This window comes from Desmospora activa DSM 45169, assembly GCF_003046315.1.
Lineage (GTDB): Bacteria > Bacillota > Bacilli > Thermoactinomycetales > DSM-45169 > Desmospora > Desmospora activa.
Genome location: NZ_PZZP01000002.1, coordinates 1 through 461373, shown reverse-complemented (window position 1 = coordinate 461373; position 461373 = coordinate 1). Strand labels below are relative to the sequence as shown.

The following is a 461373-nucleotide window of genomic DNA, read 5'->3' as shown; positions in this document are numbered from 1 at the left end:
TTCTTATCGGACAACTTATCGGCCCGGGACAACCACCTACAGTGTGATTGAAGCAATGGGAGGCACGTCGGAGTTGAAAGTGGAAACGGTGGATTATGTCCGCGAAGACGGTCACATCCGGTTTTCTTTTCATCTGAGCACGGGTGAAGAAGTGATGGGCCTATACCAGTTGGATATCCGTTGGACGGAGGGATCAAAAGAATTATGAACGCATTGGAACATATGCAGGAAATATTGAAACAGGAATTAAAAGAGGCGGCCGTACGGGCCGGATTGGCTGGAGAGGCTGAAGTTCCCCCCGTACATCTGGAAGTGCCGCGGGATAAAACCCACGGGGATTTGGCTACCAATCTGGCGATGCAATTGACCAAAATCGCCAAACAAAACCCGCGCCAGATTGCAGCGGCAATCGTGAAGCACCTTGATCGGCAAAAAGCGTTTATCAAAGAGATTGAGGTGGCTGGACCGGGGTTTATCAACTTTTTTATCGATCGCTCGTTTTTGACAAATGTCCTAACAGAGATGGCGGTGTCGGGAGAGCGTTACGGAACTTCCGACTCCGGAGATGGCAAAAAAGTGCTGGTGGAGTTTGTTAGTGCCAACCCCACCGGTAGCCTTCATCTGGGACATGCTCGCGGGGCGGCGATCGGGGATGTTTTGTGCAATGTGCTGGATGCAGCGGGATATGATGTCACCCGTGAATACTATATCAATGATGCCGGCAACCAGATGAACCTGATGGCAGCATCATTGGAGGCCCGCTATCGGGAAGCGTTGGGCCTGGAGGCGGCATTCCCGGAAGATGGATACCGTGGCCAGGATATCGTGGAACTGGGGCGGAAGCTGGCGGAAGAAGAAGGAGACCGTCTCATCCACATGGATCGGGACGATCGTTTCGCTTTTATCCGGGAATACGGTTTGCGTCACCTGTTGGGTAAAATCAAGCGTGATTTGGAAAATTATCGTGTTCGGTTTGACAGTTGGTTTAGCGAGACAGGGATGTATCAGTCTGGAACTGTACAGGCGGCGGTAGAGGAGTTGACCCGTTTAGGGCAAACCTATGAAAAAGAGGGCGCTGTCTGGTTGAAAGCGTCTGCCTTTGGTGACGATAAGGACCGGGTATTGGTAAAGCAAGATGGTTCCTTCACATATTTTACACCGGATATTGCCTATCACCGCGACAAATACAACCGTGGCTTTGATCGTATCGTCAATATTTTTGGCGCCGATCATCATGGCTATGTTCCTCGAATGAAAGCGGCCATGACCGCACTGGGATTTGACCCAGAGAAGATGACATTTTTGATTACGCAGATGGTGAAGCTATATCAGGGTGGAGAGCTAGTAAAAATGTCAAAACGGACCGGTAAAGCGATCACCCTGGTTGAACTGATGGAGGAAGTAGGGGTGGATGCCACCCGCTATATTTTTGCCATGCGGAGTCCGGACAGCCATCTTGACTTTGATATGGATTTGGCCGTCTCCCACTCCAACGAAAACCCGGTTTTTTATGTACAATACGCCCATGCCCGCATTAACAGCGTTTTTCAGCAGGCGAGGGAACGGGGCATTTCCGTAGAGTTGGATCCAGTTTCTCTGTCCGCGCTGACGGTGGAACAGGAATACGACCTATTACAAAAACTGGCGGAGTTCCCCAGTGAAGTGGCTATTGCCGCAGACCAGCTGACTCCTCATCGGGTGGTGCGCTATCTGTATGAGCTGGCGACCCAATTGCACAGCTATTACAATGCCAACCGGGTAATTCAGGAAGATCAAACCTTGACCCGGGCCCGTCTCTCCCTATTGATCGGAGTAGCCCAAGTGTTGAAAAACGGGCTTTCCATGATCGGTGTACACGCCCCGGAAAAAATGTGAGGAAACTTGATTTTCTACCGCAACGGAAGAATTTTGATGTTGCGGTTACCCAGACAAGAATACTGCTTCACTTCGTGAATATGACAGTATTACTTTTCGCTCGCAGCCCATCCACTCAAGGATAGCGATGGGGCTCCTGGTAGATGTCATTGAGCATTGATGAGAAAGGAGGGGGATGGGACATTCGTTTTGTCCATTTACAATGATGAAACTATACCTTCTCCCTTTGTTGACTGGATTAATCGTCGGCTTCTTGTTTGCCCTGATGAAACTGCCGATTCCAGCGCCACCCGCACTTCCGGGGATCTTGGGAATCGTCGGCATCTATTTGGGCTTTAAGCTTTTTCATTGGATGAGTCAATTATGGGTGGGATGACTACACCCCATGCGAAACGGTGGGGATTATTGGGTAATCCTCGGCAATCCAAGAAAGTGAACCAAGAAGACCATGGGCCCCTCAGCGACCCATTTGTAAACAGGAAGGCAGTTTCTTGAAATGCATATCTGCCCATCGATGCAGCTGCTAGTTTACATTCCGTTGAAATCGGGGTAGAATAAACATAAAAGAAGCACATACTATAAAAGGCACGAACCCGCACCAACGGGTTCGTCCTAACAAACACTTTACGGTTTAGTGTTTAGAAGTCTGGTCCCCGTGGCGGCGGGTATCGGACTTCTTGCGTCTTTGGCGGTTTTGCAGCCAGTGAGCCAGCATTACCGGTCCAAAGACCAGAAATCCTTGCCACAGATGTCTGAAAAGCCGTGACAGCAAGTCCCACATGCGGAATCACCTCCTTCCGCAGTAAACTCACGGAAGGTACACCTCCTTTCCAGGGGCCGTTATTGGCTACCCCTGCCCTGACCGGTGACAAAGGCCAGAGCAGGGGTCCATAGGGCGCCCAAAAAAGAGACTCGCATGGAGAGGAGAAACGTCCGATTCGGATCGTGCCTTGTCCATTCAGTATAACATCGATTAATTGAATATTGGGCCGAATACAAAATGTGTTATACATAAATGATTGTTCACTTTATGTGGGGTTACATCATGCCATGGGGGAAAAGATGCGGATTCCTTTTTAAAAATATTGAAATTTCAAATCTATAACGATATCATGATAAATGATAGGAACAACCCGTTACGTGGAGAGCGGAAAGGGGTTTATGGGATGAGGGGAAAACGATGGTTGTGCGGATTGGTAGCCTTGTTGTTGGCGGTATCGGTCGGACCGTGGGGATGGATGGAGTCACAGGCGCAGTCGATTAAACCGGAGTTTGCTATGGAGGAAGCAAAGTTTCCTTATCAAATCGAGGGCGTAAACACGAGGGAAGAGCGGACGGCTATCGCTCGAACCGGAGTGGCCATCGATGAAGTGGGCGATGATTATGTGGTGATCCATGCTGTTGACAGGGATTTGGAGCGCTTGCGCCAGTTGGGATTCCAACCGCGGAAGCTGATGAAAGCGATGGATTTTCCTCCAGGGGATTCCGATTATCATAATTATGATGAGATGGTAGAGAAAATTCAGCAGACTGCTCGGAAGTATCCGGATATCGTTAAGCTGTTTAGCATTGGTCAATCCCATGAGGGACGCGAGCTGTGGGCCGCCAAAATCAGCGACAACGCCGAGGTGGATGAGGATCAACCGGGTGTTCTATTTGTCTCCTTACACCACGCCCGTGAACATTTAACGGTGGAAATGGCATTAGAGGTATTGGATCTGTTTACCTCTACCTATGGTGAAGATGAGCGGATTACTCAATTGGTCGATTCTCGGGAGATTTTTATTGTGTTTAATCTCAACCCTGACGGGGGCGAATACGATATCAAGGATGACCGTTATCAGTACTGGCGCAAAAACCGACAACCCAACAGCGGTTCAACCGCGATCGGAACCGATCTCAACCGTAACTACGGCTATAAGTGGGGGTGCTGTGGCGGTTCCAGCGGTAATCCGGGAAGTGACACCTATCGTGGAAACGCTGCTTTCTCCGCCCCGGAAACGGCCCGCTTGCGCGATTTTATTGAAAATCGGACGGTGGATGGAGAGCAGCAGATTACCACAGCGATCTCCTTCCATACCTATAGTGAGCTAATTTTGTGGCCGTACGGCTACACCTACACCGATGTACCCGCGGATATGAACCCTGATGATTATCAGGTGTTTAAAACGATGGGTGAAACAATGGCAGAGACAAACGGTTATACCCCGCAGCAATCCAGCGATCTTTATATCACCGATGGGGATTTTTCGGATTGGGCCTATGGTGAACACAACATCTTCGCATACACCTTTGAAATGTATCCCAAAACATCCAATCCCGGCTTTTATCCCCCAGATGATGTGATTGAACGGGAAACCAAGCGCAATCGGGAGGCGGTTCTTTATTTGACGGAACAAGCAGACTGCCCCTACCGCACTATCGGCAAGGAAGGGACCTATTGTTCATCGGCTGCGCAGTAACGAAACGAATAAACGGGGAAAATAGCCGCTGATTTTAAAAGGGATCAGCGGTTTTTTTATGAATTTAAACGGTCTCTGATGGTGATTGACACTCGTTCCTTTTTTGGAAAATTCGTTTATATACAGGGCTCGCTATTGGCAACCTGATTTATTCTCCAGAAAACGCAATCGCTTCTAGACGATCCTAATCGACTCCCCTAAAATGAATATGACGAATATTGGGCATAAGGTGACGAATTGTTGGCACTATGTGGGGAGGGTGTGGGTATGGATCGGTTGCAGCAGGGGATGTTGCTGGAAGTGCTTCGTTCCATCGATGAGGGGATTCATGTGGTTGATGCTGAGGGAATGACGGTTTTCTACAATGAGCGGGCGGCGGCGTTGGATGGCTTATCCATGGAGGAAGTGAAGGGGACACATGTGCTGGAGGTGTTTCCTTCGCTAACGCCGAAGACGAGCACCTTGATGAAGGTGTTGGAAACGGGGAAGCCGATATATGACCAGCAGCAAGCGTATACCAACCGCCATGGTCACCGCATTGTTACCGTCAATACGACCTTGCCCCTGCTGGTGGAGGGACGGCGAGTTGGCGCGCTGGAAGTGGCCAAGGATGTGACGCGGATTCAGGAGTTGTCGGAACGGTTGATCGATTTGGAACAACGGATTGGCGCCGACCAGCGTAAAACGCCGTCGGGGCAGGAACTGTATCACTTTGACCGGATTGTGACCCAGGATCCGGCGATGGAGCGGGAGCTACTGCGTGCCCGTCGGGCATCCGCCACCCGCTCCCCCGTATTAGTAGTGGGTGAGACCGGCACGGGCAAAGAATTGGTGGTACAATCGATCCATTCAGGCTCTTCTCGCAAAGAGCAGCCGTTCATCGCCCAGAACTGCGCGGCTATACCTGCCTCATTGTTGGAGGGGCTCCTCTTTGGCACGGCTAAGGGGGCGTTTACCGGTGCGGAAGATCGACCGGGATTGTTTGAGTTGGCTGCCGGAGGGACACTCTTCCTGGATGAGATCCATGCGATGGCGGTGGATTTGCAAGCTAAACTGTTACGGGTGCTGGAGGATCGGATGGTGCGCCGGGTAGGGGATGTTCGTCTGCGCCCAGTGGATGTCCGCATTATCGCCGCAACCAATGAAGATCCGGCGGTTAGCTTGGCGGAGGGGCGGCTGCGAAAAGACCTTTTTTACCGTCTGCATGTGGTCCGAATCCAACTGCCTCCCTTACGGGAGCGACCAAAGGATATTCCTCTCTTAACCCGTCATTTTATCAAGAAGTTCAATTTTCAATTTGGGACTTTAGTCACAGATATTTCCGCTGAAGTAGAGGCGCTATTTCGTCGTTATCCCTGGCCAGGGAACGTGCGGGAATTGGAACACGCTATCGAAGGAGCGATGAACCAAGTGGAGGGGGATTGGATTGAAGTGGAGCATCTGCCTCCTCATTTGCTGGATGTTACCGTTCCCTTGCCGCAACTGGGGGAGATGGAGGGAGTAACACTTCCTGAGTGGTTGGAATCGATGGAGCGAAAGGCGATTCATCAAGCGCTCACCGCCAACGGCAACAATATCAAACAGACGGCACGACAGCTGGGGATTCCGCGTCAAACCCTGCAATATAAAATCAAGAAATGGAAGCTTCGTTGAAAAAAGCAGAAAAGGGCAAGTGGCTAGGCGGTCATGCGGTGTATGCATATCCGCAGGCCTGTTCAGTGGCGAAGCCAGCTCCTGTGAGTTGCAAACATTCGTCCTTCACCTGGCTTCGCGGCTGTCCCGTATTGGAATTGGATGGGATCAGACACTCAGACTCAAAAAATCCTTCCTTATTTGAAATAACGGTCATCAATAAACTTGATTTACTATCGTTAATAGTGCCGAAAATTCGGCTCTTTTTTATTGGAAAAAAAGGAACAAAAACGAGTCCTGAGGCGCTTTCAACGGTTGGCATAAAAATTGCAATATTAGAACGACAACGGTTTTTAGGAGGTGAAGCAGATGGATGCACGTTCGGAAGAGGTTCATTCATTGGGATTGCATCGGGTGGTTGAGCCACAGGGGATGTTGCCGCAACCGGCATGGAGGTTGGATGCGGAGCCGGTGTGCCATGACAATGAGCTTTTGCTCGATGTCGATTGCCTCAACATCGATTCCGCCTCTTTTAACCAGTTAAAACAATCCTGCGGTCAAGACCTGGAGAAGGTGAAGGAGCGGATTGCCGCGATTGTGGCAGAACGGGGTAAAATGCATAACCCCGCTACCGGTTCCGGCGGAATGCTGATTGGCAACGTCGCAGAAGTGGGACCCCACTTTCTCGCTGCGGATCAGTTACAAAAAGGGGAACGCCTCGCAACATTGGTTTCGCTTACCTTAACACCGCTCTATTTAACAGCGATTCATGATGTTGATATGGAAACGGGCCAGGTACATGTCGAGGGAAAAGCGATTCTCTTTGCCAGTGGGCCGTATGCACGATTACCGGAGGATATACCGGAACAGCTATCTCTGGCGTTGTTGGACGTATGTGGCGCTCCAGCCCAAATCGCCCGTATCGTCAAGCGGGATCAGACAGTGGTGGTGCTGGGGGCAGGCGGAAAATCCGGGTTGTTGTGTTTGGCGCAAGCACGACGGCAGTTGGGTAATAGCGGGCAATTGATTGCGTTGGAATCGAGGCAGGAGGCATGTGCTGAGATTCGCCGTCTGCAACTGGCGGATGATGTGTTGCAGGTAGATGCCCGTAATCCTGTGGCGGTATTAGAGGTAGTAGAGACGGTAACCAACCGGCGGCTGGCGGATTGGACCATTAACTGTGTCAATGTTCCCGATACGGAGTTGTCTTCCATTCTGGCGACGCGGGATGGGGGTGGCGTTTACTTTTTTAGCACGGCGATCCGTTTTACCGCGGCGGCCCTTGGTGCGGAAGGAGTAGGCCGGGATGTACAAATGCTGATCGGCAACGGCTACGCCCCCGGTCATGCGGATTTGGCCTTGGATCTCGTGCGTACACAGCCGCAACTGTTGCAACTGCTTCAAGCCCGGTATACCCGAGTACAGCAGAATTAGCTAAAACACCGGGAGTACAACCTTCCAACCCAAGGTTGGCTTTACCATTAAACCTTCCTTTTGGGTGAGAGCCAACGAATTTTACCTCCCACAGGGGATGACAAACAGAAAAGACAGGGATGTGCGGTGAAGTTCCGCTTAATGTGATTGAATCCATTGTGAAAGGATGGGATCAAATATGCGCGATTGGCGTGAAGTGGAATTGTGGAAAGATGTGACGGAGGAACAGTGGAACGATTGGTTGTGGCAGCTGACCCATACGATTCGTAAGTTGGAGGATCTACAAAAGGTGATCAATCTTACTCCCGCTGAAACGGGTGGAGTCGATATCGCCAACCAGACGATTCCGCTCAATATCACCCCCTACTATGCGCTGCAGATGGATGTGGATGATCCCACCGATCCGATTCGGATGCAGTCGGTACCCATTTCCGCCGAATTGGAACAGACGCGATATGACATGGAAGATCCACTGTTGGAGGATACGGATTCCCCGGTTCCGGGTTTGACCCACCGTTATCCGGATCGGGTGTTGTTTCTGATCACCAACCAGTGTTCCATGTATTGTCGCTACTGTACGCGTCGCCGTTTTTCCGGCCAGATCGGGATGGGTGTTCCCAAAAAACAGATGGATGCCTGTATCGATTATATCCGCAACACACCTGCGGTTAGGGATGTACTGCTCTCCGGCGGTGACGGATTGTTGGTCAATGATCGCATCCTGGAGTATCTCTTAAAAAATCTGCGCGAGATCCCCCATGTGGAGATTATTCGCATCGGGACACGGGCGCCGGTGGTATTTCCCCAGCGCGTCACGGAAGACCTCTGTACCATCCTAAAAAAATATCATCCCGTCTGGCTCAACACCCATTTTAATCATCCAAAGGAAATCACCCCCGAAGCGAAACGGGCTTGTGAAATGTTGGCCGACGCCGGTGTCCCTCTAGGGAATCAGGCGGTGATTTTGGCAGGTATCAACGATTGTCCCCATGTGATGAAGAAGTTGAACTATGAGTTGGTCAAAATTCGGGTTCGTCCTTACTACATTTATCAATGCGATCTGTCGGAAGGGATTGGTCATTTCCGCGCTCCCCTTTCCAAAGGGTTGGAAATCATGGAATACCTGCGCGGCCATTCGTCGGGTTATTCCGTTCCCACCTTTGTCGTTGATGCTCCCGGTGGCGGTGGGAAAATTCCGGTCATGCCCAATTATGTTGTCTCCCAAAGCTCGCAAAAGACGATTTTGCGTAACTTTGAAGGGGTGATCACCTCTTATCCCGAACCGCAAAACTACAAGGAACACGACAAAGAAAACTGTGCACACTGTCAGGCGGCAGCGGGCCACAATATCGGCATTGCCTCCTTGATGGCCGACGATCAGATCAATCTAGAGCCCAAGATGTTGACCCGTGAGGAGCGGCGTGGTGATTTTGAACGACGCAAGCGTAAGATTCCGAAACCGAAGACCACTGTCCAATCGTGATGAAACCGATCCAATCCTGTGCTGTGTTCGGTCTAGCCAAAAATGTAGGCAAAACGACAGTGCTTAACGCGATGGCAAAACAAGCGGAGATGGAAGGAGTCACCCTCGGCCTCCTCAGTGTCGGTGTGGATGGTGAAAAGCGGGATGTGTGGAGCTTACGGGAAAAACCGCCGATCCATGTTCCTACTGACGGCTGGGTCGCCACTGCTGCTTCACTGCTGGAGCCGAATGCGGGGAAGTGGGAATGGGTAGAGGAAACCGGAATCCATTCGCCGCTGGGTCCAGTGGTGATCGCCCGTGCCCGCACAAGGGCAACCGTGAAGTTGGCGGGGGTGAATCGCAGCCGTGGAGTAGCGGAGGTATTACAGCGGATGGAGCAGTTGGGAATCTTGTTGGCTCTGGTGGATGGGGCGTATGATCGCAAAGCTGCCGGTGATCCCTGGTTGACGGATACGGCGGTTGCCGTTGCCGGAGCTGCTCTGGGTCCCTCATTGGATGCGGTGGTAGAACGGGTGGCGGAGTGGTGGTCGATTGCTGCTTTACCAGCGGTCACCTCTCCGTTGCTGCAACAAGCGGGGAAAAACGCCCGTGACCGTGGTCGATTGGCGGGGGTGCGAGGAGGAGAGGTGGTTTCTCTCCCTTTTTCTTCTTTGTTGATGCAGCAATCGCAATGGCAGCAAACATTGGATAAACCAGAATGGACCGCTCTCGCCCTGCCCGGAGCCTTAACGGAATCAGCGTTAGCGCTATTGCTGGGCCGAGGAAGCCCCCTAGATCTAATTTTGTCCGATCCCACCCGCTGCTTCGTCTCCCGCCGTAGCTTACGTCGTTGGTTTCGCATGGGTGGTAAGTTGCTCTATCTACGACCTTTGCGGTTGCGTGCCTGGGGGATCAATCCGGTTTCACCTGACGGGTATACACTGGATTCCCATCGCTTGCAGGAAAGGATTGCCAAAATTGTACACCCTGTGCCGATCGTGGATGTCAAGCAGGAGGGGTGGCCGTTTTCGTTGTTGCCGAGGGAGGGGAAGAACAATGCCATGGATGGATGAGCAATCGCAACAGGCGCTCTTGTGGCCGCAAGTGTGGGCGCGATTTCAGCCGTTAACCCCGATGGGGCAGCGGGCCAAAAAGGAGCTGTCCCCTTTTCAACCTGGTGACGAAGATGCGTGGGAGCGCTGTATCCAGGAGCAGGAGCGCTGCCTGAAGCGGGCGGAACAAGATCCGGACTGGGAGGTAAGACTTGAGGAGAATCTTACCTCTATTCCTGATGCGGAAGCGGTGGTGGCGGAGTTGGAACGAGAGAGTGTTCCGTCGTTGCTCGGCTGGTTTCGGCTCAAGGGATTGATCTGGTATGGACGGCAAGTGATTGCGGCATGGCCGGAAGAAGTTGCCGTTGGGGTTGATAGTGAAATGCAAACCTGGGAAGATGTGCTGCGCATCTTCAATCCGGAGCTGATACGGAAGCCTTCATTTGCCCTCAATGATGCATTTGATCCCCGTTTGGCTGATATAAGGCAAGAAGTGGCAGCTTGTGAACGAAAGCGGGTAGAGGTGCGGGAAGAGCGAGCAGGCGCGATTGAGCAAAAATACGGAGTAAAACGGAATCACGCCGGTGAATGGATAGTAGAGCGAGGAAATGCCGTCTATGAGGGGCTGATGGCAGACCCCCAAGTTGAGAAGGTGCGGGATTCCCCCTTTGAGGGGGTGTTTTCCCTCCTTACGACTGAAGAAGAACGTAATGTCCTTGTTCAGCGGCAACAGGCGGAAGAAGAGTTGGAACAGGTGGAGCAAGAAGTGCTATCCACTCTCGCTCGACGGATACGCCCCTATCTCTCTTGGTTGCAGCGTGTATTGCAGGAAGTGGTTTGGATCGATCTACAATGGGCCCGTGTACGGTTGGCGCGGAAATGGAACGGCGTCCCTCCCCAGCTTGATCGTGACGTTTTTCACTTAAAAGGGGCGGTTCACCCTGCGGTAGTGGCATCTCTGGAGCAAAAAGGGGCAGCATTCACTCCCGTAGATGTTACCGTCAAAAAAGGGACAACCGTCGTGATCGGGCCCAATATGGGGGGCAAGACAATTGCGCTAAAAACAGTGGGAGTGGTAGCGGCACTGGGGCAGTTTGGTTTTTTTGTACCGGCTCGTTCCTGTGGGATGCCTTTGTTTCCCTGGATCCGGACCGTAATCGGGGATGGACAGGATGAGCGGGACGGTCTCAGCACCTTTGGTGCAGAAGTAAAACGGTTGACAGAAGCGATACAACAAGCGGATGCCGGTTTATTGTTGCTGGATGAAGTGGGCCGTGGCACCAATCCGGTAGAGGGGTCTGCTCTGGCAACGGCGGTAACGGAAATGCTTGCGATTTCCTCTATCTGGTCGTTGCAAGCGACACACTTCAGCGAAGTTGTGGAAGTAGGGGGAATTCATATTTATCGTACGGCCGGATTACGGAACCCCCAGGCTTGGAACGCGGAAGATGGCCCGATGGAGGTGGATTATCGTCTGCTGCCAGGGGCGGGAGAGGGAGTGCCCCGACAAGCATTGATCATCGCAGAGGCTTTGGGATTCCCGCGGCCGATATTGGAAAAAGCGCAGCGACGGCTGAAATCCAGAGATAGTGAGCAGGTTGAGCCGTCATCCGACCCTCTTTCGATCGATACTGAGACTGTTGAGACTCCGTACGACTGAAGCCGTGGAATTCTTAGGTAGATAGCATTTTTGCTTTGTGCAACTCCCAACTCAGGGGTGCGCAAACGGAAGTGCCCTTGGGGTATTTTATCAGCCCGTCCCATGCAGCTCTATAGTTAAGGGGATACTGAGCAACGCCGCAATTTTTTACCGATTACCGATTTCGATTCAGTGCTGTGCAATTGTTATCGTAATGTGTTGTCTTCACCAATCACCGTGGAAAGGAGGACGAAAAATTGAAACCCAAGCTGCGTTTAGATGAGAAGGAGATTACAAAAGCACGTCAAGCCGCCAAACGAATTGCGGCGGAGGTGGATGATTTTATCGCGGAACGGACGACGGTGGCGGTTGAGCGGACGGTGTTACGGCTGATGGGAATAGATGGCGTAGATGCGGATGGGGTCCCTCTGCCCAATGTGCTGGTGGATCATGTGCAAGAACGGGAAGGGTTGGACTGCGGTGTGGCCCCCTGGGTGATTAACGCATCGCTACAATTAAGGGTAAGCCCGCAAACCGTGGCGGAACAGGTGGCGACGGCTACGATCGATCTGGCGACGCTGCCATGGGCGGAGGAGGAAGTGATCCGAACACAGGGGAAGAGTCTGGCGACGACCGGTCTGGATCGGATCGAAGTGCGCCGCCGGGAACGGGAGCGCCTGTTGCGAGAGTGGGGGGAGGGGCGGCAGCCGTATCTGTATGTGATTGTGGCCACCGGAGACATTCGCGAGGATGCGATTCAGGGGCGTGCCGCCGCCCGTCAGGGTGCGGATATTGTCGCCGTTATTCGCAGTACCGGGCAATCTCTGATCGATTATGTTCCCTTTGGGGAAACGCGGGAAGGATTTGGGGGTACCTATGCCACTCAGCAAAATTTTCGCATGATGCGGGCGGCGCTGGATGAGGTGGGCCGGGAAGAAGGGCGTTATATCCGCCTCTGCAATTATTGCTCCGGGCTCTGTATGCCGGAGATAGCCGCCATGGGTGCGTTGGAGCGGCTGGATGTGATGTTGAACGATGCTCTCTACGGCATTTTATTTCGGGATATCAATATGCAGCGCACCTTGATCGACCAGTCGTTTTCCCGCATGATCAACGGCTATGCCGGGATTATGATCAACACAGGGGAGGATAATTACCTTACCACAGCCGATGCGGTGGAAGCCGCCCATACGGTGTTAGCTTCCCAGTTTATCAATGAGCAATTTGCCTTATTGGCCGGATTGCCCCCGGCTCAAATGGGATTGGGGCACGCTTTTGAAATGGATCCCGGTCTGGAAGACGGATTTCTGTTGGAGCTTGCTCAGGCACAGATGGCCCGCCAGATTTTCCCTGAGGCACCGTTGAAATATATGCCGCCGACTAAACATATGACGGGCAATATTTTTAAAGGACACATCCAAGATGCGATGTTTAATCTGGCCGGGATTTGGACCGGTCAGGGGGTGCAGCTGTTGGGCATGATGACGGAGGCGATGCACACTCCCCATATTCACGACCGCCAGCTGGCGCTTGAAAACGCCCGCTATATTTTTAACAATGCTCGTCATTTGGGCGATGAGATTCAGTTTCGTCCCGGTGGCAGGGTGGAGAGGCGGGCACAGGAAGTGCTCGCCAAGGCAGTGACCATGTTGGAAGAAGTGGAACGGATCGGCCTGTTCCAGGCATTGGAGCGGGGGATGTTGGCGGATGTAAAAAGAGGATTAACCAGCGGAAAAGGGTTGGGTGGTGTAGTGAAAAAAGGGGATCGCTATTACAATCCCTTTGAAACCGAAATGCGACGACGCCTCGATCTCCCACAACGAAAGGAGGCGTCTGGAAATGAATCCGACACTGGACTTGAAGCGCGTCAAACCCTATGGCGACACTCGTGATGATGGGGTGGTGCAACTTAGTTTCTCACTCCCCGTTCCCTGTGGAGAAGAGGCGCGGGAGGCGGCGCGGCAGCTGGCGGCACAGATGGGACTGGAAGAGCCCCAGGTGTACCATATGGCGGACCTGGAGGAGAACTACACCTACTTCATCCTTTATGGCCGTTGTATCCATACAGTTGACTTTCATTCTATCCGTGTGCCCAAAGTGGATGCAGAGCGGATGGATTTCTATGGTGTCAACCGCTTTATTCGCGAAGAAATCGGGCGCAAGCTAGTGGTGATTGGAGCGTGCACCGGCACGGACGCCCACACGGTCGGCATCGATGCCATTATGAATATGAAGGGATACAACGGAGAATACGGGCTGGAACGCTATCCGGAGATCGATGCCTACAACCTCGGCAGCCAAGTGCCCAATGAGGAGATGCTGGCCCAGGCGATGGGGTTAAAGGCCGATGCAGTGCTGGTATCCCAAGTAGTGACCCAGAAAGGCGTCCATATCCAAAACCTGACCGAGCTGGTGGAACTGGCAGAAGCCGAGGGCATCCGTGAACAGCTCATCCTCATCTGCGGCGGCCCCCGTATCAACCACGAAATGGCGCTGGAACTGGGCTTTGACGCCGGTTTCGGCCCCGGTTCCCTCGCCCCGGATGTGGCCTCTTTTATTGTGCATGAGGTAAAGCGACGGATGGGGTGAGGGATGATGATTATCTTTTTAAACGATCGAGGATGAAAGCACTTACTCCACCCAGGGTAAAGAGAAATAAAAAAATAGCCGCCAAAAATAAAGACGATGCACAAGTCCAACCCGGTGTTGTCAATGCGATTATTCCAAAAGGGACAGCGATACAAAAGGCTAAAAGGGAAGGAATATATTTAAGAAAATGTTTATTAGGAAAGATTTTATAAAGGGTGTAGGTTAGGACGATAATTAGTGGGGCGCCTAGAAGAACGATATTGACAGGGTACGTCCAAATATCCATATTTTACGCTCCTGTGTTTGGGCGAGTTGGGGGTGGATAGAGGGGCCACCATGGTACTGTGGCCGTTAAACAAGTTAACGCTTGTTTAACGGCTTGTAACTTTTTGTCCATGGAAATACAAAAAACGCTTTACTATAGGAATGTCTGTTTTTGTCTTATTACCTAATCCTACTTTCGTGCATATTGTAATAGAGTGGTTATGGTACCAAAGAAGTTGTCTTGGAGCTCTTTTTCAACGTGAAAATTCATAGACTGGTAAAATGTTCGTCCGACTGAATTTTCCTTCTCCACCCAAGCAAACATACGTTGAAGGGGATGAATAGTGTCAATCAATTGATTTAGTAGACGTTTACCCAGCCCCTTGCCTTGAAATTCTGGAAGGATATAGATACGAGTTAATTCGTACTCTGCGGGGGCTCTTTCTGTTAATTGACCATATCCAATAATGCTATCCTTGTCTGCAATAACGTAAAACTGACGTGGAGTTTTTTTAATGTCTTCTTCCCAAGATTTTTTCAAATGGTCTAACGAATACGCGTGTGACAAGAACTTTTGAATGGATTCTTCTGGTAAGATTTTATTATATGTATTAAACCAAGTCGTATGGGCTACTTTCTGAACCCCCAATAAATCAGTCTCCCTAATTGGACGAATTTGTACATTATTACTTAACAATATCTAAACACCTTCTTTAGTATTCGTTTCTATTACTTCGGTAATTCATTTTTTACGATCTTGTTTGCATTTTTATGATTTGTGAAATTGCCTCTACTGTTGCTTGTTGAAATTCCTCCTTACTAACCCCTTCCCAACATTGGGCTAATCGAAATAAAGCGATATACTCCTTTTTCTTCATATTGTGGTTTTGTGCTAACTCCAGACTTTCTTGATAGTAAACGATTGCCTTATCAGGTTCACCTTTTTCTCTGAAATAATCCCCCATATATTGAAGGGCCTGGCCATACCTAGAAATATCATTGTGCTTTTTACCCAAAGATAAGGCATTCTCCAATGCAGGAAGTGCCTGATCCCATTTCTTTTGTAGAACATACAGTTTACCCAACCAAGCATAGGCTGTTATAAGTTTATGCTCTTTTGGTCCATCCAGTGTTAAGGCTTGTTCAAAAGAAAATTCAGCGTCTTCGTATTTTTCCTGATCGACATAGGTACATCCCAACACAACCCACAATTCAAATAACTGATTAAAGTCACTGTTTCTGCGAGCGATATCAATACCCGCAAGCGCATATTTTTCGGATCCCTTCAACTCTCCCATCCTACGCAACAATTCAGTCCGTAACCAATAAAAAATAAGGACAGTATCGCTCTCATCTATTGTTTCAAGCGATTCCCAAACCTCGAGAACAATATTCATACTATCACTTAGTTTACCTAGCCTTTCAAAAAACAAAGCCTTATTCATATTTAGGAGCCAAAATAAAGATCCTTGTTTTCCGTTCGTTTCAAAGGCATCCAGTCCACTTGTAACAAATTGTATCGCTTTGTCCAGGTCATTATGGAAATAGCAGATGATCGCAAGCTCATTAAAGCTGGCCGCCTCAATGTTATCTCTATCTTCTTGTTGGCTTGCTAATTGAATGGCCTTAAAAAGATTCCTTTCTGCCTTCTTCCATTTATCTGCCTTGATAAAGCATTTTCCCTTTAGATAATAGACCTTGGCCGCCAATGAATGACTGTCATCCAGCTCGAATGAGTCAAGGATATCCAGTGCTTTTTCCCACTTTCCGTTACTAAAAAGTGATTCGGCCCCTAGAAGCTTGAAGTTTAGTGCTTTTAATTCTCCCTTTTTTTCCAGCATAAACCTTGGAAGACTGTCTAGGCTCAGATTCAACTTTTCGAGGAGGTACAGAACCTTATCTGTGCTGACGTGGGGAACGTTGCGCTCAATGTTACTTATGGTTGCGACGGAAATATTGTCGTCCGCCAAATCTTCCAAACGGAACCCACGTTGCTTTCTTACCTTTCGAATAATTTCACCTATATCGTGAAGCTGGTATGTTTTCATGTGATACCGCCTTTCCCTTGAGGTTGAATACACCTCTATTCTACTCATTTTTTACGATAATTGGAATAGATGCATAACAATAAAAAGGAAAAAAGTTTATAGGTGGGATACCAAAATGATGTTTTAAAACTTCGACACATATCGACATATTTCGACCTCTAAAATGACCTTTTTACCTCGTTTTTAGGCTGATGTTTTAAAACATGCCAATCCCCAAAAGATGGTTAATCAAAAAAGGCCACTTTAAAGTGGCCAAAGATTTTAGGTTAATCTTTAATTCGATGCTCCATCCATACGTTGGGCTCAATATAAACCCCTTCATTCTTTTCCAAATCAATTTCCACTGGGTTTAAAGCCCCTGGAATCACATAGGGTCCGCTGTCGAGAAAACGTATACCGGTCCAGTCTTCCCATTCACGCACGGTCCCTTGAGCATAAACACCTGCTGTCATGATTCGCAGTGTCTTAGCGCCTAAACGTTCATGAACCCGCATCCACGGATCGAAGAGCAAGCCGTCTTCTCTGCGCCAGTTCATGTATATCTCCATTGGAACCAACGGATAATGGGTTTTGTGATTGGGTCGGACCGGTGCCAATAGAGAGGATAGACTGTTTTTCTCAGCAATGCTTCGCATCGTCAGCAAAACATCCCGACTGAGCCCCTTCCCCTGGTGATCTTCCTCAACCAGGCCCGCTAAAGCACATAGAATATTTGGTTGGCCGCGATCCGTTTGAAATAAGCCTTCACTGTTATCGGGGAGATCATCATCCGTACCGTTCCATCGTAGCGGGACGGTTAGGCCGCCTGCAATCATTTCTTCTCCTTTAATGAAGACAAATTGGTATTCTGGGAATTGTTCTAAAATTCGATTGGTATGTTCTTTAATTGCCTGATCCCCTGCATAAATAAAATCAGGAAATGATTTTCGAGCCAGACGATCCAATTGCGGCAGCATCTTCGGTTTTTCGAGTAATGTAAACACCGTATAATCAGACATTGGTAACCTCCCTTTGCGGGCCGTTGAACCGCTCGTTTATAGTTCCAATTAGAAAATGGATAATCCCGGCAGCTAAAAAGGCATCGAGACTTGCAGCGGTAGTGAGTTGAAACAGTCCAAATCCTCCTTCACCTGGAGGGGTGGTCATCAATCCGATGAGGGCGGCAATGATCCAGGAGGTAAGTGCTGTCCAATAAATCGGTTTTAATTGACTATCTCGAATAAAGGCAAATAAAAACCGTGATCGGTTTAGAAAAAAGTATTCTACCATATACACGGCTGCGATCGGGGCGAGTAATATACCTGAAATATTAATTAAAAAGGCAACCCATTGATGGATTTGAAAATACCCTAAGACACACCCAATTAGGCCCGTAATCATAGTTAGAAGATACTTCGGCGCTCGAATTAGAGAAGACAAACCTAATCCAATAGAATACAGAGCATTATCCATGGTGGTCCACTGCGCGAGGATGATCGTAAAGATAGCTAATATTCCCCAACCGACGGACAAGAAAATGTCGATCACAGTTTCCACTCCAGTAATCCGGATAATGATAACAGATAGACCGATCATCAGGCTGTTTCCAATCAAAAATCCAAAAAAACCGGATAAATAAGCATCTCGTTTGGATTTGGCCCAACGTGCAATATCAGGGGTGATTACAACAACAATCATCCAACTGGCAACGATGAATGAAATCGCCGATCCCATGCTTAAGGAAATTCCATCAGTGGGAACCGCGTGTAACCATTCTCCTTTGTTTTCCGTTCCAATTACTTTCCCGATTAATCCGCCTAATAGAAATAACATTAACGGGACAGCAACCATACTTAGTCGTTCGATTGCAATATAACCAACGGTTGCGGTAATGGTTACCAGTAAACCGCCGAGGACAGCTGCCCAGGAAACCGAGATTGGAATGCCGATGGCTTGGAGTGTATATTGGGCCGATTCACCGAGCAAGCTGACCGATGCTCCATTGATCGTAAACCAGACAAGTACGATTACCCAGGTGACCAGTCGTCCGCCAGTCGTTCCAAAAGCAAAGCGGGTAATCATCCCAGTAGACAATCCCGTTGCACTTCCTATGTAAGCACAGTAGCCACCGATAATTCCTAGAATCACATTTGCTATCAGTAATGCAATAAGGGCCCCTAATACTGTTTGTCCATCGGCCAAATGTAGACCGATTACCGCCGCAAATATATCCGTTCCTACCCCGATCCATACTAAAGTAATGAGAAACCATTTTCTTCGCTCGGCCAAGGGAACCGGTTGACGGGCAAAATCATCCTTTAAGTGAAACGTCATATCCTTCAACCCTAATACCCCCATTTTCTTTATTTTTAGACAATAATATTCTACTAGAGTCATCAAGTAAAAACAATCATAAATTTATTAAAATTGTTTTTTTCTTTACAAGTATAAACAAATTAGGTAAGGTAGTTATTTGAAATTGAATTAAAAATAATTATAGTTTTTGGATGGAAAGCTGTAGGATGATTAATATTCCCGATAAATCCTTCTGCGATTAAATAATAAAATAAAAAAATTATAGGATAAATATAGATTGGACCAATTAAGAGTAATAACCCCAAGCGGAGAACAAACTATTACACCACGTTCCGAATTAAAAAGAAGAAGATGGTAGGAGGGTTATATATGCATTTTTGGACTTTAAATGTCGAGGGTAACACAAAAACTATTAAAAACCCTATTTGGAATCAAGTTTATGATGTTTTATCCAGCGTTGATGGTGGTACTTGTTCACAGGCTGATCTTGAACAAGAGGAGTTGGGGTGCCTCGTGGTATTCGGTGGTGACTATGAGGAAGAACGGGGAGAGCGCGTTTTTGCTGTGAATTTTATCCAGAAGATGATCGTAAAGGAACACTTGAATTGGTTATGCTTAATGTTGAAAAAGAAGATGAATACTTTTTCATCACTGTTGAAAGAGTGGGTGTAGATCACCCGGCGGAGTATTATGTTGATTTTGATCGGATGGTTCAAGCATTTTGATATTTCTATGGAACTGGATACTTAGATCCTAAACTTACCTGGGAGTAACTTAAGCTAAAAGATGGGTACCCTTAAGGGTGTCGAGGTTAATGACAAAGCCTTGTAGCCTCAGGCGGATCGAACGGATAAGAAAGCCGTCGTTTTTTCTCCTTTACAAACTTGCTTGGCTTGCTTTTATTATAGTGAAACTAAACACCAACCGCTCTCCCTTTTTATACGGAAGCACGATAGGGCTAAAATAAAAACCCAGCGAAGGAATCAAGTCTTCGCTGGGTTTTTATTGTACGGATTTATTTCTCGTCCGGCTCATACTTAATAATCTTCCGTATATCGTCAATCTCAAGTGCATCCATTACTCTGGCGAGAATTTCCTTATTGACTGAGGACCCCGCATCTCGGGTTAACAAGCTGATTGTAGATTCCCTAATTTGGGTACGTTGAGCAAGTTCTTTTTGTGTCATACCCAGTTCGTTCAATGTATCCCGCAGGACGACACGTATTTTCCCCACACTTTGATCCCCTTTCATTCATAATTCCTAAAGGGACAGAATTCATTGACTAATGAAATTCTATAGTGTATATTTTTAACTGAAACATAACAGCGTTACAGCGTTATAATGACAAGCGGGCAAAAAGAAAGCCCCCGGCCATTGCCGAGCGCCAGACACAAAACTCTAACAAAACCTAAGTTGCCTTCATGATACCGAAAAAGATTCGGACTTGCAAGGCTTTATACAAATTTTGTGTCTGGTCGGCTTTCTTTCCGCCAATAACGGGGGGAGAAAGGTGAATCAACCGACAAGTGTATACTACGCCGAGATGGCCCAATCTTCACGCTTTGATAGTGTGGAGCAGTTTAACGCATTTATCAGAGGGGTTCGGTACTATTTTGCCGACCAGTTGAACGAGACGGATCGGATTTTGTTGGATTACATGAGCCGCTATTCGGTCAAATATTTTGGGGTGTTTGGGCAGAAGATAGCCACAATTGGACAAGCCTTGGATAAGGGGACGGCGACAGTCCGGCGAAGTCTGGCAAAGATGGAGCGGCTGGGTTTCCTGCAGCGGGTGCCGTATATCCGTCCCAAAAGGGGCGGAAATGGTGCTAATCTGATCGTGTTTACCCCAGATGCGGTTCCGAACCAGGTAGAAGACGCCGATGATGGGGCGACTGATCACCCGGGTGATTGCCCGTCAATGATCGCCCGTACCGATGAGGGAAAAAGGTTGGAGACAAGGGAGAAGCTGTCGAATTTTGGCGTAAAAACTCAGAATCATTCTAATACTAGTCACAAGGCTCCGTTAAAGAAAAAACGTATTACGTATGACGATAGAGACGGTTTGTTCCGAGAATCAACAGAAGAAGAGATGGACTACAGTTATGCGGGATATAATATCCCACCGTCATTTTGTCGAGCGATTGTTCCAATGGGGAGTTCTCCACGGTTTGTTGCTTTTGCCTGGTCAAAAGTACTGCTGGCGTATCGCAAAAGTCAAATAACGGAGTTTTACAGTCTAGAAACCGTATTACAGGATGAGTGGTTTCTCTCCCAGATACTAAGCCGGACAAAATCGGCCGTCGGTGCAGCGAAATTTGGCACGATCCGTAAAGATTTTGGGGCGCTTCTCTATGGGACATTGCTACAAGTGTTCAATGATGACGCCAAGCGTTTGCAAGTAGAGATGAGTATGCTTCCGTTTTGAATAAATGATGCGGTTAACTTTAGCCCATTGGCCTTTCGATCAATTTTAATATTTTCGATACAATCCCAAGCTCATCCCGAATAGATTCAATGGTCGTTATAGTAAAGAGGACTGATCACGACGTTCGATTGAACCATAACTGTTCTCTCGAACAACCGCAAAGAGAAGGATGACGGACTCTTCTGGAAGATACTGATATACAATGCGTAGGTCTGGTTTTAAATTTTCAGCTGGGTGTAGTACTGAAAAAAACTTTTTCTTATATAGTCCCTTTAAAGGTGGTCGTTTCAATGTTGCTTGTGCTGCGGGATACTTTTCAATCTCATTTAAGGCTTTCTCTACGCATGCAATCATCTCATTAACGTTTATCGCTTGATGGAAAAGGGCAGTTAAATCCTTGTCAAAATCCGGATGTCGCTTAATTCCCATTCTTATCCTCTTGTGACTGTTGGGCAATTTTCTGAAGGTAATTTTTAGTGGATTCTTCGATTTGCTGAAATTCCTTTGGTGAAGTGTTGAATCGGTCCTTGTACCTTTCGGCTATTTCTATATCTTCTAGTAGTTCGTTCATGGATTCGGCTGCTTTGACCAATGTTTCAAATAACTCATAGCGAATCATAACAGCTTCCATCCCCTCTTTTTGGAAGAACAATGCTAGCTTGTCATGGGAACGGAGAAGTCTGATCAATTGATCTTGACTGAGTTTGCGAAGGTCTGCGGCACGCAAGATTTCTTCTTTGCTAAACTTGTTGTCCAATTGAACTTTTGAAAGATCTGTCGCCATTTTCCTTTTCCCCTTTGGTATAGACATTTTGCTCACCTCCACGATATCATTTGTGCAATATTATGTGCAAATTATTGCTCTTTATATAGATGGAAATATAGCTGATGATAAAGGACAATTATATGCTGATAATATTTATGCCCTGTAGGTTTCTTTTTTAGACGAGCGAATCAACGTCTCTGAGCTGCTATATCAACGAAATGGTAATCTCGTACGGACTTTATTACAAGTGTTCAATGATGACGCCAAGCGCTTGCAAGTAGAGATGAGCATGCTTATATTTTAAATAAGTGATGCGGTTAATTTTAGCCCATTGACCCCAGTAAAAAGGAAGGGATATGAGTGAGCGATAAAGGAAGTGCCCGAACGGATGATCAGGTAAACAGGCAGCCATGGCCACTCGCAGGTGACCCTTCGGCACAGGAGTTTCGGGTCCGCAACCCTTGGGTAATGATGCTACGGGCTAACCTGGGATTCGTACCGCTGCTGGTGGTTTTCTACGCCATCATGATCGCTCTCGGATCGCTGCCGTTCGGCGGTCGCCTTTTTCCAGGAATGGCGATGGGACTCGTGCCGACCGCCTTCTTGGTGTACCGTCTCTACCTTAAATCACGACATGGTTTCCTCAGCACGGTGCTGCGTATGTCACCGGCGGGCGTCGAATGGTGGGACGATTACGGTTTCCATGTGCGCCTTCGCTGGGAGCGGATCGTCCGTATCGGTGAAGTCCATACAGAGATGACGAAGCCGGGAGCGAGTGTCGGCACGCCGAGCGGTACGCAGCTTACCGTACAACCCTGGCGCAATTCTGGGCTGATCGGCTGGGGCGAACAGCAGCAGATTCCGGAAAACACTCCCAAGTGGGTGAAGGATCTGCTTGCCCGAGCCCCACGTGATCCGGATACGGGCGCACCCGAGGTGGCGATTCCACTGGCCGGATTGGACGATAGATGGATGGAGGGCCCGATGGGCGACTGGGTACGCCGCTACCGGCCGGACCTCTTCTCTACTGTCCGTCCGTAGCACCAGTGAAGGCTCTTTCTCTCCCTTCTTTCCGAAGATTGGACTATCCGGTGTGAGCGCATTGCTGACAACGATGAGGTGTGGGGCACGGATCTTATAGATCACACAAAAAAGCGGTTTCATTGATAGTACTACCCCCTTTAGGTATACAAGAAAAAGCAAACCCCTTATCGTATACTTGGAGGGGATTTTGTTATGGGGAAAATTCGAAGAGCGTATTCAAAAGAGCTGAAGCTGTAAGCGATTCAGTTGTACCTTAAAGGGTAACATGGAAATGGATGCCGGGACGACAGGTGCAGGAAGCCGGTACTGGGATGCGCATGGACTGGAACCAGCCGGATGTAAGGCAATCCAGTCGGAGTGGGGGTTCCGGTGGTGCGGGGGGAGGAGGATCTAACAACCGAGGTCACGCCTCTTTTGAACGACATGATCCTTTGCCCGGAAGTGTTGGAACAGAGGATACAAGTCGGTTATTTAGAAGTGTCGGTAATACTGCTAGGGGGGAAAATCCTGATCTAAGAGGTGATCTGGGGATACCTGATGACATGGTGATTGAAGATGGTAAGATTACTATTATTGAGGAAGCAAAGATGTGGAGTAGAGATGATTTTAATCGTTATGCTGACCTTGATCCTACTGAAATGATGGATAATGGATTTAGAAAAAATACAGGTCCGAATTCAAGTAGGATGATGCACATCCAAATGATTAAACATCATCGATCTGTGGAGTATTTGCAACAGAATCTAGATTGATTTCCTCTTGCACGGGAGTTGGGTATTACAGATAGTAATGCAGAGATACGATATATGCTTAAAGTTCCCAATCACGCACCACGTGAAGCTATCGACAGTATTCAACGAGGATTTGAGGAGGCTGGATTTCAGATTGAAGTGAGATGGGTTGAATGGGGTAGAAGAAACAATTAATGGGGTGAAAGTCGTATGGAACAGTTGAATGATCTGGCTTCTACTTTTTGGGGATCGTATATTGGTGGCGATTATCAAGAAGTAGGAATTCAGATAACAAAGAAGTTGGTAAATCATTGGGGACCTATTAGAAAGGTATATGGGAGTAAATATTTCCCTATTAATAAACCTTATAGGGGCGAGATTACAGCAGATGAATTTGAACAAATAGTAAGGGAGAACATTGAACAGGGGTATTATCAACTTTTTGAATCTACCTTTTACAACCCCACCGTCACCGACGAAGTATATGTCAATCGGTTGAAGATCAGCAAACGAATTATGGTTATTGAAGAATATGAAGGTTCCCGCCCCTTTCAGACAGAGGATCCCAATATCAATCGACAACGGACGGAACAGTTGCTTGAAGTGATGGTGGATATTGCACACATTCCGGAAGTAAGGGAGCTATGGGTCGGGGATAAATGGAGTGCCTTTATTGGTGAGCCGTGTTTTTTATACCGACCGTGGGAGCTGTATGAAAAAGTACAGGATACATCGGCAAATCTGACGGTAAAGGATGAAGTGTTGGAACTGACGAAGAAGTTTCAACAATATGTTCCGCAGGAAGTGGTAATGAATTATTTGATACGAGAGCTGGGGGAGCAGAATGTTAACGAGATTGGTTCCGGTAAAATCCAGGTTCAGTTTTATGAAGAGGAATTGATGAACCGTACCATTGATGTTGATGCTTTTCTTAAGGAATTTCAAGAATATATTGATGGGTATATGAAGGAAAAAGGCATTCGATTATTGGAGAGTTGATGTGTGTTGAAAAGCTTTATATAGGAAAGAGGCAGAAAATAAAAAAAAGAGATGAAGCGGTACTTTGAAAAGTTGTTTCAAAAGTACCAAGAGAACAATCAGCCCTATTCCTTGTTTGTTTTTTAAGATTCGATGACAGATTCTCAAGTAAGTTAGTGATATCTTGGGGGAAGTGATATTGGCAGAGATCAAACGATGGCTGATGTTTACCACTCAGGGTTAGACTAATCCACTCGTATTTCCGTAAAAAAACAGCCTTGAACTTCATGTCCTAGGCTGTTTTTTGATGAACGTTTTTCAGGGTTCGATCACTCTAATCCGCCAATCATTTACTATACTCAATCGGTGAACCAGGACCGAGGTCGATTCCGAGGAACATCCAGACGATCAACATCAGGGTCCAGGCGATGGTGAAGACGATGGAGTAGGGCAACATGGTGGAGATGAGTGTGCCGATGCCCATCTTTTTATCGTATTTTTGGGCGAAGGCGATAATGATGGCAAAGTAGGTCATCAATGGTGTGATGATGTTGGTGGTGGAATCGGCGACCCGGTAAGCCATCTGTGTCAATTCGGGAGAATAGCCGAGCTGCATCATCATTGGTACAAAGACCGGTGCCATCACGGCCCATTTGGCGGAGGCGCTACCGATGAAGAGGTTGATAAAACCGGTTACCACGATAAAAGCCAATACCAATGGGATACCGGTCAACTGGATGTTCTCCAAAAACTGGGCTCCGTTGACGGCGAGGATCAGCCCCATGTTGGTTTCGTTAAAGTATGCGACAAACTGACCGGCGGTAAAAGCCAGCACAATAAACATCCCCATGGTGGCCATCGTATCAGACAACTGATCCGCTACATCTTTATCGCTGCGAATGGCTTTGGTGATCATTCCGTAAACCAGCCCTGGGATGAAGAACAAAATCAGAATCACTACGGCCAGCGAGTGCATAAAGGGAGAGTCGATAATGGGGCTTTCCCCTTCACCACGCATCGGTCCCCATTCTGGCAAGATTAAAAGCGACATCAGACCGGCGGAGATTAATAGCGCAATCCCTGCACCGACGATCCCTTTTTTCTCTTCCGGCTTTAGCCCTTCGATGCTGCCACTCACTTCACCTTTATATGCGCCTAAGCGCGGTTCCACGATTTTTTCCGTAACAAAGGTACCGACAATCGTAAGAAAGAAGACGGAAGCGGCGATAAAATAATAATTCATGGCAAAGTTGATCGTTTCCGCATAGGCAGGATCAAGGGTGGCGGCTGCTTCCTGGGTAAGGGAGCCCAGCATAGGATCGGTGGCCGATAGAAATAAGTTGGCGCTAAAGCCGGCGGATACACCGGCAAAAGCAGCAGCCAGACCGGCCAAGGGATGTCGACCCATCGCCGCGAAAATGACGGCGCCAAGGGGCGGCAATACGACATAACCGGCATCGGAGGCAACGCTGGACATAATGCCGGCAAAAACCAATCCCAGTGTGATTAAGCGGTTGGGCACAGAGGTGACAAATCCACGCAACAGGGCGCTGATTAAGCCGGTGCGCTCAGCTAGTCCGATGCCGATCATGGTAGCCAGTACCACACCCAATGGAGCAAAATTGATAAAATTGTCCACCATACTGGTGAAGATAAAGGCGACACCTTCACCGCTCAACAGATTTTTTACCGTTACTGTCTCTCCCGGTTCCGCCGGATTATCCACCGATAAATTCATGGCGGAAAATAGGCCGGACGCAAGAATAACCAATAACGCGAGAATGGCGAATAAGGTGATCGGATGGGGAAGTTTGTTTCCGACCCATTCAATCATGTCCAAAAAACGAGTCACAAATCCTTTTCGTTTTGTTTCTTCCATGCTTACACTCCTTTCGTAAGAGAGGGGTCAAAAGGTAGGGTTGTGCATTTGAGGATGATATGAGTAGGGAGTGAGTGCGATGTGGAGGGAGAAGCGCTACTCAGTTCTATCCTTATTATAGGGAAACCATTAGGTTTAAGGATTATTGTTCATCCGCCCCCAGCGATGTCAGTGTAAAGGTGATTAAAAATAGGATAGTGTGATCAAAAAGCGATTGCTTCTATTTTTCTCTGCGCTTCTCGCTTATACCCCCCCTAAGGCACTATATTAAAATCGATATTTTATTGCAAGAGTAATATTCCCGTCGTACTAAATTTATGGCATTTTTTCAGCTGGATCACAGTTTGATTCCTGTGATACCATGATTATGCAGACAAAAAAGAACCGGAGTGCTGCCACACCCCGGTTCCAAACAGCCTGTCACGGTGATCCGTCCGCTGCCGGGCGGGTTTTTTCTACGGATCGCCATAACTGTTCACCTATCCAATTATTTGATATTGGTCAACAGCTCCTGTTTGCTGTCGATGTTGTCCAAACCTTTGCTGACATGTTCAGCGGGTTCCAGCTGATCACCGTTTACCTTAAACCTACCTTGATATGCCCCAGTGATTACGTAAGCATCATTCTCAACGACAGAGCCTTCATATTTCTCCAGGAATAAAATATAGCGGTCAGAGGTGTCCATTACGCGGTTGTGTTCCATCGTCAGATGGTTTTTTCCGTCAAAACCACCTGTTTCCAAAACGGTGATCTCTTCTTGTTGCAGCTCTCCGTTCAAAACTTTTTCCACTTTGATCGTGCTGGCAGTGAAGAGAACCCCTTCATAACGGATGGTTTCCTGAGAAAGAGTGGTACCCTCTACGATGAGTTCCGCATCCTTTTTCATCTCATCTACACTAGCGTAGGCATGATCGACGGAAATACCCAGCTCCATTTCCTTAGGAGCGAGAAATGAGATGTATAAACCCGCCATCAACATCACCACCAACAGGGCAACGACCAATGGGAACGCTTTGGGCTTTATCGCCTTGATCATGGATCAATCCTCCTTTGAATTCATTTTAGTACATGGCGTTGACGCCGTTGACATCGTCCGAAGTGGGGGAATAAACCGTGCGGCCGTCATTGGAGTACATCACAGAGCCGCCGGGTCCTAAACGATCTTCATGGGCCAACCCGAGAGCATGCCCCAGTTCATGGGTGATAACGCCTTTACGCTGAGAAGAGGAATAGCCATCGGTATAACGAGTGTTGATGGAAATTTCCGCCCGTTGGATCGTATTACCGGAAACTTGGGTCAGGGAGCAGAGTCCGCTCCAGGAGGTGTTGCCGTAATCGGCGGCATTGGTACGGATACCGGCACTGGAGCCGCCATAAACCAAGTTTGCCCGGGTGCGGCTGTTCCAGTCATTGCGGCCGTTGTTGCATTGGGTCGTATAATCGCCGTACATGTCGCACTCATAGGAGATGGTGGAACTGGCCCACTTATACCCCCACAATTGATAGGCCATCGCAGGCGTCCAGGATCCAAACACCAACAACCCGAGTGCGATGACAGTCACTTTTTTCAACAAAGCACCTTCCCCCTTCAAAAAATGGATTGGTTGTCATTCAACCGAAATCAATATTCTACAAAAATTTAAAAAACCCTCTTAAATTCATCGGATATTTTTAAAAAAATAATTAACGTTTTAATAAATCAAAATCAGTATGGTTTAACCATTGCTCGATTTGGTATCGATAATTAGTTTTAAATACTTTTTCCGATGTTCGGCGTTTGTAGAGAAGAACCATTACGGTTTTCAGAAAAGGGAAAAAAGCAAAGTGTCTCTCATAATATGAATGAACAACCACTCATTTTGTGCTACAATGACGTTAACAGCAGCAACCCTGGCCCAACCCAGTTAATGAAACCGCTGTCAGATGAACAATACTCAGAAGCCTTTTAATTTTGATACGTCGAAGCTGTTACTTAACGCTTAAAACCAACCTACCTTGGTTAAGGGTGGGAACGGCAATCTATATGGAAGGGTGTGAATGTGGTGTCGATATGGCAAGTGGTCAATCTGATTCTGTTTATCGGTGCAGTCGGTTACGGGTTTTATCTGTTCGCCCGTGTGGTGTATGCCCGCTATACCTATGTCAAGTTGGGAAAAGCGGCTGATTTTTCTACCGATATGAAAGAACGCCTACATGAAGTCTGGGTCAATGTGTTTGGGCAGAAAAAATTGTTAAAAGATAAAAAAAGCGGCCTGATGCATGTGGTGATGTTTTATGGATTTATCATTATTCAGTTTGGCGCCATCGATCTCTTTATTAAAGGGTTTCTTCCGGGGAGTCATTTGCCGCTGCCGGCTTATCCTGTCTTTACTTTTATTCAGGAGTTGACGGTGTTTTCTGTTTTATTGGCTACCCTCTACGCTTTTTATCGTCGCTATGTGGAAAAGTTGACCCGTTTAAAGCGCGGGTGGAAGGCCGGCTTAGTGATTCTTTTCCTTACCTCGCTCATGTTTTCCATCTTGATGAGCACTGCCTTTGAACAATTGTGGCTGGGAATTGAGCCGTCTTGGGCGTTACCGATCTCCTCCGTGCTGGCCCTTCCTTTTGCCTGGATGTCCACTCAGACGGCGGCGGTGATGTTTTATGGTTTCTGGTGGATGCATACGCTGGTGTTGCTGACCTTTTTGGTGTATGTGCCCCAGTCCAAACATTTTCACTTGATTGTGGCACCGCTCAATGTGTTTTTAAAGCGACAAGGGCCTCCATCTAAACTGAAGGCGATCGATTTTGAAGATGAATCACTGACGGAGTACGGTGTAGGCAAAATTGAACACTTCGACCAAAATCAATTGGTTGATCTCTACGCCTGTGTGGAGTGCGGTCGCTGCACCGATGTTTGCCCTGCCGCCGGTACCGGCAAAATGCTTTCACCGATGGATCTGTTGGTCAAGATGCGGGATCATCTCACGGAAAAAGGGGCGGCCATCACCTCCCGCACTCCCTGGATGCCGGCATACGCTTTCAGCGGTGCCAACGCCGCCGCCGAGGTGGCTGTTACCAAAGATGAGGACGGTTACGATTATCCCGTTCAGCTGATCGGCGATGTGATCACCCCCGAGGAACTGTGGGCCTGTACCACTTGCCGCAACTGTGAAGACGCCTGCCCCGTTTCCAATGAGCATGTAGATAAAATCGTCGATATGCGGCGCCACCTGGTGCTGACACAGGGGGAGATGCCGGCGGAGGCGACTCGTACCTTCCAAAACATTGAGCGGCAAGGTAACCCCTGGGGGATTAGCCGCAAGGATCGGGAGAAATGGAAGGACGGGCTGGAAGAAGGGCTGGCTGCTCCCACAGTGAAGGAGCAGAAGGAATTTGATGTTCTGCTGTTTGTCGGCTCCATGGGCTCCTATGACAATCGCAGTCAAAAAATTACCCGCGATTTGGTGAAGCTCTTAAACCATGCCGGTGTTCGCTTTGCCATCCTGGGTAAAAAAGAGAAAAACTCCGGTGATACAGCCCGACGCATGGGAAATGAGTTTTTGTTCCAACAGCTGGCGCTGGATAATATTGCGTTGTTTCAAAAGCACGGGGTGAAAAAAATTGTGACGGCGGATCCTCATGCCTACAATGTCTTTAAAAATGAATATCCCGACTTTGGCATGGATGGAGTAGAGGTGTTCCATCATAGTCAACTGTTGGCCCAACTGATCAAGGAAGGACGATTACAGCCGCATAAAGAGGTGAAGGAGCGCGTCACCTACCACGACTCCTGCTACTTGGGTCGCTACAATGAGGAATATGAAGCCCCTCGCTATATTTTCCGTTCCATCCCCGGGATCGAACTGGTGGAGATGGAGCGCAACCGCGAAAACGGCATGTGTTGCGGTGCGGGTGGTGGGATGATGTGGTTGGAGGAGGACGCCGGTGTCCGCGTCAACACCGCCCGCACGGAGCAAGCCTTAGCAACCAAACCCAGCCTCATCGGCAGCGGATGCCCCTACTGTTTAACAATGATGAGCGACGGCACCAAGGCGAAAGAAGTGGAGGAGCAGGTGAAAACGATGGATGTGGCGGAAGTGCTGGCACTCTCCATTGATTTTGATGAGAAAGCGGATGCGGATGGCTAAGGATGGGGCGGGAAAAGGAAGGTTAGAGTGAAAGGGATGATCAGTGAAAAGGACTCGCGAACGTGTGTTCTGTGATTTATACTAGAATTTGATTATCTTTGAAAACGGACAGCATATGGGGTTGTGCAAGTTGCGACCACTAAAACCTGTAGCATTTTGCCCGCGCTATCGCGGGTTTTGTTTTTTCAACATCAAAAGCTACCAGTACCCATTAAGGTATATGCGCCTTAATGTAAATAAGGATTAAATCAATGCGAATCATGTCGTAATATGCTATATTTTTATATATAATGTCGAAAATTTGGCGTAAAAGTATGATTAATAATAGAGTTATAAATATGCTATATTCATTAAAAAGGAGTGGTTTTGATGAAAGCAATGATCATTAAAGGAGCTCTTAGCTTAGCAGTAGCAGCGGGTTTGCTTACAACCCCTTTTGCATCAGCAGCGAATGCACAGGGTGATCCTACGGTTGAATCAGAAGGTGGAGGCTCGGAGGTTATTAATGAAGATCACGATTTAGTTGAAGGGGAAGTGGGTAATCCCGACGGTATTTCTCCCGATATTGAAAGTGGGAAAATGGGTGGTGGCTATTGGATCCGTGGAAAGAAGTGGGAGGGTATAGCATACGTTTATTCTAGCTATAAGCATTATACGAAGCAAGGGCATACTTCTGTTGTGAATGGGCATGGTGATTATAAATCAGGCGGATGGAAGTCAAAGGACGTATTTAGTACTGCTAAACTACCGTGGATCACCTTTAACGGAACAAACAAAGCCTACTATAATTATAAATAATATGGCTAAAAGATTTTAAACTATTACAAAACAAACAAAGGTTAATATGAATATAAGGAAAATTTTGTGGATTCCGTTGCGGGAATGATGTCATTCCCGCATTTTTGTTATAAAGGAGCATTGGATCAATATGAAGAAAGTGAGTGCCGTTTTGACAGCGTTGTTATTTGTTGTATTCCTTTTTTTGTCTGCTAAAGTTGTTGAACAATATCAATTTCAACAACTTCTCTATGACGGGCGAACTGGAATGATGTTGAATTTTGAGGGCTTTAAACGAAAAGAAAACGCAAACGATTTTATTGAGGAAGTTGCAAAGGATTACGATGTGGGCATTGCAAAGTATTCGTTTAAGGATTCAAAGCATACCCAGATATTTACCACTGATCCGACGTTGGATAACCGGATTCGCTTAGTCGAGGGAACTTACCCTGCAGCAGGTTCGGGTGAATTTATTTCGACAAAGATGACAGATACATCCGCCCAAGTAGGAAGATTTACATCAGGTGAATCACAAATCACGATTAATCTTTTTTTACTGGATCATCAAAAGCAAGCATCTACCAATGGTATTTATTACTTTGATACACAAGATCACGATAAAATCCAACAAATCATCCATCGGTTTGCGGAAGAGCAAGTAACCACCGAAATAATCGATGTCACAATTCAACCGTTGATGTCTTTGGAAACACTGATCCGCACTTCTGCGATTATTATGCTTACGATGCTTGCTTTACTGATCAGTATTATTGGTGCGATGGCATTTGATATCATACATAAGAAGCGCGATATCCTAGTAATGAAAATAGGCGGCTATACGTGGAGGGCAGCAGTATTAATACAATGGCGTAAATGGGTGCCTGCTTTATTAACAGCGGTGATGGTTTCTTATCTCTCGTTTTTCAGCTTCACGCTGATTGCTGGGTACCCGTCCAATTTGCTTGAAATAACGTTCTTGTTTTTGGCGGCCGTCAGTTTGTTTCTATTGTTTTTTGCCACTACCAGCGCTCTTCTTATTGGATGGATGTATCACAGCCGCGATGAATATGAGGGCTTAAAAGGGAAAAAGCCCTATAACCTATTGATGGGTGCTAGTCTTCTATTAACGATCGTCTTTCTCGGGTTTTCAGTTGGTGCACTTTTCTTTTTACAAGATACAAATAAAAAAATCGCCGGCTTAGAAGAAAATCTGTCTGTATGGGAGAAAACGGAGAATCTTTATCAGACCGTGACGACATATATCGGTCAAAATCAGGTTAGTGCACATGTTGCAAATGAACAAAACCAGGCGGTCAAACAAGCATATCAAGATTTGAATAAGAAAGTGAGCGGTTTCCTCATAGATCCGTCTAACTATGATGAGGTCGGGGAGGGTGTGTATGCATATGATTTGAATATAAAAGAAGGGGAAGATGTCCGGACAAACCCTTATGGAAAAGCGATAACGATTAATGAGAATTACTTATCCTATAACACCATTGAGAGCGAACATGGCTCCATTTATGAACAACTGATGAACGATGAAAACGTATTAAATATATTAGTACCGATCTCGTTGCGGGAAAAAGAAGCCGAGATCAAAGAGAACTTTATTTCCCATTTTTATTTTCAAAAGGTTGAAGTAGAAAACATTTATCGTGAAGACAAAGGCGAACCGTTAAACACGATGACGAAAGAAGATCTCGACGTCAATATTATTTATGTAAAAGACAATCAATCGTATTTTACGTTTAATCCAAAGGAAAAGGGTGAGGAGGATTATTTCATTCATGATCCAATTGCGATCATCGATCAAACCAGTTTTGATGCTTCTTATTATATGAGCTATCTCAGCAGTTACTATTATTTTTATTCCGATGAAGATGATCCGCTGCAGCTATTTAGCTCGATTGCTATGGCTAATGATGCTTCCGCCTTACAACGGGTGGAGTCTGTTTATGATACCTATGGGAAAATGATTCAGGAACTGGCTACCACCCGGGTTGCTTTGCTTATGGTGATTGTGGCGTTAAGTATCGCCACCCTCAGCGTCAGCCTTTACTATACCCTTTGTTATTTCCACAAAAACAAATTGAAGCTGTTTGTGCAACATATTCATGGACAAGGTTTTTACTCATTAAAAAAAGGGTTGCTTCTGATGCATGGGGGTATTTTTACCGTGCTGCTGGGCCTGTCATTCCTTCTTCAATTAGGGACATTGACATGGATCACGGTAGCTATGCTCGTGCTGAATATCGGGGCTAGTGTCGGCTTGGTAAAGGTTTTGATGAACCGTGTATACCTGAATTTGAAAAAGGAGCTGTAGAGGATGATTGAAGCAAATGGGATTACAAAAACACTGGATGGACGGAGATTGTTTCAAGATTACGATTTATGTGTGCAGGAAGGTTCGTTTTTAGCCATTACCGGTGAGAGCGGAACAGGCAAAACGACACTATTAAATATGCTTAGCTTGTTAGAAAAACCGGACGATGGTGAAATCTCCATTGCCGGTAAAACGAATCCGAATAAACGGGAGAAAATGTTATTGCGTCGGCACACGATCGGCTATTTGTTTCAAAATTATGCGTTGCTGCCCAATATAACAGTGGAAGAGAATATCCAAATTGCTCTGCGCTATCAAAAGGGGGGCGATCAGCACAAGATCATTGCAGAAGTGTTGGAGCGTGTCGGATTAAAAGGCTACGAGAAGAAAAAAGTGTACACATTGAGCGGAGGCGAGCAGCAACGGGTGGCATTTGCACGGATGATCGCCAAAGATAGCCGTTATATTTTTGCTGATGAGCCGACGGGAAATCTGGACTCCAAAAATGCGGATCATATTTTTTCATTGCTGAAGGAGTTATATGCACAAGGGAAAACGGTACTGCTTGTGACTCATGATTTAAACTTGGCTCGCCGGGCACCGGAGCGGTTGGCGTTGTAGCTATAGTGGCGCAGTGCAGGTGGCGATGATATCCGATTTTCGATTGAGTGTATGAGGCAAACCCTTATTTACCTGTAAGTATCTACACTTCCGATGGCAAGAAACCTCCGCCTCTTAGCGTTAGCGTAGGCGGGGGAGGTTGAGCTCTTTTTATGAATGAATAAACCGGGTTTCCTAGCTGAAAAGTGAGAATGCCGATATAACTATTGTTTTGACCGGTTTTTGCTCTACCGCAGACGGATCTACTTTATTCATTTATTTTATTGTAGAGGTGTCAATCGTTTCGTTCCGTGGTATAAAGAGAGTGAGTTTACATATTGGAGGGGGAATCTTCATGAACCTGCCGCGCAGCTTGACGGATACCGTAACGCTTAACAACGGTGTGGAAATGCCCTGGTTTGGCCTCGGAGTATGGAAGGTAAAAGGGAATGCGGTGGAGGAGTCTGTGACAGCGGCGATCCGCCATGGATACCGCAGCATTGATACCGCTAAGATTTACGGTAATGAAGAAGGGGTTGGCCGCGGCATTCGTGATGCGGGCGTCCCGCGGGAAGAGCTTTTTATCACGACCAAGGTGTGGAACGAAGACCAGGGGTATGACAAAACCTTGAACGCTATCGATGAAAGCTTGGCCCGGCTGGGTTTGGATTATGTGGATTTGTATCTGATTCATTGGCCCGGTAAAGATAAATACGTCGACACCTGGCGCGCACTGGAAAAGATCCAGCAGGACGGTAAAGCACGGGCCATCGGTGTCTGCAATTTTAAAATTCACCACTTGGAAGAACTGCTGCGCCGTTCGGATACCGTTCCCGCCGTCAATCAGGTGGAATATCATCCCCGCTTGACACAACCCGATTTGCTTGCCTATTGCCAGGACAAAGGCATTCAGTTGGAAGCCTGGAGTCCATTGATGCAAGGGGAGATTCTAGATGAACCCATCATTAAAAAAATTGCGGAACAGCACGGTAAAAGCCCGGCCCAAGTCGTCTTGCGTTGGGATCTGCAAAACGGAGTCGTCACCATCCCTAAATCAGTCAAAGAAAGCCGTATTCAATCCAACGCCGATATTTTTGACTTTGAGCTCTTCCCTGATGAAATGAAGCAGATCAACGAACTCAACCAGGATCGTCGCGTCGGTCCCGATCCTGACGAGCTGCTGTTCTGATTGTAATAGGAAGGTGTAAACGAAACCCCATGCTTCAGCCGGGTTATAAAATCCGGTATGAGCATGGGGTTTTATTGGATTTCGCTCTCGCATGGACTGGTTGGTATATTAATCATATATGGAAAAAACAATCCATTAACTTGAAAGATCATGTATGCCTGTGTTAACATATGAATAGAATTAGTGGTAGCCGGTCGTCGAGCAGACGACCCGGTATTACGTCACACGAAAGTGACCTGAGACCTTTGCCGAAGGCGGGTCACTTTCGCTTTAGTGCCTGATACGCTACATAGACAGCAAGTGCTTGTACAACAACACCAGCTACCTCCACGATCAGGGAAGCGAGAGCCATGGCCTCACCCCCTCTCATGATGGAGTGGGGTGGGTCATTCCGCCCTTCGACTAGCTACCTACATAATTATATCAGAAGATTCATCCCTTTTGGATGAATCTTTTTAGTGTTTGAAATATGTGCGTAATCCTAATTTCGACCCATTGGGCTTTTTTCTACAAACAGGAAAAAAGTTTGCTCTAAGCATCCCTTTAGAAGTGGGAGACTTCTGATGCAAAAAGGTTAAATCAACTGGATATTTAGCAGAGTGGCCACTTTTTGGCGTATAGGGTCCAGTGCTTTTACGCCTTTTAAATTGGCGAGCATGCCCTGAAAAAGGAGCGGATCCGGTTCTGTTTTATCCAGCTCTTTTCGCAGGATTTCCAAGGTGTGAAGGTATTCCTGAAGACGCTCAGAGGGTTCTTCGTTTATTTTTGTCTCCATTTGATCCAACAATTGCCGCACTTCTTTCCATGGTAATCCGTTGTTGGAACAGAAATCCCGGAAGGAATGGGGGTAGGTTTTTTCATCGATCAACGGTGTAGCGTTTCGATCCAGCAAACCTTTTGCTAGATCGTCCAATCGCTCCAGTAAGTAGGTGGAAAATACGGAGATATCCTTTTCGCTCCTACCAAAGACCCACATTCTTAACAGTGAATGGAGCATTCCTTCAAAGATGATAGTCATATCCCAGCGATAAGGACGGATGGATTCACCATAGATCTCTTCCAAACTGGTGCCCAACCAGGTGTGGGTTTGAACTTGGAAATCACGAAAAATCCGCTTTAGATCTTGATTGAGGTTCATTCCCTGTTCCCGTATCAACATGATGAAAAATTCTTTGCGGGATTGGAGAATACCCAGATAAACGTTAAGTTTCCGCATCATTTTTTCCCGCGCCGGCAACCCTGTCTGATTCCATGCCTCCATCTGCTCCTGAATCATGCTGAAATTATGTTCCACAATGGATAGAATCAGATCGTTTTTGGAGCGAAAATAGATGTAAACACTTCCTTTAGAAACCCCGCTCTTATCGGCGATTTCTTGGATCGTCGTATGGTGAAATCCTTTTTCGGCAAACAATTTCATAGCACATTCCAGGATATGAGTCCGTTTGTTGTTCATGTCATCACCTCTTTTGTGTGACTGGATGGTCAATATATCGTTTGTATTAATTCGAATTACTTGTTCATAAAGGGTTAACAAAAAATTAATTGCAAATGACTGACTGGTCATTTATGATTAATTCAGATTGTGAATTCCCATCAGAGTAAGAAGGAAATCCAATCCGATTTCTTTTGAACCTTCCAGTTAGCAGTGATTATTGGTTTATCGATCAATGACTGACTGGTCATACCGGGAACATGACTACTTGGTCAATTCTATTATCCACCAGTTATCCTTTTTCATCAACCCTAACAAAAAAAGGAGTGAGAAGAAAGGTGAAAAGCATTATCCGATTTTCGCTCAACAATAAATTCGCCCTGTGGCTGTTAACTTTGATAGTGGCAGCAGCGGGTCTTTATGCGGGGATGACGATGAAGCTGGAGATGATCCCCAATATTACCGCTCCTCAGCTGATGGTCCAGACCAGCTATCCGGGTGCATCCCCCGATGAAGTGGCGGAAAATGTGACCAAGCCGATTGAGCAGCGGGTACAAAACATGGCGGGAGTGGATATGGTCACTTCCACATCCATGCAAAATGTCTCGTCTGTTCAGATTGGGTACAATTTTGATAAGGATATGAAAGAGGCGGAAGACGAATTAAAAGAGACGTTGGCGAAGCTGAATCTGCCGGAAGGGGTACACGATCCGGAAACGTCCCGTCTCAGTCTCAATGAATTTCCGATTCTCGCTTTCAGTATGACGAGCGACCAACTCTCTCCACAAGCGTTGACGGAGAAAGTGGAAAATGAAGTGGTACCCGCCTTGGAAGGGGTGGACGGGGTCGCTTCCGTCGATGTTGCCGGTCAGCAAGTAGTAGAGGGTCAACTGAAGTACAAACCGGATCAATTGAAGAAATACGGATTGGATGAAAATACAGTTAATGATCTCATCCGGGCTTCTGCCGGTAATTATCCCTTGGGACTATATACCTTTGGTGATTCTGAGAAGTTGATGGAAATCAATGGGGAGATTCATTCCCTGAAAGAGTTAAAAGAACTGGAGATTCCCGCTGTCGGTCAAGGTGCGGGAGCGACGGGGTCTGCTCCGATGCAAGGGGCACCGGGATCGGGAGGAGCTTCTCCCGAACAGGGAGCGCCCACCGCGGGATCTGCAATGCAGGGAGCCCCCGCTGATGCAGCGATGGCCGCGCAAGCGGGTATCCCCACAGTGAAACTGAAGCAGATTGCGGATATTGAGGAAGTACAGCAAGCGGAGTCGATTAACCTCACCAACGGCAAGGAGTCGATCGGGGTGCAAGTGGTCAAAGCCCCTGATGCCAATACGGTGGAAGTGGTTAACGGTATCAACCAGGAGCTGGACAAACTGAAAGGGGAGATTGACGGCCTAAATGTGTTTACCGCATTTGATCAGGGTAAACCGATCGAGGATTCGGTAGACACTATGCTGAACAAGGCGTTGATTGGATCGCTGTTTGCCTTCCTGGTGATTCTATTGTTCCTGCGTAATTTCCGCACCACACTGATTGCGGTGGTCTCCATTCCGCTCTCGCTGGTGATGGCGTTGTTGGCATTAAAACAGATGGATATCACCTTAAACGTGATGACACTGGGCGCCATGACAGTGGCGATCGGGCGGGTGGTGGATGACTCCATCGTCGTCATAGAAAACATCTACCGCCGGATGAAGACCAAAGGCGAGGCGCTGCGCGGAAAGGAACTGGTGCTGGCGGCGACACGGGAGATGTTTGTTCCGATCCTGTCTTCCACTTTGGTGACCGTGGCCGTCTTTGTTCCCCTGGGGTTGGTGAAAGGGCCGGTAGGAGAACTGTTTTTACCCTTTGCCCTCACCGTTGCGTTTGCATTGCTCGCCTCCCTGGTAGTGGCGGTCACAGTGGTGCCGGTGATGACCCACTCCCTCTTTCGTAAAGGGTTGGAGCAAGTGAATCTATCCGAAAGCGAGAAAGAAGAGACCGGGCGGCTGGCGAGAGGGTATCGTCGCCTGCTGAATGCCTCCCTTAACCATAAATGGATCTCCGCCGGTGTAGCACTGATTCTGCTGGTGGGCAGCCTGTTCCTGGTACCTTTGATCGGGGTCAGTTTCCTGCCGGGTGATGAAGAAAAAGTGATGTATGTCACCTTTGATCCGGCGCCGGGGCAAACAGAAGAAAATATTATCAACATCGCCGAAGATGCCAACAATTTCCTGCAAAAGCGCGATGGGGTCGAGATGGTGCAAACGACCATTGGCGGAGGAAATCCGATGAACTTCGGCGGAAGTGACCAAGCCCTCTTCTTTGTTCGCTACGATGAAGATTATGAAGGATTTTCACAAGAGAGCGACCAGGTGATAAAAGAACTGGAAAAACGGGAGGACCCGGGTACCTGGGGCTCCCTTGATATGGGGGCTTCCGCTGGTAGCAACCAACTGGAACTGCATGTGTACGGAAACGATCTCGATCAGATCCGTCCCGTGGTTGATGATGTGATGAAGGCGGCGGAAAAGACCGGTGAAGTGGACAATGTTGATTCCAGCCTCGCGGAAGCGTATGAACAGTATACGCTGGTTCCCGACAGAGAAGCATTGGCCCAGCATGGACTGACACCGGCTCAGTTGATGGGCGAATTGGGGCGGATAGGGGAACGCCCCGTCCTGACGACGATCAAACAGGACGGCAAAGATGTGATGGTCTATCTGGAAACGGATCAAATCTCCTATCAAGACAAAGCGGATTTAGAGAAAAAGAAAATCAGCACCCCCATGGGACAGCAAGTGGCCTTGGACCAATTGGTGAAGGTGGAAGAAGGCGAGTCCCCTGATACGGTAACACGGCGGGACGGTAAGCTGAGCGCTTCGGTCACCATGGATATCAAAGGAGACGATGTGTCCAGCGCGACTCGTGCGCTGCAACAAGAAGTGGACAACTTGGATCTTCCCGCTGGGGTAACCGTGGAGTTTGGCGGGGTGAGCGAGCAGATTACGGAAGGCTTCACCCAGCTGGGGCTGGCGATGTTGGCGGCAATCGCCATCGTCTATCTGGTGTTGGTGATCACCTTCGGTGGCGGCCGTGCGCCTTTTGCCATCCTGTTCTCGCTTCCCTTCACCGTGATCGGCGCTTTGGCGGCTCTCTGGATCGCCGGGGAAACGATTAGCATCTCCGCTATGATCGGCGCCTTGATGCTGATCGGGATTGTCGTCACCAATGCGATTGTGCTGATCGACCGGGTGATTCACATGGAAAATGAAGGGCTCTCCACCCGGGATGCCTTGCTGGAGGCGGCAGGTACGCGCTTGCGTCCGATTCTGATGACGGCGATCGCCACCATTGGCGCCCTTCTGCCCCTAGCCTTCGGCTTGGAAGGCGGCGGCTTAATCTCCAAGGGCTTAGGTGTCACCGTGATCGGGGGACTAACCAGCTCTACTCTGCTGACACTGATCATTGTGCCGTTGGTATATGAGGTATTGATGAAAAAACGGAAAAGCAAAAAGGCTTGATGGTTGCTACTAGCCGGATAAAGTGATTGGTTAAAACGAATGGACTTTGTTCGGCGGGAGCTTTAAACAGTGAGGATATGATTACTAAGAGTAAAAGGACTGGAGAAAACAATCACTCTCCAGTCCTTTTTCGTACAATTTATTTCAAACGGCTAGGTATTCCCATCTCTCTTTCGGGTAGGGCATAGCGATTAAAGGGGTGAGGCAGAGCCGAAATCACTTGGGCACGATTGAAAATCCCTGTGATCGGATATGCTGACAACGAAAGATTGTGTTGGGAGGAAACCATATGGAACATCAACATAACGACAAGAAAAGAAACGACAAACAGGGCCGTTTGGTCAATGACGCGGAATCCTTGCGGAGTATTCGCGCGGAGGACTTACGGGACACGGAAGAAAATAGACGGCTGTTTGACCGAACCGAGGAATAACTTTTTAGAGAAGCCGCCTGCCGTTCTCCATTATGAGGAGGATGGCTTTTTATTTTATTCGAGCATGGGAAGGAGAGTGGGAGGGTCCCCTAGAAAGACGATTTCACTATATCCTCAATGAATTTACCTATCTCTTTTGCTCCATTATCACCCTTAAACCGATCCTCAGTTGTAAAGGCAACCATCATATCCACCACATCATTGTTAGACATCTTCAACGGATAACCATTTCTTTTGAGGAATAGCCATAGGCAGGCAAAAGCGGTTCTCTTGTTCCCGTTGTTAAAAACATGATCTTGAATAATGGACTGGGTAAGTGCCCCAGCCTTATCCCATATGGTGGGGAAGAGTTCTTGTCCCAAATACTCTGCCTGGGGCCTTAAAATAGCTGATTTTAACCTTTCAGGATACACCCCAGCCTGGTCTATGTCATCAAACTCTTCCATGACTTTGATGTGGGCGGCAAGTATCTCGTTAAGTGTTAGGTATTTGATCATTTGTCCTTCAATTTCTCCAGGGCTTCACCATACTCGTCAATCAGCTCATCCAAGTCCCTTAACAACTGAGGGTCAACCCCTAACCTTTGGATTGGCCTGGAAGTAATAACCCCTGTTTTGGGATCGGCAGTTATTTCATACTCATCACCTGATTTTACCCCTAACTTATCTACAATCCCTTTAGGGATGCCTAATCCGAGGCTATTTCCCATCCTTCCTGCCTTTCTGTACCCTTTTAGAGCCATTTTCTTAGTCACCATTTCTTTTTTCCCCATTCTGTACATCCTGTACTGTAATAATTTCAGTAATTACAAAAGATAGGGGATTGTGTCCCCGGATTGTGGATGAAGGTTTATCGTAGCTACCTTTTTTGAAGGGTATCGAATTAACGTACAGTTCCTAACATCAGGTCTGTTTTAAAATCCCCCGATCTATCAATAGAAAGGGGGATTTTTGACTTCATCATTCAATTACGCAGCCAATTGAAACACTCTATTTTTCCTCCACCTCTTTCGGCTTTCCACGAATATAGTACTGCCCGTACAGTTGACCACAGGCCGCGTCGATGTCCACTCCGAAGGATTGTCTGACGGTGACGTTGAGGCCTGCTTCCTTCAATCGCTCGTAAAAGGAGTCTAGCTCTCGTTTTTGCGGGCGATTGTATGCTTCCGGGGTTCCGACAGCGGGATTGTAGCGGATCAGGTTGACTTGATACAGATAATCCCAAGAGCCGCGCCCCTGCAGCAGTGAAATCAGCGCCTCGGCGTGATCAGGGGTGTCGTTGACACCAGGAAGCATCACATAGGCGATGTAAACTTTGCGCCGATGTTTTTGAATGTGTTCATCCAGCAGCGCCAATGCTTGCTGTAGCGGGTACTTACGATTAATCGGCATCAATTCGCTCCGTTGCTCGTCAAAGGGAGAGTGGAGGGAAAAAGTGATATTTACCTGTGGAAACTCCTGTGACAAGCGGCGCATCTGAGGGATAATCCCAATCGTGGAAACCGTAATCCGGCGCGGGCTCAGGTTAAACAGCTGCGGGTCGGTCAGCGTTTTTAAGGCGACAAAGGTTTGCGGGTTGGCAAGCGCCTCACCCATTCCCATAAAGGAAATGCTGTCGATGGGATGCTTGTGCAAATAAAAATACAAGATTTGATCGGTGATCTCATCTGCGCTTAAATTTCGCTTCATCCCGATCGTTCCAGTGGCGCAAAATTTGCAACCAAATCCGCAGCCGCACTGAGAGGAAATACAATACGACTCCCAACCGGCGCGATAGATCATGCGCACGGTTTCGATTTTATTGTGGTCAGGCAGTTCAAACAGCACCTTGTCCGCTTGAGCGGATGAGAGGCGGGTGACCGGCTTTAGACTCAATATCGATTCACCGAAGGCTTGTTGCAACTGCTTGCGCAAGGAGAGTGGGAGCGCCTTCATTCGCTCAAATCGATCGATCCTTTCCTTGAATACCGCTTGTAGGATTTGCTTGAAGCGGTAGGGTGACCATCCCTTCTCAACGATAAATGTTTTTAGCTGATCAAATTTTGGTTCCATCTCAATTCCTCCTCGGAGTATGGGCCATCAGACAGCGATGATCCGGCAGACTCCATGAGAAATCGATTTTTTCCACATAAAAAGACGCCGGATCACCGGCGTCGCTCACATGAAACAAGCCGAAAGGATCGGACTTGTACCATGTAAAAAAGGCGCCGGACATACCGGTGCCTTTGCTCACTCCATTTGTGTTGTACCATATCAAGAGAGGGCGATTTTAAGAAGAGTTCCGGTATGTTTTCGCTATGAAGTTCATGATTGGTTCATATGCGAAAACATTTATTACCACTCTTCACAGCCTCCTCTCGTTGGATGTAGCCATTGTACATAAATTTTTGTTGAAATGCAAATATAACTTCTTATTTAGCTGCTTTACCTTCGCTGGATCCATCGATATTGACATGAGTTGTGCCTTCAATTTTAACTCTTGTCGGTTTCTCTTTTTTGCTACTTTGAAGCAAGTTATAAGGGATTAGAACGATTGAAGTCCCAAGAACCAACATCGAGGGGATGCCAATAAAAAAGACGTTGAATTGAAATATGGTGGTAAGTTGATGGGTAAGAGGAAGGCCGATGGTGGTGATCCATTCCAGCACGATCTCCTCAAAGCCGAAAAAGTATAGGAGGGCGAGTATATACCACATCCAAAAAAAGCCGACGAATGTTCGTCCGATCGATTTGGTAAACCACAAATAACCGGGGATATAGTTGTGAACGTTAAATTTGGAAAAGACTTCACTGATAATCCAAGCAACCGTACAGATAAGCGTTAATATGTAGCCCAAGATTCCATATCCGGTAAAGAGAAGCAAAAGGAGATACAGTATGGTGGAGAAGGAATCTGCAAAGTCGCTGACAAGGTTATTTAACATCGCGGATAGTTGTGGTTCAAGCTTACTTGCAAAATAAAGGGCGATAATCAAGACGCTAGCATTTGTCGGCTTTCTTACCTTGTGGAAAAACCGAGTAAGGTTTTGTTGACTATATACAGCCATTCATGTCCCCCTTCCTGTAGGAATAATTTTATGCTATTTCGAAGATGAAAGTGTGTCAATATGTTAAAACAAGAGGGAGCAATCTTTGCGCAATACAGGCTGTCAACCAAAATGAAATCACTTACACAAACATTTTGTTCACATCTAGATAAAACCGTTTATAATGAAAGTATTAAACGAATGAGGAGGCAATTTCCATGGAAAACATGACAAACCAGACCGTCCAAACATATAAGGGTGGAATGCCTTCCTGATGCCCTGTTAGTGTTTGTCGGTGGGGAGTAAATTTTCACCTTCGCTCCATGCACTCCAAAGCACAAGTCTCGCCTTGGTCGCTCGCTTCCCAGGTCTCGCTTTGCACTCCAAAGCACAAGTCTCGCCTTGGTCGCTTCGCTTCCCAGGTCTCGCTTTGCATGGTCGGAGTTGCACAGAAGGAAATCCATCCCTCCCTAAATACCGTCCAGGCTGGATAGGGCATGAAATGGTAACGGTGTACCCCTTATATGTGTTTTTTTGAACAACACAATAAAGGGGTCTATCATGAGCTTTCCAATAAAAAAATTTCTTTCTTATTATAAGCCGTATTTGGGTTTGTTTCTTTCCGTATTGGCGTGTGCGATGATCACGTCTGCGGTGACACTGGTGTTTCCGTTACTCGTTCGGTATATAACCAAGGATGTTTTGGAAGGGGACTTGTCCACTGCGCTAAGTGAAGTGTATTGGGTCGGTGGGCTGATGCTTGTTTTAGTCGCCATCCAAAATATCGGCAACTATTTTGTTGACTACAAAGGGCATGAAATTGGGGCCCGTATGGAAAGTGATCTGCGGCACGAGTTGTTTACCCACATACAGACGCTGTCTTTCAGCTTTTATGATCAAGCAAAAACCGGTCAGCTCATGTCACGCATTACCAACGATTTGTTGCTGCTGTCAGAGTTGTACCATCATGGTCCGGAAGATTATATCAAATATCTGGTCCGCTTTATCGGAGCGTTTGTGATACTCTTCTATATTAACGCACCGTTGACGATTGCCGTATTCTGCTTTTTGCCGTTCTTAGGTGCCTTTGCGCTGTATTTCAATAAGCGTTTGAACTGGGCATTCAGAAGAAACAAAGAGCGCATCGGGGATGTCAACGCCCAGGTAGAAGACAGCCTAGCAGGGATCCGCGTCGTCAAATCATTTGCCAATGAGCGTATCGAAATCGAAAAATTTCAACGCGCCAATCAGCGCTTTCTCGATAGCCGCAAAAAGACGTATCAGGCAGAAGCGTATTTCTACAATGGTGTGGAAACGTTTATCCAACTGATTACGGTTACAGTAATCATCTTCGGCAGTGCCCATATCGTCAACAACACGTTGGATTTAGCGGACTTGATCACGTTTATGCTGTATATCAACTTTATGATTGAGCCGATTCAACGATTGACGCATATGAGTACACAGCTGCAAGAAGGGATCACCGGCTTTCAGCGCTTTATGGAAATGATGAATCGAAAACCGTCCATTAAAAACAAACCCAATGCCGTGACTCTATCTGAAGTACGCGGTGAAATCGAGTTGAAGGGCGTTTCCTTCCGTTACGAAGATCATTTGCCCCCTGTGTTGACCAACATCTCGCTTCATGTACAGTCGGGCGAGTATGTTGCGCTCGTCGGTCCGTCGGGTGCGGGAAAAACGACGTTATGCTCGCTCATTCCCCGCTTCTATGATGTAACGGATGGGGAAGTGCGCTTTGACGGGATCGACGTTCGTGATATCGACCTTGCATCCTTGCGGAATCACATCGGTACGGTACAGCAAGATGTGTATCTATTCGCCGGAACGGTGATGGAAAATATTCGCTACGGAAATCCGACGGCAAGCGACGAAGAAATTGTCGCGGCGGCGATCCATGCCAATGCCCATGACTTTATTATGAGCTTGCCACAGGGCTATCACTCCGAGATCGGCCAACGAGGGGTAAAACTGTCTGGGGGTCAAAAGCAGCGACTCAGTATCGCGCGCGTATTTTTAAAAAATCCGCCGGTTCTTATTTTGGATGAGGCGACCAGTGCACTTGACAACGAGAGTGAAAGCATCATCAAGGAATCACTGGAATCCTTGGCGAAAGGACGGACCACCCTTGTGATTGCTCACCGCTTGTCTACGATCCGCAATGCGGGGCGAATCATCGTACTGACGAAAGACGGTATTGTGGAACAAGGTACCCATGATGCGTTACTTGCACGGGGTGGGGCGTATGCACAGCTGTATTCCAAGCAGTTTGAGCTGGTTTGACCACTCCTCTACGTACGCAGGAGTTTATTGGTTCATTTCCGGTGGCATCGCTTGACTAAGTGAATTCCATCGGAACCGCGGTTCAAGCAGAGTCTCGTTGCTATGTCTTAGGCTGGAATGACAGTTTGGTTTTCGCATTTTATTTGATGCTCGCTTTCAGCCCCATCGCTAAAACTAGGGTGTTTCCCGCTTGTAAAGAATTTAACTGACGTATATAAGCGGCTCTCTCCCCTTGATATAGGGAGAGAGCCGCTCTTTTGTGTCGATGACCTGGAGGAGACCGATGTTATGAAGCAACTGTAGCTGTCATTGATAAGGGAGCCATCTTCTTCACAGCAGCCTCGTGCATGCGGACGCAATCATCCCTTGTCCGCTATCCGCTGTTGCCACTCGGAATAACTCATGGCTGGCCAATCGGGGCGTGGTTGCTCTGGAAGGAAGGATAACAGCTCTAACACATGGCCGTCGGGATCGGGAAAATAGACGGAAACGATGGGCATCCAGGGGTGGACCGAACCTTCCTCTGTCTCGTTGCCGAAGAAATCGGTTATTTGCAAACCATCTTCTTTTAACCGCTGTACAGTCTCATGAAATTGTGGCAGAGGAAGTTGAAACGCCAGGTGTTGGCGTATGATCTGGCTGGTATCCGGCCCACTAGAATCAGGACCATTACCTGCACTTCCTTGTTGCCACAACCCCAACATCGACTGGTGCTCAGGGTCCAACCAGTAAAATAGAATGTTGTTCCCCGTATCATAACCCAATGTAAATCCCAGTTTTTTTTCATAAAAATCAGTTGATCTCTTAAGGTCGGACACGACTAGGTGTTGTTCAACTAGCTGCATGAAACTCACCCCTTCTTAGTAAGTTTGTAGCTTTAAAGCTAATCTTCCATCAGCCAAAGTTGATCATACATTGGTAGAGCGGTCGGAAGAGGATATTCGTCTGTTCCGCCGCAAATATCCCTTCCATCATTTTGATAACCAGACCTAAGCTGACGTTTTTAGATTGAACCTGTTTAAGAAGCTGCATCACTTAACCTCACCTTTATTGTAGTGGGGAGGGTATCTATTTTCCCCGGTCATTGGTCGGGGATTTGCCTCAGACGATCGTCGCACTCCTTTTTGCAAAAACGATTGTCAACTGACAAAAAACGAAGTAATCTAAATGTTGAAGGCGTTTTCATTTGGGATAAAACCGAACGAGCGCTCAGTTGGAATCCCAATTATGCGGAGGTGCATGTAATGACGGAGACGGTGGTTTTGGGAGGGGCTCGCACCCCTTTTGCCAAATTTGGAGGGACGTTAAAGGATGTGCCGGCAGTAGAGTTAGGCGGAATCGCCATTCGTGGAGCCTTGGAGAAAGCAGGTGTGCCTGCCGATCAAGTGGAGCATGTCGTGATGGGGATGGTGCTGCAAGGAGGAGCGGGTCAGGTACCGGCACGGCAGGCGGCACGGCGAGCGGGTCTTTCCTGGGAAGTAGGAGCGGAGACGATCAACAAGGTATGTGCCTCCGGCTTGCGCAGCGCCACTTTGGCGGACCAGATCATTCGTGCACATGATGGTGAAGTGATTGTAGCCGGAGGGATGGAGAGCATGTCCAATGCTCCCTACATTTTGCCCGGCGGCCGCTGGGGACAGCGGATGGGTGACGGGAAAATGGTGGATTTGATGATTCACGACGGGTTGTGGTGTGCCTTTGATGGGGTGCATATGGTGGTGCACGGCAGCAATGTGGCTGCGGAATACGGTGTCTCCCGGGAAGCGCAGGATCGGTGGGCGTTGCGTAGCCATGAGCGAGCTATTACAGCGATCGAAGCGGGCAGGATAGCGGAAGAGGTTGTACCAGTGACGGTAAAAATGCGCAAAAAAGAAACAGTAGTAGAAGTTGATGAGGCGCCGCGCAAGGATACCGCTTATGAGAAGTTGCAGGGGTTAAAGCCGGTTTTCGTCCAGGATGGCACCATTACCGCAGGGAATGCACCGGGTGTCAATGATGGCGCCAGTGCGTTGGTACTCGCTTCTGTGAACAAGGCACAGGAATTGGGTGTAGAGCCGATAGCCCGCATCGTTGGACATACGGCGGTGGCGATGGAGGCACGCTATTTTCCCATTACTCCGGCGTATGCAGTGAAAAAATTATTGCAGCGTCATGGGTTGGAATTATCCCAAATCGACTTATTTGAAGTGAATGAAGCGTTTGCCGCCGTTGCCCTGGCTAACGGAAACATCCTCGGGTGGGATGAGGAAAAAGTAAACGTCAACGGCGGAGCGATCGCTTTTGGCCACCCCATTGGTGCAAGCGGATCCCGCATCTTGCTGACCTTGATTCAGGAGTTGCGCCGTCGCGGTGGTGGCTTAGGCGTCGCCGCCATCTGTAGCGGAGCGGCTCAAGGAGATGCGGTGTTGGTGCGGGTGGATTGAGCATTTTGAAGGAGGGAGCGTATGATGAGCATTCAACAGATGACGGTGATCGGTGCCGGTCAGATGGGAGCGGGCATTGCGCAAGTGGCGGCTCAGGCGGGATTAAGCGTGCGGTTGCACGATTTGTCGGAAAAGCAGGTTGAACAGGGAATCGCTGTGATCGCCAATAACCTAGCCCGCCAGGTGGAAAAAGGCCGCATGGAAGAGCGAGAGTGGGCAGCGGTTTTGGAGCGACTACAAGGGGAGGTAGATCTGGAAAAGGCGGCGGGACAGGCGGATATCGTGGTGGAGGCGGTTGTGGAGAATCTAGCGGTTAAAACGGATCTTTTCCGTCGACTGGATGCGATCTGCCCTGCTCATGCGATTTTGGCCAGTAACACCTCTTCGCTGCCGATCACCGAGATCGCTGCTGTCACCAAACGGCCAGAGCATGTGATTGGGATGCATTTTATGAATCCGGTTCCGGTGATGAAACTGGTAGAAGTGATTCGGGGGCTAGCTACCTCGGAAGCGGTGTTTCAGGCGGTGGAGGCACTGGCGCGGGATTTGGGCAAAACCCCGGTAGAGGTGAATGATTTTCCCGGTTTTATCTCCAACCGCATTCTGATGCCCATGATCAATGAGGCGATCTACGCTTTATATGAGGGGGTCGCCGACAAGGAAGCGATTGATGAAGTGATGAAGCTGGGCATGAATCACCCGATGGGCCCCCTTACCTTGGCGGACTTTATTGGGTTGGATACTTGTCTCTTTATCATGGAGACGTTGCATGAAGGATTTGGGGATTCCAAATACCGCCCCTGCCCCTTGTTGCGCAAATATGTAAAAGCAGGCTGGCTGGGACGGAAAACGGGTCGGGGTTTTTATACCTACGAGTAAGCTGGTTGCTAAAGATGGAGTCTATCTGCTTGCCCGCTCAGTACCCCAATTTCTACACACTGAAGCGCAAACAGCTGCGAGGGAGGGATTACAACATGAATTTGCGGTTCAACCAAGAACAGGACATGATGCGTAAAACGGTGCGGGAGTTTGCCCGAAAGGAGATTCTTCCGCTGGTACAGGAGATGGATGAAACGGACCGCTTTCCCCGGGAATTGGTGGCCAAGATGGGGGAGTTGGGGTTGATGGGGATTCCCGTGCCGGAGAAATGGGGCGGGGCTGGTTTTGATTATACTTCCTACATTTTGGCCTTGGAGGAATTATCCCAGGTGAGCGCCACTGTGGGTGTAATTTTGGCGGTTCACACCTCTGTGGCGACCCTTCCGATTTTGCACCACGGCACCCCAGAACAAAAGCAAAAATATGTCTCCAAGCTGGCGACGGGGGAATATTTGGGCGCTTTCGCTTTGACAGAGGCCCATGCGGGTTCCGATACAAGTAACATCCGTACCCGCGCCAGTAAACATGGGGACTGTTATATCCTGAATGGAAGTAAAATGTTTATCACTAATGCCGGTGAAGCGGATATTTATGTCACGTTTGCTGTAACCGATCCAGACAAGGGCAGCAAAGGAATTACCGCCTTTATTGTTGAGAAAGGGACCCCCGGATTTTCCATTGGCAAAAAAGAGAAGAAGATGGGTCTCCATGGCTCTAACACTTGTGAAGTCATCTTTGAACAAGTGGAAGTGCCGATGGAAAACCGACTGGGAGAGGAAGGGGAAGGGATTGCGATCGCCTTATCCAACCTGGCCGGGGGCCGCATCGGCATTGCCGCGCAAGCGGTGGGTATTGCGATCGCTGCACTGGAGGCAGCTCAATCCTATGCAGGGGAGCGGTACCAATTTGGCCAACCGTTGGCCGCACAGCAAGCGATTCAGTTTAAATTGGCCGATATGGCCACCGCCGTCGAAGCGGCCCACCTGCTAATCTATCGAGCGGCAGAATTGTATCAGCAGGGGTGCGACTGCAAACGGGAAGCAGCCATGGCTAAACTATTTGCCTCCGATACCGCTGTACGTGTAACGACAGAAGCGATCCAGGTGTTTGGCGGTTATGGGTACACCCGCGACTATCCGGTGGAGCGCTTCTTTCGCGATGCTAAGATCACCCAGATATATGAGGGAACTAACGAAATACAGCGCATTGTGATCGCGAAGGAATTGTTGCAGGGATCGTAGGGAGGGATGGGTTTCCTTCTGTACGCCCCTGTGTGCAAAGCGAGACCTAGGAGCGAAGCGAGTAAGGCGAGACTTGTGCTGTGAAGTGCAAAGCGAGACCGACATTCGAGTACAGGCAAGAACGGGGTGGAGGGACGCAGACCAAGGGATTAGTTACTCCACCATCCCAGCCAGTTGGTCTGACATGCCTTAGAGAAGGAAGTGAACGCCATGCAATTTCAGTTGAGTGAAGAGCATCGGATGATGCGGAAAATGGTGCGGGAGTTTGCGCGGAATGAGGTTGCTCCCACCGCGGCACAACGGGATGAAGAGGAGCGGTTTGACCGTTCCATCTTTGATCAGATGGGGCAATTGGGGTTGACCGGAATCCCGTGGCCGGAGGAGGAAGGGGGTGTCGGCTTCGATTATCTCAGTTATGTGATCGCGGTGGAGGAGTTGTCGCGAGTATGTGCCTCCACCGGCGTTACCCTGTCGGCCCACATTTCCCTGGCTAGTTGGCCCTTGCATAAATTTGGCACGCCGGAACAAAAAGAGCGCTTTTTAAATCCGCTGGCCGAAGGCGTCAAATTGGGCGCCTATGGTTTGACGGAGCCCGGCTCCGGTTCTGATGCTGCCGGGATGAAGACGACGGCGGTGCGGGACGGAAATCACTATATTCTCAACGGCAACAAAATTTTTATCACCAATGGAGGGGACGCCGAGATCTATCTCGTCTTTGCCGTTACCGCTCCCGAGGAGAAGCATCACGGTATTACTGCCTTTATCGTGGAGAAGGATACCCCTGGCTTTTCCATCGGGAAAAAGGAGAAAAAGCTAGGCATCCGCTCCTCACCGACGACGGAGATCATTTTTGACGATTGCCGCATTCCGGTGGAAAACCGGTTGGGAGACGAAGGGCAAGGGTTTAAGATTGCGATGATGACACTGGACGGGGGCAGAAACGGCATTGCCGCTCAGGCTGTCGGCATTGCCCAGGGGGCATTGGATGCCGCTTTGGATTATGCCAAGGAGCGGAAGCAGTTTGGTAAGCCAATTGCACAATTGCAGGCGATTCAGTTTAAATTGGCGGATATGGCTACCCAGATTGAAGCGGCCCGTCTGTTGACGTATCAGGCGGCTTGGCTGGAGAGTGAAGGGTTGCCATACGGCAAGGCGTCTGCAATGGCAAAGCTGTATGCCGGTGATATCGCGATGCAGGTGACGACAGAGGCGGTACAGATATTCGGGGGATACGGCTATACCCGCGAATATCCGGTAGAGCGGATGATGCGCGACGCCAAGATCACCCAGATTTATGAAGGAACCAATGAGATACAGCGCATTGTAATCGCCAATTACCTCTTAAAGGAGTCGGGAATCCCCGTCGCGGTGAAAAAGTGAGTAGTTTTGGTACCGGTGGGGTACAAGAAGCGACATCAGAGACAGGCAGACTCAAAATCCCTCTCTCACGTTCAACAAAGTTTAGGCTTGTCGCTAGTCGAATGATGGAGAGGACTTTTGAAAGCGAAGCCTTTCTGCGCCAAGTAGTAGAGGTAGGGAAACAAACGAGGTTGCATCAATATTCGTAAGCGGGGTGGATCCCATGGAGATATCAGCTTGGGCTGAGCGCATCCGCCAAGGACAAAAACGGGCCATCGCTCGCGGCATCAGCTTCATTGAAAATCGGGACCCACGCCGGGAAGCGTTACTACAATCCCTTTATCCCTATACCGGTTCGGCTGCTCTCATCGGGGTGACAGGGGCGCCGGGAGCAGGAAAGAGTTCCTTGGTTGACCGGCTGATCGATGCGATCCGGCGGGAGGGCAAAACTGTCGGCGTGGTTGCGGTTGATCCCAGCAGCCCTTTCACCGGCGGTGCCTTGTTGGGGGATCGGGTGCGTATGACCCGTCATGCCTTGGATGACGGGGTGTTTATTCGCAGCATGGGTAGCCGCGGCCACCTGGGTGGTTTGGCCGTTGCTACACGGGAAGCGGCAGTTGTGCTGGATGCCGCCGGGATCGATGTGATCTTTGTGGAAACCGTGGGTGTGGGGCAGTCGGAGATCGATATCATGCATTTGGTGGACACGGTGGCCTTGGTGCTGCCCCCTGGCAGCGGCGATGCGGTGCAGGTGTTTAAGGCGGGGATCATGGAAGCAGCGGACCTGTTTATCGTCAATAAAGCAGAGCAGCCGGGGACGGAGCGGCTGGTGAAGGATATCGAGGAGTTGTTGGATCTGAGCGGAAGTCATCGTCCGTGGCGTCCGCCGATTGTAAAAACCTCCGTAAAAGATGAGATGGGGACGGATGAAATGTGGCGGCAACTAAAGCGCCATCGTCGCTATTTGATGGAGAGCGGGGAGGGGGAACGACGTCAGCGCGCTCACCTTCGCCGCGAAGTGGAAGCGATGGTGGAAGAGGAGCTACGCCGCCGTTTGCAGGGAAGGTTGGAGGATTCCGCGATAAAAACTGATCTGGACCGACTACAACAGCGGGAATGGACGCCGCAACAAGTGGCACGAAAATGGATGGCTCATCTGGCTGCCGGGAAAGGGGGGGATAGGGAATGACACGGGACTCCAATCGTATTCCTTCAATGGTGAAAAACCGGAAACTGGTGGAAGAGCGACGGGCGCAGATTATTCGTGGGGCTCAGAAGCTGTTTATGCGCAAAGGGTTTCATAAGACTACGACCCGGGAAATTGCGCGTGAGTGCGGCCTTAGTATCGGCACGATGTATGAATATATCCAGTCCAAGGAAGATGTGTTGTATCTGGTGTGCGACCATATCCATTCCGAGTTGGAAACCCGCCTAAAAGAAGCCTTATCCGTGACAGAGACGGGACGGGAAAGTTTGAACCGGGCGATGGCCCAGCATTTTAAGGTGATGGGGGAACTGTCAGATTGGGTGCTGCTGATTTATCAAGAGACCAAATCACTGCCAAAAAAGGCGCGCAGTGTGATTTTACAACGGGAAAAAGAGGTCACCGCACTGTTTGAGGAGATATTGCAGCGGGGAATCCAAGACAACACATTGCGTCTGGATCCTTCCTCCGTCTCTTTGATGGCTCATAATATCATGGTACTGGGAGAGATGTGGACCTTTCGCCGTTGGGCATTGGCGGAACATTACACATTGGAGGAATATACCCGCCAGCAAATGGCGTGGTTGTTGCGTGAATGTACCAACTAGAGGAGGGATGGGTGGTGGAGAGTTATCGGCCTCAGTATCCGGTTCGCTTCGTGACGGCAGCTGGTCTGTTTGATGGGCATGATGCGTCGATTAACCTGTTTCGGAGATTGTTGCAAGCCAGCGGTGTAGAAGTGATTCATCTTGGTCATGATCGCTCTGTCGATCTGATTGTAGAAGCGGCCATTCAGGAAGATGTTCAGGGAATCGCCGTCTCTTCCTACCAGGGCGGACACGTGGAATTTTTTCAATATATGATTGATCGCCTCAAAGCGGAAGGAGCCTCCCATATCAACGTGTTTGCCGGTGGGGGCGGTGTCATCGTTTCCCGGGAAATTGAATGGCTGGAACAATACGGGGTCGCCAAAGTCTTTTCCCCTGAAGATGGGCGCACGATGGGGCTACAGGGTATGATCAATCATATGGTGCAAGCGTGTGATTTTCCGACTGTGACACAATTGACGGATGAATGGGAAGCAGTGGGACGGGGAGAGAGACAGGCGATTGCTCGTTTGATTACATTGGCGGAGCAGAATGTTCTGTCGGAAAAGGCGCAAGCGGCGACAGTGGAAACACCACCGCTCCATGAAGTGCCGGTGGTCGGTTTGACGGGAACGGGAGGGGCGGGAAAAAGCTCTCTGACTGATGAGCTGGTGCGCCGCTTTTTAGAGGATTTCCCGCAAAAACGGGTGGCGGTTCTCTCGATTGACCCTTCCAAACAAAAAACGGGAGGAGCGCTGCTGGGCGATCGTATTCGCATGAATGCGGTTCATCATCCACGGGTGTATATGCGCAGTTTGGCCACGCGTAAAAATCGATCTGAACTTTCCGGCGCTACCCGGGAAGCAATCGGAATTTTAAAGCGGGCCGGGTTTGATCTGATTTTGGTAGAGACCAGCGGTATTGGGCAGGGGGATGCCGATGTGGTGGAAGTGAGCGACTTTGCCGTCTATGTGATGACGGCGGAGTTTGGTGCCCCCTCCCAACTGGAAAAGATCGAGATGTTGGATTACGCCGATTTGGTGGCCATTAATAAATTTGATCGCAAAGGATCAGAAGATGCCTTACGTGATGTGCGCAAACAATACCGCCGCAATCATCAGCTGTTTGAAGTGTCCGATCAGGAAATCTCGGTGTACGGCACCATGGCCAGCCGTTTTAACGATGCGGGCACCGATCGATTTTACCAAGCCTTGATTCAGGGCTTACGAAAAAAAAGCGGCGTCCAGTGGGAATCCCGCTGGCAAGATTCCGGGGAAACACTGAAGGTACGGCATATCATTCCGCCAGAGCGGACGCACTATCTGCGGGAGATCGCCAACACCCTGCGCCAATACCATCACCATGTTGATCAACAATCGGAGTATGCCCGTCGGTGGCAGCAAGTAAAGGAAACGCGCCGCTTATTGCAATCGGAAGCGGGTGGGGAAAATCAAGCCGCAGAGACGTTGGCCCAATTGGAACAACGACTGGAGACGAAGTTGGATCCGGAAGCGAAAGCGCTACTGACGGAATGGCCGCAATTGAAGGAAATGTATCAGCAAGATGAGCTAGTGATTCGCGTACGGGACAAAGAGATCCGCAATCCGCTTTTTACCACTTCCTTATCCGGCAGTCGCATTCCCAAGATCGCCCTTCCACGTTGGCAGGATTGGGGCGAGATATTACGCTGGCAGATGACGGAAAACGTGCCCGGCCGTTTTCCCTTTACTGCTGGTGTCTTTCCACTGAAACGAGGAGATGAAGACCCGAAGCGCATGTTTGCCGGTGAAGGGACACCGGAGCGGACCAACCGCCGTTTTCATTATCTGTCCGAAGGAGAGCCGGCCAAACGCCTTTCCACCGCTTTTGACAGTGTGACCCTCTATGGCCGTGATCCCGACGAACGGCCGGATATCTACGGTAAAGTAGGGGAATCCGGTGTTAGCATCTGCACCTTGGATGATATGAAGAAGCTGTATGCCGGTTTTGATCTGTGTGCTCCCAATACCAGCGTCTCCATGACGATTAACGGTCCTGCCCCTATCATTCTAGCGATGTTCCTCAATACCGCCATCGATCAACAGCTGGACTACTTTCGGGAAAGGGAAGGGCGAGAGCCGTCGGCAGAAGAACAGGAACACATCCGTGCCCAGGCATTGGCAATGGTGCGGGGAACGGTGCAGGCGGATATCTTAAAGGAAGACCAGGGGCAGAATACCTGCATCTTTTCGACGGAATTCGCATTGAAGATGATGGGTGATATCCAGCAGTATTTTATTGATCATCGCATGCGTAACTACTACTCCGTCTCCATCAGCGGCTACCATATCGCGGAAGCGGGAGCCAACCCCATCTCCCAGCTGGCGTTTACCCTGGCCAATGCTTTCACCTATGTAGAGTATTACCGCAGCCGTGGGATGGATGTGAACCGGTTCGCTCCTAATCTCTCGTTCTTTTTCAGCAATGGCCTTGATCCGGAATATAGCGTGATCGGTCGCGTTGCCCGGCGGATTTGGGCGGTGGTAATGAAGCGGTTGTATGGAGCGGATGAACGGAGCCAAAAGTTAAAGTACCACATCCAAACCTCCGGTCGCAGTCTACACGCACAGGAAGTCAACTTTAACGATATCCGCACGACACTACAAGCGCTGATGGCCTTATATGATCAGTGTAACTCCCTCCACACCAACGCTTACGATGAAGCGATCACTACCCCCACCGAGGAGTCGGTCCGGCGGGCAATGGCGATTCAGTTGATTATTACGAAAGAATTGGGATTAGCCAAAAACGAAAACTCGCTTCAGGGGTCTTTTATCATCGAGGAGTTGACGGATCTGGTGGAGGAGACGGTACTGAGAGAGTTTGAACGGATCAGCGATCGCGGTGGTGTATTGGGAGCGATGGAAACCCAGTATCAACGGGGTAAAATCCAGGAGGAATCTCTCTACTATGAAACAAAAAAACACTCCGGGGAGCTTCCGATTATCGGGGTGAATACCTTCCTCAAGGAGGGGGAAACCGAAGCAGAGCCGGATTATCAATTGACCCGTGCCTCCACAGAAGAAAAGGATGCCCAGATTCAAAACCTGCGCGCCTTTCAGAAGCGCCACCGCGAGCAGGCTTCTGCCGCCCTCGCCCGCTTAAAAGAAGTGGCCCGCAACGACGGCAACATCTTCGCTGAACTGATGAACACCGTTCGCGTCGCCAGCCTCGGCCAGATCACGGAGGCTTTGTTTGAAGTGGGTGGGCAATATCGACGAAATATGTAAACGACAACAGTCCAAGCCCCTGAAGATGCCAACTGGTTTGATCATGGCAATAAGGGGGTGGGGCCATGGAACCGATGGTCGTACTAGGGATCATAAGCATAGTCACAGCGTTGATTATCGGGTTAGGCAATCGGGTTATCAATGTTGTACGGCTCGTGATCGAGAAAAAAAGTAATCCGTCCCCCAGGCATCAACCGGTAGACGGATTACTCTGCATTTGGGGCGAAGCCCCGACCTCTGCCGGGAACATCCCACAGGACCGGGGGTTGTGTTGGCGCACAACCCCTGGGGGATACCCCGCATTAGGCCTGCCAACCTTTTCAAGTGGAAAAGATTCTTGATTCTATATTTTCCCTCTAGCGATTACTCCGTTCACCTTCAGGGAAGCTGCAAGGTCCCTGCGATGGTGATCACGGCTGATCCTCCCACTTGAATGACAGGTTCTGTTTCTTTCGATCCTGCAGCAACTGTTATGACAAGGGTGCCGGGTCGGCCAATGGCATGACCCTGGGCAATGTTGAGTCGATGCTCCTGATGGAGCGGGAGAATCCCTTGCAACAGAAGGTATCCGGCAAGTGCTCCGTTTGCCGCACCGGTAACGGGGTCTTCCGCGATACCGACCGCCGGGGCAAAGTCACGGGTGTACAAATCATACCCCCGTTCTTCTGTATCAAACGTAAACAGATGGGTTGTGCTTGCTTGTTGGGCCCGATTCAGTTTTGCCAGTTCCTCTAGCTGCGGTCGGGCGGTATCGATTTCCCGTTGCGACTTAACCGGAACAAGCAAATGCCAATTGCCCGTATAGGCCAATTTTATCGGATAACGCCGATCCAAAGCTTCGGCTGAAATTCCAGTCAACCGAGCGATTTCCTCCGGTTCGGTTTCCACATCCCTGATTTTGGGTGGAACCTGAGTCATGGTGACAGCGGTTAGTGATTGGGCTTCTTTTGAAAATTCCACTGGAACAGTGCCGATATTGGTTTCTAAAACGATTCCCTCAGCTTTTTCCTGCCATCCGTACGTTGCCAACACCCATGCAAGGCCAACTGTCGCGTGACCACAAAAGTCAATTTCGTCCGTTGGTGTAAAATAACGAACACGAAAGTCGATCCCGGTTCGGTTGGTAGAAAAGAGAAAGGCTGTTTCAGACAGGTTAAGCTCTCTGGCGATGTTTTTCATTTCCTCCTCCGTCAACCCGTCCGCTTCCGGTACCACCCCTGCCGGATTTCCTCCAAAAGGCACATCGGTAAAAGCATCTACATGATAAACCGGTATCTTTTTCACGTCGCTCACACCCTTTTTTCCGTTGTTAACTAGCTTACAAAACCATTTAAGATTAGTAAAATGAATCTTACTCATCGGATACATGATTTTTATTTATGACATTTTTGCAGTTGGAGGGATAGATCAAAGTCATTGAAACGGGAAGTTTTAATGCAAAAGCGTTTATCCAAGAAGGGAAAGCACAGTCGGATACCCTGGCTTCAGAATTGGTTACACCTTGATGCGGATCTGGTTTTCCAGCGAAAACAAGGAAGGACCCACGTGTTAGCCGTTAAGTCGCGGGGCCGTGTGATCAATCTGCGATGGTGTGGAGAAATCTGATCGAGTACAAAATCTGCTATTTTTCCAATCAAGCTAAATAAAAAAATACCGCGTAAATAACCCCGCCATTACACCAATGGCCACGGAAGGTAGAAACCAGTTGGTGATCCGAATGATGATCGCTGTGGAAAGGCAGCCGATGAGAACCGGCAAGGAAAGCGTCAGTTGTCCGTCGGTGGGGATGAAGATTTGTTTGATAATCAGTGCCGTAATAATTGCAATGGGAACATATTGAAAATATAAACGTAAAGTTGGACTCATTTTTCGCCCTGCCATGATCTCGACACCGATGATTCGGGATAGATAAGTGATAACGGTTAATAGTCCGATAAGGATCCAATTATGAAACATCGTTGCCCCTCCTCTTGAGATACAGACCCACCAGCGGTGATAAGACTCCTGTAAGGATAATCGTAAATTCATTGCCCGGCGCCAACGATTCCAGTCCGATTGCGATAACGACAGCCGAGAGCGCCGTTGCAATAACGGGCTTATCTTTTAAGCTGGGGATGAGAAGAGCGACAAAGGTAACCGGAAACGCCAAGTCTAATCCCCATTTGAGTGGGTCGACTTGGTTTCCGATTAACGCCCCTATCAGCGTAGAGAAGGCCCAAGCGAAATAGAGAGTTCCAGCAACAGCTGCAAAATAGAGCGGGTCTGGTCCGTATTTTTTAAACCGTTGACTCCCTAACACAAACGATTCATCGGTGACACCAAAAGATAATAACCATCTTTGTTTTCTGGATGAATGAAGACCTTCGGCGAGAGCGGCGCCGTATAACAGATTGCGCAAATTTAATAAGGCGGAGGTAACAAGAATACTGGTAAGAGTCGCTCCCCCCATCAACATGGCGACAGTTACCATCTGCACCGATCCGGAAAAAACGAACAACGACATTGCGATGGTTTCCGCCAAACTAAATTGTGCTTGCGTTGCCAGGACACCGTAAGATATACCATAAGCTGCGACTGCGATTGCGATTGGTAATGTTTCTATCAAACCCGCTTTTATCGTTTTCTTTTTATCCTCCACCTATATCGCAACTCCTTCACTGATGTTCAACAAAGGTGTATCAAAAGTCTTTCAAAAATTGCTAGGTAATCCGCTTGTGGTATACTATAAATTAATTTTGGTTAATTATAATATACTATAAATAAAAAAACAATGATCGTATGGAGTATTGAGGGAGAAATAGAGGCTGCTGGCAAGCCTTAATAAAGAGAAGACGGAAATCGAGGCCCCGGCAAAATCGGCCATCAATCTGGAAAAAAGAAAAACCCTTCATGCAGAGCATCCCCTTTATCTCTGACGAATGACCATCGCAATTGTTCGCTGAGTTTATCAGCAGCCGTTTATTCTTTCAAGTAGGAGGGAGAAGATGGAAAACCCTTTGGAAGAAAAAAATGTGGGAAAACGCATTGGCGCCAATCTGCGGAAATTTCGGGTTAATCAGGGGTTGAGTATCGAAGCATTGGCCAAGCAAATTGGTGTTAGCAAGTTAACTCTTATCAAGATTGAGCATGGAGAAGCCAACCCAACTTTGTCGGTAATCTGGAAGATCGCAAACGGCCTATCCCTTCCGATTACCGCTCTTTTATCCGTTGAGTCTGATGTCGCCATCGCCCGGAAAAAAGAAGGGTTAAAATTAAACAGTGTAAATGATGTGTTTGTGGTTGAACCACTTTTTGGTTCTCATGGATTGATTGAGCTTTATCGAGGGTATCTACAACCGGGGGAGGAATATCACTCCGAGGCGCACCAAGCGGGTGTGGTTGAGTTTGTGACGGTGATGTCTGGAGTACTTGCGTTGGAAATTGACGGTGAGCGCTATGATTTGGAGGAGTTTGAATCGGTCCGTTTTCGTGGAGACCGTCCCCATACTTATATCAACCCCTCCCCGTCTTTAACGGTTTTACACTTTGTAATTTCTTATCGTAATTAAAGTGATAGGGTAAATGCCACCGAAACGGAAACTCGTTACGGTGGCTTCTTCCTTGTCAAAAACAATCCGCCTCGGGATTACACCCCGAAGGACGAATTGCTTGTATGGTCCAGATTATCCCTTCGCGGCTGCTACCAAATCGCGGCTCCATTTTTCAATGGTGGCAAAATCGTCAGCCTCGATCCGTTTTTTGTCGATCAGGGAACCGCCAACTCCTACCGCAGTGGCTCCGTTTTGGAGAAAGCGGCCGATATTTTCGACATTGACGCCGCCGGTGGGAATGAGGGGGATTTGGGATAGCGGTCCTTTGACGTCTTTGATGTAGGAGGGGCCAAGGTTGGCGGCAGGAAACACTTTGACATAATCAGAGCCCGCTTCATAGGCTTGTAGGATCTCTGTCGGTGTCAATGCTCCCGTCATCACCGGCACATTGTATCTCCTACCGGTGGCGATCACATCCAGACGGACACAGGGTGTGATCAGAAACTCGGCGCCGTGAAGGATCGCGAGGCGGGCCGTTTCCGCATCGAGGACGGTTCCTACCCCTACCCGCAGCTGTTGTTCTTTTAGTACCTGAATCCCTTCTAACGCCTTCTCTGAATCCATCGTTATTTCCGCCAGTTTGATGCCGCCGTTGGCCAGCGCTTGACCCAGAGGGGGCAATTTTTCAAAGGAAACCTTTCGAATAATGGCGATAACAGGGTTGGTTTGGATTAGATCGTGTATCATCGGGAAATCCTCCGTTTCCATCCTGGGAATGGGTTTGGTTTCTCTTAGCGTATCCCGCTTGTCCGATTTTGTCCATAATCGTCCGCTCAGGTTCTGATTAATCGATGGTGATACTTCCAGGTCTCCCTTGTTGACTTCACCACTTTTTTGGTTAAAATAGACATACATGCGATGTCACAGAACGAAAAGGAGTATGTGGCATGCTTGGGAGATTGGAACGAAAGGATGGGTGTGCCCACCATGTCCGAACAATTAGCTGAACAATTGTCGCCGGAAGATATCCGCGAAACGGCGATGGTGGATCTGGCGTTTTATATTTTAAAGGAAAAAGAGGAACCGATCTTATATCGGGCCTTGATGCAAGAAGTGGCGCAAATGAAAGGATTCTCGGAAGAGGAGATCAACCAATACATTGCCCAGCTCTACACCGAGATGAACATCGACGGCCGCTTTATTTGTGTGGGAAAAAGCTTGTGGGGTTTGCGCAGCTGGTACCCGACGGAACAAGCGACGGACTCCGCTGTCGCTCAAAATGTGAAGGATGATTATAGCGACGAATTGGAAGAAGAAGAGCTGTTCGACGGGGAAAAGGCTGATTTTGACAATGATGATGACGATGATGAGGCTGATTTTGAGGCCAATTATGATGAAGACGGCGATTTTGACCCGGAAGACGACGATGAGAACGATGACGATGAAGACGATGATGAACAGCCTTGACAATCCTGGTCACAGGGATTAAACTATCCACTGGGCTGATAGTAACTATATCGGAAAAATCGATCCCGCGCTCCCTCATTAGAGTGGATCGCGGGATTGTTGGTGGTAATTTCCAGTCAGGCGCCCCTCCACTTTAGGGGCGCTTTTTCTAATTGTCCCGTTAACGGGGAAGTCTATGCGGAGGAGGTCCAACCATGACCAAATTCATCTTTGTAACCGGCGGTGTGGTGTCGTCCCTGGGGAAGGGGATTACGGCGGCATCGCTGGGTCGGCTGCTGAAAAACCGGGGGCTGACGGTCACCATTCAAAAATTTGATCCGTACATCAATGTGGACCCAGGCACGATGAGTCCCTACCAACACGGGGAAGTATTCGTCACCGATGATGGAGCGGAGACGGATCTAGACTTGGGTCACTATGAGCGCTTTATCGACATCAACCTCTCCAAAAACAGCAATGTGACAACGGGCAAGGTGTATTCTACCGTGATTAACAAAGAGCGGCGCGGGGATTATCTGGGCGGAACGGTACAGGTGATTCCGCACATTACAAACGAAATCAAGGACCGGGTATTTCGTGCCGCCCGTGAAACCCATCCCGATGTGGTGATCACGGAGATCGGTGGTACCGTCGGTGATATTGAGAGCTTACCGTTTTTGGAAGCGATCCGGCAAATCAAGAGCGAAGTGGGTCGGGAAAATGTGATGTATATCCACTGCACCTTAATTCCTGAACTGTCCGCTACTGGTGAGCTAAAGACCAAACCGACCCAACACAGCGTCAAAGAATTGCGCGGAATTGGGATTCAACCCAATCTGATCGTTTGCCGGACCGGCCGTCCCCTGTCGGAAGATATGAAACGGAAGCTGGCTCTGTTCTGCGATATCGACTATGAAGCGGTGATTGAGTGCCGCGATGCGGAAACCCTCTACGAAGTCCCGTTGATGTTGCAAGCGGAAGGGTTGGACGATATCGTTGTCAAACACCTGGGCTTACAGACGGATGAGGCGAATATGAGCGAATGGGTGGCTTTGGTCGATAAGGTGAAAAACTTGTCCCATACCACGCGTATCGCCATTGTCGGCAAATATGTCGCTTTAAAGGATGCCTATATGAGTGTGGTAGAGTCTTTAAACCATGCCGGGTTTGAAAATGATACCGAAGTGGAGATCGTTTGGGTAAACGCCGAAGAAGTGACGGATGCGAATGCCGCCTCACTGCTGGAAGGGGTGGACGGCATTCTGGTGCCGGGCGGATTTGGCGACCGTGGCATCGAAGGTAAAATCGTCGCCGTTCGCTACGCCCGAGAGCAACGGATTCCGATGTTCGGCATCTGTCTCGGGATGCAAGTAGCTTGTATCGAAGGGGCGCGTCATCTGTTGGGATTGGAAAACGCCCATAGCTCCGAAATCGATCCGGAAACACCTCATCCCTTGATCGACTTGTTACCGGAACAAAAAGAGATCGAAGATCTGGGCGGCACCATGCGCTTAGGGTTATATCCCTGTAAGTTGACAGCGGGCTCCAAAGCACAAGCAGCATACGGCAATGGTTTGGTCTACGAACGCCACCGCCATCGTTATGAATTTAACAATGAATACCGGGAACAAATGATACAAGCCGGTTATCTTTTCTCCGGCACCTCCCCTGACGGTCGTCTGGTGGAAATTGTAGAGCTAAAAGATCATCCCTGGTTTGTGGGTTGCCAATTTCACCCTGAATTTACTTCCCGCCCGAATCGTCCGCAACCGTTGTTCCGTGACTTTGTAGCCGCTTCACTCACCGCCCGTCTCAACACCGTAAAAGGTTGATGGTGAGTTTAGCTCTGTTGGTTATCGAAATGAAGGAAGGGATTTTTGAAAGCGAAGTGCCTTTGCTGTGCTACTTAGCGGAAGCCAGCGAGGGTGGAGAAAAAGGGTAACCTGTTTGAGCGACAGCGAGTTTTGCCCGCTCCCGCCCGCGGTGGCTGGAGCGGACAGTTATTACTTCTTTGCAAACAGCAAGAGCCACGCAGACTCAAAAATCCCTCCTCCCACCATCAACAAGCTTTTGGTGAGATAAAAGTCGGCAGCATCGCCGCACCGATCAGGTGCGGCTTTTTACATATCGAAAAAGAGGGCGAGCTTCGTTTTTTACTTGAAGTGCAGGAAATACCGATCCTTGTTCGCGAATTATTTAATTGCGAACAGAATGGTATCGTAATGATTCGAGTGGGTTGAAAAGGAGGGATGACCATCGGGAACAGACTAGTGATCTTGGAAGGAGGAAGCGTAAAATGTCCTTGTCCGATAAGAAACTTTTGATCGTGGACGACCAATACGGCATTCGTGTGCTGCTTAAGGAAGTGTTCAGCCGAGAAGGGCTGGAAGTATTGCAAGCGGCCAACGGGAAAGTGGCGCTGGAGATTATCCAAACGGAGCCGCCGGATCTTATCCTGCTGGATATGAAAATGCCGGGAATGGATGGTCTCGAATTGCTTCGCCATCTAAAAAAAGAGCCGCTAAATATAAAAGTTATCATGATGACGGCTTACGGCGAGCTGGATATGGTGGAGGAAGCAACCAAGTTGGGTGCGCTGGCTCACTTTACCAAGCCCTTTGACATTGAGGAACTACGGTCTGAAGTACTGCGACAGCTGTTGCAACGCGCACACTGAGGAAGGACGGGGAAGCGGATGGACGAGGGAACGATCCGGATTCGGATGAGTGAGGCTGATGTTCACTACGGGGGCGGGTTGGTGGACGGTGCGCGGATATTGGCTTTGTTCGGCGATGTGGCAACGGAGTTGCTAATCCGCCATGATGGTGATGAGGGATTATTTGTCGCTTACGATTCGGTCGAATTTACCGCTCCCGTCTATGCCGGGGACTATATTGAGGCGAGCGGGCGTATCGTCCGGGTGGGGAATACATCGCGATCGATGGAATTTGTCGCCCATAAGGTAATTGAAACCCGTATCGATCCGGCGGTGCCCTCTGCGGCCCAGGTGTTGGCGGAGCCGGTGATGGTGGCGCGGGCCAGTGGAACCTGTGTTGTCCCCAAAGAGCGACAACGGTCGCAGGACTAAACTTTGGCACAGAGGGGGGCCTAACTTGCAAAAGCTTATCATTACCGCGGCCCTAGTGGGAGCAGAGTTAAATCGAGGCGATACCCCCCACCTTCCACTTACACCGCAGGAGATTGGGGAAGCGGCGGCCAAAGCCCGCCAGGCAGGGGCATCGATCGCCCACATCCATGTGCGGGATGCGAAGGGTAAGCCGACGCAAGACCGCATGATTTATCAGGAAGCGATCGCAGAGATCCAAAAGCGAAGTGACATCATTGTACAGGTTTCTACCGGTGGGGCGGTTGGGATGAGTGGCGAGGAGCGCTTGCAGCCGCTGGAATTGTGCCCGGAAATGGCGACACTAACAACGGGAACTGTCAATTTTGGCGATGGTGTCTTTTGGAATCCACCTGATCTGATTCGCCAATTTGCCCTGCGTATGAAAGAGAAAGGGGTTCGCCCAGAGTTTGAGATTTTTGATGCTGGCATGATTCCCACCGCTCTGCGCTTGGTGGAAGAAGGGTTGGTAGAAGGACACCTGCATTTCGATTTTGTGATGGGAGTACCCGGCGGTATTCCAGCTGATCCCAGGCATCTGTTGTTACTGGTGGATCAATTGCCGTCGGGTGCCACATGGACAGTGGCAGGAGTAGGTCGGCATCAATTGCCGCTGTCGGCTTGGGCGATCACTTTGGGCGGGCATGTGCGGGTGGGCCTGGAGGATAATCGCTACTATCGCAAGGGAGAACTGGCGACGAATGAACAGCTGGTAGCGCGGGTTAGTCGTCTGGCGCAGGAATTGCAACGTCCGCTAGCTACTCCGGAGGAAACCAGGCTGATATTGGGGATTCAATAAGAGTTGATACACCAAAGCCCCGGCAGGGGTTTTTGATTACCCATAAAATGGATGTGAATGATCGAAAAAAGTGCGTGAATGACAAAACTCTTGGGAATCCTTCACTTTAGCGATGGAAATTATGAAACTCCATACGAGAGAGCTCTTGCCGGTAGAAAGGTCGAACCATATACTAGACAGAGAAAAGAAAAGATTGCAGAGACTGATTTTATTCCTAGGAGGTTTCATTTATGCCGTTAGTACCAATGACTGATTTCTTACCCCGAGCGAAACGCGAGGGTTTTGCTGTCGGACAATTTAATATGAACAACCTGGAATTTACCCAGGGAATCGCCGCTGCGGCAAAAGAAGAACAATCTCCGTTTATCTATGGTGTCAGTGAAGGCGCCATGCGATATATGGGGATTGACTATGTGGTGGCGATGGCTGAGATTGCAGCTAAGGAGTCCGGGGTGCCTGTCGCTTTACATTTGGATCACGGCAGCAGCTTTGATGTCGTGATGAAATGTATTCAAGCCGGATTTTCGTCGGTGATGTTTGATGGCTCCCATCATCCCTATGAAGAAAACATTCGCCTGACGAAAGAGATTGTAAAAGCGGCTCATGCTGTCGGCGTGTCTGTGGAGGGTGAGCTGGGTACGATCGGTGGAGTGGAAGATGATCTAGAGGTGGATGAAGCCGACGCTGCCTTGGCTAACCCGGAAGAGGCAATCCGCTTCTGGGAGGAGACGCAGGTGGATGCGATGGCGATTGCAGTTGGAACCGCTCACGGCATGTATAAAGGGGAGCCGAAGATCCATTTTGATATTATCGATGCCGTCGCCAAAAAGATCGATGCCCCGATCGTATTACACGGTGGTTCCGGGGTGCCGGATGCCGCTATCCAGGAATCGGTCCGGTTGGGTGTGGGTAAGATCAACGTCAACACCGAAAACCAAGTCGCTTGTACCGGCAAGATCCGGGAGCTGTTGGGAGCCAATCCAGAGATGATCGATCCGCGAAAATACTTAGGCCCGGGACGGGAAGCGATCAAGGAAACCGTCAAAGGGAAAATGCGCCTGTTTGGTAGCAGCGGCAAAGCCTGAGAATCGAGGTGAAGGGGTATGAAATTTTTTATCGATACCGCCGATGTGGAACAAATCCGGAAAGTGCATGAGTGGGGGCTGTTGGCGGGTGTTACCACCAACCCCAGCTTAGTGGCAAAATCCGGACGTGACTTCAATGAGGTATTGCAGGAGATTACCTCTTTTGTAAAGGGCTCCGTCAGTGCGGAAGTGCTTTCTGACGATGCGGAAGGCATGTGGGAAGAAGCGGGTCCCCTCACTGCCATCGCTGACAATATCACCATTAAAGTTCCGATGACCGCTGAAGGACTAAAAGCGGTCCATCGCTTCTCCCAGGCGGGGATTCAAACCAATGTCACATTGGTCTTTTCAGCGAATCAAGCCTTGATGGCGGCTCGTGCCGGTGCCACATACGTCAGTCCGTTCTTGGGGCGATTAGACGATATCGGTCACGACGGGATCCAGCTGATCGAAGAAATCGCTCATCTGTTTGAACTGCATCAACTCGACACACAGATCATTGCCGCCAGTGTTCGTCATCCGCAACATGTCACTCAGGCTGCTGCGGCAGGTGCCCATATCGCAACCTTGCCTGTAAGCGTCTATGAACAAATGTTGTCTCATCCGTTGACCGACGCCGGAATCGAACGGTTTAAAAAGGATTGGGAAGAAGCGCAAACCCGTTCGTGATTATTCGTCTTAGCAGCACAAACAAGCCGAAGCGAAGTACCGGACAGGCGGTGAGTTCCTGTTGATCCGAATCGGCAAAACCAATCCCGCCACGGAGCTGTCCAGCCCTGCTCTGTATCAGGAAGGCCCGTTTACGTGAAGTGAGGATCGGCTCCCGCGGGAACGTTCTTTCACCAGTACTGTCAACCAACAGCCTGCAAGGTGGACTCGACAAGGAGTAGTATCCCATCCCAGTACCAGGACGGAACACTCCGCGTAGAGTGCCACCTCCAGCGGGTGTAGGCGTTCACCGCACATAGAATCCATACGGCAAAAGGTTCGCAACATCGGGCATAACTTCAACGGATCGGAGATATAAATGGACACACCAGGACAATCCGGCGAAGTCCTCAAACACTTAGAACGGCATCTGGGCACAGTGCACAAAGTGGAGTCCGCCAAGTCGTCGAAGGAAAACAGAGGCTATGACCTGATTTTTTTTCACAACGATGAGCCGCCGATCAGCACCGTCGTCACAAACGGATTGCGCTTTCAGTCGATCACTTCGATGCTTCCTGAAGAACTTGTCTGTACGCTGTGGGACGGACAGGAGCACATCGCTCATTATCTCGTGGATTCCACTGCTTCTATGCTTCTCCGAGGTGGGTGCAGCCTCGATTATGGCATGGTTATCGAGAACAAGCAGCCTATCGTCAGCAACACTGAAATCCAGGCTATCCTCGCACATCCGAGCCCGTATTTTGGAAACACTTTTGACCTCTTTCCAAACACCAACGAGCCCACACTGCAAATGATCTCCCTTATCCCGATCACTTTAGCAGAGGCCGCATTCGTCAAGAAGGAAGGCCCCGAAGCATTGTTTGAGCGTTTCCGCGAGAACCGGGCGAACATCCTTGATGTACGTCGTCCCTCAGTGGTTTAAGCTCACCCACCCCAACCGATTGTCACCATTGGAAAGTTGAATCGGGCTCGTCTCCTAGACTGATCATCCCCATGGAGCCTGTAGGAAGTGACCACAGGGTGCTTCAGCCGTGTGGAGTGTAACCATGTGATGGTTTTGCCACAGCTCTTTGAGGGAGGGTTAAGATGGAGACGTTGATAATCAAAGGGGGCCGACCGCTGAAAGGAAATGTTTCCGTAAGCGGGGCCAAAAATAGTGCTGTCGCCCTGATTCCTGCTGCCCTTTTGGCGGAATCGACCACTGTGATTGAAAATCTACCCACGATTCGCGATGTACATGTGTATGAAACGATACTGGCAGAGTTAGGGGCGGTGGTGGAGAGACGCAGGAATGAGATGCACATCGATGCTGCCGCTTTAACTAACATTCCACTTCCAAATGGGAAGATCAAACAATTGCGCGCTTCTTATTACTTGATGGGAGCCCTTTTGGGTCGCTTTGGGAAAGCGATGATTGGATTACCCGGCGGTTGTAGCTTGGGACCACGGCCGATTGACCAACATCTCAAAGGCTTTGTCGCTTTGGGGGCTCAGGTTGAGCAGCGGGAAGGCGCCATTTACCTATCCGCTCCCAACCTGAAAGGCGCGCGTATCTATTTGGATGTGGTTAGTGTCGGTGCCACCATCAATATCATGTTGGCAGCTGCACGGGCGGAAGGAACTACTGTGATTGAAAACGCGGCCAAAGAGCCGGAGATCATCGATGTAGCCACCTTGCTCTCTTCCATGGGCGCCCGTATCAAAGGAGCCGGTACCGATGTGATCCGCATACAGGGAACACAGGAGCTGACGGGATGTCGCCACTCCATCATCCCTGACCGCATTGAGGCAGGTACTTATATGATCGCCGCTGCAGCCACCAAAGGGCATGTAAGGGTGGAGAATGTGATCCCAAAGCATCTGGAACCGGTCACAGCCAAACTGCGGGAAATGGGTGTGCACGTGAAAGAATACGATGAAGCCCTGCAGGTGAGAGGGGTGGATTCAACCCGTAAGCTCGACATCAAAACCTTGCCCTACCCCGGTTTTCCCACTGATCTACAACAACCCTTTACCGCTCTGTTGACCCAGGCGGAGGGTACCAGTCTGGTAACGGATAATATCTATTCATCGCGGTTTAAACATGTGGATGAATTGTGCCGAATGGGAGCCACCATCCGGGTGGAAGGGAGAACTGCCGTCATCCTGGGAAGTACCCCTTTGATCGGTTCGGAGGTTAGGGCCAGCGACCTGCGGGCGGGGGCGGCGCTGGTAGTCGCCGGGTTAATCGCGGAAAAGGTAACCCGGATCACCGGAGTGGAACTGATTGATCGCGGATATGAGAATTTAGAGGAGAAACTATCTCTGCTCGGAGGCCACATTTGGCGGGAGTAAGCAGGGGAGTGGTCAGATATTGTTGAGGGGTGCAATCTTCCTCCTTGCCGTTTTTATGTACGTACCGGTTTGTTGATTTAACATATATCTTTAACAAATAGTAAAAGCCACAGACGCAAAAATCCCATCCTCCCTCCAATATGCGAATCAACAAGCTCCACGCACAACCGCTAAAAATAGTGTAACATATAAACGGAAATATGTTACCTTATTGTTGAGCATCAAACGGAATAAACGGCAGGAGGGGAATGGATCATGGAACGCAGTTTAACGATGGAGTTGGTAAGGGTGACGGAGGCTGCTGCAGTCGCTTCCGGCCGTTGGATGGGATTTGGGAAAAAGGATGAAGCCGATGAAGCGGCCACTTCCGCGATGCGCAAGGTGTTTGACACCATCCCGATGCGAGGAACGGTTGTGATCGGCGAAGGTGAGATGGACGAAGCGCCGATGTTGTATATCGGCGAACGGCTGGGGTTGGGTTATCTGCCGGAAGTGGATGTGGCTGTCGATCCGTTGGAAGGGACCAACATTGTAGCCAAGGGATTATGGAACGCCCTGTCGGTGGTGGCGATTGCCGAGAGGGGAAACTTGTTGCATGCTCCTGATATGTATATGGACAAATTGGCTGTCGGTCCAAAAGCGGTGGGGCATGTGGATATCGAAGCCCCTGTAAAAGATAATCTGCTTGCAGTTGCAAAAGCTTTAGGCAAAGATGTAAACGACCTGGTCGTGGTGGTGCTGGATCGCCCGCGCCATGCAGGCATCATTGAAGAAGTACGCCGTGCAGGTGCCCGCATCAAACTAATCCCTGACGGGGATGTGGCGGCTGCTGTCAATACCGCCTTTCCCGATACGGGTGTCGATTTATTGCTCGGTTCTGGCGGTGCACCAGAAGGGGTGCTGGCTGCGGTTGCACTCAAGTGCTTAGGTGGGGAAATCCAAGGAAAATTGCTACCAGAGGATGAAGAGCAATACCATCGCTGTCAGGATATGGGGATTGGTGATCCTGCTCGCATCCTGACGATGGATGATTTGGTAAAAGGGGATGACGCCATTTTTGCCGCTACCGGCGTCACGGATGGAGAGTTGTTGCGCGGCGTTCGCTATAACGGGACAGTTGCCACGACCCATTCAATTGTGATGCGAGCCAAGACGGGAACGGTTCGCTTTATCGACGGCAAACACCGCTTGGAGAAAAAACCCCACTTGGTATTGGAATAAGGGAGCGCGGTTGCGGGCAGGATGGGTAAAGCCCGCTTTTTAACCGCGATCATCAATTAGGAAAGAACGTGTGGTGAAGACATGGAAATTTCATTGAGTGATCTGGAACACAAGCGTTTAACCGATTTGTATAAGCTGGCAAAAGAATATCACATTCCTTACTACAGCCAATTAAAGAAAAAAGAACTGATCTTTGCCATTTTAAAAGCGAAAGCGGAACAAGCAGGGCTCCTCTTTATGGAGGGAGTGCTGGATATCCTACCGGAAGGATATGGGTTTCTTCGACCCATCAACTTTCTACCTTCCTCAGAAGATATCTATATCTCCGCCTCGCAAATTCGCCGCTTTGATCTGCGTCAAGGGGATTTAGTCTCAGGCAAGGTTCGGCCTCCCAAGGAGAATGAGCGTTATTTCGGCCTTCTCCATGTGGAAGCGGTTAATGGTCAAGATCCCAATTCCGCTGCAGAGCGCCTTCATTTCCCTGCGCTCACTCCTCTGCACCCCCAGGAACGCCTCACGCTGGAGAACGATCCCAAACAGCTTTCGACCCGGATTATGGACTTGGTTGCACCTGTCGGTTTGGGGCAACGCGGATTGATTGTGGCTCAGCCCAAAGCCGGAAAAACCATGCTGTTAAAGGAGATCGCCAACAGTATTACCGCCAACTATCCTCAGATCGAACTATTTGTCCTTTTAATCGATGAACGACCGGAGGAAGTGACGGATATGCAACGATCCGTCAATGGAGAGGTGGTTAGCTCCACTTTTGATGAAATGCCGGAGAACCACATTAAAGTGGCGGAGTTGGTCTTGCAGCGGGCGGAGCGTCTGGTGGAACATAAACGGGATGTGGTGATCCTGCTGGATAGCATTACACGTTTGGCACGGGCATACAACTTGGTGATCCCGCCTAGCGGCCGAACATTGTCCGGTGGTATCGACCCCGCCGCTTTTTATCGACCGAAGCGCTTCTTTGGGGCGGCTCGCAACATCGAGGAGGGGGGCAGCCTTACGATTTTGGCGACAGCGTTGGTAGATACGGGTTCCCGCATGGACGATGTGATCTACGAAGAATTTAAAGGCACTGGTAACCTTGAACTACACCTGGATCGTAAATTGGCCGAGCGCCGCATTTTCCCAGCGATCGATATTCGTCGCTCCGGGACCCGGCGCGAGGAGCTGTTGTTGACACAGGAAGAGTTGGATAAATTATGGGCACTCCGCAAATCTCTAAACGACGGCACCGAATATACTGATGCTTTTTTGCGTAAGCTGTCTCATACCCGTAACAACCAAGAGTTTTTGGCCACTCTGGAAGCCCCCTCGCACCGTTCGTCGACAGCATAATCCACCGCTGTCCCTTATCGGCAGATTCCTCTTTTTCGCATATAATTTTATCCACCCGCATAGAATGGGGCAGGGAAAAGATATCGTCCTCGATCCCAATCTAATTGTGAGGTGGTGTAATGACAAAGAACAGCAATAAATGGGCGCTGACTTCTTTGTCGGTTTGCACAGCATCCGCTTCGTTTGTCGTAGGTGGACCCCATGGAACGGTCCAGGCCGAGGAACCCGCCGTAAAGCCTCGCTCCCCCGATTGGCAAAAAGAACGGGTAGCCCAACAAGTGGTATATCAATACTTAAATCCAATTTCTGCGGTAACGGAAGGCAACCTAGCGGTAGAGAAGGAAGAAAAACCGTTGATGGTGGAAGTGGAGCCAGGGGATACCCTATATGCTATTGGGCAGCAATATGGGGTTTCCGCTGAAACATTGACCACCTATAACAGTGTTGCCGATCCCCATACACTCCAAGTGGGTCAAAAAGTAAAGGTTCCCGTGGTGATGGAGCGGATCCGGGTAAAGGAAGAAGATACGCTTACATCGATTGCAGAGAAGTATGATGTGGAAAAAAACGTGCTCATTGAAGCCAATCCGGATCTGAAGCTGACGGAAGATCTCTATATTGGTCAGGTGCTGGTGGTTCCGCAAGCATTTGAGCCGAAACAGCCAAAACCAGTGCAAGCGGCGACAGCACCGAAAAAAGGACAAACCACTCTTTCCTCAGCTAGCGTAAGCGTAGACAACCAGCAGAGTAGCGGCTTTCAGTGGCCGGCGAGAGGGCAGATTACCAGCGGCTACGGCTGGCGCAACGGTAGCATGCATACCGGAATCGACATTGCGAACCCTCAGGGAGAAAACAACCTGATCAAATCGTCCAAGGGCGGAACTGTAATTCAATCCGGTTATTCCGGCGGTTACGGAAATTTGGTGGTGGTAGACCATGGTGACGGTTGGACCACTTATTATGCCCATTTGAGCCGGATTATCGTCGGCAAAGGACAAAAAGTAGGCCAGGGCGGTGGATTGGGATATATGGGTACTACCGGTAATTCAACCGGTGTGCATCTCCATTTTGAAGTACGCAAAAATGACCAACCGATCAATCCGTTAAATGTTCTTCCTTGAACTGCGGCACTTATTTCGTTCATTTCTGGAAAACAATCCTGTTCCCGCTTCTTGCGCCATATACTCGAGCATGTTATAATGTTCAAGTGTTTGCATGAAGCGAGTCTGGTACGGACCAGATGGAAAAGAGGTGAGGTTTGATGAAAGCGGCGATTCATCCCGAGTACAAAAAAACCACTGTTACCTGCGCATGTGGCAATACGTTTGAGACCGGGTCGACCAAGGAGAACCTGCGCGTGGATATCTGCTCCGCATGCCATCCCTTTTTCACCGGGAAACAAAAATTTGTTAGCGCAGGCGGTCGTGTGGATCGATTTAAGAAAAAATACAACCTGTGATTGAGATAGATCGCGGAAAAAGAAAAAAGCAGGCAAGCGAGGAACGCCATTCGCTTGCCTGTTCGCCTTTTTAAAACCATATCAGGGGGAGGAAAACACCCACATGAATCCGATGCATCGAGACGGGTGGATCGAAGTCATCTGCGGGGGAATGTTTTCTGGAAAGAGCGAAGAGTTGATCCGGCGAATTCGTCGGGCTCGCATCGCCAAACAGGAAGTGATGGTATTTAAACCTCGCATTGATGATCGTTATCGGCAAGGCGCGATCACTTCTCACAACGGGATACATACGGAAGCGACAGCGATTGATCATGCCACTGAAATCATGGATATTGTAAAATCCGGCATCGATGTGGTTGCAGTTGATGAGGTGCAATTTTTAGACGATTCCGTCGTGGAAGTAGCCCAACATTTGGCGAATCGCGGTCTACGGGTGATTTGCGCAGGGCTGGATCAGGACTTCCGCGGGCGTCCCTTTGGTCCGACACCGGTATTGTTGGCTGTCGCCGAATATGTGACCAAATTGCATGCGATTTGCCTGCGATGTGGAGGGGCGGCCAGCCGTACCCAGCGCTTAATCGACGGTCGCGCGGCGGCTGAAGATGAGCCGATCATTCAAGTGGGGGCGCACGAACAATATGAAGCCCGTTGTCGCCATTGTCATGAGGTGCCGCAACGGGAAACATTGCCGCAGAGTTTTTCCCCTTCTTGACACAAACTAAGGCGTGTCTGGTTATTGGAGCTTTTGCTTGAGGAGTGAAGGAGGTCCGGTGAAAGGTTCTTGTTGACGGATGCTCATCGGATCTTACTCCAATTACGGAATTGATCAGACACAGCCTAGTGTCAGGGAGGTGTTTTCTTTTTGTTCCTTCGTTGGCTTAAGGGGGTTGGTGTGGTTGTAGCGGTCTGTTGTCTATCCGTGGCCTGTTCTTCTTCCAACCAAGGGATGGACTATGATCGCACAACTGACCGTACCACCTATCGGTACGAAAAAAACACCTACCGCTATCTTCGGGATGATGGACAATTTGGTGTGCGAAACGCCAATCCCGGCCTGGCAGTGGGAGAATGGGATAATCCTTCCATTCCCCCCAAAGGGAATGATCGACAGCGGATTCGTCAATCGGCGATGACGATTGACGGGGTGCAAGATGCGGACGTTCAGATCTTTGGTGGCCATGTAGCAGTCAAAGTGAGGCCGCAAGCCAGTTTTCCGAGCTCCCGTTATGAAGAGTTGCAGGAAAAAGTACTGCGACGAATCAGTTATGAGATGCCCCGTTATGAAGTCCGCGTTCGCGTCGGTTTAAGCAAATGGAATCCGTTGAATTACTTGACTCCCAACAAAAATGCCGGGTAACAAAAAAGCTGGAGCCCGATCGCGGCTCCAGCTTTTTTGATCTCTGTGAACGGGATAATCCTCGGTTTTCGCTAAAGGAGAGATCGAATATCAGTCAAGAGATCGGGGCGTTTCTTCGAGTATGTCAACCGGCCATCGATGCCAAGACGCCTAAAGTCATATTGTAAGTGGCATGAACGATCATGGCGGTTGAGGTATTGTGACGCATACGAATCAGACCCAATGCCAATCCGACACAAAAGACGACCAGGGTGGAAAGACTTAAACCGTAATTACTGTGAACAAACGCAAATAGAACGGATGTCAGCAACAAACCAAAGCGGGGCTGCATCGCACCGCGAAAGAGGGCTTCTTCACCCAAAGCGGCGGAAAGTCCCAGTGTGAGAATGCCTAAGACAGAGCCAAACAGTGGAGAAAGCAATTGATCGGTCAACTGTTCCACATTGGGATCGAGCGGAAAGCCCAACCATGTAGCCACATAACTGAGCACATTGGCAAAAACGACCAAACCGAATCCCATCACAATACCAAGAACCCACTGGACGCCGCTGGGTCGCACAAGACCTAAGCGTTGACAAACTTCTCGCCAATTTCGGCGCGTCAGCCACCCCACACCGATCAGAGCGATGATGAAAAATGTAATCTGCTGTGTCCACAGCGAGGGAATGATATTTTTTTGAGCTCCATCGGTGTTGGTCAAGGCTTCAAGGCCGATCGCCATCGTGATAAAAAAGTTAATCCAAATAATCATGGTCGCAACCAGTGCAAATGTGTGCACAGCATTGCTGGGGTCAAGGGGTAAGGGCTTCATAAGACCCCGGCGGATAATCGGAATTTGCAACAAGATTCCGATCAGTGCAGGAATCGTTAAGCCGAGCCCGATTGGAACCATACTTTCTATGAAATTGGCCGTTACTCCACTCATACCCGCTAAATCACCGTTGGAAGCGGAACCTGTCAACAAACCGAAGAGGGTTAGGACTGCTCCTACGATAAACAATAAGCTAAAGGAGATAGCTACCAATATATGGGTGGTGATGGTCCATCCGAGACCCCCATTTCCTTCTGGGTTCTGCTCACGGCCCCGCTGTGCCAGGTTAGCGAACAACAGCAACAGCAGCATGGGCAACAACATCATGATGACTGAAATAATTTCCAATAAGGTTTCAATCGGTCCTGATATCATATGATTTCTCCTTATTACAGAGGAATTGTATTTTTTATTATTGGTTGATTCGATTTTACCACTTTGACCCTAAACTGCCTACAGGAATATGTGGCTCTCTTTTCCCGGGAAATTCCTCTGCTTTTTTGACGCTTTTGTCGTGGTCGCCTATAATAGTACTGTTATCCAGTCCATCCTGGTTGTATGTCTGGCGCCGATGGAAAAGAGAGCGGGAGTGAAGCAGTGTGCTGGAGCGTTTGGAATCCATACGGGAACGTTATGAAGAGCTGAATCGATTGTTAAGCGATCCAAACGTAATTGCGAATACGGATCATTTACGAAAATATTCGAAAGAACAAGCGGATCTCGAGCCGAAGTATCAGGCTTATGTCGAATACAAAAGCGTTGTACAGCAGCTCAAGGAAGCGAAGGAGATGCAGGCGGAGGAATCCGATCCGGAGCTGTTGGAGATGGTGAAAGCGGAGCTGGATGAATTAAACGAAAAAAAAGAAGAACTGGAAGAGCAGTTAAAAGTACTGTTGCTGCCGAAAGATCCCAATGACGATAAAAATGTGATTGTCGAAGTGAGGGGAGCCGCCGGTGGTGAAGAAGCGGCTTTGTTTGCGGCTAGTTTGTACCGGATGTATACTCGTTATAGCGAACGGTGTGGGTGGAAAGCGGAAATTATGGAGGTCAACACAACCGGATTAGGCGGGTTTAAGGAAGTAGTGTTTGCGGTAAAAGGGCGGGGGGCTTTTAGTCGCTTAAAGTATGAGAGCGGAGCCCATCGGGTACAACGGGTGCCTACGACAGAGTCCGGTGGCCGTATCCACACCTCGACCGCCACTGTGGCTGTGTTGCCGGAGGCAGAGGAAGTAGAAGTGGAAATCCTGGATAAAGATTTACGCATCGATACGTTTTGCTCCAGCGGGCCCGGCGGGCAAAGTGTAAACACCACTCAATCCGCAGTACGTATCACTCATTTACCCAGCGGAATTGTGGTCTCCTGTCAGGATGAAAAATCCCAGATCAAAAACAAGGAAAAAGCGATGCGGGTTTTGCGGACGCGCTTGCTGGATAAGATAAGACAGGAAGAGAACGCCAAAGTGGCAGACGCACGAAAAAGCCAGGTTGGCACAGGGGATCGAAGCGAACGGATCCGCACCTACAATTTCCCACAAAGTCGTGTAACCGATCACCGCATCGGCTTGACGTTACACAAGTTGGATCTGGTATTGGACGGAGAACTGGATGATATTATCGACGCCTTAACGCTGCAAGAGCAATCTGAGCTGCTGCGAGCGGATGGAATGGAATAAACGAGGGTACACCTGGGGAAAACCCGGGTATTTTTATGAAGCGGGAGGTGGCGAGTTGAACGAGGAGCAGCCAACCCTCAACCAATTATTTCGCCAGTTTAGCCGACGATTGGAGCGGGCGGGAGTGGAAAGCCCCTTATTTGCAGCGGAATTTATTTTACGATCGGTGTTGAAATGGGATCGTACCCGCTTCTTCACAAATATACACTCCTCGATGCCGGATTCCCTTCGGGCACAAGCGGAGGAATGGTTACACGCTCACTGTGACGGTGTTCCGCTACAATATTTGAGCGGGGAGCAGGAGTTTTTCGGTCGTCGGTATCGGGTTAATTCCTCGGTATTGATTCCACGACCGGAAACCGAAGGATTGGTGGAAGCGGTATTGACTGCAGCGGATGCATTCTGGGGGGATCGCCCCCTACAGGTCGCTGATCTCGGTTGCGGAAGTGGGGCCGTCGCGGTTACTTTGGCTGCGGAACGCCCCCATTGGCAAGTGATTGCAGTGGATCTCTCGCCACATGCATTGGCACTGGCTCGCCGTAATGCAGAAATACATGGTGTAGCGGAGCGGATTCAGTTTCGGCGTGGGGATTGGTTGCAACCGCTTTTGCAGACAGAGAGCCAAATTGATATCCTCGTCTCCAACCCTCCCTATATCCCGACGGATGAGATAAAAGGGTTAGAAAAAGGAGTCAAAGAGTATGAGCCGCGTCTGGCGTTGGATGGGGGGATGGACGGATTAAACCCCTACCGATCCATTGCAAAGGGGATGGAACAAGTGCTCACCTCAAGGGCTTTGGTTGCTTTTGAGGTGGGAATGGGACAAGGGGAAGACGTTGTGGCGATTGTTAAGCGTTTGTGGCGTGCCGATATTGATACGCGCATTCTTTTGGATCTGGCGGGAAAGGATCGGATTGTGCTTGCTTCCAACCAGCGCTTACCGGAATCCTTACGAAAAAAGGGTTAAATCGATTGCTGCTTGTCCATACTGGTGGATAGAACCGTTTAGGAGGTTTATCCATGAAGGTTTGGACTTATTTGTCTTTAATGGGGATGGCGCTCTTATCTTTCGTTTGGATGGGGATGACGGATGGTGGAACGCCACAGGAGCAAGCAGTCTTGGCGGTTGAAGCACAGCAGCAAGAAGACGCAATTCCAGAGCGGGCGATTCGGTTGCGGATTTTAGCCAACAGCGATTCTAGCGAGGATCAAGCCCTTAAGCGGAAAGTACGCGACGCTGTCATCCAGGAGATAGACCAATGGTCGCAAAAACCGCGTTCAATCGATAAAGCGCGCAAGGCGATCAAAGAGAAAACCCCTCAACTGAAGCGTTTGGCGGAAGAGACATTACAAGCCAACGGTTCCGATCAAAGTGTTGATGTCACATTTGGTATGGTACCTTTTCCTACCAAATTATACGGCGATCAGATTTATCCCGCTGGAGAGTATGAAGCACTTTTAATTACCTTGGGTGAAGGAAAAGGAGACAACTGGTGGTGTGTGTTGTTTCCACCGTTGTGCTTTGTCGATATGAGCAACGGCGATGCCCTGCCCCGCTCGGAATCCACCCTGTCGGCGCAGGCGGTAGCAGCGGACCAAGCTTTCGCTTCTCCTCGCAAGACGGCTCAATCGGAGCCAAAAGAAGTAGAAGTACGCTGGTTTCTACTGGACTCGCTGGAGGATTTTTTTGGATCCTTGTTTGGTCGATGATCTAATCCCAACCCGTCATGTGGACGGGTTTTTGTTCTTTTTTCCATTCCTCGGACATAGGGTAAGAACAATATGAATCTTGTCCGGGGGTGTTTTTTATGTTTGCAGTACGAAAAGCAACAATAGCGGATGTCGATTGGATTACGGGTGTCTTGCAAAATGCCAATATTAACGATCAAGGAGTGGACAAGCATCTGGATCGATTTTTGGTTGTGGAGGATCCGCTGAAGCCTGGTACACGGGTGGGAACGGTAGGGATGGAGGTATACGGGGATCAAGGGTTATTACGATCTTTTGTTATGGAGAGTCAATCGTGGAACGCCGCCGCAGGGTTAGAATTGATCGGTGTTGTTCTCGCCCATACCCGTCGCTTGGGTTTGCGGAATGTTTATTTGATAACGGGAATTGCCCAGCCGATTTTTGAACATTTTGGTTTCCAATCCGTTGATTGGGATGAGATACCGGAGGAGATACGTCAGTCCGATCACGCCTTTCGCGCGAAGCGGGAGGGTGGAGTAGCGATGGTACATCGGTGTTCTTCCTAAATCGCGGCAGCCCTGTGGTATGATACAGGTGTTGCAGCGGATTAAGGGAAAGGACGAAGACGGATGGACACCAGACGTTGGAGAATTTATTTTGACGGTCGCACGGAAGCATCCTTACGGGATGATCCCATGATCCAAGAAGCGGCTACGATGTTGCGAACAGGAAAACTGGTGGCGTTTCCGACAGAGACGGTTTATGGCTTAGGGGCCAATGCTGCCGATGAAACAGCGGTTCAATCCATTTTTACGGCAAAAGGACGCCCGGCGGATAACCCTTTAATCGTTCATTTTGCGGATGAAGCTGCTGCTATCGGCTGGATACTGGAAATGCCGGAAAACGGGCATCGCTTGGCCTCTGCTTTTTGGCCGGGGCCGCTCACCCTTATCGTGGAACATCTTGGCACATTGGCTCCCGCTGTTACGGCAGGATTGCCGACAGTGGGGGTGCGGGTGCCCGCTCACCCGATAGCGCAAGCGCTGCTGTCACAGGCGAGAGTACCAGTAGCCGCTCCCAGTGCAAACCGTTCCGGTAAGCCCAGTCCTACCCAGGCCGAGCATGTGTGGAAGGATTTAAACGGGCGTATCCATGGCTTGATAGACGGTGGCCACTCCGGTGTGGGGGTAGAGTCCACCGTTGTTGACGTGACGGGGCCGGTTCCACTCCTGTTGCGACCCGGTGGTGTAACCCTGGAGCAAATGCGACAAGTGGTCGGCTCCGTTGCAGTGGATCCGGGGTTACAGGGAGTGGCGATTCCGCGCTCTCCCGGTGTGAAGTATCGCCACTACGCACCTCAAGGGGAGATGTGGGTGGTGATCGGAAACGGAGAGGCCTTGGTGAAAAAAATGCAGTCCATGGCGGATGATGGAAGAGCCAGGGGTTATACAGTGGGAATCCTGACCACAGAAGAACATCGTAATCGCTATCGTGCTGATTACGTTTTGACATGCGGAAGTCGCTCCAACCCCGCCAGCGTAGCCAGATACTTGTTTGATACGCTTCGCCGCTTCGATGAATTGGGAGTGGAGTGGATTATTGCAGAGGGATTTGAGGAGGAAGGCCTCTTTGATTCGGTGATGAACCGTTTAAGCAAGGCAGCGGAGGGACAGGTGATTGATCTGGGGGAAGGTGACATTTAACCTTTTTGCGTCAGCAGTCTCCCACCCTTATGCACATGAAAGTGTCTGGACTCCTGGGGGTATGAAAACCCTGCTTCTTAGCGTTAGTATTGGCGGTCTTCTCCCTTATTCGGAATACGCTAATGAACTAACGGAATATCCTATCCGTTAAAGCCGCCAGAGGTTATTATCCTTGGCGGCTTTATAACGGAGACGGGAATCGGGCCCTGGCTACTTTGTCATCTATCCCGGTTCTTTTTTTGTACAACCCCGCATAGTTTCTAAGACAAGCATCCGGACAGGGGAGGAGTGGGGATGGAGTGGGCGCTGCCGCAGTGGGGGCAACTGATCACCCTGTTTATAATAGCGACTGCGATGGGAATGGATGCTTTCTCCTTAGGTCTGGGAATGGGGATGCGGGGAATTCTTTTGCGGCAGGTGATGCTGACCAGTGTAAGTGTCGGCTTTTTTCACATGTTTATGCCGATGGTGGGCATTGCCATTGGACGGATTTTGGGGGTGTTGGTAGAACAGATTGCCGTGATGATCGGTGGCGGACTTCTCATTTTTCTAGGGATCAATATGGTGTATCAAGCTTGGGGGAAGAGTCGAGCAAACACTTCCAATAACACGGCTAACGTCTCCTCGATATGGGGGGTTCTTCTCTTTTCTCTCAGTGTCAGTCTGGATTCCTTGTCTGCCGGCTTTTCCCTGGGGCTGTTTGAAGTGGATACGATATTGGCGGTGTTGTTGTTTGGTTGGATCAGTATGCTGATGGCGGGTACGGGCTTGTTGTTGGGCCGCCATGTGAGCACATGGATTGGCGGTTATGGGGAAGCGGTGGGGGGGATGATTTTGATCGGACTGGGATTGCGGTTTTTAGTGTAAGCGAAAGAGCGATGCTTACAATCGTCGTTTGCAAGGGAATCCCTGTGGCGCCGGTGGGCGTTTTTTTATTTTTCCAGCGGAAAAAGGAGGAAGGGCTTGCATATTGGCGGCCTGCCTTGAGAAAATGAAAGATATTGAGGAAGCGGATGAGACGGATGGTGGCGACGATGAAAGGAGGGATCGCGTTGAGACGGATTTTGTTTGTATGCACAGGAAATACCTGCCGTAGCCCGATGGCGGAGGCATTGCTCCGAAAAAAGGCAGATGAGCGGGGACTGTTTCTGGAGGTAAAGTCTGCGGGAGTGTCTGCACTCCCTGGTGTCGCCGCATCCTCCCCGGCAGTGGAGGTGTTGGCAGAAAAGGGGATTAACAATCGTGATCATCGATCGCAACCGATGACAAAGGAATTGTTAAAGTGGGCGGATCTGGTACTTACCATGACCCGCAGCCATCATCAGTGGTTGATTCACTCGTATCCGGAGGCGGTGGATAAAGCACACACCCTGAAAGAGTGGGTGTGGAAGCAGGAAGTCGGACAAGAGCAGCGTTGGCAAGAGCGGGACCGCTTGCTGGTGGAACTGGAGACCCGGCGAGCGATGAAAGCACGGGCACAAATGGATGGGGATCAAGAGCGAGTTGTTTTGTTCGATCGGGAATTGCGGAAAATAGCCGAGCGTTTGGAAGAGATTTCAGAAGGGCTCAACGAGCTGCAAGAAGATCCCGATGTGGTGGATCCCTTTGGCGGGGATGTGGATTGTTATCGTCAGACAGCAAAGGAAATGGAGGAATGGATCGAGCGCATGATCCAGTTGCTCCTTTCAGATGGACAGGAACAGCAGGAATAAAGGGAGGCATCAGGGATGCGTGTGATTATTGGATCGGATCATGGCGGATACCGTTTGAAGGAATCCCTTAAAGCGGTGATGGAAAAGCGGGGAATCATCGTCGAGGATATAGGGTGCGATTGCGAGGAATCGGTTGATTATCCCGATTATGCCCTACCGGTGGCCAGTCGGGTCGTATCGGGTGAATTTGACCGGGGTGTGTTGATCTGTGGCACAGGACTTGGGATGTCGATCGCTGCCAATAAAGTGCCGGGTATTCGCTGTGCAGTGGTGAGTGATGAGTTTTCCGCTCGCATGAGCCGCGAACATAATGATGCCAATGTATTAGCCCTAGGCGCACGAGTGGTGGGCCCTGGTTTGGCTGAAACAATCCTGGCCACTTGGCTGGAAGCGGAATTTGACGGCGAGCGTCATCGCCGCCGACTGGACAAGATTGAGAAGTTGGAGGAGACAAAGGCCTGATGTCAGCCGCCATCACAGAAATCTCCAACCGCGTGGCACAACTGACGGAAGAGTTGTTACGCCATATCGGGTTGGATAAACGGCACCTATTGGTGATGGGAGTAAGCACCAGCGAAGTGTCTGGGGCACGGATCGGCACCGCCGGCAGTGATGAAATCGCCCGTGCGGTGTGGGAAGGGGCACGCCGGGTGCAAGATCGTTACGGCTATCATTTGGCCTTTCAGTGTTGTGAACATCTGAATCGGGCGTTGGTGCTGGAGCGGACGACTGCGGAACAGTTTTTGCTCCCGCCTGTGACCGCCGTCCCGGTTCCACGGGCTGGTGGTGCGATGGCCGCTTATGCCTTTCGCCATTTTCAGGAGGCTGTACTGGTGGAATCCATTCAGGCGGATGCGGGGTTCGATATCGGTGATACCTTGATTGGGATGCATTTAAAACCGGTAGCGGTTCCGGTACGTCCGACCGATCCAAGAGTGGGAGCGGCCCATGTCACCATGGCAAAAACCCGCCCCAAACTGATCGGTGGTGCACGGGCGGTATATGTGCTGGAAAATTAAGTTTTTTTGATTATAGCAGCCAAGCGGGATTGGGTTTGATACAATGTGGAATAATCCAAGCAGAAAAAAGGAGGCTTCACTTTGTTGGAACATGTACGCCAGAGAGATCCGGAAGTGACTGCTGCCATCAGTCAGGAGCTGGGGAGACAACAAGGGAACATTGAACTGATCGCTTCGGAAAACTTCGTTAGCCGCGCGGTATTGGAAGCGTTGGGAACCGTTTTGACCAATAAATATGCGGAAGGGTATCCCGATAAGCGCTATTACGGCGGATGTGAATTTGTGGATCAAGTGGAGGAATTGGCACGGGAACGGGCTAAAAAGCTGTTTGGTGCAGACCATGCCAATGTGCAGCCCCACTCCGGTGCCCAGGCTAATATGGCAGTCTATTTCACTGTGTTGGAGCCTGGTGATACGGTATTGGGGATGAACCTCGCCCACGGCGGTCATTTAACCCATGGTAGCCCGGTTAACTTTTCCGGCAAACTGTATAACTTTGTCGCTTACGGGGTGGATGAGGAAAATCATCGCATCGATTATGAAGAAGTACGCCGACTGGCGCTGGAACATAAACCGAAACTGTTGGTGGCCGGTGCCAGCGCTTACCCGCGCATGATTGACTTCGAAAAGTTGAAAGCGATCGCCGATGAAGTGGATTGCCTCCTGATGGTGGATATGGCTCATATCGCCGGATTGGTGGCTACTGGTCATCATCCCAACCCAGTGCCCTATGCCGACTTTGTTACCACCACCACCCATAAAACCCTGCGCGGCCCCCGTGGTGGCATGATTCTGTGTAAAGCGGAATACGCCAAAGCGATTGATAAAGCGATTTTTCCGGGGATTCAGGGCGGTCCGCTCATGCATGTGATCGCCGCCAAAGCGGTCTCCTTTAAAGAAGCGTTGGATGACGATTTTAAACAGTATTCACAGCAGGTGGTGGATAACGCCAACCATTTGGCTGTATCCCTGAAGAAAAACGGCTTCAATCTGATCTCTGACGGTACCGACAACCATCTGATCCTGATTGATGTGCGCAACTTCGGTCTCACCGGCAAAAAGGCGGAAGCCCTCTTGGACGAAGTGGGGATCACCGTTAACAAAAATGCGATTCCTTTTGATCCGGAGAGTCCCTTTGTCACCAGCGGTATCCGCATTGGGACCGCCGCAGTCACCTCCCGCGGAATGGGATTAGAGGCGATGGAAGAGATCGCTTCCATCATGACACAGGTATTAAAAAATCCTGATGATGCCCATACCCAACAGGAAGCACGCCAGCGTGTCGCTTCCCTGACGGCTGCACATCCGCTCTATGCGGAAATGGAAATCTAATCAGGACAAGCTTTGTTGACCGCTCTTCCCTACGGGAGGGCGGTTCAAACTCTATTCGGAGCTGGGGTTAAAGCTAATCCAAGTTGCTCCCGAAGTCAGAGATCGTCGTTTTATCGAGGATCCGCCTGAAATATGGGATAATCGTCCATAAAAAGGAGTCATACCATGAATCCGATTCTTCTGGATTTTCCCCATGAATTTGAAACCGAACGGCTACTGATCCGGTGCCCGTTGCCGGGAGACGGCGCCATGGTCAATGAGGCCATTAGGGAGTCCCATGACGAATTTAAGAAATGGGATGCGTATTTTGTGAACCTGCCACCCGTCGAGGAGTCTGAGGAAAGGGCTCGCCGTGCGCATGCCAAATTTCTGCTCCGAGAAGATTTGCGTCTCTACATGTTCCAGAAGTCATCAGGGCGGTTTGTTGGTAGCACAGGACTTCACCGCATCAATTGGGACGTGGGGCGTTTTGAGATAAACTACTGGATTCGCACTTCGGAATCCGGCCAAGGGTTGGTGACGGAAGCAGTCCATGGCATCGTGCGATGGGCCTCAGACCATTTGAATGCGCGACGCATCGAGATCCGTTGCGATGCTCGAAACTTGCGGAGTCGGAAAGTCGCAGAGCGGGCGGGATTTCACCTCGAAGCGGTGCTCCGCCAAGATGAACCGGACGTCGATGGGCAGCCGAGCGACTCGCCCATTTATGTGAAGTTGCGATTGCCCAATGGGGAGTGGGGATATCCGTCCTGAGCGGGTTTTGGGGCTGGTTTCCCTACAAGTTCGTGCCGCTAATGATGGCGGGGATTCGGGGGCGAATAGGATAAAACCTGTCGCCCTTTTTTATTCTTAAGAGCAACAATCTTTCCGAAAGCAGCCTATTTTTTGTGGAAATTTCCTCTCTGAACTGGTAGAATATTCGCGGGTTTGCATTTATCGCACTTGAGCAAACAATCGGAGTGGGATAAGACCCCTATATTAGGGAGATCGGCCCCAAACCTACTTTGTCAGCATTCTCATCTTACCTTTATTTTTGAAAAGAGGGCATCGTATTGATTACGGAACATTCTCCTTTTCACCGTGAGAAGGAGCTTCCGCATGGGAAACTCCATGTTTTTACCGATGAAGAGAGTTACCACCACTTGGATGAAAATGTGTTTACCATGGCGGACAACAATTTACGCATTCCCCGCAATGTGTATATGAGCTATACTCCCGACGTCCATATGGGGATCGGCACCTGTATCGGGACGACGGCGGTCTGGAACTGGAAAGACGGATTTGTCTCCCCTTCCATTGTCGGTTCGGATATCGGTTGTGGGATGCGGCTTCATCTGACCGGATTACAGGCGGATGATTTAAAAGGGACGGCCGCTAAGCGGGAACTGGTCGCAGTAGTGGAGCGGCATGTTCCCGTCAATGAGCGCTCCACCTCGCGCTATCGCGACATTCGCTTGGAAGAAGTGGTAAAAGAGGGCCTCCATGGATTACCGAAACAATATACTTCCGATTATTCTTCCAAGAAAAAGCGTTCGCTCACACATGTGGAACATGCCCGTTTTCGTTATGATACATCGTTTTTGGAGCGGATTCCCGATAAAATATGGAAGCAAGCCTGGGGGCGGTTGGGAACCCTGGGCGGAGGGAACCATTTTATTGAATTTCAACGGGTGGAAGTGAACGAGGATAAACGGGAAATTGCAACGCGTTGGGGCTTGTTCGACGGACAGATCGTAGTCATGATTCACTCCGGTTCACGGGCTTGGGGTGGAATGATGGGGCCTCGATATGCAAAAGATTGTAAAAAAGCGATGGAGCGATGGGGAGTGGCTACTCCTGATCCCAATCTGGTGTATGCACCGATCGATTCAGAAGAAGGGCAGCAATATATCAACCTGATGTACTCCGCTCTCAATTTTGCCGTAGCCAATCGCCATATGATCGCATATGGTGTGGGACAAGCGTTGACGGACTTCACTGGTTCCAGTGAAAGCATGCCGGTTTTGTACGATCTGATGCATAATTACGCCTTGCAGGAGCTTCACCGTAATCGCTCCATGTTGGTCCATCGCAAAGGGACGACTCGTGCGTTGCCACCAGGTCACCCCCTCAATCCAAATCCTTATCGGGAGACCGGGCACCCGGCATTGATCCCTGGCTCGATGGGGACGTCTTCCTACATCATGATAGGAGAGAAGGAGGGGGAGAAAAACTACTACTCCATCTGCCACGGGGCGGGACGCGTCCGTTCTCGCCGGGCCACAAAAGCACAAGTGTCGGTGGATGCCTTTTCCCAGTCGATGAAGGTAGGAACGGATGAGGAAATTGTGGTGAACCAGCGGACATTGGCTTCCATTCTGGATGAATGCCCACAGGCGTATAAAGATGTGGATGTAGTGATTCGCGCGGTGGAAGGAGCGGGGCTGGCGTCGGTCGTAGCCAAATGCCACCCTGTGGCGGTGATCAAAGGGGTGTAGAGCACGCATACTCAAAAAATCCCTCCCCTCAACCCTTGCCTTTTCAGAGCAGGTAGTACACAATGGGTTGGGACTTTTTGAAGGGAGTGTGAGTGATGGGGAATGTATACGTTTTTGACCATCCGTTGATTCAACACAAATTAACCTATATCCGGGATAAAAACACCGGAACGAAAGAGTTTCGCGAATTGGTAGAAGAGGTATCCGGCCTGATGGCGTATGAAATTACCCGGGAGATGCCGTTGCAAGAGGTAACAGTGGAGACGCCGGTGCAAGAAGCGCGGTGTCAGGTGTTGGCAGGCAAGAAATTGGGGCTGGTCCCGATTCTACGGGCAGGCTTGGGCATGGTGGACGGAATTCTGCGCTTAATTCCAGCGGCCAAGGTGGGACATATTGGACTGTATCGTGATCCTGACACACTGGAGCCGGTTCAATATTATGCCAAGATGCCCTCGGACATCGGGGAGCGAGAGTTGATTGTGATCGACCCTATGTTGGCGACGGGTGGTTCTGCCGCTGCTGCCATCGGGATGATCAAGGAGATGGGGGCCAAAAATATCAAACTGATGTGTCTGATCGCCGCTCCCGAAGGAGTACATCGGGTCCAACAGGATCATCCCGATGTGGATATTTATGTGGCTGCCGTTGACGAGAAACTGGATGAAAAAAGCTATATCGTCCCCGGTCTGGGTGATGCCGGTGATCGCTTGTTCGGCACTCGCTGAACGGATCGAAATGGCTTAACCCCACACCGAAACAAGGGATAGGGGAGTCGTGAAAGATTGGAACGGATTCAAACAACAGCCATCTTCGGCACCCGTCCGGAAGCGATCAAGATGGCCCCGCTCATCCGTCACTTGCAGGAGCGGGATTTGTTTCAAGTGACGGTTTGTGTTACGGGGCAGCACCGGGAGATGCTGGATCAAGTTTTACAATTATTTAAGATCCAGCCGGACGTGGATTTGAATGTGATGACACAGGGACAGGGTTTGACGGCGGTAACTAGCCGTATACTGGAGGGACTGGACGGGCTCTTTAACGAGCAACGACCGGATCTGGTGTTGGTACACGGTGATACGACCACCACTTTTGCCGCTAGTTTAGCGGCTTTTTACCACCGGATTCCGGTGGGGCACGTTGAGGCGGGTTTGCGCACAAAAAAGAAATATGCTCCCTTTCCCGAAGAGGTCAATCGCTGTCTGACTGGTGTGTTGGCGGATTTACATTTTGCTCCGACAAGACAAGCCGCTGATCACTTACTGCAGGAAGGAAAACCGCCAGATTCCATATTTGTCACTGGCAATACCGTTATTGATGCCTTAAAGACGACGGTTCAGGAAAAATTTTTCCATCCGGTATTGGATAGGATAGAGGGGAAGCGGTTAATTTTACTAACCGCCCATCGCCGGGAAAACTGGGGCGATCCGATGGTTCGCATCTTTCGGGCGGTTCGACGCTTGGTGGATCGGCATCCAGATACTGCGGTCATCTTTCCCGTTCATCTCAATCCCACCATTCAGGAAGCGGCCCATCGTCTGCTGGGAGATCATGAACGGATCCATCTGATATCACCCTTGGATGTCGCTCATTTTCATAACTTTATCGCTCGCAGCCATCTGATTTTAACGGACTCCGGCGGTGTGCAGGAGGAAGCGCCGTCCCTGGGGGTACCGGTATTGGTGATGCGTGAGACGACAGAGCGGCCGGAAGGGGTGGAAGCGGGAACACTTAAAGTGGTAGGAACCGATGAGAACCGCTTGTTTACTGCAGGGGATCGGTTACTACGGGGACAGCGGGAACATGAACGAATGGCCCGTGCCGCCAATCCTTATGGAGACGGCTTGGCATCTCGTCGAATTGCGAATGGTATTTTATACTATTTTGGTAAAAGAGAGGAACCGCCAGCTCCTTTTTAAATTGTGACAGATCGTTCATAATCATGGTCACGTAAGCGTTGACAAGGGCGGGAGGGCTTCGGTAGTATGGAACGGGGAAAGATCCAGTGTCATCAACCTTTTAAAAAAACCGCCAGAATTGTATTCCAGCTAATCCTCATCATTCCTGGTCCTGGTTCCTTTTGGGGGTGAGGATTGTGAAGAAAAACACAGACAATCCTTGGCGGATCATGGGTTTGATCGGCACCCTCGGCCTAGAGATCCTATTGTTCGCTTTCCTGGGAATTTGGATCGGAAAGGCATTAGACGAGCGGTGGGGCACCGAGCCAGCGATGCTGCTGATAGGGATCGGAGCCGGGTTGGTACTGGGTTTCCTCAGCGTTATCTATACGATTATCGTCCACTTAAAGGAATGAGCGCATGGACACCTCCCACCCGGTACACCGTCAGATGGTCAGGCTAAACGTTGCACTCCTTTCCACCTTGGCCATCCTCTGGTACCTCACGCCTTTAAAACCCTTTTTTGCGGGGTTGATACTAGGCATTAGCGCCAGTTTCTACTTCACCCTCACATTGTCCCGCCGATTTCGCATGATGCGGTTGCTACTCCAACACCGCTCCAACCGACGCATCGGCACCGGATTTGGTTTTCGGGTGCTGCTGACGGGTGTTCTCGTGATTGTGATCGCCCGCTTTCCTGAACATTTCAGCATTCTCGCATTTTTACTTGGACTCCCGGTAGGCGCGATCATGCTCGCTTGGTTGATGTGGCGGGACGACAGCAAGAATCAATCACAGGTGGAAAGGAGTGAAAGCGATGGAAGAGACACCAAAGGTTGAGCTCTTAGGAATGACATTCGATGTGACGGTTATGATCGCCACCACTTTTACCTGTTGCGTCGTATTCCTGTTAACATTTTTGGCCACCCGCGGTCGCAATGTTCGACGCCCTACCGGTATGCAGAATCTGGTGGAGATGCTGATTCAGTTTTTGCGAAACATGGTTCGTGAAAGCTTTGACAACCGCACAGCGGAAAAGTTTATCGGTTTTGTGGTTACCTTGTTTCTGTTCATTTTCTTTGCCAACCAAATGGGCGTCATCTTGATGGTGACAGCGCATGCACACCATGATTTGCCTACATTGGGGCTGGCGGCGGGGGATCATGTCTCCCTCTTTAAATCACCGACAGCGGACTTTAACGTGCCGGTGGTTATGGCGCTGGCGATTACGTTGTTCGCCCACTTTATCGGGATCGCGCGACATCCGGGAGCCTACTTTAAGGCATATCTCAATCCGATGCACATCATTGAAGAGATCACCAAGCCGCTGACACATGCGATGCGTTTGTGGGCCAACATCTTCGCCGGTGAGATCCTGATCACAATCCTGATCACTTTGGGCGGTCCGCTCATCACCGGGGCTCCTCTGCTGGTGTGGTTAGGCTACTCCGTCTTTATTGGGGCGGTGCAAGCATATGTTTTCACCATTTTGGCTACAATTTACATCTCGCAAAAATACTCCCCGCAACATTGATAAGGAGGAATTGTAAATGGAATTGTTGGGTATCTGCTTAATGTTCGGTTTTGCTGCTCTGGCTGGTGGTCTGGGTAACAGCTTTGTCGTGAGCCGTTTCTTGGACGGTTATGTGCGTCAGCCGGAAGCCGGCGGTCTGTTGGGTCGGATGCTGCTGGGTATCGCATTGGTTGAGGCTGTGCCGATCATCGCTGTCGGTATCGGTCTGTATCTGTTGGTGACGCAAGGATATTTCTAAGAAGATACAGGCAGCAGGGCGGGGAATTTTCCTCCCCGCCTTCCTTGCTGATCGGAACTTTTTATCCATCACAAAGGCCGATTGAAGGGAGTGACCGACCTTGTCGATCGAATTGGGTACCATGCTGTTTCAACTGGGCGCCTTTCTGGTGCTGATGTTGCTGGTGTCCCGCTTTGCCCTCCGTCCCATCATGAGCACGATGGAAGAGCGGCAAAATCACATTGAGAACCAAATCTCGCAAGCGGAGAAAAACCGCGAAGAAGCAGAGAAGCTGGCTGCCGAGCAGCGGGAAGCCTTAAAGCAGGCGCGCCAGGAAGCGCAAGAGATCCTGGAACGGGCTAAGTCGCAGAAAGAGCGGGAAGCGGAAAAAATTCTGCAAGAGGCAAACACTCGCGCACAAAAGATCATTGAAGATGCGACCGCCGAAATCAACCGCGAAAAAGAAAAAGCACTGCATGATCTGCAGGCGCAAGTCGGTGGCCTCTCCGTCGCGCTCGCTTCCAAGATGATTGAAAAAGAGCTGAGCGAAAAAGAGCATTCCCAGCTGGTGGATCGCTATCTCAAACAGGTAGGCGAACTGCAATGAGCATTGTCGCAAACCGATATGCAAAGGCTCTATTTGAAACCGCCTCCGAAAAAGGGGAACTGGAAAGCGTCGAGCGGGAGATTGTCGCGGTGGCCGCCGTCTTTCATGAGAATGCCGATCTGCGTAAATGGTTAGAACATCCCAAGGTGACGGTGGAAGAGAAAAAGAATCTCTTTGCCAAACTGTTTCCGGAGCTGTCGCTATTGACGCGCAATCTCCTCCACCTACTCGTCGAACGGAGACGGGAGTTGGAAGTGGAAGGGATTGCCGCCACTTATCAGCGACTGACAATGGAGCGGCGAGGCGTCGTCGAAGCGGAAGTGGTTTCCGCCGTTCCTTTGGCTGAAGCGGATGAGCAAGAATTGATTGCCGCCTTCCAAAAGCGAATCGGCAAAACGATTCAAATCAAGAATCGCGTGGATTCCGATATTTTGGGCGGTGTCATCGTCAAAATCGGCGACCGTTTGTACGACGGAAGTTTAAAAACCAAGTTGGATCGTTTTCACAAAAACGTCGCCGTCTCCCATGTAGGGAAATAGAAGGATCGGAAAGATAGGGGTGAAATCATGAGCATCAAGCCGGAAGAGATCAGCTCGCTGATCAAGCAGCAGATCGAACAGTACCAAGATGAAATGGAAGTGGCTGATGTCGGTTCCGTCATCCAAGTCGGGGATGGAATCGCCCAGGTCCACGGCCTGGAAAACGCCATGGCGGGTGAGCTCCTCGAGTTCCACAACGGTGTGATGGGCATGGCGCTCAACTTGGAAGAAAACCATGTCGGTGTTGTTATCATGGGTCCCTATGGTGATATTCGTGAAGGGGACGAAGTAAAACGGACCGGCCGCATCATGGAGGTTCCTGTCGGGGAAGCGTTGTTAGGCCGGGTGGTTAATCCCTTGGGACAGCCATTGGACGGTAACGGTCCGATTGAAACCACGGAATACCGTGCGGTTGAATCCTCGGCTCCAGGCGTCATGGATCGGAAATCGGTGCATGAGCCGATGCAGACGGGGATTAAGGCGATCGATTCGATGATTCCGATCGGTCGCGGTCAGCGGGAGCTGATCATCGGTGACCGTCAAACCGGGAAAACGACAATTGCCGTTGATACGATCATCAACCAAAAAGAACAAGATGTGATCTGTATCTATGTGGCTATCGGGCAGAAGCAATCCACCGTTGTCAACGTGGTGGAAAAGCTGCGCAAAGCGGGTGCCCTTGACTACACCATCGTTGTGAGCGCTAACGCCTCCGACCCTGCTCCGCTGTTGTTCCTGGCACCGTATACCGGGTGTGCCATGGGTGAGTACTTTATGTACAACGGCAAGCATGTGTTGGTGGTATACGACGACCTGACTAAACAAGCCGCTGCTTACCGGGAACTTTCCCTGTTGCTGCGCCGTCCACCGGGTCGTGAAGCGTTCCCTGGGGATGTTTTCTATCTGCACTCCCGTCTATTGGAGCGTGCCGCTAAGCTTTCCGATGAAAAAGGCGGCGGCTCCCTAACCGCGCTGCCGTTCATTGAGACCCAGGCCGGAGACGTATCCGCCTATATCCCCACCAACGTGATCTCCATCACGGACGGGCAGATCTTCCTGGAGTCCGACCTCTTCTACGCCGGTGTACGTCCCGCCATTAACGTCGGGATCTCCGTTTCCCGGGTAGGGGGGACCGCTCAGACTGGTGCGATGAAAAAAGCTTCGGGAACGCTAAAATCCGACTTGGCTCAGTATCGGGATCTGCAAGCTTTTGCTCAGTTTGGATCGGATCTGGATAAAGCGACCCAAGCCCGTCTGGCGCGGGGAGAGCGCACGGTGGAAATCCTGAAGCAGGATGAAAACGCACCGCTGCCGGTGGAAAAACAGATCCTCTCGATCTATGCGGTGACCAAAGGCTACCTGGATGACATCGCGGTTGAAGATGTGGGCCGCTTTGAAAAAGAGCTGCACGCATTTGTGGAAAGTGAGCATCCGGAGGCCCTGAAGCGGATTCGCGAACAGAAAAAGATGACCGAAGAAGTGGAAACGGGTCTGAAGGAAGCAATCGCGGACTTCAAAAAAGGGTTTGCTCCTTCTGAAGCCTAATGGAAACGGTTGATTACCGTCGCATCGACGAGGAAAGGCGGTGAAGTAGATGCAGAACATGCGGGATATCAAGCGGCAGATCGGATCCTTTAAAAATATGCGGCAAATTACCAAGGCGATGGAGATGGTTGCTGCCGCCAAATTGCGACGCTCACAAGAAGCGGCGGAATCCTCCCGGCCTTATGTGGAGAAACTGCGTGATGTGATCGCCTCTGTCTCCGGTGCTGCCGAAGATGTCAGTCATCCGATGTTGGTCTCCCGACCCGTCAAGAAGACCGCCTACTTGGTGATCACCTCGGATCGGGGATTGGCGGGTGGCTTTAACGCCAACTTGTTGCGTCAGCTGGTACGCACCTTAAATGAGCGGCATCAGAGTCAGGATGAATATGGGATTTTTATCGTCGGTCGCAAGGGACGGGATTTTCTGCAACGGCGTAATTTCCCGATTATCGCTGAGGTGACCGGGGTACCGGATTCACCGGAATTTAGCGATATTAAGACGATTGCTTCTAAGGCCGTTGAGCAATATGCTGAGGAAACCTTTGACGAATTGTATCTGGTTTACAATGAGTTTATCAACCCGGTTACACAGCGTCCGGTGGAAAAGCGGCTATTGCCTTTGTCCGACTTGAAAGAAGGAGAATCCAGCACGGGAAACTCCTTCTACGAATACGAACCTTCAGCGGAGGAAGTGTTGTCCGTTCTGCTTCCCCGCTATGCAGAAACCTTGGTATACAGTGCGCTCTTGGAATCCAAGGCGAGTGAGTTTGGCGCCCGGATGTCCGCTATGAGCAATGCTACCGACAATGCAAATGATCTGATCGATTCGTTGACGCTACAATACAACCGGGCGCGACAAGCCTCGATCACCCAGGAGCTGTCGGAGATCGTCGCCGGGGCCAACGCTTTGAGTTGATCATCGGCTGTACTTGTGCGCCAGAGCTGCGGATGGCTCTGGGGCGGTATGCATCAGGTTAGAGGAGGGAAAAAGATGAGCACCGGACGCGTCATTCAGGTAACGGGCCCCGTCGTCGATATCCAGTTTGAACGGGGACATATGCCTGAGATCAACAACGCGATCACGATTGAATACAAGGCACAATCCAGCAGCGAGCGCGACATCAACTTGACGGTGGAAGTTGCTTTGCATCTGGGGGATAACACGGTTCGCTGTGTGGCGATGTCCTCCACCGATGGAGTGGTTCGCGGGATGAAAGCTGTCGATACCGGTCAATCGATTTCGGTACCGGTCGGTCGCGCAACCCTGGGACGGGTGTTTAACGTCCTCGGGGAACCCATCGATGAAAAGGGTCCTGTAGAAGTAAAAGAGAGAGATTCGATTCACCGTGCTGCTCCAAGCTTTGAAGATCAATCTACGCAGGATGAAATGTTGGAGACCGGCATTAAAGTAGTGGATCTGTTAGCCCCCTATGCCAAGGGCGGGAAAATCGGTCTGTTCGGTGGTGCCGGTGTCGGTAAAACCGTTTTGATCCAGGAATTGATCCACAACATCGCCCAGGAGCACGGTGGTTTGTCCGTCTTTGCCGGTGTCGGGGAACGAACCCGGGAAGGGAACGACCTCTACCACGAGATGAAAGGCTCCGGCGTTATCGAAAAAACCACGATGGTGTTCGGTCAGATGAACGAACCGCCGGGTGCCCGTCTGCGGGTGGCTTTGTCGGGTCTAACCATGGCTGAGCATTTCCGGGATGAAGAAGGTCAAGACGTGCTTTTCTTCGTCGATAACATCTTCCGCTTTACCCAAGCCGGTTCTGAAGTGTCGGCGCTGTTGGGTCGGATGCCGTCTGCGGTTGGTTATCAGCCGACCTTGGCGACGGAGATGGGTCAATTGCAGGAGCGGATCACCTCTACCAAAAAAGGATCCGTCACCTCGATCCAGGCTATTTACGTTCCTGCCGATGACTATACCGATCCCGCTCCGGCGACCACCTTTGCCCATTTGGACGCCACCACTGAGCTGGACCGGAGCTTAGCCGCTAAGTTTATCTATCCCGCGGTGAACCCGCTTTCTTCCACTTCGCGGATTTTAACACCCGCCGTGGTGGGGCAAGAGCATTACGATGTGGCTCGTGGTGTGCAGCAGGTGCTGCAGCGCTACAAAGAACTACAGGATATTATCGCCATCCTGGGTATGGATGAACTTTCCGATGAGGATAAAGTGATCGTCAACCGTGCACGCCGCATCGAGAAGTTCCTGTCCCAGCCCAACTTTGTGGCAGAAGAGTTTACCAACATCCCAGGGAAGTATGTAACCGTCAAAGAGACGGTACGCAGCTTCAAGGAGATCCTGGAAGGCAAGCACGACGACCTGCCCGAGGATGCCTTCCATATGGTCGGCAACATCGACGAGGCCGTCGAAAAGGCGAAAACCCTCGTCTGATCGAACGGGAAGGAGAGAGTGTCCATGGCAACCATGCAACTGGACATCGTGACCCCCGAACGGAAGGTGTACTCCGAACAAGTCGATATGGTGATCGCTCGTGCCGCCGAAGGAGAGATCGGGATCTTGCCCCGCCACGCTCCTTTTATCAGCCCGCTGCAAGTGTCGGCGGTTAAGATTAAAAAGGATGGCGAAGAGTTTCTCGTGGCTGTCAGCGGCGGTTTTCTGGAGGTTCACGACAACCAGGTCACCCTGCTAGCCGAAACGGCGGAAACGCCGGGAGAGATCGATATCGATCGAGCGAAAGCGGCCAAAGAGCGTGCGGAACAGCGCTTGCAGGAGCAGAAGCGGGATGATATCGACTTTAAGCGGGCGCAATTGTCCCTACAACGGGCGATGGTTCGTATGCAAGTCGGGGGACGGAACGGCGAGTGAGCTGTTAACGTTCCGGGGTTTATCTAATGTCAACCCAACCCATCCACTGTGGATGGGTTGGGTTTTTTATATAGGACCTGCTATTGCTCAGCAGCGTCGTAATGTGGGAATCCTGCTTCGGCTGCTCGATAGTGAAATTGAGACAATCTTAGCTGATGGGGCTAAGTTGAGTTGACTTGGTATAGTTCAAACGCAATGCCTATGGTACAATACGATTAGATGTTATGTTCACCTTATTTTTCCGCTGCAATGGAAGCGTTGTCATTTTTGGTGGGATGTTCCCGAACGATCGCTCGTTTGGCGAAGAAGGTTGGCTTTGCCACTGAATACACCTGCCCTCTAGGGGTACCGGTGGCGACGCTCCCTACCAAATTTGTTGATTAGTCATCATACAGGGAGCGGAAACATTTGGTATAATCAAAACGAGAGAGCCAAGAATCAGATCATCAGCTTTGTGACCTCTAATGGCAGGCGCTCTTCGTGTTTTTATAAGGGTAAAGCGTCAGCCGGGGTGGAGAGGGAGGGACGTCGATGGATTATACAGAAAGTTATGTCACGATCGTCGTTTTTGTCCTGTTGGGATTGGCCTTGCCAGTGGTTGCGCTCACTATGGGCCGACTGCTGCGTCCGTATCAACCATCCGCTGCCAAGACGATCACCTATGAAAGCGGAGTGGACCCCACCGGTGGAGGCTGGGTTCAGTACAATGTGCGCTACTATTTGTTTGCGCTTCTTTTTGTTGTCTTCGATGTGGAGGCGGTCTTTCTTTATCCTTGGGCCGTAGCCTATGATAGCCTGCGCGCCGATGTGGGACTGTTTATCTTGGTGGAGATGTTGATCTTTGTCTTCTTCTTACTGATCGGACTTCTGTACGCTTGGAAAAAGAAGGTGTTGGAATGGTCATGAAATTGGAAGAATGGACACCGGCGGAGCAAGCGGAGCTCAATCGCAATGTATTGACCACTACCCTGGATAACGTCAAAGCCTGGGCCCGCAGCAACTCGATGTGGCCTATGACTTTTGGGTTGGCTTGTTGTGCCATTGAAATGATGGGAACAGGGGCAGCCCACTATGACTTGGACCGGTTTGGTTCGTTTTTTCGCGCCTCCCCTCGTCAGTCAGATGTGATGATCGTCGCCGGGACGGTTACCAAAAAGATGGCTCCCCTGTTGCGACGGCTGTATGACCAGATGCCGGAGCCAAAATGGGTGATCGCCATGGGCTCTTGTGCGACCGCTGGCGGACCTTATGTGAAGTCGTATGCCGTGGTGAAAGGGGTGGATCAGGTGGTTCCCGTCGATGTGTATATCCCCGGCTGTCCGCCCAACCCCGCTGCATTGATCTACGGCATTCACAAATTGCAGGAAAAGATCCGCTATGAGGCCAGAACAGGGGAGAAGGTGACGGACCGGTGAAGGATCAGCCCAAAGATGAAAAGCCTGTGCCAAAGGCGAGCGACAACACAGAGGAAAAGCAACCTCCTAGGCGTGCAGTTGCAAACGAGACACAAGCGGAAAAGGGTAAGGGCGATGAGGAGAAAACTGCGGACTCCGCGGTTGAGCGGACAGCCCAGGCCGCTGCTAAGGCAAAAGCGAAGGCGGTTCATAAGCGTCCTGTCGATAAAAAGAAAGCGAAAGAGCAGGAGCCGCTGGTACCTTCGCCGAAGCAGCCGCAGCTGGATGAAATAATAGAAATCATCGGAGCTGAAGTGGGAGAAGGTGCGTTAAAAGAAGGGTTGATCAACCGGCCCAGCCGCCATATGCCCACTTTGGTAGTGGAAGTAGACCGTTGGTTGGAACTGGCTCGATTATTGCGGCATGATTCCCGCCTTTCCTTTGATTACTTACAAAACCTATCGGGAGTCGATTATGAGACCCATCTGGAGGTGGTGCTTCACCTCTACTCGATGGAACACCGCCGTGAATTGGCCGTCCGGGTCCAGGTGGATCGTGATCGCTCCGAGGCACCGTCGGTCACCGCGATTTGGCCCGCCGCCAATTGGAATGAGCGGGAAGTATATGATCTGTTGGGCATCCGCTTCAGCGGCCACCCCAATCTGGGCCGCATCCTATTGCCTGACGACTGGGTGGGCCATCCGCTGCGAAAAGATTATGAACCCTATGACGGGGAGGTCTGATTCCATTGTGCACCAAGATGATGCTTGATCAGGCCCTAAGGGGGTGGCGTCCATGACCACATGGATGGTATTGGGCCCCGCACTATTAATGGCGGTGGTGCTCGGATTTGTCACTTATGCCATCCTGTTTGAACGGAAAGTGCTCGGCTGGATGCAGGGTCGGATCGGTCCCAATCGCGTAGGACCGTGGGGGATACTACAAACAGTGGCGGATATTTTGAAGCTGCTGTTGAAGGAAGACATCATTCCGGAGCGAGCGGACCGAACGTTGTTCCGAATTGCCCCAGTGATCGCATTTGTCCCCTCCTTTGTCGTATTGGCGGTGATTCCCTTTACCGATCGCTGGTTGTTTGCCGATATCGGAGTGGGATTGCTTTACTATTTGGCGCTTTCAAGCATAACCACCATCGGGATGTTGGCGGGGGGATGGGCTTCCAACAACAAATACGCCTTGCTGGGGTCAATGCGGTCAGCGGCGCAGATGATCAGCTATGAGATTCCGCTGGTGATGTCTGTAGTCGGGGTGATCATGGCGGCGGGTACCTTAAATCTGGTGGAAATTGTACAGGCGCAAGAGCAGGTCTGGTTTATCCTTCCCCAGATCCTTGGCTTTGCCGTCTTCTTCGTCGCTTCTCTGGCTGAATTAAACCGGACACCCTTTGATCTGCCGGAAGCGGAATCGGAGCTGGTGGCGGGATATCATGTGGAATATACCGGGTTTCGTTTCGCCTTCTTTATGCTAGCGGAGTATGTCTATGTTTTTGCCATGGCCGCTTTAACCACCGTCCTCTTTTTAGGCGGATGGAATCCTTTGTTCGATCTTACCTTTATTCCGCCGATCCTCTGGTTTATCCTGAAGTTCCTTTTGATCGTCTTTTTGTTGATCTGGATTCGAGGGACGATGCCGCGGATGCGGGTGGATCAATTGATGGAGATGGGCTGGAAAGTGCTTCTGCCCCTTGCTCTCGTCAATATCTTTTTATCCGCCGTTTTAAAGGAAGTACCTGTGATCGGACAGTTTTATTGATGGACAGCGGCAACTTGAAGGGAAAGGAGGACGATTTCGATGATGGGTCTGATCAAAGGGATGGGTGTCACACTAAAAACGATGACCCGTAAAAAAGTGACCCACCGCTACCCGGATGAGCCGATTCCAATGCCTGATCGCTTTCGGGGAATTCAGCACTTTGATCCGGAAAAATGCGTCGTCTGCAATCAATGTGCACGGGTTTGCCCCACAGATTGCATTACGCTGACAGGTCGAAAGCACCCCGATCCCGGTAAGCGCGGGAAGATTATTGACACCTTTGACATCAACTTTGAAATTTGCATCCTATGTGATCTGTGTACCGAAGTGTGTCCCACCGAAGCGATTGTGATGACGCAAAACTTCGAATTGGCCACCTATAGCCGCGACGACTTGTACAAAAATATGGAGTGGCTGCACGAAAACAATACCAATATTCGGGGGGGACCGCAGTGATGGAGTGGAACGGCGAGTTTATCGCCTTCTTTGTATTGTCTGTTTTGGCCATCGGCGGTGCTGTCTTTATGATCAACTTTACCCGGGTAGTGCATATGGCTTTAGCCCTGGCATGTACCTTTCTCAGCATCGCCGGGATCTATGTCACATTGCATGCGGAGTTTTTGGCCATGGTGCAGGTGTTGATCTACACAGGTGCGGTTACCATCCTGATGCTGTTCGGCATTATGCTGACCAGCCGCCAAGGGCAGGAAAAGGAAGGGAATCCCTGGCGGGAAGCGTTTAGCTTTATCGGTGTGGCGGCCTTTTTTGGGGTGTTGATGTGGGCGATCTACCAGACACCCTTCTCTGGTGAAACCGGCCCGGTGGATTCATACACCGTGGCCCAGTTGGGAGAGACGGTATTTAAAAAGTATGTGATTCCCTTTGAGGTGACATCTGTCCTCCTGCTGGTGGCATTGGTGGGGGCGATCATCTTGGCGAAAAAGGAGTCGAAGTCCTAATGCCGGTCACATCGTATCTCGCTTTGGGAGCGATTCTCTTCTGCCTCGGTTTATACGGGGTGATGACAAAACGAAATGCAGTTATCGTCCTCTTTTCGATTGAATTGATGCTAAATGCCGCTAATATTAATCTGGTGGCGTTCTCCAAGTATGGATTATACGCCAATCAGATGGGGCAGGTTTTCGGTTTGTTTACCATTACGATCGCGGCTGCGGAGGCGGCGGTGGGGATCGCTATTCTGTTTGCGCTCTATCAGCACCGACAGACGGTGAGTGTGGATCGCTACAATACGTTAAAAGGGTAAGTGGATACGTGCTCCATATAAAATTAGAATCGGAGGCTTGTGAATGCCCTTCCAGCAATCTTACGAAAAATGAAATAACCTGAGATGGGTTATTACGGTTACTTTGTTTCCGAGTCTCGCCCTGTACTTTTAAGCTTAAGTCTCGCTACGGTTACTTCACTTGGAAGACTGTGGAGTATCTGATCGCTCAACCTTCCCTCGAGATCGAACAATGACTGGGTGTGCCTGAAAGCTTGATGTACGATCCAAAAAAATGTGAAATCGACACTACAATCAGGACAGAGGACGGGTGATCCCATGATTGCGTATGTGTGGTACATACCCCTCTTTCCCTTGGTGGCATTTTTGTTGCTGTTAGCGGGACGAACGCGCTGGAGCGAAAGCTGGGCCGCTGTGATCGGAAGCCTAGCGGCCTTCGGCTCTCTCGTCGTTTCGCTGTTCATCCTGTGGCGAAGCATAGGAGTGACAGAGACGGCCTTGGCCACCTGGGAATGGTTGCGAGTGGGGGAAGCCGTTATCCCCTTTGGAGTGGAGGTTACCCCGCTCGTCGCCATGATGTTGGTCGTTGTCAGTTTGGTTAGTTTGCTTGTGCAGGTGTACGCCAAAAGCTACATGGCAGGTGACGAACGGGTACCGACCTTTTACGCCTATCTCTCCCTGTTTACCTTTTCCATGTTGGGTTTGGTTCTCTCCCCCAACTTGGTACAGCTGTATATATTTTGGGAGCTGGTCGGTGTCTGCTCATTCCTGTTGATCGGTTTTTGGTACTGGAAGCCGGCGGCAAAAGCGGCGGCCAAAAAGGCGTTTATCGTTACCCGCATCGGTGATGTTGGTCTGTTTGTCGCCATTGTTCTCCTCTTTTGGCAAACGGGCAGCTTTGAACTGGGACCCATCTTTGCAGCGGTCCAATCCGGCGGTGTAGATACGGCTGTGCTGCCGTGGATCGCGATTTTACTCTTTGTGGGAGCGATCGGAAAATCGGGACAATTTCCGTTGCACACATGGTTGCCCGATGCGATGGAGGGACCTACTCCAGTCAGTGCCTTGATTCATGCAGCAACGATGGTAGCGGCTGGGGTGTTTTTAGTGGCACGGACATTTCCATTGTTTGAAGCATCCCCTCTCGCCCTGGACACGGTTGCCTACGTTGGAGCGTTTACCGCTATTTTTGCCGCTTCCATCGCTCTAGTGCAAAACGATATCAAACGGATCTTGGCCTATTCCACCGTCAGTCAGCTGGGTTATATGATGTTGGCGCTAGGGGCGGCAGGATATACAGCCGGTGTCTTTCATCTGATGACCCACGCCTTTTTTAAAGCGTTGCTGTTTTTGGCGGCGGGTGCGGTGATCACGGTATTGCATCACGAACAGGATATCCGGCGGATGGGTGGCTTGTGGCAGACCCATCGCGGGCTGGGGTGGCTGTTTTTGATCGGCTGTCTGGCTTTGGCGGGCATTCCCCCTTTTAGCGGCTTCTTTTCCAAGGAAAAGGTGTTGCTCAGCGCATATGCTGACGGACGGTTCGGAGTATTGGCTTTAGGAATGGTCGCTGCCTTCTTTACCGCCTTTTATCTGTTTCGTCTGTTTTTCCTCGTCTTCTTCGGTGAGCAAAAGGGAGAAGCGGACAAAAAAGTACCGGCGGGAATGGTGTGGCCAATGGCGGTGTTGGCAGTTCTCTCCGTCGGCTCCGGTTTTGTGGAGTTTCCTACTCACGCTTTCTCACAATGGCTGACAACCGGGACAGGATTGGAGGCATCTGCCGTCGCTGCTCCCTGGTGGCTGCCGTTGGTAACGGTTTTGCTCGCTGTGGGCGGCATTGCTCTCGCCTGGGCGATGTACGACCGCGGTCAGATTAATCCGGAGCGAGTGGCTGGAGCGGCTCCCTGGGCACATCGGGTGTTACTGCAAAAATACGGAGTAGATGAAGCTTATGATGCGGCGATTGTTCGTCCTTACCGGGGGCTAGGGGTACTTCTTTCTTGGTTTGATCGGTGGGTGATCCAGGGTCTGGTCGGATTGGCCACCGCCGTGATGCGCGGTCTGGGCCGCTTGGGTGCCGCTCTACAAACAGGTCAATTTCAAACCTATGTGTTGGTTAGTGTGATCGGGTTGGTCATCCTGATGGTTAGCTTGACTGCGGGGAGGTTGTTTGAATGATGGAAGGATTGCTACAAACCTTACCGACGTGGATCATCTTCTCCCCGCTTTTCGGTGTGTTGGTGTTGCTATTTCTCCCGCGCGCACAGACGGCTTGGCTGCGTGGAGTCGGTGTAGCGGCTACTGTTCCGCCGTTGCTGTTGGCCGTCCTGATGGCGATTCGATTTGATGTGACGATAGCCACTGTGCAATTTCAGCAAAAAATCACCTGGTTTTCGATCCCGATTCAGCAGGGAGTAGGGCTGGACTTTCATTATCATCTGGGAGTAGACGGACTCTCGCTGCCGTTGGTGGTCCTAACCGCCATCATTGCCGTCCTAGCTGCTATCGCCTCCGCGTTGTACATACGAGAACGATTAAAGGGATACTTTACCGTCTTTCTACTGCTGGAGGTAGGGATGATGGGGGTTTTCATGGCCCGTGATCTGTTTCTCTTTTTCCTCTTTTTTGAGGTGACATTGGTAACGCTCTTCTTTTTAATCGGAATCTGGGGAGCGGTTTACCGCGAGCGGGCGGCCAATCAGTTTTTGCTCTACAACGGCGTGGGATCGGCTTTGATGTTGCTGGGATTTATCGGGTTGCTGTTTCTGTTTCAGACGCTTGATCTGGAACAATTGCGGCAGATGAGCGCCAATCCCGAGCTGGGCCTGGTGATGGAACAAGACCCGATTATTCGTAATTTAGTGTGGACAGTTTTTCTCGCTTTGGTGATCGCCTTTGGGATTAAGCTGCCGATTTTTCCTTTTCATAGCTGGATGCTACGGGTGCATACGGAGGCACCACCAGCGGTGGTCATGGTTCACTCTGGTGTGTTGCTGAAGATGGGGGCCTACGGGTTAATCCGCTTTGGAGTTGACCTTTTTCCCGCTCAGGTGGTTGCTATCGCCCCATGGCTGGGACTTTTGGGTGTGATCAATATTTTGTACGGAGCGGTGCTCGCCTTTGTCCAGACCGATCTTAAGCGGGTGTTGGCCTTCTCCAGTGTCAGCCATATGGGTATTATCCTGTTGGGGATCGCTGCCCTCAATGATATCGGTTTGCAGGGCGCCGTCTTTCAGGCGGTTTCCCATGGGTTTATCTCTGCGCTGCTGTTCTTCTTTATCGGGGCGTTATACCAGCGCACTCGCACCACTGATATCCGGGAGTTAGGCGGCTTGTCCCGGTCTGTGCCGGTATTGTCCGGGATCTTTTTAGCCGGGGGGCTGGCGCTGTTGGGCTTGCCGGGAATGTCCGGCTTTATTGCTGAGTTTCAGGCCTTTCTCGGCTTCTTTTCACCATTTCCGGTACTGGCTGCTATCGGTGTAATCGGATTGATCTTGACTGCGGTCTATACCTTGCGTGCCGTGATGCAAATCAATTTTGGCCCGATTTCGGAGCGGTGGGCATCTCTATCGGATTTAAAAGCAAAAGAAGCGGCACCCATGTTGGTCATGCTGGGACTGATCATGCTGATCGGCGTCTGGCCGGCGGTGTTGGGAGATCCGATGCAGACCACCATACAAACAATCGTGTCCAAGATAGGAGGGTAGGGAATGGAACGATATCTCTTAGATTATGATTGGACCGTGATGGGGCCAGAGCTGATCGTTCTGGCTGCTGCCGCCCTCCTCTCCATCGTGGATCTGTTTCTAAAAGCGGACAGTGACAGACGTTGGCTGGGTGGGGTGGGTCTGGCTGCCATCATCGCAGCGGGAGTGTTTGCGGCTTTTCAATTAGGAAATCCTCCTTATGAGGTGCTGGCTGATACGTACCGTGTGGATGACTTTGGATTGATACTGAAGTTGATCCTGTTGGCGGGGGCTGCGCTGCTGTTTTTGTCATCGTTGTCAAGTGTCCGCGATGATGGGATTCAGGCTCAGGGAGAATACTACTATCTGTTGTTGGCTGCCCTCTTGGGCGGAATGTTGATGACGGCCTCAGCCGATATGATTACCCTGTTTGTCGGGTTGGAGCTGTTGAGCATCTCTTCCTATATATTGGTGGGGCTGCGGAAGCGGCGTATGGAATCCGCTGAAGCGGCGTGGAAGTATGTGGTGATGGGAGGCGTCTCATCTGCTTTTATCCTGTACGGGATGTCATTTGCCTACGGCTTGACCGGAACCACCAATCTATACGAGATGCAGGCCCGACTGGCGGATGCCTATGGCGGCGGGTATGAGTTATTCGTCTATTTATCGCTGTTCCTGATGCTGTTTGGATTTGGCTTTAAAGTGGCGGCTGCACCCTTTCATATGTGGGCGCCGGATGTGTATCAAGGAGCTGCCACCACGGTGACCGCGTTTTTGTCGGTGGTTTCTAAAACGGCGGCATTTGCGTTGATTTTTCGGGTTGTATTTGGCGGGTATTATTTCCTCTACCAAAGCCAGATGGAAGAGCCGTTGTCAGCCCAGGCGCTGCTGATCTTGGCGGCGGCGTCAATGGTGGTGGGTAATACGATTGCGCTACGGCAAATCAACCTCAAACGGATGCTGGCCTACTCCAGTGTGGCTCATGCCGGTTATATGCTCGTTCCCCTCGCCACACTCGGATTTCTGTTTGAAAGCTTAATCTACTATTTGATCGCTTACCTGTTTATGACCTTGGGTGCATTTGTGGTGCTGATGCTGGTGGAACATCGTACCGGCGCGGAAACGCTCCATGCCTTTGCTGGCCTTTCCCGTAAAAATCCACTGCTGGCTGCGGCAATGGCGCTGTTTATGGTGTCTCTAGCGGGGATTCCCATTACCGCCGGTTTCATCGGCAAGTTTTACATCCTGATGGGGGCGGTGGGAACCGACCATCTGTGGCTTGCCGGTCTAATGTTGGTGACGACCGTCGTTTCCTATTACTATTACTTTGGTGTCATTCGGATGATGTATTTCCGCACCCCACTCACCTCGGAGCGATTTCCGCTTCCAATCGGTGCGGGAATTGTGATCCTGGTCTCGGTTGTCGGTACGCTGGCTTTGGGCTTTATGCCGCAATGGACACTGGATTGGCTGGCGACTCTGGATTGGGGTGCTGCCTTGATCCCGATCCAGAGCGGAGGGGGATAAGAAAAGCCCGATCACTGGCAAAATTGATGAGTCCGGTCGAACTCTGTCAGGATCAACCAAATTGTACTCGTTCACGTCAAGACAACCAAAGCCAAGAGGGATTGGGATATGAAGGCTGCTGACAAAGGTCAGTAGCCTTACGTTCGTTGCGAGCTCCTCTCTTCTCCCCATAGAAGGAGTAGAACAAAATGAAAAAAAGAGCGTGATCGCATTATCCCTTCTCATTCTTTTGGTTGCAGGATCGTTCCTTTGACATGGGAATAAATCGATCGAGAAGTGACTTGTGAGGGTGACTGTGGGAGCCTAAGGGGGATAATTATACCGAAATGTTTTGTGATAGAACGTTCGTATCCTCAACCCGATCATCACTGATCGGGCTATTTGTTTACTCCTGTGTCCGATAACGGGGTTGTCGATAAATTTGACGATGAACCATCCATTCCAGCAAAGCCAGGATGAGGCCAATCGTCAATGCGGCATGATTGGTGAGGGAGTAATCAGAAAAGAGATATTGCAATCCGTACAAAAGGAGCGAAAAAGCCAATAAATCGATCAGAGCGGCTGTCATGACGCTTCGATGCGGCAATAGCAAATAATCGAGCCATGTTCCCACCAGTGCTACCGAGACGGCGGCGACAAGCAAAGGGAGAAAGGGAGCGATGGTGACATCGGTAAAGCCGTAATGAAACAAGGCGATGACAAAAAAAGCCCATATCGCTTTACAGCCAAAATTGATCCACATCGTGGACGACTCCTTCACTCGACAGGATTGAACGGACGGATGTCCGGGGTTTGTTATATTATAACTCAGAAGTGCTTGCCCCTATGAGCGGGTGTGAAGAGGTGAGAGTGTCAAACGATTTTATTGAAACCGGTGAGGCTGCTGACAAACCCTGATAAAAGGAAAACGGAAATCGGACCCGGGTCCATTTTATCATGATTCCTGCGGTTTCTTTGAAACCGTTGCGTTTGTTCAGGTTTTAGGTTAGCATGGGAATATCGTGAACAATGGAACAAAGGGAGTGCGACCTTTTATGGAAGGAACGACGGGTCTTGCTGTCAGTGCCCTCGTCAACATCATGTTATCCCTTTTATGCATCGCTGCCAGTTGGTGGGTGCTTTTAAACGTTCGCCTTGATCTTTTCTTGCGCGATCCTCGAAATGTGCAAGCTAAGGCTTTGCGTGCAGTGCTTGCCATTGTGCTGGGGCATGGTTTAGCCACCTTTTTGATTGATTACTCCGGGTGGTCCCGTATGATTGGCCTGCTTTTCGGCTGATTAGGGTAAAAGCCAGTATATCTTTTCTCCCATCCGTGAACAATGGAGAAAAAAGAACGGTGGGAGAGGATTGGCATGAAGAAAGGGATCGTTTTGGTCGTGGTTGTATGGATAGCAGGCTTATTGGTCGCGTCAGTGCCACAGCCCGACCCGGAGGCAACACTCCTTGAAACATGGCAAAAAACAGGAACCGAAACAGAACGATACAATATTCATCACGGAGGGCGCTCCCGCCAAATCCCGCAGGAAGAGGTTCAACATTTGGCTGAGCGTTTGGCGCAGGCATGGAATTTGGAGCTTGCAGACCCGACGGTATTTGCCGATGGAACCCGTTGGACCGCCGAAGGGAATTGGGGACGAAACATCCGTGTCCAATGTATCGTTATCAACGATAAGCCACACCAATCATTTGTGCAACCATATATCTCCATTCAAGTGACGGGTCGCGGACACCCGGATTCGCACCAGTTGTCCGATGCCCGAAACCGTATCATCCAAACACTTCAACAAAATCAGATTCAACCTCGCATTCATTTTTCGTTACAGGGGCGTCTATCGTCCGCATCCACCTCGATGGATCAATCGGATCGAGACCGGGTGATCGGTTCCGTGCTTCAACATCTAGGAGCAAATGAAGTAGAATCGATGCATACCGAACGTACAACCAGTGTGTCTGCGTATACCCCTCTTTTTTCCAGGGGATTGACCACGAGTGGCGGGAGAATGAACGTTCAAGTGGCAGCAAAATACGACCACAATGACGACGGGATTATCCTTACTGTGGGCACCCCAATTATCACGATCGAATATTAGTTCTGCGCGGAGGGAAGAGATTTGGAAAAAATCATCGTCCGGGGCGGCAACCGGCTAAAAGGTCGTGTCAAAGTTCACGGAGCAAAAAACGCTGTCTTACCGATTATCGCTGCGTCGATTTTGTCGGCGCGAGGCACCAACGTTATTCAGGATGTCCCGATGTTGGAAGATGTGAAGACGATTACGGAATTGTTGCAAAGCTTGGGTATTGCCGCAGAATTGAAGGATGAAACCATCACCGTCAACGCAGAAAAATTGAATGTAACAGAAGCCCCCTATGAATTGGTGAGAAAGATGAGAGCCTCATTTCTTGTGATGGGGCCGCTTTTGGCGCGTAAAAAACACGGTCGCATTCCGTTGCCGGGAGGGTGTGCCATCGGCAGCCGTCCAATCGATCAACACCTGAAAGGCCTGGAAGCGATGGGGGCCCAATTTGAGATTGACCAGGGTGCGATTTATGGACATGTGCCGGATCGGCTGCGGGGTGCTCGTATTTACTTGGATGTAGCCAGCGTAGGAGCCACGGAAAATATTATGATGGCCGCTGCACTGGCGGAAGGGCGGACCATTATCGAAAATGCCGCCTGTGAACCGGAGATCGTCGACTTGGCCAACTTTATCAATGCCATGGGTGGGCGTGTGCGCGGAGCGGGTACGGATACCATTCGCATCGACGGCGTCGATTTTCTGCATGGGACCGAGTATGCGGTTATTCCCGATCGAATTGAAGCGGGTACCTATATGGTGGCAGGCGCCATCACTCGTGGGGAAGTGTTTGTGGAAGGGGCGATTTCCGATCACCTCAACCCCTTGATCGCTAAGATGCGAGAGATGGGCGTGGAAGTGTTGGAAGGGGAAAACGGGATTCACGTCCGGGCCGAGTCGCCTCTAAAACCGGTGGATGTAAAAACCTTACCCTATCCTGGTTTTCCCACCGATATGCAGTCGCAGATTATGGCGCTGCTGCTGACGGCGGAGGGTAACGGCATGTTGACGGAGACGGTTTTTGAAAATCGCTTTATGCATGTGGAAGAGATGAAACGCATGGGCGCCAAAATGAAAATCGACGGCCGTTCCGTCTTGATCGAAGGCGGACATCCCCTCTCTGGTGCACAGGTGAAAGCGACGGATCTGCGTGCCGGTGCTGCGCTTGTATTGGTCGGGTTGGTGGCCGAGGGAGCAACGGAAGTGACGGACCTTCACCACATTGACCGGGGTTATGTCGGCCTGGTTGAAAAATTGTCCGCTCTGGGTGCCGATATTGTGCGTGTCAACGAAGATGAAGAAGAACAGCAACGACTTCAACAGCACTCTTACGCTTAATTTTTCGGATGAAACTCAAACAGGGACAACCGTGACCGACGGTTGTCTCTTTTTTATATAGCACAACATCAAATCTCGTTGATTGCGAAGCTAGACCTGAGACCGAATAGACCAAGGCGAGACGAGTGCTTTGGAGTGTGTAGCGAGATCTGGAGACGGGGTGACGGAGGCGATATAACGCGAGACTCGCCTTTTCGGTTGCTCGTCTGATCGATCGAAGTTCTACCCATTTGTCCCTGCGCATACAGTGATAGGGATGGTTGTCCTAGCACCAGACAGGAGGGCGGGGACGGGATCATGCACAAAGGCATTCTGCTATTTGTTGCGGTGTTGATCGGGTTGATGATTGTCCTGCCCGCATCGTTAGTTTCCATCCAGACCGACGGGGGAAGGGATGCACAGGAGCGGGAGAAGCCGTTATTGTCGGAGGGACCCGATGTCAAAGTATATCTGACAGAGGAGAAAAAAGTGGTGGATGTTCCCTTGGAAGCGTATATCCGCGGCGTCGTAGCGGCGGAAATGCCTGCTGAATTTCATACGGAAGCACTAAAAGCACAAGCGTTGGCGGCACGGACCTATATTGTGGATCGCATGCAGCGCGGAAACTTTTCCGATATGGAAGCGATGGGGGAAGAAGCGGCAGCCGCCCAAGTGTCTGATACCGTACAACATCAAGCTTATCTGCCGGATGAACAGTTGCGGGAAAAGTGGAAAAACCAGTATCAGCAGTATTCCCAAAAAGTGAACGAAGCCGTACAGGCGACTCAGGGTAAAGTGATCATGTATGATGGGAAACCGATTTATGCCGCTTTTTTTTCTACCAGCAACGGCTTAACCGAGAATGCTGAGGATTATTTTGAAGAGAGCTATCCCTATCTGAGAAGTGTCGATTCCTCTTGGGATGAAGAATCACCGAAGTACTTGGATGAAAAGAAAGTTTCTGTGTCGGATTTGTTGCAGAAGTTGCAGGAGAAGACAGGGAAGAAAGTAGCGGTCTCCGCCGCAAGTGGAAGCGGGTGGATGGAAGTGAAGAAGCGGACCGAAGGCGAACGGGTGGCAACGGTTCGGGTTGGGGACCAAGATTTTACCGGCAGGCAAGTGCGTGAGGCGCTGGACTTGGCCTCTTCGGACTTTGAATGGTCCATAGATGAAAACGAGATCACCTTTCGTACTAAGGGGTATGGCCACGGTGTCGGCATGAGTCAATGGGGCGCCAACCTGATGGCACAGCAAGAGAAAACGGCGGAAGAGATCATCGCCCACTATTATCGCGGAGTGGATATCACTGCAGTGGAACAAGATGAGGAATAGATGATTCGTTCGATTTTGTAAGCACGCAGACTCAAAAATCCTTCCCTAATTAGACACTAGATTGATATGGTGTTCAGAGGAAACTCAAAGAACGGTAAGGGGTTCTACCCCTATCAACCCTAGAAAAATGCTGCTTAAAAGGTATAAAACCCCAGGGTCCTGTCCACAATGGATCCTGAGGTGATAACCAAATGAAACCTGAAGACAATAAACCGAACAAAACGGTTGAAAAAATTTCTAGTCTCAAATGGAAGCGTTTATTTTCAAAAAAGTGGTTCTTCCCCGCCGTCTACTTGGCATCTGCAGCACTTATTCTCAGCCTGGTGTGGTGGTATCAGGGCGCCCAAGATCGCGATGTCACCAATCCCAACACGGGCTTGGAACAAGAACTGGGCCAAGAGACGGTCCCAGCCAGCAAACAAGCGCAAAATATGATACACCCCTTCCAAGAAGATTCAGAAGCGGTTGAAACGATGGGCTATTACGATGAAGCCGGTTCTGAAAAAACAAAAGAGGCTGCATTGGTTCAATACGCCAACACATACTGGCCTCACTCCGGGATCAATTATGCCCGCAAAGATGGAAAAACCTTTGATGTCCTGGCAACACTGGACGGAAAGGTGACTCGGGTAGAAGAGCATCCCCTCAATGGTCAGCAAGTGGAAGTGGAACACAGCGATGGTCTGGTAACCGTCTATCAAAGTTTGGATCAAATCCAGGTGAAAAAAGGACAATCGCTTTCCCAAGGTGATATCATCGGCAAAGCAGGCCGCAATAAGTTTGAAAAAGAAGCTGGCATCCATTTGCACTATGAAGTGCGGAAGGACGGCGAATCCGTCAACCCGGCTTCCTATCTGAAATGAACAGTAACCCACCTTTTCCTAAGGTGGGTTTTTTATTGTGTAAAAACGAGTAAATGAGCTTGTCATGGCTTGTTAGATGAGAATAACCGCGAAATGGCCTCATATAATGTACCAGACATTGAGGAGAGGGAGGCGAGGGGAGTGCACGACTACATCAAAGAGCGGACGATCAAAATAGGGCGTTATTTCGTGGAAACCCGAAACACCGTCCGCACAATCGCGAAAGAGTTTGGGGTTTCCAAAAGTACGGTGCATAAAGACTTGACGGAAAGACTGCCCGAAATCAACTCCGATCTGGCCAACCAAGTAAAGGAGATTCTGGAATATCACAAATCCATTCGTCATCTTCGCGGTGGAGAAGCAACAAAAATTAAATATACACGCACCCGATCGAAGTCAGAGAAGAAAGATTTAGAAACCACCGCCCAGGTCTAGGTTAAAAAGAGAGGCACACCCCGCCCGCATACTCCACAGTGATATAAGCCAAATGGTCTTTTGAATTTTACCATCGATATATGGATTAGGCTAAGGGTGGAAATCGTCATACATTCCACCTGGTTTCTTTTTCGTTCATTTGACCGAAAATTGAACTTACCGCTATCAACCGCTGTGATGGAGTGGACTTCAAAAAGCAGTTACGATATATTCTATCTATAGAGTGACAGCAGTTGGTGAGAGATAAAAGAAGATTGTACATAGATGGACGTGGTGGTGTGATGGACGAGCTTCCAGTAAAGTCACGAGAGAAAAATAAGTTGCTCGGAAAGGATAACCAACATGCAGGGGAAAGAGCAAAAACAGCCCCATGAAAGGGAAGCTGACCAAAACAAAAACCGTTTGGAAGATAAAATCAGCCGTCCGCCACAACAACATGAGCCTGCGATTGCAGCGGGTTCAGAGCTGGATACGGAGCTGGAACGGGATGGGGTGGAGGTTGAGCGGGAAGAGATGGACCGTGCGTCGATCACGCGAATGAAATCGGAAGAGTCCTCCGATGATGAGGACACTGTGTCGGAACGAGAACAACAGCAACAGGAACAAGCCATCCTCGACCAGTGGGAGACTATATTGCCCACTTCCGACCGAGCAGAGTTCCCGTCAACGGAAGAAGACCAACGAGCGGAGACAGACAAAGGCGAACCGGAATCAGATCAATGTGCTCCGATTATCGAAGATAAACAGGAGCCCGCGGGCCGATTGATTTGGAAAAAAGGGGAAGGAGCAAGCGCCGGCGAGGGGACCATTCCTGCCGGTTCAGGGCAACTGCAACAAGAGCAAGCGGCTGAGACCTCAGAAGAAGTTAATACTTTCCAAGTTGCGCCAGCCTTATCGCAGGAAATCGCGCCTAAATCCGAAATCGATGAAGAACCTGAAAGAAAGCGAGGCATTCGCACAGGTTGGAAAGTACTGCTCTATCTATTTCTTGGACTTCCGGTATTGGCAGCTGTTGCATTGATTGGAGGATTGTTAATCGGTTATAGTGTTGTTGGGGAAGATTCCGCTGGAGAAATCTTTTCGCGGGATCTCTGGCAACATCTATATGATCTCATCTACGGGTAGAGAAGAACCCGTCCTCACCGAACAGCAGGTGAGACGGGGTCTTTTCACGTGAAAAAGCGTAAGTTAGGGGATACCGGGTATAATACCAAGCGGAGGCTTGGGAGGAGGGACCCGGAATGAATGTACCTAACATGATCACTTTGTGCCGGTTTATTTTGATTCCATTGTATTTGCTCTTATTTTTTTCCGATATTCCAAACCGGATGTATTGGTCATTTGGAGTGCTGTTGTTGGCGGGCTTGACCGATGTGGTTGATGGTTATCTGGCTCGCCGCAGCCGACAAGTGACCCAGCTGGGGAGTATGCTGGATCCCCTGGTTGACAAATTGATGGTGTTAGCTGTTTTTCTCTCCCTCCTTCTGACGCAGCGTGTCGGCTTTGTTGCGACAGCAGCCGTTTTTATACGTGACCTCGGAATGATTGTGACTACCGCTTTTTTTCATTTCCAAAGGAAAGCGACGATATCCGCTAATCTGATGGGGAAAATGACAACGGTATTGTACTATATTGCACTTTTTCTGCTAATATTTGATCAACCCGGTGCTGAGATGTTTTTGTGGGGTGTGATTGTTTTCTCATTTCTCACCTCTTTTGTCTATCTCTTTCAATTTAAGTTGCTGAATCAGAAATGGATGTAAAATCGTCAGGGAGTCGTTGATCAGACGAGCCTTGACGCCTTGTACTCATGACGGAGGTGTCTTCATTGCCGGAAAGAAATATTATACGCTCTCTTTTTGTGGAAACGCCATCGATTCCCGGAAATCTGGGGAAAGTGGCAACAGCGATCGGGATGGCTGGAGGAGATATCGGAGAGGTGGAAACTGTCCAAGTGGGCCCCACTTCCACGATGCGCAATATTACTGTTCATTGTGATGACGACGAACATCTGGAGCAGGTGCTGACAGCTATCAAGAAGCTAGAAGATGGCATTATTCTTCATACGGTATCCGATGATGTGCTTAGAGCCCATGAAGGTGGAAAGATTCAAGTTAAGAGTCGCCTCGATGTGCGTTCTTTGGCTGATTTGCGGCGTGTATATACGCCGGGGGTGGCCAATGTTTGTCGTACGATTGAACAAGAACCGGAAAAAGCCTGGATCTATACGAGCATCGGCAACTCGGTGGCGATTGTAACCGATGGTACGGCCATTCTGGGATTGGGTGACATTGGGCCGTTGGCGGGTATGCCGGTGATGGAAGGAAAGGCGGTTCTATTTGATCGTTTTGCCGGGATCAGCGGGGTTCCCATTTTGCTGAATACAAAAGATCCCGATGAGATTGTAGAGACGGTGAAGCGGATCTCCCCCACCTTTGGTGGCATTTTGTTGGAAGACATCGGCTCCCCCCATTGTTTTGAAGTGGAAGAGCGTCTGAAAAAAGAGTTACCGATCCCAGTTATGCACGATGACCAGCATGGGACAGCGGTGGTTACCCTGGCAGCTGTCATCTCTGCCTGTAAAAGCGCAGGCGTCGAATTGAAAAACGCTGCCGTGGGACAAATCGGATTGGGTGCCGCTGGTTTAGCGATTGTACGCATGTTTCAGGCATATGGGATTGAGAAGCTGTATGGAGCGGATAAATCCGATAAAGCGAAGGAACGGTTACAGGAGATCGGTGGAGAAGCCGTGGCTGATTTAGAAGAAATGATGGAGCGTGCGGATATTATTGTGGCAACGACCGGTGTTCCTGGGTTGATTAAGCCGGAATGGGTCCGCCCGGGTCAAGTGATCCTGGCTTTGTCCAACCCCAAACCGGAAATTGAACCGGAGACGGCGTTGGAAGCAGGAGCGGCTTTTGCTGCTGACGGGCGCTCGGTCAACAATGTATTGGGCTTTCCGGGAATCTTCCGTGGTGTTCTCAATGCCCGTGCACCGGAAATCACCCATCCGATGTTGGTGGCAGCAGCGGAGGCCATCGCCTCCTGTACGAAAAAAGGGGAGTTGGTTCCCCATCCCCTCGACCCACAAGTACACCAGGAAGTGGCCGAGGCAGTGGAAACAGTCGCTCGAAAAGGATAAATTGAAGGGGTTTTTGAAAGCGAAGTGCCTTTGCTGTGCCACTTAGCGTAAGCCGCCGAGAGTGGGAAAAAGCGGGCTATGTGTTTGAGCGATAACGAGTTTTGCCCGCTCCCACCCTCGGGGGCTGAAGCGGACAGTTCTAACTTTATTGCAAACAGCAAGAGCACGCAGATTCAAAAATCTCTTCTCGTAAATAAAGGGCACCAGAGGAAATCCTCTGGTGCCTTTTATTTGAACCCTTCGCCACTAGTAAGCGAGGGACATGGTTATTGTCGGCACTCCTAACCCCCTTCATACATGAAAAGAGAGGAAGTGTACCAATATTATACATTAAGAGTGACATAGCCGCAGCCATACGAGGGGAGTACCCCCGCATTAGGCCTTTTCAGTCGGTGGCTGAAGCGGACAGTTGTCTTCTTCTTTTTAAACAGCAAGAGCACACAGACTTAAAAATTCGCCTCCACAGGGACTTGTGACCGGGTTTTCGCCGGTTTTTTTGGGAGTGTGGTACAATCATAAACGAAAACACTCAGACTTGTTGATGATACATAAAACGCCTAACATCCTAAACGCGGAATCAACAAGTTTGGATATCACTGTTTTATAGTTCGGAAGGAGAGGTCAGCACATTGGAGATCGACGTTACCAAGATTCAGGAAGTGATTCCCCATCGTTACCCTTTTTTGCTGGTAGACCGTATTTTGGAATGTGAAGAAGGAAAAAGAGCGGTCGGCGTCAAAAATGTGACTGTTAACGAGCCGTTTTTTCAAGGGCATTTTCCCGGATATCCGGTGATGCCGGGTGTTCTCATCGTGGAAGCATTGGCTCAGGTTGGATCCTATGCAGTGCTGGGGCTGGAAGAGAATCGGGGTAAAATTGGCTTTTTTGCCGGCATCGATCGCTTTCGCTTCCGCGGTCAGGTTAAACCGGGGGATACCCTTCACCTGGAGGTGGAAATGCTCCGTGTGCGCGCCTCGATGGGAAAAGGAAAAGGTGTGGCTCGTGTAGGGGATCAAGTGGTGGCTGAAGGAGAGTTGATGTTTGCCATTCATGACGCCAAATGATTAAAGAGAAATGAAAACGTATCATATTTTTAAAACAAAATACGAGTTTTACCCGTTTATTATTAAAGCTGGGTTTAAGTGAAAAAGGTACTTCGTACAATAGTGCGCAGTACCTTCGTTTTAGGATGTATCTTTGTATTTTTAACAATAAATTAATAATTAATCAGCAGGAGGGAACCGCATGAAAGTACTTACCATCATAGGCGCAAGGCCCCAATTTATCAAGGCAGCACCGGTTTCCCGTGAATTGCGTCGTCACGCTCACGAAGTATTGGTTCATTCCGGTCAACATTATGATGCCGCGATGTCGGATGTGTTTTTTGAGGAATTGGAAATTCCACGACCCGATTATCATTTGGGGATCGGATCCAAATCCCACGGCGAACAAACAGGAGAAATGCTGGCAAGAGTGGAAAGGGTGTTGATAGAGGAAAAACCGGATTGGGTGATGGTGTATGGGGATACCAACACGACATTGGCGGGAGCGTTGGCTGCGGCCAAACTGGATATCCCTGTCGCTCATGTGGAAGCGGGATTGCGCAGCTTTAACCGGAAAATGCCGGAAGAGATCAATCGCGTGTTGACGGACCATGTTTCGCGGTTGTTGTTTTGCCCGACAGACACCGCCGTATCACATCTGCAACGAGAGGGTATCACCGCGGGGGTTTATCAGGTGGGTGATGTGATGGTGGACGCTCTTTTGCACAATCGGCAATTGGCGCAACAGTCTTCCCGCGTATTGGATCAATTCAATCTCGTTCCGAAGGGATACATACTCGCTACTTGGCACCGAGCGGAAAATACCGATGATCCTGCTCGTTTGGCTTCAATCGCCGCAGCGCTCAACGCCTTGCAGCAACCAACCGTCCTTCCTCTTCACCCGCGCACCCGGCAGCGCTTGGAGCAGGCGAGCTTAAAATTGGATAATCCCCAACTGCACCTGCTCACTCCCGTCGGTTATCTAGACATGTTGCAATTGGAAGCAAACGCATCCCTGATCTTGACCGATTCAGGAGGCGTACAAAAAGAAGCGTTTCTGTTGCAAGTGCCTTGTGTCACCATGCGGGATGAAACCGAATGGACAGAGACGGTAGAGCAAGGAGCAAACCGATTGGTCGGTGCAGACAGTCAGGCCATTCTACAAGCGGTGGAAGAAATAAACGTCGATTTTAATCGTGTTCAGCCCGTGTTTGGCGATGGGCGGGCATCAAAACGAATTATCGAGACATTGACCCAGCAAATCTGACCTCTTCACAATTCCAACCGCTGATAGAAAGGGAGAATAAATGCGCCTATGAGCTTGAATGTGTTGGTCATTTCCCATATGTATCCCAACCCCGCCAATCCGATGTCTGGCATATTTGTTCATAACCAAGTAAAAGCCTTGGCCAAAGAGGGAGTACAAATGCAGGTGGTCTCACCGATCCCACGCTTTCCTCTCTATCCAAAATGGCGGGATTACCGCAAATTTCCCGTTACGGCGACGATGGCCGATATTCCGATTCGATATGTCCCGACCTGGATGTTTCCAGGCGGACTCTTTTTCTCTGTATACGGATATTTGTACTATTCTTCCCTTTATCGCGTTTTGTCCGAATGGCGGCGGACATCCTCATTTGACCTGATCCATTGCCACACCATTTATCCCGACGGCTATGCCGGTACCTTGTTGAAGAAAACTTTTCAAGTACCGATTGTGACGACCATCCACGGATCGGATATCCGCCTTTATCCCTTTAAAAGCGCCGGTGTGTATCGACGAACGGAGAATGCGTTAAACGACAGCGATCATGTGGTGACGGTGAGTGAACGCCTAAAGCGAGATATCCGACAATTAGCCACAGGGGTAGATGTGACCACGATTCATAACGGTTTTGATCCGGAGCGTTTTTTCCCTCAGGCACAGCACCTTGCGCGGGAGCGTTTAGACTTACCGCCCACCGGAAAGATTATTCTATTTGTGGGAAATCTCTATAAAGTAAAAGGGTTGAACGACTTATTGGAAGCGTTCTCGGGGTTGGCCCACCGTTATCCCGATACACAGCTGGTACTGGTAGGTGACGGTCCACTCCGTTCCGAACTGAAGAAACGAGCGCGCGAAAAATCGATCCATGATCGAGTCCGTTTTATGGGGCGCAGACCGTATGATGAAATCCCGTTATGGATCAATGCTAGTGATATGGTTACGTTATCCAGTTTGAGTGAAGGTTTGCCTTCGATCGTATTGGAAGCGATGGGATGTGGCAAGCCGGTGGTGGCCACGAATGTAGGCGGAATCTCAGAAGTGTTGCAGCATCAAAAGACCGGTTTTTTGGTTCCGCCACGTCAACCGGAAGAACTGCAACGGCATATCGAAATTTTGCTGACGGATAACGAGGGGCTCAATCTGGATATGGGGGAACGGGCCTATACACAGGCAGGCTCCTTCACTTGGAAACGAAACGCGGAACGGATGTTAAATCTGTATCAACAGGTGACAGGTAAAGCATGTAAATAGAATGCTGAGTTTTTGTAAAGAATGGTGTTTCGGGATACACAAATAAATTTCATTTGTGTTACATTGAAAATGATATTTGTAATCTGTTTGTAATAAAACAACCGACATCCTGATAGGATGAATGCAGGCTCCAACTTGTCAGTCTGCCGGGAATATAGAAATGAGGGACATCTCGTGGTCCAATACGCCATCGTGGGATGCGGTCACATTGCCAACAAGCATGTGGAGGCGATTGAGGCGGCTGAAGGGGCGAAATTGTCCGCGGTTTGCGATCGGGATCCGAGGCGGTTGGAGCCCTTTGCGGCCAAAGGAATCCATTCTTTTACGGATATGGAAAGAATGATTACATCGGTGACGGTGGATGTCGTCAATATTTGTACTCCCAGCGGATTACACGCTCCTTTGGCCATTCAAGCGGCGAATGCGGGGAAGCATGTGGTGGTTGAGAAGCCAATGGCGTTGACCCTGAAGGATGCTGACGCCATCCTGCAAGCGTGTGAGCGAAACGGAGTTCAGTTGGCAGTGGTTCATCCCAACCGCTTTCGTCCGGTGATGAAAGCATTGCGGCAACGGGTGGATGAAGGAGCTTTTGGCTCCTTTAGCCATGCCAATGCGACGGTTCGCTGGAACCGAAACCAGGAGTATTACAATCAAGCCCCTTGGCGGGGTAGCCGCGCCATGGATGGTGGCGTTTTGATGAACCAAGCGATCCACAACCTGGACTTGATGTTGTGGTTGATGGGGGATGTTGAGGAAGTCTCCGCTTACCAAGCGACCCGTTTTCGCCAGATTGAAGCGGAGGACGTTTCCGTCTCTGTCCTACGTTTTGCCAGTGGTGCCCTCGGTGTAATTGAGGCGGCGGTCACTTTGTATCCGCGCAATTTGGAGGAGTCCCTCGCTTTGTTTGGGGAGACGGGAACGGCTGTGGTAAGCGGCCCCACGGCCAACTGGATCCAAACATGGAAGTTTGCCGATCAGACGGATGAGGATAGTGAGCAAACGATTCATCGTATCCATGAAGATCCACAAGGGTTACCGGGCCATTCTGCCATCATCCGGGATATGACCGCAGCTGTCCGGGAGGGACGGCGTCCCGTCGTTAACGGTGAAGACGGCAGAAAAGCGTTAGAATTGGTAATCGCTTGTCAACGAGCGGCAGAGTTGGGCAGGCCGGTACGCTTAAGCGAACTGCGTAGAGACGTCAATCAGGGAGGAGCCAGTTGATGAACCCGATACCGTTGTTGGACTTAAAAGCACAGTACGAATCCATCAAAGAGGAGTTGGAGCGGGCGGCCATCGGCGTTCTGGAGAGCGGCCGTTATGTATTGGGGCCGGAGGTAAGTGCATTGGAACGGGAAGTGGCCACTTTAAGCGGCACCAAACATGGTATCGGTGTGGCAAACGGCACCGATGCGCTGCTGCTCACCTTGGATGCGATGGGGATCGGAGCGGGTGATGAAGTGATCACCTCCCCTTTTACCTTTTTTGCAACGGCGGAAGTGATCTCCCAGCGAGGCGCGACACCGGTCTTTGTTGATATTGATCCCCATACTTACAATTTGGATGTCACCCAGTTGGAACAAAAGCTGACGGAGCGAACCAAGGCAGTGATTCCCGTCCATATCTTTGGCCAGCCCGCGGATATGGATGAAGTGATCGCTTTTGCTGGTAAGCACGATTTATGGGTGTTGGAAGATGCGGCACAGGCGATTGGATCCCGTTACGGCAGTGCTCCCGTCGGTTCGCTTGGACACGCGGCATCATACTCTTTTTTTCCAACCAAAAACCTGGGCGGGTATGGTGATGGCGGGATGATCGTCACCAATGATGACGAGCTGGCGGCAAAAATTCGCATATTACGGGTTCACGGTAGCAATCCCAAATATTATCACAGCCTAATCGGTTACAATAGCCGCTTGGATGAATTGCAGGCGGCACTGTTGCGCGTCAAGTTAAAGTATCTTTCCCAGTGGAACCAAGCGCGGCGTAAGTGGGCGTCACTATATGATCATCTGTTGACGGATGTACCGCTTGTTCGCCCGCATGCGGCTGTCAATCGGACCCATATTTATCATTTATATGTGATTCAAGCAGAAGATCGGGATGGGATGATGGCGCACCTCCGGGAAAATGGAATCGCTACTGGTGCGTACTACCCGGTGCCGCTCCACCTACAGGATGTATACCAGGGATTAGGGTATCGTGAAGGAGATCTACCGGTTACGGAAGCGGTCTGTAGGCGTTCACTCGCTTTACCACTCTACCCGGAGATGGATGAGGAAAAAGTAAAACGCGTGGTGGCTACGGTTAAGGATTTCTTTGCGTAACCGTTTGGCAACCGATTAGGCTTGTTGATTATGGTAAGCCGGATTTATGTAACGAACTTTGATGATCAGAAAGTTTAAGGAAGGGATTTTTGAATGCAAAAGTGCCTTTGCTGTATAACCCTTTACTTCTTTGTAATCAGCAAGAGCACACAGACTCAAAAATCCTTCCCCTTTATCCCCGGCTGTTAAGCGTAAAGAGTTTCGAGGGAGTGGAGTGGGTTAAAATGGAAGAGACATTGGCGAAAATCGACCAAAAAACAGCGGTGATCGGCGTGGTGGGCTTGGGATATGTCGGTTTACCCCTCGCCTTGGAAAAAGCGAAAGCGGGCTATCGCGTCATCGGTTTTGATATTCAACAAAAACGAGTCGATATGGTCAACCAAGGCATCAATTATATCGGCGATGTGGTCGACGAGGAGCTATCCGACATTGTCGTTCAGGGGCGATTGCAAGCGACGACGGATTACTCTGATATCCAAGATGTGGATGCTGTTTCGATTTGTGTCCCCACACCCTTGGACTCCTATCAGCAGCCGGATACTTCCTATGTGGAAGCTTCCACCCGGGAGATCGCTAAACGGTTGCATCCCGGCATGTTGGTTGTGTTGGAATCCACTACCTACCCCGGCACAACAGAGGAAGTGGTTCGCCCCATTCTGGAAGAGGGAGGGCTAAGAGCGGGAGAAGATTTTTATCTGGCGTTTTCACCGGAACGGGTGGATCCCGGCAATAAAGTATACAACACCAAAAATACCCCCAAAGTAGTAGGGGGGGTAACACCCGCCTGTACAAAGGTAGCCGCTTCCCTGTATCGCCATGTGCTGGAAGGAGAAGTGTTTGAGGTATCCAGTCCTGCAGTGGCGGAAATGGAGAAAATCCTGGAGAATACCTTTCGCCATATCAATATCGCTTTGGCCAACGAAATGGCGATCCTCTGCAACAAGATGGGAATCGATTATTGGGAAGTGGTGGAGGCAGCCAAAACGAAACCCTACGGCTTTATGCCCTTTTATCCGGGGCCGGGGTTGGGAGGGCACTGTATCCCGATCGATCCGTACTATCTCACTTGGAAGGCTCGTGAATATAAATACCACACTCGTTTAATCGAACTTGCTGGTGAAATCAACCACTATATGCCTGATTTTGTAGTGGAACGGGCGATGAAAATCCTCAATCGCGAGGGCAAAGCGATGCGGGACGCAAATATTTTTATCCTCGGTTTGGCCTATAAGCGGGATATCGATGATATGCGCGAGTCCCCGGTGATTCCCATCATCCAGCAACTGGTTCATCACGGAGCGGCGGTTCGGGTGAGCGATCCTCATATTCCATCCTTTCAATTGGACGGTCACACCTATGAGAGTGAACCGGTGACGGCGGAGCGGTTGGCACAAGCGGATTTGGTGCTGATCACCACCGATCATACCGCTTTCGACTATCCGCTGATTGCAGCACGATCGCGAGCAATTTTTGACACCCGCAATGCGTTGAAGGGTGTGGAATCGATTGCCGCCTATTATGAAAAAATTTAGGGGTGGGAATATGAGTCAGGTCGTTCATCCTACTGCCCGTATAGGCAAAGGGGTGGAGTTGGGTTACTTTGTTGTTATTGAAGAAGGGGTGGTTTTGGGCGATAATGTGACCGTCGGCCATCATGCCATCCTGCATGCGGGCACGGTGATCGGTGAGGGAACATGGATTGCCGATCACGCGGTTATCGGTCGGTGGCCTCGGCCGGCCAAAGCCAGCACGGTGCAGGTGGATCCCGATCTTCCGGCGTTACAAATCGGAGAGGGGAGCACAATCGGGGCCAACGCCGTTTTGTACCGCGGCAGTCGCCTGGGACGGGAAGTCCTGGTGGGTGATCAAGCTTTTGTCCGGGAGCGATGCCAGATTGGGGATCGCGTGGTGATCGGACGAGGTGTTGCGGTAGAGAACCAGGTGGAGATCGGATCCGACACTAAAATACAGACCGACGCGTACATTACCGCCTACTCACGCTTGGAAGAGCGCGTTTTTATCGCTCCTGGGGTGATGACCACCAACGACAACTTCATGGGAAGAACCGAAGCACGTTTTCAACACATCCGGGGACCAATCGTCAAACGAGGAGCCCGGGTCGGTGGAGGAGCCGTTTTATTGCCTGGAATCACCATAGCGTCGGAGAGTTTTATCGCTGCAGGTGCTGTGGTGATTCGGGATACGGAACCAGCCACCGTGTATGCGGGAGTTCCCGCCAAGCCGTTACGACCGGTTCCAAAAGAAGAGATGCTGCCTCAGTGACATTTTGGGGAGAGCGGATGTCAACGGCGTTTCGGTTTAAGTGTCTGATCATTCGAGATGAAATCGAAGGTGGGATGGTCGGTGAAATAATCACTGGCTGATTTCACCAGCGAGAGGGGTCAGGCACACCCGAGAGAAAGAGGGTCCCCCTTCTGTACTTAGATTAAGAAGGGGAGAAGGATATCCCTCCGAGACTTCGGATATGGATGCGGTGGTGGCCTCTCCAGGGCTTCGATCAGGAAAGCGGTGGTGGCCCCTCACGGGACTACGATTAAGGAAACGGTAGTGGCGCGAAGGTTTATAGAGGTAAAGGGGAACAGTATGCTCACAAAGATTAAACAACTCTTCTCCGACTCAACGGCCTTTGCCTTGGCCCTGATGGGGAACAAAATCGTGGCTTTTCTGTTGGTACCCGTTTATACACGGGCCTTGGACCCAATCCAATTCGGGGATTGGGATATGACCAACACCATCGCCATGGTGCTGACCTATTTTTGTATGTTGGGAGTAGACACTGCCTTGGCTTTCTATTTTTTCGAAGCCAAGGATGAAAAAGATCGCAATGGTTACTTTACGGCAGCTGTCTTCGTTCCTACATTTATCAGTCTTATCTTTCTTGCCATTGCGTTGATCGTCAGTAAGCCGGTGGCGGATATCATGTACGTCGAACCCGGTGAATATCCCTTTTTGCTGTTCTTGGCGGTGCTGGTTATCGTCTTTAACGTGATAATCCAGCAAATACTGGCCTATGCCCGCTTCGCCCGTCAAGTGAAAACGTTTATGTTCGGCAGTATGGGATATGTAATCGGCTCCTCTCTTGCCAGTGTTTACTTTGTGGTTGTAGAAGAAGCCGGTGTGGTTGGGATCTTTTATGGTCAAATCGTCGCCCAAGCGCTGGTTGCCGCCATCTTGATGTGGGTTTATCGCGATAAGTTTACCCGTTCCGTCGAACAACGGCATGTGCGGGAGCTGTTGAAGTACGGAGCTCCGTTGTTGCCGGCGCTGTTGGCTTTCTGGGTGATGAATGCCATGAGCCGCCCGATGATCTACCATATGGTTTCCCCGGAGGAAGCGGGGGTATTCGGGTTGGCGGTTCGCTTCGCCAGTATTATCGCCTTGTTGACTGCCGCCTTCCAATTGGCTTGGCGCCCGTTTTCCGTCTCCATCAAGGATCAGGAGGATGCACCGCGCATCTACAGTTTGCTGGGACGGGCATTTCTGGTGATCGGCACCTTTTTTATCCTGTTCCTTACCTTCTTCATTGAACCGATTATTAAGATCGTCGCCGGAAATGAAGCTTTCTTCGGCGCTTATCCTTATGTATGGATGTTGGCCTTGGGAACGGTGCTCAATACCATGCACTTAATTGTTGGGGTCGGCCTATTGATCAATAAGGAGACCAAAGCAATCTCCAAAACCTTTATGGCCGCCGCTCCGTTGTACTTTATCGGAAACCTGGTACTGTTGCCCATTATCGGGGCGTGGGGAACGGGGATCATGAATGTGATCACCTATCTGTTTGCCTTCTTGTCGATTTATCGGAAAGGGCAAAAAATCTATCCCGTCGACTTCCGCATGAAATCGATGATCGCTTATCTGGCCCTATATCTGACCACGATGGGAGCCATCACTTGGTTCCAGATGAATGAGTGGGACGGCCTCTGGCTCGTCTATATCGGTGCTACATTGTTTATGATGTTGGCCGTCTTTCTCACCGGTCTGTTTAACAAAGAATCTTTGTCCATGGTTCAACGCTTGTTGCCCAAACTCGTAGGAAAAAGGTGACTTCCCGATGAGTTCGCTTCTGATGCCAAGACAACCCCGGCTTCACCTTCTGTTTCATTTAATGGTGGCTTTTGCTCTATTGGGTCCCACACTAGGGATTCCTCTGCCCGGATTGTTTAATATCACTTTTTTTCGGGTGGCGTTTATCCTGTTGGCGGCAGGATTGCTGGTACACTGGGTAAAAAATCATACACCCGCTTTTGGTCATTTTAGACCGATTCGCTGGTTTACGGCGTTTACCGCCTTTTGGTTTTTCTATGCCGCCATTTCTTTGACTTGGGTGGCCAACCTGCCGTACGGGATCCGCTATATCACTTTTTTGGGAACGATGTTGTTGTTGACCCTGTCGTTTCCGCTGTTCATAAAAGGGACCGATATGCTGAAACAAACCGTCAAAGTGATGTTCGGGGTGTTTGCGGTTATTGTCGTCTTTGGCGTCTTTGAAGCACTCACGTTTTTCCACTTACCCTCTTCCCGTTATTATGGGACAGATGTAAGTGCAGTTACCTCCTTCTTCAATAATCAGAACGATTTGGCCACAGCGGTTAATTTGGCCCTTCCCTTTCTGGCGGCGGCGATGGTGATGTTGCCGTTGACCCGTATAGGAAAGGTGACCGTGTATATAACGGGAATTCTTGCGCTCTCTTGTCTGTTTATCACCGGTTCTCGTAGCAACAGCATGTTTGGATTACCGCTGATTACGGTTTTGTGGTTGGGGCTGATTCCTTTTGTTCTGCCACGGAAACAATGGTGGAACCGAAAAAATCTTTTCCAAGGGGCCCTGTTATTAACGGCGGCGGCGGTTATCGTAAGTGGCCTCACCTCAACGCTGTTGGCTGACCACACGCGGACGAAGCTGAGCACCTCCCTGGGTATTGTCCAGGATCTCAAGGGAAGTTGGACCCCCTTTTCCGGTGAACAGACGGTGGAGCCGGAGATCGATGAGCCACCTTCCGGAGACAAAAGCGTCTCCATTCGCAAATATCTGATCGCCAACGGGCTAAACTTTCTGGTGGAAAGCCACTTTCTCGGTGTGGGAGCCGGCAATGTGGAACACTATATGGCAGGTGCACCGGGAGTGGAGGATAAAACCAACATCCACAATTGGTGGATGGAGGTGTTGGTCAACTTTGGGCTACTGATATTCATCCTATACATGGGTTTTTATCTGTGGATCTTTTGGAAGCTGTGGTGTTTGGCTAGTGTAAGGCGCACTCCTGAACTCTCCCCCTGGATACGCTGGGGTGCTGTTTCCTGCATGATTGCGTTGGCCGGTTACAGTATCGGAGGGATGGCCCCCAGCACGGCCATCCACTTTACCCCGATGTGGGTGGTTCACGGGTTTGCCCTGGCAGTGATCGTCCTCGGAAAAGGAAGCGATCGTACGGCGAGAATCCCAAATAGAGAGGGAGCCCGATGAATGGTAAAGTCGTGATTTTAAGCTCGGTACACCATTGGAATGATTCGCGTATTTTCCACAAGCAGGCGGTTTCGTTGGCACGTGCCGGGTGGTCGGTGGAGCTGCACGCCTTGGCGGAATTTGAAGAGCGCCAGGTTGAGGGAATCCAAGTGAAAGGGTTGCCTGTTCCTACCCGCAAATGGGAGCGGCTCAAAGGGGGACGGGAACTGTTTCGACGGGCACTTGCCAGTGGTGGGGATATTTTCCACATCCATGATCCTGAGCTACTGCCGTGGGCGGTGTGGATTCGGCGGCGCACAGGCAAACCGGTTATCTATGACGCCCATGAAGATCTTCCGCGGCAGATTATGACCAAACCGTGGATTCCCCACCTGCTGCGTCCACCGCTGTCACGGCTGGCACATGTAGCGGAAAAGGGGATGGCCCGCCGTCTGTCGGCGGTGGTGACGGTGACCGAACCGATCGCCGACAGTTTTGCACCGATAAAACGAGTGCGGCTGGTCAAAAACTATCCCTTGCCGATTCCGATTAGGGAACGGCGCGAGCATGTGGGCCCGCCCCGGATTCTATATGTAGGAGGAATCTCCTATCTCCGCGGGTATCGGGAAATGATCGCCATGATGGATCATATCCCCTCCGAGCTGTGTGCGGAATTGCATTTGATCGGACCGCTACAACATATTCGCCTGGAAGATCGGGAAGAAGCGCAATTACAGGCGAAAAATATTTTCCTTCACGGGCGGATTCCCTTTGAACAGGTGCAACAGTGGCTGCTGTCGGGGAGTGTCGGGCTGGTCTGTCTCCATCCGGTGGAAAACTACCGTGAATCCCTGCCGATCAAGCTGTTTGAGTATATGGCGACGGGTTTGCCGGTGGTGGCGACGGATTTTCCACTGTGGCGGGAAATTTTGCAGAAGAGCGGTGCCGGGGTAACGGTGAACCCCCTCGATCCGGTGGCGATGGCGCGGGAAGTGACGGCTCTCTTGCAAGATCCCGACCGGTGTCGCCGGATGGGAGAACAGGGCCAAAAAGCGCATCGCAATGTTTACAACTGGGGTGCCGAGGAGAAAACATTACTGCGACTTTACCAAGAGTTGACTCAAACCAGGGAGTGAGAAGCGTGCGTATTTGGGTCGCCAACCATTATGCCGTACTACCAAACATGGGTGGAATCACTCGCCATTATGAATTGGCGCGGGAATGGGCGGAACAGGAGGATGCGGATGTAACGCTGTGGCTTAGTTCCTTTAACCACTCCCGCCGCCGCTTTATCGATGAAGAGACGAAGCGCGACGTTAAACCGATTCCGGGATTAAAGATGAAATGGCTGTGGTCGTTTCCACATACCCGCAATGATTGGCGGCGGGTGATAAACATGGTCAGCTTTGCTCTGCTCTTTTTCCTGCAGGGGTTATTTCATGCCCGGCCCCACATTTTGTTTGCGTCATCTCCCCATCTATTGACGCCTTTTGCCGGGTGGCTGCTGGCCAAAGTGAAGCGATGCCCCTTTGTGCTGGAGGTACGGGACTTGTGGCCGGATACATTGATTAAAATGGATGGTCTGCGCAATCCACGGATGGTGAAAGCATTGACGTGGATGGAATCTTTTCTGTACCGCCATGCAGATAAAATCGTGGTGCTGACGGAGCATCAACGCCGCTTTATCCAGGAAAAAGGAATTGATGCCGCTAAAATTTCGCTGATCCCCAACGGAATCCTAGTGGATTCCTGGAAACCGAATCCGGCGCGAAGAGAGACGTATCGTAGGCGTATGGGTGTGGCCCCATATCAATTTGTCGCTCTCTATGCTGGGGCTCACGGTCCTGCCAATGCCCTGGAGCATGTGGTCTTGGCCGGTGAACACCTGCCTGAGGGGTACGCGCTGGTCTTGATCGGCGACGGCCCGGAAAAGGAGCGCCTGCTCGCCCTTAAGCGGGAAAAAGGATTACACAATGTCCATCTGTTGGACCCAGTTCCCAAAGGAGAAGTATTTTCCTTTATTGAAGCGGCTGATTGTGGCATTATCTCCTTAAAAGATAATGAAATCTTTCGCGGAGCCCGTCCCAACAAACTGTTTGATTATATGTATGTGGGCAAACCGATTGTAACGACGGTCGACGGGGAAGTGCGGCAAATTGTCGAGGAAAATAGTGTCGGAGTCTTTAGTGGTGCTGAGAATCCGGAAGGGCTGGCGCAAGCCATCATCCGGCTCAAAGAACAGACAGAGGAAGAGCGGAATCAAATTGCCGCCAATGGCCGTCACTATATTCACACCTTTGGCGACCGCCAACAGTTGGCCCGCCGCCTTTATGGAGAATTGAAGGAGTGGTTGACCGGAACAGTAAGCACGGTCAAAGAAGCAAAGCGGATGTGAGTAAACCGCAGGCGCATCTGCCTGCGGTTTCTGTCCATCTGTCGATCATTTTTTTGTACTGGCGGCTGCTTTATTGGTGGACATTTCCAGGTGCTCACGTATCTCCTGTTGAATGCGGGCTTTCTCTTCATCAGGCACCACATAATAATAAATCCCGTCAATGCGTTGATTTTCCCCTTTGATGGCGACTGTTTCCATTTTTTTATTTCCCAGATCCCGATAAATTCCTTGTAAGCGGAAAATGTCTTTTGGTGCGATGTCCGTCGTTAGATTATCGCCGATCTCATCCAGCAAGTCGTCCCATTTGGACCAAGAGGAAGGGGAGGTTCCCTTTTTTAAGATCGCTTTAATCACCTGTTGTTGCCGTACATTCCGTCCGAGGTCGCCTTGGGGATCTTCTTTGCGCATTTGCGTATAACGGATAGCGGCTTCTCCATCCAGATGCATCGGTCCCTTTTTAAAAGCTTGCTCGAGGTACTCAAAATCAAAAGGAACCTGCACTTCGACACCGCCTAGCACATCGATGATCTGGGTAAAACCTTCCATGTTCACCTTGGCATAGTAATCGATCGGGATGTCTAGGAACTCCTCTACACTGGTGATGGCCAGCTCTTCACCGCCAAAAGCGTAAGCGTGGTTAATTTTGTCGTAACCCGATCGTCCCGGTATTACGGTGTATGTATCCCGGGGGATGTTCATCATTTTTAACGTTTGCTGACGGGGATTGATGGTGATGACCATCATGGTATCGGATCGACCGCGATCGTTTTTCTGTTTTCGTTCGTCTACCCCCAACAGCAGGATGGAAACCGGATCTTCCGTAATGTCCACCTTATTCTCCCGTTTTGCTGATTTTTCCCTTGTTGGAGGCTGATACACTTGGTCCATGGTTTGTACCAACTGGTATCCATAATAGCCGACAACAGCGAGGACAAAGAATAGAAGTACCAACAAAATCCGTAGCCATAGACGGCGCTTCGGTTTTATCGCTGGACTCGGATCGCTCATTGCGTTCCCCCCTTACCTAATTTTGTTTATTGATACGATCTAAGAATAGTTTAAGGGGATACCTACACTGGTACAAGCAAAAGTGTGGTGCGAGGGGATGATCGGAAGAATTGAACTTTGCAGTACAAGTCTCGTTATCTGCAACGTCACGCTCCGGCGGGATGGATCATTCGAGATCGGACGAATCAATAGGTTGGGGAGGAAATTTATTTTTGCGGGAACATTGTTTCATGTACAATCGTTTTTTATGATTGAAGGATGGGGTGCTTTTCATTACGGTTTTTAGCGACCCACTGATACCCATAGCTGTAATGTGACGGCGAAAGGGAGTTGTCTAATGAAAGTTTTGGTTACTGGAGGAGCGGGTTTTATCGGCTCCCATATTGTAGATCAATTGTTGGAAACGGGACATGAATCGATTGTGGTGGATAACCTCGCCACCGGTGATGAGCGTTTCCTACCTAAAGAGGTCCCCTTTTATCGGGTCGATATCCGCGATGAGCAATTGTTTGATATCGTTCGGACCGAACGTCCGGATGCGGTGATTCATCAAGCGGCCCAATCCAGTGTTCCCTTTTCAGTCGATCAGCCGCTGGGAGACGCCGATATTAATATCCATGGAACCATCCGCTTGTTGGAGGCTGCTCGTCAGTGTGGAGTTAGCAAGTTTATCTACGCTTCTTCCGCAGCGGTTTATGGAAATCCGCAATATTTGCCGATCGATGAAAACCATCCCGTTAATCCGCTCTCTCCTTACGGGATTTCCAAATTTACACCGGAGTACTATCTAAGAGCGTATCAAGATCTCTATGGAATCCCCTTTACCATTTTGCGCTATGCCAATGTTTACGGGCAACGGCAGATCAGCAAAGGGGAGGGGGCGGTGATTGCCATCTTCCTGGAGCGCATTTTGAAGGGGGAACCACTCCGAATTGACGGGGATGGGGAACAAACCCGGGATTATATTCATGTATCCGATATTGCCGCTGCCAATATCGCGGCACTGTCACGGGCCGAAAACCAAGTGCTCAATATTGGAACGGGTATTTCCACTTCCATTAATGAGTTGGTACAGCTTTTGAAAAAGGTGTCAAATAAACCGATTTCTGTTTCCTATGGTCCTGACAGAGAAGGGGATATTAAACATAGTTATTTTGATATTGACGGAGCGCGACGCCATCTGATGTTTAAGCCTAAGGTCAGCCTGGAAGAAGGCCTTATACAAAGCTTGGATTACCTTTTGCAAAACAGGGTTTTACTCCAGCGTGGAACGGCTGTAACAGAATTGTAAAGATAACGTAAAATACGCCTAATCGCGTATTGCCAACCGGTTAGATCTCCAGTATACTGGTTACCAGTTGGTGAAGTTCTGGTAAGTGATTACTGTTTTCAACTATTTTTATTACGGCAGGAGTGGTTTGCGGATGCGTTCAAAAGCGATGGCTTACGAAAGCGATTCGCAAGCGAGTTCGGTTGATCTTCAACCATCGCATGAGCAAACAGGAATGTATCCTGTGGCAAAGCGAATACTTGAAATCTTATTTTCGATTGCGCTCTTAGTGTTTATTCTTCCTGTCATGGTATTGACGATGATTGCCATTAAACTGGAATCAAGAGGTCCGGTCTTTTATAAGCAAGAACGAGTGGGGTTAAACGGTCGACCATTTCATGTGATTAAATTGCGATCAATGCGGATTGACGCTGAGAAAAATGGACCGCAGTGGGCTGCCAAGGATGATCCGCGCGTCACACGAGTGGGCCGCTTTATTCGTAAGACTCGCATCGATGAAGTGCCACAATTGATCAATGTCTTGCACGGGGATATGAGTCTGATCGGTCCACGTCCGGAACGACGGGTGTTTACGGAGAAGTTCGCCAAAGAGATCCCCAACTTTAAAAAGCGGCTAACCATTAAGCCGGGTTTGACGGGTTGGGCTCAAGTGAACGGTGGTTATGATGCTACTCCCAAAGAAAAATTCTTTATGGATATGTATTACATTCGGCGACAATCGTTTGCCTTGGATCTGCAAATCCTGTACCGCACCGTCTGGGTTGTTCTCTCCGGTAGCGGAGCGCGTTAAAAATGAATCATCAACACACACAAAGGTTGCCAATCAATGGCAACCTTTTTTATTCTTCACCATAATCGGTTCTATTTTCATGTAAACCTCTCGATTAGAAAACCAAACGGAGGGTAAGGTATAACAAAAACCACAGGGGAATACTCATCCATGTTGCATTGAAAATGCCCAACAAGAACGATTTACCAACAACAGGGTAATTCATACAGGGCACCTCCGTGACCTCTTGATTAGTTTTTATTATACGGCATATCCCCCGAAAATAGTGTGGGAACGGCAATTTGTAAAGGAAATGTAATGCTTGGGTAAAACCCTTAACAAACGACGATCAACGGTTCGCAAAAACGAAAATATTGACGGGTTGCGTTTCTCATGCTAAAATCATTCTCGACCAATAGGAATAATTGGATTCTCTTATCCAGAGCGGTGGAGGGACTGGCCCGATGAAACCCGGCAACCGACTGCATAGCGGTAAAGGTGCCAATTCCTGCGGAACTGGTAAAGGTTCTGACAGATGAGAGTGGAGAGTTTGGACACAACCTTTCTGCGTATCTGCCAGAAAGTTTTTTTTATGTTGTAAGGGAGGTGTAGGTTGTGATTCAACTGAAAGAAGTATCCAAACAGTTTCCCGTAAAAAGAGGAAATCAGCCGGTGACAGCGTTATCCGGAGTAAATATCGATGTTCAACAAGGTGAGATCTTTGGCATTATCGGCAGAAGCGGTGCCGGTAAAAGCACGCTCCTGCGAATGGTAAACGGATTGGAAAAACCGACGTCCGGAGAAGTGTATGTGGACGGTCAAGCCATTCACCACTTAAATGAAAAAGAGTTGCGCCAGGCGCGCTTACAGATGGGAATGATTTTTCAACACTTTAACCTGTTATGGTCACGAACGGTATGGGGAAATGTGGCATTCCCCTTGGAAGTGGCAGGAATCCCTAAGGACGAAATTGAGGAGCGGGTGAAGCGGCTGTTGGATCGTGTCGGATTAAAAGAACGGGCAACGGCATATCCCTCACAACTGTCAGGGGGGCAGAAACAGCGTGTCGGCATTGCCCGTGCTTTGGCCAACGATCCCAAGGTGTTGTTGTGTGATGAGGCGACATCCGCCCTCGATCCGGAGACGACAGCCTCCATCCTGCAATTGTTGCGGGAAATCAACCGCGACACGGGAATTACACTGCTGCTGATTACACACGAAATGAGCGTAGTTCGCGCCATCTGTCAGCGGGTGGCAGTGATGGACGGGGGCAGTGTGATTGAGTTGGGGGAAGTGGAAGAGATCTTCCAACGGCCGCGCCATGAAGTAACCGCCCAATTTGTGAAGCAGACATTGCTGGAAGGAGCGGAGCAACCCCAGGCCGACGCAGAAACTAGTGTCTGGCTGCAGTTTTCAGTCGACGACTGGAGGGAGTTGTTACCGCATCTGCAAAAGGAAGCCGCTACAAATGGAGTCCGGATTCACTTAGTAGCAGGGGAACTGACTGTGGATGGAGCGGTGACGGTTTCCTTGGAAGGGGAGCCTTCAACCGTAGAAAAAGTGGCGATACGGTTTCGAGAGCGATCGGAGAAGGAGGTGACGGCAGGTGTTAGCGGAAGTTGATTGGCCGCTGGTTTGGCAGGCAAGCGGTGAGACGGTGTATATGGTCGCGATCTCCACTTTTTTTACCGCCCTCTTCGGTATTCCTCTCGGAATCCTACTGGTGATCACTGATCGTGGACAGATTGCAGCCCAACCGTGGTTACAGCGAATCATTGCCGCTTTTGTCAATTTATTTCGTGCGGTCCCCTTTATCGTGTTGGTTCTGTTTTTGTTTCCAGTTGCACAACTGTTGGTGGGAACCACCTTGGGGCCAACAGCGGCCACAATTCCACTGATCGCAGGTGCGGCCCCGTTTTATGCCCGTATGGTGGAGACGGCCTTACGTGAAGTGGATAAAGGCGTGATTGAGGCGGCACAGGCCATGGGCAGCACCAAGTGGCGCGTGGTGACGCGGGTGCTGCTGCCGGAAGCGACACCGGCTTTGGTTTCAGGTCTCACTGTTACCTGTGTCACTCTGATCAGCTTTTCCGCCATGGCTGGTGTCGTGGGTGGCGGAGGACTGGGGGATGCCGCTTATCGCTTCGGTTTTCAGTCCTTTAACGATGCAATGCTGGTTGTATGCGGTATTTTGCTCGTATTGTTGGTCCAAATCGTCCAATGGGGCGGAGATCGATTAGCCCGCCGCTTGGATAAACGATAAAACGAAAATGGGAAAGGAAATGATCAAATGAAAAAACGGTGGTTAACGCTGCTAATTTTATCGTTGGCTTTGGTTTTGACTGCATGTGGAGGTGGCCAAAGCCAAGGGGAACAAACATTAAAAGTGGGGGCGAGCCAAGTGCCCCATGCGGAAATTTTGGAACATGTGAAGCCGCAGTTGGAAAAAGAGGGAATTAAGTTGGAAGTAAAGGTGTTCCAGGACTATGTTTTGCCCAATAAATCGGTGCAAGAAGGAGAGCTGGACGCCAACTTCTTTCAGCACACCCCCTGGATGGAGGCGACCAACCGAGAGCAAGGTTGGGATCTAACGGCGGTGACAGGGGTTCATATTGAACCGATGGGGGCCTACTCCAACAAACTGGATGATATTGCTGAGCTAAAAGAAGGGGCAACAGTGGCTCTGCCTAATGCTACCAGTGAAATCACCCGGGTACTGTTGCTGTTGGATGACGAGGGTTTGATTAAGCTGGATAATCGCGACGGGGATAAAACCGAAAAGAACATCAAATCCAACCCCAAAAAACTAAAGTTTAAACTGCTGGAAGCGGCCACTCTACCCCGGGTGTTGGATCAGGTGGATTTTGCCGTGATCAACACCAACTACGCCTTACAAGCCAAGTTGGATCCACAAAAGGACGCTCTGTTCCTAGAAGGATCAGAATCCCCTTATGTCAATGTTTTAGCAGTGAAAAAAGGGAACGAGGATGATGAGGCCATTCAAAAATTAGCGGATGCGCTCACTTCCCCTGAAGCAAAATCCTTTATTGAAGAAAAATACGAAGGTGCCGTTGTACCCGCTTTTGACTAAACTGATTAAAACCCCCGCAGCTGTCGTTGTGGGGGTTCATTATTAATGCAAGTGTAGGCCCGGGTCCCGAATTCCGTTTTTGCGCCTTTCCCTTTTAAGGATGTAGGGCTGTGTGTTTATGCGAAAAGCATGTGTGGCCGCTAAACCGTTGAGCTCTACGGAGACTCCGCTGGGTTGTCGGTCAAAGCGAGATCGGGAACGAGTGACCATGGCGAGACTTGTTCTTTCGTGCAAAGGGCCGCTACTCTGGAAATCGTTCCCTCTCCCGGTCATCGATGCCTATTCCTCGTTTCCTGATTCTCGTGGTCGGTATTGGATTTCTTTCAGGTTGAACATCCCTTGACCGCTGGTCTGTTCGGATACCATTTGTTGTAGGGAGGTTTCCTCTCCAACGGGAACCCATAGCGTCCACTGGACGCGATCGGTAAATTGTGGGGATTCCATCTCATAACCGGTCTGATGCAGCTGGTGTTCCACCTTTCCCATCGCGTGGTAATTCACGGTGATCAAGACCCGGTGGTGGGGGATCCACTCATATTCCCCGGCAGTGTCCAGGCCAGCACTGGCCCCTTGCCCATATGCTCGTACCAAGCCTCCAGCGCCCAGCTTAATACCGCCAAAATAGCGAGTCACGACAACGGCGGTATTACACAGTTGGCGCTTTTTTAACACCTCTAAGATGGGGCGGCCGGCCGTACCCGCCGGTTCGCCGTCATCGGAGGAACGCTGAATTTCTTGGGGATCGCGCACAATATATGCATAACAGTTATGAGTCGCGTCCCAATGCTTTTTTGCGATTCCCTGTATAAACCCGATGGCTTCCTCCTCTTTATCGACACGTTCGACATAGCTGATAAAACGGGATTTTTGTATGATGATTTCAGTCTCTCCGTACCCTTTGACGGTGCGGAATCGAGCGGGTATCTGCAATGGAAAGCCCTCCTCCGGATTGTCGAGTTTGCGCGGGTTGTCCATATTTCCTGGGAAAGGAACCATTGTTTTAGAAAGTTTTGTCGAAAGGGTAGCCGCAAAAAAAAGCCCTGGTTTATGCTGTTGACCACAGACAAGCCCAAGCGGCTTGAAAGGATGTGGTTAGCGTGATATGGATCGGCATGTCTTCTCTTTATCGGGATTGTTTGTTGGATCAGGATCGTTCCGGTTTTATCGTACAAGGTCTCGTTTCCCAACATGAGGCGGATGTTGGACTGTATGAATTTTTAGCTCTAACCAGCATACCAGTTCCACGTCTGATTGCCAAAGGGCGATGGCGATGGAGAGGCCGTCTAAAAATCGAGATTAAAAGTGGGGAGAAGCGGAGAGGACCTCCTTGTGGTGAAAGCGGAGGGATCGGTGGATATTTTTTAAGCATGATGGGCAAAGAATGACTTTGTTAATTTGACTCTAATTCTTGTCGCAGGATGTTTTGAATTCGTTTCTGTTCGTTTTGTGGAATCACGAGGTAGTAATGGTTACTCCACTCGTCTACACCTTTCATGTGCAGAACCTGCATCTGATTCGGCGAAAGGGTACGCAGAGTGGAAACCATGCGCCAGATATCCCAAGGAGACAAGTCGGTCTCCACATGGTGGAAAACGGTAGGAATAATATCCCGCAGTTTCAACATTGTTGAAGCTTGGGTGCTTTGTTTCCACAGCTCCCGCAGCACCTGTTGCTGGCGAATATGGCGATCGTAATCACTCCCCCCGGTTCGATCGCGAATATAAGCCAGGGCTTGTATTCCGTTTAAATGCATCGAGCCTTTGTGAAAGTGCTGTCCTTTGTAGGAAAAGGTCTTTGGGACCTGAACATCCACTCCCCCCATTTGGTCAACGATGCGGCGAAAACCGGCCATATCCATTTTAAGATAGTGATGAACGGGGATGTTAAGAAACGATTCTACCGTTTGTACGGTTGATTTAACCCCGTTTCCAAGGGCATACGCATGGTTGATTTTATCCCAGCGTTGGCGGCCACCACCCAAATGCAACTGTGCTTTAGCGTCACGGGGAATGTTGAGGAGCGTAAGCCGTTCATTGCGGGGATTGAGAATGATCAGCATAATGGCGTCGGTGCGCCCCTTGTCGTTTTTGCGGCGATCTACCCCCATCAGAAGCACACTCACCGGTTTCTTGACTGGAGTGGGAAGGATCAATTGAGAGCGAGTGTTTTGGGACGTCGTTTCCTTATCCGATGTTTGCCGATGTTCCGGTTGAGCGGGAGTGATAGGCGGATGAACGTCATCCCGGGTGCCCTGTGACAACAGAACCCCTCCTGTCAGCAGCGCGAGAATGGCAACAAAGAATGATACCCAGCGGTACATGGTGGCAACTCCCTGATTTGAGTGATGAATGCTTGTGAACTGATTATCGGAATGATGAAGGGATTTTTGCAAGCGAAATGACTTCGTTGTGTCATCCCATGCAAACAGAAGAACACAGACTCAAAGATTCCTTCCCTTCGTATGTATGTTAAACTTTCCCGCTGGCTCCATAATCATTCGAACGCCCTTATTCCGGTTGATTCCACTCGCACTCGATTTTCTGGTAAGCTTATGGTGAAAAACCCATAAAGGGACGGAGCGACGTGATGAAAGCGTGGATGAGGGGCGTATGGATCATCGGGTTGAGTGTCTTACTATTGATCGCTTGTCAGCCGGAGAGGGAAGAGGTACCGGATATCCCTGATGAGACGGTGGATGAAGGGAAAACGTCAGTCGAAAAGCAGTGGGTGGTCAAGTGGAAGATGGATCAACCCGATCCCCGTTTTTTGGAGTCGGTTCATGTACTGCACCGATCACAGGAAAATGGCGGATTTACGATGTTGGTGAAGTTAAAGCAGGGGGTGAAAGAAGAGGATTGGTTAAAGCGATGGGCGGCACATGAACAGATTGAGTTTATCCACCCTAACCAAAAATATGAGGTGGAGCAGCGGGAAGGAGCTGCTCAGCGTGGAGAGGATCGCTACTATCTGAGGCAGATCGGTGCGGATCAGGCGTGGAGGGAGTTGGACTGGCCTGTACAATCCCATGTAACCGTGGCGGTAGTAGACACAGGAGTCGATTTTAATCATCCGCTGCTGGAGCCTTACCTGATTTCGGGGATCAACTTGCGGGACCCGGTACAGCCCGCTCAAGATTACATGGGGCACGGGACCCATGTGGCCGGGGTGATGGTTGAGGTTTGGGACGGGTGGGAGCGTGATGCAAATGCTGCCGCTATTGATATTATGCCGGTTAAAGTGATGAATGACGGCAAGGACGGTGACGTTTATTTTACGGCGGAGGGCATGCGGGAAGCGGTTCGTCGCGGGGCGGATGTAATTGTGCTGGCGCAAGGGAGTTGGACTTATTCGGAGACGATGGCTGACGCTGTCCGCTTTGCCGAGGAGGAGGGCGTCCTGGTGGTGGGAGCCACCGGAAATGCCAGTCTCGATGAGAATGGGGATATTCGCTATAATTCTCCCGTTCATTATCCCGCTGCTTTTCCGGAAGTGTTGGGGGTGGGAGCGGTCGGACGCGAGGGGAAAGTGGTTCCTACTTCCAATGGCGGTTCCGGGATTGATGTGGTGGCACCGGGAGAATCGATTGTGGCCGCTGTCCCGGGCGGCGGGCGCAAGGCTGATTCGGGTACCTCTTTTGCTGCTCCACAAGCGGCGGCATTAGCCGCGTTGCTTAAAGGACAGACACCGACGCTAACTCCGGAAGCGATGCGCAATCGCATTCGGCAGTCCGCACGTCCGGTGGGAGAAGAACGGTGGGACGAATGGGGAGGCTATGGGGAGATCGATGTCTTGTCCACGCTTACGCAAAAAGGGAAAGCGGACATCTTTGAGCCCAACGATTCTCCGCAAACGGCGATGCCTTTATCCCGTGATCAACGGGTAAGCGCCGTTTTAGCGGGAAAAGATGATACCGACTGCTTTCAGATTACCACCCCTTATGAAGGGACGCTCACCCTCAAGGTAGAGGGAGAACCACAAGGGATGGGCGCAGTTACATTGCGAGGAACGGCACCGGGAGAGGAGTCGGTGGAGTACAGCGGGGAAGAGCTGGAAGAAGTCCATCTCTCAGTAGAAAAGCACGAATGGATCTTTTGCCTGTCCACCCGAGATGACCAGGAGTGGGCGTATACTTTGAGCAATCAATTTCGCCTGCAACCCGATGCATACGAAAACAACGATCAGCGCTGGAGTGCGTACAGGGTGAAAGTGGAGCCCGGTATTTCCTCCTTTCAAGGAACGTTTCATAAGGAGAGGGATGACGACTGGTTCCGTTTCGATCTGGATGAGCCGGGAAGCTTGCGCTTGTCTGTCAATGTATGGAGCCCACGTGGAGATCCTGTTCTCTATTTGCAGGAAGCAGGCAGCTGGAAAGGAACCAAAGTGGATGAAGCAGCTGAAGGTGTGGCGGAAGAAATCGAGATCGACGTAAAAGCGGGAAGCTTATTTGTGCGTGTGTCAGACTATGGACGAAATGCGATTCCCGACCCTTATCTACTGTTGCTGGAGTTTCAACCGGAAGCCAGGGATGCGTATGAACCCAACGATACCTCCCGGCAAGCAACACCCTTGCCCAACGAGGAAGCGATACGGGGACAGATTGCCGGAGAAGCGGATGTGGACTGGTTTACATTTGTTTTGGAGGAGTCGCAATCGGTTCGCTTTCGGTTTACGTTGGAAAAAGAGCCTTCCCGTCCGCTGACAGTGGTGCTGTTTGACGAGAATTTACGTACACAACAAACTGTAGCGTTACATGCGAAAAAAATGGAAGACGATATCGGAGATTCATTGCAACCGGGCCGTTACTTTATCCGTCTCTCAGGTGAAGGGGAGGAAGAATGGGAATACCGTTTTAGGAAACGGGAGTGAAGTTGCGGAGAAGGAAAACCTCCTCCCTTGTCATGGCTGCTCTTTTCTTGTATCCTGAAAATGATTTTGCAACGAGGAAGCATAAAAGATCCAACATAGATCCATCAAACAGTCAACCAACCCTCTTTCCCTCGGGGAAGGATCTTTTTGTATGGATAAAAAGGAGGAGCAACTGTGTCAGAAAACCTTCGCCGCAGTTTGTTTACATCGGAATCGGTCACAGCGGGACATCCCGATAAAATTTGTGACCAGATCTCCGATGCGGTTTTGGATGAAATTTTGTCCCGGGACCCCAATGCTCGGGTTGCATGTGAAACCTCTGTCACCACCGGATTGGTGTTAGTGGCGGGGGAGATCTCCACCACCTGCTATGTGGATATTCCTAAGATCGTGCGGGATACGATCCGGGATATCGGTTATACCCGTGCCAAATATGGCTTCGATGCGGAGACTTGTGCCGTTCTCACCTCAATTGACGAGCAGTCTGCCGATATTGCCGCTGGGGTGGATGAAGCCCTGGAAAAACGGGAAGGAAGCATGACGGAAGAAGAGATTGAGGCGATCGGTGCTGGTGATCAGGGGTTGATGTTTGGATTCGCCGTCAACGAGACTCCTGAATTGATGCCGTTGCCCATTTCCCTGGCTCATCGCTTGGCACGTCGTCTACATCAGGTGCGGGTGGACGGAACATTGGATTACCTGCGCCCTGACGGTAAAACCCAGGTTTCCGTCGAGTATGAAGGAGACAAACCGGTACGGATCGATACCATTGTCGTCTCCACCCAACACTCCGAGGAGATCTCCTTGGAACAGATTAAACAGGATATCGAGCAACAGGTAATCTTGCCTGAGGTTCCAGCAGAGATGTTGGATGATGAGACTCGATACTTCATCAATCCGACGGGCCGGTTTGTCATCGGTGGCCCCATGGGGGATGCCGGCTTGACCGGTCGTAAGATTATCGTCGATACCTATGGTGGATATGCCCGTCACGGCGGTGGTGCCTTTTCCGGAAAAGATCCTACCAAAGTGGACCGCTCTGGCGCCTATGCTGCCCGCTATGTGGCTAAAAACATTGTTGCCGCCGGATTGGCGGATAAATGTGAGGTGCAGTTGGCGTATGCCATCGGGGTTGCTCAACCGGTGTCAATTCGGGTAGATACCTTTGATACCGGTCGGTTGGAGGAGGATAAACTGGTGGCGTTGGTGCGTAAACATTTTGATCTGCGTCCGGCAGGCATTATCCGTCAATTGGATCTACGCCGCCCGCTTTACCGCCAAACCGCTGCATACGGTCACTTCGGCCGCCGTGATGTCGATCTTCCCTGGGAACGTACCGATAAAGCGGATCAGCTGAAACTGGAAGCGGGACTGTAATTAAGCGGGGAAATTGATTTGCCGTATCTTGTGGATCGGTTTCCTTCATTGTGAGAAATCATTGGAGGGGTTAGAAAGAAGGGAGGGGTGGTTGTCCGTCGAGCGACTCTGCCACGCATGGAGCGGAGACGGATAACCACCCCGACCGCCCCGTAGCCGGTTGTCTATGCCTCGCCCCTCTAGCAGGGGCGTTTTTTTATAAAATTACATCATAAAATTGAACAGATGAAATTGGATTCCATCTATAGCAGCAGTTGACAAACGAATCATTCCACCATAAAGTGAAGGAGAAAACAGCATGAAAAGCTTTACCGAACCCCTTACTTTCTCTCCGCATATAATGGAGGCAAAGGAGGATGACGGCGATGGAATGGTGGTTGCTGTGGGGTGCCCTTCTGATCGTCGGAAGTGGTGGGTTCGTATACTTTTTTTACCGAATTTTTTGTTTTCCACTCCGAACGCGCTCCGGTCGACTGGTATTGGTTACCCGAAACAACCAGGGTACCATCGAATGGATCGTTCGCTCTTTCTTCTTTTGGCGCCGGGTATCGGGGAAATCCGATGATTTGATCTGCCTGGATGCGGGCTCACTGGACGATACGGGGCCGATCTTACTCCGTTTAGAACAACGTTACCCTGGGATGAAGGTATGCCTCTACCCTGAGGATGTTCCGGAGCAGGAGCTAAAACAACATACAGATCGCGTCAAGCAAGATACGGATGTGTGGGACTTACGAAATCTGGAGCGATCAGAATCATCATGAAACAACGAACGGACCCCCTGGTGGCAGGGAGGGTCCTTTTTTATAGAGGAGGTGGGAGTTTGGAATGGATGCAATATGAAGTAGACGGAAAAATCTATGATACCTTTTGCGTTGAGACGGATCGATTATTCTGGTTGGCCAGGGGAAAAGAAGTGCGCATGCGCAAAGGTCGCTGGCAGGGTGGGATGTTGCCCGAGACACCGTCTCCAGAGACGACGATCCCTGCTGGTGAAGGGGTGAAGTCGGCGCAGGAACAATGGGCCCGTGAGGTGGTGGAAGCGGATAAGTGGAGAGAGGCGTTGGGTGGACGGGCATTGTTGGAGAAAGAGATCTTGGCTCTGCTGAAATGGCAGAAAACGCTGCCTCCCCAAGATCGATGGCGTCGAATCAGAACGTTGGTGCTCACAGGTGCGGCGCGTGTATTGCCCGGAGTGGAGACGGCAGGGTCGGCACTTCGGCGTCGGTGCCTGCGGTGTGGTTCCGGTTTTGGTGCCATTCGCAAAACGGTGTGTGCCCGCTGTGAAGATATTTGTTTTTACTGTGACCGTTGTCTGGTGATGGGGAGAAGTCAATCGTGTATGAGCTTATTTTTATTTGAACCGCTTCCATGGAAAGCACGAGCCCCGGTCAATGCCGAGCTCTCTTTTTCCCTGTCAAGCGCTCAACGGGCGGCATCTAGGCGATGTGTGCAATGGTGGGAAGAGGGAAAGGCGGACACTTTGTTGTTGTGGGCGGTTACCGGAGCGGGTAAAACCGAAGTTCTCTTTCAAACATTAGAACAGGCGCTGTCCCGTCGTGCCCCTGTACTATGGGCAGCTCCTCGTCGCGATGTGGTCGTGGAAGTGGCAGATCGGCTGTCTCAAGCATTCCCTACCGTCAATGTCGTAACGTTGCATGGGGAGAGTGGCCAAACTTGGAACCGGGGGGAGCTGTTTGTCGGCACAGTACATCAGGCTATGCGCTTTTATCGCTGTTTTTCCCTGGTGATCATCGATGAAGCGGATGCATTTCCCCTGCAGTCACATCCATCTCTGCAAGCATCGCTGGAGCGGGCACGCCGGGTTGACGGCAAACGGGTTCTGGTGACGGCGACGCCGCCCACCTCTTGGAAAAGAAGCTTTCGGCGCCACAACTGGCCGGTGGTAACATTACGAGCACGCCATCACGGTCAACCGTTGCCAGAGCCTCGTATCATCCGGGCATGGGGTTGGTATCGCCGCATGATGGCGGGAAAGCCGACTGCCCCGTTGGAGGCCTTTGTCGAACGGGTGTTGCAAACCGATGGACAAGCCTTAGTATTTGTTCCGCGGATAGCAGACGGAAGACAGCTGATCAGTTGGCTAGAAAAACAACTCCATCTCCCCGCGGATCGGGTGGCTTTCGTCTCATCGCGGGAAGAAGAACGGAAGCGGTTGGTAAAAGAATTTCGCTTGGGAACGCTGCGCTTACTGGTAACCACTACAATCTTGGAACGCGGGGTAACCGTCCCGCGCTGCCATGTCTTGGTGGCGGGAGCCGATCACCCGGTGTTCGATGCGGCTGCATTGGTGCAAATTGCCGGTCGTGTCGGACGGTCGATGGAATACCAAGAGGGGCAAGTCTGGTTTGTGTCAAAAGTGGTAACCGGGGAAATGGTACGGGCAAGGGAGGTGATTCGTTCTTGGAATAGACGCGCTCATCGAGAGCTGGAGGAGGGAAAAGGGGGTTAGCCATGAAAGGGATAGACTTGTTTTCTCCACCTTCCACTTGTTGTTTTTGTGAGGCGGCGGTTAAGGTTCCCTGGGGACGAGGATGGAGGCGGGTGTGTGACCATTGCCGGGCACGGCTAAAGCCCATCCGGGATTGTTGTTGCCTCCGCTGTGGCCGTTTCATGAAGCGATCGTTTTCATCCCCTTGCAGCGATTGTCAACAGTGGGGGCAGACTTCGTTGGAAGCCAACCGCAGTGTCTGTACATACAATCGTTTTGCGCGGGAACTGGTGTGGATGTTAAAATATCGAGGAAACGAGGAGTGGGCGAAACCATTGGGAGAGATGATGGCTGAACGCTTGTTAGAAACGGGATGGAAAGCAGCAGGAGTTACTTATGTTCCCGTCCATGCGGATCGATTACATGAACGGGGCTTTAATCAGGCGGAGCGGCTGGCGCAAGTAGTAGCAAAGGCGATCGGTTTACCAAAGCGTTCGCTATTGCAACGAATCCACCAAGCCGACTCCCAGAGCCAAAAGGGTCGGGGGCAACGATTGGCGGCGATCAAAGGGGCTTTTCGCCTGTCTGCTTCTGTCGATGAGAGAACACTTTCCGGATCGTGGATTTTAGTGGATGATGTGTATACCACCGGCGCTACTTTAGTGGAATGTGCTCGCACTTTGGCTGATGCCGGTGTTGAGCGTATCCGTTCCCTTACCTTTGCACGGTGAATGAGTGTTGTTGCTAAGGTGACCCGTCAGTTTGCTACTCAGCGAAAAACACCGGGGACATATACGTAAAAATCGTGAGACCCTCTTGAACACCAGCCCAGCTATCATCTATGATTATCCTCTAGCACCTTTTTTGCTCGTTTTATTGGGAGGTTTCAGTGGCAACGGGGGATGGTAGCGATGTTTTATTGGCGAATCGCCCTTCCTTCCATGCCAAATTTGCGAGATTTCTTGTCCTTGATGGTATACAACGCCACAGGATGGGCAACAAAGGGAATGTGGATATCTTCTAAACTCAAAAACTCATAAAAGGAGTGACTTTTGATGAACAAATCACAACTGATTGAACGAGTGGCTGAGACTACCGGAAAAACGAAAAAGGAATCGACTCATTTGGTGGAAACCGTTCTTGGAACGATTTCCGAAGCGCTGCGCAACGGCGAAAAAGTTTCTTTGATCGGTTTTGGCAACTTTGAAGTGAGGGAACGGGCCGCCCGCACCGGCCGCAATCCCCAGACCGGGGAAGAAATCCAGATCGAAGCAAGCCGTGTACCGGCGTTTAAACCAGGGAAACAGCTGAAAGAAGCGGTTAACTGAGACTGACACTCCCACATAATGAACCTCCCCCACTTACGCTAACGGTAAGAAGTGGGGGTTTCTTACCATCAGAACAAAGCTCTCACGTATCGAAGGGTTTGCCTCCCATACTCGAATCAAACCGACTCGGGCTTTCTTCCCTTTAACTGTGGTTTGTCAGTAAACTCGACACTCTCCTCTATCAGAGGGGAGTGTCTGTTTATGAACCTCTCCCGTCTACGCTAACGCTAAGGGGCGGAGGTTACTTGCCATCGGAAGAGCAGAGACAAGTGGGAGACTTCTGACGTATAAAGGTTAAAGAAGCCCTCAGGCAGGAAATCGTTACAACCATATCGAAAAACATAGATCAATCACCATTGAAGGAGGAAAAGAACCAATTGATGGGATTTATTTCATGCCGAATATATATAAATTTTTTTGTATAATGATTTAAGGTAGAAACGGAAAAATCAAGGGGGCTTTGGTGTGAAAATATTACAATGGTTTGTTCCATTAGCAGTGATCGCATTGCTCGCCGGATGCAGTGGGACGGCATCAGATGGTAACGGTGTGATCAAAGTGGGAACGGATGCGGTTTATCCTCCCTTTGAAACACAAAAAGGGAATGGTGAGATCGTTGGCTTCGATATCGATATCATCCAGGCGATCGCGGAGGCGGAAGAGATGGAAATCTCCGTTCATCACACGGGATGGGACCCTCTCTTTGAGGCGATTGATCGCGGTCAAATGGATATGGGAATCTCGGCGGCAACGATTACGGAAGATCGAAAAAAGAAATACGATTTTTCGGAACCTTATTTTGAAGCGAAACAATTGATCCTGGTTCCTGAAAACGCCGATGTTAAATCCCTGGCTGATCTAAAGGGAAAGAAAATCGGTGTTCAGTCGGCTACTACGGGTGAAGCGGTCGTTACCAAAGCTTTTGGCAAAACCTACAAAGGGTTGCGTGGATACGATGATACGCCTGGAGCAATCGATGATTTAGTCGCAGGCCGTGTGGATGCCGTTGTCGCCGATAACGGCGTTGTGCAGGATTACATGAAAAAGAAATTAGAGGGCGGGAAATTTAAGACAATCGAAGATGACAGCTTTGATCCTGAGTTTTATGGCATCATCGTGAAAAAGGGAAATCAGGAAATGCTGGATAAAATCAATTCTGGTTTGGAAAAAATACAAAATGACGGCACATACGATAAAATTTATAATAAGTGGTTTGGTGATAAGAAATAGTCATTTAACCGGAAAAGAAGGTGTATCTGCGCTTCTTTTCCGGTATTTGTGTTGTGGATGATGTGGATAAATATGTGGATAAGTCTAAAAGCATATTGGATATGACTTTTTTCCTAGAGGGGTGCAATCATGGATTGGTCGGTCGTCCTGGAATATCATGAGTTATTTGTACGTGGTTTTTATACCACTATCTTGTTAACAGTGGTCGGTGTAGGCGTGGGATTGGTGATCGGTTTGATCTTAGGTTTGATGCGTCTCTCCGGGAGGTGGTGGCTGGTACGCCCCGCCACCCTGTATGTGGATATTTTTCGAGGGACACCGTTATTGTTACAGATCTTATTTATTCATTTTGGCTTGATTCCCACCATATGGGAAGGGATGGGCTTGATTTCGCCTGGACCCCTTTTCTCCGGTTTTGTTGCCCTTTCACTCAATGCGGGTGCATATATTGCGGAGATTTTTCGCGGAGGCATTCAATCCATTGATAAAGGGCAGATGGAAGCGGCCCGTTCCCTCGGTATGTCATATGGACAAGCAATGCGCCATGTGATCTTGCCGCAGGCGTTTCGCCGGATGTTGCCCCCTTTGGGCAATGAATTTATCGCGTTGTTAAAAGATTCTTCCTTGGTGGCGATGATCGCCGTCAACGACTTAACCTATGCCGCTTGGACTACCGCCAAAAACACCTGGGAACGGTGGGCCCCTTATTTGACAGTGGGTATTATGTATTTTATTTTAACCTTGCTCTTATCCCGACTAGTGTATTGGTTGGAGAAGCGATTCAGTCCTGAAGCGAAGGAAAGAGGGTGAATCCGATGATCCAGGTAGAAAATCTACATAAAAAGTTTGGTAAAACGGAAGTATTGAAGGGAATCGATCTAACAGTTGCGGAAAAAGAAGTGGTTTCCATCATCGGACCCAGTGGATCGGGAAAAAGTACCCTGCTTCGCTGTATGAATTTGTTGGAGGATTGTTCATCCGGCCGTGTGATCGTGGATGGTCACGATTTGACGGACCCGGCGACGGATATCAATCAGGTGCGTACCGATGTGGGCATGGTGTTTCAGCAATTTAACCTTTTCCCCCATATGAGTGTGCTTGACAATATTGCGCTGGCACCTGTGCAGGTACGGGGATGGAGTCGACAACAGGCGGAGGAAAAAGCGACATCGCTGTTGGCCAAGGTGGGATTGGAGGAGAAAGCCACCGCTTATCCACAACAGCTGTCCGGGGGGCAACAACAACGGGTGGCGATTGCCCGGGCTTTAGCAATGGATCCTAAGGTGATGCTGTTTGATGAACCCACATCCGCTCTCGATCCGGAAATGATCGGGGAAGTACTGGCGGTGATGAAGGAATTGGCGCAAGAAGGAATGACGATGGTGGTGGTCACCCATGAAATGGGATTTGCGCGTGAGGTGTGCGATCGCGTGATCTTTATGGATGACGGCGTCATTCAAGAGGAAGGCAATCCGACGGAAGTATTCCAACATCCCCGTCATGAACGTACGCGCGTATTTTTGAGCAAAGTGCTGTAAATGGGAGATAAAGGAATACTGAATCTCCAAAGTCCAGTCAAATATCCTTGACTTTGCCTGATGGGCAGTGATATATTATTTTTGCATGGAAGAGGTCCAGATGGTCATTTTCATGTGCATCACATTATGAAGGGATTGTTCATATGCAAGGCAAAGTCAAGTGGTTCAACGCGGAAAAAGGTTATGGGTTTATCGAGCGTGAAGGTGGCGAAGACGTGTTTGTACACTACTCCGCCATTCAAGAAGAAGGCTTTAAGACCTTGGATGAAGGTCAAAGTGTTGAATTTGAAATCGTGGACGGACCGCGTGGACCGCAGGCTGCTAACGTAACGAAAGCTTACTAATCCAACGATTTCCCACCCCTCCCGACCATTTGGTCGGGAGGGGTTTTACGTTTAGGAATAGAGAACCTTTTTGAAATGGATATAATTTCTGTACCTGAATTATGAATGAAGGCAGGATAATGAGGGTAAAGCGGGAATAGGTACTTATAGATGGCGAAAAGGGGGATTCGCTTCATGAGGTACAATATCCGAGGAAACAACATTGATGTCACCGAGGCGCTCCGAAGTTTTGTGGAAAAGAAGTTGAGCCGTCTGGAAAAGTATTTTGATACAACCCATAAGACGGAAGCTCATGTCGCACTCAGCGTTCTCAACAAAGACAACCACAAGGTTGAGGTAACCGTCCCTTTCCCTGGTATACTGGTACGGGCCGAGGAATCCACCAGCGATATGTATGCTTCTGTCGACAAAGTGGTGGAAAAACTGGAGCGCCAAATTCGGAAGTACAAAACGAAGGTGAATCGCAAGTTCCGCCAGGATGGAACGATCCGTTCCCTTGGAAATGGGACGGCCCCTGCAACCGCACAATTGGAAGTAGATGACAGCGAAGAGGAATTTCAAATTGTCCGCACAAAACGGTTTATCCTGAAACCGATGGATGCTGAGGAAGCAATTTTGCAGATGGATATGTTGGGACACAATTTTTACGTGTTTTCCAATGCATCCACCGATACAGTAAACGTGGTATACAAGCGCAAAGACGGTCGATATGGTCTGATTGAACCCGAATGACGCTGCTTCATCGTTATAAGAAGTATCCCCAGGGCGGCTAAATGCTGCCCTTTCTTATTTTGTACCTTTCCTGAATTCTTTTGTGAAAATGTGAAATATGACGCCGTTTTTTGTTAAACTAATAGATAGTACCTAATGATTGGAATCGATCGGATCGAGCCGGATATGTGAACATCTTGTTTCACGAAAGGAATGAAGGCTGATGCTTAATCTTTTAAAAAAAATGTTGCCCGATGCAAACCAACGGGAGCTAAAACGTTGCTATAAGATTGCGGATCAAATCGACGCGCTGGAACCGACGATATCGGCGCTTTCCGATACACAACTGCGACAAAAGACCGATGAATTCCGGCAAAGGCTGGATGAGGGTGAGGATCTGGACGACCTTCTGCCGGAAGCCTACGCAGTGGTGCGGGAAGCGGCCAAGCGTGTACTGGGGATGCGTCATTATTATGTGCAGTTGGTGGGGGGGATCGCACTTCACAACGGGGATATCGCCGAGATGAAAACCGGGGAAGGGAAAACCTTGGTCTCCACCTTGCCTGCTTATCTAAACGCCCTTCCTGGTGAAGGCGTTCATCTGGTGACGGTGAACGATTATTTGGTCCGGCGGGACCGGGAGTGGATGGGCCAAATCTTTGAATTTTTGGGGCTGACGGTAGGTCTTAACGTTCCGGGGATGAAACCGGAGGAGAAGCGACAGGCATATCAGGCCGATATCACCTTTGGCACCAACAATGAATTCGGCTTTGATTATCTGCGCGACAATATGGTTCTCTATAAAGAACAGATCACTCAACGCCCCCTCAATTTCGCTCTCATCGACGAAGTGGACAGCATCCTGATTGATGAGGCGCGGACGCCTTTGATCATCAGCGGTCAGGCCAATAAAGCGACGGATCTCTACTATGCTGCCGACAAAATGGTGCGGCGGTTAAAACCGGAAGAAGATTACACTGTTGATATTAAGACGAAAAACGTCACCTTGACCGAACAGGGTGTGGATAAAGCGGAAGCGTTTATGGGCATTGATAATCTGTACGATGCCAACAATATCCACATCAACCACCACATCCAACAAGCGTTAAAAGCGCATGTAATTATGAAACGGGATCAGGATTATGTGGTAAACGAAAGCGGCGTTGTCATCGTGGATGACTTCACCGGCCGCTTGATGGAGGGCCGCCGTTACAGTGATGGGCTACATCAGGCGATTGAGGCAAAGGAAGGGTTAAAGGTACAGCGGGAAAGCATGACGTTGGCCACCGTCACGCTACAAAACTACTTCCGCCTGTACAACACCTTGGCCGGTATGACCGGTACCGCTAAAACGGAAGAAGAAGAGTTCCGCAAGATCTACAATATGAACGTCGTTCAGATTCCCACCCATCAGACGATGGTGAGAAATGATCTGACCGATGTGCTTTATAAAACCGAAGCAGGGAAACTGCGGGCGGTAGTGGATGAGATCGTCAAACGGCACGCCACCGGACAGCCAGTCCTCGTTGGGACGGTTTCCATCGAAAAGTCGGAACTGCTGTCCAAAATGCTGAAGAAAAAAGGGGTCCCCCACCAAGTTCTTAATGCGAAAAACCACGCCAAAGAAGCGGAGATTATCGCTCAGGCCGGTCAGCGGGGAGCGGTCACGATCGCAACCAATATGGCGGGTCGTGGGACGGACATCGTTCTCGGCGAGGGTGTGGATGAACTCGGCGGTTTGCATGTCATGGGAACCGAGCGTCACGAAAGCCGCCGCATCGATAACCAGTTGCGCGGACGCTCCGGTCGCCAAGGCGACCCCGGATCAACCCAGTTTTTCCTCTCCTTTGAAGATGAATTGATGCGCCGCTTTGGCGGAGAGCGCATCGAAGGCTGGATGAGCAACCTGGGAATGGATGAAGATACCCCTGTCGAAGGACGGATGTTTAGTAAAGTGGTTGAAAACTCCCAGAAAAAAGTGGAGGGCATGAACTTTGACGCCCGACGGTGGGTATTGCAATACGATGATGTGCTCAATCAACAGCGGGAGATCATCTACAAACAACGGCGTGAAGTGCTGACCGGTGACAACTTTAAAGAGATTGTACTGGAGATGGGGAGAGAGTTGATCCAACGGGTGGTGGAAGTACACACCCAGGATGAGGATATCCCGGAAGAATGGGATCTCGATCCGGTGGTCGACTTTGCCAATACCTCGCTGCTCCCGGACGGAAAGTTAGAACTGGATGAACTGCAGGGGCTGGAACAAGAGGAAATCGTGCAACTCTTGGTTGACAAGCTGGAGCAAGCGTATGACGAGCGGGAGGAAGAGATCGGTTCCGAGCGTCTACAAGAGTTTTCAAAAGTGGTGATCCTGCGTACTGTTGACCGCAAATGGATGGACCATATCGATGCCATGGATCAGTTGCGTCAAGGGATACACCTTCGGGCTTACGGCCAGACAGATCCAGTGCGGGAGTACCAGTTTGAAGGATATGAGATGTTCCAACAGCTGATCCAGGAAATTCAGGAAGAAGTTGTCCGTTATGTGATGAAATCGACGGTGGGCGATGATGAGATCAAACGGGAAGAAGTAGCTACTGAGCAGACCGCATCCAGCGGTGAGTCTACCAATCGTAGCGAGGAGAAAAAGAAGCAACCGCTTCGCAACGTCGACAAAGTGGGACGCAATGATCCTTGCCCTTGCGGCAGCGGCAAAAAATATAAGCAATGCTGCGCTCGTTCGGCGCAGACGGGTTGAATGTTGACGATAATAATGCAGTGTAGGGATTTTACAGCGGAGTGTCTTGTGCTTTTTAGCGGAAGCCGTCAACGGCGGGGAAGCAGCGGATACTTTAAAGCAGACTGAATTGGAAAATCCCATCCTTTGCAGTTCTGCATTGTAGAGATATTACTATTTGCAAGGGCGCGCTAATCCAGAGCGCCCTTTTCTCTCATCTGGATCTTCGCCGTCTTTCAGGCCGGGCGACCTTTGTGTTATCCTGAATAAGATGATTTTGACAAAGGAGCGATTGAGACGATGATCTTAGCAGAGATTCGACAAGAGTTAACCAATACAGCCAAGCGATTGGCGGATATCAGGGGGTCTCTTTGACCTCGCCACCAAAGAGTCCCGCATTGCTGAATTAGAACAGCAGATGAGCGCCCCCGATTTCTGGAACGACCAGAACCAGGCTCAGAAGGTGATCGATGAGAATAACCAACTGAAAGGATTGGTTCAGGGAATCGCGGAGTTGAATGAAGCCTTGGAAGAGCTTCAGGTGATGGCGGAGCTGATCGCCGAGGAGAATGATGAATCCATGCTCCCCGAAGCGACCGAGGGAGTAAAGGAACTAAAGAAAAAGCTGGATCAATTTGAATTAAATCTCCTTTTAAGCGAGCCCTATGACAAAAATAACGCCATCCTGGAGTTGCACCCCGGTGCCGGCGGAACGGAATCCCAGGATTGGGCGGAAATTTTGCTGCGTATGTATACCCGTTGGGCGGAACGGCGCGGCTTTAAAGTGGAAACCCTTGATTATCTCCCAGGGGATGAAGCGGGTGTCAAAAGTGTCACCCTGCTGATCAAAGGGCATAACGCCTACGGTTATCTCAAGGCGGAAAAAGGCGTGCACCGTCTGGTACGCATTTCTCCCTTTGATGCTTCCGGCCGCCGTCACACCTCCTTTGTCTCTGCCAATGTTTTGCCGGAGATTGATAACGATGTCGATGTGGAAATTAAGACGGAAGATCTTAAAATCGACACCTACCGCTCCAGCGGTGCTGGTGGGCAGCATGTGAACACCACGGATTCAGCGGTGCGGATCACACACTTGCCTACCAATGTGGTGGTGACGTGTCAGTCGGAGCGATCCCAGATCAAAAACCGGGATCGGGCCATGAAGATCCTAAAGGCGCGCCTATTGGAAAAGCAGCTGGAGGAAAAACAGAAGCATTTGAACGAGTTAAAAGGGGAACAGACGGAGATCGGATGGGGTAATCAGATCCGCTCCTATGTTTTTCACCCTTATAGCATGGTAAAAGATCACCGCACCAATGTGGAAGTAGGTAATGTGCAGGCAGTGGTGGACGGCGAGCTCGATTCCTTTATTGAAGCGTATCTGCGCAAACAACTAGGTGCATAATTGATTTGCGAACCCCTCGGATTTGTTCCGGGGGTTCTTTTTGGTTCGCATACTTGTTCTCTTTTTCTGAGATTCTAAGACAAAAAACGATGAATCTCAGATTGATGATAAAGTGGGCCCTGGGTCCCGATTTCCGTTATCATGGTTTGTCAGCAGCCTCAATCGATATTGATTTATTCAGGAAGGAGGTTTACGCGAAAATGTTTAGAGTATGGGTGATATTAGCGGTTTTAGGGATGATGATTCTGCCCCTTTCCACTGCCGCTGCCGCTTATGTAACGATAGAGGGTCCGTGCCCAAAACAGGAACGATGTTGGTCATTTGCGGCCAATGTGTGGCATGTGGAGGGAGAGAGCGAAGCGTTAAATCAAGGAGAACCGTTTGTTCTTGACGGAAAGAACGATCGTATTCTTGGAACCGTCGATCCTGATGGTCAACCGGCTGTATTGGTGGTGGAGATATGGGATAAAAAATCCCACATCTTGCGCCAACAGGTGGTACGGGCTACCAAACAGCGTCCCTTTTTGGTGTCACTGCAAGGGTTGGGAATACAACCGGTTCATGTTTTCCTTTACTTCCGCCAAGGTGGACAAAATGGCTCAGTTAAGGGAGAGCTTCACTATTAGTTTGATGGTGTGAAAAACCTCGATTATCGATGGGAATGAAGCGATTGTCGTTCGGTGTTCCCCTGTGGGCATACTTAGAAAGAAGCCCATGGGGAGTGTTAATCTTGTTGCAGGACGACCCATGTCCGATCAAAACGGCCTGCCAACACATCGACTTGCGGGGCGCAAAAGTAGAGGATGCCGTGATTTCCCCACACCATCTCCAGTTCCTCCCCATCGGAATCCACTTGTAGTAGTAGCACCCATTCTTTTTCCTCAATTCCCGACTCTCGCCGGCAGGTTGCAAAAACATCCTCCTCTAACTCCAGCGGGTGTCCTAGCGATTGGTGGTCTCCCCCTTCTTGTTTTTCCAAATCGTATAATCGGTCCATCAGGTCGAAATAGACCTCTTCCATCCCTTCCACCGGTTCTACATCGGGAAGTTGTCGATCGGCGATAGGGGTCATCCGGTATTCGGGGTAGCGTGCCTCCCGTGGCAGCTCTTCCGGAAAAGGTGCCGGTGTCAGATCATTTGCTGTCGGGTGATAAATGACACGCCAGTTGCCGGGGTTTTTTTCTCCCCATAACGCTTCCGTATCACAAAAGAAATACAGCATGCCCATAGGAGGAAGCGGCATATCCGGTACCAATCCGGCCCACTCATCCAATCGAAACTGGGCGATAAAAGGGAGGGGTTTGCCCAAATGGTGCGGGTAATCCATCCCGACAGGGCCATCCGGCATTCCGCCAAAGCGGGACCACCCTAATTCTGGAGCCGTCTCCGTTTCCGGGATCAGTTTGACACAGGGAATCAACGTGGACAACACCTCCTCCTTCATTTCCGACAATCCGTGTTCTTCTAAAATCGCTTCAATCTGTTTGTCAGTGGTCATCAAAATCTCCTCCCTTTTCGCTGAGTTACGCACATCCTATCCTGGAAGTATATCAAAGATAAAGACAAAGGCCTAAATGAACCTCTCCCAATGATTTTAGGGAATTTTTGTAAAAATTATAAGATGGCAAAAGCCATCCCCCGTCTGACGCGTCATTCATGTAGAAGCGGGAGACTTCTGGCGCAAATGAGTTAAAATCCCTCCCTCACCATCTCGAGTTTATACGTTTACTCCCTTTTTCTGTGGTAAAATTCTAACCAGCGAAGAACGATCGAAAAAGAGATGAGATGGAAAGGGGATCATGATGAACATTATTTCGATTGAACCGACACCCAGTCCCAATTCGATGAAGATCAATGTGGATGAAACAGTGGCACAAGCAATCACTTATACCCAGGATAATCGGGAGCAAGCTCCGACGGTTATTCAAGCGGTGTTGGAGATTGACGGGGTGAAGAGTGTTTTCCGAGTGGCAGATTTTCTAGCGGTGGAACGAAATGGACGCATCGACTGGAAGGAAATTTTGCCGCGGGTACGAGAAGTGTTTGGAGAAGAAACCGTTTCCTCCGAAAATGCGACCTATGATGGATCGACAAAAGAAGCGTTTGGTGAGATAAAAGTGTATGTGCAAACCTTCCGCAGTCTGCCGATTCAGGTGAAATTGACAAATGAGGAAGAAGAGCGCCGGTTTGCATTACCGCCCCGTTTTGCTGAAGCGGTGATGAAGGCGCAATCCGCAGCGGAAAATATGGTAATGGAGAGGCGGTGGGAAGAGCGCGGTGTCCGCTACGGTGATTGGGATGAGGTCGGGGAAGAAGTCGTGCAAGAGGTGAGTGCTGCTTATGATGATGAGCGCTTGGCCGGATTGACAGAGTTGGCGCTTAACCTGCAAGCGGGGGAGACACCACAGGAGAAGAGCCGTGGGCGAAAAGTTACCCTTGCGATGATGAAAGAATCGGATTGGAAGAAGCGATATGCGGCCTTAGAACAGATGAATCCAACCTTGGAGGATCTCCCTGTACTCAACCAAGCCCTATCGGATCCCAAATCGTCCATCCGACGGTTGGCGACAGCGTATCTGGGAGCGATTGAAGATAAGGCGGTTTTGCCCGCGCTCTACCATGCATTAAAAGACGCCTCTGTCACCGTTCGCCGTACTGCGGGCGATTGTCTGTCCGATCTCGGAGATCCTGCCGCCATTCCACAAATGATCGAAGCGTTAACGGATAAGAGTAAATTGGTTCGGTGGCGTGCCGCCATGTTTCTATATGAAACAGGGGATGAGTCGGCTGTTCCAGCCCTGAGAGCGGCGGCAGAGGACCCGGAGTTTGAAGTGGCGATGCAAGCCAAAATGGCCCTGGAACGGATTGAGCGCGGGGAAGAAGCGGGCGGATCCGTTTGGCGGCAAATGACGAATCGGCATGAGCACGATAGCACCAAGTGATCGTGCGCAATACAACAAAACATTTTCGGACACGAAAGAGCTTTATGAAAACAGGAGTTACCCCTCTCGCTGTCGAATAGTGCAACGGTCTTTTTGAAAAGGCTTTACTCGATAGTCTCACTGGAGGTGGAAGGGTTGGAATTTAACCAGATTACCCTGGAAATGGGGGATGGTTGGACACTTTTAACCATCAATCGACCCACGGTGATGAATGCGCTCAATCAGGAGACATTGCGGGAGATCGAGCAGGCATTGGATCAAGTGGAAGCGCAGAAGAAGACCGGTGCTCTCATTCTCGCCGGAGCCGGTGAGAAAGCGTTTGTGGCAGGGGCGGACATTTCGGAACTGCGTCAGCTTCAATCGGCAAGTGATGCGGAGCGGTTGGCATCTTGGGGACAGCGATTATTTAGCCGTTTGGAAGAAATGCCGATTCCGGTAATCATGGCTGTCAACGGCTATGCCCTCGGCGGCGGCTTTGAATTAGCCCTGAGTGGGGATATTCTATTGGCTTCCGAGCGGGCACAATTCGGATTGCCGGAAATTCACTTAGGTGTGATGCCCGGCTATGGAGGAACGCAGCGTTTGGTTCGTCTGGTGGGGAAAAACACCGCCAAATATTATGCCATGACAGGTGAGCGGATGGATGCCGATACGGCATTGCAACTGGGCATTGTACAAAAAGTGGTGCCGAGTGCTGACTTGTTGCAGGAAGCAAAAGGATTGGCCGCCCAGCTGACCGCACAAGCCCCGATCGCGCTTCGCTATATTAAACAGACGATCAATCAGGGAATAGAGACGGACCTAAGGACTGGATTGCAGTTGGAGGCTTCTTCCTTTGGGCTGCTGTTTCATACACAAGACCGCATGGAAGGGATGAATGCATTTCTGGAGAAGCGAAAACCTTCTTTTCGCGGCGAATAGGGGCTATTGCTTTGATGCAATGGATAGATAAAAGAGGGTTACTTGGTATACGACGGGATGGGTGAGTGAAGCAAGAAAGCCCTTTTAGTGAAGGGCATTTCAGCAAAGGGTTGCGTTTTCCGGCAGAAGTTCCAAGTTTCAGCTTTGAAAATGAATAGGTGGTAGAATACATATGATAATTGAACGGCTGGAAGAGATGCCGGTTACAGTTTGGGTGGGAGTGGCCGTAGTATTGATTGTGATTATTGTGATCAATATTATAATCAGTAAAAAGCGCAGCCAGGAAGTGGACGAGCTCCAGAAAGCGTTTGGCGATCCCTATGATTATCCGGATGAGGACGAGGGGAAACTGGGGAAAAGAAGACCGGAAAAGAAGGAGACACCCTCCGAACAAGATCCGGAACAACCGGAACAGCAATCAACATTAAATCAACGTTCGGGTTCGGCAGCAGGTCGCAGACTACGGACAGCGGAAAAAACGCAGAATCGTGCACCTCAAACGAACACAAATACGGAAGAAGAATCGACACCGAGATCGGATATTTTGCAAAAACGCTTGCAAAAACAGGAGCAGGAACAAGAACAAGCAGTAGAGGAAACGGCAGCGGGCAAAGAAGCCAATGATGAACAGGGTCAAGCCCCCTTCGCTACCACTTCCATCCCTTCTCGGGGAAGCCGTCGCGGCAGAAAATCGAAGTAACCGTCAGTATCGCCGGATTTGTTCAATGATCCGGCGATTTTCTTTTGTTGGAATCGAGATGGATTCGGTATGATAATAAGAAGAAGGGTAGTCTCAGTCCTCCCTAATGTGTACACGGTAGCCTTACGAGAAATAAAGAGCAGAAAGGATTGATGGAAATGGTAGGATCCCATTGGAAAAGGGTTGCAGTATTGGCTGGTACGGTCTTTTTGCTGGCTGCATGCGTTCAGGAAAACCCACCGGCTGATGAAGGAGCAGACAACAATCAAGATGATTCCGGTGGTGCAGTGGAGCAAACGACCGCGGAAAACATCTATAACAACAACTGCATGAGCTGTCACGGACAAAACTTGGAAGGTGTTTCCGGTCCCGGCTTGAAAGAAGTGGGGGCGAAGTACTCCCAAGAGGAGATCGAAGAGATCATCATGAACGGAAAAGGGCGTATGCCTGCGATCAAACAACTATCGGACGAAAATCGGGCAGTACTGGCTGAGTGGTTAGCTGAGCATAAGTAAGCGGTGTTCCTTCAGGCGGCGGAGGGTTTATCTTTTCCCCGTCTAAAGCTCGCTTCCATTCCTATAGATAGAAAGTAAACGGTCCATCGGTGGGGGTTCCATCGATGGACCGTTCTTTGTGTGGTTATTGTATGGAGAGTGGGGGAGGAGTCTCAAAGCTTTTCTGTTTTTGAAGAAGTTCCGCCTCACAGACCGAACTTGTCGCATAATCTAGAAACGAGTTTCACGACAAAGGGAGATCTGGAAGCCGATGTTCCCTTTTGCAGCAAGGTTAACTGGCACAATCGTAGGTCGGGAAACGAAGCGATAAAGGCAGACTCCGATCGACGCGATCCAGACCAATAACCATGTCGCGATCCATGGATCGCTTCTTTTTTTGGCCTTTTTTACACAAATGGATTGAATAAATATTAGTACCTATGTATAATGATACGAAACCGATACGGAAGAGGGAGGAAGGAAACGATGAACGTCGCCGTGGTGGGAGCTACCGGTTATGGGAGTGGAGAGTTGGTACGGATATTAAATCGTCATCCGCATGTGACCATCCGTTCACTAGTCTCCTCATCGCAGGCCGGGGAGCGGCTGGTAGCGGTGTTTCCCCATTTGGCTCATCTGGATCAAACATTGGAGGAATGGGATGCTGATCGCTTGGCAGAACAGGTGGATGCCGTTTTTTTTGCCGCACCGGCGGGAGTAAGTAGCCGCCAGATGCCGCCATTGGTAGAACGGGGTGTCGTGGCGATCGACTTAGCCGGAGATTTCCGCCTAGAGCCGGAGGAGTATCAGCAATGGTACGGAAAAGAGGCTCCTGCTGCGACGTGGCTGGAGCGGGCGCAATACGGGTTGAGCGAATGGAACGCCGCCGCTATCGCCGAAGCTGATATCATCGCCAATCCTGGTTGTTATCCCACTGCCGCCTTGTTGGCGTTGCTGCCGCTGGTGCAAGCGGGTGCCTTAGATCAATCTTCAATCATGGTCGACGGAAAATCAGGGATCTCTGGTGCTGGTCGCGGGTTGAAGTTGAGCAGCTTGTACAGCGAAGTGGAGGGCAATGTGTTTCCCTATAAGGCAGGCGTTCATCAGCATACACCGGAGATGGAACGGTTTTTACAAATGTGGGGAACGGGTGATGATTGGCGTGTGTTGTTTACACCGCAAATTGTGCCGATGAGCCGCGGTATTCTGATTACTGCTTACAGTCGTCTCCGCGCTGGATGGACGGCACAGGACTTGCGTGACCGTTGGCGTGCCGCCTATGAAGAGGCCCCCTTTGTTCGCCTGTTGGAGGAGGGCCGCTGGCCGCGGACAAAGGAAGTACAGGGGAGTAATTATTGCGATTTACAGCTGCATGTTGATGATCGTACCGGCTATGTGGTGGTGGCTGCGGCGATCGATAATTTGGTCAAGGGTGCTGCGGGGCAAGCGGTACAAAACCTGAACATACGCATGGGTTGGCCGGAGACCGCCGGGCTGGTCGCAGATCCGCTGTTTCCATAAAAAAACGATGATCGGCTAAAAGAGAGGGGAGAAATCGAATTGGAACGGCTAAAAATGAGCACGATCACGGACAGCGATCAATTGGGGGTTGAAGCGATTGCGGCGCCGATGATTACATCCCCCCGCGGGTTTGCGGCTGCGGGCTTACATGCAGGGATTAAACGGAAGCGCAAAGATCTGGGTCTGTTGTATTGTCATGTCCCCGCAGCAGCGGCGGCGGTTTACACCACCAACGCCTTTCAGGCACCTCCGTTAGGCGTCACCCGTGAAGGGCTGGCTGCATCCAACGGACGGATGCAAGCATTATTGGTCAACAGCGGCAATGCCAACGCCTGCACCGGTGAACAGGGCTGGGAAGATGCCCGCGAAATGAGGCGCGCATGCGCACAAGCCCTGGGCATTTCTGAAACTCTCGTCGGCGTTACATCCACCGGCGTAATCGGAGAGCGATTGCCGTTGGAACGGATCGTTGACGCGGTTCCACCGTTGACCGCGTCGCTCTCGCCCCAGGGGGATCAGGATTTTGGCGCTGCCATCTTAACCACCGACACTTTTACAAAGGCAGCGGAAGCCCGTGTAAAAGTGGATGGTCAAGAGGTGCGGATCGCCGGGGCAGCCAAAGGTTCAGGTATGGTTCATCCCAATATGGCGACGATGTTAGCCTTTATCACCACTGATGCCGTCATTGAACCACCGGTGTTACAGCGGCTGTTAAAAGCAACAACGGATGAGAGCTTCAATATGATCACCGTTGACGGTGATTCCAGCACCAACGATATGGTGACAGTGATGGCTAGCGGATTGGCGGGGCATGACACATTGGATGAAGGGCATCCGGATTGGGGAGCGTTTCAATCCGCTTTTACCGATGTGAGTCGACGACTGGCACAAATGATTGCCCGGGACGGTGAGGGAGCGACCAAGTTGGTGGAAGTGACAGTGCAGGGAGCGGAAACCTTGGAAGGAGCCCGGCAGGCGGCGAAAACGGTGGTAGGATCCAGCTTGGTAAAGACAGCGGTATATGGAGAGGATCCCAACTGGGGGCGGCTGTTGTGTGCCCTGGGCTATTGCGGAACCTATGTCGATCCTGAGCGCGTCGATCTGTGGGTGGGTGAGCATCAGTTAGTGCAGCGAGGAATGGCGGTACCCAATGCCGAGGAGGCGGCAAAGGAAGCGTTGGTTGGGGATATGGTTCACTTTTTATTGGACCTCCATCAAGGGACGGCTGCCGCAACCGCTTGGGGCTGTGATCTCACCTATGATTATGTCCGGATTAATGCCAGCTATCGTACATGAGGGCGGTAACGATGGAAGGGATTTTTGAAAGCGAAATCCTTTTCCGTGCCACTCAGCGGAAGCCGCCGAGGGTGGGGAAAAGTGATGCTTTGCTGAGCGACAGTGAGTTTTTCCTCGCTCCTAACCTTTGCGACTGAGGTGGACAGTCTCCCTACATCGAAAAGAGAACGAGTTGATCGGCGTTCGCTGGCCGACGGACAAGCGATTTGCACACAGTAAGATCACGCATATTCAAAAATACCAGGAGTGGATCGATGCGATGAAAGGAGAGGATGGCCTTGCAGAGAAAAACCGTGGTGATCAAAGCGGGAGGAAGTGTGCTGGAGCGTCTCCATCCCACTTTTTTCAGCGGATGTGCGTCTCTCTTGGCAGCAGGCGTTCAGATTGTGATCGTTCACGGCGGTGGCCCGATGATCGGCCGGATGCAACAAAAATTGGGCTTGACCCCCCAGTTTGTGAACGGTTTGCGCGTAACCGACGACAACAGTCTGGAAGTGGTCCAGATGGTGTTGGCAGGATTACTGAACAAACAATTGGTTACCGCCTTGGAGCAAGCGGGGGCGCCCGCCTTTGGCTTGTCCGGGGTAGACCGGCAACTGCTCAAGGTCAAAGCAAAAGATCCCTCCTTGGGTTGGGTAGGGGAAGTGGATTCGGTGCGAGCAGAAGCGCTTCATCCCTTGTTGTCAGCGGGATGGGTTCCGGTCATCGCCTCCATTGGCCGTGATAAAGAGGGGCACCATTACAATGTAAACGCCGATACAGTTGCAGCGGCGATTGCACAATCCTTGCAAGCGGAACAGCTGTGGATGGTGACAGATGTGCCGGGGATCATGGCGGATGCCAATGGCAAAGGAGCGGTGTTGCCGCTTTTGACACCAAGTCAGGTGCGTTCCATGGTGGCGGAAGGACGGATTAGCGGCGGAATGATCCCAAAAGCGGAAGCCGCCTTAAATGGGTTAACGGGATCGGTGCAAGAAGTGGTGATCCTGGATGGCGGGGCCCCATTACCCCGATTTGACGGAGAGAAAGAGCAAGGGACGATCATTCGACGGGAGGAGGCGAAGGTGGATGGCGTTGTTTCCCACCTATAAACGGAATGGAATTCGGCCGATTCAGGCTGAAGGTGTAAAGGTGAAAGATGAACAGGGAAAAGAGTACCTGGACTTTACCTCTGGGCTGGGTGTCTGCAATCTGGGACATGCGCATCCGCAGGTGAAAAAAGCGTTACAGCAACAGATGGATGCGGTGTGGCACGTCTCCAATCTGTTTGAGATTCCGTTGCAGGAGCGCGTGGCGGAGCGTTTGGCACAATTGTCCGGTTTGGATTTTGCCTTTTTTTGCAACAGCGGAGCCGAGGCCAATGAAGCGGCGATCAAATTGGCACGCCGCTATGCCCAGGTGGTACGTGGGATTAAAGCGCCTCAGATTATCAGCTTTCATTCTTCCTTTCATGGACGGACGTTAGCCACCTTAACCGCGACCGGTCAGGAAAAAGTAAAAACCGGTTTTGACCCGTTGCCGCCCGGTTTTCACTATGCCACCTTTAACGATATTGATGATTTACAGGCCAGGATAGGAACCGATACTGCCGCCGTTTTACTGGAGCTGGTGCAGGGCGAAGGCGGCGTGCGCCCGGCGGATATGGCGTTTGTGCAGGCGGTGGAAGCGGAATGCCGCCAGCGTGATATTCTGCTGATCGTCGATGAAGTACAGACCGGAATGGGGCGGACGGGAGATGTATTCGCCTTTCAGCGGTGGGGTATTCAGCCGGATATCGTCACCTTGGCCAAAGGATTGGGAAACGGCTTTCCCATCGGTGCCCTCCTGGGCCGCGGCGGTTTAGAGAAAGTGTTTAGCGCTGGCAGTCATGGCAGCACCTTTGGTGGCAATCCCTTGGCGATGGCGGTGGCTGACGCTGTCCTCGACTGTTTGACGACTCCTGGCTTTTTAACGGAATCTCGTGCGTTAGGGGAGCATCTGGGCCAGCTTCTGCAAACGCGTTTGGAACCACTGCCGGGAATTCGGTCGGTACGGGGCCTGGGCTGGATGTGGGGCGTCGAGTTGGAGCGCCCGGTTGCTCCTTTGCTGCATGCCCTGGCTCAGAAGGGATTATTGGCTACTCCTGCCGGTGAAAAGGTCTTACGTCTGCTGCCGCCGGTAGTGACGACCAAAGCCCAAGTGGAACAGGCTGTGAATTTGATTGAAGAAACATGGTTGGAGTTGGAGGAGGTTGTGACGGATGGAAGCGTATCTGGTGTTTGACGATGGCGAGGCCTTTCCTGGAGAGTGGATTGGCACGCCTAAGGAAAAGGCCGGGGAAGTGGTGTTTACCACCGGTATGACAGGTTATCAAGAGGTGGTGACGGACCCTTCCTATGCTGGTCAGCTGGTAACCTTTAGTTATCCTTTGATCGGCAACTACGGCGTTTGGCCAGGAGAAAGCGAAAGCGCCGCCCCCCGCTGTGCGGGAATAGTGGTGAGTGAATTGTACCGGGAAGGAGACGCCTCCCTGGCGGAGTGGCTGGATCGGTGGGAGATCCCCGGAATCGCTGGAGTGGACACCCGTGCTGTGGTACGCAAAATTCGTGACGGTGGTGCGCGGATGGGCGTAGTAACCAGCGATCCCATCCGTACGCTGCAACAATGGCCTGACCCTCTCTCCCTGGAATGGGTAAAAGCGGTGACGGCAAAAGAACCTGTCGTTTACCCAGGGCAGGAAGGAGCTCCCCATATCGTTTTGGTCGATTTTGGCACCAAACAATCGATTGTGCAACATCTCGTCCAAGCCGGTTGCAAGGTGACGGTGGTCCCCTTTGATTGGCCGGTAGAAGCGATTCAAGCGATAAAACCGGATGGGCTTCTCTTCTCCAATGGACCGGGAGACCCCAAAGCACTCGCCCCGTATCTTTCTTCCTGGGTTTCACTGGTAAAACAAATTCCGACGATGGGCATCTGCCTCGGCCATCAGCTGCTGGCGCTGGCATTAGGGGCGGATACGGAACGGCTGCCCTTTGGTCATCGCGGCAGCAACCATCCCGTGCGGGAAGTGGAGAGCGGACAGGTGTGGATTACCCCGCAAAACCACGGTTACACTGTGCGTCCATCTTCAGTGGATACCACAGAGTGGCGTATCACCCATCAACATGTGAACGATGGATCGATCGAAGGGTTGGCTCATCGGTATTATCCCTTGTTTACCGTTCAATTTCACCCTGAAGCCCACCCGGGCCCTCGGGAGTCCGCCGCTCTGTTTCAACGCTTTTTGGATAGGGTGGAAGCGGCGAAAGGGGTGACGGTCTGATGGGAAAAATGGATGGGATTCAATCCGTGCTGGTGATCGGATCGGGACCGATCGTCATCGGGCAGGCGGCGGAGTTTGACTATAGCGGCACACAAGCGTGTCTGGCCTTAAAGGAAGAGGGGATTCGGGTCATCTTGGTCAACCATAATCCCGCCACCATTATGACCGATCCCGATATAGCCGATGTGATTTATATGGAGCCACAGACATCGGAGGTATTGACGCGGATTATCGAGCGGGAGCGGCCGGATGCACTGTTGGCCAACATGGGCGGTCAGACGGGCCTCAATCTGGCGATGGAGCTGGAGGAGCGAGGTGTATTAGAACGCTTTGGCGTTTGTCTGCTGGGTACCCCGGTGGAAACGATTCGCCGCGGAGAGGATCGGGAAGCTTTTAAACAGATGATGGAAGCATTGGGTGAACCGGTTCCTCAGGGACAGACAGTAACGACGGTGGAAGAAGCGTTGGTCTTTGCAGAAAAAGTGGGCTACCCTGTCGTCGTTCGTCCCGCTTACACCTTAGGCGGTTTTGGCGGAGGTGCGGCGGAAAATCCTGTGAAGCTGGCGCAGGTGGCTCGCAGAGGACTGGCAGCCAGTCCCATCGGTCAGGTGCTGGTGGAGGAGAGCATTCTCGGTTGGAAAGAGCTTGAATATGAAATGATGCGGGATCAGGCGGATACTTGTATCGCCGTCTGCAATATGGAAAATATCGATCCTGTCGGTGTGCATACCGGGGACAGCATGGTGACGGCACCTTCACAAACCTTGACGGATCAACAGTATCACATGCTGCGCACTGTGGCTTGTGATGTGATTCGGGCGCTGGAGGTGGTGGGGGGATGTAACATTCAGTTCGCCCTTCATCCCGAGACGGGAGAGTATCGGATTATCGAAGTTAATCCACGGGTAAGCCGTTCCAGTGCCCTCGCATCCAAAGCGACCGGTTATCCCATCGCCCGTTTGGCGGCCAAGTTGTGTTTGGGCTATCGGCTGGATGAGTGTCTCAATCCGGTTACCGGCCACACCTTTGCCAGCTTTGAACCGGCGTTGGATTATGTGGTGGTGAAGTTGCCGCGTTGGCCCTTTGACCAATTCCCCGGCGGAGAGCGGGATTTGGGCACACGAATGAAAGCGACAGGGGAAGTGATGGCCCTAGGCCGCAACTTGGAGACAGCTCTGTTTAAAGCGATTCGCTCACTGGATCAGGGTTGTGACAGCCTCTTGCGGGAGCAGGATCAAACGTTGTCCGATGATGCATTGGCGACGGCACTACAACACCCCGATGATAAGCGCTTGTTCTTATTGGCGGAAGCCTTCCGGCGCGGTTGGAGTGTAGAACGGGTTCACACTCTCACTGCCATCACCCCGTATTATCTGCATAAGATTGCGGGTATGACGGAGTTGGAACTCACCTTGGCAAAAGAGAGCTGGGAAAGCGTCTCCAATGCACGTTTGCAACAGGCGAAACAGTGGGGAGTCGCGGATTCGCTTCTGGCCCGTCTATGGCAGGTGGAGGAGAAGACGATTCGGAAACGGTTGCTGCAATTGGGTGAGAGCCCCGCTTACAAATGGGTAGATACCTGTGCCGGTGAGTTTGTCGCTGCAACGCCGTACTATTATTCTTCCTGGCAGGGAGCGGATGAAGTGACAGTGGACGAATCTCGGCCACGGGCGTTGGTGGTGGGCTCCGGCCCGATCCGTATCGGCCAGGGCATCGAATTTGACTACTGTTCCGTGCATGCCGCCAAATCGTTGCAACAGCGCAACTGGTGTGCCGTTGTCGTCAATAATAATCCCGAGACCGTCAGCACCGACTTTGCCACGGCGGATCGCCTCTACTTTGAGCCCTTGACGGTGGAAGATGTGGTTCATGTGGCCCGCAAAGAACAGGTGGAGGGTGTGTTGGTTCAGTTTGGCGGCCAGACGGCGATTCAGCTGATCAAAGGCTTGGAAGAAGCGGGCATTCCCGTATGGGGAACGACATCGGATATCATTGATCATGTGGAAGATCGCCATCGTTTTTATCAATTTCTGGAGCGCCTCGATATCCCTCATATCCCGGGAGAAACCGCCACATCTGCGGCAGAAGCCTTGCAAGTGGGAGAAAAACTGGGATATCCCTTGTTGGTGCGCCCCTCCTATGTGATCGGAGGAAGGGGAATGCAGGTGGTGGGTAGCCAGGAAGAGCTGGCGGTGTTACTGGAGGAAACGTGTAATAACGCCGGGTCGGAGCGGTTATTTCCGCTGCTGCTGGATCGCTTTTTAGAAGGGATGGAGGTGGAAGTGGACGCCGTCACCGATGGCCGCGATGTGTCCATCCCCACGCTGGTCCAACACGTGGAACGGGCGGGTGTTCACTCCGGCGATAGCCTCGCGATATTAGGAGCCCCTGATCTTGATGCGAAGACAGCGCAAAAAGTGGTGGAAACCACTACCGCCATTGCGACTGAACTGGGACATGTGGGATTGCTCAATATCCAGTTTGTCGTAACGGAGGGGCGTGTCTATGTGTTGGAGGTAAACCCCCGCGCTTCCCGCACGGTGCCGATTATCTCCAAAGTGACCGGCGTTCCCATGATCGATTGGGCAACACGGGTACAAATGGGTGAAAAGCTGGCTTCCTTTGCGCCTCTGGGCTTGTTGCCGCGACCGCAGGTGTGGGCGGTGAAGGGGTCCGTCTTCTCTACCCCCAAATTGCCGGAAGTCGATCCCGCGTTGGGACCGCGGATGAAATCGACGGGTGAAGTGCTGGGTGTGGGGCACACATTAGAGCAGGCGCTGGCCAAGGCGGTGCCATGGACAGTGTCGGGATCATTGCCACCGGTGGCGCCGGGAAGTGCGCTGCTGCTGGCGGTGGCCGATACCCGTAAAGAAGAGGTCCTGCCGTTGGCACGTCAATTGGCACAAGCTGGGGTTTCATTGACGGCAACAACCGAAACGGCCCAATTTCTTCGGAAGAAAGGCATGGATGCCATCGTGGAATGCCCCCCGGAAAATTGGGAGGAATGGTTTGCTCTTGACTGCCCCAAAGCGGTGTTAAACATTCCTACACGGGGAGAAGATCCGAAGCGTGCTGGTTTTCGCTTACGCCAACTGACGTTGGAATGGCAGGTACCCTGTTTTACCTCGGTGGATACCTTTCAAGCCTGGTTGCGGTCCAATGCTTGGATCGATTCTACCGAGGTGGAACCTTTTCAGGTACCGAGATTGAAGGAGCTGATCACAGGATGAGCGCAACGACGATGACAGCAGTGCCACCGGACTTAGCAGGGAGAGATTGTTTGACGGTTTCCGCTTTTTCGCCGGAGGAAGTACAGGGTTTGATCCGCCATGCCTACTGGCTGAAAGAACAGAAAAAAGCGGGCAAACACTACGCTCCCTTAACCGATAAAACCTTGGCGATGATCTTTGACAAATCCTCCACCCGTACCCGTGTCTCCTTTGAGACGGGCATGGCTCAGCTGGGTGGTCATGCTCTCGCGTTAAACCGGCAGGAATTACAATTGGGACGGGGAGAAAGCGTAGAAGATACCGCCCGCATTTTGTCCGGTTACGTCGATGCTGTCCTGATCCGCACTTTTCAGCATGAGTTGGTGGAGCAGCTGGCGGAGAACGCCTCCATTCCGATTATTAACGGCCTGACGGATCTTCATCATCCCTGTCAAGCTTTTGCCGATGTGATGACCTTGGCTGAACTGAAACCGGGACGAGACGATCTGCGTTTGGCCTATGTAGGAGACGGCAACAATGTGCTTCACTCTTTAGCAGAAGCGGCGGCATTGACGGGGATCGAGCTGGTAGCGGCCACACCGCCGGGGTATGAACCGGATGCGGCCATATGGCAACAGGCACAAGCGCTCGCTTCTACTACCGGTGCTCGCCTCCATCTTACCCATGATCCACGGGAAGCGGTGGCCGATGCCGATGCGGTTTATACCGACGTATGGGCCAGCATGGGTCAGGAAGCGGAAAAAGAGAAACGGCAGCGCGATTTTGACGGCTTTATCGTCGACGCCTCCCTGATGAACTTCGCCCGCTCCGACGCCGTTTTCCTCCATTGCCTCCCAGCCTATCGCGGCTTAGAAGTAGCGGCGGAAGTGATGGACGGACCGCAGTCGGTCGTCTTTCAACAGGCGGAAAACCGCCTTCATGTGCAGAAGGCGTTGTTGGTGTCGTTGTTGGTAGGAAACGGGTGAGGGGTTTGGCTTATTTCATTTGGATATATGTTACAAACTTTGGATAATGGCCATTTGAAGTGTCATTATAGGCGGAGTTGTATAATTGATTCTGGCTAAACGTAGCAACGCAAATCGAAAATAACCACCAAACCGCCGATCTTTAACAGATCGGCGGTTTTGCTTAGGTTGGTCCATTGACGGTGGGCGGGCACTTCAAAAATTACCGCGTTACTGCAACTTTTGCAAAGACTTCAGGCAATAGGTCTTTTTTGGCTTGATTACAATCAAAACAGCAGGCTACCAAGTTCTCCATCTTATTTTTACCCCCTTTTGCACGAGGGATGATATGATCTACCGTATTTCCGTATCGACCGCAGTAACGACAGGTGTATTCATCACGCAGCAATACTTTTTGGCGTATTCGTTGGTAAGAGTTTTGCTTTTTCTTGGGGTTGGGTTTCTTGCGGTTAGATTTGTTGGAGTTGGGTTTAAGTCGAGGACACTTTACCCTATTGACGATCACAGTGGGATACTCGGATACAATTTTAGAGATTCCCTTTTGCACGGCATATATCGCTGTTTCTTTATCGACTTGCTTATAACTGCCCCCGTCTTTGAAGATCATGGTGATTTCATGTTCTTGTGTTAAAAGGTCGATATTGAATGTAAAAGGCAAAGGATACGATGAACGGATGGCTTTCATGATACACTCAATGGGAGTCTGAGGAGAAGAAGAGAGAACCACGCGTTGGGGATGCGGCAGCTTGCGGGATCGTTCTTGCGGTTTGATTCTTATGTGCCACTCCGCTGCAAGAGAGCCTTCTATTTTGGCCACCCAACTTCCGGTCACAGCGGGATAGACGATATCGGTACCTTCCAACTTCCGATCTTCTACTCGTTTATGTACGCTGAATTTACCGATTCCCGGTAACCAATAGAGGCGCTTTTTTTGAGAAAAACCCAACAGTACACCGTGTTTTTGCAGGTTTTTTATCAGAAACTGTTCCGCTTCTGTAATTTTGACGTCTTCTGCGAGTACCTTGATCACGTCCGATTCGGCTCCCAGCAAATGATCCAAAAAATCGGGTTGATGTTTTTTGCAATCCGGACAAAACAAATATAAGTTATCCGCAGTGTAGTCGTTGTTTTTTTGTATACGAGAATAGCAGGAGACAGAGAAACCCATTGGGCGTTTACAATTTTCACAACGCCCATCCTCTTCCCACCACACTTTTCTCGCATCATCTTCTGTTATATGGCTATGGGAAAATAGCATTTGTTTCACCTCCGGAATCTAGTATTTACGAAGAATAGGTGGGAAATACTAGTTAAAGATCGATTGATACTTGTTCAGGTCCAATTTATACATGATTTTAGCCTCTTGATCTCTTTTTCTACTATTTAAACAAAAATCAGGATTTTCCTCTTGGAATTTGTATAATTCTATCATTGTTAGAAGTGTGCCCTGCGTTATTCGATCGAAAAATAAAACTATTCTCTTTACACCTTATAGATGGCACGATATGCTAAAGCAGTGGGGTTTTTCACCTTGAATGGGAAAGGGGGGAGATGGTGGCAACATTGGAGTATCGACTGGATGAACCGGAGCGGGATCATCCCGTTTTGTTGACGTATGAGGATATTGATGAAGATGAAATTTCAACGCGGTTTATCTGTGATTACCTGGTAACAGAGGATCGGGTATATGAGCGAACGGTGACGGCAAGCGGTGATCGGGGTTTTATTATTTTTGTGCGGTTGGCGGATGATGAGCAAGTTTGGGACCCAGATGGAATTCCCCATCCGACATGGACAGGGATCCGTCTTGAAATCCGCCAATTTTCAGAGGATGCTGCGTATTACCCGGTATTGGAAACCCTTCACTGTCAAACGCAGACGGAGTTACGCCTCTATTTGCAGGGAGAAATCTTATATCGCGGCGGAAAAGAGTGGCGCAAAACCTCCGCTGAAGTGGATGAAAACCGCAAAGTGTTTGTGTTGTATGTGGAAGCGGCGGATGATTGATGGTGTACATAAAGGTTGATCTAATCGCTTTGATTGGTTGGGTAGGGACGAATTCTTCTCAAAGCGAAACCCCGGAACAAAGTGATTGAGGAAGACGATCGGTGCTTGGCGTGTGAAAATCGACTACCCATCGTTGTAACGATGGGTATTGATGGGATGTTTGTTACGTAGAAAAAATGGATCGGATGAATTCTAGGGAGGGAATATCAACGACGATGATCAACGGTGAAGGAATGGAGGGCATCGGGCTCAACCGGACGAAAAAAGTGGTGACCCTGTTTGCCGCTGCGGCATTGGTTGCTGTTCCTGGATGCTCCTCTTCCGATTCCGAAGCGTCGGAAGAAAGATGCGTCGATAAAAACAGAGACGGCTATTGTGACGAGGAGTTTTGCATCGATAACGATGAAGATGGCTACTGTGATGATGGCACCGACCGTGCTGGTGGTGCGTCGTATTACAGCGGAGGAAACCGCTATTTTCAAAAAGAATCCGGTATCACGCCAGGTTCAAAAAGCGGATATTCAAAAAGCAAATCGAAAGGTGGCATTGGCAAAAGTTCCTCTAGTGGGTTATTTAGCGGGGGGTGAATGATCCGTGGAACCGTACGATATCCGACGGAAGCGGATCTATGAGCCTCTAAGGGAAGAAGGGGTGTTTACCTGGGATTGGTTTTACGGGGAAGAATATGCCCTGGCTACAGTAGAAAAAATCCCCGCCCAGTGGAAACAGGAGCTAAACATGGCGACGGAAGCCTTGGGAGAGGTTTTCACCCGGGTGATCCCGGTGGTGCAGCGAGCGGATGATGAACTGCTGCGGGAACTGGGAATTCCGGATGCCGCGATAAAGGCTGTGCGCGTTGCTGCCGACGCCATCTTGCCGACGGTGGTGGGGCGGTTTGATTTTGCCCGTACCTCCACCGGGTGGAAAATGTTGGAGTTCAACAGTGACACGCCTACTGGTGTGGTGGAGGCTTTCTATGTAAATGGCCGCGTCGTTCAAGCGCTCAATGCCGGCATCGACCCCAATGAAGGCGCTGAGGCTCATATCCGAGATGCGTTTCAGCGAGCGGTTCAGGCTTATCGAGATGAGGGAAGAGATCTTCGCTCAATCGCCTTTAGCGCCTTGGACTGGCATGAAGAGGATGTGGGTACAACCAAATATCTACTAGAGCGTTCCCAGCTGGACGCCCGCTTTGTCCCTTTGGAGGATTTGCGCGTGGAGGGAGATCGATTGGGATTCCGGATAAATGATCGCTGGGAGTCGATCGACCTCTGGTATCGTCTCCACGCGATTGAGATATTGGCGGGGGAGACAGACGACGACGGTTATCCCACCGGGGCCCATGTTCTCGATTTGATTCAGCGCGGGCGTCTCGCGACGATAAATCCCCCTGCCGCTTTCATCGGCCAGACGAAAGCGCTCCAAGCCTTGATCTGGAATCTGTACGAAACCGGGCAGTTTTTTTCAAAGGAAGAACAGCGCTTGATTGGTCAATATTGTTTGCCCACGTATCTGGAAAACCGGTTTTCCGGGCGAGAGCCTTATGTGGTGAAACCGGTGTTGGGACGGGAAGGTGGGGCAGTGCTGTTGTGCGATGCGGATGGCAATGTCACCCATTGCGATCGGGAAGAAGCTTACTGGGAGCAACCGATGGTCTATCAACGCCGAGTAGAGTTGGATCGGGTAGAAGTGGAGACGATCCAAGGGCGTCAGAGCGGTCACCGGCTGTGGGGCTCTTTTTTGCTGGGGGGAAAAGCTTCCGCTATTTTGTGCCGGGTTGACGGTCCCATCACCGGTAACTTAGCCTATTTTTTGCCGATTGCATTGGAAACACACAACTGAAAGGAGCCCTTTATGTTAGAGCAGTGGCCTTATCTATTAACGTTTCTCATTTATCTGGGTGTCAGCATTCCAATCCTGTTGTTGGGTATTTTCATCTTCCAATTGGTGACCCCTTACAAGGAACATCTCTTGATCAAAGAAGGGGCGGAAACGGACGACCCGCAAAAAATGGCCGCCGCCAAAGCAGCCGCCTATGATTTGGGTGGAAAGCTGTTGGGGCTGACCCTGGTTCTCTCCTCTGCTGTCTACCACTCCATCGATGTGGTCGACCTTCTTATTTGGGGTGTAATCGGTATCATCTTTCAGGTATTGGTCTTTTATCTGTTTGAGCTGATTACTCCATTCAAAGTCGTAGCTGAGATTCCCAAAGGAAATATTGCCGTGGGAACCTTTGCCGCCTTCCTCAGCATTGCTACCGGTTTGTTGCTGGCGAGCTTGATCAGTTACTAAAAAAAGCCTTCTCCGTGAAGGCTTTTTTCATGGTCGCATCGACCAGGGTTCGACAACGCCGACGACGGTGTGCTCGGCTTTGGTTTGAATTGCCTTTCCTCATTTGAATTGTCTAAAATAACCCGTTAAATTTTCAGGATTAAGGGTCCCACAAAAAAGCCAGTACCCATATTCAAAGCAAGGGGATAGGCCAGGATTAAAGCGATCATACATAAAGATTTGGAAAGAAATCTCCGCTTTTGCGAAGAATCTCGGATTAATCCAAACCATACAATAACCATTAACATAGGGTGGATAAATAAAGTGAAAAGGACAATCATCAATGCTCCGATTCTTGGCCCTCTAACGGAGGCAAAAATATGAGTTGCAGCTATTTCGGCAAGTACAATTCCAACGATAAACATGACCGATTTCGTTGAAAATTTCACTCTATCAACCCTCCGCATGATGTGTTTATTTGTGAATAAATAAAGTTGGATGGTCACCTTCCAGCTGAGTGGTTTTTTGTTTGGCTATCTTCGACAGATTCGATTCCAAATACTTAATCGATAATCTTCTCTGCGCTTTACGCCATTCCCTTTAAACCAATCATCCGGTGCAATAAATCATCGTAAAAAAGGGGTAGATTTTTTATGCACGGGTATGTATAATGATACGCAACGATGAATTTTTATAAAGGAGCGGTCAACATGGGTAAGGGGAAAGTGGTGCTGGCTTATTCCGGCGGTTTGGATACCTCGGTTGCCATCCGGTGGCTACAGGAGAAATACGGCTATGAGGTGGTAGCTGTTGCACTGGATGTAGGCGAAGGGAAGGATTTGGACTTCGTCAAACAAAAAGCGTTGGATGTCGGCGCGGTCAAATCGTTGGTGGTGGATACCCGCGCCTGGTTTGCCCAGCATTATTTGCTGCCGGCATTAAAGGCCAATGCGATGTACGAGGGTAAGTATCCGTTGGTGTCGGCGTTGTCCCGTCCCCTGATCTCCCAAGTGCTCGTCAAGGTGGCGGAGGAAGAAGGGGCGGTGGCCGTTGCCCATGGATGTACGGGGAAAGGCAATGATCAGGTCCGGTTTGAGCTGGCGGTAAAAGCGCTCAATCCGGCGCTTGAAGTTGTGGCACCGGTACGGGAGTGGGCGATGTCTAGGGATGAGGAGATCGCATATGCCCGGCGCCACGGTATTCCGGTACCGGTGGATCTGGATAATCCATATAGTATCGACCAAAACTTATGGGGAAGAAGCTGTGAGTGCGGCATTTTGGAAGATCCTTGGGCTGAGCCGCCGACAGGGGCATATGAATGGACCAAAGTGGTGGCGGATACGCCGGATGAGCCCCAGGACGTGCTGATCACATTTGAAAAAGGGGTCCCAGTTGCGCTGGATGGTGAACAGCTTCCCTTCCATCTTCTACTGTCCAAACTAAACCAAATCGCCGGTCAACATGGTGTGGGCCGGATCGACCATGTGGAAAATCGGTTGGTAGGGATTAAATCGCGGGAAGTATACGAATGCCCGGGAGCGATTACCCTGATCACCGCTCACCGCGAATTGGAGTACCTCACTCATACTCGTGAGGTGACCCGCTTTAAGCCGCAGGTGGAAAAACAGTGGGCGGAGCTGGTTTATGACGGGCTGTGGTTCTCCCCCTTGATGAAGGCATTAAACGCCTTTGTGGACCAGACTCAGGAGACGGTGTCGGGAACGGTGCGGGTCCGTCTGTATAAAGGGCAAGCGGTCGTGACAGGGCGTCAATCGGATTACTCCCTCTATAACGAGGAATTGGCGACTTACTCCACCGATGACACCTTTGATCATCAAGCGGCTGTCGGCTTTATCCAGCTGTGGGGACTGCCGACAGAAGTCGATGCCAAGGTGAACCCGAAAAAGGAGGACCCCGATTTCGATGAAACTGTGGGGCGGGCGCTTTACCAAGCCAACCAACCAACTCGTTGAAGAATATACGGCATCCATCGATTTTGATCATATTTTAGTGGAAGAAGATATTCGCGGCAGTCTCGCCCATGTGAAGATGTTGGGGGCATGTGGAATCCTACAAGCGAATGAAGCGGAAACCATTACTGCAGGACTGGAGAAGATCCGTGAGCGAGTACGCGCCGGGGAGGTGCAATTTTCCGTCTCCCTGGAGGATATCCATATGAATATTGAGCATCTGCTGATTGAAGAAGTGGGCCCTGTGGGTGGAAAGTTGCATACCGGCCGTAGCCGTAATGATCAAGTGGCTCTCGATATGCACCTGTATGTGCGTGCCCGTACCGTAGAAATGATTCAAGGGCTGCTTCAGGTACGAAAAGCGTTGTGCAAACAGGCGGAAGCCCATGTGGATACGCTTTTGCCCGGCTATACCCATCTACAGCGGGCGCAGCCGGTCCGTTTGGCACATCAGCTGTTAGCGTATGTGGAGATGTTTGAGCGTGATACGGAACGATTCATCGACAGCTATAAACGGGTGAACACCATGCCACTTGGCGCTGGAGCGATCGCTGGTACTCCCTTTCCGATCGAGCGGGAACAAGTGGCGGCGGAGCTGGGCTTTGACCGTCTCTATGAAAACAGCATGGATGCGGTGAGCGATCGCGATTATCTGGTGGAGTTTTTAGCCAATGCTTCCCTGGTGATGGTTCATCTGTCGCGACTGTCGGAAGAGCTGATTCTCTGGTCCAGTGAGGAGTTCGGCTATGTGGAGCTGGATGACGCTTTCTGCACCGGGAGCAGCATGATGCCGCAAAAGAAAAACCCCGACGTTCCAGAGTTGATCCGGGGGAAGACAGGCCGGGTGATGGGCCACTGGGTGGCGTTGATGACGACGCTAAAAGCGTTGCCGTTAACCTATAACAAGGATATGCAGGAAGATAAAGAAGGCGTGTTTGACACCGTTGCTACCTTGATCGGGGCTTTAGCCTTAACCGCCCCCATGTTGGCGGGAATGACGGTCAAGGCAGAGCGGATGCGGCAACATGCGGAAGAGGGCTTTGCCGCCGCTACTGATGTCGCGGATTACTTGGCGGCAAAAGGGGTCCCCTTCCGTGAGGCCCATGCAGTCGTCGGTCGACTCGTTCTCCATTGCCTGCAGGAAGGGACAACGTTATCGGGACTTTCGTTGCAGGTGTATCGCGACTTTCACCCTTCCTTTTCCGCTGATATCTTTGAGAAAATCGGAGTGGAGGCTGTGGCCGACGCACGGGATGTCAGAGGCGGAACGGCTCGTAATCGCGTACTGGATGCGCTGGAACTAAAAAAGAAACAAATGGTTGAAACCAAAACCTGGCTAGACACCGTTTATTAATTTCGGATCCGGTGTTTATCAAGCCAACACGTTATAAACACTGGAACCCTGCCCGTCAAGTGGATGGCAGGGTTTTGTCCGTCTGTTTCAACAAGATTTATGCTCTCAACTCTGGGAAAATAACTGAAGCATGATATAATAGTTTAAGATTCTCAGTAATGATACCTAATTTTCCCTTCTAGTATGATCCAGCACAACGCAGCCTAGAGACTTTTGATTCTATGGGTGGTTACCCAATTGCATATGAGGGTGATAGCGTGATCGAAATGCATGATGTGTACAAAGTATACGGCAACGGGGTGAAAGCCCTCAACGGGATCGACGTCAAGATCGATCAGGGTGAGTTTGTCTATGTGGTCGGTCCGAGTGGCGCTGGAAAAAGTACTTTTATCAAGTTGATGTATCGGGAGGAAGAGCCGACCCATGGTGTGATCCTGATTAACGGGGTCAACATTAAACGGGTGCGAAATTGGAAGATTCCATACCTCCGCCGAAACATTGGCGTTGTATTCCAGGATTATAAATTGTTGCCCAATATGACGGCTTATGAAAATGTGGCATTTGCGATGGAAGCGGTGGAAGCTCCTCGCCGCAAAATTCGGCGCCGGGTGCAGGAAATGTTGGAGCTGGTCGGTCTTTACGACCGCATGAACGCTCTTCCCTCCCAACTTTCCGGGGGAGAGCAACAGCGGGTTTCCATTGCACGGGCGATGGTTAACAATCCCGGCTTTATCATTGCAGACGAGCCTACCGGTAACTTGGATCCTGAAAACTCCTGGGACATCATGTACTTGTTGGAGGAGATCAATGTCCGTGGAACCACAGTCGTGATGGCCACTCACAACAAAGAGATTGTGAATACCATGCGCAAACGCGTCATCGCTGTTGAACAAGGAATTATTGTCCGCGACGAGCAGCAGGGGGAATACGGATATGAAGATTGATACGATGTGGCGACACATTCGTGAAGCGTTTAAAAGCATCGCCCGCAACGGCTGGATGACATTTGCCGCCGTCAGCGCCGTTAGCGTTACGTTGTTGATTTTCGGCATTTTTCTCGTAGTCGCTTTTAATATCAACTTTATGGCCAACGAATTGGACAAGCAGGTATCGATTCGTGCCGCCCTCAGCGCCTCTGCCTCGGCTGATGATATCGATCAGTTGCAAGAGCAAATCAAGCAGGACTCAATGGTAAAAAGTGTTGAATTTGTATCGAAAGAAGAAGGACTTAAGGTGATGAAGGAGCAGTGGGGGGAGGATGAAAGCAAGTTTTTGGATGGGCTTGAAAAAGATAATCCGCTCCCGGATACGTTGGTAATCCACGCGGTTGATCCCCAGAAGACGGCGGAGTTGAAGGATAAAGTTATTCAATACAATTTAGTCGATGATGCGGATGCCGGTGAAGGTGTAACCGACCGCTTGTTGGATGTATCTGCCTTGGTCCGTAATGTGGTGCTTCTGTTTGGGGTGGGGATCGCTGTTTTGGCGGCTTTTCTGATCTCCAATACGATTAAGCTGACGATCTTTGCCCGCCGCCGCGAAATTGAGATTATGCGTCTCGTCGGTGCCAGCAACTGGTTTATTCGTTGGCCTTTCTTCTTTGAAGGAGGATTGATCGGGATTCTGGGGTCGATTGTCCCGGTGACGGTCACCTTGCTTGTATACCAAGGTTTTATCCAGATTTTAGATGCAGACAGCGCCTACGGGTTGATCCGACTGTCTCCGATGTGGCCACTTTCGATGTGGGTTGCCGGAATAACGACTGCGCTTGGGGCCGTGATTGGTGTGTGGGGAAGCTTAATCTCCATTCGACGATTCTTGAAAGTGTAATAAGCGTTATTTAATCATGACGGGAGGAGATGGCGTGAAACGAAAGTGGCTCGTTGGGCTCACGGCACTGTCGTTAGCGATGACCCTCCTTATGCCCGGTCCGGTATTTGCGGACGAGATCGACAAGAAGAAAGAAGACATCAAAGAGCGGGACAAGGAGATCCAACAGCTTGAAAAAGAAAAGGAAGAGAAAGAACAGGATCTTCAATCAGTACTGACCGACTTAGAGAAACGAAAAAAAGAGCTGACTCGATTAAATCAAGAAGTGTACGATACTGAGCAGCAGCTTAAACAGAAAGAGAAAGACCTGGAAGAAACAGAGAAACAATTGGAGGAACGACAACGGCAGTTTAAGCAGCGGGTTCGAACGATTTATCAACAGGGTGAAATGTTTTACCTGGAAGCCCTGATCCAATCACAAAGCGTCGATGAATTTGTGAGTAAGCTGGATTTTATCCGGCAGGTGGCAAAACAGGATCGCAATCTTATTGACGGCTATGAACAGGATCGTAAAACCTTAACCCAACAAAAAAAAGAGATAGAAGAGTTGTTGGCCGAACAAAAAGAGAAGAGCCGACAAGCACAAAGTCTTCACGACAATCTGACGGCGGAGTATAAAAAGTACGAAAAAGAGCTGAGCAAACTCGCAAAAGAACAGGAAAACCTGGAAGAGATCAATGAAAACGAACGGGAAAAAGTCCGCGAGCTGGTTCGTAAACGGCAACTGGAACGGCAGCGAAAAGAGCCTTCATCAGCCAAATACGACGGTGGCAAGTTTTTGTGGCCGGTTAAGGGAGCTCCTGTAACCTCAACCTACGGCATGCGTTACCACCCCGTTCGCAAGGAAAACCGGATGCATACTGGCATTGATTTGGCGGCTCCGATTGGAACGCCAATCCAGGCGGCGGCTGCAGGGAATGTGATTGAGGCACGCCCCGCACCGGGATATGGGTATATCATTGTTATTGATCACGGTGGTGGTTTATCCACCCTGTATGCCCATATGTATACCCAAGGGGTAAAAGTAAAAGTTGGCCAGCAAGTCTCCAAAGGCGATGTAATCGCTGAGGTGGGAAACAACGGCTGGTCGACTGGCCCCCATTTGCATTTGGAAGTGTTGAAAAACGGGAACCATACCAACCCGATGCCTTATTTTAAAGGGTAGGAGTAAACAGAAGGGGATTGTTATAACGGAGTGCCCTTGTCTGTGGATGGTTAGAGAGAGTAGGGAGGGGTGGTGGTCCGGCGAGCGACTCTGCCACGCATGGAGGAGCGGAGACGGATCACCACTCCGACCGTCCCACCGAGGTTAGAGGATTGGGGTACTTAGTTAAGAGAAATAGATTGGAAGTGGATGGGATGAAAAGGCGCATACTGACTGGTACCGTGGTTTTGTGCCTGAGCGTGAGCCTCTTTCCTTTGGGGAAGGCTCAAGCACAAACGGATGCGGAAAAAGCCCGTGATGAGTTGAAAGAGATTCAGGGAGAAAAAAAAGAGCTAAAAAGTGAGCTGGATGAAATCGCGGAAAAGCTGGACAATTATGAGGAAGAAATGGACAAGGTGGCACAAGAGATCGATAAAGCCAACCGCGAGATCGAAAAGTCCGAAGATCGCCTCAACGAGATCCAGAAGGAGTTGGACCAGAAAGATGCGTTTTTCCGCAAACGCATCCGCGATATGTACATTGCCGGGGAGATGGGCAATATGAACGCGCTGTTGGAATCCCGCTCTCTCGCTGAATTCTTGGCTCGTTTTGAGACGCTGCGCCTGCTGGTCAAGCAAGATTATCGCCTGGTGGATGAAGTAGCCAAGCAGAAAGAGTCGGAACTAAAGCAGAAACGGGAACTGGCGCAGTTGGGGAAAAAGAAGAAGAATAAGGTGGAAGAGGCGGAAAAAGCGTTTGACAAGCTGGTCGCCCTGCGCCAAAAAAATCGAACCCAACTCTCCCAGCTTGAATCAGAAGAGCAGATCAAGGAGTCAGAGGTACGAGAAATGAACTTGATCGCCGCTAAGAACGGCAATTTCAAGTATGAAGGCGGCTCTCTGAGCTGGCCCGGCGACAACCGGCAAATCACTTCTCCCTACGGATATCGTACTCATCCCGTCACAGGCGTATATAAACTTCACACTGGCCTCGACATTCGCGCCAAAATGGGTGATCCCATCTATGCCGCCGCCGATGGTGTAATATTGGAAAGCAAGCCGTCTTCGGGATATGGTTGGATCATTATGATCGATCATGGTAGTGGGTTGACCACCCTGTATGCCCATATGTACCCCAACCAGGTGAAGGTGAACAAAGGCGATTGGGTGGAGAGAGGAGAGCGGATTGCCAGTGTCGGCAGTTACGGCTACTCTACCGGTCCCCATAATCACTTTGAAGTCCGCAAAAACGGTCAGTTGCAAAATCCGATCAACTTCCTAAAATAATCAATCCCCGCCCGGGCGGCCATCGGAGGCAGCGCGGGTTTCTTTTTTTGAAAATGGGGAGAAGAGGACGCGTTCTTGTGTACAAGGGTGAAATTTGCTAGAGTGAAGCTGATAATATCTTTTTTATGCCTGTCATATACTGAAACAATTCCGGATCGTTTGAGAGAGGTCAAAGGGTGGTGTTTGGATGTACATGCGTGGACGTACAGTAGCCCTGCTGCTGGTGTGCGCCGTTCTTTTTAGCAGTCTAACTACGGCGGCGGTGATCGGTGATGGCGGGCTGCTTTCGCAGGTGACAGGCTCTGGCGGTCAAGAAACCCAAGGGCTTGATCGCAATATGGATAAGTTGAGAGAAGCATATGGATTGATCCAATCCCAATACATCGGCGAAGTGAAGGAACAGCAGCTCATTGACGGTGCCATCCGTGGGATGGTTGAGTCCCTGGACGATCCTTACTCCACTTATATGGATAAAAACATGGCCAAACAGTTTCACACTTCCCTTGAATCTTCTTTTCAGGGAATCGGAGCGGAAGTAACCATGAAAAATGGTCGGGTGACGATCGTTTCTCCATTTAAGGATTCACCGGCTGAAAAAGCGGGTTTGCGACCGGAAGATCAGATTCATAAAGTGAACGGGGAAAGCCTGGAAGGGATGGACCTAAACGAGGCTGTGGAGAAAATCAAAGGTCCAAAAGGTTCCGAGGCGAAGTTGGAAGTGGTACGCCCAGGACAGAGTGAAGTGGTTAAGGTGACGGTAATCAGAGACGAAATTCCGATTGAAACCGTTCGTTCTGAACTGATGGACGATAAAGTCGGACATATCGAGATATCCCAGTTTTCCGAGGATACCGCCGAAGAATTTACGAAACAGCTGAAGAAGTTGGAGGAAGACGGGATGAAAGGACTGATCATCGATGTCCGCGGTAATCCCGGCGGTTTATTGCCAGCTGTTCTGGAGATCGGAGAACAACTGATTCCCAATGAAAAAGTGATTATGATGACCGAAGATAAATCGGGTAATCGTGTCTCATACAAGTCGAAGCTAAAAGAGAAAAAAGAATATCCGATCGTGATTCTGACCGATAAAGGCTCCGCCAGCGCCTCAGAAATTTTAGCAGGCGCCTTGCAGGAAGCGGGTGGTTATCCGGTAGTCGGTCAAACCTCCTTCGGCAAGGGGACGGTCCAGACGGCCAAGGACTTTCAGGATGGTAGCAATATTAAGCTAACCATGGCAAAATGGTTAACTCCTGAAGGGAATTGGATCAACGAAAAAGGAATCAAACCGGATGTCGAGGTGGAGATGCCGGATTACTACCAAGCGACACCTCCACAATCGGACCAACCCTTGAAACGGGATATGTCAGATCCACAGGTACGCAATCTGCAATTATTGCTGGAAGGTCTCGGATTCCGTCCGGGTCGCACCGATGGATATTTTAACGAGCAGACGGAAACAGCGGTGAAAGCCTTCCAAAAGACCCACAAACTCTCGATGACGGGAGAGGTGGATGAAAAGACAGCACTCCAATTGCAGGATGCGTTTATTGAGATGATGCGGGATCCAGAAAACGATTTGCAATTGCGAGTGGGTGTAGAAACTGTTAAAAAAGAGATCAAGTAAATCAACGTGGGCCCGAATCCCCGATTCGGGCCTTTTTATATGTCGGAAGGGAAGGTCTTCCGTAATGTGGAATTTATCTGGGAGCGATGAAACAGGGGGTATACTCCATGGAAACCTTCTGGGGAGAATGGAAGGACGCTTGGATACAGATGTTGCTGCATCCATTGTGGTTGGGGGCCGTTTTTTTAGTTGCCTGGCAATTCGTTTGGAAAAGCTTACGGGAAAAGCGCACATTTAGTCGGCGACTTAGTCCACCCACCCCGCAATTTTTGATGAGTTTATTATGGGGCATCGTGGCAGGGGGACTGCTAACACCTGCCTTTTTGTGGTTTCCGTTGTCGATTCATTGGATTGAAGTGTTTTGGATGTGGGGGATGATTTTGATCTTAAGTTGTTTTCGGCTGCGGTTTGCCTGTTTGGCTTATAGTGCAGGCCTGCTTTCCCTGATCAGTCTTTCTTGGCGAACGATCGGAGAGCCTGCGACGTTGGGAACCGACAATGCGATTTGGAATGCGCTCTATTATTTATCTGTAGAGGATTGGATGATGGTCGTGGTGGGTCTCCATCTGTTGGAGTGGTTGTTGGTACGGGTGGACGGCCGCTCGGGAAGTACCCCTATCTATGTAAAAAAAGGAGAGGAAGTGTTGGGGGGGTATCGTTTGCAAAAAATCTGGCCGTTTCCCTTATTGGTCCCTTCACCGGCAGGTATTATCCCTCTACCGGTAGTAGCCGGGTTCTCCCGCATCAATTTGTCCCGCCATCCGGAACAACAAAAACGCCGTTCCTCCACACTTCTTTTGTTGTATGCCCTTATTTTGACGAACTTGATGATCCTCTCGTTGTGGTGGGAACCCTGTTGGTGGTTGACGGCGGTTTTTGCCGTTTTGGGCCATGAAGCCCTCTACTTGATGGGCCTACAGCGGGAAAAAAGACGAAAACTTCGCTATCAAGCGGTTGTAGATGGGGTAAAGATCTGGGTGGTGCTACCTGAAACTCCGGCCGCCTCCATGGGATTAAAACCGGGGGATACGTTGCTCCGGGTCAACAACCAAGTGACACGAAGCGAACCGGAGCTAAAGGCGGCCATCCGTCAGTCGGCGGCTTTTGCCAAATTGGAGCTAAAAGATGAACACGGTGAGATTAAATTGGCTCAAACTCCGGTTTACGAGGGTGCTCCTCCGTTGTTGGGGATTGTGCCGGCACCAGAAACCGATGCCGATGCCTTAGCCGATACCAACAACAAAAATCCCGCTATGCCACCGATACAAGCCAGATTGTGATTCATGCACGCTAAAGGACAATTCTCGCCTCGGTCACTTCGATCCCGGGTCTCGCTACCGCGCGGAACCCCCTTTTCCTGCTTTTAACCATTACGTGTGTTTATCAACAGTCTCGTGCCCCTTTGGGGCTTTTTTATTCCATATAATCCCTCCCTCTTCTTAGAACTAACGTTCCTATGTTAGGTGGTTAATGTGGTATAATGGAAAAGATGATGAATCCGAGGTGATGGGGATGACGACAAAACCGGTTTTTCGAATGGTGTCGGAATTTGAGCCGCGTGGCGATCAACCCGGTGCGATTAAAATGCTGACCGCTGGGGTGAAAACCGGGCAAAAGTACCAAACGCTGTTAGGGGCGACGGGAACAGGGAAAACCTTCACTATCGCACATACCATCGCCCGGGTGGGAAGACCCGCACTGGTGGTTGCTCCCAATAAAACATTAGCGGCGCAATTGTGTGGAGAGCTGAAGGAATTCTTCCCGGAACATGCCGTCGAGTATTTTGTCAGTTATTACGACTATTATCAACCGGAGGCCTATGTGCCGCAGACGGATACCTATATTGAAAAAGATGCATCCATCAACGATGAAATCGATAAACTGCGCCACTCTGCTACCAGTGCCCTGTTTGAGCGGGATGATGTGATTATCGTCGCCAGCGTCTCCTGCATCTATGGCTTGGGTTCTCCGGAGGAGTACCGCGAACAAGTCCTATCTTTGCGTGTTGGCATGGAGCGGGACCGTAATTCGGTCTTGCGCGATTTGGTGGATATCCAATATGAACGCAACGATATGAACTTTATCCGCGGTACCTTTCGCGTTCGTGGAGATGTGTTGGAGATTTTCCCCGCTTCCCACGGTGAACAGGCGGTGCGAGTGGAATTTTTTGGAGATGAAATTGACCGCATCCGCGAGATCGATGTACTTACCGGCGAAATTGTGGGCGATCGCGAGCATATCGCCATTTTTCCCGCTTCTCACTATGTGACGCGAGAAACAGTGCTGCAGCGGGCGTTAAAAGATATTGAAGACGAACTGGAGGAGCGGCTGAAATCACTTCATGAGGCGGGCAAGCTGTTGGAAGCGCAACGTCTGGAGCAACGGACCCGCTACGATATGGAGATGATGCGGGAAATGGGCTTCTGTTCCGGCATTGAAAACTACTCCCGTCACCTGGTTGGCAAAAAGGTGGGCGAGCCACCCTTTACGCTGTTGGACTATTTTCCCGATGATTTTCTGATGATCATCGATGAGTCCCATGTGACCGTTCCTCAGATCGGAGCGATGTACAAAGGAGACCGTGCCCGCAAAGAGATGTTGGTGGAGCACGGGTTTCGCTTGCCCTCGGCCAAGGACAACCGTCCGCTCAAATTTGAGGAGTTTGAACAGCGGATCAATCAACTGATTTTTGTCTCCGCCACTCCCGGCCCCTATGAACTGGAGCATGCGCCGAATGTGGTGGAGCAGATTATTCGTCCGACGGGGTTGATTGACCCCAAAGTCCATGTGAAGCCAATCAAGGGACAGATCGACGATTTGATCGGTCAGATCCATCAACGGCTAAAACGAGACGAACGGGTGTTGGTGACCACCCTTACCAAAAAGATGGCGGAGGATTTAACCGATTATCTGAAGGAAGCGGGTATTAAGGTGCAGTATCTGCACTCGGACATCAAGACGATTGAGCGGATGCAGATCTTGCGCAACCTGCGTTTGGGTGAGTTTGATGTATTGGTGGGAATCAACCTGCTGCGGGAAGGGTTGGACCTGCCTGAAGTTTCGCTGGTCGCCATTTTGGATGCTGATAAAGAAGGATTTTTGCGCGGAGAACGTTCCCTTATCCAGACGATCGGCCGTGCCGCCCGTAATGTGAATGGGGAAGTAATTATGTACGCCGACACGATGACGGACTCCATGAAAAAAGCGATCGAGGAAACCGAGCGGCGTCGGGACATTCAGATTGCCCACAACGAGAAACACGGCATCCAACCGGCAACGGTGAAAAAAGCGGTACGAAGTGTGATTGAAGCGACTAAGGTGGCGGAAGAAACGGAAGAGTATCAGGTTGCCCCCAATATGGCCAAAATGGGAAAGAAGGAACGGGCCAACATGGTTGCACGCCTGGAAAAAGAGATGAAGCAAGCGGCCAAAGACTTGCAGTTTGAGCGAGCGGCTGAACTGCGCGATATGATTATCGAACTAAAAGCGGAGGGAGCATAAACCGTGTCACAAGAACATATCGTGATTCGCGGTGCCCGTGTGCACAATTTAAAAGAAGTGGATGTTACTATTCCTCGCGACCGTTTTGTCGTGTTGACGGGATTGTCCGGTTCCGGCAAATCCTCCCTCGCTTTTGACACCATTTATGCTGAGGGACAGCGACGTTATGTTGAATCCCTCTCTGCCTATGCTCGCCAATTTTTGGGGCAGATGGACAAGCCGGATGTGGACGCGATCGAAGGCCTCTCACCGGCAATCTCCATCGACCAGAAAACGACTAGTCGCAATCCTCGCTCCACCGTTGGTACGGTGACGGAGATTTATGATTATCTGCGTCTTCTATTTGCACGGGTGGGACGTCCCACTTGTCCGGAGCACGGAATCGAGATTTCCTCCCAAACGGTACAGCAGATGACGGATCGGGTGTTGGAGCTGCCGGAGCGAACCCGCATCCAGGTGCTGGCCCCGATGGTGAGCGGACGGAAGGGAGAGCACGTTAAGCTGCTGGAAGAGATCCGTAAGCAAGGCTTTGTCCGTGTGCGGGTGGATGGAGAGATTCGGGATTTATCGGAGCAAATTGAACTGGAGAAAAATAAGAAGCATACGATTGAAGTGGTTGTCGATCGGATTGTGATGAAGCCGGGGATTGAGACGAGGTTGACGGACTCTCTGGAGACAGCCCTAGGGTTGGCAGGGGGGACTGTTTTGGTTGATGTGATGGATGGAGAGGAACTCTTATTTAGCCAAAACTTGGCTTGCCCGGAGTGCGGCTTCAGCTTGGATGATCTTTCGCCGCGCATGTTTTCCTTTAACAACCCTTTTGGCGCCTGTCCCACCTGCGACGGTTTAGGCAGCCGCATGGAATTAGACCCTGACTTGCTTATTCCCGATCCCGGAAAAACCTTGCTAGAAGGCGCGATTGAGCCGTGGGAGGGAAAAACCAGCGCTTATTATCCACAATTGTTAAAATCGGCTTGTCAATACTACGGCATCAAGATGGATGTTCCCTTTAAAAAGTTACCGAAAAAAGAGCGGGATATCATTATGAAGGGAACTCAAGACCGCATTCCCTTTCGCTATGAAAGCGATGGAGAGATGAAAGAAGTAAAGGTACGCTTTGAAGGGGTACTGCGAAACTTGGAGCGCCGCTTTCGTGAAACAGGATCGGATGCAGTGCGGGAGTTTATTGAAAACTATATGAGCCATAAAGCATGCCCCACCTGTGAAGGGACACGCTTGCGCAAGGAAAGCTTGAGCGTGCTTCTCGGCGGGCGCAATGTCGCTTATGTGACCAACCTTTCCGTCCAGGAGGCACGGGAATATATTCAGGGATTGCAACTGAGCGAAAAAGAGATGACCATTGGACGGCAGATTCTCAAGGAGATCGATAGCCGGCTCGGTTTTCTGATCAATGTGGGGCTCAACTATCTCACCCTCAACCGCGCTGCGGGAACGCTCTCCGGCGGAGAGGCGCAACGGATTCGGCTGGCGACCCAGATCGGATCTAAGCTGATGGGTGTTCTCTATATTTTGGATGAGCCCAGCATCGGTCTGCATCAACGGGACAATACCCGTCTGATTGAGACGTTGGAACAGATGCGTGACTTGGGCAATACCTTGATCGTGGTGGAACACGATGAGGATACCATGTTGGCTGCTGACCACATCATTGATGTGGGGCCGGGTGCCGGTTCCCATGGGGGACGCATTGTCGCTGAAGGTTCCCCCACTGCATTGATGGAAATGGAGCACTCCCTCACCGGACAGTATCTATCCGGCCGTAAATTTATCCCCCTGCCGGAGGAGAGAAGGCAACCCAACGGCAAGTGGGTAGAGGTTCGCGGCGCCAAGGAGAACAACCTAAAACAGGTGGATGTTAATATTCCCTTAGGCGCTTTCACTTGTGTTACCGGTGTTTCCGGTTCCGGCAAGAGCACGTTGATCAACGGGATTTTGCACAAGTCGCTGGCGCGGGAGCTGCATAAATCCAAAGTGGTTCCCGGTGCCCATGATGAGATTCGGGGATTGGATCATTTGGATAAGGTGATCGATATCGATCAGTCTCCCATCGGCCGCACCCCGCGCTCCAATCCGGCTACTTACACCAGTCTGTTTGATGATGTGCGGGATGTGTTTGCATCCACCCAAGAATCCAAGGTGCGCGGCTATAAAAAAGGGCGCTTCAGTTTTAACGTCAAAGGTGGCCGCTGTGAAGCCTGCCGTGGGGACGGCATTATCAAGATCGAGATGCACTTTCTACCCGATGTGTATGTCCCCTGCGAGGAATGTGAAGGAAAGCGGTATAATCGTGACACCCTGGATATAAAGTACAAAGGAAAAAACATCGCCGATGTATTGGAAATGCGGGTAGAGGAAGCCCTCGATTTCTTTAAAAATATTCCACGCATCAACCGCAAACTACAAACCTTGTACGATGTGGGTTTAGGTTATGTGAAGCTAGGCCAACCGGCTACCACCCTTTCCGGCGGTGAAGCGCAACGGGTAAAATTGGCATCGGAGCTGTACAAGCGTTCCAATGGACGCACCCTCTATATTTTGGATGAGCCCACCACCGGCCTTCATATCGACGATATCGCCCGTCTGTTGAAGGTACTCCAGCGCTTAGTGGAAAACGGGGATTCGGTCTTAGTGATTGAGCACAATCTGGATGTGATCAAAACAGCGGATTACCTGATCGATCTCGGCCCTGAAGGAGGGGACGCTGGCGGTCAAATTGTGGCTACTGGCACACCGGAAGAAGTGGCCAACGTGAGCGTTTCCCATACCGGTCGCTATCTAAAGCCGATCCTGGAACGGGATCGCGAACGGATGGAGCGCTATTACCGCGAGCTGGAGGAGAAGATTTCTGCTACGTCGTGAAGAGCAGAAACAAAGCTACCTTCTTGAGGCGGCTCAGATGGCTGACACACTAAAGGAGTGGTTATAAGCAGGGAGGAGTAGTTGTCGCGTATAACCTGATAAGTTCAACCTAACCATCGATGGAAAAAACCCATCGATGGAGTTTCATTTTATCTGTCGAGCGACTCTGGCCACACAAAGCGATCGAGGCGAGACTTGTGCTTTGAAGTGCATGGGGCTTCAGACGGATAACCAAGCCGACCGCCTGCAATCGGTTTGCAGTATCCTCTCCGCCTTTTTTAAGGCGGTTTTTTTGTTGGAAGAAGGAATGGGCCAAGGGGTGTTAGCAATACCATCTATGACACCTGTGTTATACTTTATTGTGAGGGTAGATCACGTGTGAACCGCACTCCACTGAAGTAGTAGGGTTCTTTAGTTGAAATGCGTTGAAAGGAGGGTGACACTTGAAAATTAGCCAATTGTCTAAAATCACCGGAGTTAGCCCTCGTTCCATCCGGCATTATGAGAAGAAAAAATTATTGACCGCTAAACGGCTGGATAATGGTTATCGTGAGTTCGATCAATCTGCGATTGATCGCATTAAAACCATCCAAATCTATCTCGGTCTCGGTCTTACCACCGATGAGATCGAACAGGTTTTAAATTGTAAGGAAACTTACCCTGAAATTGAAATCGATGAATATTGTGAGGAAATGATAGAGGTTTATGAAGAGAAATTGGATGAAATCAATACACAAATGAATACATTGGTTGTCGTACAAAAACGGTTGGAAAAGCGAGTGAAGCAAATGAAAGAAAAGAGGGAACGGTCGGGTTTAAAGAGATTGCCCTACGATGATGAAAAATCATAAGTAAAATATAAACCAGTGGGAGATTTTCGTCATCCTCACTGGTTGTTCCATGAAGCGTTAATATGGGTTTTTAACGTTCAGGGAGTCACTGATGACTAAAGATTCTGGTTCAATAAAGGACAGACTTTCTCAGCAGCGAAAAGGATATAAACCATTACGGGGACGGCTTTTGAAATACCTCGGTTAGGTACGAGAAGTCGTCGGTACCGTGGCCTGTGTCAATCGCCCGCTGGGCGACGGCTTTGGCGGCGTTCAAAACACTGGTGTCAATACCGTGGGCTTGGGCGGTTTGGATAATATGTTCCATCCCCGCAGCGGCTGAAATGAGATTGGATTTATCCCCTGGGTAGTGGCCGCTGTCGACCTGATGTGCAAACTCATCCATGATGTCGGGCAGGATGTCTACGATTCCCTTGGCAAATGGAGCGAGATCCTTTGCTTTGATGTTTTCCGTGCGGGCTAAGGTTAAAGCATGGATATAGCCGCTCATGGATGTCCAGAAGAGATCAAGCAGAGCGAGGTCATATGCCGCTGCTCGGCCAGGGTCTGTTCCAAGGTGGGTGGCCGAGCCCCCTGTACTCGCCAGTGTTGGTTGATAAGTTTCGTAGACGGTAGCTGAACCGCTATATAAAACAACAGCAGAAGGGGTTCCGATAGTTGTGGTCGGAGTCATAATCGCCCCGTCGAGGTAATCGACACCGCGCTCAGCCGACCATGTGGCCATTTCCCGTGCCCCCTCGGGTGAGCCGTTGGTCAGGTTTACTAACGTTCGCCCCTTTAAGGTATCACTGACGGGATCAAGGATGGTGTGTACGACGTCGTAGTCTAACACACAGATAATCACCAATCGGCTTGCTTCCACTGCATCGGTAACCGTTTCCGCTTGAACGGCTCCCTTGGCGACGAGGTCATCAGCTTTCCCCGCAGTCCGATTCCAGACGGTCGTCGGATGACCCTGATGCAGGAATGAACCGGCCAACGCTTGACCCATCGGACCTAAGCCGATAATTGTTACTGGTGTACGGTTATTTCCCTTCATGTTAGTCGCGTCTCTAACGGATTGGTTACTCATTTTATATCCTCCCTCATAATTTCCACTACAACAACAATGGTTAAAATATGGCTTTGGTCAAGTTCGATCCCTTATCAAGTCGGCTAGTCGCGAAAGGCCATCATTCCCGTAACCCTCGTCGACTCCTTGAATAAGAAGCGCCTTGTATGGGTGTAAGTAGGTCAACGTTGACGCCCTGCTCCTGGCTGGTCTCAATTAGATTGATGAATCCCACCTTATAATGCTCCTTTCTGCTCGGTTTAAATTTATTATAAAGATTAACACTAGTGTCAATGTCAAGAGGGAAACCTGTTACAACAATCGGGTTAATCAGGAGAGATCTGTCTGACTTAAAATATGGAACACACCGTCCATTACCCAGAAAGGCAGGAGTTTAGTGCATGATTGTCGAACATACAGAAAGAGGGTTAATTCGGGGGAGTAGCGGTTTGGCTGGATTGAAACCAGCTGACAGTGTACCGATGTATAAGTGACACCACACTAGGTACCTAGCTTATTACGCAGCGAAGGAGGAACAAGGTTGTTTGCCTATACTGTGGAAACCAATCAAAGTGTAGACAAAGCGATTCGTGCGTTGGAAGATAATCTGTATCGACGGAAGTTTGAGATTTTGTGGAAATTGGACATTCCGACGAAGTTGATGGAAGAAGGAATTGCCCTGGAACAGGATTTCCGCGTGCTTGAAGTTAGCAACCCTGATGTAGCCAAAAAAGTGCTGACCTGCAATCAGATGGGGGGATACTTTTTGCCCTTTCGCATTGCAGTCTATCGCGGTGCCGATACATTTAAAACCCATATCGGACTGATTCTCCCCACCACCTTGATGAAGTTAGTGGAGGATGAGGAGTTAAATGAGATCGCACAAAACGTAGAAACTACGCTGATCGAAGTAATAAACGCCGCAAAGTAGTTGCTCTCTACAACACAAAAAGCCCACTGTCCTTACAGCGGGCTTTTTGTGTGTTAAATTCAGACTTAAACGAATAGAGGTTTGATGAATAATATTGATTTATATTTCATTCATATTACTTAAATGTTACAATAATTACGGAAGTGTAAAGAGATTTTTAAAGGGGGAAAGCGTGGAATGGTTGAAAAAAAGAGAGAAAATTACACATTAAACGATGTCCGGGAGCAAACGTATAAAAGAAGGGATGCATGGTGGACGGTATGGTTGGTTGATCCGGTGGCTGCTCGGCTGGTCGTACCGCTGGCCAATCACACCCGAATCACTCCGAATCAGATCTCTGTGCTGGCGTTTCTATTTGGATTGTTTGCGGCGGGGTTCTTTTTGCAGGGGGATCCGATGTCGTTGGCGTGGGGAGCGCTCTTCTTTCATCTGAGTTTTGTCCTGGATTGCATGGATGGTAAAATCGCTCGACTCAAAGGGACGGGCAGCGTGTTTGGCATGTGGTTGGATTATATGCTGGATCGGTTCCGGGTGGTAATCTGTAGCGTTGCGCTGATGAGTGGTCAGTGGTTGGCAACGGAGCAAACGAGCTACCTCTTTTTGGCGCTCTTCATTATATTCCTCGACAGTCTGCGGTATATGGATGCGTTGCAACTGTATAAGTTGCGGCGAGAGATGAAGAAGAGAGTTCGTCGTGGACGTATGAAGGAAGAGCCGATTATAGAGGAAGAGGAAAATATACAAGGGGAGATGGCAGCGTCAGCGGAAGAGATCTCCTCTCCATCCGTCGATTTAAATCAAACCTTTAAACGACGATTCCAGTGGTATCTAAATATCCGCGATTGGTTGGAGCAACATCGCATTCGGCCCCATCTTTTTAGCGGGATTGAATTTCAAATGTTTATTTTTATCATTGGACCGTTAACAGGTTTAATCTTGGAGATGGTTGTGGTGAGCGCGGTGTTGTTGCTGACTTTTGAACTGGCCATTATCTACAAGCTGTGGCTTAGTACAAAAGATATGGATCGGGAGCTGACGGTGGAATAACGTTCATACATACCACTTTTCGTAGATAAATCAGCCCCCCTTAGGAGGCTTGATCATGATCCCACCAAACATAGTGGGATCTTCTTTGTGCATAGAAAAAAGAGGGAGAGGAGACCTTATTTTTTGAATTGGATCTGTGCCCACTTTACCATCAATCCGCATGATATGAATTCAAACAAGACCCTGTCTCTTTCATTTGAACAGGGTCTTGTTCCGATTGTTGGGCGGTTGTCACTTGTGTATAAGTCAGATCATCTGCAATAATAAAATGTGAAAAGGAGGAAGGACGATGGGATGGATTATTCGTCTGCTGTTAAATGCACTGGCTGTTCTGATCGCAGCTCAGGTTATTCCACAAATCGACGTATCCGGGTATGGAACGGCGGTGTTGGTGGCGATTGTGCTGGGGATTATCAATACGATTATCCGTCCGGTGTTGGTTTTTTTGACTTTACCCATCTCCGTCGTTACGTTGGGGCTTTTTATCTTTGTGCTAAACGCTGCTCTCTTTGCACTGACGGGGGTTTTAGTGCCCGGATTTGATGTGGAGGGTTTAGCCGGCGCTTTTCTCGGTTCCATCCTGGTCAGCATTATCTCCTGGTTGCTGAACGGCATTTGGAAAGGGCTACGCTCTTGACTACTCCCTGTGCGCAGCGGGGAATTCTTGGGTAATTTCTCATGTTTATAAACGGCTTTTCAAAAATGGTCGTTCTAGACAGCAAGTTGGTAGAGGTGCGGGAACCCGCGCCTCTTTTCTGTGGAGAATTGCGATTAATTGAAAATAATATACTTCCCTCTTTTACATTTACGAAAAGCACCGGCTGATTTCCCTACTTGTTTCCGAAACACCTTATTAAAATAGTTGTCATTGGAAAAACCGACTTTGACTGCGATTTCTTTTATCGGAAGATTGGTATGGAGCAATAGTTCAACCGCATGTTTAATCCGTGTTTGGGTAAGGAATTGCATTGGAGTCGTGTTTAAATGTTCATCGAATTGTTTGATTAAATAGTATTTAGAGCGAGAAGAAACGTTTGCGATATCATCCAGGGTAATCGTTTGATAAAAGTTTGCTTGGATAAAGGTGACAGCTTGGGCTATCGCGGTCGGAATCTCTTTTGTTTTTTCCAACTTATCGGCAAACCGATAAAGCTCCATCATAAACTCATACCCCTTGGCAGAAGCACGGTAGGCATCGGTTATTCGTCTTTCTCGCGTTTCTTGATACGTGGTTAATAACAGCTGAATCAACTTGGAGTCCGGAGGAACCTGAAAAACGGGTCCAACCATTTCATTAGAAAATTCCCAGCATTTTTCCGCTGGTGCTCCTTGCAAAGCGATAAAAACGAAATCCCACTTTTTACTGTGTGCAGGTAAATAATAGCGGTGCTCACTGGGGACTTTCACAATAAATGCTTTTCCGGGGTCGAGTTGATATACGCGTTTGCCCAGTTCTAGCATTCCAAATCCAGAGAGAGTGTATTGAAAGATAATTTTGTTGTCGTCTTCACGCTTTAACCCATCCCAATAATAGTCGGGGGACGTTCTCTTTTCCCGTCCGATGTCTTTGATGCTGACATGGTCTGATGAAAGTTGTTCTTGAAAATAGAAACCATAGCTTCCTTCATATTTCTCCAGTGTATCGAATAATTCGACTAGTCCATCCCCTTTGTGGTTATCTGTTCCGATTGAGTGCAATTTTTTACCCCCCAATCTCATTTTCTTACCGTTGTTACCAAGTAGTAAAGCGCTTACAATAAATATAACAAAAAGTTTAATGCATTGTGAGTAGCAATTATTTATAGTAAAAGGAGAGACAAGAATGACTAAGATCACCTTTATCGGTGCAGGCAGTTCCGTTTTCGCCAAAAACATTCTCGGTGACTGTATGTTTGTGCCTGCTTTGGAGGGAGCAGAGTATGCGTTGTATGATATCAATCCCAAACGGTTACGGGATTCGGAACAGATGTTAAACAATTTGAAACAAAATTATAAGAAAAATATAACAATAAAACCTTACTCTGATCGCAAAGAGGCATTAAAAGGTGCCAAATATGTGATCAATGCCATCCAGGTGGGCGGTTATAAACCAGGGACCGTAATCGATTTTGAGATTCCCAAAAAATATGGGCTTCGTCAGACGATTGGCGACACCGTCGGAATCGGTGGCATTTTTCGGACGCTGCGAACGATTCCGGTGATGTTTGACTTCGCGCGAGATATGGAGGAGGTATGTCCCGATGCCCTTCTTTTAAACTATACCAATCCGATGGCCAGTTTGACCGGGGGGATGTTGCGCTATACCGATGTGAAGACGGTCGGTTTGTGTCATAGTGTTCAGGTTTGTACGGAACATCTGCTGCAATCACTGGGAATGGATGCGGAAGGTGTTGAAGAAAAAATTGCAGGGATCAACCATATGGCGTGGTTGCTGGAAGTGAAACGGGACGGATTTGATCTGTATCCGGAAATTAAAAGACGGGCCAAAGAAAAACAAAAGAGCCCCCACCATGATAAGGTACGGTTTGAGTTGATGGACAAATTTGGTTATTATGTGACGGAATCTTCGGAGCATAACGCCGAGTATCATCCTTATTTTATAAAAAGCCGGTATCCTGAGCTGATCGAAAAATACAATATCCCCCTTGATGAGTACTTATACCGGTGTGAAAGCCAGATCAAGGATTGGGAATCAATGCGGGAAGAGCTGGTTCACAATCAACAATTAACCCATACCCGCTCCCATGAATATGGTTCCCGCATTATCGAAGCGATTGAAACGAATGTTCCGTTTAAATTTGGAGGGAATGTGTTAAATACAGGCGGGATGATCACCAACCTCTCGGAGAAAGCTTGCGTCGAAATTCCCTGTGTCGCTGACCGGAGCGGGATCACTTCCTGTTTTGTCGGAGAATTGCCGGAACAGCTGGCGGCGCTTAATCGTACCAACATCAATACGCAGCTGTTGACGATTGAAGCGGCTGTAACAGGGAAGAAAGAAGCGATTTACCAAGCAGCTATGCTTGATCCTCATACGAGTGCAGAATTGTCGTTAGATGATATCGTCGCCATGTGTGATGACCTGATTGAAGCCCACGGTGACTGGTTGCCACGCTTTGCATGACGGCATCGGCTTCACTTCCGGTGAAGACAACTCTTGAGAAGCGAGTGCACCCTCTCCGTTTACATTCCGGTGGTGCCCTTGCTTCCATCTTCTTGGGGGGGCTTCTGCACTGTTTTGGCTAATCGAGATGGATGCAATATAGTCATGTAAGTTTGCTCTCCCACCACAGACCAAAAATTTTGTGATTCAACGATTTTCTTCACGCACCCTTTTTTGAAATCGTTTTCAAAATAGAGGGGGATTAAACCACATCCCCCGGATCGACTAATCTTAAAGGAGGGAATGATGATGATCAACTGGGGTAAGAAATCGCTATTCCTGTTTGGTTTGGTGTTGTGCATGGTTTTGGTGCAAGCCTGTTCCGGAAGTGCCGATGGCAAAGAGCAGCTGACGATGTCCGCTTGGGGAAATCCGGCGGAACTAAAAGTATACCAACGAGCGATTGATGCTTACATGGAGAAAAATCCGGATGTATCCATTAAATTGGTTCCCATCCCCGTCGACGGCTATGAACAGAAACTGATTACACAGTTAACGGGTGGCGGTGGATCCGACCTCTTCTATGTTGGGGCTGAATATACGTCCCGTTTGGTGGAGGGTAACACGATTGAACCGTTGACGGATTTTCTAAATTCGGAGGAGAGTTATACCAAGCCTGATGATTACGCGGAGGGTCTATGGGGTGCTGCAAAAAAAGAGGATGAAATTTATGGTGTACCGGTAGACAGCAATCCGTTGGTTATGTATTACAATATCGACTTGTTTAAAGAGCTGGGCATTAAGACGCCTCAACAATACTACGATGAAGGTGAATGGAATTGGGACGCATTTAAAAAAGTGACGACGGAGCTGAAAAAGGGCGGTAAAAAAGGGTATGTGCAGGAAAAAACGTTGCATATGATTGAAAGCTGGATCTGGTCAAACGGTGGCTCCATTTATGATGAAGACGGGAACTTGGTGCTGGATAACGATAAAAAAGCGCAGGAAGCGATCGCCTTTATAGACAGCCTGATCCAAGATGGAAATGCAGTGTATGCCGGGGCGTTGCCGGAAGGGCAAGGGCTGGACGCGATGTTTTTGTCACAGCAAGTGGGAATGATTTCCGCAGGACATTGGTTAACACCGATGTTTGAGGAAGCGGGGGTAAACTATGATTATATTCCGTGGCCGACCAATACCGGCAACGAGAGAGAACCAGTGGTGATTCCAACCGCCTATCTGTCTGTAAATGCCAATACAGACAAAAAAGAAGAAGCGATGAAATTCCTCTCGTTCTACGTTTCAAAGGAAGGGCAGACTGCAAGGCTTTCCGGCGTCGGCAATGCGATCCCTTCCGTTTCGGGCATCGATGAGATTGTGGAAGATCAGCCAAAGCATGTTCATTATGTGACCGAAGCTAGGGAGACGGGCTATGCTCATGGAAGCCCCAAAAGTAAAAGTGCGTTGACACCCGGATTAGTGAATGATATGGAAGATTTGTTTGATGTGATGTTATTAGGGAAAGCCACTCCGGAAGAGACCGTGGAAAAAGTGGTCAAAACGATTGAGGAAAAGACCGACCAATAGCATATCAATAACCAGGTCTGTTGATGAGATGATGGAAGGGATTTTTGAAAGCGAAGTGACTTTGCTGTGCTACTTAACGGAAGGAACCGAGGGCTGGAAAAGCGGGTTACATGTTTGAGCGGCAGCGAGTTTTGCCCGCTCCCACCCTCGGGGGCTGAGCGGACAGTTTTAACTTCTTTGCAAACAGTAGGAACACGTGCGTTCAAAAATCCCTCCTCCCGCCTCGACAGGGTTGAAATGGTCTGAACGGACGATACCATCGGCATCGTCCGTTTGCCATCATCTTACACCACGGTATTTTCGAAGGAGTGGAAACGATGCATCACAAATACCGAAAATGGTGGGCTTATGCCTTTATCGCTCCAACCATGATCACATTGTTGATGTTCTGGCTGATTCCGCTGGGTTTTGCATTGATACTCAGTTTGATGCACTGGGACGGTTTTGGTGAAAAAACCTTTGTCGGCTTGGATAATTTTATCTATCTGTTTCAGGACCCCGTTTTTCAGAGAGCGGTTGTCAATACCGTCTACTATACCGTTTTAACGATTCCCACCAACATTATTATCGCGCTGTTATTGGCGTTAGCGTTAAACAAAATCCCTGGAAAAGACGTTTATCGCGTGTTTTATTTTATGCCGGTGGTGACAAGTGCGGTCTCCGTCGGGGTGATCTGGATATGGATTTTAAACGGTGATTTCGGCATTCTCAACTCCGTGCTCAGTACCGTTGGGATTGCAGGGCCCAATTGGTTGGCGGACGACCGCTGGGTGATTCCTGCCATCGCTATCGTGGGGGTATGGTGGGGGTTGGGTTTTAATGTCGTTATTTTTTTGGCCGGATTACAGGGGATATCTCGCTCCTATTATGAGGCGGCGGAGATGGACGGTGCGACTACGATGCAGAAGTTTTTCCACATCACGTTGCCGTTACTTTCCCCCACTACTTTCTTTGTGGCGGTAATGGCGGTCATCAGCTCTTTCCAAGTGTTTGACCAGGTTTTTGTGATGACCCAGGGAGGGCCTGGTAAAGCCAGCCATGTGGTCGTTCTCCATATGTATGAAATGGCTTTTCAAAAAGGGCAATTTGGCGTCAGTACGGCGACGGCAGTGGTTCTGTTTATGTCGATCTTACTCTTCACCATCATCCAATTTAAGTTGTCAAAAAGGTGGGTTCATTATGAAGGGTAGCAAAGCAGTTCAAGTGAAACCGACGCAGTTGCTGCTGCATATTGTCTTAAGTCTTGGTGCAGTGGTAATGGTCGCTCCATTCTTGTGGGCGATTAGCAGCTCGTTAAAAACGACGGCCCAAATTTACCAACTGCCTCCCGCTTGGATTCCCACTCCGGTTGAATGGCACAATTATATGCGCTCGTTGGAAGCGATGCCCTTTGATTTGGCCTATTTTAATAGCTTTTACATTACCGTGCTTGTGGTGCTTTCACAGGTGATCGGATGTTCGTTGGCCGCTTATGCCTTTGCCAAATTTCGGTTTCCTGGGGATAAGGTCTTATTTTTGCTGGTGATTTCGATGATGATGGTGCCGAAACAAGTGATTATCATCCCCCAATATTTGATGCTGCAGCAGTTTGGTTGGATTGATACCCATCTGCCGTTGATTATGCCGGAGCTGTTGTTTAATGCATTTGGGATTTTTCTGTTGCGCCAATTTATCATGGGAATCCCACGGGATTTAGAGGAAGCGGCGATTATCGATGGGGCCAATCCGTTGCGGGTATGGTGGAGCATTGTCTTACCGTTGATTCGTCCGGCGTTGGCGGCTTTCATCATTTTTGCCTTTAAAGATAAATGGAATCAGTTTTTGGAACCGTTGATCTATCTGGACACGCCCGATCTGTTTACAGTGCCGATGCTTCTCAATTCCTTCAAAGGGCTGTATACCGCCGACTGGGCCTTGATGATGGCGGGTGCGGTGATTTCGATTTTGCCGATCCTAATCGTTTATGTTATTCTGCAAAGGCAGATTATCGAGGGGATTACATTGACTGGAATTAAGGGATAGGGGAATCGATCAACCATCAACGCTTAGCTTCCGAGGTGTAAAGATGAACGAATGGCAACGGGTTCGTAGGAGATTGGAGCGGATGTTGGAAGTATCGGTGGATCGGGTTCCTGCCGATAACGCTGCGGTGGAGCGCTTGGAAACGACTTTTTTCCCGGTGCGCATGGAGGGGATGGATTGGCTGGTAGTGGTGGAAGCACCCCTTTCCGGACGGGAGCGCTCGCTTGTGCAAGCGTGGTTGGATGAGGTGTTGTCGGCAGAACGAGAAACGGCGTCTCCTTTTTCTGAGCGCCTCTCCCAGTGGTTGCGTCATCCGGAGGACTTTCTCCATCACCCGACACCAAAACCGGGGGAGTGGAGAAGTCGTGTTCCGTTTTTAATCATGGTAAAGAATGAACGCCAGATAGGCAGTGACGATGTGATCACCAGCTTTTTTGAGGGGGATCCATGGTTGCTGTCGTTACACAAGGGAGAACGACTCTTATTGGTACCGCCGGATTGGATGGAGGCTGACGATTCCGGGCGCGAATCGGCATGGGTGGAGACGGCCCAGGGATTGGCCGAGGCGCTGGCGACGGAAAGCGGCGAAGAAGTGAGAATCGCGGTACATGGGCTGGTGGAGACACCGCAGGACTTACCGGCTGTGTTGACCACTTTGCGGGAAACGCTCCGTATCGGCCAACGCTTTCATCCCGCTGGTACCGTTTTTGCGGAGTGGGAGCTTGCGCTGGAGCGATTGCTCCGTTCAGTTGAGATCGAGGGAGTACAACTGTTTCTCGATGCGATCTCTCCGCTGCCCTTTTGGCAAGATGAAGAGCTGCGACGAACGTTACTTGTCTTTCTAGAGCAAAATCTCAATGTGAGCGAGACGGCCCGACGCCTGTTCCTGCATCGCAACACCCTCATTTACCGTCTGGATCGGTTGAAGCAGGAGACCGGGTTGGATGTACGCCGGTTTGAAGATGCATTGCGGGTAAAGTTGGCGCTGTTGTTGACAGGCAGAGAACAATCTTAGGCAAGTTGCCCAAGGTGAGGCTTCCATTTTTGTTCTCTTTGGACATGGTGGGGTGCGAAGGGTGTGCGCTACAATAACCCTGAGAAAACATGAAAGGGGTTACATTCCGATGGCACAGGTGAAATTGAACCAAGTCTATAAACGGTATAGTGGCGATGTGACCGCCGTGACCGACTTTAATCTGGATATCAAAGACCAGGAGTTCTTGGTGTTGGTCGGTCCTTCCGGTTGCGGGAAATCGACGACGCTACGTATGATTGCCGGCTTGGAGGAGATCTCTGAGGGGGAGCTTTTTATCGGTGATCGCTTGGTTAACGATGTGGCACCCAAAGATCGGGATATCGCGATGGTGTTCCAAAGCTATGCCTTGTACCCCCATATGAATGTTTATCAAAATATGGCCTTTGGTCTGAAATTGCGCAAATTTAAAAAGGATGACATCGATAAACGCGTCAAGGAAGCAGCCAAAATATTGGATATTGAACATCTGTTGGACCGCAAGCCAAAAGCGCTCTCGGGCGGGCAGCGGCAGCGGGTGGCGCTAGGTCGGGCGATTGTGCGTGAACCGCAAGTCTTTCTGATGGACGAGCCCTTGTCCAACCTGGATGCCAAATTGCGGGTACAGATGCGTACGGAGATCAGCAAGTTGCACCAACGCCTGAAGACAACCGTGATCTATGTGACCCACGATCAGACCGAGGCGATGACTATGGGTGATCGCATTGTGGTGATGAAAGACGGTCTGATTCAACAGGCGGATACACCCACCCAAATTTATCATCATCCCGCCAATGTATTTGTGGCCGGGTTCATCGGTTCCCCAGCGATGAACTTTGTCGAGGGACAACTGGTGGAAGAGGGTGGCGATCTCATCTTTAAAAATGGTCTCAATATCAAAGTGCCGGAAGGCAAGGCCAAAATGTTGCGCGAAAAAGGGTACGTAGGTAAAGAAGTGATCTTCGGGATTCGACCGGAAGATATCCACGACGAACCGCTCTTTCTTGAATCTTCCCCAGACAGCTTGGTAAAGGCGAAGGTGGAAGTGGCTGAAAACATGGGAGCGGAGATGTATCTCTACCTTAGCGGGATCACGGATAAATGGGTGACAGCACGGGTGAACGCCCGTACGCAATTTGCCGCTGGCAATGAAGTCACCTTGGCCCTCGATATGAATAAATCCCATGTTTTTGACAAAGAGACAGAAGAAGCGATATATTGAGCAAAATGGGCGGCGGTGTGAACCAGCCGCCCTTGATTTGTTATGATAGAGGAAATGGGACAAAGGAGTCGGACACTATGGCGGCATCGGTCACAGTAAAGGAAATGGTGGAACGTTTAGGGCTAAAGGTATTAAGCGGGGAAGACGGGTTGAACCGCAGACTGACGACGAGTGATCTATATCGGCCGGGGTTGGAACTGGCGGGTTTTTTCACTTATTATCCCTCGGAGCGGTTGCAGATGTTGGGACGGTCGGAGCTGACGTTTCTCTCGGGACTGCCGGTACGGGAACGGACAGAGCGGTTGAAGTGGTTGTGTCACGAGGATACCCCTTGTTTTTGCGTCACCCGAGGGCAGGACGCGCCCAGTGAGCTGCATGAAGCGGTCCAAGAGAAAAACATCCCGATCTTAGGCACGTCCCATTCCACCACCCGTTTTTCCAGCAAAACGACGAACTGGCTGGAAAAAAAGCTGGCGCCCGCTACCACCATGCATGGGGTGTTTGTGGATATTTACGGTGTTGGGGTATTGATCGTGGGCTCAAGCGGTATCGGTAAAAGCGAAACCGCTTTGGAGCTGGTGAAGCGCGGCCATCGTTTAGTAGCGGATGATGCAGTGGAAATTCGTCAGTCGGATGAGGATTCCCTGGTGGGTCATGCCCCGGAACTGATCCGCTATCTGTTGGAAATTAGAGGGTTGGGCATTATCAATGTGATGACCTTATTCGGTGCTGGCGCAGTGCGGGAGTTTAAGAAGCTATCCATGGTGGTGCAGTTGGAAGCGTGGCAGGAAAATCGGCAATACGACCGCCTCGGTTTGGATGAAGAGCGTATGCGTATTATCGATACCGAAGTACCACTGTTGACAGTGCCGGTTCGACCTGGACGCAACTTGGCGGTGATTATTGAAGTGGCGGCGATGAATTTTCGATTGAAGAAAATGGGTTATCATGCCGCTCAATCCTTTGCCCAACAATTGAGCCGCAGTCTGGAAGAAGTGGATGAACTGGATTAAAGGCTTGATGCGTTTCAATTGCCTACCAACTAGGTTACAATAAAATATGTATTTGGAATTACGGGATATAGCAAAAGGAGGAGCCGTAGGCATGGGCTTTGCACAGGTGCTCGACCCTGTGGCAATTTCACTGGGTCCGCTTCAAATCCATTGGTATGGAATCATTATGGGGTCTGCGGTACTGATCGGACTGTGGCTTGCGATTCGGGAAGGGAAACGCCACGGTTTGGATTCGGAGTTGTTCCTAGATCTGATCATATGGGTGATCCCCGCGGCCATTATCGGTGCGCGGCTTTATTACGTGGCGTTTGAATGGGAGTACTATTCACAGAATCCCGCAGACATTTTCGCCATATGGAAAGGCGGCCTGGCGATTCACGGCGGCTTGATCGGGGCGTTGCTGGCTGGCGCGGTTTTTGTAAGGAAACGGGAAATCTCCTTTTTGCACATGGCGGATATTGTGGCACCCAGCATTATTATCGGGCAATGCATCGGCCGTTGGGGCAACTTTATGAACCAAGAAGCCCACGGCGGGGAAGTGACCCGTTCCTTTTTAGAAGGGTTGATGCTGCCAAACTGGATCATTGAACAGATGAACATCCAAGGCGTTTACTATCATCCCACTTTTCTTTATGAGTCCCTGTGGACATTGGTGGGTTTTGGCATGTTACTCCTGTTGCGTCGGTTTAACCCCCGTCGCGGCGAGGTTTTCTTTACCTATTTGATATGGTATTCCCTGGGGCGCTTTTTTATCGAGGGATTGCGTACCGACAGTCTCACCTTTGAGGGGCCGGCGTGGCTGGCTTCCTTCATCAACGGGCTGTGGTCGCCAATGCAGATCTTATTTGAACCGGGCTGGATGACGGACGGCAATATTCGTATCGCCCAACTGGTAAGCTTGCTGTTGGTGCTGTTGGGAATTGCATTGATCATCTTCCGCAGAGTGCGCGGCCAAGCCCATGAATCTTACTATCAAAAGAAGGAAAGCATCGAGGGATGAAGCGAATCAATTGGAAAAAAGGGTTAATCTCCGGGTGGAGCACCGCCTGGGAACTGGGGAAAATCATCTTTCCCGTCACCTTGGCAGTCAGTCTATTGCAACATACCCCAGTGATCGATGGATTGGTGCGGTTATTGACACCGGCAATGTCGTGGCTGGGTTTGCCGGGAGAGGCGGCCATTCCACTGGTGCTGGGAAATATGCTCAATCTGTATGCCGCCATCGGGGCAATTCTAACCTTGGATTTAACGGTGAAGCAAGTTTTTATTCTCGCTGTGATGCTCAGTTTCTCACACAATTTATTACTGGAGTCGGCGGTGTGTCGTCGGGTCGGGGTGAATGCGGGTTTGGTGGCAGGGGTACGAATCGGATTAGCCGTTATTACTGCCGTCATGATTCACTGGTTGTGGCAGGGTGGAGATAGCGCAGCCCACTACGGCTGGATCACTCCGCAAACGCAACCGGAAGGATGGCTGGAAATCACGGGGTTGGCCCTGCAAACAGCGATGACCGGTATCTTTCAACTAGCTTTAGTCGTCTTTCCGCTGATGATGGGGATTCAGATCCTAAAAGATTGGCACTGGTTGGATCGTTTTGCCGATTGGATGGTACCGATGATGCGTCCCCTCGGCATTGAACCGCGCGGCTCTATCATTATGGCGAGTGGTCTTTTATTCGGTCTGGCGATGGGGGCTGGCGTCATTATTGAACAGGCTCGGGAAAAAGGATTTAGCAAACGGGACATGACCCTGATGATCTTATTTTTGGCGGCCTGTCACGCAGTGGTGGAAGATACGTTAATTTTTGCTCCCTTGGGTATTGATGTATTGCCCCTGCTGTTGATCCGGTTGGGTGTGGCCATCCTGATGACCTTATGTATCGCTTGGTTTTGGCCTTCGCCCCAAAGCAATCCTGCGGTCAATCGACCTGCACAGGGGGAATCGCTTTGAAATATCGCACAATCTTATTTGACTTGGATGGCACCTTGTTAGATACGACTCCATTGATCGTCGCCTCATTTCTGCATACATTTGCAGAGTACGGCTCGCTTCCCTATGGCGAAAAAGAGGTGTTGGAAGCATTGGGGGAGCCGCTGCTTGAGCAGATGAAGCGATTTGGTGGCGAAGAGCGGGCAGAAGCGATGGTAAAAACCTATCGCCGTCACAATGTCGCTCATCATGACGATTATGTACAAGCGTTTCCCGGCGTTAATCACGTGCTGGAGCGCCTTCATCGCGAAGGATTTACCCTGGGTGTCGTCTCCAATAAACAGCGGGTCACCGTTGAGATGGGTTTACGCTTGTGCGGCTTGGAGCCTTTGATGGCGACGGTGGTGTGTCAAGGGGAAGCGGAGCGGGATAAACCGGCGCCGGATCCGCTTCGCTTGGCCATGAATCGTGTGGGAGCGGATGCTGCTGACACCTTGATGGTGGGAGACAGCCGCTTTGATCTATTGGCAGCTCATAATGCCGGGACGGCCAGCGCAGGGGTAGCATGGTCCGCCCATGGAGCGGAGTCACTATTGGCGTATAAGCCGGATTATCTGTTGCACAGCATGGAAGATTTGTACGGGATCATTGGTCTTACCGTTGTAGATGGAGAGGAGCGGCGATGAGAAAGACCGAGCGCCATGCGGTGAGTGGTAGTAACTCCCTGTGGCAGTTATACCGGATTGTTCCCTTTGCAACAGTGTTTAAAAATACCGTGGTCAATGAATTGGTACGATATGTGCCCGTTTTTCCCTGGAAAAACTGGATCTATCGACATTTGCTCAACATGCAGGTGGGTGACCGCACTGCGCTCGCCTTTAAAGTGACCGTCGACTTATTGCACCCGGAGCGGATTCGCATCGGCTCCGATACCATCATCGGTTATCACAGCACCATCCTCACCCATGAATATTTGGTGGATGAATACCGCCTCGGCGATGTGGTGATCGGCGATCGTGTTATGATCGGTGCCAATACCACTATTTTGCCGGGAGTAACCATCGGCGACGGCGCCGTCATCGGTGCGGGCTCCCTCGTGAACAAAGATATCCCTACCGGTATGTTGGCGGCGGGAAATCCCATCCGCTTGATTGGAAAACGGGAAGAGACCCCACCTCCACCGGATAACCCGATCCAACCGGAACAAGAATGATCGACGAAAATTAGCGTCAAGCCATTTGAAAACCCCTAGTAACGGCATCGGTGCCGTCTAGGGGTTTTGCGTGTTCACAATTCCGAGGCTGTTGGAAAACCCTGATAATGGAAGAGGGAGGATTTCCAGTTTGCGGACTTCCCTTCATCAATGAAAGGGAAAGAGGTGCGAAGATGGAATTCAGGACGCGGGATTGTTCACAATCCTGTTAAGAAGGGTGAATTTGCGAGTTGATGGGAAACGATACAATGAAAGTGGATTTTTTGTGTCAAAGTTTATAACAGTGAAACCCTGATGAATGCAATTATAATCGCTGTTCAAATCAAACGTGGCGGCGTTTCTGCAAAATGTTTCAACATCGAGAGTACAGGAGGAATAGGGAATGTGGTTAGCCCGGTCGGCGATTCGTCGCCCTGTCTTTACAACAGTTGCCGTTATTCTTATCTTGGTCATGGGGATCGTCTCCTTGGCCAATCTACAGATGGATCTATTACCGGACATTCAGCCTCCGGTAGGTGCAGTCGTCGCTTCATATCCCGGAGCGAACCCCGATGAAGTGCTGGAGAAAGTGACCAAACCGCTGGAACTGCAACTGGGTACACTGCAAGGATTAAATAATATTCAGAGCCAGACCCAAGAAGGAGTCGCTCTGATTTTGCTGGAGTTTAATTGGTCTCAGGATATCAACCAAATGCAAAACGATGTCTTAGCACGGATCAATCAGACTCCGTTACCCTCCGATGTAGATACACCCAACTTCTTGAAGTTTGATCCTTCCGCTTTTCCAATCATGCAGTTGTCGGTAATGGCGGAATCGCAAGAGGATGGACAATGGGCCGATGATGTGGATGAGATTACACAGGCCTTGTCCAAACTTCCCGGTGTTGCCAGCGCTGATCATACAGGGTTGTCGGAACAACAGGTCCAGGTGATCCTGCAAGGGAATGAGCTGCAAAAGTGGGATCTGTCCCAAGCCGATATCAAGGATCGAATCGAAGCTTCCAATCTGAGTCAACCTGGTGGGATCGCGGAAAAAGGAGACGAAGATTTAACCCTTCGGGTCACCTCGAAGCTGACCAATCTCAAGCAGTTAAAAGCGTTGACGATGGCGGTCAACCCACAAAACGGGGATAAAATTACCCTGGATGATGTGGCAGATGTTAAACTCACGGAAAAAGAACAAGAGGTTATCACCCGTACCAACCAAAAGCCAAGTGTCGGTATCAATGTATTTAAACAGGCCGGTGCCAACACCGCCTCTGTTTCCCATGAGGTAAAGGCGGAGTTGGATCGGTTGCAGGCGGATAAAAAGTTGCAGTTTGTCACCATCTTTGATCAGGGTGAATATGTAGATCGCTCCGTCACCAATGTGACAAACACCATGATCGGCGGGGGCGTCTTGGCGATGTTGGTTCTCTTTCTGTTTCTGCGCTCCTATCGCAGCCCCCTGATTATCGGAGTGGCTATTCCCGTGTCGGTGATCACCACCTTTGTCCTGATGTATTTCGCTGATTTTACCCTTAACATGATGACCCTTGGCGGTCTCGCTCTTGGGGTAGGAATGCTGGTGGATAATGCGATTGTGGTGATTGAAAATATCTACCGCCATCTGCAAAGGGGCGAAGATCCCCGCCAAGCGGCGGAAAAGGGAGCCGGTGAAGTGGCGTCGGCTATCACTGCCTCTACCTTGACCACCATTTTTGTGTTTGTGCCGATGGTGTTTGTTAGCGGGATTGTGGGACAGTTGTTCCGCGAGTTCGCTTTGACGGTCTCCTTTAGCCTACTGGCTTCGCTGCTGGTATCATTGACGATTATCCCTGTGATCGCCTCTCAAATCATGAAAAAGCCGCGCAAGGGCAAAAAGCCGCAGCGGCGATGGGGGCAGCGCGCTTTTCGGCGGACACTCCGCTTTGCCCTTGGTCATCGCTTCCTGGTAGTGTTAACCGCATTGGTGTTGCTTGGGGTAGGCGCGTACGGCATCAGCCAAGTAGGGACCGAATATCTGCCAGCTGCTGATGAGGGCGTTTTTATGATTGAAGCCAAGCTGCCGGCTGGAACCGGATTATCCAAAACCGATGAGGTGGCGGCAGCGATGGAGTCAATCCTGGAAAAGGAGAAGGATATTGCAGACTTCCAGCTTTCCTTGGGAACGGGGCAAAATGAAAACGCCATGTTTGGGGAGAGTGGGCGCAATATCGCTCAATTTTATGTCAATGCAGTGGATGCGGAGGAACGGAATCGCAGTACCCGCTCCATTATGAACGAACTGCGCCCTAAGTTGGCAGCGGTTGATCCCGATGTAGAAGTTGAATTACAGGAACAGTCCTCCTTTGAAGCAGCAGGGGCACCTAATACGCTGGAGTTCACCCTCAGCGGAAGCGCCGCTGAGCTGGAGGAGTGGGCGGATCGCGTTTCCGACTCTCTACGGCAAGTGGACGGGGTGCAGGAAGTGTCGGACTCACGCCAAGCGACACAACCCGAGTTACAAGTGGTTGTCGACCGGGAAAAAGCGGAGGAGCACGGATTGGCGCCGGCGCAAGTGATTGCGGCGGTATCAACTGCGACGCGGGGAGAGATCGTGACCGGGATGGATTTAAAGGATGGAGGCATCCATGATGTTTTTCTCCGTTATGAGAAATCCTTTCAAGAATCCCCAGAAAAGCTGGAAGACCTCCCAATCCCGGTGGGCGACGGAGACCATGTTAAACTGTCCGAAGTGGCGGATATCACGGTTGAACAAGGTCCCATCGTCATCAGCCGGGACGATCTACAGGACAGCATTCAGTATCAGGTGCAGTTTGACGGGACTGATCTAGGAACGGTGGAGCGGGATGTAAACGCTAAGCTGGATCAAATCAATCTGCCTCGCGATATGGATGTGCGCTTTACCGGAAGTGCCGAACTGTTTCAAGATGCGATCGATGACTTGATACTGGCGGCGGGATTGGCGGTTTTGTTTGTCTTTCTGGTGTTGTCGGCGCAGTTTGAATCCTTTAAATATCCCTTTGTTATCATCCTGACCCTGCCATTGATGGTGATTGGGGTGGCGTTGGCGCTTTACCTTACGCAAACCCCCGTCGGGGTGACAGCGATGATCGGTTTGATCGTGCTGGCGGGGATTGTGGTCAATAATGCGATTGTCTTGGTCGATTATATCAACCAACTAAAGCAACGGGGCATGGCCAGCTACGATGCGATTGTGGAAGCGGGCATCACCCGTCTGCGCCCCATTTTGATGACTGCCACTACCACTATCTTAGGTTTAATCCCCCTCTCCCTCGGTTTGGGAGAAGGGACGGAAATCCAGCAGCCGTTGGCGATCGCGGTGATCGGTGGTCTGGTTTCCAGTACTATACTCACACTAGTGGTGATCCCGGTCGTCTACTCATGGTTTGATCCGGAAACGCGTTGGTTGAAAAAGAAAAAGAGTGAAGCGACCGCGGAGTAATTACGGTCGCTGGATAACGACGGGATTGCGATCAGTGACGAAGGTGCGGATATGTATACTTTTCTGTGTGAGATTATGGATGGAAACAACTTTCGCTCTCCGTGATTGAATAACAATGCCTGCTTTCTTTAAGAAGGCAGGTGTTGTTCAATTCGTAAAATCATAGGGATCTAACAACGGATGAACTATCATTTTCCTTTTTGTGGTAAGAACAAAACCCTGACGCCTTTCGGCGCAGGGCTTTGTTTCGCTTGTTGATTATATCAAAATCCTCAATAGTTACACATCGACACCAACCGCTTCCGCGATCGAGGAGAAACCGTCTCTCTCCAATAATTGCAACAGCTCTTCATTAATGTGGCGGGCAATGCCAGGACCGCGATAAATCATACCGGTGTAGACTTGTACTAGGGTAGCCCCAGCACGAATTTTCTCATAAGCGTCGTTTCCGTCAAAGATGCCGCCGACGCCGATGATCGGGATGGAACCATTGCTGATTCGGTGTACGTGACGAATCATTTCCGTTGCGCGCTTTGCCAGTGGGCGGCCGCTTAAACCACCGCTCTCCCGGCGAAGCGCATGTTTGATTCCGTCCCGGCTTAAGGTGGTATTGGAGACGATCAGTCCGTCGATATCTCGCTTTTGCGCGATGGAGACTGCGCTTTCGATGGCTTCGTCCTCTAGGTCCGGTGCCAATTTCACCATCAGTGGCCGTATTTCTCCCGTCTCTTGTTGCAGTTGGCGTCGTTCTTCCATTATTTCTGCCAATAGATGGTCAAGGGAATCGGATTGTTGCAGATCGCGCAGACCTTTGGTATTGGGGGAACTGATATTGATGACAAAGTAATCCCCATACCGATAAAGGGTACGCAGACCTTTACGATAATCGGCAGGCGCTTCTTCCACCGGTGTGTCTTTGTTTTTTCCCAGGTTGATGCCGATCGGGATGTTGGGGCGCTTCAGCTGGGAGAAGGATTGAAGTGCTGCTTCTACGCCGTCGTTGTTGAAGCCCATTCGATTGATCACTGCTTCCTCCTGCGGTAACCGAAACAGGCGGGGGCGAGGATTGCCCGGCTGCGGGCGGGGTGTGAGCGTTCCCACTTCGACAAAGCCAAATCCCAAGGCAGCCAAAGCCGGGTAAACCGAAGCATGCTTATCAAAGCCGGCGGCCAACCCGACCGGAGTGGGAAAGCGAAGCCGGGAGCAGCTGACGCCCAGCCGCGGGTTTTCCATGTGGTATTTCCACTTGACTCCCCAAACTCCCCCAGGGATGGATTGCACCATTTTTAAGCCGCGGATGGCCCACTCATGGGCCGCTTCCGGATCCATCCGAAACAGCCATGGTTTTAACAAAGAATACACGTTATGATAAGTCCTTTCGCAGGTGTGTCTAATCCCGCTACACTAGGGAATCAGACAACATTCCTTAGTTGTCTCTCCGTAGAATACCACATTTTTTTTGAGGAGACACTGGGACAGGATGGAGGGAGAAGTTTAATCAATCTTATGCCAAAAATGCGATTAACAGACAAAACAGTCCCAAGACCAATATCTCCAAGCCCATGCTTTTGCTGCGAAGGGCTAAGACGCCTCCTACAATCGTCATTAGGATACCGGCAAAGGTAAAAAGCGATGCCATGGAGAGTCCTCCTTCTCATCGTGATGGAACGGCTTTTAGAGCCAGGGTCTTTTCTAATATTGTAGCTCTATTATTCCCTATAGACCTCTCTATGTTATGATTCGCAGGTTTATCGTCGATTCGTGTCCCCCTTCGCTGTATAATGAAACGAAGAATGGAGGGAACTGGCTTGAAATTGCCTTTTGCGACAACAAATGAGGGAAAGCTGCGGGAAGCCAGGCATGTGTTGACTCCGTTAGGGATTGACGTTGTCAGCCTTCCCCTTCAATTATTTGAACCGGACGTCGGAACGATTGAAGATGTCACCCGTGAAAAGTTGAAACAGGTAAAAGAGAGGGGAATCCAACGGGTGATGGTGGATGATGCCGGGATCTTCTTTGCGGCTTACTCTCATTTTCCAGGGATTTTGACGAAACGGGTTTTTGAACGCATCGGCTATAAAGGGATTTTTAAACTGTTACAAGGGGAGCGCCGCGATGCGTGGTTTGAAGGAGCGATTGCAATTTTATGGGATGGAGAGGTGAATACCTTTTCCGCACACACCTATGGTCGTTTATTGGAAGAATACCCTCCCGGTGTGACGCCGGAACCCGGTTTTCCCTTTAATCCTTTGTTCGTTCCCGTGGGGGAGAATCGCACCTTTGCGGAAATGTCCCCTTCAGAACGGGAACAATATTCATACCGTGCAAAGGTGCTAAAAGAAGCGGCACACTGGCTACAGGAGCGAAACGGGAGTAAAGTGGCGGATTGACGCTGTTTTGATATGGATGTTACACTACAAAGAACATCTTTATCGCATTAGCAAACTAAAGTGTTCTGGGAGTGGAGTCCGTTGGGAAAGCCGCGCGAATTTGAAAAACCGGTGGGTGTACGGGATTTTTTGCCGGAAGTGGCCCGCAAAAAGCAGTGGGTTGAACGACAGGTGGAAGAGCGGTTTACCGCGTGGGGTTATCGGGAAGTGATTACCCCCACCTTGGAGTATTTTGACACCGTCGGCGGCGCCAGTGCCATCGATGAGGATAAGCTGTTTAAGCTGTTGGACGGACAGGGAAAGACACTGGTTCTGCGCCCGGATCAAACCGCCCCCATCGCCCGAGTAGTGGCGTCGTTGATGCGGGAAGAGCCGCTGCCGCTGCGGCTGTTTTATCATGCCAACGTTTTTCGAGCGCAGGAACGGGAAGCGGGACGGAGTGCGGAGTTTTTCCAATCCGGTGTGGAGCTGGTGGGTGATCATTCGCCGGAAGCGGATGCGGAAGTGTTGGCTTTGGCGGTAGAGTCGCTGCAAGCTTGCCGTGTGGGTTCTATCCAGTTGGCGATCGGTCATATAGGATTATTGGATGCCTTGTTGATGGAGCAGCTTCAGGATCGAAAAACAGCGGATCAGCTGCGGGAATGTTTGAGTCGGCGCAACTTGGTGGAGTTTCGCCATCGTGTCAACGCCCTGGATTTGCCCGAGCGTGGAAGGGAATGGTTGTTGTCGATCCTGGAGCAGCGTGGGGGTGTGACAATCCTTCAGCGGTGGAAAGGGACGGACTGCTCCCGTGTACAGAAGGCGATCGCCCATTTGGAGGGGATTTGGGAGGCGTTATGCGATTGGGAGCTGGATCACTATATGGGGATCGATCTCAGCCTGGTGGGAAGCTTGGATTACTACTCCGGCATCTATTTTGAAGGATATGGAGCCGCCAGCTATTATCTATTGAGCGGTGGCCGTTATGATCGGTTGTTGGAGCGTTTTGACCGCCCGGCACCGGCCCGTGGATTCGCTTTAAAGACCGATCGGTTGATTATGGCGGGGACGGGGGAAGGGTCGGTAAAAGAAGCGATAACCCTGGTATATGATCCTGCTTCCCGTCGACGTGCCTATCGGGAAGCGACCCGTTTGCGGAGTGAAGGAAAAGCGGTCACCTTACGGATCGACGAAAATAATCCTGGTATAGCGGTGATACGGGGGGAGGAGGGGGAAAATGGCTGAACGGGAGCCACTGGTGGTGGCCATGCCTAAGGGACGCATTTTTGATGAGGCGCTTTTATTGTTAAAACAGGCGGGTTTGTCGGTAGGTACAGATCTATCCGCAGACTCCCGTAAATTGACGGTGGAAGTGCCGGAGGAAGCGCTCTCCTTTCTGATGGTTAAACCGATGGATGTTCCCACCTATGTGGAACACGGTGTGGCCGATTTGGGAGTGGTGGGCAAGGATGTGTTGCTGGAAGAGGAACGGGATGTTTATGAATTGCTGGATCTCGGCATCAGTCCCTGCCGCATCTCGGTAGCCGGTTCCCGTGATTGGAAGCAGGTATTTAACCCCAAAGTGGCCACCAAATACCCCCGGATCGCTGATCGTTATTTCCGTGAAAAAGGGCAACAGGTGGACGTCATCCACTTAAACGGTTCGGTGGAGTTAGCCCCGCTGATCGGGTTAACCGATCGCATCGTCGATATTGTCTCAACCGGGCGAACCCTAAAGGAGAACGGGCTGGTGGAGCTGGAGGAGATCACGCATGTCACCTCCCGCCTGATCGCCAATCGAGCCAGTTATCGCTTAAAAAGCAGTGCCGTCAATGAGATCGTTGAACGGTTGGCCCAAGTGGTGAAGGGGAAGGAGGGCTCATCATGATTTCGATCGTAAAAGCGGATGAACTGGATATCCGACGGCGGGAGGAAACCGGCTCGCCCGAGGAAGAGCGCATGGTGCGAGAGGTGATTCGCCATGTTCAACATAAAGGGGATACCGCGTTGGCAGCATATACCCGTCGCTTTGACAAAGTGGAAGTGACGGAAACGCTGGTCTCCGCTGTGGAAATGGAGGACGCGTATCAACAGGTGGAACCGGCTTTTATCAATGCGTTGCAAACCGCTGCCGCCAAGATTCGCGCTTATCATGAACGGCAAAAGCGAACATCTTGGATGGAAACGGAAACGGACGGGACTGTTTTGGGGCAACTGGTTCTCCCATTGGAACGGGTAGGGGTTTATGTGCCGGGGGGACGGGCCGCTTATCCCTCCACCGTGTTGATGACAGTGATTCCGGCGCAAGTGGCGGGAGTGGAAGAAGTGGTGATCACTACCCCGCCGCAAGCCGACGGCAAGATTGACGCTACCACCTTGGTGGCGGCACGAGAAGCAGGAGTGGAGCGCATTTTTAAGGTGGGCGGTGCCCAGGCGATTGCTGCTTTGGCATTTGGGACGGAAACGATCCCACGGGTGGATAAGATCTGCGGTCCCGGTAATCGCTATGTCACCTTGGCCAAACGCTTGGTTTACGGCCAAGTGGATATCGATATGATCGCGGGCCCTAGTGAGATTGTGGTAATCGCTGACGATAGCGCTGACGCGGCGTGGGTGGCGGCGGATCTGTTGTCCCAGGCTGAGCACGATCCCATGGCCTCCGCCGTTTTACTCACACCGTCACAAACCTTGGCCGCTGCCGTTACCCGCGAGCTGATCAGCCAATGTGAGCGGCTGCCGCGGAGGGAGATTGCGGCCCAATCACTACGTGAGCACGGGGCGATCGCGATTACCGTTGATGTAGCGGAAGCGGTGGCAACGGCAAATCGCTTAGCGCCGGAACACTTGCAGCTGATGGTGGAAGATCCTTGGAGTTGGGTGGGCCAAGTGAGACACGCCGGGGCCTTGTTTTTAGGTCACTGGAGTCCGGAAGCGTTGGGCGATTATGTGGCCGGTCCCAGCCATGTGCTGCCCACCAATGGAACGGCACGCTTTTCCTCTCCTTTGGGAGTGGATGATTTTACGAAAAAGACCAGCTTAATCGCCGCTAGTCGCGATATGATCCAACGGGATGGACAGACGGTGGTGACCCTGGCTGAGGCGGAAGGATTGAGCGCCCATGCCGCCTCAATCCGAGTACGGTTGGAGAAGGAGGACACCCATGGCTGAACGGAGTGCACGAGTGGAGCGGGAAACGAAAGAAACACAGATTCGCCTGTCGCTGGAGTGGGACGGTTCCGGCCAAACCCATCTTGATACCGGGGTTCCCTTTTTGGAACATATGCTGGATCTGTGGGCTAAACACGGCCTCTTCAATTTGGAGGTAGAGGCAAAGGGAGATTGGGAGATCGATGACCACCACACGGTGGAGGATATCGCCATCTGCTTAGGGCAGGCCATCCGGGAAGCCCTGGGAGAGAAAAAAGGAATCCGCCGTTATGGACAAGCGTGGGTGCCGATGGATGATGCCCTCGGTCAGGTGATCGTCGATCTGTCCAACCGTCCTCATATGGAGTTTCGGGCGGAGTTTCCGCAAGCAAAGGTAGGGAACTTCGACACAGAGTTGGTACATGAATTTTTCTGGAAGCTGGCCCTAGAAGCGCGCATCAATCTGCATGTGATCCTGCACTATGGTCGCAATACGCACCATATGATCGAATCCTTGTTTAAAGCCTTGGGCCGCGCACTGGATCAGGCGGGAGAAAAAGATCCCCGTGTGACCGGGGTGCCATCCTCCAAGGGGGTGTTATGATGATCGGTGTGATCGATTACGGAATGGGCAATTTATACAGCGTCAGTCGTGCGTTGGAACGTATGGGTCACTCTGCTCGCATCATCGCTGACCCGGAAGAGGTGCGGCAAGTAGACGGCTTAATTCTTCCGGGGGTGGGTGCGTTTGGCGATGCGATGCTGGAGTTAAAAAAAAGGGGCCTAGTGGAAGCGATCAGGGAAGCGAGCGCAGAAAAACCGTTATTGGGGATATGCCTGGGGATGCAGCTCTTATTTACTTCCAGTGATGAACACGGTTATCATCAGGGGCTCAATCTGTTTTCCGGCCATGTCAAACGGTTGGAAGGGGATATCAACATCCCCCATATGGGCTGGAACCAACTTCAATTTAACGGGCCACACCCGCTGTTAAAAGGAGTGGAGGAGGGGTACGCCTATTTCGTTCACTCCCACCGCGTTCTTCCTGACAATCGTGAGGATGTGTTGGCTGTTACCGATTATCATCAAAATGTGACGGCGATCGTGGGCAGGCATCAATTGTTTGGAATGCAGTTTCATCCGGAAAAGAGCGGCAAGGTGGGAATACGGCTATTGGATAACTTTGCACAGTTGTGCCGGGAAGGAGTGGGTTGCGCATGACTTTCACTCTTTACCCGGCGATTGATCTGCGTGGAGGCAACTGTGTACGACTGTTTCAAGGGGACTATGCCCGCGAAACGGTATATGACACCGATCCCGTCGCCGTTGTGCGCCGCTTTGTCGATCAAGGCGCGGAGTGGTTGCATGTGGTTGATCTCGATGCTGCCCGAACCGGTGTAGCAGCTAATCTGGAAGTGATCAAAAAAATGGCGGCTGCCGCCCCGTGTCCATTGCAAGTGGGTGGCGGCGTTCGTGATATGGAGCGTTTGAGGCAATTGTTAGATGCCGGTGTCCAACGGGTAGTAATCGGCTCCGCCGCTGTGGACAACCCTGCGTTTGTAAAAGAGGCGCTCGCTTCTTTCGGCGATCGCATCGCGGTCGGGTTGGATGCCCGGGACGGCATGGTGGCTACCCATGGTTGGCTGGATACCTCCAATGTCCCGGTGGAACGGCTGGCCAACGAAATGGCGGCACTGGGGGCGGAAACCTTCATTTTTACCGATATTGCCCGAGACGGTACCCTGAGCGGTCCCAATGTGGATGCCATCCGTTTTCTCGCCCAGGCGTGTGGCCGCCAAGTGATCGCCTCCGGTGGTGTCCGCTCCAGTGCCGATTTGACGGAGTTGGCCCGATATGCGAAAGACGGAGTTGCTGGAGCGATTGTGGGCAAAGCGCTGTATACCGGGGCCATCCGTTTAAAAGAGGCTCTACAGGCGGTGGAGAAGGAGGCGGGGGTATGATTTCCAAACGGATTATTCCTTGCCTGGATGTAAAGGACGGCCGTGTGGTAAAAGGCGTTTCCTTCGTTAATCTCAGGGATGCCGGTGACCCAGTGGAACTGGCCGCTCGGTACGATGAACAGGGAGCGGATGAGTTGGTGTTTCTGGACATATCCGCCTCTCATGAAGGGCGAAAAACAATGGTGGAAGTGGTCAAACAAGCTGCGGGAACATTGAGCATCCCCTTTACCGTCGGTGGAGGAATCAGCTCGGTCGACGATATGTTTCGCCTGTTACGGGCCGGTGCAGACAAAATCTCCATCAATACCGCCGCTCTGCTCAATCCCGACCTGATTGAGGAAGGAGCCCGCCGCTTCGGCAGCCAATGTATCGTCGTCGCCATCGATGCCCGCTTCGATCTCGATGGGGAGAGGTGGGAAGTGCTTAGCCACGGCGGCCGTAACCAGACAGGACGAGATGCGGTGGAATGGGCCCAGGAAGCCGTCGAGAGGGGGGCCGGGGAGATTTTGCTGACCAGCATGGATCAAGATGGGCAAAAGTCGGGCTTTGACCTCCACTTGACGCAGGCGGTGGCAGCAGAAGTACGGGTTCCGGTAATCGCTTCCGGCGGCGCAGGGGCTGTCGAGCACTTTGCGGAAGTATTCAGGGAGACCCCGGCCGCCGCTGCTTTAGCCGCATCCGTTTTCCATTATCGTGAGATCCCCTTGCCGCAGTTGAAGGCTTACTTAAAAGAGAAAGGGGTGCATGTCCGATGAGCCTTTCCTTTGATCCGGCTCAGGTACGGTTTGACGTCGACGGTTTGGTGCCTGCCATCGTCCAGGATGCGGTCAGCAAAGAAGTGCTCACATTGGCCTATATGAACAAAGCATCGCTAAACAAAACGCTAGAGACGGGAGAAACCTGGTTTTGGAGCCGCTCCCGCCAAGAGTTGTGGCATAAGGGGGCAACATCGGGCAACACCCAGCGTATCGTTTCCATCGCTTGCGATTGTGACGGGGATGCATTGGTAGTGCGGGTGATTCCCGCTGGCCCCGCCTGTCATACCGGCGCTTATTCCTGTTTTAAACCGGCGCAAACCGATAGCGGTGATCGCTTCGCCATCTTAAATACCCTGGAAGCGGTGATTGCACAGCGAGAAACGGAGCGACCCACCGATTCGTATACCACATCCCTGTTTACTGGTGGAGTGGACCGCATCCTGAAAAAAGTGGGTGAAGAAGCGACAGAAGTGGTAATCGCAGCAAAAAACCGTTCTGCGGACGAGCTGCGTTGGGAAAGTGCCGATCTTCTGTTTCACTGGTTGGTGCTACTACGGGAGCAGGGCTTGTCTCTGGATGAGATTCTGCAGGAATTGGCACAGAGACATGGTCCGAAGGGGTAACTTAAACGGATGAAATAAACTTTCTACCTCCTTTTTGGGGGTGTTTTTTGTGTATTTGACATCTGTTTACCTCAAGCGGACAATAGAAAAACGACAGATGAGATACATCAACATTCGTAGTAGGTATGTAATTTGTAGTAAATATGATATACTTTTTGCGACATGCGCCAATGGGGAACTACCCCGATAGGGTGGGATAAGATGAAACGAATGCAAGCGGATAATCGAAAACAGGAACAAGGACATAAAGTGATCCGTCTGCGTATGGATGCGGGCTTCTTCTTTGAACGGGCAGTCCGCTCCCTGGATCGACATCGCTATGACAAGGCGCTGAAGTATTTTCGATTAGCGGCGGAAAAAGAACCGGATAATCCAGTCAACCAGTGCAATTTGGCGGGAATATTATCGGAGATGGGACGTTTTGAGGAGTCCAACGAAGTGTTGGAGCGAATATTGCAAGAGGTAGACTCCCATCTACACGAATGCTACTTCTACATGGCCAACAACTATGCCAATATGGATGATTTTGAGAAGGCGGAAGAGCACTGCCTGCGCTATTTGGAAGAAGAGCCTGAAGGGGAATTCAGCCAAGAAGCGGAGGAAATGTTGGAGATGTTGGCTTTTGAATTGGGAAGACAACCGCGACGCCCACGAGTGCAACCGCGGAACCGCCTGCTGCGAAAGCATGAGGAAGCGCGGGAGTGTATGGAGGCCGGTCACTTTTTACGGGCGACCCGCATCCTGGAGAAACTGGTAGAGGAAGCGCCTGATTTTTTGGCGGCGATGAATAACCTGGCATTGTCCTATTATTATACTGGTGAACTGGATCGTGCAATGAAAACCATCCACCAGGTACTGCAAAAGGACTCCCACAATCTCCACGCTTTGTGTAATCTGGCTGTTCTGAGTCAATATCAAGGGCAGGTGGAACAGCGGGATCGTTTGGTGGGCATGTTGAAAAAATGGGCTCCGTTCCATTTGGAGCAAATGATGAAATTGGCGACCACCATGGGTGTTCTCGGTGAACATCAAGAAGCGTATCGTCTGTTTAGGCATCTGTTGAAACTGGATCCCGCGCCGGACTCCAGCTTATATCACTATGTTGCCGTTGCCGCCTTTAACATCGGCGAATGGAGCTTCGCCCGAAAATACTGGCGCGTAGCCCGTGAGCTCGACCCGAAATCGGAGGTGCCTCGCTTCTACCTCAACCAATTGGTGGAGGCGGAAAGCTCTCTTCAGCGCCTGCCGTCGATCAGTTATCATTATCAACTGCCCTTTGAGGAACAGTTGTTGCAATTGGATCAACAACAACGGCGGTCCATTCCGGAGCAGATCAAGCAAAATCCTCTGATTCGCTCATCCTTCTTTTGGGCATTAAATCACGGGGATCGCGAAACAAAATTACAAGTGCTACAAGTATTTGAATGGATTCGCGATGGTGAAGTGGAAGAGGTTTTGCGCGGCTTCTTGCTGAAGGAAAATGAAGATGATGACCTGAAGCGTATCGCCTTATATATCCTTCGTGAAATCGGCATAAAGGAGCCGTGCCGTGCTCGCTTGGATGGCCGAGAAGTGATGATTCAGCCCTACCAGCTGGCACAGGAATTGCCGCACTGGCTCCAGGCGTGGCGACAGGTACTGGATCGTTGTCTGGGAAGAATGGCCGGGGAGTATGATCAGACACAGATGAATGACGCCGAGATCATTTGGGCTGAATTCTTGCGCCAAAACCAACCCAACCTACCTGTGATTCGCAAAGTGGAGGGATGGGTTGCCGCCTTGGAATATGTGGTAGCCAAGCTACACGGTCTTCCGCTCACCTACCAAGGGGTCGCCCGCAAGTACGATGTTTCCTCTTCCACCGTCGGACGAAACGTACGCATGTTGGAAGAGGTTTGCAAGGTGTATCGTAACAACACACACTAGGGCAGATTTATTATCATATAACCTCAGCCCCTCAATTGAGGGGCTTGTGGTTAAAGATGGGCCCGGCAATGGTTTTGGAACGATTTTGTCAGAATTGTGAGATGACAAAATCCATCCCCCGTTTGACGCGCCATTCATCTCGCCACTTGTAAAAGTGGGAGACTTCTGGCGCGAATTAGTTAAAAAAAATCCGGTTCTCTTTTTAGGTGGTCTGCTGTAGACTGATACTATGGGCAGTGTTCGCCACCTGAGCAATTTTGTTGATGTACCACGGACAATCCATGTTGAGGATTGTTGATTATATGAATGATGGAAGGAATTTTTGAAAGCGAAGTGCCTTTGCTGTGCCGTTCAGCGGAAGCGCCGAAGCCGGAAAAAGCGTTGCTTTGCAGAACAAGAATCGCGATGGTTACTTCGTTCCCAAGTCTCGCATGGCAACCGGTTTGTACCCCTTCCATCCAACAGCTTGGGCTAGGTGTGCGGCATGCCAAACAATGCAAAGGGATGTTTGGAATATGTCACAATCGATTTCACAACTGTTCTCCATGGAAATCGCCTCCTTGGTGATCCCAGGGGATCAAGTCGTGACGGTGAATCCGGATTGGTCCTTGGAGCGTGCGTTGATTGTATTGACACGACGTGGTTACGCCTCCGTTCCGGTGATTGATGACGCCGGACGGGTCGAGGGTGTGATCAGTAAAACGAACATTTTGGATTTAATGCTGAAAAAAGAAGATTTTCAGCTTGGAAAACTGTCAGAGCGCTCTGTCAGAGATGCGATGAATCAAAATCATTCCGGTATTTTGGCAAACTCCGTCTTTTCCTTTGCCTATGAAGTGTTGATCGACCGCCCCTACATTCCGATTATCGATGAGGATAACCGATTTGTAGGGATTTTAACGCGCAAGGTGATGATGGAAAAAGTGATTGAGCTTTTCCAACAGGAGTTTATTGAGATCATGGTTGAGCGATCATGATTGTTGTAAGCCCATGTCGCCCGACAGGGGCTTTTTCTTTAAGGTGTTTCTATGGGTGGTAAAACGGAATGAAAGCGCTGTGATTAGCGGTTTCTGGTATAATACAGGTAAGACTCCTTGAGCTTGATGGTGTCGGGTTTTCCGTCAGGATTTTTACGGTCTTGTGTTTCATCTGGTATTTTATGTGAAAATCCAGTGTAGATGTTCGGTTCTTCCGTTCCGTCGCTTGACCCTGCTACAGGGGTCGGGTATAGTCGAAACGATGAAATGCAGAAAGGGAACGTTTTTATGGACAAATGTTATATTGGCATCGATCTCGGCGGCACTAGTATGAAGCTGGGGATTGTAGATGAAAACGGGAAACTGCTCGATAAGCTGGAAAAACCAACGCGGGGTGAGGAAGGCGCCGAAACCGGTTTGGCCCGCATGGCTGAGCATGCGCGGGAACTGGCGGAAATGAGCGGGCAACCCTGGTCTCGTGTGGCGGGATTGGGAATTGGGTTGCCTGGCTTTTTGGACATTGAGCGCGGTGAGATTATTCGTTTAACCAATATTCCCTGGGAACGGGTTCCCGTCCGTACTGTTTTGGAAGCGAAATTGGGGGTTCCGGTGGTTATTGACAATGATGCCAATGTGGCTGCGCTGGGTGAAGCCTGGAGCGGGGCGGGAACCGGGATCGGTGACATTGTCTGTATCACATTGGGAACCGGTGTCGGCGGTGGAGTTATCGTCGATGGTCGCCTGGTTCACGGGGTATCCGGGATGGCCGGTGAGATTGGCCACATCTGTATGGAAGAGAACGGTGCACTGTGTGGCTGTGGAAAACGGGGCTGTGTGGAGACGATCGCTTCGGCCACTGGTATGATGCGCCTGGTGAAGGAAGGATTGGCTGCGGGTCGGCAGTCGCTCCTCCACCAGCCGGCCCAGCAGGGCGAGCTAAACACACGGACGCTTTTTGCCGCAGCTGAACAACAGGATGTGTTGGCGTTGGAGGTAATCGATCGGGCCACCGATGCACTGGGACGGTTGATGGCGATTCTGTCCGTGGTGAATAACCCAGCCGCTTTTATTGTGGGTGGCGGTGTCTCGCGGGCGGGTGAGCGACTGTTTACACCATTGCGCCAATCCTATGCCCAGCATGCGCTGGCTGCCGCTGCCCGCGGCGTACAAATTTTACCCGCGCAACTGGGCAACGATGCGGGAATGATCGGTGCAGCCGCTCTAACAGTCAGACGGGAGCATTAACGACCACGGTAGTGATGGAAAGTGGGTGAGCGAATTGGCTGCAGAAAAAGAATGTCAGATTGAATTAGTCGTTATAACAGGCATGTCGGGAGCGGGTAAAAGTGTCGCGATGCAGAGTCTGGAGGACATGGGCTTTTTCTGTATTGACAATCTGCCGCCTGTGCTCCTGTCTAAGCTGACCGACCTATTGGAACAGTCCGGGGGGAAAGTGAGCCGGGTTGCTCTGGTGATCGATTTAAGAGGTCGGGAATTTTTCTCATCTTTGGTGGAATCCTTGGATACATTGGAAAAACGTCATGGTATCCATTATCAGATCTTGTTCTTGGATGCTGAGGATCAAGTGCTGGTACGTCGTTACAAGGAAACGCGGCGACGTCACCCCCTTTCCCCGGATGGAACGCCCCTTGACGGGATTCGAGCGGAGAGAAAGCTGCTCGATGAGATGAAAGGGAGAGCACACCAGATTATCGATACGAGTAACTTAAAGCCGGGGCAATTAAAAGAGAGGATTGTCGCCCGGTTTAACCAGACGGAATCGGATCGACTTGCTATCACCTTTTTATCGTTTGGCTTCAAGTACGGTGTTCCCATCGATGCTGATCTTATCTTTGATGTCCGCTTTCTGCCAAATCCGCATTATGTAGATTCGTTAAGACCGTTGACGGGTCGGGATACTGATGTATACGATTATGTGATGAAATGGGAGGAAACCAAGCGGTTTCTCCAACATCTGACGGAGATGCTCTCTTTCCTCTTTCCCCACTATCACCGGGAAGGCAAGACTAGTTTAGTGGTTGGCATCGGTTGTACCGGTGGTCAACATCGTTCCGTCGCAATTGCTGAAACCCTCAACCGGACTTTCCACGAGCAGGAAAAAGTGCGTGTGGCGCACCGGGACATCGAGAAGAACGGTTGAACCGAGAGGTGTCGGTTATGGAAAAAAGAGAACCGACTGACGGTCCGAATCCTCGGATCGTCGTCATAGGGGGAGGCACTGGCCTAGCTGTGATGTTGCGGGGGTTAAAGCGATTGCCTGTCTCCATCACGGCGATTGTGACCGTTGCCGACGATGGGGGTAGCTCCGGCAGACTTCGCACCGATATGGGAATGCCGCCTCCAGGCGATATCCGCAATGTATTGGTCGCTTTGGCCGATACGGAACCCATGTTGGAAAAAGTATTGCAATACCGTTTTCGAAACGGGAACGGATTAGCTGGACACAATTTAGGGAATTTGTTTCTGGCGGCGATGCAGGATATTACAGGAGATTTTACCCATGCTATTCAAGAGGCAAGCCGGGTGTTGGCGGTGCGGGGGCGTGTTCTTCCCTCGACGGATCAAGAAGTGACGTTAGGGGCGGAGATGACGGACGGGACGTGTGTGCAAGGGGAATCCCGCATTCCACTTGCCGGTAAGCAGATCCGGCGCGTCTTTTTGGAACCGGAAGATGTACGTCCCATACCGGAGGCATTGGTGGCCATCCAAGAAGCGGATGTCGTCGTCATCGGTCCCGGTAGCCTGTACACCAGCATTTTACCCAATCTGTTGGTGCAGGGATTGGCTGAGGCTATTCGGGAGTCACAAGCGAAAACCGTCTATATCTGCAATGTGATGACGCAACCAGGAGAAACGGACGGATATACGGCTTTTGATCATTTGGAGGCGATTCATCGCCATATAGGGGATCGCCTAATCGATACCATTATCCTAAACAATGAAACCCCGCCTGCCGCCATTCTGCGACAATACGCAGAAGAAGGGGCTGCGATGGTGCAACCGGATATCGAGCGTCTGCAAGCCGTCGGTTGCCGTGTCTGGGCAGAAAACCTGCTTCAATATCACGGGGTGATTCGGCATAACGCCAATCGACTCAGCAAGTTGATCCTGGAACTGACGCGTTAAACAACCAGGCTGGCCGGGACAGCGAATGAGGAAGGGATGTCACATGTCCTTTGCTTCCACTACCAAACAAGAATTAACCCGTATTGAGACGGAGCCGTGTTGCCAACGGGCCGAATTGTCGGCATTGGTTCGCATGAACGGTTCGATTCAATTGGGGAACGGAGACTTTCGCTTAGACGTCGCGACCGAAAACAACGCGATCGCCCGTCGTACCTACAGCCTGGTCAAACAATTATATGGCCTGCAACCGGAAGTCTTGGTCCGCAAAAAAGTGAGGCTAAAAAAGAATAATACTTATGTGGTGCGGATTGTGGTGGATGCCGACCGGATTTTACAAGACTTATCCATTTTAGAAAAAGGGATGAAACGGGTCGACGGGATTCATCCTTCGCTCCTGGAAAAAGAATGCTGCCGTCGTTCCTACTTGCGCGGTGCTTTTCTAGCCAGCGGCTCCGTCAATAATCCCGATAGTGCATCTTATCACTTGGAGATTGTCTCTACTTATCAAGATCATAGCCAGGCGCTGTGCGACTTGATGAACCGCTACCACCTCCATGCCAAATGGCTCGAGCGTAAAAAGGGATTTGTCGTCTATCTGAAAGAGGGAGACAAAATCGGCGAATTCCTCAATATTATCGGAGCCCATCAATCGCTGTTTCAGTTCGAAGACGTGCGCATTATGAAGGATATGCGCAATTCGGTTAATCGTCTGGTCAATTGTGAAACCGCCAATTTAAATAAAACGATCCAGGCGGCGATGCGGCAAGTGGAAAATATCCGCTTGATTGAGCGGGAAATCGGATTGGAGCAATTGCCGAACCGGTTACGGGAAGTGGCGGAAGCGCGACTGCGGTATCCCGATGTTTCCCTGACAGAGCTGGGGCAGCTTCTTCCAACCAAAAAAGTGGGAAAGTCGGCTATTAACCACCGGCTGCGCAAACTGGATGAGATGGCGTCCAAGCTGAAAGCCAACACATGTTAACACACTTGGCTTGTCCAAGTTTCCATAAAAATTAATATTATGATCTGGAGGGATCGATATGGCAGAAAAACAGGTGACGGTCAATTTGAAAGCGGGTTTGCATGCGCGCCCCGCTGCTTTGTTTGTGCAGGAAGCCAATAAATTCTCCGCAGAAGTTTTTGTTAGCAAAGAGAATAAAAAAGTGAATGCCAAAAGCATTATGGGAATCATGAGTTTGGCCGTTGCCAAAGGAACAGAAATCGTCATCTCCGCTGAAGGCGATGATGCGGCCAATGCGGTAGAAGCCTTGGCGGCGATCGTTTCCAAAGAAGAAGTATAAATGAGCAAAAACCGTGTCCATAAGGGCGCGGTTTTTTTAGTTAAGAGGCATTGTCCTCTCCTTTTTTTCTTTAGTGCAAACGTTTAAAATAGGGGAGAGTTTGGGTTCAACAATCAATAGAGGAGAGTGTCAATTGGATATCAGAGTGGGTGATTTGCCGGGAATCGGCAAAAAAGTCTCTTTTATCACTGCCGAGGATCAAAAAATCGTGCTTGTGATTCATCACACCGGTAAGCGTGAACTGTATTTCTTTGCGGATTTGGATGAAGAAGATCCAGAGTTCACCATGGACTTAACGGGAGAAGAGACACGCCAATTGGGCGCCCAACTGTTGGGAGCTGCTTACCAGACGGTGGATATGGATCGGATGAAACTGTTCCGCAAAAAAATGGTGCTGGAATGGGTGACACTGTCGCCGGTGTCTCCCTTTAGTGGGAAAACAATTGCCGAGGGGCAAATTCGCAAACGGACAGGTGTAACGATCTTAGGCATCATCCGCGGAGAGGATACCATTGTCAGCCCACCAGCAGATACCGAGCTTCGTGCCGGAGATACGCTGATGGTGGCGGGTGCCAACGAACAAGTGGTTTCCTTTGAGGCTTTCTGCCGCGGAGAGGAGGAATAACTCCTTGCAATTGGACATGCCTTTTATATTGGGAGCGGGATTGATTTTATGCGCCTTGTTTATCCTGGGCTATGTAGGGTCAAAGCTGAGGCTTCCCGGGATCGTACTCTATCTGCTGTTGGGTATTGCACTGGCCGGTATGCTTGCAGGGAATAAAGAGTTGGCGCTGGCCGGTGAGATTGGTATTATTCTTCTCTTTTTTGTTTTAGGGATGGAATTCCCGATGCAGCGATTGGCCAATATTGCGATCAAAGTATGGCCAGCGGGATTATTGGATCTTTTCCTAAACTGTGGTATTACGATTGTGATCGTCTATCTGATGGGCATGGATTTGATCTCGTCGCTGCTTCTTGGCGGTGTCGTCTATGCCACCAGTTCCTCCATCACCGCTAAACTGTTGGAGGGAATGAAGCGGTTTGCCAACGATGATTCGGAGTTTATGTTGGCGCTGCTGATTTTTGAAGATATTGTCGCTCCCATTTTAATCGTCATCTTGGTAGGGATGATGACAACCGGCGGTTTGAGCGGTGGTGATTTTGGATATTTATTCCTTAAGGTGGGCTTGTTGTTTGTAGTGGCGATTCTACTGGGGCGGTTTTTGTTTTCCCGTTTGGGAGGCTTTGTGGAACGGTATATCGGCCAAGATTTCTTCATCTTGTTGATGGTGGGGATCTCCTTGGCTTATGGCGGTCTGGCCTTGTATTTGGACCTGTCCGAAGTACTCGGGGCATTTTTGGCGGGAATCATGTTGGCGGAAACACGCAAAACAGAGGAATTGGAGCATATGATGATTCCAATCCGGGATTTGTTTTTACCGCTATTCTTCGTGTATTTTGGATCAAAGCTGGATATTTTTGAAGGCATTCCAATGGTAGGGCTGTTAGTGGTGCTGTTGTTGTGGTCCATTATCGGCAAAATCTTAACAGGGGTGATCGGGGGAAAGCTATATGGCTTAACCACCCGTCAATCGGTACGCGCAGGTCTCTCTTTTACCCAACGGGGTGAGTTTTCGATTATTATCGCCGCCTTGGCTACTGGTTCGCTGCAACTGTTTAGCGGGATGTTTATTCTGTTTTCTGCTGTGGTAGGGATGGTGCTGTTTCTGACTGCTCCACGCATTACCAAGGCTTTATTTGGCAAAAAGAAAAAAATGGCCCGAACTTGACGGATATCAAGCAGACTCCAGTATCCACCCATCACGAGGTGGATACTGGTTTTAAAACATGGACGAGAGCAAACTGTGGGAGAAAGGAGGAATCATCATGCTGACGAGAAAACAGTTGTGGATAGTGCTTTTATTGGTTATGGTAGTACTCCCCGGCTGTAGTTTTTCTGAGTTAATCCTTCCCGAGATCGATTGGGAAGAGACGGAGAAAAGCATGGAAGAATATCTGCACGATAAATACAATCAAGAGTTTGAAGTGACGGAACTAAAGCGAGGGTGTACGGGATTTGGTGCCAGCTGTTCCAAGCGTGTGGATGCCGTCGCTTTTGCCAAAGAGGAACCTACCGTTACATTTGAGGTTTCCTACGACGTTGAGACCAAAGAATGTGAAGACAATTACCGTCCTTAATGTCGCAGATTAAGGGATCTTTCTGTGAGTGTGATGGCCGCTTCCTGCCGTTGAAATGGCCGTATATATGCGGAAAAGACAGGCCTAGTAAGGCCTGTCTGGGTGGATGGGCGTAAATTTTTCGGTAGAAATTTGAGTGTTTACGTGTCTTAATGATTGAATCAAGGGTTTGAAGCGGCATGACGCCCGCCGATCTCTCCTCTCCCTTTCCCGAAAATGGATGTGATTAGGACAGGTCTTGGCGAGGGCTACGAAATCCTAAGAGCGCACAGCCCACCAACATGAGATGACCGCCCCATGCAAACCAGCTCAGAGAGCTGATGGATGTTTCCGGCATTGGGCCACCTTGTTGAACGGTGGTGCCACTCATCATATTGCTTAGGATTCCCGATTCTTCCAATTCAGAATCTTCGTCTCCCGGCGCTGTATCCTTTGATCCAGTTGAGTGGGATTCCGTCGTATCAACCTCTACGGCATCCGTCTCATCCAGATTACCGCCACCAAGCCCGCAGTCTTTCAATACAACCGGTTCACTCGCATCATCAGCCGCGTTCGCTTTAAATTCAAAGCAAGTATTCAGGTCAACGGGTGTCTTACCGTCTTTACCGTAAAAAACGGCAATAACCTGATAGTTGCGACCTTCCACCAAGTCATCGTACTGGGTGGTGAACTGATCGAGGCTTGTCCCTTCCGGGGAAGCTTGTTCATCACTTCCGTTCAGGGTGACGACCCAATTGCCTGTCGGTTGCTCTGCTTGGGGCAGGGTTACTTCGATGATGTGTTTACCGTCTTGCGTGGAATAAGTACCTTCAAGGGAAAGGGAATCAGAATCTGAAGTTTCGGCGAAGGCGATCGGGCTTGCCGCAAAAGTCAGCAGGCAGATGAGAGCGGTCCAAACGGCAGTTCTCAATGAAATGATCCTCCTCCGCTCGCCCATCATACCCGTTAACAGCGTATCATAATCGGGGCAATCTGACAATGTGAGTTGAGGATGAAATATCAGCAGTGGAAGAGGATTGGCGTCGGTAATTGGCGAATAAACTATAGCTTCCTGGAGCAAAGGGGCGGCAGCTCCGTATGAAGAGAATATCGGGTACCATCAAAGGAGAGAGTAGCGTGGAAAACAATATGCCCAAGGAGCGCAGCGCCCTTCCCTGGCTGATTGGTTGCGGCGGATTTGTCCTATTGTTGTGTGTCGTTTCCGTTGTGCTGTTTGTGATGTACTTTTCCGTTATCACGGATTCATTTAGCCAATCATTTCAGGATTTTGATGCGATGGTGGATGAGGATTGGGGCGGCGACTGGGGGGTGTTGGCTCCCAATGAGATGAGCGATGACGCGTTGGCCTTTGTCGAAGACGAAGGATTGGTACAGGATGGGGAGACGCTTTTAGCTTATTACGATAAATATGAGGATCGATCAGAAGTGGCGGTGTTGACCGAACAAGCTCTTCGTTACCAGCGACAGGGGCGCATAACGGACGTTCCCCTGGAAAAAGTGAATAAAATCAAACACCACGAGCGGGAAGATTGGGGTGAAATCGTCGATGTGATTTTGATCCAGTATGACGGCGGTCAGCAGATGAAGGTGGAGATTCTGGAGTCCGAGGGCGGTGTCACGTTTCATAAAATGTTGACGGATGCCTGGAAAGAAGCGAAAGGGCAAAAGTAGAGTTTGATCACTCCTTTATTTTTATTAAAAAAGCCCTTCATTTATGAAGGGCTAGACTAGCTTGTATGTGAGTGCAGTAGATACACTTTTCTTTTGTAGTCAAAAAGTTGTTCCTAACTCACTTTCCTTGATGGAGCACGATATTGTCGATTAAACCGTAATCCTTCGCTTGTTCCGCGGTCATAAAATGGTCGCGATCCGTGTCCTGTTGAATTTTTTTCAGCGGCTGACCAGTCTGGTCCGACAGCAGTTGGTTTAAACGGTCCCGCATACGCAGAATTCGTTTGGCACTGATTTCGATGTCGGTCGCTTGTCCCTGTGCTCCACCTAAGGGTTGATGGATCATAACTTCGCTGTTGGGCAAGGCTAGCCGTTTTCCCTTTGTGCCGGAAGAGAGGAGAAAGGCACCCATGGAAGCGGCCATTCCGATGCAGATCGTCTGGATGTCACACTTGACGTGTTGCATCGTATCATAGATGGCGAATCCGGCTGAGATGGAACCGCCGGGAGAGTTGATATACAGCTGAATGTCTTTATTGGGGTCTTCCGTTTGCAAAAATAGAAGTTGAGCGACGATGGTGTTGGCAACGACATCATTGATCTCACTGCCGAGGAAAATAATACGATCTTTTAACAAACGGGAATAGATGTCATAGGAACGTTCACCGCGATTGGTCTGTTCAACCACATAGGGAATTAAATTCATTTTTGGCTCCTCCTCGATCAGGTGGACTCTTCATTATCCAATTCCATCATAACCCAAATGGTCAGCAAAGGTCAAGATAGGTCAGGATGAATAGCAAATAAAAAACATGACAACCAGTTGGCTGTCATGTTTTCCTTGGTGCGCCTACCAGGATTCGAACCTGGGCACCTGGTTCCGGAGACCAGTGCTCTATCCCCTGAGCTATAGGCGCTTGTTGTGTATCTGGAGACAAAGACTAGTATATCGAATTTCACCGTGAAATGCAAGGATGTTTTTGGCGCAATCCCTGGAAAAAATGACAACCATCAGCTATATTGTGTACGTTACAAGATACCCCACTCGGATATGGGTTTATGCTAAAATAAAAAAGGAGGGCGCTCGTATCATGCACCGAATGGACTCCTACTTAAACTGTTTAGCCTGTTCAAGATTCCTTGTCTATTTCTTCCCTTCCAACTTAATCCCTAATCATCTCCCAAAAAGAAAAAGCGGTTTGAGGCTGCTGACAAACTGAAGGGAAGACGAAAATCGGGACCCGGGTCCACTTTGTCATCCATCTGATTTTATGGCTGATATCGGCGGCATCAAATGGAACCGACGACACATATAATGGATCACGCGGAGGTGACGGAACAATGGCATTATCGATGGGCTTTGGCTTAATTCAAGACCAGCGGATGAAACTAGCAATGACACCAGAGTTACGTCAGGCAATCCAAGTGTTGCAGTATTCCGCCACCGAATTGGTTCAATTTTTACAGGAACAAGCCTTGGAAAATCCCGTTTTGGAAGTGGAGGGAGGCGGTGGAGAGGAGATACTAGCTTGGACCGATTATTGGCGAAGTGGAACGGTCTCCAGAGCACCTATTCGGCGGGATGATGAGGATCGTCAATGGGAAGCCCCGGCGAGAGAGGAAACACTGGCGGAAGGTTTGGAAAGTCAGCTCCGGCTCATGAACGTAGATCAACAAACGGAGCGTATTGTTTCCTATTTGATCGGCAATTTGGATGAACACGGTTATTTGGGGTTGGATGCCGTACAAATATGTAAGCGCTTTAATGTCGGGATTGACCAGTTTCAAGCCTGTTTAGGCGTGTTGCAATCGATGGATCCTGCCGGTGTGGGAGCGCGGTCGCTGTCGGAATGTCTACGCCTACAATTGCTTCGAAAACCGGACCCTGATCCCATTGCTTTAACCATAACGGAGAATCATTTACAGGATATTGCTGCCGGTAGGCACCGACAGGTGGCGAAAGTAATCGGATGTGATCTGGTGTCGGTTCAACAAGCCGCCGATTGCATTAAAACTTTGGATCCCCGTCCCGGACTCGCCTTTGGAGGCGTTGATTCCCATTATATCCGGCCGGATGTGATTGTAGAGGCTGTAAACGGTTCGTATCGGGTGACGGTAAATGAAGGGGGCATGCCCCGCCTAGGTATCAATACGCATTATGAACATTTTTTGCGGCGACAGGATGAAGAAGCGCAGCAAGCTTTACCTTATATCAAGCGTCAGTGGCAAGCGGCTTTATGGTTGGTAAAAAGCGTGGAGCAACGACGGCAAACCCTGCGTCGGGTGGCGCAAACGATTGTGGATGAGCAACAGGAATTTTTTAATCACGGGATTTCCCGCCTAAAGCCGCTCACATTGAGACAAATCGCCGATTTCCTCGGTTTGCACGAATCGACGGTAAGTCGAGCGACTCAGCAGAAATATATGCAAACCCCCCGCGGCTTACTCCCTTTTCGTTATTTTTTTCCATCAGGGGTATCTACGGCACAAGGGACGAATGTTTCCGCTCAAAGTGTTAAAGATAACATTGCACGTATGATTGAGAGGGAACGGAAAATACAACCTTTTTCCGATCAACAGATCGCCGATGTGCTTCAAGGCGAAGGTGTGCGCATTTCACGGCGAACGGTGGCAAAGTACAGAGAAGAGTTGGGGTTTCCCTCCTCCCAAGTCCGCCGTCGCTATTCCGATTAGAGTAAAAGAAGATATCAGAGGCTGCTGACAAACTGAAGGGAAGACAAAAATCGAGCCTTGAGCCCACTTTGTCGTCAATCTGATATCTGCTTCTTGTCAAACAGAATTTGATTCGCTACAATCAAGGTGGAAGTGAGCTTCCTCTTTTTTTGGTCTGTATGGGACGTATTTTGCTACATGGGACATTTTTAGTCCCGGGGGATAACATGAAAAAGATATTAGAGATGCAAAGTCAACTCCTTCCCGATCTGCTGGATACGATGCGCAATCGTTATGAGATTTTGCGCCATCTTCAGTTGATGCAACCGGTCGGACGACGCAGTCTCGCTTCTGCCTTGGGCTATACGGAACGGATTTTGCGAAGTGAAGTAGAGTTCTTGCAAGAACAGGGGCTGATCCGCATTGAATCGGTAGGGATGCAACTAACCGCTACCGGTATGGATTTGGTTGTGGAGATGGAGCCTCTGATTAAAGATCTGTTCGGTTTAACGGAGCTGGAAAAGCAGCTGTGTTCCCATCTGGGGTTAAAGCGAGTGGTGATTGTACCCGGTGATGCAGATCGATCCGATTGGGTGAAACAGGAGATGGGTCGCGCTGGAGCCCGCCTGTTAAAGCAGCTGGCCCGTCCGAAGCAGGTGATTGCGGTTGCCGGTGGAACGACGGTAGCGGCGGTGGCGAATATGATCACGGCTTCGCCTGGATTGAAAGAGACGACGTTTGTTCCGGCCCGTGGTGGTTTGGGTGAGGCGGTGGAACTGGAGGCAAACTACATCGCTTCCCTGATGGCGCAAAAATCAGGCGGGCAATACCGCTTAATGCATGTCCCGGACCAGTTGAGTGATGATGCTTATGAGACATTGGTACGGGAACCGCACATCCAAGAAGTGCTGGAATTAGTGCGATCCGCTCGTATCGTGGTACACGGTATCGGGGATGCGAGGGCGATGGCCACCCGCCGCAAATCGACACCCTCCCTGTTGCAACAGTTGGAACGAGAGGGTGCCGTCGGAGAAGCATTTGGATACTATTTCAACCGACAAGGGAAAATTGTATACCGTGGGCGTAGTATCGGTCTCCATGTCAGCGATTTGGACCGAGTGGAGTATACAGTGGCTGTAGCTGGCGGCAGCAGCAAAGCGGAAGCGGTCGCTGCGATCTGTCCGGTCGTGGGCAGGGATACGCTTATCACCGATGAGGCGGCTGCCCGCGCCATCTTAGCACATTGAAATTGGTAAAACCCGATCCCGCGAGGGACGGTTTTGATCAACTTAGAATTTGGAGGGATAAGAATGGCAACGAAGATTGGCATTAACGGTTTTGGACGAATTGGTCGTGCAGTTTTTCGGATTGCACTAAACAACCCCGATGTAGAAGTGGTGGCGATCAACGACTTAACGGACGCCAACACCTTGGCACATCTGTTGAAATACGATTCGATCCATGGCAAATTGGATGCTTCCGTCGAGGTGACGGCAAACGGCTTGATCGTGGACGGCCGTGAAGTAAAAGTACTGGCTGAACGGGACCCAGCCCAATTGCCCTGGGGTGAACTGGGGGTAGAAGTAGTAGTGGAGTCAACCGGGCGCTTCACCAAGAAAGAAGATGCGGATAAACATCGCCAAGCCGGTGCCAAAAAAGTGATCATCTCCGCACCCGCTAGCAATGAAGATCTGACGGTGGTAATGGGGGTCAACCACGACAAATACGATCCGGCTTCTCATCATGTCATTTCCAACGCATCCTGCACCACCAACTGTCTCGCTCCCGTCGTCAAAGTGCTACATGAGAAGTTTGGCGTCCGTCGCGGTTTGATGACAACGGTTCACTCCTATACCAACGATCAGCAACTGCTGGATCTGCCTCATAAAGATCTGCGCCGGGCTCGTGCTGCGGCTGAATCAATCATTCCCACTACGACCGGAGCCGCCAAGGCTGTTTCCAAAGTGTTGCCGGAACTGAGTGGGAAGCTGAACGGCTTCTCGATGCGCGTTCCTACTTCCAACGTGTCCGTGGTCGATTTTGTAGCTGAGTTGGATCAAGAAGTAACTGTGGATGAAATTAATGACGCGCTGCGCCAGGCGGCAGAAGGCAGCCACAAAGGTGTGATGGGCTTCTCCGATGAGCCGCTGGTGTCCAAGGATTATAACGGAGATAGCCACAGCTCGATCGTGGATGGCCTTTCCACCATGATTCAAGATGGCAACATGGTAAAAGTGATCTCCTGGTATGACAACGAGTGGGGCTTCTCCAACCGCGTTGTCGACCTCATCGGTCACATTGCCAAGAAGGGTCTCTAAGTCTAGAATATAGAGGAAGGTGAGAGGGGAGGACACTCTCCTCTTTCTCATGCCGAGGAGGGACGAAGACCGATGAACAAACAGTCGATCCGAGATGTGGATGTGAAGGCGAGACGTGTATTTTGCCGTGTCGACTTCAACGTTCCCCTAACAGACGGGCGCATCACTGACGATAACCGGATTCGGGCGGCGCTGCCCACCATTCGGGATTTGTCGCAGCGAGGCGCTAAAGTGATCTTGGCTAGCCACTTAGGCCGCCCCAAGGGGCAAGTGGTGGAAGAGTTGCGATTGGCTCCGGTGGCAGAGCGGCTGTCGCAATTGTTGGGACAACCGGTACGACAAGCGACGGAAGCAGTGGGAGAAGCGGTGGAAGAGCAGGTGGCACATTTGCAGGAAGGGGATGTGCTTCTGTTGGAAAACGTCCGCTTTTATCCCGGTGAAGAAGGGAACGACCCCGGCTTGGCTCAGGCGTTTGCCCAGCTTGCCGATTTGTATGTCAATGACGCCTTTGGCGCCGCTCACCGGGCTCATGCTTCCACTGCAGGCATCGCTCAATATGTTCCTGCGGTAGCAGGCTTTCTGATGGAGAAGGAACTTTCCACATTGGGACGTGCGTTGGAAAATCCGGAGCGCCCCTTTACGGCGATTATCGGTGGAGCCAAGGTGAAAGATAAGATTGGCGTTATCGAAAATTTGCTGGATAAGGTGGATAACCTTTTAATCGGTGGCGGCTTATCCTATACTTTCCTCAAAGCAAAAGGGTTGGAGATCGGGCAATCCTTGCTGGAGCCGGACAAAATAGAACTGGCGCAAACCTTTATGCAAAAGGCGGAGGAAAAAGGCGTGCAACTGCTGCTCCCTGAAGATGTCGTCGTAACGGCTGAATTTTCCCCCGATGCCCGGGCGGAGACGGTTTCAGTAGATGCCATCCCGGCTGAATTGCAGGGGTTGGATATTGGACCACAAACTCGGAAACGCTTTGCCCAAGTGATCGCCGACTCAAAGCTGGTCATCTGGAACGGTCCCTTAGGTGTGTTTGAATTTGATCGCTTTGCCGAAGGCACCTTTGCCATCGCCCAGGCAATCGCTGATTCCGACGCTCTTTCCATCATCGGGGGAGGAGATTCGGCGGCAGCCATCGCCAAAGCGGGATTGGCAGAGCAGGTGGATCATATTTCAACCGGTGGCGGTGCCTCATTGGAATTGATGGAAGGAAAAACACTCCCCGGCGTTGCTGCTTTAAACGATAAATGAGATTGAAAAACAGTGGGTGATTGCATGCGTACACCAGTAATTGCAGGTAACTGGAAAATGTATAAAACGATTGCGGAAGCACTGGATTATGTGGAAGGGTTTCGTGCCAAAGAGGCAGACGGAGTGGAAACTGTTTTGTGTGGACCGTATTTGACGCTACCGGCTTTAGTGGAGGCGGCTAAAGATTCCGCCGTCGGCATCGGAGCGCAAAATATGCATTGGGAAAAAGAAGGGGCCTTTACCGGCGAAATAAGCCCCGCTATGCTGCAGGAAGCGGGTATTCCTTATGTCATCGTCGGCCATTCCGAGCGGCGGGCGCTCTTCGGCGAAACGGATGAAGCGGTACGAAATAAGGTGAAAGCCGCTTTGACCCATGATCTGATCCCGATTCTGTGCGTAGGGGAGACGATCGAGGAACGGGAAGCGGAACGGACGCAAGAAGTGGTACGAACTCAAGTGGTTGAAGCGGTACGAGGACTTTCCTCCACGAAGATGACACGGGTGATCGTCGCCTATGAACCAGTATGGGCGATTGGGACCGGCCGTTCCGCCACCGCAGATGATGCCCAAAATGTGATTGCCTTTGTCCGGCGCACCTTGGCGGATCAGTTTGATCAGCAGGTGGCCAATCAGGTACGCATTCTCTATGGCGGCAGTGTAAAACCGGCCAATATCGATGCGTTACTTGAGAAAGACGATATTGACGGTGCCTTGGTCGGGGGGGCTAGTCTCGATCCGGAATCCTTCAGTCAACTGGTGGATGCCGCTGTTCGGCGGGGGAATGGGCGATGAGCCGTAAAAAACCGGTCGCTCTGATCATTTTGGACGGTTTTGCCTTACGGGAAGAAACCCAAGGAAATGCTGTCACTCAAGCCCATAAGCCTCGTTTTGACCAATTGTGGGAACGATATCCCCATACTATCCTCCAAGCCTCCGGTGAAGCGGTGGGATTGCCGGAAGGACAGATGGGCAACTCCGAAGTGGGTCATCTCAATATCGGTTCCGGGCGGATTGTGTATCAGGATCTCACCCGGGTGAGCAAGGCGATCACGGAAGGAGCCTTTTTCCAGAACGAAACCTTCCTTGGTGCGATTCAGCATGTGAAAGAGAGGGGCAGCACCCTTCACCTGTACGGATTGCTGTCGGATGGAGGGGTGCACAGCCATATCGATCATCTTTTTGCCCTCTTAGAGCTAGCGGCCAAAGAGGGGGTGGAGGATGTCTGTGTTCACGCCTTCTTAGATGGACGGGATGTTTCGCCGGATTCCGGTGTTGGCTATATCCAACAGCTGACGGAAAAGATGAACGAGATCGGTATCGGCAGAATCGCCACTGTCCAGGGACGCTATTATGCGATGGATCGGGATCAACGCTGGGAGCGGACAGAAAAGGCGTATCGCGCCATGGTTTACAGTGAAGGGCCCCGTTATCGCGACCCGGTAGAAGCGGTACAAGAATCCTATGAAAAAAGCGTCTACGATGAATTTGTAATGCCTACGGTGATTGTCGATGAGAAGGACGCTCCCGTCGGTTCAATCAAAAGCGGGGACGCTGTGATCTTCTATAACTTTCGCCCGGATCGGGCCATCCAAATCTCATTGGCCTTTACCAATGACGATTTTCGTGGATTTGACCGTGGCGAGCGACGGCCCCAGGATCTCTACTATGTGTGCCTGACCAAGTTTAGTGAATCGGTGGATGGGTATGTCGCTTATAAACCGACCAATTTAGACAATACCTACGGTGAAGTGATCGCCCAAAATGGACTAAAACAGCTTCGCATCGCCGAGACGGAGAAATATCCCCATGTTACCTTCTTCTTCAACGGTGGTCGGGAAAAGCCTTTTCCCGGGGAAGAGCGCATCTTGATCCCCTCTCCCAAGGTGGCTACCTATGATTTAAAGCCGGAAATGAGCGCCTATGAAGTAACCGATGCACTGGTGCAACAGATTGAGGCAGGAACCTTCGATACAATCGTCTTAAACTTTGCCAACCCGGATATGGTCGGCCACTCCGGCTTATTGGAACCCACCATCCGGGCGGTGGAAACGGTGGATGATTGTTTGGGCAGAGTCGTGGACGCCATCGAAGCACAGGGCGGTACAGCCGTCATTATCGCCGATCATGGTAATGCTGATAAGGTCCGTGACGAGAACGACCGTCCCTTTACCGCACATACCACCTACCCGGTTCCTTGCATCGTCACCGACCCCACAATCCATTTGCGGGAAGGCGGCATTTTGGCAGATGTGGCTCCCACGTTGCTCACACTCTTAGGGTTGGAACAACCTGCTGACATGAGCGGTCGTTCATTGATACAAAAGTAACACCATCCAAGGGAGGAAATAAAAATGACCATCATCCAAGACGTTTTTGCGCGGGAAGTGTTGGACTCTCGAGGCAATCCCACCGTTGAAGTGGAAGTGATCCTGCTATCCGGTGCTATAGGCCGGGCGATCGTCCCTTCCGGTGCATCCACTGGTGCGCATGAAGCGGTGGAGCTGCGGGATGAGGACAAAGAGCGTTATCTGGGTAAAGGCGTATTAAAAGCGGTTCAAAATGTAAATGAAGCGATCGCCCCTCAGTTGGAGGGAATGGACGCATTGGACCAAGTGGGGATTGATCAGACTCTGATCGAGCTAGATGGAACCCCGAATAAAGGAAACTTAGGCGCCAACGCCATTTTAGGCGTTTCCATGGCTGTTGCCCGGGCGGCGGCAGAAGCCCTCAATATTCCTTTGTACACCTACTTGGGCGGAGTTAACTCCAAAACATTGCCCGTTCCCATGATGAACATCCTCAACGGCGGGGAGCATGCCGATAACAACGTCGACATCCAGGAATTTATGGTGATGCCGGTAGGCGCTTCCGATTTTCGTGAAGGGCTGCGGATGGGAACGGAAGTATTCCACAGCTTAAAAGCGGTGCTAAAAGAAAAAGGCTTATCCACCTCCGTCGGTGATGAAGGCGGCTTCGCTCCGGATCTCTCCTCCAACGAAGAAGCGCTATCCACCATTGTGACGGCGATTGAGCGGGCCGGATACAAACCGGGCGAGGATATTAAACTGGCCTTAGATGTCGCCGCAACAGAACTGTATCGTGATGGTTCCTACCGTTTGGAAGGGGAAGGCGTCACCAAATCATCTGCGGAAATGGTTTCGTATTATGAAGAATTGGTGCAGAAATACCCCATTATCTCGATTGAGGATGGGTTGTCGGAAGATGATTGGGACGGCTGGAAGCTGTTGACGGAGCGCTTGGGTGACCATGTGCAGCTGGTGGGAGACGATCTGTTTGTCACCAATACCGCTCGTCTCTCCGATGGGATCAGCAAAGGAGTCGGTAACTCCATTCTCGTCAAAGTGAATCAGATCGGAACCTTGACCGAAACCTTCGATGCAGTGGAAATGGCGAAAAAAGCGGGTTACACCGCTGTGATTTCCCATCGTTCCGGCGAAACGGAAGATACCACCATCGCTGATATCGCTGTTGCCACCGGCGCTGGCCAAATCAAGACCGGAGCCCCCTCCCGTACGGATCGCGTCGCCAAATACAATCAATTGTTGCGTATCGAGGAAGAGCTGGGTCAATCAGCTCAATACCCCGGTGTAAAAACCTTCTACAACTTGCAGGGATAAGCGATAGCAGCCGGACCGCCGATTTTGGTCGGTTTGAGGCTTTTCATAAACCCATTTTGGGGAGGCGGAGGTCGAAGTTTCGTTTCCGTTTCCCTTCGGGTGGTCCTCCCGCGGATGTAGAGATTTCCGCTTCGTGTCCTCCGGTCCCGATCAGCAGCCAAAGAAAAAAGCATGTGGCCGCAAACGGTCGAGACCTTCGGACACTCCGCTGGATTGTCGGACCCAATGTCGTTTCAATGGAAACCGACCCACCTTTCAAATGTATGGGTTTTGTCACCATTCTGCCGCCGGCTTTCGTCGGCGGTTTTTATCCTTTAAGCGACATATCCACTTTTTTCTTGATCATGAAGATGAGTTATGGTAGAGTAACATTTGTGAAATTGTCATCTTGCACCCTTTAACATAAAATCTAAAACGGCCCTACTAATTAAAGTTACCCTTATCCTTGATGGAGGTGATTGCTGTTATGCAAATCGCCGTAGATATTATGCTTGCGATTGTGAGTTTGGGACTGATCGTTGTCGTATTGTTACAAACGGGTCGCAGTGCCGGTTTGTCCGGAGCGATCGGCGGTGGTGCCGAGCAATTGATGGGCAAAACGAAGGCCCGTGGCATTGACGCCCTGCTAAACAAGATCACCGTTGCATTGGCCGTTTTGTTTATGATTCTCACGCTTTGGGCCGGTTATTTTATCTGATTGATCCTATAACCATGATGGAAAATGCATATCGGATACCGATATCCTCCGTGTTTCGTGGCGATGGAGCCGTGGATACACGGACGTACCTTTGCAAACACAAAGAACAGCGGGGGAAGCCCGGCTGTTTTTTTATGTGTTTCAAGATCATGAAAGGGGCACGAAGATGAAGGGGTATTTGTTGTTACATGGGTTTGCCGGTTCCCCGGATGACTTTGGAGAATTGCCGCTTCAGATGAAGGCCGAAGGCGGTTGGGTACGGTGTCCGGTATTGGCGGGACATCAAGGGGGCAGGAAACCAATGCGTGATGCGACCTGGGAAAATTGGGTAGGCAGCGCTGAAAGCCACTTATCGGAGTTAAACCGAATCAGTTCCGATATTACTGTGATCGGTTTTTCGATGGGAGCGTTGATTGCAGCGATGCTGTCTGAGCGGCATGACTGCATTAAACGTTTGGTCTTAATTTCTCCCCTTGTCTTTCCTAACCCGCCGGAGTTGATTTCCGGGGTGGCGGGTGCGGTAAAAAGGCGCATGAGGACAAATGCATCTTCCGGCTCCCATTTGCGTGAATATTTACGCCGCTTCTCTCAGGCTCCGGTCCGTTCGATCAATGAGATTCACCAACTCTTGCGTGTAGCCAAACCGGTTTATAGCCGCATCAACAAACCGACTTTGCTGATCCAAGGGGGGAAAGATGATATTGCTCACCCCAAAGGAGCGCAAGAAATATACAATCAGATTGCATCCCAGGAGAAAAAGTTGGTGATTCTCCATCAATCTCGTCACATCATCTGTACGGGGCCAGAACAGGAGCGGGTTTTTCAGGAAATAACCGCATTCTTATCATTTATGGAACCAAAGGAGTAGCAAATCTTCCTCATTCAGTCCATTTTGGATCGACATTTCGGTGGTTTGTTTTCAAACCCCTCTGTGATAACCTTAAGGCAATCCATTTACCGTTGGGTGATTACCGGCATAAGCTTTCGTACACACTGAAAGTAGCGTCCCTTTTGTTTATGGGATTGCCGATATTGGAGGCCAAGCATCATGAAGATTCAGCGCCGTTCCCCCGAACCTTTTTTTTATCCGGGCAGCACCACGGGGATTTTATTGATCCACGGTTTTACCGGCACGCCATCGGAGTTACGTCCATTGGGGGAGGCCTTGAGACAACAGGGGTATACGGTACATGCGCCGCTGTTGCCGGGGCACGGTACAACGCCAGAAGAACTGGCAAACACGACTTGGCCCGATTGGTGGAATGCGGTGCGGGATGCGTATCAGCGATTACGGGCAGAAGGATGTGAGCGAGTGGTGGCAGTGGGACTTTCTATGGGTGGAATATTGGCGCTCAACCTAGCTCGGGAGGAAAAATTGGACGGAGTGACGTCGCTGAGCGCTCCCATCTGGCTCCAGGATAAGCGCGCCTCATTTGCCGGTACTGTGCGCTGGGTGATGCCCTATCACAAGCGTGGCGGAGAAAAGCCGCCCCATATTGAACAACATATCGTCCCTTATGATCGCACCCCTTTGAAAAGCATTGCCAACTTGATTCAGCTAATCCGTTATATGCGCAAGCGATTGCATGAAGTGAAAGTGCCTGCTTTGATCGTGCAGGGGAAGCAAGATGAAACCGTGATCCCTCGCAGCGCTTCTTTCATTTATGAGACGATTGCCTCTGCGGACAAGGAAATCCATTGGTATGAGAAGTCTAGCCATATCATCACCCTTGACAAGGAGCGGGAGCGGTTATTTCAGGATATCCATAACTTTGTTAGCCGGGTGATTGCAACGGGTAAGAGGGGTGTTTCTAAAGAAGGAAAGGAGTTTACCTGTGATTGACGAGAAAGAACTGATTGATTTTATGCTGAAAAAAGCGTATAAACCATTGACAGTGGAGGAGTTGCTACAAACCTTCCAATTGGAATGGTCCTCTGAGCAGGATGTGTTTAAAGCGCTTCTGCGCCGCTTGGAGGAAGAGGGGAAGGTCGTTAAAACACGTACCGACCGCTATGGCGTTCCGGAGCGGCTCAACCTAGTGCGGGGGCGGTTGCAGGGCAATGCCAAAGGGTTTGGTTTTGTCATCCCTGATGTGGGTATGCCCTATGATTTTGATGTCTTTATCCATGGCAATGATATGAATGGCGCCATGGATTCGGATACGGTTCTGGCCCGCATTCATCATCATAAAAAGGATGGGCGCCGTCCGGAAGGGGAAGTGGTGCGTATCGTAAAACGGGGTCGCACCCAAGTTGTTGGCACCTATACCGATTCTAAGCATTACGGATTTGTGGTAGCCGATGATAAGCGCCTACCCAATGATATCTTTATCCCCAAAGAGGCAAAGGGTGAAGCGGAAGAAGGGGATAAAGTAGTGGTGGAGATCGTCCAATATCCCCAAGATCGCAAAAGTGCAGAAGGAAAAGTGCTGGAGGTTTTGGGCCACAAAGACGATCCCGGAGTGGATATCCTGTCCGTGATTCGTAAATACCATCTGCCTGAGTCGTTTCCTTCGGATGTGTTGGCGGAAGCGGAAGCGGTGCCGGACGCCATCACCGAAGAGGAGATCAAAAATCGGCGCGATCTGCGCCAGCGGCGTATGGTTACCATCGATGGGGAAGATGCCAAAGATCTGGATGACGCCGTCTCGGTGGAGCGATTGGAAAACGGCAATGTTCGCCTTGGGGTTCATATTGCCGATGTCAGTTATTATGTTAAAGCAGGCAGTGTCCTTGACCGGGAAGCGTATGAGCGGGGCACTAGTGTCTACCTGGTGGATCGTGTCATTCCCATGTTGCCGCAACGTCTCTCCAACGGCATCTGTAGCCTTAATCCTCACGTGGACCGGCTTACCCTCACCTGCGATATGGAGATGGACGGAAAAGGAAATGTGGTGCGGCATGACATTTATCCCAGCGTAATCCGTACCGATGAGCGAATGACCTACAGCGATGTAAAAAAGATCCTGCTGGATGAGGATCAAGCCTTGATTGAACGCTACCAACCTTTGGTGGAGGATTTCCGCTTGATGGGTGAGTTGTCGGAGATTTTACGGCAACGCCGTTTCCACCGTGGCGCGATCGATTTTGATTTTGCCGAGGCTAAAATTATCGTCGATGAGCATGGTAAGCCGATTGATATTGTTAAACGGCCTCGCACCGTCGCCGAGATGTTGATCGAAGAGTTTATGCTGGCTGCCAATGAAACCGTCTCCGAACATTTTTACAAGGCGAAACTTCCCTTTTTATATCGGATCCATGAACATCCCGATCCCGATAAGCTACAAACCTTTTTTGAGTTTATCACCCTGTTTGGCTATACGGCCAAAGGGAGTGCAAGGGATATTAAACCCCGAGTCCTCCAGCGTTTGCTGGAAAAAGTAAAGGGAAAACCGGAAGAGACGGTGATCAGCACCGTGATGTTGCGTTCGATGCAACAGGCGCGCTATTCCCCTGATTGCCTTGGGCACTTTGGCTTAGCTGCTCCGTTTTATTCCCATTTTACTTCTCCGATCCGTCGCTATCCCGATTTGGTTATTCATCGCATCATTCGGGAAACCTTTGAGAAAGGGGAAGAAATGCCCCATGACCGCAAATCGGAGTGGAACGAGTGGCTGCCCGATGCGGCCAAACATTCCTCGGAACGGGAACGGTTGGCCATCGATGCAGAGCGGGAAACCAATGATCTCAAAAAAGCGGAGTTTATGCAGGACAAAGTAGGGGAAACCTTTGCGGGGATTATCAGCAGTGTGACCTCCTTCGGCATGTTTGTCGAGTTGGATAACACCGTCGAGGGTATGGTACATGTCAGCTATATGACCGACGATTATTATCATTTTGATGAAGCTACCTATTCCATGTCCGGTGAGCGTACCGGGAAGCGATACAGTATCGGTGACGAGGTCACAATTAAGATTACAGGCGTTCACCTGGATGAACGTAAAGTTGATTTTGAACTGGTGGAAGAGGATGGTGCAAAAAAACCGGTCCGAAGCCGCCGCCGTCGTAAAGCCGTTTCCGCGAAGGCAAATGAGGCGAAGAGCGAAAAGGCACCTGTGCGCCGAAAAGCGAAAGCGACCGACGGCAAAGAAGGAAAGTCCAAACGGAAGCCAAGAAAAAGGCGCAATAAAAGGAAGTAAAAATATAATTGACCTCATCCCCCGTTTGTTGGTATAGTAAAAGGTGCTTATCTTTCAACAAACGGGGGTGAGCCGATGTCCGGCAAAAAAGGTGTCAAAGTGATGGCACGCAATAAAAAAGCCCTGCATGAGTACCATGTCGAGGATACATTTGAGGCCGGCATCGTGCTCACAGGGACGGAGATTAAATCGATCCGGCAAGGACGGGTCAATTTAAAAGATAGCTACGCCCAGATTAACAAAGGGGAAGTGTTTCTGCTCAATATGCATATCAGCCCCTTTGAGCAAGGGAACCGCTTTAATCACGATCCCACCCGTACGCGCAAGCTGCTTCTACACAAACGGGAGATTTCCAAGCTGATCGGCTTAACCCAACAAAAAGGTTATACCTTGGTGCCCTTGGATCTCCATCTGAAAAACGGCTTTGCCAAGATTCAACTGGCGCTGGCCAAAGGGAAAAAGCTGCATGACAAGCGGCAGGCCGTCGCCAAACGGGATGCAGACCGGGAAATCCGCCGCCAACTAAAAGAACGGATGCGTGGTTGATAGGAATGTTTCTTCATCTAACTTTACTTTACTTAGGCCACGAGGGATAGCTGAATTTGCCTGCTATAGGATTTTGCTTAGCCGGTGAAAACGGGTACACTCCGCATGAGAGCTTGACGTATGAAGCCACTAACCCCTGGTGAACGATTCTGTGGGAAGGCGGGCTTAGGCAGAAGTTGTAGGGTTTAGCTCTACCACAACGCACTTTAGCCACCGCTGTCCCACTGGCCTTGGCTATGACTGTCGTCTCGTGGCATAGTAACAAAATTTCCTGTTTACTTCTCGTTCCCATTTTGGTATAATAATTTTCGTTGACGCTTATAATATCTTGTCAATCCTGGGGGCGTTTTGGGATTCGACGGAGACAGTTCGAGCGTTAGTAGCGAGCCGTGGGGCTGCGTCCTTCGTTAAAAACGCGGATTGCCTAAATGTAACTGGCAAACAAGAAAACTACGCTCTGGCTGCTTAATAAAGCTGGCCAGGATCCGGCTCTCCATCGCCCGTGTGGCGGGTTTGGGTCTCAACTATTAGCGGGCTAGCCGATCGACCTGCCGTCGACCGTGAGGCGAACTTTAGATGGCTAGTTCTCCGGAACGCCTGTCACCGGGCAGTCCGATGAACGAATTCTCAATACGGTGACTGCGCTCGGAGAATCTGGCGTGGCGATGTCTTCGGACAGCGGTTCGACTCCGCTCGCCTCCACCAAACAAAAACATACCCGCGCTGATGTAGCTCAGTTGGCAGACCGAATGTCATAAAAGAAGTATGTAATGCTTTACGCTGGTGTAGCTCAGGGGTAGAGCAACGCACTCGTAATGCGTAGGTCGGGGGTTCAATTCCCTTCACCAGCACCATTTACGTATAAAGAAGAACGGAGATTCCTCTGTTCTTCTTTATTTATATTCGATATTGACTTCAATATCCGGTCGTTGTCTGGGGCTGTCTTTGTAGGCGTTTAACGTCATTTCCCGAATGATTTCTTGTACCATTGTTTTTTGTTCCCCAACGCTTAGCGATCTGTATATGCTTTGGAACTCCGTAAGCATTCTGTTAAGTTCCTCTCGATATTGAATGTCTTCATCACCGGGTATTACGATTTCATTTAATGTTGCTTTGATATTCCGTTCGTCTAGAGCCATTTCTTGCGTACGTTCAACATAATCCTCTTTTGATATCAGATCATCTACATACATCATTTGGAATTTGCGTTTTCTTGTCTGTATTTTCTCCAATTCTTTCTTCAATTCTTTAACCCGGTTCACCATCTTTTCTTTTTCTTCAGTGTTCTCGATCTGTCTTTCAACCTCATCAATATCCTTTTTGTCATATTTCCCCCTACATCAAAATGACTCACTACTTTCTTGAAAAGATACCCTGGTGGACGTGAAATATGAGGTGGGGGAGAAGCCGGAAGGTTTGGTCGTTTAAATCCTTCTTCTAAAGATGATTGAGGTGATTTTGGGGGTACATTTTTTCTCATTGCAAGCATTGTCTGGATTATATTAGGATATTACACAATTCGGAGTGTGTGGAAGAAAGATTGGGGTTCCTTAAAGGCGTTAGGGTGGGTTCATTTGTTTTTTCAGCCCATATTTGTTATTGTGACGGTCTTATCTTTTAATAATTATTTGCTCGTCACCCATGATGAAATCGTAAGTTCCGATTTTTTGCAGTGGAGTTCAAGCAGTGTTTCCCTGGATCAGGTAGAAAAGGTAACGCTTGAGTTTCGGCCGCGTCATAAAGGGGACGATTATAAGTATTACACGTTGCATTTCAACGATGGTAGCTCCAAAGAGATTTGGTATAACGCTATTATCGAGGATGAGGCCCTGGAAACGGTGGATCGGTTGATCCGAGAGCGTGGGATTTCAAGGGAAGTGTTAAGTGCCCCTACCAATCTGCACGAGCGCTCCGCGTTGGAGCAGAAAATGTACTCGCAGTGAGATTCCATTCGATGGATCACCGAAGCAAATAAGGGAAAAATGGCGGGTATCCTTTTCCAGTCGAGGATCGTCCAATTCATCGGGGTAGTTTTCGCCACCTAAACATAGGGATCCAGCTCCCTTCAAATTGAAGCAGAGCTGACTTAGATGGAACCCATCAACTTGGCATAGATGGCGATATACGGTTGGCCAATCCGATTGTAGAATGATTTCGCTTCTGGTTCGTATAAAGAAAGTATCCAATCACAGTCATAGCGGTTTATTTGACTCACTCCTCCGCTGTCATCTCGTATGCACTGAACACACCTGCCCTTTAGGGGTAATGATGGCGTCGTTTATCAGCAGTGCAACTTTCTTGGAGGGTTGAGTTTCGATGCATCTGAGCAAGGGTTCAAAAACATCCATAGTTCATCCCTTAAAGGGGAGCCTTTTGGTTCGCAGGTACATAATCTTCCGCTAACAGGCCAAAAGCCAAATGGTCTTCCCACTTGCCGTTAATGTAGGCATCTTTGCGGCAGTGTCCTTCTTTCTGGAAGCCCAGTTTTTCAATTACCCGTATTGAGCCGATGTTTTTCGGCATAATCCTGGCCTCGATCCGATGTAACTGTAATTCCTCAAAAGCGACTTTTACCGCTAACCGGACGGCCTCGGTTGTATAGCCTTTGCCGTTCTGAGCTTGATCCAAGTAATAACCGAGACTGCAACTCTGTAGGCTACCGCGAGCAACTCCCGCCAGTATCACTTTGCCAATCAACTGCTCCGTCTCTTTCAGAAAAACGCCAAATATATATTTTTGATCTTGTTCCGATTGCTGTTGTGCATCGACGATTATTTTACGTTGATGTTCGATGGTGTAATACGATTCATCAACGGTATACAGGTAATGCTTAAAAAAGTCTCTATTTCGTAATTCCAGCTCAAGCAGTTCTGCTGAATCGGATTCATTTAAATAACGAAGAACAATATTTTCTCCTTCTATTCTCATCAAGTGCCACCCTTTATCTTGGAATTGTGGAACAATTACGATGTTAGCGTGATGGAAATGGGTTGATGGTGAAGAAAACTAGGCTAATTTTAGCACTTAGTTTAGTTTCAAGCAAGAAGTGACATTTCTTCTCAACTAGGGGTACCCAAGGCTTGTTCAGTGGTGAAGCCAGCTCTCCAATTATGAACTCCTTATTGTTGGGGTATAACCATTTGACGTCATCGATTTTTAAAGAATAGCGAGCCAAAGAAGCGAGCGATTTTCCGTCCAATACGATTTGCAAGGCGGAAATAGGAGTAAAAGGTGGAATCGATGTAGATCAATTATAGTAAGATTTGAAATCAAGGGGCAGATAGGATAAACTATCAGCAACTCAAACGGAATGGAGGTAACCGATCATCATGAAAATGGCCGTGTTCTTGACAGTGATTCAGTGAAATCAAGCTGAATACGTCGATACAAAATGAGGGTTTGGTTGGAAAATCGGTGTCTAGCCCGGTTTATTTCCGTATACCTTCGTTTATGTATCCATCTGTCATGAACAATTAAACGGTCAATCGGTTGCTTCTAAAAATTAAGGTATTTGGGGTTGTGGCGACAAGTTTGTCATCAACCGCAACAATGTGTAGCCTTGATTTTTGATAAAAAAACCGTGGATGGACGTTGTTCATTTGCGGTTTTTTTGTGTTTTCAACCGGTTTTCCGATATGAATCGGAGGAAACCAGGATGAATTACACCTATATGGCTACTGTTCTCCCAGGGTTGGAGGAAGTGTTAGTGGATGAGATAAAGATTAAGCTCCCCGATGTGCAGCGATTAACCACAACCCGAGGTAAAGTCTTTTTTGAGTCTCCATTGCCGTGGGAGTTCCATTTGCAATTAAGGACGGTCGATAATCTGTACCAACTTATCGGCCGGTTTTTCGTCGGATCCCATAAACGTCATTTACCGCAATTGGAAAAGCAAATCGCAGCTTTTGATCTCTCATTTGTCAAATCGATCGGACGACCGGAAGATGGATACGTTGTCAATGCCAGTCGCAAAGGGAAGCAGACATATAGTCGGTTTGAGGCAGCGGAAGCCGCTATGCAGGGGATTGCCAAGCGTTATCCCGGATGGGTCAGAGGAACCGCCCAAAATCATGCGCTGGAATTTCGGCTGGATCTTGATGGGGAAGAAGCAGTATTTTCCCTCCGGTTGACGAATTCAACCTTTCGCTTTCGTGGCAGCAACCGTTTCTTCTCCCAGGCCGCTCTTCGCCCTACGATCGCCCATGCCCTCGTCTGGTGCTCGTCACCGGAGGATAGGGACGTTTTTGTTGACCCCTGCTGTGGATCCGGTACAATCCTGTACGAACGACTCGCTTACCCCTTTGTTCAAATGAGGGGAGGGGATCTTTCCGATGATGCGATTCAATCCGCCAAGGCGAATCTAAAAGCGTCATCCCATTCGGTTGTGCAGAGATGGGATGCCAGACAATTGCCGTTGGACAGCGGTTCTGTGGATAAGTTTGTGAGCAATTTGCCCTTTGGTCGCCAAATCGGAAGCCGTGCGCAATTGGGGAACCTGTATGGTCAATTGGTTCAAGAAATGGCCAGGGTGCTAAAGCCCGGCGGAAGAGCGATTCTGTTGGTGGAAGACGGATCATCGCTCGTCCGGGCTGCGGATCGATGTTCCATCCATTGCTGTGAGTTGATGCAGTTAAGTTTAAAAGGGTTAAGGCCGACGATATATCAACTAAACAAATAATAAAAAAGCCATTCCACCAGCGGCGGAATGGCTTTTTTGGCGCGGGGATTAATCCCTGACTTTGTGTTCCATCCATACATTAGGTTCAATATGGATGCCTTCATTTTGCGCAAGATCGATTTCAACCGGTGTCAGGGCTCCGGGGACGACATAGGTGCCGTCGCTCAAAAATTTCATCCCTGTCCACTCTTCCCACTGCTGAATCGTTCCACGGACTACGGCTGCCTGCGGCATGATTTTTAAGATTTTTGCCTGTAACCGCTCATGAACCCGCATCCATGGGTCGTACAGCAAACCGTCATCGCGTCGCCACTGGATGTAATCCTCTATCGCTACAAGCGGATACCGTTCCTTATGATTGGGGCGGACCGGGACGATCAGAGAAGAAAGCCCTTGTTGAAGGGCAATGTTGCGCATTGCCAGCAAGACATCGCGACTAATCCCTCTTCCCTGATGTTCATCCACAACCAGACCTGCGGTGGCACATAGTACATTGGGCGTTTCCCGCTCGCCGGTGTCCAAAATCCGTTCAAAACTGTCGGGTAGATCATCGATGCTACCATTCCAGGCTAATGGTACGGTGACACCGCCGCCCACCATTTCTTCCCCTTCAAATAGTGCAAATTGACATTCCGGATATCGTTCCATGATGGGATCCCAATTTTGGCTGATATCCCGATCCCCTTCAAATAAAAATCGGGGAAAGGAGATCCGTGACAATTGATTGATCGCTGCAAGCAACTCAGGTTTTTCCGCAGCCGTATAAACCGTAAAGCGAAGCGATGGTTCAGGCATTGGCCACACCCTCTTCCGTTTGCTTTTTTGAAAGCTTTTGCACGCTTTTACCCACTAAGAAATGGAGGAGCGCCGCTACCAAGAATGCATCGAGCCCGGGTGCACCGGTTATGGTAAACAGTTCGAAGCCTCCTTCAACGGTTGGCATGGTAACCAACCCAACGATGGCAGCTGCGATCCAAGAAAACATCGATGTCCAGTAGATGGGGGCCACTTGTTTATTTTGGATAAAGGCGAATAAAAAGCGCGTCCGATTGAGCAGGAAAAATTCCACTAAGTAGATGGCAGCGACAGGTGCAAACACCACCGCCAAAATTCCGACAAACTGTACTAAGGAATCGACGAACTTCAGGTAGGTTAACAGGGTCCCGAATAATCCGATCCCTAACGTGAGCATAAACTTAGGCACGGAGCGGAAGATATTGGACATCGATAACCCACCGGAGTATAGTAGGTTATCGTTGGTCGTCCATTGGGCCAGGATTAGGATTACAGCGGCCCAAGCTCCCCAGCCGACGCCGATCATCACTTGAATCACATCATCGGATCCGGTAATCCGCGCCATGATCACAGCAGCGCTCATCATCATGCTGTTACCGATGAGAAGGCCGAAGAAGCCGGAAAGGAAAGCCGCTTTTTTTGATTTGGCCCAGCGAGCGATATCGGGCGAGACGACACAAATACCGATCCAACTTCCCACCACGAGGGAAATGGCGGAACCCATCGTAATCACCATACCGCTTTCCGGTCCGATGAACAGCCATTGGTCGGAGGAGTGTGCCGCGATTTTCCCGATGAGTCCACTGAGGAGAAATAGCATCAAGGGAACCGCGACCGAACTGAGTCGTTCAATCACAAAGTAGCCAAAAGTGGCTGTCAGGGTCATCAACAAGGCTCCGATCACCGCCAACCAGTGACCGGAAAACTCTACACCAAACACTGCTTGCAATATGTATTGTGCAGAATCACCGAACAGCCCCGCTTCGATTCCAAAGAACCCCAATAACATAATAAATAGTGCAATTGAGAGGATGCGTGATCCGATCTCTCCAAAAACAAAGCGGGAAATCATGGCGGTAGACAAACCGGTGGATCCTCCGATGTACGACAGGAGTCCTCCGATGATCCCCATAATGAGATTGGCAACCCAAATGGAGATTAAGGCGTCTTTTACGGCCATGCCAGAAGCTAAATAGACACCTAAGGATGCCCCTACCAGATCCGTTCCATAGCCGATCCAGACCAATGCAATCAGGATCCATCCTCTTCGGTCAACCAAAGGAACCGGTTGACGGGGAAAGTCGTCTTTCACAAAAAAACCCGTATTTAAATCTCTCAAATTCCCTCACCACACCTATGAAATAGAATAAAGAATAAAGTAAATATACCTTATTTAAAAGAGATTTGTAAGCGTCTATCGATAGGAATGATGTAAAGTCTGCTGGAATAAGTCAAAAGAAAATGTTTATATTACCTTGCCGGAGACGATGCAGGAAAAACCGGCACCACGGTCCGCTTTTTTGAAAGAGCTCCGCCTAAAGGTGTTGAAAGTGGAATGAGAGGCTATAATTGAAGGCGGATGCGATCCAATAGCCGGGAGAGGTGTTCATGAAGCGAGAGCAAATGTTGGGCGGTTTATATGGTTTGTTGATCGGTGATGCCGTTGGCGTTCCCTATGAATTTCATCCGGCTGCACAACTACCCGCTCTTGAAGAGCTGGAGATGATTCCACCGCAAGATTTTGCACGGTCACACGCTGCCGTTCCACCGGGGACATGGTCGGATGATGGCGCACAAGCACTATGTCTGCTTGAATCTCTGGTGGAGTGTGGTCACTTGGATCTGGCCGATTTTGCCGAACGGATGTGGGGTTGGTATGATCGTGGGTTGTGGGCGGTTGATGGGGTTGTTTTTGATGTGGGGGTGCAAACAGCGGCAGCATTACGGGCTTTTCACTCTGGGGCTTCACCGCAGCAAGCGGGAAACATTACGCCAGAAGGAAAAGGAAACGGTGCGCTGATGCGTGTTCTGCCGTTAGCGCTGTGGCATCGCGGAACCGATGAAGCCCTTGTACGGGACGCCCATACACAATCTTTGGTAACCCATGCCCACCTGACCAATCAGGTGGTGTGTGCGCTCTATTGTTTATGGGCCCGTGAAGTGGCAGCGGGAACGGAGATGGAGGAGGCGTATTCTCAAGCAGTGAATAAGCTGCGAAACATCTACGGTGAGGGCACAGAAGAGCGCCATGAGCTGGAGTGGAGGATTCGCCCCGAGGATGCGCCGAGCAGCAACGGCGGGGGATATGTAGTGGAGACGCTGCGAAGTGTCCGAATTGCAACGAAAGAACCCAATTATGAAAAAGTGATAAAAAAAGCGATCTCCTTAGGAAATGATACGGATACCAATGCTGCCATTGCTGGCGGATTATATGGAATCAAAGTAGGTTTATCCGGTATTCCTCAACGCTGGATGGAAGGCTTACGGGGAAAAGAAATGGTGGAAGACTTGGTACAGAGATGGCTGCACAACATGTGAGCACTACGATTGCAGCCTGGATTCAGAGGGGATGACCAAAACCGATTTCTCTCTTGAGGTATCCATTCCTGCGTAATCCGGCGCAACGTTTGTTGACACCTACAACTTACCCCGCGAATTGGACTGGAAACAATCACATTTCAGGCTGTATACCTTCGAAAAATAGGGCCTTCAGACGATAACTTCCTTCAGTAGAGAAAAACCATCCTGGCAGTTGGCAGGATGGTTATTTTTGTGTGTGCGGCCAGATTTGGCGATAAGCTTATCGTGTGATCAAGTCCATATTTGTCATTGAACCGGTCTGTGTTGGGGGACACTTGGGCTGATTACACCCTTTGTTGCTGCCGGATGAAAGCCAGCCTGGGTATGTCGCTGTACCCATTGCTGGGTACCCCCTTGCGGGTAGACTGTCGCTTGGGGCTGTGGTTGAAATTGCCGCTGTACTCCGACTGGTGGTTGTGGTTGTTGGTGTGAAAATTGCGTGGTACGCGTGATTTCCTGGCTGACTTGGGTACACATTTGCGAAATTTGACGCAGCTTTTGTGCGTTGGCTTGTTCCAATTGGGCCATTTGTTCCGCCATGGATCGAATTTGTTGTAAATCCGTTTGAATGCGCTGCTGATACAAAAATAACGCCTCCTTTCAAATGGTTTCATTTACTACTTTGTTTGTTTGGGGGGAATCCATACATGGCAAAAATATCCCGAGGGTAAGAAAGGAAAGGCTTAATTCTGAGTTAACATACGGGAATAATACGGCTAAAGTGGGGTTAATTATCGATTAGAACGAATCGCTTTAAGGAGATGATACCATGTCGCGATCGTTAGCAGTGAAAGCGGGCCCGCAACAGTATATCCATGAATCGGGGGTTCTACAGTATTTGCCACATCTTTTGCGGGAGGGAAATTTGAAAAGACTGTTTATCATCCATGGAGAAAAATCATTGCAAGCGTCTAATGTATATTTTCCCCCTCTGGATGATTGTACCCTCCGTTATGTGAAATATAATGGGGAGTGCACTCTGGGTGAAATCGAGCGTCTGGCATCACTGGCGGAGGAGTTTGATGCGGATGCTTTAATCGCCATCGGAGGCGGAAAAGTGATCGATTTAACCAAGGCTGCTGGAATTAAATTATACTGCAGCTAAAAAATGTCGAGACATTTTGTTGGCTCATGCGGAACAAGCGGTTTATGATGCGCACATTGGTACGCGGTCATCCGCTTTTATAAAAGTGACGGACGCCAACATCTTCGTTGCCGGGTTAGTGGGAGGGTTTGGCGGTCATTTAGGCAAAAGCGTCGGGGCCCATTCTTTCTTTAATGCAGCCACGAGTGTACCGGAGATACACTCCGTTTTACACGGAAGTCAAGTGGCTTACGGCATCTTGGTGCAGCTTGGGCAGAAGACAGAGGAGATCGAGAAGCTACTTCCGTTTTATCAATCGATTGGCTTGCCTTCCTCATTGGCTGACCTTCATTTAGATAAAGCGAGAGAGGAGACACTGACACAAATCGCGGAAAGAATGGCGCAGCCATGCCGATCTCAACGGCGCCATTAATATAGCGAAGGCTATTTCGGGTTTAGCAGCCTAGCGTACTGGTAACAGGTACGCCGCCCATGCGGGTACATTTCTAACTGCATGGGACGGGGTGATGACACACCCCTAAACTTGAGCGTTGTCTAAAACGGAAACGGACTGCGGACGCTAACGACTCAAGAATCCCACGCTTTCAAGCGTGTGGAGTGTTAAATTGCAGGTTGATGTCCCTTCCTGTACAATCGGATTAAGTTAGTCGGAGGGCGGATAACATAGAAAAATGCCGTCGGCTTTAGACGGTATTTTTGCTTCCATTAGCAAAAGGGGATTCATGGCAGATTAGAGTTTGAATTTATGGACTTTAATAAGAGTGGTTGATATCAGATGATAAGATATATCGTTGTGGAAGAGGATTTTGAAAGTGTGGCCAATAGGAGGGAGCCCATTTGAAATACGCTGTTTACCAAATGGATATTGTCGCAGGCAATCCAGAGAAAAACCGGAAAAAGGTGAAGACGTGGTTGGAGACGGTGGTGACAACGGAAAAGCCGGATATTGTCGTTCTGCCGGAAATGTGGACAACCGCTTATACCTTATCACAGTTGGAGGAAGTGGCGGATTGTGACGGGGAGCTGACTGTCAGTTTTTTACAACAAATAGCAAAGGATTACTGCATCCATATCATCGGAGGATCAGTGGCAAATCAAAAAGAGGGCGGCTTCTATAACAGCGCGCTGGTCATTGACCAGAATGGAACACTTGTCTATCAATACGATAAAATCCATCTCGTCCCCATGCTGGATGAACCGCGCTATTTAACCGGCGGCAAACAGAAAGCCGAGGTATTTGAATTAAACGGGGTCAAGATGGGGTTGATCATCTGTTATGATCTGCGTTTTCCGGAGTTGGCACGAAAACTGGCACTTGAGGGAGCCCAAGTTCTTCATGTTGTCGCCGAATGGCCTTCGGCTCGAAAAAACCACTGGAAAACGCTACAGCTTGCGAGAGCGATTGAAAATCAGCTATTTGTCGTCTCCAGCAATCGGATCGGTCATTACGATGGTGTCGATTTTGCGGGAACTTCGATGATTATCGATCCATGGGGAAATGTGATCAAAACAGGTAGTGAGGACCGAGAAGAAACATTAGTAGCCGAGATCCCTTTGGAGCAGGTTGCACAGATTAGAAAGGATGTGCCGGTGTTTGCAAGCCGGGTGCCTGAGCTTTATTAAGGATGATCGTTTATGTTTGAGACGAAAGCGAAAGTTCTCACCGTTACGGCGATCGTCTTTTAATCCCGTCTAAAGTAAGAGGGGGACTTTTGTCTTCGAACCGATGAGAAAAGGTGACGGAGGTGAAGAAATGCGTTTAAACCAAGATTTATCGGGGGAGTCAGGGCTAAAAGCACAGCGAAGGTTATTGTGGGGAGCCATCTTTCTGATGGCGACCTCTTCCATCGGTCCCGCTTTTCTCACACAGACGGCGGTCTTTACTGAACAGTTTGCAGCCAATTTCGCCTTTGCTATCTTAGCATCTGTGATTATTGACATTGGGGCTCAATTAAACATCTGGCGCATCCTTTCCGTATCGGGAAAACGAGGGCAGGATGTGGCCAATCTGGTATTACCCGGTCTGGGGTCAGTGATTGCGGTATTGATCGTCTTTGGCGGCTTAGCGTTTAATATTGGCAATGTCGCCGGAGCAGGACTGGGACTTAATGTTCTGTTTGGCATTTCTCCGGTAGTGGGTGCGTTTCTTACAGGTGTTTTGGCAATTATCGTGTTTAGTTTAAAAGATGCGGGTAAAGCGATGGATATTGTGGCCCAGTCCCTTGGAGTCATCATGCTGATCATGGTGGGTTATGTGATGGTTACCACTTCTCCGCCAATGGGCGAAGTAGTGGTAAAAGCGGTTGTACCCGATGATTATGCCGTTTTACTGTTGCCGGTCGTCACCCTTGTCGGCGGAACGGTAGGTGGTTATATCACCTTTGCCGGTGGACATCGTTTAATCGATGCTGGAATTACAGGAAAAAAACATCTCCCCTTTGTTAGTAGAGCGGCCAACCTGGGGATTTTAACCACAGGGGTGATGCGCACCTTTTTGTTTTTGGCCGTATTGGGTGTGGTTGCAGCAGGCAATCCACTCGACCCGGAAAATCCGCCAGCCTCCGTCTTCCAAATCGCACTGGGAGAGGTGGGGTATAAGCTTTTTGGTGTCGTCCTGTTCGCAGCGGCCTTAACATCAGTAATCGGCAGCGCCTATACCAGTGTTTCCTTTTTGCGCTCCTTTCATCGCTCGATTGAAAAATACAATAAATGGATCATTATCGCCTTTATCTTGTTTTCCACGATTGTGTTTGCCATTGTGGGTAAGCCGGTGACGGTCTTAATCGTCGCAGGCGCGTTAAATGGCTTGATTTTACCCTTAACACTAGGGTCAATCCTATTGGCTTCCCGCAACCGTAAAATTGTAGGGGATTACCATCACCCTACCTGGATGATTCTGTTTGGTGTGGTGGCTGTGATCGTTACTCTGATCGCCGGTTGGCTGTCTCTACAAGGACTAGCAGATCTATGGACGCGTTAGATGAAGCAGCGGATAGACCCTCATCGTTGCAAAAAGAAAGATGCGAAGACAAAAATCAAGTCCCGAACTACCTTGCGATCAATCAGAACAGGAAAATACCTGTTCTTTTTTATGGTGATAAATGGGTTATGGAAGAGTGAACAATAGTCTTAGTCTTGGTCTTAGTCTTGCGATATATCATACGGTATGCTACCATACATGTATGGCAGTTGGAGGTGTAAGAGATGAACCAAACCGTAAACACACCGGCAAAGTCGGCAAAAGAGGCCACCTATCAGCGATTGCTTGACGATATTTTAAAATTGGAATATAAGCCTGGCGAAAAAATCTCCGAAAAAGAGATATCGGAAAAGTACGAAGTAAGTCGTACGCCGGTGCGGGAAGCGTTTCAGCAATTGGCGAAAGAAGGGTTGCTCCAAATCTATCCGCAAAAAGGCACGGTTGTCTCCATGATTGATTTGGAATTGGTGGAGGAGGCGCGCTTTCTGCGGGAGCAGATGGAAATCGCCGTATTAAAGTTGGCGTGTAAACAATTTCCACAGGAGAAGCTGGCTGAATTAGAGATGAATATCAAGATTCAGAAGCTGTATTTGGAAGAAAGAGATTTTGAGAAAATATTTGAGTTGGACGAAGCCTTCCATCGAACGATCTTTGACGGTTGCGGCAAGCTTCGAATCTGGCAATGGATACAGCAGATAAATATTCATTTTAATCGCATTCGCGTGTTGCGGTTAGCTGCCAATGTTCATTGGAACGATATTTACAAACAACATTGCGAGATTTTAGAGGCAATCCAACAACAAAAAGTGGATCAGGCTGAAAAGCTGATACGAACACATTTAACTCAAGTATTGTTTGATAAGGAAGAACTGCGAACAAAATATCCGCATTACTTTAAAGGGTGATTCGTCAATATTTGCAAGTAGGGTTGATATCCATTCGCCTACCGATGATAGCGCTTACGAATATTCCTGCCTCATAGTTGATAAATGGGTCAATTTTTTGTAAGCGCTTGCAGATGAAAAGAGGGATAAAACATGAATCAACACAGGATGCTTGCGATCACAATGGTAGTTGCCTTGGTCTTCGTCTTGGCCGCCTGTTCCAACGCGGCGATAAAACCGGAAGAAGATGGGGAGATCAAATGGAAATTTGCTCATATCTCCGCGGATAACCATATTTGGCATCAGACGGCAATTCAATTTTCAAAATTAGTTGAAGAGAAGACAAATGGGGAAATTGAAATCTCGATTTATCCTAGTAGTCAGCTGGGCGGAGAAGTGGACACAATTAACAGCATTAAAACCGGAGCTGTCGACCTGACCATCTCAGGAGAATCGATGCAAAATTGGGCTCCAAAGGCGGCTTTGCTGGCGGTGCCATATGCCTTTCGCGACCGGGAGCATATGCAAAAAGTGATTGCCGGAGAGATCGGCAGAGAGATCGAAGCGGATATTCAGAAGCAAGTAGGATTAACTCCGCTTTTTTATATGGAACGGTCTCCACGAAACCTTACCTCAAACCAGCCGATACAAACCCCTGCGGATCTAAAGGGGTTTAAGATGCGCATTCCCAATGTGCCGCTGTTTATGGATACATGGGAGGCGGCGGGTGCAAAGCCGGTGGTGATGAATTTTAATGAGGTGTTTACGGGGTTACAGCAACAGGTGATCCAAGGGCAGGAAAACCCTTCTGATTTAATCGCCAGCGGCGGTCTGTATGAAGTGCAACGCTATGTCAATCGAACCGAACATGTTTACTCCTGGATCTATGTGTTGATAGGAAATGAACAATTTGCATCGTTGACCGCTGAACAACAAACGGCAGTGAAAGAAGCGGCAGAGGAAGCACAAGCATATGGACAGCAATTGTTTGAGGAAGACCGGGAGCGAGTGGAAGCCCAGTTGCAAGAAGAAGGAATGATCCTTAACGATGACGTTGATCGAGAGGCATTTCAGGAGCGGATGATACCAGCGATAAAAGAGAGTTTATCCGATGAACAGTATCAGCTTTATCAGCGGATATTGGAGGTGAAATAACATGAAGGCTGTCAAGGTGTTGGATCGTACCTTAGAGACGATTACCGCCGTCCTGTTTATCGCATTGATCGCTGTGATTTGTATTCAAATACTCAGCCGCTATTTCCCGTATACGGCGGTGTGGACAGAGGAGTTGTCACGGTATCTGTTTATTTATGCGGTTGTGTTTGCCGCTCCGCTCGGGATTCGCAAAGGTGAATTTATCAAGGTGGAAGTGCTGTTCAATCGGTTGCCTGCCAAAAGAAGAGCGGTTTATGAAGGCGTCATCTATTCCGTGATCACCTTGCTGTGCGGGGTGATATTGGTCCAAAGCTTTTCCTTTTACCAGCTGGGAATCGGATTTTCTTCCTCTACCCTCCATGTTGAGATGTCTACTTTTTATGCCAGTATGGTGATTCTATTTCTTTTCTTGGTGGTGTACGGGGGATTGTATGTGGTTGATCTTTTGAAAGGGGGTGGGGAATGATGCTCGCGCTGCTCTTATTTCTAACCTTTCTCGGTTTGATCTTTCTCGGCGTTCCCATCGCCTTCAGCTTAGGGATATCCTGCCTGGTTTACCTGCTGGCAGCGGATATTCCCTTAGCCATTATGCCGCAAAAAATGTTTGAAGGAATCAATTCCTTTGTACTGGTCTCCATTCCGGGGTTTATCCTTGCGGGAAACTTAATGAATGCCGGTGGAATTACGGATCGTATCATTCAATTTACCCAGAACCTCATCGGCCATATCCGAGGTGGATTGGGATTGGCAAATGTAGGATCTTCTATGGGGTTTGCCGGTATCTCTGGAACTGCCCTCGCTGATACCGCCAGTATTGGCTCAATCATGATCCCTGCGATGAAAAAGGAGGGTTATGATGCCCCCTTCGCGGCGGCGGTAACCTCCTCCTCATCGACGATCGGTCCAATCATCCCTCCTTCTCTGCCTATGATCATTGTCGGCACGCTCGGAGGGCTCTCGATCGGGGATCTGTTTCTGGCAGGGGCCGTTCCCGGTGTTCTTCTCGGGATCGGGTTAATGGTAGTAGCCTATCTGATTGCGGTTAAGAAGGGATATCCCAAAGGGGAGCGGCAGAGCCTGAAAACCATCGGCAAATCGTTTATGGGTGCTTTTTGGGCGCTACTAATGACAGTGCTTATCCTATTTGGCATCTTGGGTGGCTATTTTACGCCGACAGAAGCGTCGATCATCGCGGTGTTGTATGCTTTGCTCATCGGCATCGTGGTGTATCGGGAGCTTCCTTTTCGAGCGGTGCCTTCCATTCTCGTCAATACCATGATCGGAACGGCTAGTATTATGGTACTTGTCGGCTTTGCCAATCTGTTCGGTTGGATTCTCGTAAGCGAACATATCCCTCAATTGATGACAGATGCCATTTTGGCTTTATCCGATAACCCGATTATTATCATCTTGCTGATCAACCTGCTGCTATTATTCGTAGGGATGTTTATGGAGACGATCGCCGCTCTAGTGATTCTGTTTCCGGTGTTGCTTCCGGTGGCGACCAGCATTGGGATGGAGCCGGTTCATTTTGGTGTAATGATGGTGTTAAACCTGATGATTGGCTTATCCACTCCGCCGGTTGGGGTTTGCCTTTATGTCGCTTCCGGTATCGGGAAAGTATCGATCGGAGAGACGGCTAAAGCGTTGCTACCCTTTCTCGCCGTCAGCCTTATCGTTCTGCTCTTGGTAAGCTATATTCCAGAGATTACGCTCTTTTTGCCCCAATTATTTGATTGAGAAAGGAGATACCGATATGAAAGCGGTTCAAATCAGCCAACCGGGTTCGATTGCGATCATGGAACGGGAAATGCCTCGACTGCAACACGGACGCCACGTTCGCATCAAAGTGAGGGCGGTGGGGATTTGCGGTTCCGATATGCATATTTATCACGGGAGCAATCCCCTTGCCACCTATCCGCGGGTGATCGGCCATGAAGTAGCCGGGGAAATTGAGGCGGTGGGGGAGGAAGTCACCCGTTTCGCGGCGGGAGATCCTGTCGTGCTGGAGCCGATTCACACTTGTGGTGATTGTTACGCTTGTAAGAACGGGCGCGCAAATGTATGCGAAAAATTGGAGGTGTACGGGGTTCATCGCGACGGCGGTTTGCAGGAATATATCGTGGTGGAGGAAAATCGGGTCCATCGCGTCAATTCGCAGTTGGACTGGGTGGAGGCGGTACTGGTTGAACCGTTTACCATCGGGGCTCAGGCAAACTGGCGTGGCGATGTTCGCGCGGGAGATGTTGTCTTTATCATGGGAGCGGGGCCGACGGGTTTAAGCTGTTTAGCGGTTGCCAAAATGAAAGGGGCCACTTGTATCGTTTCCGACTTAAGCGCGGAACGGCTCGCTTTTGCTCAACATTGGGGTGCCGATCATACCATCCAGGCAACCGACTCCGACATCAAAGCGGAAATACGGCAAATCACCGCCAATCTTGGAGCCAATGTGGTTATCGATGCGGTGGGTACACCTCATACTTTTGCCGATGCGATCGATGTCGTATCGGTTGCAGGGAGAGTGGTCTGTTTGGGATTCCATTCCCAACCGTCGTCCATTTCCCAGCTATCCATCACCAAAAAAGAGGTGACCGTGGCGGGAAGCCGCCTGCAATCCAACCAATTTCCACAAGTGATCGATTGGTTTAACCAGGGGAAGATCAAAGCAAAAGAGATGGTGACCCATGTGTTTCCCTTTGATCAGGTTCAAGAAGCGATGGCGTTGATTGAGGAACATCCGGAGCAAGTGCGGAAAGTTGTTTTGCGGGTGAATGAATGATATCGGGACCCGACCCACTTTGTCATTCACATCATAAATAGGGGGACATACATGTGAGGATGGTATTTCGCTGGTTTGGAGAAGGAAACGATACGGTGACATTGGAACAAATTAAGCAGATTCCCGGCACGGAAGGAATCGTGTGGGCGTTGCATGATGTTCCTGTCGGGGAAGCATGGCCGCTTGAACGAATTAAAGAAGTGAAAGAACAGGCGGATCGTTATGGCTTGCATATCGATGTGGTAGAAAGTGTCAATGTACATGAGGATATTAAGCTGGGACTGCCGATGCGAGAGCAGTACATTGAAAACTACAAAACAACGATTGAGCGACTCGCTCGTGTTGGTGTGAAAGTGATTTGTTACAACTTTATGCCGGTGTTTGATTGGACCCGTACCGATCTGCATAAAGAGCTGGAAGACGGGTCGACCGCTCTCTTTTATGAAAAAGCGAAAATTGAAGCGATCGACCCCATCGAGCTGGTGGAGCAAATCGCCCGTCACTCTACCCTGACCATGCCGGGGTGGGAGCCGGAGCGGTTGGCTCATCTGAAAGCATTGTTTCACGCTTATCAAGGGGTGACAGAGGAAGACTTGTGGGAAAACTTATCCTATTTTTTACAAGCGATTATTCCCGTCGCTGAGGCCAATGGGATTAAAATGGCAATTCATCCCGATGATCCGCCATGGTCGGTATTTGGCTTGCCCCGCATTGTGACCAATCGGGAGAATATCCGGCGTCTGTTGAATTTGGTGGACAGCCCCTACCATGGGATTACGCTGTGTAGCGGATCCCTTGGAGCAAATCCTGCCAATCATATTCCTGAGATGGTACGGGAGTTTTGCGATCGTATTCCCTTTGCCCATATTCGCAACGTCAAAATCTACGAAAACGGCGATTTTGTTGAAACCTCTCATCGTGCCCAAGACGGTTCCATCGATATCGTCGATGTGGTCAAAGCGTACCATGAAAATGATTTTAACGGCTATGTGCGACCGGATCACGGCAGACATATCTGGAATGAGGAATGCCGCCCAGGATACGGCCTCTATGATCGTGCCTTGGGAATTATGTACTTATGGGGAATTTGGGATGCGTGTAATCGAGAGAAAGGAGAAAAACGGTCATGATCTATAAAAATTCGAATTTACAAGGGAAAGTAGCCGTGATCACGGGTGGGAGCGGAGTACTGTGCGGTGCGATGGCGGTTGAACTCGGCAGACAAGGAGTGAAAGTGGCTATCTTAAACCGCACCTTGGAAAAAGGAGAGGCTGTCACAGCCCAAATCAAAGATGAGGGCGGTGAAGCGATCGCCGTTTCATGCGATGTATTGAGTGAAGAAAGCGTGAAAAAAGCAGAAGCGACGGTAACCGATCATTTTGGAGCGTGTGATATTTTGATCAACGGTGCCGGAGGGAATCATCCCGGAGGAACCACCACCAATGAAACGTTACAGGTGGAAGACCTACAGAATGAAGAGATACGGACGTTATATCAGTTAAATAAAGAGCAATTCGGATTTGTATTTGATTTAAATCTGTTGGGTACGTTTCTCGTAACCCAAGCTTTTAGCAAAGGGATGATTAACAAAAAAGGAGCCGTCATCATCAATATCTCTTCGATGAGCGCTCCTAGTCCCATGACAAAAGTACCGGCATACAGCGCCGCCAAGGCGGCTGTTGAAAACTTTACGCAGTGGTTGGCCGTCTATTTGGCGAATGTGGGCATTCGCGTCAACGCGATTGCGCCGGGCTTTTTTATGACCGAGCAAAACAGGAATCTGTTGACCCGTCCAGACGGAAGTTTGACGGAACGTTCTCATAAAATCTTAGCCCATACACCGATGCGAAGATTTGGGAAAGCGGACGATTTGCTAGGAACGGTGTTATGGTTGGCGGACGAGGAATTGTCCGGTTTTGTAACGGGGATCACCATTCCCGTTGATGGTGGGTTTATGGCGTATTCCGGCGTATGAACCTCCCTCGCCTGTGCAAACGCGAAGAGGCGGAGTTTTCTTGCCATCAGAAGTGCAGAAACAATCATATCGACTTATATGGCTTCCTTTCCTGCAAAAAAGATCGATAAGTTTGCTCAAAGCATCCCCAAAGAGAATAGCGAGCAAAGCGTCATTCCTGTCGCCACTTTAGAAGTGGAAGACTTTCGACGCGAAAAGGTTAAATATGGATAGAGAAGTAGGAAGTATTTAATAAACCCGACCGCGATTTAACCGTAAACGCGGTCGGGTTTTCTATTTTAGGGGGATCCTTACACGAAAAAGCTTAAAATCAATGCTACGCTAAATCCGACAAGGGCGATAATGGTTTCCATCACAGTCCAGGAGCGCAGTGTATCCCGCTCGCTCAGACCGAAGAAGCGACTAACCATCCAGAAGCCGGAATCGTTGACATGGGAGGCGATAGTGGCGCCGGCTGCGATGGCGATCACAACCAGGGCCAAATGAGGGCCGGAGACACCCAATGCTTCAATAATCGGAGTCATTAAGCCCGCAGCGGTGATCATGGCTACTGTAGCGGAACCCTGCGCTACCCGAATAACACTGGCGATTAAAAAGGCGAGCATGACTGGGGGAAGTCCCGTGCCTTGCATATAAGAACCCAACATTTCCCCGATGCCACTGTCGATCAGCACCTGTTTAAAAACACCGCCGGCACCGGTAATCAGGATGATGATCCCCGCCGGCTCCAACGCTTTGGTGGCGATGGATTGCACATCCTCCTTGGTGTAGCCCCGCAATCGCCCCAACGTGTAGAAGGCGAGCAGCGTCACCAGCAACAGAGCGGCAAAGGGGTGTCCGATAAAGGTGAGCACAGTGCGGATGGGATCGCCTTCCGGCAACAGCACACCAGAGAGGGTGTTACCCAGAATTAAGACCAGCGGAAGAAGGATCAGGGTGATAATCAGGCGGAAGCTGGGCAACTCCCTGCTGGTGTCGACTTCATCCAGATTCGCGCGGATATACTCCGGTTCCACCGCATGGATTTTTTTGGCGATATATCTGCCGAACAAAGGACCAGCCAAGATGGTGGCGGGGATGCCGGCGATAAAACCGAACAGGATCACCCAACCGAGATCGGCGCCGACGATTTCGGAGACCGCGATGGGGCCGGGCGTCGGCGGAATAAAGCTGTGAGTGACGGCTAGTCCAGCCAACAGTGGGATACCGTAGTAGAGCAGCGATCGACCCGTTTTCTTACCGAGACTGTAAATGATGGGAATCAGAATCACCAGGGCGACATCGAGGAAGACAGGAATGGAGATGGCAAAGCCGGTTAAAGCGAGCGCCCACTGTGCTCGATTTTCCCCAAAGCGTGCAATCAGTGTTTGTGCCAGCCGCTCCGCTCCACCGGAGACTTCCAGCATACGGCCAAACATCGCTCCCAACCCGATGACGACCGCCACAAAGCCGAGAGTACCGCCCATCCCGCTCTCAATCGATTCGATGATATCGCTGACGGGCATGCCGGCGAGGAGGCCGAGGACAAAACTGGAAAAGAGCAGGGCGACAAACGCTTGCCACTTTGACCGCATTACCAGGAACAACACAAGCAAGATACTGATTAGTGTACTAAAAATTAACCATGAAGATGACATGATATCTCCCCTTCGCGGGTTGTATGGATTTCTATATCAAGTAAAATCCCAAATAATCGTGTATTTTACACGCTTCAACTGTGGAAAAACCCATCGCAGAATGAGGGAGAACTCCACAGATCGGTTCAGTGGCGAAGCCACTTTGATGAATTGGGGTGGTCGTACAAGTCTGGCTTGGCCAATGCCGGGTTACTCGTGACCTATTGTTACAACGGAGGTGCGAGGGCTGATTCTTTTGGCTGAGTATACCACCGCTTGCAATCGCTTTCAATCCGCTTTTTTATATTTATAAGCGTTGTAGAATGTGTTGTTGACATTGTTGCAGCATGGGGAGAAAACGGTGCAAGACATTGTCATCCATGCGGTAACGGGGGGCGCTAACGCTGATCGCCCCATAGGTGTGTCCGTGTTTGCTCAGAGGGACAGCGATACAGCGGACTTCCTCTTCATGCTCTCCGTCATCGATGGCGTACCCACGCTTTTGAATGGCCTCCACTTCCCGTCGCAGCGCCGACGGAGAGCTGAGGGTGTTTGCTGTAACAGGGAGAAGCTCCACCGATTGCAGATAGCGGGAAAGCGCTTCCGGAGAAAAACAGGAGAGAAGGGCTTTGCCGATGCCGGTACAGTAAAGAGGGGCTGTTTTGCCGATACGCGAGTACATGCGCACCGTTCGGCGGCTTTCTAATTTATTTACATAGACGACCTGGTCCTTATCCAGTACACCCAGGTGGACCGTTTCACCCGTTTCTTCGTTTAGCTCTGCCAAAAAAGGGGCCGAGGCTTGGACAATATCCATCTGGGACAGAGAGTGGTGCGCCATTTTAATCAAGGCGAACCCTAAACGAAAACGCGCATCCTGTTCCGTTTTTTCGACGTAGCCCACATGGGAAAGGGTTTGCAGCAGCTTGTGGACAGTCGATTTACCGATTTCCGTTTTACGGGCAATCTCACTAACCCCAAGAGGAACGTCACTTTCCGAGAGGCATTGCAGGATGGTGGCGGCTTTTAAAAGCGATGTGCCGTATGACGGTTTGGACTTGGGATGGTTGGGTTTGATCATTGGTTACCTCCGTCAATTTGGATTCAATGTTATGAAAGCGCTACCCCCTTTTCAACAGAGGAGTTATACGGTACAGTACAATTATAGCAAATAAGAAACGATGGTTCCAAATAGGAAACGAGATGGAAGGAGAAAGCATGATGGCGGTTATTACCTTTGGGGAAAGCATGGTATTAATGGATCCGGAACGCTCTGGGCGATTGGAAAATGTTTCGCGCTTTGAAAAACGAATTGCAGGGGCGGAGTCCAATGTCTCCATCGCCTTGTCCCGTCTGGGACATCGGGTTTCGTGGATTAGCCGTCTAGGAAAGGACCCCTTTGGCCTTGGCATTTATCGCGGGTTGCGTGGAGAAGGGGTAGATGTGAGCGGGGTGATCTTTGATGAAACCCGCCCGACGGGCCTTTACTTTAAAGAACGAAAGGCCCACGGTGCAACAGGGGTGTACTATTACCGTGCCGGTTCCGCCGCCAGCGCTCTCACAACCGCGGATCTCAATGGGGAGACGTGGCAGGGAGCCCAGATCCTATTTGTGACCGGAATTACACCAGCACTGTCTGAGAGCTGCCGTGAGGCGGTGTTTGCTGCGGTCGATACCGCCCGACAACAAGGGATGACCGTTGTGTTCGATCCCAACTATCGCGGTAAATTATGGGGGGGAAAAGAAGCCCGCTCCGTTATGCGACAGATTGCAGCCAAAGCGGATGTGGTGCTCCCCGGCGTTGGGGAGGGAGTCCTGATGACCGGTAGCGAGGAACCGGCTGCGATCGCTTTCGCGCTGCGCTCGCTCGGGGCAAAGCAGGTAGTGGTAAAATTGGGGCCGGAAGGCGCTTGGTACGCTACTTCTGAGGATGAAGGGAAGGTACAGGGCTTCTCCGTGCAACAGGTGGATGAAGTGGGCGCCGGAGATGCCTTTGCCGCCGGCTATCTATCGGGAATGCTGGACGGATTGACCGTTGCGGAATCCGTCAAAAGGGCGTGTGCGATGGGTGCTTTGGCTGTGACCGGCACAGGGGATTACGAAAATCTGCCGGATCGGGAGGAGCTGGAGCGGTTTATTTCAGGAGCGAGCGAGGAGACGCGTCGCTGAGCCACCAATGAGGATGGAGGGAAACATCGATGAAGATTACACAGATTGAGTTGCTGCCTGTTCAGCCACGCTGGTTGTTCTTGAAAGTGTCTACCGATGAGGGGATTGTCGGTTGGGGTGAGCCGGTGGTGGAGGGGCGTGCCGCTACTGTAGCTGCTGCGGTAAAGGAGCTGGAGCCTTATTTGATCGGAAGTGATCCTTCTCGGATCGAAGATATGTGGCAGGTATTATACCGTGGAGGGTTTTATCGCGGAGGACCGATTATGATGAGTGCCATCGCCGGAATCGATCAAGCTTTATGGGATATCAAAGGCAAACGGTACGGCCTGCCGGTGTTTGAGTTTTTGGGCGGAGCGGCGCGGGAGCGGGTTCAGGTTTATTCTTGGATCGGAGGCGATCGCCCTTCCGATGTAGGGCAAGCGGCAGCAGAGAAAAAAGGGCAAGGTTTTAAAGCGATTAAAATGAACGCTTCCGAGGAGATGCATTATATCGATTCCTTTGCCAAGGTGGAGGCGATTATTGAACGGGTTGCAGCGGTAAGGGAGGCGACCGGATCCGATTTTGGCATCGCCGTCGATTTTCATGGACGGATTCATCGGGCGATGGCCAAAGTGGTGGCTAAAGAATTGGAGCCGTATCATCTGATGTTTATCGAGGAACCGGTGTTACCTGAAAATAATGAGGCTTTGCGGGAAGTGGCCCGCTATACCTCGACGCCGATTGCAACCGGTGAGCGCATGTTTTCGCGGTGGGAGTTTAAGCGATTGTTGGCGGATGGATACGTGGACATCATTCAACCGGACCTTTCCCACGCCGGCGGGATCAGTGAAGTGAAAAAGATTGCCACCATGGCGGAAGCATATGATGTGGCGGTGGCTCCTCATTGCCCGTTAGGGCCGATCGCACTGGCTTCCAGTCTACAGGTGGACGCCTGCACACCGAATGTCTTTATACAGGAACAGAGCTTAGGCATCCATTACAACCGCGGAAGCGATCTGTTGGACTATCTGGAAGATCCGACGGTTTTCCACTATCACGATGGCTTTGTCGCCATCCCTGAGAAACCGGGTCTCGGGATTGAAGTGAATGAAGCGGTGGTGCGGGAAGCAGCCCGTACAGGCCATAACTGGAAAAATTCAATATGGCGAAACCATGATGGGACCGTAGCTGAATGGTAAGCCAAATCGGACTCCAAAAAAATCTGAGCGTCTGCATTTTGCAGATGCTCAGATTTTATATCTGAGGGGAATTCACAAGCTCAATCGGTTACTCAACCATTGTATTCAAATACTTCAAATGTCATGTGATACTTCAGACCATCGCGGGGCTTTTCAAACTTGAGGTAGTAATTCCCACTGGGAACATTCCAGTAGGCGATATCACCATCCCAACGAATTGCGATCGAATTGCCCATCTTTATATTTGACTCGGCTTCATAAAGGCTGACGACAATATAGTCATAGTTGGGAGTCCCATTGCGAAACTCACCCCACATATCCAATTGCAGATTTCCGTTTTTTTCGTTATAAAAGAAGGGTTTTGACTGAACGCTAGATTCAAATGTCGCTTTGCCTTCGTAGTATAATCCCTCTTCTGTAGCTGCCTCACTGGTGGGTACACCAAAGGAGAAAAACGATAGCACCATCATACAAACCAAACCGAAAGCAAACCATTTTCTTCTCATTCTAACACCCCTTTGTGAACTTCTAGGTAAAGCATAACTTCACTTTGGGGTAGAAAAAAGCGAAAACTCAAATAGAAAATGTCTGCTATTTTGATACTATATGCATGACAAATCATTCAATGGTTTAGCGACCGTTTGTACCATTTTTGAAGCGGAAAGGGAAAAGCAGATGAAACGTCTCCAAGCATGGGCAAAACAGTTGAAAAGGGAACTGTACGCGCTTTATTTTGCTTATCGTCATCCGCGTACACCGTGGTATGCCAAACTCTTAACCGCTCTCGTCGTCGCCTATGCCTTTAGTCCAATCGATCTCATTCCCGATTTTATCCCGATTCTCGGCTATCTGGACGATCTTGTTCTCCTCCCCCTCGGCATTGCTCTCGCCTTGCGTATGATCCCTGCCGATGTTCTTCAGCAGAGCAGACAACAGGCGGAGAAGATGGAATCCAGGCCAAAAAACTGGGTTACCGCCGCTTTGATATTATTGGTCTGGTTAGGGGTGTTGCTGTGTATAGCTTTTCTGTTACTAGGCCATATTTAGCGCCATTTAGCGATTAAATTCACGGAGGTATGGATTACCTTTTGTGCGACTCTGGCCACGCGAAGCGACCAAGGCGAGATTTGTATTGGTAAGTGCATGGAGCGAAGGCGGAAATCTCAGCCCGGCCGTCAGCTGGTCACTCAATAATTCCGTTGCCGATGATCTGAACCTGGACGGAAGGGTGGAAACGGACTTTACGGTAATCGGTTGACCAATTCACTTTTTTCCAGACATCGGGATGATGTGCGATCAGTTGACGACCGACCCCAAAACCGTCAAAACCGGCCTCTTGCATTTGTTTGACCACCTTGTGTGCTTGTTTGGTTAGCGCTTTTGACAGTTTCTTCTCCAATTTGGCCCGTTCCCGATTGCTGAATAGACGATCCGGTGCATATTCAACAATAGCAACATTTAACTGCAAGTTGAGATCAACATCGATTTGATGATCAGACTGCACTTTTACATCCATTTTATTTTTCGCATTCTTTACATCGATTGAGATGTACTTTTCGGTATGGGGATTTCTTTTGGGGTTCACCTTTTCCGTAAACCGCGTTGTCTTTCCTCTCTCCCCCTTTAACAGGAGATACAGCGTGACATCGCTTCCAATCATGGGCTTGGTAAAGTGGCGTTCGTGAAACATGGCCATCCCAAGCACCTTCACTTTGCCGCCGTCGGTCTTCGTCAGATAAGGGAGGGCAAAATCTTGACCTGGATCTAGTATGAGTGGCCATATCGTCTGCGGTGTCACACGGGGTACTTTTGTTAAATTTTCCATACTCTCGATCAACTTTTCCAGATATTCCGCTACCATGGTTTCCTCCACTTGCTTCAATCGTAAAACCTCAGTCGCTTTCCCTTTTACCACTACTACCTTGTTATCTACCGGATTTTTGGGATCGCGAAAAATTACGTCAAGCAAAGGGTAAAGATCCCGTTTTACCAGCTCCTCACCATATAGGCTTATCCGCTGTTTATAGGAACGGTAATTGCCTCCGATTTGTGTATCTAAGTGATCTCGATTTTGACGCGGGGTGTTTGCCATGGAAGACCAAACTTCATTTCGCGGCAGGGGATTCTGCCCTGGTTTCGTTTCACGAAAGGCGATGGTAGCAACCAATTTACCATCGGGAGTGATATCATAAGCAAATCCATAGACCAATTTGGCTTCCTTGAGCAGATCCTGATCCCAACAACCTGGTAGTAAAAGCAGAAGCAAACAGGCGGCGATCGAGAAGAACAGCCTTTTCATCACAGGGACGCCTCCTTTCTTTTAAACAGGATGGAAAGGAGAAGAAACAGCAACGGGAAACCCATTGTAAACAGAAAACTGAGTCGGATGGCACCCGTTAAAATATATTCGTGCATCGATGGGTCGGAGGGGATGAGGGACAACACATAACAGACAGCCGCCGCATAAGGTACTGCTTTGGTGTGTTGGCCACGGTGGAAGTAATGACCCAGACCGTATGCTGCACAATACAGATAAGCGGTAAAAGTGGTGAACACTTTTACATACCAGACCGATAAAAACAGAATATCGAGCCGGTTGATGACAGGGGTGGTGAACCCTTTTAACATAAACAGAATCGGTTCAGGGATATAAGAAAGTTGCCCAGGGCTGAAAACAGCAAGAGCCAAAACTGTCATCACGATGTAGAGAAGGGTGACAAAGAGGTTACCGGCGGATATTGCTTTTAACTTGCCGTTTCCTTTTCCCTGGACAAAGGTATAGAGAAGCAGCAGGGTTTCAAAGCCGAGAAAAGCAAATGTAACATCCAACGATCCTGTTAAGATATCTTTCCACCCTACCGTCTTGATGGGAAGCAGATAGGAGAGGTTCAGAAATTTGAATGCATACAAAATCGGCGGGATCAAAAACACAAACAGTAAGGAAGCCAGTACAAAAAAGCGGGCGATGGTGCGCAAATGATCCCGCGCCAGATAGATTGCCGGAATTAATAAAAGGAAGGAGGTTACCCACGTCGGTGTTTTTATCAAGATCCACTTCCCTATCACCACATGAAAGGTCATCAAAACAATAGACCCCATTATAAGGAAATAAAGACTATACGCCATTCCCGTCAACTTCCCCACTAAATTCCCTGCGATTTGCGGCAGAAATTGAAACAGATGGGAGGAAGGAAATCGTTCACATAGGGACCAAATCAATAGAATCAAAATCTGGGCACATACACCTGTGATTAGAATGGCGATCCAAGCGCTTTGTTTGGCTTTGATGTGAGCAACATACGGCACCTGTAAAACAGTTACTTCCACTTGAATCTGGATCATCCAAAACATGAGTTGACCTTGGGTGATTTTATTTTTTTCCTTGATCATCCCGCGCCCACTCCCTTGATTCGGACTCTTGTTTATACTGTTGCGGATGGGGATCATGCGGCCGCTCGTTGAGGCGAAAAAGTGGGAAACGGACAAAAGTGTCCTTTAAATCCTTGATACGTAAAGGAGCGACAGGCGCAATGTAAGGTGTGTTAACGGAATGAATTTTGCATAAGTGAATCAATGTTATAATCACCCCAAACATAATCCCCATAAAACCGAAGGTGGCGGCGGTAAGCATCAGGGGAAAGCGGATCACTTGTATCGTGGTACTCATTTCATGGGAAGGTACGACAAATGATGAGATTGCCGTGATGGCGATGACAATCACCATGGTATAAGAGATGAGTCCTGCCTGTACCACTGCTTCCCCAATTACCAAACCGCCGACGATGCCGATGGTTTGTCCCACCCGACTCGGTAAGCGTAGCCCCGCCTCCCGGATCACTTCCAGGGTTAATTCCATCAACCCGGCTTCAACGATGGGTGGAAACGGGATTCGTTCCAAACCGGTACGCACGGAATAGATCAGTTCCACTGGCATTACTTCCGGATGAAAGGAGACGACGGCGATATAAATGGCAGGTAACTGAAATGAGATCACCAAACTGGCCAGCCGAATCAACCGAATAAACGAGCCGACGATCCAGCGGTTATTATAATCGTCAGGGCTTTGATAAAAAGCGAAAAAAGTGACTGGCAGGATGACAGCGGTAGGATCTCCTTCTCCTAATATGGCAACCCTGCCTTCCATCAGATTGGCGACCGTTCGATCCGGCCGTTCTGTAAACAGCGATTGGGGGAAGGGGGAATTGGGGTGATCCTCCATGTAATCGGCGATAAAACCGATGGAAACGATGGTATCGGTGGAAATGGATTGGAGCCGCTCTTCGATTTCCTGTACCAGCTTCGGGGCGGCGAGGTCACGCATAAATACCAGTGCAAAGCGGGTTTTTGTCTTTCTTCCGATATCAAAATAGCGAACCGTCAGATTGGGATTTTCCAGACGTGTGCGCAGACTGTATAGATTGACGGTTAACTGCTCTGTAAATCCGTTATGGGCACCGCGAACGACTCCTTCGTTTTCAGGCTCGCTCATATCCCGTTTATGCATGGCAGATGCATCGATCGCATATGCCTCCTTCACCCCTTGCAAAAACAGGATGCATTTTCCTCGCAGTAGGTTTTCTGATGCCAGATTAAGATCGGTTATCTGCTTAACCTCGACAGTGGGAATAATCTCCTCGATTTTTCCTTCCTCGACTTCAAACAGGGGACGCAAAATATCGCTCTGGATCAGCTTTTTATCAGTTAAGGTGTCCAAATATATTAGAACGCCTTTTTGCTGATTGAATCGGAGGTTTCTCTTCTTTAGATCCGGCGGTTGGTAAAGTGCGTCCTCAATATACTGCACATTTTCTTCAAAGTCGGAGGATACGGGATGATCATGGTGATGATTTTGCGATTGATTTGGCTTTTTTTTTGAAAAAAATCGTTTGATGATGTCCATCAATATACACATCCCCATGGCGGTTTCCTATATAAGGTAACCAGCCATGGGGATAAATACTCAGAGGTTCTAATTGATGATAAACGCGATGGTTAGAAAACAGGGAGGGTTTATGGAGCGGGAGGATAGGGGTTGTCAGCTGACGATTATCGCAAACGATCCAGCGACAACTGACTCTCCTCAAAAAAACCTTCGATTACAAAGGAGGCCATGCCTAAGCAACAAGAGCGATCATCCAGGTTGGAAAAAGAGAGGGTCACGTTTTGTCGATGAAAGTGAAGGGTGCGGTGATCGATGGTGGCAAAGAGGGTCTTCTGTAGCCACGGCTGGGCAGTGGCCAAGCGATTGCCGATGATCACACGCTCGGGATTAAACGTATTGATGATGTTGTTGATGCCAATTCCCATATAATAAGCAACCCGTTGAAAAAGCGCGATAACCGCCTCGTTTTTACTTTCTGCCAACGTGATTAGGTGCTCAAGGGAGATCCCCGACTCCTTGAAGGGAAAAAGGTGAGGATGATCACGTTTTAATTGCTGTGCGGATGTTAGAACCGCTTGTTCCGATGCGTATCGCTCCCAACATCCACGGCTGCCGCAACGGCACTTCAATCCATCAGGCTCAACAATGATATGGCCCATTTCCCCTGAGTATCCACCGACTCCTTTGTATAACTTGCCGTCGATAATAATTCCCGTCCCTAAACCGATTCCGGCACTGACATAGATCAGTTCATCAACGTTGGCGTGCTCTCCAAACATTTTCTCCCCGTATGCGCCGGCATTGGCTTCATTTTCAAGGATGACGGGTAATTCCACACGTTGGGAGAGATCGTGGCGCAGTTGGACATCATTCCACTCCAGATTGGGTGCCAGCAAAACCATCCCGTCGGGATCGACGATTCCCGGCACGCCAATGCCGATGCCGACTGCACCGTAGCGGGAGGCCGGTATATCCGCCATTAAAGTGGTGACAAGGGAGTCGATTTGTGCAAGTACGCGATTATAGTCCTTATCTTGGAGAGGCAGCCGTTGTTCGCGCAGGATTTTGCCGTTCAGATCCGTTAGGATGCCGACTACATAATTGACTCCCAGGTCAATGCCGATGGCGTATCCGGCGTTTCCGTTAAAATGCAGCATCACGGGGCGACGGCCACCTTTGGACTGGCCCGGTCCGCTTTCATAGAGCAGTTGTTCATCCAACAATTCGCTCACCAGAGAAGAGATGGTCGTCTTATTGAGTCCGGTGAGTTGTGCCAGTTCTGCGCGGGAAAGGGGAGAGCGGTGGCGCAAGGTTTGTAATACAAGCGATTTATTGATGCGTTTAACCAGTTGATAGTTTCCCGTTACATTCACTTTTATCCGCACCTTTAGAGAGAGTGGCCTTATTTCAACCCCATTATATACTTTGTTTATACGATAGACAAATAAACAGTTGATGTGCTAATATCAAAATTGAGTTAATCGACTCACAGAAATTCGCAGTAATCAATCGAGACAATTGTACATTGTGATTTGTTGTGAGGAACGAAAACTTTGTTTGTATTATTTTGTAAGGGTTTTCACGACTGCGATTCCAGTCGGTATCGGGTCGTTTAAATAAATGGAATCTTCCATTTTTATGAGGGAGTGATCGCGTGAGTTTCTTTCCAGAAGTGGAGACTGTCGGTTATGAGGGCAAAAGCTCCAATAATCCACTCGCCTTTAAACATTACAATCCGGATGAAGTGGTGGGTGATCGCACCATGCGGGAGCATCTGCGCTTCTCGGTGGCGTATTGGCATACCTTTACCGGTGACGGATCGGATCCCTTCGGCAGCGGTACCATGCTTCGAAGCTGGGATCGCTATACAGGCATGGATTTGGCAAAAAAGCGGGTGGAAGCCTCCTTTGAGTTTTTCAGTAAACTGGGAGTTCCCTTTTTTTGCTTCCATGACCGGGATATTGCCCCAGAGGGGAGTACACTGCGGGAGACCAACCGCAAACTCGATGAGATTGTGGCCCTGATCAAGGAATATATGAAAACGAATGACGTCCGTCTGCTCTGGAATACGGCGCAATTGTTTCATCATCCTCGCTTTGTCCATGGGGCGGCTACGGCCAGCAATGCTGATGTGTATGCCTATGCCGCGGCACAGGTGAAAAAAGGGTTGGAAACGGCGAAGGAATTGGATGCGCAAAACTATGTGTTTTGGGGTGGGCGCGAGGGTTATGATACCTTGCTCAATACCGATATGGCGCTTGAGCTGGACAATATGGCCCGCTTCTTGCGGATGGCGGTGGATTATGCGCAGGAGATCGGTTTTGAGGGCCAACTTCTGATTGAACCTAAGCCGCAGGAGCCGACCAAGCATCAGTATGACTATGATGTGGCCAGCACTTATGCTTTTTTGCAAAAGTATGACCTCGTCGATCATTTTAAGATGAATATAGAAGCCAACCATGCCACCTTGGCGGGTCATGAATTTGAACACGAATTGCGGGTAGCCCGCATCAACGGAATACTGGGCTCTGTCGATGCCAACCAAGGAGACACCTTGGTCGGATGGGATACCGATGAATTTCCTACCAATCTGTATGCTACCACCCTGGCGATGTACGAGATTTTGAAGGCTGGTGGCTTTGAGAAAGGGGGTCTCAATTTTGACGCGAAAATGCGTAGAGGCTCCTTTGAACCGGTGGATCTGTTTGATGCTCATATCGCCGGAATGGATAGCTTTGCCATTGGTTTGAAAGTGGCTTACCGCTTGTTGCAGGATCAGGTATTGGACCAGTTTATCACAGAGAAATACAGCAGTTTTCACAGCGGGATCGGCAAGGAGATCATAGAGGGGCGGACAGATTTTAAGAAGTTGGAAGCGTATATTTTGGATAAACCGATAATTAAAAACCGCTCCGGCCGACAGGAATATCTAAAAGCGGTCTTAAACCAGTATCTGTTGGAAGTTTAGGAGAGGAAGGAGATGAGCTGGCGGGTGGGAGGGGTGAATTTTCGAATGAGCGACTCTGCCACACTTGGGGCGAAGGCGGATATCCACCCCTTCCTTATACGATTAAAGTTACCTGATGGGGCAGTAGATCACAGGAGGTGGTGAGCCGGTGCGGTATGTAATCGGCGTCGATCTGGGCACGAGCGCGGTCAAATGTTTATTGGTAAGCGAGGGGGGAGAGGTGGTGGCATCTGCCTCCCGCCCTTTTGACAGCATGCGTATTCGTTCCGGTTATTCGGAACAAGATCCGGAGCAATGGGTACAGGAGACGGTGCACTGTCTACAAGCGGTGATGGCTGCTGCTGGTGTCGAGGCATCCAGTGTTGACGGTATCAGTTTTTCAGGGCAGATGCATGGGTTAGTGTTGCTCGATGAACAACAGCGTCTGTTGCGCCCTGCGATTTTATGGAATGATACTCGCACAAGCGCGGAATGCCGGGAGATTGAGGCGACCGTCGGGTGGGAGCATCTGCTTGCGATCGCTAAAAACCCGGCGCTAGAAGGTTTTACCCTGCCGAAGTTGTTATGGGTACGAAAACATGAACCCCATCTTTATGATCGTGCTGCCGTCTTTTTGCTGCCAAAGGATTATGTACGCTTTCGTCTGACTGGAAACATTCACGCGGAGTTTTCCGATGCCGCCGGGACGCTGTTGTTGGACATTCCCCGCCGCGAGTGGAGCAGGGAGCTGTGTGACGCCTTGGCTATCGACCGCGGTATTTGTCCGCCGCTGGTGGAATCACATGCCTGTGTAGGGACGCTGTTGCCGTCGATCGCGGAAGCGACTGGTTTGACGCCAAGCACCCCCGTGTTTGCTGGCGGGGCTGACAATGCTTGCGGTGCGATTGGAGCGAGCGTGCTGGAAGAAGACCGAACGTTGTGTAGTATCGGCACTTCCGGTGTCATCCTGTCGCCGGATCGGCGAGAGCGGGATGTGACGGGTAAACTCCATTACTTTAACCATGCAGTTCCGGGAATCGATTATGCCATGGGCGTAACCTTGGCGGCGGGACAAAGCTTATCGTGGCTGCGCAAGCTGATCGCTCCCTCTCAATCCTATGACAGCCTGTTGGCTCCCATCGACTCTATTTCGCCAGGGGCGGGTGGACTACTATTTACCCCCTACCTGTCAGGGGAGCGTACCCCTCATGCCGATGCGGATATCCGTGGTAGCTTTATTGGATTGGACGTTTCCCATTCACAAGCTCATATGGTACGTAGTGTGGTGGAAGGGATCACCTTTTCCTTGTGTGAAAGTTTGGCGATTTTGCGGGCTCAGGGGAAGAGCGTCGATCGCATTGTTTCCATCGGCGGTGGCGCCCAAAGCGAGACCTGGTTGCAGATTCAGGCGGATATCTTTAATGCGGAAATGGTGTCACTTCGCCATGAAGAAGGACCGGGTATGGGGGCGGCGATGTTGGCGGCGGTGGGGGCCGGCTGGTTTGATCGCTTGGATGAATGTGCAGCGGTATTTGTAAAATGGGGTCGTACCTTTGATCCACATCCCAGCCGAGTGGAGGAATATCGGCAATTGTTTGCACTTTACAAAGAGGTCTATCAGCAGACGGAGTCCCTATCATGCCGCCTTAAGAGATTTCGAGATGCCGAGCGCATCCAGTCCGTTTGATGAGCGGTTAAAGAAGAGTCTGCTGTCCTGCTTAACGGAAGCCAACGAGGGAGGGCTTATAGCACAAATTGCACCCTCGGTTACCGATACAACGCCGTCTTTTATCCCTCGATTACCATGGACTTCGACAACTGTCTGTAACAGCACAAATGAGGTGACGACACTTGAACAGCAACGGGATCTGGATCGCTGATAACAATGACGGCACATACCGAAACCCGATTTTATTTGCAGATTATTCCGATCCAGACGTCATCCGCGTCGGAAGGGATTATTTTATGGTCGCTTCCAGCTTTACCAACATGCCGGGAATTCCCGTGCTTCATTCCCGCGACTTGGTAAACTGGCAGCTGATCAATTATGTATTTGAGCGGTTGCCTTTTGCCCGCTATGATCAGCCCCGCCATGGCGAAGGAGCGTGGGCACCTAGTATCCGTTATCACAATGGTCGTTTTTGGGTGTTTTTTGCCACGCCGGATGAAGGTATTTTTATGAGCACTACCGACGATCCTTTCAAAAAATGGTCCCCTCTGCACCAGGTTAAAAAAGGTAAGGGCTGGATCGATCCCTGTCCCTATTGGGATGAGGATGGGCAGGCATACTTGGTGAACGCTTTTGCCAAGAGCCGCATCGGTTTTAAAAGCGTTCTCGGCTTGAGTCGGATGGCGCCGGATGGGACCAAACTGTTGGATGAGGGCGCTATCATCTTTGACGGAAATGCTTCTCATCCTACCATTGAGGGTCCCAAACTGTACAAGCGAAATGGTTACTACTATATTTTTGCCCCTGCGGGCGGCGTACCGACGGGATGGCAGACGATTTTGCGCGCAACCAATATCGATGGGCCTTATGAGGATAAAATTGTGCTTCATCAGGGGGATACGGATATCAACGGGCCCCATCAAGGGGGCTGGATTGAGACGGAATCCGGTGAATCCTGGTTTGTTCATTTTCAGGATCGGGGTGCCTACGGCCGAATCGTCCATTTGCAGCCGGTTCAATGGGAAGAGGACTGGCCGCTGATGGGGAAAGACAGCAACGGTGACGGCATCGGTGAACCGGTTTTGCAGTGGAAAAAGCCGGATACCGGTCAAAAGCAGCCGCTCACGGCGCCGCCGACAGACGATGACTTTACTGGGGAGCGGTTGGGGTTGCAGTGGCAATGGCAGGCCAATCCGCAGCGGGATTGGTATACCCTAGGTGCGCGTGAAAGTCATCTGCGCCTACATGCCATCTGTGCCAATACGGAGAGTGGTTACTACTATCATGACCCCAATCTCTTGACGCAAAAATTTCCGGCACCCTCGTTTCAAGCGACGGCAAAACTATCGTTTCATCCGAAGTCTCCTGCGGAACGAGCCGGATTGGCCGTGATGGGGGAGGCGTATGGGGGATTATATTTACAATCGGATGCCGACGGCTTGCGAGTGGTCCGTTTTTCCGGACAAGCAACGGAAACAGAAGTGACAGAGACGGTTGATGTCGTCCGCACCTTTTCTACGGCTGTAGGAACGCCGCTGTATCTGCGTGTGACTGTTGAGGATGGAGCGGTTTGTCGCTTTAGCATTAGTGAGGATGGTCAAAACTATCAACCCCTTGGTGCCAGTTTTGTTGCGACAAAAGGTAAGTGGGTAGGCGCGAAGCTAGCAATCTTTTGTATTAGCCGGGAACGGGGAACGGATGTCGGTTTTGCCGACTATGATTGGTTTCAAATTGAAGCGGTTAAAAGGGGATGAGCGACGATGAGTCTAGTGATTGGTGAGACGAAGACGTTTGCGTGGGAGTGGTCGCAGGAGACCGCAAAGGATTATATGCGCAAATATCCGTATCTCCATCAGGATCCCCATGCGGACGAACGCTGGCATTATGAGCGGGGTTGTATGCTAAAAGCAATTGCCGATGTGTGGGCGAATACGGGCGATCAGCAGTATTTTGATTATATTCAGCGCAACATGGATACCTTTATCCAGGATGATGGGACGATTCGTTCGTATTACTTGGAGGAGTATAACCTGGATCAGATCAATACCGGCAAGCTGTTGTTCCCCCTGTACCAAAAAACCGGCCAAGAGAAATACAAACAGGCGTTAGACTTGTTGTTCACCCAATTAAAGGGGCAGCCGCGAACGAGCGAAGACGGATTTTGGCATAAAAAAGTATATCCTTATCAGATGTGGTTGGATGGTCTTTATATGGCTTCTCCCTTTTTGGCGGAATACGCTAAAACTTTTGATATCCCTGCGGGACTGGATGATGCGGCCCGGCAGATTTTGCTGGTAGAAAGCAAAACGAGAGATCCGATTACGGGATTGCTCTATCACGGCTGGGATGAAAGCGGCGAACAAAAATGGGCCCATCATGAGACGGGCTGTTCCCCCCATTTTTGGAGCCGGGCGATGGGCTGGTATGCGATGGCGATTGTAGATGTGTTGGATCATTTGCCGCGGGATCATGAAAAGAGGGGGCAGATCATCGGTATCTTTGAACGGATGATGCAGTCCTTGCGCTATGTTCAGGACGATGCGACCGGTTTGTGGTATCAAGTGCTGGATCGTGACGGCTGGAAGGGCAATTATCTGGAAGCATCCGGTTCATCCATGTTTGTGTATGCCTATGCTAAGGGATTGCGTCAAAAATACCTGTCATCAAATTTAAGGGAAACTGCTGAAAAAGGCTTTCACGGTCTGTTGCAACACTGTGTGGAAGTGGATGAACAAGAGGCGACTCACCTTCACCGCGGCAACGGCGGCGCCGGGTTAGGCGGAAATCCCTATCGCGACGGTTCCTACGAATATTATGTCAATGAACCTACCCGGCAAAATGATCCTAAGACGGTATCCGCTTTTATCATGGCCTGTATCGAGATGGAGCGGTTGAAAGTGAAGACGGAGGGGCTCAGCTGAGGGAGTGATCCCGACTACGGTATCTCACTTAATAATTACTGCTTGCCACTCAGCAAAAGACACCGGAGCGGATTGAGGCAGGCACTTACCAGTATAGGGCGGCGGGCATTTCATGTCCGTCCCTTTTTTCATCTTGATAGAAATTCATCATACTGGATACAGCCAATTATCGATCGGGTGTAAACGGCTGATGGCGACAAATACCAATAGCTGAAGGAGGAGGAGAACGGTGCAAAAAATCGAATCTTAATGGATAGAAAAAGGGGAGGAGAACGATGCTGAAAATCGTACATTCGTTGAACTTCTTTAAGAAGATGATCCTCTACGGTTGTTTGGTCAGCATGGTTCCCGTGATTGTATTAGGTTTTTTTTCTTATATTAAATCTTCCAATATGATCCAAGAATATGTGCAAAAGGATAAGGTTCAAACCATCCAACAGGTTCGTAGCAACTTGGAACAAACCTTGAAGACGGTGGATCATACCTTAAACCACATTTCCGATTCAACGTTGATCAATCAAGCCTTACAAGAGTCTTTGAACGAATATCAGTTTAGGCTTTATCGGGATTTGCGGAAAGAGCTGGCCCATCTGCAATCCTTTGATACCCGTGTGAGCGATGTGACGATGGTAAATGCGCGCAAAGATTGGGTGTTGCAAAATGAAGGGGTATCCCGCTTAGGGGAATACCCGGAGCGAGAGGCGCTGCTATCCTATTTAGACAAACCATATCCATCTGCCTGGATTGTAAAAGCGAGCAGGGAAAACGCAACCCATTCCTGCGATTATACGGTTAGTTTGGTAAAGAAGCTACCGGTACGGGGCACTGATAAATATGGATTATTTTTAGTTGATATCCCCACCTGTGAACTAAAAGAGATGTTAAGCGCCCAGAATGATTTTGAAAAGGTTATCATTTTGGACCAGGATTATCGTGTGATTTTACATGAAGACGATTCCCTTGTGGGTACTTCTTTTCGCGACAAAGAGTACGTCAAAAATTTAGAAATGGGGGAAGAGAAGGAAAGCGGACAGTTTCAGGTTAACATCGATGAAAAGCCTTTTACCGTCACCTTTCAGCGTTCCCCATTTAATGATTGGATTTATATTTCGCTGGTATCGATCGATGAATTGACGGTGGATTCCAAACAGATCGGACTTTTTTCCTTCACCCTGTGTGTGGTGATCGTCGGCATTTCCTTTCTCGTCATCTGGTTTGGATCGCGACGCATGTATCGGCCGATTCAGAAGTTGATGCATACGATTCAAGAACGGATGCCGCTGGCGAAGGAAACCAAACAAAACGAATTTCAACTGATCAATGAGCAGATGTCCGATCTATTTCTATCGCAATCACAACTGGAACAAAAGGTGCAGAAACACCTACCGCAACTGCAAAGCTTCTTTATGAGCAAATTACTGCAAGGCAGAGTGAAGAGCGACGAAATCGCCGAAAAGCTGTCAACCCTCGGCTTTTCCCCGTATACCGCTCGTTGGAAACATCATTCGATTATTTCACTTCAGCTTGATTCCGGTGACCATGAACGGTTTTCTGATCGGGATCTCGCATTGCTGCTGTTTGCAGTGGGAAATGTGGTGGAGGAGACGGTCCCGCGTGAAAATCGCCTCGTTCCCGTCATCGACGATCAAACCTTGGCACTAGTGATCGGTAGTGACGTTTCAGCGGCGGAGCGCTTTGAAGATGATATCTATAAAATATGTGAGACGATTCAGGGAAACATCCTAAAAAGCTTAAATCTGAAGGCCAGCATCGGCATTAGCCAACCCTTTAAACAATGGATCCATGTGGATACGGCTTATCGTCAAAGTGTGGAATCGTTGAAGTGGAGAGTACAAGCGGATGAAAGTGTCATCATTCATTACCACCCGGAACATCATGATAAAAAAGTGATGCAGCATATTTATCCCGCCCATCTGGCTCAGGATTTGCTGGAAGCGGTATCCAACGCCGATGAGGCCCAAGCGGAGGATCTCTTGAAACAGTTGCTGTCCAAGCTTACAACGGAAGAGCCTTCTTTTCAAGACTATCAAATGGCGCTGGTACGGCTGTTACATGAGTTTATCATGGGGATGCAGGAGATGGGGGTCTCCCACTATCAAATCAACGAGGAATCCACTTCCTTATATGAACAATTGGTCGCCATGCATAAGCCACGGGAGATTGAAAAGTGGTTTTTAAAAAGGATCTTACGACCGCTTATTCGGATATTGCGGGATCGGCGGGAATCCCAATATCAAAATCTATCGGATGCTATGATCGATATTGTTCATCGGAATTATGATCAAGATATCACCCTTGAACAATGTGCGGACAAGCTTCATTACAATGCCAATTATTTAAGCAGCGTATTTAAAAAAGAGACAGGCACGACCTTTCGTGAATATTTGGCCCAGTACCGCCTGCAGACAGCCAAAAAATGGCTGACCGAAACATCGATGACAATTAAGGAGATCGCCGAAAAATTGCGCTACAACAACCCGCAAAACTTTATTCGCTCGTTCCGCAAAAGTGAAGGAATGACACCGGGACAATACCGCATGCGCTACGGGAAACAACCGGGGTGAAAGTATAGAAATGAAAGCGATTACAACCATGATCATATTCTTAGGTCGATCGTGGTAAAGCCTTGCCCCGTCGGCGATGTGTCGTCATGATTATATACAGTATGGAGTGAGAGGGATTACGATGAGAACAGAGTTTATCATGAAAAAGGGAGGTTCTCAACAAGGATCAATCGGAAGGTTATGCAGACAACCGAATAAGACCGATCAGGGGTGAGATCCAGGTGAAAAACGTTCGCGCTTTGATTCGGGTTCTCTTACGTCGGTTCACGGTCCGCCAAGGCTTGGAGCAACACCCGGACGCAACGGTGCGACAGTGGCGGACTAAGCAATCGGGGCACAAGAGTTTGGCATTGTTTTCATGGCGACGGATCTTGATGCTACCGCTTGTGGTGCTTTTTGGTCTTCTGCCAGCGGCGGCCTATTGGAACGGTAGCGGACAGGCAAGTGCCGCAAGTGCGTGGTCCGACACACCCGACGGTTTTGCCTCGGTAGCTGCGCTGGGGCTGGAAGGTACCACCGGAGGAGCAGGCGGTCAAACCGTCACCGTTACCACTTTTGAGGAGTTGCGCACATACGCTGAAGCGGATGAACCCGTCGTCATCCAGGTGGATGGGTCGATTGTGGTGGAGCCCAAAGGGACGATGATCCGAGTCGCTTCCAACAAAACGATCATTGGATTGGGTGATCAGGCAGCGATTGTGCAGGGAGGTTTTTTTCTCAACGGCACACATAACATCATCATTCGCAATCTCACCTTCCGCGACTCCTATGTTCCTGGGGACTGGAACGGCAAGGAGAACGACAATGACGGTATCCGTATGGATGGCGCTCATCATGTCTGGATCGATCACAACCGCTTTGAGCGTCTGGGCGATGGCATGATCGATAGCCGTAAGGATACCAGCTATGTAACCATCTCCTGGAATGTTTTTGCCGATCACACCAAAGTGATGGGCATCGGCTGGACGGACAACGTCACAGCGAAGCTAACCCTGCACCACAACTGGTTCCGCAATACCCACGAGCGCAATCCCAGCGCCGATAATCTCTCCCACGCCCACTTTTATAACAATTACATGCAAAATATCTCCGGCTATGGGACTTGGGCACGAGGAAAGACGAAGATGGTGTTGGAAAACAGCTACTTTGATTCTGTGACGGACCCTTACTTACACAGTCCTGAGGCGGAATTGGTCTCCCGCGGCAATGTTGTCACCAACTCACGGGGCTTACGTGAGGCGCAGGGAGAGGCGTTTGCTCCACAGGAGTTTTACGATTATAAGCTTGATTCCGCTAATGAAGTCCCTACCATCGTCAGCAACGGTGCCGGCCCTCAGGCGGAGATCGGCGGCGGGGAACCGACTGCACCCCCGGAAGTGGGTGACACGATGGTTGTCGCTTTGGACGGCAGTGGTAATTTTAGCAGCATCCAGCATGCCATCGGCGCTGTGCCCAGCCACTCGCCAACACCGGTAACCATCTTGGTGAAATCGGGCCTCTATCGTGAACTCCTCAATGTGTGGCCGGATAAACCAACTGTCATCATCAAAGGTGCTAGCGGCAATCCGGAAGATGTCGTCATCACCTACGACAACGCGGCGGGGACAAGTACGCCATACGGTACGACTCTGGGCACGAGCCGAAGTGCTACTGCCAACATCTACGCCAACGATTTTCGCGCTGAGGGGGTAACCTTCGCCAACGACTTCGATGAGAAGAAGCATGCGGATCAGCCTGGCCATCAAGCGGTTGCCGTAAGGACAGTGGGGGATCGCGCTGTATTTGAAGAGACGCGCTTTATCGGCAATCAGGACACCTTGTTGCTCGACACCCCATCCAAGGATAAAATCAGCCGATCCTATCTGCGCAATTGTTATGTGGAAGGGGATGTGGACTTTATTTTTGGACGTGGTACTGCCGTATTCGATCACTGTCAGATCCACGCTCTCGCCCGTGATGGCGCGACACCCGGGGGCTACGTGACCGCAGCCAGCACTAGCTTATCCAATCCTTACGGATTTTTGTTTACGCACAGCCGCTTCACCAGCAATGCGCTCACGGGTAGCTACTACCTGGGCCGTCCCTGGCACCCCAGCGGCGATCCGGAAGCAGTGGCGCAGGTATTGATTCGCAATTCGTGGTTGGACGATCATATTCGCGACGCACCTTGGACCGATATGAGCGGCTGGCCGTGGCAGGAAGCACGGTTTGCTGAATATAACAACCGGGGACCGGGGGCCGGAAACGGACCGGATCGTCCGCAGATGGAGCCGCGTGAAGCTAGCCAATTTACCCCACGCCACTACCTCGCCGGTGACGACGGCTGGGCTCCCTACCGGAAATAGGGTTTAAAGTAGAGGGTATCAAAGGAGGTATGACACATGGGCAAAAACGGAAAAAAAGCGCTCACCATTTTATCGACGTTTGCCTTGCTCGGAGGTACATTGATCGGATGCGGACAGCAGGATGCCTCCTCATCAGAAGAGATCACCATCATGGCGGCGTTACACACACCGGAAGTCCCCGATCCCAAAATTGAAGAGATGCTGGAAGAAGCGACAGGGGAAAAAATTAAGATCCAGTGGGTCCCGGATGGAAGTTATGACGAAAAGTTAAGCACCACATTTGCAACTGGGACGTTTCCACAAGCCGTCTATATGGGGAATCTCGGCGTCTTATCCCAATTCCGGGATGCTGTGAGCAACGGTCAATTTTGGGAGATCGGCCCTTATCTAGATGAGTATGAGCACTTAAATAAACTGGATCCGGAAGTGTTACAGAATACAGCTGTGGATGGGAAGATTTACGGTCTGTATCAGGAAAGGCCCCTTTCCCGCCAAGGCATCATCTATCGCAAAGATTGGGCTGATAATCTGGGATTATCTGCACCGGAAACGACTGATGATTTATACAAGATGATGAAAGCGTTTACAAACGATGATCCCGATCAAAACGGCAAAAACGACACCATTGGACTAACCGATCGCAACGATTTGATCTATGGTGCCTTTAAAACCGTCGGTTCCTACTTTGGCACGCCTAACAACTGGGGTGAGGTCGACGGGCAATTGCAGCCTGAATTTATGCACCCCAGCTATATGGATACAATGAAGTTTATTCGTCAGTTGCACAAGGAAGGTTTGATCAATCAAGATTTTCCGGTAACCAGTAAAACAGACCAAATCAATCAATTTGTCACCGGAAAAGCAGGGATGTATATCGGGGCCATGGGTGATGTCATCTCGTTGTATAATGATGCGGTTAAAATCAATCCCGATATCGAATTAGAGGTACAAAATCGGATAGAAGGTCCGGAAGGATTGGGCATTTGGGCCATCCCCGGATACGGTAGTGTGGTGATGTTCCCCAAATCCTCCATTAAAACCGAAGAAGAGCTAAAGCGGGTGTTAGCTTTCTATGATCAGTTGATGAGCCCGGAACTGGCCAACCTGATGCAGTATGGTGTTGAGGGTGAGCATCATGAGCTGGTGGAAGGCCAAGCCGAAATGACAGATGACCAGTCCAAAATTGATCGTGAAGTAAAAGCGTACAATGCGCTTGTTGTTGGAGGGCCCAGCACCATTGATATGCTTGAACCCTATTACAAATTGGAAGTGAAAGCGAAGGCGGAGGAGTTGGTAAAAGACAACAACGAATTTTTGATCAAAGACCCGACCGCTCCGCTTCATTCCGAGACGGAACTGAAAAAGGGAACACGCCTGCAAGAGATGATCGACGATGCGACCTACCAGTTTATGGTGGGCAAACTCGATGAAAAAGGTTTTAACAAGGTCGTGGAAAACTGGAGGAAAGATGGTGGCGACCAAATCATCAAGGAGTACAACGAAGCGTTCAAAAAACAGAGCAAGTAGCATAGCAACACATCGGTGAAGGGTATGTCCCCTTGGACAGTTACCCTCACCGAAAGCTTTTTCCGCGACAACTGACCCTATCCGGTATCGAAGACAGAAATCTGTACCCGACCACCCGAACAACCATTATTGATGGGGCGCTAGAAACAGGGTTTAAATTAGATGGGATAAAAGGGAGGTTTTTCACATGGGCAAAAGTAGAAAAAAAACGCTCGCCATTTTATCGACGTTTGCCTTGCTCGGAGGTACATTGGCCGGATGTGGACAGCAGGATGCCGCCTCATCAGATGAGATCACCATTATGACTTCTTTGCACACGCCGGAGATTCCCGATCCCAAAATTGAAGAGATGCTGGAAGAAGCAACAGGGGAAAAGATTAAGATCCAGTGGGTGCCGGATGGAAGTTTTGATGAAAAGGTGAGTACCACCTTTGCGACAGGGACATTACCTCAAGCCGTTTATATGAGGAATATGGGTGTCTCATCCCAGTTTCGAGATGCTGTGAGTAGCGGTCAATTTTGGGAGGTTGGACCTTACCTAGAAGAGTATGAGCATTTGAGCAATTTGGATTCAGAGGTGTTAAAAAATACGGCGGTAGATGGGAAGTTTTATGGAATCTATCAAGAAAGGCCCCTTTCCCGCCAAGGCATCATCTACCGTAAAGATTGGGCTGATAATCTGGGATTGTCTGCACCAGAAACAATCGATGATTTATACGAGATGGCGAAAGCGTTTACAAATGATGACCCCGATCAAAACGGCAAAAACGACACCATTGGACTAACCGATCGCAACGATTTGATCTATGGTGCGTTTAAAACCGTCGGTTCCTACTTTGGCACGCCTAACAACTGGGGTGAGGTCGACGGGCAATTGCAGCCTGAATTTATGCACCCCAGCTATATGGATACAATGAAGTTTATTCGTCAATTGCACAAGGAAGGTTTGATCAATCAAGATTTTCCGGTAACCAGTAAAACAGACCAGATCAACCAATTTGTCACCGGAAAAGCAGGGATGTATATCGGTGCGATGGGTGATGTTCTCTCGTTGCATACCGATGCGGTAAAGATTAACCCCGATATCGAATTGGATGTGCAAAACCGAATCGAAGGTCCGGAAGGGTTGGGCATCTGGTCCATTCCCGGATACAGTAGAATTGTTGTGTTCCCCAAATCCTCCATCAAAACCGAAGAAGACTTGAAACGAGTGTTAGCTTTCTATGATAAATTGATGAGCCCAGAGCTGGCTAACCTGATGCAGTATGGTGTTGAGGGTGAGCATTATGAGCTGGTGGACGACCAAGCCGAAATGACGGATGACCAGGGCAAATTCGATCGTGAAGTGAAAGCGTACAATGCGCTTGTTGTCGGAGGTCCCGAGACAATCGATATGCTTGAGCCGTACTTTGAATTAGAAGTGAAAGCAAAAGCGGAGGAGCTGGTAAAAGACAACAATGAAATTTTGATCAATGACCCAGCTGCTCCCCTCCACTCCGACACGCAATTGAAAAAGGGAACGCGTCTGCAAGAGATGATCGACGATGCGACCTACCAGTTTATGGTGGGCAAGATCGATGAAAAAGGCTTTAACAAAGTGGTGGAAAATTGGAAGAAAGATGGCGGCGACCAAATCATCAAGGAGTACAACGAGGCGTTTAAAAAACAGAGCAAGTAGAATAGCAAGACTTCGGTGAAGGGTAACTCCCTTGGACACTTCCTTCACCGAAGTCCTTTCCATAGAAATCAAAATCGAAAGGAGGGACGACAGGAGAAAAAGTCGTTGCTTGAAGCCATTTCGACAAGGGGATATGGAGCAACGCAAACATTTCTTTAACAATGATCGACAACTCTCCTGTCGGCAATTTTCATGAAACGAGACAGAATGGTCAAGGGACTTAGTCTGTTGCTGGTCATCGCTATGATATTGGTTGTTCCACCGGGATATGGGCAGGCTAAGGCCACGGACATCGCAGAAATGGATATGGGGAAACGGTTGTCGGAAGAGCCCCTCAAACGATGGCGCGATGCCGGTTTAATCATGGAAATAAAGGACCTGAAACCAAATCGGACCATGACCCGAGTCGAATTTTTTGCTTTGGTCAACCATTGGTTTGGCTTAGAGGAAGAAGACCGATACAAAAATCTAAAAGTTGCGGAAGATCAATGGGAAGTCGCGAAGGATACTTGGTATATCTCCGTGCTGGAGACGGCCCAAAAAGCGGGTTATGTATCCGGATATCGAGATGGGACGATCCGAGCGGAAGAGCCGATAACCCGCTGGGAAGCAGCGGTGATCCTTGGTCGTCTGCTGCAAGGGTCGTCGGCAAAGGATTCGGAACGTGTTTCCGCTGATCGATCGGAAGTGCCGGATTGGAGCCGTTCCTATATCGAACAGGCGCAAAAAACGGGCTATATGGGGGAGAAGCCGGGATTTGGGCCAAAACATGTTCTGAAGCGAAACGAGATGGAAGCGATTTTGGAAAAATTGGCCGATATTCGCCCTATCCAAGGATCAGCCAAGGTTGTGCGTGTCGATGCGGTTGATACCGACACTTTGATCATTTCATTAAATAGTCCTTTTGATCAAATTGATCTCAACGATTTACGTTTCATGGCCGCTACCGGTCAATGGGCGAATTTGTCCCCCGACTTTGTCGATCTGACGATCACGGAAGTAGGGATCGGCGTCAATAGGTTGGGCAACACCGCGATTGTGCTAAAAACAGCAGAAAAGCTGGATGAGAATGGCAAATACCGGCTGCCACAACCGGAACAGGAGTATCCCGGGAATCTGGCACAAGATCGACAAAAAGCGGATTATTTGATCTCCTGGCAGATGGATCACGGTGGGTGGACCAAAAGCATGGAAGAAGAGTATCAGCGTTATTGGGATGGACAGGAAAAACGATCCAAACAGCTGAACGGCGAGGTTGAGTTGGGATCGATCGACAATGACGCCACCATCAAGGAGATCCGCTTTATCGCCGGGGTGTATCGTGAAACCGAGGAGGAAGTATTAAAGCAGAGTGTACAGCGAGGATTGGATTTCTTGTTGACGATGCAATATCCCAGCGGCGGTTTCCCCCAAGTGTATCCGAAACGGGGTAACGAAGAAAACGGCTCTTTTGTCGGCTATTCCAATTATGTCACTTTTAACGATGATGCGATGGTACAAGCGATGGATTTAATCAAGGATGTCGTTGAGCAGAAATACCCCTTTGACAACGATATTATTGACGACGAATACCGAGAGCGCCTGCAAAAGTCTTATGATAAAGGCGTTGATTATATCGTAGCCTCCCAGATTGAAGTGGACGACCATTTGACAGCATGGTGTGCACAGCATGATCCGGTCACGTATGAGCCGCGGGAGGGACGTGCATATGAGCATCCGTCCATATCCGGTAAAGAGTCGATACCAATCGTAAAGCTGTTGATGGCGTTGCCGGATTCATCCGATGAGGTGAAACGAGCCGCTAATGGCGCACTGGAGTGGTTTGAGGAAGCTCAGGTTAAAGGAGTCAAATATATTCACGCTGATCCCAACAACGTCTATTTCGTCGATGATCCCCAAGCCGGTACATGGTATCGCTTTTATCAGATTGGAACCCATTTGCCGATCTTCTCCGGGCGGGACGGCGTGATCAAACATGATATTCTGGAAATCGAGGAAGAGCGGAGAAACGGCTATCGTTGGGCGGGAGAATGGCCTCAATCTCTGTTGAGAACCGCCGAAAAAACGGGCTACTTTGAAGAGCATGTGTTTGTGCAAACGATGAAAAGCACATCGACAAACCGCTACGGCCAACGTTTTCAAACGGATGCCTACACTCGAGCCGATAGCCTGATAAACCAACAGTAAAAAGGAGTGTGACATCCATGGGAAAAAGCGCACGCCTTTTTCTAATCGGCGACTCCACCGTGTCCGATTATCCGCATGAGCGAGCACCGATGGCAGGGTGGGGACAGATGCTGCCCGCTTTTGTCAATGACGGTATTGAGGTCCACAACCATGCGTTGTGTGGACGCAGTAGTAAAAGCTTTCACGAGGAGGGCCATTTTGCAGCGGTGGAACAAGGGATGCAGGAGGGGGATCTCCTCCTTATCCAATTTGGGCACAACGATGCCAAGCAGGAGGAGGCGCGCTATACCGACCCGGATACCTCCTATGTTTCCTATTTGCAGGGGTATGTGGATGCCGCCAGGAAAAAAGGGGCACTACCGCTTTTGGTGACACCAGTTCGACGAAGAACTTTCGACGAAGAAGGGGAGCTAAAAGATTGCCACGGCAAATACCCAGGGGCTATGGCTCGGCTGGCACAATCGGAGGGTGTTCCGCTGCTGGATTTGGAACAGAGAACCGCCGCGTTATTCATTTCCCTCGGCCCGGAGAAAAGCAAACACCTGTTTACCTGGCTGGAACCGGGACAACATCGCAATTATCCCAATGGACTCCAGGACGATACTCACTTTAATGAAACGGGGGCCCATAGGGTGGCGGAGTTGGTGGCAAGTGGGTTACAGCACTTGGGACAACCATACCGTTCCTTTATAAGTGGTAGGCAACTGTCTGAATAGACCAATCGTAAATTGAACCAAACGAGTTGGAGTAATCCTCGATCATTCCAACCATGATCATCTTGTTGGACCACCCTCTATCACCGCACACTCCTGTCTGATATGGGGCGATGATTATATACAAACGGGGCATCAGCCCGTTACGCTAAAACTAAACCGACGATCAAGAAGGGGGCTTCCGACCGATGAACAAACGGGTGTTGGCAATTGTGGCAGCGTTTTCATTGGCGTTGACATCGGTATCATCCGGGTGTGGGCGGGAGGAAGCTGCCCTACAAAAGGAGGGAGGTAAGGCCCCTTTTACTTTTCGTATGATGGTAAATCAGCAATCGCCGGTTACCCCCGATCCCTGGATCGAAGAGCTCTTGGAAGAACGCACCAACACCGACATCCGCATTCAATGGGTTCCCGACGGCAGCTATAATGAGAAGTTATTTACGGCCATGACTACGGATACATTACCGGAAGCGGTCTTTATGAAAAATCAGGCTACCTATGAGTTGTTAAAAGATGCGATTCGCGGAGGGCAGTTTTGGGAGATTGGCCCGTACTTGGATGAGTATGAACACTTACGCAATCTAAATCCGGAAGTGCTGCAAAACACATCAGTGGACGGAAAAATCTATGGGCTTTATCAGGAAAGACCCTTATCCCGGCAAGGGATCATCTATCGAAAAGATTGGGCCGATAATCTGGGCCTATCCGCTCCCACCACGACTGATGATCTGTATCAGATGTTGAAGCAGTTTACTATAAACGATCCCGACCAAAACGGCGTGCACGACACTTTTGGCTTATCGGACCGCAATGATCTCGTTTACGGGGCGTTTAAAACCGTCAGTTCATACTTTGGCACCCCCAACAATTGGGGTGAAATCGACGGACGCTTACTGCCGGAGTTTATGCACCCCAGTTATATCGATACAATGGAATTTTTCCGCAAGTTGCATCGTGAGGGCTTCATCAATCAAGATTTTCCGGTAACTAGCAAAAAGGAACAAATGAAGCGATTCGTCTCCGGCAAAGCGGGTGTCTATATCGGAGCGATGGGGGATGTCGCATTTTTGTATGACGATGCGGTTAAAACCAATCCCGATGTTGAGTTGGATGTACAAAATCGCATCAAAGGTCCCACGGGTGACTTAGGAATATGGGCGATTCCCGGTTACGGCACGGTTATCCTTTTCCCAAAATCCTCCGTTACAACGGAAGCGGAGCTAAAAAAAATCCTCGCCTTTTTTGACCAGTTGATGGCACCGGAGCATGCCAATCTGCTGCAATACGGTATGGAAGGCATCCATTTCCATCGGGTGGAGGGAAAGGCTAATCCGGTTGAAGACAGAGCGTTACTCAACCGCGAGGTACGCCCCTATACGGGGATGCTTGTGGGTGGCCCTGAGACGACCGATATGTTAGAGGCTCATTACACCCTGGATGTAAAGGTAAAAGCGGAAGAGTGGATCAAGGATAACCACAACTTTATCATCCATGATCCAACCGCTCCACTGGATTCGGATACCGATGCGGAACATGGGGTGCGATTGCGGGAAATTATTACAGACGCAACTTATCAGTATATTTTGGGGGAGATCGATCAAGTGGGCTTTGATAAAGCAGTGGAGCGCTGGAAAAAGGAAGGCGGAAACAAAATCATAGCGGAATACAACGAGGCGTACCAGCAGTCGAAGTAATCGTTACGCTTGAGAGGGGGAAATAAAATGAAAAGCCAAACCGCCATTGACCAACAGACGGTGATCAAACGAAAAATGAGATCAGAATTATGGAAACGGATCGACAGAAACAAGCTGCTCTATCTGATGATCCTCCCAGGGCTGATTTATTTCCTAATCTTTAAATACGCCCCCATGTGGGGGTTGGTAATTGCGTTTCAAGATTATCAACCTTATCTGGGTGTGATGGGGAGCGAATGGGTCGGATTGGAACATTTCCGTACGTTGTTTTCCGATCCATGGTTTTGGACCATCTTTAAAAATACACTGCTGCTGTTTCTGTTTAATCTACTTTTCTTCTTTCCGATTCCCATTATTTTAGCCTTGATGTTAAACGAAGTGCGGTTGCAGTTTTTTAAGCGCACCGTCCAGACGATGGTTTACATTCCCCATTTTATGTCCTGGGTGATCATTGTCTCCATCTCCTTTGTGATGTTGACCAAGGACGGTGGGATTATCAATGATCTGATCGCCATGCTCGGTTTTGAAAAAATCAACTTTTTGCTCAGTTCCGAGTGGTTCCGACCGATGTATATCTTACAGGTGATCTGGCGGGAAGCTGGATGGGGTACGATCATTTATTTGGCGGCGATTGCAGCGGTCGACCCGCAACTGTATGAAGCGGCACGGATGGACGGTGCCGGACGCTTTCGTCAGATCTGGCACATTACCTTACCGGCGATTCGCAGCGTGATTGTGATTCTACTCATCTTGAAGATCGGGGATATTCTGGAGCTAGGTTTTGAACATGTTTATTTGCTCCTGAATCCAATGAACCGTGACGTGGCGGAAATCTTTGATACCTTTGTTTATACCACCGGATTACAACAAGGGAACTACAGCTATAGCGCCGCCGTCGGCTTCTTTAAATCGATTATCGGGTTGATTTTGGTGGTATTGGCCAATCGCTTAGCTAAAAAATTCGGCGAAGAGGGCGTCTATTAAAAAAGGAGGTGATGGATCGTGGTACAGGATAAGACATGGGGCAGCCGCCTATTCGATATCTTCAACTATATCCTACTGACAGTGGTTGCATTGGTGACGATTTTACCCTTTATCCATGTGATCGCCGGTTCGTTTGCCACAGTAAAGGAAGTGACGCAAAAATCGTTTCTGCTGATTCCGACTGAATTTACCTTGGATGCCTATCGCTATATCTTTTCTACAGATACGATTTTGCGCAGTCTGTTTGTTTCAATCGGGATTACAATCATAGGAACTTTATTTAGTATGTTTTTAACGACGATGATGGCATATGGATTGTCACGCCGGGATTTGGATGGCAGACGGGTGATTATGTTTATGGTTGTCTTCACCATGCTGTTTAACGGCGGGATGATTCCCACCTTTTTGGTCGTCAAGGCGATGGGGTTGATCGACTCCTATATGGCATTGATTCTTCCGACGGCCATCAACGCGTTTAACTTGATCATTATGCGCAATTTTTTTCAAAACCTCCCCGCCGGCTTGGAAGAGGCGGCCAAAATCGACGGATGTAACGATATCGGCATTCTGTTCCGCATCGTTCTACCGTTATCCAAGCCAGTTCTTGCCACGATTTCGCTGTTTTATGCCGTTACCTATTGGAATACGTATATGAATGCCATCTTGTACCTAAACGATCCCACCAAATGGCCGATTCAGGTCGTCTTGCGGCAAATCGTCATTTTAGCCTCCGGCATGAGCGTGGACGGTGCCGCCTTTGATCCCGATTTTGTCGCTCCGCCGGAACAGACGGTGAAAATGGCCGTGATCGTGGTTGCCACCGTTCCTGTCCTGCTGGTTTATCCCTTTTTACAAAAGTATTTTGCTAAAGGGGCACTGTTAGGTTCAATCAAAGATTAAAGGAGAGGGTGAAGGCCTTGAGCGTAAAAAAATATGCAGTCTGCGGTGTCAGTAACCGAGCGATGTCGATGTTTATCGCGCCCATGCTGGAGCGCTTCGGTCAAAATAGTGCTGTCGTCGCGCTGTTGGATCGCGATCCACGGCGGCATGAGGTATGTAAACATCGCTTTTCTCAGTTGAAAGAGGTACCGGAGTTTGCGCCACAGGAGTTTGAACAGATGATTGCGCAAACCAAACCGGATGTGCTGATTGTGACCGGTAGGGACGATACTCACGCCGATTACATTGTAAACGGGTTAACCTATGATTTGGATATTCTCACCGAAAAGCCGATGACGACGACAGCAGCGGATTGTCGCCGGATTTTAGCGGCGGAAAAAGAGAGTAAGGGTCGGGTGATGGTCGCCTTTAATTATCGCTATAGCCCGATTCATACCAAAATTAAAGAGATGGTGATGGCGGGTAAGTTGGGGCGGATCACCTCTGTCGATCTCAACTGGTATATCGACACCTATCACGGTTCCAGCTATTTTCAGCGGTGGAATCGGATGCGAACATTTTCCGGCGGTTTGTCGATTCACAAGAGCTCCCACCATTTTGACTTGGTTCATTGGTGGCTGGATCAGAAGCCAGTGGAAGTGTTTGCCCACGGTGCCCTCCATTACTATGGGCCGGAGGGAGAGTGGAATCCGCGCAAAGCGGAAGGGCGGGTTTGCGCCACCTGTACGGACAAACTGCATTGTGCCTACTACCGCCGCTGGAATTCCCGCAGTCAACATACCCAAGTAGAAGATGATCACCTCTCCAGTTCGGCTAGGGTGGCTGCGGCGGAACAATACAGCGACTATCGCCCCGACCAATGCATGTTTGACGGGGAAATCGATATCGAGGATACGTACACGGCTACAATCAAATATGACGGTGGTGCCCTGCTCAGTTATTCGATCAACTTTTCTTTGCCCTATGAAGGATACCGTTTGGCGATTAACGGGACAAAAGGACGGCTGGAAACGACGGAGTATCATGTGCCCAATCGTGTTCCTTTTCCCTTTCCAGAGCAGACGGTCGATTACTTCCCGCTGTTTGGATCGAAAGAGATCATCCATGTGGTCAAACGGGAAGGCGGACACGGCGGAGGAGATCCCGTGTTACAGGAAGACTTGTTCTTAGGGGATGACCCGGCACGTCCGTATCGGATCTTGTCCAACAGTGAAGACGGCGCCTTGGCGGTAGCGACAGGGGAAGCCGTCTGGCGCTCGGTTAAAGAACACCGTCCCGTCTCCATCGCGGAGTTGCTTCAGGTGGAAGGAGTGCAGAGCGGATCGAGGCGGTGATCGATTGTGGGTCGCGAAGACAATGGATTCTGGATCACGCGAAAGGGCTTGATTATAAAAAATATAACCGTACCACCGCTCCCATAATCGGGAGCGAAAAGCGGACAGTTCTTATGTCACTTTGCAAACAACAAGAGCAATGAGACTTAAATTAGTTGAGTGTAACACTTTTATGGAAATTTCCCTCCCAATCGATATCGATTGCCAGATGCTCTGGAGCGAAAGGCGCATTGAAGGAATGCGTGGAAGGAGGGGGCAGAATGACTTCGAATTGGCGGCCTGATCACTACCTGGAACAATTGGCGCAACAGTATCAGATGAAACGTGAGGCGGAGCGGCACAAACAGGGTTGGGAGCAACAACGGGAACAGATCAAAGAGCGAGTGCGGGCGGCTCTCGGCGACTTTCACGATCCCTCACCGCCGGAGCTTCGTCCTGTCCGGCTGGAACAAAAGGAGTATCCCGCTTTTATCCGGGAACGGGTGGAATATACGTCACTGCGGCATCTGCGCGTACCGGCGTATGTGTTGATTCCAAAGGAACGACGCGGAAGCGTTCCCGCCGTATTAGCCCTTCACGGGCACGGTTATGGCAGCATAGAAGCGGTTGGGTTAAATCCGGATGGAACGGAAAGCGGGGAGGAGGGAAGCCACTCCCGCTTTGCGCTGTCCTTGGTAAAGCGGGGGTTGGTGGTGATCGTTCCGGAGAACATCGGCTTCGGTGACCGCAGGTTGAAAGAAGATAAGGAGGCAAAACCGGGTGAAAACTCCTGCTATCGCCTCGCCTCGCAGCTGCTGCTGTTTGGACGCACCTTGGCCGGTTTACGAGTGGCGGAGGCGATGCGGGCCCTTGATTATCTGCAGGGGCGAGCAGAGGTTGATGCCGACAGAATCGGTTGTATAGGTTTTTCCACCGGCGGGATGATCGCCGCCTTGACTGCGGCTATGGATAAACGGATTACGGCGACGGTCATTTCCGGATATACAAACACCTTCGCCGGCAGCATCATGGCCCGCCGCCACTGCCTCGACAATTATCTGCCCGGTATTCTCCATAATGCCGAGATGCCGGAGATGATCGGCTTAATCGCACCCCGTCCCCTTTTTATCGAAGCAGGCACCGCTGATCATTTGTTTCCCCTTGATCAAGTGAAAGTGGCTCTCTCCCAGTTAAAACAAATCTATGGATACTATCGGGCGAAAGAGTGTCTGGATGCGAATCTGTTTGCCGGCGGCCACAAGATTAACGGCGAAAAAGCATATGATTGGTTGAAGCGGATGCTGATAACATCCTGAAGGTGAATCGTTTTGTGCTTATTGATTGCCATGGTCCCCCCGCCGGTCTGTTTAGCGGGCGAAGCAGCTCCTATCAGCAATATATTAGACACTTCCTTGGAGAAAGCTTTACCGCTGCCCATATGGGGGTGTTTTTCTCGAAAGGAGTAATGTTGATGAGCCACAATATGATCTGGTATCGCGCACCGGCTACGGATTGGAATGAGGCGTCGCCGCTTGGAAACGGACGTCTAGGCGCGATGGTGTTTGGTCGTACCGAGCGGGAGCGGTTACAGGTGAATGAGGACTCTGTCTGGTACGGTGGTCCCCGTGATCGCAACAATCCGGATGCGTTGAAGCATTTGCCGGAGATTCGCCGCTTGCTTGTGGCAGGTCGCCTCCAAGAAGCACATCGGTTGGCGCGATTGGCACTAAACGGTGTGCCGGTACAAGAGCGCCATTATGCGACACTGGGGGATATTTGGCTTGATTTTGACCATGGAGAAGGGGAAGACTATCGCCGCCAACTGGATTTGGAACGAGCGATGGTAACCGTGCGCTATCGTGTTGGGGATGTTTCTTATACACGGGAACACTTTTGTAGTGCTGCCGATCAAGTGATGGTTACCCGTATTGCGTCGGATCAGCCGAAGAACGTTTCCTTGGTCGCCCGTCTTTCCAGGGAGAATAATAAAGCGATCGATGAAATTGTCTCGGTCAACGGGAATACCTTGGTGATGCGGGGAAACTGCGGTGGCGGCGGTTCTGATTTGCGGATGGTGCTGACGGCAACGGTTCAAGGGGGAACCGTTCGCACGATCGGTGAGAGCATCCTGATTGAAAAAGCAGATAGCGTTGTCCTGCTAATGGGTGCAGAGACCACGTTTCGACATGAAGATCCGGAAGCCGTCTGTCTCGCTATGGTGGCAGCGGCGTCGGCTCAACCGTATGAACAGCTTCAACAGCGCCATTTCGAGGATTATGCGCCATTGTTTCAGCGGGTAAAACTAAGCTTGGATGATGAAGACGAAGCAAAATTGTCACGGCTGGCGACCGATGAGCGGTTGGCACGCGTCCAGGGGGGAGCGGAAGACCGGGGTTTACTTCCCTTATACTTTCAATTTGGTCGCTACTTGTTGATCGCCAGCAGTCGTCCCGGCACATTGCCCGCAAACTTGCAGGGCATTTGGAATAAACAGATGGACCCTCCCTGGGGCAGCAAATATACAATCAACATCAATACGGAGATGAATTATTGGCCGGCGGAAATCGGTAACCTGGCGGAATGTCATCAACCGCTGTTTGACTTAATTGAACGAATGCGTCCCAACGGGCGCGTCACCGCGAGGAAGATGTACGGTTGTGATGGTTTTGTCGCCCATCACAATACTGATATCTGGGGGGATACCGCACCGACGGACGATTATCTGCCGGCGACGCATTGGCCAATGGGTGCGGCGTGGCTTTGTCTTCATCTGTGGGAGCACTATGCTTTTAGCGGTGATCGCTCGTTTTTGGAGCAGAAATACGATACGCTAAAAGAGGCGGCACAGTTTTATCTCGATTTTTTGATGGAGATGCCGGATGGAAGCTTGGTGACATGTCCATCGGTTTCACCGGAAAATACATATCTGTTACCCAATGGGGAGTCGGGAACCTTGTGTGCCGGACCTTCCATGGACAGCCAATTGATCCGAGAACTGTTCCGGCGCTGTATCCAGGCAGGGGAGATCCTCGGGGTGGATCGCGATTTTCGTGAAAAGATGCAAACGGCTTTGGCAAAAATTCCTCAACCGCAACGGGGCAAATGGGGTCAAATTCAAGAATGGATCCAGGATTATGAGGAGAAAGAACCGGGCCATCGCCATATCTCCCAGCTGTTTGCCCTTCATCCCGGCAGCGAAATCACCCTGCGGAAAACGCCTGATTTAGCCGCCGGTGCCCGCAAAACACTGGAGCGGCGGTTAGCCCACGGTGGCGGTCATACCGGCTGGAGTCGGGCATGGATTATCAATATGTGGGCCCGGCTGGAGGACGGAGAACAAGCGTACCACCATCTGTTGGAGCTGCTTCGCCATTCCACTTTACCCAACCTGTTTGACAATCATCCGCCATTTCAAATTGACGGCAATTTCGGCGGCACTGCCGGTATCGCAGAGATGTTGTTGCAAAGCCACTCAGGGGAGATTCACCTCCTTCCTGCACTGCCGCAGGCGTGGCCTTCCGGCCGTGTCTCCGGATTGCGTGCCCGTGGCGGATATGAGGTGGATATCAGCTGGGTAGACGGCACCCTGACAGAAACCCGTTTACGGGCACAAGTGCAGCAAAAGTGCCGCTTACGCACACCGCTTCCGGTGATTATTGCTACCACGGGTGTAGACGGGGAAGGGGAGCGGATGTGGCAACGTCCAGAAACAAATGTGATCGAGTTTATGGTTGATCCCGGTGAAATGGTGGTAATCCGGGGGATCACGTAAATGTCAATCAGTGGGGATACTTCCATCTCCGCTGATTATTTTTTTGATCCAAGCTGATTTGATTGTAAAAGATACTCTATTTTCTAATAATAGCTAGTTTCATAAGGTTTTCACTAATAATTTAAAAAGCCCAGTAACAGGCGATTGAAGCCCTATCATGTCAAAATAAGGGGACAATATCACTTCCTGTTGTCTACTAAAAAAGGAGGGTTTTATTCATCCTCTCTTTTTTTTTTGGATTCTATCTTGTATGATGGAAGTGCACTACTAGTTTTTTCTTCTTTTTACTAACTCTTTGCTTGATGCCATTATTCCATGTTGGCATTAAACACACATTACATATTTGGAAGGTGGACAAACATGAGAAAACTGCTTTATCTGTCGATGGCCGCTGTTTTTGTTTTGGCCGGATGTTCTGGTGGTGGGGCTTCAGGCGGAGGTGGACTCTTACCTGGCAAAGATCTCACTCTGGAAGAAGTGTTGACGAAGACCAGAGAAACATCGGAAAAGAATAAGGATAAGACCCAGACGGTTCAATCCACCGTACGCTCAAAAAGTGAAACGGAATCCAATGGCCAAATCGTCTCATCTAGAGATAGTACAGCGAAAGAGACAACAGTAAGAAATTTTGAGCCTTATGCCAGTTACACCAAAGGCACAGAAACCATTCATAAACAGACGGTGCAAGGTGAAGTGCAAGCCGAGAACCAGGAAACACCGATCGAAAGCTATTTTGTAGATGATATCTATTATTCACTGAAAGAGGATGGCACTTGGACAAAAAGTGGCGGCGATAAAGAATCTACGGAAGAAGAACCTGAAGTAGAAGAGCCGACGGAAGAAGAGGAAGAAGATGCGTTTCAGAAGATGATCGACAAATTGAAGAACCTGGGTGACGATCTATCCATGACCCGTGAAGACGGTGCTTATATCATTCACGCCAAACTGAGTGGAGATCAAGCAGCTCAATTGGTAATGGACGAAGAAGAATTAGCGAAAGCGAAAGAAGCGGGTCAGGAAATAAAGGAATTTGAATTTAAATATTGGATTGATGAGAAGAGCTTTGAAATGAAAAAAGCACAAGTGCGCCAAGTGATAGAAACGGAACAGGCCTCACCACAAGATCCAAGTGCGGTCATGAAGTCGAAACATGAAACAAACTCATCACAGGCGATTGAATATAAAGGGGATAAGGTAACCGTTCCGGACGATGTGAAAAACAATGCGGTTGACTTCGAAGAATACTTGCAAAAACAAATGCCTAACTTCGGCGGATAAGTCCTCAACAATCGTAGCTGCCGGCAACAAATGACGAGAGTAAAACTTAACAAAAAGGGGTGTCGGTTTTGAACCGATACCCTTTTTTTGGTGCAGTGTAGAACCCTTTTATATCTTGACATACGGATTGAGCAGACCCTATAATACCTAAAACCGATTAAGCGAATAGGAATTAATAATTATATCCTTAGGGGTCTGATACAGAATGGGGAAACAACGATCACACATAAAAATTGGAGTCTTTATCGCTGGAACCGGACATCATGTCGCTTCCTGGCGCCACCCACAAGCCCAAGCGGATGGCACCATGAATCTTTCTTATTTGAAGGGATTGGCGCAAACAGCCGAACGTGGGAAGCTGGATATGTTGTTTTTAGCGGACAGTTTATCGATTGATCCGCATTCCCATCCCAATATTTTGGCACGATTTGAACCGTTGACGGTGTTATCCTCCTTGGCTGAAGTTACCTCCAACATCGGACTGGTGGCGACGGCATCGACGACATATGGTGAACCGTTTCATACTGCACGTCAATTTGCATCACTGGATCATATCAGCAATGGTCGTGCCGGTTGGAATGTCGTCACCTCGTCCATTCCTGCAACCGGGGCCAATTTTAGCAAGGAAGAACACTTGGAGCATGGTCGGCGCTATCAGCGTGCGCAAGAGTTTGTGGAAGTGGTAAAAGGCTTGTGGGATTCATGGGAAGAAGATGCCTTGGTACGGGATAAGGAGAGTGGTGTTTTCTTCGATCCGGACAAATTGCATGAACTGAATCACAAGGGTGAGTTTTTCTCCGTTCGTGGGCCTTTAAATATTGCACGTTCACCCCAGGGACATCCGGTCATTGTACAGGCGGGATCATCGGAGTCGGGGCAGCAGTTGGCAGCTCAAACGGCGGAAGTGATTTTTACCGCGCAAAACCATCTCGCTGGTGCACAAGCGTTTTACCGGAGTGTAAAGGAGAAAGTTGCCTCCCAAGGCCGTTTGCCTGAGGAAGTAAGCATCATGCCCGGCATCTTTCCGGTAATCGCTGAAACCGAAGCACTAGCACAGGAAAAATATGAGGAATTACAAGATCTCATCATCCCTTCTGTCGGTTTAAAGATATTATCGACCGCTATGGGAGGGGTCGATTTAACGCCGTATCCGCTTGATGGACCGTTACCGGAGATTGAGCTGCCGGAGTCCAATGCCGTCAAAAGCCGCTCTCAACTGATTAAAGAGATGGCGCAGCGAGAAAACTTGACGATTCGCCAATTGTATAAAAAAGTGGCGGGGTCGAGGGGACATCATATTTTTATCGGTACACCGGAACAACTGGCGGACCGAATGGAAGAGTGGTTTACACAAAAGGGAGCAGATGGCTTCAATCTCATGCCACCGCTGTTGCCGGAAGGGTTGGAGCTGTTTGTGGGACAGGTTGTGCCCATTTTGCAAGAGCGTGGATTATTCCGCAGGGAATATGAAGGAAAGACACTACGAGATCATCTCGGATTAAAAAAGCCGTAGAATTGCTACCAACGATAGGCGAGACTCAAGCCAAGCATTGCAAGATCGAGGATCAAAGTGATCAAGGTGAGCCGGGTGCTGGCGAGTGCGGAGTGAAAACGGAAATTTACTCCGACTATTACCCTTATATAAAATGATGATGGGTTATATCGGGGAAGTTTGAGGTGCGGATCAATGGGACAACACTTTCGATTGGCTACATTGGAAGATGCGGAAGAACTTCATGCTTTATCATTGGGGGCGTATGAACCGAATCGTAAGTTGGGGATCAATTTTGCGGCAGCGACGGCGGACATCGCTCTCGTTCAACAAAACATACACAACAATGTCTGTTATGTGATGGAAGAAAACGGACGCATCATCGCCACGGTTTCCATTCGCATGCCCTGGGGACCGCAACCGGGGCCTCTTGGTTTACCCCATATCTGGTGGTTTGCCGTTGATCCGACACTGGGTGGAAAAGGAATCGGTTCAAAGTTGCTGAGCTGGGTGGAAACAACGGTAATACGCGATGAATGGAAAGCACCGGCGGTAACCCTGGGAACGGCGGATAAGCATCCATGGCTAATCCGGATGTATGAACGCAGAGGCTATGAACGCGTCGGCGAAAAGGATCTAGGAAAAGGGCATATTACGATATATCTGCGCAAAGTTTTGCGGTCGGATTTGCTACAGACCGGTCATGAGTTAAGTGGAAAATGATTAGGACACGAAATTTTTCAGTTCCCCCACCAAGGGGAGAGTTCAGTGGTAAAGCCACCCTCGAAGCTAAAGGCGTGGAGAGTCATTTTTAACCATAGGAGGAGACGACAGTGAGAAGAAAAGGTTGGTTGGTCGGTTTATTGACAGTGATGGCATTGGTGGTGACCGCGTGCGGTCAAAGTGCATCTGGAGACGAGAAAGTGTTGCGGGTAGGAGCGACAGGACAGAGCTACCCCTTCGCTTATAAAGAAGGCGAGGAGTTAAAGGGGTTTGATGTGGAAGTGATGGAAGCCGTTGCGGATAAGCTCGGTTATGAGTTGGAATGGCAGTTGACCGAGTTTAGCGGCTTGATGGGGCAACTAGAAGCGGGCAAGCTAGATACGATCGCCAATCAAGTGGCGGTTACAGAGGAACGAAAAGAGAAGTACAATTTCACCGATCCTTACGCCTATGCTGGTTCCCAGATTGTGGTCAAAGAGGACAACAAAACGATCAACTCCGTCGATGATCTAGCAGGAAAGACAGTGGCGGCGGTGTTGGGATCCAATCACGCCAAGAACTTGGAAAAACAAGATCCCGATAAGAAGATCAAAATCCGTACCTATGAAACACAGGAAGGTACGTTAAACGATGTGGCTTACGGACGGGTGGATGCCTATGTAAATGCACGCAGCGTATTGATCGCACAGATTGAAAAAAGTGAACTTCCGTTGCGACTGGCTGGCGACCCCTTTGTCTATGAAGAAGTTGCGTTGCCCTTTAAAAAAGATGAAGCGCATGACGAAATGAGAGAAAAGGTAGATCAAGCGTTAGCCGAACTGCGTGAGGACGGAACACTACAAACCTTGTCAGAAAAATACTTTAAAGACGATGTAACGGTCAAAAAAGAAGAGGAATGAGCATATAGGCGGTGTACAAGCCAAAATGAACTTTGATGTGCAGTATATGTTGGATGTTTTCCCTACGCTAATTAAGTACCTTCCGCTAACCTTGTTGATGGCGGTCGTTTCCATGGTGATTGCCGTTGTCGTCGGTTTATTGATGGCGCTGATCACCCAGAATCGACTTCCGGTCATTTATCCGTTGGCCAATGTTTACCTCTCTTTTTTTCGCGGCACACCCACATTGGTGCAGTTATTTTTAATCTATTATGGATTGCCGCAGCTGTTTCCTTCATTTAGTACCATGGATGCGCTAACGGCGGCCATCATCGGTTTAAGTCTCAAACAATCCGCTTATCTGGCGGAAATTTTCCGCGCCGCGTTAAATTCGGTGGATAAAGGGCAATTGGAGGCGTGCCTGTCCGTCGGAATGACACGCGTGCAAGCGTACCGTCGCATCATCTTGCCGCAGGCGACGCGGATCGCCCTACCCGGTACGGGCAATCAATTTATCCAACTGATCAAAGAAACGTCGCTGGCCTTTACCCTCGGCGTGGCAGAACTGTTTGCCCAAGGGAAAATGATGGCTTCTGAGTCGCTACGTTTCTTTGAAACCTATTTGGCGGTGGCGATTGTATATTGGGCGGTTACGATTGTGTACAGCATTTTGCAGGAATGGCTGGAGCGAAAAATCAGCAAACCCTATGAGAAATAGGAGCGTACCGATGATTAAGGTAACGGATTTGCAAAAGCGATTTAACGATCTCGTCGTATTGGACGGTATCAGCTTTGAGGTGGGGCGTGGACAAGTAGTGGCGATTATCGGGCCATCCGGTTCGGGAAAATCGACACTGTTGCGCTGCCTCAATCTATTGGAAAAACCGGACGGCGGTCTCATCGAAATCGGTGACGCCACCCTGGATGCGCAGCAATACACCCGCAAAGAAGCCCATCTCCTCCGTCAGCAGACGGCGATGGTATTCCAAAACTATAACCTGTTTAAAAATAAAACCGCCTTACAAAATGTGACCGAGTCATTACTGGTAACGAAAAAGATGACAGCGAGCGAAGCCGAAACAATCGGCCGTTCGTTGTTGGAACAGGTTGGTCTCGCCCCCAAGGCGGACAACTATCCCATCACCTTGTCAGGTGGAGAGCAACAGCGGGTGGGTATTGCCCGGGCGCTGGCGGTTGATCCCCATGCGATCCTGTTGGATGAACCGACATCGGCCCTCGATCCCGAACGGGTTTCGGAAGTGTTGCGGGTGATCAAGTCGATTGCGGAAAAACAGACGACGATGGTGATTGTAACCCATGAAATCGCATTTGCCCGGGAAGTGGCCGATTATGTCATCTTTATGGCGGACGGTAAAATCGTGGAAGAAGGACCTCCGCATGCGTTGATCGATCAGCCGCAAAATCCGCGAACCAAGCAATTTTTGCAACAAATTGGTTCTCCCACTGCACCGGAGTATGAAATATGAACGAATCAATGCTGACTAGAGAATTGGCCCGTCTGGCGCTTTCCTCGCACCCTGAGGAAAGCGCGGAGGCGTTTGCTGCCGCTCGCTTAGGGGTGATCGATTTTCTCGCTTCCAGCTTTGCGGCTCGTGATGAGGAAGCAATCGCCAAACTGTGGAGAGTGGTAAAAGCGGAAGGTGGACATGCACAGGTCCCTGTCATCGGGCAGGGGGAAAAGGTAAGTTTTTTGCAAGCGTCTCTACTAAACGGCTTGATCGGACATGCTCTCGACTATGATGATGTTCACTCCGATGTGCGCGGTCATCCCAGCACTGTGATTTTGCCTGCACTGATTTCGGTGGCGGCGACAGAAAAACCGAGTGGAGAGCGATTTTTGGCCGCCTATGTGATCGGCGTGGAGACGATGGCTAGACTGGGGCAAGCGATTGGCCCTGACCACTATGTAAAAGGGTGGCACAATACGGCGACGCTGGGGGGGATTGCGGCAGCGGTTGCGGCTGCTTATCTGAAGCGTTTTTCACAAGCGGCGATGGAAAAAGTGATCGGATTTGCAGCGACGCAAGCGAGTGGATTACGCATCCAATTCGGTTCAGAGATGAAACCGTTGCATCCCGGTTTAGCTGCCCATGCGGCGCTTTTGTCTCTGAAGCTGGCGGAAGAAGGCTTTGCTGGAACCCGGCAAGCGCTGGATGGTCAGTTGGGTTTTTTTGGCTTATATGGAGATGGCGATCAGGATCGAGCGAAGCGGTTATTGGTGGAGGGCTGGGGAGAGCCGTGGAAAATCGTGACACCCGGCCTTTGGTTTAAACGGTATCCCTTTTGCTCAGCTGCCTATCATGCCGCAGATGCAGCGGTCCGATTGCGGGAGAAAAACAAACTTTCCCCACAGGATATTGAGAAAGTGGAGATTATTTTTCCTCCTGATGGAGATGCAGCTTTGGTTGAACGAGAGCCGCAAACGGGGGAGGAAGGCCGGTTTAGTGTTGAATATGTGGTGGCACTGGCCTTAAACGGTTATCCCTTATCCTTGGATAACTTTACGAAAGCCCCGCTTGCAGAAGAGATAAAGCGATTTTTGCCCCGTATTCACAGAAGCTATGATGCCAAACTATCCCCGGTACCCCATGCCGTACCCAAAGGCCGCTTTACAATTGTAGCGGTTACGACGACTGACGGTACCACTTATTGTGAGCGCATCGACCGGCCCAAGGGTGCACCGGGTCAGCCGTTATCTTCAGAGGAGCTACGGCAGAAATTGGAGCATGCCTTAGCAGGTGAACCGGATCGAGCGGAACGGATTATAGGAACGGTATCCGCTTTAAAAGGAAAAGAAGATTTGCAGCAGTTACTCTTCTTATTATCGATCACCTCGCGCTTGTAATAGAGTTGTACGCATTTAAAAAAGAGGCGAAGCCACTGTTGAAGTGGTTTCGCCTCTTTTTTAACCTATTGCGTAAGAAGTCTCCCGCTTCTATAAGCGGTGAGAGGAATGGCGTGTCAGACAAGGGATGGCTTTTGCCACCCGCAGGTGGGGGAGGTTCATTGGAAGTTATGAATAGCGGCCCACTGCCTAGGCTCTTAAGGTGAGGAATCACTACGGGAATACAACAAAAGTGTTGCTATTTATAGCGTGGAAGATTTATAATGAGCATATGATAGCGCTTTATTCATTGAATGTGTTTCAAAATGAAACGATATTACATTAGCTGTATCAATTTTGATTGCGCTTACAACTATAAGAGAGTTGGTTACAATCGAAATTCTCTCTTTACATATAGGATGTTGCAAGTGTGACCGATTGTTATCAATCAGGTTGATAGATACTACTTATATGAATTTAGGAGGTTAAAACATGGATTTATTGAGTCCTGGTACCATTACCTTTATATTGGCCGTTATTGTTATCTATATACTTTTTACTACTTGGCTAACCATAAGGTTACGGAGTAAATCAAATGCGGAGTTCAATAATGCCGCTAAATCATTGCCTGCTATCGTTGTGGGTATTCTCATGATGTCGGAGTTTATCGGTACAAAATCAACAATAGGGACCGCTGAGTCAGCCTTTATTAATGGGATTTCGGCTTCGTGGTCGGTTGTCACTGTTGCTGCTGCCTTTTTTATCTTTACCTTTTTTCTGGTCGATAAGTTTTATAAGACCGGGCAATATACGATATCCGGCATTATCGCTGAAAAATATGGGAAATCGACCAAAGTGGTTGTTTCGCTGATCATGATTGTTGCGTTACTCTTAGTGAACCTCGGTAATTATTTGAGTGGCTCCGCAGCTATCGTCTCCATATTGGGTATGCCTTTGATGACATCGGCCATTATTATCGCTATTGTTAGTACATTCTACTTTACATTCGGTGGAATGAAAGGGGTTGCATGGGTAACCATCTTACACTCTGCTGTGAAGTATGCAGGAATTATGATTACAGTAGGTGTCGCACTGCATCTTGCTGGTGGATTCGATCCGATGGTGGCTGCTTTACCTGAACATTACTTTACATGGGATGGAACGATTGGGGCAGGGACAATTTTTGCTTGGTTTATCGGTAATATGGGGGCGATTTTTGCTACTCAATTTATTATTCAAGCGATTACCTCATCTCGGAGTGCAAAAGAGGCAAAACGATCCACTCTATATGCGGCGTTATTGTGTCTGCCGCTGGCGATTGCGATTGGGGTTATTGGAGTGGCAGCAAGGTATCTGTATCCAGAGATTGATCCATTGTATGCGTTTCCAGTTTTTATGCAGCACATGAATCCGATTCTAAGCGCGATCGTGGCGACGTCACTCGTTGCTTCTATCTTTGTGGGTGTGTCTACAGTGGCGCTGGCTACAACCACTTTGATTGTGGATGACTTTTATGTTCCAAAAGCGAAGCCGTCTCCAGAACAACGGTTGAAAATGACGCGTGTTGTATCGATTGTTGTTGGAATAGTGCCACTAGTCGGAGTCGCCTTTGCTCCGGAACTACTGACCTTATCCTTTTTTACAAGAGCGCTGCGAACATCGATTGCTGTCGTTGCAGCGATGGGCTTTTACTTGCCTCATTTTAGCTCAAACCGTGGAGCGACCATTGGGCTTACCGCCTCTGGCGTAATGACGAGTGCTTGGTATCTGCTGGATGATCCATTTGGGATCGATAATATGTATATTGCGATTGTTGTACCGTTTCTCGTACTTGTAATCGACAAATTGATCAGTGGGAATAACAAGACGCATTTAAAATCAAAAGAAGGATGAACAGGAGTGATTCATCGATGAATTCAAGCAACGAAATCATAGCCAATGGACTGTTGAAAGCAGAGGAAGGCCGTATCGACGCTTTTTTACCGACCGACTGTATCCAAAATCATGCGGCAAACCTACTACCGTTGAATAATGGGGATCTGCTGTGTGTTTGGTTTGGTGGAACACAAGAGGGCATACCCGATATCTCGATTTATATGTCTCGGTTGAAAAAAGGTTCCGATCAGTGGAGTCCATCCATCAAGCTTTCCAATGACCCAACGCGTTCAGAACAGAATCCTGTTCTTTTTCAAGCACCTAACAACGAGTTATGGCTCATGTACACTGCTCAAAAATCGGGCAATCAAGATACAGCGATTGTGAGATATCGAATCTCCAGGGATCATGGGTATTCGTGGAGTGAGATTGACACCTTATTTGACCAACCTGGAACATTTATCCGTCAACCGATCGTTGTATTAGATAATGGAGATTGGCTACTGCCGGTTTTCTATTGTGTGACCATCCCTGGTGTAAAGTGGACCGGAAACCGTGATACCAGTGCCGTTAAAATCTCACATGATCAAGGGCGAACTTGGGAGCAGGTACCGATACCGAACAGTACCGGTTGTGTCCATATGAACATTGAAAAACTGGGGGACGGCTCTCTGATTGCTTTCTATCGCAGTCGGTGGGCAGATTCTATTTATGTAAGCCGCTCCGATGATAACGGACAATCCTGGACCGAGCCAACGCAAACAGAGCTGCCGAACAATAATTCGTCGATACAAGTAACAAAACTAAATAATGGCCATCTGGCGTTAGTATATAATCATCGGAATGCAGAAAATATCACGGAAAGAAGGACTTCACTCTATGATGATATCGAGGATGAAGATATCCAAACAAGAGTGGATACAGAAGCGAGGGAGGCTTTCTGGGGAGCGCCGCGAGCTCCAATGACCATCGCCATTTCAAAGGATAACGGGGTGACTTGGCCCATAAAAAGAAACCTCGAAGTGGGAGACGGATATGCCATGACGAACAATTCAAAGGATAAGTTGAATCGGGAATTCTCCTATCCGTCGATTAAACAGACAGCGGATGACTACATTCATATTGCCTTTACATACTATCGGCAAGCCATCAAATATGTTCGCGTGACAGAAGACTGGGTAGGGCAAGAATAAACAAGTCAAGCTGACTGGTGGGCGTGTGAATCGCTTTTGACACGATCTCAAATAAAAGCAGCCGCAAAGTCATGTATGGCTTTGTGGCTGCTTTTTATCACACTTGTTAATTCATATAAGAACCGCCATTGATATGAATGGTTTGTCCAGTGATAAAATCCGATAAGTCAGAAGCCAAAAAGGAGACAAGGTCAGCGACATTCTCCGATTTTCCAATTCGTTTAAGCGGAATTTTATCAATGACCGCAGCGCGATACGGTTCGCTCCACTGCTTACTCATATCGGTTTCGATTGGTCCAGGACAAACCGCGTTTACATGGATATTATGCTCAGCCATCTCTTGGGCAAGATGCATCGTTAAATAATTGAGTCCTGCTTTGGAAACCCCATAAGCCGGGGAAGCGTTTTTATGGGGAGTTTTTGCTGTGGTTGAGCTGATATTGATAATTTTTCCCTTTCGCTGCTTCATCATGACAGGAAGAACCGCTTTACACAACAAAAACGCGCTTGTTACGTTTATATCAAGCACTTTTTTCCACTCTTGCAGCTCGGTTTCAAGCGTGGATCGCCGCAGGTTAATACCGGCATTATTGACAAGGATGTCAATGCTCCCATAGTGTTTGGTAGCGGCTTGCACCAAATCAGCCGCTGTTTCTGCATGACTGGCATCTCCTGCAACGACAACGCAAGATTGGCCCTCGTGATGGATTTCTTCCGCTAGTTCGTTTAATCGTGTTACGTTTGTTCCATTGACAACCAATCGAACACCTTGCTTGGCTAAATTTAAAGCGATAGATCTGCCAATTCCTCTGCTCGCACCTGTGATGACGGCAACTTTTTTTTCAAGGTTCATGGTAGCCTCCTTGTCCGATATTTTATTACACGACAACGGGCAGTAAGATCCATATTTCAAGAGATCACTGCCCGCTATTTTTGATCGGATTAATGAACAAAACAAGTAGTCAGGGATGAAAATATCCCTTACTAGTCATAGTTTCTCGTTACGGGTGCGAGATCGGCTGCGGCTGTAAGGGCGGCCAGCATGCTACGTTCATCTGCGATATTTTTACCTGCAATGTCAAACGCTGTTCCATGGTCAACGGAAGTGCGGATGATGCCGCCTTTAAGACCAACGGTGATATTAACTCCTTCTTCTAAGCCAAGCACTTTGACCGGGGCGTGCCCTTGATCATGGTAACAGGCAACCACGATATCAAAATCCCCCCGTGCTGCACGGAAGAATAGTGTATCAGCCGGAAGAGGGCCGGTAACATCGATTCCTTCCAATTGGGCTTTCTTGATCCCGGGTATCAGTTGTTTTTCTTCTTCTCCCTCTCCAAATAATCCGTTTTCGCCTGCATGAGGATTAATTCCACATACCCCGATGCGCGCTCGGCGATATCCAGCTGCCTGCAAGGTTTCATGAGCAAGTTTGATCACCGTGTACGTTCGTTCGGGTGTAATCGATTCGATTGCTTTTTTTAATCCGACGTGCGTAGTGAGATGAATCACCTTCAGTTTTGGTGCAGAGAGCATCATGGAATAATCGACTGTATCCGTAAGCTCGGCAAGAATTTCTGTGTGGCCAGGATAGAGATAGCCGCCTTTGTGCAGTGCTTCTTTATTGAGCGGGGCAGTACAGATGGCATCAATCTCTCGTTTTTTTGCGAGTTCAACCGCTTTTTTGATATATAGAAAGGCTGCAGCCCCAGCCTGTGGTGAAATTTCGCCGAAAGGGAGGTTAACAGGCAATAAATCAAGATCGATACTATCGATGTTGCCAAATTGGAACTCTGCCTCGCTTACTTGTGTCACCGGTTTAATTGTCATCTTTGTTTGCGTAAGCTCGATCGCTTTTTGCAGTTGTTTGGCATCGCCGATTACAATAGGGCGAATCCGCTCATAAATCGATGCGGTAGCCAGTGACTTTACAATAATTTCAGGACCGATCCCGGCAGCATCCCCCATGGTGATTCCAATAACGGGCTTCATAATGAACCTCCAGTCATTTGTTTACGGTGATATCGATTCCTCATTACCGATCAGTACCTTTAGAGCTTTAACCATCACTTGTGGGCTGCCAAAATTGCCGGCTTTTGTGACCGCTAAGATGTTTCGATCATCGTCAAGTCTTCCTATCGGCACACCGGGTTCGACTTCATCCAACAGTTGAAATTGAGTGGCATGTAATCGATTGAACACCTGGTAAGCAGTATCTCCTCCTGTTAAGAAGAGTCGACGAATGGAGAGTCGATTGATTAGCTTGGCGGCTATTTCCCCCAATGAACTGGAGATAAGATCGCTAATCGCGATTGGTGTGTAGCCCATTTCTTTGCCAAACTTTTGCGTGTTTGCTACATCATCCGATGAATAAAGGGCGACATGGGCTTCGTTTGCGAAAGCATCGGCAGCAACCTGTGTGACTCGTTGTATCTCACGTTCCTTTTCCTGTGCGCCCTGTAAGATAGACTGAGGATTGATCTCTACACTGGTAACCGAGCTCATTTGCCTTAATTCAGCAAGCTGTTCTCGCCCCGATCTACTCACACTTCCGATCACCAGTAAAGCAGGCTGTGCGGGAACAGTGATGCGATGTTTTTGATTACTAGGACTAACACCAAAGCTTGCAGGCAGTTGTTTAAGCAGACCGGATGAACCAGCACAAACAAATGTGTAGGGTGTATGCCGAGCAGCATGAGCAAGAGTTTTTAAATCGCTGTCATCGATCGCATCAACCACGATATAGGAGATACCTTGTTTCTTAAAAGAAGAGAGCTTCATGGCGATAATGCCCTTACGCAGCTCTTCAATGGATATATGCCCGACATTTCGCTTTGACTGGCTCTTGATCAAGTTCCGTATGTCAGACTCATGCACCGGGGTTTTGGGATCTTGGCCAAACTCTGTTTCACTTAGTCGCTGGTTATTGACATAGTGAATGCCACCCACCACTCGTCGCCCATTTTCCGGATAGGAGGGGGCGATCAGTACAAAATCAGGATGGAAAACATCATGGATTGCATTGATTTCCTGTCCGATATTGCCACGCATGGTAGAATCGATTTTCTTATAGATAACATCAAACGACCCTGCCTTTACCCATTCGGCAGTAGCTTTTACTCTTTGGTAGGCATCCGCTTCTGATACAGAGCGGCTATCGGTATTAAAGATAACAGCCTGTCGTTTTTCTAACCCGTCTTTGCGGGCCTCTAACATGACGGTTGCTTCATAGCCATATGGAATCAACTGTCCGCCGCAATCGTTTGCACCTGTGATATCATCTGCGATGACCGCTATTCTCATCAATGTGAACACCCTTACTAAGCAAGAAGCTTGCGATAAATGGATTCAATTTCTTTGAGGTTTAATGTTTTGGGATTATTATCCAATAGACGTTTCACTTTGGACGCCGAAACAGCCAGCGCAGACAAATCCTCTTCTTGTACGCCATACTTCTTGAGATTTTGGGGGATATTTAAGGTTTCCGTCCACTGTACAATTTGTGCAACCACTTGTTTCGCCGCTTCCTCTGGGGTGAGACCACTTACCGTTAATCCCATTGGTTCAGCTACGAGTGAGAGTCGCTCTGTAATGGCTTCCATGTTGACTTCCATTACATGTGGTAACAGCATTGAGTTTGCTTCACCATGTGGAATTCCGTACTTGCCGCCGAGTGGGTAAGCAAGTGCGTGGACGGCTGCTGTGCCTGCCGCTGTTAAGGCCATTCCACCATACATGGATCCTAGGAGCATCTTTTCTCTAGCTGCTATATCCGCTCCATTTTGATAAGCATCCACAATACTGGATGAAATGAGGCGAATCGATTCCAAAGCGAACATATCGCTCATGGGGTTGGCTTTGTTTGAGATGAATGATTCTAACGAATGGGTAAAAGCATCCATCCCTGTAGCCGCTGTAATCGGTTTAGGAAGCCCTAAGGTTAAGACTGGATCAAGAATGACCAGTTTGGGCAACAGAAAGCGACTTACGATCCCGACCTTTAGTTCTTCATCAGGGATCGTCACAATCGCATTTGGCGTCACTTCGGAGCCGGTTCCAGATGTAGTTGGGATGAGGACTGTCGGAATGCCGCTCGATTCGACTAAATCGGTTCCCAACATATCTCGGATCGACTGGGAATTAGTTTTTAAGACAGATAAAATTTTGGTGGCGTCAAGTACACTCCCCCCACCGATTCCGATGAGTACATCATACTTTTCGTTGCAAATATCCTGAAATACGCGCTCGATATTACTCACAGTCGGTTCAGGTAAAATGTCAGTGACCACATCAACCTTGATACCTCGCGCTTGAAGTTGATTTTTGATTGTATCAATAAAGTCCAATTCAAGACAAAAAGGCTGCGTAACTACTAATGCCGATTCAATATCACGGTTCACGGTATAAAGATGTTCCCCTAAGGATTGCAAGGAGTTTTCACCTGAAATGATTTGATTAACGGTTTGAAATCGGTATACACTCACGCTGCTACACCTCGCTATGTATGACTGATGGTTTGAAAACTAACCCTGAAGCTTGTTATAGTACGCAACCATGTCCTTTACTTTTTCTAATGATTCCCCTGATAATTCTGAAACGGGTAGGCGTGGTGGACCTACTGCTAACCCTGTTAGTTCTACGGCTTTTTTGATAACAGAAGGAAGCGTACCGTAGGAAAAGGTATCTCGAAGGGGTTGCAAGCTTTTTTGTGCTTGGGTCGCTTCTTCGATATTTCCTTTGAGCCAGTGATCATAAATGGCGACCACGTTCTCCGGAATCATGTTAGCCGTTGCGGCAATGGCTCCCTTACCACCTGCGAGCAAGGCTTTTAAAATGAGCGAATCGGTACCGGCATAAACGGAAAAATTTTCGTGCTTTGTTCGATGAATATATTGTTCGATGTTTGCAAAGTTTCCGCTACTGTCTTTTATGCCGATAATATTCGGGATACGGGCTAATTTCGCTGCTGTCTCTGGTTCGAGGTTGATCCCTGTTCGGGCAGGAATATTGTAAAGAATAATAGGTAGAGAGGTGTTTTCCGCTATTGTTGCAAAATGAGTGTACACTTCTGCTTGAGAAGCTGGAATAAAATATGGGGTAATAATGGACAGCGCATCAATTTTTAACGCTTCCATTTTCTTGTTTAACGCTATGACTTCGGCTGTACTGCCACCTCCAGTACCAACAATGACGGGCACCTTACCGGCAACCTCATCCATTACGCAAGCTGCGATCTGAACTTTTTCTGCGGCGGTAAGCAGATGAAACTCACCATTGGTCCCCAATGCAAATACACCGTGCACACCAGCATCTAGAACACGTCTAGTCAATTGTCGTAAAATGGGTTCGTTAACCGTTTGCTCCCTTGTCATGGGAGTAACAAGTGCAGGAATAATTCCTTTAATGTGCAACGATCAACCCTCCTCGGGGAATATTGTTTCATTTTTAGACAATAACCCTCTCTTCATACCGCTTTCATTTTATATTATAAATTCTGTTGTTCATTATAGCAACACGAAAGGGTCATTTTAACTTTTTTGCCCCGAACAGAAGCAAAGTATCTACGGATCGCATCAGCGAGAAGTAGTAGCGGGTCTGTTCCGACTCATGTACAAAATTGTACATGTTACTCGCTTAGGGATTCAGATGACTTACGATCTTTGATCGAGTGTATGAGAAACCCGTATACACGCTAAAGTGTCTGCACTCTTGGTGGCAAGAAACCCCCGCCTCTTCGTGTTAGCGTAGGCGGGGGAGGTTCATTTTGCGCCATAGAGTCGTTCGATTGATCCCTAATCGCTTCGCTGTTCTTGTTTGATTACGTCCTTCCTCTTCCCAAACCTGTTTAATGATGCGCCGTTCAATCTCTTCTAACGTTCCGTTTAAGCTTAAGGATCCTTGAAATGTCGCGCTTCTTTTTGTTTTTAAGATGGCCTCCACATCTTCAACCGCAATATAAGGGTCTTCTGATATCAGTACAATTTCTTCAATAACCTGCTTCAATTGATTGATATTTCCGCTCCAGCGGAAGTTTTCAAGCGCTTCTTTAGCCTCCTGACGCAGTCCGACACATTGTTTACCGAACTTCTGATTATATTTACTGATAAATAAAAGAGTTAGATTCTCAATATCCTCTTTTCGTTCATTTAAAGAAGGAAGATGGATCGTCAAACGGGCCATTTTATAATATAACTCCTCTAAAAAAACACCTTGGGCTAATAACGTTTGGTATGGCTCACGTGATGTTGCAATAAACCGACAACCTACTTCTTTTGTACCTAAGAGACGGAGCAACCTCTTCTGTATGGAGAGGGTGAGCGCATCGATGTTTTTAAGAAGAACCGATCCCATTTCATGGTGAAGAAGGGTTGCATCAGGGTGCTCGATGTTAAGTAATTGAAGCCACTGCTCCTCTTGCACAATCTCACAATCGATTCGAAGTAAAGGATAGGGTTCTCTTTTGCTACTGGAATGGATAAAATGAGCCAGCTTTTCTTTGCCTGTTCCCACTTCGCCTTCAATCCATATGGGTTCATCTCGATCACGATAGATCTCGGCAAGATGTAGAGCGTGCTTCATTTTGGTGTGATGAGACGCCATATTGCTGTGGTTTGAAGAAGGGAGAAGTGTTGTTCCGGTAAGTGCATTCTCATTCGTTACATCGATTACACGAAAGACGATGAAATCCTTTTGCATGGGAAAAGCGGTTACTTTCCAAACTTCCTCTGCACGTTGAACGAATGTTTTAAACGTTTCCTGCTTAAATGCTGTTTGAAGAGCACTCTCTAAATCAATCACCTTAGCAAACAAATCCAAGTATTTTTCTTTAAAATCGCGATTGGTAAAAACGACTTGGCCAGAGCGGTTATAAACCACGATTCCTGCTTGGTAATGATCGAGAATTTGGCGTGCCATGGCATAGTTTTGCTTAAGAGCGGAATACAAGTGATGCGTTTTTTTTGCCTGTTGAAAGGCTTTATGCACACTCTCTTTTCCAGCAGTAATTAAAATCGCATTAAAACCAAGGTTTGCCGCTTTTTTTACCGTAATGACGTCACCGATAAACATGTCGTATCCTTTTTTGTGTAGTTCAAGCAGCGTCGGCTCCACTTCATGTTCATTTTTTACCGTGTATGTGGACAGTTCGATATTTGCGATCTCACAAATCGTCGCTGCTCCCTCGGAAATCGGAGGGAAGCCTACAATGGCCGTTTTCCCAGTGTACTCCTTCACAAGAGTGAGCACCCGTAAGAGGTCATAGCCGGAAACTTCTATATCAATGACTGGAATAGAGACAACTTTTTGGATTAATTCTGCCGTTCCCCCACGACTGATAATGATATCGGTTCCATTATTCACGGCCTGTTTTGCTAAGTGAACTCCTTCTTCCAAATCCCCATACTCAACCTGCAAATCAAATGGTTCATCTTCTCCAAGTTGTAGCAACAATTCTTTCAGGCCTTCATATGGAGCAATTGCCATGACTTTCATCTTTTCCACCTTCTCTGTTGCAATAATAAACACAGTGATACTATAACAAAAAATGAGATCCCTTTACATTAAAAGGGCCGTTTAACATGATTAAAATAAAAGTGCTATTCTCTTGTTTGCTAATATAAATAAAAAAAACCCAATTATCAGGGCGATTATTTATTGCCAATTCGCTATATTTTTTATAAAATACACGTAAATAAAAATATTACAGTCAAATAATAGGAGAGTTTTCCACCATACTGCTCAACTACTAGCAAAGGGAAGGGGAAAGCCGAATGAAACATCGACTGAAAAAGGTGTTGATGGTTTTGGTTGCCGTGTGGATGGTGGTTCCGTTGTTCGTTCCCGCAGCAGCGGCAGATGGGACACAGCATTCTTTGAACCGCTATTTTCAGGAGGCGGCAACGGAATACGAGGTTCCGGTAGAGGTGCTGATGGCTGTAGGGTATGCGGAATCGCGCTGGAACGATCACCAGGGTAAACCGAGCCAATCCAACGGCTATGGAATTATGCATTTGGTGGACAACCCTGAGCAGCAGACGTTGCAAGCGGCAAGCCGTTTGACCGGTATCTCTGAAAATGAACTTAAAATCGACATCAAGCAAAACATTCGTGGTGCAGCAGCGGTTCTCGCCGATATCGCCAAGGAACAAAACGACGGTCAGCTTCCGCAAGAATTGGGCCAATGGTATACGGTAGTGGCGGAATACGCAGGCTATAAAAACGATTATGTAACGAAGATCTATGCTGACGAAGTGTTTCGATTGATTGAAGAAGGAGTACAAAGGAAAGTCGACGGAGAAACGTTGGTGATCCATCCGACGACGGTGCACCCGGAAAAAGGGGCGTATCAGGATGTAGAGATACCGATAATCGGAGGAAAGGCAGACGCTCCCTTTGTTCGTTGGGCTCCTGCCCACAGCAGTAACTTTACTGAAGCGAATCGGGAAGCGGACGGGAACAATATTGACACCGTTGTGATACATACTACCCAGGGTTCCTACAGCGGCGCGATCAGCTGGTTTCAAAACCCCAGTGCCAATGTGAGCGCACATTATGTGATCCGTTCCAGCGACGGTGAAATCACACAATCGGTCAGTACCAAAAACATCGCTTGGCATGCGGGTAACTGGTCATATAACGTGCGCAGCATTGGGATTGAGCATGAAGGGTATGTGGATCAACCGGGATGGTACACCGATGCGATGTATCGGGCCTCAGCCAATTTGACGCGCTATTTGTGCGACACCTTCGCGATTCCGCGGAATCGTGATCGTATCATCGGGCATAATGAGGTGCCGGGTGCCACCCACACCGACCCGGGTCCGCTGTGGGATTGGAATCGCTATATGACATTAGTCAATCAATAAATGAAGGAAGCCCTCTGTTTAAAAAGGGATGGTGATTAATACTCACCATCCCTTTTCGGTGATCGATTATTGTTCTACCGCATTTTTGATCACGTAATCTGGCACATCGATTTCATCTTCCTCACCCTCGATGGTAATTGTTGTCGACTCATCGATTTGCATAAAGTTCTCTTCATCGTCGGTCTTGGTCCATTTGTAGAACAATTGTTGCTCAATTTTTTTCGGTTCATTAAAAAACAACTACCAGCGTAATACTGGCAGTTGTTTTGGGTTTTATTTGTTATGCGACCTTAAATTCATCAATCCAGTCGTCTTGGTTTTGTAGCTCCAGGCTTTTTTCCTTCACCTGCATGAGTTGCACATACTCCTGATAGTTGTAGATGCCGTGATGATGAAGGGGCTTTTTAATTTGAGAATGAATTCGCTTTGGGCCCATTCCCATTAACTTTAGCATTGTTTTGATCATATTGATCAACCCCTTTTGCCGGCTAATTTAAAGGATTTTTCCTTCCCGACCGGCCCTTTCATTATTGATATACCCCTTGTATACATCGTTGAAACACAATGAATCAATGTTTTCAAAAAAAAGTGACGTCAAGTTCCGAAGAATTTTCCATTACCATTGACATCGAAAATATTTCCGAATAAAATGCTAAGTTGTTCTTCTATTTTTGACATTTACGAAAAAAAGATTGGGAAGTGAAGCGATTGTTGAAAAAGCGTTTATTGCTGGTTTTTAGCTCTCTGGCATTGTTGACAGCATGTGGTGGCTTTGAGGGCGAGTGGGAGGCGACCAAAAAGGATGAGAGCGGCTGTGCTGATGGCTTCATTTTTTCCGGTGATAATACGGTGACTGTACAGGGTGGAAGTGAAGCATTCGGTAGTGTTGCACAGTGGAAAGATATTGGGGATGATAAATATCGATTGGATTTTGGGTTTGCTTATCAAGTTTTAAATATTGAACGGGATAAAAACAGACTAAAAGTACAAGCAGTAGGTGAGTCAAAGGTATGTACTTATAAGAAGGCTGATTGAGTGGATTTGATTTTACCCGATTGCCATAGTTGAAGGACTGTGGTAGTCGGGTATTGTTATGATTAATAGAACCGGAGCTGGCTTCACCACTGTACAGGCCTGCAGGGATAAACGCAGCAGTGGCTAAGGCTATTATCATTGTTTCCGTTTGAAATATCGCTATAATCGTGTATAGAAATGTACTTGGAAATGAGGGTTTAAATGATTGTAGTGCAGAAAAATTTTGGGATTTTAATTCTCCTGATTCTTGGAATTTGTGTCGGTGGTTCTAACTATTTGTGGTATGAGGTGCTCGGCTTTCCTTATGATCAATCCTATGCATCTAATCTATATGTGTTATTGGGCTTTTTCCTCGCTGCTATCATAACTTTTTTTCTAGGAAAATTCCTAAATAAAAAAGTCCATATTCGCACAAGGGATGGGCAACGGGAATTCCATTCGTTGTTTTTTATTAGGATGGAATATTGGGGGGCTATTTTGCCCATTTTGGGGATTGTTCTGTATTTGCTACTAGTCATTTGATTATTACTTGCTTTCATTCCAAATAATATCCGGTTGCCGAAGTCAAATTCTGCGGCTGTTTGGTATAGTAGTGATGGAACGGTTTATGCTGTTAATCAGGAGGAATTGCGATGTTTAAGAAGTGGTTTAAAAAAAGCGCTAATGAACAGGTGATAAAAGCACCGTTACGCGGTCGGGTGGTTGCCTTGAGTGAAGTGCCAGATCCAGTTTTTGCCGAAAAAATGATGGGGGACGGCGTAGCGATCCAGCCTGAGGAGGGAACATTGTATTCTCCGGTGGAGGGGGAAGTTGTACAGCTCTTTCCCACTCACCACGCCATCGGGTTGCAGACGGCGGATGGGCTGGAGTTGTTACTGCACATCGGGTTAGAGACGGTCTCTATGGAAGGAGAAGGCTTTTCCGCCCATGTAAAAGTAGGGGACAAGGTGAAAAACGGTGATCCGCTCATCGATTTTTCACTCGACTTGGTGAAGGAGAAGGCCAAAAGTACGATTACGCCCATTGTTATCACCAATATGGACAAAGTGGACAAGCTGGAACCTCATTACAGTGATGCGGTACAAACGGGAGATACCATTTTGACGGTTTCTGTGAAGGAGTAGACGGTTTGTTTCAACATAAATCAAACCCTCCATCCGCTTTAAATAGATGGAGGGTTTGTATGTTAAGAACGGGTTGGCGCTTGTGCAAATAAACGATGGGCGCCGTGGTAGACAGGTCCAACAAATTGATTGAGGGCAAAGCCGTGCCGGATCGCCGCTGTGATAAAGGATTTGGCGCGTTTGACCGCTTCCTCTACGGGCCAACCTTTGGCCAATTCGGCGGTGATAGCAGCGGAATAGGTACAGCCTGCACCATGGATGTGGGGAGTATCCAAACGCTCGGATTCCAGGATTTCAAAATTGCTGCCGTCATAGAGAACATCGACGACGGTATCCCCACCCAGTTTTCCGCCTCCTTTGACCAATACATAAGCAGGTCCCAACTGATGGATGGCGATGGCGGCTTCTTTTAATGCTTCTACAGTTGTAATTGTTCCCAGCCCGCTCAATACTCCCGCTTCAAACAGATTGGGAGTGACGACGGTTGCTTTGGGTACCAATATTTCTTTTAAACTTTCCGCTGTCTCCGGATGCATCAGTTCATCGGTTCCTTTGCAAACCATAACCGGATCGACAACGAAAGGCCCAGTCTCATAGCGATCGACCCAATCTGCCACTCGTTCGATCAATTCGACGGAACCCAGCATGCCGGTTTTGGTGGCATCGACGCTTGTCCCTTGTAACACGGTTTTCAGTTGGGCTTCCACGGTGTCCAGGTTTAGCGGATCACTGTGATGAGCCCAGCCGTTGTCGGGGTCCATCGTGACAACAGTAGTAATGGCGCTCATGCCATAGACGCCATGCTCCTGGAATGTTTTTAAATCGGCTTGAATCCCGGCTCCGCCGCTGGTGTCTGAACCGGCGATGGTCAATGCTTTGCGGATCGACATAGGTGCTCCTCCTTTTTGTTACAGGGCGATACTTAGTCTGTTTCGCCTGTGATGCGCAGTAGGGATGGTGTTTGGTATTATTTTAAAGAGGGTGAACTGTAACAGTCAATTACGCACTGTAACACATAGGAGGAAGAGGATGAACATCAAGCTGAACCGGGGTTCCACTATACCGCTTGCACGTCAGATCGAAGAGGGGATCGCCGATCGGATATTATCCGGTCACTTTGATCCAGGAGCACAACTGCCCACGGTGCGGGAGTTGTCCCGTGTGCTGCAGGTGAGCCCTGTGACGGTAACCCATGCCTTAAAATTGCTGGAGGAGCGGCGCCTGGTAAACCGGGTCAAAGGAAAAGGGGTGTTTGTCGCCGCCGATGTGGTGGGAACGAGTTGGCAGCAACGCAAATCGGAAGAGAACAATTCTCCGCCGATTCCCGATTATGTTCATCGGTCGCAACACTTTCATTTTAATCGGACTGCGGCGGCGATTAACCTTTCCCTGTCGACAGTTCATCCCCACTTGTTGCCGACGCAGGCCTTGGCGGACAGCGTCACCCGCATGATTGCAGCGGATCCGGAGGTGCTGGCACAATTTGGGGAGATCCAAGGGGATACGGAGTTGCGCAATTACTTGGCGCAGTATATGGAACGGGAACGACTCCAAGTTTCGCCGGAACAGATTCTGATCACCAATGGGTCACAGCAGGGAATCGATCTGGTAGCCCGTTGTTTTTTGGGACCGGGTGATATCGTGGTGACAGAGGAGCCGACGTATTCCGCTGCCATTGATGTGTTTAAAAGTCGTGGTGCCACCGTATGGTCTGTTCCCGTCGATCAAGAAGGCATGCGGGTGGAGCGTCTTCTTCCACTGCTGGACAGCGGAGGCTCGCCGAAGTTGATTTATACTGTCCCCACCTTTCACAATCCAACGGGAACCGTGATGAGCGAGCGGCGGCGACGCGAGCTGATCGAATTGGCCAATCAGTTAAACTGCCTCGTGTTGGAGGATGATCCTTGGAGTGAGGTTTATTTTCATGAACCACCACCACCGCCTTTGCAAGCGTTGGATCGACGGGGAAGCGTCATCTATGTCAAAGGGTTGGGCAAAATGCTGGCTCCCAGTTGCCGGGTCGGATATTTGATCGCCTCAGGCCGAGTGCGGGAGCGGCTGTTGGCGGCAAAGGCCAACGCCGATTTGGGCAATCCGCTTCTCAATCAAAAAGTGGTGTTGGCGCTGTTTCAATCACAAGTCTTTTCTCGTTATTTAAACCGCTTGCGGAAAGATTTGGCCCAAAAGCGGGATCTTGCCGTGCGCTTGCTGGAAGAGTATGCTCCCACAGGAGTGACATGGAACGTTCCCCGAGGCGGACTCAATCTCTGGCTCAGCCTACCCGCTGGAGCGAATGCGCTTTTATTGTTGGAGCGGGCAGAAAAAGAGAGCCTCCATTTTTTGCCGGGAAGTGCCTGTTATCCCGGTGATGTGGAGTGGAACCATTTGCGTATCAGTTTTTCCTGTGTCACCGATGAGGAACTGGAACAGGGAATTCGTTTGTTGGGGCGATTAATGCAGGAGTATCTCACGCTTCCGTCGGGGCAAAAGGGGACAACGCCTTATTTTTGAAAATTGGCCTCGCCGTTGAATGGAAGGAGTCGCGACTGACGAGACTTTTGCTGTCGAGTGGGTGACTACCCTTGAGGTTTGTTAGCAGCCTCGCACTTGTAAGGAGGGGAAATGAGAAATTGCAACACCCCCGCCAACGGAATAGGTCGGCGGGGGTGTTGCAGTAGTTGAAGAAGGATTTCGTTTATCGCATTATTTTAAGCCGCGGGGGGTGACTTTGTTTTCGATCAAGCGCAGGAGAGTATCGAACAAAATGGCTAACAGCGCCGCCGGAATGGCTCCGGCCAGCACTAAGTTATTATCGTACATACTCATACCGCGAATGATTAGCTCACCCAGTCCGCCGGCACCGATAAAGGCAGCCAGTGCCGCCAGGCCGATGGTAAAAACGGAGGAGGTGCGAATTCCTGCCATAATGACGGGTAGGGAGAGGGGCAGCTCCACCATAAACAGGATTTGGCGGGAGGTCATGCCCATCCCTCGTCCGGCATCGACTACCGCTTTATCTACCCCGATAATGCCCGTATAAGTATTGCGTAGGATCGGCAACAACGCGTAAAGCGTAAAAGCGATGATCGCCGGCAAGGTGCCGATGCCGAAGATCGGTACCATAAACGCCAGCAGTGCCAAGCCGGGAACGGTCTGGATAACGGCGGTTACTCCGATGATCGGTTCGGCGATCCGGCGGAAGCGCGTCAGCAAGATGCCGACGGGAACGGCGATCAGAATGGCGATGGCGATCGCCAGTAGAGACATAGTTAAATGCTCCCCCATATGGGTGAGGATTTCGTCCTTCCGATCAATCATGGTTTCCAGCAAATTCATCAGTTTCCTCCTCTAATTTCCGCTGGGGTTCCATTGTGCTAAGCTTCTCATCAGGCTGTCGCGAGTGACGACACCGATGAGAAATCCATCCCGGAGGACAGGGATGGCTCGGATACGGTGATTCTGCTCAAATAATTGCGCCGCATCCTGCAACGGATCAGTCTCTGCTATAGCGGGAATGTCGGTCTCCATGATATCAGCCGCAGTTTTCCCCTCTGCCGCATCATCAGCCAAGGCGGAGAAATCAATCTGACCGGCGAGAGTACCATCGTTGTCGGTTACAAACAGCGTATCTACCTGTTTTTCTCTCATGGTGTGAACAGTCTCACTCAACCCATCCGATTTTTTAACAGTAGTGATCGCTGTGATCATCAGATCGGCCGCCTGGGGAAAGGCAACGTCTAGACGATTCTCACCGATAAAATCGCGCACAAAATCATCAGCGGGATGGTGTAAAATCTGTTTCGGTGTATCCACCTGCACCAGCTTCCCTTCCCGCATAATGGCGATACGTTGGGAGATCTTAATCGCTTCATCCATATCATGGGTGACAAATACAATCGTTTTTTGGATCTCTTCCTGCAGGCGGACGATATCATCTTGAAGTTGTTCCCGACTAATTGGATCTAAGGCGCTAAACGGTTCATCCATAAGGATGATATCCGGTTCCGCCGCCAAGGCACGAATCACACCGACACGCTGCTGTTGTCCGCCGGAGAGCTCCGCCGGATATCGCTTTTTAAAAGTGGCGGGATCAAGGCCGACCAGCTGCAACAACTCATCCACCCGCTGTTGGTATTGTTGTGATTTCCAGCCTTTTAACCGCGGCACCAGCGAGATATTCTGCTCAACCGTCATATGGGGAAACAGTCCGATCTGTTGAATCACATACCCGATGCTCCGCCTTAGTTCCACCGCATCGAGGCGGGAGATGTCTTCGCCACGGATAGTGATGGTGCCGGCGGTGGGTTCGATCAAGCGATTAATCATACGCATGGTCGTTGTTTTTCCACAACCGCTGGGACCAATCAACGTTAAGAGTTCCCCTTCCCGAACCTCCAGGGTGAGATCCTGGATTGCAACCGTGCCATCGTTGTACGTTTTTTCGATGTTGTTAAATTGAATCATATATCCATTCTCCATAAGCATTTTAGATGGAGGAGAGGAATTTTTGAGCCTGCGTGCTCTTGCTGTTTACGAAGAAGCAAGGAGCTGTTCGCTCCAGCCGTCGAGGTTGCCCCTCACGGGACACCTGATTATAGGGGATATCGCTAATAGGTTGCCCCTCACGGGACACCTGATTATAGAGGATATCGCTAAGAGGTTGAGCGCGGGCAAACTCGCTATCGCTCAAACATATAGCAGTGCGAGACTTGGGAACGGAGTGACTATAGCGAGACTTGTGTGTAAAGCACCGTTTTTCCCCGCCCTCGACGGCTACCGCTAAGTGGAACAGGAAGGGCACTTTGCTTTCAAAAATCCCCTCCATCATTCAGTGATAACCGGAATAACATTTACAGCAACCCTTTTTTCTCCAGGAATTCCCTCGCGACATCTTGGGGCTTTTTATTTTTTTGGTTTACTTCAGCGTTCATTGCCATCATTTCCTCGGTACTGATGTTTCCGGCGAGTTCGTTGATCGTCTCTTCCAGTCCGGGGTTGGCGTCCAGTACTTCCTTACGGATGACAGGAGCGGCGTCATAGGGTGGGAAATACTTTTTGTCGTCTTCCAAGGGTTGAAGATTAAATTGCTCGATGCGAGGGTCAGTGGAGAAAGCTACAATCAGATCCACCTCACCATTTTTAACCGCGGTATACATCACATCTTCATCCAGGGAGACCGTTTTGCCGAATTCATAACCGTATTGTTTGGTATAGCCCTTGTACCCGTCTTCCCGTTCATAAAAAGTTCCGGGAGCACCGATACTCATTTGCTCCGCTTTTCCTTTGAGGTCGCTTAAGGTTTTTAGGTTTTTCTTTTTTGCGGTGTCCGCAGTGACGGCTAAGGCATGGTTATTGGCAAATCCAATCGGCTCCAACCATTGGAAATTAAACTCTTTTAGATAACCTTTTTTCGTTTGCTCGTATATCTCTGCCGGGTCGGTATCGGGGATATACTGTTGTTTTAAGAAGACGAGGTATCCTGTACCGCTATACTCCACATACATATCCACATCGCCTTTTTTCATCGCTTCCGTCAAGACGGTTTCCGATCCCAACCCTTCCTTCACTTCCACATCCAGATCAGTGTGCGCTTTTAAATACTCGCCGTAGATGTGAGCCAGGATCCATTGTTCTGTCCAATCTTTTCCGGAGACGACGATTTTACCTTCGGCGGAGTCACCGGCCCCGGCACAACCGACTGCCACGGCGACCGTCAGTATCAGTAACAGGAATCCGATCGATAATTTCTTCACCAAAAAACCTCCACAATCATTTTTTGACATGATAGGAATCAAAACCGTTTTCCCTGCTTAAACGGTTGCTAAACCCCTTATATTTCCTCTGAGTTATTTTAGTAGTGAAAAGGGGCTTCTTGTCGACGTATTCTGCCCAGTATACCGATCTCTAAGCATGAAGTCGAAAAAGTAACCCCATTAGGGTAGGGTTACGGTTGGGGACTGCGGAGACGACTCCGCTGGGTTGTCGGTCAAAGAGAGACTAAGGAACGAAGTGACTGAAGCGAGACTTGTGCTTTCGTGCAAAGCGAGACTGAGGAACTGAAGTGACTGAAGCAAGACTTGTGCTTTAGTGTAAAAGGCGCTACACCGGAAATCACTCCCCTCCTCCCATTACCAGGGTTTATGAGCAGTCTCACTTCATGACATCGCTTGGGCTTTTTCATTGACAAAATAGATGAATTCCTCTATAGTTAATAAACAATTGAGCGCATTTGGTACAAAATTGTATAGTAATCTCTTATCAAGAGAGGTGGAGGGACTGGCCCGATGAAGCCCGGCAACCTGCCGTTTCCATTAACGGTGTGGTGCCAATTCCTGCGGAGATCTTCTCTGGCAGATGAGAGACGTGAACTTATTCACCCAACCTTTCATCATGAGAAGATGAGAGGTTTTTTCGTATTTACTGAGACGATTTATTTACTGAGACGATTTACTTCATTTTGCCGAGGGGCTGATGTTATGACTGCAACTTTGAAACGACCTTCTATCCAACAACGTCTCACCGAAAAGATTTTGATCCTGGATGGGGCGATGGGGACACGCTTACAGGATGCCGATCTACAGCCGCAAGATTTTGGCGGTGAGGAGTATGACGGTTGCAATGAGATGCTCAATCTCACGCGGCCGGATGTGATTCGTCGTATCCACTTGGAGTACCTAGAAGCGGGCGCCGATATGATTGAAACCAACACCTTTGGTGCGACCCGGATTGTGTTGGCAGAATATGAATTACAGGAGCGCGCCTATGAGATCAATGTGGCCGCTGCCCGCTGTGCAGTGGAAGCGGTTGAGCAATTCGGTCATCAAGGTGGTCCTCGCTATGTGGCCGGAGCGTTAGGTCCGACCACCAAAACGCTGTCCGTCACCGGAGGTACCACTTTTGAGGAGCTGATCGACTCTTATGAGGAGCAAGCCCGCGGATTGGTGGACGGTGGAGTAGATGCGTTGCTGCTGGAAACCTCCCAGGATACCCTCAATGTGAAAGCGGCGGGGATCGGGATTGAACGAGCATTTGAAAAGACAGGCCAGCGTCTACCTCTGTTGATTTCCGGTACGATTGAACCGATGGGCACAATGTTGGCAGGGCAAAACGTAGAGGCGTTCTATCTGTCGATCCAACATCTAAAGCCGCTGACGGTGGGGCTCAACTGTGCCACTGGACCGGAGTTTATGCGGGATCACCTGCGCACCTTGGCGGGGATGGCGCACTGTGGTGTCAGTTGTTATCCCAATGCAGGATTGCCCGATGAAGATGGGCACTATCATGAGACACCACAGGCATTGGCGCAAAAATTGACCGCTTTTGCCGATCAAGGTTGGCTCAATATGGCAGGAGGTTGTTGCGGCACGACGCCGGAACATATTCGAGCTTTGGCGGAGGCGTTGCGACATAAAAAACCCCGTGCGGAAAACCGGGAACCGTTGACAGCGGTATCCGGGATTGAGCCTTTGTTTCTGGAAGCGGACAATCGCCCGGTGATGGTGGGGGAGCGTACCAATGTGATCGGTTCGCGCAAGTTTCGCGATTTGATCCAAGAGGGCCAATATGAAGAAGCGTCGGAAATCGCCCGTCGACAGGTGAAGCGAGGAGCACAGATTATCGATGTCTGCTTAGCGGACCCGGATCGGGATGAACAGGAGGATATGGCCCGCTTTCTCTCCTTTGTCGTCAATAAGGTGAAAGTGCCGCTGATGATTGATTCCACCGATCCCGAAGTGATTGAGGCGGCCTTAAAATTTTCCCAGGGAAAAGCGGTAATCAACTCCATCAATTTGGAAGACGGGGAGGAGCGCTTTGCGGAAGTGGTTCCCCTACTTCACCGCTATGGCGCTGCTGTGGTGGTAGGAACGATCGATGAAGAGGGAATGGCGGTAACAGCGGATAAAAAGCTGGCCATTGCCCGTCGCTCCTATGAGTTGCTGGTTGACCGCTATGGCGTTCCAGCGGAGGATATTATCTTTGATCCGTTGGTGTTTCCAGTGGGAACCGGGGATCAGGCGTACATCGGTTCCGCGAAGGAGACGGTGGAAGGGATTCGCCGGATCAAAGAAGTGCTTCCCGCTTGCCAAATTATCTTGGGCGTCTCCAATGTCTCTTTTGGTTTACCGCCAGCGGGACGGGAAGTGCTTAACGCCGTTTATTTGTATCACTGTACCCGGGCCGGATTGGATTACGCCATTGTTAATACAGAGAAATTGGAGCGCTATGCCTCCATCTCGGAGGAAGAGCGGCGCTTAGCGGAAACCTTTCTGTTTCAAACCGATGGGGACAACTATGATCAGGTTTTGCAGGAGTTTACCCGTTTTTATCGCGGCAAAAAGAGCGCCGTCGCCGAACCGGTTTCCAACCTCCCGCTGGAGGAACGGCTATCGCGCTATGTGGTGGAGGGAAGCAAGGACGGTCTAATCCCTGATCTGGAGGAGGCGTTGGCCAAGTACGACGATCCGCTGGATATTATCAACGGTCCTTTGATGGCGGGGATGGATGAAGTGGGGCGGCTCTTTAACGATAATCAGTTGATTGTGGCGGAAGTGTTGCAGAGCGCGGAAGTGATGAAGGCATCGGTCGCCCATCTGGAGCCCCATATGGAAAAAGCGGATACTGAGAGCCGAGGCAAGGTGCTCCTAGCCACGGTGAAGGGGGATGTCCATGATATCGGTAAAAATCTAGTGGAGATCATCCTGGCCAACAATGGCTATGAAGTGATTAATTTGGGAATCAAGGTGCCGCCGGAACAACTGATTGAAGCATGTCGCCGCGAGCGGCCCGATGTGGTGGGCTTGTCCGGGCTATTGGTGAAGTCGGCACAGCAAATGGTTCTAACCGCCCAGGATATGAAAGAAGCCAAAATCGATACACCGATTTTGGTAGGGGGAGCAGCTTTGACACGCAAATTTACGGATAATCGAATCGCTCCCCAATACGAGGGGCCGGTTTTGTACGCCAAGGATGCCATGAACGGATTGGACCTGGCCAATCGGCTACAGAACGCAGACAAGCGCGCGCTTTTGGTGGAAGAGTTGAAGAAAAGTCGGGAAGCCGCACTGCGGAAGGAAGAGGAGAGAGCAGCCCAGAAAAAAGCGGCACCATCCCCGGCGGTGAAGCGTTCATCCGTCAACCGGGAAGCGCCGGTGTATCAGCCGCCGGATTTTCGCCTCCATGTTTTGAAACAGTATCCCGTCAGCCATTTGCTCCCTTATGTGAATCAACAGATGCTGCTGGGTAAACATCTGGGCGTTAAGGGGAATGTGGCCACCCTGTTGGAGCAGAGGGATGAGCGTACACACGAGTTGAAGGAAGAGATGGATCGGATGGTGGCGGAGCTGGTGCAAACGGATCGCATCCGCGCAGATGGGATGTACCGCTTTTTCCCGGCGCAGTCAAAGGGAGATACCATATTTGTATATGATCCGGAACATCCGGGTGAAAAAGTATTGGAAACCTTCACTTTCCCACGCCAGAGTAAGCCGCCTCATCTCTGTTTGGCCGATTTTCTACGTCCAGTGGAATCGGGAGTGATGGATACTGTCGGTTTTCTTACCGTGACAGCAGGTGCCGGAATTCGGGAGCTGGCAGAAGCTTGGAAGGAAAAAGGGGATTATCTGCGCTCCCATATGGTGCAGGCCTTTGCTTTGGAGTCGGCAGAAGCTTTCGCTGAACGAATTCATCATGTAATGCGGGATGTGTGGGGCTTTCCCGATCCGGCGGAGATGACGATGCGGGAGCGCTTTTCTGCGCGCTATCAAGGAGTGCGGGTCTCCTTTGGTTATCCGGCCTGCCCTGATTTGGAAGATCAAGCGAAACTGTTTCGGTTATTGCAACCGGAGAAAGCAATCGGGGTGCGCTTAACCGATGGCTTTATGATGGAACCGGAAGCATCGGTGTCGGCGATGGTCTTTTCTCACCCGGAAGGCCGGTACTTTAATGCGGATTGAGAGAAAGGAGGAGAAATCGTTGCGACCAGATTTAAAAGAGGCGTTGTCCCATCGTCTGTGGGTAGGGGATGGTGCGATGTCCACTTACCTATATCAACAGGGGATTCCCGTCGGTGTATGCCCAGAGGAGCTCACTTTGACGCAGCCAGAGTGGATTATAGATGTTCATCGGCGCTATCGTGAGGCGGGAGCGGCTCTCATTCAAACCAACACTTACGGGGCCAACCGGGATCGGCTTGCCCGTTACGGTATCGAGAGTAAAACCACCCGCATCAATCGGGAAGCGGCTGCACTGGCCCGACGAGGAGCGGGTGATGAGGCATATGTGTTGGGTTCTATCGGCTCGATTCTGGCCGGTAGGGTGCTTCACTATTCCGAAGCTGATTATCGCGATATGTACGAAGAACAAGCGACGGCCCTCTTATATGCCGGCGTGGATGGACTGATCCTGGAAACCTTTATCGATTTAAAAGAACTGGTGCTAGCCCTGGAAACGATTCGCCCTTTAACCGATGTCCCCGTGCTTTGCAACCTGGCGATGGTGGAAGTGGGGCGCACCCGTGACGGCCATCTCTTAAGCGATGCTTTTCAGGTGTTGCAGCAAAAAGGGGCAGATGCCGTCGGTCTCAACTGTCGCCTCGGTCCCTTGGAAATCGAACGGGCGTTGAAGCAGACACAAGTACCCGAGGGTATAGCGCTGGCCGCTTATCCCAATGCAGGCCGCCTCGGTCTTTACGACGGCGAGTATCAATATAAATCGACGCCGCAATATTTTGGCGAACGCGCCCTCTCCTTACGGGAGCAAGGAGTACAAATTATCGGCGGATGTTGTGGGACGACACCAGAGCATATCAAAGCGATCAATGCTGCGATTGCGGGGTTGGCGCCACTCCCCCGCATCAATCCAGCCCCATCCACACAAACAGGAACACAGGAACGGATTCATATCCAGCCCCGCACCCGTCCCAGTGTGGTCGACCAGGTGAAAGAGGAGACGACGGTTATTATTGAATATGACTCTCCAAAAGACTTGGACATCAGCCAATACCTGCGCGGTGCGGAAGAGCTTACCCATGCAGGAGCCGATGCGATCACCTTGGCGGACAATTCCATGGCCACCACCCGGATGAGCAATATGGCTTTGGGTGCCATTATGAAAGAGCGGACCGGGGCAGAGCCGTTGGTTCATATCACCTGTCGCGATCGCAACCTGATCGGACAGCAGTCTCATCTGATGGGTCTCCATGCCCTAGGGATCGATCAGATTTTGGTGGTTACCGGTGATCCCACTCGGATCGGGGACTTGCCTGGCTCCAGTTCCATCTATGATGTGACCTCTTTTGATTTGATCCGCATGGTGAAACAACTAAACGAGGGTATTTCCTTCTCCGGCCGACCGTTAAAACAGAAAGCCCGCTTTGTGGTGGGTACCGCCTTTAATCCCAATGTAGCCAAGATCGAGGCGGCGGTGCGGCGCTTACACAAGAAAGTGGAAGCCGGTGCCGATTTTGTCATGACCCAACCGGTCTATGATGTAGAATCGCTGCATCGAGTGAAAGAAGCGACTAAAGATATCCCGATTCCCATCTTTATCGGCATTATGCCCTTAACGGGCCATCGCAATGCGCTCTTTCTCCATCATGAACTTCCAGGGGTGAAAATTCCGGACCCGGTGATGCAGCGGATGGAAGGAAAGAGCGGGGCGGAAGGAAGAGAAGAAGGGGTAGCAATTGCACAAGCGTTGTTGGATGAGGCGGTGAAACTATTTCAAGGGATTTATTTGATTACACCATTCCATTATTGGGAGATGACAGCGGCGTTAACGCGATATATTCGGCTACGTACCCAGCAAAATGTGGTGTCCGGCAGCTGAGAGTATGAAAACGAAACCAGCTCACACGATGTTTTTGGCTGTGGGCTGGTTTTGTTCGTCATTCACTTTTACGTTTATCGGTAGGTTTTCAGCAGCGAGTTTTGTAAAATTGGAGCAGGATCGCCTAAGTGAAATTCCATAAAACCCCATCATTTGAAGAGGAGGCGACGAGGTTGTCTGTCTATGATTGGTTGACACCAGATATCTTGGTATACATTCTCTTGATCAGTTCCCTTGTATTGATGGTATTGTATATCCGAGAGCGGGGAAAGAACAAAAGTAAATAACCCCAAGAAAAAACCTCCCGCTGGGGAGGCGTGGGATTAGTACCGGCTGCTGCTGGAGCTACTGGAGCTGGAACTGGAACTAGAGCTGGAGCTGGAGCTTTCATATTTGGGGTAATGGTGGTGCCCCGTATAATGGTAACCTGCAGCCCAAGGATCCCAAGCACCGTATCCATCATAGTGGTGATGGTAATAGGGATAGTGGCCAAAGGGAACCGGGCCGCAGAAATCGGGACCACAGGGATCATACGGTACTGGAACCGGCACAGGTGTCGGTACAGGAAAGTAATGATGCTTATGATGCTTATGGTGCTTATGGTGGTGTTTGTGGTGGTGATGTTTGTGATGGTGGTATTTGTGATGGTGGTGCCTCTTTGGGAATTTCGGCATTTCCGGTATGGGCAATGGTTTCATGGGCATTTTTTCTCCCATGACGGATCACTCCTTTGGTTCAATGTCCACATTGACACTGTATCTTATGAGTTTTTACTGGCACTCGTACCTGATAGAAGCGCCCATCTTCCAGTTGATCCGTTTTTTCCGTCCTTTCCTTGGGTGATCCAATCAATTGCGATATAATAATAAGGGATTAGGGTTGGTTCAACTAATACCCCATCCGCCCAAACAACCTTTGTTGATGGGGCACTTGAAACATGTGGGGATACGCTTTTTTATCTTGAAATATGCTCCCGGGAGGGAACAAAGTGGATGTATTGCGAATTACTCCAAGGGGATATTGTTACGGTGTGGTAGATGCAATGGTGTTGGCGCGGGAAGCGGCCAAAAACCTGGATCTGCCCCGTCCGATCTATATTCTTGGCATGATTGTACACAATGCCCATGTGGTGGATGCATTTGAGGAAGAAGGCATCATTACCCTGGATGGGGATGATCGCCTCGATCTGTTGGAACAGGTAAAAGAAGGAACCGTGATCTTTACTGCGCACGGTGTCTCGCCAGAGGTGCGCCGACGGGCCAGGGAAAAGGGGTTAACAGTGGTGGATGCTACCTGTCCCGATGTGACCCGGACCCATGATCTCATCTTGGAAAAAGTGGCAGAGGGTTATGAGATCGCTTATATCGGCAAACGAGGGCACCCGGAACCGGAGGGAGCGATCGGTGTGGCTCCCAATCACGTTCATCTGGTACAAAATGATGAGGATGTGGAAAGGCTCAACATTCAGTCGGACAAATTGGTTGTCACCAACCAGACGACGATGAGCCAGTGGGATACACGCCATCTGATGAAAAAAGTGAAAGAAAAATTCCCTCACGCCGAGATTGTGAACGAAATTTGCTTGGCTACACAGGAACGGCAGGAAGCAGTAGCAGAGCAAGCCGGTAAAACGGAACTGGTGATAGTGGTTGGAGACCCCCGCAGCAACAACTCGGAACGTTTGGCTCAAGTTTCTAAAGATATTGCCGGTGTAGAGGCTTATCGCGTTGCCGATGTGACTGAGATCGACGTGGAGTGGTTAAAGGGAAAAAGCTATGTGGGTGTTACCGCCGGCGCCTCCACACCAACCCCGATCACACGGGAAGTGATTAAATACCTGGAGCAGTTTGATGAGAACGATCCCAGTACATGGACACCGGAACGCACCTTGAAAAAAGAGAAACTGCTTCCCCCTGTACGAAAAAAGAGAAAGAAGAATGCCTAAAAGACAGACCCATCACATCACTTACTAAAGACTGAAGCCACGCTGCAATCGGCGTGACTTCAGTCTTTTTTTGATTGAAATATTCTGTCATCAGTGGAATTCCAGCATGGACTGGTTACGCTCCCGCTTGGTGACATACGAATAACATTGGTTCATCGTGCCGCGAAACTCCACCCGATGATCGTTTCTCATGGGATTGTACCATTGGAAATATTGATCTTCGTGGAGGATAGACGGAGGGAATTTCTCTGAATCCCAAATCACATAGTACATCATAGACACCTCCTCTTATTAGCAGTATTTGTCTAAATACTTTTAAGTAAACCATTTTTCTCCTCTTTGGATAGAAATAAAAAAAAGCCCTGCAAAAAAACAGGGCTCAGATTGATGACAAAGTGGACCCGGATCCCGATTTCGCGCCTCTTGCCCTTTCAATGAAGGTGGGATGTTCGCTCCGTCTACTCCGTCCCCAACCAGCGGCCAAAAGACAAGTATGTATAGCCGCTTAACGGTTAGGGTCTGCGGAGACTCCGCTGGGTAGTGGGGCAAAGCGAGACTAAGGAACGAAGTGACTGAAGCGAGACTTGTGCTTTAGTGCAAAGCGAGACTAAGGAGCGAAGTGACTGAAGCGAGACTTGTGCTTTAGTGCACCGGAAATCGCTCCCCACTTCCTATATCTGCAAACTGGCTAAAGGGCTCTTCATATAAAAGTGGTGGTGTATTCATCCTAAATACATTTATTTGCGCGGGTTGGAGGGAGCAAGACCGAGACGAAAGCTGGAACGCAAAGCCCAGGCGCGTTGCGATCGTTTTTGATACTTAGGCAGGTGACGATAAATCTCAATTGCCTCCTCATAAGCTTGTTTACTATTTTCAATCTGGCCCAACTTACCGTATAACCATCCCAATCGATAATATCCTTCAACGGAAGAGGAATGAATGGTGCGAAAGTGTTCCAGATAATGCAGGGCTTTGTCGCTATCGATCGCTTCAAATGCTGCCGCCAGTCGGAGATACGGTTCTCCATACCTTACCCGCGGTTCCCGTTTCAACGCTTCCAACATTGCGTGCTCACCCTGTTGCAACTGGCCGGTCTTCAATCGGCATAAACCGATTTCCACCCCAATCTGAGCGGAGTCGGGGATCACTTGAAAGCATTGTTCCAGATGAGGGAGGGCTTCCTGATATTTTTTTCGCTCCATCAATAAACGAGCCAGTTCCAACCGATCCGAAGTGTGATGGGGATTTAACTCCAAGGATCGTTTCAGTTTTCGCAAGCGGGAAACGGTTTGAAAGGGGCGAAAGGCACTGGGAAATAGGCCGACAAAACGTCGATCCAAGAAATAAACGATCAATAGTAGCACTATAATAGCGATAAAGGGGTTCCCCAATATCATCCACAACAAACCAAAAGTAAAGAGCTTTCCCATACTCTCACATCCAGTGGAGAAAAATAACTCGCTCCTCACTGAGAGAGGGAGCGAGCGGAATGGTTATACAGCTTAATCTCGTTGATCCCTGTGTGCAAGCCACTGTTCTGCCCATACTTGCACTTCATCCATGGCCGGTTCCAATGCTTTCCCCTTCTCTGTGAGCTCATATTCGATCCGTACTGGCGTCTCCGGATAAATATTACGGGTTAAAATTCCGGCGGCTTCCAGTTCTTTGAAACGTTCGGCCAGCATTTTATCGCTCATACCGGGGATCATGGTTGAGATTTCCTTGAAGCGTTTCGGTCCATTCATCAAAACACGGATAATTAACCCGGTCCAGCGTTTACCCAACAGCTCAAAGGCGAATTCAAACGTTGGGCACAGTTTGTGATTGTGTTCATTCTTCATGGCGATCCACTCCTAACCCAATATTACCATAAACGCTTGACAAAAGTAAGTAGATCCTTTAAAATTAACGAACAAAAAGTAAGTAACTATAATTATTTGGAACCGAATTTAATAGAAAGCGAGGGGGAAACATGTTAGATCTAGGTTTATTGATTATCCGTTTGGTTATTGGCCTTACCATGGCTGGACACGGTGCACAAAAATTATTCGGCTGGTTTGGTGGTCACGGTATAAAGGGAACAGGTGGCTTTTTTGAATCGATCGGGATTAAGCCGGGAACGACGATGGCCGTGTTGGCTGGGCTGTCTGAGCTTATAGGGGGCCTTCTGTTTGCCGCAGGTGTACTTACTCCCGTGGCCGCTCTGTTGATCGTAGGGACGATGTTGGTGGCCATTGTCAAAGTTCACGGCAAAAGTGGTTTTTGGGTGTCGGAAGGCGGCATTGAATATAACCTCATTCTGATTGCAATCGCCGTCGGAGTTGCCTTGACAGGCCCTGGTGCCTATACCTTATTTTAATTAGCCAAAAAATAAACGCTCTCCTATGTGGAGAGCGTTTATTTTTTGCTTATTGGCAAAGTGGTTTCACATTTATAAACGAACCGTATCAGGTAGTTATTTTCCGTTAAAGCCGATCACTTTGGCTTTGTTACTGCGCAAGGGTAGGCGACGGTCCTTTTTCTTGTGGGCGATAAATTTGGCGATGTCGGAAGGGTGGGGATGTGTCCACTCCGGCGGTGTATATCCTTCATGGGGGTGGATCAGATAGTATTCCAACACGGTCTCCAGCAATTCCTCAAAGGGATGCAGTGGAACGCGCTCCTTTAACAACAATTTGCTGATGGACCAAAGAATGCCGGGAGTGAGCCCGCGCTCTTCCAGTTCTTTGACCAAGTCGGGGGTGTGTGATTTGGCTTGTTTCAGCCAGCGCGCCACCCAGTCATAGGTGATCAGCTGATCCAGTCGGCGATCGATGACTTGCCGTAGGTGAGTGAGCAGGATGGTAGCCGCTTCTTCCCCTTCTTGTGGGTTCCAGCGACCGTTTACCCGTTCCACGGGATGAAGGGCAACTGTTCCCTCCTTTGCTGTGAGGGAAAACCGTAATGGAGGGTGCAAGATACCGTCCGCCAAGCGGTTACCGCGAATACAAATCCGGTAATGATTTGGTTCCAACTCTGAATGGGAACGGATACGTACGGATGGGAGATATACCCCCAACCGGTTAAAGACTTCTTTGCGAACGGATTGAATTCTTCTGCTGAAATGAGGGTCGGATAACAACTGCTCATATAGGTTATTGCCTAGTTCTAGTGACAAAATGTCTCCCGTTTGTTCTCCATAAGCATCTGACAAACTCCAGTCAGCCATCAGGTTATTCTCTCCTCCAAACATGCGATAATCAAGAAGGAGGCATCGGGTGCAGGATCCCGATCGGAACCGCCTCTTGTATTGAGGATCCCTCGTAGGTGCCCCAAGCCATCACGCCATTCAAATAATCGACTTGGAATAGCGCTTCTTCGCCCTCGACGCGATACCAGTGTCCGGGGGAAATTTCCGCAGGATCTCGCAAGTAAGACAGTGCAAATTGAATCTGTCTTTGGATCACCGCCAGTTCGCCTACCTGGGAGGAGCGTTGGGCTTGTACTTTCGCTTGTTCCAATCGTTGAATTTCACGCTTTACTTCTTCGGTACTCATACGGCTGAAGTGTCTCAATCGATCCGCCTCCAGAATCATCGCGGTTTCGGCGTTCGCTACAGGATATTATATCAAACCATTTCTGCTTTAGGGGTGTCTGATTCATTTTATACTGATACAGAAGGGTGGGTCGTTTTGCTGTGATACAATGGGACACGAGGAGGCGATCCCGTCATGTCGGTGATCATTCTGTTTATCGATGGAGTGGGATTGGGGGCGGAAGCGGATTATAACCCGTGGGCTACCGAATCTACTCCTAACCTCAACCGTTTGCTGGCAGGGCGGAATTTAGTGGCGGATGCGGTGGGACGGGCATCGGAGAAAAGCTTGCTGTTGGCGGCTGATGCAACCTTAGGAGTGCCGGGTCTCCCCCAGAGCGCTACCGGTCAAGCGACGATTTTCACCGGTCGCAATGCTCCCCAGGCGATGAATCACCACCAGAGCGGCCTTCCTTTTCGCAGGTTGCGAGAATGGGTGGAACAGGAGAATCTTTATCTCCATGCACAACGAAAAGGCTATACGATCACCTTTGCCAACAGCTACACGCCGGAGTTTTTTGATTTGCCAACGACCCGACGCGGTTGGGTTTCCGTTTCTACCTGCGCCATCCGCAGCACCGGGCAACCGTTGCGGACGTTGGATGATTTGCTGGCGGGACGGGCGGTTTACCATGATCTAACTCGTCGTTTTTTGGCGAGAAAACGGGGCGATATCGATGAGATTTCGCCGGAGACGGCTGCTGATCACCTGCTCGGTCTCGCTTGTGAGCACGATTTGGTGGTGCATGAATTCTTTTTAAGCGATCTGGCGGGACACAAACAGAATCGTGAAGAGATGAGCTGGGTAACGCGCCATTATGATGTTTTTATTGGTTCTGTCGTCAACCAGCTGCGCCAGCATGATCTATTGTTGCTGGTCAGTGATCACGGTAACAGCGAAGATTTGCGCGTAAAAACTCATACCATGAACAACGTGCCGCTGCTAGCGGTTACATCCGATATCGCCTTTTTGGACGAGATGGAAAAGGCACGGGAATTGTGGGATTTGACCCATATAACCCCGGTAGCATTGCAATGGTTGGAAAATCACAATTAGTGCTGAAGAGAGAAGAGGACTCTTCCGCAAAATGGAAAAATAGGTCGGTGTACGAGACAGAAAGTTATAGTTGGTTCACAGACCAAATAAGGAGGCCTAAAAATGGAAAAATATGTACCGCGTGTGCGGGAGGCCGCCATTCCGGAAGACGGGGGCTGGGCGGAACTCTCTGGTGAACAAGTATTGATTCTTTCGGTGCCGGAGTGGGAAGGATTGGTCGATCGCTCAGCGGAAGGATACCGCTATGTATGGATGTACGATCGGCAAGCGGATGCCTATCTTTTTTGTTTTCGCCTTGAAGACGGTACAGAACGCGCCTTAGCATTTGCCAAGGATCACGGTGGCTTGCTCCTGCGGGATGAACGAATCCAAGGAACATTCGCGTTGTTGGTGACGGCACGCCCGTTGGCTGCTGTAGAGGATGACACCCCCATGTTGTTGTTGCGGGGGATTACGTTAAAAAGGCATCCCAAAGCAGGTTGGTGAATGGAGGGGCTCTTTTTACGGAAACCCTAGAGGAAAGAATAACCACATAGGGAGCGCGTAATCATGGAGCATCCATTTGACCCTGTAGAAATCACCCTCCGTACCTTTGCGGCGTATGCCGCTTTATTGGCATCGACAAAGCTATTGGGTAAACAGACGATCGCACATATGAATATATTTGAATTTGCGGCGTTTATCTCGCTGGGAGCGATGGCTTCCAACTTTGCGTTCAATATGAACATGAACAAATGGAATATGTTGGTCAGTATGGGCGTGTTTACACTCATTTCTGTTACGGTAACGTGGCTGTCATTAAAAAATAAGCAATCCCGTCGCCTGTTTGCTGGAGTGCCTACCGTACTAATGGAGAAGGGGGAAATATTGGAGCAAAATATGAGTAAACTGGGCTATACCTTGGATTATTTGAAACAACAACTGCGGCAAAAGGGTTGGTTTGACCTGGACCAGGTTCATACGGTCATTTTGGAACCCAATGGAGAATTGAGTGTGCTGCCGCAGTCGGGCCATTTTCCCATAACCAGAAAAGATTTTGGTTTTCCTGCCACCCCTGCGCTTGTACCAGTGGAAGTGATTCAGGAAGGAAAATGGAATCATCCCTCCCTCAAGCAATACGGCATCTCCAAAGAAAAAGTGGAACAGGAACTGCGGCAAAAGAATATCGATTCTGTGGATCAGGTGTTTTATGCCGTGTATAACACACAGGGAAAGCTGTTTGTCGATCTGTACAACAAACAACATTCCTGATTTTACTCACGAATCACTACCATCGTTCCAATCGGCACCCGCCGGGCCAAATCTTCCACGTCGGCGTTATACATGCGAATACATCCTTTGGAGACCCGCTGCCCGATGGAAGCGGGTCGATTGGTTCCATGGATGCCATAACCCCTCCGTGACAGCCCCATCCACATCGTACCGTAGGGAGTGAGCCGTCCCCCCGGTCGGCTGTATGGATAGGGAACTTTGTTGATAATGTGATAAGTGCCGGTGGGTGTCTGCGTCAAAATCCGTCCAATCCCGACGGGGTATGAACGGATGATGCGACCCCCTTCCATCAAATATAAGCGGCGATCGGATAAATCCACCATAATGCTGGGCATGAAAGTTCCCCCTTTTTGCCATTATGCTATGCCTGAAAGTGGGGGAATGCGCATGCCTGGATTGAACCGTCCGAGTGCTCCAGCCGTTTTTGAAAGGCGATGATGGCGGCCGCGTATAGCGTGATCTGAGAACAACGAGACCAGGGTGAGACTTGGCTAGTGATCATGGAGCAAAGATGGAAATCATTCTGATCGCTGAGTGGGAAAGAAGGTGTTCCGGTTGAATTGGTTGCTGAAAATCATTATGTATACGGTACTTATCCACAGTCTGCAATGGTTACTGCCGGAGTTTCATTATTCCCATTGGACGGCAACCGTTGTAGTCGCTTTATTTTTAGCAACGGTGGGACATTTCGCTGATCAATGGGTCCTGCCCCGATTGGGTAATCCCATATCCAGTATCATGGGCGGATTGTTTATCATCGGAACGGTATGGGCGGCACAATTTTTATATCCGGGATCCACTGTTCCCCTTTCCGTGGCGGCAGTGATAGGAATTGTGTTAGGCGTGGTGGAAGCCCGGATGCACCAAGAAATTTTGAGAAATAGAAAAGAACGGTTGCCGTGATCAATGGAGGAAGGGGGGAGGGGAGATGGTAGGTTCGCTGTTCAAGGTGATGGACAGACGCTTGCGGGCATCGACGGATGCGAAAAAAACCGTGTCAATCGATTGGACTCCCTTATGGGTCAGCTCTTGTTTGATCCAGGTTTGATCCACGCCTAAATACTTTAATACGGCTTCCTGTATCTCTCCTTCCAAAATGACAGGGAATGCAACGCCGTTTTTTTGGGTGCCTGTAATTCCCCACTCTTCCCGTGTAACCGCCTCTTTTTCAGGTACCTTTTTTACCGACAGATGACCGCTGGGTTCCAAAATGGCTAACTCCACTTCGGACAGATCAAAAATCTTTTGCTCTCGCAACATGACCAGAATGTTATCAATGGGGTAGCGGATTTTTTTCATGTTTTGTTTAAGAAATTTTCCTTTGTATACAACAACGGTAGGTTCAAACGTAAATAAACGACCCACCTTGCGGGAGGAGATCACCCAATGGGAAACAATACGCTGCAACAGTCCAACCAACATGATGGCGTATATTGTCGGCATGTGATGGAGCCGTGGATCCGTGATATCCGTACCCACTAACGCCCCCAATGTGATGATGATCAAAAAATCAAAGACGGGCATCTCTCCCACGACCCGTTTGCCCATAAACAGTGTAATCGCCAACAGCAAAGGGATCGACGTCAGTATGCGAAGAGTGATCATTCCATAATAGTGCCATCCCTCACTAATTAATTGGTTCATCAAAAATCCCCCCTTCCTCTTTATAGTGGGGAAGGAGGTGCGATCTGATTCATCGACGGGAAGCGATTTTTTATTATAAGCTAAAACATGGCAGGCTTACATGTTGAATGACGACATATCGTAAACCTCTTCTCCTTGAAATGGCGAGCTTCTCGCTTCACTGAGCCGACTCCTGCCTCACTCTCTAGTAGACACTGTGTAGGTTCGAACCTCTCGATAGCCCTAAAACGCGCCTGAAATGATTCACATCATTTGTCACAAACATATGATGGTCAATATACGGAATCGACTCGACTAAAATGTTGAAAGTTCACCGGAAATGTGATACGTTACTACTTGTGAAATTGCGCTAGAAGGATCCAAGATTCACTTAAAGGGTTGGGACCTCTGAGGACTAACCTTCCCCCGTGGTGAACGAGCAGATCCTAGCGGAATATTGGCTTAACACCATATTTCCTAGGAAAGGGGGCCGAAGGGGATGGAATATTCCACTTTCGGACGACATGTAGCCATGGATGCTTGGGGTGTCGATTTTGATCTGCTCAACGATGCCTCCCTGTTGGAGAAGCACATGAAAGCGGCAGCGGAAAAGAGCGGCGCTACCGTGCTTTCGTCCCAAGCCAAGGCCTTTGACCCACAAGGGGCGACCGTACTTGTTCTCTTGTCAGAAAGTCATATCTCGATTCATACCTACCCGGAAAAAGGTTTCGCTGCCCTGGATTGCTACACATGTGGCTACGAAGTCGATCCGATGGTCGCTATTGAGTACATGCTTGATGTTCTAAAACCGACACAAGCGTTTCCCAAGGTGATGCATCGTGGTGACGGTCCGATCGAGGTAGTCCAACCGGAAAAACAACCGGTAAAAAGTGCGATCTGATGAAAAACCACACCTCCGCCATTTGGTGGGGGTGTTTTTTAGTGATGGGCGATGGAGCGTTGGTGCTATACTGGATTGGATAGGAAAATGGGGAGAAAGTGTTAGAGTCTCTACAAACCCCCTTTATCCTAAATTTATCGAATCTAAAGAAAACGATTTTCCCGTATCGGGGTATGAATGGAGGGTGGGTATGAAACGTTTTTCCTATCGGTTTCGGTTTAAAAATCGGCGCAGGGGAGAGATGAAAGTCTGGCTGGCTGAGCTTCCTGTCCATCACGGACAAAGAGTCAAACAAGATACCGTTCGTCGTTCTCCTGATCAATCATCGCAAACCGATATTGCCGGAAATCGTATTTCTTACTACTGTTTAAAACCTGGCGAAGAGATCGAGAATGATTATGAAATTGAGGTAACTCCTTCACAGGAATGGGATTCACCGCGATCACTATCCGAGACGGAGCGGGCATTTTATCTACGATCCACTGCCTTTGTTCGGATTACGGATGAGATCCGAGAATTGGCAGCAGAGATCTGTAAGGGTTTAGAAGCGGATGAGTCCAAGGCGTGTGCCTTGTTCGATTATGTTTGGAAGCATTTTCGCTATATCTATCCACCAAAGGAGCGGGGAACGGTTTCTTTCTTACGAAATAAGAAAGGGGATTGCGGGGAGTTTTCTTTTTTTATATGCCGCACTTTGCCGCTCCCAGAATATCCCCTGTCGGACGGTGGTGGGTGCTTTTGCTATGGGGAAACACCATGCACACGTGTGGGATGAGGTGTTCTTGAAGGGGAGTGGTTGGATACCGGTAGATACCTCCATGGCAAATGTACAATTGAAGCAGCCATGGCGTTTCTTGTTTAGTCATATCCGTACGCTGCGTCCACGGGAGTATTTTGGCCGCTTGGAAGATCAGCGGGTTATTTTTTCAGTGGAGTCTGATATTACACCGATGCCGGACTATCCGAGGGAACGGGAGGCTGGGGGATTAGAATTTCCCGTCGATGGTCGAATGTTCTTTTGGGGATCACAGTTGGTTGAAGGAAATATCCCTTATCTGCAACCGATGTATTTTTACCATGAAGATCCCGGGAGTCGTACCTCTTTGGAGGATGTGCTCGGGGACTTCCGGGTACAGGAGCGCGATTTGCGGAATCATCTTCAGATTGCCAAGGGGATCCTGGGATGGATGGTAATTGCGGCTGCGGCTCTTTACTGGTTGAGCGCATGGGGGTTGATGAGTCTGTTGTATAGCCTTTTCGCCATTGGGTATGCACTGATATCGGTTTTGCGGAGAGAGCGTCCCTTTTTTTTCGCGGCTGTCGCTCTTTTTTTCCTCACTCTGATCGTGCTCCCATTTTTACCTTGAGACTGCTTACGCTAGTGAGCATGGTGGATGCTTGGATCGAGCAACACGATTAAGCCCCCCTGACCAGATCCAGGGGGGCTGTTTCGTTCAACTATTGGTTTTTTCCGCAATTGCCCGGACTTGATCACCATCTTCCGCCAACAACACTTCATCCGCCAGTTGGTGTGCTTCGTTTGATGATACTTGCCGTACGCTTACCTTCACTTCGGGAATGGCGCCGGCACTCATGGAGAGTTCGTGTAGACCGAGTCCGACGAGGATTTCCGTCATTTTGGGATCACCGGCCAATTCGCCGCACATGCCAGCGATGATGCCGGCTTCATGGGCGGCGTCGCAAGTCTTTTTAACCAAACGCAATACGGCGGGATGGGCGGCATCGTACAGATGGGCCACCAGTTCGTTCCCCCGGTCAGCGGCAAGAGTATATTGGGTCAGATCATTGGTGCCGATACTCATAAAGTCCACTTCTTTAGCCAATTGATCGGCGTTGACGGCGGCGGCGGGGACTTCGATCATGATGCCGATCTGGATGGAAGCGGCCACCTCGATTCCCGCTAGTTCCAGCTCTTGCCGGCATTCGCTTAAGAGGGATTTGGCTTGGCGCACTTCCGATAAGTTTTCCACCATCGGAAACATTACCCACAGGTCGCCGTGGACGCCTGCACGCAACAACGCCCGCAATTGCGTTTTAAAGATGTCCGGATTGGCCAGGCAAAAGCGGATTGCCCGATGACCGAGAAACGGGTTTTCTTCTTTGGGCAGTTTGGCATAGGGGAGATCCTTGTCACCGCCGATATCCAAGGTGCGGATCACGACGGGTTTGTCAGCGAAGGCTTCCAGCACTTTGCGATAAGCCTGGTACTGTTCTTCTTCTGTCGGCCAATGGTCGTTTTCCAGATAGAGAAATTCGGTGCGGAAGAGGCCGACCCCTTCGGCTCCATTTTGGAGGGCGGCGTCAACATCGGCGGGACTGCCGATGTTGGCTAACACCTGTACGCGCTTGCCGTCGGCGGTGTATGCATCTTCATTTGCCTGTGAAAGCGCCTGTTCCCGTATTTCTTGTTGTTGCTTGATCGTAGCTTCTGCTTGGCGTCGGTTGGCGTCATCTGGGTTTAAGGTAACTGCTCCGCTCTCGCCGTCCAAGATGATGGTATCGCCTTCTTTGATCTCATCGAGAGAGGCTCCCAGTCCCAGCACAGCCGGGATACCCAATGTACGAGCCATAATAGCCGCATGAGCGGTTTTGCTGCCCCGTGCAGTCACCATACCGGCAATCCCGGGAGGGAACTGTGCAGTGTCCGAGGGGGTGAGTTCATCGGCCACCACGACACTGCCGGGTTCCAGACGGGTAGGATCAAAGGGCTCAACACCCAACAGCAACAGCAGCAACCGTCCGCCCACATCGCGAATGTCGTCGGCACGGGCCCGCATATATTCATCATCTAAGCTGGCCAACATCCCGGCCATCTCATCGGTTACTTGTTGACAAACGGCTTCCGCGTTCTTTTTTTGATCATGGATGCGGGTTTTCATCTCCCCGATATAAGAGGGGTCATCCAGAAAAGCGAGATGAGCGTCAAAAATTCCCGCTTCTTCTTCTCCCATCCGTTCCAGTGTGGTTTGCCGTAAGGCTTGCAGCTGCTCACGTGCGGTTTGTACCACTTCTTGTAAGCGTTTTTCTTCCGCATCCACATCTGTGATCGTTTTTACAGTTACTTCCGTCTCTTCCTTGCGCCATATCACGGCTTGTCCAATCGCCATGCCGGCGGCAGCTCCAATTCCCTGTATCGATTGGTTTATCATCTGTCAAACACCCTCTTTCTCCGCTGATCAGTTGGTCAGTTCATTTTCAATCCATTGGGTGAGCGCTTGCACCGCTTCTTTTTCATCCTCCCCTTCCGCCCGGATGGTTATTTCTTCCCCGCCGCGAATGGCGAGGGACATCACGCCCAAGAGGCTTTTGGCATCTGCTTGTTTACCGTCTTTAACCAGATAGATCTGGCTGGAAAATTGCCCTGCTTCTTTGACCAGCTGCGCCGCAGGTCGCGCATGTAGACCCGTCTGATTGGTTATCGTCAATTGTTGTTCTACCATTGAAACCATTCCTTTCGATTGAGATGGAGTTGAAGGCGACCGTTTGCTGTCAGCGTGGTCTCTCTCATCTTTTGATCCGTTTTTGTTGGAAAAACAGAATGGGGTCATAAAGTAACGGATGCAAAAATCATGCCAACTTATTATAAGTTGGTGGCCTACGGTTGTATCTTGATCACTTCGTTTCCAATGTACCGCGCTTTTGATCGATGATCGAAGGAAAAAAGGGTGATCGGGAGATCAAACCTGGGGCACATTTTGTTAATCATTGGATATCTCTTTTGCCTCGGTAGAACCCTGACATGTTGCTTTCAGGTTGGAGTATGTTTGCACAACTTACACACTGGTTGATAAAGGGTTATCAGATTGATGATAAAGTCCCTCTTCCATATGCTAGCAAGTTTGCGATCAGCCTCGGTTTCTGTTTATTTGTTCATTCCAGCGCTGGATGCCCTCCGCTTGTAACAGCTCCCAAGCGCTAAAAAAGGGAATATCGGAACAGGTTTCCGGTGGAGAATGGGTGCCCACTACCGCGAGCAGGTTGCCGGACTGTTGCCATTGATACAGGATTTCACGATAGGACTCGCTTTGATCGGGATTCCATTCACTTGTCCATATTTCAATCTCTTTATATTTGCCCGTTAGATTTTGCTTTACCCAATCGTGTAAAGTGGTTAGTGCTCCTTCGCCTTGGGGGCATAGCACACCTACCACTAGGCGAGGATGAGCGGGAACGAGGGAACTGATCGGTTCCGGAAAGCGTTCGCGTACGGAGTGAGCCAGCTTTTTTGCATCCCAGCCGGGAGTTCGGGCTTTGCGGGCGGCATGGATCACCATGGAAAGCGTCACATTGGACAAAGTGTGAACCGAGATGCCGTGCTCGCGGCTGATGTCTTCCCCCATGGTGGTCAAGGAACCGATATCTACCAGCAATAAAACTCCTTTTCCGCCATGGAGTGCTTGGATGCGGTCGGATACACGCTGATGGGCGACAGAGGCGGGTTGATGAAGGGGCATATCGACGGCGTATATCCGTTCATCTCCCAGTAAGGCATTGGCCACCTGGGCGATCGATGAAGCGGTCGATTCCCCATGGGTGACGATAAGGACCGGTACTCCGTCGCTCGGGGCTGAATCCGACTCAGAGAAAGCGGATAAGAGGTGGGCGATCTCTTTCCAGGCATCTTTTGGCAATGGGATGTTTTTAGCGGTGATCGCTTTGGCAACGGCTTGGGCCGATTGTTGATATTTTTCTTGTAACGACTCTGTTTCGGGAAAAGGGCGGTTTGCTTGCTCCCCTTCGACGGCGAGAGAATGGATCAGACTTTCAAGGGCTTCTCTTTGCCCCTGTAGTAATGGTTGCGGAAGATGGGAGAGCACCTTTTGCAGATCATGGTTCTCCAATCGACAGTGCTGGCTACCGGGAAGCGGCCCCTGTTTCAAGTAGCGGTTTGCCATCAGCTTCAGTTCACGGATGCGCTCATCACGGCTCCATCCGCGAGCGCTCAGTTCCCGTTCCTTTCGCAACAGTTCACTGTATACCGTTTTTTCTCCTTTATCGGATCGAAGTGGTGCAATGGGAGAAGGGGAATCGGCGTGGGATTTCCACACACTAGCTACGGATGCGGGCAGATCTTCCCGCCGGATTGAAACGGCCGGGGAAGGCTGGTGCAGATGTCGCAAAAATGCCTGGGCACAAGCATGCTGCACATCTCCTTTTAGTTGACCGATATTACCGGGACAAGGATATTGAACAAACGCTTGACGACAACGGGAATCTAAACGGATGTCTAAAGCCATCTGTCGCGCTTCCTCGATAAAAAAAGCATCCACCAGTTTCTCCCGTTCGTGCTGCTTCCTTTGTTTTAAAGGAGGAAGGGTCAATTTGACGGCAAAACGGCGCAGCAATGTAGGCAGCAACACTTCATCCGGCTTTTCAGTGGTGGCGCCAATCAGACGAATGGACGCTGTTCGCTCCAGCTCAGTTTCGCCCAGACGCCGATACACGCCCTGATCGATCAGATGAAACAACGTCTCTTGTCCAGCAGGGGGGAGGCGATGGATTTCATCCAAAAATAAAATCCCTCCATCCGCTCGTTCCACCAAACCGGTTCTGTCAGATGCGGCGCCGGTGAAGGCCCCTTTGCGGATACCGAATAACTGCCCCATCAACAGCTCAGGGTTTTGTGCGTACTCCGAACAGTTAAATGTGACAAAGGGCTGAGAAGGGCTGAATTTCTCTTGTTTCCGTGCCAATTGTACCACTTGTTCCACCAGATGAGTTTTACCGGTTCCGGTTTCCCCCTCCAACAACAGCGGTAAACCTTTGGGTGGGTATAAGAGAGCGGCCAATGCCTCGTTTATTTCGGCTGAGTTGCCGATGGTTTTGCCGGGATGATTCTGTGGGGAATAGACCCATTCTTCCAGCGATGTTAACGCCGATTTAACCATGCGAAAGCGAACGGGCCGTCCCGGTAATTTCTCCACTTCCTTTACTTTCACCAGGTGATTGAGATAACGGCTGACAGTGGAACGATCCAGTTGAAGTAGTCGGCTCGCTTCCTGAGCGGTCAATCCCGTCGCCTCAGCCGCGCCGTGTTCGGCCAGTGCGTGTCGCACCTGGTCCAATCGTTTCATCAGTATATCCCCCTTAAAGACACTTACACACAACTTGCACACAAGAAGTGTGCAGTGTCAAGCGAAGCGCGCGCAATCTATTAATATATGGAAAAAGTCTGCCGATCCCATTGGTTATAAAACAGGAAAAAACCCCTTCATTGCAGCATGAAAGGGGATTATCAGCGATGCAAGCGACCTGCCATTACATAAAAATGGAATCTTATAGTCTATTAGTTCTATGTTACCATACCGATGTGCTTACAAAATCAAGTGGAAAAGGGAGGATATGATGCAAAAAACAAATTGGTTGAAAAAAGGGTTAATCAGTGCTGTCGCATTTACTTTAGTAGGTGCCGCTCTGCCTGGAGCCAGCTATGCCAGCACTTCCGCTAAGTCCACGAATTCTGATCAATTGATCCAACAGATCTTCGCCCAAGTAGGACTAAGGACGCCTTCGATACAGCAACCTGCTTCCAACGGCAAAACCTCTGTCACGGATCAACCGCAAACCACTCCACAAGCAGACAGCAACCAAACGGCTACTCCGCAAACTGAGGATAGTCAAACGGCTACTCCGGAAGCCGGGGATAGCCAAACGACTTCACCGGAAACGACAGAAAGCAACCAGCCTGCAACCAATAACCAAACGGCTGCCCCGCAGCAAACACAGGCACAAGCCAGTTTTGGTGACCGGATTATTAAAACAGGTGAAAAATATATGGGAACTCCTTACAAATTCGGAGCCCGTTCCGGACAAACGAGTAACTTCGACTGCTCCTCCTTTGTGCAATATGTATTTGGTCAAAACGGGGTAAAACTTCCCCGGACGTCCTCTCAACAATCGAAAGTTGGAACAGAAGTTTCTCGTAACCAGTTGCAAAAAGGAGATCTCGTCTTCTTTAAACTGCGCGGCAGCAACGGTCGGATTGCTCATGTGGGCATCTATGCAGGCAACGGCAAACTGTTGCACACCTGGGGTTCCGGCGGTGTTCGCTATGACAAAATGAGTGCCGCTTGGCTGGATTGGGGATTTGTTAAAGCAACCCGTGTTACCTCGAATAACTAAATTTTATATTCCCCAATAACCTGATCAGATACAGGTAAATTTCTACCCTCCGTACATGTCGGAGGGTGTTTTTTTCTTTTCTGCAATTTACCTATACCGATTAGGAATGATTTAACTTAACTTAGGAATCGCTTTTATCAGCATGTTTGAAAATGCAGACGTGATCCCTTGGGTTATTGAATCCCACTTTTTCGTTTGATTATACGTCACAAAGTATGATTTTCATCGTAAAAAGGAACGAAATTTATAGGATAATGGATTAGTTCTCTTTATCATATGCTCCCAGTCCGATTTTTCATGTTATGATATTAAAATGAGAACACTAGGAGAGGTCGGCGATCGGGTACGTCTCACTTTTGTGAAGTATGGTAAGAAAAAGTGAAACGGTACGGTTAAAATGCACGTTAACAATAACTGTTTAAACCGATCCAATCAATACAGCCAGATCCGGAACAGGCCCAATAAAATCAATAGCAAAGCCAAGCCGAACAGGATTAGCATATAGATATTCGCTCCCCAATGTTTCATGGGATCGTCTCCTTTCTTATACTGTGCTTTGGTTGCAATGGGGTAGTGATTCATATACAATGACCGACATGGCCCCATTCTCCTGTTGGATTTGCAGGATTTTAAGGCTTGGCAGGAATCAAACCTGTGTTTCAAGAATCCATATCGGAAGTGCGATGTGGGACCCGATCTTTCTCTCATCATCAAAACATGAGAAGCATTCGTTGTAAACCGTAAAATCAAAAGACCTCTTCTAAAGAAGAAGAACATTGCATCACCATCAGCGGAGGTGGTCTGTGTGTGGGTAGAGATCGGAAACCAACTCAGACAAGCGAGGGAGTCAAGCGGGCTCTCTTTTAAAGAGATCCAAGAAAAGACACAGATTGATACCGTTTCCCTTAATGCCCTCGAGAGTGGGGATTTTGACAAAATAGGGAGTGCTTTTACCGTCCGCTCATATATTCGTGCATACGCGAAGCAGGTAGGGTTGGAGCCGACTTATCTGCTGAAACGTTACCGTCCGGATCAGACGGGGATGATGCAAGCGGTCGATCTACAGGGAACGGCTCAGTATCATCTCGCCGCCCTAAACTCTGATAATGTCCAAGAAACGGACTCATTTAAAACATTACCAACGACTCCTCCCAGTAATGATGATGAGTATGATCCCTTTAAAAACCACCCCGATCGACAATATGACAATCAAGAAGAGGCATACGACCCATACGCGTCAATGTCTTCCCACAGCGATGAAAAGGTGCCCTCCCGTTCGACGGGCAAAAGGCAATCGCTATCGCGTGATTCCGGATTGCAACTGCCTGCAAAAAAATCGAACACAGGAAAGTTTCCGCCTATCGAGACGGATCCAACAAGAAGCGATCGATACAGTGAACAGGGCACTTCAGAATCTTCCCGCTCTTCCAGAATCCGACGGGGTGGGTATGACCACGAACCGATTCCCGATACCGGTTGGGAGGGTTATCAAGAAACGGCTGCTTCAGAGGAGGAGATCTCCGGTTGGAATTCCATTGAACCACTCTCCCGCTCCGATCGCAACTCGACTTTATCCCGCCGCTCCTCAACCACGATGCCCTCTGTAGGAGAGGGAGGATGGGATGAGATGTCGACACTATCCCGCTCCCGCTCGGGGCGTGAGCGAGCCGTCCCCCCCTCAGAGCCGATTGCCAACCCTCCCGCTTTACTCAATCATGCAAATGATCAGAGAGGCCTTTCCCGCAGCGGACGGAGGAAACAGGTGGTTGATCGGGGCAAAAAAGCCGGTATGTGGATCGCGCAAAAGAAGTGGACATATGTGGCAATTGCTGTTGCTATTTTGTTGATTCCGATGTCGGTATTGGCCTATAACAGCATAAAGGAGCCTTCCGACTCAGAGGCGAGTGCCAATCCGGACCAAAATAATACGGTCAACTCTACCGGAACCGAGACGGGCGATGCATCTCAGGAAGGGAAGGCATCCGTGGTGACGGTTAATCAATCGTCAACCTTAGGAGAGTACAAGCTGAGCCAACCAGATACCATTGCGATCAAATTTAAAGCATTGGGCAACGGCAGTTGGATTCAAATCCGGGAAGAACAAAATCCTGATGCACCTTATATTAAGGATTTTACCCTGCAGCCAGGAGAGGAATTCCCCTACAATCATGCCCAAAACGCTTCCAATGATGTCTGGATTACCATCGGACAGCCTGAAAATGTAGCGATAACGATTAACGGTCAAGATGTAGAAACCGTCAAATCCGTACATGTAGCTAGAGAGTAGCTGAGGGGGGAGATTTCACAGTTGGGATTCTTTGTGTATTCTTCCGACGGCGGTCGGGTTGAATCTCATGTAATCGCGGATTGGACACGCTTTAGCTCCCCAGATCAGGGGGGCTTTTATTTTGAAACTCTTTTATCCACTTTTTTGAAACATTAGAGAATGAATCGTTTTCATGATAGGATGGGAAGAAAGGCTGACAGATAAAGTTTAGCTGCTTAGCCACTGCCAGTTGTAGATTGAAGGGGCGATGGAGAGGTGAAGCAGTGCAAAAAAAAGATGGCCCGTGAGTTTAGCCGGTTGGCGGGTCGATATGACCGTCGTGCTGTCATTCAAAAACGGATGGCCCATCAAATTATGCAGACCTTGACTGAACAAGAGGTAGAGGCGCGGGAAATTGTCGAGGTGGGCTGCGGTACCGGCTATCTTACCCAATTGCTGCGAGATCGATTTCCTGATGCACGGCTGACGGTGATTGACTTATCGGACAAAATGGTACACTTTGCTCGTCAAAACGTGGCGGAGGTGAAACCTGACACATCCGATATCCGTTTTATCGTGGCCGATGCAGAGGCGGTGGAGTGGGAGAAAGAGCGGTATGACTTAATTGTGTCCAATGCAACTATACAATGGTTCAACCAACCGCGAAAAACGATAGCAACCCTGGTGGATGCCCTTCGTGAGGAAGGCTTTTTCCTGGCTTCCACTTTTGGACCGGATACCTGGCAGGAATTGCGCAAACTTTATTACGAAGAATTGCGCGAAGATGGCGATTTGATGGCCGAGTGGGATTTCGACTGTGCGCGTTCCATCCCTGACTGGAAACAAATTCTTTTGGATGCGGGCATCACCCATCCACAGTCTGCTGTCTGTTGGCAGCGAAAAGAATACCAAGATTGTCGTGAATTTTTAGGGACCGTTCAATATCTCGGGGGTGCTTTTGTATTTGGTCAAGATCGCTTTTGGGAACTGCGCGAGCCAGCGGTGATTCGGCTAATGGAACGATATGATCGCGCTTATCGCCAGAATGGTGGGGTGTACGCCACCTATCAACTGGTGCGTCTGTTTGGATGGAAAAGGGACGGACTGGAGCGCGAGTATTGTGTCGATCGAGTTTGACCACCGTCCTAATACTGTAAACCGATTTGGCCCGAGAAAATCGGGTCGATTTTTATATGGGAGTGGCAAGGATGGAAATTACGTTTTTAGGTACAGGTGGGGGCATCCCTTCTAAGGAGCGGAATGTAGCTTCACTTGCTTTACAATGGACAGAGCGTGGGGGGCGGATCTGGCTGTTTGATTGCGGAGAAGGAACACAACATCAAATTCTGCAATCAGCTGTACGTTTGCCGCGGGTGGATCGCATCTTTATCACCCATTTGCATGGCGATCATATTTTTGGTTTGCCCGGCCTTTTGGGCAGCCGTTCGTTTCAGGGGGGCGATTCCCCTTTGACCATACATGCCCCGGAAGGGTTGCGGCCATTTGTGGAAACAGCCCTGCAGGTTAGCGGCACCTACCTTCGTTATCCGATTGAATGGCTGGAATTGCGAGAGGAGAGTTTTACCCTGGAACAAGGGATTCAGGTGGAAGTGGGAGCCTTGTCCCACCGCGTTCCCTGTTACGGTTTTCGTATCCAGGAACCGCATCGGTCGGGACGCTTGGATGTAGAGCGGTTACAGGCGGAAGGAATTCCCCCAGGCCCCCTCTATCGACAGTTAAAAATGGGGGATCGCATTCAACTACCTGACGGGCGGATTGTCGATGGACGCCATTATCGAAAACCGGATCGGCCGGGGCGGGTGGTGACTGTGCTCGGGGACACCCGTCCTGTGGTGGAAGCTGCCCGTTTGGCTCATGGAGCGGATGTATTGATCCACGAAGCAACATATCGGGAGGGGCGGGAGGAATTGGCTGAAAAACATGGCCATTCCACCTCGGTGCAGGCGGCTCGGATTGCACGGCAGGCGGGAGTGGGGCGGTTGTTGTTGACCCATATCAGTTCCCGCTATTCTGCTGCCGAATCAAAGGTGCTTGAAGCAGAGGCGCGACAGCAGTTTGCGGCAACGGATGTGATGTACGACGGACAGACGGTAGCGGTGACATCGGCGGACGGGGACTAGCTGCTGCATGAACTTCAAAAAAGGATACATCCCGCTAGGAAAACATTTTAAAAAAGGGTTGCGAGTAATCGGCATCGAAGTAAAAAGCTAAAGCCCGCGGTCGGGGTGAGGAGGTGATCACCTTCCGTATCCGTTTGGTACTACCCCCTCCCGTTTGTCAACAGATGTGACGGGCGGGGACAAAAGTGCACATCATTGTGCTTAAAGATCCCGCCCGATTTTAAGATCATCGGGAGGGATGTTCGTGAGAATGGGATTATGGTTGATTTGTTTGGGGGCCATCGCCTGGGGAACCGCCGGTTTAGCGGCGAAGCTTTTGATCTTGCACCATGGGATGACTCCCTTGGAAATTGGGGCGTGGCGTCTGTTGGTCGCAGCTCCGCTGTTGTGGATGGCTGCGATCTGGGAAAGCCGCGGCCATGTGTTTGTATCTGCGGGACGGCGTGGACTGGTCTGGATTCTACTGTTCGGCCTGGCGCTGGCGGGTTACCAGCTTACTTACTTTAACGCTGTTGACCGCACACTGGTATCAACGGCTACTCTGATCGCCATCTGTACGGCTCCACTGTTGGTGGCGGCGGTTTCCGCTTTGGTATTGCGGGAGCCGTTGGGAGCCCGTACCTTGCTTGCATTGGGGTTGGGTGTGATGGGAGTGGCATTGGTGATCGGGATCAGTGGATTGGCCACATTAACCGATTCCCGCTATCTCGGCGGAAACCTGCTCGCATTGGGCGCTGCTACATGCTATGGGGGATATACATTGATCGGGAAGCAATTGGTGCGCATGCTGCCACCGTTTCGAATCGCTGCAGCTGCCTTTAGCACAGGGGCGATGATGCTTCTCCCCTTTATTGCATGGCCGCCGCCCTCATGGCAAGCGTGGGGACTGCTACTATACCTGGGTGCCGTTCCAACCGGATTAGCTTACCTTCTCTATATGGCTGGACTAAAACGGACCAGTGCTACCCACGCCTCCATCGCTGCGCTACTGGAACCACTGACCGCTTCCCTCCTGGCCATGGGTTTGCTGGGGGAGCGTTTACCCTTGATGGGTTGGCTGGGAGCGACCTTATTACTCGCTTCTTTGGCTGTAATGACCGTACCGAAGGGAAACCGTGTGAACCGGACAGAAGGGTAGATAAAGGAATTGTTGCTCGGGTACTCCTTGCGAGATGATTAGAGCAACGATATAATCAGGGCAGAGCGTGTGGAAAGACTAAAAACTACCATTGGAGCGAAAACTCGACCGACGACATTTGGCTCGGCGCGAGCCTTCGTGGATGGATGTAGGGTGCTACATATCAGATGAAGCGAGAATCTTTACCACTTCAGTGATGGGTCGTTCACTGAAGAGCCGTTCACTTATCAGAAATATTGGGAATAACAAAGGAACCAACCGTCATTTTGAACATGAAAACCATCCTGAGAAGGGGGCATTCCGCTTGGCTTTTGTAATTACCTCTACCTGCAAAGACGAAAAAGCGGCTGAATGTGTGGAAGTTTGCCCGGTAGACTGCATCCATGGGGATGATGTCATGTATTACATCGACCCGGACACTTGTATCGAGTGTGGCGCATGTGAACCGGTCTGCCCGGTGGAAGCCATTTACGAGGAAGAAATGGTACCAGAAGAGGAAAAAGAGTATATCGAGATCAACGCCAACTTTTTTAAGTAATCCAACCGGGCGGGTGCTAATCGGCACCCGCCAGTTTGTTGGTGATGGATATCTTAAGCCTGCCTCCCAACGCATCGACAACGCAGTGAAGTCAGCCACACATTTTTCCACTCGCCGCTGCAGGTGCGGAGGACAGCTGCCGCCTCAGTCTGTACCATCAATCGGGTATATGCTTTACTGCAAAAATTGGCCCCACCCCTCTTGACGAGAGCCGAGATCAGATAAATAATAATATTTGAAAGCATGGTTGGAATTCAAACAGGGAATGTTGCAATCGTAATCCGAGGAGGAGTTTTTTTCTGCCCTAGCAATGAATGATTGTTCATTCATGTAAGGGGACGGTTTCAACTGAGAGGAGGAGTCTTTGTTGGCGAAAATCAAACGAGCGGCGGTGATCGGTGCAGGTGTGATGGGCGCGGCTATCGCCGGACACCTGGCCAACGCTGGGATTCGTACGTTACTGTTGGATATTGTGCCCCGAGAGCTGAGTGAGAAAGAGAAAGCAGCAGGCTTAAGCTTAGCGGACAAATCGGTCCGCAACCGCTTGGCCCGAACCGGGGTAGAGCGGCTGTACAAAGAGAAGCCGGCTCCGCTGTTTCATCGAAGGGTTGCAGAGCGGATCGAATTGGGCAATTTGGAAGACGACCTGCCCCGTTTGGCGGAGATGGACTGGGTGGTCGAGGCGGTGGTTGAAAATCTGTCTATCAAACAAGACTTGTTTGCCCGCATTGAAAAAGTATGGCAGTCGGGAACCATTATCAGCTCCAACACTTCCGGTATCTCCATACAAAACATGGTGAAGGCGTGTTCGCCTGAGTTTCGATCCCATTTTTTAGGGACCCACTTTTTTAACCCACCTCGTTATATGAAACTGTTGGAGATCATTCCGACAAAGGATACGGATGCTTCCATCGTCGCAGAGATGAAAGCGTTTGCGGAAGATGTGTTGGGTAAAGGAGTTGTCTTTGCCAAAGATACCCCCAATTTTATCGCTAATCGCATCGGTGTATACGGTCTGGCGATCACCTTCCAAAAGATGTTGGAGGAAGGGCTTGGTCCTGATGAGGTAGATGCGGTGACCGGTCGGGCGATGGGACGCCCAAAAAGCGCCACTTTTCGGACGTTGGATCTGGTGGGATTGGATACATTTATTCACGTTTCCGACAATGTCCGTGAAAACGTAGATGACCCCGCAGAAAAGCAAGCGTTTTCCATACCCGAATTGCTGCGGACGATGGTGGACAAAGGCTGGCTCGGCGCCAAAAGCGGGCAAGGATTTTTCAAGAAGGTGAAAGGGGAGAAAGGTAGCGAAATCTTGGCACTCGATCCTGCGACCGGTGAATACCGTCCCCGCAAAAAGCTAAAAGCGCCCTCGCTTGAGATGGCGAAACGGGCCAAATCAAAGTCGGAACAATTGCAGGCCCTGGTCTATGCCGACGATGTGGCGGGACGGTTGGCTTGGCATATTACAAAAAAAGTGTTGCTCTATTCCGCTGCCCGCATCCCGGAGATTGCCGATGATATCGTCAGTGTGGACCGGGCGATGCGCTGGGGCTTCAACTGGGATTTGGGACCCTTTGAGGTGTGGGACGCCATCGGAGTGGAAAAATCCGTCGCCCGCATGCGAGCAGAAGGGGAAACGATACCACCACTGGTGGAAGAGTTGTTGGCAAAAGGGGCCACGTCCTTTTATCAGCAGCAGTTGGATCATGATCGCGCATTTTATCTTGGCGGTCAGTTCCGTCAAGTGGAGGAGCATCCAAAGTCGATTTCCTTGGCTCGACTCAAACAACAAGGAAAAGTGGTCCAATCCAATTCTGGAGCGAGTTTGATCGATATCGGGGATGAGGTGTTATGCCTAGAATTTCATTCGCCCAATAACGCCATCGGCACCGATATCATTCAAATGGTAAACACAGCGGTGAAGGAAGTATCCACCAACTGGCGCGGATTGGTGATCGGGAATCAGGGATCGCACTTTTGTGTCGGCGCCAATCTGATGTTGATCCTGATGGAGGCACAGGATCAAAACTGGCCGGAGTTAGATCTAATGGTGCGCCAGTTCCAAAAGACAATGGGTTCGCTCAGAACCATGGACCGACCGGTCGTAGTCGCTCCCTTTGGTATGAACCTGGGTGGAGGGGTGGAAATCTCCTTGCCGGCGGATCGAATGCAAGCATCCGCTGAAACGTATATGGGGTTGGTGGAGACCGGTGTTGGCCTGATTCCTGGTGGTGGAGGCAACAAAGAGATGCTGCTGCGTTTAACTGCCGATATCGATCCAAGGGATTCCATCCGTTTACAAAACAGCGTCAACAAAGTGTTTGAAACGATCGCCATGGCTAAGGTATCCACCAGTGCCGCCGAGGCGGAGGAATATGGTTATCTGCGCAAAGGGATCGACGGTGTCAGCATCAATCAGGATCATTTGCTCTATGATGCTAAAGAACAGGTGCTGGCCCTTGCCCGTACGGGTTATCGCCCGCCGGAGCCACAAAAGATCCCTGTGGTTGGTGAGACGGGCTACTACACCCTGCGCCTGGGTGCGTACAGCATGCTTCAATCCGGTTATATCAGTGAGCATGACTATAAGATTGCGGACAAACTGGCTTACGTCCTCTCCGGCGGTACCGTGCCCGCAGGAACGCTGGTGGATGAACAGTATCTGCTCGACATCGAGCGTGAAGCCTTCCTCAGCTTGGCGGGAGAACCTAAATCACAGCAACGGATGCAACATATGTTGACCAAAAAGAAACCCTTGCGCAATTGATGACGAAATCAGATCTCTTGATTTTCACAACAAGCATACATTGATCCAAATATCCCTCCTATCCGAAATATTGCTAATCAACATGGTTTTTCTTTACTGATTTTCACTTGAGCGGACATCAGCGCCAACCATCACCTGCACTTGAAGGAGGAGAGAAAGATGCGTGAAGCAGTGATTGTCGCCGCGGCGCGTACCGCTGTTGGCAAAGCAAACCGTGGCTCGTTGAAGCATACCCGTCCTGATGATCTGGGAGCCGTGGTTGTTCAGGATCTATTGCGGCGGGTTCCGCAATTGGAGCCTGATGATGTGGAAGATGTGATCATGGGTTGCTCGTTTCCGGAAGCGGAGCAAGGGATGAATGTCGCCCGTGTGATCGCTTTGCGGGCGGGGTTACCTACTACTTCTGCCGGTCTTACCATCAACCGCTTCTGCGCCTCCGGCTTACAGTCGATCGCCTCGGCGGCACAACAGATTATGACCGGTTTCGCCGATACGATTATCGCCGGCGGTGTGGAGAGTATGAGCCTGGTACCGATGGGAGGCCATAAACCGGCACCCAATCCACACTTGATGGAAACCGGGCCGGAGTTGTATATGTCGATGGGGCATACCGCCGAGGAAGTGGCCCGCCGTTACGGAGTCTCGCGGGAGGATCAGGATGCGTTTGCCCTGCGCAGCCACCAACATGCGATCACCGCCATCCAGGAAGGGAAATTTAAGGATGAGATCGTGCCCTTCACTGTGAAAAAGCGCTTTGTCGGTGATGATGGAAAGTTGCATACAGAAGAGTTTCTGTTTGATACCGACGAAGGCCCCCGACTGGACACTTCCGCGGAGAAACTGGCACAGTTGAAACCCGCGTTTCGGCTCGGCGGGACCGTAACCGCCGGTAACTCCTCCCAGACCAGCGACGGTGCCGCCGGGGTGATCATGATGTCGCGGGAAAAGGCGGAATCCTTAGGAGTAAAGCCTCTCGCCGTCTTCCGCTCCTTTTGTGTTGGCGGCGTTGATCCCGATGTGATGGGGATCGGTCCGATTGTAGCCGTGCCTAAAGCCTTGGAAAAAGCGGGAATCACCATGGATCAGGTGGATTTGGTGGAGTTGAACGAGGCGTTTGCAGCGCAAGCGCTTCAGGTGATCCGCCACCTGGAGATGGATCCGGACAAGGTAAATGTCAACGGTGGTGCCATCGCCTTGGGTCATCCCCTGGGATGTACCGGTGCCAAGCTAACCGTGTCGATCTTAAACGAATTGGCTCGCCGCCAGCAGAAATACGGCCTCGTTACCATGTGTATGGGTGGAGGCATGGGTGCTGCCGGGGTCTTTGAGATGGTGCAATAAAATAGCGATAAATGTTGAGGAGGAATGGGAGATGGCGGAAAAGACGATCACCAAGGGTGGTAGCTACCTGATCGAAGAGCATGCAACCACGGATGTGTTTATACCGGAGGAGTTGAGCGAAGAGCAACACATGATTGGCAAGACGGCGGAAGACTTTGTCAAAGACCGTGTGTTGCCGGTATTGGAGGAGATTGAAAACCACAACTTCGATCATACGGTCCGCCTGCTGCAGGAAGCGGGTGAGTTGGGCCTATTGGGAGCGGATGTGCCGGAAGCATACGGTGGATTAGAGCTGGATAAGATCAGTTCAACCCTGATCACGGAAAAAATAGCCCAAGGACGATCTTTTTCCCTCAGTCTGGGTGCCCATGTAGGGATTGGGACGCTGCCGATCGTATTCTTCGGCACCGAAGAACAAAAACAAAAATACCTCCCACCGTTGGCCACCGGTGAAAAACTTGCCGCCTATGCCTTGACGGAGCCGGGTTCCGGGTCGGATGCTCTCGGTGCCAAAACCGTCGCTAAGCTGTCCGACGATGGGAAGAACTATCTGTTGAGCGGTGAAAAGCAATGGATTACCAACTCCGCCTTTGCCGATATTTTTGTCGTATATGCCAAAATCGACGGCGAAAAGTTTACCGCCTTTATCGTGGAGAAGGACTTTCCAGGGGTCAGCACCGGACCGGAAGAGAAAAAGATGGGCATCAAAGGCTCCTCCACCCGCACCTTGATCTTGGATGAAGCCCGAGTACCGGTGGAGAACGTCCTCGGCGAGATCGGCAAAGGCCACCTGATCGCTTTTAACATTTTAAACATCGGTCGCTACAAATTGGGGGTCGGTTGTGTCGGTTCCGCCAAGCGTGCGCTTGAACTTTCTGCTAAGTACGCCAATGAGCGGAAGCAGTTTAAGAAGCCGATCGCCCAATTTCCGCTGATCCAGGAGAAATTGGCGACGATGGCGGCTAAAACTTTTGCCCTAGAAAGCTCGATCTACCGTACCGGTGGCCTGATCGAAGAGGGATTAAGCCAACTGGATGGAGCTGCGGGCACAGACACCGCCAAGGCGATTGCAGAGTATGCCTTGGAATGCTCCATTACCAAAGTTTTTGGCTCCGAAGTGTTGGACTATGTAGTGGATGAAGGCGTTCAAATCCACGGCGGATACGGTTTTATGCAGGAGTATGAGATTGAAAATATGTACCGCGATTCCCGCATCAACCGTATCTTTGAAGGAACTAACGAAATCAACCGCTTGCTGATCCCGGCAACACTCCTGCGTAAAGCGATGAAAAGTGAATTGCCGCTGATGGAGAAAACCGCCGGTCTACAGGAAGAATTGATGATGATGATGCCGACGTTGTCGGAAGAGGCACCTGAATTGTTAGAGACAGAAGGGAAAATGATTGAACACGCTAAAAAAATCTTCTTGATGACCGCCGGACTGGCTGTGGAAAAATATCAGACCAAGTTGGAAAACGAACAGGAAATCTTGCGGGATGTCGCCGATATCGCAATCGAGATTTTCGCGATGGAAAGCGCATTGTTGCGGGCGAAGAAAAGAGTGGAGCAGGTAGGGGAAGAGAAGGCGGCCACCCCGATCGAGCTTACCACCGCCTATGTGTATGAAGCATTCCCGCTGATTGAACAAAAAGCGAAGCGGATTTTGGCTACGATGGAGGAAGGGGATATCCTGCGGACACAGCTTTCCATCCTGAAAAAATTGACTCGCTTTGAACCGATCAATGAAGTGACGTTAAAACGGAAAATCGCCGCTCGTATCCTGGAGGAGGAACGGTACGTCGTTTGATTTGCGGATGAGCTTTTGCGGTCGATTGACATTTATGAAAAAGAACCCTTCTTAACAAATCGTGCCTGAAGTTGAATCGGGAGATGCGAGCTGTCCAATCAAGAACGATAGGCTTCTGCATTAGCAGAAGCCTATTTTTTCGATAAAATTATGGATTGTCAATTGAAATAAAGCTATACTAGTTTTTGTAATAATCGAGAGGAGTATATAAATGTATAATATGGATTTAAAGAGTCAACTAGACGCCAGACAACTGGCGATTGCACAGAGCGAGATGGAAAACTACAGGAAATCGACGGGGGCAGCGTATCTTCTGTGGTTTTTCTTGGGAGGGTTCGGGGTGCATCGCTTTTATATCGATCGAGTAGGAACCGGCGTAATCATGTTAACCTTGGAGCTTTTAGGCTGGATGACGATTTGGATTTTTGGTCTTGGTCTTATCTTTCTTATACCCAATTGGATTTGGTGGATTGTTGATGCGTTTTTGTTGCATGGCTACGTGCAGAATATCAATATTGCAAAGGAACGGGAGATCTTAATCCGAGTTTCCCGAAATAACGCGATCGTTTCATAAAAGTATTCAAAGTACATGGACAGGAGGTGCGCGATGACAAAACAAAAACGAAAAGAGCCACCTGCCAGCGGACGGGAGGCGGCCACTGCGGAACAGGGAAAAAAGGAACGAATTGTTACCGCCTATCTCCTGTGGCTACTGCTGGGTGTATTTGGTGCACATCGGTTCTATCTGGGGCGATGGAAAACAGGAATGGCGATGACATTTGGCGGTATGGTCGTATGGACAGCGGCAGTAGTGTTTTCACTCTTGTCCATCTCTCCGTTTTACGTAGTCTCTCCCATGCTGGTGTGGTGGTTATTGGACGGTTATCTGCTCTCTCGCTGGCTTAATGGATCGGAATAACTTTAACGATAGTAAATAGGGTAAGCCTAAAATTCCTTACCTTTATGTATAGGGATGGTCAAACCAAAATTATAATGAAGATAAACTTGTGGGCAGATAATGATCCCTCATACTGTTAGGTCCGCATATATAGGCGGACCTTTCTCTAAAGGGGCTTTGTTAATGAGTTATATTGATAATGGTCATCATAACCAATCGATACTACAACCACCTATCATGATGAGGAGGGGATTTTTTGAATATCAATCAAAAAGCAATACAATTACTAGAAGAACATCAATACGAAGAATCCCTAAAGCGGCTCCAAGAGGCTGTTGAAAGATCAAGGGACGTACAATGGATAATCAGGTTTGTTGATATTCACACACTCAGTCCCTCTCGTCTCCAGATCCGTCGTTATAAGCGGGTCTTTTTTTGCGAAAAACGCGAAAAAAGCAGAGATGGATCGTTTTTTGGCTAATAAGCGGGAATATATTGATAATTTTATAACGTTTAATAAAATAAAGAGATAGAAAGGTGGGACAAGGAGGGAGCGGCAGAGTGGCACGGATGAATAATCCGAGGCGTTGGCTGGGTGTTTGGTTGTCGTTGTTCCTCGGATTTCCGATTGCATTGGCATTGTTATATGTGTTTGCCTACCAACGATTGCTGGATTCTCCTGACTATTATCCATTTTGGTTGGGTGAGACTTTTTTTTATCTTGCCCTTCCCGCCGCCGCTTTGATCACTTGGAAAGTGCATTGGGGCAAGAAACATCCCTTTCAATACGGAATATTGACATTGTCACTGCTGGTGGGAATTGCTTACCTGGCGGTTTATGACGGGGTGGAGAAACATGGGGCCGTTCAGCAACAAACGATCCATCCCGTGGGACTTACCCAGGACCAGCTGCTCACTGCTGATAGTGCTTATCGCATTGTTTATTTCCCTTTTGATCCGGAACGGATTACAGAGGCGATTCAACAGGAAGAACCGATGGTTGTTACCCTGGTGGAACGGAGTGGGATTATTCTTTCATTCGATGACCCGGAGTTAGGGTCCTATCCTCTCTGGAAACGATTGTTGGACCTGGCTCTCGGCTTACTGGCTGCTGGTGTGTTTGTTGTGTTTTTGTGGGTAGTGATGTCTGTCTGGTGGAAGGGCTTTCGGGTGGAAGAACATGGATTTGTGATTCTTCGTTGGGGGATGAAACAATGGATTCCCGCTAAAGAGGTGATCCATATCCGTCTGGATCCGGGGGTGGAGGAGCTTCAAATCGACACGGAAGAGGTGGTTTATCGTTTTCCCTATGAACGGGAGTCGGTATACGCTGTGGCCCAGGTGGCCCAAAGGGCCGGTTTAACCCCTATCAATCTCGGCCTGCGATGGGTGCGTGCCAAACAGTACGAGGAGATCAACCTGACTGATGAAACACTGGTTTTGCTCAATCATCAAAAAGAGGTGATTCCCTTTGGCGCTGTTCAGGCGATTCGGTGGGATCCGGTTATTCAAATTCTACTTGAAGATGGAACACTCTTTACCATTACCGATGAGCGCTATATGGATCGGGCCTGGGTGGAGGAGATGTTTGACCGAGTCCGCAGCTGCTGGGAGCGACAAGGAAGGAGCTATCGCTGGGAGCTGGATCAGGAGGAGGAGAGTCTCGGCCTGTCGGTGATGGAAGAGAAGGAGGGATTGGACCCTCCGGCGTGAGGAAAGGGGGGATACGTAAGTTTGGAGGGTTTTACCTTTGTGATATCGCTATAAGATAATCGATAAGTCTGGGGTTTCTGGCAAATACGAAACAGGGGTACGGGTTGGCTCTCATTCCCGCACCCCTTTGTTTTCCCGCTGATGCTGGCTCGTTCGTTTTGCCCTTCAGCTCAACCGGCGGCAAAAGAAAAAGCGTATGTGCTCGCAAAGTGAATGAAGCCTCGTGTTTTGCTCCACAGCCAACGAGGGGGTACCCCGCATTAGACCGAGATTGTCGTGCCAACAGGTGCTACATCGGAACCGAGGCCTGAGACCACTTTGTCATCAATCTGGCTCGTTTTTTATGTTCGGTTTCGAAATACCCGTGCCACCAGGGAAGCCATCCAGGAACGGGGGAGGAAGCGGGGAAGAAGGGTGAGAACCCAGTTGCCGCTACCCGTTACCAAGGTGGGGCGTTTTTGGTTAAAGGCGAGCAGTGCTTGCTTGACCACTTCTTCAGCGGACATAAGCCGTTGTTGTCGAAATCCAGCCCGTTCGGCAAATTCGCTGTGGGTGCTGCCGGGACACACCGTCGTCACGGTAACACCAGTACCTTTCAGTTCTGCCGCCAGCCCTTCGCCATAATGGAGTACAAAGGCTTTGCTGGCTCCGTAGGCGGTCATATAGGGCGTAGGCATAAATGATGCAGTGGACGCGACCTGAATGATGCCGCCGCGATTTCGTTCCACCATCCCCGGCAATGCTGCTCGGGTAAGGGTAACTAAGCTGGATACGTTGAGACGAATCATTTCCTGTTCCCGGTTTGGATCTGTGTCCAACAGGGGAGCGTAGAGGCCGAAGCCTGCATTGTTTACCAGCAGGTGGATCGAATCTTGGCGCAAGCGGCGGCAAACCTGCTCCAGGTCTTCGCTCCGGGTAAGATCCGCTTCCAGTACCTCCGCCTGTCCACCGGCGGATTGGATGCTTTCCCGCAATTGTTGCAAACGGTCGTGGCGTCGTGCTACCAGAATCACCCGGTGGCCTTGTGCCGCCAGTTCCTTGGCGAAGGCTGCTCCGATCCCGGAAGAAGCCCCTGTTACCATCGCTATTTTCATCATGGAGTCACCCCTTAAGCCCAGGTTTCATCCAATCGCTCCGCATAGAAGGAAAGGGCCCGGTGATAGGTTTCAATGGTGGGATCATCCGATGTCTCCAGCAGTTGTTGCAGCAATAATTCCATCGCGTCCCGATGTTGACCGGTATTGTAGAGAGCCATCGATAAAAACACTTTCATCCCGCGGTGGTCGGGAAACATGGCAACTCCTTTTTTCAGCGTTTCCACCGCAGCTTCATACTCCCCCAGACAACGATAAGTACTGCCTAGCCCCAGCAGCGCACCGCAGAGATCGTCTCCGCTCAAGCCGAACTCCAGCGCCTTGACATAATACGGGACAGCCTCTCGCTCCAGCCCCATGGAATCATGGACCCAGGCGGTATGGATCAGCACTTCCGGATCGTCGGGATGATCTTTAACCAATTGTAATAGCCGTTTTTGTGCCTTTTCCAATTGTTTTTCTTGCATCCATGTTTGGACTTGATCGCGCCAATCCTGTGTCATGATAACCCGTCCTTTTTATTGCGTAATCACTTGCGGAAGAGACTTTTTAATACAAAAAGAGCATTGGCCGGCCGTTCGGCGATGCGTCGGCTGAAATAGGGATACCAATCTTTACCGTACGGAGTGTATACACGCACCTTGTAGCCTTCTTGGACCAATTGCAGCTGTAAGCGGTTTGCGATGCCATACAACATCTGAAATTCAAAGCGATCGCGGGGGATTTCATTGTCAGCCGTCAACCGTTTCGTCCAATCGATGATGGCTTGATCATGGGTGGCGACAGCGGTGTAGCAGCCGTTTTTTAAATGAAGCTCCACCAGCTCTCGATAAGCCTGGTCCACATTTTTTTTATCGGGGAAAGCCACCTCTTTCGATTCCTTGTAAGCCCCTTTCACAATTCGGAGATTTGCTCCTTTTGCGCCCAAATTTTTTACATCTTCTTGTGATCGGTACAGGTACGATTGAATAACCAATCCGATGTGTTTGGGACCATATCGTTCCAGCAGGGTATCAAAAATGCGGATTGTGGCATCCACCCGTGGGGAGTCTTCCATATCGATGCGGACAAAATTGCCGGTTGCTTTGGCGGTGGCGGTGATCCGATCCATGTTTTCCAGACAAAAAGACTCATCGATATCTAAGCCCAGCTGGGTCAGCTTAACGGAGACATTGGAGTCCAATTTTTCCTGCTGGATCACATCAAAGGAATAGACGGTTGCTTTTGTGGCGGCTTCCGCTTCATCCCGGGTGGTGATGCTTTCACCGAGCAAGTCGAGGGTAACCACCAAACCTGTTTCATTTAGTTCCCTCACTTTGGCCACCGTATCATCCATGGTTTCCCCAGCGACAAAACGGGCAGCCCCCAGCTTCATTCCGTATTTGGTGACAAAGCGGGTAACCAGGGGGTTTGCGGATACAGTAAGAACCGCTTTACGAGCAAATGACATTGCTATTCCCTCGCAATCTGGCTATTTCACCGTTGTTATGACATCAATAAATATTTCGCATTAAATCCGTTAACATTATACAATAGTTTGTCTCCTCTTTTCTCATGGATTGGCTTGCAGCAAACGGCGTATAAATATACCGATTGTAGGTAATGTCAATAAAATAAGGGAGTTTGATGTCAGATGATTCTTTGCGCTACAATAGGGGGGAATTGACAAAGGAGGGTGTTGAAAATGGGCGTGATTCCTTTTAAAAATGAGCCATTTACAAACTTTTCGCAAGAGGAAAATCGTACGGCCTTTAAACAAGCCTTAAAAAAAGTGGAATCCCAGCTGGGGCGAGATTATCCCTTGATTATCGGTGGGGAAGAGGTTTATACCGACGATAAGATTACCTCGATCAACCCTTCCAATGTCGATGAAGTGATCGGAACCGTATCAAAAGCGGATCAAGATCTGGCGGAGCGGGCAATTCAAACCGCAGCAGAAGCGTTTAAACAGTGGAAAGCGGTTTCACCCCATGCCCGTGCGCGCATTCTATACAAAGCGGCGGCCATTTTACGTCGCAGAAAACACGAATTTTCCGCCTGGTTGGTCTATGAAGCGGGCAAAAGCTGGCCAGAGGCAGATGCCGATACAGCAGAAGCGATTGATTTTATGGAATACTACGCTCGGGAAATGGTGCGTCTGGCTGAGGCGAAAGAGTTAACCCGTATTCCTGGGGAAGATAATGAACAATATTATATCCCGTTGGGTGTAGGGATTGTGATTCCACCGTGGAACTTCCCGCTGGCAATTATGGTGGGGATGACCACCTCCTCCGTTGTGGCCGGTAACACGGTTGTTTTAAAGCCCGCTAGCAATACCACCGTTATCGCCGCTCAATTTATCAAGATTCTGGAAGAGGCCGGTTTGCCCCAAGGTGTCGTCAACTATCTGCCGGGGCCTGGCGCCAAAGTGGGCGAATACCTGGTGAAACATCCGCTGGCTCGCTTTATCGCCTTTACCGGTTCCCGTGAAGTGGGCCTGCGCATCAACGAACTGGCAGCAAAAACAGCTCCCGAACAAAAGTGGATCAAACGGGTCATTGCAGAGATGGGCGGCAAAAACTCCATCGTTGTGGATAAGGAAGCCGATTTGGATGAAGCGGCGGCCAATATTGTCAAATCCGCTTACGGCTTTTCCGGTCAGAAGTGTTCAGCCTGTTCCCGTGCCATCGTTCATGCGGATGTTTACGATGATGTGCTGGAGAAAGTGACGGCTCTCGTCAAGGAATTAAAAGTAGACGAAGCGAAAACCCTTGGAATCGATCTCGGTCCGGTAACCGACGAATCCTCGATGAATAAGATTCTGGATTATATTGAAACCGGAAAAAAAGAGGGCAGATTGGTAGTCGGCGGCGGCAAGGCCAAAGGAAACGGATACTTTATCCAGCCCACGGTATTTGCCGATGTGGCCCCAGACGCCCGCATCGCACAGGAAGAGATCTTTGGACCGGTGCTCGCTTTTATCAAGGCGAAGGACTTTGAACATGCACTGGAGATTGCCAACAACACCGAATACGGCTTAACCGGCTCCGTCTTTAGCCGCAATCGCGCCAACATCGAGAAAGCTCGCACTGAGTACCATGTGGGTAACTTATACTTCAACCGCAAAGGGACGGGCGCGTTGGTAGGCGTTCACCCCTTCGGCGGGTTTAACATGTCCGGCACCGACACCAAAGCGGGCGGACCGGAGTATCTGCTTCTGCTCACCCAAGCCAAGCTGGTTTCGGAAGTCTTATAAAATCGCATATAACACCTCCCCAGTTGGCGGGAGGTGTTTTGCATATAGATTGGGTTATTACGACTTATACTTTGTCAAGGGATTGTGGCGGAAAGTTGGCACTGTTACAGTGATTGTAGGATGGTTGTGGGCGTTCGTGATGCATAGAGGAGCCGTTCAAGTAACATGTGTCTCAAACCGGAGGATTTTTGATTATCAAGGTTGGACTGACGCCTTGGCGACGTAATAAAATAATAACAAACGCCGATGGAGGTGGCTGTCAATGTTACCTGAACCTTCACGCAGAAAGGCCGTCTTCTTTTGGGATGAGAACGGTCGGGTGGGAAAAGGGTGGACAACGGGTAAGCCCCTCGTCACAGGTTGGGTGGAGTTGGAGTTGGCCCGGGGAATCCGGGAAAGTGGTGCCGGGTGTGAGCAAGTGCCATTGGAGCGGGTGTTACCGACAACTGCTGGCGTTATGGAAGGTTGTTCAACCGTATATTTGCAAAATATTTTGGATCAAATCATTGCTCGCAATCCCTTGCGCCTGTTGCAGGAATGCTTAGCAGAAGAGTGGAAACGGCTAGATACCAGTACTTCGATGTTGCCGCGCGATCCGGACTTTTGGCAGCGATGGGAATGGCTGCAGATGTTGGTATTGCGGCATCCGCCTCAGCTGAAGACGGTCGATTTTTCAGTAGTGGAGCGGGACTTTGCGGTTTGTGCGGCGCAGGAATTGGCACGCCGTTATGGTAATGCCATGGATTTACCAGTTGCAGGAAAAGAAAACGAATGGCGGGGAGGAATGCGCGATTCTGACCGTGTGGGGGAATATGCCGGGCAGTTGCCGTGTTTAGCCGCGTTAGGCACAAAAAAGGAGACGGCGGAAGGTTTGCAGATCGACCACTTGGCAAAAATGATCGCCCGTCTAATCCGACGTGGGGAAGAAAAGTTGCAGAGACGGATCAGCGGAGGAAGGACGGAGGAGATGTTTCAAATTCATCTCCATGATTTTGTAAGCGCTTACCCTGGTGAGGTGAACGCCTCCGCTCTCACTCACTGGCTGGCGGCGCGTGCGGTTGTGCCGGGAGAGTGGAAAGAACGTTCTCCGGCATCACTGTATCAAGAGTATCCCCTGCGGTGGCGGCCGCTCATCCGCCTGGAGGAAGAAGTATATGCATGGCCGCTGCTGGCAGGGGCGGCTCGTCATGTTTGGGATTGGTTGTTTGCCCGCAGCGATGATCAACGAAATAGGGAGAGTCCCCTTTGTGATCGCGCCGTCTCTCTATTTCAACAGGCATTTCCCGAAGCAGCTGTCTATAAACAGGTGCACTGGTGGAGTGAACATAATAACGGCACCCTGGATGCTGTGGTTCATGTTCCGCCGTTTCTCTTTACGCTGTGGACGGAAACGCCCTTCTGGGGGGATTTGGATCAATTCCGGTCTAGCTTATATCAAGAACAGATCAAAGAATTCGCCCCACTGCGGCGAGCATGGAATAGCGGTACACTAAAGTTGAAAGCTGGAAACGAACTGATTCCAATACATGAAGGGCGCCTTGTTGAGATGGTTATCTCATTGGAGTCATGGCAGAATCGAGGGGAGCAAGCCGATTCCGATTTGCCGCTGATATACTCGCTGTCGGAATTGCAAAATCTGTTTTATCTGTTGGACGGGAGTGCGCGAAAAGCCGACTATCTGTGGAAGCGAGTCCATTCGCGACGCGGGGGAGAAGAATGGCAGCATTTGAGTGCCTATTGGTTAACAGGCTCTCCAGACCGACGGGAAGCGAACATGGGGAAAAAACGGCAAGGAACAAGGTTGGAGCCTTTCTTGCCGTACTTAGAACGGGCATGGGCAGGAAAGCGGGTGACTGTGTTTGAGGAAGGATCTACCCATTGGTGGAATGCGATCTTACGAAAGCTGGAGCACAGTAAGACACCGGAGGCATTATGGATCGGTACACACTTGCTGGGAGTGGATGTGGGCACACAAAACCGGTTTGAACGGGAACTAAAACGGCTAAAAAAAGCAGTTTGCCGTGATGTTCCTCATTCCGACCCGATTGTGTTTAATGATTTTTACCGGGTAGCGGGAGCGATTGTGGATCCGGAGCAAGAGCGGGAGCATCCGATCTATCTCCGTCATAAGGGGTTGCGCAAACGTCTAATGAGCAGTGGTGATCCATGGGTCTTGATATCACTCTTTCGCGATGATACCCGCTATCCTTACTCCTGTATACAATTGTTGCAATAAGTTTGTTTTTTGCTGACAAAGTGGGCTTAAGGCCCGCTCTCCATTTTTGTGCCTCTCTCCCTTCCCGATAAAGAGCAGTCTACAGCAGCCAAAAGAAAAGCGGAGTGGCCGTTTGCTAACTCCGCTAGGTAGTCGGGCAAAGCGAGACTAAGGAACGAAGGTGACTGTAGCAAGACTTGTGCTTTAGTGCAAAGCGAGACTAAGGAACGAAGTGACTGAAGCGAGACTTGTGCTTTAGTGCAAAGCGAGACTAAGGAACGAAGGTGACTGAAGCGAGACTTGTGCTTTAGTGAAAAGGGGCTATATCGGGAATCGCTTCCCTCTTCCCTTAGCGGCAAAGATGACTCCCTTTGCCGTCTTTTTTATTTTTTAGGCTCCATCTTTCGGTTTCCTAATCTCACAGTGTTCGTCGCAGCCGCCGGTGGGAATAATGGTACGGCGGCTGGCGATCCAATCATAGAGGCGCTGTCCCAAGCCGAGTATTTTGGCGAGTTGTAAAAAGGGCAAGGTGGGCCACAACAGCGGGAGTCGCCCCACCATGTGTATAATCCCGTCAATCCCTTCACGGAAGTGAATGCCGTCCGCCGTGCTGTGCAGCCGCTTTTCCACCTTTTCCGGATCCAAATTCCACTGTTGGATGATTCCCGGCTCCCGGAAGGAGACAAACCGAATCCACCCAAACCAGTCGAGGCGAGAGGCGGTAGTGACGCTTTTGGTGCAGAAACGACACCAGCCGTCATAGAAAACGGTGATGGACATGGCGGATGGGCGATTATTCTCGCTTGATCCATGCTTCATGGTGAGCCCTCCTTTCCGTGGGAGAAGTGGGGATAAGGTATTTTTCAACCAGCGGTATTCACGATCACTTAGCAACAGCCACTCACAAGCGATCATATACCAGGAGAAAAGTACTAGATTCATCATGAGGCCAACACCGGCATGGAAGAGTAGGGCTCCCAGTATGGCGGCGTATTTGCTCCAGCGGTTGAGAAGCAAAAAAGGAAACGCAATCTGAAACAGCACAGAGGAATAGGTGAGAAAGACAATCCCCCCTTCAGAGGCCCATATGACCTTACTAACCCCGGGCCAAACGAAATCCTGAACACGCATGGCATAATAGACGGCGGTCCCTTCTTGCCACATCGACCCCATTACTTTATATATACCCGCTGTAAAATAAAGAAACAACAATTGTCCCACCATGGCTACGACGGCGAGGTTGTGAAAAAGGGCGCCATAAGGGCGAAGCATACGACTCAGGGGAGAAGGTGGTTTTCCACTGCGCCGTCGCAACCAGGCATCGACAGAGAGACGCGCTCCCGCCTGGGTGAACATCAGAAAAAAGAGTTGAATCCGGATGAGATTGTCTCCGCCGTTAGGCACGTTGGTATTACGATAATATAAAGACCAAAAGACGAGAAAGACCGCAATGCTCAGCGGGCGTGTCCACAATCCGATCGTAAACAGGAAGGAAACGACCAATCCGCCTCCATAGACAGCTTCCAGCAGCCAAGGGGATTCTGTTAAGTGAAACAGCGTCCAGATACCTCTATCTGCCGCTTCCGCCAGGTATACTTCCCGCGGCCACAACCCGGTATCTCCCCACAGTAGATGTCGCTCCGGCCAATGATAAATCAGATAAAAACTGATGCCAACCCCGGTGAAGATGCGGAATAGGGCTACACCAATCAAGTGGTGGGGATGAGAAAGCCACCGCTCCAACTGTTGGATCATCGTGGCCACTCCTCTTCGGCGGGGGCGAAGGGAAGCCAATCGGATTCATGAAAATTCCGTTGGATCGAATCATCGGGGAGATACCGTTCTTGAAAGGAAGGAACCGCCTGGGTGATGATGCGCAGGCGAACTTCGCGGATGTCTTGATCCGACCAGTGATGGGCCAATGCGGTGGACGCCGCCCGTTGCAACATCTTTTCCCCATCTCGCTGACGTCCTTTGTCCTTGCTCAGGTAGGCCCGCAGTCCGGAAATAATGTGACGGGCTACAATCGCTTCGGAGGAGATCCGATTCTCTTGCTTTTCTTTGATCAAAGGTCCGGTAATGTCCACCCATTCCGTCTCCGTTATCTCACCGCTTTGGGGGTTGGCGATGCGGGCTTGGGCCGAAAGATTGCGGTGTTGTGAAACGGGATTGGGCGCAAATAACATCCAATTTTGCGTGAATAGAGGATCCGTGTATTTGTTGATGGCATCTTGGTGGCGGTTTTTAACCGGATTGTCCGGTGTAAGTGATAGGATGACAACAGCAAAATGGACGGTCAACGCAGTGATCGCCACAAAGGCTACCGCTGGAAACAGTTTATTTCGCTGGCGCACGCAAACACCTCGTTCGTTTTTTCTCCATCTTACCATGGAAGATCCAATTCTTAAGGATTCATATTTTTTCATGCAATTTTCATTTGCACCTTATCCAATCAGGAGTAAAATGGGGTTATGTCGGAAAAACTTGCTTGGACTCGGATAATTGGAGAAAGCTGGACTGGAAATTGCTGAATGATTGCATGGGAGTGGAGTCAGTGAGATGAAAAGAGTTTGGATCGGGATGTTCTTGTCGGTACTGTTGATTACAGCCTGGGCTATGGTTACCACGGATAAAAGAAGTGAAGCGACTGGAGTGGAAATACAGTATGTAGCTGAGGCGAAAGCGGAGCAACCACCGCAGAAAACCTGGGTGGGCTCATGGGCTGCCAGCCCCCAGTATCCCTCCGCAGAAGCGACGGAAGGGGTATCCAACCAAACGGTTCGCATGATTGTACGCCCTCATTTAAATGGAGATCGGGTACGGATTCGTTTATCTAACACTTTTGGCGAAAGGCCGGTCACCTTTGAAGAGGGATATATTGCAGATGTCCTCGATGGTGCGACCACAGTTCCCAGTAGCCAGCGGCAATTGCGGTTTAATGGGCGAAAGAGCATCACGTTGGCAGCGGGTCAGTCGATTATGAGTGATCCCGTCCGCTTTGCGGTTTCCCGTGAACAGGATGTGGCGATTAGCCTGTATGTGAAGGGGGAAAGCGGCCCTATCACATGGCACCGCTTGGCGAAACAAGCTTCGTACATATCGGAAGAGGGGAACTTCTCTACGGATCATCGCTCCGATCCCTTTATCCGGCGGACCTATTCCTGGTACTGGATAACGGGGTTGGATGTATTGGCTCCCACAGATACAGTGGGGATTGTTTGTATGGGGGATTCCATTACGGATGGCGCCGGATCGACCAGTGGAGCTAATGCCCGCTATCCTGACTTTTTATCGCAACGCCTTCAAGCGGAAGGATTGTCATGGGGTGTGATGAACGCCGGCATATCGGGAAATAAGATATTGCGTGATGATCCGGTATACGGCCCTAAAGCACTGGACCGCTTTCAGCGGGATGTGCTCGACCAGTCAGGGGTAACCCATGTTATCCTGTTGGAGGGGATCAACGATATCGGGCATACACCCGGTGAACGCAATCCCGATGCGATTATTTCCGGGATGCGGCAAATGATCACCCAGGCGCACGACCGCGGGTTAAAGATATACGGGGGGACGTTGACTCCCTATGGCGGGGCGGATTATTACACGGAAGAAGGAAACCTCGTCCGGCGCCAGGTCAATCATTGGATTCGCACCAGCGGCGAATTTGACGGCGTGATCGATTTTGATGCAGCACTTCGCGATCCGGAGCGACCCAATCGCATGTTGCCCGTATATGATTCCGGCGATCATCTCCACCCCAGTGATGCCGGATACCGGCGGATGGCGGAAGAAGTAAATCTGCAGTTGTTTCAATAAAAAGAGCTTCCCGGTCGGGAAGCTTTTTTCTATGCAACAGTGGTTTTGGAGAGGTCTTTTTTCTGTTGGATGCGGGCGATTATTTTTCCCAGTAAGAATTGCAACAGCATCGCTGTCAATAAGCCGTCCAAAATGGGTATCTGGGTCAGGGTCAGTTTCCCAAGCCCGCCATCAGCGGCAGGAGTAGTCATCAGCCCCAGCAACGATGCAATTCCCCATACTAGGAGAGAATGCCAGTAAAAGGGTTTCACTTTATGTTGGTAGATAAACGCCATTTTAAAACGGCTCCGATTTAAGAAAAAATACTCTACCAGATAAATTCCTACAAACGGGGCGGCAAAGGGACTGAGGATTGTCAGAAAATCGATGAAACGACCATAGATGCCCGCTACTGCTAAACCGGTTCCCAACAGACCGGCAATAATGGTAAGAACCGATTTTGGAACCCATTTAAACATGATGGAAAGATTTAATCCCAGTGAATACATATTGTTATCGTTGGTGGTCCACTGGGCCAGAATGAGGATGATGACGGCGGCAAACCCCCAACCGATGGCGAGCATAATTTGAATCACATCTTCCGTTCCCGTCAGGCGGGTTAAAAAGGCGGCCAAAAACATCATCAGGCTGTTTCCGATCAAAAAGCCGAAAAATCCGGAGAGAACGGCGTCACTCGGCTTTTTCGCCCAGCGGCCGACATCGGGTGAATGGGAACAGGCGCTGATAAACGCTCCGGCAACTAAGGATATCGCCATACCGATCCCCATTGAATCTGGGGGTTGTATGGTCAAAAGCGCATTTAGATTTTCTGAGCCACCGGCGATTAATTTATAGATCATCGATATTAACATTCCCAGCATCAGAGGGACGGCAACCATGCTCAACTTTTCAATCGCTTTGTAACCGATGGTGGCGGTTACTGTCATCAACAGCCCCCCGACCAGGGCGAGCCATTTGGGGTTAATTTCCAATCCGGTTACAGCCGCTAACGTATAAGAGGCGGATTCTCCAAAAAAACCGGCGGTAACACCAAACCAGCCGAACATGGCTATGCTGGCTACGATGATGACCACATAGGCACCGCGCTCACCAAAGGCAAAACGATTGATCATGGCGGTGGATAAACCGGTTGTTGATCCGACGTATGAGCAGACGGCCCCAATGACAGCTAATATGAATGACCCGATTGAAACCACGATGATGGCGTCCAACAGTGTCAAACCGGAAGCGAGGGTGGACCCCAGCACCAGTGCGGACAGATCCACCCCCATCGCCAACCAGATCAAAGTAAGGGGAATCCAACTCCGACGTTCGGATAGAGGAACAGGTTCCCGTGAGTAATCTTTTGTCAACATGATGAGGTCTTCTGTTTTTTTGCTACTCATCGTACATACACACTCCTTTTTTATGTATATCAAACAAAAGAATTCAAACGCTGACCACCGCTGACCACACCACTGTATGTCAAGGGATAGGGAACTCGACATTTTCTGTAAAATATGAAAATAATATTAATACTATAGTTCTATGAGGGTTTATAATTAGATTTGTACCATAAAAACCTTTGCAATGGAACCAAAAATAAAGGTTTGATCCTTTCTTATCTCGTTAAATTTATTTGAAGTTCATATCGTCGCAGGATTCTCACATGGCGACCAGAGTAGAATGGTGCCGGTTTGTGCTATACTGTCAGAAGAATGTTTGCCGTGCCGTAGCGGTTGAGAAGGGACTGGACCAGACGGAGGTGGAAAGATGGCAATTTCAAAAGAGCAAGTGGAACATGTGGCCAAGTTGGCCCGGTTGGACCTGAACGAAGAAGAGGCACAGATGTATACCGAACAACTAAACGATATTTTACGATTCGCTGAAAAGTTGAATGAATTGGATACTGATGGGGTGGAGCCCACCAGCCATGTGTTGCCGATGGCCAATGTATTGCGGGAAGACGAGCGGAAAGATTCGCTGCCACGGGAGCAGGCGCTGGCAAACGCCCCGGATCAACAAGAGGGGTTGTTCCGTGTACCGCCGGTGTTTGAGGAGTAAAAAGGAGGGAGAACATGTCGCTGATTAAAGAAACCATCCGTTCTTTACATAAACGGGTTAAACAAAGAGAGATTACCGCAGTTGATCTTGTTGAGGCATCCTTAGACCGCATTCAAAAAGTGGACGGGCAAGTGGGGGCGTTTCTGATGGTGGATGAAGAGGGAGTGCGCCAGCGTGCCCGTGCCCTGGATGAACAGGGTGTCGCAGACGATGTTCTATCCGCGATTCCCATGGGTATGAAAGACAACATCAGCACAACCGGTGTGGCTACCACCGCAGGAAGCCGTATTTTGGGTGATTACACTCCTGTTTATAACGCCACCGTGATGGAAAAGTTGAACGGTGTCGGAGCTAATATGGTAGGGAAAATGAATATGGATGAGTTTGCCATGGGTTCCTCCAATGAAAACTCCGGTTTTCATCCGGTGCGCAATCCTTGGGATCTCAAGCGTGTTCCAGGTGGTTCCAGCGGAGGTTCGGCAGCGGCGGTGGCATCGGGACAGGTGACTTTTGCCCTCGGTTCCGACACCGGCGGCTCCATCCGTCAACCGGCTTCTTATTGCGGAGTGGTGGGGCTGAAGCCCACTTACGGACGGGTGTCCCGCTACGGTCTAATCGCCTTTGCCTCTTCCTTGGACCAAATTGGGCCGTTAACCCGCAATGTGGAAGATGCGGCGGCAGTATTGCAAACCATCGCCGGATATGACCCCAAGGATTCCACTTCAGCCAAAGTAGATGTACCGAATTATCTCGCTTCATTGACTGGGGAGATCCGGGGGTTAAAAGTAGCTGTCCCCAAAGAGATGATGGGAGCAGGCATCGATGCAGGCGTCAAACAACGTGTACAAGAAGCGTTGAAATTAATGGAGCGGCTGGGGGCAACGGTGGAAGAGGTCTCCTTGCCCCATGCGGAGTATGCGGTGGCTACCTATTACTTGTTGGCACCGGCGGAGGCGTCTTCCAATCTGGCACGCTATGACGGGGTGCGCTACGGTATTCGGGTGGAAGGGGAGAATTTGATCGATATGTTCCACCGCACCCGCAGCACCGGCTTTGGGGCTGAAGTAAAGCGTCGGATCATGTTGGGAACCTACGCCCTTTCCTCCGGCTACTATGATGCCTATTACCGCAAAGCGCAACAAGTGCGCACCCTGATTCGCCAAGACTTTGAAGCCATTTTTGAAAAATATGATGTGGTAGTGGGACCGACTGCACCGACGACGGCGTTTGCCCTGGGAGAAAAGACAGACGATCCTCTCACCATGTATTTAAATGATATCTGTACCATTCCAGTCAATTTAGCCGGCCTGCCAGCGATCAGCCTGCCCTGTGGTCTGGTTGACGGCTTGCCGGTCGGTCTACAAATTATAGGCAAAGCTTTTGATGAGCAAGGTGTGTTGCGTGTCGCCCATGCTTATGAACAACAATCGGAGCGGTTGCCGGATCCGCAAGTGGGAGGTGGGGAATCATGAGTCAATTTGAAACGGTGATCGGACTGGAAGTACATGCAGAGCTTTCTACGCAAACGAAAATCTTTTGCGGATGTTCCACCGAGTTTGGAGCCCCTCCCAATACCCACACCTGTCCGGTCTGCTTGGGCCATCCCGGTGTGTTGCCCGTTTTAAACAAACAAGCGGTGGATTTTGCGATGAAAGCCGCCTTGGCTCTTAACTGCGAGATTGCCGCAACCAGCAAGTTTGACCGCAAAAACTATTTCTACCCTGATCTGCCTAAGGCGTATCAGATCTCGCAATATGATCAACCCATCGGTCAAAACGGCTGGTTGGAGATTGAAGTGAACGGTGAAAAGAAGCGTATCGGCATTACACGGGTTCATTTGGAAGAGGATGCCGGCAAACTGAATCACTCGGATTACGGCGGCGATTCCCTGGTAGACTACAACCGGGTGGGCGTCCCCCTGATCGAGATCGTTTCCGAGCCGGATATGCGCTCTCCAGAAGAGGGGCGCGCTTATCTGGAGAAACTAAAGCAGATCCTGCAATACACCGGTGTATCCGATGTCAAGATGGAGGAAGGATCGCTGCGCTGCGATGCCAACATCAGCTTGCGCCCGGCTGGAACCAAGCCCTTTGGCACGAAGACAGAGATGAAAAATCTCAATTCCTTCCGCAACGTGGAGCGGGCGTTGGTGTATGAGGAGAAGCGGCAGGCGGAGGTGCTCGCCCAAGGCGGCACAATTGTGCAGCAGACATTGCGCTGGTTGGAAGACCAAAATCAAACCAAGGTGATGCGCAGCAAGGAAGAAGCTCACGATTATCGCTATTTCCCGGAACCGGATCTGGTGCAGCTCCATATTGATGCTGCTTGGCGTGAACGCGTAAAAGACTCGTTGCCGGAACTGCCGGATGCGCGTAAGGCTCGCTATCGGTCCGACTTCGGCTTGTCCGATTATGACGCCAATCTGTTGACGGCTACACCCACAATCGCTGCATTTTATGAAGAGACCGTGGGTGCCGACGCCGAACCCAAAGCAGCTGCCAATTGGATTTCCGGTGAGCTGTTGGGGTATTTAAATACCGAGAATAAAGAACTGGAAGAGACCGCGATCCAACCGTCGGCTCTGGCTGCGATGATCCGCTTGATCGGAGAGGGGATTATCAGCAATACAATTGGGAAAAAAGTATTTAAAGAGCTAGTGGAAAAAGGGGGAGATCCCAAACGGATCGTCGAGGAAAAAGGCTGGGTGCAGATTAGTGACGAAGGAAAACTGAAAGCGATCGTCACGGAAGTGCTGGAAGCGAATCCTCAATCCATCGCCGATCTGAAAAACGGAAAAGATCGCGCGCTGGGTTTCCTGGTGGGACAGGTGATGAAAGCGACGAAAGGAAAGGCGAACCCCAAGCTGGTCAACCAGCTGATCCGGGACCAAATCGGTTCATAAACGTCCCGTTGAACGAATGAGGTGTTTTTATGGTGCAAATTTTATACGGGGCGATCGTCGTATTCTTCTTGTTCTTTGGAACGAGATCTCTACAGGATCAGCCTCCTGTCGCGGTCCATTATTATGTGATCGCGCTCTACTTTTTTGTACTCCTGTTTGAGTTTCGCGGCAACCCCTTTTCCCGCTCGATCTATGTTTTGTTGGCGTTGCTCCTGTTGGGAAATGCGATGATCCAGTTTTTCTATGTGGAAAACGGGGTGTTGTTCGGTCTGGTTAGTCTGTTGTTCGCTTGGTTTGCGCTACAGGCCCGCAGACGAATCACCCGATAGTAGGAGAGCTCGTCCCTTGGACGAGCTTTTTCTGGACTAGTGCCCCATCAACAAAGGTTGTTCGGGCGGTCGGGAGTGGATTTCCGCTTTCGCTCCATGCGTGGCAAAGTCGCTCATTCGGAAAATCCATCCCTCCCTAAAATCCAATCAAAGATACCGGATGGGGCACCTAGCTTTTCACATCCAACTTTCAACCATGGGAAGGGGAGCCGATTGGCTCCCTCTTGGTTGTATGCAAGGCGATCTCTTTTGTGATACGTTTTTATTGATTACCAACAAACGGAAACGGCAATATAATAGAGAGTGAGCGAAGACAGGGGAACCCCGTTTATCCTTGCTTCCAGTTGGGGGCAAGTAAACTCCAACGCTTGCTGCCGATGGCTTCCTGAGACAACACCATCGCATGGTGCCAAGCTTCGTCACTGTAATCGAGCCATCCGATCCCGTTTTCCAAAATCACTTGCCATTTGCGGGAAACCGAGCGGCGAGCTTCCAATAAGGATCCCCGCTTTAATGAATCATAGCGGCGACCCTCGTACATATGGACCACAAGCATTTGCAGGATACTTTCATGCCAGTCTCCTCCGATCATCCGCTCCAAACAGCCACGAGCGATTGTATGCTGATTGGCTGCCTGTCCGTGGTCGCGACGAAATGAGGAGAGGCCGGGCTTTCCGCCGATCCCGGGGATCTGTTCCCATTGCTCGCTCAGGGTGAATAGGATGGCGTCTGCATACAGCGTGTGTTCCAAGGCGCGACGGGCATCTTGCAGGCGAAGCGGCTGACACTCGATATCCGTTGAAAAATCGGTTTCATTTTTATGGGAGGATCCCATTGTTCTGCCCTCCTTTCTCTTTGCTTCCAAGGTATGCAAACGATTGGGAAGTTATCGTTCCATGGTGGAAAAGGGGGTTTGTTATGAAGCGTGCACGCCTGATTTATAACCGAACGGCGGGGAAAGAAGGCATTGAGAGGAAGCTGCCCCGCATATTGGAGCGTCTTGAAGAAAAGGGGTTGGAGGCGTCTTGTCACGCCACCCGTTTTCCGGGTGATGCTGCTGAGGCTGCGTCAAAAGCGGTAGAGCGGGGGTTTGATGTCGTCATCGCCGCTGGAGGAGACGGTACCATCCATGAGGTGGTAAACGGGATCGCTCCCTACTCCACCCGGCCACAGCTCGGTATTATTCCCTGTGGAACGAGCAATGACTTGGCTCGTGCGCTTCACCTGCCGCGAGATATGGTGGCCGCATGCGATGTGATTGGTGAAGGGCATATCCGTTCCATGGATGTAGGGATTGTACAGGATCATTATTTTATCAATGTAGCCGCTGCCGGTTTTCTGACGGAAGTGACACACCAGACACCGAGTCGGCTGAAGACAGTGCTGGGTCACTTCGCCTATTACGCCAAGGGATTGGAAAAATTGGGCACGTTGCTGCGCCCTTTTCAGGTTCGCTTGGAATCGCCGCAAAAGACGGTGGAAGAAGAGATTTTCCTGATTATCGTGGCCAACAGCCCTTCCATTGGCGGATTTGATCATTTGGTTACACAGGCGGATATCGGCGATGGTTTGTTGGATGTTTTGGTCGTGCGCAAAGCGAACCTGCCGGAGTTAGTGCATTTGGTTGGTTCTATTCTCAGGGGAGAACACTTGGATGATGAACGGGTGCTTTATTTCCAGACAAACCGGTTGCAGGTGATTTCCAGTCAACCGATGAAGCTAAACCTGGATGGGGAATGGGGCGGTGACTTTTTCGGTCGTTTTGAGACGCTCGCAGGACATCTCTCCGTTTTGTGTCCTGCTGAGGAGCGGGTGTTCTCGGAGCAAGAGAGGAAGCGAATGCACCATCGCCGTGGAGAAAGGCGCTAAATTGCGTTGAACAAAAAGAGGCGCGACGACGGCATTCAAGATTCAGGCCCATTTGTCTTCAATCTGACTTTCTTTAAGCTAAATTTCCATTCACCCAAGGAGTCGAATCATGAGTAAATCCAATCCTCCGGTTAAGCCGGGAGATCAGCTGACCATCGAGATCGATAACCAGAGCCATACCGGTGATGGGGTGGGCAAAGTGGACGGTTTTACGATTTTTGTGCCGTCATCGCTGCCTGGGGAACGCGTAAAAGTGAAAGTGACCAAAGTAAAAAAAACATACGCCCACGCTCAGGTGGAAGAGTGGGAAACCACCAGCCCGGATCGCGTAGAGCCGCCGTGTCCTGTTTTTGAGCGGTGCGGTGGATGTCAGCTGCAACATTTGGCATATCCCGCCCAATTGGAAATGAAGCGGTGTCAGGTGGTTGACAGTTTCGCACGTATCGGTGGATTGGAAGAGGTGCGCGTGTTGCCAGTGCGCGGCATGGAGCAACCGTGGCACTATCGCAATAAAGCCCAGGTTCCCTTTGCTAAGCGGCGTGGAGAAACAGTGGCGGGCTTTTACGCTTCCGCTTCCCATGCCATCGTTCCTTTTTCCCACTGTATGATTCAGCAGGATGCCAACGATCGCACAATCCAAATCGTGAAAGAGGCCGTTGTGGAACTGGGCATCCCACCGTATGAGGAGAAAATCCACCACGGTTTGTTGCGCCATGTGATGGTACGAACCGGTAAACAAACGGGGGATGTAATGGTAGTCCTGGTTACCAACGGCCACCGCCTTCCGCGCAAAGAGGAACTGATCGCTCGTTTAAAAGAGAGTGTACCCGGTTTGGCCTCGGTAGTGCAAAATATTCATATGCGCCGCAGTAATCGGGTACTCGGTCAGGAAAACCGCGTTTTATGGGGCCAAGGATGGATTGAGGATGCCATCGGCCATGTCCGTTTTCGCATCTCGCCCCATTCTTTTTTTCAGGTAAACCCGGAGCAGACAGTGGTTTTATATGAAGAGGTACGGAGGCGGGCTGCCTTACGCGGGGATGAGACAGTGGTGGACGCCTACTGTGGCATCGGTACGATCGCGCTGTATTTGGCTCGTGACGTTGCTCAGGTATACGGGGTGGAATCGGTGGCTGAAGCAGTGGAGGATGCCCGGATAAATGCAGAACTGAATGGGATTAAGCATGCCACCTTTGAAACGGGGGCTGCGGAAGAAGTGATGCCCCGCTGGGTCAAAGAAGGAATTAACCCTGATGTAATCGTCGTCGACCCGCCGCGCAAAGGGTGTGCACCGGAGCTACTGGATGCGGCGATGCAGATGGGACCGCAACGGTTGATCTATGTCTCTTGCAACCCGGCTACACTAGCCCGTGATGCCGCCATCCTAGCGGAAAAAGGCTACTTCACGGATGAGGTGCAGCCGGTCGATCTGTTCCCCCATACGCACCATGTGGAATGTGTGGCGGTGTTTACGCCAAAAGATCGCTAAGGTGATTATATGCCTTGGCTTTTTTGTTTTTGATATACTTTTCGTTTTCCTTTTTTCATCATCTCGGAGACGGTGATAAATTGATATCCCTTCTTTTTTAACGCTGGCAGGATTCGTTTAAGTGCGGCCACGGTTTGTTTGCGGTTACCCCCATGGTCATGGAGGAGTACAATATCACCGTTTCTGGCGTTGTTGATCACGGTGGATGCAATTTTATGTACTCCCGGCCGACTCCAATCTCGTGTATCCTGATGCCAGGACCACATCACTACTTGATAGCCCGCTTTTGTTGCCGTCTCTACCGTCGGTTGGTCATAATATCCACCCGGAGGTCGAAAGAGGTGAGGATGTATACCGGTTAAACCTAGCACCAGGATATCTGTTTCTGCTAGTTCGTGACTGATGGTAGCGGCATTCTGACGTTTGATGGAGCGATGGTGAAAGGTATGGTTGCCCACTTCATGTCCTTCGCGGATTTCCCGTTTTACCAGTTCGGGGTATTTTTCCACTTGTTCTCCAATCACAAAAAAAGTCGCTTTGGCGTCATATTTTTTCAGAATATCAAGGATCTCCGTTGTGTAGCGAGGATTGGGGCCATCGTCAAAGGTGAGAGCGATCATCGGCTGTGTCGTCGGGACCTCCCAGATAACGGAGCCGTTCCGTTCAAAATAAAACCGATCCATTTGGTGGGGAGGAGCGGCCCATGTCGGTACTGCCAACGTATCTAAAAAAAAGACGAGACAAGTTAGCAGGATGATAGTGTTCTTTTGCTGAAGAATTGACATCAAGAGGTCCCTCCCAATATTAGAGAATGCGGGGTTGCCCCCCTAGTGTAGCCGATAAAGCGAAAACTTACCCCAATAAAAACCCCGCTCCAATGCGGAGCAGGGTCTTCTTAAAACAGATCGCTCATGCTGCGAACCACCTGCAGGCGCTCATGTCGATGTGTAAAGGGTGAGTTTTGCAGGAGGATGGCTTTCATTCCCAGCTGAAGGGCAGGAGCGATTTCATTGATATAATTGTCTCCGATCGAGATCGTTTCTTCCGGTGACACCTGATGTTGCCGGAGAAGGTTTTGGAAAATTCGGCTTGTATGGGTCGGTTTGCGAGCCGAGGTTACGATTTGGTGAAAGAGCCCGTCCAAATGTAAGCGAGAGAGTAGCCGCTGAACGTCATCCTGGTCACTGTTGGTCACCAATACCAACGTTTTCGCTTGCCGTTGCTCTTGGAGCCACGCTTTTAGACCTGGGGTACGGGTCAATAGGTGCTCATGGGCAGCCAGATATTCTTTGGTTTTGACGTAAAAAGGGTAGGTCTCTCCCGCGCCAAAGTGTTTGGCGACAGCAAAGGGAATCCACCATCCGTCACCAATGGCGACGATTTGATCAAAATCCAGTGTGAGTGAACCGGAATAGGTTTGATGAATACGATTTTGCGACCAAGGGGCACCGTCCCAGTCGCAGACGGATTGTACTTCCAGTGTGGCGGGATCGAGGCTGAGGATTGCATCGCGGTTTACATCGTATACTTTGCCGATGGTAAGGGGGTGGTTGCCGGCTAAAATTTGCCGATAAGTACGCGCAAAATCATCCCGTTTTTCAAGGGGAAGATTTTCTTTTAATAATGAAGCATAATAATCAAAGTGGGCCGTATCTTCGTATAGCGTTCCGTCCAAATCAAAAATGATTAAGCGGCCAGCGAGGATGTTGGTTGTCAAAAAATCGCTCCTTTCTTAGACGCATGATACCGTTCGATCATACTTTATTCCCGATCGCTTGAAAAGACAGTAGATTTAGCAAGAAAGTTAATATAAACTTTATCATGGCTTTAGTTATAATCACATATGGCATTTGTACACTCTGGTAGGAAATAATTCTTACACTCTCGGAGGGGGATCTATGAAAAAGCTCTTGTCTATGTTGTTATCACTCGCCCTTGTCGTTGTGTTAGCGGCATGCGGTCAAGCGGGTGGAGACCCAGCTAATCCGGATAAGTTGGTGATGGGGTTTGTACCGTCCCAGGATTCCGATAAAATCGCCGATACTGTAAAGCCTTTGGCTGACAAATTGAGCGAAGAGTTGGGGGTGGAAGTGGAAGGGCGCGTCATGACCAACTACTCCGCCCTGATCGAAGCCATGGGTTCCAATCAGGTGCATATCGGATTTATCCCGGCTTTTGGCTATGTGTTGGCCAACGATAAGCATGGGGTGGAAGTAATTCTCAAATCGGAGCGTCACGGGGAAGATACCTATCGTGCGCAATATGTGGTACGTGCTGACTCCGGCATCAAATCCCTCAAGGATTTAAAAGGGAAAACATGGGCGTTTGCTGATACCAATTCAACCTCTGGGTATCTGTTTCCCGCATCGCAGCTGATGGATGAGTTTAAAGTGAAGGATGTACAAGCAGAATTCTTTGGTGAAGCGGTACAAGCCGGCGGCCATGACAATGCCCTGATCACCGTATACGAAGGGGATGCCGATGTGGCTACCACCTTTGAAGATGCTCGGGATACTTTGGAACAGGATTATCCCGACGTCAAGAAAAAGCTAAAAGTGATCGATTACACTGACCCGATCCCGAACGATACCATCTCCGTCACCAAGGATTTGGATAAGGAATTGGTGGAAAAAATTCGTCAAGCCTTCCTCGGTTTCAACGATGATAAGGAAATGGTTAACATTATGAATGAGGTATACAACTGGGACGCGATCCGTGAAGCCAAGGATGAGGATTACACGATCGTCCGCGACACCTATAAAAAGTTTGAGGACTCCATCGATATCGACGGTAACTGATGATATTGGGGGCAGGCTCCCCAGTTCCTCACAGTGTAAGGGGTTCTCCGAAAGGAGGCCCTTTTTTCGCGTGATTACTAAAACAGTCAGGAGTGACTGCTGTGATCCAGTTTCAGGATGTATCTCTGGTCTATCCCAATGGAACCCAAGGACTGAAAAACGTTAACCTCAAGATCGAGGAAGGGGAATTTATTGTAGTGGTGGGGCTGTCCGGGGCAGGGAAATCCACCTTGATCCGCAGCATCAACCGTTTGGTGACCCCCACGGATGGTCAGCTGTTGGTCGATGGTGAGAATATCATTCCATTTAAAGGGAAGCAGTTGCGTCAATTACGCACCAAGGTAGGTATTATCTTTCAGAACTACAACTTGGTGAAACGCTCTACCGTGATGAAAAATGTGATTTCCGGCCGCTTGGGACATACCGGTACCTTGCGCAGCGTTTTTCATCTGTATTCCAAAGAAGATGTGACTCTGGCTTATGAGAGCCTAAAGCGGGTAAACATTGAGGAAAAAGTATACCAACGAGCGGATCAATTGTCCGGCGGTCAACAGCAGCGTGTCAGCATTGCACGGGTACTGACCCAGCAGCCCTCCATCATCTTGGCGGATGAGCCTGTGGCCAGCCTAGATCCACCAACTTCCCACCAAGTGATGAGTTACCTAAAAAAGATTAACCGCGAAGATAAAATCACAACCTTAGTCAATCTGCATTACATCGATATGGCGATGGAATACGCGGACCGGATTATCGGTATGCGTGCGGGGGAAGTGGTGTACGACGGTCCTGCCAGCCAGGTGACGGAAAAAACGTTTGAGGAGATTTATGGTCGTCCGATCCGTGACGAAGACAAACGGGGGGGCGAGGTTCAACATGCCTAAGATCGCTTCCGTTCCCTCAAGTGAATCATTTTCCGGGAACGTTATATCCGGCCGCGAAAAAAAGCGGATCACCCTGATTTTTGCGGTAGTGGTCGGACTTTATATCTGGAGCTCAATGGAGACGGAATCCACCATCACCGACTTGATTGAAGGGTTGCCTCATGTCTTTAATATGGTGGGTCAATTGTTCCCGCCCAATTGGGATTATGTCTCTCAGGTATGGCCCAAGCTGGTGGAAACGATCCAGATGGCGGTGATTGCCACTACGATTGCCGCTATTCTGTGTATCCCTGTCAGTCTGTTGGCAGCCCGTAATGTGACAACCATCCCTTGGCTCTACCATACGGCTAAGTTGTTTCTCAATGCGCTCCGTACCATTCCGGATATCATTCTGGCTGTGGTGTTTGTCGGCATCTTTGGCATTGGGGTATTTTCCGGTATACTGGCTCTTATTATTTTTTCCTTTGGGATATTGACCAAATTGATCAGTGAAACCATTGAATCGATTGACCCACAGCCTTTGGAAGCGATTCGGGCTTCAGGGGGAAATGCGATTCAAACGATTGTATATGCGGTTATTCCCCAGGTGTTGCCCCAGTTTTGCTCGTTGAGCCTGTATGTGTTTGAGATCAATATCCGCGCTTCGGTGGTTCTCGGGTTTGTGGGAGCAGGCGGGATCGGCCTTCTCTTGCAGCAGCAGATCGGCTTTTTACGCTATCCCAACGTGATGACCTTAATTATCGTGATTTTCTTTGTGGTGTTGGCGATTGAATATATCAGCGGTAAAATCCGGGAAAGGCTGGTTTGAGCGATGACGATACCCAAACCAAAACGAAGCTGGCGGCAAATCGTCATCCGGTGGGTGATTGCCATTGCTGTGGTGGCTCTCTATGTATGGGTGTTTACCGGTATTGATGTGAAGTGGGAACGGGTGTTGAGTGAGCGGACGATCAACAACTTGGATCGAGTGATTCCACAGATGTTGTCTCCGGATTTCAGCGCCTTTGGCAAAGTGATGGAAAAAATGATGGAAACCCTCTTTATCGCTTACACCGGGACCTTGATGGCTTCCATCCTGGCGGTGCCCATCGCTTTTTTGGCGGCTTCCAATATGGTGAAAAACCGCTGGTTACGCAACCTCGGCAGTGGTATTCTCAGTGGAATCCGAACTTTTCCGGAGCTGTTGTTGGCGTTAATCTTTGTCGCCGCAGTTGGCCCCAATCCTTTTGCCGGAGTTTTGGCGATTGCGATCAACTCCATCGGCATGTTGGGGAAACTGTATGCGGAAGCGATTGAGGCGATTGAGATGAATGTGGTGGAAGCGATGAGCGCCAACGGCGCCAATAAGATACAGACTTTGTTTTATGGCATTATTCCGCAGATCATTCCGCAATTCCTTTCTTACGCCATCTATCGCTTTGAGATCGATGTTCGCGCCTCCACCATCTTGGGCATCATTGGTGCTGGTGGCATTGGCACCCTGATTACCATCGCCGTCGCCAACCGCAACTGGTCTGAGATCGGCATGATTTTGTTGGTGATCGTGGTTGTGGTGGTATTGATCGATTATTTGAGTGCCTTTATTCGTAAGCGGATTGTGTAATGGGGGACTCGATTACAAAGCCCGCATCCAATGGTTTTGTTAGATGCGGGCTTTGTATTTTGAATTGGAAGGAGAATATTCACACAATATATGCTATAATGGACAAGACGCGATCCAGATCGGACGTTTCTTGATGTGGATCTGATCCTTTTTTTCGGTGGCTCATTGGATTCTTGCCCTGGCCTTGGCCTCACCGGGCCAGGGCAGGGGTATCCGATCTTGCCCCTGGAAAGGAGGTGGCCTTCCGTGACGTTGGTGCGGAAGGAGGTGAATCCGCATGCGAGACTTGTTGTCCTGGCTTTTCAGCCATCTGTGGCAAGTGTTGCTGGTTTTTGGACCAGTGATATTGGCACACTGGTTGCAAAAGCGCCGGGAAAACAAGAAGTCCGATACCCGTGGCACCGGGAACCGGACTTCTGATGACTCCTAGAGATCTCAGTTGCACGGACCCGATGATCCGGGTTCGTGCCTTATTATATTATGCGTTTCTTTTGTCTCTATTCTATGCTATCTGGATTACATAGTAAACCTATCCGATGAAAAAAAGTAAATCACTGTGATTGATTTATCGACGAGATGAAAGAGAGGATCGATCATTTTGGTCGAAATCAGCAACAGAAAAGTTAACATAAAAAACTCCCTGCCGACGGGGGAGGGATGGTTTCAAAATGATTGCTGAAGAGTTGGTTTGGATGCGTATAACCGAAGCAATCATCCGCTTCTTACGCGTTTTTCTCCAGCATTTTATAATATCTCTCGTATTTGCGGTCAATATCTTCCATGACCTGGTCAAAGCGTCCTGCCTTTACTTGTTTTAAGTATTCTTCCCGGTTGATCAAACCGGCGCGGTAGCGACGGTGGATCTCTTTGACCCGTTGATGAAAGCTGGGTTGCCTTTTCACCGTTTCTTGCCCCCTTTCGGAACGCGCGTACCATATCGGTCGAGATAGACGAGCGAACTGAGCAGTTTAGCAAAGGATGCAAGATGACGGCTATCCATGGGATGACAAAAACCATTTTCCATCTCTGCGTAGATGGCGAGCACCCCCAATTTTTCCTCGTTGGCGACAAGCGGACTGGCGATCATGGAGCGGGTTTCGGGAGGACTTTGCTGCAAACGCTCCTTGGTTAAGTCGCTCCAGCCGCGGGTGTGGGCGTACAGCCAAACCCAGCCTTCCGGTGAGTGGACCGTGGGCGTCGGACGATAATCTTCAAAGGATTTGGTTAAACCCACCCAAGCGATCGGAACCAGTGATTGTCCGTCCGCATGGGGGACAAATACGCCTACTCCGGGGTTTTTCACTTTCTCATTGGCCATAGCCGATTGAATACTGTCTATAATATAAGGATAATCGATGGAAAAAGAGTTCTCAAGTTTAATATATGCATGGGTCAGGGTGCTTGAGACGCCATCGGCCACTATTTCCATCATGGCGATAAAGTCGGTGTTGCGGTCGGCTTCCGCTTTTTGATCTTGCTTCAATTCGGAGAGAATTTCCTTCAAAGTGTCAATTTGGCGATCTTTTTCCCCCATATAGCGGGTGATCGGCTCCATCCCGCTGGCACTCTCCTCCAAAGAGGAGTTTCGTAACACCGCCGGATCGATGTGAAAAGGACCGCTTCCCCTTACGCGATCTATTCCCGTTTCATCGGAGCGGTGAAACCAAAAAGGGATCCAATCTCCACGAATGACGCGAAAAGCGACGATTAAAAACATGAAAAAGAGGACCACAAACGTTGTTACCACCAACCAGCGCAACCACGGAAAGTCCTGCCCCACCCCCACCAACACCTCTACCCACGATTCCGACGTCAAAATCAAAAAGGTGCAAACCTCCTCTCTCATCCTAAGTCTATTCGCTTTATCGAACAAAATCTCCTTTGGTGAATATGCTGCTCAATGATGATGCTGATAGGGTTTGGGCCCCATGATCTTGCTCCTGCGGACATTTTATATTACGCTTGCCAGCGGGTGATCTTTTTGCTTGTCTTCATGTTACAATAGTAAAAGAGTTTTTTTAAAGGTGGAGGACGGAATCTCATGATCCAAGTGCAAGGAGTGGGCCTGCGTTATGGCGGGCGCAAACTGTTTGAAGACGTCAATATTAAATTTACCCCGGGCAATTGCTACGGGTTGATTGGAGCCAACGGGGCCGGTAAGTCCACTTTTCTTAAGATTTTATCCGGGGAAGTGGAGCCAAACAAAGGGGAAGTAAGCATTACCTCCGGACGGCGGTTGGCGGTGTTAAAGCAAGACCATTTTCAGTATGAGGAACACCCGGTGCTAGAGACGGTAATTATGGGGCACCGGCGCCTGTATGAGATTATGAAGGAAAAGGATGCGCTGTACGCCAAACCGGACTTCTCCGATGAAGACGGGGTACGGGCGGCTGAGCTGGAAGGGGAGTTCGCCGAGCTGAACGGTTGGGAAGCCGAAGCGGAAGCGGCACAGCTGTTGTCTGGGTTGGGAATTTCGGAAGAGCTTCACTATAAAAAAATGAAGGAGCTGGAGGGCAACGACAAGGTGAAGGTGCTGTTGGCCCAAGCCTTGTTTGGTCAGCCGGATATTCTGCTCCTGGACGAACCGACCAACCACCTCGACATCCAGGCGATTCGCTGGTTGGAGGATTTCCTGCTCAACTTTGACAATACAGTGATCGTGGTTTCTCACGATCGTCATTTCCTCAACACTGTCTGCACCCATATGGCGGATATTGATTTTGGGGAGATCAAATTGTATGTGGGCAACTACGATTTCTGGTATGAGTCTAGCCAGTTGGCACAGCAGATGGCAAAAGAGAAAAACAAGAAGGTAGAAGAGCAGCGCAAGCAGCTGGAGTCCTTTATCGCCCGTTTCAGCAGCAATAAGTCAAAAGCGCGGCAAGCTACCTCCCGTAAAAAGTTACTGGAGAAATTGACGCTGGAGGATATTCGCCCCTCTTCCCGCCGCTATCCCTTTATCAAGTTTCAGCCAGAGCGGGAAGCGGGTAATGATCTGTTGCGGGTGGAAGGGCTGCAGCAAGCGGTGGACGGTGACCCGGTTCTAAAAACCCTCTCCTTTATGATCAACAAGGGAGATAAAGTTGCGTTTGTCGGCCCTGACGGCTTGGCGAAAACGACACTGTTTCAGGTTTTAGCTGGTGAAGAGGAACAGGAGGCAGGGGAGGTTCATTGGGGAATCACTACCTCTGTCGCCTATTTCCCTAAAGACCACAACGCTTACTTTGACGGTGTGGATCTAACCTTGGTGGATTGGTTGCGCCAGTACTCGACGGATCAAACGGAAACCTTTATTCGCGGCTTTTTGGGGCGGATGCTCTTTTCCGGTGAAGATGTAATGAAAAAAGCCCATGTTTTGTCCGGGGGCGAAAAAGTGCGCTGTATGTTGGCGCGGATGATGTTGTCCGGGGCCAATGTGCTGATCCTGGATGAGCCCACCAACCATCTGGATATGGAGGCCATCACCGCTCTCAATAAAGGGTTGGAGGAATTCCCGGGCACGATTCTGTTTACCTCCCATGACCACCAGATGGTGCAATCGGTGGCCAATCGCGTGATGGAGGTTACGCCGCAAGGACTGGTAGATAAAATGACGACTTATGATGAATATCTGGAAGATGAAGCATTACAGGAAAAGATTAAGCAAATGTACGGTTAAGGAATGCGGATGGGGGTGTCGGCATGATGTCGCTCTTCCATCCGTTTTTGTATTTTTTGAGGAGGAATGATGATGGACGGAAAAAAACGGTCTCAAATTCAGCCGGGTCAGACTGTGGATATTGTGTTGAAACAAGATCAACGGACGGGAAAGCGAACGCGTGGGGTGGTTAAGGAGATCTTGACCCGTTCCGCTACTCATCCTCATGGAATTAAGGTGCGCCTGATCGATGGACAGGTGGGAAGAGTGCAGGCGATTGTGGATGGGGAAGAAGTGTAAGGTTATGCCCTAGAGGTGAAGAGGAATGAAATATTTCCGGATTGAGCATAAAAACGGTTTCCGGGAGTGGGTGGTCGCAAAAGATCAAACACAAGCGATTGCTTATGTAGAAAAGGAGCGCTTTCATGGGGAAGATTTTTCATATACGGATGTAAAAGCAGTTGAAGAAGAGGTGGAGTGGATGGTCCATCGCGATAGCTACACTGACTGGCCATTCACTGTTGAAAGAGTTTCCTTTGCTGAATGGGCAGCAACATTAACGGAACCGGTTTATATGAAAAGCTCTGCTGATACTTGGGGGCATTGGTTTGAACCGGTGTATATCAACGGCGTGAAAAAAATGGTGGAGTTTAGTTCTGGCATTTATGAGGATGATGAAGAACGGGTCTGCCTTGTTTGGGAAACGGAAGAAGGGAGGGAGTGGGAGGAGTGTGCTCGTTTGCTTGCTGTTTGCACATGTTTTGACCAGGCCAAAGAAATTTTGAAAGAGAGAGCATCGTTTTCCTGGGTACAGTCAGCGAATGGCATTCGAGAACGAACGTATGGTACAAGCGATTGGCATCAATATGATTACTTATTTGAAATGCGCATGTTAAATGATCTTTGAGCGGTGCGAATAAACCAAAAGTAGGAGGAATGTGATGACACCGTCCTTTCTCTTTCTTAAACGGATCTCCGCTGCTTTGGAGAAGGCCGGGATCGCCTCCCTTTATCGGCACACAAACGTGTTGAAGGGTGGCGGTAAATACAAAAAAGCTGATCGCGGAAATGGGCGATCAGCCGCAGACGGATTGAACCGATCTACAATCGGAGTTACTCCGTTTTTGCATCTATTTTTCCGGATCAGCTAGAGGGCAAACGCTGTTGTTGCTCCTTTAAGGCATCGGTTAGTTCAATAAACCATTCTTTATCATGGGTGGTAAGGGCTAAGTCGATAAAGTTGCGCAAGTGTCCTTCCTCGTTCAGGGCTGACTCCTCGTAGTGCTTCAGCTGATCAAGGGTGCTGATGGACAGTTTGCCGATGATGTGAGGGTTATCCGACTGAATGATGCGTACTTTAGCTGTATTTTGATAATGATTGATTGATTCGATATATCCTTGAAACAGTTCGTCGTTGATCGTCTTCCCTTTCACCCAATCCCCGTCGTGAAATTTGGAGAGCAACGTTTCCATATACAACACCGCCTTTTTTATCGAGGCTTAAATGGAACATGGTTAACGTTAGAGGGGGTTACCATTATTATATCACGCATGGTAAGGGACTAAACCTCGTCTCGTGCCTAATTGTAATGATTGTTGCTGTAAGATGGAGGTTTCAAAAAAGTATAATGAAATTTTGATCTCAGGTCAAATCCAAAATAAGCCACAAAATGATAAACAAACGCCCCGGTACCTTTATGGTATGGGGCGTTTGTTATGTTGATGCTGCCGTTCGTTCATCAGCAGAAAAACGCAATTCCGGTGCAACCATATACCTTTGATGGATAGCGGTAGTGTCAGCTGTCCCCCGTTACTTACCGCCTGCTTCTTTCTTTGATGGTAGTGGTTGTCCATCGGTGAGCCACTCATGTTTTCGCCGGGGACAGGTGGTACAGCAGATGGCGTCAGGCAATCGATAATAGAGACAACAAGTGCGTCTGACCCGCATTGATTGATCCGGTTCCTCCGGTAACTTCACCAAGCGGAAAGGGATGGAGAGCGGATTGGGTGTACGGCCGTCAATCCAGGGATTGTTCCGATCAATGAGAAAGTGAAGATCGTCCTGTAGTTGTTTTTGCACTTGTATCGATTCCGCTTCCCGTTCCCAGCTTTCATAGTAGTGATACAGGTAGAGGCGAGCGCTCTCCCAGCAGACGGAGGGGGAGAGGTGGTCGGAAAAGGCGTGGATTACCGGTGCCAAATGATCGTGGAAAAAGGCGCGAACCGCCAGTTGCCGCCACAACGGACGCTCATCGGCGGAAGAGGGAACGGTTACCGCTGGTTCTGTCGGTAGGACTAAAGAGACATCCCATCCCTCCCCAAAACGCAACGCCCAGCGCTCCGGTGTGACCGTGATCGCCTGATCGAGACGGCTGAGAGCGAATAGCCAGCCCGGCATCAGGAGGGCGGTATATCGTTTAAACAACATCGAAGCGGCTACGCTCCACTCCTGTGTCCCAATCCGTTCCTGCCACATCCGCAGGAGTCGGTCGCGGTCGGATGGATTTAACAGGGAGGCAGCAAAGGTGTTGTTAGAAGGGGCTTCCGTTTCAAAAGACCAGGCAAAACGTTTTTCCAATGAAGCGGTATCCAGTTGAAGGGATGTCATCATCAATCACCTGTCCCTGTTAATGTGTTGGGAGGCAACAAACGGCCTTGCCCCTGTGGTACCAACATCGGCGTGCCAAACAGCGGGTCCGGGATAATCTGGCATTCCAATCCAAACACTTCTCGTGCCAACTCGGGAGTGAGAATATTTTCCGGCGCTCCTTGGGCATAGACTTGCCCCTGGCGGACGGCCACCAAGTGATCCCCGTAGCGGGCGGCTAGGTTGAGGTCATGGAGCACCATAATGACCGTGCGCCTCTCCACCCGGTTAAGAGTAAACAAGAGGTCCAGCACTTCGATTTGGTGGGTTAAATCCAAATAGGTGGTGGGTTCATCCAGTAACAGTGTATCCGTCCCCTGTGCCAACGTCATGGCGATCCATGCCCGTTGCCGCTGTCCACCGGAGAGGGAGTCAACACTTCGTTCGCTATAGGACGTCATCTGTGTCACTTCCAAGGCCCACTGCACCATGCTTTCATCCTCGGCACTCCATTGCTGTAACCAGCTCTGGTGTGGATAGCGGCCTTGTTTGACCAGTTGCAGGACTGTCAGCCCTTCCGGTGCCACGGGACCTTGAGGTAGGATAGCCAGCTCACGAGCAGTTTTTTTGGTGGATTGGCGGGCGATATCTTTTCCGTTTAACCAGACGCTTCCGTCCCAGGGCTTTAACAGACGGGCGAGGGAGCGCAGAAGTGTCGATTTCCCACAGCCGTTACTGCCGACGAATACGGTTACCTTTCCTTTGGGAATGGATAGGTTCAATTCCCGGATCACGGGTTCACCGCTGTATCCCAGTGTTAAGTCACGTGTTTGTAAACCGGTTGTCATCGAAATTCCTCCCATTCAGATGGAATGGCGATCGCTTCGTAACAGCAGAAACAGTAGAAACGGCGCTCCTAATACAGCTGTAAACAGTCCCGCCGGCAAATCCAAGGGGCTGAAAGCGACACGGGCGACCCAATCCGCTGTTATGACTAACAACGATCCGGTGAGAGCCGCCGCCGGCAACACTCCGCCAAAAGCGGGACCGGTCAGCATGCGGGCAATATGAGGGGCCATCAATCCGACAAAACCAATGGGACCCGCCATCGCCACTGCGACGGCTGCCAACGCGACCCCGGTAAGGATAATGGCCAATCGGTTGATCTGTACCGCTCCCCCTAGCCCGATGGCGATTGAATCCCCCAGTTGCAGCAGATTAAGCGGGACGACTAAGAAAATGGCGATGGGTAAACCGATCAGCAGCCACGGCAACAGGTTGTGCACAGTGGTCCAGGAGCTGGCGTAGACGCTCCCCGTCAACCATACCATCGCTTGACTGGTGGTATGAATCGGACTCAAGATCAAGAGCAAGGTGGTTAATCCTTGGGCGGCGGTTTGAATACCGATCCCGATTAAAACCAGGCGGAGAGGGGATACACCGTCTTTCCAGGCCAGGACGTATATCAAAGCGGCTGCTGCCGCCCCACCGACGAATGAGGCTATCGGCAGCCATGCGATGCCAGCGTTTGCTCCAAATACCAGAAAGGCGACCGCCGCTACCGATGCTCCTCCGCTAACCCCGATGATATCCGGGGATGCCAAGGGATTGCGCATCACTCCTTGAAAGAGAGCACCGGCAACTCCCATAGCGATCCCGACGAGACAAGCGGTTATCAACCGGGGTAGGCGCAAGGAATGGATAATCATCTGATCAGCGCTTGAACCTTGACCAAACAGGGCCAACCATACATCCAACGGTGGAATTTTGACTTCTCCGCTTCCCAGACTGAGGGTGAAGAGCACGATGTTGGCAATCAACAGAGCCATCCATACCAAGGGCGCCCGCCGATCCAGTAGAAAGGAGACGGTGGGTGGGATGCGAATGGTGATCGAATGTTTCAATGGGATAAACTCCTTCGGGCGATGGTGATAAAGAATGGAACCCCCAAGAGAGCGGTGATCACACCCACCGGAACCTCATCGACGGAAATGGTGGAGCCCGTTCCCGCCAACCATGTCATCAGGGGACTTCCCGGCATGATCAAATAACGGGCACCGATGTCCGCCAGCAATAAAAATGTTCCACCCAACCAAAAACAATAGGGAATCACCCAGCGGTAATCATGACCCACCAGAGCACGGGCAATATGGGGGATGAGAAGGCCGACTAAACTGATCGGTCCGGCAATTGCCACGGCACTACCTGCCAACAGAACAACACACAAGGCGGCACCACCTTTGACCCATGCGGTACGCTGGCCTAAGCCGCGGGCGACATCTTCTCCCATGACCAGCGTGGTGATGGAAGAGGAGAGGGCCAATGCCAACCCCCACGCTACCACCAAAAAGGGAAGGACAGTCCAGAGGGTCTCCACTTTCCTGCCGACGATGGAGCCGGATAACCATAGCAATACTTCTTCCATCGTGCGTTGATCCATCACGAGAATCCCTTGTGTCAGTGTAGAGAAAAGGGCGGTGATGGCAGCACCGGCCAGTGTGAGTTTAATGGGTGTGAGGCCGCTTCTCCCGCTCGACCCAAGTAGGGCGACGACTAGACCGGCGACTGCTGCTCCGGCAAAAGCGATCCAGGTATAAGCTTGTAGTGAGTTGACGGCGAAAAAAGAGGTTCCAACCACCACAAAAAATGCAGCGCCCGCATTGATGCCAAAAATGCCGGGAGAGGCTAGCGGGTTTCGGGTTAGCGCCTGCATCAAGGCCCCTGCGATGGCCAAACTGGCACCGACGGCGGCGGCGATCAATGCTCGGGGCACGCGGGTGGACTGGATGACCAATTGTTGCTGCGTAGGTACGTCAGTGGTGTAGGCAGTAAAAAAGGACGTCCAGTCAATGTGGGTCCATCCCCATTTGACGCTGGCCACCATGGACAATAGCAAGAGGACGATTCCCGATGCCAATCCCATCCAGCGGGTGAATGGGCGATAAAGAACAGGCTGAGACATGATGAAACTCCTTATGTCGAAAAATGAAAAGAATGTATGATTGCGATCTCATTTGTATGATAATCATTATCACTGATAAAAGCAATAAGCGAGAATCATTCTCATGTTTTTTTGACGCATCCCATCCATCGGATGGTGGAAAGGATGCCTTTTTTGTGGAGTATCGTGTATGGGTTGTCCTTTTGGGGTGTATGGTATAATAAGGGCTTGAAACCGATGAACGGAAAAAAACGTTTGCTTGAGATGAGTCAATCCTGTTACGTCGGTAGACGGAGCGGGAGAGAGGTGGATAAGATGGATCGCATGGCTTGGTCGAGCAGCGGTCTGACGGAACTGAAAAATTGGACACCGAAAACCGCGTGGAATGGAAATAGAAACGTCCTCTTGGTTTCTGAAAGCTTTGGAGCGGGACACACCCGTGCGGCCCAGGCGCTCGCTCGGGGAATCAAGCTTGCGGACGAAGAGGTGCAAGTGCAATTGGTGGAGCTCGGCAGAGAGCTTCGTCCGCAAGTGAACCAAGCGTTGGTGTATTCCTATCTGGGAATGATTCAAAAAGCTCCCGGCTTGTGGCGGCGAATGTACGGAAAACATCATAGTCGTGCTTTTCCGCGGTGGATCCAGTGGTGTCTCTATCAAGCGCTGTATTCCCGTTTAGCCGATTATATCGCTGATTTTCGACCGGGAGTGATTGTAGCTACTCATCCTTTTGCCAGCTCAGGGGTTGCCCGTTTAAAAAAAGAAGGGTTACCGGTTCGCCTCTGTACATTGATTACCGATTTTTGTGCGCACGGTTCCTGGGTCAGCCCGGAGGTAGATCTTTACCTGGCCCCTCACAATGGGGTAAAGGAGCAATTGATCGCCTTGGGTGTGGAGCGAAATAAGATTGCTGTGACGGGTATTCCGACTGAGGATCACTTTTGGAAAAAGCAAAGCAAAGAAGAGGCCCGGATTAAACTGGGTATTTACCATATGCCGACGGTGCTGATTATGGGAGGCGGCTTCGGTTTAGGACGGACCGAAGAATTGGTCGCCACAGTAGCTGATAAGCGCGAAAACTTACAGATCATCGTCTGTACCGGACATAATCACAGACTTCGTCAAGCTTTGTCCCGCCAACCGGAATTAAACCATCCCCATATCCGCATCACCGGTTTCACCCGAGATATGGCGGATTGGATGGATGCAGCGGATGTACTTCTGACAAAACCGGGAGGAATGACGTTAACAGAAGCGATTGCCAAGGGTAAACCGCTGTTGTTGTTTGGAACCATCCCTGGGCAGGAGGAGGGAAACGAACGGTTTATGGTGGATCGCGGCTTGGCCCACCAAGCGGCGGATGAAGAGGAAGTTCTCGCATGGTTGGCTCATTGGCTGGAGCACCCTGAATGTCTGGAGCCGATGCGGCAACGGATGTTGGCGTGGCGATGGAATATCCATCCGTCTAAAAGTGTAGAGGCGGTATTAGGTCAAATGGCCACTCGCGTTATACAATCGGAATAGAAACCGAGCAGAAGATCTTGTTCTTTTGCCAGTGGATGGATATAATGCAAGAGGTGCTATTGCAGAGCTCCACCAATCAATGGGTAAGGGAGTCTGTTACGTTGGAATTCGACTCGCGACAACGGCTGCTAGAGCGTTGGATATCGTTTTTATATATCTCGATTTTAATTTCCCCTGTTTTACCGGTAGCGGTTCTTATCGCTTTAGGTGTGGCCGCTCCGTTTGTAATCAAGGACAAGTGGAGCATTCGCGGATGGCCTGAGGGCACCTTTTTTGCTTTTGTGATTTTATCCGCGATCAGTTGGGCGTTTAACCCGTTTCTGGTGTTTGGATGGTTGCCTGCGGGGGTGATCCCAATCACCCTATTCGGCTTGTATTATCTTTTGACCATATGGGTGAAGCGGGGGTTAACGTGGTCTTGGCGCCAAGTGGAACGCCTATATCTGCTTTTTTGGCTGTCGGGTCTCTATGTGGCCTTTGTCACCATTTTTCAGCGAATCGATTGGATTCCGACCGAGAAGAATACACTCTTTTATCTGCTTGGATTTTATCCGATGCAGCAAGCGGAATCCGTCCGTAGTATCGGTACCGCCTCCAATTCCAATCTGGCGGCGGCGATGTTGATCTGCCTCGCGTTGATCAGCATTTATGCCTCTTCCGTCTTGTCCAAGCGTTCTTATAAAGTGGCGGCCTTTTCCACCTTTTTTTTGTTTTGCGCCGCAATCTGGTGTACCGGTTCCCGTGGGGCATGGGTCGGCCTTATCCTCGGTCTGTTGGTGCAGGTTTGGATGACGGGCAATCGAAAGCGGACGGTGTTGCTCTTTTTGGGATTGGTGGCTGCGGGCTTAATTATTTATACCAATAAAACATTGATTCCACGGGAAGAGACCTTGCTGGCAACAGCGGGAATTCGTTTTTTTGTCTGGCAAAACTCGTATGAAATTTTTACCCAAAACTGGCTGTTTGGGGTTTTGCCCCTTCATTTTGGCCATCTGTTTGAGGAGATGACCGGACGTTATCTCTACCATGCCCACAATATTATCCTCGGCATCGCTACGGAGTTTGGAGTGCTGGGGTTGATTCTGTTCGGAAGCTTGACGGTCGTTACCACCCACCGGGCGCGGGTGTGGCGCAAAGCGGCCCCTTCCAAAGAGGAGAAGCGCTTGGCGGGTATGCTCATTTCCGTTGTGTTTGCCCTGCTCGGCCATGGTATGTATGATTATCCCATTATCGCCCCACAGATCGGTTTGATCTTTATGTTGGCGATTATCATGATCCATGCCCAGTATGAGCGGTGTTGTCGGGAAAAATCATCAGGGTAATCGAATGGGTTGAGTGGAACGATAACAAAAATTCGAGGTATGAAATGGCCACAGTTGGGCCAGGATGGATAACGAATCTATCAATCTATGAGGTGATTCGTATGTCGATCCTGCGTTGGCTCGCTGCTGGCCTTTTTTTGGTGGGCGGCTTCACGATTGTTTCCAACAACGCTCTCCCTTCTTGGTCGAACAAAGCGGAAGCCAAGGAAGCTACGATTCAAGTGCAGCCGGGGGATACCTTGTATGCGCTGGCCCGACAACATGACACCGATGTGGAGACATTGGCACAGTTAAATCAATTGAAGAACCCTGCCTTGATCCAGGTGGGTCAGGAGTTGCGTCTACCCGCCAAAGGGGAAACAGAGAAGGCGAAACAGAAAAAGCAATCCGCTTCTAATGACGAAAGCGCAGTGCCGACGATGGCACGCGGCCAATCTTTGGGCACTTTTACCTTGACTGCATACACATCGGGTCCAGAATCCACCGGCAAATCACCGGGACACCCGGCGTATGGCGTTACATCCAGCGGCGCAAAAGTGGCGGAAGGAGTAACGATTGCCGTTGATCCCGAGGTGATTCCGATCGGTTCCCGCGTCTATATCGATGGAGTGGGATACCGAGTAGCCCAAGATACAGGTGGGGCGATCAAAGGGAATAAAATCGATGTCTATATGAATGATGTGGACGAAGCCCGTCAATTTGGCGTAAAAAGAGAAGTGCAGGTGGAATTGATCGATTGATTTTCGTAGCTCGGTGATATTGACCGATGGCGCTTCCCGGGTCGCCTGCCGCGCCCCGTTTCCATAGAGTGATCGATTGCTTTGACGATTGGTTCCTTTGGTGCATTCGTAGAGCAGTGTCTCCCCTTTCTTCATCAGTGATGACAAAGTGGGCCCGGGTCCGATTTGTCTTTCCTTTATCAGGGTTTGTCATCAATTGCAGCCCGGCCCGGTAGCAGACCGGGTCTTTTTTGTCTGCTTATTGGGGGATCTTTGATATAATGGCAGAGGAAAAGGGGGAACGGCGATGGTGCACCTGAAGTTAAAGCCAAAAGGGAGTTATTCTTTTTCGGAGACGAGCCGCCGTCTCACCCAGTTTGAAAAGACAGCCTATTACCAAAAAGGGGATATTCTCCTGCGAACCATCCGCTTGGTGGAGCGTCCGCTGCTTTTGCGCTTGCGCTGGATGGAGGAGGCTTTACAGGTAGAAACGGATGCCGATTTAGGGGCGGAAGAGGTGCAGATGTTGGAGCGCCGCCTGCGGCGGATGTTTTCGCTAGATGTGGATTTAACCCCGTTTTACGAGTGGATCAAGCAGAACGATCCCGTCCTTTATCCGGTGGTACAACAGCGAACCGGGCTTCATTTTGTATTGGATGCCGACCTGTACGAATGTTTGATGAAGACAATTATCGGTCAACAGCTCAATCTCTCCTTTGCCGCTACCTTAATCAACCGTCTGGTGGAAATCGCCGGTGAAACCTTGAGGTTTGACGAGCAAACAGTAATACCGGTATTTCCCACTCCGGAACAGGTAGCCCGTCTGCGCTACGAGGATCTGCAAGCACTCCAGTTTAATCGGCGAAAAGCGGAATATATCATCGATATTTCACGCCGGATTGTAGAGGGGCAGTTGGATTTGTCCCGGTTGGAGCGATTCTCCGATGATGGAGTGATAGAGGAAATGTTGCCCTTGCGCGGGGTGGGACGTTGGACGGTGGAGTGTTTGCTCCTTTTCGGCTTAGGTAGACCCAATTTACTGCCAGCGGCGGATATCGGTCTTCGTAACGCAGTACAGTCTGTCTACGGATATGATATACGTCCGGGAGAAGAGGAGATTCGTCAACTGGGAGAACGATGGCAACCATGGCGCAGTTATGCTACTTTTTATCTATGGGATTGGCTGAGCCAAGGTTGACGTAAAAAAGACCCCCTCTTAGGGGGGCGGTTGGCTGCTGCCAAACCTTGATAATGGGAAGACGGAAATCGGGACCCGGGTTATGCCTTTTCTAATTCCTTCTTATAACAATCCAATATTTCAACCGCTTTTTGTGCGTCTTGGCTGGGAACGAGGAGTTGGTATGTGGTAAGGTGTTTTTTGCGTTTGACGCGCAATCGACTTTCAATATGATTCCGTTCTAACTGGTTGCGCAACGAATAGATGACGCGGGGTTCCCCATATGATTGATGGATCTGTACCATCCTGTCGCGAAATAACATCATGGAAGTCACCTCGGCTCTGCTATTTCTCCATCAACAAAGGTTCTCAATCAGTACCTGTTAGGGAACTATTCCCGTTTATAAGAAATGTGAACCCTTCTGCCCTTTTATCGATGTCCCAATTTCACGTGTCAGCAATCCGTCCCCTTTAGTATATGAATTCTGAAAACGGATGGTGTATGGGATCTGTGTTTATAAATATTTTATAGCGATTTATCATTTTTGTAAATTGATTGGTTAAAGGTGGGAGAAATATGGCAAAGGGAAAAGTGAAAAAAGAGAGTAAAAAGCGGGTTGTGGATCCCGTGCAGGTATTGATTGTGGACTTGAAACGTACGGGATTGTGGGTGGCAATTGCAGTGGGAGTCACATTTCTCGGAGCAATCGTAGTTGAAACGCTGATGTGAAGAAAGAGATCAGTTATATCTTAACAGGTTCTGTTGGGGGTACAAAGACGGAGGTTTGATACCGATTTTGGGTACACCTATTTTATTCAAGCAGCATGTTTTGATCAATCCTATTCAAAACATGCTGCTTGAATATCCGTGCTTATTGCATCACTTACTTCGATGAGCCTTATTAATATTGTTGTTATTTATTGGGGTTCTTCTCCAAAACCTCCTACGTTATTTCACAAATGACCCGTTAGCTTGAACCTCCCCCGAAACACAAGCGATTTTGTAGGTGAATCACTTGTGTTTGTGTGTGTTGAAAATAAAGCCAAATGGTTTACACCCGACCTTCTCTTGTTTCTGGCTCATTTAAACCGTTAAAGTAGTGGCTGGTGTGAACTTGGCGGGGATAGGCGATCTCAATTCCTTTTTCGTTAAAAGTGTAAACAATGGTTTTTCGCATCTCCCGCTGGATGAGCCAATACTCTTCCGGTGTGGTAACGGCCATTAGTGTATATTCCACTCCATCACGCACAATATTGGTAACGCCGAAGATGGAGAAAGGCTCAATCACATAAGGAGCGAATCGTTTGCTTAAATCATCGCAGATTTGTTCTAGTGTTTGCTGTACAACCGTCTGCTCGGCTTCATAAGGAACCGTTACCGCGATCATGGGGCGCATGCGATCCCGGTTATAGTTGGTAATTCGGGTGATCTCCCCATTGGAGACGTAATGCAGGCGTTGGTTGAACTCACGGATTCGGGTAACGCGGAGCCCGATTTCCTCCACGGTTCCTTCAATGTTGCCGTTGATTTGCACATAATCCCCGACCTCCATCTGATTGTCGAAGATGATAAAAAAGCCGGTAATAATATCTTTCACTAAATTTTGTGCACCGAAGCCGACAGCCAACCCGACGATCCCGGCCCCTGCCAGGATAGGCGTGATTTTGATTCCTAGACTGTCCAATATGGTGATGGCCGCGATAAAGTAGATGACATATCGGGCTGTCGATTTGATCAACCGGGCCAAGGTGGTACCTCTGTTGTCCTTGAAACGGCTGAGGTTGAGGAGACGGTCGATCAAGTTGCCCACAAACCGGAGTGATAACCAAGTCAGTATGATGATGACGGTAATTTTACCGGCGGGCATCAAGATGTGGTTTACTAGCGGTTCCCAAAGGTTGGTCACGGGATCTTCCACTACCTCTTCTGTTTTAAGCTGGATGTCTTCTATATTTCCCATCCATTCCACGATGTTAAACCAACCCAAAATAGAAGTAACCATTTCTTTCCCCCTATTTCCCTTTCCTGTGTCTAATGTATGTCGATCTGAAAACGGAACTGTTAAGCCCGTACTTTTCTTGGTAAAAAATCGATCCCCATTATACCACAGAGTCCGCACTTTTTTTACAGGTAGAAGCCCTGACAAATCAACAAATTCTGGTCTGTCGCAACCTTTGGCGTATTTTTACATAGTCAAAACGATTGAAGGAAAAATGGCATTCTAAGGACAAAGATTAAAGTCACAATAAATTCCTTAATCACTGTCTCTCTTTTTGATACACTGATGTACAGAGGAGTATTTTGCCATCGTTTAAACGGTGACACGGTCTCCACTTTTTAGGGGTTTGGGTGTGGGAGGGATCTCTTTCGGATGGATGACCGAAATCGTGCCAATCCCGACATCACCTCGGATATCCTTGAGGATGAACGTCGGAACAAGTGGAGAGTTGGAAGCGCCCTTCTCCTACTGCTGATACTCAGCACAGGAATCACCTGGATGGGCTGGGTGAGCACCCCCATTGAAAAACCGCCGGAAGTGTTGGCTGATACAGTGTTTAATGAAATTATTCCCTATCGGGAGCAGGAGGATCTTCTCTACTTTTTGGGGGAGATCGGTGGTCAGCAGGAACATTATGTATTTGATATGCGATCCGGTGAGTTGAAGCAAGATGACGGTTCGCATCATTTTGAGAGCGATGAAAACGTTCACTTGTTGAAAGATGGACACCGGTTGCTTGAGCAAGCGAACGGCAAACAGCGGCGATTGGTCGTGGAAAAGTCGGATGGAACTCGGTTGGTAGTGGGTAGCATTCCCGCTATCGATCAACCGGTATCAGTTTCACCCGGAAAAGATGCTTTTATTTTTATCGGAGAGGGAGAACAGGGGTGGGACCTCACGCTCTTCCGACTTGATACAGAAACGTCAAAGCCGATCAATCACGTTGTATCACGGTCGATATCGCGATTAGCAGATGTTATTCAATGGTCCTCTTCTGGCAAGTACCTTTTGTACGACGATCAACATCTTGTAAGCGCTGAGGACGGAAGCTCGCTGCACCGATTAGACGGCTCTGCCGGGGTATGGTCGCCTGTGAGGGATGAAGTCGCTTATGTTCAAGCTCGGGTGCCAGAGACGGTGGTGAAGAGTGAGGAACCGGGTTCGCCAGTGCCTATAGGTAATACGTTGGCCTTATGGAATCCGGTGTCTGACTCCGTTACCGCTCTTTATCGCCTCCCTGCGGATGAACGGATTTTGGGAAAGCCGATTTGGGATTCCGAGGGCCGCTATTTGGCTTTTCCCACAGGAAAAGAATCGGAAAGCGAATGGTTTTTTGAACGAGTCCATGTGATGGATGGAAAAGGATTTCATTATATCGAGAACGAACAAAATGTTTCTCCCACCCGTCTGACGGATTTGACCCTTAGTCCAAAAGGGAAATATTTATCTTACTCCGTTAATGGGATCTTAAAGTTGATCAATTTAAATACCCAGGAATCCCGCGTTTATGATTATGATTTTGCCGGTGAAGGGGAGGCCGGCGCTGGGGTGCGCTTCGATCCAGACGGAGTATGGATGATACGGGATCGTGGAGTGTTATTTGTCGCAAACAATATGGAGGAAAAGGTCGTTTACCAAACCGGCCGTAACATATTGGGATTTTATCTGTCGTCTTCCACGGATCGATTACTTGTCTTAGAAGAAATGGCTGACGGTCATCGCTTACGCCTGATCAACCTTCAATCCGATCAGGATAACAACTACGAATGATAGCTAGTTCCCCATCAGCAAAAGTTGTTATTGAATCGTAAGACGGTCGTGGATCTCCGCCTTCGCTCCATGCACTCACCAGCACAAGTCTCGCCTTGGTCGCTTCGCTCCCAGGTCTCGCTTTGCGTGGTAGAGTCGCTTATTCGGAAATCCATCCCTCTCTAAATACCATTAAAATTAGCTGATGCGGCACTAGAATGGAACAGCAAAGGGGGCGAACCCGTGAGTCGCACATCTACATCATCATCGGTTCCTCAACTGGATGGCGGCTGGGTGGAAGCGATCCGGCACGATCTGTTGAATTGGTATGATCACAACAAACGGGACCTACCGTGGCGTATCAACCGAGACCCCTATCGGGTCTGGATATCGGAAATTATGTTGCAACAGACGCGAGTGGATACGGTGATCCCTTTTTATGATCGTTTTATGAAACGCTTCCCCACCTTGAACGATCTAGCAACGGCGGATGAAGAGGATGTGGTGAAAGCGTGGGAAGGGCTTGGTTATTACTCCCGCGCCCGTAACCTACATACGGCGGTTAAGGAAGTGGCCGCCTCATATGGAGGGGAAGTTCCCGCTGAATGGAATGAAATTTCTCGCTTGAAAGGAGTCGGCGCCTACACTGCGGGCGCTATTTTAAGCATTGCATATAATCGGAGGTTTCCGGCGGTAGACGGCAATGTGATGCGCGTCATTTCCCGTTGGTTGTCATTAAAGGACGATGTAGCAAAAGTGTCGACACGCAAAAAAATCGAAGCCTTAGCGGTTCAGGTGATCCCCGAGGATCGGCCGGGGGATTTTAATCAGGCGTTGATGGAATTGGGCGCCTTGATGTGTAAACCGCTTAATCCAGCCTGTGAAAGCTGTCCGGTGGCTGCCCATTGTCATGCCCGTCAACAAGGCATTCAAGCGGAGCTGCCAGTCAAAACAAAAGCGAAACCGCCAGTTCCGGCGGCTGTCACCATTGGCTGGATCACGGACGGAAACCACATTTTGTTGGAAAAACGACCGCCGGAAGGATTGTTGGCGGATATGTGGAGCTTACCTACGGTAGAAACCAACCCTCAGGAACAAACACCTGGCCAAACATTGCGCGCGACCCTGCAAGAGAGAGGTTTTTCCGTTGAAATGGGCGCACAGTTGGGGGAGTTGGAGCATATCTTTAGCCATCGCCGTTGGCAGATTTCCCTTATTGAAGGAGTGGTTGTCACCACAGCGGAACCATTACCGGACCGTTATTGCTGGGTTTCTCCCGGTCAATGGGATCAGCTGGCTTTGCCCAATGTTTATCACAAGGCGATTCAGTTGATTTCAACGAAGCGGGAAGGAAGTGAAGGGTTTCAAGGACGGCTGTTTTAGCGATCGATAAGCCGCTCGTTACATACGGGCGAGTGTCTGCCTGAAGGAGAGAAGGAAAAGGTGAGCGAAAAAGAAAGAGAGAAATATCAGACAGCTGGCGTTAATGGGGAACAGGCAGAAAAGACAGAAAAGGGAGCCCATCCGAAACTATCGGAAACGGCCCAATCACCAGGCGACCGTTCTGTATATTGTGATTCATCCACTTCCATGGATCGCTTTTATCATATATGGGCTTTGCAGTGGAAAAAGTTTGTAAGTTTTTCAGAGAAAATGGGAAATCAAATGTTGAACGGATTGAAATACACCCCCCTCACTAAAGTGTTTGCCTTGGATCGCATTCAGCCCGCTCCGTTGCTGTGGACAGCCGCAATGCTGGTTTTTATCACGGTTGCGGGGACGACATGGACCTTCTGGCAACCGCTAAGTCCGGTTAATCATGTGGAACTCGGTGTGGAGAAAGTATTAGCTGAGACGGAAGAAGAGAAGGAACCCGAACCCTTGCCGCTTATTTTGGTACATGGGGACCAGCAGTGGCAAACGGATTTGCGGGAATGGGGATATGACGGGGAAGATGTATCTACCCTTGATAAAGAGAAATGGAAAGAATGGCTGGAATCCATCGCCAAGGAAATACGAGTACCGGCAACAGACGCCAAGGTGGAACGATTTGGCGGTACGATTCAACCGGAAAAAGAGGGCGTAAAGATGGATTTAGACGCTATGGATCGGTGGTTGGAGCAGCTGCCTGATCGACTCAACAGCCCGGAGGTTATTCCTACCGTATCCATCGCTCCCCGTGTAACAGCGGAACAGATTCGCCGGGTCGATGAGAAACGGATCGGCACCTATTCTACTTATCTCAATCCGGGCAACGTCAATCGCACGACTAATGTACGCCTCTCCAGCGACGCCATCCATAATCGCGTTATTAATCCCGGGGAGGAATTCTCTTTTAATCAAACGGTGGGACAGCGCACCTCCGCCCGCGGGTATAAACCAGCGACGATTATTGTAAGAGGGGAGTACAGTGAGGGATTGGGCGGGGGAATCTGTCAAACCTCTTCCACCCTCTATAACAGCGTTTATAATGCAGGTCTAACGATAACTGCCCGCTATTCGCACAGCGCGGAAGTCACTTATGTGCCAAAAGGGCGGGATGCCACTGTTGCCTGGTATGGACCTGATTTTCGTTTTCGCAATGATTGGGATCACCCGATTTTGATTCGTTCCATCCTGCGGGGAGGGACGTTGACAGTGGAAGTATATACCTCCTCCGAAGTGAGCAACAAAAGCCGACAAGTGCAGGCTGCACCTACAGAAGTGCAGGATATGACAGTTAGCGGCGGCTAAATGATAATCCGTTCATCTGCCAATGAAGAAATGGCAGGCTGACAAAACCCTGATAAAGGAAAGACGGAAATCGGGTCTTGGCGGATAAACACTTATTCCCTTCGTTTTTACTCTTTGGTGTCTCTGTATTAACGGCCCTTCCCAGTACAGTGGGAGGGCCGTTTGCAATATCGCTACTTGAGCAAATTCACTTACATACGTAAAATAGATAATATCAATATCACAAACAACAAAATCAATATATATGATCAAATTAATTAACATAATCAATTTATATATTGACATATTTAATAACTGATTATATAATGTGATTAAGAAAGGAGAAGCATATGTCATTTCCAATGATTACAACTTGTCCAGTTTGTAGTAAGCAGCTACAAGTCACACGATTGCAATGTAAACACTGTCACACTACGATCGAAAATGAGTTTCAGCTTTCAAAATTAGCCTCATTAGCAAAAGAACAACTTCATTTTATTGAAACCTTTTTAACTTGCAGAGGCAATATCAAAGAAGTGGAAAAAGCACTAGGGATTTCTTATCCGACCGTCCGTGGAAAATTAGATGAAATTATTGCTGCTCTAGGACATTCACCACAAAAGAAACAAGAGGTAGTGAACAAAAAAGAGATCATTTCGCTGCTTGAAAAAGGGGAACTCAGTCCAGAAGAAGCAGTAAAAATGCTAAAAAAAGAATAGGAGTGATTCAAGTTGAAAGAAGAGATTGCAAAAATATTAGCGATGGTACAAGAGGAAAAAATCACAGCAGAAAAAGGAGCAGAACTGATCGAATTACTAAAAGATGAAACGCCTTCACACTCTTCCTCTCACACCAACTACTTGAAAAAAATGCTGAAAATCAGAATCGACTCCGCTGATGGAGACAAAGTGAAGATCAACTTGCCGCTTAATCTCGCTAAAACCATACTAAAAGCAGGTCATCATATAGCAGAAAAATTTCCCGAATCCGAAAAATATGTAAAAGATATTGATATGGATTTGTTATTAGACGCGATCGATAATGAAGCAGAAGGACAGATTGTAGATATTAGCTCTGCCAATAAAGATACCGTGCTGATCGTGATCGAATAATGATGAAAGTGATTATTCAAGCGGAAAAAAAACGTTATACCATCCCTCTCCCCTTTTTCGTATTACGCATAACAGGAGCGATCATCTGTAGTAAATGGTTTTGGAAACAGGTGAATAAAAGAGTAGAAAACATCACCTTTCCTACACCCCTGTTGAACAAGCAAACCTTACAGCCTGTCCTTTCATCGCTAAAAGAATATAAGGGTTTAACATTAGTGGATGTCAAAGATAAGGATGGGAATGAAGTAACGGTTGTAGTGTAATAGCTAGAAAATAAATAGATAACAAAATTCACGGAACATTGGGATATTTGGTCTTGGAGGAGTATATCCAGTCATCTCTTAAAAAGTTGTCTTGTTTTGTCTCTCGAACCATAGGGTTGATAAAAAAGTATAGAGAGGGAAACCAAATGAAAAAGATTACAACGGGACAAAGCAACAGCGGCTTCTCCGAAGCAGGACTGCTTAGACTGTGTGAGGTGCTGGCACGGCATGTCGAATCCGGGAAGATTCCTGGGCTTGTCGCCCTAGTCAGCCGGAACGGTGAGACGCACGTCGAAGCGCTTGGCACGATGCGCCATGACGGTGGTGCTCCGATGCGCCGGGACACGATCTTCCGGATGGCCTCGACATCCAAGCCGGTCACGATGGCGGCGGCGATGATCCTGCTCGACGAGTGCAGGCTGCGGCTGGATGACCGGGTAGAGACGTGGCTGCCGGAACTCGCCGACCGGCGGGTGCTGAAGCGGGTTGACGGTTCGCTGGACGATACCGTGCCAGCACGTCGACCGATCACCGTACGGGACCTGCTGACCTCCACGTTCGGACTCGGCATGGATATGACGTCGCTGGGCACTCCGATCATGAACGCGATCTTCGAGCAGGGGCTCACGCCCAATCTACCGGAGCCGATGCCCGAGCCGGATGAGTGGATGCGCCGCCTTGGCACGCTTCCGCTGATGCACCATCCTGGAGAGCACTGGCAGTACCACATCAGCAACGATCTACTTGGCGTGCTCGTCGCCAGGGTCACGGGCCAGTCGTTTGAGACATTTCTGCGTGAACGCCTCTTCGACCCCCTAGGCATGAAGGACACCGGTTTCCATGTGCCCGAAGGCAAGATTGACCGTCTGCCACCCAACTACGCCCCCGACCCGCAGACCGGAGAGTTCATGTGGGAGGAGGCCAGGGGGGGACGCCACAGCCAGCCTCCGGCATTCCAGGGCGGCGGAGGCGGACTGGTCTCCACCGTCGACGACTACTACGCCTACTTCCGGATGCTGTTGAATGAGGGGATGCACGGGACCGAACGGATCCTGTCCCGGCCCGCCGTCCAGCTGATGACCACCAACCGCCTTACGCCCGAGCAACTAGCCGCCCGAAGAGCCATGGCCACCAACAACGTCCATGTGTCATTCGGCCAAGGGCAGCACGGCGGCTGGGGCTTCGGGATGGCGGTGCGCACCTACCGCGGCGACTACGCGTCCATCGGCCAGTTCGGATGGGACGGCGGAACCGGGACCTCGACCTACGCTGACCCAGACAAACAGCTCATCGGATTCCTGCTCACCCAGGTCGGAATGTCCACCCCGGATTCAGCGCGGCTTATTCACGACTTCTGGACCATGGTCTACCAGGCAATCGAAGACTGACACCGAGCCCGCGCCTGGTATGCCCGCGCTCAACCCACGAGACTCAACGGTCAGCCCCCTGGTGGCCGATTGGAAGTAAAAGTGCCTTTGGTATTTTGGTGAGGAAGGAACAGTCACCACGTAAAACGATTCCTGTCACTTTGGCAAGACCCACAAAACGTTTTCAACATGTACCGTAGGAACTACGGGAAGTTACGCTCGTGGAGAGGACTCGTTGGAGACTCGATGAATCGAGAAGCTCTACCGCTTTAGTGGAGAGCAGTTCACATACAAAGCCTGGTTGAAAAAACAAGGAATCGATGATGCCCCTCATTCAGCCTTGTTCTGGACATGCAAGTAGGCAATCGTTTGAAGTATGTTCGAAATTAGCTATTACAGAAGCTCAAGAAGAATATAACCGTATGATTTCTTCCTTTCCTGTGTAAAAAGCAGGCCGATTTGAAATAGATATCGGTCTGCTTTCCGTTTATTGGTCGAATTAGGATTTGTTGTTTGATTGCTGGTTCTGCCCCTACAATCGTTCAATCTGAACGGATGTAGAGAAGAAGACAGCCCCTCCTCCCATATCCGCGGTCCGGTCAGGCGTAAGTTGATTGACCCCTTTATTTCCTTCATAGGATTGATTCCACCAGAGGCCGGGGGAAACCACCACACCGGGGCGAACCCGCTCTGTCACTTCCGCGTACAGGATAACATTTCCACGTCGATTGTAAACCCGCAATCGATCGCCGTTTGCGATGGCGAGCGATTCCGCATCAGCGGGATGGATCTCGAGAGAAGGGCGCTTCTCCAGCCTCTGCAAGAATTGATGGTTGGCCATGGTTGTATTTAAAAAACGATGGTTGGGTGGAGAGAGAAACATAAACGGAAATTGCTCGTCTCGTGTACCCGTTCCGTCTCTTCCTTCCGGTAAGGGGGTGTGTGCAGGTAAGGGGTCCATCCCCGCCACCGCCATGGTTTCGCTATAAAGGGCGATTTTCCCTTCTGGACGGGACAAGCGGTTTGGATACAAAGGATCGGCGGATAGATTCAGTTTTATAATCTCCTGTTGCTGCAACTCTGCAAAAGATAGATTGCGCATATAGGGATTGGCGGGGTTATCCAACACCTGCCGGACAATATCCTCCGGTGCGTCCGCAAAACAGCGTTCAGTAAAACCCATCCGCTCCGCCAGTGTGCGAAAGAGGCGATAGTTGGACCACGCCTCCCCTTGGGGTGGGATGACGGGTCGGGCCAGCTGCACATACAGATGCCAGTAAGATTTGTAGATATCCATATTTTCCAGGTGACTGGTGGCGGGGAGGACAAGATCGGCGTACCGCGCTGTGTCGGTCAGAAAGAGCTCATGCACGACGGTAAATAAATCCTCCCGCTGCAATCCTTTTAATACCCGCGCTTGATCAGGAGCGACAGCGGCAGGGTTGGTATTGTAAACGAACAATACCTGTACCGGCGGTTTTGCTTCCAACAACGCCTTGCCCAGTTGAATCATATTAAAGGTGCGCACATGGGGGTCGGGCAACAGATCGGGACGTTCCAATACATCTTTGTTGGCGGTGAAAAGTCCGTTTTCTTTGAGCGCCCCACCACCGCGATGACGCCAAGCCCCTGTCAATGCCGGCAGGCAGGCGATGGTTCGCACGGTCATCCCGCCGTTGTCGTGGTGTTGCAAGCCGTTGCCGATGCGGATGAAGGTAGGGTTGGAGTGGGCGTATTCCCGTGCTAGACGTCGAATCTGCGCTTCCGGCACACCGGTGATCCGGGCAACAACATCGGGGGGATACTCCTGTAACCGCTCTCGAAAGGCTTCCCACCCACTGGTGTATGAGTGGATAAACGCTTGATCATGCCAACCTTCTTCTGCAATCACGTGCATCAATCCCAAGGCCAAGGCGGCATCGGTGCCGGGGTAGACTGATATAAACTCATCGGCCCAACGCGCTGTTCGGTTTTTACGCACATCGATGGCGATGATTTTGGCCCCGCGTTTGCGCGCTTCTGTCAGAAACGTCATCTGGTGCATATTGGTGCTGACGAAATCGCCACCCCATAGGATGACATAACGACTGTGAACGGTCTCTTCCGGATCAAGCGCCCCTTTGATACCGGTCGTATATGTAAATCCTTGGTTGCCGGCGGTATTACAAATGGTCCGTTCTAAGCGACTGGCACCGAGGCGGTGAAAAAAGCGGCGATCCATACTGCCGTTATTAACCAAACCCATATTGCCGTAGTAGCTGTAGGGGAGGATGGATTCCGCTCCGTTCCGATCGATAGCGTCGTGAAATTGACGGAGGATTTCATCCAGTGCTTCATCCCAGCTGATCGGTTCAAAGCGCCCCTCCCCCTTGCGGCCGACCCGACGGAGGGGCTGCAGGATACGATCGGGGTGATGTACCCGTTCCGGAAAATGGCGCACTTTGTGACAGATGGCTCCTTTTGTCACGGGGTGATCGGGATCACCAGTCACTTGCGTAACACGCTCTCCGCCCTCCACCGTGACGTGCAAGCCGCAGGTGTCGGGGCAGTCCAATGGGCACACCGACCGATAAACTGCGCTTTTCATGTGAGGTTCCTCCTGTGATGGTCTGTCCCTATTGTAGCGGAGGAAAAAGAAAAGGGAAATTAATCAGATTGATCTTTGACAATTAAAAAGGGGGGAGCGGAGACGGATAACCCAACCAAAACGTCCGTGATTGGATTGGCAATAACCCTTAACAGATAATCCAAATCCGCTAAACGAGAACGTTACATTTATCGTTATCCAAGATAGAAGTTTGTCGCATGAGAAAAGGGTCCAAAATGAGAGTATAAAGCGTGATCAACCAACATCGAGATCAGAACGGACAAGGCACCGACGGAGGAGGTCGATCAATCTGGATAGAGGGATGAGGCGGAAGGGAACCTATTGGTTGGTGCGAGGGGCGGCTGGGATTAATTTGGCGGCAGTGGTTTTGGCCTGTTTGTTTTTGGTTGGAATGGGGCAGGGATCGTTTGGAGAGCGCATGCAATATATCCATGCCAACCCGACTGCTTGGAACCTCTCATGGGCGGCAGCATTGGCGTCAGCATTGGGACTCCTATTTGTATTTACCATCTTGACGCTCCGTCTGGACCGCTCCTACCGTCCGCTGTTGCAAATGGCCTGGATGATCGGGGTGATGGGAGCAGCATCGTGGGTACTGCACGATTTGTTGCAAATGACCGTGATGCCTGTGTTATCGTTGTTGGTTTTGGAAGCTCCCACCCCGCACTTGGTGGATCATATATTACGATGGGAAAAACTTCTGGTTCAACTGGTGGGTGTATTTAGTTGTATCTGTTTTGCGATCAGCGGGTTTATCTATACCAGTGTGATGTTTCGAACGCGCTTCTTTCCGTCATCGGTAGCTGTGTACTCCTTGGTTTTGTGGAGTATTGTGTTGGCGGCATCAATCTCGGTCCGTTGGGTGGATGCCTTGTTGCCGTGGGTATTGGCGGGATCGTTGCTGTTGTTGATTCCATGGTATTGGCAACTCAGCAATGTGCTTTCCCGTTCGCTTTCGGAGTGAAGAAGACGGGGAAATCCTGTCTTTTTTTATGGATAAGGGGTGGTTGGTGGACGGTTTATGTGCCTGGGAGTATGAGCGCAAAAAAAGGCGTTTGTGAAATAACGAAGGTGAGGAAAGCGGTTTCTTCACAGGATGATCACAATTGCCATGTAGCGTCGTCATCTAGTACACTATTAAAACCACTGTTAAGGAGGAGTGACGCTCTATGAACCTGCGATCGTTCCAATTATCAGATATCCACGGGGTTACATCGTTATGGAAAATGAACGCTTCCAAGGAAAGGGAACAACAGACACTACAAGTGTTGGCCAAACAATTGGCTTATGATCGTGATCTGGTGTTGGTGGCGGAAAAAGACGATTCAATTGTTGGCGCGATCGTTGGGACGATAGAGAAGGACACGGGCTATTTTTACTGTCTAGCTGTCCACCCTTCGTATCAAGGACAGGGAATTGGACGGAAATTGACGTCGTTGTTGGAAGAACGTTTTCACAATAAGGGCGTGCAAAACGTACAGGTGATGGTGGATGAAGGAACGGAGAAGTTGGCACCTTTTTACTATCATTTAGGGTATCAACAAGCCTCTTCTTCGATCTTGGAGAAAATCTGGCTTTTTCGGCTACCAGACGTTATTTCTACTTCATAAGGGTTAACTTTTGCTTTTGTTTTTATCTTTTCGGTGTTTATGAATGTTTTTATCTAATTTATTTGATTTTTTAATTTAAGTGGAATTTGCAGGCAGGAATTAGCCCCTTCGATGCTTAATCCATTGAGCAGGAGGTGGTTATGATGGGAAGAGCGCATGGTGTATGGTTCCAACGGACAAAGGGTCGTCTCGATCCCGGATTGGTCAAAGAGCTTTTGCGGTTGCGGCAGACGGGAGCAAAAGAAGATGAATCACCTCTACCTGTGATTATTCGCTGGAACAAGCAGGCGGACACGGAAAAACGGAAACAGGCATTGAACCGTTGCCAAGAGGGTTCGTGTAACCACTTAGATGGCGAGCTAACGTTGATGGATTGCGCTTTTGGGAGATTGACACCGACGACGATCCAGGAATTATTGGATAATGAAGCGGTTGGAAAATTGTTTTACGATCGACCAGTGAAAGCGTTGCTCGATATTGCCGGGAAATTTACCGGTGCGCTGGATGTCCACATGGAAGAGGGATTGACCGGTGACGGAATCGGGATTGCCGTGATCGATACGGGCATCCACCCCCATGATGATCTGGCGCAGCCGGAAGCCCGCATCGACGCATTTGTCGATTTTGTCAACGGTGAGTCGGAACCCTACGATGATCAGGGGCATGGAACCCATTGTGCCGGCGATGCCGCCGGAAACGGTCACCTGTCGGAGGGACTGTATACGGCACCAGCGCCAGGGGCGCGCTTGATCGGAGTAAAGGTATTGGATGAAAACGGTGGTGGGCAGTTGTCAACCGTTATTCAGGGAGTGGAGTGGTGTGTGGAAAACCGGGAACAGTACGGGATCCGCATCATGTCTTTGTCACTAGGCGCTCCCGCCTATGAATCCCACCGGGACGACCCCTTGTGTCAAGCGGTAGAGGAAGCGTGGCACCATGGGATCGCCGTCTTTGCGGCGGCTGGTAATGAGGGGCCGGAGCCTGGAACGATCAGCACGCCGGGTATCTCACCGGCTGTGGTTACCGTGGGTGCCATGGATGACCGCAATACGGAAAATCCAGACGATGATGAAAAAGCCCCCTTCTCCAGCCGTGGCCCAACCCCTGACGCTTGGGTAAAACCGGATATCTACGCGCCGGGGACGGATATTATCTCCCTGTCGGTTCCCGGTTCGCCTTTAGAGAGGCAGTTGCCGGAAAATCGGGTGGGCGAGCATTATATCAGCTTGAGTGGCACGTCGATGGCGACTCCGTTTTGTGCCGGTGTGGCGGCGCTGTTGCTGGAGGCGAATCCCATGCTCAGCCCCAACGATATCAAAAGCATACTGATGCAGACGGTTCAATCGCTGGACGGGGACGATCCCGCTGGCGTGGTGGATGTGAAGCAGGCCGTCACATTGGCCAAACAGTATCTTCAATTCCAGGAAACGTTGGCGGAAGCCTCCCGTTAAATAGAATGACTGTATATATAAACAACCTTAGCCCGGACAAACCAGGCTAAGGTTGTTTATAATTAATGGAGTGAGGGATTTTACAATCTTTTCACGAGCGAACAGTGGAATCGCTCCATGCTTCCCCCAATTCTCGTGAACGCTCCGTCGCACGGTGAACAGCACGGACTAATGTTTGGTGAAATTGGTGGCTATCCAGGGTTTCCAGTCCGGCCATGGTTGTTCCGCCGGGAGAGGAGATCCTACGCCGCAACTCCGCCGGCTCTTCCTCGGTTTCCAGCAGCATGTGAGCGGCGCCCACCAAGGTTTGCAGTGTCAGTTGGCGGGCGATCGGTTGACTGAGACCTGCACTGATGCCCGCTTGTTCTAACGCTTCAACCACATAGTAGATATAGGCGGGACCGCTGCCGGATAACCCGGTGACGGCATCCATATCCTGTTCGGTGACCCGAACCGTGTAACCGATCGCATCAAACGTTTGCTTTGCTTCTTCCAGATCTTTTTCTACAGCATATTGCCCTGGGCACAGAGCGGTAGCCGAACATCCGATCATGCTGGAAGTATTGGGCATGGCTCGGATTACAGCCGCTTTCGCACCCAAGCGTTGCTCGATCCAAGCGGTGGAAATGCCAGCAGCGACAGAGATGACACGCTGATCCATCCGAATGATTTCTCCCCACTGTTGTAGCGCGAAATCCATATCCTTAGGCTTGACGGCAAGGATCAGGGTACGTGCACGCCGAACGGCTTCCGCTTTATCCAGTGGATAATCAACGCCATAACGACGGGACAAGTCTTTAAGTCGATCATTGTTTTGTCTGTTGATGACGGCGATTTCAGCGGGAGTAGCTTTCCCTTTTTGGATCAGGCCTGCGATGATCGCTTCCGCCATCGAGCCTGCTCCGATAAAACAGTATTGAAAATGGGCTTTCATGAGGGCTCTCTCCTTTTTGGCGAATCCGTGACAAACACAAGACCCCCTCTCGTCTGAAGGACGAAAGAGGGGGTCTTCCGCGGTACCACCTTACGTTGGCACTGATGTGCCCTGCTCAGTCACGGCTGGTTGCCGTGCACGCTCGCTAACGGGGCGCGCTCCGTTCGGTTTAATCACCGACAGCATCGAGGGTGGGTTTGGGGCGGGTGAACGACGGAACCTTACAGCCGCGGGCTCCGCTCTCTGTGCGTTCGGGGCCGTCCCGTTGGCCCTGTCATCGCTTTTCCATTCATATCCGGTCATTGGTTTCTAATAATTATGCATACCGATGTGCTTCATGTCAAGTAATGAAAAAATATATGAAATCAATTCTGATTTTTTGTTTAATCGCATTCACTTTTGGCAATACAGGAAAATGAGTGGGAGGTTGAGAGAGAATGGTGAAAGCCGGTGATTGGATTCACATCGAAAGCCGGAAACACGACGGCTCTTTTCACCGCGCATGGAAGCAATCTCTCGTATTGGAGGTAACACCGACAGAGATCCTGGTTGCCAACGAGGATGTGGAAGTGACCGAGTCGGATGGGCATTCACGGATTTCTTCCGGTTTAGCCATTTGCCAGTTTTATAGAAATAAATGGTATAATATCATATTATTATTCGATGCATCTAACTTCAATCATTGGTATTGTAATATCGCTTCTCCTTTTCGACTGAGTGGAAACTCGTTAATTTACACGGATTACGATTGGGATCTGTCCGTCGATGTTACAGGTGGCTACCATTGGTTGGATCAAGAAGAATTTGAGCAAAATTGTGTACGCCACGCTTACCCTTACGGTGTGAAAAGGAATGTGGAGGAAGCGCGAACAGAGCTGGAGAGCCGGTGGCGAGAAGGAAAAAAGCCGTTCACTTCATCCTTTGTGGAAAGCGGGTATCATCGATATCTTTTATGGAAAAAATTGATCGATGGGGTGAAGTGATGGAATATGAAAGGGGTTATTAACGGAATCGCCCCTTGGTTACGAACCGTTTTTCTGGCGATTTCCTTCGCGCTGGTAGTCAATCAATTTGGGCTGGCGTTGTCTGTGGTTAACGGCACTTCGATGGAGCCCACCCTAGAAGACGGCGACAGGCTCCTTATCAATAAGTTTCATTTTATGGTTAACGAACCGCAGCGGGGAGATGTGGTTACCTTTAAAGATCCGACTCGAAACGGCCGCTATCTGGTAAAGAGGGTGGTGGGGGTTCCGGGAGATCGCATTGAAATCCGTGATCACACGTTGATCCGCAACGGCAAAAAAGAGCATGAGCCCTATATTAACACGGAAATTGAAGATGGTGATTATGGTCCCATCGTGGTAAAAGAAGGTCATGTATTTGTCATGGGTGACAACCGACAACAGTATGCCAGCCGAGACAGTCGTTACAAAAGTGTGGGACAAGTACCCAATCGATTGATTGAAGGGAAGGTGGAGTTTATTCTCTGGCGCCCTTCGTTAGCAGCCTTCTTGTGACATTGACAATACAGGAAACAATTTCAAATAATATAAGAAGTCGAAAAATGTTCACATAAACCATTTGCGCCCGCTGTGTGAAAAAAGCATAATGAAAAGCATGGATGACAGGGCCGCGGCGACAGGTTTTGACGTGACAGGGATATGGAACGTCGTTAATGTCAAAGACGGAAAAGAGAAAAAACAAACATTTATGAGGGAGGATCCAAAAAATGGACCTGTTGAACAAGACAAGACGAATTTCACGCATTCTGCAACGAAATGTGAGCCATCACTTGGTTGATTTTGATCAAGTGGCGGAAGCGCTGTGTGATGTGATTGGAGCCAATATCTATGTGGTTAGTCCCGAAGGGGAGATCTTGGGATTGGCGGTCAATCATGAGATTGAAAATGAACGGATGCAAAAGTATCTGAAAGAACGTCAATTTCCTGAAGAGTATGCAACACTCCTGATGGAAGTAGGTAAAACCTCTTCCAATGTAAGCGTGGACAGTCCCTATACGGCGTACCCGGTGGAGATGAAAGATATGTTTAAACACGGGTACACCACCCTGGTGCCGGTTGTCGGCGGTGGGGATCATCTTGGAACGTTGGTACTGTCCCGGATCAACGAAGAGTTTGTCGATGATGATCTGGTTCTGGGTGAATATGGAGCGACCGTCGTTGGCATGGAGATTCTGCGGGAACGCTCTGGCAAAATCGAAGAAGAAGCGCGCAGCCGCGCAGTGGTTCAGTTAGCCATCAACTCCCTCTCTTTTAGTGAGTTGGAAGCGGCTGAGCATATCTTCCACGAGTTGGACGGCATGGAAGGGTTGCTAGTAGCCAGCAAGATCGCCGATCGCGTCGGTATTACCCGTTCCGTTATCGTCAATGCCCTGCGCAAGCTGGAAAGCGCCGGTGTGGTCGAGTCCCGTTCTCTCGGTATGAAGGGAACCTATATCAAAATCTTGAACAAAAAGCTGTTGCCCGCCCTGGAAAAAGCACGCAGCTGATAGTGCTGATAACGGGAAGAGGGGAGCGATTTCCAGTGTAGTGCCTTTTGACCGACTACCCAGCGAAGCTTCAGAAGGGTCCAACCGTTTAGCGGCTACACAGTTTTTCCTTTGGCCACTGGTTGGAGACGGAGGAGGCGGAGCGGACAGCCCTACATCCTTGAAGGGAGAGAGGCGCGAAGTCGGAAATCGGGACCCGGGCCCACTTTTTCATCAACTGTACCGCCTTTGGGCGGTTTTTCTTTTTGTAGTGAGTCGGGCATTCTTCCCATTCTTTGTTATAATGAAAAGGTGTCTTGTTGGATTGGAGCTGAAGGAAATGGGAAGTGTACGACGATATCTCCGCTTTATTCGTCCTTATCGAATCGAAATTTCTATTACCATGGTCGTCGGTATAGTGAAATTTGGGATTCCACTGCTGCTACCCCTGATTCTTAAATTTGTGGTGGATGATATTCTACTGACGGAGCAGGCGATGCAAGACAAAGTAAATCAACTGGTCTGGATCCTGGCTGGATCTTTATTTGTGTTTACCGTGATTCGCCTGCCGATCGAGTATTATAGGCAGTATTTTGCCCAGTGGACGGCCAGCAAGGTATTATTTGATATTCGCAATCGCTTGTTCGACCATATACAAAAGTTGTCCCTACGCTATTACAACAATCAAAAAGTGGGCCAAATCATTTCCCGCGTCATTCACGATGTGGAACAAACCAAAGAGTTTGTGGTTACTGGAATGATGAATATCTGGCTGGACTTGATAACACTTTCGATCGCGGTGGCGATCATGCTATGGATGGACCCGTGGATGACCTTGGTTGCCTTGGCGGTGTTTCCGCTCTACGGAGTAGCGGTGAAGTACTTTTATCAGGGATTGCGCAGATTGACGCGGGAGCGCTCGCAGGCGCTTGCGGAAATGCAGGGGCACTTGCATGAGCGGATTCAGGGAATCTCTGTGATCCGCGCTTTCAATCTGGAAGAGCATGAAAAAGAGCAGTTTGACCAGCGTAACCAGCATTTTTTAAACCGGGCGTTGGCCCATTCCCGCTGGAATGCCCGCACGTTTGCAGTAGTCAATACCATCACCGATATCGCACCCATCCTGGTGATTGGCTTCGCCGGTTGGCAAGTGCTTCAGGGAAACCTCACCATCGGAGAAATGACGGCATTTTACGGTTATCTCAACCTTATCTATTCGCCGATCCGTCGCTTGGTCAATGCATCCACGACTTTGACACAAGCGCTAGCTTCTATGGATCGCGTGTTTGAATTTGTGGATGAACCTTACGATATCAAGGATAAGCCTGGTGCGGTCCATGTTGAGCGTGTTCGGGGGGAGATTGCGTTTAGGGATGTAAGCTTTGCCTATCACGGCAGGGAAGAGCCCGTGTTAAAAGGAATCGATCTTAATATCCGCCCAGGAGAAACCGTAGCCTTGGTCGGAACCAGTGGTGGAGGCAAATCCTCCTTAGTTTCGCTGATTCCCCGCTTTTATGATGTGACTGCAGGGAGAGTGGAAGTGGACGGCAGGGATGTTCGTGATTGGACCTTATCAAGCTTGCGCAGACAAGTGGGGATGGTGTTGCAGGATAATATTCTCTTCAGCGGTTCTGTCTTGGAAAACATCCGAATGGGCAAGACGGATGCCGACATGGAAGAAGTAATCGCAGCAGCCAAAGCGGCCAATGCCCACGATTTCATCATGGAGTTGCCGCAGGGGTATGAAACGGAGATCGGTGAAAGAGGCGTTAAATTATCAGGAGGACAGAAGCAACGGGTGGCAATTGCCCGTGTCTTTTTGAAAAACCCCACCATCTTGGTACTGGATGAAGCTACCTCTGCGCTGGATTTAAAATCGGAACAGTTGATTCAGGAGTCTCTAACCCATTTAGCCCGAAATCGAACAACCTTGATCGTTGCTCACCGTCTGGCTACGATTACACATGCCGACCGAATCTGCTTGATTGAAGAGGGTCAGATTGTGGAAAGCGGCACCCATGATGAACTGATGAAAAAACAAGGCAGATACGCGCGTTTATTTAGTGTCCAAGACCTGGGAGCGGCCCATAAATGATGGCCCCGAAAAGGAAGGGATTTTTGAAAGCGAAGTGCCTTTGCTGTTCCACTCAGCGAAAGACGCCGAGAGCGGGAAAAAGCGGGCTACATGTTTGAGCGGCAGCGAGTTTTGCCCGCTTCCGCTCTCGGGGGCTGGAGCGGACGGTTCTAATTTCTTCGTGAACAGCAAGAGCACGAAGATTCAAAAATTCCTCCCCCAACGAAACTGAAAGCCGGGAGAGAGGAGGGTACTGTGATCAAATGTTTTCCCGTCAAACACGAAGGGGATGTGGTCGATATCCGCAGTCACGTGCGGGAAATGGCCAAAAAGCACGGGTTTGATGACCTTGATCAGGTGCGGATTGTACAGTCGGTCTCCGAACTGGCCCAAAATGTGGTGGAACACGCTGAAGAAGGGATTGTCCAAGTAAGCTTGGTAGAAAAAGAGGAGAAGGGCGGTATCCAGATTGAAGTGCAGGATTTTGGTCCGGGCATTGCGGATTTGGAAACGATTCTGCGCTCAACAGAAGCGCCCGCAGTCGTAGAAGGATATGGGCTGAAGCAGGTGCGGGACTTGATGGATGATTTTTCGATCCGGGTGCTGGAAGGGAAAGGGACCTGGATAAAGGTGACAAAATGGTTGGAAGAAGAACGAAAAACGAGTGGTGATCCGATGTGAAACACAACTGGCCCAATTTTCTCCGCCTTTTTTCCTAATGGGGAGGATGTATCTATATTATGAACCTTTGAGGGGCGCACTTGACGATGTTTTCGACACTCTACTAAAATGGGAATGACTATGCTGCCATTCCCTGTATATGTTGAATTTGCGTCAATGTAAGCATTTTCTCACCCATCATCCAACTTGCGGTCCAATGGACTGGATCGGCTCTGAGCCTCTTCGCTGGGCCCCTCTTACAGGAGGGACTGGTTCCAGCGGCGTTTTTTTTCGGAAGGTAGTTTTTCCATACATTTACATTTGATAAGGGATTTCATGCCGACGAAAAAAGGCGCAATCCGTTCCTGACCGATATACATAGAAAGGAGGGGTAGCATGGAAGAACCCGTTTCACAGCAAACCTCAAGTGGGATCCTCACTGACGGTGTATCGGCAGAGGCGGTGATGAAAGCGACTTGGCGGGATTTTTGGACCATTACCAAACCAAGTATCAATGCATCCAACTTATTAGCTGCATTCGCCGGCTTTTGGCTTGCTGGCTATGGATCGATGGATGTTCCGCTGCTGCTAGCGATGTTAGCTGGCATGGCACTGGTAATCGCCGGCGCATGCACGGTTAACAACTATATCGATCGCGATATCGATCCCTTGATGAATCGAACGAGCGACCGACCAGTCGCAACCGGCCGAATCCAGCCGTTGACCGCTCTCTGGTACGGAATCACCTTGTTTTTGGCTGGAACGATCCTGTTGGCGACGTTGGTAAATCCATTATCCGCACTTCTGGCGGCAATCGGGTTTCTGGCATATGTTTTCCTCTACACAGCGTGGACGAAGCGGACCACCCCTTGGAATACGGTGGTGGGCAGTATATCGGGTGCCGTTCCGCCGATGGTCGGTTGGGCTGCGGCGACAGGTGGCTTGGAATGGCCTGCTTGGATGCTATTTTTGTTTATGTTTGTCTGGCAGCCTGCTCATTTTTACGCCTTAGCCATGATGAAAGCGGATGATTACCGAGCTGCCGGTATTCCGATGTTTCCTGTGGTGAAGGGGTTCCAGGAGACAAAGCGCCAAACTTTGGCTTTTATTATTCTGTTGTTGCCGGTCTCCCTTCTCCTGTTTGCGACAGGGGTGGTCAGTTGGCTCTATCTGGGGATGGCGTTTGTGTTGGGAGGCGTCTACCTGTACCTGGCTTTGGCGGGGTGGTCGAAGGATGCGGATGATATCTGGGCTCGCAAGATGTTTTTCTACTCCATCCTGTATTTGACCATCATGCAACTGGGAATGTTTATTGATCCGATTCTTTTTCGATGATTGATGCTTGTGACAGTTTGGCGCCAATTGCCATCAGTTGACGGCAATTTATGATATATAATAGTTTTTGGCCAGATTGATCTGGAGAGAAAGCGGGGTTAAACGGGTATGAGTCAAGGGAAAAAATTGTGGCTCACGGCGCGCTTCCTTACGTTGACCGCTCTGATGGTCCTGGTTATGGCCGGTTGTCAGGAACCGACCATGTCTGTGTTGGATCCAAAGGGAACGGTTGCGGAAGAGCAGTTGAGCTTGATTCAGTTGAGTGTGTATATCATGACATTCGTCTGTGTCGTCGTGATCGGCATCTTTGTTTATGTTTTGATTCGCTTTCGCGCCAAACCGGGTGACAATAGCATCCCGGAACAGGTGGAAGGCAACATGAAACTGGAAATTTTGTGGACGGTTATTCCGATCATTTTGCTGGCGATTTTTGCGGTACCGACCGTGCAAAAAACCTTTTCCTTAGCAGAAGAGGCGCCTGCAGAGGGCGAGCCGCTGCGAGTAAAGGTGACTGCGCATCAATATTGGTGGGAATTTGAATATCCGGATCTGGGCATCACCACCGCACAGGAGATGGTGATTCCTACCGGAGAACGAGTTTACTTGGAGTTGGAGTCCAAAGACGTCATTCACTCCTTCTGGGTACCCAAACTGGCTGGTAAGCAGGATCTGGTGCCGGGGCGCACCAACACCATGTGGCTTGACGCCAAAGAACCCGGCGTCTATGCCGGTCGTTGTGCTGAACTCTGCGGGGCGAGCCACGCTTTGATGAACTTTGAAGTGAAGGCACAAGAGCCGCAGGAATTTGAACAATGGGTAGACGAACGGCAAAATCCCTCTTCCGAGCCGCAAAATGCGCAGCAAGAGGCAGGGAAAGAAGTCTTTTCCCAAAACTGCATGAGCTGCCATGCCATTGACGGTACCGCCTTTAAGACCAAGGGCGAGGAAGCACCCAATCTGACCGGCTTCGGCCACCGGGAAAAGATCGCCGGGCTGTTGGAGTTTAACGATAAAAACCTGGAAGAGTGGCTGAAAAATCCCGAGGATGTTAAACCGGGTACATATATGCCGTCTTTCGACTATCTCAGTGATGAGGATATGGACAATCTCAAGGCATACCTGAAAAGCCTGGAATGATTATTCGGCTTTAATACAGGGCTGTTGCTCCTTGATGCGACGGCCCTCGGGAATGACTGGACTAAGGAGGGAACACCTTGGCTACCATTGTGATCTTGCTTGTATTCGCCTTCTTTTTGATCGCGATCATGACAGGCGGCTACAACAAACAGTGGTTGGAACGCTTCCGGTCTCACTGGCTGTGGGATTGGATTACCACCGTCGACCACAAAAAAATCGGGATTCTCTATTTGTTGGGTGGCGGCTTCTTTTTTATCATCGGTGGACTGGAAGCGATGTTGATCCGTATACAGCTCTTTTTTCCCAATAACGACTTTATGGTTGGACGGGAATTTAACGAACTTTTGACCATGCATGGAACCACCATGATCTTCTTTGTGGCGATGCCGCTGTTGTTTGCACTGATGAACGTAGCGGTTCCGTTGCAAATCGGAGCACGGGATGTGGCGTTCCCTTTCCTAAACTCACTCGGCTTCTGGCTGTTCCTGGCCGGGGGTATTTTGATGAATCTCGGCTGGTTCTTTGGCAACGCACCGGATGCTGGTTGGACCAACTATGTTCCGATCGCAGCCAATGAATACAGCGCCGGTCCGGGGATTGAGTATTATGTGTTAGGTCTGCAGATATCAGGGATTGGTACCTTGATCGGGGGCTTAAACTTCCTGGTGACGATTATTAATATGCGTGCTCCGGGAATGTCTTTTCTGCGCATGCCGTTGTTCACTTGGACCGCGTTTGTCGCTTCCGCTCTGATCTTGTTCGCCTTCCCGGCATTGACCGCCGGACTTTTCTTGGTAATGTTTGAACGGATTTTTGGAGCGGCGTTCTTCGATGTGGCTCTTGGCGGAAATCCGGTGATCTGGCAGCATTTGTTCTGGATTTTTGGTCACCCGGAAGTGTATATTGTCATCTTGCCGGCCTTTGGAATTATGTCCGATGTGATCTCCACCTTTTCCAAGAAACGCCTCTTCGGCTATAATTCGATGGTATTTGCCGTCTTGCTGATCGGGTTCCTCGGTTTTATGGTGTGGGCTCACCATATGTTTACCGTCGGACTGGGACCGGTTCCCAACTCGATCTTCGCCATTGCTACGATGGCCATTGCTGTTCCCACCGGTATTAAAGTATTTAACTGGTTGTTTACCATGTGGGGCGGAAAAATCGAATTTACTACAGCGATGTTGTGGGCTGTTGGCTTTATCCCTACGTTTGTCTTGGGTGGGGTAACCGGTGTGATGCTGGCGAGCCCGGCGGCTGACTTCCAATTCCATGATAGCTACTTCGTGGTTGCTCACTTTCACTATGTACTGATCGGTGGTACCGTCTTTGGCCTTTTCTCCGGGGCGTACTACTGGTGGCCCAAGATGTTTGGTCACAAGTTAAACGAAACCCTGGGCAAATGGCACTTCTGGCTGTTTTTTATCGGGTTCCATCTCACTTTCTTTATCCAGCATTTTATCGGTCTGTTTGGGATGCCGCGCCGCCACTTTACCTATCAAGCGACTGACGGGTTGACGCTGCTCAACCAGATCAGTACGGTCGGAGCGTTTATGATGGCGATCGGGACGATTGTGTTGGCGATCAACATCTATATCAGCGCCAAAAAAGCGATACCCGCCGGAAACGATCCGTGGGATGCACGCACCTTGGAGTGGGCGATCTCTTCCCCTCCCCCAGAGTACAATTTTGCGCAACTGCCGCGCGTACGGGCCATGGATGCTTTCTGGCATGAAAAAATGGCCGGCAATAAAACGATGGAGCCGGCAGGTCCGTTGGAGCCGATCCATATGCCTTCTTCCACTCATCTGCCGTTCTTTATGACCCTTGGATTCTTTATCTCCGGTCTGGGATGGGTGTTCCGCTCCCTTGAAGTGGGTGTGTTGGGATTGGTGATGGTGGCGTTGGTGATGTTTACCCACTCCTTTAACCATGACCACGGCTACTACATCCCGTTGAAAGATATCAAATCCAATGATCCGAAGAAAGGGGCGAAGGCATAATGGCGAGCACGGAAACGCAACAAGCGCAGACCCATGCCGACGCACCCGTCCAATTGGAGAAAACGACACTGGAAGGCCGCAATAAGATTCTCGGCTTCTGGTTGTTTATCGGGGCGGAAACGGTTCTCTTCGCCTGTTTGTTTGGAACGTATCTCGCGCTTCAACAATCGACGGTAGGTGGACCGAACCAGGGTGAGCTGTTTAGTATCCCCTTGGTCGCATTGGCCACGGTGATTCTGTTGACCAGTAGTTTAACCAGTGTGTTGGGAATTGTAGGCATGCATCAACACAACGTGAAGAAAACCCAGTTTTGGTTTGGGGTGACGGTGCTGTTGGGGCTTGCTTTCCTCATCCTGGAGATTTACGAGTTTTATCATTATGTACATGAAGGCTTAGGGTTTACCAGCAACGCTTTTGGCTCTTCCTTCTACACCCTGTTGGGAACCCACGGGGCTCACGTGGCCTTTGGTATCGTTTGGATTACCGGTCTGATGATTCAAGTGGCAAAACAAGGCTTGACGAAAGTAACAACGCCGAAGTTATACGTTGCCAGCCTGTACTGGCACTTTGTCGATGTTATCTGGGTTTTCATCTTTACCGTCGTCTACCTGATGGGAAAGGTGGGTTAATGGATGGAAACAAAAGTAGAGACCAAACAACAGCCAACAACACAACCGGCAGCCGAAGGGGTGGGCAAACATATCGTCTCGTTTGCCGCAATGATATTGTTGACTGCAGTCGCCTTCGTCTTGGTAAGCTATGAAATGATGGCACCAAGCATGTTGATTCCGGTGATTGTGGGATTGGCGCTGGTGCAAGTCTTTTTGCAGCTGTTTACGTTTATGCACTTGGATATCAAGAAACATCGCATGACCGTTTTGTTTATGATGACAGGGCTTTTCATCGGGATATTGTGTGCGGTCGCGCTGTGGCTCTTGGAAGGTCCATTTCTATAATTTTTCATTCCCCCTCGCCTTAGAGCGAGGGGGAATGTATATCCAGAGCATGTTCACATTCTGGCCATCTTAACGGAAGGAGGAGTGTTTCATGCATCATGATCATCATCAACCCGCTTTTGATTCTTGGAGTATTGTAAGTCCGGGTGTATTGTTGATCACCATTCTGCTGGGAGTGGGATATTTTCTTCTGATCGGCCCGTGGCGGCAGAAGAGGGGATACGAGGAAACCCCTTCACTCTGGAAAAAGCGGGGCTTTGTGATCGGTTTGGCGGTGTTCTACTTTGCGCTCGGGCCGGTCAATACCTTTGCCCATGATTCCTTTAGTGCCCATATGATGGAGATGGCGTTGGTGTATATGGTAGTACCGCCGTTGATTTTATTGGGTTTGCCGTCATGGGTATACCGTCCCTTGTGGAGTACACCCAAGCGGGGAAAACTATTTCGATTTGTCACCTATCCACTGGTCACCCTGGTGATCTTTAACGGCTTTTTTTCCATGTACCATCTGCCGGTCGTATTTGATACGATTATGGCGTCTTCAGTACTGATGGCTGTCTCCCATATCGTTTTGGGAATTGCCGCTTTTATGATGTGGTGGCCTCTCACTTGTCCCGTTCCGGAAAAAGATAGGTTAAACCCGTTGCAAAAACTGGGCTATATCATCGGTGACAGTATTTTAATTACCCCGGCGTGTGCATTGATCGCCTTTTCCGATGTGTTGATGTATCAGGCGTTTCAAGAAGCCCCTGTCGCTTTTACCTTTTTAGGTGCCTTGGATGATCAGCAAATGGGTGCCGTTGTGATGAAGATCATCCAGGAGGGCGCATATGGAGCAGTGCTTGGTTACACCTTCTACCAATGGGTGAAAGAACACAAACGGAAAGAACAAGAAGAAGCGGAATCAATCCAACCGCGCGGAGAAAATGGGGATACCTCCACAATGGTGTACTGAGCGCTTCGACGTTATGTGGGATGTCGGGCTAAGCAGACGATTCCCTATTTCTTTGCAAACAGCGAGCATACTGAGGTGCAAAAACTCCTCCCTTCCTACTCTAAAGGTGGCGAACCAATAAGTTTAAACACAACATAAAGCATCACCTTACCACTTCCACAAGGAAGTGGTTTTTTGTCGTTTCCCCGTATTTCCTGGGAAATGGAGTAGATTGATTTATTTCCCTTCCTGGGCGTAACTGGATAAAAAGAATCGGCATAGGATGCTTTGTGCCGCCCATCTCGATCACATCAGTCGAGATGGTTGAGATGGATTGAGATCGGGACAGGGGGAAACGTGTGTGAAAAAGTTAATCATCCTGGCTTTGATCGGTTTTTTTGCCCAGTTGGTGGATGGTGCACTCGGGATGGCCTACGGGGTGACATCGACATCCTTACTCCTCTTTTTTGGAATCGCACCGGCGATTGCTTCCGCCTCGGTCCATATGGCGGAAGTGGTAACAACAGCGGCTTCCGGCATCTCCCACTGGAAGTTTGGCAATGTTGACCGTGTGCTTGTCAAGCGATTGATGGTCCCGGGAGCGGTGGGGGCTTTTGTCGGTGCTTGCTTTTTGAGCAATATTCCAGGGGATTTGGCTCGGCCGTTTATCTCCACTTTTCTGTTTGTGCTCGGGTTTTATGTGATTTACCGTTTTTTGTTCGCCAAACCGGCTTTGCAAAAAAAGTTGAAAAAACCAGGCAAGTGGACAATTCCACTGGGACTGTTTGCAGGCTTTGCCGATTCCACAGGCGGGGGAGGATGGGGTCCGCTTACCACACCGATCTTGATTTCCCATAAGGGGATGGAACCGCGTAAAGTGATTGGATCCGTCGATACAAGTGAGTTTGCGGTAGCCGTTGCCGCCTCAATTGGCTTTTTGATTGCCTTAGGACCGTCTCAGATCGATTGGGCATGGGTGGCGGCATTAATGATAGGGGGGGTTATCGCTGCTCCGATCGCCGCATGGTGTGTCAAATGGATTCCGCCTCAACTGCTGGGCGTATTGGTGGGAGGATTGATTATTGTCGTCAATGCCCGCACCATTTTGGACAGTACGGGCTGGATTGCGCAAACGGCATACCCCTGGGTATATGGAGTTTTGATCTTACTATGGACACTTGCAATCATCACAGCGTTTCAAAAAATCCGATCTAAGACGAAAGGAGGGAAACGATGAAGGTTTCCAGTCGCGGTGAATATGCATTGCGGGCACTGATCGTATTGGGGCGGCAAAGGGGAAGTGTTGTCTCCATTCCTACACTTTCAAAACGAATCCAGGTCGGCACTCCATATCTGGAACAAATCCTGCTCCAACTAAAAAATCTTGGTTATGTCAAGAGTCGACGGGGGGCACAGGGGGGCTATGCCATTGACAGACAGCCGGATGAAATCGTGATCGGGCAGGTGATTCGACAATTGGAAGGCCCCTTAGCCCCGATGTCATGTGTCAGTTTGACTCGGTATGAACCTTGCCCATTGGAGGAGGGATGTTTATTAAAACCGTTATGGGCGTTGGTGCGTGATACAGTCGCCCATGTGTTGGATCGAACCACGTTGGATGATCTGATCGAAGGAAAGATTTCAACCTGGAGTGAACGAAACTGACATTGATATGTGCCTACTCAGATTGATGACAAAGTGGATCCGGGGCCTCTTTCCCTCTCAACGATGGAGGACTGTCCGAATCAATTCCACCGCTACCAACCAACATCTAAAGGAAAAGCATGTGTACCGCAAAGCGAGACCCAGGAACGAAGTGACTGAGGCGAGACTAGTGCTTTGGAGTGCAAAGCGAGACCCAGGAACGATGACTGAGGCGAGACTTGTTTTGACAAGTGCTCGTTTTTTTATTTGCGGTTTCAACTAGGCAAGCAAAGGCATGTCGTTTCTTTTCGTCATGAACGAATCGGATCTTTACATATTTACGAGCAATCTTAGGAAGGATATGGATGGTTGAAGATTCCTGTGAATCCATTTTTGAGAGGAGAACCGTCCATTGAATCAGGGGACAGAAACGAAGCGAGGCGGGATCGGGGAGTCGCCGAGCGGTCTTACCACAATTCCTTTGTGGAAGGATTATTTATCCCTCGTAAAGCCTGGGATCACGTTCTCCAATCTGATGGCGATGGTGACCGGATTCGGGTTGGCTTCCGGTGGACACGGGGATCTGGTCGTGTTGATGTGGACGCTGCTGGGGACTGGATTGGTGGTAGCTGGTGGATGTGCTTGGAACAATGCACATGATCGGGATATCGACCAGTTGATGATTCGCACTCGTCTGCGCCCGGTGCCCGCCGGTCGTATCCCATGGCGACACGCCCGTCGGTTGGGGTGGTGCTTCTCATTGCTGGGAACCCTCATTCTGGGTCGGTATGTCAATGGCGAGGTTGCGCTGTGGGGAGCAGCGGGAGTGGTTTGGTATGTCCTGATCTACACAGCTTGGTTAAAACGAGTAACCCCTTGGAACACCGTTCTTGGCGGTGTGGCTGGAGCGGTCCCTCCGGTGATCGGGTGGATGGCGGTGACGGGCAAGATGGATGCACCGGCTTGGGCGCTGTTTTTGCTCTTGTTCTTTTGGCAACCGCCCCATTTTTATGCTTTGGCGTTGTTGAAGGAGGAAGAGTACCGGCGGGCGGATATTCCGATGTGGCCGGTCATACGGGGCTGGCGCGAGACATGGGAGCAGATGGCGGTATTCGGTTGTATCCTGTTACCCGTATCGTTGCTCTTTCCGACAATCGGGGTGGTTTCATGGGGATATGTGTGGATGGTATTACCCTTGGGTCTGGTCTTCGCTGGCTTGATAGTGGCGGGTCGATGGGTTAAGGATCGCGATCGCTGGGCGCAGCGCGTATTTCAATGTTCCTTGGTATATCTGGTGGGCTGGATGGTGGCAACAGTCGCCTTTGCAGGATAAGGACGAAGAGACAAATCCATTTGATATTCCTTTTAGAAAGGAGGTACGACAGGAGAAAAATTTGTTGCTAGAAGCATCTCTACAAGAGGGATGATACCGAGCAACGCTGATATTCCTTTACGCCAATAAATTGGCGAGTCTCCTGTCGGCAATTCTTATGAAGAAGCAAGGTCGACAAAATGCTGTTGTCAGCAGTCGCAAAAATAAATATCGACGCGGTTTGAGCGGATTAGCACTAATCGCCTTATCCACCGGTTGTGCCAATCAATCGATATCGGTATTGGATCCGGCAGGACCCGTAGGACGGGAACAATTAAGTCTGATCAAACTCAGCACTGGCATTATGACCTTTGTCGTGTTGGTGGTGGCGATTTTATATCTTTATGTGGTGATCCGTTATCGTGAGCGGCCGGGTCAGGAGAATGATCAGATTCCGGAACAAGTGGAAGGAAACAAAAAACTGGAGGTATTGTGGACAGTCGTACCGATTTTGTTGTTGGTGATCTTGGCGATTCCCACCATTGCCACTACCTTTCATCAAGCAAAAAAACCAGAAGAAGCGAATACGGTTCGCGTACATGTAACCGCATACCAATATTGGTGGGCGTTTGACTATCCGGAGCTCGATATAACCACAGCGAATGAAGTACACATCCCTGTAGGGCGCCCGATTGAATTGATGATGAAGTCCCATGATGTGATCCACGCTTTTTGGGTGCCCAGTCTTGGTGGAAAACAAGACGTCAATCCCGGTCGAACTGATCGTCTGGTCCTGCAGGCGGACAAGCCGGGTATCTTTGAGGGGAAATGTACCGAACTGTGCGGGGCATCCCACGCGCTGATGAATTTCCGGGTCATCGCCCATCCGGCGAAGGAATTTGATCAATGGGTCGCTTCACAAAAAAATCCTGTTTCCACCCCAACAACCAAAACCGGAACAGACGGGCAAAAATGGGTGGGCCAAAATTGTATTGGATGTCATGCCATCGAAAACGCCGGTTATCGGATCAAGGGAAAAACGGGCCCCAACCTAACCGCTTTCAGCAAGCGTACACGCATCGCCGGTGTACTGGACAATAATGAGCAAAATCTAAAAGCGTGGTTAAAAGATACCCAGGGGATTAAGCCAGGAAACCGCATGCCAGCCTTTGATCACTTGACGAATGAACAGATTGATGCGATTACACAATACCTTTTGCAATTGAAATGAGCGAGGAGGGAATGAGGGATGGCCACACTGGTTATTTTGATCGTTGTCGCACTCTTTCTGACGGCGATACTGACCGGCGGCTACAATGAACGCTACTTGGAGCGTGTACGCCAAAATTGGCTGTGGGAATGGATTACAACGGTAGATCACAAAAAAATCGGCATCCTCTATCTGATGGCCGGGGGCTTTTTTTTCACCGTTGGGGGATTGGAGGCACTGCTAATTCGCATCCAGCTCATGTTTCCCAATGGCAAGTTCATCATTGGAGATACTTTTAATCAGTTGTTGTCGATGCATGGTACCACCATGATCTTCTTGGTGTCGCTCCCCCTGTTATTTGGGTTGATGAATGTGATTGTGCCGTTGCAGATCGGGGCGCGGGATGTGGCTTTCCCCTTTATCAACTCCCTCGGCTTTTGGCTTTATTTTGTGGGCGGCTTAACACTAAATCTCAGCTGGATCTTCGGGGGGGCACCCGATGCCGGTTGGACCAGCTATGCCACTTTGGCCCTCAATGAATTTAGCCCTGGTCCCGGTGTCAACTATTATGTGCTGGGCTTGCAGATCGCAGGTTTTGGCACCTTGATGAGCGGAATCAATTTCCTGGTAACCATCATTAATATGCGCGCACCGGGAATGAGTTATCTGCGTATGCCGCTCTTCACCTGGACCAGCTTTGTCACTTCCGCCTTGATATTGTTTGCTTTTCCTCCGCTGACTGCAGGGATGTTTATGATGATGTTTGACCGTCTGTTTGAGACCAGCTTTTTTGCTACCTCTGGGGGAGGCAATTCAGTAATTTGGCAACATATATTCTGGATTTTTGGTCATCCGGAAGTGTATATTCTCGTGTTGCCCGCTTTTGGTGTCTTTTCGGACGTGATTAGTACCTTCTCCCGAAAGCGTCTGTTCGGCTATCACTCCATGGTGTTTGCGGTAGTGTTAATCGGCTTTTTAGGGTTTATGGTGTGGGTGCATCACATGTTTACCGTCGGTCTGGGGGCGATCGCCAACACCATCTTTGCCATTGCCACGATGGCGATTGCGGTTCCCACCGGGATTAAGGTGTTTAATTGGCTTTTTACCATGTGGGGCGGACGGATTCGCTTTACCACGGCGATGTTGTTTGCAGCGGGCTTTATCGTGGTGTTTGTCATGGGCGGCGTAACCGGTGTCATGCTGTCTGTGGTGCCGGCGGATCTCCAGTTTCACGACAGCTACTTTGTGGTGGCTCACTTTCACTATGTGTTAATCGGTGGTACGATCTTGGGCTTCTTTGCCGGATTGTACTATTGGTGGCCCAAAATCTTCGGCAGCTTGCTGGATGAAAAGTGGGGAAGGTGGCATTTTTGGATTTTTTACCTCGGCATGCACCTCACCTTTTTCCCACAGCATTTCTTGGGGTTGTTTGGGATGCCGCGGCGCGTCTTCACCTATGAAGCGGGATACAATTTGGAGATGAACAATTTATTGAGCAGCTTAGGTGCCTTTCTGATGACGGCAGGGATGCTCATCTTCCTGTTCAATGTGGTTCGCACCCTGACCAAAGGAAAAAAGGCCCCAGGGGATCCGTGGGACGGGCGCAGCTTGGAGTGGTCGATTCCGTCACCGCCTCCTGTCTACAATTTCCTACAAACCCCTAAAGTCCGTGGCTTAGACCCATGGTGGTTGGAAAAGAGAGAAGGAAATGATCAGATGCCGGTAGCAGAACCGCTGGGGCCGATTCATATGCCTTCCCCTAACCATCTGCCCTTTTTGATGTCCCTCAGTTTTTTCGTCTCCGGGATTGGCTTTGTCTTTCATAGTTTGGCGGTGGGTTTTATGGGTCTGGTGGGTGTGGTGATCACCTTGTATATGCGCTCATTTGAAGAAGACCATGGATACCACCTCATTCCTGAGGAACTGGAAAAGGAGGCGAAGAGCTGATGAAGATCGAGGAACAAACGGCGACAGTAGCCGGATTGCCGGCGGAACCGGAGAAGGCTACCCTTGAAGGAAAAAATAAAGTATTGGGCTTTTGGTTGTTTCTGGGGGCGGAAACCACTCTGTTTGCCACCCTGTTTGGAACCTATCTAGCCTTAAAAGGAGCCCATTTAGACGGCCCTACTCCAGGCGAGTTGTTTCAAATGCCGCTGGTGGCGACATCAACCTTGATTCTCCTCACCAGCAGTCTCACCAGCGTGTTTGCCATTATGGGCATGCATCACCATGATGTCGCCAAAATGTTGCGCTGGTTTGGCATCACGATTTTGTTGGGGTTGGCTTTCCTCGGCGTGGAGATCTATGAGTTTATCGAATACGTTCATGAAGGCCACACCTTGACCAGTAGCGCTTTCGGCTCTTCATTTTATCTGTTGCTAGGGACCCATGGGGGGCATGTATTGTTCGGGGTATGCTGGATCGCCGGACTGATGGTACAAGCCCGGCAAAAAGGGATCACCGTTCACACTGCGCCTAAATTTTATGTAGCCAGCCTCTATTGGCACTTTGTCGATGTGGTGTGGGTCTTTATTTTCTCGGTGGTTTACTTGATGGGGATGATGGCTTGAAAGGAGCAGCAACGATGGATGTGTTGTGGAAACAGTTTGCGATTGCGGAGTTGTGGAATGGAGCGCTTAACGGGTTGGTGGTCGTTGTCGCCCTTCTTTATCTAGGAATCACCGGGCGTTGGCGCCATCGTTTCCCCGATTCCACACCGGTTCCCCCTTTTCGCAAGGTGTTTTTTCTAGGCGGGTTGCTCCTATTTTATCTCACCCTGGGCAGCCCCTTGACCTGGATCGGACATGAGCTGTTTAGCGTCCATATGTTGCAGCAATCCATCCTGTATCTGGTGGTGCCGCCACTCTTGATTCGCGGGATTCCCGCTTGGCTGTGGCGAGTGCTATGGCAGAGCAAAGGATGGCGGCAGATTCTTCGTTTTGGCACCCGTCCTTTGATCGCCTTGGTACTGTTTAACGGATTGTTCTCCCTGTATCATATTCCAGTGGTTTTTGATACTTTGATGGGGTCCCGTTTTCTGCAATGGGGCAGCCATTTTGTGCTGATGGCAGCGGCGGCCTTGATGTGGTGGCCGGTGTTGTCGCCTTTGCCGGAACGGGAAACACTTACACCTCTACGGAAAATGGCGTATATCGCTGCTGCTGGTGTTTTGTTGACCCCTGCCTGCGCTTTGATCATCTTTGCCGATCATCTCCTGTTCGCTTCCTATAGCGGAGGAGAGAGCGTGTTTCACTTACTGGATCCCCGCGAAGATCAGCAACTGGGCGGCGTCATCATGAAAATCATGCAAGAGATTATCTATGCCGGTATCCTAGGCTATGTGTTTATCAAATGGATTCGCACCGAAGGGGATACCTATGGCGTGCCGGATGAGCGGGAGGGGTATCAACCGATGGGACAGAGTCACAGGCAGCGGGTGGACTGAGGTTTAGACAAAGCGATGATAAATGTGCTTGCACTATACCGTAAAAAGAGATATATTAAAACTGAACGAACGTCCGGTTTATTTTGCGGAATAGAGGGTACACAAATGGAAAAAGTGAGAAGCAAAGGCGAGAAGACGAAACGATACATTGCTGAACAGGCAAAGGTTTTGTTTGAGCAAAAAGGCTACGCAGCGACTTCGATGGAAGATATCCGCAGCGCGACCAACATCAGCAAAGGCAGCATTTACTATCATTTTAAAAGTAAAGAAGAGTTATTTCTTTTTACTATCGAGGAAGCGAACAAAGAATGGATTCAAAAGTGGCGCAAGAAAGCGGACACTGCAAAGACTGCCACGGAAAAACTTTATATATTAGGCCGCTGCTATGCCTCGGATATGCACTCATCACTGGCGCAAACTGTCCCCGAATATATCGCCTCCGAAAATGTGCAAGGGGTGATGCAGGAAAAACTGTCACACGTTATTCAGCCAGAGTATGAAGTATTCCTTGGCATGATTGAAGAGGGGATCGAACGAGGGGAGTGGAACCCGGACCAAACGGCAGAAGACTTGGCGTTTATCCTGTATAGCACGCTGACAGGGCTTTCGATCACGCAATTTTTCGGCTATGGTAAAGAGCAGTTTTACCACCTGTATGACAGTGCGATTGCAGTATTTTTAGAAGGCATTACCAAGCAATGATCCCACCCTTGGGGATCTTTCTTCTGCAAAAAATTAAACCGTACGGTCAGTTTATGGAAAATAAAAAAGAATGGGTGAGCACGCATGCAAATATTTCCAAAAGAACGGTACAAAGAAATGGTGCCATTTTTTGCGCGATTTCCCCATCAAATTATCTCTAAATCTGTACTGGCAGGTTACACAAAAGGAACGGTTTACGCCGATAAAGTGTCAACCCCAACTGCTAGCCTCCTGAATGGCTTGGGTTTCGAAATTCTCGTTGCTGGCGACGCAGGCAATCGCAGTTTTAGCGAAGAGGCCGCGGACTATATCGCCAACCAAGCTGTACCAGCGGCAAAAGAAGCAGGTGCGCCGCTTTTGACAGTTTATCCTGAAACCTATCAATGGGTACACACACTCCAAAAACGCCTTGACGAAAGGGTAGGATATATATCGAAGAAAAGTAAACAATTCTATGCCCTAAAAGCACACCAGTTCAAGAAATACCACAAAGCACTGCCCGAGTATGCTTCCTTAAGGGCAATCGACGCCGATCTGCTAAAAGACGAAACACTTTTGAACCGGGATCATTTGCAGAAATGGATCGAGACTTCCTGGACATCGATGGACGCCTTTTTCCAAAAAGGACTTGGCTATTGTGTGATTGAAGACGGCACCATTGCGCATTGGTGTCTCGCCATTTTTGCGGCAGGAGCGAAACTTGAGTTTGCCCTTATGACAGTGGATGGCTACCAAGGAAAAGGCTATGCTAAAGCTGGCGCAAGCGCATGTATGGAACAGGCGATTGCAGACGGCAAGGTACCGCTCTGGAATTGTAATAAGGAAAATGCAGCATCAATCGCTGTTGCCGAAGCGCTTGGGTTTGAAAAAAGGCGTGATTATGAGTTATTCGAAATCAAACTGTAGCGTAAATGCGCAGGGCTTTTGTTAATCGTAACTGGCTAGAACGGAGAGAAAACAATTAACCAATTTTGAAGAGTAATTTTCTAAGTTGAAAAATATGTAGATGGGGAGAAAGTAAGGAGGAAGTTGGACGATGGATATAATTGGATTTCCTTAATTAAACCGTGAAAGGATCGAAACATGCTGACCAATCTTCCATATATCATAGCGGCAACTGGTGCAAGTATTTTTGCATTGGGGTTTGGGCTGTTGATTGAGAAAACGAAGCTGATGAAAAAAGCACATGATATAAACGTATCCTTCTGGAGCTCGTTTCTGGTGATGGCTGTTGGATCAGCATTATTCTTTTTGGGTCATTACGGATAATGGTTGTTGAGAGGTGAAAAATGCAAAAGGTGATCATGGTTGTTATCCTTATTTTTTGTATCTTATTTCTGATGCTTAGTGTGTCAAGTTATATCTTCTCTTTGGAAATCCCTCGCTATATCCAAAGCTTTCGCGAATGGTTCTATGTTTTGATCGGGCTATATATTATTTTTGTCATTGTGAGACAGAGATAAAAAAAGGGGTAACCGGATCACCTAACGATATCAATTAGCATGTACATGACAGGTGGAGGTATGTTAGTGGACGAGGGAAAGCCGATTATCATCCCATCGTAATCGTATGGTACATCGTCTACACAATGACCTGGTCTTCTATTGTCATCTGGATGGTAGGGGGATGGTTGGGATGGTGGGAGGAGACTCCGATTACCGATGGGATCATTGTTGTAGGAACGATGGGGATTGTTGTATGGATGAACGAAAAAAGAAAAGGAGTCTTACGTGAGAGCTGGATCTATAATCGACTCCTGTATCCATTTGCATATCTGCTGGAAAAGGTCGTCATTCGAATCAGCTCAACCTTAACCAAAAAACCCTGTCGCCTATTGGCGCAGGGCTTTGTGTATCTTTACTACCTGGCAACCAGCATCTTCACTGATCTGCATTTTCATTGGATCTCCTATTGAAGCAGTTCCAAGCCGTTCTCCCTTTCGTACAGGTCGGAACTTACTCAACACGGATTCTCCTCGAACTTCACTCTAATCGCCGACACACCTTAGTCACGATCCGCCTTCTCCTCTTCCTCCCCCGGCTGATTCACCATATGGGCGGCGGTAAAGTAGAATCGGCTCCATATTTCGTCTCGCAGTTCTCCTTCGATGTTTGCGTCGTCCAAGGCGGCGGACATACAGCGCAGCCAAGCCTCCGCCCGCTCCGGTGTAATTGGGAAGGGAAGATGACGGGCCCGCAGGCGGGGGTGGCCGTGGATGTGGCTGTATAAGGGTGGCCCTCCAAAAAATTGCGTTAAAAATTGATACTGTCTCTCCATCACCGGCTGGATATCGGCGGGGAAAAGCGGGGCCAACAGCGGATCTTGTTGTACCCGCGGATAAAAAGCTTCCACAATTGTGCGGATGGTTTTGTCCCCACCCATACGCTCATATAAAGTGGTGGTCGGATCCATCGTTTCACCTCCAGTCAAATTTGGGAAAAGGCGGTTTCCACGGCTTGGAGGGTGTGATCAATATCATTATCGGAGTGGGCCGTGGTTAAAAACCAGGCTTCATATTTGGATGGAGCAAGGTATACCCCCTGCTTCAGCATAGCCTGGAAAAAGCGGCCAAATTGTTCGCTGTCGGCAGCCTTAGCCCCTTCATAATCGGTGACCGGCTGATCGGTAAAGTAGAGGGTGAGGGCACCACGTGTCCGGTTTAATTGAAATGGAATATCGGCTTGTTTTCCGATGGTGCGGATACCGTTTTCCAAGCGCTCCCCTTTGCGATCCAGCTCCTCATAAACACCGGGTTGTTTTAACACTTCGAGGCAAGCGATTCCCGCTGAGATGGATAAGGGGTTTCCCGCCATCGTTCCCGCTTGGTAGGTGGGGCCCATGGGAGCCACCTGTTCCATGATGTCCCGTCTGCCTCCGTAGGCACCGATGGGCAGGCCTCCGCCGATGATTTTGCCGAGGGCGGTTAAATCCGGTTCTACGCCGTACCGGGTTTGTACCCCGCCATAATGAAAACGGAAGGCGGTAATTACTTCATCATAGATCACCAAGGCGCCGGCAGCATGGGCCAGTCGGTTGACCGCCTCTAAAAAGCCCGGTTTCGGCTCTACAATGCCAAAGTTGCCGACCAGGGGTTCCACCAACACCGCTGCCGTTTGCTCTCCCCAGCGTTCTAGCGCATGTTTTAAGGATTCTTCATCATTGAAGGGAACGGTGATCACTTCACTGGCCAAGCTCTGGGGAATGCCGGCACTGTCGGGGGTTCCCAGGGTGGAAGGACCGGAACCGGCTGCTACCAGTACCAGATCGGAATGACCATGGTAACATCCGGCGAATTTGATGATTTTATCCCTACCGGTGTAGGCACGGGCCAAGCGGATGGTGCTCATTACCGCTTCGGTACCGCTGTTGACAAAACGGAGCTGTTCACAGGATGGAATCGCATCCCGCAACATACGTCCAAAATGGACTTCTTTTTCCGTCGGGGTACCGTATAAAACGCCATCGGCCGCCGCTTGCTGAATGGCAGCGGTGACATGGGGGTGAGCATGCCCGAGGATAATGGGACCAAAGGCGGCCAGGTAATCGATATAGCGATTCCCATCCTCATCCCAGAAATACGCCCCTTGTGCCCGTTTCATAAACAAAGGGTGGTCTAAACTGACGGCTTTAAACGAGCGGGACGGACTGTTCACCCCTCCTACAATGATATCAAGTGCTTCTCTATGTAAAGCGGCTGAACGAGTATCGATCATAAAAGTTCCTCCTTCACTTTCATCCGATGCTGATACTTATTCTAGCGGGGAAGCAGGGGGGAGAGCAAGGAGGGAGGGAAGTAATCGATCCCATAGGGATCATTACTTATCGACAATTTCACTGATTTGTATAATAATCAATGGGTAGGTGTTATGCAGACTTTTCTTAAAATCCCTATTAAATGGATTATATTTACAAAAAAGGAATGGGAAATATGTCTTCTTTCGCTCATTTATTTGCCCGTGTTGGAATCGGTTCTGCCAGTGTGGATACACGGTTGGAGAAGTCCTCGTATGAACAGGGAGAGTGTGTACGCGGAGAAGTGGTGATTTCAGGAGGAAAAGTGGCACAGGAGATCGAGGGGATCGATCTGTATCTGATTGTCACGGAACGAACAGAGGAAGGGACTAAGCATCATCAATGGGCGAAGTTTCGATTGACAGAACCCCTGCAAATCGAATCGGGGGAAATAAAGAACATTCCCTTCACTTTCCAAATGCCTCTGGATACCCCTGTATCGGGAGGGGCGTTTCGTACCTATTTGCAAACCGGCTTAGACGTTGACAGCGCCGTAGACCCCCAAGATCGAGATCATATCGAGGTGCGTTTCCATCGGAAAAACTTGGCCGTATATCATGCACTCCTACACTTGGGTTTCCGTGAAGTAAAAGACGATGGAGAAGAGGCGTGGAAATACGGGATCAACCGTCGTCTGCGTGTCCAAGAAATCGAGTTTCGCCCTGGACAGCAATTTCGTGGAACCCTGGATGAACTGGAGATGACTTTTACTGAAGAAGATGGTAAACCGGTGGCTCTATTGCTGGTGGATCGAAGAGCGCGCAACCTGATGGGGATCATAGAGGAACAACTGGGAGTGGACGATCGGCTGATTCGTTTTGCAGTAAAAGAGGAAGAAGCGGTACAGGCGGAAAATCCGCCAACATCCTTGACACAGCGGCTGTGGGAAAAGATCCGAGAACAAACCGGATAAAAATGCTTAAAACCCTTCTCAAACACGCTGTGGAATGGGAAGGGTTTTTCTTTTTATATGGATTTTCCATCCCTTAACGTTCGCGATTCACGGGTAGCATGTCCCGCGTAGATGTGTCATGCTAGTTGTGAGGACGGTATGAACGGGCTAAAAAGGGGGGGACAAACGTTGATCCATATCGTCAGTGGGGATGTTTGGGGAGAGCGGTTGCGCAATTGGCGTCACATCGATGGTGAAGTGTTTGTGTGGCGGGAGATGATGGATTTTGGTCCCCTATCGCCAAACTGGTCTCTGAATGAACAGATTCGGCAGCGCGCTCTCTTTTTTGAGGAGCGTATCGGGGTGCCACGGGAGCAGATGGAGATGGTTTGCCGCTACCAAGAGCAACGACTGGAGCGCATTCCGCCTCTTACTCCCGTTGTGCTGTGGTTTGATACGGACCGTTTTGATCAATTGTTGCTTCTCTATTTGTCGTCTCGCATTCGAAATCAAGGGTTACAATCCGTTTCCCTAGTGGAAGTGCCAGAGGTGGCAACCGTGACCGAGGAGCAACTGGACCGGTTGTGGGAAGAGAGAATACCGATTGGCGACGGGGAGTTGGAGCGGGCAGAACATGCATGGAAAGCGTTGATTTCGCCAACACCCTACAGTGTTTGGCGATGGCTGCGGGAAGAACCGGCTTTGTTTCATCTTCACCGTGCCTTTCGCTCTCATCTGGATTATCTTCCATCGGTTGATAATGGTTTAAACAAGATAGAAGAACAGGCTTTGCAGTTGGTGGAACAAGGGTGTGACAGATTTGAACTCTTGTTTCAGGAAGTGAGTGCCCACCGTTTACAGGATGGGTTGACCGATGTCCACTTTGCCGCTATTCTGAACGAGTTGGCAACGCCAAAAGGACACCCATTGCTTTATATGGAAAGGGAAGCGTTCCAGCGGGATCAAGCGCCTACTGAGGGTCCCCTACACCTGACTCTTGAAGGGAAAGCCGTTTTGGCAGGGGAGGCGGATCGGTTGGATGTTGCGGGGATTGACTGGTGGCTGGGCGGCGTTCATTTAGTGGATGGAAGCTGGCGGTTGGATACGGCAGGAAAGCCGGTGCAGTGGAAGGCTTAAATAAATGCCATCCGTAGCTGGGATATCCATTTAGTTGGGCACCGGCAGCAATTATTCTGTAATCCCGCGGAATCTGTCTGTACGCTTGTGAAAGCCTGTGGTATTCTGAAAATGATGTTCTTTGAGCAATCATATGGAAATCGGAATGGTTGAAATAGAAAAGTGGGGGAGAGGACGTTGTCGTTTTTTACAGTGGGGGAAATATACCGGGACCAATACCAGATTGAAACCGTCGAACCCTTTTTTCAGGGAGAGTGGGCAACGGCGACGGTGGGTGGAGAGAAGGTCTACCTGCAACACACCCAACTGCAAAAGCCGGCGCCACCTCGAGCGATCCAGCAGTACCTTTCTCTGCGAAATCATCCGCACATCCTTCCTTACACGCAGGTCTTTTCAGAGGAGCGCTCATTGGTTTTTATCCGTCCTTATGTACCGTACCGAGAACGGTTGCATAAAACTTTATCTCGCGGTGGAGTAGAAGAGGATACGATTTTGGAATGGGTGCGCACCTTGTTTCCGGTGGAAGGCGTATTAAAAGAAAAACCGTTACGAATGTACACCATTCTACATCCCGCCAATATTGCGATGACAGAAGACGGTCAGTTACAGGTGCTTTTCTGTGGGGTTGAGGGGCGTACCCTGCCGAACCCCGAGATCGATTGGGGTAATTTGTTATATATGATGTTTGGCGGCCAGATGCTGGATGAGCCGATTAAGAAGCTACCGTCTGATGCCAATTTTCCTAAGGAGTTGCACCGGTTTATACAACGGAGCTTCAACCGGCAGGCGAACTATGTTTCCTCCCAATTGGATGCTTATGTGAAGCGTCGGGATTCGGGTGGGTTGTTTGATGACTTATTGAAGTCGTTCAGAAAAGGGAAACCCTCTTCTTCGCCATCTGCGGGGAGAAAAACGCCAGTTCAACCGGCTCCATCACAACCGAAACCAAAGGATCCGCTGAAATCAGAGGAACAATTGCAACCAAAGGAGTCTTCTCCATCGGCGAAACCGCCCCAACAGCCAAAACCATCTCAACCACCGTCCCCTTCCTCCGATCTACATAATCGTCCCTCAACGGTGCTAAAGCTGCGACTTGAGGAAGCTCGCAAGGCGAAGAGGGAAGCGCTGGAGCAAGAAGGACGTCAGCTAAAAAAAGAACTGGACAAGCTTGGTGTAACAGGGAGGCTTGATCTGGACCCGTTGGAACGGGAGATACGGGCACAGGATGGACGTCGTGAAAAGGAAGAAGCAGATCGGTTGGAGCGGGAAGCGGCGGAACGGACGGAAGCGGAACGACGTGCACGTGAAGCGGCAGCACGGGCAGAAACGGAACAGCGTGCCCGCGAAGAAGCGGAGCGCCAAGCCCGGATAGAAGCGGAGCGGATTGAACGCGAACGACAGGAGCGTGAAGCGGCAGCACGGGCAGAAGCGGAACGACGTGCACGGGAAGAGGCTGAACGGGCGGAAACGGAACAGCGTGCCCGCGAAGAAGCGGAGCGCCAAGCCCGGTTAGAAGCGGAGCGGATTGCACGCGAACGACAGGAGCGTGAAGCGGCAGCACGGGCGGAAGCGGAACGACGTGCACGGGAAGAGGCTGAACGGGCGGAAACGGAACAGCGTGCCCGCGAAGAAGCGGAGCGCCAAGCCCGGTTAGAAGCGGAGCGGATTGCACGCGAACGACAGGAGCGTGAAGCGGCAGCACGGGCGGAAACGGAACGGCGTGCCCGCGAAGAAGCGGAGCGCCAAGCCCGGTTAGAAGCGGAGCGAATTGAACGCGAGCGGTTGGAGCGTGAAGCGGCAGCACGGGCGAAAGCGGAACGACGTGCGCAGGAAGAGGCGGAGCGCCAAGCCCGGTTAGAAGCAGGTCGAATTGAACGCGAGCGGCAAGAACGCGAAGAGGCTGAACGGGCGGAAACGGAACAGCGTGCCCGCGAAGAAGCAGAGCGCCAAGCCCGGATAGAAGCGGAGCGGATTGAACGCGAGCGGTTGGAGCGTGAAGCGGCGGTACGAGCGGAAGCGGAACGACGTGCGCGCGAAGAAGCGGAGCGCCAAGCCCGGTTAGAAGCGGAGCGAATTGAACGCGAGCGGTTGGAGCGTGAAGCGGCGGTACGAGCGGAAGCGGAACGACGTGCGCAGGAAGAGGCGGAGCGCCAAGCCCGGATAGAAGCGGAGCGGATTGAGCGCGAGCGGTTGGAACGGGAAGAGGCAGCACAGGCGGAAACGGAACAGCGTACCCGCGAAGAAGCGGAGCGAATTGAACGCGAGCGGCAAGAACGCGAAGAGGCTGAACAGGCGGAAGCAGAACGGCGCGCCCAAGAAGAGGCGGAGCGCCAAGCCCGGTTAGAAGCAGATCGAATTGAACGCGAGCGGTTGGAGCGTGAAGCGGCTGAACGGGCGGAAGCGGAACGGCGCGCACAAGAGAAAGCCGAGCGTCAAGCGCAGGAAGAAGCCGAGCGCCGTGCGCAAGAAGAAGCCGAGCAGCAACGGAAAGAACAAGAAGTGTGGGCGAGGCGGCGCCGATTGGAAAGGGAACGCCAAGCGCATGATGATATTGCACGCCAGTTGGTGGAATATGTTAAGCATGTGTTCAATCGTTAATCCAAAGGGAAAATAAGAGAGACTGTTCCCTTTGGAGGTGTTTTTATGAGTGAGAAATTCCGTGTTCAACGGGATTCGATGGGGGAAGTAAAGATCCCTCGATCGATGTATTATGGAGCGCAAACGCAACGGGCGCTAGAAAATTTTCCAATTAGCGGCCTACGCCTTCCGCGTTCATTTATCCGCGCCCAGGGGATTGTAAAAGCATCTGCTGCCCGGGCTAATGAGGTTTGTGGTGATCTGGATGCTAACATTACTCGTGCGATTGTACAGGCGGCAGAGGAAGTGATAGCTGGCCAGTGGGATGATCATTTTGTGGTGGATGTATACCAGGCGGGGGCTGGTACTTCCCAAAACATGAACGCCAACGAAGTGATTGCCAATCGTGCGGTGGAGCTGTTGGGAGGACGAGTGGGCGAGACGGAACGCGTTCATCCCAACGACCATGTCAACCGCGGACAGTCCACCAACGATACGATTCATGTCGCCATGAACATTGCTGCCGCCGAAATGCTTCATCACCGCTTGTTCCCTGCTGCCAACGGCTTGATTCAGGAAATCGAAGGGAAAGCAGCAGCTTTTGATTCGATTGTGAAACCGGGACGAACGCATCTACAGGATGCGGTTCCGCTGCGTGTCGGCCAGGAACTGTCCGCTTATGCGCAGTCACTGCGCGACGCTTTAGAGGGGATTCGCGATGGTTTCCCGCTGTTATATCAAATTGGCTTGGGAGGAAACGCAGTGGGAACCGGCATTAACACTCCCGCCGGCTATGCCGCTCAAGCGGTGCAAGAGGTAGCACAACGAACCAGTCTTCCATTTCGGGAGCCGGACAACCGTTTTTCCTTTATGCAAAATACGGGGGCGGCGATCAAAATTCATGCTGCTCTCAAGGGGCTAGCCGTTCACTTGGATAAATTGGCCAGCGATTTGCGGCTTTTAAGCTCTGGTCCGCGCACCGGTTTTGCTGAGCTAAAATTACCGGCTGTTCAACCCGGTTCTTCCATTATGCCGGGAAAAGTAAATCCCGTGATGGCAGAAATGATGAATATGGTGGCGGTTCAGGTGATCGGAAACGATGCGGCGATTACCGCAGCAGGTACCCGGGCCCAATTGGAGCTCAATGTGATGATGCCGGTGATTGCCCACAATTTACTCCAATCGATCGAGATCCTGACAGAGGCGATGCACGCCTTGCGGGAACGGTGTGTCGCCGGTTTGGAAGTGGATGAAGAACGATGTCGCAAATTGGTTGAACAATCACTGGCATTGGCGACAGCCTTAAATCCATCACTGGGGTATGACCGGGCGGCAGAGATCGCCAAAAAAGCTTATACAGAGGGAAAAACCTTACGTCAAGTGGTAGTGGAAGAAGGGCTTCTCAGCCAGGAAGAAGCGGATCGGGTGTTGGATCCCGAAAACATGATTCCATGAGTAAGCCAGGATGAGCAGATACGTTCCACGATCAGGGATGGGAGTCCGTTTCCCATCTCTTCCTATTCAGGAGGTGAAAAAGGATGTTTAACAAAGCATTAGCCAGCTTGGGAGTAGGGGCTGCCAAAGTGGACACCCGCCTGGAAACATCCCAATTCCAACCGGGAGATACGGTTAGGGGGGAAGTGTTGATTCGGGGTGGTCATGTGGACCAGCGAGTTGATGATATTTATTTGTACTTAATGGTTCATTATTTAAAAAACGATAAAAAGATCGCCTATGTCTTGGAAGAGTTCAAGTTGAGCGAATCCTTCTCGATTCAAGCAAGAGAGTATCAGATTATTCCTTTTCAAATTCGACTACCGTATCATACACCCATGTCTTGTGGGCGATTTCCTATCTACTTAAAAACAGGCTTAGAAATGAAGTTGTCCGTAGATCCAACTGACCTGGATCGGATTGAGGTATTTCCTCATCGCACGGTGGAAAAGATTTTAGGCGAAATGGAACGATCGGGCTTCATTATGTACCAGGTATACAATGAGTTTTCACAGCAGTGTAAGCAACTTCCGTTTCTGCAGATTTTTCAGTTTCGGCCAGCGGAGCGTTATCACGGCTACTTGGACGAAATGAACCTGTTTTTTGATGTAGACAGCCATGAAGTTCACATGGATGTAGAAATCGTACGGGGCTCTCGTAAAATGATGACCTCATTCAGCTGGCAGTTGGAAGATCCCGACGGTACTCTTACCTATGATCATGATAATCAACACGATCCCGTCAGCAGCCCTGTTGATACGATTCAATCATTGCTGAAATAATCTTGCTGCGGGGAGGGACACAAGATGTCTATGTTTAACAAGGTGTTGGCCCGATTTGGCGTCGGCAACGCCACAGTGGACACCCGCCTCAAGCAGACTCGACATCGACAGGGCAGTCTGATTGAAGGGGAGGTCCACATTCAGGGCGGACAAGTGGATCAAGTTGTAGATGAGATTTATTTGTTTTTGGTTGTCTTGTATCACCATGAAAATTCACAACATGAGTATGTGATGGAGGAATTTCGGCTTTCTGAGGTAATCACGATTGGTCCGGCTGAATCCAAAGTGATTCCCTTTGAGATTCAACTGCCACAAGATACGCCGCTGACCACGAGCGGGTGTCCGATCTACCTGAAAACGGGGTTGGATATCGCGATGGCGGTAAATCCGGATGATACCGACGGAATCGAGGTTATTCCTCATCACAATCTGGAACAAGTTTTAAAGGTGATTGAGCGAATCGGTTTTCAGTTGGTTAGCATTGAGTTTGAATTTGAGAAATATTTTTCTCGCCATCCATTTATTCAGGTGTTCCGGTTTGAACCAAGCGGTGATCTGAGCAGCAAATTAAATATGATGGATGCGGTCTTTTATGTCGGCGAAGAAGAAATGGAAATCATCCTACTCCTGGATCGCCGTGCCACCGATCTTTTGGGTTCCCTGGAAGAAGCGCTTGATTTGGATAAACGGAGTCTCCGACTTCAAGTGACGAAAGAGGATTTGGAAAATGACGGAGCCGGAGTCGAGGATAAATTGTTTGATTTAATTGATGAGCATTCAGAGTAAACTGGTATAGAGAAGCGGATGGATGACAAACACAAACGACTTTCCATGGTCGGTTTGGCAGCAGACGCAAAGTTTTTAGGCAGCAGATGATCTGCTGCCTTGCATCTTTTCCTTATGCTTTTTATGATGGGGTAGAAGTGAACTGGAATATGGATTTTAACAGGTGTAGCCTTTTGTGACGGGAGTGATGAAATTCGTGCGATTAAAAAATAAGACGGCTATTGTCACCGGTGCGAGCCGAGGAATCGGAAAAGCGATCGCGGTCTCTTTTGCGAAGGAAGGGGCGGATCTGTTATTGGTGGGTCGAACGCAACAAGATCTGGAAGCGGTGAAGGAAAATATCGCAAAATGGGGGCGCAAAGCGGTTGTTTTCCCTGCTGACGTCACCCGTGAAGCCGATGTGGAGGCGGCGGTAAGCCGCGCGCTGGATGAGTTCGGTAAGGTGGATATTTTGGTGAACAACGCCGGTATCGGCAGCTTTAAATCGATTCTGGATATCTCGTTACAGGAATGGGAGACCGTGATCCGAATCAATTTGACGGGAAGTTTTCTGTTTTCTAAGGCCGTATTGGACTCCATGATCAATCGGGGGCAGGGGCAGATTATCAATATCTCTTCGGATGTCGGTACTCGCACCATTCCCAAAGGAACCGCATACTGTGCCAGCAAATTCGGCCTTGAAGGGTTAAACGGCGCTTTGGCCAAAGAGGCGCGAAAGTTGGGTGTGCGCGTGGGAATTATCCGACCGGGGATGACAGACACCTATTTTAACGATAGTGAACAAGGAGCTCCGGAAAAAGAAGGATGGTTAAAGGCGGAGGATGTGGCTGAAGCGGCCCTTTACATGGCTTCAGCGCCGCGACATGTGGTGGTGGATGAATTGGTGGTACATCCTGTGATCCAAGAGTATTGATAATAAGGGAGTTAGGTAGAGTCTGGCGGCTTTTCACCTCCAAGGTTATTGCCGTCACCCGTTTGATCTAGATCCGAAGGGCTCTCATCTTCGATGGGGAGGGTATCGCCCGGTTTCAACTCCCCTAATTCCATATTGGCCTTTCCCTCGCGATGCATGGATTCAATCAATCTTTCCAGCCCTTGCCCATCCCCGTGGGTAGTCAGCCCGATATTGAGAGTGCCACTTAAGGTCTGAATGCTTAACTCTTGAATTTTATATTCCAACCGTTCGATGGTAACGGGTTGCAGAGATTCAATTTGCTTTTTTAACTCAGTATTTTCTTGCCGTAGACGTTCCATCTCCTGTTCCATTCGGTTAAGCCGATCCCACAGGTGCTCGATAATCATTGCATCTCACCTCCCGTCACCCACCTATCCCCAGTATATGGTGACAACTGACCGAGGCATAACCTCGAAGGGTAAGCTTGTCGCAAAAAAGCAGGGGATTTTGTGAGAAAGCTGCTGTAAAGAGTGACCCTTGCCAGGGCGGATGCATATCTTTATGGGAGAGAGCTTGCGGTCGGAAAGGAGAAGCTCCCATGGACCCTCATCAACAGTTTTCCAAGTGGAGCCGTTTGGCCCGGCAATTTTTAGGGGAAGATTTTTGGGCTGATATGGGGGAGACTTTTCCCGCTGAAAAAGAGGGGGGACCTCCGGTCGATGTATACCATGGAAATGATGACGTCTTGGTCAGGATCGAGTTGCCAGGTATTCAGGATCTTTCACAAGTGGTATTACGAGTAGAGGGTAGAACACTGTGGGTCAGGGGGGAGATTCCCTCTCGACAAACATACTATCAGATGGTGAAGCGAGAATGTAGATCCGGGGCTTTTGAACGAAAGGTAGATTTGGGCGTAGCCGTTGAACGCAGTCAGCACCGTGCCCGTTATCGCCGCGGTATTATCGAGCTTTTGCTCAAAAAGGATCGGGATGCTCCCACCGAATCCCCTTCGATTCGTGTTACCGAATACTGAAGGACAATCACACCGTCTAGGCTAACCACATAGGATAGGTTAGATCTTGGGCGGCGGGAGGATCGGCGGATGGGGACAATTAACAATATATTTAATTTGAAAATCCACAGTGTTTCCAGCGCAGGGTCCGTCAATTTTGGAAATACCGTTAACATCGGAGCCGAGAGTAATTCCAAATCCTTGGGTGGATCGTCACCCATCGGGGATTTTGCCAGAAATATCGACTTAGAGCAAAACCAAGCCATCGACCCGGACATCATCGACCAAGTCTGAGAGTGGGTGGATTTGGATGGAGATATCGATTAAAACGCAAAGCATTGAAGTAAGTGCAGTATCCGGCGGCGGTTCCATCAATATCGGAAACACGTTGAACATGTTGATGAGACAGGAAGTGCCGCCATCGCCTCAACCCGGTGATCAGCTTCCCCCCGATCGTGGAACACCAACACCTCCTCCACAGGAAGGGATGGAACTCCAGCCACCACCAGGAACACCCCCACGTGAAGGAATGGAAGCCCAGCCACCACCAGGAACGCCTCCACGTGAAGGAATGGAAGCCCAGCCTCCTCTAGGAATCCCTCCCCAAGCTCCCGATGATCCCATCGGTCAGCGAGCAGATAAAAAATCCGATAATCCAACTTTTTATCCACTGATACCCGACCGGACCGTTGTCGGAATGCCCTTTTATCGCCTCACTTAGTTGAGGTGTTTTTTATTGATCAGTTTAGGCGGTTCATCTTTAAATACGTCGATATGGAATTTGTCGATTATATAACCGGGAAAGGAAATAAACCGGGAGAAATTGAGCAAGATGTCGCTTCTATCAATAAAGCCCGTCAATGGAACGATCATTTTAAAGATTTGCACGAGCCGCCTCCAGATAATCTAAAAGGTTTCCAAGGTAATTGACAAACGAATTGTGAGGCGGTCGGGGTGGTTATCCGTTTCCGTTCCGTCTTTCGCTGTCCCCAGCCAGAGGCCAAGAAAAGTATGTGGCCTAAACGGTTGGATCCACTGAATACTCCCTGGATAGCCGTTAAAAGAGAGACCAGGGAATAGAGTGACCTTGACGAAACTTGTGTTTTCGTGCAAAAGAGGATACACCGAAAGCCAGCCATCGCCTTGTAGCAAAAAAAACGGAGATCATCTCGATCTCCGTTTTTGCGTCCCTTTATATTTTGTTCCAAAATACCACATCTTCAAGCGGGAGCCTTACCGTTGGGTGAGCTGGCGCTGCTGCTTTCCCAATCGCAATTAGCATAATGCTACGGTAATCCGAAGGAATGTTAAACGCTTCGATGAATTTCTCCTTGTCATATCCGCCCATCGGCACCGTATCATACCCTCTTGCCCGTGCGATCAGCATCAGCTGCATCGAGATAAGACCGGCATCGATATCGACAATGCTTGCTTTTCGATCCTCGTCCATGTTGGCGTATAGTTGCTCCGCAGTTTGGATGAAACGCTGCTTTAACTCTTCCGTCATGTACCCGGCTTTTTGTGACAATGTGTAGATTTTCTCGCCTTTCTCGTACCATTTCATGTCGCCAAGTACAGCGATAACAGCGGATGCTTGCAGTACCTGCTCCTGATTGTATGCGATCGGGTGCAAATCCTTGAGCAGTTCAGGCTCATCAATCACAAGAAATCGCCATGGCTGCAGGTTGCTGGAAGAGGGCGCAAGTGTGGCCTCCTTCAATATTTCTGCCATCTCTTCTCTTGAAATCTTTACGGATGGGTCATACGAACGAACTGAACCGCGTTCAGCCACTACCGTATGGAAATCCGGCTTTAACAGTGTAGACATGGTCCCGCTCCTTTTTATTTATTGCGCAAAATAATGCACAGTTTTTAATTGGGGTAAACTGTGGTGATTTATGCACAGTATAATTTAGACTTCATTTTATTGTCAACTCTTTTTGCATTTAGACTGAACGCTCTGAAACATCGGCAATCGTGTGGAATCGCAATACATTTAAAGTGCTCAATTCAATCTCAGACAAAATGTCGGAGAGGGATTGCTTGAATTGGTCCGCAAAGCAGTGCCCTACCGCCGCATCCATCATACTCTCACGGATGGAGTCATGAAGCTGCAGCGCCTTATACACATCTGCCAGTGTTATTTGATCCGCTTGCTTCTTAAGTCGGTAACCGCCGTCTCTTCCTTCACGCGATTCGATTAAGTTTTCCTGAGCGAGCGATTTTAAAATACGTCGGATCAAGGTTGACTCCAAATGAAGGTAGTTTGCCAGATCCCCACTGGAACACCTTCCAGAGTGACGCTCAAGCGCCACTAGGATTTGCACGGCGAGACTGAATGATTTATAGGTGGATGGGCAGGTCATCGCTGCTTTCTTGTTTGATGGATTATGGATGCTCATGATCCTCCCTCCTTCATAAGCCTTTCCCTAATTGTAATGCAATCCCTACATCAAGGCAAAGGAAGCCTCCCTGTTCAGCTACCCTCAAGACCAAGTTCCAGGTCCACTTTGTCAGCAATAAGAATTGTTTGCTCCTCTGTCGTGTTACAATATAGAAGGAAAGTAAGACAGGAGGTGGCTTTTGATGTTGCAAGAAGGAAACCCTGCACCGGATTTTACATTGTCCGCATCAAACGGGGAGAAGATCTCCCTATCGGATTACCGCGGCCAAAAGAATGTGGTTCTTTATTTTTATCCCAAAGACAATACACCGGGATGTACCGCTGAATCCTGCGATTTTCGAGATCGAAGTCAAGATTTTTCCGATTTGGACACCGTGATCATAGGAGTAAGCATGGATGATTTGGAGTCCCATCAGAAGTTTATTGACAAATACCAATTGCCGTTTTTGCTTTTGAGTGATCCCGAGGCAGAAGTGTGCCGCAAATATGAGGTTTATCAGGAAAAGAACATGTTTGGTAAGAAGAAATGGGGAATTGTTCGCTCCACCTTTATCATCGATAAAGAGGGGAAGTTGGCCCGGTCCTGGCGTAAGGTAAAAGTGGACGGGCATGTGGATGAAGCTCTATCATGGGTGCGGGAACATCTACAATAATGATCGGAGCAAATGAGCATCGGTTGGCGATAACAGCCTTGGGGTTGGGGAACTCCCCAACCCTTTCTTAATATATCGGCCAAGGAGGAGTGGAATGGAAGGAATCCATATGTATCAATTGCCGGAGTATTATGATTGGACTTCTGATGGCTTGGATGGGGATGTGGCGTATTATGCCGATTTAGCCATGGAAACTGGTGGGCCTGTCCTGGAGTTGGGGTGTGGCACCGGTCGTTGCACCCTTGGCATTGCCCGTCACGGGATTGAGGCAGTGGGTGTGGATCTAGAGATGCAAATGTTGAAAAAAGCGGAAGAAAAGGCGGAAGCATTGGATCTAACCCATTTGTGTAAATGGATACAGGGAGATATGAAAGAATTTCGGTTGGAGCGTCGTTTTCCTTTGATTATCATCCCCTATCGTTCCTTTCTCCATTTGATGAATACCCGGGAACAATTGGCGGCTTTGGGGTGTATCCGACAGCATTTAGAAGAAGGCGGGCGCTTTGCCATGAATGTATTTGTTCCTCATGTAGAGGAGTTGGTGGAAAGCGAAGATCGCCTGCTTCATCGGGGTACCTTTACCGTTCCCGGTAGCGGCGATATAGTGGAAGTAAGCGACCGAACACGATATAATCACTTTTATCAAACTGCTGAAGTGATCCGGTATTATGAACGATTTCATCCTGAGGGGAGATTGGTGGAGCGAATCCGGACTACTTTTTCTCTCCGTTATGTGTATCCGGTTGAATTGAATCATCTCTTGCGGTTGGCCGGTTTTGAGATAACCCACCGTTTCGGCGGCTTTCGGCGGGAGCCTTTTGGCCCATACAGCACTGAGTTGGTAATAGAGGCCAAAAAAAGAGGGATTACCGGGGAGGAAACAATATGACACTCATCGTCGCAACAGCCAAAATCGGTGAGAAGCACCGACAGCAATTGCACCATCATTTTCCCGGGGTGCGGTTTTTATTTTGTCACGATCGTGAACAAGCCCAAAAAGAAGGAACCCATGCGGATATTTTGGTAACCTTTGGCGGAGATGTGGATAAAGAATGGCTTACGTGTTTTCCTGCCCTGCGCTGGATTCACGTCCTCAGCGCAGGAGTGGAGTTGCTTCCCTTTGCCGCGTTGCGTCAAGCGGGAATTCGAGTCAGTAATTCCCGTGGAATTCACGCGGTTCCCATGGGTGAATACACTTTGGCGATGATGTTACAGTTGACTCGGCGGGGGCACGATTTATATAGGAGTCAACGGGAGAAGCACTGGGATCGAGACATCCGGGTTGGTGAGTTGGCAGGGAAAACCCTGGCGGTAATCGGCGCCGGCGCAATCGGTCAAGGCATCGCCAAACGGGCTCACGCCTTTGATATGCATGTTTGCGGCTTAAATACATCCGGGCATGCGGTGGAACATTTTGATCGTATGTTTGCCGCCGATCAGCGGGAAGAGCTGTTGACACAGGCGGATTTTGTGGTGGTAACGCTGCCGCTTACCGATCACACTCGCCGTTTTATCGGCGAGCGGGAATTACGTTTTATGAAGCGGGATGCCGTACTGATCAATATCGGCCGCGGGAGTGTCATCGATGAGAGTGCGCTGTTACAAGCATTGCGGGAGCGGCGTATCGGCGGTGCCGTCTTAGATGTATTTGAACAGGAGCCGTTGCCAGCAAACCATCCTTTTTGGGAGTTGGATAATCTCCTTCTCACCCCCCATGTGTCCGGTCGTTCTCCGTTGTATATGCAGCGGGCATTGGATATCTTTCAAGACAACCTTTCTCGTTATCTGAATGAAGAGACGGCATTGCAAAATGAAATTGACTTGGATCGAGGGTATTAGCTCGGTCTGTTGATTATTACGGAAGGGATTTTTAGTTCAAAAATCCCTTCCTCTACAGGTAGATAAAAAATAAAGAAAGGGGGCAAATCTCATGAAAAAAGCTGCACCAAAACCGAAACGAGTGCAAACGAATAAGATCTTACAGACATTGGCCGATCTATATCCGGATGCTCATTGTGAACTTCATTTCCGCAATCCTTTTGAATTGTTGATTGCCACCATCTTGTCAGCGCAATCGACGGATCGGCAGGTAAATATCGTCACGGAGAAACTGTTTGCCAAATATCCTACACCAGCGGATTTTCTCCCACTGAATGAAGATGAACTTGCCGAGGAAATTCGTGGATTGGGGCTGTATCGGAATAAAAGTAAAAACATCTTGGCAACCTGTCGAATACTGGTGCAGGAATACGGGGGAGTCGTTCCTTCAATACGATCACAACTGGAGGCGCTACCCGGTGTTGGTCGGAAGACGGCCAATGTGGTGCTGTCCAATGCCTTTGATGTACCGGCATTAGCAGTGGATACCCATGTGCAGCGGGTAGCCAACCGTTTGGCCATGGCCGACAGCGAGAACCCATTAGAAACTGAGCGTCAGTTGACCCGACGGGTACCGCGCAAAGATTGGACCTTGACCCATCACCGCCTTATCTGGCACGGTCGGCGGGTCTGCTCCGCACGTAATCCCAAGTGCGATCAGTGTGATCTTTTGCCCCTGTGTTGGTATGGAAAGAACCGCTGAGCGGGTGGACCCATTGACAAACGATAGCGAGGGGCAGTAGACTGTTTATATATATTCTAAAGAGAGAATCATTTTATTACAGGTGCCTGGCGGGATCACAGCGAGGTGGATGGCGATGGAAAAGAGCCGCATCAATCGGGCAGTAGAACAATTAAAAACAACGGGCGTTCGTATGACGCCGCAGCGATATGCGATTTTGGAGTATTTGCTGACATCCTTGGGCCATCCTACCGCCGACGATATCTATAAGGCGTTGGAGGATAAATTCCCTAATATGAGCGTGGCCACCGTTTACAATAACCTTCGTGTCTTCAAAGAAGCCGGTCTGGTGCGCGAACTCACTTATGGGGACGCATCCAGCCGTTTTGATGCCAATATGCATGAACATTACCATATCATCTGTCGAGAATGCGGGAAGATCGTGGATTTTGAATACCCTTCCCTCATTAAGGTGGAAGAAGAGGCAGCCAGAATGACCGGCTTTCAGGTTGAAAATCATCGCATGGAGATTTACGGTCGCTGTCGTTCATGTCAAGTGAACCACCAAGCGGTCGTCGCAAATACAAAATAAAACCGACTCCGCCCAGTAACGGGCGGAGTTTTTTAGCGGTCTTCATCAGAAGCGTATTTTGGATCAAAACTTAACCATGATTTACAGAACATACATTGATCAGTTTTTCCTAGAACTTTCGTGGTGCGTTTGCATTCCGGACACTCCACTTGCGCCGCTTGTGTGGATAACATCCCGACCCAGAAGTAGATGGCGACACTGCCGCCGATAAACAACATTCCTAACAAAATAAAGAGCAGCATGGCGGAGGGCCATAAGAATCCAAAATACATGACGCCGATTCCCAGGAAAATAAGCAATAGGGCAACCGTGCGGAATTTGTTGATTTTGCCGGCGAACATGAGGGTTCCTCCCTTCCGCTGACGCGATGGATAGAGTTTCCTAAGTATACCATAGAGGAAAAGTGTAAAATATGAAGCTTTGCCGAAAAATAAATAGGAAAAAGGTGGTTTGCAGGACTTTTGCTACCCTCGTCGAAGTGATGATAACAGCCTACGGTGATTGGCTGGAATGGACGCCAATCGATGGGGGATGAACGATGCGTGAACAGATTTATCCCGAATTAAAAAAGGAAATCGAGCTAAACTCCAATGCCGTCGGCGCGCTTATAATCCCGTCGCCACCGGCACATCTTACTGCTGTGGAACCGGTAGATCTGCTTTTATTTGTCCTAGTCAGGAAAACCCCGCAGCAAGCGACGGTATATCACTACCGGTCATGGCGAATTAAGACGGTCTGGGTTTCCTGGTCCTGTGCTTTCGCTTCCATCATAAACGGTGAACGGGGAGATTATGTGGAATGGATTTTACATGGAGAAATTTTATACGACCCGGAGCGAAAAGTGGAAGAATTGGCCACGATTGTTCAACGGTTTCCCACAGAATATCGTTCCAAAAAAATGTGTATTGAACTATGCAGCTTGCTGGAGGGATACCAGCGCAGCCGTTGGCATTTAAAGTTGGGGGAAGTGATGGATGCCTACCTCTCCATCCAGGAAACATTAAAACGGTGGGGAAGGCTGGCGGTGATGGAAGCGGGAGAGTTTCCGCGGCAGGATCTGTGGAATCAGATTCGGCGTCTGCAACCCGGTATCTATAAATGGTATCAGGAGTTGGCATCAGGCGGAGAATCGCCGGAACAGCGGATACGACTCGTGTTGTTAGCTGTGGAATATGCAGTTATATCCAAATTGGAGTGGTATGGGCGATACATCTTAAATCTGTTGCAACAGCAAAAGGAAATGTGGAGCCTAGGCGAGTTAAATGAACAGTTTGATGCTGAAAATATATCGATCGACCTCTCTTTGTTGATGGAGGAAATGGTGAAGCGGTCACTGGTGGAAGAGATTACACTGCAACAAGAAATGTTGACCGAAAAGCGTTATCGTTTGGTTGTCGCCGATGTTAGAGGGGTAAAAGAGTTATGAACCTCCTCACCTAATCCAGAACTTGATCGAAGTTGCGCAAGTATGTTCAATTAGCCTAAAACCAGGGGTTTTTCGGCCTCTAAAATTAGTTATCGTGATTCCTAAAAAAATGTGTTGACTTCGTTGGGATAGGGTGATATAGTATTCCTTGTCGCCACGAGAGAGCGGCACCTGCCCAAAGGCAGGGAAGAAATTAGCGTTCCTTGAAAACTGAAGAGCGAATGAACGACCCTGTTCAATTCTTATTATGAGCGTTTCAAGCTCTTTTTATGGAGAGTTTGATCCTGGCT

437 protein-coding genes, 2 tRNA genes, 1 other RNA gene, 1 pseudogene and 2 riboswitches (1 of these 443 only partly in view) are annotated in these 461373 nt (G+C 49.9%); of the genes and pseudogenes, 342 read left to right on the top strand and 99 right to left on the bottom strand.

The annotated features are described in order from the left end of the window. The 12 genes from C8J48_RS15475 to kamE all read left to right on the top strand — a co-directional run. Positions 1 to 208, top strand: partial view of a YwiB family protein gene (locus C8J48_RS15475; RefSeq protein WP_107728142.1) — the final stretch only. 245 nt of this gene lie to the left of the window's left edge; only the last 208 of its 453 coding nucleotides appear in the window; the start codon falls outside the window, past its left edge; the stop codon is at positions 206 to 208. Next, a complete protein-coding gene (gene argS / locus C8J48_RS15470) occupies positions 205 to 1875 on the top strand; it encodes an arginine--tRNA ligase (protein WP_107728141.1) in 1671 nt (556 codons plus the stop codon). Before C8J48_RS15475 ends, argS begins: the two co-directional genes overlap by 4 nt. A 205-nt stretch (positions 1876 to 2080) precedes the next feature. Then, positions 2081 to 2251, top strand: a complete 171-nt coding sequence (locus tag C8J48_RS15465; RefSeq protein ID WP_107728140.1) for a DUF1427 family protein — start codon at positions 2081 to 2083, stop codon at positions 2249 to 2251. A gap of 790 nt (positions 2252 to 3041) precedes the next feature. Beyond that, on the top strand, positions 3042 to 4337 hold the full coding sequence (locus C8J48_RS15460) for a M14 family metallopeptidase (RefSeq protein ID WP_107728139.1): 1296 nt from the start codon (positions 3042 to 3044) through the stop codon (positions 4335 to 4337). Positions 4338 to 4604: 267 nt separating this feature from the next. Then, positions 4605 to 5990, top strand: a complete 1386-nt coding sequence (locus C8J48_RS15455; RefSeq protein WP_107728138.1) for a sigma-54 interaction domain-containing protein — start codon at positions 4605 to 4607, stop codon at positions 5988 to 5990. Then, the gene (locus C8J48_RS18555; RefSeq protein ID WP_146160517.1) at positions 5987 to 6391 is read left to right on the top strand and encodes a hypothetical protein; all 405 of its coding nucleotides are present in this window, start codon (positions 5987 to 5989) and stop codon (positions 6389 to 6391) included. The genes C8J48_RS15455 and C8J48_RS18555 overlap by 4 nt, the downstream gene beginning before the upstream one ends. Continuing rightward, positions 6339 to 7403 carry an L-erythro-3,5-diaminohexanoate dehydrogenase gene (kdd, locus tag C8J48_RS15450; protein ID WP_107728137.1) on the top strand — a complete coding sequence of 355 codons (1065 nt, stop codon included), beginning with the start codon at positions 6339 to 6341 and terminating at the stop codon, positions 7401 to 7403. The genes C8J48_RS18555 and kdd overlap by 53 nt, the downstream gene beginning before the upstream one ends. Positions 7404 to 7581: 178 nt before the next feature. After that, positions 7582 to 8886, top strand: coding sequence for a lysine 2,3-aminomutase (gene kamA, locus C8J48_RS15445; RefSeq protein WP_245891246.1), 1305 nt, complete (start codon positions 7582 to 7584; stop codon positions 8884 to 8886). Further along, positions 8886 to 9938: a lysine 5,6-aminomutase reactivase subunit KamB gene (gene kamB, locus C8J48_RS15440; protein WP_107728135.1), complete on the top strand. Its 1053-nt coding sequence runs from the start codon at positions 8886 to 8888 to the stop codon at positions 9936 to 9938. Before kamA ends, kamB begins: the two co-directional genes overlap by 1 nt. Further along, positions 9922 to 11577, top strand: a complete 1656-nt coding sequence (gene kamC / locus C8J48_RS15435; RefSeq protein WP_170105605.1) for a lysine 5,6-aminomutase reactivase ATPase KamC — start codon at positions 9922 to 9924, stop codon at positions 11575 to 11577. The genes kamB and kamC overlap by 17 nt, the downstream gene beginning before the upstream one ends. A 236-nt stretch (positions 11578 to 11813) precedes the next feature. Then, complete coding sequence (gene kamD / locus C8J48_RS15430) at positions 11814 to 13448, top strand: lysine 5,6-aminomutase subunit alpha (protein ID WP_107728133.1); 1635 nt, start codon at positions 11814 to 11816, stop codon at positions 13446 to 13448. Next, complete coding sequence (kamE, locus tag C8J48_RS15425) at positions 13396 to 14145, top strand: lysine 5,6-aminomutase subunit beta (protein ID WP_107728132.1); 750 nt, start codon at positions 13396 to 13398, stop codon at positions 14143 to 14145. Before kamD ends, kamE begins: the two co-directional genes overlap by 53 nt. A gap of 10 nt (positions 14146 to 14155) precedes the next feature. Here kamE and C8J48_RS15420 read toward each other — a convergent pair whose 3' ends face one another. From C8J48_RS15420 to C8J48_RS15400, 5 genes are all read right to left on the bottom strand, one after another. Beyond that, complete coding sequence (locus tag C8J48_RS15420; RefSeq protein ID WP_107728131.1) at positions 14156 to 14431, bottom strand: hypothetical protein; 276 nt, start codon at positions 14429 to 14431, stop codon at positions 14156 to 14158. A 168-nt stretch (positions 14432 to 14599) separates the two neighbouring features. Further along, on the bottom strand, positions 14600 to 15106 hold the full coding sequence (locus C8J48_RS15415) for a GNAT family N-acetyltransferase (protein WP_170105603.1): 507 nt from the start codon (positions 15104 to 15106) through the stop codon (positions 14600 to 14602). Between the two features lie 52 nt (positions 15107 to 15158). Beyond that, the gene (locus C8J48_RS15410) at positions 15159 to 16457 is read right to left on the bottom strand and encodes a tetratricopeptide repeat protein (protein WP_170105601.1); all 1299 of its coding nucleotides are present in this window, start codon (positions 16455 to 16457) and stop codon (positions 15159 to 15161) included. Between the two features lie 266 nt (positions 16458 to 16723). Then, positions 16724 to 17455 (bottom strand): hypothetical protein, encoded by a 732-nt coding sequence (locus C8J48_RS15405; protein ID WP_107728128.1) that lies wholly within the window; start codon positions 17453 to 17455, stop codon positions 16724 to 16726. Beyond that, positions 17448 to 18770 (bottom strand): cytosine permease, encoded by a 1323-nt coding sequence (locus C8J48_RS15400; protein WP_245891261.1) that lies wholly within the window; start codon positions 18768 to 18770, stop codon positions 17448 to 17450. Before C8J48_RS15400 ends, C8J48_RS15405 begins: the two co-directional genes overlap by 8 nt. 351 nt (positions 18771 to 19121) lie before the next feature. On the opposite strand from C8J48_RS15400, the gene C8J48_RS15395 reads away from it, so the two are divergent. Beyond that, positions 19122 to 19424 carry a hypothetical protein gene (locus C8J48_RS15395; protein WP_107728126.1) on the top strand — a complete coding sequence of 101 codons (303 nt, stop codon included), beginning with the start codon at positions 19122 to 19124 and terminating at the stop codon, positions 19422 to 19424. Positions 19425 to 19767: 343 nt separating this feature from the next. Here the strand turns inward: C8J48_RS15395 and C8J48_RS15390 are convergent, their stop codons facing one another. Continuing rightward, positions 19768 to 19986, bottom strand: coding sequence for a helix-turn-helix domain-containing protein (locus C8J48_RS15390; protein WP_170105597.1), 219 nt, complete (start codon positions 19984 to 19986; stop codon positions 19768 to 19770). 277 nt (positions 19987 to 20263) lie between these two features. Here C8J48_RS15390 and C8J48_RS15385 point away from each other — a divergent pair, with 277 nt between their 5' ends. After that, entirely contained in the window at positions 20264 to 21181 is a 918-nt protein-coding gene (locus tag C8J48_RS15385) for a hypothetical protein (protein ID WP_107728124.1), read from the top strand. 96 nt (positions 21182 to 21277) lie between these two features. Here the strand turns inward: C8J48_RS15385 and C8J48_RS15380 are convergent, their stop codons facing one another. Continuing rightward, complete coding sequence (locus C8J48_RS15380) at positions 21278 to 21610, bottom strand: type II toxin-antitoxin system RelE/ParE family toxin (protein ID WP_107728123.1); 333 nt, start codon at positions 21608 to 21610, stop codon at positions 21278 to 21280. After that, the gene (locus C8J48_RS15375) at positions 21600 to 21992 is read right to left on the bottom strand and encodes a hypothetical protein (protein WP_107728122.1); all 393 of its coding nucleotides are present in this window, start codon (positions 21990 to 21992) and stop codon (positions 21600 to 21602) included. The genes C8J48_RS15380 and C8J48_RS15375 overlap by 11 nt, the downstream gene beginning before the upstream one ends. Positions 21993 to 22307: 315 nt before the next feature. On the opposite strand from C8J48_RS15375, the gene C8J48_RS15370 reads away from it, so the two are divergent. From C8J48_RS15370 to C8J48_RS15360, 3 genes are all read left to right on the top strand, one after another. Next, complete coding sequence (locus tag C8J48_RS15370) at positions 22308 to 22988, top strand: hypothetical protein (RefSeq protein WP_107728121.1); 681 nt, start codon at positions 22308 to 22310, stop codon at positions 22986 to 22988. A gap of 314 nt (positions 22989 to 23302) precedes the next feature. Next, positions 23303 to 23743: a hypothetical protein gene (locus C8J48_RS15365; RefSeq protein ID WP_107728120.1), complete on the top strand. Its 441-nt coding sequence runs from the start codon at positions 23303 to 23305 to the stop codon at positions 23741 to 23743. A gap of 189 nt (positions 23744 to 23932) precedes the next feature. Next, positions 23933 to 24721: a hypothetical protein gene (locus C8J48_RS15360; RefSeq protein WP_107728119.1), complete on the top strand. Its 789-nt coding sequence runs from the start codon at positions 23933 to 23935 to the stop codon at positions 24719 to 24721. Between the two features lie 325 nt (positions 24722 to 25046). Here the strand turns inward: C8J48_RS15360 and C8J48_RS15355 are convergent, their stop codons facing one another. From C8J48_RS15355 to C8J48_RS15345, 3 genes are all read right to left on the bottom strand, one after another. After that, the gene (locus C8J48_RS15355; protein ID WP_107728118.1) at positions 25047 to 26579 is read right to left on the bottom strand and encodes an AbgT family transporter; all 1533 of its coding nucleotides are present in this window, start codon (positions 26577 to 26579) and stop codon (positions 25047 to 25049) included. A gap of 487 nt (positions 26580 to 27066) precedes the next feature. Continuing rightward, positions 27067 to 27615, bottom strand: a complete 549-nt coding sequence (locus tag C8J48_RS15350) for a hypothetical protein (protein WP_107728117.1) — start codon at positions 27613 to 27615, stop codon at positions 27067 to 27069. Positions 27616 to 27640: 25 nt separating this feature from the next. After that, complete coding sequence (locus tag C8J48_RS15345; RefSeq protein ID WP_245891260.1) at positions 27641 to 28141, bottom strand: matrixin family metalloprotease; 501 nt, start codon at positions 28139 to 28141, stop codon at positions 27641 to 27643. Between the two features lie 480 nt (positions 28142 to 28621). Here C8J48_RS15345 and C8J48_RS15340 point away from each other — a divergent pair, with 480 nt between their 5' ends. The 5 genes from C8J48_RS15340 to C8J48_RS15315 all read left to right on the top strand — a co-directional run bounded on the left by C8J48_RS15340 (position 28622) and on the right by C8J48_RS15315 (position 35601). Further along, the gene (locus C8J48_RS15340; RefSeq protein ID WP_107728115.1) at positions 28622 to 30709 is read left to right on the top strand and encodes a (Fe-S)-binding protein; all 2088 of its coding nucleotides are present in this window, start codon (positions 28622 to 28624) and stop codon (positions 30707 to 30709) included. A gap of 369 nt (positions 30710 to 31078) precedes the next feature. Next, positions 31079 to 31507, top strand: a complete 429-nt coding sequence (locus C8J48_RS15330; protein WP_245891245.1) for a lactococcin 972 family bacteriocin — start codon at positions 31079 to 31081, stop codon at positions 31505 to 31507. Positions 31508 to 31637: 130 nt separating this feature from the next. Continuing rightward, on the top strand, positions 31638 to 33812 hold the full coding sequence (locus C8J48_RS15325; protein ID WP_107728114.1) for a DUF1430 domain-containing protein: 2175 nt from the start codon (positions 31638 to 31640) through the stop codon (positions 33810 to 33812). 3 nt (positions 33813 to 33815) lie between these two features. Next, positions 33816 to 34433, top strand: coding sequence for an ABC transporter ATP-binding protein (locus tag C8J48_RS15320; RefSeq protein ID WP_107728113.1), 618 nt, complete (start codon positions 33816 to 33818; stop codon positions 34431 to 34433). A 340-nt stretch (positions 34434 to 34773) separates the two neighbouring features. Beyond that, complete coding sequence (locus C8J48_RS15315) at positions 34774 to 35601, top strand: aldo/keto reductase (RefSeq protein ID WP_107728267.1); 828 nt, start codon at positions 34774 to 34776, stop codon at positions 35599 to 35601. 574 nt (positions 35602 to 36175) lie between these two features. On the opposite strand, the gene C8J48_RS15310 is transcribed toward C8J48_RS15315, so the two are convergent. After that, positions 36176 to 37057, bottom strand: a complete 882-nt coding sequence (locus tag C8J48_RS15310) for a TetR/AcrR family transcriptional regulator (protein WP_170105595.1) — start codon at positions 37055 to 37057, stop codon at positions 36176 to 36178. A 317-nt stretch (positions 37058 to 37374) separates the two neighbouring features. Between C8J48_RS15310 and C8J48_RS15305 the strand changes: the two genes are divergently transcribed. Beyond that, positions 37375 to 40554: an efflux RND transporter permease subunit gene (locus C8J48_RS15305; RefSeq protein WP_107728111.1), complete on the top strand. Its 3180-nt coding sequence runs from the start codon at positions 37375 to 37377 to the stop codon at positions 40552 to 40554. Positions 40555 to 40843: 289 nt separating this feature from the next. Next, complete coding sequence (locus tag C8J48_RS18840; protein WP_170105593.1) at positions 40844 to 40987, top strand: hypothetical protein; 144 nt, start codon at positions 40844 to 40846, stop codon at positions 40985 to 40987. Positions 40988 to 41076: 89 nt separating this feature from the next. On the opposite strand, the gene C8J48_RS15300 is transcribed toward C8J48_RS18840, so the two are convergent. The 4 genes from C8J48_RS15300 to C8J48_RS15285 form a co-directional block, all read right to left on the bottom strand. After that, positions 41077 to 41484: a type II toxin-antitoxin system death-on-curing family toxin gene (locus C8J48_RS15300; RefSeq protein WP_107728110.1), complete on the bottom strand. Its 408-nt coding sequence runs from the start codon at positions 41482 to 41484 to the stop codon at positions 41077 to 41079. Further along, entirely contained in the window at positions 41481 to 41759 is a 279-nt protein-coding gene (locus C8J48_RS15295) for an AbrB/MazE/SpoVT family DNA-binding domain-containing protein (RefSeq protein ID WP_107728109.1), read from the bottom strand. Before C8J48_RS15295 ends, C8J48_RS15300 begins: the two co-directional genes overlap by 4 nt. Positions 41760 to 41976: 217 nt before the next feature. After that, complete coding sequence (locus C8J48_RS15290) at positions 41977 to 43044, bottom strand: Cfr family 23S rRNA (adenine(2503)-C(8))-methyltransferase (protein WP_281261228.1); 1068 nt, start codon at positions 43042 to 43044, stop codon at positions 41977 to 41979. 353 nt (positions 43045 to 43397) lie between these two features. After that, the gene (locus tag C8J48_RS15285) at positions 43398 to 44033 is read right to left on the bottom strand and encodes a hypothetical protein (protein ID WP_107728107.1); all 636 of its coding nucleotides are present in this window, start codon (positions 44031 to 44033) and stop codon (positions 43398 to 43400) included. 540 nt (positions 44034 to 44573) lie between these two features. On the opposite strand from C8J48_RS15285, the gene C8J48_RS15280 reads away from it, so the two are divergent. Then, on the top strand, positions 44574 to 46313 hold the full coding sequence (locus C8J48_RS15280; protein ID WP_107728106.1) for an ABC transporter ATP-binding protein: 1740 nt from the start codon (positions 44574 to 44576) through the stop codon (positions 46311 to 46313). Between the two features lie 359 nt (positions 46314 to 46672). Here the strand turns inward: C8J48_RS15280 and C8J48_RS15275 are convergent, their stop codons facing one another. Continuing rightward, positions 46673 to 47158, bottom strand: coding sequence for a VOC family protein (locus C8J48_RS15275; protein WP_107728105.1), 486 nt, complete (start codon positions 47156 to 47158; stop codon positions 46673 to 46675). Positions 47159 to 47207: 49 nt separating this feature from the next. Beyond that, the gene (locus C8J48_RS18835; RefSeq protein ID WP_170105591.1) at positions 47208 to 47345 is read right to left on the bottom strand and encodes a hypothetical protein; all 138 of its coding nucleotides are present in this window, start codon (positions 47343 to 47345) and stop codon (positions 47208 to 47210) included. Between the two features lie 212 nt (positions 47346 to 47557). On the opposite strand from C8J48_RS18835, the gene C8J48_RS15270 reads away from it, so the two are divergent. From C8J48_RS15270 to icmF, 7 genes are all read left to right on the top strand, one after another. Further along, positions 47558 to 48736, top strand: a complete 1179-nt coding sequence (locus C8J48_RS15270) for an acetyl-CoA C-acetyltransferase (RefSeq protein WP_107728104.1) — start codon at positions 47558 to 47560, stop codon at positions 48734 to 48736. 24 nt (positions 48737 to 48760) lie between these two features. Then, positions 48761 to 49615, top strand: a complete 855-nt coding sequence (locus C8J48_RS15265) for a 3-hydroxybutyryl-CoA dehydrogenase (protein ID WP_107728266.1) — start codon at positions 48761 to 48763, stop codon at positions 49613 to 49615. A gap of 95 nt (positions 49616 to 49710) precedes the next feature. Next, the gene (locus C8J48_RS15260) at positions 49711 to 50856 is read left to right on the top strand and encodes an acyl-CoA dehydrogenase (protein WP_107728103.1); all 1146 of its coding nucleotides are present in this window, start codon (positions 49711 to 49713) and stop codon (positions 50854 to 50856) included. A gap of 210 nt (positions 50857 to 51066) precedes the next feature. Then, the gene (locus C8J48_RS15255; RefSeq protein ID WP_107728102.1) at positions 51067 to 52236 is read left to right on the top strand and encodes an acyl-CoA dehydrogenase; all 1170 of its coding nucleotides are present in this window, start codon (positions 51067 to 51069) and stop codon (positions 52234 to 52236) included. A 202-nt stretch (positions 52237 to 52438) separates the two neighbouring features. Then, entirely contained in the window at positions 52439 to 53404 is a 966-nt protein-coding gene (meaB, locus tag C8J48_RS15250) for a methylmalonyl Co-A mutase-associated GTPase MeaB (RefSeq protein ID WP_107728101.1), read from the top strand. Then, a complete protein-coding gene (locus C8J48_RS15245) occupies positions 53401 to 54027 on the top strand; it encodes a TetR/AcrR family transcriptional regulator (protein ID WP_107728100.1) in 627 nt (208 codons plus the stop codon). The genes meaB and C8J48_RS15245 overlap by 4 nt, the downstream gene beginning before the upstream one ends. Further along, complete coding sequence (icmF, locus tag C8J48_RS15240) at positions 54015 to 57275, top strand: fused isobutyryl-CoA mutase/GTPase IcmF (protein WP_211316658.1); 3261 nt, start codon at positions 54015 to 54017, stop codon at positions 57273 to 57275. Before C8J48_RS15245 ends, icmF begins: the two co-directional genes overlap by 13 nt. Before the next feature lie 378 nt (positions 57276 to 57653). Here the strand turns inward: icmF and C8J48_RS15230 are convergent, their stop codons facing one another. The 3 genes from C8J48_RS15230 to C8J48_RS15220 all read right to left on the bottom strand — a co-directional run bounded on the left by C8J48_RS15230 (position 57654) and on the right by C8J48_RS15220 (position 59913). Beyond that, on the bottom strand, positions 57654 to 58559 hold the full coding sequence (locus tag C8J48_RS15230) for a PhzF family phenazine biosynthesis protein (protein ID WP_107728097.1): 906 nt from the start codon (positions 58557 to 58559) through the stop codon (positions 57654 to 57656). 354 nt (positions 58560 to 58913) lie between these two features. After that, positions 58914 to 59231 carry an AzlD domain-containing protein gene (locus tag C8J48_RS15225; RefSeq protein WP_107728096.1) on the bottom strand — a complete coding sequence of 106 codons (318 nt, stop codon included), beginning with the start codon at positions 59229 to 59231 and terminating at the stop codon, positions 58914 to 58916. Next, the gene (locus C8J48_RS15220; RefSeq protein ID WP_107728095.1) at positions 59221 to 59913 is read right to left on the bottom strand and encodes an AzlC family ABC transporter permease; all 693 of its coding nucleotides are present in this window, start codon (positions 59911 to 59913) and stop codon (positions 59221 to 59223) included. Before C8J48_RS15220 ends, C8J48_RS15225 begins: the two co-directional genes overlap by 11 nt. A gap of 346 nt (positions 59914 to 60259) precedes the next feature. Here C8J48_RS15220 and C8J48_RS15215 point away from each other — a divergent pair, with 346 nt between their 5' ends. Beyond that, positions 60260 to 60823 (top strand): helix-turn-helix domain-containing protein, encoded by a 564-nt coding sequence (locus C8J48_RS15215; protein ID WP_107728094.1) that lies wholly within the window; start codon positions 60260 to 60262, stop codon positions 60821 to 60823. Positions 60824 to 60937: 114 nt separating this feature from the next. Here C8J48_RS15215 and C8J48_RS15210 read toward each other — a convergent pair whose 3' ends face one another. Next, positions 60938 to 61552, bottom strand: a complete 615-nt coding sequence (locus C8J48_RS15210) for a bifunctional 4-hydroxy-2-oxoglutarate aldolase/2-dehydro-3-deoxy-phosphogluconate aldolase (protein WP_170105589.1) — start codon at positions 61550 to 61552, stop codon at positions 60938 to 60940. A gap of 240 nt (positions 61553 to 61792) precedes the next feature. Here C8J48_RS15210 and rpoE point away from each other — a divergent pair, with 240 nt between their 5' ends. The 16 genes from rpoE to C8J48_RS15130 all read left to right on the top strand — a co-directional run bounded on the left by rpoE (position 61793) and on the right by C8J48_RS15130 (position 75646). Continuing rightward, on the top strand, positions 61793 to 62272 hold the full coding sequence (gene rpoE, locus C8J48_RS15205) for a DNA-directed RNA polymerase subunit delta (RefSeq protein WP_107728265.1): 480 nt from the start codon (positions 61793 to 61795) through the stop codon (positions 62270 to 62272). 194 nt (positions 62273 to 62466) lie between these two features. Then, complete coding sequence (locus C8J48_RS15200; RefSeq protein WP_107728092.1) at positions 62467 to 64083, top strand: CTP synthase; 1617 nt, start codon at positions 62467 to 62469, stop codon at positions 64081 to 64083. A gap of 93 nt (positions 64084 to 64176) precedes the next feature. Beyond that, a complete protein-coding gene (locus C8J48_RS15195) occupies positions 64177 to 64491 on the top strand; it encodes a hypothetical protein (protein ID WP_107728091.1) in 315 nt (104 codons plus the stop codon). Between the two features lie 62 nt (positions 64492 to 64553). Next, positions 64554 to 64928, top strand: coding sequence for a response regulator (locus C8J48_RS15190; protein ID WP_281261227.1), 375 nt, complete (start codon positions 64554 to 64556; stop codon positions 64926 to 64928). Positions 64929 to 64946: 18 nt separating this feature from the next. Further along, positions 64947 to 65339 carry a 3-aminobutyryl-CoA ammonia lyase gene (gene kal, locus C8J48_RS15185; protein WP_107728089.1) on the top strand — a complete coding sequence of 131 codons (393 nt, stop codon included), beginning with the start codon at positions 64947 to 64949 and terminating at the stop codon, positions 65337 to 65339. 25 nt (positions 65340 to 65364) lie between these two features. Then, positions 65365 to 66174: a 3-keto-5-aminohexanoate cleavage enzyme gene (kce, locus tag C8J48_RS15180; RefSeq protein ID WP_107728088.1), complete on the top strand. Its 810-nt coding sequence runs from the start codon at positions 65365 to 65367 to the stop codon at positions 66172 to 66174. Positions 66175 to 66404: 230 nt separating this feature from the next. Further along, a complete protein-coding gene (fba, locus tag C8J48_RS15175; RefSeq protein WP_107728087.1) occupies positions 66405 to 67259 on the top strand; it encodes a class II fructose-1,6-bisphosphate aldolase in 855 nt (284 codons plus the stop codon). Positions 67260 to 67277: 18 nt separating this feature from the next. Then, positions 67278 to 67928, top strand: coding sequence for a fructose-6-phosphate aldolase (gene fsa / locus C8J48_RS15170; RefSeq protein ID WP_107728086.1), 651 nt, complete (start codon positions 67278 to 67280; stop codon positions 67926 to 67928). A gap of 358 nt (positions 67929 to 68286) precedes the next feature. Further along, the gene (locus C8J48_RS15165; protein WP_107728085.1) at positions 68287 to 68850 is read left to right on the top strand and encodes a suppressor of fused domain protein; all 564 of its coding nucleotides are present in this window, start codon (positions 68287 to 68289) and stop codon (positions 68848 to 68850) included. Positions 68851 to 69014: 164 nt separating this feature from the next. Beyond that, on the top strand, positions 69015 to 70262 hold the full coding sequence (locus C8J48_RS15160; protein WP_107728084.1) for a UDP-N-acetylglucosamine 1-carboxyvinyltransferase: 1248 nt from the start codon (positions 69015 to 69017) through the stop codon (positions 70260 to 70262). A 255-nt stretch (positions 70263 to 70517) separates the two neighbouring features. Continuing rightward, positions 70518 to 71483: a class II fructose-bisphosphatase gene (glpX, locus tag C8J48_RS15155; protein ID WP_107728083.1), complete on the top strand. Its 966-nt coding sequence runs from the start codon at positions 70518 to 70520 to the stop codon at positions 71481 to 71483. A gap of 81 nt (positions 71484 to 71564) precedes the next feature. Then, the gene (gene rho, locus C8J48_RS15150) at positions 71565 to 72830 is read left to right on the top strand and encodes a transcription termination factor Rho (RefSeq protein ID WP_107728082.1); all 1266 of its coding nucleotides are present in this window, start codon (positions 71565 to 71567) and stop codon (positions 72828 to 72830) included. A 119-nt stretch (positions 72831 to 72949) separates the two neighbouring features. Continuing rightward, positions 72950 to 73951: a M23 family metallopeptidase gene (locus tag C8J48_RS15145; protein ID WP_107728081.1), complete on the top strand. Its 1002-nt coding sequence runs from the start codon at positions 72950 to 72952 to the stop codon at positions 73949 to 73951. 140 nt (positions 73952 to 74091) lie between these two features. Beyond that, positions 74092 to 74289, top strand: coding sequence for a 50S ribosomal protein L31 (gene rpmE, locus C8J48_RS15140; protein ID WP_107728080.1), 198 nt, complete (start codon positions 74092 to 74094; stop codon positions 74287 to 74289). 103 nt (positions 74290 to 74392) lie between these two features. Continuing rightward, the gene (locus tag C8J48_RS15135) at positions 74393 to 75001 is read left to right on the top strand and encodes a thymidine kinase (RefSeq protein ID WP_107728079.1); all 609 of its coding nucleotides are present in this window, start codon (positions 74393 to 74395) and stop codon (positions 74999 to 75001) included. A 150-nt stretch (positions 75002 to 75151) separates the two neighbouring features. After that, positions 75152 to 75646, top strand: coding sequence for a hypothetical protein (locus tag C8J48_RS15130; protein ID WP_146160514.1), 495 nt, complete (start codon positions 75152 to 75154; stop codon positions 75644 to 75646). A gap of 124 nt (positions 75647 to 75770) precedes the next feature. Here the strand turns inward: C8J48_RS15130 and C8J48_RS15125 are convergent, their stop codons facing one another. Next, on the bottom strand, positions 75771 to 76832 hold the full coding sequence (locus tag C8J48_RS15125; protein WP_107728077.1) for a CPBP family intramembrane glutamic endopeptidase: 1062 nt from the start codon (positions 76830 to 76832) through the stop codon (positions 75771 to 75773). Between the two features lie 224 nt (positions 76833 to 77056). Between C8J48_RS15125 and prfA the strand changes: the two genes are divergently transcribed. The 34 genes from prfA (at position 77057) to C8J48_RS14955 (ending at position 106855) form a co-directional block, all read left to right on the top strand. Further along, positions 77057 to 78130 carry a peptide chain release factor 1 gene (prfA, locus tag C8J48_RS15120; protein WP_107728076.1) on the top strand — a complete coding sequence of 358 codons (1074 nt, stop codon included), beginning with the start codon at positions 77057 to 77059 and terminating at the stop codon, positions 78128 to 78130. A gap of 55 nt (positions 78131 to 78185) precedes the next feature. Then, on the top strand, positions 78186 to 79097 hold the full coding sequence (gene prmC / locus C8J48_RS15115) for a peptide chain release factor N(5)-glutamine methyltransferase (protein ID WP_245891244.1): 912 nt from the start codon (positions 78186 to 78188) through the stop codon (positions 79095 to 79097). Positions 79098 to 79150: 53 nt separating this feature from the next. Continuing rightward, complete coding sequence (gene spoIIR / locus C8J48_RS15110; RefSeq protein ID WP_107728074.1) at positions 79151 to 79840, top strand: stage II sporulation protein R; 690 nt, start codon at positions 79151 to 79153, stop codon at positions 79838 to 79840. 98 nt (positions 79841 to 79938) lie between these two features. After that, positions 79939 to 80385, top strand: coding sequence for a GNAT family N-acetyltransferase (locus C8J48_RS15105; RefSeq protein ID WP_107728073.1), 447 nt, complete (start codon positions 79939 to 79941; stop codon positions 80383 to 80385). A 129-nt stretch (positions 80386 to 80514) separates the two neighbouring features. Next, positions 80515 to 81522, top strand: coding sequence for an L-threonylcarbamoyladenylate synthase (locus C8J48_RS15100; RefSeq protein ID WP_245891259.1), 1008 nt, complete (start codon positions 80515 to 80517; stop codon positions 81520 to 81522). A 294-nt stretch (positions 81523 to 81816) separates the two neighbouring features. After that, positions 81817 to 82389, top strand: coding sequence for a manganese efflux pump MntP (locus tag C8J48_RS15095; protein ID WP_107728071.1), 573 nt, complete (start codon positions 81817 to 81819; stop codon positions 82387 to 82389). A gap of 185 nt (positions 82390 to 82574) precedes the next feature. Next, positions 82575 to 83234, top strand: coding sequence for a low molecular weight protein arginine phosphatase (locus C8J48_RS15090; RefSeq protein ID WP_170105586.1), 660 nt, complete (start codon positions 82575 to 82577; stop codon positions 83232 to 83234). 15 nt (positions 83235 to 83249) lie between these two features. Continuing rightward, positions 83250 to 83696, top strand: a complete 447-nt coding sequence (gene rpiB / locus C8J48_RS15085; protein ID WP_107728069.1) for a ribose 5-phosphate isomerase B — start codon at positions 83250 to 83252, stop codon at positions 83694 to 83696. 11 nt (positions 83697 to 83707) lie between these two features. Then, positions 83708 to 84253, top strand: coding sequence for a TIGR01440 family protein (locus tag C8J48_RS15080; protein WP_425430484.1), 546 nt, complete (start codon positions 83708 to 83710; stop codon positions 84251 to 84253). 84 nt (positions 84254 to 84337) lie between these two features. Next, the gene (locus C8J48_RS15075; protein WP_146160513.1) at positions 84338 to 85585 is read left to right on the top strand and encodes a serine hydroxymethyltransferase; all 1248 of its coding nucleotides are present in this window, start codon (positions 84338 to 84340) and stop codon (positions 85583 to 85585) included. 165 nt (positions 85586 to 85750) lie between these two features. Beyond that, positions 85751 to 86338: a GNAT family N-acetyltransferase gene (locus C8J48_RS15070; RefSeq protein ID WP_107728066.1), complete on the top strand. Its 588-nt coding sequence runs from the start codon at positions 85751 to 85753 to the stop codon at positions 86336 to 86338. 299 nt (positions 86339 to 86637) lie between these two features. Beyond that, positions 86638 to 88062 carry an RtcB family protein gene (locus C8J48_RS15065; RefSeq protein ID WP_245891243.1) on the top strand — a complete coding sequence of 475 codons (1425 nt, stop codon included), beginning with the start codon at positions 86638 to 86640 and terminating at the stop codon, positions 88060 to 88062. Between the two features lie 95 nt (positions 88063 to 88157). After that, positions 88158 to 88787: a uracil phosphoribosyltransferase gene (upp, locus tag C8J48_RS15060; RefSeq protein ID WP_107728065.1), complete on the top strand. Its 630-nt coding sequence runs from the start codon at positions 88158 to 88160 to the stop codon at positions 88785 to 88787. A 57-nt stretch (positions 88788 to 88844) separates the two neighbouring features. After that, positions 88845 to 89978 (top strand): non-hydrolyzing UDP-N-acetylglucosamine 2-epimerase, encoded by a 1134-nt coding sequence (gene wecB / locus C8J48_RS15055; RefSeq protein WP_107728064.1) that lies wholly within the window; start codon positions 88845 to 88847, stop codon positions 89976 to 89978. Positions 89979 to 90154: 176 nt separating this feature from the next. Continuing rightward, positions 90155 to 90373 (top strand): AtpZ/AtpI family protein, encoded by a 219-nt coding sequence (locus C8J48_RS15050; protein ID WP_107728063.1) that lies wholly within the window; start codon positions 90155 to 90157, stop codon positions 90371 to 90373. Between the two features lie 4 nt (positions 90374 to 90377). Beyond that, a complete protein-coding gene (locus C8J48_RS15045) occupies positions 90378 to 90797 on the top strand; it encodes an ATP synthase subunit I (protein ID WP_107728062.1) in 420 nt (139 codons plus the stop codon). Continuing rightward, positions 90775 to 91491, top strand: a complete 717-nt coding sequence (gene atpB / locus C8J48_RS15040; RefSeq protein ID WP_107728061.1) for a F0F1 ATP synthase subunit A — start codon at positions 90775 to 90777, stop codon at positions 91489 to 91491. Before C8J48_RS15045 ends, atpB begins: the two co-directional genes overlap by 23 nt. A 16-nt stretch (positions 91492 to 91507) precedes the next feature. Beyond that, positions 91508 to 91729 (top strand): ATP synthase F0 subunit C, encoded by a 222-nt coding sequence (gene atpE / locus C8J48_RS15035; RefSeq protein ID WP_107728060.1) that lies wholly within the window; start codon positions 91508 to 91510, stop codon positions 91727 to 91729. Between the two features lie 100 nt (positions 91730 to 91829). Continuing rightward, on the top strand, positions 91830 to 92315 hold the full coding sequence (atpF, locus tag C8J48_RS15030; protein ID WP_245891242.1) for a F0F1 ATP synthase subunit B: 486 nt from the start codon (positions 91830 to 91832) through the stop codon (positions 92313 to 92315). Further along, positions 92312 to 92854: a F0F1 ATP synthase subunit delta gene (locus tag C8J48_RS15025; protein ID WP_107728059.1), complete on the top strand. Its 543-nt coding sequence runs from the start codon at positions 92312 to 92314 to the stop codon at positions 92852 to 92854. The genes atpF and C8J48_RS15025 overlap by 4 nt, the downstream gene beginning before the upstream one ends. Before the next feature lie 27 nt (positions 92855 to 92881). Next, positions 92882 to 94399 (top strand): F0F1 ATP synthase subunit alpha, encoded by a 1518-nt coding sequence (atpA, locus tag C8J48_RS15020; RefSeq protein WP_107728058.1) that lies wholly within the window; start codon positions 92882 to 92884, stop codon positions 94397 to 94399. A 49-nt stretch (positions 94400 to 94448) separates the two neighbouring features. Continuing rightward, entirely contained in the window at positions 94449 to 95315 is an 867-nt protein-coding gene (gene atpG / locus C8J48_RS15015) for an ATP synthase F1 subunit gamma (RefSeq protein ID WP_107728057.1), read from the top strand. 75 nt (positions 95316 to 95390) lie between these two features. Then, positions 95391 to 96800, top strand: coding sequence for a F0F1 ATP synthase subunit beta (atpD, locus tag C8J48_RS15010; protein WP_107728056.1), 1410 nt, complete (start codon positions 95391 to 95393; stop codon positions 96798 to 96800). A 24-nt stretch (positions 96801 to 96824) separates the two neighbouring features. After that, on the top strand, positions 96825 to 97235 hold the full coding sequence (locus C8J48_RS15005; RefSeq protein ID WP_107728055.1) for a F0F1 ATP synthase subunit epsilon: 411 nt from the start codon (positions 96825 to 96827) through the stop codon (positions 97233 to 97235). 531 nt (positions 97236 to 97766) lie between these two features. Next, entirely contained in the window at positions 97767 to 98141 is a 375-nt protein-coding gene (locus C8J48_RS15000; protein ID WP_107728054.1) for an NADH-quinone oxidoreductase subunit A, read from the top strand. Next, positions 98132 to 98650: a NuoB/complex I 20 kDa subunit family protein gene (locus C8J48_RS14995; RefSeq protein ID WP_146160512.1), complete on the top strand. Its 519-nt coding sequence runs from the start codon at positions 98132 to 98134 to the stop codon at positions 98648 to 98650. Before C8J48_RS15000 ends, C8J48_RS14995 begins: the two co-directional genes overlap by 10 nt. Beyond that, positions 98647 to 99372 carry an NADH-quinone oxidoreductase subunit C gene (locus C8J48_RS14990; RefSeq protein WP_107728052.1) on the top strand — a complete coding sequence of 242 codons (726 nt, stop codon included), beginning with the start codon at positions 98647 to 98649 and terminating at the stop codon, positions 99370 to 99372. Before C8J48_RS14995 ends, C8J48_RS14990 begins: the two co-directional genes overlap by 4 nt. A gap of 52 nt (positions 99373 to 99424) precedes the next feature. Continuing rightward, positions 99425 to 100399, top strand: a complete 975-nt coding sequence (gene nuoH / locus C8J48_RS14985) for an NADH-quinone oxidoreductase subunit NuoH (RefSeq protein WP_107728051.1) — start codon at positions 99425 to 99427, stop codon at positions 100397 to 100399. Positions 100400 to 100438: 39 nt separating this feature from the next. Next, positions 100439 to 100855 (top strand): NADH-quinone oxidoreductase subunit NuoI, encoded by a 417-nt coding sequence (nuoI, locus tag C8J48_RS14980; RefSeq protein ID WP_107728050.1) that lies wholly within the window; start codon positions 100439 to 100441, stop codon positions 100853 to 100855. Continuing rightward, positions 100855 to 101358, top strand: a complete 504-nt coding sequence (locus C8J48_RS14975; RefSeq protein WP_107728049.1) for an NADH-quinone oxidoreductase subunit J — start codon at positions 100855 to 100857, stop codon at positions 101356 to 101358. Before nuoI ends, C8J48_RS14975 begins: the two co-directional genes overlap by 1 nt. Beyond that, the gene (gene nuoK, locus C8J48_RS14970; RefSeq protein ID WP_107728048.1) at positions 101358 to 101663 is read left to right on the top strand and encodes an NADH-quinone oxidoreductase subunit NuoK; all 306 of its coding nucleotides are present in this window, start codon (positions 101358 to 101360) and stop codon (positions 101661 to 101663) included. The genes C8J48_RS14975 and nuoK overlap by 1 nt, the downstream gene beginning before the upstream one ends. Positions 101664 to 101960: 297 nt before the next feature. Continuing rightward, positions 101961 to 103820, top strand: a complete 1860-nt coding sequence (gene nuoL / locus C8J48_RS14965) for an NADH-quinone oxidoreductase subunit L (RefSeq protein ID WP_107728047.1) — start codon at positions 101961 to 101963, stop codon at positions 103818 to 103820. After that, the gene (locus C8J48_RS14960) at positions 103817 to 105349 is read left to right on the top strand and encodes a complex I subunit 4 family protein (RefSeq protein ID WP_107728046.1); all 1533 of its coding nucleotides are present in this window, start codon (positions 103817 to 103819) and stop codon (positions 105347 to 105349) included. Before nuoL ends, C8J48_RS14960 begins: the two co-directional genes overlap by 4 nt. 3 nt (positions 105350 to 105352) lie before the next feature. Next, the gene (locus C8J48_RS14955; protein WP_107728045.1) at positions 105353 to 106855 is read left to right on the top strand and encodes an NADH-quinone oxidoreductase subunit N; all 1503 of its coding nucleotides are present in this window, start codon (positions 105353 to 105355) and stop codon (positions 106853 to 106855) included. 385 nt (positions 106856 to 107240) lie between these two features. On the opposite strand, the gene C8J48_RS14950 is transcribed toward C8J48_RS14955, so the two are convergent. Next, positions 107241 to 107597, bottom strand: a complete 357-nt coding sequence (locus tag C8J48_RS14950; protein WP_107728044.1) for a DUF2512 family protein — start codon at positions 107595 to 107597, stop codon at positions 107241 to 107243. Positions 107598 to 107889: 292 nt separating this feature from the next. Here C8J48_RS14950 and C8J48_RS14945 point away from each other — a divergent pair, with 292 nt between their 5' ends. The 20 genes from C8J48_RS14945 (at position 107890) to C8J48_RS14850 (ending at position 129769) form a co-directional block, all read left to right on the top strand. Continuing rightward, complete coding sequence (locus C8J48_RS14945) at positions 107890 to 108132, top strand: DUF1146 domain-containing protein (RefSeq protein WP_107728043.1); 243 nt, start codon at positions 107890 to 107892, stop codon at positions 108130 to 108132. 75 nt (positions 108133 to 108207) lie between these two features. Further along, positions 108208 to 108945: a YwmB family TATA-box binding protein gene (locus C8J48_RS14940; protein ID WP_170105584.1), complete on the top strand. Its 738-nt coding sequence runs from the start codon at positions 108208 to 108210 to the stop codon at positions 108943 to 108945. A 21-nt stretch (positions 108946 to 108966) separates the two neighbouring features. Continuing rightward, complete coding sequence (gene murA, locus C8J48_RS14935) at positions 108967 to 110268, top strand: UDP-N-acetylglucosamine 1-carboxyvinyltransferase (RefSeq protein ID WP_107728041.1); 1302 nt, start codon at positions 108967 to 108969, stop codon at positions 110266 to 110268. Positions 110269 to 110565: 297 nt separating this feature from the next. Then, positions 110566 to 111579, top strand: a complete 1014-nt coding sequence (gene spoIID, locus C8J48_RS14930) for a stage II sporulation protein D (protein WP_107728040.1) — start codon at positions 110566 to 110568, stop codon at positions 111577 to 111579. Positions 111580 to 111770: 191 nt separating this feature from the next. Then, a complete protein-coding gene (locus tag C8J48_RS14925) occupies positions 111771 to 112442 on the top strand; it encodes a M23 family metallopeptidase (protein WP_107728039.1) in 672 nt (223 codons plus the stop codon). Between the two features lie 141 nt (positions 112443 to 112583). Then, on the top strand, positions 112584 to 112877 hold the full coding sequence (spoIIID, locus tag C8J48_RS14920) for a sporulation transcriptional regulator SpoIIID (RefSeq protein WP_107728038.1): 294 nt from the start codon (positions 112584 to 112586) through the stop codon (positions 112875 to 112877). Positions 112878 to 113219: 342 nt separating this feature from the next. Continuing rightward, positions 113220 to 114002: a DNA-directed RNA polymerase subunit beta gene (locus tag C8J48_RS14915; protein ID WP_107728037.1), complete on the top strand. Its 783-nt coding sequence runs from the start codon at positions 113220 to 113222 to the stop codon at positions 114000 to 114002. Between the two features lie 116 nt (positions 114003 to 114118). Beyond that, positions 114119 to 114640, top strand: coding sequence for a CDP-alcohol phosphatidyltransferase family protein (locus C8J48_RS14910; protein ID WP_107728036.1), 522 nt, complete (start codon positions 114119 to 114121; stop codon positions 114638 to 114640). Between the two features lie 65 nt (positions 114641 to 114705). Beyond that, the gene (locus C8J48_RS14905; protein ID WP_107728035.1) at positions 114706 to 116019 is read left to right on the top strand and encodes an NAD-dependent malic enzyme; all 1314 of its coding nucleotides are present in this window, start codon (positions 114706 to 114708) and stop codon (positions 116017 to 116019) included. 629 nt (positions 116020 to 116648) lie between these two features. Further along, positions 116649 to 117083: a 3-hydroxyacyl-ACP dehydratase FabZ gene (gene fabZ, locus C8J48_RS14900; RefSeq protein ID WP_211316657.1), complete on the top strand. Its 435-nt coding sequence runs from the start codon at positions 116649 to 116651 to the stop codon at positions 117081 to 117083. Between the two features lie 181 nt (positions 117084 to 117264). Continuing rightward, a complete protein-coding gene (gene wecB, locus C8J48_RS14895) occupies positions 117265 to 118329 on the top strand; it encodes a non-hydrolyzing UDP-N-acetylglucosamine 2-epimerase (RefSeq protein WP_107728034.1) in 1065 nt (354 codons plus the stop codon). 48 nt (positions 118330 to 118377) lie between these two features. Continuing rightward, positions 118378 to 119580 carry a glycosyltransferase family 4 protein gene (locus C8J48_RS14890; RefSeq protein ID WP_107728033.1) on the top strand — a complete coding sequence of 401 codons (1203 nt, stop codon included), beginning with the start codon at positions 118378 to 118380 and terminating at the stop codon, positions 119578 to 119580. A gap of 174 nt (positions 119581 to 119754) precedes the next feature. Continuing rightward, on the top strand, positions 119755 to 120804 hold the full coding sequence (locus C8J48_RS14885; protein WP_107728032.1) for a Gfo/Idh/MocA family protein: 1050 nt from the start codon (positions 119755 to 119757) through the stop codon (positions 120802 to 120804). After that, the gene (locus tag C8J48_RS14880; protein WP_107728031.1) at positions 120804 to 121907 is read left to right on the top strand and encodes a DegT/DnrJ/EryC1/StrS family aminotransferase; all 1104 of its coding nucleotides are present in this window, start codon (positions 120804 to 120806) and stop codon (positions 121905 to 121907) included. Before C8J48_RS14885 ends, C8J48_RS14880 begins: the two co-directional genes overlap by 1 nt. A 224-nt stretch (positions 121908 to 122131) precedes the next feature. Continuing rightward, positions 122132 to 123439, top strand: a complete 1308-nt coding sequence (locus C8J48_RS14875; protein ID WP_107728030.1) for a nucleotide sugar dehydrogenase — start codon at positions 122132 to 122134, stop codon at positions 123437 to 123439. Between the two features lie 10 nt (positions 123440 to 123449). Further along, positions 123450 to 124190, top strand: a complete 741-nt coding sequence (locus C8J48_RS14870; RefSeq protein ID WP_107728029.1) for an acyltransferase — start codon at positions 123450 to 123452, stop codon at positions 124188 to 124190. 321 nt (positions 124191 to 124511) lie between these two features. Then, complete coding sequence (locus C8J48_RS14865) at positions 124512 to 125975, top strand: lipopolysaccharide biosynthesis protein (RefSeq protein ID WP_107728028.1); 1464 nt, start codon at positions 124512 to 124514, stop codon at positions 125973 to 125975. Between the two features lie 7 nt (positions 125976 to 125982). Further along, positions 125983 to 127395: an O-antigen ligase family protein gene (locus tag C8J48_RS14860; protein ID WP_107728027.1), complete on the top strand. Its 1413-nt coding sequence runs from the start codon at positions 125983 to 125985 to the stop codon at positions 127393 to 127395. Continuing rightward, positions 127392 to 128510 carry a glycosyltransferase family 4 protein gene (locus tag C8J48_RS14855; RefSeq protein ID WP_107728026.1) on the top strand — a complete coding sequence of 373 codons (1119 nt, stop codon included), beginning with the start codon at positions 127392 to 127394 and terminating at the stop codon, positions 128508 to 128510. The genes C8J48_RS14860 and C8J48_RS14855 overlap by 4 nt, the downstream gene beginning before the upstream one ends. 5 nt (positions 128511 to 128515) lie before the next feature. Beyond that, the gene (locus tag C8J48_RS14850; protein WP_107728025.1) at positions 128516 to 129769 is read left to right on the top strand and encodes a glycosyltransferase family 4 protein; all 1254 of its coding nucleotides are present in this window, start codon (positions 128516 to 128518) and stop codon (positions 129767 to 129769) included. A gap of 45 nt (positions 129770 to 129814) precedes the next feature. Here the strand turns inward: C8J48_RS14850 and C8J48_RS14845 are convergent, their stop codons facing one another. Continuing rightward, positions 129815 to 130777 (bottom strand): LCP family glycopolymer transferase, encoded by a 963-nt coding sequence (locus C8J48_RS14845; protein WP_107728024.1) that lies wholly within the window; start codon positions 130775 to 130777, stop codon positions 129815 to 129817. A gap of 337 nt (positions 130778 to 131114) precedes the next feature. On the opposite strand from C8J48_RS14845, the gene C8J48_RS14840 reads away from it, so the two are divergent. The 5 genes from C8J48_RS14840 to C8J48_RS14820 all read left to right on the top strand — a co-directional run bounded on the left by C8J48_RS14840 (position 131115) and on the right by C8J48_RS14820 (position 135928). After that, positions 131115 to 132068 (top strand): SDR family oxidoreductase, encoded by a 954-nt coding sequence (locus C8J48_RS14840; RefSeq protein WP_107728023.1) that lies wholly within the window; start codon positions 131115 to 131117, stop codon positions 132066 to 132068. Positions 132069 to 132216: 148 nt separating this feature from the next. Continuing rightward, the gene (locus C8J48_RS14835) at positions 132217 to 132858 is read left to right on the top strand and encodes a sugar transferase (RefSeq protein ID WP_425430483.1); all 642 of its coding nucleotides are present in this window, start codon (positions 132217 to 132219) and stop codon (positions 132856 to 132858) included. 411 nt (positions 132859 to 133269) lie between these two features. After that, positions 133270 to 133379, top strand: a riboswitch (SAM riboswitch). A 73-nt stretch (positions 133380 to 133452) separates the two neighbouring features. Continuing rightward, positions 133453 to 134460: a methionine ABC transporter ATP-binding protein gene (locus C8J48_RS14830; RefSeq protein ID WP_107728021.1), complete on the top strand. Its 1008-nt coding sequence runs from the start codon at positions 133453 to 133455 to the stop codon at positions 134458 to 134460. Beyond that, complete coding sequence (locus C8J48_RS14825) at positions 134444 to 135100, top strand: methionine ABC transporter permease (RefSeq protein WP_107728020.1); 657 nt, start codon at positions 134444 to 134446, stop codon at positions 135098 to 135100. The genes C8J48_RS14830 and C8J48_RS14825 overlap by 17 nt, the downstream gene beginning before the upstream one ends. A gap of 27 nt (positions 135101 to 135127) precedes the next feature. Continuing rightward, positions 135128 to 135928 carry a MetQ/NlpA family ABC transporter substrate-binding protein gene (locus C8J48_RS14820; RefSeq protein ID WP_107728019.1) on the top strand — a complete coding sequence of 267 codons (801 nt, stop codon included), beginning with the start codon at positions 135128 to 135130 and terminating at the stop codon, positions 135926 to 135928. Positions 135929 to 136207: 279 nt separating this feature from the next. On the opposite strand, the gene C8J48_RS14815 is transcribed toward C8J48_RS14820, so the two are convergent. Continuing rightward, positions 136208 to 136858, bottom strand: a complete 651-nt coding sequence (locus C8J48_RS14815; protein WP_342748262.1) for a YigZ family protein — start codon at positions 136856 to 136858, stop codon at positions 136208 to 136210. A gap of 167 nt (positions 136859 to 137025) precedes the next feature. On the opposite strand from C8J48_RS14815, the gene C8J48_RS14810 reads away from it, so the two are divergent. Next, positions 137026 to 137313, top strand: coding sequence for a hypothetical protein (locus C8J48_RS14810; protein WP_107728018.1), 288 nt, complete (start codon positions 137026 to 137028; stop codon positions 137311 to 137313). A gap of 5 nt (positions 137314 to 137318) precedes the next feature. Here C8J48_RS14810 and C8J48_RS14805 read toward each other — a convergent pair whose 3' ends face one another. Further along, positions 137319 to 138248: an LCP family protein gene (locus C8J48_RS14805; protein WP_107728017.1), complete on the bottom strand. Its 930-nt coding sequence runs from the start codon at positions 138246 to 138248 to the stop codon at positions 137319 to 137321. A 266-nt stretch (positions 138249 to 138514) separates the two neighbouring features. Between C8J48_RS14805 and C8J48_RS14800 the strand changes: the two genes are divergently transcribed. The 14 genes from C8J48_RS14800 (at position 138515) to C8J48_RS14735 (ending at position 154545) form a co-directional block, all read left to right on the top strand. Next, positions 138515 to 140794 carry a S8 family peptidase gene (locus C8J48_RS14800; protein WP_107728016.1) on the top strand — a complete coding sequence of 760 codons (2280 nt, stop codon included), beginning with the start codon at positions 138515 to 138517 and terminating at the stop codon, positions 140792 to 140794. 174 nt (positions 140795 to 140968) lie between these two features. Then, a complete protein-coding gene (gene metK / locus C8J48_RS14795) occupies positions 140969 to 142171 on the top strand; it encodes a methionine adenosyltransferase (RefSeq protein WP_107728015.1) in 1203 nt (400 codons plus the stop codon). A 365-nt stretch (positions 142172 to 142536) separates the two neighbouring features. Continuing rightward, positions 142537 to 142935, top strand: coding sequence for a hypothetical protein (locus C8J48_RS14790; protein WP_107728014.1), 399 nt, complete (start codon positions 142537 to 142539; stop codon positions 142933 to 142935). 68 nt (positions 142936 to 143003) lie between these two features. Beyond that, complete coding sequence (locus C8J48_RS14785) at positions 143004 to 144644, top strand: helicase-related protein (RefSeq protein ID WP_245891257.1); 1641 nt, start codon at positions 143004 to 143006, stop codon at positions 144642 to 144644. A gap of 2 nt (positions 144645 to 144646) precedes the next feature. Further along, positions 144647 to 145354, top strand: a complete 708-nt coding sequence (locus tag C8J48_RS14780) for a ComFC family protein (protein ID WP_146160511.1) — start codon at positions 144647 to 144649, stop codon at positions 145352 to 145354. A 324-nt stretch (positions 145355 to 145678) separates the two neighbouring features. Further along, on the top strand, positions 145679 to 145951 hold the full coding sequence (locus C8J48_RS14775; RefSeq protein WP_107728011.1) for an HU family DNA-binding protein: 273 nt from the start codon (positions 145679 to 145681) through the stop codon (positions 145949 to 145951). A 465-nt stretch (positions 145952 to 146416) separates the two neighbouring features. Further along, entirely contained in the window at positions 146417 to 147181 is a 765-nt protein-coding gene (locus tag C8J48_RS14770; protein ID WP_107728010.1) for a basic amino acid ABC transporter substrate-binding protein, read from the top strand. 129 nt (positions 147182 to 147310) lie between these two features. Further along, on the top strand, positions 147311 to 147991 hold the full coding sequence (locus C8J48_RS14765) for an amino acid ABC transporter permease (RefSeq protein ID WP_107728009.1): 681 nt from the start codon (positions 147311 to 147313) through the stop codon (positions 147989 to 147991). Positions 147992 to 147996: 5 nt separating this feature from the next. Next, entirely contained in the window at positions 147997 to 148719 is a 723-nt protein-coding gene (locus C8J48_RS14760; protein ID WP_107728008.1) for an amino acid ABC transporter ATP-binding protein, read from the top strand. Positions 148720 to 148862: 143 nt separating this feature from the next. Continuing rightward, a complete protein-coding gene (locus C8J48_RS14755) occupies positions 148863 to 149063 on the top strand; it encodes a cold shock domain-containing protein (RefSeq protein WP_107728007.1) in 201 nt (66 codons plus the stop codon). A gap of 174 nt (positions 149064 to 149237) precedes the next feature. Beyond that, positions 149238 to 149795 (top strand): ribosome hibernation-promoting factor, HPF/YfiA family, encoded by a 558-nt coding sequence (hpf, locus tag C8J48_RS14750; protein WP_107728006.1) that lies wholly within the window; start codon positions 149238 to 149240, stop codon positions 149793 to 149795. Positions 149796 to 149997: 202 nt separating this feature from the next. Beyond that, positions 149998 to 152535 carry a preprotein translocase subunit SecA gene (secA, locus tag C8J48_RS14745; protein ID WP_107728005.1) on the top strand — a complete coding sequence of 846 codons (2538 nt, stop codon included), beginning with the start codon at positions 149998 to 150000 and terminating at the stop codon, positions 152533 to 152535. Positions 152536 to 152814: 279 nt separating this feature from the next. Further along, positions 152815 to 153919, top strand: a protein-coding gene (gene prfB / locus C8J48_RS14740; protein WP_107728004.1) for a peptide chain release factor 2 whose coding sequence is annotated in 2 segments (ribosomal slippage) — positions 152815 to 152886 and positions 152888 to 153919 — 1104 coding nt in all. Because the reading frame shifts where the segments join, the coding sequence is not laid out codon by codon here. Between the two features lie 200 nt (positions 153920 to 154119). Then, positions 154120 to 154545, top strand: a complete 426-nt coding sequence (locus C8J48_RS14735) for a hypothetical protein (protein WP_107728003.1) — start codon at positions 154120 to 154122, stop codon at positions 154543 to 154545. A gap of 98 nt (positions 154546 to 154643) precedes the next feature. On the opposite strand, the gene C8J48_RS14730 is transcribed toward C8J48_RS14735, so the two are convergent. Next, the gene (locus C8J48_RS14730) at positions 154644 to 155417 is read right to left on the bottom strand and encodes a YwqG family protein (protein WP_107728002.1); all 774 of its coding nucleotides are present in this window, start codon (positions 155415 to 155417) and stop codon (positions 154644 to 154646) included. 304 nt (positions 155418 to 155721) lie between these two features. Between C8J48_RS14730 and C8J48_RS14725 the strand changes: the two genes are divergently transcribed. The 11 genes from C8J48_RS14725 (at position 155722) to argF (ending at position 169289) form a co-directional block, all read left to right on the top strand. Beyond that, on the top strand, positions 155722 to 156861 hold the full coding sequence (locus tag C8J48_RS14725; protein ID WP_107728001.1) for a conserved virulence factor C family protein: 1140 nt from the start codon (positions 155722 to 155724) through the stop codon (positions 156859 to 156861). Between the two features lie 135 nt (positions 156862 to 156996). Next, complete coding sequence (locus tag C8J48_RS14720; protein WP_107728000.1) at positions 156997 to 157782, top strand: enoyl-CoA hydratase/isomerase family protein; 786 nt, start codon at positions 156997 to 156999, stop codon at positions 157780 to 157782. 172 nt (positions 157783 to 157954) lie between these two features. Then, on the top strand, positions 157955 to 158482 hold the full coding sequence (locus C8J48_RS14715) for a hypothetical protein (protein WP_107727999.1): 528 nt from the start codon (positions 157955 to 157957) through the stop codon (positions 158480 to 158482). Between the two features lie 152 nt (positions 158483 to 158634). Further along, positions 158635 to 158997: a c-type cytochrome gene (locus C8J48_RS14710; RefSeq protein ID WP_170105580.1), complete on the top strand. Its 363-nt coding sequence runs from the start codon at positions 158635 to 158637 to the stop codon at positions 158995 to 158997. A gap of 465 nt (positions 158998 to 159462) precedes the next feature. Beyond that, a complete protein-coding gene (gene argC / locus C8J48_RS14705; protein WP_107727997.1) occupies positions 159463 to 160497 on the top strand; it encodes an N-acetyl-gamma-glutamyl-phosphate reductase in 1035 nt (344 codons plus the stop codon). Between the two features lie 54 nt (positions 160498 to 160551). Continuing rightward, positions 160552 to 161793 carry a bifunctional glutamate N-acetyltransferase/amino-acid acetyltransferase ArgJ gene (argJ, locus tag C8J48_RS14700; protein WP_107728260.1) on the top strand — a complete coding sequence of 414 codons (1242 nt, stop codon included), beginning with the start codon at positions 160552 to 160554 and terminating at the stop codon, positions 161791 to 161793. Between the two features lie 278 nt (positions 161794 to 162071). Continuing rightward, positions 162072 to 162884, top strand: a complete 813-nt coding sequence (gene argB, locus C8J48_RS14695) for an acetylglutamate kinase (protein ID WP_245891241.1) — start codon at positions 162072 to 162074, stop codon at positions 162882 to 162884. Continuing rightward, on the top strand, positions 162862 to 164055 hold the full coding sequence (locus tag C8J48_RS14690; RefSeq protein WP_107727995.1) for an acetylornithine transaminase: 1194 nt from the start codon (positions 162862 to 162864) through the stop codon (positions 164053 to 164055). The genes argB and C8J48_RS14690 overlap by 23 nt, the downstream gene beginning before the upstream one ends. Beyond that, the gene (locus tag C8J48_RS14685) at positions 164033 to 165094 is read left to right on the top strand and encodes a carbamoyl phosphate synthase small subunit (protein WP_107727994.1); all 1062 of its coding nucleotides are present in this window, start codon (positions 164033 to 164035) and stop codon (positions 165092 to 165094) included. Before C8J48_RS14690 ends, C8J48_RS14685 begins: the two co-directional genes overlap by 23 nt. After that, positions 165094 to 168324, top strand: a complete 3231-nt coding sequence (carB, locus tag C8J48_RS14680; RefSeq protein ID WP_107727993.1) for a carbamoyl-phosphate synthase (glutamine-hydrolyzing) large subunit — start codon at positions 165094 to 165096, stop codon at positions 168322 to 168324. Before C8J48_RS14685 ends, carB begins: the two co-directional genes overlap by 1 nt. Then, positions 168321 to 169289, top strand: a complete 969-nt coding sequence (gene argF / locus C8J48_RS14675) for an ornithine carbamoyltransferase (protein ID WP_425430481.1) — start codon at positions 168321 to 168323, stop codon at positions 169287 to 169289. The genes carB and argF overlap by 4 nt, the downstream gene beginning before the upstream one ends. Positions 169290 to 169491: 202 nt before the next feature. Here argF and C8J48_RS19125 read toward each other — a convergent pair whose 3' ends face one another. Continuing rightward, a complete protein-coding gene (locus C8J48_RS19125) occupies positions 169492 to 170547 on the bottom strand; it encodes an HNH endonuclease (protein WP_245891240.1) in 1056 nt (351 codons plus the stop codon). A gap of 296 nt (positions 170548 to 170843) precedes the next feature. Here C8J48_RS19125 and C8J48_RS14665 point away from each other — a divergent pair, with 296 nt between their 5' ends. The 4 genes from C8J48_RS14665 to C8J48_RS14650 all read left to right on the top strand — a co-directional run bounded on the left by C8J48_RS14665 (position 170844) and on the right by C8J48_RS14650 (position 173588). After that, positions 170844 to 171296 carry a hypothetical protein gene (locus C8J48_RS14665; RefSeq protein WP_107727992.1) on the top strand — a complete coding sequence of 151 codons (453 nt, stop codon included), beginning with the start codon at positions 170844 to 170846 and terminating at the stop codon, positions 171294 to 171296. 215 nt (positions 171297 to 171511) lie between these two features. Continuing rightward, the gene (locus tag C8J48_RS14660; protein ID WP_245891239.1) at positions 171512 to 171883 is read left to right on the top strand and encodes a hypothetical protein; all 372 of its coding nucleotides are present in this window, start codon (positions 171512 to 171514) and stop codon (positions 171881 to 171883) included. 7 nt (positions 171884 to 171890) lie between these two features. Then, positions 171891 to 173138 carry a glutathionylspermidine synthase family protein gene (locus C8J48_RS14655; protein ID WP_107727991.1) on the top strand — a complete coding sequence of 416 codons (1248 nt, stop codon included), beginning with the start codon at positions 171891 to 171893 and terminating at the stop codon, positions 173136 to 173138. 12 nt (positions 173139 to 173150) lie between these two features. Next, positions 173151 to 173588, top strand: a complete 438-nt coding sequence (locus tag C8J48_RS14650) for a DUF350 domain-containing protein (RefSeq protein WP_107727990.1) — start codon at positions 173151 to 173153, stop codon at positions 173586 to 173588. 125 nt (positions 173589 to 173713) lie between these two features. Here the strand turns inward: C8J48_RS14650 and C8J48_RS14645 are convergent, their stop codons facing one another. Beyond that, positions 173714 to 174016, bottom strand: a complete 303-nt coding sequence (locus C8J48_RS14645; protein WP_107727989.1) for a hypothetical protein — start codon at positions 174014 to 174016, stop codon at positions 173714 to 173716. A gap of 261 nt (positions 174017 to 174277) precedes the next feature. On the opposite strand from C8J48_RS14645, the gene C8J48_RS14640 reads away from it, so the two are divergent. From C8J48_RS14640 to C8J48_RS14585, 11 genes are all read left to right on the top strand, one after another. Beyond that, positions 174278 to 175540 carry an argininosuccinate synthase gene (locus C8J48_RS14640; RefSeq protein ID WP_107727988.1) on the top strand — a complete coding sequence of 421 codons (1263 nt, stop codon included), beginning with the start codon at positions 174278 to 174280 and terminating at the stop codon, positions 175538 to 175540. Next, complete coding sequence (gene argH / locus C8J48_RS14635; RefSeq protein ID WP_107727987.1) at positions 175491 to 176891, top strand: argininosuccinate lyase; 1401 nt, start codon at positions 175491 to 175493, stop codon at positions 176889 to 176891. The genes C8J48_RS14640 and argH overlap by 50 nt, the downstream gene beginning before the upstream one ends. 257 nt (positions 176892 to 177148) lie before the next feature. Further along, positions 177149 to 177835: a cell division ATP-binding protein FtsE gene (gene ftsE, locus C8J48_RS14630; protein ID WP_107727986.1), complete on the top strand. Its 687-nt coding sequence runs from the start codon at positions 177149 to 177151 to the stop codon at positions 177833 to 177835. After that, a complete protein-coding gene (ftsX, locus tag C8J48_RS14625; protein ID WP_107727985.1) occupies positions 177825 to 178721 on the top strand; it encodes a permease-like cell division protein FtsX in 897 nt (298 codons plus the stop codon). Before ftsE ends, ftsX begins: the two co-directional genes overlap by 11 nt. A gap of 34 nt (positions 178722 to 178755) precedes the next feature. After that, the gene (locus C8J48_RS14620; RefSeq protein WP_170105578.1) at positions 178756 to 179886 is read left to right on the top strand and encodes a murein hydrolase activator EnvC family protein; all 1131 of its coding nucleotides are present in this window, start codon (positions 178756 to 178758) and stop codon (positions 179884 to 179886) included. Positions 179887 to 180080: 194 nt separating this feature from the next. After that, entirely contained in the window at positions 180081 to 181151 is a 1071-nt protein-coding gene (locus C8J48_RS14615; RefSeq protein ID WP_146160510.1) for a murein hydrolase activator EnvC family protein, read from the top strand. Positions 181152 to 181344: 193 nt separating this feature from the next. Continuing rightward, positions 181345 to 182775, top strand: coding sequence for a S41 family peptidase (locus C8J48_RS14610; protein WP_107728256.1), 1431 nt, complete (start codon positions 181345 to 181347; stop codon positions 182773 to 182775). Positions 182776 to 182882: 107 nt separating this feature from the next. After that, a complete protein-coding gene (locus C8J48_RS14605) occupies positions 182883 to 184055 on the top strand; it encodes a PDZ domain-containing protein (RefSeq protein ID WP_107727982.1) in 1173 nt (390 codons plus the stop codon). 232 nt (positions 184056 to 184287) lie between these two features. Further along, the gene (gene uvrB / locus C8J48_RS14600) at positions 184288 to 186276 is read left to right on the top strand and encodes an excinuclease ABC subunit UvrB (RefSeq protein ID WP_107728255.1); all 1989 of its coding nucleotides are present in this window, start codon (positions 184288 to 184290) and stop codon (positions 186274 to 186276) included. 3 nt (positions 186277 to 186279) lie between these two features. Continuing rightward, positions 186280 to 189156, top strand: a complete 2877-nt coding sequence (gene uvrA / locus C8J48_RS14595) for an excinuclease ABC subunit UvrA (protein WP_107727981.1) — start codon at positions 186280 to 186282, stop codon at positions 189154 to 189156. 443 nt (positions 189157 to 189599) lie between these two features. After that, positions 189600 to 190007: a MerR family transcriptional regulator gene (locus C8J48_RS14585; protein WP_107727979.1), complete on the top strand. Its 408-nt coding sequence runs from the start codon at positions 189600 to 189602 to the stop codon at positions 190005 to 190007. A 154-nt stretch (positions 190008 to 190161) separates the two neighbouring features. On the opposite strand, the gene C8J48_RS14580 is transcribed toward C8J48_RS14585, so the two are convergent. Then, on the bottom strand, positions 190162 to 191046 hold the full coding sequence (locus C8J48_RS14580) for an imine reductase family protein (RefSeq protein ID WP_107728254.1): 885 nt from the start codon (positions 191044 to 191046) through the stop codon (positions 190162 to 190164). A 553-nt stretch (positions 191047 to 191599) separates the two neighbouring features. On the opposite strand from C8J48_RS14580, the gene C8J48_RS14575 reads away from it, so the two are divergent. From C8J48_RS14575 to C8J48_RS14565, 3 genes are all read left to right on the top strand, one after another. Further along, positions 191600 to 191989 (top strand): DUF302 domain-containing protein, encoded by a 390-nt coding sequence (locus C8J48_RS14575; RefSeq protein WP_107727978.1) that lies wholly within the window; start codon positions 191600 to 191602, stop codon positions 191987 to 191989. A gap of 177 nt (positions 191990 to 192166) precedes the next feature. Further along, positions 192167 to 193036 carry a CDP-alcohol phosphatidyltransferase family protein gene (locus C8J48_RS14570; RefSeq protein ID WP_107727977.1) on the top strand — a complete coding sequence of 290 codons (870 nt, stop codon included), beginning with the start codon at positions 192167 to 192169 and terminating at the stop codon, positions 193034 to 193036. Positions 193037 to 193325: 289 nt separating this feature from the next. Then, on the top strand, positions 193326 to 193673 hold the full coding sequence (locus C8J48_RS14565; RefSeq protein ID WP_107727976.1) for a phage holin family protein: 348 nt from the start codon (positions 193326 to 193328) through the stop codon (positions 193671 to 193673). A gap of 134 nt (positions 193674 to 193807) precedes the next feature. Here C8J48_RS14565 and C8J48_RS14560 read toward each other — a convergent pair whose 3' ends face one another. Then, positions 193808 to 194905: an AraC family transcriptional regulator gene (locus C8J48_RS14560; protein ID WP_245891237.1), complete on the bottom strand. Its 1098-nt coding sequence runs from the start codon at positions 194903 to 194905 to the stop codon at positions 193808 to 193810. On the opposite strand from C8J48_RS14560, the gene melA reads away from it, so the two are divergent. The 12 genes from melA (at position 194859) to C8J48_RS14495 (ending at position 209585) form a co-directional block, all read left to right on the top strand. After that, a complete protein-coding gene (melA, locus tag C8J48_RS14555; RefSeq protein WP_107727974.1) occupies positions 194859 to 196160 on the top strand; it encodes an alpha-glucosidase/alpha-galactosidase in 1302 nt (433 codons plus the stop codon). The two genes, C8J48_RS14560 and melA, sit on opposite strands and share 47 nt — an antisense overlap. Before the next feature lie 288 nt (positions 196161 to 196448). Next, positions 196449 to 197726 carry an ABC transporter substrate-binding protein gene (locus C8J48_RS14545; protein ID WP_170105576.1) on the top strand — a complete coding sequence of 426 codons (1278 nt, stop codon included), beginning with the start codon at positions 196449 to 196451 and terminating at the stop codon, positions 197724 to 197726. Positions 197727 to 198043: 317 nt separating this feature from the next. Then, a complete protein-coding gene (locus tag C8J48_RS14540) occupies positions 198044 to 198916 on the top strand; it encodes a carbohydrate ABC transporter permease (protein WP_107727971.1) in 873 nt (290 codons plus the stop codon). Next, complete coding sequence (locus C8J48_RS14535; RefSeq protein WP_107727970.1) at positions 198906 to 199748, top strand: carbohydrate ABC transporter permease; 843 nt, start codon at positions 198906 to 198908, stop codon at positions 199746 to 199748. The genes C8J48_RS14540 and C8J48_RS14535 overlap by 11 nt, the downstream gene beginning before the upstream one ends. 43 nt (positions 199749 to 199791) lie before the next feature. Further along, the gene (locus C8J48_RS14530; protein WP_107727969.1) at positions 199792 to 200763 is read left to right on the top strand and encodes a PucR family transcriptional regulator; all 972 of its coding nucleotides are present in this window, start codon (positions 199792 to 199794) and stop codon (positions 200761 to 200763) included. Between the two features lie 109 nt (positions 200764 to 200872). Next, a complete protein-coding gene (locus C8J48_RS14525; protein ID WP_107727968.1) occupies positions 200873 to 201982 on the top strand; it encodes an ABC transporter ATP-binding protein in 1110 nt (369 codons plus the stop codon). Between the two features lie 77 nt (positions 201983 to 202059). Beyond that, positions 202060 to 202995 (top strand): HPr(Ser) kinase/phosphatase, encoded by a 936-nt coding sequence (gene hprK / locus C8J48_RS14520; protein ID WP_107727967.1) that lies wholly within the window; start codon positions 202060 to 202062, stop codon positions 202993 to 202995. Between the two features lie 91 nt (positions 202996 to 203086). Then, a complete protein-coding gene (gene lgt, locus C8J48_RS14515; RefSeq protein ID WP_146160509.1) occupies positions 203087 to 203995 on the top strand; it encodes a prolipoprotein diacylglyceryl transferase in 909 nt (302 codons plus the stop codon). After that, positions 203992 to 204945 (top strand): nucleoside recognition domain-containing protein, encoded by a 954-nt coding sequence (locus C8J48_RS14510; RefSeq protein ID WP_107727966.1) that lies wholly within the window; start codon positions 203992 to 203994, stop codon positions 204943 to 204945. Before lgt ends, C8J48_RS14510 begins: the two co-directional genes overlap by 4 nt. Continuing rightward, on the top strand, positions 204942 to 205610 hold the full coding sequence (gene ppaX / locus C8J48_RS14505; protein WP_170105574.1) for a pyrophosphatase PpaX: 669 nt from the start codon (positions 204942 to 204944) through the stop codon (positions 205608 to 205610). The genes C8J48_RS14510 and ppaX overlap by 4 nt, the downstream gene beginning before the upstream one ends. After that, positions 205607 to 206137, top strand: coding sequence for an acyltransferase (locus C8J48_RS14500; protein WP_107727964.1), 531 nt, complete (start codon positions 205607 to 205609; stop codon positions 206135 to 206137). The genes ppaX and C8J48_RS14500 overlap by 4 nt, the downstream gene beginning before the upstream one ends. Before the next feature lie 382 nt (positions 206138 to 206519). Then, a complete protein-coding gene (locus tag C8J48_RS14495) occupies positions 206520 to 209585 on the top strand; it encodes an efflux RND transporter permease subunit (RefSeq protein WP_107727963.1) in 3066 nt (1021 codons plus the stop codon). A 279-nt stretch (positions 209586 to 209864) separates the two neighbouring features. On the opposite strand, the gene C8J48_RS14490 is transcribed toward C8J48_RS14495, so the two are convergent. Both C8J48_RS14490 and C8J48_RS19240 read right to left on the bottom strand, forming a co-directional pair. Next, a complete protein-coding gene (locus tag C8J48_RS14490) occupies positions 209865 to 210947 on the bottom strand; it encodes a quinone-dependent dihydroorotate dehydrogenase (RefSeq protein WP_107727962.1) in 1083 nt (360 codons plus the stop codon). A gap of 142 nt (positions 210948 to 211089) precedes the next feature. Then, positions 211090 to 211224, bottom strand: a complete 135-nt coding sequence (locus C8J48_RS19240) for a hypothetical protein (protein WP_281261224.1) — start codon at positions 211222 to 211224, stop codon at positions 211090 to 211092. 169 nt (positions 211225 to 211393) lie between these two features. On the opposite strand from C8J48_RS19240, the gene C8J48_RS14485 reads away from it, so the two are divergent. From C8J48_RS14485 to C8J48_RS14395, 19 genes are all read left to right on the top strand, one after another. Next, positions 211394 to 211975 carry a non-canonical purine NTP pyrophosphatase gene (locus tag C8J48_RS14485; protein WP_170105572.1) on the top strand — a complete coding sequence of 194 codons (582 nt, stop codon included), beginning with the start codon at positions 211394 to 211396 and terminating at the stop codon, positions 211973 to 211975. Between the two features lie 81 nt (positions 211976 to 212056). Continuing rightward, complete coding sequence (hisZ, locus tag C8J48_RS14480) at positions 212057 to 213199, top strand: ATP phosphoribosyltransferase regulatory subunit (RefSeq protein ID WP_107727960.1); 1143 nt, start codon at positions 212057 to 212059, stop codon at positions 213197 to 213199. Continuing rightward, positions 213192 to 213842, top strand: coding sequence for an ATP phosphoribosyltransferase (hisG, locus tag C8J48_RS14475; RefSeq protein WP_107727959.1), 651 nt, complete (start codon positions 213192 to 213194; stop codon positions 213840 to 213842). Before hisZ ends, hisG begins: the two co-directional genes overlap by 8 nt. Continuing rightward, on the top strand, positions 213842 to 215122 hold the full coding sequence (gene hisD, locus C8J48_RS14470) for a histidinol dehydrogenase (protein ID WP_107728252.1): 1281 nt from the start codon (positions 213842 to 213844) through the stop codon (positions 215120 to 215122). Before hisG ends, hisD begins: the two co-directional genes overlap by 1 nt. Beyond that, the gene (gene hisB, locus C8J48_RS14465; RefSeq protein ID WP_107727958.1) at positions 215115 to 215705 is read left to right on the top strand and encodes an imidazoleglycerol-phosphate dehydratase HisB; all 591 of its coding nucleotides are present in this window, start codon (positions 215115 to 215117) and stop codon (positions 215703 to 215705) included. Before hisD ends, hisB begins: the two co-directional genes overlap by 8 nt. Continuing rightward, positions 215705 to 216322 carry an imidazole glycerol phosphate synthase subunit HisH gene (hisH, locus tag C8J48_RS14460; protein ID WP_211316656.1) on the top strand — a complete coding sequence of 206 codons (618 nt, stop codon included), beginning with the start codon at positions 215705 to 215707 and terminating at the stop codon, positions 216320 to 216322. The genes hisB and hisH overlap by 1 nt, the downstream gene beginning before the upstream one ends. Beyond that, the gene (gene hisA, locus C8J48_RS14455; protein WP_107727956.1) at positions 216319 to 217062 is read left to right on the top strand and encodes a 1-(5-phosphoribosyl)-5-[(5-phosphoribosylamino)methylideneamino]imidazole-4-carboxamide isomerase; all 744 of its coding nucleotides are present in this window, start codon (positions 216319 to 216321) and stop codon (positions 217060 to 217062) included. Before hisH ends, hisA begins: the two co-directional genes overlap by 4 nt. After that, positions 217059 to 217817 (top strand): imidazole glycerol phosphate synthase subunit HisF, encoded by a 759-nt coding sequence (gene hisF / locus C8J48_RS14450; RefSeq protein WP_107727955.1) that lies wholly within the window; start codon positions 217059 to 217061, stop codon positions 217815 to 217817. The genes hisA and hisF overlap by 4 nt, the downstream gene beginning before the upstream one ends. Then, complete coding sequence (hisIE, locus tag C8J48_RS14445) at positions 217814 to 218443, top strand: bifunctional phosphoribosyl-AMP cyclohydrolase/phosphoribosyl-ATP diphosphatase HisIE (RefSeq protein ID WP_107727954.1); 630 nt, start codon at positions 217814 to 217816, stop codon at positions 218441 to 218443. The genes hisF and hisIE overlap by 4 nt, the downstream gene beginning before the upstream one ends. Positions 218444 to 218644: 201 nt before the next feature. Next, positions 218645 to 220369, top strand: coding sequence for a tetratricopeptide repeat protein (locus C8J48_RS14440; RefSeq protein WP_107727953.1), 1725 nt, complete (start codon positions 218645 to 218647; stop codon positions 220367 to 220369). A gap of 515 nt (positions 220370 to 220884) precedes the next feature. Continuing rightward, positions 220885 to 221346: a CBS domain-containing protein gene (locus C8J48_RS14435; RefSeq protein WP_170105570.1), complete on the top strand. Its 462-nt coding sequence runs from the start codon at positions 220885 to 220887 to the stop codon at positions 221344 to 221346. A gap of 288 nt (positions 221347 to 221634) precedes the next feature. Then, a complete protein-coding gene (locus C8J48_RS14430) occupies positions 221635 to 222591 on the top strand; it encodes an ROK family glucokinase (RefSeq protein WP_107728251.1) in 957 nt (318 codons plus the stop codon). Positions 222592 to 222616: 25 nt separating this feature from the next. Beyond that, entirely contained in the window at positions 222617 to 223507 is an 891-nt protein-coding gene (gene rapZ, locus C8J48_RS14425) for an RNase adapter RapZ (RefSeq protein ID WP_107727951.1), read from the top strand. A 17-nt stretch (positions 223508 to 223524) separates the two neighbouring features. Continuing rightward, positions 223525 to 224493 carry a gluconeogenesis factor YvcK family protein gene (locus C8J48_RS14420; protein ID WP_107727950.1) on the top strand — a complete coding sequence of 323 codons (969 nt, stop codon included), beginning with the start codon at positions 223525 to 223527 and terminating at the stop codon, positions 224491 to 224493. 43 nt (positions 224494 to 224536) lie between these two features. Beyond that, a complete protein-coding gene (gene whiA, locus C8J48_RS14415; RefSeq protein WP_107727949.1) occupies positions 224537 to 225475 on the top strand; it encodes a DNA-binding protein WhiA in 939 nt (312 codons plus the stop codon). 58 nt (positions 225476 to 225533) lie between these two features. Beyond that, positions 225534 to 225794, top strand: a complete 261-nt coding sequence (locus C8J48_RS14410) for an HPr family phosphocarrier protein (protein WP_107727948.1) — start codon at positions 225534 to 225536, stop codon at positions 225792 to 225794. A 133-nt stretch (positions 225795 to 225927) separates the two neighbouring features. After that, positions 225928 to 226419, top strand: a complete 492-nt coding sequence (locus tag C8J48_RS14405) for a cation:proton antiporter regulatory subunit (protein WP_211316655.1) — start codon at positions 225928 to 225930, stop codon at positions 226417 to 226419. 4 nt (positions 226420 to 226423) lie between these two features. Beyond that, a complete protein-coding gene (locus C8J48_RS14400) occupies positions 226424 to 227584 on the top strand; it encodes a cation:proton antiporter (RefSeq protein ID WP_245891236.1) in 1161 nt (386 codons plus the stop codon). Positions 227585 to 227681: 97 nt separating this feature from the next. Beyond that, a complete protein-coding gene (locus C8J48_RS14395; RefSeq protein WP_107727947.1) occupies positions 227682 to 227993 on the top strand; it encodes a hypothetical protein in 312 nt (103 codons plus the stop codon). A gap of 226 nt (positions 227994 to 228219) precedes the next feature. Here the strand turns inward: C8J48_RS14395 and C8J48_RS14390 are convergent, their stop codons facing one another. Then, complete coding sequence (locus tag C8J48_RS14390) at positions 228220 to 228903, bottom strand: hypothetical protein (RefSeq protein WP_107727946.1); 684 nt, start codon at positions 228901 to 228903, stop codon at positions 228220 to 228222. 167 nt (positions 228904 to 229070) lie between these two features. On the opposite strand from C8J48_RS14390, the gene C8J48_RS14385 reads away from it, so the two are divergent. Next, complete coding sequence (locus C8J48_RS14385) at positions 229071 to 229664, top strand: hypothetical protein (protein WP_146160508.1); 594 nt, start codon at positions 229071 to 229073, stop codon at positions 229662 to 229664. Positions 229665 to 229782: 118 nt separating this feature from the next. On the opposite strand, the gene clpP is transcribed toward C8J48_RS14385, so the two are convergent. Continuing rightward, positions 229783 to 230370: an ATP-dependent Clp endopeptidase proteolytic subunit ClpP gene (gene clpP, locus C8J48_RS14380; RefSeq protein WP_107727944.1), complete on the bottom strand. Its 588-nt coding sequence runs from the start codon at positions 230368 to 230370 to the stop codon at positions 229783 to 229785. A 136-nt stretch (positions 230371 to 230506) separates the two neighbouring features. Then, positions 230507 to 230581, bottom strand: a tRNA-Arg gene (locus C8J48_RS14375). Positions 230582 to 231005: 424 nt separating this feature from the next. On the opposite strand from C8J48_RS14375, the gene rpoN reads away from it, so the two are divergent. The 14 genes from rpoN (at position 231006) to C8J48_RS14305 (ending at position 245783) form a co-directional block, all read left to right on the top strand. Beyond that, entirely contained in the window at positions 231006 to 232358 is a 1353-nt protein-coding gene (gene rpoN / locus C8J48_RS14370) for an RNA polymerase factor sigma-54 (RefSeq protein WP_107727943.1), read from the top strand. A gap of 206 nt (positions 232359 to 232564) precedes the next feature. After that, positions 232565 to 233584 carry a sugar-binding transcriptional regulator gene (locus C8J48_RS14365; RefSeq protein ID WP_107728248.1) on the top strand — a complete coding sequence of 340 codons (1020 nt, stop codon included), beginning with the start codon at positions 232565 to 232567 and terminating at the stop codon, positions 233582 to 233584. Between the two features lie 63 nt (positions 233585 to 233647). After that, a complete protein-coding gene (gene gap, locus C8J48_RS14360) occupies positions 233648 to 234655 on the top strand; it encodes a type I glyceraldehyde-3-phosphate dehydrogenase (RefSeq protein ID WP_107727942.1) in 1008 nt (335 codons plus the stop codon). Between the two features lie 72 nt (positions 234656 to 234727). Then, positions 234728 to 235909, top strand: coding sequence for a phosphoglycerate kinase (locus C8J48_RS14355; protein WP_107727941.1), 1182 nt, complete (start codon positions 234728 to 234730; stop codon positions 235907 to 235909). Between the two features lie 24 nt (positions 235910 to 235933). Next, positions 235934 to 236701, top strand: a complete 768-nt coding sequence (tpiA, locus tag C8J48_RS14350; RefSeq protein ID WP_107727940.1) for a triose-phosphate isomerase — start codon at positions 235934 to 235936, stop codon at positions 236699 to 236701. Then, positions 236698 to 238236, top strand: coding sequence for a 2,3-bisphosphoglycerate-independent phosphoglycerate mutase (gene gpmI / locus C8J48_RS14345; RefSeq protein WP_107727939.1), 1539 nt, complete (start codon positions 236698 to 236700; stop codon positions 238234 to 238236). The genes tpiA and gpmI overlap by 4 nt, the downstream gene beginning before the upstream one ends. Positions 238237 to 238260: 24 nt before the next feature. Next, positions 238261 to 239547 (top strand): phosphopyruvate hydratase, encoded by a 1287-nt coding sequence (gene eno / locus C8J48_RS14340; protein WP_107727938.1) that lies wholly within the window; start codon positions 238261 to 238263, stop codon positions 239545 to 239547. A gap of 466 nt (positions 239548 to 240013) precedes the next feature. Continuing rightward, positions 240014 to 240244, top strand: a complete 231-nt coding sequence (gene secG, locus C8J48_RS14335) for a preprotein translocase subunit SecG (RefSeq protein ID WP_107727937.1) — start codon at positions 240014 to 240016, stop codon at positions 240242 to 240244. 166 nt (positions 240245 to 240410) lie between these two features. Continuing rightward, positions 240411 to 241112 (top strand): alpha/beta hydrolase, encoded by a 702-nt coding sequence (locus C8J48_RS14330; RefSeq protein WP_146160507.1) that lies wholly within the window; start codon positions 240411 to 240413, stop codon positions 241110 to 241112. A gap of 180 nt (positions 241113 to 241292) precedes the next feature. Then, positions 241293 to 242087 carry an alpha/beta hydrolase gene (locus C8J48_RS14325; RefSeq protein WP_107727935.1) on the top strand — a complete coding sequence of 265 codons (795 nt, stop codon included), beginning with the start codon at positions 241293 to 241295 and terminating at the stop codon, positions 242085 to 242087. A 22-nt stretch (positions 242088 to 242109) separates the two neighbouring features. Further along, positions 242110 to 244383 (top strand): ribonuclease R, encoded by a 2274-nt coding sequence (gene rnr, locus C8J48_RS14320; protein ID WP_170105629.1) that lies wholly within the window; start codon positions 242110 to 242112, stop codon positions 244381 to 244383. A gap of 75 nt (positions 244384 to 244458) precedes the next feature. After that, positions 244459 to 244929: an SsrA-binding protein SmpB gene (gene smpB / locus C8J48_RS14315; protein ID WP_107727934.1), complete on the top strand. Its 471-nt coding sequence runs from the start codon at positions 244459 to 244461 to the stop codon at positions 244927 to 244929. A 339-nt stretch (positions 244930 to 245268) separates the two neighbouring features. Beyond that, positions 245269 to 245634, top strand: a transfer-messenger RNA (tmRNA) gene (gene ssrA, locus C8J48_RS14310). 74 nt (positions 245635 to 245708) lie between these two features. Beyond that, positions 245709 to 245783: transfer RNA gene (locus C8J48_RS14305), tRNA-Thr, on the top strand. Between the two features lie 39 nt (positions 245784 to 245822). Here C8J48_RS14305 and C8J48_RS14300 read toward each other — a convergent pair. After that, the gene (locus tag C8J48_RS14300) at positions 245823 to 246191 is read right to left on the bottom strand and encodes a hypothetical protein (protein WP_146160506.1); all 369 of its coding nucleotides are present in this window, start codon (positions 246189 to 246191) and stop codon (positions 245823 to 245825) included. Positions 246192 to 246503: 312 nt separating this feature from the next. Between C8J48_RS14300 and C8J48_RS14295 the strand changes: the two genes are divergently transcribed. Further along, positions 246504 to 246872: a hypothetical protein gene (locus C8J48_RS14295; RefSeq protein ID WP_107727932.1), complete on the top strand. Its 369-nt coding sequence runs from the start codon at positions 246504 to 246506 to the stop codon at positions 246870 to 246872. Positions 246873 to 247287: 415 nt separating this feature from the next. On the opposite strand, the gene C8J48_RS14290 is transcribed toward C8J48_RS14295, so the two are convergent. Beyond that, positions 247288 to 247857: a GNAT family N-acetyltransferase gene (locus tag C8J48_RS14290; protein WP_107727931.1), complete on the bottom strand. Its 570-nt coding sequence runs from the start codon at positions 247855 to 247857 to the stop codon at positions 247288 to 247290. Positions 247858 to 248584: 727 nt separating this feature from the next. On the opposite strand from C8J48_RS14290, the gene C8J48_RS14285 reads away from it, so the two are divergent. Then, entirely contained in the window at positions 248585 to 249607 is a 1023-nt protein-coding gene (locus C8J48_RS14285) for a methyltransferase domain-containing protein (protein WP_146160505.1), read from the top strand. 48 nt (positions 249608 to 249655) lie between these two features. Here C8J48_RS14285 and C8J48_RS14280 read toward each other — a convergent pair whose 3' ends face one another. Together C8J48_RS14280 and C8J48_RS14275 are read right to left on the bottom strand one after the other, a co-directional pair. Beyond that, the gene (locus C8J48_RS14280) at positions 249656 to 250402 is read right to left on the bottom strand and encodes a hypothetical protein (protein WP_107727929.1); all 747 of its coding nucleotides are present in this window, start codon (positions 250400 to 250402) and stop codon (positions 249656 to 249658) included. After that, positions 250395 to 251741 carry a cytosine permease gene (locus C8J48_RS14275; RefSeq protein ID WP_107727928.1) on the bottom strand — a complete coding sequence of 449 codons (1347 nt, stop codon included), beginning with the start codon at positions 251739 to 251741 and terminating at the stop codon, positions 250395 to 250397. The genes C8J48_RS14280 and C8J48_RS14275 overlap by 8 nt, the downstream gene beginning before the upstream one ends. A 269-nt stretch (positions 251742 to 252010) precedes the next feature. On the opposite strand from C8J48_RS14275, the gene C8J48_RS14270 reads away from it, so the two are divergent. Continuing rightward, the gene (locus C8J48_RS14270) at positions 252011 to 252940 is read left to right on the top strand and encodes an ADP-ribosylglycohydrolase family protein (protein WP_211316654.1); all 930 of its coding nucleotides are present in this window, start codon (positions 252011 to 252013) and stop codon (positions 252938 to 252940) included. Between the two features lie 288 nt (positions 252941 to 253228). On the opposite strand, the gene C8J48_RS14265 is transcribed toward C8J48_RS14270, so the two are convergent. After that, complete coding sequence (locus C8J48_RS14265; RefSeq protein WP_107727926.1) at positions 253229 to 253567, bottom strand: hypothetical protein; 339 nt, start codon at positions 253565 to 253567, stop codon at positions 253229 to 253231. 184 nt (positions 253568 to 253751) lie between these two features. Here C8J48_RS14265 and C8J48_RS14260 point away from each other — a divergent pair, with 184 nt between their 5' ends. The 11 genes from C8J48_RS14260 to C8J48_RS14205 all read left to right on the top strand — a co-directional run bounded on the left by C8J48_RS14260 (position 253752) and on the right by C8J48_RS14205 (position 263860). Next, positions 253752 to 254087 carry an iron-containing alcohol dehydrogenase gene (locus tag C8J48_RS14260; protein WP_107727925.1) on the top strand — a complete coding sequence of 112 codons (336 nt, stop codon included), beginning with the start codon at positions 253752 to 253754 and terminating at the stop codon, positions 254085 to 254087. Positions 254088 to 254106: 19 nt separating this feature from the next. Then, on the top strand, positions 254107 to 254499 hold the full coding sequence (locus tag C8J48_RS14255) for a dehydroquinate synthase/iron-containing alcohol dehydrogenase family protein (RefSeq protein ID WP_170105561.1): 393 nt from the start codon (positions 254107 to 254109) through the stop codon (positions 254497 to 254499). A 425-nt stretch (positions 254500 to 254924) separates the two neighbouring features. Further along, positions 254925 to 255710: a carbon-nitrogen family hydrolase gene (locus C8J48_RS14245; protein WP_107727923.1), complete on the top strand. Its 786-nt coding sequence runs from the start codon at positions 254925 to 254927 to the stop codon at positions 255708 to 255710. A 130-nt stretch (positions 255711 to 255840) separates the two neighbouring features. Then, positions 255841 to 257067, top strand: coding sequence for an NRAMP family divalent metal transporter (locus C8J48_RS14240; RefSeq protein ID WP_107728246.1), 1227 nt, complete (start codon positions 255841 to 255843; stop codon positions 257065 to 257067). A gap of 224 nt (positions 257068 to 257291) precedes the next feature. Further along, positions 257292 to 257972: a GntR family transcriptional regulator gene (locus C8J48_RS14235; RefSeq protein WP_107727922.1), complete on the top strand. Its 681-nt coding sequence runs from the start codon at positions 257292 to 257294 to the stop codon at positions 257970 to 257972. 132 nt (positions 257973 to 258104) lie between these two features. Then, positions 258105 to 259106 (top strand): TRAP transporter substrate-binding protein, encoded by a 1002-nt coding sequence (locus C8J48_RS14230; RefSeq protein WP_245891235.1) that lies wholly within the window; start codon positions 258105 to 258107, stop codon positions 259104 to 259106. Position 259107: 1 nt separating this feature from the next. Then, positions 259108 to 259572: a TRAP transporter small permease gene (locus tag C8J48_RS14225; RefSeq protein WP_107727921.1), complete on the top strand. Its 465-nt coding sequence runs from the start codon at positions 259108 to 259110 to the stop codon at positions 259570 to 259572. Beyond that, on the top strand, positions 259572 to 260846 hold the full coding sequence (locus tag C8J48_RS14220; RefSeq protein WP_107728244.1) for a TRAP transporter large permease: 1275 nt from the start codon (positions 259572 to 259574) through the stop codon (positions 260844 to 260846). Before C8J48_RS14225 ends, C8J48_RS14220 begins: the two co-directional genes overlap by 1 nt. 16 nt (positions 260847 to 260862) lie before the next feature. Continuing rightward, positions 260863 to 261885 (top strand): zinc-binding alcohol dehydrogenase family protein, encoded by a 1023-nt coding sequence (locus C8J48_RS14215; protein WP_107727920.1) that lies wholly within the window; start codon positions 260863 to 260865, stop codon positions 261883 to 261885. A 53-nt stretch (positions 261886 to 261938) separates the two neighbouring features. After that, positions 261939 to 263015, top strand: coding sequence for a mannonate dehydratase (gene uxuA / locus C8J48_RS14210; RefSeq protein ID WP_107727919.1), 1077 nt, complete (start codon positions 261939 to 261941; stop codon positions 263013 to 263015). Beyond that, a complete protein-coding gene (locus tag C8J48_RS14205) occupies positions 263012 to 263860 on the top strand; it encodes an SDR family oxidoreductase (RefSeq protein ID WP_107727918.1) in 849 nt (282 codons plus the stop codon). The genes uxuA and C8J48_RS14205 overlap by 4 nt, the downstream gene beginning before the upstream one ends. 290 nt (positions 263861 to 264150) lie before the next feature. On the opposite strand, the gene C8J48_RS14200 is transcribed toward C8J48_RS14205, so the two are convergent. Beyond that, positions 264151 to 265497, bottom strand: coding sequence for a GntP family permease (locus tag C8J48_RS14200; RefSeq protein ID WP_107727917.1), 1347 nt, complete (start codon positions 265495 to 265497; stop codon positions 264151 to 264153). A gap of 286 nt (positions 265498 to 265783) precedes the next feature. Then, positions 265784 to 266557, bottom strand: a complete 774-nt coding sequence (locus tag C8J48_RS14195; RefSeq protein ID WP_107727916.1) for an IclR family transcriptional regulator — start codon at positions 266555 to 266557, stop codon at positions 265784 to 265786. A 140-nt stretch (positions 266558 to 266697) separates the two neighbouring features. Here C8J48_RS14195 and C8J48_RS14190 point away from each other — a divergent pair, with 140 nt between their 5' ends. Then, positions 266698 to 267645 carry a sugar kinase gene (locus C8J48_RS14190; RefSeq protein WP_107727915.1) on the top strand — a complete coding sequence of 316 codons (948 nt, stop codon included), beginning with the start codon at positions 266698 to 266700 and terminating at the stop codon, positions 267643 to 267645. Between the two features lie 29 nt (positions 267646 to 267674). Next, positions 267675 to 268823, top strand: coding sequence for a galactonate dehydratase (dgoD, locus tag C8J48_RS14185; RefSeq protein ID WP_107727914.1), 1149 nt, complete (start codon positions 267675 to 267677; stop codon positions 268821 to 268823). A 92-nt stretch (positions 268824 to 268915) separates the two neighbouring features. On the opposite strand, the gene C8J48_RS14180 is transcribed toward dgoD, so the two are convergent. Beyond that, positions 268916 to 269329, bottom strand: coding sequence for a hypothetical protein (locus C8J48_RS14180; RefSeq protein WP_107727913.1), 414 nt, complete (start codon positions 269327 to 269329; stop codon positions 268916 to 268918). Between the two features lie 169 nt (positions 269330 to 269498). Between C8J48_RS14180 and C8J48_RS14175 the strand changes: the two genes are divergently transcribed. Next, a complete protein-coding gene (locus tag C8J48_RS14175; protein WP_107727912.1) occupies positions 269499 to 269870 on the top strand; it encodes a YkvA family protein in 372 nt (123 codons plus the stop codon). Between the two features lie 136 nt (positions 269871 to 270006). Here the strand turns inward: C8J48_RS14175 and C8J48_RS14170 are convergent, their stop codons facing one another. The 4 genes from C8J48_RS14170 to C8J48_RS14155 all read right to left on the bottom strand — a co-directional run bounded on the left by C8J48_RS14170 (position 270007) and on the right by C8J48_RS14155 (position 275078). Beyond that, a complete protein-coding gene (locus C8J48_RS14170; protein ID WP_107727911.1) occupies positions 270007 to 271122 on the bottom strand; it encodes a Ger(x)C family spore germination protein in 1116 nt (371 codons plus the stop codon). Beyond that, positions 271122 to 272213, bottom strand: coding sequence for a GerAB/ArcD/ProY family transporter (locus C8J48_RS14165; protein ID WP_170105559.1), 1092 nt, complete (start codon positions 272211 to 272213; stop codon positions 271122 to 271124). Before C8J48_RS14165 ends, C8J48_RS14170 begins: the two co-directional genes overlap by 1 nt. Then, entirely contained in the window at positions 272194 to 273723 is a 1530-nt protein-coding gene (locus C8J48_RS14160) for a spore germination protein (RefSeq protein WP_107727909.1), read from the bottom strand. Before C8J48_RS14160 ends, C8J48_RS14165 begins: the two co-directional genes overlap by 20 nt. Positions 273724 to 273869: 146 nt before the next feature. Continuing rightward, positions 273870 to 275078: an ROK family transcriptional regulator gene (locus C8J48_RS14155; protein WP_245891234.1), complete on the bottom strand. Its 1209-nt coding sequence runs from the start codon at positions 275076 to 275078 to the stop codon at positions 273870 to 273872. 281 nt (positions 275079 to 275359) lie between these two features. Between C8J48_RS14155 and xylA the strand changes: the two genes are divergently transcribed. The 26 genes from xylA to C8J48_RS14030 all read left to right on the top strand — a co-directional run bounded on the left by xylA (position 275360) and on the right by C8J48_RS14030 (position 311224). After that, positions 275360 to 276673 (top strand): xylose isomerase, encoded by a 1314-nt coding sequence (gene xylA, locus C8J48_RS14150; protein WP_107727908.1) that lies wholly within the window; start codon positions 275360 to 275362, stop codon positions 276671 to 276673. Between the two features lie 148 nt (positions 276674 to 276821). Beyond that, complete coding sequence (xylB, locus tag C8J48_RS14145) at positions 276822 to 278339, top strand: xylulokinase (protein WP_107727907.1); 1518 nt, start codon at positions 276822 to 276824, stop codon at positions 278337 to 278339. After that, the gene (locus C8J48_RS18550; protein WP_146160503.1) at positions 278314 to 278532 is read left to right on the top strand and encodes a hypothetical protein; all 219 of its coding nucleotides are present in this window, start codon (positions 278314 to 278316) and stop codon (positions 278530 to 278532) included. Before xylB ends, C8J48_RS18550 begins: the two co-directional genes overlap by 26 nt. Next, entirely contained in the window at positions 278504 to 280075 is a 1572-nt protein-coding gene (locus C8J48_RS14140) for a glycoside hydrolase family 43 protein (protein ID WP_107727906.1), read from the top strand. Before C8J48_RS18550 ends, C8J48_RS14140 begins: the two co-directional genes overlap by 29 nt. A 6-nt stretch (positions 280076 to 280081) precedes the next feature. Continuing rightward, positions 280082 to 281242, top strand: a complete 1161-nt coding sequence (locus C8J48_RS14135; protein WP_107727905.1) for a glycoside hydrolase family 88/105 protein — start codon at positions 280082 to 280084, stop codon at positions 281240 to 281242. 275 nt (positions 281243 to 281517) lie between these two features. Next, complete coding sequence (locus tag C8J48_RS14130) at positions 281518 to 283827, top strand: AraC family transcriptional regulator (protein WP_107727904.1); 2310 nt, start codon at positions 281518 to 281520, stop codon at positions 283825 to 283827. A 221-nt stretch (positions 283828 to 284048) separates the two neighbouring features. Then, entirely contained in the window at positions 284049 to 286172 is a 2124-nt protein-coding gene (locus C8J48_RS14125) for a pectinesterase family protein (RefSeq protein ID WP_211316653.1), read from the top strand. Positions 286173 to 286208: 36 nt separating this feature from the next. Then, entirely contained in the window at positions 286209 to 287699 is a 1491-nt protein-coding gene (locus C8J48_RS14120) for an extracellular solute-binding protein (protein ID WP_107727903.1), read from the top strand. Positions 287700 to 287886: 187 nt separating this feature from the next. Beyond that, positions 287887 to 289377 (top strand): extracellular solute-binding protein, encoded by a 1491-nt coding sequence (locus tag C8J48_RS14115; RefSeq protein WP_107727902.1) that lies wholly within the window; start codon positions 287887 to 287889, stop codon positions 289375 to 289377. A 207-nt stretch (positions 289378 to 289584) separates the two neighbouring features. Then, complete coding sequence (gene pelA / locus C8J48_RS14110) at positions 289585 to 291564, top strand: pectate lyase (protein ID WP_211316652.1); 1980 nt, start codon at positions 289585 to 289587, stop codon at positions 291562 to 291564. 17 nt (positions 291565 to 291581) lie between these two features. Then, positions 291582 to 292280, top strand: a complete 699-nt coding sequence (locus tag C8J48_RS14105; protein WP_107727900.1) for a rhamnogalacturonan acetylesterase — start codon at positions 291582 to 291584, stop codon at positions 292278 to 292280. Between the two features lie 185 nt (positions 292281 to 292465). Continuing rightward, positions 292466 to 293971, top strand: a complete 1506-nt coding sequence (locus tag C8J48_RS14100; protein WP_107727899.1) for an extracellular solute-binding protein — start codon at positions 292466 to 292468, stop codon at positions 293969 to 293971. Positions 293972 to 293998: 27 nt separating this feature from the next. Next, positions 293999 to 294955, top strand: coding sequence for an ABC transporter permease (locus tag C8J48_RS14095; protein ID WP_107727898.1), 957 nt, complete (start codon positions 293999 to 294001; stop codon positions 294953 to 294955). 18 nt (positions 294956 to 294973) lie between these two features. After that, a complete protein-coding gene (locus C8J48_RS14090; protein WP_107727897.1) occupies positions 294974 to 295855 on the top strand; it encodes a carbohydrate ABC transporter permease in 882 nt (293 codons plus the stop codon). Positions 295856 to 295917: 62 nt separating this feature from the next. After that, the gene (locus tag C8J48_RS14085) at positions 295918 to 297189 is read left to right on the top strand and encodes a Gfo/Idh/MocA family protein (protein WP_107728241.1); all 1272 of its coding nucleotides are present in this window, start codon (positions 295918 to 295920) and stop codon (positions 297187 to 297189) included. Positions 297190 to 297449: 260 nt separating this feature from the next. After that, on the top strand, positions 297450 to 298484 hold the full coding sequence (locus C8J48_RS14080) for a dienelactone hydrolase family protein (RefSeq protein WP_107727896.1): 1035 nt from the start codon (positions 297450 to 297452) through the stop codon (positions 298482 to 298484). Between the two features lie 155 nt (positions 298485 to 298639). After that, the gene (locus C8J48_RS14075; protein ID WP_107727895.1) at positions 298640 to 300940 is read left to right on the top strand and encodes a glycoside hydrolase family 95 protein; all 2301 of its coding nucleotides are present in this window, start codon (positions 298640 to 298642) and stop codon (positions 300938 to 300940) included. Positions 300941 to 301300: 360 nt separating this feature from the next. Then, positions 301301 to 302218, top strand: coding sequence for a DUF6612 family protein (locus C8J48_RS14070; protein WP_107727894.1), 918 nt, complete (start codon positions 301301 to 301303; stop codon positions 302216 to 302218). A 205-nt stretch (positions 302219 to 302423) separates the two neighbouring features. Further along, positions 302424 to 303731, top strand: coding sequence for an LLM class flavin-dependent oxidoreductase (locus tag C8J48_RS14065; RefSeq protein ID WP_107727893.1), 1308 nt, complete (start codon positions 302424 to 302426; stop codon positions 303729 to 303731). A 174-nt stretch (positions 303732 to 303905) separates the two neighbouring features. Then, a complete protein-coding gene (locus tag C8J48_RS14060) occupies positions 303906 to 304433 on the top strand; it encodes a GNAT family N-acetyltransferase (RefSeq protein WP_107727892.1) in 528 nt (175 codons plus the stop codon). 149 nt (positions 304434 to 304582) lie between these two features. After that, on the top strand, positions 304583 to 305332 hold the full coding sequence (locus C8J48_RS14055) for an amino acid ABC transporter substrate-binding protein (protein ID WP_425430482.1): 750 nt from the start codon (positions 304583 to 304585) through the stop codon (positions 305330 to 305332). A gap of 25 nt (positions 305333 to 305357) precedes the next feature. Beyond that, complete coding sequence (locus C8J48_RS14050; RefSeq protein WP_107727890.1) at positions 305358 to 306029, top strand: amino acid ABC transporter permease; 672 nt, start codon at positions 305358 to 305360, stop codon at positions 306027 to 306029. Positions 306030 to 306039: 10 nt separating this feature from the next. Next, positions 306040 to 306798, top strand: coding sequence for an amino acid ABC transporter ATP-binding protein (locus tag C8J48_RS14045; protein ID WP_107727889.1), 759 nt, complete (start codon positions 306040 to 306042; stop codon positions 306796 to 306798). After that, complete coding sequence (locus tag C8J48_RS14040) at positions 306795 to 308177, top strand: MmgE/PrpD family protein (RefSeq protein ID WP_107727888.1); 1383 nt, start codon at positions 306795 to 306797, stop codon at positions 308175 to 308177. The genes C8J48_RS14045 and C8J48_RS14040 overlap by 4 nt, the downstream gene beginning before the upstream one ends. Positions 308178 to 308648: 471 nt before the next feature. Continuing rightward, on the top strand, positions 308649 to 310049 hold the full coding sequence (locus C8J48_RS14035) for a sodium:solute symporter family protein (RefSeq protein WP_107727887.1): 1401 nt from the start codon (positions 308649 to 308651) through the stop codon (positions 310047 to 310049). Positions 310050 to 310066: 17 nt separating this feature from the next. After that, the gene (locus tag C8J48_RS14030) at positions 310067 to 311224 is read left to right on the top strand and encodes a sialidase family protein (protein ID WP_107727886.1); all 1158 of its coding nucleotides are present in this window, start codon (positions 310067 to 310069) and stop codon (positions 311222 to 311224) included. Positions 311225 to 311330: 106 nt separating this feature from the next. Here the strand turns inward: C8J48_RS14030 and C8J48_RS14025 are convergent, their stop codons facing one another. The 6 genes from C8J48_RS14025 to C8J48_RS14000 form a co-directional block, all read right to left on the bottom strand. Continuing rightward, entirely contained in the window at positions 311331 to 312077 is a 747-nt protein-coding gene (locus C8J48_RS14025) for an SDR family NAD(P)-dependent oxidoreductase (RefSeq protein ID WP_107727885.1), read from the bottom strand. Between the two features lie 131 nt (positions 312078 to 312208). Continuing rightward, positions 312209 to 313216: a 4-hydroxythreonine-4-phosphate dehydrogenase PdxA gene (gene pdxA, locus C8J48_RS14020; protein ID WP_107727884.1), complete on the bottom strand. Its 1008-nt coding sequence runs from the start codon at positions 313214 to 313216 to the stop codon at positions 312209 to 312211. A gap of 21 nt (positions 313217 to 313237) precedes the next feature. Next, positions 313238 to 314527: a four-carbon acid sugar kinase family protein gene (locus tag C8J48_RS14015; protein WP_107727883.1), complete on the bottom strand. Its 1290-nt coding sequence runs from the start codon at positions 314525 to 314527 to the stop codon at positions 313238 to 313240. Positions 314528 to 314544: 17 nt separating this feature from the next. Continuing rightward, positions 314545 to 315708 carry an iron-containing alcohol dehydrogenase gene (locus C8J48_RS14010; RefSeq protein WP_107727882.1) on the bottom strand — a complete coding sequence of 388 codons (1164 nt, stop codon included), beginning with the start codon at positions 315706 to 315708 and terminating at the stop codon, positions 314545 to 314547. A 39-nt stretch (positions 315709 to 315747) separates the two neighbouring features. Then, complete coding sequence (dapA, locus tag C8J48_RS14005) at positions 315748 to 316635, bottom strand: 4-hydroxy-tetrahydrodipicolinate synthase (RefSeq protein ID WP_107727881.1); 888 nt, start codon at positions 316633 to 316635, stop codon at positions 315748 to 315750. Positions 316636 to 316963: 328 nt separating this feature from the next. Then, positions 316964 to 318715 (bottom strand): sigma-54-dependent Fis family transcriptional regulator, encoded by a 1752-nt coding sequence (locus C8J48_RS14000; protein ID WP_107727880.1) that lies wholly within the window; start codon positions 318713 to 318715, stop codon positions 316964 to 316966. A gap of 278 nt (positions 318716 to 318993) precedes the next feature. Here C8J48_RS14000 and C8J48_RS13995 point away from each other — a divergent pair, with 278 nt between their 5' ends. Continuing rightward, complete coding sequence (locus C8J48_RS13995) at positions 318994 to 320088, top strand: N-acetylmuramoyl-L-alanine amidase (RefSeq protein ID WP_107727879.1); 1095 nt, start codon at positions 318994 to 318996, stop codon at positions 320086 to 320088. A gap of 66 nt (positions 320089 to 320154) precedes the next feature. Here C8J48_RS13995 and C8J48_RS18830 read toward each other — a convergent pair whose 3' ends face one another. After that, the gene (locus tag C8J48_RS18830) at positions 320155 to 320292 is read right to left on the bottom strand and encodes a hypothetical protein (RefSeq protein WP_170105557.1); all 138 of its coding nucleotides are present in this window, start codon (positions 320290 to 320292) and stop codon (positions 320155 to 320157) included. Positions 320293 to 320368: 76 nt separating this feature from the next. Then, a complete protein-coding gene (locus C8J48_RS13990) occupies positions 320369 to 320554 on the bottom strand; it encodes a hypothetical protein (RefSeq protein ID WP_107727878.1) in 186 nt (61 codons plus the stop codon). 245 nt (positions 320555 to 320799) lie between these two features. On the opposite strand from C8J48_RS13990, the gene C8J48_RS13985 reads away from it, so the two are divergent. The 3 genes from C8J48_RS13985 (at position 320800) to C8J48_RS13975 (ending at position 322247) form a co-directional block, all read left to right on the top strand. Continuing rightward, positions 320800 to 321123 (top strand): hypothetical protein, encoded by a 324-nt coding sequence (locus C8J48_RS13985; RefSeq protein WP_146160501.1) that lies wholly within the window; start codon positions 320800 to 320802, stop codon positions 321121 to 321123. Positions 321124 to 321324: 201 nt separating this feature from the next. Next, positions 321325 to 321645, top strand: a complete 321-nt coding sequence (locus C8J48_RS13980) for a hypothetical protein (protein WP_107727876.1) — start codon at positions 321325 to 321327, stop codon at positions 321643 to 321645. A 110-nt stretch (positions 321646 to 321755) separates the two neighbouring features. Beyond that, positions 321756 to 322247, top strand: a complete 492-nt coding sequence (locus tag C8J48_RS13975; protein WP_107727875.1) for a PTS sugar transporter subunit IIA — start codon at positions 321756 to 321758, stop codon at positions 322245 to 322247. 62 nt (positions 322248 to 322309) lie between these two features. Here the strand turns inward: C8J48_RS13975 and pdxK are convergent, their stop codons facing one another. Beyond that, positions 322310 to 323137, bottom strand: coding sequence for a pyridoxine/pyridoxal/pyridoxamine kinase (pdxK, locus tag C8J48_RS13970; protein WP_107727874.1), 828 nt, complete (start codon positions 323135 to 323137; stop codon positions 322310 to 322312). Positions 323138 to 323276: 139 nt separating this feature from the next. On the opposite strand from pdxK, the gene pdxR reads away from it, so the two are divergent. Beyond that, positions 323277 to 324758, top strand: a complete 1482-nt coding sequence (gene pdxR / locus C8J48_RS13965) for a MocR-like pyridoxine biosynthesis transcription factor PdxR (RefSeq protein WP_107727873.1) — start codon at positions 323277 to 323279, stop codon at positions 324756 to 324758. A 192-nt stretch (positions 324759 to 324950) separates the two neighbouring features. On the opposite strand, the gene C8J48_RS13960 is transcribed toward pdxR, so the two are convergent. From C8J48_RS13960 to C8J48_RS13945, 3 genes are all read right to left on the bottom strand, one after another. Beyond that, complete coding sequence (locus C8J48_RS13960; RefSeq protein WP_107727872.1) at positions 324951 to 325583, bottom strand: ABC transporter permease; 633 nt, start codon at positions 325581 to 325583, stop codon at positions 324951 to 324953. Between the two features lie 12 nt (positions 325584 to 325595). Continuing rightward, positions 325596 to 326711, bottom strand: a complete 1116-nt coding sequence (locus C8J48_RS13955; RefSeq protein ID WP_107727871.1) for a betaine/proline/choline family ABC transporter ATP-binding protein — start codon at positions 326709 to 326711, stop codon at positions 325596 to 325598. Between the two features lie 386 nt (positions 326712 to 327097). Continuing rightward, on the bottom strand, positions 327098 to 328000 hold the full coding sequence (locus tag C8J48_RS13945) for an ABC transporter substrate-binding protein (protein ID WP_245891233.1): 903 nt from the start codon (positions 327998 to 328000) through the stop codon (positions 327098 to 327100). Positions 328001 to 328499: 499 nt separating this feature from the next. Further along, positions 328500 to 328608, top strand: a riboswitch (SAM riboswitch). Positions 328609 to 328723: 115 nt separating this feature from the next. Between C8J48_RS13945 and metH the strand changes: the two genes are divergently transcribed. From metH to C8J48_RS13925, 4 genes are all read left to right on the top strand, one after another. Beyond that, entirely contained in the window at positions 328724 to 332200 is a 3477-nt protein-coding gene (gene metH / locus C8J48_RS13940; RefSeq protein ID WP_107727869.1) for a methionine synthase, read from the top strand. Beyond that, complete coding sequence (locus tag C8J48_RS13935; protein WP_107727868.1) at positions 332190 to 334073, top strand: bifunctional homocysteine S-methyltransferase/methylenetetrahydrofolate reductase; 1884 nt, start codon at positions 332190 to 332192, stop codon at positions 334071 to 334073. The genes metH and C8J48_RS13935 overlap by 11 nt, the downstream gene beginning before the upstream one ends. 553 nt (positions 334074 to 334626) lie before the next feature. After that, entirely contained in the window at positions 334627 to 334791 is a 165-nt protein-coding gene (locus C8J48_RS18825) for a hypothetical protein (RefSeq protein WP_170105555.1), read from the top strand. Between the two features lie 270 nt (positions 334792 to 335061). Next, positions 335062 to 336018, top strand: a complete 957-nt coding sequence (locus C8J48_RS13925) for a 4-hydroxy-3-methylbut-2-enyl diphosphate reductase (RefSeq protein ID WP_107727866.1) — start codon at positions 335062 to 335064, stop codon at positions 336016 to 336018. Positions 336019 to 336108: 90 nt separating this feature from the next. Here C8J48_RS13925 and C8J48_RS13920 read toward each other — a convergent pair whose 3' ends face one another. The 3 genes from C8J48_RS13920 to C8J48_RS13910 form a co-directional block, all read right to left on the bottom strand. Then, positions 336109 to 336291, bottom strand: coding sequence for a hypothetical protein (locus C8J48_RS13920; protein ID WP_107727865.1), 183 nt, complete (start codon positions 336289 to 336291; stop codon positions 336109 to 336111). 464 nt (positions 336292 to 336755) lie between these two features. Further along, positions 336756 to 337448, bottom strand: coding sequence for a tetratricopeptide repeat protein (locus tag C8J48_RS13915; RefSeq protein ID WP_107727864.1), 693 nt, complete (start codon positions 337446 to 337448; stop codon positions 336756 to 336758). 72 nt (positions 337449 to 337520) lie between these two features. After that, positions 337521 to 337859, bottom strand: a complete 339-nt coding sequence (locus tag C8J48_RS13910) for a winged helix-turn-helix transcriptional regulator (protein ID WP_107727863.1) — start codon at positions 337857 to 337859, stop codon at positions 337521 to 337523. A gap of 131 nt (positions 337860 to 337990) precedes the next feature. Between C8J48_RS13910 and C8J48_RS13905 the strand changes: the two genes are divergently transcribed. Further along, entirely contained in the window at positions 337991 to 338377 is a 387-nt protein-coding gene (locus C8J48_RS13905; protein ID WP_107727862.1) for a DoxX family protein, read from the top strand. A gap of 96 nt (positions 338378 to 338473) precedes the next feature. On the opposite strand, the gene C8J48_RS13900 is transcribed toward C8J48_RS13905, so the two are convergent. Further along, positions 338474 to 339226, bottom strand: coding sequence for an FHIPEP family type III secretion protein (locus C8J48_RS13900; protein WP_170105553.1), 753 nt, complete (start codon positions 339224 to 339226; stop codon positions 338474 to 338476). Positions 339227 to 339257: 31 nt separating this feature from the next. After that, complete coding sequence (locus C8J48_RS13895) at positions 339258 to 339572, bottom strand: DUF1811 family protein (RefSeq protein ID WP_170105551.1); 315 nt, start codon at positions 339570 to 339572, stop codon at positions 339258 to 339260. A gap of 156 nt (positions 339573 to 339728) precedes the next feature. Between C8J48_RS13895 and C8J48_RS13890 the strand changes: the two genes are divergently transcribed. From C8J48_RS13890 to C8J48_RS13880, 3 genes are all read left to right on the top strand, one after another. Then, complete coding sequence (locus C8J48_RS13890) at positions 339729 to 340649, top strand: alkaline phosphatase family protein (RefSeq protein WP_107727859.1); 921 nt, start codon at positions 339729 to 339731, stop codon at positions 340647 to 340649. 102 nt (positions 340650 to 340751) lie between these two features. Beyond that, positions 340752 to 341135: a hypothetical protein gene (locus tag C8J48_RS13885; RefSeq protein ID WP_107727858.1), complete on the top strand. Its 384-nt coding sequence runs from the start codon at positions 340752 to 340754 to the stop codon at positions 341133 to 341135. A gap of 63 nt (positions 341136 to 341198) precedes the next feature. Continuing rightward, positions 341199 to 341900 (top strand): YetF domain-containing protein, encoded by a 702-nt coding sequence (locus tag C8J48_RS13880; protein WP_107727857.1) that lies wholly within the window; start codon positions 341199 to 341201, stop codon positions 341898 to 341900. A 2-nt stretch (positions 341901 to 341902) separates the two neighbouring features. Here C8J48_RS13880 and C8J48_RS13875 read toward each other — a convergent pair whose 3' ends face one another. Beyond that, complete coding sequence (locus tag C8J48_RS13875) at positions 341903 to 342256, bottom strand: L,D-transpeptidase (RefSeq protein ID WP_107727856.1); 354 nt, start codon at positions 342254 to 342256, stop codon at positions 341903 to 341905. Positions 342257 to 342476: 220 nt separating this feature from the next. Between C8J48_RS13875 and C8J48_RS13870 the strand changes: the two genes are divergently transcribed. Continuing rightward, the gene (locus C8J48_RS13870; protein WP_107727855.1) at positions 342477 to 342824 is read left to right on the top strand and encodes a DUF2512 family protein; all 348 of its coding nucleotides are present in this window, start codon (positions 342477 to 342479) and stop codon (positions 342822 to 342824) included. Here C8J48_RS13870 and C8J48_RS13865 read toward each other — a convergent pair whose 3' ends face one another. Further along, on the bottom strand, positions 342825 to 343565 hold the full coding sequence (locus C8J48_RS13865) for a DUF421 domain-containing protein (RefSeq protein WP_245891232.1): 741 nt from the start codon (positions 343563 to 343565) through the stop codon (positions 342825 to 342827). Between the two features lie 478 nt (positions 343566 to 344043). Between C8J48_RS13865 and speD the strand changes: the two genes are divergently transcribed. The 3 genes and pseudogenes from speD (at position 344044) to C8J48_RS13855 (ending at position 345812) form a co-directional block, all read left to right on the top strand. Further along, positions 344044 to 344445, top strand: coding sequence for an adenosylmethionine decarboxylase (speD, locus tag C8J48_RS13860; RefSeq protein ID WP_107727854.1), 402 nt, complete (start codon positions 344044 to 344046; stop codon positions 344443 to 344445). Between the two features lie 190 nt (positions 344446 to 344635). Further along, positions 344636 to 345200: pseudogene (locus C8J48_RS19120) on the top strand (transglutaminase-like domain-containing protein); the annotation flags it as partial. Positions 345201 to 345227: 27 nt separating this feature from the next. Continuing rightward, on the top strand, positions 345228 to 345812 hold the full coding sequence (locus C8J48_RS13855) for a hypothetical protein (RefSeq protein WP_245891230.1): 585 nt from the start codon (positions 345228 to 345230) through the stop codon (positions 345810 to 345812). An 87-nt stretch (positions 345813 to 345899) separates the two neighbouring features. Here C8J48_RS13855 and ptsP read toward each other — a convergent pair whose 3' ends face one another. The 3 genes from ptsP to C8J48_RS13840 all read right to left on the bottom strand — a co-directional run bounded on the left by ptsP (position 345900) and on the right by C8J48_RS13840 (position 350540). Then, positions 345900 to 347615 carry a phosphoenolpyruvate--protein phosphotransferase gene (gene ptsP, locus C8J48_RS13850; RefSeq protein ID WP_107727852.1) on the bottom strand — a complete coding sequence of 572 codons (1716 nt, stop codon included), beginning with the start codon at positions 347613 to 347615 and terminating at the stop codon, positions 345900 to 345902. A 27-nt stretch (positions 347616 to 347642) separates the two neighbouring features. Beyond that, positions 347643 to 347906, bottom strand: a complete 264-nt coding sequence (locus tag C8J48_RS13845) for an HPr family phosphocarrier protein (protein WP_107727851.1) — start codon at positions 347904 to 347906, stop codon at positions 347643 to 347645. Positions 347907 to 348311: 405 nt separating this feature from the next. Continuing rightward, positions 348312 to 350540, bottom strand: coding sequence for a sigma 54-interacting transcriptional regulator (locus C8J48_RS13840; RefSeq protein ID WP_107727850.1), 2229 nt, complete (start codon positions 350538 to 350540; stop codon positions 348312 to 348314). 271 nt (positions 350541 to 350811) lie between these two features. Here C8J48_RS13840 and C8J48_RS19115 point away from each other — a divergent pair, with 271 nt between their 5' ends. The 13 genes from C8J48_RS19115 to C8J48_RS13775 all read left to right on the top strand — a co-directional run bounded on the left by C8J48_RS19115 (position 350812) and on the right by C8J48_RS13775 (position 366200). Continuing rightward, positions 350812 to 351588 carry a C40 family peptidase gene (locus C8J48_RS19115; RefSeq protein WP_107727849.1) on the top strand — a complete coding sequence of 259 codons (777 nt, stop codon included), beginning with the start codon at positions 350812 to 350814 and terminating at the stop codon, positions 351586 to 351588. An 805-nt stretch (positions 351589 to 352393) separates the two neighbouring features. Next, positions 352394 to 353875: a helix-turn-helix domain-containing protein gene (locus C8J48_RS13830; RefSeq protein ID WP_170105549.1), complete on the top strand. Its 1482-nt coding sequence runs from the start codon at positions 352394 to 352396 to the stop codon at positions 353873 to 353875. A 255-nt stretch (positions 353876 to 354130) separates the two neighbouring features. Continuing rightward, complete coding sequence (locus C8J48_RS13825; RefSeq protein WP_107727847.1) at positions 354131 to 354991, top strand: methyltransferase domain-containing protein; 861 nt, start codon at positions 354131 to 354133, stop codon at positions 354989 to 354991. 71 nt (positions 354992 to 355062) lie between these two features. After that, positions 355063 to 355995 (top strand): ribonuclease Z, encoded by a 933-nt coding sequence (rnz, locus tag C8J48_RS13820; protein ID WP_107727846.1) that lies wholly within the window; start codon positions 355063 to 355065, stop codon positions 355993 to 355995. Between the two features lie 250 nt (positions 355996 to 356245). After that, positions 356246 to 357133 carry a DMT family transporter gene (locus C8J48_RS13815; RefSeq protein ID WP_245891254.1) on the top strand — a complete coding sequence of 296 codons (888 nt, stop codon included), beginning with the start codon at positions 356246 to 356248 and terminating at the stop codon, positions 357131 to 357133. Positions 357134 to 357437: 304 nt separating this feature from the next. Further along, positions 357438 to 357671 (top strand): ferredoxin family protein, encoded by a 234-nt coding sequence (locus C8J48_RS13810; RefSeq protein ID WP_107727844.1) that lies wholly within the window; start codon positions 357438 to 357440, stop codon positions 357669 to 357671. 364 nt (positions 357672 to 358035) lie between these two features. Next, on the top strand, positions 358036 to 360441 hold the full coding sequence (locus C8J48_RS13805) for a 3-hydroxyacyl-CoA dehydrogenase/enoyl-CoA hydratase family protein (protein WP_107727843.1): 2406 nt from the start codon (positions 358036 to 358038) through the stop codon (positions 360439 to 360441). Positions 360442 to 360600: 159 nt separating this feature from the next. Then, positions 360601 to 361782, top strand: coding sequence for an acetyl-CoA C-acetyltransferase (locus tag C8J48_RS13800; RefSeq protein WP_107727842.1), 1182 nt, complete (start codon positions 360601 to 360603; stop codon positions 361780 to 361782). A gap of 31 nt (positions 361783 to 361813) precedes the next feature. Next, positions 361814 to 363589 carry an acyl-CoA dehydrogenase family protein gene (locus C8J48_RS13795; protein ID WP_107727841.1) on the top strand — a complete coding sequence of 592 codons (1776 nt, stop codon included), beginning with the start codon at positions 361814 to 361816 and terminating at the stop codon, positions 363587 to 363589. 211 nt (positions 363590 to 363800) lie between these two features. Next, a complete protein-coding gene (locus tag C8J48_RS13790) occupies positions 363801 to 364163 on the top strand; it encodes a TM2 domain-containing protein (protein ID WP_211316651.1) in 363 nt (120 codons plus the stop codon). Positions 364164 to 364196: 33 nt separating this feature from the next. After that, positions 364197 to 364508 carry a TM2 domain-containing protein gene (locus C8J48_RS13785; RefSeq protein ID WP_107727840.1) on the top strand — a complete coding sequence of 104 codons (312 nt, stop codon included), beginning with the start codon at positions 364197 to 364199 and terminating at the stop codon, positions 364506 to 364508. Between the two features lie 235 nt (positions 364509 to 364743). Further along, positions 364744 to 364968, top strand: coding sequence for a hypothetical protein (locus C8J48_RS13780; RefSeq protein ID WP_107727839.1), 225 nt, complete (start codon positions 364744 to 364746; stop codon positions 364966 to 364968). An 80-nt stretch (positions 364969 to 365048) separates the two neighbouring features. Then, positions 365049 to 366200: a hypothetical protein gene (locus C8J48_RS13775; RefSeq protein WP_107727838.1), complete on the top strand. Its 1152-nt coding sequence runs from the start codon at positions 365049 to 365051 to the stop codon at positions 366198 to 366200. 341 nt (positions 366201 to 366541) lie between these two features. On the opposite strand, the gene C8J48_RS13770 is transcribed toward C8J48_RS13775, so the two are convergent. From C8J48_RS13770 to C8J48_RS13760, 3 genes are read right to left on the bottom strand one after another with little or no spacing between them, the layout of a single operon-like run. Continuing rightward, a complete protein-coding gene (locus tag C8J48_RS13770) occupies positions 366542 to 367294 on the bottom strand; it encodes an SDR family NAD(P)-dependent oxidoreductase (RefSeq protein WP_170105545.1) in 753 nt (250 codons plus the stop codon). A 14-nt stretch (positions 367295 to 367308) separates the two neighbouring features. Beyond that, positions 367309 to 367797, bottom strand: coding sequence for a tetratricopeptide repeat protein (locus tag C8J48_RS13765; RefSeq protein WP_107727836.1), 489 nt, complete (start codon positions 367795 to 367797; stop codon positions 367309 to 367311). Between the two features lie 26 nt (positions 367798 to 367823). After that, the gene (locus C8J48_RS13760) at positions 367824 to 368744 is read right to left on the bottom strand and encodes a proline dehydrogenase family protein (RefSeq protein ID WP_107727835.1); all 921 of its coding nucleotides are present in this window, start codon (positions 368742 to 368744) and stop codon (positions 367824 to 367826) included. Between the two features lie 234 nt (positions 368745 to 368978). On the opposite strand from C8J48_RS13760, the gene pruA reads away from it, so the two are divergent. After that, positions 368979 to 370529, top strand: a complete 1551-nt coding sequence (gene pruA, locus C8J48_RS13755; RefSeq protein WP_107727834.1) for an L-glutamate gamma-semialdehyde dehydrogenase — start codon at positions 368979 to 368981, stop codon at positions 370527 to 370529. 262 nt (positions 370530 to 370791) lie between these two features. Then, the gene (locus tag C8J48_RS13750; protein WP_107727833.1) at positions 370792 to 372765 is read left to right on the top strand and encodes a hypothetical protein; all 1974 of its coding nucleotides are present in this window, start codon (positions 370792 to 370794) and stop codon (positions 372763 to 372765) included. A gap of 369 nt (positions 372766 to 373134) precedes the next feature. On the opposite strand, the gene C8J48_RS13745 is transcribed toward C8J48_RS13750, so the two are convergent. Further along, positions 373135 to 374499: a DCC1-like thiol-disulfide oxidoreductase family protein gene (locus C8J48_RS13745; protein WP_107727832.1), complete on the bottom strand. Its 1365-nt coding sequence runs from the start codon at positions 374497 to 374499 to the stop codon at positions 373135 to 373137. After that, on the bottom strand, positions 374496 to 375098 hold the full coding sequence (locus tag C8J48_RS13740; protein ID WP_107727831.1) for a DUF5819 family protein: 603 nt from the start codon (positions 375096 to 375098) through the stop codon (positions 374496 to 374498). Before C8J48_RS13740 ends, C8J48_RS13745 begins: the two co-directional genes overlap by 4 nt. 205 nt (positions 375099 to 375303) lie before the next feature. Here C8J48_RS13740 and C8J48_RS13735 point away from each other — a divergent pair, with 205 nt between their 5' ends. After that, positions 375304 to 376560 (top strand): SGNH/GDSL hydrolase family protein, encoded by a 1257-nt coding sequence (locus C8J48_RS13735; RefSeq protein ID WP_107727830.1) that lies wholly within the window; start codon positions 375304 to 375306, stop codon positions 376558 to 376560. Between the two features lie 29 nt (positions 376561 to 376589). On the opposite strand, the gene C8J48_RS13730 is transcribed toward C8J48_RS13735, so the two are convergent. After that, the gene (locus C8J48_RS13730) at positions 376590 to 377945 is read right to left on the bottom strand and encodes a cytosine permease (protein ID WP_170105543.1); all 1356 of its coding nucleotides are present in this window, start codon (positions 377943 to 377945) and stop codon (positions 376590 to 376592) included. Between the two features lie 367 nt (positions 377946 to 378312). Here C8J48_RS13730 and gatC point away from each other — a divergent pair, with 367 nt between their 5' ends. From gatC to C8J48_RS13710, 4 genes are read left to right on the top strand one after another with little or no spacing between them, the layout of a single operon-like run. Next, positions 378313 to 378603: an Asp-tRNA(Asn)/Glu-tRNA(Gln) amidotransferase subunit GatC gene (gatC, locus tag C8J48_RS13725; protein WP_107727828.1), complete on the top strand. Its 291-nt coding sequence runs from the start codon at positions 378313 to 378315 to the stop codon at positions 378601 to 378603. Positions 378604 to 378617: 14 nt separating this feature from the next. Next, positions 378618 to 380075 carry an Asp-tRNA(Asn)/Glu-tRNA(Gln) amidotransferase subunit GatA gene (gatA, locus tag C8J48_RS13720; protein ID WP_107727827.1) on the top strand — a complete coding sequence of 486 codons (1458 nt, stop codon included), beginning with the start codon at positions 378618 to 378620 and terminating at the stop codon, positions 380073 to 380075. Continuing rightward, positions 380072 to 381505, top strand: coding sequence for an Asp-tRNA(Asn)/Glu-tRNA(Gln) amidotransferase subunit GatB (gatB, locus tag C8J48_RS13715; RefSeq protein ID WP_107727826.1), 1434 nt, complete (start codon positions 380072 to 380074; stop codon positions 381503 to 381505). The genes gatA and gatB overlap by 4 nt, the downstream gene beginning before the upstream one ends. A 29-nt stretch (positions 381506 to 381534) precedes the next feature. Further along, complete coding sequence (locus C8J48_RS13710) at positions 381535 to 381834, top strand: hypothetical protein (protein ID WP_107727825.1); 300 nt, start codon at positions 381535 to 381537, stop codon at positions 381832 to 381834. Positions 381835 to 382162: 328 nt separating this feature from the next. Here C8J48_RS13710 and C8J48_RS13705 read toward each other — a convergent pair whose 3' ends face one another. Then, positions 382163 to 382669, bottom strand: a complete 507-nt coding sequence (locus tag C8J48_RS13705) for a hypothetical protein (protein WP_107727824.1) — start codon at positions 382667 to 382669, stop codon at positions 382163 to 382165. 83 nt (positions 382670 to 382752) lie between these two features. Here C8J48_RS13705 and C8J48_RS13700 point away from each other — a divergent pair, with 83 nt between their 5' ends. Both C8J48_RS13700 and rlmD read left to right on the top strand, forming a co-directional pair. Beyond that, the gene (locus tag C8J48_RS13700) at positions 382753 to 383703 is read left to right on the top strand and encodes a YegS/Rv2252/BmrU family lipid kinase (protein WP_107727823.1); all 951 of its coding nucleotides are present in this window, start codon (positions 382753 to 382755) and stop codon (positions 383701 to 383703) included. A 109-nt stretch (positions 383704 to 383812) separates the two neighbouring features. Beyond that, positions 383813 to 385192, top strand: a complete 1380-nt coding sequence (gene rlmD / locus C8J48_RS13695) for a 23S rRNA (uracil(1939)-C(5))-methyltransferase RlmD (protein WP_107727822.1) — start codon at positions 383813 to 383815, stop codon at positions 385190 to 385192. Between the two features lie 5 nt (positions 385193 to 385197). Here the strand turns inward: rlmD and C8J48_RS13690 are convergent, their stop codons facing one another. Continuing rightward, positions 385198 to 385977: a polysaccharide deacetylase family protein gene (locus C8J48_RS13690; RefSeq protein ID WP_107727821.1), complete on the bottom strand. Its 780-nt coding sequence runs from the start codon at positions 385975 to 385977 to the stop codon at positions 385198 to 385200. A 110-nt stretch (positions 385978 to 386087) separates the two neighbouring features. Next, positions 386088 to 386909 carry an HAD family hydrolase gene (locus tag C8J48_RS13685; protein WP_107727820.1) on the bottom strand — a complete coding sequence of 274 codons (822 nt, stop codon included), beginning with the start codon at positions 386907 to 386909 and terminating at the stop codon, positions 386088 to 386090. A gap of 181 nt (positions 386910 to 387090) precedes the next feature. Here C8J48_RS13685 and C8J48_RS13680 point away from each other — a divergent pair, with 181 nt between their 5' ends. The 5 genes from C8J48_RS13680 (at position 387091) to C8J48_RS18820 (ending at position 390904) form a co-directional block, all read left to right on the top strand. Then, complete coding sequence (locus C8J48_RS13680) at positions 387091 to 387990, top strand: phosphate/phosphite/phosphonate ABC transporter substrate-binding protein (protein WP_107727819.1); 900 nt, start codon at positions 387091 to 387093, stop codon at positions 387988 to 387990. A gap of 101 nt (positions 387991 to 388091) precedes the next feature. Then, positions 388092 to 388871 (top strand): phosphonate ABC transporter ATP-binding protein, encoded by a 780-nt coding sequence (gene phnC, locus C8J48_RS13675; protein WP_107727818.1) that lies wholly within the window; start codon positions 388092 to 388094, stop codon positions 388869 to 388871. Next, on the top strand, positions 388864 to 389679 hold the full coding sequence (phnE, locus tag C8J48_RS18970; RefSeq protein ID WP_211316650.1) for a phosphonate ABC transporter, permease protein PhnE: 816 nt from the start codon (positions 388864 to 388866) through the stop codon (positions 389677 to 389679). Before phnC ends, phnE (C8J48_RS18970) begins: the two co-directional genes overlap by 8 nt. A 3-nt stretch (positions 389680 to 389682) precedes the next feature. Beyond that, entirely contained in the window at positions 389683 to 390474 is a 792-nt protein-coding gene (gene phnE, locus C8J48_RS18965; RefSeq protein ID WP_211316649.1) for a phosphonate ABC transporter, permease protein PhnE, read from the top strand. Between the two features lie 277 nt (positions 390475 to 390751). Beyond that, the gene (locus tag C8J48_RS18820; RefSeq protein WP_170105541.1) at positions 390752 to 390904 is read left to right on the top strand and encodes a hypothetical protein; all 153 of its coding nucleotides are present in this window, start codon (positions 390752 to 390754) and stop codon (positions 390902 to 390904) included. 292 nt (positions 390905 to 391196) lie between these two features. Here the strand turns inward: C8J48_RS18820 and C8J48_RS13665 are convergent, their stop codons facing one another. Next, entirely contained in the window at positions 391197 to 391376 is a 180-nt protein-coding gene (locus tag C8J48_RS13665) for a hypothetical protein (protein WP_107727817.1), read from the bottom strand. After that, complete coding sequence (locus C8J48_RS13660; RefSeq protein ID WP_107727816.1) at positions 391373 to 392296, bottom strand: GAF domain-containing protein; 924 nt, start codon at positions 392294 to 392296, stop codon at positions 391373 to 391375. The genes C8J48_RS13665 and C8J48_RS13660 overlap by 4 nt, the downstream gene beginning before the upstream one ends. Positions 392297 to 392515: 219 nt before the next feature. Between C8J48_RS13660 and C8J48_RS13655 the strand changes: the two genes are divergently transcribed. From C8J48_RS13655 to C8J48_RS13640, 4 genes are all read left to right on the top strand, one after another. After that, positions 392516 to 394132, top strand: a complete 1617-nt coding sequence (locus tag C8J48_RS13655; protein ID WP_107727815.1) for an ABC-F family ATP-binding cassette domain-containing protein — start codon at positions 392516 to 392518, stop codon at positions 394130 to 394132. 72 nt (positions 394133 to 394204) lie between these two features. Then, positions 394205 to 394411, top strand: coding sequence for a YwbE family protein (locus tag C8J48_RS13650; RefSeq protein ID WP_107727814.1), 207 nt, complete (start codon positions 394205 to 394207; stop codon positions 394409 to 394411). 25 nt (positions 394412 to 394436) lie between these two features. Continuing rightward, positions 394437 to 395018 (top strand): hypothetical protein, encoded by a 582-nt coding sequence (locus C8J48_RS13645; protein WP_107727813.1) that lies wholly within the window; start codon positions 394437 to 394439, stop codon positions 395016 to 395018. 34 nt (positions 395019 to 395052) lie between these two features. Continuing rightward, entirely contained in the window at positions 395053 to 395262 is a 210-nt protein-coding gene (locus tag C8J48_RS13640) for a hypothetical protein (RefSeq protein ID WP_107727812.1), read from the top strand. Here C8J48_RS13640 and C8J48_RS13635 read toward each other — a convergent pair. From C8J48_RS13635 to C8J48_RS13615, 5 genes are all read right to left on the bottom strand, one after another. Further along, positions 395255 to 395584, bottom strand: coding sequence for an IDEAL domain-containing protein (locus tag C8J48_RS13635; RefSeq protein WP_107727811.1), 330 nt, complete (start codon positions 395582 to 395584; stop codon positions 395255 to 395257). The genes C8J48_RS13640 and C8J48_RS13635 overlap by 8 nt on opposite strands. 337 nt (positions 395585 to 395921) lie before the next feature. Continuing rightward, positions 395922 to 396719: an IucA/IucC family C-terminal-domain containing protein gene (locus C8J48_RS13630; RefSeq protein ID WP_170105539.1), complete on the bottom strand. Its 798-nt coding sequence runs from the start codon at positions 396717 to 396719 to the stop codon at positions 395922 to 395924. A 2-nt stretch (positions 396720 to 396721) separates the two neighbouring features. Continuing rightward, on the bottom strand, positions 396722 to 397546 hold the full coding sequence (locus C8J48_RS13625) for an ABC transporter ATP-binding protein (protein WP_107727809.1): 825 nt from the start codon (positions 397544 to 397546) through the stop codon (positions 396722 to 396724). 15 nt (positions 397547 to 397561) lie between these two features. Continuing rightward, on the bottom strand, positions 397562 to 398602 hold the full coding sequence (locus tag C8J48_RS13620; protein WP_107727808.1) for a FecCD family ABC transporter permease: 1041 nt from the start codon (positions 398600 to 398602) through the stop codon (positions 397562 to 397564). After that, on the bottom strand, positions 398599 to 399660 hold the full coding sequence (locus C8J48_RS13615) for a FecCD family ABC transporter permease (RefSeq protein ID WP_211316648.1): 1062 nt from the start codon (positions 399658 to 399660) through the stop codon (positions 398599 to 398601). The genes C8J48_RS13620 and C8J48_RS13615 overlap by 4 nt, the downstream gene beginning before the upstream one ends. A gap of 216 nt (positions 399661 to 399876) precedes the next feature. Between C8J48_RS13615 and C8J48_RS13610 the strand changes: the two genes are divergently transcribed. The 4 genes from C8J48_RS13610 (at position 399877) to C8J48_RS13595 (ending at position 404399) form a co-directional block, all read left to right on the top strand. After that, positions 399877 to 401160, top strand: a complete 1284-nt coding sequence (locus tag C8J48_RS13610; RefSeq protein ID WP_170105537.1) for an MGDG synthase family glycosyltransferase — start codon at positions 399877 to 399879, stop codon at positions 401158 to 401160. Positions 401161 to 401261: 101 nt separating this feature from the next. Continuing rightward, complete coding sequence (locus tag C8J48_RS13605; RefSeq protein WP_170105535.1) at positions 401262 to 402482, top strand: O-antigen ligase family protein; 1221 nt, start codon at positions 401262 to 401264, stop codon at positions 402480 to 402482. Between the two features lie 101 nt (positions 402483 to 402583). Next, positions 402584 to 403222: a 3D domain-containing protein gene (locus C8J48_RS13600; protein WP_107727805.1), complete on the top strand. Its 639-nt coding sequence runs from the start codon at positions 402584 to 402586 to the stop codon at positions 403220 to 403222. A gap of 286 nt (positions 403223 to 403508) precedes the next feature. After that, a complete protein-coding gene (locus C8J48_RS13595) occupies positions 403509 to 404399 on the top strand; it encodes a DNA-3-methyladenine glycosylase family protein (RefSeq protein ID WP_107727804.1) in 891 nt (296 codons plus the stop codon). Positions 404400 to 404479: 80 nt separating this feature from the next. Here the strand turns inward: C8J48_RS13595 and C8J48_RS13590 are convergent, their stop codons facing one another. After that, entirely contained in the window at positions 404480 to 404701 is a 222-nt protein-coding gene (locus C8J48_RS13590) for a hypothetical protein (protein WP_107727803.1), read from the bottom strand. Positions 404702 to 404955: 254 nt separating this feature from the next. Here C8J48_RS13590 and C8J48_RS18815 point away from each other — a divergent pair, with 254 nt between their 5' ends. Next, positions 404956 to 405108 carry a hypothetical protein gene (locus tag C8J48_RS18815; RefSeq protein WP_170105533.1) on the top strand — a complete coding sequence of 51 codons (153 nt, stop codon included), beginning with the start codon at positions 404956 to 404958 and terminating at the stop codon, positions 405106 to 405108. A gap of 322 nt (positions 405109 to 405430) precedes the next feature. Here the strand turns inward: C8J48_RS18815 and C8J48_RS13585 are convergent, their stop codons facing one another. Beyond that, positions 405431 to 406381: a mechanosensitive ion channel family protein gene (locus C8J48_RS13585; RefSeq protein WP_107727802.1), complete on the bottom strand. Its 951-nt coding sequence runs from the start codon at positions 406379 to 406381 to the stop codon at positions 405431 to 405433. 369 nt (positions 406382 to 406750) lie between these two features. Here C8J48_RS13585 and C8J48_RS13580 point away from each other — a divergent pair, with 369 nt between their 5' ends. From C8J48_RS13580 to C8J48_RS13550, 7 genes are all read left to right on the top strand, one after another. Next, positions 406751 to 408148, top strand: a complete 1398-nt coding sequence (locus C8J48_RS13580; protein ID WP_107727801.1) for a hypothetical protein — start codon at positions 406751 to 406753, stop codon at positions 408146 to 408148. A gap of 222 nt (positions 408149 to 408370) precedes the next feature. Beyond that, positions 408371 to 409510: an A/G-specific adenine glycosylase gene (gene mutY / locus C8J48_RS13575; RefSeq protein WP_107727800.1), complete on the top strand. Its 1140-nt coding sequence runs from the start codon at positions 408371 to 408373 to the stop codon at positions 409508 to 409510. Positions 409511 to 409570: 60 nt separating this feature from the next. Further along, complete coding sequence (locus C8J48_RS18810) at positions 409571 to 410860, top strand: VanW family protein (protein ID WP_170105531.1); 1290 nt, start codon at positions 409571 to 409573, stop codon at positions 410858 to 410860. Positions 410861 to 411189: 329 nt separating this feature from the next. Next, positions 411190 to 411558, top strand: a complete 369-nt coding sequence (locus C8J48_RS13565; protein ID WP_107727799.1) for a DUF2089 domain-containing protein — start codon at positions 411190 to 411192, stop codon at positions 411556 to 411558. 12 nt (positions 411559 to 411570) lie between these two features. Further along, a complete protein-coding gene (locus tag C8J48_RS13560) occupies positions 411571 to 411951 on the top strand; it encodes an SHOCT-like domain-containing protein (protein WP_107727798.1) in 381 nt (126 codons plus the stop codon). A gap of 2 nt (positions 411952 to 411953) precedes the next feature. After that, positions 411954 to 412214, top strand: coding sequence for a hypothetical protein (locus C8J48_RS13555; protein WP_146160499.1), 261 nt, complete (start codon positions 411954 to 411956; stop codon positions 412212 to 412214). Positions 412215 to 412360: 146 nt separating this feature from the next. After that, positions 412361 to 413602 (top strand): serine hydrolase domain-containing protein, encoded by a 1242-nt coding sequence (locus C8J48_RS13550; RefSeq protein ID WP_107727796.1) that lies wholly within the window; start codon positions 412361 to 412363, stop codon positions 413600 to 413602. A gap of 511 nt (positions 413603 to 414113) precedes the next feature. Here the strand turns inward: C8J48_RS13550 and C8J48_RS13540 are convergent. Next, positions 414114 to 416168, bottom strand: a complete 2055-nt coding sequence (locus C8J48_RS13540) for a molybdopterin-containing oxidoreductase family protein (RefSeq protein ID WP_107727795.1) — start codon at positions 416166 to 416168, stop codon at positions 414114 to 414116. 322 nt (positions 416169 to 416490) lie between these two features. Here C8J48_RS13540 and C8J48_RS13535 point away from each other — a divergent pair, with 322 nt between their 5' ends. From C8J48_RS13535 to C8J48_RS13525, 3 genes are all read left to right on the top strand, one after another. Continuing rightward, on the top strand, positions 416491 to 417153 hold the full coding sequence (locus C8J48_RS13535) for a hypothetical protein (RefSeq protein WP_107727794.1): 663 nt from the start codon (positions 416491 to 416493) through the stop codon (positions 417151 to 417153). A gap of 205 nt (positions 417154 to 417358) precedes the next feature. Beyond that, complete coding sequence (locus tag C8J48_RS13530) at positions 417359 to 417799, top strand: GNAT family N-acetyltransferase (RefSeq protein WP_107727793.1); 441 nt, start codon at positions 417359 to 417361, stop codon at positions 417797 to 417799. 143 nt (positions 417800 to 417942) lie between these two features. After that, entirely contained in the window at positions 417943 to 419250 is a 1308-nt protein-coding gene (locus C8J48_RS13525; RefSeq protein WP_245891229.1) for a S8 family peptidase, read from the top strand. Between the two features lie 91 nt (positions 419251 to 419341). Here the strand turns inward: C8J48_RS13525 and proC are convergent, their stop codons facing one another. After that, positions 419342 to 420184, bottom strand: coding sequence for a pyrroline-5-carboxylate reductase (gene proC, locus C8J48_RS13520; RefSeq protein ID WP_107727791.1), 843 nt, complete (start codon positions 420182 to 420184; stop codon positions 419342 to 419344). Between the two features lie 437 nt (positions 420185 to 420621). Here proC and C8J48_RS13515 point away from each other — a divergent pair, with 437 nt between their 5' ends. The 4 genes from C8J48_RS13515 (at position 420622) to C8J48_RS13500 (ending at position 424767) form a co-directional block, all read left to right on the top strand. Further along, entirely contained in the window at positions 420622 to 421167 is a 546-nt protein-coding gene (locus C8J48_RS13515) for a DUF402 domain-containing protein (RefSeq protein WP_107727790.1), read from the top strand. Positions 421168 to 421173: 6 nt separating this feature from the next. Further along, positions 421174 to 421701 (top strand): signal peptidase I, encoded by a 528-nt coding sequence (gene lepB, locus C8J48_RS13510; protein WP_107727789.1) that lies wholly within the window; start codon positions 421174 to 421176, stop codon positions 421699 to 421701. A 212-nt stretch (positions 421702 to 421913) separates the two neighbouring features. Then, a complete protein-coding gene (codY, locus tag C8J48_RS13505) occupies positions 421914 to 422693 on the top strand; it encodes a GTP-sensing pleiotropic transcriptional regulator CodY (RefSeq protein ID WP_107727788.1) in 780 nt (259 codons plus the stop codon). A 319-nt stretch (positions 422694 to 423012) separates the two neighbouring features. Then, complete coding sequence (locus tag C8J48_RS13500; RefSeq protein ID WP_107728235.1) at positions 423013 to 424767, top strand: ABC transporter ATP-binding protein; 1755 nt, start codon at positions 423013 to 423015, stop codon at positions 424765 to 424767. A 52-nt stretch (positions 424768 to 424819) separates the two neighbouring features. Here the strand turns inward: C8J48_RS13500 and C8J48_RS19235 are convergent, their stop codons facing one another. After that, positions 424820 to 424954, bottom strand: coding sequence for a hypothetical protein (locus tag C8J48_RS19235; RefSeq protein WP_281261221.1), 135 nt, complete (start codon positions 424952 to 424954; stop codon positions 424820 to 424822). A gap of 47 nt (positions 424955 to 425001) precedes the next feature. On the opposite strand from C8J48_RS19235, the gene C8J48_RS13495 reads away from it, so the two are divergent. From C8J48_RS13495 to C8J48_RS18960, 18 genes are all read left to right on the top strand, one after another. Beyond that, on the top strand, positions 425002 to 425427 hold the full coding sequence (locus C8J48_RS13495; RefSeq protein ID WP_107727787.1) for an ATP-binding protein: 426 nt from the start codon (positions 425002 to 425004) through the stop codon (positions 425425 to 425427). A 375-nt stretch (positions 425428 to 425802) separates the two neighbouring features. Further along, positions 425803 to 426741, top strand: coding sequence for a heme o synthase (gene cyoE, locus C8J48_RS13490; RefSeq protein ID WP_107727786.1), 939 nt, complete (start codon positions 425803 to 425805; stop codon positions 426739 to 426741). Between the two features lie 108 nt (positions 426742 to 426849). Next, positions 426850 to 427878, top strand: coding sequence for a cytochrome c oxidase subunit II (coxB, locus tag C8J48_RS13485; RefSeq protein WP_107727785.1), 1029 nt, complete (start codon positions 426850 to 426852; stop codon positions 427876 to 427878). Positions 427879 to 428006: 128 nt separating this feature from the next. Beyond that, a complete protein-coding gene (gene ctaD / locus C8J48_RS13480) occupies positions 428007 to 429878 on the top strand; it encodes a cytochrome c oxidase subunit I (RefSeq protein WP_107728234.1) in 1872 nt (623 codons plus the stop codon). Continuing rightward, complete coding sequence (locus C8J48_RS13475; RefSeq protein ID WP_107727784.1) at positions 429878 to 430507, top strand: cytochrome (ubi)quinol oxidase subunit III; 630 nt, start codon at positions 429878 to 429880, stop codon at positions 430505 to 430507. Before ctaD (C8J48_RS13480) ends, C8J48_RS13475 begins: the two co-directional genes overlap by 1 nt. A 3-nt stretch (positions 430508 to 430510) precedes the next feature. Next, positions 430511 to 430834 carry a cytochrome C oxidase subunit IV family protein gene (locus tag C8J48_RS13470; RefSeq protein ID WP_107727783.1) on the top strand — a complete coding sequence of 108 codons (324 nt, stop codon included), beginning with the start codon at positions 430511 to 430513 and terminating at the stop codon, positions 430832 to 430834. Positions 430835 to 430925: 91 nt separating this feature from the next. Further along, complete coding sequence (locus C8J48_RS13465; protein WP_107727782.1) at positions 430926 to 431789, top strand: cytochrome c oxidase assembly protein; 864 nt, start codon at positions 430926 to 430928, stop codon at positions 431787 to 431789. A gap of 340 nt (positions 431790 to 432129) precedes the next feature. Next, complete coding sequence (locus C8J48_RS13460; protein WP_107727781.1) at positions 432130 to 433005, top strand: sulfite exporter TauE/SafE family protein; 876 nt, start codon at positions 432130 to 432132, stop codon at positions 433003 to 433005. Next, positions 433002 to 433433: an RrF2 family transcriptional regulator gene (locus C8J48_RS13455; RefSeq protein WP_107727780.1), complete on the top strand. Its 432-nt coding sequence runs from the start codon at positions 433002 to 433004 to the stop codon at positions 433431 to 433433. Before C8J48_RS13460 ends, C8J48_RS13455 begins: the two co-directional genes overlap by 4 nt. A 391-nt stretch (positions 433434 to 433824) precedes the next feature. Next, positions 433825 to 434745, top strand: a complete 921-nt coding sequence (cyoE, locus tag C8J48_RS13450) for a heme o synthase (protein WP_107727779.1) — start codon at positions 433825 to 433827, stop codon at positions 434743 to 434745. A gap of 157 nt (positions 434746 to 434902) precedes the next feature. Further along, entirely contained in the window at positions 434903 to 435955 is a 1053-nt protein-coding gene (gene coxB / locus C8J48_RS13445; RefSeq protein WP_107727778.1) for a cytochrome c oxidase subunit II, read from the top strand. Positions 435956 to 435973: 18 nt separating this feature from the next. Further along, on the top strand, positions 435974 to 437881 hold the full coding sequence (gene ctaD, locus C8J48_RS13440; RefSeq protein WP_107727777.1) for a cytochrome c oxidase subunit I: 1908 nt from the start codon (positions 435974 to 435976) through the stop codon (positions 437879 to 437881). Further along, complete coding sequence (locus C8J48_RS13435; RefSeq protein ID WP_107727776.1) at positions 437881 to 438504, top strand: cytochrome (ubi)quinol oxidase subunit III; 624 nt, start codon at positions 437881 to 437883, stop codon at positions 438502 to 438504. Before ctaD (C8J48_RS13440) ends, C8J48_RS13435 begins: the two co-directional genes overlap by 1 nt. A 14-nt stretch (positions 438505 to 438518) precedes the next feature. Then, positions 438519 to 439379 carry a cytochrome c oxidase assembly protein gene (locus C8J48_RS13430; RefSeq protein ID WP_146160498.1) on the top strand — a complete coding sequence of 287 codons (861 nt, stop codon included), beginning with the start codon at positions 438519 to 438521 and terminating at the stop codon, positions 439377 to 439379. Positions 439380 to 439484: 105 nt separating this feature from the next. Beyond that, positions 439485 to 440081, top strand: coding sequence for a TetR/AcrR family transcriptional regulator (locus C8J48_RS13425; RefSeq protein WP_170105529.1), 597 nt, complete (start codon positions 439485 to 439487; stop codon positions 440079 to 440081). 84 nt (positions 440082 to 440165) lie between these two features. After that, a complete protein-coding gene (locus C8J48_RS13420; protein WP_107727773.1) occupies positions 440166 to 440987 on the top strand; it encodes a GNAT family N-acetyltransferase in 822 nt (273 codons plus the stop codon). A 177-nt stretch (positions 440988 to 441164) separates the two neighbouring features. After that, positions 441165 to 441350: a hypothetical protein gene (locus C8J48_RS13415; protein WP_107727772.1), complete on the top strand. Its 186-nt coding sequence runs from the start codon at positions 441165 to 441167 to the stop codon at positions 441348 to 441350. A gap of 361 nt (positions 441351 to 441711) precedes the next feature. Beyond that, positions 441712 to 441996 carry a hypothetical protein gene (locus C8J48_RS18960; RefSeq protein WP_211316647.1) on the top strand — a complete coding sequence of 95 codons (285 nt, stop codon included), beginning with the start codon at positions 441712 to 441714 and terminating at the stop codon, positions 441994 to 441996. Between the two features lie 89 nt (positions 441997 to 442085). Here the strand turns inward: C8J48_RS18960 and C8J48_RS13410 are convergent, their stop codons facing one another. Together C8J48_RS13410 and C8J48_RS13405 are read right to left on the bottom strand one after the other, a co-directional pair. After that, positions 442086 to 442493 carry a globin domain-containing protein gene (locus tag C8J48_RS13410; protein WP_107727771.1) on the bottom strand — a complete coding sequence of 136 codons (408 nt, stop codon included), beginning with the start codon at positions 442491 to 442493 and terminating at the stop codon, positions 442086 to 442088. A gap of 14 nt (positions 442494 to 442507) precedes the next feature. Then, entirely contained in the window at positions 442508 to 443794 is a 1287-nt protein-coding gene (locus C8J48_RS13405) for a glutamate-1-semialdehyde 2,1-aminomutase (RefSeq protein ID WP_107727770.1), read from the bottom strand. Between the two features lie 215 nt (positions 443795 to 444009). Here C8J48_RS13405 and C8J48_RS13400 point away from each other — a divergent pair, with 215 nt between their 5' ends. The 7 genes from C8J48_RS13400 to C8J48_RS13370 all read left to right on the top strand — a co-directional run bounded on the left by C8J48_RS13400 (position 444010) and on the right by C8J48_RS13370 (position 452454). Beyond that, positions 444010 to 444786 carry a sporulation protein gene (locus C8J48_RS13400; RefSeq protein ID WP_170105527.1) on the top strand — a complete coding sequence of 259 codons (777 nt, stop codon included), beginning with the start codon at positions 444010 to 444012 and terminating at the stop codon, positions 444784 to 444786. A 168-nt stretch (positions 444787 to 444954) separates the two neighbouring features. After that, entirely contained in the window at positions 444955 to 445902 is a 948-nt protein-coding gene (locus C8J48_RS13395) for a DUF1835 domain-containing protein (protein ID WP_170105525.1), read from the top strand. A 177-nt stretch (positions 445903 to 446079) separates the two neighbouring features. Beyond that, positions 446080 to 448500: a hypothetical protein gene (locus C8J48_RS13390; protein WP_107727767.1), complete on the top strand. Its 2421-nt coding sequence runs from the start codon at positions 446080 to 446082 to the stop codon at positions 448498 to 448500. A 45-nt stretch (positions 448501 to 448545) separates the two neighbouring features. Then, a complete protein-coding gene (locus tag C8J48_RS13385) occupies positions 448546 to 449934 on the top strand; it encodes a class II fumarate hydratase (RefSeq protein ID WP_107727766.1) in 1389 nt (462 codons plus the stop codon). A gap of 83 nt (positions 449935 to 450017) precedes the next feature. After that, the gene (locus C8J48_RS13380; protein WP_107727765.1) at positions 450018 to 450755 is read left to right on the top strand and encodes a sporulation protein; all 738 of its coding nucleotides are present in this window, start codon (positions 450018 to 450020) and stop codon (positions 450753 to 450755) included. A 24-nt stretch (positions 450756 to 450779) separates the two neighbouring features. After that, positions 450780 to 451541: a sporulation protein gene (locus C8J48_RS13375; RefSeq protein WP_107727764.1), complete on the top strand. Its 762-nt coding sequence runs from the start codon at positions 450780 to 450782 to the stop codon at positions 451539 to 451541. A gap of 196 nt (positions 451542 to 451737) precedes the next feature. Continuing rightward, entirely contained in the window at positions 451738 to 452454 is a 717-nt protein-coding gene (locus C8J48_RS13370) for an SDR family oxidoreductase (protein WP_245891228.1), read from the top strand. Positions 452455 to 452465: 11 nt separating this feature from the next. Here C8J48_RS13370 and gerPC read toward each other — a convergent pair whose 3' ends face one another. Beyond that, positions 452466 to 452843: a spore germination protein GerPC gene (gene gerPC / locus C8J48_RS13365; RefSeq protein ID WP_107727763.1), complete on the bottom strand. Its 378-nt coding sequence runs from the start codon at positions 452841 to 452843 to the stop codon at positions 452466 to 452468. A gap of 191 nt (positions 452844 to 453034) precedes the next feature. Between gerPC and C8J48_RS13360 the strand changes: the two genes are divergently transcribed. From C8J48_RS13360 to C8J48_RS13350, 3 genes are all read left to right on the top strand, one after another. Beyond that, positions 453035 to 453469 carry an Hsp20/alpha crystallin family protein gene (locus C8J48_RS13360; RefSeq protein WP_107727762.1) on the top strand — a complete coding sequence of 145 codons (435 nt, stop codon included), beginning with the start codon at positions 453035 to 453037 and terminating at the stop codon, positions 453467 to 453469. A 69-nt stretch (positions 453470 to 453538) separates the two neighbouring features. Next, positions 453539 to 453742 carry a spore germination protein gene (locus tag C8J48_RS13355; protein WP_102177503.1) on the top strand — a complete coding sequence of 68 codons (204 nt, stop codon included), beginning with the start codon at positions 453539 to 453541 and terminating at the stop codon, positions 453740 to 453742. 16 nt (positions 453743 to 453758) lie between these two features. Further along, positions 453759 to 454169: a hypothetical protein gene (locus tag C8J48_RS13350; protein ID WP_107727761.1), complete on the top strand. Its 411-nt coding sequence runs from the start codon at positions 453759 to 453761 to the stop codon at positions 454167 to 454169. Here the strand turns inward: C8J48_RS13350 and C8J48_RS18805 are convergent. The 3 genes from C8J48_RS18805 to C8J48_RS13340 all read right to left on the bottom strand — a co-directional run bounded on the left by C8J48_RS18805 (position 454166) and on the right by C8J48_RS13340 (position 455850). Further along, positions 454166 to 454336, bottom strand: coding sequence for a hypothetical protein (locus C8J48_RS18805; RefSeq protein ID WP_170105522.1), 171 nt, complete (start codon positions 454334 to 454336; stop codon positions 454166 to 454168). The genes C8J48_RS13350 and C8J48_RS18805 overlap by 4 nt on opposite strands. Before the next feature lie 304 nt (positions 454337 to 454640). Next, positions 454641 to 455276: a nitroreductase family protein gene (locus C8J48_RS13345; protein WP_107727760.1), complete on the bottom strand. Its 636-nt coding sequence runs from the start codon at positions 455274 to 455276 to the stop codon at positions 454641 to 454643. A 118-nt stretch (positions 455277 to 455394) separates the two neighbouring features. Beyond that, on the bottom strand, positions 455395 to 455850 hold the full coding sequence (locus C8J48_RS13340; RefSeq protein ID WP_107727759.1) for an RrF2 family transcriptional regulator: 456 nt from the start codon (positions 455848 to 455850) through the stop codon (positions 455395 to 455397). Positions 455851 to 456034: 184 nt separating this feature from the next. Between C8J48_RS13340 and bcp the strand changes: the two genes are divergently transcribed. The 5 genes from bcp to perR all read left to right on the top strand — a co-directional run bounded on the left by bcp (position 456035) and on the right by perR (position 459657). Continuing rightward, positions 456035 to 456505 (top strand): thioredoxin-dependent thiol peroxidase, encoded by a 471-nt coding sequence (bcp, locus tag C8J48_RS13335; RefSeq protein WP_107727758.1) that lies wholly within the window; start codon positions 456035 to 456037, stop codon positions 456503 to 456505. 94 nt (positions 456506 to 456599) lie between these two features. Continuing rightward, positions 456600 to 457394 (top strand): class I SAM-dependent methyltransferase, encoded by a 795-nt coding sequence (locus C8J48_RS13330; RefSeq protein ID WP_107727757.1) that lies wholly within the window; start codon positions 456600 to 456602, stop codon positions 457392 to 457394. Beyond that, positions 457391 to 458344, top strand: a complete 954-nt coding sequence (locus C8J48_RS13325; RefSeq protein ID WP_107727756.1) for a D-2-hydroxyacid dehydrogenase — start codon at positions 457391 to 457393, stop codon at positions 458342 to 458344. The genes C8J48_RS13330 and C8J48_RS13325 overlap by 4 nt, the downstream gene beginning before the upstream one ends. A 91-nt stretch (positions 458345 to 458435) precedes the next feature. Then, a complete protein-coding gene (gene nth, locus C8J48_RS13320) occupies positions 458436 to 459086 on the top strand; it encodes an endonuclease III (RefSeq protein WP_107727755.1) in 651 nt (216 codons plus the stop codon). 109 nt (positions 459087 to 459195) lie between these two features. Then, a complete protein-coding gene (gene perR, locus C8J48_RS13315) occupies positions 459196 to 459657 on the top strand; it encodes a peroxide-responsive transcriptional repressor PerR (protein ID WP_107727754.1) in 462 nt (153 codons plus the stop codon). Between the two features lie 32 nt (positions 459658 to 459689). Here the strand turns inward: perR and C8J48_RS13310 are convergent, their stop codons facing one another. Further along, positions 459690 to 459998: a DUF2614 family zinc ribbon-containing protein gene (locus C8J48_RS13310; RefSeq protein ID WP_107727753.1), complete on the bottom strand. Its 309-nt coding sequence runs from the start codon at positions 459996 to 459998 to the stop codon at positions 459690 to 459692. Positions 459999 to 460195: 197 nt separating this feature from the next. Here C8J48_RS13310 and C8J48_RS13305 point away from each other — a divergent pair, with 197 nt between their 5' ends. Next, a complete protein-coding gene (locus C8J48_RS13305) occupies positions 460196 to 461083 on the top strand; it encodes a nucleotidyltransferase-like protein (protein WP_107727752.1) in 888 nt (295 codons plus the stop codon). The last annotated feature ends 290 nt before the right edge of the window (positions 461084 to 461373 follow it).

What these genes read in the sequence shown, in the direction of transcription:
- argS (WP_107728141.1), top strand. Translation starts at nt 205, where the DNA reads ATGAACGCATTGGAACATATGCAGGAAATATTGAAACAGGAATTAAAA.
- C8J48_RS15465 (WP_107728140.1), top strand. Translation starts at nt 2,081, where the DNA reads ATGAAACTATACCTTCTCCCTTTGTTGACTGGATTAATCGTCGGCTTC.
- C8J48_RS15460 (WP_107728139.1), top strand. Translation starts at nt 3,042, where the DNA reads ATGAGGGGAAAACGATGGTTGTGCGGATTGGTAGCCTTGTTGTTGGCG.
- C8J48_RS15455 (WP_107728138.1), top strand. Translation starts at nt 4,605, where the DNA reads ATGGATCGGTTGCAGCAGGGGATGTTGCTGGAAGTGCTTCGTTCCATC.
- kdd (WP_107728137.1), top strand. Translation starts at nt 6,339, where the DNA reads ATGGATGCACGTTCGGAAGAGGTTCATTCATTGGGATTGCATCGGGTG.
- kamA (WP_245891246.1), top strand. Translation starts at nt 7,582, where the DNA reads ATGCGCGATTGGCGTGAAGTGGAATTGTGGAAAGATGTGACGGAGGAA.
- kamB (WP_107728135.1), top strand. Translation starts at nt 8,886, where the DNA reads ATGAAACCGATCCAATCCTGTGCTGTGTTCGGTCTAGCCAAAAATGTA.
- kamC (WP_170105605.1), top strand. Translation starts at nt 9,922, where the DNA reads ATGCCATGGATGGATGAGCAATCGCAACAGGCGCTCTTGTGGCCGCAA.
- kamE (WP_107728132.1), top strand. Translation starts at nt 13,396, where the DNA reads ATGAATCCGACACTGGACTTGAAGCGCGTCAAACCCTATGGCGACACT.
- C8J48_RS15420 (WP_107728131.1), bottom strand. Translation starts at nt 14,431, where the DNA reads ATGGATATTTGGACGTACCCTGTCAATATCGTTCTTCTAGGCGCCCCA.
- C8J48_RS15410 (WP_170105601.1), bottom strand. Translation starts at nt 16,457, where the DNA reads ATGAAAACATACCAGCTTCACGATATAGGTGAAATTATTCGAAAGGTA.
- C8J48_RS15405 (WP_107728128.1), bottom strand. Translation starts at nt 17,455, where the DNA reads ATGTCTGATTATACGGTGTTTACATTACTCGAAAAACCGAAGATGCTG.
- C8J48_RS15400 (WP_245891261.1), bottom strand. Translation starts at nt 18,770, where the DNA reads ATGACGTTTCACTTAAAGGATGATTTTGCCCGTCAACCGGTTCCCTTG.
- C8J48_RS15395 (WP_107728126.1), top strand. Translation starts at nt 19,122, where the DNA reads ATGCATTTTTGGACTTTAAATGTCGAGGGTAACACAAAAACTATTAAA.
- C8J48_RS15380 (WP_107728123.1), bottom strand. Translation starts at nt 21,610, where the DNA reads ATGGGAATTAAGCGACATCCGGATTTTGACAAGGATTTAACTGCCCTT.
- C8J48_RS15375 (WP_107728122.1), bottom strand. Translation starts at nt 21,992, where the DNA reads ATGTCTATACCAAAGGGGAAAAGGAAAATGGCGACAGATCTTTCAAAA.
- C8J48_RS15365 (WP_107728120.1), top strand. Translation starts at nt 23,303, where the DNA reads ATGCGCATGGACTGGAACCAGCCGGATGTAAGGCAATCCAGTCGGAGT.
- C8J48_RS15360 (WP_107728119.1), top strand. Translation starts at nt 23,933, where the DNA reads ATGGAACAGTTGAATGATCTGGCTTCTACTTTTTGGGGATCGTATATT.
- C8J48_RS15355 (WP_107728118.1), bottom strand. Translation starts at nt 26,579, where the DNA reads ATGGAAGAAACAAAACGAAAAGGATTTGTGACTCGTTTTTTGGACATG.
- C8J48_RS15350 (WP_107728117.1), bottom strand. Translation starts at nt 27,615, where the DNA reads ATGATCAAGGCGATAAAGCCCAAAGCGTTCCCATTGGTCGTTGCCCTG.
- C8J48_RS15330 (WP_245891245.1), top strand. Translation starts at nt 31,079, where the DNA reads ATGAAAGCAATGATCATTAAAGGAGCTCTTAGCTTAGCAGTAGCAGCG.
- C8J48_RS15325 (WP_107728114.1), top strand. Translation starts at nt 31,638, where the DNA reads ATGAAGAAAGTGAGTGCCGTTTTGACAGCGTTGTTATTTGTTGTATTC.
- C8J48_RS15320 (WP_107728113.1), top strand. Translation starts at nt 33,816, where the DNA reads ATGATTGAAGCAAATGGGATTACAAAAACACTGGATGGACGGAGATTG.
- C8J48_RS15310 (WP_170105595.1), bottom strand. Translation starts at nt 37,057, where the DNA reads ATGAACAACAAACGGACTCATATCCTGGAATGTGCTATGAAATTGTTT.
- C8J48_RS18840 (WP_170105593.1), top strand. Translation starts at nt 40,844, where the DNA reads ATGGAACATCAACATAACGACAAGAAAAGAAACGACAAACAGGGCCGT.
- C8J48_RS15300 (WP_107728110.1), bottom strand. Translation starts at nt 41,484, where the DNA reads ATGATCAAATACCTAACACTTAACGAGATACTTGCCGCCCACATCAAA.
- C8J48_RS15295 (WP_107728109.1), bottom strand. Translation starts at nt 41,759, where the DNA reads ATGGGGAAAAAAGAAATGGTGACTAAGAAAATGGCTCTAAAAGGGTAC.
- C8J48_RS15285 (WP_107728107.1), bottom strand. Translation starts at nt 44,033, where the DNA reads ATGGCTGTATATAGTCAACAAAACCTTACTCGGTTTTTCCACAAGGTA.
- C8J48_RS15280 (WP_107728106.1), top strand. Translation starts at nt 44,574, where the DNA reads ATGAGCTTTCCAATAAAAAAATTTCTTTCTTATTATAAGCCGTATTTG.
- C8J48_RS15275 (WP_107728105.1), bottom strand. Translation starts at nt 47,158, where the DNA reads ATGCAGCTAGTTGAACAACACCTAGTCGTGTCCGACCTTAAGAGATCA.
- C8J48_RS18835 (WP_170105591.1), bottom strand. Translation starts at nt 47,345, where the DNA reads ATGCAGCTTCTTAAACAGGTTCAATCTAAAAACGTCAGCTTAGGTCTG.
- C8J48_RS15270 (WP_107728104.1), top strand. Translation starts at nt 47,558, where the DNA reads ATGACGGAGACGGTGGTTTTGGGAGGGGCTCGCACCCCTTTTGCCAAA.
- C8J48_RS15265 (WP_107728266.1), top strand. Translation starts at nt 48,761, where the DNA reads ATGAGCATTCAACAGATGACGGTGATCGGTGCCGGTCAGATGGGAGCG.
- C8J48_RS15260 (WP_107728103.1), top strand. Translation starts at nt 49,711, where the DNA reads ATGAATTTGCGGTTCAACCAAGAACAGGACATGATGCGTAAAACGGTG.
- C8J48_RS15255 (WP_107728102.1), top strand. Translation starts at nt 51,067, where the DNA reads ATGCAATTTCAGTTGAGTGAAGAGCATCGGATGATGCGGAAAATGGTG.
- meaB (WP_107728101.1), top strand. Translation starts at nt 52,439, where the DNA reads ATGGAGATATCAGCTTGGGCTGAGCGCATCCGCCAAGGACAAAAACGG.
- C8J48_RS15245 (WP_107728100.1), top strand. Translation starts at nt 53,401, where the DNA reads ATGACACGGGACTCCAATCGTATTCCTTCAATGGTGAAAAACCGGAAA.
- icmF (WP_211316658.1), top strand. Translation starts at nt 54,015, where the DNA reads ATGTACCAACTAGAGGAGGGATGGGTGGTGGAGAGTTATCGGCCTCAG.
- C8J48_RS15225 (WP_107728096.1), bottom strand. Translation starts at nt 59,231, where the DNA reads ATGTTTCATAATTGGATCCTTATCGGACTATTAACCGTTATCACTTAT.
- C8J48_RS15215 (WP_107728094.1), top strand. Translation starts at nt 60,260, where the DNA reads ATGGAAAACCCTTTGGAAGAAAAAAATGTGGGAAAACGCATTGGCGCC.
- C8J48_RS15210 (WP_170105589.1), bottom strand. Translation starts at nt 61,552, where the DNA reads ATGATACACGATCTAATCCAAACCAACCCTGTTATCGCCATTATTCGA.
- rpoE (WP_107728265.1), top strand. Translation starts at nt 61,793, where the DNA reads ATGTCCGAACAATTAGCTGAACAATTGTCGCCGGAAGATATCCGCGAA.
- C8J48_RS15200 (WP_107728092.1), top strand. Translation starts at nt 62,467, where the DNA reads ATGACCAAATTCATCTTTGTAACCGGCGGTGTGGTGTCGTCCCTGGGG.
- kal (WP_107728089.1), top strand. Translation starts at nt 64,947, where the DNA reads ATGGACGAGGGAACGATCCGGATTCGGATGAGTGAGGCTGATGTTCAC.
- fba (WP_107728087.1), top strand. Translation starts at nt 66,405, where the DNA reads ATGCCGTTAGTACCAATGACTGATTTCTTACCCCGAGCGAAACGCGAG.
- fsa (WP_107728086.1), top strand. Translation starts at nt 67,278, where the DNA reads ATGAAATTTTTTATCGATACCGCCGATGTGGAACAAATCCGGAAAGTG.
- C8J48_RS15165 (WP_107728085.1), top strand. Translation starts at nt 68,287, where the DNA reads ATGGACACACCAGGACAATCCGGCGAAGTCCTCAAACACTTAGAACGG.
- C8J48_RS15160 (WP_107728084.1), top strand. Translation starts at nt 69,015, where the DNA reads ATGGAGACGTTGATAATCAAAGGGGGCCGACCGCTGAAAGGAAATGTT.
- glpX (WP_107728083.1), top strand. Translation starts at nt 70,518, where the DNA reads ATGGAACGCAGTTTAACGATGGAGTTGGTAAGGGTGACGGAGGCTGCT.
- rho (WP_107728082.1), top strand. Translation starts at nt 71,565, where the DNA reads ATGGAAATTTCATTGAGTGATCTGGAACACAAGCGTTTAACCGATTTG.
- C8J48_RS15145 (WP_107728081.1), top strand. Translation starts at nt 72,950, where the DNA reads ATGACAAAGAACAGCAATAAATGGGCGCTGACTTCTTTGTCGGTTTGC.
- rpmE (WP_107728080.1), top strand. Translation starts at nt 74,092, where the DNA reads ATGAAAGCGGCGATTCATCCCGAGTACAAAAAAACCACTGTTACCTGC.
- C8J48_RS15135 (WP_107728079.1), top strand. Translation starts at nt 74,393, where the DNA reads ATGAATCCGATGCATCGAGACGGGTGGATCGAAGTCATCTGCGGGGGA.
- C8J48_RS15125 (WP_107728077.1), bottom strand. Translation starts at nt 76,832, where the DNA reads ATGATATCAGGACCGATTGAAACCTTATTGGAAATTATTTCAGTCATC.
- spoIIR (WP_107728074.1), top strand. Translation starts at nt 79,151, where the DNA reads ATGAAGGTTTGGACTTATTTGTCTTTAATGGGGATGGCGCTCTTATCT.
- C8J48_RS15105 (WP_107728073.1), top strand. Translation starts at nt 79,939, where the DNA reads ATGTTTGCAGTACGAAAAGCAACAATAGCGGATGTCGATTGGATTACG.
- C8J48_RS15100 (WP_245891259.1), top strand. Translation starts at nt 80,515, where the DNA reads ATGATCCAAGAAGCGGCTACGATGTTGCGAACAGGAAAACTGGTGGCG.
- C8J48_RS15095 (WP_107728071.1), top strand. Translation starts at nt 81,817, where the DNA reads ATGGAGTGGGCGCTGCCGCAGTGGGGGCAACTGATCACCCTGTTTATA.
- rpiB (WP_107728069.1), top strand. Translation starts at nt 83,250, where the DNA reads ATGCGTGTGATTATTGGATCGGATCATGGCGGATACCGTTTGAAGGAA.
- C8J48_RS15070 (WP_107728066.1), top strand. Translation starts at nt 85,751, where the DNA reads ATGAATCCGATTCTTCTGGATTTTCCCCATGAATTTGAAACCGAACGG.
- upp (WP_107728065.1), top strand. Translation starts at nt 88,158, where the DNA reads ATGGGGAATGTATACGTTTTTGACCATCCGTTGATTCAACACAAATTA.
- C8J48_RS15045 (WP_107728062.1), top strand. Translation starts at nt 90,378, where the DNA reads ATGGACACCTCCCACCCGGTACACCGTCAGATGGTCAGGCTAAACGTT.
- atpB (WP_107728061.1), top strand. Translation starts at nt 90,775, where the DNA reads ATGGAAGAGACACCAAAGGTTGAGCTCTTAGGAATGACATTCGATGTG.
- atpE (WP_107728060.1), top strand. Translation starts at nt 91,508, where the DNA reads ATGGAATTGTTGGGTATCTGCTTAATGTTCGGTTTTGCTGCTCTGGCT.
- C8J48_RS15025 (WP_107728059.1), top strand. Translation starts at nt 92,312, where the DNA reads ATGAGCATTGTCGCAAACCGATATGCAAAGGCTCTATTTGAAACCGCC.
- atpA (WP_107728058.1), top strand. Translation starts at nt 92,882, where the DNA reads ATGAGCATCAAGCCGGAAGAGATCAGCTCGCTGATCAAGCAGCAGATC.
- atpG (WP_107728057.1), top strand. Translation starts at nt 94,449, where the DNA reads ATGCAGAACATGCGGGATATCAAGCGGCAGATCGGATCCTTTAAAAAT.
- atpD (WP_107728056.1), top strand. Translation starts at nt 95,391, where the DNA reads ATGAGCACCGGACGCGTCATTCAGGTAACGGGCCCCGTCGTCGATATC.
- C8J48_RS15005 (WP_107728055.1), top strand. Translation starts at nt 96,825, where the DNA reads ATGGCAACCATGCAACTGGACATCGTGACCCCCGAACGGAAGGTGTAC.
- C8J48_RS15000 (WP_107728054.1), top strand. Translation starts at nt 97,767, where the DNA reads ATGGATTATACAGAAAGTTATGTCACGATCGTCGTTTTTGTCCTGTTG.
- C8J48_RS14995 (WP_146160512.1), top strand. Translation starts at nt 98,132, where the DNA reads ATGGTCATGAAATTGGAAGAATGGACACCGGCGGAGCAAGCGGAGCTC.
- nuoH (WP_107728051.1), top strand. Translation starts at nt 99,425, where the DNA reads ATGACCACATGGATGGTATTGGGCCCCGCACTATTAATGGCGGTGGTG.
- nuoI (WP_107728050.1), top strand. Translation starts at nt 100,439, where the DNA reads ATGATGGGTCTGATCAAAGGGATGGGTGTCACACTAAAAACGATGACC.
- C8J48_RS14975 (WP_107728049.1), top strand. Translation starts at nt 100,855, where the DNA reads ATGGAGTGGAACGGCGAGTTTATCGCCTTCTTTGTATTGTCTGTTTTG.
- nuoK (WP_107728048.1), top strand. Translation starts at nt 101,358, where the DNA reads ATGCCGGTCACATCGTATCTCGCTTTGGGAGCGATTCTCTTCTGCCTC.
- nuoL (WP_107728047.1), top strand. Translation starts at nt 101,961, where the DNA reads ATGATTGCGTATGTGTGGTACATACCCCTCTTTCCCTTGGTGGCATTT.
- C8J48_RS14960 (WP_107728046.1), top strand. Translation starts at nt 103,817, where the DNA reads ATGATGGAAGGATTGCTACAAACCTTACCGACGTGGATCATCTTCTCC.
- C8J48_RS14955 (WP_107728045.1), top strand. Translation starts at nt 105,353, where the DNA reads ATGGAACGATATCTCTTAGATTATGATTGGACCGTGATGGGGCCAGAG.
- C8J48_RS14950 (WP_107728044.1), bottom strand. Translation starts at nt 107,597, where the DNA reads ATGTGGATCAATTTTGGCTGTAAAGCGATATGGGCTTTTTTTGTCATC.
- C8J48_RS14945 (WP_107728043.1), top strand. Translation starts at nt 107,890, where the DNA reads ATGGAAGGAACGACGGGTCTTGCTGTCAGTGCCCTCGTCAACATCATG.
- C8J48_RS14940 (WP_170105584.1), top strand. Translation starts at nt 108,208, where the DNA reads ATGAAGAAAGGGATCGTTTTGGTCGTGGTTGTATGGATAGCAGGCTTA.
- spoIID (WP_107728040.1), top strand. Translation starts at nt 110,566, where the DNA reads ATGCACAAAGGCATTCTGCTATTTGTTGCGGTGTTGATCGGGTTGATG.
- C8J48_RS14925 (WP_107728039.1), top strand. Translation starts at nt 111,771, where the DNA reads ATGAAACCTGAAGACAATAAACCGAACAAAACGGTTGAAAAAATTTCT.
- C8J48_RS14915 (WP_107728037.1), top strand. Translation starts at nt 113,220, where the DNA reads ATGCAGGGGAAAGAGCAAAAACAGCCCCATGAAAGGGAAGCTGACCAA.
- C8J48_RS14910 (WP_107728036.1), top strand. Translation starts at nt 114,119, where the DNA reads ATGAATGTACCTAACATGATCACTTTGTGCCGGTTTATTTTGATTCCA.
- wecB (WP_107728034.1), top strand. Translation starts at nt 117,265, where the DNA reads ATGAAAGTACTTACCATCATAGGCGCAAGGCCCCAATTTATCAAGGCA.
- C8J48_RS14890 (WP_107728033.1), top strand. Translation starts at nt 118,378, where the DNA reads ATGAGCTTGAATGTGTTGGTCATTTCCCATATGTATCCCAACCCCGCC.
- C8J48_RS14880 (WP_107728031.1), top strand. Translation starts at nt 120,804, where the DNA reads ATGAACCCGATACCGTTGTTGGACTTAAAAGCACAGTACGAATCCATC.
- C8J48_RS14875 (WP_107728030.1), top strand. Translation starts at nt 122,132, where the DNA reads ATGGAAGAGACATTGGCGAAAATCGACCAAAAAACAGCGGTGATCGGC.
- C8J48_RS14870 (WP_107728029.1), top strand. Translation starts at nt 123,450, where the DNA reads ATGAGTCAGGTCGTTCATCCTACTGCCCGTATAGGCAAAGGGGTGGAG.
- C8J48_RS14865 (WP_107728028.1), top strand. Translation starts at nt 124,512, where the DNA reads ATGCTCACAAAGATTAAACAACTCTTCTCCGACTCAACGGCCTTTGCC.
- C8J48_RS14860 (WP_107728027.1), top strand. Translation starts at nt 125,983, where the DNA reads ATGAGTTCGCTTCTGATGCCAAGACAACCCCGGCTTCACCTTCTGTTT.
- C8J48_RS14855 (WP_107728026.1), top strand. Translation starts at nt 127,392, where the DNA reads ATGAATGGTAAAGTCGTGATTTTAAGCTCGGTACACCATTGGAATGAT.
- C8J48_RS14845 (WP_107728024.1), bottom strand. Translation starts at nt 130,777, where the DNA reads ATGAGCGATCCGAGTCCAGCGATAAAACCGAAGCGCCGTCTATGGCTA.
- C8J48_RS14840 (WP_107728023.1), top strand. Translation starts at nt 131,115, where the DNA reads ATGAAAGTTTTGGTTACTGGAGGAGCGGGTTTTATCGGCTCCCATATT.
- C8J48_RS14835 (WP_425430483.1), top strand. Translation starts at nt 132,217, where the DNA reads ATGGCTTACGAAAGCGATTCGCAAGCGAGTTCGGTTGATCTTCAACCA.
- C8J48_RS14820 (WP_107728019.1), top strand. Translation starts at nt 135,128, where the DNA reads ATGAAAAAACGGTGGTTAACGCTGCTAATTTTATCGTTGGCTTTGGTT.
- C8J48_RS14805 (WP_107728017.1), bottom strand. Translation starts at nt 138,248, where the DNA reads ATGTACCGCTGGGTATCATTCTTTGTTGCCATTCTCGCGCTGCTGACA.
- C8J48_RS14800 (WP_107728016.1), top strand. Translation starts at nt 138,515, where the DNA reads ATGAAAGCGTGGATGAGGGGCGTATGGATCATCGGGTTGAGTGTCTTA.
- C8J48_RS14790 (WP_107728014.1), top strand. Translation starts at nt 142,537, where the DNA reads ATGGAATGGTGGTTGCTGTGGGGTGCCCTTCTGATCGTCGGAAGTGGT.
- C8J48_RS14785 (WP_245891257.1), top strand. Translation starts at nt 143,004, where the DNA reads ATGCAATATGAAGTAGACGGAAAAATCTATGATACCTTTTGCGTTGAG.
- C8J48_RS14780 (WP_146160511.1), top strand. Translation starts at nt 144,647, where the DNA reads ATGAAAGGGATAGACTTGTTTTCTCCACCTTCCACTTGTTGTTTTTGT.
- C8J48_RS14775 (WP_107728011.1), top strand. Translation starts at nt 145,679, where the DNA reads ATGAACAAATCACAACTGATTGAACGAGTGGCTGAGACTACCGGAAAA.
- C8J48_RS14765 (WP_107728009.1), top strand. Translation starts at nt 147,311, where the DNA reads ATGGATTGGTCGGTCGTCCTGGAATATCATGAGTTATTTGTACGTGGT.
- C8J48_RS14760 (WP_107728008.1), top strand. Translation starts at nt 147,997, where the DNA reads ATGATCCAGGTAGAAAATCTACATAAAAAGTTTGGTAAAACGGAAGTA.
- C8J48_RS14755 (WP_107728007.1), top strand. Translation starts at nt 148,863, where the DNA reads ATGCAAGGCAAAGTCAAGTGGTTCAACGCGGAAAAAGGTTATGGGTTT.
- hpf (WP_107728006.1), top strand. Translation starts at nt 149,238, where the DNA reads ATGAGGTACAATATCCGAGGAAACAACATTGATGTCACCGAGGCGCTC.
- secA (WP_107728005.1), top strand. Translation starts at nt 149,998, where the DNA reads ATGCTTAATCTTTTAAAAAAAATGTTGCCCGATGCAAACCAACGGGAG.
- C8J48_RS14735 (WP_107728003.1), top strand. Translation starts at nt 154,120, where the DNA reads ATGTTTAGAGTATGGGTGATATTAGCGGTTTTAGGGATGATGATTCTG.
- C8J48_RS14730 (WP_107728002.1), bottom strand. Translation starts at nt 155,417, where the DNA reads ATGACCACTGACAAACAGATTGAAGCGATTTTAGAAGAACACGGATTG.
- C8J48_RS14725 (WP_107728001.1), top strand. Translation starts at nt 155,722, where the DNA reads ATGAACATTATTTCGATTGAACCGACACCCAGTCCCAATTCGATGAAG.
- C8J48_RS14715 (WP_107727999.1), top strand. Translation starts at nt 157,955, where the DNA reads ATGATAATTGAACGGCTGGAAGAGATGCCGGTTACAGTTTGGGTGGGA.
- C8J48_RS14710 (WP_170105580.1), top strand. Translation starts at nt 158,635, where the DNA reads ATGGAAATGGTAGGATCCCATTGGAAAAGGGTTGCAGTATTGGCTGGT.
- argC (WP_107727997.1), top strand. Translation starts at nt 159,463, where the DNA reads ATGAACGTCGCCGTGGTGGGAGCTACCGGTTATGGGAGTGGAGAGTTG.
- argJ (WP_107728260.1), top strand. Translation starts at nt 160,552, where the DNA reads ATGAGCACGATCACGGACAGCGATCAATTGGGGGTTGAAGCGATTGCG.
- C8J48_RS14690 (WP_107727995.1), top strand. Translation starts at nt 162,862, where the DNA reads ATGGCGTTGTTTCCCACCTATAAACGGAATGGAATTCGGCCGATTCAG.
- C8J48_RS14685 (WP_107727994.1), top strand. Translation starts at nt 164,033, where the DNA reads ATGGAAGCGTATCTGGTGTTTGACGATGGCGAGGCCTTTCCTGGAGAG.
- carB (WP_107727993.1), top strand. Translation starts at nt 165,094, where the DNA reads ATGGGAAAAATGGATGGGATTCAATCCGTGCTGGTGATCGGATCGGGA.
- argF (WP_425430481.1), top strand. Translation starts at nt 168,321, where the DNA reads ATGAGCGCAACGACGATGACAGCAGTGCCACCGGACTTAGCAGGGAGA.
- C8J48_RS19125 (WP_245891240.1), bottom strand. Translation starts at nt 170,547, where the DNA reads ATGCTATTTTCCCATAGCCATATAACAGAAGATGATGCGAGAAAAGTG.
- C8J48_RS14660 (WP_245891239.1), top strand. Translation starts at nt 171,512, where the DNA reads ATGATCAACGGTGAAGGAATGGAGGGCATCGGGCTCAACCGGACGAAA.
- C8J48_RS14650 (WP_107727990.1), top strand. Translation starts at nt 173,151, where the DNA reads ATGTTAGAGCAGTGGCCTTATCTATTAACGTTTCTCATTTATCTGGGT.
- C8J48_RS14640 (WP_107727988.1), top strand. Translation starts at nt 174,278, where the DNA reads ATGGGTAAGGGGAAAGTGGTGCTGGCTTATTCCGGCGGTTTGGATACC.
- argH (WP_107727987.1), top strand. Translation starts at nt 175,491, where the DNA reads ATGAAACTGTGGGGCGGGCGCTTTACCAAGCCAACCAACCAACTCGTT.
- ftsX (WP_107727985.1), top strand. Translation starts at nt 177,825, where the DNA reads ATGAAGATTGATACGATGTGGCGACACATTCGTGAAGCGTTTAAAAGC.
- C8J48_RS14615 (WP_146160510.1), top strand. Translation starts at nt 180,081, where the DNA reads ATGAAAAGGCGCATACTGACTGGTACCGTGGTTTTGTGCCTGAGCGTG.
- C8J48_RS14610 (WP_107728256.1), top strand. Translation starts at nt 181,345, where the DNA reads ATGCGTGGACGTACAGTAGCCCTGCTGCTGGTGTGCGCCGTTCTTTTT.
- C8J48_RS14605 (WP_107727982.1), top strand. Translation starts at nt 182,883, where the DNA reads ATGGAAACCTTCTGGGGAGAATGGAAGGACGCTTGGATACAGATGTTG.
- uvrB (WP_107728255.1), top strand. Translation starts at nt 184,288, where the DNA reads ATGACGACAAAACCGGTTTTTCGAATGGTGTCGGAATTTGAGCCGCGT.
- C8J48_RS14580 (WP_107728254.1), bottom strand. Translation starts at nt 191,046, where the DNA reads ATGAAGGGAAATAACCGTACACCAGTAACAATTATCGGCTTAGGTCCG.
- C8J48_RS14570 (WP_107727977.1), top strand. Translation starts at nt 192,167, where the DNA reads ATGGTTGAAAAAAAGAGAGAAAATTACACATTAAACGATGTCCGGGAG.
- C8J48_RS14565 (WP_107727976.1), top strand. Translation starts at nt 193,326, where the DNA reads ATGGGATGGATTATTCGTCTGCTGTTAAATGCACTGGCTGTTCTGATC.
- melA (WP_107727974.1), top strand. Translation starts at nt 194,859, where the DNA reads ATGACTAAGATCACCTTTATCGGTGCAGGCAGTTCCGTTTTCGCCAAA.
- C8J48_RS14545 (WP_170105576.1), top strand. Translation starts at nt 196,449, where the DNA reads ATGATCAACTGGGGTAAGAAATCGCTATTCCTGTTTGGTTTGGTGTTG.
- C8J48_RS14540 (WP_107727971.1), top strand. Translation starts at nt 198,044, where the DNA reads ATGCATCACAAATACCGAAAATGGTGGGCTTATGCCTTTATCGCTCCA.
- C8J48_RS14535 (WP_107727970.1), top strand. Translation starts at nt 198,906, where the DNA reads ATGAAGGGTAGCAAAGCAGTTCAAGTGAAACCGACGCAGTTGCTGCTG.
- C8J48_RS14530 (WP_107727969.1), top strand. Translation starts at nt 199,792, where the DNA reads ATGAACGAATGGCAACGGGTTCGTAGGAGATTGGAGCGGATGTTGGAA.
- C8J48_RS14525 (WP_107727968.1), top strand. Translation starts at nt 200,873, where the DNA reads ATGGCACAGGTGAAATTGAACCAAGTCTATAAACGGTATAGTGGCGAT.
- hprK (WP_107727967.1), top strand. Translation starts at nt 202,060, where the DNA reads ATGGCGGCATCGGTCACAGTAAAGGAAATGGTGGAACGTTTAGGGCTA.
- lgt (WP_146160509.1), top strand. Translation starts at nt 203,087, where the DNA reads ATGGGCTTTGCACAGGTGCTCGACCCTGTGGCAATTTCACTGGGTCCG.
- C8J48_RS14510 (WP_107727966.1), top strand. Translation starts at nt 203,992, where the DNA reads ATGAAGCGAATCAATTGGAAAAAAGGGTTAATCTCCGGGTGGAGCACC.
- C8J48_RS14500 (WP_107727964.1), top strand. Translation starts at nt 205,607, where the DNA reads ATGAGAAAGACCGAGCGCCATGCGGTGAGTGGTAGTAACTCCCTGTGG.
- C8J48_RS14495 (WP_107727963.1), top strand. Translation starts at nt 206,520, where the DNA reads ATGTGGTTAGCCCGGTCGGCGATTCGTCGCCCTGTCTTTACAACAGTT.
- C8J48_RS19240 (WP_281261224.1), bottom strand. Translation starts at nt 211,224, where the DNA reads ATGGCATCGCTTTTTACCTTTGCCGGTATCCTAATGACGATTGTAGGA.
- hisG (WP_107727959.1), top strand. Translation starts at nt 213,192, where the DNA reads ATGGCTGAACGGGAGCCACTGGTGGTGGCCATGCCTAAGGGACGCATT.
- hisB (WP_107727958.1), top strand. Translation starts at nt 215,115, where the DNA reads ATGGCTGAACGGAGTGCACGAGTGGAGCGGGAAACGAAAGAAACACAG.
- hisH (WP_211316656.1), top strand. Translation starts at nt 215,705, where the DNA reads ATGATCGGTGTGATCGATTACGGAATGGGCAATTTATACAGCGTCAGT.
- hisA (WP_107727956.1), top strand. Translation starts at nt 216,319, where the DNA reads ATGACTTTCACTCTTTACCCGGCGATTGATCTGCGTGGAGGCAACTGT.
- hisF (WP_107727955.1), top strand. Translation starts at nt 217,059, where the DNA reads ATGATTTCCAAACGGATTATTCCTTGCCTGGATGTAAAGGACGGCCGT.
- hisIE (WP_107727954.1), top strand. Translation starts at nt 217,814, where the DNA reads ATGAGCCTTTCCTTTGATCCGGCTCAGGTACGGTTTGACGTCGACGGT.
- C8J48_RS14440 (WP_107727953.1), top strand. Translation starts at nt 218,645, where the DNA reads ATGAAACGAATGCAAGCGGATAATCGAAAACAGGAACAAGGACATAAA.
- C8J48_RS14435 (WP_170105570.1), top strand. Translation starts at nt 220,885, where the DNA reads ATGTCACAATCGATTTCACAACTGTTCTCCATGGAAATCGCCTCCTTG.
- C8J48_RS14430 (WP_107728251.1), top strand. Translation starts at nt 221,635, where the DNA reads ATGGACAAATGTTATATTGGCATCGATCTCGGCGGCACTAGTATGAAG.
- C8J48_RS14420 (WP_107727950.1), top strand. Translation starts at nt 223,525, where the DNA reads ATGGAAAAAAGAGAACCGACTGACGGTCCGAATCCTCGGATCGTCGTC.
- whiA (WP_107727949.1), top strand. Translation starts at nt 224,537, where the DNA reads ATGTCCTTTGCTTCCACTACCAAACAAGAATTAACCCGTATTGAGACG.
- C8J48_RS14410 (WP_107727948.1), top strand. Translation starts at nt 225,534, where the DNA reads ATGGCAGAAAAACAGGTGACGGTCAATTTGAAAGCGGGTTTGCATGCG.
- C8J48_RS14395 (WP_107727947.1), top strand. Translation starts at nt 227,682, where the DNA reads ATGCTGACGAGAAAACAGTTGTGGATAGTGCTTTTATTGGTTATGGTA.
- C8J48_RS14385 (WP_146160508.1), top strand. Translation starts at nt 229,071, where the DNA reads ATGAAGAGAATATCGGGTACCATCAAAGGAGAGAGTAGCGTGGAAAAC.
- clpP (WP_107727944.1), bottom strand. Translation starts at nt 230,370, where the DNA reads ATGAATTTAATTCCCTATGTGGTTGAACAGACCAATCGCGGTGAACGT.
- rpoN (WP_107727943.1), top strand. Translation starts at nt 231,006, where the DNA reads ATGGCATTATCGATGGGCTTTGGCTTAATTCAAGACCAGCGGATGAAA.
- C8J48_RS14365 (WP_107728248.1), top strand. Translation starts at nt 232,565, where the DNA reads ATGAAAAAGATATTAGAGATGCAAAGTCAACTCCTTCCCGATCTGCTG.
- gap (WP_107727942.1), top strand. Translation starts at nt 233,648, where the DNA reads ATGGCAACGAAGATTGGCATTAACGGTTTTGGACGAATTGGTCGTGCA.
- C8J48_RS14355 (WP_107727941.1), top strand. Translation starts at nt 234,728, where the DNA reads ATGAACAAACAGTCGATCCGAGATGTGGATGTGAAGGCGAGACGTGTA.
- tpiA (WP_107727940.1), top strand. Translation starts at nt 235,934, where the DNA reads ATGCGTACACCAGTAATTGCAGGTAACTGGAAAATGTATAAAACGATT.
- gpmI (WP_107727939.1), top strand. Translation starts at nt 236,698, where the DNA reads ATGAGCCGTAAAAAACCGGTCGCTCTGATCATTTTGGACGGTTTTGCC.
- eno (WP_107727938.1), top strand. Translation starts at nt 238,261, where the DNA reads ATGACCATCATCCAAGACGTTTTTGCGCGGGAAGTGTTGGACTCTCGA.
- secG (WP_107727937.1), top strand. Translation starts at nt 240,014, where the DNA reads ATGCAAATCGCCGTAGATATTATGCTTGCGATTGTGAGTTTGGGACTG.
- C8J48_RS14330 (WP_146160507.1), top strand. Translation starts at nt 240,411, where the DNA reads ATGAAGGGGTATTTGTTGTTACATGGGTTTGCCGGTTCCCCGGATGAC.
- C8J48_RS14325 (WP_107727935.1), top strand. Translation starts at nt 241,293, where the DNA reads ATGAAGATTCAGCGCCGTTCCCCCGAACCTTTTTTTTATCCGGGCAGC.
- rnr (WP_170105629.1), top strand. Translation starts at nt 242,110, where the DNA reads ATGCTGAAAAAAGCGTATAAACCATTGACAGTGGAGGAGTTGCTACAA.
- smpB (WP_107727934.1), top strand. Translation starts at nt 244,459, where the DNA reads ATGTCCGGCAAAAAAGGTGTCAAAGTGATGGCACGCAATAAAAAAGCC.
- C8J48_RS14290 (WP_107727931.1), bottom strand. Translation starts at nt 247,857, where the DNA reads ATGAGAATAGAAGGAGAAAATATTGTTCTTCGTTATTTAAATGAATCC.
- C8J48_RS14285 (WP_146160505.1), top strand. Translation starts at nt 248,585, where the DNA reads ATGAATTACACCTATATGGCTACTGTTCTCCCAGGGTTGGAGGAAGTG.
- C8J48_RS14280 (WP_107727929.1), bottom strand. Translation starts at nt 250,402, where the DNA reads ATGCCTGAACCATCGCTTCGCTTTACGGTTTATACGGCTGCGGAAAAA.
- C8J48_RS14270 (WP_211316654.1), top strand. Translation starts at nt 252,011, where the DNA reads ATGAAGCGAGAGCAAATGTTGGGCGGTTTATATGGTTTGTTGATCGGT.
- C8J48_RS14260 (WP_107727925.1), top strand. Translation starts at nt 253,752, where the DNA reads ATGTCGCGATCGTTAGCAGTGAAAGCGGGCCCGCAACAGTATATCCAT.
- C8J48_RS14240 (WP_107728246.1), top strand. Translation starts at nt 255,841, where the DNA reads ATGCGTTTAAACCAAGATTTATCGGGGGAGTCAGGGCTAAAAGCACAG.
- C8J48_RS14235 (WP_107727922.1), top strand. Translation starts at nt 257,292, where the DNA reads ATGAACCAAACCGTAAACACACCGGCAAAGTCGGCAAAAGAGGCCACC.
- C8J48_RS14230 (WP_245891235.1), top strand. Translation starts at nt 258,105, where the DNA reads ATGAATCAACACAGGATGCTTGCGATCACAATGGTAGTTGCCTTGGTC.
- C8J48_RS14225 (WP_107727921.1), top strand. Translation starts at nt 259,108, where the DNA reads ATGAAGGCTGTCAAGGTGTTGGATCGTACCTTAGAGACGATTACCGCC.
- C8J48_RS14220 (WP_107728244.1), top strand. Translation starts at nt 259,572, where the DNA reads ATGCTCGCGCTGCTCTTATTTCTAACCTTTCTCGGTTTGATCTTTCTC.
- C8J48_RS14215 (WP_107727920.1), top strand. Translation starts at nt 260,863, where the DNA reads ATGAAAGCGGTTCAAATCAGCCAACCGGGTTCGATTGCGATCATGGAA.
- C8J48_RS14205 (WP_107727918.1), top strand. Translation starts at nt 263,012, where the DNA reads ATGATCTATAAAAATTCGAATTTACAAGGGAAAGTAGCCGTGATCACG.
- C8J48_RS14200 (WP_107727917.1), bottom strand. Translation starts at nt 265,497, where the DNA reads ATGTCATCTTCATGGTTAATTTTTAGTACACTAATCAGTATCTTGCTT.
- C8J48_RS14195 (WP_107727916.1), bottom strand. Translation starts at nt 266,557, where the DNA reads ATGATCAAACCCAACCATCCCAAGTCCAAACCGTCATACGGCACATCG.
- C8J48_RS14190 (WP_107727915.1), top strand. Translation starts at nt 266,698, where the DNA reads ATGGCGGTTATTACCTTTGGGGAAAGCATGGTATTAATGGATCCGGAA.
- dgoD (WP_107727914.1), top strand. Translation starts at nt 267,675, where the DNA reads ATGAAGATTACACAGATTGAGTTGCTGCCTGTTCAGCCACGCTGGTTG.
- C8J48_RS14180 (WP_107727913.1), bottom strand. Translation starts at nt 269,329, where the DNA reads ATGAGAAGAAAATGGTTTGCTTTCGGTTTGGTTTGTATGATGGTGCTA.
- C8J48_RS14175 (WP_107727912.1), top strand. Translation starts at nt 269,499, where the DNA reads ATGAAACGTCTCCAAGCATGGGCAAAACAGTTGAAAAGGGAACTGTAC.
- C8J48_RS14170 (WP_107727911.1), bottom strand. Translation starts at nt 271,122, where the DNA reads ATGAAAAGGCTGTTCTTCTCGATCGCCGCCTGTTTGCTTCTGCTTTTA.
- C8J48_RS14165 (WP_170105559.1), bottom strand. Translation starts at nt 272,213, where the DNA reads ATGATCAAGGAAAAAAATAAAATCACCCAAGGTCAACTCATGTTTTGG.
- C8J48_RS14160 (WP_107727909.1), bottom strand. Translation starts at nt 273,723, where the DNA reads ATGGACATCATCAAACGATTTTTTTCAAAAAAAAAGCCAAATCAATCG.
- C8J48_RS18550 (WP_146160503.1), top strand. Translation starts at nt 278,314, where the DNA reads ATGCCGAGCGCATCCAGTCCGTTTGATGAGCGGTTAAAGAAGAGTCTG.
- C8J48_RS14135 (WP_107727905.1), top strand. Translation starts at nt 280,082, where the DNA reads ATGAGTCTAGTGATTGGTGAGACGAAGACGTTTGCGTGGGAGTGGTCG.
- C8J48_RS14130 (WP_107727904.1), top strand. Translation starts at nt 281,518, where the DNA reads ATGCTGAAAATCGTACATTCGTTGAACTTCTTTAAGAAGATGATCCTC.
- C8J48_RS14120 (WP_107727903.1), top strand. Translation starts at nt 286,209, where the DNA reads ATGGGCAAAAACGGAAAAAAAGCGCTCACCATTTTATCGACGTTTGCC.
- C8J48_RS14115 (WP_107727902.1), top strand. Translation starts at nt 287,887, where the DNA reads ATGGGCAAAAGTAGAAAAAAAACGCTCGCCATTTTATCGACGTTTGCC.
- pelA (WP_211316652.1), top strand. Translation starts at nt 289,585, where the DNA reads ATGGTCAAGGGACTTAGTCTGTTGCTGGTCATCGCTATGATATTGGTT.
- C8J48_RS14105 (WP_107727900.1), top strand. Translation starts at nt 291,582, where the DNA reads ATGGGAAAAAGCGCACGCCTTTTTCTAATCGGCGACTCCACCGTGTCC.
- C8J48_RS14100 (WP_107727899.1), top strand. Translation starts at nt 292,466, where the DNA reads ATGAACAAACGGGTGTTGGCAATTGTGGCAGCGTTTTCATTGGCGTTG.
- C8J48_RS14095 (WP_107727898.1), top strand. Translation starts at nt 293,999, where the DNA reads ATGAAAAGCCAAACCGCCATTGACCAACAGACGGTGATCAAACGAAAA.
- C8J48_RS14085 (WP_107728241.1), top strand. Translation starts at nt 295,918, where the DNA reads ATGTCGATGTTTATCGCGCCCATGCTGGAGCGCTTCGGTCAAAATAGT.
- C8J48_RS14080 (WP_107727896.1), top strand. Translation starts at nt 297,450, where the DNA reads ATGACTTCGAATTGGCGGCCTGATCACTACCTGGAACAATTGGCGCAA.
- C8J48_RS14075 (WP_107727895.1), top strand. Translation starts at nt 298,640, where the DNA reads ATGAGCCACAATATGATCTGGTATCGCGCACCGGCTACGGATTGGAAT.
- C8J48_RS14070 (WP_107727894.1), top strand. Translation starts at nt 301,301, where the DNA reads ATGAGAAAACTGCTTTATCTGTCGATGGCCGCTGTTTTTGTTTTGGCC.
- C8J48_RS14065 (WP_107727893.1), top strand. Translation starts at nt 302,424, where the DNA reads ATGGGGAAACAACGATCACACATAAAAATTGGAGTCTTTATCGCTGGA.
- C8J48_RS14060 (WP_107727892.1), top strand. Translation starts at nt 303,906, where the DNA reads ATGGGACAACACTTTCGATTGGCTACATTGGAAGATGCGGAAGAACTT.
- C8J48_RS14055 (WP_425430482.1), top strand. Translation starts at nt 304,583, where the DNA reads ATGGCATTGGTGGTGACCGCGTGCGGTCAAAGTGCATCTGGAGACGAG.
- C8J48_RS14050 (WP_107727890.1), top strand. Translation starts at nt 305,358, where the DNA reads ATGAACTTTGATGTGCAGTATATGTTGGATGTTTTCCCTACGCTAATT.
- C8J48_RS14045 (WP_107727889.1), top strand. Translation starts at nt 306,040, where the DNA reads ATGATTAAGGTAACGGATTTGCAAAAGCGATTTAACGATCTCGTCGTA.
- C8J48_RS14040 (WP_107727888.1), top strand. Translation starts at nt 306,795, where the DNA reads ATGAACGAATCAATGCTGACTAGAGAATTGGCCCGTCTGGCGCTTTCC.
- C8J48_RS14035 (WP_107727887.1), top strand. Translation starts at nt 308,649, where the DNA reads ATGGATTTATTGAGTCCTGGTACCATTACCTTTATATTGGCCGTTATT.
- C8J48_RS14030 (WP_107727886.1), top strand. Translation starts at nt 310,067, where the DNA reads ATGAATTCAAGCAACGAAATCATAGCCAATGGACTGTTGAAAGCAGAG.
- C8J48_RS14025 (WP_107727885.1), bottom strand. Translation starts at nt 312,077, where the DNA reads ATGAACCTTGAAAAAAAAGTTGCCGTCATCACAGGTGCGAGCAGAGGA.
- pdxA (WP_107727884.1), bottom strand. Translation starts at nt 313,216, where the DNA reads ATGAAGCCCGTTATTGGAATCACCATGGGGGATGCTGCCGGGATCGGT.
- C8J48_RS14015 (WP_107727883.1), bottom strand. Translation starts at nt 314,527, where the DNA reads ATGAGAATAGCGGTCATCGCAGATGATATCACAGGTGCAAACGATTGC.
- C8J48_RS14000 (WP_107727880.1), bottom strand. Translation starts at nt 318,715, where the DNA reads ATGAAAGTCATGGCAATTGCTCCATATGAAGGCCTGAAAGAATTGTTG.
- C8J48_RS13995 (WP_107727879.1), top strand. Translation starts at nt 318,994, where the DNA reads ATGAAACATCGACTGAAAAAGGTGTTGATGGTTTTGGTTGCCGTGTGG.
- C8J48_RS13990 (WP_107727878.1), bottom strand. Translation starts at nt 320,554, where the DNA reads ATGATCAAAACAATGCTAAAGTTAATGGGAATGGGCCCAAAGCGAATT.
- C8J48_RS13980 (WP_107727876.1), top strand. Translation starts at nt 321,325, where the DNA reads ATGATTGTAGTGCAGAAAAATTTTGGGATTTTAATTCTCCTGATTCTT.
- C8J48_RS13975 (WP_107727875.1), top strand. Translation starts at nt 321,756, where the DNA reads ATGTTTAAGAAGTGGTTTAAAAAAAGCGCTAATGAACAGGTGATAAAA.
- pdxK (WP_107727874.1), bottom strand. Translation starts at nt 323,137, where the DNA reads ATGTCGATCCGCAAAGCATTGACCATCGCCGGTTCAGACACCAGCGGC.
- pdxR (WP_107727873.1), top strand. Translation starts at nt 323,277, where the DNA reads ATGAACATCAAGCTGAACCGGGGTTCCACTATACCGCTTGCACGTCAG.
- C8J48_RS13960 (WP_107727872.1), bottom strand. Translation starts at nt 325,583, where the DNA reads ATGAATTTGCTGGAAACCATGATTGATCGGAAGGACGAAATCCTCACC.
- C8J48_RS13955 (WP_107727871.1), bottom strand. Translation starts at nt 326,711, where the DNA reads ATGATTCAATTTAACAACATCGAAAAAACGTACAACGATGGCACGGTT.
- metH (WP_107727869.1), top strand. Translation starts at nt 328,724, where the DNA reads ATGACTGCAACTTTGAAACGACCTTCTATCCAACAACGTCTCACCGAA.
- C8J48_RS13935 (WP_107727868.1), top strand. Translation starts at nt 332,190, where the DNA reads ATGCGGATTGAGAGAAAGGAGGAGAAATCGTTGCGACCAGATTTAAAA.
- C8J48_RS13920 (WP_107727865.1), bottom strand. Translation starts at nt 336,291, where the DNA reads ATGTACTATGTGATTTGGGATTCAGAGAAATTCCCTCCGTCTATCCTC.
- C8J48_RS13915 (WP_107727864.1), bottom strand. Translation starts at nt 337,448, where the DNA reads ATGGGAAAGCTCTTTACTTTTGGTTTGTTGTGGATGATATTGGGGAAC.
- C8J48_RS13910 (WP_107727863.1), bottom strand. Translation starts at nt 337,859, where the DNA reads ATGAAGAATGAACACAATCACAAACTGTGCCCAACGTTTGAATTCGCC.
- C8J48_RS13905 (WP_107727862.1), top strand. Translation starts at nt 337,991, where the DNA reads ATGTTAGATCTAGGTTTATTGATTATCCGTTTGGTTATTGGCCTTACC.
- C8J48_RS13900 (WP_170105553.1), bottom strand. Translation starts at nt 339,226, where the DNA reads ATGGCTGACTGGAGTTTGTCAGATGCTTATGGAGAACAAACGGGAGAC.
- C8J48_RS13890 (WP_107727859.1), top strand. Translation starts at nt 339,729, where the DNA reads ATGTCGGTGATCATTCTGTTTATCGATGGAGTGGGATTGGGGGCGGAA.
- C8J48_RS13885 (WP_107727858.1), top strand. Translation starts at nt 340,752, where the DNA reads ATGGAAAAATATGTACCGCGTGTGCGGGAGGCCGCCATTCCGGAAGAC.
- C8J48_RS13880 (WP_107727857.1), top strand. Translation starts at nt 341,199, where the DNA reads ATGGAGCATCCATTTGACCCTGTAGAAATCACCCTCCGTACCTTTGCG.
- C8J48_RS13875 (WP_107727856.1), bottom strand. Translation starts at nt 342,256, where the DNA reads ATGCCCAGCATTATGGTGGATTTATCCGATCGCCGCTTATATTTGATG.
- C8J48_RS13865 (WP_245891232.1), bottom strand. Translation starts at nt 343,565, where the DNA reads ATGAACCAATTAATTAGTGAGGGATGGCACTATTATGGAATGATCACT.
- speD (WP_107727854.1), top strand. Translation starts at nt 344,044, where the DNA reads ATGGAATATTCCACTTTCGGACGACATGTAGCCATGGATGCTTGGGGT.
- ptsP (WP_107727852.1), bottom strand. Translation starts at nt 347,615, where the DNA reads ATGATAAACCAATCGATACAGGGAATTGGAGCTGCCGCCGGCATGGCG.
- C8J48_RS13845 (WP_107727851.1), bottom strand. Translation starts at nt 347,906, where the DNA reads ATGGTAGAACAACAATTGACGATAACCAATCAGACGGGTCTACATGCG.
- C8J48_RS13840 (WP_107727850.1), bottom strand. Translation starts at nt 350,540, where the DNA reads ATGAAACGATTGGACCAGGTGCGACACGCACTGGCCGAACACGGCGCG.
- C8J48_RS19115 (WP_107727849.1), top strand. Translation starts at nt 350,812, where the DNA reads ATGCAAAAAACAAATTGGTTGAAAAAAGGGTTAATCAGTGCTGTCGCA.
- rnz (WP_107727846.1), top strand. Translation starts at nt 355,063, where the DNA reads ATGGAAATTACGTTTTTAGGTACAGGTGGGGGCATCCCTTCTAAGGAG.
- C8J48_RS13815 (WP_245891254.1), top strand. Translation starts at nt 356,246, where the DNA reads ATGGGATTATGGTTGATTTGTTTGGGGGCCATCGCCTGGGGAACCGCC.
- C8J48_RS13800 (WP_107727842.1), top strand. Translation starts at nt 360,601, where the DNA reads ATGCGTGAAGCAGTGATTGTCGCCGCGGCGCGTACCGCTGTTGGCAAA.
- C8J48_RS13795 (WP_107727841.1), top strand. Translation starts at nt 361,814, where the DNA reads ATGGCGGAAAAGACGATCACCAAGGGTGGTAGCTACCTGATCGAAGAG.
- C8J48_RS13790 (WP_211316651.1), top strand. Translation starts at nt 363,801, where the DNA reads ATGTATAATATGGATTTAAAGAGTCAACTAGACGCCAGACAACTGGCG.
- C8J48_RS13785 (WP_107727840.1), top strand. Translation starts at nt 364,197, where the DNA reads ATGACAAAACAAAAACGAAAAGAGCCACCTGCCAGCGGACGGGAGGCG.
- C8J48_RS13770 (WP_170105545.1), bottom strand. Translation starts at nt 367,294, where the DNA reads ATGAAAATAGCGATGGTAACAGGGGCTTCTTCCGGGATCGGAGCAGCC.
- C8J48_RS13765 (WP_107727836.1), bottom strand. Translation starts at nt 367,797, where the DNA reads ATGACACAGGATTGGCGCGATCAAGTCCAAACATGGATGCAAGAAAAA.
- C8J48_RS13760 (WP_107727835.1), bottom strand. Translation starts at nt 368,744, where the DNA reads ATGTCATTTGCTCGTAAAGCGGTTCTTACTGTATCCGCAAACCCCCTG.
- pruA (WP_107727834.1), top strand. Translation starts at nt 368,979, where the DNA reads ATGGGCGTGATTCCTTTTAAAAATGAGCCATTTACAAACTTTTCGCAA.
- C8J48_RS13750 (WP_107727833.1), top strand. Translation starts at nt 370,792, where the DNA reads ATGTTACCTGAACCTTCACGCAGAAAGGCCGTCTTCTTTTGGGATGAG.
- C8J48_RS13745 (WP_107727832.1), bottom strand. Translation starts at nt 374,499, where the DNA reads ATGATCCAACAGTTGGAGCGGTGGCTTTCTCATCCCCACCACTTGATT.
- C8J48_RS13735 (WP_107727830.1), top strand. Translation starts at nt 375,304, where the DNA reads ATGAAAAGAGTTTGGATCGGGATGTTCTTGTCGGTACTGTTGATTACA.
- C8J48_RS13730 (WP_170105543.1), bottom strand. Translation starts at nt 377,945, where the DNA reads ATGAGTAGCAAAAAAACAGAAGACCTCATCATGTTGACAAAAGATTAC.
- gatC (WP_107727828.1), top strand. Translation starts at nt 378,313, where the DNA reads ATGGCAATTTCAAAAGAGCAAGTGGAACATGTGGCCAAGTTGGCCCGG.
- gatA (WP_107727827.1), top strand. Translation starts at nt 378,618, where the DNA reads ATGTCGCTGATTAAAGAAACCATCCGTTCTTTACATAAACGGGTTAAA.
- gatB (WP_107727826.1), top strand. Translation starts at nt 380,072, where the DNA reads ATGAGTCAATTTGAAACGGTGATCGGACTGGAAGTACATGCAGAGCTT.
- C8J48_RS13710 (WP_107727825.1), top strand. Translation starts at nt 381,535, where the DNA reads ATGGTGCAAATTTTATACGGGGCGATCGTCGTATTCTTCTTGTTCTTT.
- C8J48_RS13705 (WP_107727824.1), bottom strand. Translation starts at nt 382,669, where the DNA reads ATGGGATCCTCCCATAAAAATGAAACCGATTTTTCAACGGATATCGAG.
- C8J48_RS13700 (WP_107727823.1), top strand. Translation starts at nt 382,753, where the DNA reads ATGAAGCGTGCACGCCTGATTTATAACCGAACGGCGGGGAAAGAAGGC.
- rlmD (WP_107727822.1), top strand. Translation starts at nt 383,813, where the DNA reads ATGAGTAAATCCAATCCTCCGGTTAAGCCGGGAGATCAGCTGACCATC.
- C8J48_RS13690 (WP_107727821.1), bottom strand. Translation starts at nt 385,977, where the DNA reads ATGTCAATTCTTCAGCAAAAGAACACTATCATCCTGCTAACTTGTCTC.
- C8J48_RS13680 (WP_107727819.1), top strand. Translation starts at nt 387,091, where the DNA reads ATGAAAAAGCTCTTGTCTATGTTGTTATCACTCGCCCTTGTCGTTGTG.
- phnE (WP_211316650.1), top strand. Translation starts at nt 388,864, where the DNA reads ATGCCTAAGATCGCTTCCGTTCCCTCAAGTGAATCATTTTCCGGGAAC.
- phnE (WP_211316649.1), top strand. Translation starts at nt 389,683, where the DNA reads ATGACGATACCCAAACCAAAACGAAGCTGGCGGCAAATCGTCATCCGG.
- C8J48_RS18820 (WP_170105541.1), top strand. Translation starts at nt 390,752, where the DNA reads ATGCGAGACTTGTTGTCCTGGCTTTTCAGCCATCTGTGGCAAGTGTTG.
- C8J48_RS13655 (WP_107727815.1), top strand. Translation starts at nt 392,516, where the DNA reads ATGATCCAAGTGCAAGGAGTGGGCCTGCGTTATGGCGGGCGCAAACTG.
- C8J48_RS13650 (WP_107727814.1), top strand. Translation starts at nt 394,205, where the DNA reads ATGGACGGAAAAAAACGGTCTCAAATTCAGCCGGGTCAGACTGTGGAT.
- C8J48_RS13645 (WP_107727813.1), top strand. Translation starts at nt 394,437, where the DNA reads ATGAAATATTTCCGGATTGAGCATAAAAACGGTTTCCGGGAGTGGGTG.
- C8J48_RS13640 (WP_107727812.1), top strand. Translation starts at nt 395,053, where the DNA reads ATGACACCGTCCTTTCTCTTTCTTAAACGGATCTCCGCTGCTTTGGAG.
- C8J48_RS13635 (WP_107727811.1), bottom strand. Translation starts at nt 395,584, where the DNA reads ATGGAAACGTTGCTCTCCAAATTTCACGACGGGGATTGGGTGAAAGGG.
- C8J48_RS13630 (WP_170105539.1), bottom strand. Translation starts at nt 396,719, where the DNA reads ATGACATCCCTTCAACTGGATACCGCTTCATTGGAAAAACGTTTTGCC.
- C8J48_RS13625 (WP_107727809.1), bottom strand. Translation starts at nt 397,546, where the DNA reads ATGACAACCGGTTTACAAACACGTGACTTAACACTGGGATACAGCGGT.
- C8J48_RS13615 (WP_211316648.1), bottom strand. Translation starts at nt 399,660, where the DNA reads ATGTCTCAGCCTGTTCTTTATCGCCCATTCACCCGCTGGATGGGATTG.
- C8J48_RS13610 (WP_170105537.1), top strand. Translation starts at nt 399,877, where the DNA reads ATGAACGGAAAAAAACGTTTGCTTGAGATGAGTCAATCCTGTTACGTC.
- C8J48_RS13600 (WP_107727805.1), top strand. Translation starts at nt 402,584, where the DNA reads ATGTCGATCCTGCGTTGGCTCGCTGCTGGCCTTTTTTTGGTGGGCGGC.
- C8J48_RS13595 (WP_107727804.1), top strand. Translation starts at nt 403,509, where the DNA reads ATGGTGCACCTGAAGTTAAAGCCAAAAGGGAGTTATTCTTTTTCGGAG.
- C8J48_RS13590 (WP_107727803.1), bottom strand. Translation starts at nt 404,701, where the DNA reads ATGTTATTTCGCGACAGGATGGTACAGATCCATCAATCATATGGGGAA.
- C8J48_RS18815 (WP_170105533.1), top strand. Translation starts at nt 404,956, where the DNA reads ATGGCAAAGGGAAAAGTGAAAAAAGAGAGTAAAAAGCGGGTTGTGGAT.
- C8J48_RS13585 (WP_107727802.1), bottom strand. Translation starts at nt 406,381, where the DNA reads ATGGTTACTTCTATTTTGGGTTGGTTTAACATCGTGGAATGGATGGGA.
- C8J48_RS13580 (WP_107727801.1), top strand. Translation starts at nt 406,751, where the DNA reads ATGGATGACCGAAATCGTGCCAATCCCGACATCACCTCGGATATCCTT.
- C8J48_RS13565 (WP_107727799.1), top strand. Translation starts at nt 411,190, where the DNA reads ATGTCATTTCCAATGATTACAACTTGTCCAGTTTGTAGTAAGCAGCTA.
- C8J48_RS13555 (WP_146160499.1), top strand. Translation starts at nt 411,954, where the DNA reads ATGAAAGTGATTATTCAAGCGGAAAAAAAACGTTATACCATCCCTCTC.
- C8J48_RS13550 (WP_107727796.1), top strand. Translation starts at nt 412,361, where the DNA reads ATGAAAAAGATTACAACGGGACAAAGCAACAGCGGCTTCTCCGAAGCA.
- C8J48_RS13540 (WP_107727795.1), bottom strand. Translation starts at nt 416,168, where the DNA reads ATGAAAAGCGCAGTTTATCGGTCGGTGTGCCCATTGGACTGCCCCGAC.
- C8J48_RS13535 (WP_107727794.1), top strand. Translation starts at nt 416,491, where the DNA reads ATGAGGCGGAAGGGAACCTATTGGTTGGTGCGAGGGGCGGCTGGGATT.
- C8J48_RS13530 (WP_107727793.1), top strand. Translation starts at nt 417,359, where the DNA reads ATGAACCTGCGATCGTTCCAATTATCAGATATCCACGGGGTTACATCG.
- C8J48_RS13525 (WP_245891229.1), top strand. Translation starts at nt 417,943, where the DNA reads ATGGGAAGAGCGCATGGTGTATGGTTCCAACGGACAAAGGGTCGTCTC.
- proC (WP_107727791.1), bottom strand. Translation starts at nt 420,184, where the DNA reads ATGAAAGCCCATTTTCAATACTGTTTTATCGGAGCAGGCTCGATGGCG.
- C8J48_RS13515 (WP_107727790.1), top strand. Translation starts at nt 420,622, where the DNA reads ATGGTGAAAGCCGGTGATTGGATTCACATCGAAAGCCGGAAACACGAC.
- lepB (WP_107727789.1), top strand. Translation starts at nt 421,174, where the DNA reads ATGAAAGGGGTTATTAACGGAATCGCCCCTTGGTTACGAACCGTTTTT.
- codY (WP_107727788.1), top strand. Translation starts at nt 421,914, where the DNA reads ATGGACCTGTTGAACAAGACAAGACGAATTTCACGCATTCTGCAACGA.
- C8J48_RS13500 (WP_107728235.1), top strand. Translation starts at nt 423,013, where the DNA reads ATGGGAAGTGTACGACGATATCTCCGCTTTATTCGTCCTTATCGAATC.
- cyoE (WP_107727786.1), top strand. Translation starts at nt 425,803, where the DNA reads ATGGAAGAACCCGTTTCACAGCAAACCTCAAGTGGGATCCTCACTGAC.
- coxB (WP_107727785.1), top strand. Translation starts at nt 426,850, where the DNA reads ATGAGTCAAGGGAAAAAATTGTGGCTCACGGCGCGCTTCCTTACGTTG.
- ctaD (WP_107728234.1), top strand. Translation starts at nt 428,007, where the DNA reads ATGACAGGCGGCTACAACAAACAGTGGTTGGAACGCTTCCGGTCTCAC.
- C8J48_RS13475 (WP_107727784.1), top strand. Translation starts at nt 429,878, where the DNA reads ATGGCGAGCACGGAAACGCAACAAGCGCAGACCCATGCCGACGCACCC.
- C8J48_RS13470 (WP_107727783.1), top strand. Translation starts at nt 430,511, where the DNA reads ATGGAAACAAAAGTAGAGACCAAACAACAGCCAACAACACAACCGGCA.
- C8J48_RS13465 (WP_107727782.1), top strand. Translation starts at nt 430,926, where the DNA reads ATGCATCATGATCATCATCAACCCGCTTTTGATTCTTGGAGTATTGTA.
- C8J48_RS13455 (WP_107727780.1), top strand. Translation starts at nt 433,002, where the DNA reads ATGAAGGTTTCCAGTCGCGGTGAATATGCATTGCGGGCACTGATCGTA.
- coxB (WP_107727778.1), top strand. Translation starts at nt 434,903, where the DNA reads ATGAAGAAGCAAGGTCGACAAAATGCTGTTGTCAGCAGTCGCAAAAAT.
- ctaD (WP_107727777.1), top strand. Translation starts at nt 435,974, where the DNA reads ATGGCCACACTGGTTATTTTGATCGTTGTCGCACTCTTTCTGACGGCG.
- C8J48_RS13435 (WP_107727776.1), top strand. Translation starts at nt 437,881, where the DNA reads ATGAAGATCGAGGAACAAACGGCGACAGTAGCCGGATTGCCGGCGGAA.
- C8J48_RS13430 (WP_146160498.1), top strand. Translation starts at nt 438,519, where the DNA reads ATGGATGTGTTGTGGAAACAGTTTGCGATTGCGGAGTTGTGGAATGGA.
- C8J48_RS13425 (WP_170105529.1), top strand. Translation starts at nt 439,485, where the DNA reads ATGGAAAAAGTGAGAAGCAAAGGCGAGAAGACGAAACGATACATTGCT.
- C8J48_RS13420 (WP_107727773.1), top strand. Translation starts at nt 440,166, where the DNA reads ATGCAAATATTTCCAAAAGAACGGTACAAAGAAATGGTGCCATTTTTT.
- C8J48_RS13415 (WP_107727772.1), top strand. Translation starts at nt 441,165, where the DNA reads ATGCTGACCAATCTTCCATATATCATAGCGGCAACTGGTGCAAGTATT.
- C8J48_RS13410 (WP_107727771.1), bottom strand. Translation starts at nt 442,493, where the DNA reads ATGGATCCGACCACCACTTTATATGAGCGTATGGGTGGGGACAAAACC.
- C8J48_RS13405 (WP_107727770.1), bottom strand. Translation starts at nt 443,794, where the DNA reads ATGATCGATACTCGTTCAGCCGCTTTACATAGAGAAGCACTTGATATC.
- C8J48_RS13400 (WP_170105527.1), top strand. Translation starts at nt 444,010, where the DNA reads ATGTCTTCTTTCGCTCATTTATTTGCCCGTGTTGGAATCGGTTCTGCC.
- C8J48_RS13385 (WP_107727766.1), top strand. Translation starts at nt 448,546, where the DNA reads ATGAGTGAGAAATTCCGTGTTCAACGGGATTCGATGGGGGAAGTAAAG.
- C8J48_RS13380 (WP_107727765.1), top strand. Translation starts at nt 450,018, where the DNA reads ATGTTTAACAAAGCATTAGCCAGCTTGGGAGTAGGGGCTGCCAAAGTG.
- C8J48_RS13375 (WP_107727764.1), top strand. Translation starts at nt 450,780, where the DNA reads ATGTCTATGTTTAACAAGGTGTTGGCCCGATTTGGCGTCGGCAACGCC.
- gerPC (WP_107727763.1), bottom strand. Translation starts at nt 452,843, where the DNA reads ATGATTATCGAGCACCTGTGGGATCGGCTTAACCGAATGGAACAGGAG.
- C8J48_RS13360 (WP_107727762.1), top strand. Translation starts at nt 453,035, where the DNA reads ATGGACCCTCATCAACAGTTTTCCAAGTGGAGCCGTTTGGCCCGGCAA.
- C8J48_RS13355 (WP_102177503.1), top strand. Translation starts at nt 453,539, where the DNA reads ATGGGGACAATTAACAATATATTTAATTTGAAAATCCACAGTGTTTCC.
- C8J48_RS13350 (WP_107727761.1), top strand. Translation starts at nt 453,759, where the DNA reads ATGGAGATATCGATTAAAACGCAAAGCATTGAAGTAAGTGCAGTATCC.
- C8J48_RS13345 (WP_107727760.1), bottom strand. Translation starts at nt 455,276, where the DNA reads ATGTCTACACTGTTAAAGCCGGATTTCCATACGGTAGTGGCTGAACGC.
- C8J48_RS13340 (WP_107727759.1), bottom strand. Translation starts at nt 455,850, where the DNA reads ATGAGCATCCATAATCCATCAAACAAGAAAGCAGCGATGACCTGCCCA.
- bcp (WP_107727758.1), top strand. Translation starts at nt 456,035, where the DNA reads ATGTTGCAAGAAGGAAACCCTGCACCGGATTTTACATTGTCCGCATCA.
- C8J48_RS13330 (WP_107727757.1), top strand. Translation starts at nt 456,600, where the DNA reads ATGGAAGGAATCCATATGTATCAATTGCCGGAGTATTATGATTGGACT.
- C8J48_RS13325 (WP_107727756.1), top strand. Translation starts at nt 457,391, where the DNA reads ATGACACTCATCGTCGCAACAGCCAAAATCGGTGAGAAGCACCGACAG.
- nth (WP_107727755.1), top strand. Translation starts at nt 458,436, where the DNA reads ATGAAAAAAGCTGCACCAAAACCGAAACGAGTGCAAACGAATAAGATC.
- perR (WP_107727754.1), top strand. Translation starts at nt 459,196, where the DNA reads ATGGCGATGGAAAAGAGCCGCATCAATCGGGCAGTAGAACAATTAAAA.
- C8J48_RS13310 (WP_107727753.1), bottom strand. Translation starts at nt 459,998, where the DNA reads ATGTTCGCCGGCAAAATCAACAAATTCCGCACGGTTGCCCTATTGCTT.
- C8J48_RS13305 (WP_107727752.1), top strand. Translation starts at nt 460,196, where the DNA reads ATGCGTGAACAGATTTATCCCGAATTAAAAAAGGAAATCGAGCTAAAC.